This window comes from Pacificimonas sp. ICDLI1SI03 (assembly GCF_054740865.1).
Map to the genome: position 1 here is coordinate 1,757,510 of NZ_JBSQAU010000001.1, position 453,540 is coordinate 2,211,049.

Annotated in this window: 449 protein-coding genes, 4 tRNA genes and 4 pseudogenes (2 of these 457 only partly in view); 194 read left to right on the plus strand and 263 right to left on the minus strand. The window is 61.7% G+C overall.

The window, feature by feature from the left end; translation table 11 throughout:
• Positions 1-2,329: the 3' portion of an ATP-dependent chaperone ClpB gene (gene clpB / locus ACSMXM_RS08495; RefSeq protein ID WP_460315522.1), read on the plus strand. The gene continues 257 nt to the left of window position 1, outside the view; the window shows 2,329 of its 2,586 coding nt (coding positions 258-2,586); its start codon lies beyond the left edge, outside the window; it ends in the stop codon at positions 2,327-2,329.
• 60 nt (positions 2,330-2,389) lie between these two features.
• On the plus strand, positions 2,390-4,162 hold the full coding sequence (locus ACSMXM_RS08500) for a sensor histidine kinase (protein WP_460315523.1): 1,773 nt from the start codon (positions 2,390-2,392) through the stop codon (positions 4,160-4,162).
• A 62-nt stretch (positions 4,163-4,224) separates the two neighbouring features.
• Here ACSMXM_RS08500 and ACSMXM_RS08505 read toward each other — a convergent pair whose 3' ends face one another.
• Positions 4,225-5,733 carry a YifB family Mg chelatase-like AAA ATPase gene (locus ACSMXM_RS08505; RefSeq protein ID WP_460315524.1) on the minus strand — a complete coding sequence of 503 codons (1,509 nt, stop codon included), beginning with the start codon at positions 5,731-5,733 and terminating at the stop codon, positions 4,225-4,227.
• 115 nt (positions 5,734-5,848) lie between these two features.
• Between ACSMXM_RS08505 and ACSMXM_RS08510 the strand changes: the two genes are divergently transcribed.
• A complete protein-coding gene (locus ACSMXM_RS08510) occupies positions 5,849-6,190 on the plus strand; it encodes a hypothetical protein (RefSeq protein WP_460315525.1) in 342 nt (113 codons plus the stop codon).
• Here the strand turns inward: ACSMXM_RS08510 and ACSMXM_RS08515 are convergent.
• Positions 6,152-6,892, minus strand: coding sequence for a TVP38/TMEM64 family protein (locus tag ACSMXM_RS08515; RefSeq protein WP_460315526.1), 741 nt, complete (start codon positions 6,890-6,892; stop codon positions 6,152-6,154). The two genes, ACSMXM_RS08510 and ACSMXM_RS08515, sit on opposite strands and share 39 nt — an antisense overlap.
• Before the next feature lie 232 nt (positions 6,893-7,124).
• Here ACSMXM_RS08515 and rpmH point away from each other — a divergent pair, with 232 nt between their 5' ends.
• The 5 genes from rpmH to yihA are packed head-to-tail and all read left to right on the plus strand — an operon-like array spanning position 7,125 to position 10,199.
• Positions 7,125-7,259: a 50S ribosomal protein L34 gene (gene rpmH / locus ACSMXM_RS08520; protein ID WP_218445634.1), complete on the plus strand. Its 135-nt coding sequence runs from the start codon at positions 7,125-7,127 to the stop codon at positions 7,257-7,259.
• 50 nt (positions 7,260-7,309) lie between these two features.
• Positions 7,310-7,612 (plus strand): ribonuclease P protein component, encoded by a 303-nt coding sequence (gene rnpA / locus ACSMXM_RS08525; protein ID WP_460316384.1) that lies wholly within the window; start codon positions 7,310-7,312, stop codon positions 7,610-7,612.
• A gap of 1 nt (position 7,613) precedes the next feature.
• Entirely contained in the window at positions 7,614-7,850 is a 237-nt protein-coding gene (yidD, locus tag ACSMXM_RS08530; protein ID WP_460315527.1) for a membrane protein insertion efficiency factor YidD, read from the plus strand.
• Positions 7,847-9,562 (plus strand): membrane protein insertase YidC, encoded by a 1,716-nt coding sequence (yidC, locus tag ACSMXM_RS08535; protein ID WP_460315528.1) that lies wholly within the window; start codon positions 7,847-7,849, stop codon positions 9,560-9,562. Before yidD ends, yidC begins: the two co-directional genes overlap by 4 nt.
• On the plus strand, positions 9,540-10,199 hold the full coding sequence (gene yihA, locus ACSMXM_RS08540) for a ribosome biogenesis GTP-binding protein YihA/YsxC (RefSeq protein WP_460315529.1): 660 nt from the start codon (positions 9,540-9,542) through the stop codon (positions 10,197-10,199). The genes yidC and yihA overlap by 23 nt, the downstream gene beginning before the upstream one ends.
• A 32-nt stretch (positions 10,200-10,231) precedes the next feature.
• Here the strand turns inward: yihA and ACSMXM_RS08545 are convergent, their stop codons facing one another.
• Both ACSMXM_RS08545 and ACSMXM_RS08550 read right to left on the minus strand, forming a co-directional pair.
• A complete protein-coding gene (locus tag ACSMXM_RS08545; RefSeq protein ID WP_460315530.1) occupies positions 10,232-10,492 on the minus strand; it encodes a sulfurtransferase TusA family protein in 261 nt (86 codons plus the stop codon).
• A gap of 121 nt (positions 10,493-10,613) precedes the next feature.
• The gene (locus tag ACSMXM_RS08550) at positions 10,614-11,288 is read right to left on the minus strand and encodes an OmpA family protein (protein ID WP_460315531.1); all 675 of its coding nucleotides are present in this window, start codon (positions 11,286-11,288) and stop codon (positions 10,614-10,616) included.
• Between the two features lie 266 nt (positions 11,289-11,554).
• Between ACSMXM_RS08550 and ACSMXM_RS08555 the strand changes: the two genes are divergently transcribed.
• On the plus strand, positions 11,555-12,874 hold the full coding sequence (locus ACSMXM_RS08555) for a hemolysin family protein (RefSeq protein WP_460315532.1): 1,320 nt from the start codon (positions 11,555-11,557) through the stop codon (positions 12,872-12,874).
• A 50-nt stretch (positions 12,875-12,924) separates the two neighbouring features.
• On the opposite strand, the gene ACSMXM_RS08560 is transcribed toward ACSMXM_RS08555, so the two are convergent.
• Both ACSMXM_RS08560 and ACSMXM_RS08565 read right to left on the minus strand, forming a co-directional pair.
• Positions 12,925-13,632 carry a dienelactone hydrolase family protein gene (locus ACSMXM_RS08560; RefSeq protein WP_460315533.1) on the minus strand — a complete coding sequence of 236 codons (708 nt, stop codon included), beginning with the start codon at positions 13,630-13,632 and terminating at the stop codon, positions 12,925-12,927.
• A 5-nt stretch (positions 13,633-13,637) separates the two neighbouring features.
• Positions 13,638-14,705 (minus strand): phosphotransferase, encoded by a 1,068-nt coding sequence (locus ACSMXM_RS08565; RefSeq protein ID WP_460315534.1) that lies wholly within the window; start codon positions 14,703-14,705, stop codon positions 13,638-13,640.
• A gap of 172 nt (positions 14,706-14,877) precedes the next feature.
• On the opposite strand from ACSMXM_RS08565, the gene ACSMXM_RS08570 reads away from it, so the two are divergent.
• The 3 genes from ACSMXM_RS08570 to ACSMXM_RS08580 all read left to right on the plus strand — a co-directional run bounded on the left by ACSMXM_RS08570 (position 14,878) and on the right by ACSMXM_RS08580 (position 18,402).
• Positions 14,878-15,702 (plus strand): oxygenase MpaB family protein, encoded by an 825-nt coding sequence (locus tag ACSMXM_RS08570; protein WP_460315535.1) that lies wholly within the window; start codon positions 14,878-14,880, stop codon positions 15,700-15,702.
• 42 nt (positions 15,703-15,744) lie between these two features.
• On the plus strand, positions 15,745-16,530 hold the full coding sequence (locus ACSMXM_RS08575) for a sulfite exporter TauE/SafE family protein (protein WP_460315536.1): 786 nt from the start codon (positions 15,745-15,747) through the stop codon (positions 16,528-16,530).
• A gap of 69 nt (positions 16,531-16,599) precedes the next feature.
• Positions 16,600-18,402, plus strand: coding sequence for an aminopeptidase P family protein (locus ACSMXM_RS08580; RefSeq protein ID WP_460315537.1), 1,803 nt, complete (start codon positions 16,600-16,602; stop codon positions 18,400-18,402).
• Between the two features lie 3 nt (positions 18,403-18,405).
• Here ACSMXM_RS08580 and ACSMXM_RS08585 read toward each other — a convergent pair whose 3' ends face one another.
• Complete coding sequence (locus ACSMXM_RS08585; RefSeq protein WP_460315538.1) at positions 18,406-18,534, minus strand: hypothetical protein; 129 nt, start codon at positions 18,532-18,534, stop codon at positions 18,406-18,408.
• 68 nt (positions 18,535-18,602) lie between these two features.
• Between ACSMXM_RS08585 and ACSMXM_RS08590 the strand changes: the two genes are divergently transcribed.
• Together ACSMXM_RS08590 and ACSMXM_RS08595 are read left to right on the plus strand one after the other, a co-directional pair.
• Positions 18,603-18,677: transfer RNA gene (locus tag ACSMXM_RS08590), tRNA-Thr, on the plus strand.
• 115 nt (positions 18,678-18,792) lie between these two features.
• On the plus strand, positions 18,793-19,497 hold the full coding sequence (locus ACSMXM_RS08595; RefSeq protein WP_460315539.1) for a hypothetical protein: 705 nt from the start codon (positions 18,793-18,795) through the stop codon (positions 19,495-19,497).
• Here ACSMXM_RS08595 and ACSMXM_RS08600 read toward each other — a convergent pair.
• Positions 19,494-20,765, minus strand: a complete 1,272-nt coding sequence (locus tag ACSMXM_RS08600) for a TCR/Tet family MFS transporter (protein WP_460315540.1) — start codon at positions 20,763-20,765, stop codon at positions 19,494-19,496. The two genes, ACSMXM_RS08595 and ACSMXM_RS08600, sit on opposite strands and share 4 nt — an antisense overlap.
• 88 nt (positions 20,766-20,853) lie before the next feature.
• Between ACSMXM_RS08600 and otsB the strand changes: the two genes are divergently transcribed.
• Genes otsB through ACSMXM_RS08615 form a run of 3 tightly spaced genes read left to right on the plus strand, consistent with a single transcriptional unit; the run spans position 20,854 to position 24,760 of the window.
• Positions 20,854-21,600, plus strand: coding sequence for a trehalose-phosphatase (gene otsB, locus ACSMXM_RS08605; protein WP_460315541.1), 747 nt, complete (start codon positions 20,854-20,856; stop codon positions 21,598-21,600).
• Positions 21,597-23,390: a glycoside hydrolase family 15 protein gene (locus ACSMXM_RS08610; RefSeq protein ID WP_460315542.1), complete on the plus strand. Its 1,794-nt coding sequence runs from the start codon at positions 21,597-21,599 to the stop codon at positions 23,388-23,390. Before otsB ends, ACSMXM_RS08610 begins: the two co-directional genes overlap by 4 nt.
• Positions 23,387-24,760, plus strand: a complete 1,374-nt coding sequence (locus ACSMXM_RS08615; protein ID WP_460315543.1) for an alpha,alpha-trehalose-phosphate synthase (UDP-forming) — start codon at positions 23,387-23,389, stop codon at positions 24,758-24,760. The genes ACSMXM_RS08610 and ACSMXM_RS08615 overlap by 4 nt, the downstream gene beginning before the upstream one ends.
• A gap of 9 nt (positions 24,761-24,769) precedes the next feature.
• On the opposite strand, the gene ACSMXM_RS08620 is transcribed toward ACSMXM_RS08615, so the two are convergent.
• From ACSMXM_RS08620 to rpsL, 34 genes are all read right to left on the minus strand, one after another.
• A complete protein-coding gene (locus ACSMXM_RS08620) occupies positions 24,770-25,513 on the minus strand; it encodes a M23 family metallopeptidase (RefSeq protein ID WP_460315544.1) in 744 nt (247 codons plus the stop codon).
• 206 nt (positions 25,514-25,719) lie between these two features.
• Positions 25,720-25,938, minus strand: coding sequence for a DUF2093 domain-containing protein (locus ACSMXM_RS08625; protein WP_460315545.1), 219 nt, complete (start codon positions 25,936-25,938; stop codon positions 25,720-25,722).
• Between the two features lie 49 nt (positions 25,939-25,987).
• On the minus strand, positions 25,988-26,716 hold the full coding sequence (ubiG, locus tag ACSMXM_RS08630) for a bifunctional 2-polyprenyl-6-hydroxyphenol methylase/3-demethylubiquinol 3-O-methyltransferase UbiG (RefSeq protein ID WP_460315546.1): 729 nt from the start codon (positions 26,714-26,716) through the stop codon (positions 25,988-25,990).
• Between the two features lie 184 nt (positions 26,717-26,900).
• Positions 26,901-27,320 carry a 50S ribosomal protein L17 gene (gene rplQ / locus ACSMXM_RS08635; protein ID WP_460315547.1) on the minus strand — a complete coding sequence of 140 codons (420 nt, stop codon included), beginning with the start codon at positions 27,318-27,320 and terminating at the stop codon, positions 26,901-26,903.
• Positions 27,321-27,404: 84 nt separating this feature from the next.
• The gene (locus ACSMXM_RS08640; protein ID WP_460315548.1) at positions 27,405-28,451 is read right to left on the minus strand and encodes a DNA-directed RNA polymerase subunit alpha; all 1,047 of its coding nucleotides are present in this window, start codon (positions 28,449-28,451) and stop codon (positions 27,405-27,407) included.
• Between the two features lie 91 nt (positions 28,452-28,542).
• A complete protein-coding gene (rpsK, locus tag ACSMXM_RS08645; protein WP_460315549.1) occupies positions 28,543-28,932 on the minus strand; it encodes a 30S ribosomal protein S11 in 390 nt (129 codons plus the stop codon).
• A 12-nt stretch (positions 28,933-28,944) separates the two neighbouring features.
• Positions 28,945-29,313, minus strand: coding sequence for a 30S ribosomal protein S13 (gene rpsM / locus ACSMXM_RS08650; RefSeq protein ID WP_460315550.1), 369 nt, complete (start codon positions 29,311-29,313; stop codon positions 28,945-28,947).
• A gap of 248 nt (positions 29,314-29,561) precedes the next feature.
• Positions 29,562-30,209 carry an adenylate kinase gene (locus tag ACSMXM_RS08655; RefSeq protein WP_460315551.1) on the minus strand — a complete coding sequence of 216 codons (648 nt, stop codon included), beginning with the start codon at positions 30,207-30,209 and terminating at the stop codon, positions 29,562-29,564.
• Positions 30,210-30,238: 29 nt separating this feature from the next.
• Positions 30,239-31,630: a preprotein translocase subunit SecY gene (gene secY / locus ACSMXM_RS08660; protein WP_460315552.1), complete on the minus strand. Its 1,392-nt coding sequence runs from the start codon at positions 31,628-31,630 to the stop codon at positions 30,239-30,241.
• 205 nt (positions 31,631-31,835) lie between these two features.
• Positions 31,836-32,333, minus strand: a complete 498-nt coding sequence (gene rplO / locus ACSMXM_RS08665; protein ID WP_460315553.1) for a 50S ribosomal protein L15 — start codon at positions 32,331-32,333, stop codon at positions 31,836-31,838.
• A 99-nt stretch (positions 32,334-32,432) separates the two neighbouring features.
• Positions 32,433-32,624: a 50S ribosomal protein L30 gene (gene rpmD, locus ACSMXM_RS08670; RefSeq protein ID WP_460315554.1), complete on the minus strand. Its 192-nt coding sequence runs from the start codon at positions 32,622-32,624 to the stop codon at positions 32,433-32,435.
• A gap of 6 nt (positions 32,625-32,630) precedes the next feature.
• The gene (gene rpsE, locus ACSMXM_RS08675) at positions 32,631-33,428 is read right to left on the minus strand and encodes a 30S ribosomal protein S5 (RefSeq protein ID WP_460315555.1); all 798 of its coding nucleotides are present in this window, start codon (positions 33,426-33,428) and stop codon (positions 32,631-32,633) included.
• A gap of 2 nt (positions 33,429-33,430) precedes the next feature.
• Positions 33,431-33,787: a 50S ribosomal protein L18 gene (gene rplR, locus ACSMXM_RS08680; protein WP_460315556.1), complete on the minus strand. Its 357-nt coding sequence runs from the start codon at positions 33,785-33,787 to the stop codon at positions 33,431-33,433.
• A 1-nt stretch (position 33,788) separates the two neighbouring features.
• The gene (gene rplF, locus ACSMXM_RS08685; RefSeq protein ID WP_460315557.1) at positions 33,789-34,316 is read right to left on the minus strand and encodes a 50S ribosomal protein L6; all 528 of its coding nucleotides are present in this window, start codon (positions 34,314-34,316) and stop codon (positions 33,789-33,791) included.
• Between the two features lie 11 nt (positions 34,317-34,327).
• On the minus strand, positions 34,328-34,726 hold the full coding sequence (gene rpsH / locus ACSMXM_RS08690) for a 30S ribosomal protein S8 (RefSeq protein WP_460315558.1): 399 nt from the start codon (positions 34,724-34,726) through the stop codon (positions 34,328-34,330).
• A gap of 16 nt (positions 34,727-34,742) precedes the next feature.
• The gene (gene rpsN, locus ACSMXM_RS08695) at positions 34,743-35,048 is read right to left on the minus strand and encodes a 30S ribosomal protein S14 (protein ID WP_460315559.1); all 306 of its coding nucleotides are present in this window, start codon (positions 35,046-35,048) and stop codon (positions 34,743-34,745) included.
• Between the two features lie 102 nt (positions 35,049-35,150).
• Positions 35,151-35,741 carry a 50S ribosomal protein L5 gene (rplE, locus tag ACSMXM_RS08700; RefSeq protein ID WP_460315560.1) on the minus strand — a complete coding sequence of 197 codons (591 nt, stop codon included), beginning with the start codon at positions 35,739-35,741 and terminating at the stop codon, positions 35,151-35,153.
• Positions 35,734-36,054, minus strand: a complete 321-nt coding sequence (gene rplX, locus ACSMXM_RS08705) for a 50S ribosomal protein L24 (protein ID WP_460315561.1) — start codon at positions 36,052-36,054, stop codon at positions 35,734-35,736. The genes rplE and rplX overlap by 8 nt, the downstream gene beginning before the upstream one ends.
• Complete coding sequence (gene rplN / locus ACSMXM_RS08710) at positions 36,054-36,422, minus strand: 50S ribosomal protein L14 (RefSeq protein WP_460315562.1); 369 nt, start codon at positions 36,420-36,422, stop codon at positions 36,054-36,056. The genes rplX and rplN overlap by 1 nt, the downstream gene beginning before the upstream one ends.
• A complete protein-coding gene (rpsQ, locus tag ACSMXM_RS08715; RefSeq protein WP_460315563.1) occupies positions 36,423-36,710 on the minus strand; it encodes a 30S ribosomal protein S17 in 288 nt (95 codons plus the stop codon).
• 4 nt (positions 36,711-36,714) lie between these two features.
• Positions 36,715-36,921 carry a 50S ribosomal protein L29 gene (gene rpmC, locus ACSMXM_RS08720; RefSeq protein WP_460315564.1) on the minus strand — a complete coding sequence of 69 codons (207 nt, stop codon included), beginning with the start codon at positions 36,919-36,921 and terminating at the stop codon, positions 36,715-36,717.
• Between the two features lie 2 nt (positions 36,922-36,923).
• Positions 36,924-37,343 (minus strand): 50S ribosomal protein L16, encoded by a 420-nt coding sequence (gene rplP, locus ACSMXM_RS08725; RefSeq protein ID WP_460315565.1) that lies wholly within the window; start codon positions 37,341-37,343, stop codon positions 36,924-36,926.
• 67 nt (positions 37,344-37,410) lie between these two features.
• On the minus strand, positions 37,411-38,106 hold the full coding sequence (gene rpsC, locus ACSMXM_RS08730) for a 30S ribosomal protein S3 (RefSeq protein ID WP_460315566.1): 696 nt from the start codon (positions 38,104-38,106) through the stop codon (positions 37,411-37,413).
• Entirely contained in the window at positions 38,106-38,492 is a 387-nt protein-coding gene (gene rplV, locus ACSMXM_RS08735; protein WP_460315567.1) for a 50S ribosomal protein L22, read from the minus strand. Before rplV ends, rpsC begins: the two co-directional genes overlap by 1 nt.
• A complete protein-coding gene (gene rpsS, locus ACSMXM_RS08740) occupies positions 38,492-38,767 on the minus strand; it encodes a 30S ribosomal protein S19 (protein WP_460315568.1) in 276 nt (91 codons plus the stop codon). The genes rplV and rpsS overlap by 1 nt, the downstream gene beginning before the upstream one ends.
• Before the next feature lie 2 nt (positions 38,768-38,769).
• Positions 38,770-39,612 (minus strand): 50S ribosomal protein L2, encoded by an 843-nt coding sequence (gene rplB, locus ACSMXM_RS08745; RefSeq protein WP_460315569.1) that lies wholly within the window; start codon positions 39,610-39,612, stop codon positions 38,770-38,772.
• 1 nt (position 39,613) lies between these two features.
• Positions 39,614-39,931, minus strand: coding sequence for a 50S ribosomal protein L23 (locus tag ACSMXM_RS08750; RefSeq protein ID WP_460315570.1), 318 nt, complete (start codon positions 39,929-39,931; stop codon positions 39,614-39,616).
• Positions 39,924-40,544 (minus strand): 50S ribosomal protein L4, encoded by a 621-nt coding sequence (gene rplD / locus ACSMXM_RS08755; protein WP_460315571.1) that lies wholly within the window; start codon positions 40,542-40,544, stop codon positions 39,924-39,926. The genes ACSMXM_RS08750 and rplD overlap by 8 nt, the downstream gene beginning before the upstream one ends.
• Positions 40,545-41,306, minus strand: coding sequence for a 50S ribosomal protein L3 (gene rplC / locus ACSMXM_RS08760; protein WP_460316385.1), 762 nt, complete (start codon positions 41,304-41,306; stop codon positions 40,545-40,547).
• Between the two features lie 103 nt (positions 41,307-41,409).
• Positions 41,410-41,724 carry a 30S ribosomal protein S10 gene (rpsJ, locus tag ACSMXM_RS08765; protein WP_460315572.1) on the minus strand — a complete coding sequence of 105 codons (315 nt, stop codon included), beginning with the start codon at positions 41,722-41,724 and terminating at the stop codon, positions 41,410-41,412.
• A gap of 83 nt (positions 41,725-41,807) precedes the next feature.
• A complete protein-coding gene (tuf, locus tag ACSMXM_RS08770) occupies positions 41,808-42,998 on the minus strand; it encodes an elongation factor Tu (protein ID WP_460315573.1) in 1,191 nt (396 codons plus the stop codon).
• A 55-nt stretch (positions 42,999-43,053) separates the two neighbouring features.
• Entirely contained in the window at positions 43,054-45,147 is a 2,094-nt protein-coding gene (gene fusA / locus ACSMXM_RS08775) for an elongation factor G (RefSeq protein ID WP_460315574.1), read from the minus strand.
• Between the two features lie 36 nt (positions 45,148-45,183).
• Complete coding sequence (gene rpsG, locus ACSMXM_RS08780; protein WP_460315575.1) at positions 45,184-45,654, minus strand: 30S ribosomal protein S7; 471 nt, start codon at positions 45,652-45,654, stop codon at positions 45,184-45,186.
• A 14-nt stretch (positions 45,655-45,668) separates the two neighbouring features.
• A complete protein-coding gene (gene rpsL / locus ACSMXM_RS08785) occupies positions 45,669-46,040 on the minus strand; it encodes a 30S ribosomal protein S12 (protein ID WP_460315576.1) in 372 nt (123 codons plus the stop codon).
• Positions 46,041-46,433: 393 nt separating this feature from the next.
• On the opposite strand from rpsL, the gene mtgA reads away from it, so the two are divergent.
• Positions 46,434-47,144, plus strand: a complete 711-nt coding sequence (mtgA, locus tag ACSMXM_RS08790; protein ID WP_460315577.1) for a monofunctional biosynthetic peptidoglycan transglycosylase — start codon at positions 46,434-46,436, stop codon at positions 47,142-47,144.
• 49 nt (positions 47,145-47,193) lie between these two features.
• Here the strand turns inward: mtgA and ACSMXM_RS08795 are convergent, their stop codons facing one another.
• Entirely contained in the window at positions 47,194-47,835 is a 642-nt protein-coding gene (locus ACSMXM_RS08795) for a DNA-3-methyladenine glycosylase family protein (RefSeq protein ID WP_460315578.1), read from the minus strand.
• A gap of 58 nt (positions 47,836-47,893) precedes the next feature.
• On the opposite strand from ACSMXM_RS08795, the gene ACSMXM_RS08800 reads away from it, so the two are divergent.
• From ACSMXM_RS08800 to ACSMXM_RS08815, 4 genes are all read left to right on the plus strand, one after another.
• Positions 47,894-48,211 (plus strand): 2Fe-2S iron-sulfur cluster-binding protein, encoded by a 318-nt coding sequence (locus ACSMXM_RS08800; protein WP_460315579.1) that lies wholly within the window; start codon positions 47,894-47,896, stop codon positions 48,209-48,211.
• Between the two features lie 60 nt (positions 48,212-48,271).
• A complete protein-coding gene (locus tag ACSMXM_RS08805) occupies positions 48,272-49,375 on the plus strand; it encodes a sensor histidine kinase (RefSeq protein ID WP_460315580.1) in 1,104 nt (367 codons plus the stop codon).
• Positions 49,372-50,172 carry a LytR/AlgR family response regulator transcription factor gene (locus ACSMXM_RS08810; RefSeq protein WP_460315581.1) on the plus strand — a complete coding sequence of 267 codons (801 nt, stop codon included), beginning with the start codon at positions 49,372-49,374 and terminating at the stop codon, positions 50,170-50,172. The genes ACSMXM_RS08805 and ACSMXM_RS08810 overlap by 4 nt, the downstream gene beginning before the upstream one ends.
• Positions 50,173-50,307: 135 nt before the next feature.
• A complete protein-coding gene (locus ACSMXM_RS08815; protein WP_460315582.1) occupies positions 50,308-51,423 on the plus strand; it encodes an acyl-CoA dehydrogenase family protein in 1,116 nt (371 codons plus the stop codon).
• Positions 51,424-51,454: 31 nt separating this feature from the next.
• Here the strand turns inward: ACSMXM_RS08815 and ACSMXM_RS08820 are convergent, their stop codons facing one another.
• Positions 51,455-51,895 (minus strand): hypothetical protein, encoded by a 441-nt coding sequence (locus tag ACSMXM_RS08820; protein WP_460315583.1) that lies wholly within the window; start codon positions 51,893-51,895, stop codon positions 51,455-51,457.
• A gap of 123 nt (positions 51,896-52,018) precedes the next feature.
• Between ACSMXM_RS08820 and ACSMXM_RS08825 the strand changes: the two genes are divergently transcribed.
• Both ACSMXM_RS08825 and ACSMXM_RS08830 read left to right on the plus strand, forming a co-directional pair.
• Entirely contained in the window at positions 52,019-52,525 is a 507-nt protein-coding gene (locus tag ACSMXM_RS08825; RefSeq protein ID WP_460315584.1) for a sterol desaturase family protein, read from the plus strand.
• 72 nt (positions 52,526-52,597) lie between these two features.
• Complete coding sequence (locus ACSMXM_RS08830; protein ID WP_460315585.1) at positions 52,598-53,839, plus strand: sulfotransferase family protein; 1,242 nt, start codon at positions 52,598-52,600, stop codon at positions 53,837-53,839.
• Here the strand turns inward: ACSMXM_RS08830 and ACSMXM_RS08835 are convergent.
• The 5 genes from ACSMXM_RS08835 to ACSMXM_RS08855 form a co-directional block, all read right to left on the minus strand.
• A complete protein-coding gene (locus ACSMXM_RS08835) occupies positions 53,785-54,543 on the minus strand; it encodes a fatty acid desaturase (protein ID WP_460315586.1) in 759 nt (252 codons plus the stop codon). The two genes, ACSMXM_RS08830 and ACSMXM_RS08835, sit on opposite strands and share 55 nt — an antisense overlap.
• Positions 54,540-55,514, minus strand: coding sequence for a phytoene/squalene synthase family protein (locus ACSMXM_RS08840; RefSeq protein ID WP_460315587.1), 975 nt, complete (start codon positions 55,512-55,514; stop codon positions 54,540-54,542). Before ACSMXM_RS08840 ends, ACSMXM_RS08835 begins: the two co-directional genes overlap by 4 nt.
• Before the next feature lie 93 nt (positions 55,515-55,607).
• Entirely contained in the window at positions 55,608-57,149 is a 1,542-nt protein-coding gene (locus ACSMXM_RS08845; protein ID WP_460315588.1) for a phytoene desaturase, read from the minus strand.
• 55 nt (positions 57,150-57,204) lie between these two features.
• The gene (gene crtY, locus ACSMXM_RS08850; RefSeq protein WP_460315589.1) at positions 57,205-58,398 is read right to left on the minus strand and encodes a lycopene beta-cyclase CrtY; all 1,194 of its coding nucleotides are present in this window, start codon (positions 58,396-58,398) and stop codon (positions 57,205-57,207) included.
• A gap of 117 nt (positions 58,399-58,515) precedes the next feature.
• Positions 58,516-59,052: a hypothetical protein gene (locus ACSMXM_RS08855; protein WP_460315590.1), complete on the minus strand. Its 537-nt coding sequence runs from the start codon at positions 59,050-59,052 to the stop codon at positions 58,516-58,518.
• Between ACSMXM_RS08855 and ACSMXM_RS08860 the strand changes: the two genes are divergently transcribed.
• Positions 59,051-59,203 carry a hypothetical protein gene (locus ACSMXM_RS08860; RefSeq protein ID WP_460315591.1) on the plus strand — a complete coding sequence of 51 codons (153 nt, stop codon included), beginning with the start codon at positions 59,051-59,053 and terminating at the stop codon, positions 59,201-59,203. The genes ACSMXM_RS08855 and ACSMXM_RS08860 overlap by 2 nt on opposite strands.
• Positions 59,204-59,421: 218 nt before the next feature.
• On the opposite strand, the gene ACSMXM_RS08865 is transcribed toward ACSMXM_RS08860, so the two are convergent.
• Positions 59,422-60,447, minus strand: coding sequence for a threonine aldolase family protein (locus ACSMXM_RS08865; RefSeq protein WP_460315592.1), 1,026 nt, complete (start codon positions 60,445-60,447; stop codon positions 59,422-59,424).
• 83 nt (positions 60,448-60,530) lie between these two features.
• Here ACSMXM_RS08865 and ACSMXM_RS08870 point away from each other — a divergent pair, with 83 nt between their 5' ends.
• Positions 60,531-61,958, plus strand: a complete 1,428-nt coding sequence (locus tag ACSMXM_RS08870) for an amidohydrolase (RefSeq protein WP_460315593.1) — start codon at positions 60,531-60,533, stop codon at positions 61,956-61,958.
• 76 nt (positions 61,959-62,034) lie between these two features.
• Here the strand turns inward: ACSMXM_RS08870 and ACSMXM_RS08875 are convergent, their stop codons facing one another.
• From ACSMXM_RS08875 to ACSMXM_RS08895, 5 genes are all read right to left on the minus strand, one after another.
• Positions 62,035-62,232, minus strand: coding sequence for a hypothetical protein (locus tag ACSMXM_RS08875; RefSeq protein WP_460315594.1), 198 nt, complete (start codon positions 62,230-62,232; stop codon positions 62,035-62,037).
• A gap of 162 nt (positions 62,233-62,394) precedes the next feature.
• Positions 62,395-62,691, minus strand: coding sequence for a (2Fe-2S) ferredoxin domain-containing protein (locus tag ACSMXM_RS08880; protein ID WP_460315595.1), 297 nt, complete (start codon positions 62,689-62,691; stop codon positions 62,395-62,397).
• A gap of 21 nt (positions 62,692-62,712) precedes the next feature.
• Positions 62,713-63,255: a J domain-containing protein gene (locus tag ACSMXM_RS08885; RefSeq protein ID WP_460315596.1), complete on the minus strand. Its 543-nt coding sequence runs from the start codon at positions 63,253-63,255 to the stop codon at positions 62,713-62,715.
• A gap of 89 nt (positions 63,256-63,344) precedes the next feature.
• Positions 63,345-64,946, minus strand: a complete 1,602-nt coding sequence (locus ACSMXM_RS08890; protein ID WP_460315597.1) for a phosphoenolpyruvate carboxykinase — start codon at positions 64,944-64,946, stop codon at positions 63,345-63,347.
• A gap of 166 nt (positions 64,947-65,112) precedes the next feature.
• A complete protein-coding gene (locus tag ACSMXM_RS08895) occupies positions 65,113-65,748 on the minus strand; it encodes a response regulator (protein WP_460315598.1) in 636 nt (211 codons plus the stop codon).
• 125 nt (positions 65,749-65,873) lie between these two features.
• On the opposite strand from ACSMXM_RS08895, the gene ACSMXM_RS08900 reads away from it, so the two are divergent.
• From ACSMXM_RS08900 to ACSMXM_RS08935, 8 genes are read left to right on the plus strand one after another with little or no spacing between them, the layout of a single operon-like run.
• Positions 65,874-66,623, plus strand: coding sequence for a response regulator transcription factor (locus ACSMXM_RS08900; RefSeq protein WP_460315599.1), 750 nt, complete (start codon positions 65,874-65,876; stop codon positions 66,621-66,623).
• Positions 66,624-66,627: 4 nt separating this feature from the next.
• A complete protein-coding gene (locus tag ACSMXM_RS08905; RefSeq protein WP_460316386.1) occupies positions 66,628-68,184 on the plus strand; it encodes an ATP-binding protein in 1,557 nt (518 codons plus the stop codon).
• Positions 68,181-68,606, plus strand: a complete 426-nt coding sequence (locus ACSMXM_RS08910) for an HPr kinase/phosphorylase (protein WP_460315600.1) — start codon at positions 68,181-68,183, stop codon at positions 68,604-68,606. The genes ACSMXM_RS08905 and ACSMXM_RS08910 overlap by 4 nt, the downstream gene beginning before the upstream one ends.
• A 5-nt stretch (positions 68,607-68,611) precedes the next feature.
• On the plus strand, positions 68,612-69,580 hold the full coding sequence (gene rapZ / locus ACSMXM_RS08915; RefSeq protein WP_460315601.1) for an RNase adapter RapZ: 969 nt from the start codon (positions 68,612-68,614) through the stop codon (positions 69,578-69,580).
• A 5-nt stretch (positions 69,581-69,585) separates the two neighbouring features.
• The gene (locus tag ACSMXM_RS08920) at positions 69,586-69,999 is read left to right on the plus strand and encodes a PTS sugar transporter subunit IIA (RefSeq protein WP_460315602.1); all 414 of its coding nucleotides are present in this window, start codon (positions 69,586-69,588) and stop codon (positions 69,997-69,999) included.
• A gap of 23 nt (positions 70,000-70,022) precedes the next feature.
• Positions 70,023-70,286, plus strand: coding sequence for an HPr family phosphocarrier protein (locus tag ACSMXM_RS08925; protein ID WP_460316387.1), 264 nt, complete (start codon positions 70,023-70,025; stop codon positions 70,284-70,286).
• Complete coding sequence (locus tag ACSMXM_RS08930; RefSeq protein WP_460315603.1) at positions 70,286-71,086, plus strand: TrmH family RNA methyltransferase; 801 nt, start codon at positions 70,286-70,288, stop codon at positions 71,084-71,086. The genes ACSMXM_RS08925 and ACSMXM_RS08930 overlap by 1 nt, the downstream gene beginning before the upstream one ends.
• Positions 71,083-71,274, plus strand: coding sequence for a DUF5818 domain-containing protein (locus ACSMXM_RS08935; RefSeq protein WP_460315604.1), 192 nt, complete (start codon positions 71,083-71,085; stop codon positions 71,272-71,274). The genes ACSMXM_RS08930 and ACSMXM_RS08935 overlap by 4 nt, the downstream gene beginning before the upstream one ends.
• Positions 71,275-71,287: 13 nt before the next feature.
• On the opposite strand, the gene ACSMXM_RS08940 is transcribed toward ACSMXM_RS08935, so the two are convergent.
• The 6 genes from ACSMXM_RS08940 to ACSMXM_RS08965 form a co-directional block, all read right to left on the minus strand.
• Complete coding sequence (locus ACSMXM_RS08940; protein ID WP_460315605.1) at positions 71,288-72,736, minus strand: DNA recombination protein RmuC; 1,449 nt, start codon at positions 72,734-72,736, stop codon at positions 71,288-71,290.
• 76 nt (positions 72,737-72,812) lie between these two features.
• A complete protein-coding gene (locus ACSMXM_RS08945; protein ID WP_460315606.1) occupies positions 72,813-74,213 on the minus strand; it encodes a UdgX family uracil-DNA binding protein in 1,401 nt (466 codons plus the stop codon).
• 7 nt (positions 74,214-74,220) lie between these two features.
• Complete coding sequence (locus ACSMXM_RS08950) at positions 74,221-75,462, minus strand: putative DNA modification/repair radical SAM protein (protein WP_460315607.1); 1,242 nt, start codon at positions 75,460-75,462, stop codon at positions 74,221-74,223.
• A 133-nt stretch (positions 75,463-75,595) separates the two neighbouring features.
• Positions 75,596-77,866, minus strand: a complete 2,271-nt coding sequence (locus ACSMXM_RS08955) for a xanthine dehydrogenase family protein molybdopterin-binding subunit (protein WP_460315608.1) — start codon at positions 77,864-77,866, stop codon at positions 75,596-75,598.
• The gene (locus ACSMXM_RS08960; RefSeq protein WP_460315609.1) at positions 77,863-78,681 is read right to left on the minus strand and encodes a Rossmann-fold NAD(P)-binding domain-containing protein; all 819 of its coding nucleotides are present in this window, start codon (positions 78,679-78,681) and stop codon (positions 77,863-77,865) included. The genes ACSMXM_RS08955 and ACSMXM_RS08960 overlap by 4 nt, the downstream gene beginning before the upstream one ends.
• On the minus strand, positions 78,678-78,887 hold the full coding sequence (locus tag ACSMXM_RS08965; RefSeq protein ID WP_460315610.1) for a zinc-finger domain-containing protein: 210 nt from the start codon (positions 78,885-78,887) through the stop codon (positions 78,678-78,680). Before ACSMXM_RS08965 ends, ACSMXM_RS08960 begins: the two co-directional genes overlap by 4 nt.
• 189 nt (positions 78,888-79,076) lie before the next feature.
• On the opposite strand from ACSMXM_RS08965, the gene dksA reads away from it, so the two are divergent.
• Positions 79,077-79,538 (plus strand): RNA polymerase-binding protein DksA, encoded by a 462-nt coding sequence (gene dksA / locus ACSMXM_RS08970; RefSeq protein WP_460315611.1) that lies wholly within the window; start codon positions 79,077-79,079, stop codon positions 79,536-79,538.
• Between the two features lie 16 nt (positions 79,539-79,554).
• On the opposite strand, the gene ACSMXM_RS08975 is transcribed toward dksA, so the two are convergent.
• Positions 79,555-80,199: an energy transducer TonB gene (locus ACSMXM_RS08975; protein WP_460315612.1), complete on the minus strand. Its 645-nt coding sequence runs from the start codon at positions 80,197-80,199 to the stop codon at positions 79,555-79,557.
• A 57-nt stretch (positions 80,200-80,256) separates the two neighbouring features.
• Here ACSMXM_RS08975 and ACSMXM_RS08980 point away from each other — a divergent pair, with 57 nt between their 5' ends.
• The 3 genes from ACSMXM_RS08980 (at position 80,257) to ACSMXM_RS08990 (ending at position 82,782) form a co-directional block, all read left to right on the plus strand.
• Positions 80,257-81,510, plus strand: a complete 1,254-nt coding sequence (locus ACSMXM_RS08980; protein ID WP_460315613.1) for a threonine ammonia-lyase — start codon at positions 80,257-80,259, stop codon at positions 81,508-81,510.
• Positions 81,511-81,573: 63 nt separating this feature from the next.
• Positions 81,574-82,311 (plus strand): arginyltransferase, encoded by a 738-nt coding sequence (locus tag ACSMXM_RS08985; RefSeq protein ID WP_460315614.1) that lies wholly within the window; start codon positions 81,574-81,576, stop codon positions 82,309-82,311.
• A 171-nt stretch (positions 82,312-82,482) separates the two neighbouring features.
• Complete coding sequence (locus ACSMXM_RS08990) at positions 82,483-82,782, plus strand: hypothetical protein (RefSeq protein WP_460315615.1); 300 nt, start codon at positions 82,483-82,485, stop codon at positions 82,780-82,782.
• Positions 82,783-82,918: 136 nt separating this feature from the next.
• On the opposite strand, the gene metH is transcribed toward ACSMXM_RS08990, so the two are convergent.
• From metH to ACSMXM_RS09010, 4 genes are all read right to left on the minus strand, one after another.
• The gene (gene metH / locus ACSMXM_RS08995) at positions 82,919-85,531 is read right to left on the minus strand and encodes a methionine synthase (protein WP_460315616.1); all 2,613 of its coding nucleotides are present in this window, start codon (positions 85,529-85,531) and stop codon (positions 82,919-82,921) included.
• A gap of 76 nt (positions 85,532-85,607) precedes the next feature.
• The gene (locus ACSMXM_RS09000) at positions 85,608-86,654 is read right to left on the minus strand and encodes a homocysteine S-methyltransferase family protein (RefSeq protein WP_460315617.1); all 1,047 of its coding nucleotides are present in this window, start codon (positions 86,652-86,654) and stop codon (positions 85,608-85,610) included.
• The gene (gene metF, locus ACSMXM_RS09005; RefSeq protein WP_460316389.1) at positions 86,651-87,532 is read right to left on the minus strand and encodes a methylenetetrahydrofolate reductase; all 882 of its coding nucleotides are present in this window, start codon (positions 87,530-87,532) and stop codon (positions 86,651-86,653) included. The genes ACSMXM_RS09000 and metF overlap by 4 nt, the downstream gene beginning before the upstream one ends.
• A 98-nt stretch (positions 87,533-87,630) precedes the next feature.
• Complete coding sequence (locus tag ACSMXM_RS09010; RefSeq protein ID WP_460315618.1) at positions 87,631-88,563, minus strand: ArsR/SmtB family transcription factor; 933 nt, start codon at positions 88,561-88,563, stop codon at positions 87,631-87,633.
• Between the two features lie 177 nt (positions 88,564-88,740).
• On the opposite strand from ACSMXM_RS09010, the gene ACSMXM_RS09015 reads away from it, so the two are divergent.
• Positions 88,741-89,697 carry an MlaA family lipoprotein gene (locus tag ACSMXM_RS09015; RefSeq protein ID WP_460315619.1) on the plus strand — a complete coding sequence of 319 codons (957 nt, stop codon included), beginning with the start codon at positions 88,741-88,743 and terminating at the stop codon, positions 89,695-89,697.
• Between the two features lie 56 nt (positions 89,698-89,753).
• Here the strand turns inward: ACSMXM_RS09015 and ACSMXM_RS09020 are convergent, their stop codons facing one another.
• Positions 89,754-90,329 carry a class I SAM-dependent methyltransferase gene (locus ACSMXM_RS09020; RefSeq protein WP_460315620.1) on the minus strand — a complete coding sequence of 192 codons (576 nt, stop codon included), beginning with the start codon at positions 90,327-90,329 and terminating at the stop codon, positions 89,754-89,756.
• A 142-nt stretch (positions 90,330-90,471) separates the two neighbouring features.
• Between ACSMXM_RS09020 and ACSMXM_RS09025 the strand changes: the two genes are divergently transcribed.
• A complete protein-coding gene (locus tag ACSMXM_RS09025) occupies positions 90,472-90,795 on the plus strand; it encodes a hypothetical protein (RefSeq protein WP_460315621.1) in 324 nt (107 codons plus the stop codon).
• A 71-nt stretch (positions 90,796-90,866) separates the two neighbouring features.
• On the opposite strand, the gene ACSMXM_RS09030 is transcribed toward ACSMXM_RS09025, so the two are convergent.
• From ACSMXM_RS09030 to ACSMXM_RS09045, 4 genes are all read right to left on the minus strand, one after another.
• A complete protein-coding gene (locus ACSMXM_RS09030) occupies positions 90,867-92,258 on the minus strand; it encodes an MATE family efflux transporter (protein WP_460315622.1) in 1,392 nt (463 codons plus the stop codon).
• Between the two features lie 118 nt (positions 92,259-92,376).
• A complete protein-coding gene (locus ACSMXM_RS09035; protein ID WP_460315623.1) occupies positions 92,377-93,120 on the minus strand; it encodes a MauE/DoxX family redox-associated membrane protein in 744 nt (247 codons plus the stop codon).
• Positions 93,117-93,602 carry a DUF305 domain-containing protein gene (locus ACSMXM_RS09040; RefSeq protein WP_460315624.1) on the minus strand — a complete coding sequence of 162 codons (486 nt, stop codon included), beginning with the start codon at positions 93,600-93,602 and terminating at the stop codon, positions 93,117-93,119. The genes ACSMXM_RS09035 and ACSMXM_RS09040 overlap by 4 nt, the downstream gene beginning before the upstream one ends.
• A 1-nt stretch (position 93,603) precedes the next feature.
• Positions 93,604-93,879, minus strand: coding sequence for a metal-sensitive transcriptional regulator (locus ACSMXM_RS09045; protein WP_460315625.1), 276 nt, complete (start codon positions 93,877-93,879; stop codon positions 93,604-93,606).
• Between the two features lie 75 nt (positions 93,880-93,954).
• Between ACSMXM_RS09045 and ACSMXM_RS09050 the strand changes: the two genes are divergently transcribed.
• Positions 93,955-95,724, plus strand: a complete 1,770-nt coding sequence (locus tag ACSMXM_RS09050; RefSeq protein ID WP_460315626.1) for a copper resistance system multicopper oxidase — start codon at positions 93,955-93,957, stop codon at positions 95,722-95,724.
• Positions 95,721-96,596, plus strand: a complete 876-nt coding sequence (locus ACSMXM_RS09055) for a copper resistance protein B (protein ID WP_460315627.1) — start codon at positions 95,721-95,723, stop codon at positions 96,594-96,596. The genes ACSMXM_RS09050 and ACSMXM_RS09055 overlap by 4 nt, the downstream gene beginning before the upstream one ends.
• A gap of 70 nt (positions 96,597-96,666) precedes the next feature.
• On the opposite strand, the gene groL is transcribed toward ACSMXM_RS09055, so the two are convergent.
• Positions 96,667-98,319, minus strand: a complete 1,653-nt coding sequence (gene groL, locus ACSMXM_RS09060; RefSeq protein ID WP_460315628.1) for a chaperonin GroEL — start codon at positions 98,317-98,319, stop codon at positions 96,667-96,669.
• Between the two features lie 53 nt (positions 98,320-98,372).
• Positions 98,373-98,660, minus strand: a complete 288-nt coding sequence (gene groES / locus ACSMXM_RS09065) for a co-chaperone GroES (protein ID WP_460315629.1) — start codon at positions 98,658-98,660, stop codon at positions 98,373-98,375.
• 216 nt (positions 98,661-98,876) lie between these two features.
• On the opposite strand from groES, the gene sppA reads away from it, so the two are divergent.
• Complete coding sequence (gene sppA, locus ACSMXM_RS09070; protein ID WP_460315630.1) at positions 98,877-100,742, plus strand: signal peptide peptidase SppA; 1,866 nt, start codon at positions 98,877-98,879, stop codon at positions 100,740-100,742.
• 62 nt (positions 100,743-100,804) lie between these two features.
• On the opposite strand, the gene ACSMXM_RS09075 is transcribed toward sppA, so the two are convergent.
• A complete protein-coding gene (locus ACSMXM_RS09075) occupies positions 100,805-101,698 on the minus strand; it encodes a prephenate dehydratase (protein WP_460315631.1) in 894 nt (297 codons plus the stop codon).
• On the opposite strand from ACSMXM_RS09075, the gene ACSMXM_RS09080 reads away from it, so the two are divergent.
• Positions 101,697-102,578 (plus strand): c-type cytochrome, encoded by an 882-nt coding sequence (locus ACSMXM_RS09080; protein WP_460315632.1) that lies wholly within the window; start codon positions 101,697-101,699, stop codon positions 102,576-102,578. The genes ACSMXM_RS09075 and ACSMXM_RS09080 overlap by 2 nt on opposite strands.
• Positions 102,579-102,723: 145 nt before the next feature.
• Here the strand turns inward: ACSMXM_RS09080 and addA are convergent, their stop codons facing one another.
• From addA to ACSMXM_RS09120, 8 genes are all read right to left on the minus strand, one after another.
• Positions 102,724-106,065, minus strand: a complete 3,342-nt coding sequence (addA, locus tag ACSMXM_RS09085; RefSeq protein ID WP_460315633.1) for a double-strand break repair helicase AddA — start codon at positions 106,063-106,065, stop codon at positions 102,724-102,726.
• A 54-nt stretch (positions 106,066-106,119) separates the two neighbouring features.
• Entirely contained in the window at positions 106,120-109,050 is a 2,931-nt protein-coding gene (gene addB, locus ACSMXM_RS09090; protein ID WP_460315634.1) for a double-strand break repair protein AddB, read from the minus strand.
• Positions 109,040-109,792: a nucleotidyltransferase family protein gene (locus ACSMXM_RS09095; RefSeq protein WP_460315635.1), complete on the minus strand. Its 753-nt coding sequence runs from the start codon at positions 109,790-109,792 to the stop codon at positions 109,040-109,042. Before ACSMXM_RS09095 ends, addB begins: the two co-directional genes overlap by 11 nt.
• Before the next feature lie 30 nt (positions 109,793-109,822).
• Positions 109,823-110,860: an aminoglycoside phosphotransferase family protein gene (locus ACSMXM_RS09100; RefSeq protein WP_460315636.1), complete on the minus strand. Its 1,038-nt coding sequence runs from the start codon at positions 110,858-110,860 to the stop codon at positions 109,823-109,825.
• Positions 110,845-111,288, minus strand: a complete 444-nt coding sequence (gene tsaE, locus ACSMXM_RS09105) for a tRNA (adenosine(37)-N6)-threonylcarbamoyltransferase complex ATPase subunit type 1 TsaE (RefSeq protein WP_460315637.1) — start codon at positions 111,286-111,288, stop codon at positions 110,845-110,847. The genes ACSMXM_RS09100 and tsaE overlap by 16 nt, the downstream gene beginning before the upstream one ends.
• Positions 111,285-113,783 (minus strand): PAS domain-containing sensor histidine kinase, encoded by a 2,499-nt coding sequence (locus ACSMXM_RS09110; RefSeq protein ID WP_460315638.1) that lies wholly within the window; start codon positions 113,781-113,783, stop codon positions 111,285-111,287. Before ACSMXM_RS09110 ends, tsaE begins: the two co-directional genes overlap by 4 nt.
• Before the next feature lie 207 nt (positions 113,784-113,990).
• Positions 113,991-115,379 carry an adenosylhomocysteinase gene (ahcY, locus tag ACSMXM_RS09115; RefSeq protein WP_460315639.1) on the minus strand — a complete coding sequence of 463 codons (1,389 nt, stop codon included), beginning with the start codon at positions 115,377-115,379 and terminating at the stop codon, positions 113,991-113,993.
• Positions 115,380-115,510: 131 nt separating this feature from the next.
• Positions 115,511-116,086: a YqgE/AlgH family protein gene (locus tag ACSMXM_RS09120; protein WP_460315640.1), complete on the minus strand. Its 576-nt coding sequence runs from the start codon at positions 116,084-116,086 to the stop codon at positions 115,511-115,513.
• A gap of 101 nt (positions 116,087-116,187) precedes the next feature.
• On the opposite strand from ACSMXM_RS09120, the gene ACSMXM_RS09125 reads away from it, so the two are divergent.
• Together ACSMXM_RS09125 and ACSMXM_RS09130 are read left to right on the plus strand one after the other, a co-directional pair.
• Entirely contained in the window at positions 116,188-116,670 is a 483-nt protein-coding gene (locus ACSMXM_RS09125; protein ID WP_460315641.1) for a redoxin family protein, read from the plus strand.
• Between the two features lie 118 nt (positions 116,671-116,788).
• On the plus strand, positions 116,789-117,172 hold the full coding sequence (locus ACSMXM_RS09130; protein ID WP_460315642.1) for a DUF1622 domain-containing protein: 384 nt from the start codon (positions 116,789-116,791) through the stop codon (positions 117,170-117,172).
• A 6-nt stretch (positions 117,173-117,178) separates the two neighbouring features.
• Here ACSMXM_RS09130 and ACSMXM_RS09135 read toward each other — a convergent pair whose 3' ends face one another.
• The 4 genes from ACSMXM_RS09135 to ACSMXM_RS09150 all read right to left on the minus strand — a co-directional run bounded on the left by ACSMXM_RS09135 (position 117,179) and on the right by ACSMXM_RS09150 (position 121,531).
• Positions 117,179-117,934, minus strand: a complete 756-nt coding sequence (locus ACSMXM_RS09135) for a dienelactone hydrolase family protein (RefSeq protein WP_460315643.1) — start codon at positions 117,932-117,934, stop codon at positions 117,179-117,181.
• Positions 117,935-117,974: 40 nt separating this feature from the next.
• Positions 117,975-118,682: a TorF family putative porin gene (locus ACSMXM_RS09140; protein ID WP_460315644.1), complete on the minus strand. Its 708-nt coding sequence runs from the start codon at positions 118,680-118,682 to the stop codon at positions 117,975-117,977.
• Positions 118,683-119,387: 705 nt separating this feature from the next.
• Positions 119,388-120,524 carry a GGDEF domain-containing protein gene (locus ACSMXM_RS09145; RefSeq protein ID WP_460315645.1) on the minus strand — a complete coding sequence of 379 codons (1,137 nt, stop codon included), beginning with the start codon at positions 120,522-120,524 and terminating at the stop codon, positions 119,388-119,390.
• A 155-nt stretch (positions 120,525-120,679) separates the two neighbouring features.
• Entirely contained in the window at positions 120,680-121,531 is an 852-nt protein-coding gene (locus ACSMXM_RS09150; RefSeq protein WP_460315646.1) for a prepilin peptidase, read from the minus strand.
• A 196-nt stretch (positions 121,532-121,727) separates the two neighbouring features.
• On the opposite strand from ACSMXM_RS09150, the gene uvrA reads away from it, so the two are divergent.
• The 5 genes from uvrA (at position 121,728) to ACSMXM_RS09175 (ending at position 126,997) form a co-directional block, all read left to right on the plus strand.
• Positions 121,728-124,601, plus strand: a complete 2,874-nt coding sequence (gene uvrA, locus ACSMXM_RS09155; protein ID WP_460315647.1) for an excinuclease ABC subunit UvrA — start codon at positions 121,728-121,730, stop codon at positions 124,599-124,601.
• 46 nt (positions 124,602-124,647) lie between these two features.
• Positions 124,648-124,920, plus strand: coding sequence for a BrnT family toxin (locus ACSMXM_RS09160; RefSeq protein WP_460315648.1), 273 nt, complete (start codon positions 124,648-124,650; stop codon positions 124,918-124,920).
• On the plus strand, positions 124,880-125,137 hold the full coding sequence (locus ACSMXM_RS09165) for a BrnA antitoxin family protein (RefSeq protein ID WP_460315649.1): 258 nt from the start codon (positions 124,880-124,882) through the stop codon (positions 125,135-125,137). Before ACSMXM_RS09160 ends, ACSMXM_RS09165 begins: the two co-directional genes overlap by 41 nt.
• 750 nt (positions 125,138-125,887) lie before the next feature.
• Positions 125,888-126,424: a DUF2721 domain-containing protein gene (locus ACSMXM_RS09170; RefSeq protein WP_460315650.1), complete on the plus strand. Its 537-nt coding sequence runs from the start codon at positions 125,888-125,890 to the stop codon at positions 126,422-126,424.
• A gap of 132 nt (positions 126,425-126,556) precedes the next feature.
• Positions 126,557-126,997 (plus strand): ferritin-like domain-containing protein, encoded by a 441-nt coding sequence (locus ACSMXM_RS09175; RefSeq protein WP_460315651.1) that lies wholly within the window; start codon positions 126,557-126,559, stop codon positions 126,995-126,997.
• 155 nt (positions 126,998-127,152) lie between these two features.
• Here ACSMXM_RS09175 and ACSMXM_RS09180 read toward each other — a convergent pair whose 3' ends face one another.
• The 3 genes from ACSMXM_RS09180 to ACSMXM_RS09190 form a co-directional block, all read right to left on the minus strand.
• Positions 127,153-127,716: a DUF421 domain-containing protein gene (locus tag ACSMXM_RS09180; RefSeq protein ID WP_460315652.1), complete on the minus strand. Its 564-nt coding sequence runs from the start codon at positions 127,714-127,716 to the stop codon at positions 127,153-127,155.
• A 99-nt stretch (positions 127,717-127,815) separates the two neighbouring features.
• Positions 127,816-127,995 (minus strand): hypothetical protein, encoded by a 180-nt coding sequence (locus tag ACSMXM_RS09185; protein ID WP_460315653.1) that lies wholly within the window; start codon positions 127,993-127,995, stop codon positions 127,816-127,818.
• Between the two features lie 587 nt (positions 127,996-128,582).
• Entirely contained in the window at positions 128,583-128,732 is a 150-nt protein-coding gene (locus ACSMXM_RS09190; RefSeq protein ID WP_460315654.1) for a hypothetical protein, read from the minus strand.
• Between the two features lie 201 nt (positions 128,733-128,933).
• On the opposite strand from ACSMXM_RS09190, the gene ACSMXM_RS09195 reads away from it, so the two are divergent.
• Positions 128,934-129,389: a PA2169 family four-helix-bundle protein gene (locus ACSMXM_RS09195; RefSeq protein ID WP_460315655.1), complete on the plus strand. Its 456-nt coding sequence runs from the start codon at positions 128,934-128,936 to the stop codon at positions 129,387-129,389.
• A 51-nt stretch (positions 129,390-129,440) separates the two neighbouring features.
• On the opposite strand, the gene ACSMXM_RS09200 is transcribed toward ACSMXM_RS09195, so the two are convergent.
• The 10 genes from ACSMXM_RS09200 to ruvB form a co-directional block, all read right to left on the minus strand.
• Entirely contained in the window at positions 129,441-130,211 is a 771-nt protein-coding gene (locus ACSMXM_RS09200) for a phosphoadenylyl-sulfate reductase (RefSeq protein WP_460315656.1), read from the minus strand.
• A complete protein-coding gene (locus tag ACSMXM_RS09205) occupies positions 130,204-130,650 on the minus strand; it encodes a DUF934 domain-containing protein (protein ID WP_460315657.1) in 447 nt (148 codons plus the stop codon). The genes ACSMXM_RS09200 and ACSMXM_RS09205 overlap by 8 nt, the downstream gene beginning before the upstream one ends.
• A complete protein-coding gene (locus ACSMXM_RS09210; RefSeq protein ID WP_460316390.1) occupies positions 130,643-132,265 on the minus strand; it encodes a nitrite/sulfite reductase in 1,623 nt (540 codons plus the stop codon). Before ACSMXM_RS09210 ends, ACSMXM_RS09205 begins: the two co-directional genes overlap by 8 nt.
• 8 nt (positions 132,266-132,273) lie before the next feature.
• Positions 132,274-132,549: a DUF2849 domain-containing protein gene (locus tag ACSMXM_RS09215; RefSeq protein ID WP_460315658.1), complete on the minus strand. Its 276-nt coding sequence runs from the start codon at positions 132,547-132,549 to the stop codon at positions 132,274-132,276.
• On the minus strand, positions 132,546-133,313 hold the full coding sequence (gene cobA, locus ACSMXM_RS09220) for a uroporphyrinogen-III C-methyltransferase (protein WP_460315659.1): 768 nt from the start codon (positions 133,311-133,313) through the stop codon (positions 132,546-132,548). Before cobA ends, ACSMXM_RS09215 begins: the two co-directional genes overlap by 4 nt.
• A gap of 114 nt (positions 133,314-133,427) precedes the next feature.
• The gene (gene pdeM / locus ACSMXM_RS09225; RefSeq protein WP_460315660.1) at positions 133,428-134,093 is read right to left on the minus strand and encodes a ligase-associated DNA damage response endonuclease PdeM; all 666 of its coding nucleotides are present in this window, start codon (positions 134,091-134,093) and stop codon (positions 133,428-133,430) included.
• 14 nt (positions 134,094-134,107) lie between these two features.
• Complete coding sequence (locus ACSMXM_RS09230; RefSeq protein ID WP_460315661.1) at positions 134,108-135,106, minus strand: aspartyl protease family protein; 999 nt, start codon at positions 135,104-135,106, stop codon at positions 134,108-134,110.
• Between the two features lie 89 nt (positions 135,107-135,195).
• Positions 135,196-137,607, minus strand: coding sequence for a ligase-associated DNA damage response DEXH box helicase (locus ACSMXM_RS09235; RefSeq protein WP_460315662.1), 2,412 nt, complete (start codon positions 137,605-137,607; stop codon positions 135,196-135,198).
• 76 nt (positions 137,608-137,683) lie between these two features.
• Entirely contained in the window at positions 137,684-138,007 is a 324-nt protein-coding gene (locus ACSMXM_RS09240; protein ID WP_460316391.1) for a YbaN family protein, read from the minus strand.
• 110 nt (positions 138,008-138,117) lie between these two features.
• Positions 138,118-139,140, minus strand: a complete 1,023-nt coding sequence (gene ruvB / locus ACSMXM_RS09245) for a Holliday junction branch migration DNA helicase RuvB (protein WP_460315663.1) — start codon at positions 139,138-139,140, stop codon at positions 138,118-138,120.
• 379 nt (positions 139,141-139,519) lie between these two features.
• Here ruvB and ctrA point away from each other — a divergent pair, with 379 nt between their 5' ends.
• Positions 139,520-140,233, plus strand: a complete 714-nt coding sequence (ctrA, locus tag ACSMXM_RS09250) for a response regulator transcription factor CtrA (protein ID WP_460315664.1) — start codon at positions 139,520-139,522, stop codon at positions 140,231-140,233.
• Between the two features lie 138 nt (positions 140,234-140,371).
• Here the strand turns inward: ctrA and ACSMXM_RS09255 are convergent, their stop codons facing one another.
• The 4 genes from ACSMXM_RS09255 to ACSMXM_RS09270 form a co-directional block, all read right to left on the minus strand.
• The gene (locus tag ACSMXM_RS09255) at positions 140,372-141,862 is read right to left on the minus strand and encodes a sensor histidine kinase (RefSeq protein WP_460315665.1); all 1,491 of its coding nucleotides are present in this window, start codon (positions 141,860-141,862) and stop codon (positions 140,372-140,374) included.
• A 73-nt stretch (positions 141,863-141,935) separates the two neighbouring features.
• On the minus strand, positions 141,936-142,148 hold the full coding sequence (locus tag ACSMXM_RS09260) for a dodecin (protein WP_460315666.1): 213 nt from the start codon (positions 142,146-142,148) through the stop codon (positions 141,936-141,938).
• Positions 142,149-142,216: 68 nt separating this feature from the next.
• Positions 142,217-143,632 carry an alkaline phosphatase gene (locus tag ACSMXM_RS09265; protein ID WP_460315667.1) on the minus strand — a complete coding sequence of 472 codons (1,416 nt, stop codon included), beginning with the start codon at positions 143,630-143,632 and terminating at the stop codon, positions 142,217-142,219.
• A complete protein-coding gene (locus tag ACSMXM_RS09270; protein WP_460315668.1) occupies positions 143,632-145,746 on the minus strand; it encodes a TonB-dependent receptor in 2,115 nt (704 codons plus the stop codon). The genes ACSMXM_RS09265 and ACSMXM_RS09270 overlap by 1 nt, the downstream gene beginning before the upstream one ends.
• A 130-nt stretch (positions 145,747-145,876) precedes the next feature.
• Here ACSMXM_RS09270 and ACSMXM_RS09275 point away from each other — a divergent pair, with 130 nt between their 5' ends.
• The 5 genes from ACSMXM_RS09275 to ACSMXM_RS09295 all read left to right on the plus strand — a co-directional run bounded on the left by ACSMXM_RS09275 (position 145,877) and on the right by ACSMXM_RS09295 (position 148,798).
• Positions 145,877-146,092 (plus strand): DUF3072 domain-containing protein, encoded by a 216-nt coding sequence (locus ACSMXM_RS09275; RefSeq protein WP_460315669.1) that lies wholly within the window; start codon positions 145,877-145,879, stop codon positions 146,090-146,092.
• An 80-nt stretch (positions 146,093-146,172) separates the two neighbouring features.
• Positions 146,173-146,778, plus strand: coding sequence for a nicotinate-nucleotide adenylyltransferase (locus ACSMXM_RS09280; protein WP_460315670.1), 606 nt, complete (start codon positions 146,173-146,175; stop codon positions 146,776-146,778).
• 6 nt (positions 146,779-146,784) lie between these two features.
• On the plus strand, positions 146,785-147,162 hold the full coding sequence (rsfS, locus tag ACSMXM_RS09285; protein WP_460315671.1) for a ribosome silencing factor: 378 nt from the start codon (positions 146,785-146,787) through the stop codon (positions 147,160-147,162).
• Positions 147,163-147,210: 48 nt separating this feature from the next.
• Positions 147,211-147,633 (plus strand): 23S rRNA (pseudouridine(1915)-N(3))-methyltransferase RlmH, encoded by a 423-nt coding sequence (locus ACSMXM_RS09290; RefSeq protein ID WP_460315672.1) that lies wholly within the window; start codon positions 147,211-147,213, stop codon positions 147,631-147,633.
• A 334-nt stretch (positions 147,634-147,967) separates the two neighbouring features.
• The gene (locus ACSMXM_RS09295; protein WP_460315673.1) at positions 147,968-148,798 is read left to right on the plus strand and encodes a murein hydrolase activator EnvC family protein; all 831 of its coding nucleotides are present in this window, start codon (positions 147,968-147,970) and stop codon (positions 148,796-148,798) included.
• On the opposite strand, the gene ACSMXM_RS09300 is transcribed toward ACSMXM_RS09295, so the two are convergent.
• The gene (locus ACSMXM_RS09300; RefSeq protein WP_460315674.1) at positions 148,792-149,673 is read right to left on the minus strand and encodes a TraB/GumN family protein; all 882 of its coding nucleotides are present in this window, start codon (positions 149,671-149,673) and stop codon (positions 148,792-148,794) included. The two genes, ACSMXM_RS09295 and ACSMXM_RS09300, sit on opposite strands and share 7 nt — an antisense overlap.
• A 125-nt stretch (positions 149,674-149,798) precedes the next feature.
• Between ACSMXM_RS09300 and ACSMXM_RS09305 the strand changes: the two genes are divergently transcribed.
• On the plus strand, positions 149,799-150,491 hold the full coding sequence (locus tag ACSMXM_RS09305; RefSeq protein ID WP_460315675.1) for a head GIN domain-containing protein: 693 nt from the start codon (positions 149,799-149,801) through the stop codon (positions 150,489-150,491).
• A gap of 37 nt (positions 150,492-150,528) precedes the next feature.
• Here ACSMXM_RS09305 and ACSMXM_RS09310 read toward each other — a convergent pair whose 3' ends face one another.
• The 7 genes from ACSMXM_RS09310 to cysD all read right to left on the minus strand — a co-directional run bounded on the left by ACSMXM_RS09310 (position 150,529) and on the right by cysD (position 157,439).
• On the minus strand, positions 150,529-150,957 hold the full coding sequence (locus ACSMXM_RS09310; RefSeq protein ID WP_460315676.1) for a DUF1489 family protein: 429 nt from the start codon (positions 150,955-150,957) through the stop codon (positions 150,529-150,531).
• A gap of 2 nt (positions 150,958-150,959) precedes the next feature.
• A complete protein-coding gene (locus ACSMXM_RS09315) occupies positions 150,960-151,388 on the minus strand; it encodes a response regulator (protein WP_460315677.1) in 429 nt (142 codons plus the stop codon).
• On the minus strand, positions 151,385-152,785 hold the full coding sequence (mgtE, locus tag ACSMXM_RS09320; RefSeq protein WP_460315678.1) for a magnesium transporter: 1,401 nt from the start codon (positions 152,783-152,785) through the stop codon (positions 151,385-151,387). Before mgtE ends, ACSMXM_RS09315 begins: the two co-directional genes overlap by 4 nt.
• A 46-nt stretch (positions 152,786-152,831) precedes the next feature.
• Positions 152,832-153,581 (minus strand): exonuclease domain-containing protein, encoded by a 750-nt coding sequence (locus ACSMXM_RS09325; protein ID WP_460316392.1) that lies wholly within the window; start codon positions 153,579-153,581, stop codon positions 152,832-152,834.
• Positions 153,582-153,653: 72 nt separating this feature from the next.
• Positions 153,654-154,607, minus strand: coding sequence for a DHH family phosphoesterase (locus tag ACSMXM_RS09330; protein ID WP_460315679.1), 954 nt, complete (start codon positions 154,605-154,607; stop codon positions 153,654-153,656).
• Positions 154,594-156,537, minus strand: coding sequence for a sulfate adenylyltransferase subunit CysN (gene cysN / locus ACSMXM_RS09335; RefSeq protein ID WP_460315680.1), 1,944 nt, complete (start codon positions 156,535-156,537; stop codon positions 154,594-154,596). The genes ACSMXM_RS09330 and cysN overlap by 14 nt, the downstream gene beginning before the upstream one ends.
• Complete coding sequence (gene cysD / locus ACSMXM_RS09340; protein WP_460315681.1) at positions 156,537-157,439, minus strand: sulfate adenylyltransferase subunit CysD; 903 nt, start codon at positions 157,437-157,439, stop codon at positions 156,537-156,539. The genes cysN and cysD overlap by 1 nt, the downstream gene beginning before the upstream one ends.
• 122 nt (positions 157,440-157,561) lie before the next feature.
• Between cysD and ribB the strand changes: the two genes are divergently transcribed.
• Entirely contained in the window at positions 157,562-158,839 is a 1,278-nt protein-coding gene (gene ribB, locus ACSMXM_RS09345) for a 3,4-dihydroxy-2-butanone-4-phosphate synthase (protein WP_460316395.1), read from the plus strand.
• 457 nt (positions 158,840-159,296) lie between these two features.
• Positions 159,297-162,002: a DUF4114 domain-containing protein gene (locus ACSMXM_RS09350; protein WP_460315682.1), complete on the plus strand. Its 2,706-nt coding sequence runs from the start codon at positions 159,297-159,299 to the stop codon at positions 162,000-162,002.
• Between the two features lie 97 nt (positions 162,003-162,099).
• On the opposite strand, the gene ACSMXM_RS09355 is transcribed toward ACSMXM_RS09350, so the two are convergent.
• The 9 genes from ACSMXM_RS09355 to ACSMXM_RS09395 form a co-directional block, all read right to left on the minus strand.
• Positions 162,100-163,956, minus strand: coding sequence for a long-chain-acyl-CoA synthetase (locus tag ACSMXM_RS09355; RefSeq protein ID WP_460315683.1), 1,857 nt, complete (start codon positions 163,954-163,956; stop codon positions 162,100-162,102).
• Complete coding sequence (locus ACSMXM_RS09360; protein WP_460315684.1) at positions 163,928-166,252, minus strand: TonB-dependent receptor; 2,325 nt, start codon at positions 166,250-166,252, stop codon at positions 163,928-163,930. Before ACSMXM_RS09360 ends, ACSMXM_RS09355 begins: the two co-directional genes overlap by 29 nt.
• 44 nt (positions 166,253-166,296) lie before the next feature.
• A complete protein-coding gene (locus tag ACSMXM_RS09365; RefSeq protein ID WP_460315685.1) occupies positions 166,297-167,001 on the minus strand; it encodes a glutathione S-transferase family protein in 705 nt (234 codons plus the stop codon).
• 206 nt (positions 167,002-167,207) lie between these two features.
• Entirely contained in the window at positions 167,208-167,984 is a 777-nt protein-coding gene (locus ACSMXM_RS09370) for a glucose 1-dehydrogenase (RefSeq protein WP_460315686.1), read from the minus strand.
• 68 nt (positions 167,985-168,052) lie between these two features.
• Positions 168,053-168,652, minus strand: coding sequence for a TetR/AcrR family transcriptional regulator (locus tag ACSMXM_RS09375; protein ID WP_460315687.1), 600 nt, complete (start codon positions 168,650-168,652; stop codon positions 168,053-168,055).
• Between the two features lie 77 nt (positions 168,653-168,729).
• Positions 168,730-169,479 (minus strand): tyrosine-protein phosphatase, encoded by a 750-nt coding sequence (locus ACSMXM_RS09380; protein WP_460315688.1) that lies wholly within the window; start codon positions 169,477-169,479, stop codon positions 168,730-168,732.
• Entirely contained in the window at positions 169,476-170,795 is a 1,320-nt protein-coding gene (locus ACSMXM_RS09385; protein WP_460315689.1) for a phosphotransferase family protein, read from the minus strand. Before ACSMXM_RS09385 ends, ACSMXM_RS09380 begins: the two co-directional genes overlap by 4 nt.
• Positions 170,792-171,733 (minus strand): DUF7064 domain-containing protein, encoded by a 942-nt coding sequence (locus ACSMXM_RS09390; protein ID WP_460315690.1) that lies wholly within the window; start codon positions 171,731-171,733, stop codon positions 170,792-170,794. The genes ACSMXM_RS09385 and ACSMXM_RS09390 overlap by 4 nt, the downstream gene beginning before the upstream one ends.
• Before the next feature lie 109 nt (positions 171,734-171,842).
• A complete protein-coding gene (locus ACSMXM_RS09395) occupies positions 171,843-173,645 on the minus strand; it encodes a diguanylate cyclase (protein WP_460315691.1) in 1,803 nt (600 codons plus the stop codon).
• Between the two features lie 298 nt (positions 173,646-173,943).
• Here ACSMXM_RS09395 and ACSMXM_RS09400 point away from each other — a divergent pair, with 298 nt between their 5' ends.
• Positions 173,944-174,744 carry an EAL domain-containing protein gene (locus ACSMXM_RS09400; protein ID WP_460315692.1) on the plus strand — a complete coding sequence of 267 codons (801 nt, stop codon included), beginning with the start codon at positions 173,944-173,946 and terminating at the stop codon, positions 174,742-174,744.
• Positions 174,745-174,822: 78 nt separating this feature from the next.
• Here ACSMXM_RS09400 and ACSMXM_RS09405 read toward each other — a convergent pair whose 3' ends face one another.
• Positions 174,823-176,601 carry a sensor domain-containing phosphodiesterase gene (locus ACSMXM_RS09405; protein WP_460315693.1) on the minus strand — a complete coding sequence of 593 codons (1,779 nt, stop codon included), beginning with the start codon at positions 176,599-176,601 and terminating at the stop codon, positions 174,823-174,825.
• A 371-nt stretch (positions 176,602-176,972) separates the two neighbouring features.
• Here ACSMXM_RS09405 and ACSMXM_RS09410 point away from each other — a divergent pair, with 371 nt between their 5' ends.
• Complete coding sequence (locus ACSMXM_RS09410) at positions 176,973-179,126, plus strand: TonB-dependent receptor (protein ID WP_460315694.1); 2,154 nt, start codon at positions 176,973-176,975, stop codon at positions 179,124-179,126.
• Positions 179,127-179,188: 62 nt separating this feature from the next.
• Here ACSMXM_RS09410 and ACSMXM_RS09415 read toward each other — a convergent pair whose 3' ends face one another.
• Complete coding sequence (locus tag ACSMXM_RS09415; RefSeq protein ID WP_460315695.1) at positions 179,189-179,956, minus strand: TerC family protein; 768 nt, start codon at positions 179,954-179,956, stop codon at positions 179,189-179,191.
• Between the two features lie 235 nt (positions 179,957-180,191).
• Here ACSMXM_RS09415 and ACSMXM_RS09420 point away from each other — a divergent pair, with 235 nt between their 5' ends.
• Positions 180,192-183,038 carry a PAS domain S-box protein gene (locus ACSMXM_RS09420; protein ID WP_460315696.1) on the plus strand — a complete coding sequence of 949 codons (2,847 nt, stop codon included), beginning with the start codon at positions 180,192-180,194 and terminating at the stop codon, positions 183,036-183,038.
• Positions 183,039-183,062: 24 nt separating this feature from the next.
• On the opposite strand, the pseudogene ACSMXM_RS09425 reads toward ACSMXM_RS09420, so the two are convergent.
• Both ACSMXM_RS09425 and ACSMXM_RS09430 read right to left on the minus strand, forming a co-directional pair.
• Positions 183,063-184,832, minus strand: a pseudogene (locus ACSMXM_RS09425) (GAF domain-containing hybrid sensor histidine kinase/response regulator); the annotation flags it as partial.
• A gap of 15 nt (positions 184,833-184,847) precedes the next feature.
• Positions 184,848-185,237, minus strand: a pseudogene (locus tag ACSMXM_RS09430) (PAS domain-containing protein); the annotation flags it as partial.
• Between the two features lie 417 nt (positions 185,238-185,654).
• On the opposite strand from ACSMXM_RS09430, the gene ACSMXM_RS09435 reads away from it, so the two are divergent.
• Positions 185,655-186,230, plus strand: a complete 576-nt coding sequence (locus ACSMXM_RS09435) for a pseudouridine synthase (protein WP_460315697.1) — start codon at positions 185,655-185,657, stop codon at positions 186,228-186,230.
• On the opposite strand, the gene ACSMXM_RS09440 is transcribed toward ACSMXM_RS09435, so the two are convergent.
• Positions 186,208-187,362 (minus strand): JmjC domain-containing protein, encoded by a 1,155-nt coding sequence (locus ACSMXM_RS09440; protein ID WP_460315698.1) that lies wholly within the window; start codon positions 187,360-187,362, stop codon positions 186,208-186,210. The genes ACSMXM_RS09435 and ACSMXM_RS09440 overlap by 23 nt on opposite strands.
• 135 nt (positions 187,363-187,497) lie before the next feature.
• Positions 187,498-188,550, minus strand: coding sequence for an NAD(P)H-dependent flavin oxidoreductase (locus tag ACSMXM_RS09445; RefSeq protein ID WP_460315699.1), 1,053 nt, complete (start codon positions 188,548-188,550; stop codon positions 187,498-187,500).
• Positions 188,551-188,786: 236 nt separating this feature from the next.
• Between ACSMXM_RS09445 and ACSMXM_RS09450 the strand changes: the two genes are divergently transcribed.
• Positions 188,787-190,106 (plus strand): APC family permease, encoded by a 1,320-nt coding sequence (locus ACSMXM_RS09450; protein WP_460315700.1) that lies wholly within the window; start codon positions 188,787-188,789, stop codon positions 190,104-190,106.
• Positions 190,096-190,593 (plus strand): DoxX family protein, encoded by a 498-nt coding sequence (locus ACSMXM_RS09455; RefSeq protein ID WP_460315701.1) that lies wholly within the window; start codon positions 190,096-190,098, stop codon positions 190,591-190,593. Before ACSMXM_RS09450 ends, ACSMXM_RS09455 begins: the two co-directional genes overlap by 11 nt.
• Positions 190,594-190,607: 14 nt before the next feature.
• Here the strand turns inward: ACSMXM_RS09455 and ACSMXM_RS09460 are convergent.
• From ACSMXM_RS09460 to ACSMXM_RS09485, 6 genes and pseudogenes are all read right to left on the minus strand, one after another.
• A pseudogene (locus ACSMXM_RS09460) lies at positions 190,608-190,874 on the minus strand (c-type cytochrome); the annotation flags it as partial.
• A gap of 131 nt (positions 190,875-191,005) precedes the next feature.
• Positions 191,006-191,986 (minus strand): Vgb family protein, encoded by a 981-nt coding sequence (locus ACSMXM_RS09465; protein WP_460315702.1) that lies wholly within the window; start codon positions 191,984-191,986, stop codon positions 191,006-191,008.
• A 1,033-nt stretch (positions 191,987-193,019) separates the two neighbouring features.
• Positions 193,020-193,370: a c-type cytochrome gene (locus ACSMXM_RS09470; protein ID WP_460315703.1), complete on the minus strand. Its 351-nt coding sequence runs from the start codon at positions 193,368-193,370 to the stop codon at positions 193,020-193,022.
• A 278-nt stretch (positions 193,371-193,648) separates the two neighbouring features.
• Positions 193,649-194,176, minus strand: a complete 528-nt coding sequence (locus ACSMXM_RS09475; protein ID WP_460315704.1) for a sll1863 family stress response protein — start codon at positions 194,174-194,176, stop codon at positions 193,649-193,651.
• 161 nt (positions 194,177-194,337) lie between these two features.
• Entirely contained in the window at positions 194,338-195,627 is a 1,290-nt protein-coding gene (locus tag ACSMXM_RS09480) for a glycoside hydrolase family 130 protein (protein ID WP_460315705.1), read from the minus strand.
• 3 nt (positions 195,628-195,630) lie between these two features.
• The gene (locus ACSMXM_RS09485; protein WP_460315706.1) at positions 195,631-196,926 is read right to left on the minus strand and encodes a glycosyltransferase family 4 protein; all 1,296 of its coding nucleotides are present in this window, start codon (positions 196,924-196,926) and stop codon (positions 195,631-195,633) included.
• 122 nt (positions 196,927-197,048) lie between these two features.
• Here ACSMXM_RS09485 and ACSMXM_RS09490 point away from each other — a divergent pair, with 122 nt between their 5' ends.
• Positions 197,049-198,227: an acyl-CoA dehydrogenase family protein gene (locus tag ACSMXM_RS09490; RefSeq protein ID WP_460315707.1), complete on the plus strand. Its 1,179-nt coding sequence runs from the start codon at positions 197,049-197,051 to the stop codon at positions 198,225-198,227.
• A gap of 59 nt (positions 198,228-198,286) precedes the next feature.
• Positions 198,287-198,706 (plus strand): CBS domain-containing protein, encoded by a 420-nt coding sequence (locus ACSMXM_RS09495; RefSeq protein ID WP_460315708.1) that lies wholly within the window; start codon positions 198,287-198,289, stop codon positions 198,704-198,706.
• Here ACSMXM_RS09495 and ACSMXM_RS09500 read toward each other — a convergent pair.
• Together ACSMXM_RS09500 and ACSMXM_RS09505 are read right to left on the minus strand one after the other, a co-directional pair.
• Positions 198,687-199,685 carry a 1-phosphofructokinase family hexose kinase gene (locus ACSMXM_RS09500; protein ID WP_460315709.1) on the minus strand — a complete coding sequence of 333 codons (999 nt, stop codon included), beginning with the start codon at positions 199,683-199,685 and terminating at the stop codon, positions 198,687-198,689. The two genes, ACSMXM_RS09495 and ACSMXM_RS09500, sit on opposite strands and share 20 nt — an antisense overlap.
• A 51-nt stretch (positions 199,686-199,736) precedes the next feature.
• On the minus strand, positions 199,737-200,288 hold the full coding sequence (locus tag ACSMXM_RS09505) for a GNAT family N-acetyltransferase (protein ID WP_460315710.1): 552 nt from the start codon (positions 200,286-200,288) through the stop codon (positions 199,737-199,739).
• 189 nt (positions 200,289-200,477) lie between these two features.
• Here ACSMXM_RS09505 and adhP point away from each other — a divergent pair, with 189 nt between their 5' ends.
• From adhP to ACSMXM_RS09530, 5 genes are read left to right on the plus strand one after another with little or no spacing between them, the layout of a single operon-like run.
• Positions 200,478-201,608 carry an alcohol dehydrogenase AdhP gene (gene adhP, locus ACSMXM_RS09510; RefSeq protein ID WP_460315711.1) on the plus strand — a complete coding sequence of 377 codons (1,131 nt, stop codon included), beginning with the start codon at positions 200,478-200,480 and terminating at the stop codon, positions 201,606-201,608.
• Positions 201,605-201,985 (plus strand): hypothetical protein, encoded by a 381-nt coding sequence (locus tag ACSMXM_RS09515; protein ID WP_460315712.1) that lies wholly within the window; start codon positions 201,605-201,607, stop codon positions 201,983-201,985. Before adhP ends, ACSMXM_RS09515 begins: the two co-directional genes overlap by 4 nt.
• Positions 201,986-202,012: 27 nt before the next feature.
• Positions 202,013-202,597: an NAD(P)H-dependent oxidoreductase gene (locus ACSMXM_RS09520; protein WP_460315713.1), complete on the plus strand. Its 585-nt coding sequence runs from the start codon at positions 202,013-202,015 to the stop codon at positions 202,595-202,597.
• A 12-nt stretch (positions 202,598-202,609) separates the two neighbouring features.
• A complete protein-coding gene (locus ACSMXM_RS09525; protein WP_460315714.1) occupies positions 202,610-203,437 on the plus strand; it encodes a universal stress protein in 828 nt (275 codons plus the stop codon).
• Between the two features lies 1 nt (position 203,438).
• A complete protein-coding gene (locus tag ACSMXM_RS09530; RefSeq protein WP_460315715.1) occupies positions 203,439-206,006 on the plus strand; it encodes a cation-translocating P-type ATPase in 2,568 nt (855 codons plus the stop codon).
• Here the strand turns inward: ACSMXM_RS09530 and ACSMXM_RS09535 are convergent.
• The 4 genes from ACSMXM_RS09535 to ACSMXM_RS09550 all read right to left on the minus strand — a co-directional run bounded on the left by ACSMXM_RS09535 (position 205,969) and on the right by ACSMXM_RS09550 (position 209,844).
• Positions 205,969-206,595, minus strand: coding sequence for a helix-turn-helix domain-containing protein (locus ACSMXM_RS09535; RefSeq protein ID WP_460315716.1), 627 nt, complete (start codon positions 206,593-206,595; stop codon positions 205,969-205,971). The two genes, ACSMXM_RS09530 and ACSMXM_RS09535, sit on opposite strands and share 38 nt — an antisense overlap.
• A 117-nt stretch (positions 206,596-206,712) precedes the next feature.
• On the minus strand, positions 206,713-207,330 hold the full coding sequence (locus ACSMXM_RS09540; RefSeq protein WP_460315717.1) for a response regulator transcription factor: 618 nt from the start codon (positions 207,328-207,330) through the stop codon (positions 206,713-206,715).
• Positions 207,327-208,472 carry a two-component system sensor histidine kinase NtrB gene (locus ACSMXM_RS09545; protein ID WP_460315718.1) on the minus strand — a complete coding sequence of 382 codons (1,146 nt, stop codon included), beginning with the start codon at positions 208,470-208,472 and terminating at the stop codon, positions 207,327-207,329. Before ACSMXM_RS09545 ends, ACSMXM_RS09540 begins: the two co-directional genes overlap by 4 nt.
• A 139-nt stretch (positions 208,473-208,611) precedes the next feature.
• Positions 208,612-209,844 (minus strand): NAD(P)/FAD-dependent oxidoreductase, encoded by a 1,233-nt coding sequence (locus tag ACSMXM_RS09550; RefSeq protein WP_460315719.1) that lies wholly within the window; start codon positions 209,842-209,844, stop codon positions 208,612-208,614.
• A 393-nt stretch (positions 209,845-210,237) separates the two neighbouring features.
• Here ACSMXM_RS09550 and ACSMXM_RS09555 point away from each other — a divergent pair, with 393 nt between their 5' ends.
• Genes ACSMXM_RS09555 through ACSMXM_RS09565 form a run of 3 tightly spaced genes read left to right on the plus strand, consistent with a single transcriptional unit; the run spans position 210,238 to position 211,626 of the window.
• A complete protein-coding gene (locus ACSMXM_RS09555; protein WP_460315720.1) occupies positions 210,238-210,684 on the plus strand; it encodes a YeeE/YedE family protein in 447 nt (148 codons plus the stop codon).
• Positions 210,681-211,196: a DUF6691 family protein gene (locus tag ACSMXM_RS09560; protein WP_460315721.1), complete on the plus strand. Its 516-nt coding sequence runs from the start codon at positions 210,681-210,683 to the stop codon at positions 211,194-211,196. Before ACSMXM_RS09555 ends, ACSMXM_RS09560 begins: the two co-directional genes overlap by 4 nt.
• 55 nt (positions 211,197-211,251) lie before the next feature.
• On the plus strand, positions 211,252-211,626 hold the full coding sequence (locus ACSMXM_RS09565) for an Hsp20/alpha crystallin family protein (protein ID WP_460315722.1): 375 nt from the start codon (positions 211,252-211,254) through the stop codon (positions 211,624-211,626).
• A gap of 29 nt (positions 211,627-211,655) precedes the next feature.
• Here ACSMXM_RS09565 and ACSMXM_RS09570 read toward each other — a convergent pair whose 3' ends face one another.
• Genes ACSMXM_RS09570 through ACSMXM_RS09580 form a run of 3 tightly spaced genes read right to left on the minus strand, consistent with a single transcriptional unit; the run spans position 211,656 to position 214,748 of the window.
• Entirely contained in the window at positions 211,656-213,236 is a 1,581-nt protein-coding gene (locus ACSMXM_RS09570; protein WP_460315723.1) for a bifunctional aminoglycoside phosphotransferase/ATP-binding protein, read from the minus strand.
• Entirely contained in the window at positions 213,233-213,886 is a 654-nt protein-coding gene (locus ACSMXM_RS09575) for a BON domain-containing protein (RefSeq protein ID WP_460315724.1), read from the minus strand. The genes ACSMXM_RS09570 and ACSMXM_RS09575 overlap by 4 nt, the downstream gene beginning before the upstream one ends.
• Before the next feature lie 43 nt (positions 213,887-213,929).
• Complete coding sequence (locus ACSMXM_RS09580; protein ID WP_460315725.1) at positions 213,930-214,748, minus strand: universal stress protein; 819 nt, start codon at positions 214,746-214,748, stop codon at positions 213,930-213,932.
• Positions 214,749-214,823: 75 nt separating this feature from the next.
• On the opposite strand from ACSMXM_RS09580, the gene ACSMXM_RS09585 reads away from it, so the two are divergent.
• Together ACSMXM_RS09585 and ACSMXM_RS09590 are read left to right on the plus strand one after the other, a co-directional pair.
• A complete protein-coding gene (locus tag ACSMXM_RS09585; protein WP_460315726.1) occupies positions 214,824-215,195 on the plus strand; it encodes a hypothetical protein in 372 nt (123 codons plus the stop codon).
• A 52-nt stretch (positions 215,196-215,247) separates the two neighbouring features.
• Positions 215,248-215,889, plus strand: a complete 642-nt coding sequence (locus tag ACSMXM_RS09590; protein WP_460315727.1) for a DUF2238 domain-containing protein — start codon at positions 215,248-215,250, stop codon at positions 215,887-215,889.
• A gap of 90 nt (positions 215,890-215,979) precedes the next feature.
• On the opposite strand, the gene ACSMXM_RS09595 is transcribed toward ACSMXM_RS09590, so the two are convergent.
• From ACSMXM_RS09595 to ACSMXM_RS09605, 3 genes are all read right to left on the minus strand, one after another.
• The gene (locus ACSMXM_RS09595; RefSeq protein ID WP_460315728.1) at positions 215,980-218,523 is read right to left on the minus strand and encodes a cation-translocating P-type ATPase; all 2,544 of its coding nucleotides are present in this window, start codon (positions 218,521-218,523) and stop codon (positions 215,980-215,982) included.
• A gap of 22 nt (positions 218,524-218,545) precedes the next feature.
• Complete coding sequence (locus tag ACSMXM_RS09600) at positions 218,546-219,001, minus strand: universal stress protein (RefSeq protein ID WP_460315729.1); 456 nt, start codon at positions 218,999-219,001, stop codon at positions 218,546-218,548.
• A 197-nt stretch (positions 219,002-219,198) separates the two neighbouring features.
• Positions 219,199-219,633: a VIT1/CCC1 transporter family protein gene (locus tag ACSMXM_RS09605; protein WP_460315730.1), complete on the minus strand. Its 435-nt coding sequence runs from the start codon at positions 219,631-219,633 to the stop codon at positions 219,199-219,201.
• A gap of 1,498 nt (positions 219,634-221,131) precedes the next feature.
• Between ACSMXM_RS09605 and ACSMXM_RS09610 the strand changes: the two genes are divergently transcribed.
• From ACSMXM_RS09610 to ACSMXM_RS09630, 5 genes and pseudogenes are all read left to right on the plus strand, one after another.
• Positions 221,132-222,931, plus strand: coding sequence for an SLC13 family permease (locus ACSMXM_RS09610; RefSeq protein WP_460316396.1), 1,800 nt, complete (start codon positions 221,132-221,134; stop codon positions 222,929-222,931).
• A gap of 486 nt (positions 222,932-223,417) precedes the next feature.
• Positions 223,418-224,440 carry a sensor histidine kinase gene (locus ACSMXM_RS09615; RefSeq protein WP_460315731.1) on the plus strand — a complete coding sequence of 341 codons (1,023 nt, stop codon included), beginning with the start codon at positions 223,418-223,420 and terminating at the stop codon, positions 224,438-224,440.
• Positions 224,441-224,632: 192 nt separating this feature from the next.
• On the plus strand, positions 224,633-224,998 hold the full coding sequence (locus ACSMXM_RS09620) for a response regulator (RefSeq protein ID WP_460315732.1): 366 nt from the start codon (positions 224,633-224,635) through the stop codon (positions 224,996-224,998).
• A 47-nt stretch (positions 224,999-225,045) separates the two neighbouring features.
• Positions 225,046-225,210 (plus strand): annotated as a pseudogene (locus ACSMXM_RS09625) (IS21 family transposase); the annotation flags it as partial.
• Positions 225,211-225,243: 33 nt separating this feature from the next.
• Complete coding sequence (locus ACSMXM_RS09630) at positions 225,244-225,531, plus strand: hypothetical protein (RefSeq protein WP_460315733.1); 288 nt, start codon at positions 225,244-225,246, stop codon at positions 225,529-225,531.
• 95 nt (positions 225,532-225,626) lie between these two features.
• On the opposite strand, the gene ACSMXM_RS09635 is transcribed toward ACSMXM_RS09630, so the two are convergent.
• From ACSMXM_RS09635 to ACSMXM_RS09645, 3 genes are all read right to left on the minus strand, one after another.
• A complete protein-coding gene (locus tag ACSMXM_RS09635; protein WP_460315734.1) occupies positions 225,627-226,259 on the minus strand; it encodes a tyrosine-type recombinase/integrase in 633 nt (210 codons plus the stop codon).
• Positions 226,260-226,475: 216 nt separating this feature from the next.
• Positions 226,476-227,642: a GGDEF domain-containing protein gene (locus ACSMXM_RS09640; RefSeq protein WP_460315735.1), complete on the minus strand. Its 1,167-nt coding sequence runs from the start codon at positions 227,640-227,642 to the stop codon at positions 226,476-226,478.
• A 271-nt stretch (positions 227,643-227,913) separates the two neighbouring features.
• Positions 227,914-228,642, minus strand: coding sequence for a GIY-YIG nuclease family protein (locus tag ACSMXM_RS09645; RefSeq protein WP_460315736.1), 729 nt, complete (start codon positions 228,640-228,642; stop codon positions 227,914-227,916).
• Positions 228,643-228,951: 309 nt separating this feature from the next.
• Between ACSMXM_RS09645 and ACSMXM_RS09650 the strand changes: the two genes are divergently transcribed.
• The 3 genes from ACSMXM_RS09650 to ACSMXM_RS09660 are packed head-to-tail and all read left to right on the plus strand — an operon-like array spanning position 228,952 to position 234,250.
• Positions 228,952-230,796, plus strand: a complete 1,845-nt coding sequence (locus tag ACSMXM_RS09650) for an ABC-three component system protein (RefSeq protein WP_460315737.1) — start codon at positions 228,952-228,954, stop codon at positions 230,794-230,796.
• Positions 230,793-231,386 (plus strand): hypothetical protein, encoded by a 594-nt coding sequence (locus ACSMXM_RS09655; protein ID WP_460315738.1) that lies wholly within the window; start codon positions 230,793-230,795, stop codon positions 231,384-231,386. Before ACSMXM_RS09650 ends, ACSMXM_RS09655 begins: the two co-directional genes overlap by 4 nt.
• Positions 231,383-234,250: an AAA family ATPase gene (locus ACSMXM_RS09660; RefSeq protein WP_460315739.1), complete on the plus strand. Its 2,868-nt coding sequence runs from the start codon at positions 231,383-231,385 to the stop codon at positions 234,248-234,250. The genes ACSMXM_RS09655 and ACSMXM_RS09660 overlap by 4 nt, the downstream gene beginning before the upstream one ends.
• A 58-nt stretch (positions 234,251-234,308) precedes the next feature.
• Here ACSMXM_RS09660 and ACSMXM_RS09665 read toward each other — a convergent pair whose 3' ends face one another.
• Both ACSMXM_RS09665 and xth read right to left on the minus strand, forming a co-directional pair.
• Positions 234,309-236,189, minus strand: coding sequence for a hypothetical protein (locus ACSMXM_RS09665; protein WP_460315740.1), 1,881 nt, complete (start codon positions 236,187-236,189; stop codon positions 234,309-234,311).
• A 449-nt stretch (positions 236,190-236,638) separates the two neighbouring features.
• A complete protein-coding gene (xth, locus tag ACSMXM_RS09670) occupies positions 236,639-237,418 on the minus strand; it encodes an exodeoxyribonuclease III (RefSeq protein ID WP_460315741.1) in 780 nt (259 codons plus the stop codon).
• 306 nt (positions 237,419-237,724) lie between these two features.
• Between xth and ACSMXM_RS09675 the strand changes: the two genes are divergently transcribed.
• The gene (locus ACSMXM_RS09675) at positions 237,725-238,750 is read left to right on the plus strand and encodes a zinc-dependent alcohol dehydrogenase (RefSeq protein WP_460315742.1); all 1,026 of its coding nucleotides are present in this window, start codon (positions 237,725-237,727) and stop codon (positions 238,748-238,750) included.
• Positions 238,751-240,533: 1,783 nt separating this feature from the next.
• On the opposite strand, the gene ACSMXM_RS09680 is transcribed toward ACSMXM_RS09675, so the two are convergent.
• The 12 genes from ACSMXM_RS09680 to ACSMXM_RS09735 form a co-directional block, all read right to left on the minus strand.
• Positions 240,534-240,707 carry a helix-turn-helix domain-containing protein gene (locus ACSMXM_RS09680; RefSeq protein WP_460315743.1) on the minus strand — a complete coding sequence of 58 codons (174 nt, stop codon included), beginning with the start codon at positions 240,705-240,707 and terminating at the stop codon, positions 240,534-240,536.
• 111 nt (positions 240,708-240,818) lie between these two features.
• A complete protein-coding gene (locus ACSMXM_RS09685) occupies positions 240,819-241,298 on the minus strand; it encodes a hypothetical protein (protein WP_460315744.1) in 480 nt (159 codons plus the stop codon).
• Between the two features lie 14 nt (positions 241,299-241,312).
• Positions 241,313-242,473, minus strand: coding sequence for a tyrosine-type recombinase/integrase (locus ACSMXM_RS09690; RefSeq protein ID WP_460315745.1), 1,161 nt, complete (start codon positions 242,471-242,473; stop codon positions 241,313-241,315).
• A gap of 152 nt (positions 242,474-242,625) precedes the next feature.
• A tRNA-Ser gene (locus ACSMXM_RS09695) sits at positions 242,626-242,716 on the minus strand.
• A 127-nt stretch (positions 242,717-242,843) separates the two neighbouring features.
• Positions 242,844-243,197, minus strand: a complete 354-nt coding sequence (locus ACSMXM_RS09700) for a hypothetical protein (RefSeq protein ID WP_460315746.1) — start codon at positions 243,195-243,197, stop codon at positions 242,844-242,846.
• Positions 243,198-243,256: 59 nt separating this feature from the next.
• Positions 243,257-243,865 carry a hypothetical protein gene (locus ACSMXM_RS09705; protein ID WP_460315747.1) on the minus strand — a complete coding sequence of 203 codons (609 nt, stop codon included), beginning with the start codon at positions 243,863-243,865 and terminating at the stop codon, positions 243,257-243,259.
• Positions 243,862-244,497: a JAB domain-containing protein gene (locus ACSMXM_RS09710; RefSeq protein ID WP_460315748.1), complete on the minus strand. Its 636-nt coding sequence runs from the start codon at positions 244,495-244,497 to the stop codon at positions 243,862-243,864. The genes ACSMXM_RS09705 and ACSMXM_RS09710 overlap by 4 nt, the downstream gene beginning before the upstream one ends.
• Positions 244,437-244,895, minus strand: coding sequence for a hypothetical protein (locus ACSMXM_RS09715; RefSeq protein WP_460315749.1), 459 nt, complete (start codon positions 244,893-244,895; stop codon positions 244,437-244,439). The genes ACSMXM_RS09710 and ACSMXM_RS09715 overlap by 61 nt, the downstream gene beginning before the upstream one ends.
• Positions 244,896-244,951: 56 nt before the next feature.
• Positions 244,952-245,338, minus strand: a complete 387-nt coding sequence (locus tag ACSMXM_RS09720) for a hypothetical protein (protein WP_460315750.1) — start codon at positions 245,336-245,338, stop codon at positions 244,952-244,954.
• Positions 245,339-245,422: 84 nt separating this feature from the next.
• Positions 245,423-245,986 (minus strand): sigma factor-like helix-turn-helix DNA-binding protein, encoded by a 564-nt coding sequence (locus ACSMXM_RS09725; RefSeq protein WP_460315751.1) that lies wholly within the window; start codon positions 245,984-245,986, stop codon positions 245,423-245,425.
• A 217-nt stretch (positions 245,987-246,203) separates the two neighbouring features.
• The gene (locus ACSMXM_RS09730; protein WP_460315752.1) at positions 246,204-246,938 is read right to left on the minus strand and encodes a PEP-CTERM sorting domain-containing protein; all 735 of its coding nucleotides are present in this window, start codon (positions 246,936-246,938) and stop codon (positions 246,204-246,206) included.
• Positions 246,939-247,195: 257 nt separating this feature from the next.
• Entirely contained in the window at positions 247,196-247,906 is a 711-nt protein-coding gene (locus ACSMXM_RS09735) for a PEP-CTERM sorting domain-containing protein (protein WP_460315753.1), read from the minus strand.
• A gap of 288 nt (positions 247,907-248,194) precedes the next feature.
• Between ACSMXM_RS09735 and lepA the strand changes: the two genes are divergently transcribed.
• The 3 genes from lepA to ACSMXM_RS09750 all read left to right on the plus strand — a co-directional run bounded on the left by lepA (position 248,195) and on the right by ACSMXM_RS09750 (position 251,575).
• Positions 248,195-250,000: a translation elongation factor 4 gene (gene lepA, locus ACSMXM_RS09740; RefSeq protein WP_460315754.1), complete on the plus strand. Its 1,806-nt coding sequence runs from the start codon at positions 248,195-248,197 to the stop codon at positions 249,998-250,000.
• Positions 250,001-250,128: 128 nt separating this feature from the next.
• Positions 250,129-251,115 (plus strand): diguanylate cyclase domain-containing protein, encoded by a 987-nt coding sequence (locus ACSMXM_RS09745; protein ID WP_460315755.1) that lies wholly within the window; start codon positions 250,129-250,131, stop codon positions 251,113-251,115.
• A 253-nt stretch (positions 251,116-251,368) separates the two neighbouring features.
• The gene (locus ACSMXM_RS09750) at positions 251,369-251,575 is read left to right on the plus strand and encodes a cold-shock protein (protein WP_460315756.1); all 207 of its coding nucleotides are present in this window, start codon (positions 251,369-251,371) and stop codon (positions 251,573-251,575) included.
• A gap of 61 nt (positions 251,576-251,636) precedes the next feature.
• Here ACSMXM_RS09750 and ACSMXM_RS09755 read toward each other — a convergent pair whose 3' ends face one another.
• On the minus strand, positions 251,637-252,293 hold the full coding sequence (locus ACSMXM_RS09755; RefSeq protein ID WP_460315757.1) for an RluA family pseudouridine synthase: 657 nt from the start codon (positions 252,291-252,293) through the stop codon (positions 251,637-251,639).
• A 67-nt stretch (positions 252,294-252,360) separates the two neighbouring features.
• On the opposite strand from ACSMXM_RS09755, the gene rpoZ reads away from it, so the two are divergent.
• The 15 genes from rpoZ (at position 252,361) to ACSMXM_RS09830 (ending at position 267,010) form a co-directional block, all read left to right on the plus strand.
• Positions 252,361-252,705, plus strand: coding sequence for a DNA-directed RNA polymerase subunit omega (rpoZ, locus tag ACSMXM_RS09760; protein ID WP_460315758.1), 345 nt, complete (start codon positions 252,361-252,363; stop codon positions 252,703-252,705).
• 67 nt (positions 252,706-252,772) lie between these two features.
• On the plus strand, positions 252,773-254,881 hold the full coding sequence (locus ACSMXM_RS09765; RefSeq protein WP_460315759.1) for a RelA/SpoT family protein: 2,109 nt from the start codon (positions 252,773-252,775) through the stop codon (positions 254,879-254,881).
• Between the two features lie 25 nt (positions 254,882-254,906).
• Entirely contained in the window at positions 254,907-255,503 is a 597-nt protein-coding gene (gene pyrE / locus ACSMXM_RS09770) for an orotate phosphoribosyltransferase (protein ID WP_460316397.1), read from the plus strand.
• A complete protein-coding gene (locus ACSMXM_RS09775; protein ID WP_460315760.1) occupies positions 255,500-256,249 on the plus strand; it encodes a pyridoxine 5'-phosphate synthase in 750 nt (249 codons plus the stop codon). Before pyrE ends, ACSMXM_RS09775 begins: the two co-directional genes overlap by 4 nt.
• Positions 256,249-256,650, plus strand: a complete 402-nt coding sequence (acpS, locus tag ACSMXM_RS09780; RefSeq protein WP_460315761.1) for a holo-ACP synthase — start codon at positions 256,249-256,251, stop codon at positions 256,648-256,650. Before ACSMXM_RS09775 ends, acpS begins: the two co-directional genes overlap by 1 nt.
• Positions 256,651-256,745: 95 nt before the next feature.
• On the plus strand, positions 256,746-257,537 hold the full coding sequence (gene lepB, locus ACSMXM_RS09785; protein WP_460315762.1) for a signal peptidase I: 792 nt from the start codon (positions 256,746-256,748) through the stop codon (positions 257,535-257,537).
• The gene (locus ACSMXM_RS09790; RefSeq protein WP_460315763.1) at positions 257,534-258,667 is read left to right on the plus strand and encodes a M14 family metallopeptidase; all 1,134 of its coding nucleotides are present in this window, start codon (positions 257,534-257,536) and stop codon (positions 258,665-258,667) included. The genes lepB and ACSMXM_RS09790 overlap by 4 nt, the downstream gene beginning before the upstream one ends.
• A gap of 60 nt (positions 258,668-258,727) precedes the next feature.
• On the plus strand, positions 258,728-259,417 hold the full coding sequence (gene gpmA / locus ACSMXM_RS09795; RefSeq protein WP_460315764.1) for a 2,3-diphosphoglycerate-dependent phosphoglycerate mutase: 690 nt from the start codon (positions 258,728-258,730) through the stop codon (positions 259,415-259,417).
• A 23-nt stretch (positions 259,418-259,440) separates the two neighbouring features.
• Positions 259,441-260,385: a bifunctional riboflavin kinase/FAD synthetase gene (locus ACSMXM_RS09800; protein WP_460315765.1), complete on the plus strand. Its 945-nt coding sequence runs from the start codon at positions 259,441-259,443 to the stop codon at positions 260,383-260,385.
• A 9-nt stretch (positions 260,386-260,394) separates the two neighbouring features.
• Positions 260,395-261,621 carry a hydrolase gene (locus ACSMXM_RS09805; protein WP_460315766.1) on the plus strand — a complete coding sequence of 409 codons (1,227 nt, stop codon included), beginning with the start codon at positions 260,395-260,397 and terminating at the stop codon, positions 261,619-261,621.
• Positions 261,618-262,646, plus strand: coding sequence for an arginine N-succinyltransferase (locus ACSMXM_RS09810; RefSeq protein ID WP_460315767.1), 1,029 nt, complete (start codon positions 261,618-261,620; stop codon positions 262,644-262,646). The genes ACSMXM_RS09805 and ACSMXM_RS09810 overlap by 4 nt, the downstream gene beginning before the upstream one ends.
• On the plus strand, positions 262,633-264,087 hold the full coding sequence (astD, locus tag ACSMXM_RS09815; RefSeq protein WP_460315768.1) for a succinylglutamate-semialdehyde dehydrogenase: 1,455 nt from the start codon (positions 262,633-262,635) through the stop codon (positions 264,085-264,087). The genes ACSMXM_RS09810 and astD overlap by 14 nt, the downstream gene beginning before the upstream one ends.
• Positions 264,084-265,418: an N-succinylarginine dihydrolase gene (locus ACSMXM_RS09820; protein WP_460315769.1), complete on the plus strand. Its 1,335-nt coding sequence runs from the start codon at positions 264,084-264,086 to the stop codon at positions 265,416-265,418. The genes astD and ACSMXM_RS09820 overlap by 4 nt, the downstream gene beginning before the upstream one ends.
• A gap of 42 nt (positions 265,419-265,460) precedes the next feature.
• Entirely contained in the window at positions 265,461-265,949 is a 489-nt protein-coding gene (gene purE / locus ACSMXM_RS09825; RefSeq protein WP_460315770.1) for a 5-(carboxyamino)imidazole ribonucleotide mutase, read from the plus strand.
• Positions 265,946-267,010 carry a 5-(carboxyamino)imidazole ribonucleotide synthase gene (locus ACSMXM_RS09830; RefSeq protein ID WP_460315771.1) on the plus strand — a complete coding sequence of 355 codons (1,065 nt, stop codon included), beginning with the start codon at positions 265,946-265,948 and terminating at the stop codon, positions 267,008-267,010. The genes purE and ACSMXM_RS09830 overlap by 4 nt, the downstream gene beginning before the upstream one ends.
• 38 nt (positions 267,011-267,048) lie before the next feature.
• Here the strand turns inward: ACSMXM_RS09830 and ACSMXM_RS09835 are convergent, their stop codons facing one another.
• The 7 genes from ACSMXM_RS09835 to ACSMXM_RS09865 all read right to left on the minus strand — a co-directional run bounded on the left by ACSMXM_RS09835 (position 267,049) and on the right by ACSMXM_RS09865 (position 273,589).
• Positions 267,049-267,279 (minus strand): ribbon-helix-helix domain-containing protein, encoded by a 231-nt coding sequence (locus ACSMXM_RS09835; protein WP_460315772.1) that lies wholly within the window; start codon positions 267,277-267,279, stop codon positions 267,049-267,051.
• Between the two features lie 8 nt (positions 267,280-267,287).
• Positions 267,288-268,013 (minus strand): acetoacetyl-CoA reductase, encoded by a 726-nt coding sequence (gene phbB, locus ACSMXM_RS09840; RefSeq protein ID WP_460315773.1) that lies wholly within the window; start codon positions 268,011-268,013, stop codon positions 267,288-267,290.
• Between the two features lie 46 nt (positions 268,014-268,059).
• Positions 268,060-269,061, minus strand: coding sequence for a ferrochelatase (gene hemH / locus ACSMXM_RS09845; RefSeq protein ID WP_460315774.1), 1,002 nt, complete (start codon positions 269,059-269,061; stop codon positions 268,060-268,062).
• A 37-nt stretch (positions 269,062-269,098) separates the two neighbouring features.
• Positions 269,099-271,336 carry a xanthine dehydrogenase family protein molybdopterin-binding subunit gene (locus ACSMXM_RS09850; RefSeq protein WP_460315775.1) on the minus strand — a complete coding sequence of 746 codons (2,238 nt, stop codon included), beginning with the start codon at positions 271,334-271,336 and terminating at the stop codon, positions 269,099-269,101.
• Positions 271,337-271,414: 78 nt separating this feature from the next.
• On the minus strand, positions 271,415-272,008 hold the full coding sequence (locus ACSMXM_RS09855) for an HD domain-containing protein (protein WP_460315776.1): 594 nt from the start codon (positions 272,006-272,008) through the stop codon (positions 271,415-271,417).
• Between the two features lie 59 nt (positions 272,009-272,067).
• Positions 272,068-272,799: a queuosine precursor transporter gene (locus ACSMXM_RS09860; RefSeq protein WP_460315777.1), complete on the minus strand. Its 732-nt coding sequence runs from the start codon at positions 272,797-272,799 to the stop codon at positions 272,068-272,070.
• A gap of 118 nt (positions 272,800-272,917) precedes the next feature.
• Positions 272,918-273,589 carry a PEP-CTERM sorting domain-containing protein gene (locus ACSMXM_RS09865; protein WP_460315778.1) on the minus strand — a complete coding sequence of 224 codons (672 nt, stop codon included), beginning with the start codon at positions 273,587-273,589 and terminating at the stop codon, positions 272,918-272,920.
• Positions 273,590-273,844: 255 nt separating this feature from the next.
• Here ACSMXM_RS09865 and purL point away from each other — a divergent pair, with 255 nt between their 5' ends.
• Complete coding sequence (gene purL, locus ACSMXM_RS09870) at positions 273,845-275,992, plus strand: phosphoribosylformylglycinamidine synthase subunit PurL (RefSeq protein ID WP_460316398.1); 2,148 nt, start codon at positions 273,845-273,847, stop codon at positions 275,990-275,992.
• A 55-nt stretch (positions 275,993-276,047) separates the two neighbouring features.
• Here purL and ACSMXM_RS09875 read toward each other — a convergent pair whose 3' ends face one another.
• The gene (locus ACSMXM_RS09875) at positions 276,048-276,785 is read right to left on the minus strand and encodes a 2OG-Fe(II) oxygenase (RefSeq protein ID WP_460315779.1); all 738 of its coding nucleotides are present in this window, start codon (positions 276,783-276,785) and stop codon (positions 276,048-276,050) included.
• A 136-nt stretch (positions 276,786-276,921) separates the two neighbouring features.
• On the opposite strand from ACSMXM_RS09875, the gene ACSMXM_RS09880 reads away from it, so the two are divergent.
• The 4 genes from ACSMXM_RS09880 to ACSMXM_RS09895 all read left to right on the plus strand — a co-directional run bounded on the left by ACSMXM_RS09880 (position 276,922) and on the right by ACSMXM_RS09895 (position 283,855).
• Positions 276,922-277,920 carry a hypothetical protein gene (locus ACSMXM_RS09880; RefSeq protein WP_460315780.1) on the plus strand — a complete coding sequence of 333 codons (999 nt, stop codon included), beginning with the start codon at positions 276,922-276,924 and terminating at the stop codon, positions 277,918-277,920.
• A gap of 501 nt (positions 277,921-278,421) precedes the next feature.
• On the plus strand, positions 278,422-279,048 hold the full coding sequence (locus ACSMXM_RS09885) for an ImuA family protein (RefSeq protein ID WP_460315781.1): 627 nt from the start codon (positions 278,422-278,424) through the stop codon (positions 279,046-279,048).
• On the plus strand, positions 278,957-280,498 hold the full coding sequence (locus ACSMXM_RS09890) for a Y-family DNA polymerase (protein WP_460315782.1): 1,542 nt from the start codon (positions 278,957-278,959) through the stop codon (positions 280,496-280,498). Before ACSMXM_RS09885 ends, ACSMXM_RS09890 begins: the two co-directional genes overlap by 92 nt.
• A gap of 45 nt (positions 280,499-280,543) precedes the next feature.
• Positions 280,544-283,855, plus strand: coding sequence for an error-prone DNA polymerase (locus ACSMXM_RS09895; RefSeq protein ID WP_460315783.1), 3,312 nt, complete (start codon positions 280,544-280,546; stop codon positions 283,853-283,855).
• Positions 283,856-283,868: 13 nt separating this feature from the next.
• Here ACSMXM_RS09895 and ACSMXM_RS09900 read toward each other — a convergent pair whose 3' ends face one another.
• The 4 genes from ACSMXM_RS09900 to ACSMXM_RS09915 all read right to left on the minus strand — a co-directional run bounded on the left by ACSMXM_RS09900 (position 283,869) and on the right by ACSMXM_RS09915 (position 287,467).
• Entirely contained in the window at positions 283,869-285,611 is a 1,743-nt protein-coding gene (locus tag ACSMXM_RS09900; RefSeq protein ID WP_460315784.1) for a sodium:solute symporter family protein, read from the minus strand.
• A complete protein-coding gene (locus ACSMXM_RS09905; RefSeq protein ID WP_460315786.1) occupies positions 285,611-285,865 on the minus strand; it encodes a DUF4212 domain-containing protein in 255 nt (84 codons plus the stop codon). The genes ACSMXM_RS09900 and ACSMXM_RS09905 overlap by 1 nt, the downstream gene beginning before the upstream one ends.
• 103 nt (positions 285,866-285,968) lie before the next feature.
• Positions 285,969-286,637: a glutathione S-transferase family protein gene (locus ACSMXM_RS09910; RefSeq protein ID WP_460315788.1), complete on the minus strand. Its 669-nt coding sequence runs from the start codon at positions 286,635-286,637 to the stop codon at positions 285,969-285,971.
• A 32-nt stretch (positions 286,638-286,669) separates the two neighbouring features.
• Positions 286,670-287,467: a DUF1206 domain-containing protein gene (locus tag ACSMXM_RS09915; RefSeq protein ID WP_460315790.1), complete on the minus strand. Its 798-nt coding sequence runs from the start codon at positions 287,465-287,467 to the stop codon at positions 286,670-286,672.
• Positions 287,468-287,599: 132 nt separating this feature from the next.
• Here ACSMXM_RS09915 and ACSMXM_RS09920 point away from each other — a divergent pair.
• Together ACSMXM_RS09920 and ACSMXM_RS09925 are read left to right on the plus strand one after the other, a co-directional pair.
• Positions 287,600-287,687, plus strand: a tRNA-Leu gene (locus ACSMXM_RS09920).
• 144 nt (positions 287,688-287,831) lie between these two features.
• A complete protein-coding gene (locus ACSMXM_RS09925) occupies positions 287,832-288,860 on the plus strand; it encodes a formylglycine-generating enzyme family protein (RefSeq protein ID WP_460315791.1) in 1,029 nt (342 codons plus the stop codon).
• A 206-nt stretch (positions 288,861-289,066) separates the two neighbouring features.
• Here ACSMXM_RS09925 and ACSMXM_RS09930 read toward each other — a convergent pair whose 3' ends face one another.
• Positions 289,067-291,346 carry a TonB-dependent receptor gene (locus ACSMXM_RS09930; RefSeq protein WP_460315792.1) on the minus strand — a complete coding sequence of 760 codons (2,280 nt, stop codon included), beginning with the start codon at positions 291,344-291,346 and terminating at the stop codon, positions 289,067-289,069.
• A 75-nt stretch (positions 291,347-291,421) separates the two neighbouring features.
• On the opposite strand from ACSMXM_RS09930, the gene ACSMXM_RS09935 reads away from it, so the two are divergent.
• Genes ACSMXM_RS09935 through ACSMXM_RS09960 form a run of 6 tightly spaced genes read left to right on the plus strand, consistent with a single transcriptional unit; the run spans position 291,422 to position 297,806 of the window.
• Positions 291,422-293,782 (plus strand): arylsulfatase, encoded by a 2,361-nt coding sequence (locus ACSMXM_RS09935; RefSeq protein ID WP_460315793.1) that lies wholly within the window; start codon positions 291,422-291,424, stop codon positions 293,780-293,782.
• Positions 293,783-293,840: 58 nt separating this feature from the next.
• Complete coding sequence (locus ACSMXM_RS09940) at positions 293,841-295,019, plus strand: aromatic ring-hydroxylating oxygenase subunit alpha (protein ID WP_460315795.1); 1,179 nt, start codon at positions 293,841-293,843, stop codon at positions 295,017-295,019.
• The gene (locus ACSMXM_RS09945; protein WP_460315796.1) at positions 295,016-295,579 is read left to right on the plus strand and encodes a nuclear transport factor 2 family protein; all 564 of its coding nucleotides are present in this window, start codon (positions 295,016-295,018) and stop codon (positions 295,577-295,579) included. Before ACSMXM_RS09940 ends, ACSMXM_RS09945 begins: the two co-directional genes overlap by 4 nt.
• 54 nt (positions 295,580-295,633) lie before the next feature.
• Positions 295,634-296,035, plus strand: coding sequence for a limonene-1,2-epoxide hydrolase family protein (locus ACSMXM_RS09950; protein WP_460315798.1), 402 nt, complete (start codon positions 295,634-295,636; stop codon positions 296,033-296,035).
• Positions 296,032-296,808, plus strand: a complete 777-nt coding sequence (locus ACSMXM_RS09955) for an SDR family oxidoreductase (RefSeq protein ID WP_460315799.1) — start codon at positions 296,032-296,034, stop codon at positions 296,806-296,808. Before ACSMXM_RS09950 ends, ACSMXM_RS09955 begins: the two co-directional genes overlap by 4 nt.
• Positions 296,809-296,810: 2 nt before the next feature.
• A complete protein-coding gene (locus ACSMXM_RS09960; protein WP_460315801.1) occupies positions 296,811-297,806 on the plus strand; it encodes an amidohydrolase family protein in 996 nt (331 codons plus the stop codon).
• 6 nt (positions 297,807-297,812) lie between these two features.
• On the opposite strand, the gene ACSMXM_RS09965 is transcribed toward ACSMXM_RS09960, so the two are convergent.
• From ACSMXM_RS09965 to ACSMXM_RS09990, 6 genes are read right to left on the minus strand one after another with little or no spacing between them, the layout of a single operon-like run.
• A complete protein-coding gene (locus ACSMXM_RS09965) occupies positions 297,813-298,568 on the minus strand; it encodes an SDR family NAD(P)-dependent oxidoreductase (RefSeq protein ID WP_460315802.1) in 756 nt (251 codons plus the stop codon).
• 16 nt (positions 298,569-298,584) lie between these two features.
• Positions 298,585-299,301: a ThuA domain-containing protein gene (locus ACSMXM_RS09970; protein WP_460315803.1), complete on the minus strand. Its 717-nt coding sequence runs from the start codon at positions 299,299-299,301 to the stop codon at positions 298,585-298,587.
• A complete protein-coding gene (locus tag ACSMXM_RS09975) occupies positions 299,301-300,044 on the minus strand; it encodes an SDR family NAD(P)-dependent oxidoreductase (RefSeq protein ID WP_460315804.1) in 744 nt (247 codons plus the stop codon). The genes ACSMXM_RS09970 and ACSMXM_RS09975 overlap by 1 nt, the downstream gene beginning before the upstream one ends.
• Positions 300,044-301,246 carry a cytochrome P450 gene (locus ACSMXM_RS09980; protein ID WP_460315805.1) on the minus strand — a complete coding sequence of 401 codons (1,203 nt, stop codon included), beginning with the start codon at positions 301,244-301,246 and terminating at the stop codon, positions 300,044-300,046. The genes ACSMXM_RS09975 and ACSMXM_RS09980 overlap by 1 nt, the downstream gene beginning before the upstream one ends.
• A 1-nt stretch (position 301,247) precedes the next feature.
• Entirely contained in the window at positions 301,248-302,489 is a 1,242-nt protein-coding gene (locus ACSMXM_RS09985) for a cytochrome P450 (RefSeq protein WP_460315806.1), read from the minus strand.
• The gene (locus ACSMXM_RS09990) at positions 302,476-303,822 is read right to left on the minus strand and encodes a metal-dependent hydrolase family protein (RefSeq protein ID WP_460315808.1); all 1,347 of its coding nucleotides are present in this window, start codon (positions 303,820-303,822) and stop codon (positions 302,476-302,478) included. The genes ACSMXM_RS09985 and ACSMXM_RS09990 overlap by 14 nt, the downstream gene beginning before the upstream one ends.
• A gap of 131 nt (positions 303,823-303,953) precedes the next feature.
• Here ACSMXM_RS09990 and ACSMXM_RS09995 point away from each other — a divergent pair, with 131 nt between their 5' ends.
• From ACSMXM_RS09995 to ACSMXM_RS10015, 5 genes are all read left to right on the plus strand, one after another.
• Entirely contained in the window at positions 303,954-304,490 is a 537-nt protein-coding gene (locus ACSMXM_RS09995) for a VOC family protein (protein WP_460315809.1), read from the plus strand.
• Positions 304,487-305,269 (plus strand): 2-keto-4-pentenoate hydratase, encoded by a 783-nt coding sequence (locus ACSMXM_RS10000; RefSeq protein WP_460315811.1) that lies wholly within the window; start codon positions 304,487-304,489, stop codon positions 305,267-305,269. The genes ACSMXM_RS09995 and ACSMXM_RS10000 overlap by 4 nt, the downstream gene beginning before the upstream one ends.
• A complete protein-coding gene (locus ACSMXM_RS10005; RefSeq protein ID WP_460315813.1) occupies positions 305,266-306,489 on the plus strand; it encodes an MFS transporter in 1,224 nt (407 codons plus the stop codon). The genes ACSMXM_RS10000 and ACSMXM_RS10005 overlap by 4 nt, the downstream gene beginning before the upstream one ends.
• An 88-nt stretch (positions 306,490-306,577) precedes the next feature.
• Entirely contained in the window at positions 306,578-306,949 is a 372-nt protein-coding gene (locus ACSMXM_RS10010; protein WP_460316399.1) for a MarR family winged helix-turn-helix transcriptional regulator, read from the plus strand.
• 45 nt (positions 306,950-306,994) lie between these two features.
• The gene (locus ACSMXM_RS10015) at positions 306,995-307,729 is read left to right on the plus strand and encodes an SDR family NAD(P)-dependent oxidoreductase (protein WP_460315814.1); all 735 of its coding nucleotides are present in this window, start codon (positions 306,995-306,997) and stop codon (positions 307,727-307,729) included.
• Positions 307,730-307,753: 24 nt separating this feature from the next.
• On the opposite strand, the gene ACSMXM_RS10020 is transcribed toward ACSMXM_RS10015, so the two are convergent.
• The gene (locus tag ACSMXM_RS10020) at positions 307,754-308,374 is read right to left on the minus strand and encodes an EthD domain-containing protein (RefSeq protein ID WP_460315816.1); all 621 of its coding nucleotides are present in this window, start codon (positions 308,372-308,374) and stop codon (positions 307,754-307,756) included.
• 45 nt (positions 308,375-308,419) lie between these two features.
• On the opposite strand from ACSMXM_RS10020, the gene ACSMXM_RS10025 reads away from it, so the two are divergent.
• Complete coding sequence (locus ACSMXM_RS10025; protein ID WP_460315818.1) at positions 308,420-309,535, plus strand: oxidoreductase; 1,116 nt, start codon at positions 308,420-308,422, stop codon at positions 309,533-309,535.
• A gap of 6 nt (positions 309,536-309,541) precedes the next feature.
• On the opposite strand, the gene ACSMXM_RS10030 is transcribed toward ACSMXM_RS10025, so the two are convergent.
• Both ACSMXM_RS10030 and ACSMXM_RS10035 read right to left on the minus strand, forming a co-directional pair.
• Positions 309,542-309,617: transfer RNA gene (locus ACSMXM_RS10030), tRNA-Thr, on the minus strand.
• Between the two features lie 53 nt (positions 309,618-309,670).
• Entirely contained in the window at positions 309,671-309,928 is a 258-nt protein-coding gene (locus ACSMXM_RS10035; RefSeq protein ID WP_460315819.1) for a BolA family protein, read from the minus strand.
• Between the two features lie 152 nt (positions 309,929-310,080).
• On the opposite strand from ACSMXM_RS10035, the gene ACSMXM_RS10040 reads away from it, so the two are divergent.
• The 3 genes from ACSMXM_RS10040 (at position 310,081) to ACSMXM_RS10050 (ending at position 312,991) form a co-directional block, all read left to right on the plus strand.
• Positions 310,081-310,653: a CvpA family protein gene (locus ACSMXM_RS10040; RefSeq protein WP_460315820.1), complete on the plus strand. Its 573-nt coding sequence runs from the start codon at positions 310,081-310,083 to the stop codon at positions 310,651-310,653.
• On the plus strand, positions 310,650-312,059 hold the full coding sequence (gene cysS, locus ACSMXM_RS10045) for a cysteine--tRNA ligase (protein ID WP_460315822.1): 1,410 nt from the start codon (positions 310,650-310,652) through the stop codon (positions 312,057-312,059). The genes ACSMXM_RS10040 and cysS overlap by 4 nt, the downstream gene beginning before the upstream one ends.
• Positions 312,060-312,193: 134 nt before the next feature.
• Positions 312,194-312,991 (plus strand): DUF3298 and DUF4163 domain-containing protein, encoded by a 798-nt coding sequence (locus ACSMXM_RS10050; RefSeq protein WP_460315824.1) that lies wholly within the window; start codon positions 312,194-312,196, stop codon positions 312,989-312,991.
• Between the two features lie 123 nt (positions 312,992-313,114).
• On the opposite strand, the gene map is transcribed toward ACSMXM_RS10050, so the two are convergent.
• The gene (map, locus tag ACSMXM_RS10055) at positions 313,115-313,948 is read right to left on the minus strand and encodes a type I methionyl aminopeptidase (RefSeq protein ID WP_460315825.1); all 834 of its coding nucleotides are present in this window, start codon (positions 313,946-313,948) and stop codon (positions 313,115-313,117) included.
• 47 nt (positions 313,949-313,995) lie between these two features.
• Here map and ACSMXM_RS10060 point away from each other — a divergent pair, with 47 nt between their 5' ends.
• Positions 313,996-314,751: a competence/damage-inducible protein A gene (locus ACSMXM_RS10060; RefSeq protein ID WP_460315827.1), complete on the plus strand. Its 756-nt coding sequence runs from the start codon at positions 313,996-313,998 to the stop codon at positions 314,749-314,751.
• A 22-nt stretch (positions 314,752-314,773) separates the two neighbouring features.
• Here ACSMXM_RS10060 and ACSMXM_RS10065 read toward each other — a convergent pair whose 3' ends face one another.
• The 13 genes from ACSMXM_RS10065 to ACSMXM_RS10125 form a co-directional block, all read right to left on the minus strand.
• Positions 314,774-315,652 carry a class I SAM-dependent methyltransferase gene (locus ACSMXM_RS10065; RefSeq protein ID WP_460315829.1) on the minus strand — a complete coding sequence of 293 codons (879 nt, stop codon included), beginning with the start codon at positions 315,650-315,652 and terminating at the stop codon, positions 314,774-314,776.
• A complete protein-coding gene (locus tag ACSMXM_RS10070) occupies positions 315,649-316,878 on the minus strand; it encodes a M16 family metallopeptidase (RefSeq protein ID WP_460315830.1) in 1,230 nt (409 codons plus the stop codon). Before ACSMXM_RS10070 ends, ACSMXM_RS10065 begins: the two co-directional genes overlap by 4 nt.
• On the minus strand, positions 316,879-318,276 hold the full coding sequence (thrC, locus tag ACSMXM_RS10075; protein ID WP_460315831.1) for a threonine synthase: 1,398 nt from the start codon (positions 318,274-318,276) through the stop codon (positions 316,879-316,881).
• 57 nt (positions 318,277-318,333) lie between these two features.
• On the minus strand, positions 318,334-318,945 hold the full coding sequence (locus ACSMXM_RS10080) for an SURF1 family cytochrome oxidase biogenesis protein (RefSeq protein ID WP_460315832.1): 612 nt from the start codon (positions 318,943-318,945) through the stop codon (positions 318,334-318,336).
• Positions 318,942-319,364 (minus strand): DUF983 domain-containing protein, encoded by a 423-nt coding sequence (locus tag ACSMXM_RS10085; RefSeq protein ID WP_460315834.1) that lies wholly within the window; start codon positions 319,362-319,364, stop codon positions 318,942-318,944. Before ACSMXM_RS10085 ends, ACSMXM_RS10080 begins: the two co-directional genes overlap by 4 nt.
• A 66-nt stretch (positions 319,365-319,430) precedes the next feature.
• Positions 319,431-320,261, minus strand: coding sequence for a cytochrome c oxidase subunit 3 (locus ACSMXM_RS10090; RefSeq protein WP_460315835.1), 831 nt, complete (start codon positions 320,259-320,261; stop codon positions 319,431-319,433).
• A gap of 87 nt (positions 320,262-320,348) precedes the next feature.
• Positions 320,349-320,924, minus strand: a complete 576-nt coding sequence (locus ACSMXM_RS10095; RefSeq protein ID WP_460316402.1) for a cytochrome c oxidase assembly protein — start codon at positions 320,922-320,924, stop codon at positions 320,349-320,351.
• Between the two features lie 5 nt (positions 320,925-320,929).
• On the minus strand, positions 320,930-321,055 hold the full coding sequence (locus ACSMXM_RS10100; RefSeq protein ID WP_460315836.1) for a hypothetical protein: 126 nt from the start codon (positions 321,053-321,055) through the stop codon (positions 320,930-320,932).
• Positions 321,052-321,999, minus strand: coding sequence for a heme o synthase (locus ACSMXM_RS10105; protein WP_460315838.1), 948 nt, complete (start codon positions 321,997-321,999; stop codon positions 321,052-321,054). Before ACSMXM_RS10105 ends, ACSMXM_RS10100 begins: the two co-directional genes overlap by 4 nt.
• Positions 321,999-323,657: a cytochrome c oxidase subunit I gene (gene ctaD / locus ACSMXM_RS10110; RefSeq protein WP_460315839.1), complete on the minus strand. Its 1,659-nt coding sequence runs from the start codon at positions 323,655-323,657 to the stop codon at positions 321,999-322,001. Before ctaD ends, ACSMXM_RS10105 begins: the two co-directional genes overlap by 1 nt.
• Before the next feature lie 25 nt (positions 323,658-323,682).
• Entirely contained in the window at positions 323,683-324,816 is a 1,134-nt protein-coding gene (coxB, locus tag ACSMXM_RS10115) for a cytochrome c oxidase subunit II (RefSeq protein WP_460315840.1), read from the minus strand.
• Between the two features lie 120 nt (positions 324,817-324,936).
• A complete protein-coding gene (locus tag ACSMXM_RS10120; protein WP_460315842.1) occupies positions 324,937-325,464 on the minus strand; it encodes a DUF421 domain-containing protein in 528 nt (175 codons plus the stop codon).
• A gap of 122 nt (positions 325,465-325,586) precedes the next feature.
• On the minus strand, positions 325,587-327,581 hold the full coding sequence (locus ACSMXM_RS10125) for a TonB-dependent receptor (protein WP_460315844.1): 1,995 nt from the start codon (positions 327,579-327,581) through the stop codon (positions 325,587-325,589).
• Positions 327,582-327,697: 116 nt separating this feature from the next.
• Between ACSMXM_RS10125 and ACSMXM_RS10130 the strand changes: the two genes are divergently transcribed.
• Positions 327,698-328,294: a nitroreductase family protein gene (locus ACSMXM_RS10130; protein ID WP_460315846.1), complete on the plus strand. Its 597-nt coding sequence runs from the start codon at positions 327,698-327,700 to the stop codon at positions 328,292-328,294.
• Positions 328,295-328,306: 12 nt separating this feature from the next.
• Here ACSMXM_RS10130 and ACSMXM_RS10135 read toward each other — a convergent pair whose 3' ends face one another.
• Positions 328,307-329,287: a zinc transporter ZntB gene (locus tag ACSMXM_RS10135; protein WP_460315848.1), complete on the minus strand. Its 981-nt coding sequence runs from the start codon at positions 329,285-329,287 to the stop codon at positions 328,307-328,309.
• Positions 329,288-329,407: 120 nt separating this feature from the next.
• Here ACSMXM_RS10135 and ACSMXM_RS10140 point away from each other — a divergent pair, with 120 nt between their 5' ends.
• The 8 genes from ACSMXM_RS10140 (at position 329,408) to ACSMXM_RS10175 (ending at position 336,305) form a co-directional block, all read left to right on the plus strand.
• Complete coding sequence (locus ACSMXM_RS10140; protein ID WP_460315850.1) at positions 329,408-329,761, plus strand: GntR family transcriptional regulator; 354 nt, start codon at positions 329,408-329,410, stop codon at positions 329,759-329,761.
• Positions 329,762-329,897: 136 nt separating this feature from the next.
• Positions 329,898-330,404 (plus strand): peptide-methionine (R)-S-oxide reductase MsrB, encoded by a 507-nt coding sequence (gene msrB / locus ACSMXM_RS10145; RefSeq protein WP_460315851.1) that lies wholly within the window; start codon positions 329,898-329,900, stop codon positions 330,402-330,404.
• Positions 330,404-331,030 carry a peptide-methionine (S)-S-oxide reductase MsrA gene (gene msrA / locus ACSMXM_RS10150; RefSeq protein WP_460315853.1) on the plus strand — a complete coding sequence of 209 codons (627 nt, stop codon included), beginning with the start codon at positions 330,404-330,406 and terminating at the stop codon, positions 331,028-331,030. The genes msrB and msrA overlap by 1 nt, the downstream gene beginning before the upstream one ends.
• 206 nt (positions 331,031-331,236) lie before the next feature.
• Positions 331,237-331,776 carry a F0F1 ATP synthase subunit delta gene (locus tag ACSMXM_RS10155; RefSeq protein ID WP_460316403.1) on the plus strand — a complete coding sequence of 180 codons (540 nt, stop codon included), beginning with the start codon at positions 331,237-331,239 and terminating at the stop codon, positions 331,774-331,776.
• A 4-nt stretch (positions 331,777-331,780) separates the two neighbouring features.
• Complete coding sequence (gene atpA / locus ACSMXM_RS10160) at positions 331,781-333,310, plus strand: F0F1 ATP synthase subunit alpha (protein ID WP_460315854.1); 1,530 nt, start codon at positions 331,781-331,783, stop codon at positions 333,308-333,310.
• A 121-nt stretch (positions 333,311-333,431) separates the two neighbouring features.
• Positions 333,432-334,310 carry a F0F1 ATP synthase subunit gamma gene (locus tag ACSMXM_RS10165; RefSeq protein WP_460315856.1) on the plus strand — a complete coding sequence of 293 codons (879 nt, stop codon included), beginning with the start codon at positions 333,432-333,434 and terminating at the stop codon, positions 334,308-334,310.
• A 17-nt stretch (positions 334,311-334,327) separates the two neighbouring features.
• Complete coding sequence (gene atpD, locus ACSMXM_RS10170) at positions 334,328-335,782, plus strand: F0F1 ATP synthase subunit beta (protein WP_460315857.1); 1,455 nt, start codon at positions 334,328-334,330, stop codon at positions 335,780-335,782.
• A gap of 121 nt (positions 335,783-335,903) precedes the next feature.
• A complete protein-coding gene (locus ACSMXM_RS10175; RefSeq protein WP_460315859.1) occupies positions 335,904-336,305 on the plus strand; it encodes a F0F1 ATP synthase subunit epsilon in 402 nt (133 codons plus the stop codon).
• 341 nt (positions 336,306-336,646) lie between these two features.
• On the opposite strand, the gene ACSMXM_RS10180 is transcribed toward ACSMXM_RS10175, so the two are convergent.
• Genes ACSMXM_RS10180 through hemC form a run of 4 tightly spaced genes read right to left on the minus strand, consistent with a single transcriptional unit; the run spans position 336,647 to position 340,629 of the window.
• Entirely contained in the window at positions 336,647-337,849 is a 1,203-nt protein-coding gene (locus ACSMXM_RS10180; RefSeq protein ID WP_460315861.1) for a hypothetical protein, read from the minus strand.
• A gap of 29 nt (positions 337,850-337,878) precedes the next feature.
• Positions 337,879-339,000 carry a COG4223 family protein gene (locus tag ACSMXM_RS10185; RefSeq protein WP_460315863.1) on the minus strand — a complete coding sequence of 374 codons (1,122 nt, stop codon included), beginning with the start codon at positions 338,998-339,000 and terminating at the stop codon, positions 337,879-337,881.
• A gap of 28 nt (positions 339,001-339,028) precedes the next feature.
• Positions 339,029-339,703: a uroporphyrinogen-III synthase gene (locus ACSMXM_RS10190; RefSeq protein ID WP_460315865.1), complete on the minus strand. Its 675-nt coding sequence runs from the start codon at positions 339,701-339,703 to the stop codon at positions 339,029-339,031.
• Positions 339,700-340,629 (minus strand): hydroxymethylbilane synthase, encoded by a 930-nt coding sequence (gene hemC, locus ACSMXM_RS10195; protein WP_460315866.1) that lies wholly within the window; start codon positions 340,627-340,629, stop codon positions 339,700-339,702. Before hemC ends, ACSMXM_RS10190 begins: the two co-directional genes overlap by 4 nt.
• A gap of 23 nt (positions 340,630-340,652) precedes the next feature.
• On the opposite strand from hemC, the gene tsaD reads away from it, so the two are divergent.
• From tsaD to ACSMXM_RS10225, 6 genes are all read left to right on the plus strand, one after another.
• Positions 340,653-341,717, plus strand: a complete 1,065-nt coding sequence (gene tsaD, locus ACSMXM_RS10200) for a tRNA (adenosine(37)-N6)-threonylcarbamoyltransferase complex transferase subunit TsaD (protein ID WP_460315867.1) — start codon at positions 340,653-340,655, stop codon at positions 341,715-341,717.
• Positions 341,717-342,694 (plus strand): NAD(P)H-dependent glycerol-3-phosphate dehydrogenase, encoded by a 978-nt coding sequence (locus ACSMXM_RS10205; protein WP_460316405.1) that lies wholly within the window; start codon positions 341,717-341,719, stop codon positions 342,692-342,694. The genes tsaD and ACSMXM_RS10205 overlap by 1 nt, the downstream gene beginning before the upstream one ends.
• Before the next feature lie 95 nt (positions 342,695-342,789).
• A complete protein-coding gene (gene ggt / locus ACSMXM_RS10210; RefSeq protein ID WP_460315869.1) occupies positions 342,790-344,499 on the plus strand; it encodes a gamma-glutamyltransferase in 1,710 nt (569 codons plus the stop codon).
• 22 nt (positions 344,500-344,521) lie between these two features.
• Positions 344,522-346,327 carry an AMP-dependent synthetase/ligase gene (locus ACSMXM_RS10215; protein ID WP_460316407.1) on the plus strand — a complete coding sequence of 602 codons (1,806 nt, stop codon included), beginning with the start codon at positions 344,522-344,524 and terminating at the stop codon, positions 346,325-346,327.
• A 111-nt stretch (positions 346,328-346,438) separates the two neighbouring features.
• Positions 346,439-347,353, plus strand: coding sequence for a DMT family transporter (locus tag ACSMXM_RS10220; protein WP_460315870.1), 915 nt, complete (start codon positions 346,439-346,441; stop codon positions 347,351-347,353).
• A 69-nt stretch (positions 347,354-347,422) separates the two neighbouring features.
• Positions 347,423-347,932: a hypothetical protein gene (locus ACSMXM_RS10225; protein ID WP_460315871.1), complete on the plus strand. Its 510-nt coding sequence runs from the start codon at positions 347,423-347,425 to the stop codon at positions 347,930-347,932.
• 101 nt (positions 347,933-348,033) lie between these two features.
• Here the strand turns inward: ACSMXM_RS10225 and ACSMXM_RS10230 are convergent, their stop codons facing one another.
• Positions 348,034-351,282, minus strand: a complete 3,249-nt coding sequence (locus tag ACSMXM_RS10230; protein WP_460315873.1) for a TonB-dependent receptor domain-containing protein — start codon at positions 351,280-351,282, stop codon at positions 348,034-348,036.
• Positions 351,283-351,553: 271 nt separating this feature from the next.
• Between ACSMXM_RS10230 and ACSMXM_RS10235 the strand changes: the two genes are divergently transcribed.
• Entirely contained in the window at positions 351,554-352,333 is a 780-nt protein-coding gene (locus ACSMXM_RS10235; protein WP_460315875.1) for a transglutaminase-like domain-containing protein, read from the plus strand.
• A gap of 16 nt (positions 352,334-352,349) precedes the next feature.
• Here the strand turns inward: ACSMXM_RS10235 and ACSMXM_RS10240 are convergent, their stop codons facing one another.
• From ACSMXM_RS10240 to ACSMXM_RS10250, 3 genes are all read right to left on the minus strand, one after another.
• Complete coding sequence (locus ACSMXM_RS10240) at positions 352,350-353,837, minus strand: alanine/glycine:cation symporter family protein (protein ID WP_460315876.1); 1,488 nt, start codon at positions 353,835-353,837, stop codon at positions 352,350-352,352.
• 78 nt (positions 353,838-353,915) lie between these two features.
• Entirely contained in the window at positions 353,916-354,485 is a 570-nt protein-coding gene (pth, locus tag ACSMXM_RS10245) for an aminoacyl-tRNA hydrolase (protein ID WP_460315878.1), read from the minus strand.
• A 197-nt stretch (positions 354,486-354,682) separates the two neighbouring features.
• Positions 354,683-355,345 carry a 50S ribosomal protein L25/general stress protein Ctc gene (locus tag ACSMXM_RS10250; RefSeq protein ID WP_460315879.1) on the minus strand — a complete coding sequence of 221 codons (663 nt, stop codon included), beginning with the start codon at positions 355,343-355,345 and terminating at the stop codon, positions 354,683-354,685.
• A gap of 306 nt (positions 355,346-355,651) precedes the next feature.
• Between ACSMXM_RS10250 and ACSMXM_RS10255 the strand changes: the two genes are divergently transcribed.
• The 4 genes from ACSMXM_RS10255 (at position 355,652) to ppdK (ending at position 362,426) form a co-directional block, all read left to right on the plus strand.
• Positions 355,652-356,419, plus strand: coding sequence for a PEP-CTERM sorting domain-containing protein (locus ACSMXM_RS10255; protein WP_460315881.1), 768 nt, complete (start codon positions 355,652-355,654; stop codon positions 356,417-356,419).
• A gap of 150 nt (positions 356,420-356,569) precedes the next feature.
• Positions 356,570-357,469, plus strand: coding sequence for a glycine--tRNA ligase subunit alpha (locus ACSMXM_RS10260; protein WP_460315883.1), 900 nt, complete (start codon positions 356,570-356,572; stop codon positions 357,467-357,469).
• Positions 357,469-359,724, plus strand: a complete 2,256-nt coding sequence (glyS, locus tag ACSMXM_RS10265; RefSeq protein ID WP_460315885.1) for a glycine--tRNA ligase subunit beta — start codon at positions 357,469-357,471, stop codon at positions 359,722-359,724. The genes ACSMXM_RS10260 and glyS overlap by 1 nt, the downstream gene beginning before the upstream one ends.
• 41 nt (positions 359,725-359,765) lie before the next feature.
• Positions 359,766-362,426: a pyruvate, phosphate dikinase gene (gene ppdK / locus ACSMXM_RS10270; RefSeq protein WP_460316409.1), complete on the plus strand. Its 2,661-nt coding sequence runs from the start codon at positions 359,766-359,768 to the stop codon at positions 362,424-362,426.
• Between the two features lie 171 nt (positions 362,427-362,597).
• Here ppdK and ACSMXM_RS10275 read toward each other — a convergent pair whose 3' ends face one another.
• Positions 362,598-363,509, minus strand: a complete 912-nt coding sequence (locus ACSMXM_RS10275) for a LysR substrate-binding domain-containing protein (RefSeq protein ID WP_460315886.1) — start codon at positions 363,507-363,509, stop codon at positions 362,598-362,600.
• A gap of 313 nt (positions 363,510-363,822) precedes the next feature.
• Here ACSMXM_RS10275 and ACSMXM_RS10280 point away from each other — a divergent pair, with 313 nt between their 5' ends.
• Positions 363,823-364,131 carry a hypothetical protein gene (locus ACSMXM_RS10280; protein ID WP_460315887.1) on the plus strand — a complete coding sequence of 103 codons (309 nt, stop codon included), beginning with the start codon at positions 363,823-363,825 and terminating at the stop codon, positions 364,129-364,131.
• Between the two features lie 115 nt (positions 364,132-364,246).
• Positions 364,247-365,881: a thiamine pyrophosphate-dependent enzyme gene (locus tag ACSMXM_RS10285; protein ID WP_460315888.1), complete on the plus strand. Its 1,635-nt coding sequence runs from the start codon at positions 364,247-364,249 to the stop codon at positions 365,879-365,881.
• Here ACSMXM_RS10285 and ACSMXM_RS10290 read toward each other — a convergent pair whose 3' ends face one another.
• Complete coding sequence (locus tag ACSMXM_RS10290) at positions 365,882-366,508, minus strand: hypothetical protein (protein ID WP_460315889.1); 627 nt, start codon at positions 366,506-366,508, stop codon at positions 365,882-365,884.
• 79 nt (positions 366,509-366,587) lie between these two features.
• Here ACSMXM_RS10290 and ispH point away from each other — a divergent pair, with 79 nt between their 5' ends.
• From ispH to ACSMXM_RS10310, 4 genes are all read left to right on the plus strand, one after another.
• On the plus strand, positions 366,588-367,556 hold the full coding sequence (gene ispH / locus ACSMXM_RS10295) for a 4-hydroxy-3-methylbut-2-enyl diphosphate reductase (RefSeq protein WP_460315891.1): 969 nt from the start codon (positions 366,588-366,590) through the stop codon (positions 367,554-367,556).
• Positions 367,556-368,509 (plus strand): homoserine kinase, encoded by a 954-nt coding sequence (thrB, locus tag ACSMXM_RS10300; protein WP_460315892.1) that lies wholly within the window; start codon positions 367,556-367,558, stop codon positions 368,507-368,509. The genes ispH and thrB overlap by 1 nt, the downstream gene beginning before the upstream one ends.
• A complete protein-coding gene (gene rnhA, locus ACSMXM_RS10305) occupies positions 368,506-368,961 on the plus strand; it encodes a ribonuclease HI (RefSeq protein ID WP_460315894.1) in 456 nt (151 codons plus the stop codon). Before thrB ends, rnhA begins: the two co-directional genes overlap by 4 nt.
• Before the next feature lie 204 nt (positions 368,962-369,165).
• On the plus strand, positions 369,166-369,951 hold the full coding sequence (locus tag ACSMXM_RS10310; RefSeq protein ID WP_460315895.1) for a PEP-CTERM sorting domain-containing protein: 786 nt from the start codon (positions 369,166-369,168) through the stop codon (positions 369,949-369,951).
• 24 nt (positions 369,952-369,975) lie between these two features.
• Here ACSMXM_RS10310 and ACSMXM_RS10315 read toward each other — a convergent pair whose 3' ends face one another.
• Together ACSMXM_RS10315 and ACSMXM_RS10320 are read right to left on the minus strand one after the other, a co-directional pair.
• Entirely contained in the window at positions 369,976-371,076 is a 1,101-nt protein-coding gene (locus tag ACSMXM_RS10315) for an NAD(P)/FAD-dependent oxidoreductase (RefSeq protein WP_460316410.1), read from the minus strand.
• Positions 371,076-371,972 (minus strand): alpha/beta fold hydrolase, encoded by an 897-nt coding sequence (locus ACSMXM_RS10320; RefSeq protein ID WP_460315896.1) that lies wholly within the window; start codon positions 371,970-371,972, stop codon positions 371,076-371,078. Before ACSMXM_RS10320 ends, ACSMXM_RS10315 begins: the two co-directional genes overlap by 1 nt.
• Positions 371,973-372,058: 86 nt before the next feature.
• On the opposite strand from ACSMXM_RS10320, the gene ACSMXM_RS10325 reads away from it, so the two are divergent.
• From ACSMXM_RS10325 to ACSMXM_RS10370, 10 genes are all read left to right on the plus strand, one after another.
• Entirely contained in the window at positions 372,059-372,532 is a 474-nt protein-coding gene (locus tag ACSMXM_RS10325) for an A24 family peptidase (protein WP_460315899.1), read from the plus strand.
• A gap of 38 nt (positions 372,533-372,570) precedes the next feature.
• A complete protein-coding gene (gene cpaB / locus ACSMXM_RS10330; RefSeq protein ID WP_460315900.1) occupies positions 372,571-373,734 on the plus strand; it encodes a Flp pilus assembly protein CpaB in 1,164 nt (387 codons plus the stop codon).
• 2 nt (positions 373,735-373,736) lie between these two features.
• Entirely contained in the window at positions 373,737-375,188 is a 1,452-nt protein-coding gene (locus tag ACSMXM_RS10335; protein WP_460315901.1) for a type II and III secretion system protein family protein, read from the plus strand.
• A 23-nt stretch (positions 375,189-375,211) separates the two neighbouring features.
• The gene (locus ACSMXM_RS10340; protein WP_460315902.1) at positions 375,212-375,847 is read left to right on the plus strand and encodes a CpaD family pilus assembly lipoprotein; all 636 of its coding nucleotides are present in this window, start codon (positions 375,212-375,214) and stop codon (positions 375,845-375,847) included.
• Between the two features lie 14 nt (positions 375,848-375,861).
• Positions 375,862-377,130 (plus strand): pilus assembly protein CpaE, encoded by a 1,269-nt coding sequence (locus tag ACSMXM_RS10345; RefSeq protein WP_460315903.1) that lies wholly within the window; start codon positions 375,862-375,864, stop codon positions 377,128-377,130.
• A gap of 15 nt (positions 377,131-377,145) precedes the next feature.
• On the plus strand, positions 377,146-378,852 hold the full coding sequence (locus ACSMXM_RS10350) for a CpaF family protein (RefSeq protein ID WP_460315904.1): 1,707 nt from the start codon (positions 377,146-377,148) through the stop codon (positions 378,850-378,852).
• A complete protein-coding gene (locus ACSMXM_RS10355; protein ID WP_460315906.1) occupies positions 378,849-379,826 on the plus strand; it encodes a type II secretion system F family protein in 978 nt (325 codons plus the stop codon). Before ACSMXM_RS10350 ends, ACSMXM_RS10355 begins: the two co-directional genes overlap by 4 nt.
• A gap of 18 nt (positions 379,827-379,844) precedes the next feature.
• On the plus strand, positions 379,845-380,840 hold the full coding sequence (locus tag ACSMXM_RS10360) for a type II secretion system F family protein (RefSeq protein WP_460315907.1): 996 nt from the start codon (positions 379,845-379,847) through the stop codon (positions 380,838-380,840).
• Between the two features lie 118 nt (positions 380,841-380,958).
• Positions 380,959-381,285 (plus strand): hypothetical protein, encoded by a 327-nt coding sequence (locus tag ACSMXM_RS10365; protein WP_460315909.1) that lies wholly within the window; start codon positions 380,959-380,961, stop codon positions 381,283-381,285.
• A gap of 22 nt (positions 381,286-381,307) precedes the next feature.
• On the plus strand, positions 381,308-381,607 hold the full coding sequence (locus tag ACSMXM_RS10370) for an SCP2 sterol-binding domain-containing protein (protein WP_460315911.1): 300 nt from the start codon (positions 381,308-381,310) through the stop codon (positions 381,605-381,607).
• Between the two features lie 296 nt (positions 381,608-381,903).
• Here the strand turns inward: ACSMXM_RS10370 and ACSMXM_RS10375 are convergent, their stop codons facing one another.
• The 26 genes from ACSMXM_RS10375 to ACSMXM_RS10500 form a co-directional block, all read right to left on the minus strand.
• Complete coding sequence (locus ACSMXM_RS10375) at positions 381,904-383,067, minus strand: OmpA family protein (protein ID WP_460315913.1); 1,164 nt, start codon at positions 383,065-383,067, stop codon at positions 381,904-381,906.
• 122 nt (positions 383,068-383,189) lie between these two features.
• On the minus strand, positions 383,190-383,696 hold the full coding sequence (locus tag ACSMXM_RS10380) for a DUF2793 domain-containing protein (RefSeq protein ID WP_460315914.1): 507 nt from the start codon (positions 383,694-383,696) through the stop codon (positions 383,190-383,192).
• 19 nt (positions 383,697-383,715) lie between these two features.
• Positions 383,716-384,630, minus strand: a complete 915-nt coding sequence (locus ACSMXM_RS10385; RefSeq protein WP_460315915.1) for a GTA baseplate fiber-binding domain-containing protein — start codon at positions 384,628-384,630, stop codon at positions 383,716-383,718.
• Complete coding sequence (locus ACSMXM_RS10390; protein WP_460315916.1) at positions 384,630-385,937, minus strand: phage tail protein; 1,308 nt, start codon at positions 385,935-385,937, stop codon at positions 384,630-384,632. Before ACSMXM_RS10390 ends, ACSMXM_RS10385 begins: the two co-directional genes overlap by 1 nt.
• A 54-nt stretch (positions 385,938-385,991) precedes the next feature.
• Positions 385,992-386,381, minus strand: a complete 390-nt coding sequence (locus ACSMXM_RS10395; RefSeq protein ID WP_460315918.1) for a peptidoglycan endopeptidase — start codon at positions 386,379-386,381, stop codon at positions 385,992-385,994.
• 17 nt (positions 386,382-386,398) lie between these two features.
• The gene (locus ACSMXM_RS10400) at positions 386,399-387,232 is read right to left on the minus strand and encodes a DUF2163 domain-containing protein (RefSeq protein ID WP_460315920.1); all 834 of its coding nucleotides are present in this window, start codon (positions 387,230-387,232) and stop codon (positions 386,399-386,401) included.
• 73 nt (positions 387,233-387,305) lie between these two features.
• Complete coding sequence (locus tag ACSMXM_RS10405; RefSeq protein WP_460315922.1) at positions 387,306-389,630, minus strand: DUF2460 domain-containing protein; 2,325 nt, start codon at positions 389,628-389,630, stop codon at positions 387,306-387,308.
• Positions 389,627-390,196 carry a tail tape measure protein gene (locus tag ACSMXM_RS10410; RefSeq protein ID WP_460315923.1) on the minus strand — a complete coding sequence of 190 codons (570 nt, stop codon included), beginning with the start codon at positions 390,194-390,196 and terminating at the stop codon, positions 389,627-389,629. Before ACSMXM_RS10410 ends, ACSMXM_RS10405 begins: the two co-directional genes overlap by 4 nt.
• Positions 390,189-390,377: a phage tail assembly chaperone gene (locus ACSMXM_RS10415; RefSeq protein ID WP_460315925.1), complete on the minus strand. Its 189-nt coding sequence runs from the start codon at positions 390,375-390,377 to the stop codon at positions 390,189-390,191. Before ACSMXM_RS10415 ends, ACSMXM_RS10410 begins: the two co-directional genes overlap by 8 nt.
• 2 nt (positions 390,378-390,379) lie before the next feature.
• Positions 390,380-390,682 carry a GTA-gp10 family protein gene (locus ACSMXM_RS10420; protein WP_460315926.1) on the minus strand — a complete coding sequence of 101 codons (303 nt, stop codon included), beginning with the start codon at positions 390,680-390,682 and terminating at the stop codon, positions 390,380-390,382.
• Complete coding sequence (locus ACSMXM_RS10425; protein ID WP_460315927.1) at positions 390,682-391,089, minus strand: phage major tail protein, TP901-1 family; 408 nt, start codon at positions 391,087-391,089, stop codon at positions 390,682-390,684. Before ACSMXM_RS10425 ends, ACSMXM_RS10420 begins: the two co-directional genes overlap by 1 nt.
• Before the next feature lie 34 nt (positions 391,090-391,123).
• Complete coding sequence (locus ACSMXM_RS10430; protein ID WP_460315929.1) at positions 391,124-391,513, minus strand: DUF3168 domain-containing protein; 390 nt, start codon at positions 391,511-391,513, stop codon at positions 391,124-391,126.
• The gene (locus ACSMXM_RS10435) at positions 391,510-391,740 is read right to left on the minus strand and encodes a hypothetical protein (protein ID WP_460315930.1); all 231 of its coding nucleotides are present in this window, start codon (positions 391,738-391,740) and stop codon (positions 391,510-391,512) included. Before ACSMXM_RS10435 ends, ACSMXM_RS10430 begins: the two co-directional genes overlap by 4 nt.
• Complete coding sequence (locus ACSMXM_RS10440) at positions 391,737-392,057, minus strand: phage head completion protein (RefSeq protein ID WP_460315931.1); 321 nt, start codon at positions 392,055-392,057, stop codon at positions 391,737-391,739. Before ACSMXM_RS10440 ends, ACSMXM_RS10435 begins: the two co-directional genes overlap by 4 nt.
• Positions 392,054-392,587: a head-tail connector protein gene (locus ACSMXM_RS10445; RefSeq protein ID WP_460315932.1), complete on the minus strand. Its 534-nt coding sequence runs from the start codon at positions 392,585-392,587 to the stop codon at positions 392,054-392,056. Before ACSMXM_RS10445 ends, ACSMXM_RS10440 begins: the two co-directional genes overlap by 4 nt.
• Positions 392,584-392,865, minus strand: a complete 282-nt coding sequence (locus ACSMXM_RS10450; protein ID WP_460315933.1) for a phage fiber-tail adaptor protein — start codon at positions 392,863-392,865, stop codon at positions 392,584-392,586. The genes ACSMXM_RS10445 and ACSMXM_RS10450 overlap by 4 nt, the downstream gene beginning before the upstream one ends.
• 83 nt (positions 392,866-392,948) lie before the next feature.
• Entirely contained in the window at positions 392,949-395,588 is a 2,640-nt protein-coding gene (locus ACSMXM_RS10455) for a sialate O-acetylesterase (RefSeq protein ID WP_460315934.1), read from the minus strand.
• 3 nt (positions 395,589-395,591) lie between these two features.
• Positions 395,592-395,960 (minus strand): hypothetical protein, encoded by a 369-nt coding sequence (locus ACSMXM_RS10460; protein WP_460315935.1) that lies wholly within the window; start codon positions 395,958-395,960, stop codon positions 395,592-395,594.
• Positions 395,961-396,040: 80 nt separating this feature from the next.
• Entirely contained in the window at positions 396,041-397,198 is a 1,158-nt protein-coding gene (locus tag ACSMXM_RS10465; RefSeq protein WP_460315936.1) for a phage major capsid protein, read from the minus strand.
• Entirely contained in the window at positions 397,195-397,632 is a 438-nt protein-coding gene (locus tag ACSMXM_RS10470; RefSeq protein ID WP_460315937.1) for an HK97 family phage prohead protease, read from the minus strand. The genes ACSMXM_RS10465 and ACSMXM_RS10470 overlap by 4 nt, the downstream gene beginning before the upstream one ends.
• Before the next feature lie 57 nt (positions 397,633-397,689).
• Entirely contained in the window at positions 397,690-398,001 is a 312-nt protein-coding gene (locus tag ACSMXM_RS10475) for a DUF6127 family protein (RefSeq protein WP_460315938.1), read from the minus strand.
• Positions 398,001-399,128, minus strand: a complete 1,128-nt coding sequence (locus tag ACSMXM_RS10480; protein ID WP_460315940.1) for a phage portal protein — start codon at positions 399,126-399,128, stop codon at positions 398,001-398,003. Before ACSMXM_RS10480 ends, ACSMXM_RS10475 begins: the two co-directional genes overlap by 1 nt.
• 264 nt (positions 399,129-399,392) lie before the next feature.
• Complete coding sequence (locus tag ACSMXM_RS10485; protein WP_460315941.1) at positions 399,393-400,727, minus strand: DNA-packaging protein; 1,335 nt, start codon at positions 400,725-400,727, stop codon at positions 399,393-399,395.
• Positions 400,624-401,223 (minus strand): hypothetical protein, encoded by a 600-nt coding sequence (locus tag ACSMXM_RS10490; RefSeq protein WP_460315943.1) that lies wholly within the window; start codon positions 401,221-401,223, stop codon positions 400,624-400,626. Before ACSMXM_RS10490 ends, ACSMXM_RS10485 begins: the two co-directional genes overlap by 104 nt.
• A gap of 46 nt (positions 401,224-401,269) precedes the next feature.
• Positions 401,270-402,907: a flavin-containing monooxygenase gene (locus tag ACSMXM_RS10495; protein WP_460315944.1), complete on the minus strand. Its 1,638-nt coding sequence runs from the start codon at positions 402,905-402,907 to the stop codon at positions 401,270-401,272.
• 93 nt (positions 402,908-403,000) lie between these two features.
• On the minus strand, positions 403,001-403,177 hold the full coding sequence (locus tag ACSMXM_RS10500) for a YegP family protein (RefSeq protein WP_460315945.1): 177 nt from the start codon (positions 403,175-403,177) through the stop codon (positions 403,001-403,003).
• Between the two features lie 123 nt (positions 403,178-403,300).
• On the opposite strand from ACSMXM_RS10500, the gene ACSMXM_RS10505 reads away from it, so the two are divergent.
• The gene (locus ACSMXM_RS10505; RefSeq protein WP_460315946.1) at positions 403,301-404,056 is read left to right on the plus strand and encodes a 3'(2'),5'-bisphosphate nucleotidase CysQ; all 756 of its coding nucleotides are present in this window, start codon (positions 403,301-403,303) and stop codon (positions 404,054-404,056) included.
• On the opposite strand, the gene ACSMXM_RS10510 is transcribed toward ACSMXM_RS10505, so the two are convergent.
• A complete protein-coding gene (locus ACSMXM_RS10510; RefSeq protein ID WP_460315948.1) occupies positions 404,053-405,966 on the minus strand; it encodes a potassium transporter Kup in 1,914 nt (637 codons plus the stop codon). The genes ACSMXM_RS10505 and ACSMXM_RS10510 overlap by 4 nt on opposite strands.
• A 253-nt stretch (positions 405,967-406,219) precedes the next feature.
• On the opposite strand from ACSMXM_RS10510, the gene ald reads away from it, so the two are divergent.
• A complete protein-coding gene (ald, locus tag ACSMXM_RS10515; protein ID WP_460315950.1) occupies positions 406,220-407,308 on the plus strand; it encodes an alanine dehydrogenase in 1,089 nt (362 codons plus the stop codon).
• A gap of 43 nt (positions 407,309-407,351) precedes the next feature.
• Here ald and ACSMXM_RS10520 read toward each other — a convergent pair whose 3' ends face one another.
• The 3 genes from ACSMXM_RS10520 to panC all read right to left on the minus strand — a co-directional run bounded on the left by ACSMXM_RS10520 (position 407,352) and on the right by panC (position 410,635).
• On the minus strand, positions 407,352-408,113 hold the full coding sequence (locus tag ACSMXM_RS10520; protein ID WP_460315951.1) for a hypothetical protein: 762 nt from the start codon (positions 408,111-408,113) through the stop codon (positions 407,352-407,354).
• Positions 408,110-409,699: a lysine--tRNA ligase gene (locus ACSMXM_RS10525; protein WP_460315952.1), complete on the minus strand. Its 1,590-nt coding sequence runs from the start codon at positions 409,697-409,699 to the stop codon at positions 408,110-408,112. The genes ACSMXM_RS10520 and ACSMXM_RS10525 overlap by 4 nt, the downstream gene beginning before the upstream one ends.
• 90 nt (positions 409,700-409,789) lie before the next feature.
• Positions 409,790-410,635 carry a pantoate--beta-alanine ligase gene (panC, locus tag ACSMXM_RS10530; RefSeq protein WP_460315953.1) on the minus strand — a complete coding sequence of 282 codons (846 nt, stop codon included), beginning with the start codon at positions 410,633-410,635 and terminating at the stop codon, positions 409,790-409,792.
• An 89-nt stretch (positions 410,636-410,724) separates the two neighbouring features.
• Between panC and ACSMXM_RS10535 the strand changes: the two genes are divergently transcribed.
• The 5 genes from ACSMXM_RS10535 to clpS all read left to right on the plus strand — a co-directional run bounded on the left by ACSMXM_RS10535 (position 410,725) and on the right by clpS (position 414,712).
• The gene (locus ACSMXM_RS10535) at positions 410,725-411,525 is read left to right on the plus strand and encodes a division plane positioning ATPase MipZ (RefSeq protein WP_460315954.1); all 801 of its coding nucleotides are present in this window, start codon (positions 410,725-410,727) and stop codon (positions 411,523-411,525) included.
• Positions 411,525-411,926 carry a J domain-containing protein gene (locus ACSMXM_RS10540; protein WP_460315956.1) on the plus strand — a complete coding sequence of 134 codons (402 nt, stop codon included), beginning with the start codon at positions 411,525-411,527 and terminating at the stop codon, positions 411,924-411,926. Before ACSMXM_RS10535 ends, ACSMXM_RS10540 begins: the two co-directional genes overlap by 1 nt.
• A gap of 18 nt (positions 411,927-411,944) precedes the next feature.
• Positions 411,945-413,318 (plus strand): phosphoglucomutase/phosphomannomutase PgmG, encoded by a 1,374-nt coding sequence (gene pgmG / locus ACSMXM_RS10545; protein ID WP_460315958.1) that lies wholly within the window; start codon positions 411,945-411,947, stop codon positions 413,316-413,318.
• 119 nt (positions 413,319-413,437) lie between these two features.
• Positions 413,438-414,250: a phasin family protein gene (locus tag ACSMXM_RS10550; protein ID WP_460315959.1), complete on the plus strand. Its 813-nt coding sequence runs from the start codon at positions 413,438-413,440 to the stop codon at positions 414,248-414,250.
• Positions 414,251-414,364: 114 nt separating this feature from the next.
• Positions 414,365-414,712 (plus strand): ATP-dependent Clp protease adapter ClpS, encoded by a 348-nt coding sequence (gene clpS / locus ACSMXM_RS10555; protein ID WP_460315961.1) that lies wholly within the window; start codon positions 414,365-414,367, stop codon positions 414,710-414,712.
• 69 nt (positions 414,713-414,781) lie between these two features.
• Here clpS and ACSMXM_RS10560 read toward each other — a convergent pair whose 3' ends face one another.
• Entirely contained in the window at positions 414,782-415,078 is a 297-nt protein-coding gene (locus ACSMXM_RS10560; protein WP_460315963.1) for a chorismate mutase, read from the minus strand.
• Positions 415,079-415,171: 93 nt separating this feature from the next.
• On the opposite strand from ACSMXM_RS10560, the gene ACSMXM_RS10565 reads away from it, so the two are divergent.
• Both ACSMXM_RS10565 and ACSMXM_RS10570 read left to right on the plus strand, forming a co-directional pair.
• Positions 415,172-416,188, plus strand: coding sequence for a polyprenyl synthetase family protein (locus ACSMXM_RS10565; protein WP_460315965.1), 1,017 nt, complete (start codon positions 415,172-415,174; stop codon positions 416,186-416,188).
• 41 nt (positions 416,189-416,229) lie between these two features.
• On the plus strand, positions 416,230-416,511 hold the full coding sequence (locus ACSMXM_RS10570) for an NADH dehydrogenase ubiquinone Fe-S protein 4 (protein ID WP_460315967.1): 282 nt from the start codon (positions 416,230-416,232) through the stop codon (positions 416,509-416,511).
• Between the two features lie 988 nt (positions 416,512-417,499).
• Here the strand turns inward: ACSMXM_RS10570 and glpX are convergent.
• The 13 genes from glpX to ACSMXM_RS10635 form a co-directional block, all read right to left on the minus strand.
• Positions 417,500-418,477: a class II fructose-bisphosphatase gene (gene glpX, locus ACSMXM_RS10575; RefSeq protein ID WP_460315968.1), complete on the minus strand. Its 978-nt coding sequence runs from the start codon at positions 418,475-418,477 to the stop codon at positions 417,500-417,502.
• 125 nt (positions 418,478-418,602) lie between these two features.
• Positions 418,603-419,205, minus strand: a complete 603-nt coding sequence (gene ruvA, locus ACSMXM_RS10580; RefSeq protein WP_460315970.1) for a Holliday junction branch migration protein RuvA — start codon at positions 419,203-419,205, stop codon at positions 418,603-418,605.
• On the minus strand, positions 419,202-419,693 hold the full coding sequence (gene ruvC / locus ACSMXM_RS10585; protein ID WP_460315972.1) for a crossover junction endodeoxyribonuclease RuvC: 492 nt from the start codon (positions 419,691-419,693) through the stop codon (positions 419,202-419,204). The genes ruvA and ruvC overlap by 4 nt, the downstream gene beginning before the upstream one ends.
• 61 nt (positions 419,694-419,754) lie before the next feature.
• Positions 419,755-420,507 carry a YebC/PmpR family DNA-binding transcriptional regulator gene (locus ACSMXM_RS10590; protein ID WP_460315973.1) on the minus strand — a complete coding sequence of 251 codons (753 nt, stop codon included), beginning with the start codon at positions 420,505-420,507 and terminating at the stop codon, positions 419,755-419,757.
• Positions 420,508-420,548: 41 nt separating this feature from the next.
• Complete coding sequence (locus ACSMXM_RS10595) at positions 420,549-421,154, minus strand: hypothetical protein (protein WP_460315974.1); 606 nt, start codon at positions 421,152-421,154, stop codon at positions 420,549-420,551.
• A 113-nt stretch (positions 421,155-421,267) separates the two neighbouring features.
• Positions 421,268-421,585 (minus strand): heavy metal-binding domain-containing protein, encoded by a 318-nt coding sequence (locus tag ACSMXM_RS10600; RefSeq protein WP_460315975.1) that lies wholly within the window; start codon positions 421,583-421,585, stop codon positions 421,268-421,270.
• The gene (locus ACSMXM_RS10605) at positions 421,582-422,370 is read right to left on the minus strand and encodes an FAD binding domain-containing protein (RefSeq protein WP_460315977.1); all 789 of its coding nucleotides are present in this window, start codon (positions 422,368-422,370) and stop codon (positions 421,582-421,584) included. The genes ACSMXM_RS10600 and ACSMXM_RS10605 overlap by 4 nt, the downstream gene beginning before the upstream one ends.
• Positions 422,367-422,840, minus strand: a complete 474-nt coding sequence (locus ACSMXM_RS10610) for a (2Fe-2S)-binding protein (RefSeq protein ID WP_460315978.1) — start codon at positions 422,838-422,840, stop codon at positions 422,367-422,369. The genes ACSMXM_RS10605 and ACSMXM_RS10610 overlap by 4 nt, the downstream gene beginning before the upstream one ends.
• Before the next feature lie 398 nt (positions 422,841-423,238).
• Positions 423,239-424,486, minus strand: a complete 1,248-nt coding sequence (gene spt, locus ACSMXM_RS10615; RefSeq protein WP_460315979.1) for a serine palmitoyltransferase — start codon at positions 424,484-424,486, stop codon at positions 423,239-423,241.
• A gap of 3 nt (positions 424,487-424,489) precedes the next feature.
• The gene (locus tag ACSMXM_RS10620) at positions 424,490-424,735 is read right to left on the minus strand and encodes an acyl carrier protein (RefSeq protein WP_460315981.1); all 246 of its coding nucleotides are present in this window, start codon (positions 424,733-424,735) and stop codon (positions 424,490-424,492) included.
• A 75-nt stretch (positions 424,736-424,810) separates the two neighbouring features.
• Complete coding sequence (locus ACSMXM_RS10625) at positions 424,811-425,707, minus strand: D-2-hydroxyacid dehydrogenase (protein ID WP_460315983.1); 897 nt, start codon at positions 425,705-425,707, stop codon at positions 424,811-424,813.
• A 109-nt stretch (positions 425,708-425,816) separates the two neighbouring features.
• Positions 425,817-427,025, minus strand: coding sequence for an acyl-CoA dehydrogenase family protein (locus ACSMXM_RS10630; RefSeq protein WP_460315985.1), 1,209 nt, complete (start codon positions 427,023-427,025; stop codon positions 425,817-425,819).
• 206 nt (positions 427,026-427,231) lie between these two features.
• The gene (locus ACSMXM_RS10635) at positions 427,232-427,708 is read right to left on the minus strand and encodes a Dps family protein (RefSeq protein ID WP_460315987.1); all 477 of its coding nucleotides are present in this window, start codon (positions 427,706-427,708) and stop codon (positions 427,232-427,234) included.
• Between the two features lie 149 nt (positions 427,709-427,857).
• On the opposite strand from ACSMXM_RS10635, the gene phhA reads away from it, so the two are divergent.
• Complete coding sequence (gene phhA, locus ACSMXM_RS10640; RefSeq protein WP_460316412.1) at positions 427,858-428,730, plus strand: phenylalanine 4-monooxygenase; 873 nt, start codon at positions 427,858-427,860, stop codon at positions 428,728-428,730.
• A 56-nt stretch (positions 428,731-428,786) separates the two neighbouring features.
• Here phhA and gshB read toward each other — a convergent pair whose 3' ends face one another.
• Genes gshB through rsmI form a run of 3 tightly spaced genes read right to left on the minus strand, consistent with a single transcriptional unit; the run spans position 428,787 to position 430,978 of the window.
• Entirely contained in the window at positions 428,787-429,734 is a 948-nt protein-coding gene (gene gshB, locus ACSMXM_RS10645) for a glutathione synthase (protein WP_460315989.1), read from the minus strand.
• A gap of 60 nt (positions 429,735-429,794) precedes the next feature.
• Positions 429,795-430,142, minus strand: a complete 348-nt coding sequence (locus ACSMXM_RS10650; protein ID WP_460315990.1) for a YraN family protein — start codon at positions 430,140-430,142, stop codon at positions 429,795-429,797.
• Positions 430,139-430,978 carry a 16S rRNA (cytidine(1402)-2'-O)-methyltransferase gene (gene rsmI / locus ACSMXM_RS10655; protein ID WP_460315991.1) on the minus strand — a complete coding sequence of 280 codons (840 nt, stop codon included), beginning with the start codon at positions 430,976-430,978 and terminating at the stop codon, positions 430,139-430,141. The genes ACSMXM_RS10650 and rsmI overlap by 4 nt, the downstream gene beginning before the upstream one ends.
• Positions 430,979-430,994: 16 nt before the next feature.
• Here rsmI and ACSMXM_RS10660 point away from each other — a divergent pair, with 16 nt between their 5' ends.
• A complete protein-coding gene (locus ACSMXM_RS10660; protein WP_460315993.1) occupies positions 430,995-432,308 on the plus strand; it encodes a penicillin-binding protein activator in 1,314 nt (437 codons plus the stop codon).
• Positions 432,309-432,441: 133 nt separating this feature from the next.
• Here the strand turns inward: ACSMXM_RS10660 and purC are convergent, their stop codons facing one another.
• Positions 432,442-433,227, minus strand: coding sequence for a phosphoribosylaminoimidazolesuccinocarboxamide synthase (gene purC / locus ACSMXM_RS10665; protein WP_460315994.1), 786 nt, complete (start codon positions 433,225-433,227; stop codon positions 432,442-432,444).
• Positions 433,228-433,448: 221 nt separating this feature from the next.
• Between purC and ACSMXM_RS10670 the strand changes: the two genes are divergently transcribed.
• From ACSMXM_RS10670 to ACSMXM_RS10725, 12 genes are all read left to right on the plus strand, one after another.
• The gene (locus ACSMXM_RS10670) at positions 433,449-433,775 is read left to right on the plus strand and encodes a DUF1476 domain-containing protein (protein WP_460315995.1); all 327 of its coding nucleotides are present in this window, start codon (positions 433,449-433,451) and stop codon (positions 433,773-433,775) included.
• A gap of 4 nt (positions 433,776-433,779) precedes the next feature.
• Positions 433,780-434,013, plus strand: a complete 234-nt coding sequence (locus ACSMXM_RS10675) for a BolA family protein (protein WP_460315996.1) — start codon at positions 433,780-433,782, stop codon at positions 434,011-434,013.
• Positions 434,014-434,017: 4 nt separating this feature from the next.
• Positions 434,018-434,353 (plus strand): Grx4 family monothiol glutaredoxin, encoded by a 336-nt coding sequence (gene grxD, locus ACSMXM_RS10680; protein ID WP_460315997.1) that lies wholly within the window; start codon positions 434,018-434,020, stop codon positions 434,351-434,353.
• 71 nt (positions 434,354-434,424) lie between these two features.
• Complete coding sequence (locus ACSMXM_RS10685) at positions 434,425-434,847, plus strand: VOC family protein (protein ID WP_460315999.1); 423 nt, start codon at positions 434,425-434,427, stop codon at positions 434,845-434,847.
• A complete protein-coding gene (locus tag ACSMXM_RS10690; protein ID WP_460316001.1) occupies positions 434,844-435,566 on the plus strand; it encodes an NYN domain-containing protein in 723 nt (240 codons plus the stop codon). Before ACSMXM_RS10685 ends, ACSMXM_RS10690 begins: the two co-directional genes overlap by 4 nt.
• 20 nt (positions 435,567-435,586) lie before the next feature.
• Positions 435,587-436,894, plus strand: coding sequence for a cystathionine gamma-synthase family protein (locus ACSMXM_RS10695; RefSeq protein WP_460316002.1), 1,308 nt, complete (start codon positions 435,587-435,589; stop codon positions 436,892-436,894).
• A 13-nt stretch (positions 436,895-436,907) separates the two neighbouring features.
• Positions 436,908-437,579: an HAD family hydrolase gene (locus ACSMXM_RS10700; RefSeq protein ID WP_460316004.1), complete on the plus strand. Its 672-nt coding sequence runs from the start codon at positions 436,908-436,910 to the stop codon at positions 437,577-437,579.
• A gap of 12 nt (positions 437,580-437,591) precedes the next feature.
• Positions 437,592-438,227, plus strand: a complete 636-nt coding sequence (locus ACSMXM_RS10705; protein WP_460316006.1) for a flavin reductase family protein — start codon at positions 437,592-437,594, stop codon at positions 438,225-438,227.
• Positions 438,228-438,297: 70 nt separating this feature from the next.
• Positions 438,298-438,942: a hypothetical protein gene (locus tag ACSMXM_RS10710; RefSeq protein WP_460316008.1), complete on the plus strand. Its 645-nt coding sequence runs from the start codon at positions 438,298-438,300 to the stop codon at positions 438,940-438,942.
• Between the two features lie 165 nt (positions 438,943-439,107).
• The gene (locus ACSMXM_RS10715) at positions 439,108-439,785 is read left to right on the plus strand and encodes a PEP-CTERM sorting domain-containing protein (protein WP_460316010.1); all 678 of its coding nucleotides are present in this window, start codon (positions 439,108-439,110) and stop codon (positions 439,783-439,785) included.
• A gap of 1,180 nt (positions 439,786-440,965) precedes the next feature.
• A complete protein-coding gene (locus tag ACSMXM_RS10720) occupies positions 440,966-441,676 on the plus strand; it encodes a PEP-CTERM sorting domain-containing protein (RefSeq protein WP_460316012.1) in 711 nt (236 codons plus the stop codon).
• 83 nt (positions 441,677-441,759) lie between these two features.
• Complete coding sequence (locus tag ACSMXM_RS10725; protein WP_460316013.1) at positions 441,760-442,926, plus strand: HNH endonuclease; 1,167 nt, start codon at positions 441,760-441,762, stop codon at positions 442,924-442,926.
• A gap of 34 nt (positions 442,927-442,960) precedes the next feature.
• Here ACSMXM_RS10725 and ACSMXM_RS10730 read toward each other — a convergent pair whose 3' ends face one another.
• The 3 genes from ACSMXM_RS10730 to ACSMXM_RS10740 all read right to left on the minus strand — a co-directional run bounded on the left by ACSMXM_RS10730 (position 442,961) and on the right by ACSMXM_RS10740 (position 446,971).
• A complete protein-coding gene (locus tag ACSMXM_RS10730) occupies positions 442,961-443,905 on the minus strand; it encodes a hypothetical protein (RefSeq protein ID WP_460316015.1) in 945 nt (314 codons plus the stop codon).
• Between the two features lie 12 nt (positions 443,906-443,917).
• Complete coding sequence (locus ACSMXM_RS10735) at positions 443,918-444,955, minus strand: ribonucleotide-diphosphate reductase subunit beta (RefSeq protein WP_460316017.1); 1,038 nt, start codon at positions 444,953-444,955, stop codon at positions 443,918-443,920.
• 147 nt (positions 444,956-445,102) lie between these two features.
• Positions 445,103-446,971, minus strand: a complete 1,869-nt coding sequence (locus ACSMXM_RS10740; protein ID WP_460316018.1) for a ribonucleoside-diphosphate reductase subunit alpha — start codon at positions 446,969-446,971, stop codon at positions 445,103-445,105.
• A 449-nt stretch (positions 446,972-447,420) separates the two neighbouring features.
• Here ACSMXM_RS10740 and ACSMXM_RS10745 point away from each other — a divergent pair, with 449 nt between their 5' ends.
• The 5 genes from ACSMXM_RS10745 (at position 447,421) to ACSMXM_RS10765 (ending at position 450,727) form a co-directional block, all read left to right on the plus strand.
• Complete coding sequence (locus ACSMXM_RS10745; protein ID WP_460316020.1) at positions 447,421-447,789, plus strand: response regulator; 369 nt, start codon at positions 447,421-447,423, stop codon at positions 447,787-447,789.
• Between the two features lie 126 nt (positions 447,790-447,915).
• The gene (locus ACSMXM_RS10750; RefSeq protein WP_460316021.1) at positions 447,916-448,287 is read left to right on the plus strand and encodes a cupin domain-containing protein; all 372 of its coding nucleotides are present in this window, start codon (positions 447,916-447,918) and stop codon (positions 448,285-448,287) included.
• A gap of 3 nt (positions 448,288-448,290) precedes the next feature.
• On the plus strand, positions 448,291-449,070 hold the full coding sequence (locus ACSMXM_RS10755) for an SDR family oxidoreductase (protein ID WP_460316023.1): 780 nt from the start codon (positions 448,291-448,293) through the stop codon (positions 449,068-449,070).
• A gap of 74 nt (positions 449,071-449,144) precedes the next feature.
• The gene (locus ACSMXM_RS10760; protein ID WP_460316024.1) at positions 449,145-450,200 is read left to right on the plus strand and encodes a branched-chain amino acid aminotransferase; all 1,056 of its coding nucleotides are present in this window, start codon (positions 449,145-449,147) and stop codon (positions 450,198-450,200) included.
• 71 nt (positions 450,201-450,271) lie between these two features.
• On the plus strand, positions 450,272-450,727 hold the full coding sequence (locus tag ACSMXM_RS10765) for an Lrp/AsnC family transcriptional regulator (protein ID WP_460316025.1): 456 nt from the start codon (positions 450,272-450,274) through the stop codon (positions 450,725-450,727).
• A 118-nt stretch (positions 450,728-450,845) separates the two neighbouring features.
• Here the strand turns inward: ACSMXM_RS10765 and ACSMXM_RS10770 are convergent, their stop codons facing one another.
• Complete coding sequence (locus tag ACSMXM_RS10770) at positions 450,846-451,280, minus strand: SET domain-containing protein (protein WP_460316026.1); 435 nt, start codon at positions 451,278-451,280, stop codon at positions 450,846-450,848.
• Positions 451,281-451,916: 636 nt separating this feature from the next.
• On the opposite strand from ACSMXM_RS10770, the gene ACSMXM_RS10775 reads away from it, so the two are divergent.
• On the plus strand, positions 451,917-453,540 hold the start of the coding sequence (locus tag ACSMXM_RS10775; protein ID WP_460316027.1) for an autotransporter outer membrane beta-barrel domain-containing protein. Its footprint extends 2,732 nt past the window's final position; 1,624 of the gene's 4,356 nt are visible here — the first part of the coding sequence; its start codon is at positions 451,917-451,919; its stop codon lies beyond the right edge, outside the window.

Genomic DNA, 453,540 nt, shown 5'->3' on the forward strand with positions numbered 1-453,540 from the left:
TGATTCCGTACGCGTCCTTACCCAGGCCGAAGACAATGCGAAAAAGGTCGGGGATTCCTTCGTCACGGTACAGCAACTGCTTCTGGCCCTCGCGCTGTCGCCGGGAGAGGCCGGCACCGCCCTGAAAACTGCTGGCGTCACGCCGCAGGCATTGAACGAGGCCATTCGCGACCTGACCGGCGGCCGCACTGCCGATACGGCCGGTGCGGAGGCGCAATATGATGCGCTAAAGAAATTCGCACAGGACCTGACCGAGAAGGCCAGGGCGGGGAAGATCGACCCGATCATCGGCCGCGACGAGGAAATTCGCCGCACGATCCAGGTGCTGGCGCGCCGCACGAAGAACAATCCCGTCCTGATCGGCGACCCCGGTGTGGGCAAGACCGCGATCGCAGAGGGGCTGGCGCTCAGGATCGCCAATGGCGACGTGCCAGACGGCATCAAGAACCGTACGCTGATGTCACTCGACATGGGCGCACTGATCGCCGGCGCTAAATATCGCGGCGAGTTCGAGGAGCGGCTGAAGGGCGTCATCGACGAGGTGAAAGCCTCGGATGGCCAGATCATCCTGTTCATCGACGAAATGCACACGCTTGTCGGCGCCGGGAAAGCCGATGGCGCCATGGACGCATCGAACCTGATCAAGCCCGCCCTCGCGCGCGGCGAACTGCACTGCATCGGCGCAACGACGCTCGACGAATACAGGAAATATATCGAAAAGGACGCGGCCCTGGAACGGCGTTTCCAGCCGGTCGTCATCGACGAACCCACCGTCGAGGACACGGTGTCGATCCTGCGCGGCATCAAGGACAAGTACGAGTTGCACCACGGCGTCCGCATCACCGATGGGGCGCTGGTGGCGGCGGCGCAGCTATCCCACCGCTACATCTCCGACCGCTTCCTGCCCGACAAGGCCATCGACCTGATGGACGAAGCGGCGAGCCGCATCCGCATGGAGGTGGAATCCAAACCCGAAGAAATCGAAACACTCGACCGGCGCATCATACAGCTGAAGATCGAGGAATCCGCGCTGGCCAAGGAAAGCGACGAGGCCTCTCGCACGCGGCTGGAAAATCTGCGGCAGGAATTGACCGACCTTGAGGAACAGTCCGCTGCGCTGACCCAGCGCTGGCAGGCGGAACGCGACAAGATCAACGCCGAGCAGACCCTGAAAGAAGAGCTCGATGCCGCCCGCATCGAACTGGAACAGGCGCAGCGGGAGGGCAATCTGCAACGCGCCGGCGAGCTCAGCTATGGCCGCATCCCCGAACTCGAAAAGCGTCTGACCGAGGCGGCGCAGGCGTCGGAAGGCGCAATGCTGCGCGAGGAAGTGACGGCGGACGACATCGCCTCCGTCGTGGCGCGCTGGACCGGCATACCGATGGAACGGATGCTGGAGGGCGAACGGGAGAAACTCCTAAACATGGAGGAGGAACTGGGCAAACGCGTCATCGGTCAGGAGGACGCGGTAAAGGTCGTGTCAAAGGCAGTGCGCCGCGCCCGCGCCGGCCTGAAGGACCCGAACCGCCCACTCGGCAGCTTCCTGTTTTTGGGGCCGACCGGCGTCGGCAAGACCGAATTGACGAAATCGCTCGCCGCCTTCCTGTTCGATGATCCGAACGCGATGGTCCGCATCGACATGTCGGAATTCATGGAAAAGCACGCCGTGTCCCGCCTGATCGGGGCACCGCCGGGCTATGTCGGCTATGATGAAGGCGGCGTCCTGACGGAGGCTGTCCGGCGCAAGCCCTATCAGGTCGTGCTGTTCGACGAGGTGGAAAAGGCGCACCCGGATGTCTTCAACGTCCTGTTGCAATTGCTGGATGACGGGCGACTGTCCGACAGCCATGGCCATGTCGTCGATTTTGCCAATACGATCGTCATTCTGACCTCGAACCTCGGCTCGCAATATCTGTCGGATCTGCGTGCGGACCAGGCTGTCGAAGAGGTGGAGGACCAGGTCATGGAAATCGTCCGCAGCCATTTCCGTCCGGAATTCCTGAACCGGTTGGACGACATCATCCTGTTTCACCGCCTGGGCGAGAGCCATATGGGACCCATTGTGGATATTCAGTTGCAGCGCGTTCAGGATCTGCTGGCAGACCGCAAGATCATTCTGGAGCCGACCGATGCGGCCAGGGCCTGGATCGGCCGGGTAGGCTATGACCCGGTCTATGGCGCCCGCCCGCTGAAGCGCGCCATACAGCGCTACGTTCAGGATCCGCTGGCCGACATGATCCTGTCGGGCGACGTTCCCGATGGCGCGACCGTGCATATCGAAGAGGGGGACGGCGAATTGAATTTCGACGTTCACACTTTGCCCCGTTAGCTGCCTATGGTTCCGCCCGAACTGCGGCGCTAAGCTGATAGATTCAGAAGGGCGGAACCGATGCAGGGACAGTCGACAGATCAATCAGGGGGTTGGGGAATTCCCCATCTGACCGCGATGGACGCGGACGGCCCCTTCGGGCCCCGCGCCTATGCGGCCATGTATACGCGCCAGGCGACGCTGAACCTGATCATCGTCGCCTTGTCCGTATTCGGATCCGTGATCGTCACATGGAGGCAGCTTCCATGGCGGCTTGAACTGGTTTGGGGCATTTTATTCGGCGGTAGCGTTATCTGGCAGGCACACCGCCGCTTCATCGGAGGCCGAAAGGAACTGACCGAAGAGCGGGCCCGCAGGATCCTGTCCAAGGCCTGTCGCCATGCATTTGTGGCGGGCGTTGGCTGGGCGGTCACGGCGTTCGCGCTGCCCTATCTGAATGGACCGAGCCAGGTCGCGATCAGTCTTATCGCCCTCAGCCTGACGGTTGCCGTGACAACGACCTTAAGTTCGGTGCCGAGGGCCGCAGTCGCCTTCATCGGGCCGGTCGTGCTGACCTATGTCATGGTCTTCATCACGCGCGGCAGCCTGCCCTATTTTGCGCTGGGCGGCCTGGGCCTCGCCTTTCTGGTCGTCATCCTAATCGCAATGCGCATCAACGCCATTTCCCTGAAAAGCGAGCTGGTGGCGCGTTCGGAGGCGCTCACGGCCCGCGAAGCACTGGCAAGCGGCCAGGACCTGTGGTCCGAATTTTCAGGTTCGGCCGAAGCGTTTGCCCTGTTCGACGAGAATAAGGAATTACTGCTGTGGAATGAGGCCTATCGCCGGCTGATCGGCGCGGATCACTTGTCCAGTGGACAATATTGGGAAGATATCGATGCAAAGAACAGCAGCCGTCTGCCAGAAGATGTCGTGATGCGCGGGCTGGGACCCGTCGGCCCCGATTTCACGCAGACCTTTTCCCTGTCCAATCGCTGGTATCAGACAACGATCCGCCCGCTGTCGAACGGTCACATCGCCATCAACCACGCCGACATCACCACATTGAAGGACAATGAGCGTGAACTTCTGGTGCTGCAGGGCGATCTGATGGCCGCCCGCGACCGGGCGCAGGCCGCGAACGAGGCCAAGACCGATTTCCTGGCGAAGATGAGCCACGAGCTTCGTACGCCGCTGAACGCGGTAATCGGATTCTCCGAACTGATGGTGCAGGATTATCAGCGCGAGCGTATCGATCCCGCTCGCCATGCCGGATATGCGCGCATCATTTCCGATTCGGGCCAGCATCTCCTGTCGATCGTCAATGATCTTCTCGACCTCGCCCGGATCGAGGCACGACAGATGAAGCTTTCCGAGAGCAATGTCGATCTGGCCGAAATGGTCAGAAGCGCGCGGCTGCTTATCGAGGGGCGGGAAGAGAATTTGCGCCTGTCATTCAGCGAGAAACTGCCGGATGTGCCGATCGTCGCACGGGCCGATCGCCGCCTGCTCCGGCAAGCAGTCCTCAACCTTATCGAGAACGCAGTGAAATTCTGCCATACTGATCCTTTTGTCGTTCTTTCCGTCGTCGCCGCCGAAGATGGGGGCGCCCATATTTGCGTCGAGGATAATGGCATCGGTATTCCAGAGCATCTCCGCGACACCGTCACCGATCCCTTCGTCCAGGCCGAACCGAGTGAAACCCGCCAATATGGCGGTGTCGGCCTTGGCCTTGCCCTGGTGCGTCAGTTTGCTGAGTTGCACGGCGGTAATCTTCTGTTGTTTCCCCGCGAGGGCGGCGGCACGCGTGCCTGTCTGACGGTACCCGCGGACCGCATCGTGCCATCTGCGGAGTGACTGTCTGACCGTCCGATTCTACGCAGCGGACGCGTTCTCTTCGACATGGGCTACCACACGGGCTACGACACGGGCGGACGGCGGCGATAGCTGAGCGCTTCGGCGATATGCACCCACCCCACCGTCTCCGCTGCTGCCAGATCCGCAATGGTTCGCGCGACCTTCAAGACCCGGTGGTAGGACCGCGCCGTCAGACGCATTGCCTCGGCGGCCTTCGCCAGAAGGTCCCGCCCCGCCTCGTCGGGCGTCGCGACCGTCTCCAGCAATTTGCCATCTGCCTCTGCATTCGTGCGCGCGCTTTCTTTCTGGTAGCGGGCCGACTGAACCGCCCGCGCCTTTGCCACGCGCGCCGCCACCTCCGCACTTCCCTCTGCGGGGGGCGGCATGGTCAGGTCGGCGGCGGTGACGGCCTCCACCTCTACGTGCAGGTCGATACGGTCGAGAAGCGGACCGGACAGCTTCGCCTGGTAATCCGCCGCGCATTTGGGCGCGCGTGCACATGCAAGAGCCGGGTCGCCCAGATGACCGCAGCGGCAAGGATTCATGGCAGCGATCAATTGCACGCGCGCCGGGTAGGTGACGTGCAATGCTGCGCGGGCCACGGAAATCTCACCCGTTTCAAGCGGTTGTCGCAGGCTATCGAGGACGCGACGTTCGAATTCCGGCAGTTCGTCCAGAAACAGGATCCCCAGATGCGCCATGCTGACCTCGCCCGGCCGCGCCTTTTGCCCGCCGCCAACCAGCGCGGGCATGGAGGCGCTGTGATGCGGCGCGCGATAGGGGCGTTGCCGGATCAGACGCCCCGCCTCCAGCGCGCCCGCGACCGACGCGACCATCGACACCTCCAGCGCCTCCTCCGGCGTCAATGGGGGCAATATTCCCGGCAATGTCGAGGCCATCAGAGACTTTCCGGAACCGGGTGGCCCGGACATCAATAGATTATGGCCGCCGGCGGCCGCGATCTCCAACGCGCGCTTTGCCGTTTCCTGCCCCTTCACCGCGCTCAGGTCGGGCGAGGGCGCGCCCTCCACCGCCGCGGCTGGCGCTGGCGCTGACAGCAATTGCGTGCCGCGGAAATGATTCAGCAGTTCCAGAAGGCCGGGGGCGGCCAGAACCTCAATCCGTCCCGCCCATGCCGCCTCCCCGCCCTGCGCCGCAGGACAGATCAGACCAAGATCGTTGCTGGAGGCATGCAGCGCCGCCAGCAAGACGCCGGGAACGGTTGCGACGCGACCATCCAGTCCCAGTTCACCGACGATCAAATACTCGGCCAGTTGCTCTGCATCGACGATGCCCATGGCTGCCAAGAGACCGAGCGCGATGGGCAGATCGTAGTGTGATCCCTCCTTTGGCAGGTCGGCGGGACTGAGATTTACCGTGACACGTTGAAACGGCATGGCCAGGCCGATCCCGGAAAGCGCCGCGCGCACCCTCTCCTGCGATTCGGCGACCGCCTTGTCGGCCAGACCGACGATGGAAAATTTCTGACCGCCCTTTGCGATCTGAACCTGCACGTCGACGGTGCGGGCCTCAAGCCCAAGAAAAGCCACTGTCGTGACATGTGCGACCATCTGCGAAATCCCCCTTTGCCCGCCGCGTTACCGAGCGGACCTGCAGAAAGTCCATGAAGTTTTCTGCACCGGTATTGAAAAGACACTGCGCAGGCCTTCATGGGGTGATTTGACAATGCCCGATTCTCTCCGCCCTGCCGATCCTGTACCTCCCGGCGCCGAGCGGCTGGAGGAGGTGGCGCTGCGCGTCACCCTGAAGCGCCGCCGCCCCCTATGGCGACGCTGGTCGGAACTCGTGGCGGGAATTATCCTGTGTCTGCTGGCGCCGCCCATAGGCGGCCTTGCCCCCGGCCCTCTCGGTTTGGCGGGATTTGCACTCGGCATGACGTTGATTCTCAGAAATTCGCGATGGGCGAAAAGGCGCTATGTGCTGTTCGTCAGGCGCTGGCCGCGCTGGGGTCGCTGGGCAGACTGGCTGTTACGACGCGGCCCCCGGCCGTTCGGCGCGGGCTCTTAGCCATCGGATCAGGACCGGCAACAAAGCCAGAACCGCAAGGCCGACGATCGGCAGCAGCACTGCAGGATCGGTCAGTACGCCGGACAGGCTGATCTGGTCGCCGCGCGCAATCACGGCCCCCGCGCCAGCGCCAATGCTGGCGAACACGAATGTGCCAGGAATGATGCCCAAGCCGGTGCCCAGCACATATGGAAGCGTTCGCATACCGAACAATCCGGCCGCTATATTAACGAGGAAAAAGGGAAAGGCGGGCACCAGCCGCAAAAAGAGCAGATAATTAAAGGCGTTGTCCTCAAAGCCATCGCGCAGCTTTTTCACGCGCGGCCCCGCCTTTTCCCGCAACAGGTCGGCGAGGGCGGTGCGCGCCGCCAGGAATATGATCGTGGCGCCCAATGTGGCACCGACGACCGTCAGACTGCCCCCCAGCGCAACGCCGAACAGCAACCCGCCCGCAATGGTCAGCGGTGCGGCACCCGGCACGCTGATCGCCGTCACCAGCGTATACAGCGCCATATAGGCAATGGCGGCAATCAGCAGGTTTGCCGCAACATAGGCGGTTAAATTGGCATATTGCGCGCTTAGAAAGTCGAGGCTGATATACTGGCCGCCGCCTAGCACGAAAAATATGATGAGCCCCGCCGCCAAGAGGGCGATGGGCGCAAACCTTCGAATCGCAGGCTTGCCCTTACCGGTCTCGGCCATGCACACGGCTCCCCGTTCATCGCATCATGTTCGATCCCGACTATGTCCTTTAAAGAAGAATGAAAGTGTTTTCGCAAAGGCGCCGGACGGTCGAGGGAGATTTGCTCCCCCCGACAATATTTGACTTTTGGGGCGCTGCGGACTATCCGCGCCACAGACGATGAAGGTCGCCCCGCTTTGCAAGATTCGGCGGCAGGTGGCCCTTTCTTTTGATAAGCACAGGTGATGTCCGATGAAGCGCACGTTTCAGCCCTCCAATCTCGTCCGCAAGCGGCGGCACGGCTTTCGCGCGCGCATGGCCACGAAATCGGGTCGTCAGATTCTGAACGCACGCCGCCGTCAGGGCCGCAAGAAGCTCAGCGCCTAGGCCAGAGCCGCGCCACGCGCATCGAAACGCTGCGCAAGCGCCGGGATTTTCTGGCTGCAAACCGGGGCGCGCGTGCGGCAACCGACGCGTTCGTCCTACTTCTTCATCCACGGCAGGACGGGAACGATATGGTCCGCGTCGGCTATACAGTGACGAAGAAGATCGGCAATGCCGTCGTCCGCAATCGCCTGAAGCGCCGCCTGAGAGCGGCGGTCCGAGAGGTGATGCCCTCCGCTGCACCCGCTGGCCATGACATCGTCCTGATCGGGCGAAGCGGCGGTCTTGGCCAGGAATTCGCGAAATTGACGCGTGATCTTGCCCGGGCGATACCCCGCGCGAACGCGAAACTCTGACATGCGCGCGGCGATCATCCTTCTTATGCGCGGATGGCAGCGTTTCATTTCACCGCTGCTGCCGCCCGCTTGTCGTTTTCAGCCCACATGCTCGCAATACGGGATAGAGGCGGTGAGGAAACATGGCGCGCTGAGGGGCGGCTGGCTGACGCTGGCCCGTATCGCGCGCTGTCATCCGCTGGGCGGGTCGGGCTATGACCCCGTGCCGCATGGAAAAGCAGGGACACGGACCAAGTGAATTCTGATAACCGCAACCTTCTGATCGCCATGGTGCTGTCGATTGCCGTCCTGTTCGGATGGTCGGCATTTTCCCCCGACCCCGTCGTACCGACCGCATCCGAGCCATCGACCGAATTCGTCGATGGCGAGCAGGTGGTGGTGAAAGACGGGAATGAAGGGCCGCTGGGTGCCGCAGCGCCAACTGTGATCCGGGAACGTGCGGAGGTGCTGGCGGAAAGCCGCCGTGTTCCTATCGACACCCCCGCCCTGTCCGGCACGATCAATCTGTCGGGCGCGCGCATCGATGATCTGCGGTTGCTGCGCCATCATGAAAGCCTGGACGGCGAAGCCGACATTCGCCTGTTCTCACCATCGGGCGCGCCGGACAGCTACTTTGCGGAATTCGGCTGGACCGGACAGGGGGATCTGCCCGACGCATCCACGCAATGGACCGCCGATGGCGAACGGCTGACGCCTGAAACGCCCTTGACGCTCGCATGGACCAACGACGTCGGCGTACGCTTCCTGATCGAATTGTCGGTTGACGAGGATTATTTGTTCACGGCGCGGCAGCGTATCGAAAATCGTGGCGACCAGGCCGTCGTCGCACGCCCCTACGGACTCGTCGCCCGTGATGGCACGGGCCCCGACGAAAGCACGTTCAACGCCCATATCGGCCCCATCGGCGTATTCGACGGGGAATTCGCCGACGTGGAATATGAGGATATCGTTGACGAGGGCGGCCGCATCGACAACAGCTCGACTGGCGGATGGCTGGGCTTTACCGACAAATACTGGCTGACCGCGATTATCGACGAGCCCAATGCGCCGGTGCGCACGAACTTCCGCGCGAGCGGCGACCGCTATCAGGCTACCATGCAAGGCGAGCCGATGGCGGTAGGTCCCGGCACTGCCGCGGGCGACACGTTCCGCTTGTTCGCCGGCGCCAAGGAAGTCGAGGTCCTGGACCGTTACGAGAACCAGGTCGGCATTCCGTTGCTGGAACGCTCCGTCGACTGGGGCTGGTTTCGCATCATCGTGAAGCCGATCCACGCGCTTCTGACCTGGCTCTTTGCCTTTGCGGGGAATTACGGCGTCGCGATCATCCTTCTGGTTCTCATCATCCGCATCGTGCTGTTTCCGATTGCCAACAAGCAATTTGAATCCATGGCGAAGTTGCGCCGCATCCAGCCCAAGATGAAGGCGATGCAGGAACGCTACAAGGACGACAAGCCGAAGCTGCAGCAGGAAATGATGAAGCTGTACAAGGAGGAGAAGGCCAACCCCATCGGCGGTTGCCTACCCGTCCTGCTACAAATTCCCATCTTCTACGCGCTCTACAAGACCCTGCTCTTGTCGATAGAGGTCAGGCATCAGCCCTTTGCCCTGTGGATCAAGGATCTGAGCGCGCCGGATCCGCTGACACCCGTCAATCTGTTCGGCTTTCTGCCCTTCGACCCGCCCGGGTTCATGGCGATCGGTGTGCTGCCGATCCTGCTGGGCATCACCATGTTCATCCAGTTCAAGCTGAACCCCGCGCCCATGGATGAGATGCAGAAAAAGGTGTTTTCCATCCTGCCATGGGTATTCATGGTCATCATGGCGCCATTCGCGGCAGGCCTGCAGCTGTACTGGATGGTCAACAACATCTTCTCCATCGCCCAGCAATGGTACCTGATCAAGAAATTCCCGGCCGACCCTGCGCCGGATGCGGCCAAGCCCGCAAAATGACCGGCGCCACATCGTGACCGGAGAAGAGAAGCACGCTCGCAACCTGTTCCGCGACGGCGCAGCCTTTTCCATGTCGGTTGCCCGCCTGGAACAATTGCCCGTCGATGAGGTGCCGGAAATTGCCTTTGCGGGCCGCTCCAATGTCGGCAAATCATCACTGCTGAACGCCCTGACCACAAAGGACGGGCTGGCGCGAACGTCCAACACGCCGGGCCGCACGCAACTCCTCAACCTATTCCCGGTGGGCGAGCCGCCATTGATGCGCCTGGTCGATATGCCGGGCTATGGCTATGCGAAGGCCCCGAAACAGGTCGTAGAGGGCTGGAAACGCCTGGTATTCGATTATCTGCGGGGGCGTCGCAATCTGAAGCGCGTCATGCTGCTGATCGACGCCCGCCGCGGGCCCAAGCCCGTCGATGAAGAAGTGATGTCGCTGCTCGACGAGGCGGCCGTGACCTACCAGCTGATCCTGACCAAGGCGGACAAGATAAAGAAGGTTGAGACGGTTCAGGAGCTGGCGGCCGAGGCCGTTCGCAAACGCCCGGCAGCCTTTCCCGAAGTCCGTGCGACGAGCGCGGAAAAGAACCTGGGCATCGACATGCTGCGGGTGGAAATTCTGGATACCGCGCAAAACTGATCGCAGGCATTCTTGCCGCGCTAAATAAAAGATCAGCGGACCACTCGCCAACGCCCGTCAGCGATCCTGTCACACACCCATCCCATTTCCGCGCAGAATAACGGCACATCCTTTTCGGCCGCCGGATCATCGGCGATGAGTTCGAGGGCGGTTCCGGGCGCCAAGGGCAGTGCCACCTTTCGCAGCCGCAATACCGGCAAGGGGCATCTGAGGCCACGGGCGTCGATGCGTACGCCCTGAAAATCGTTCGGTCCGGGCATGGGCGTTGGAATAGGTGCGTGTCGTTCACTCATCAGCGATGCCTAGCATACGCCGCTACGCTACGGCCGCATCAGCCTTTTCCTCTCCCCCTTAAAAAAGGAAAGGGCCAGCGCATTACTGCGCCGGCCCTCGTCTCGTTTCCTGCGGATCGCTTTAGCTCGCCGTGTTGTCCACAATCGGGACAAGTTTGATTTCCACGCGGCGATTTTGCGCCCGCCCGGATTCCGTGTCGTTCGATGCGATCGGCTGCGTTTCGCCATATCCCTGCGTGGCAATGCGCGCGCGCTGTACGCCATTCGCAGCCAGATAGGTGGACACGCTCTCCGCGCGCCGCTGCGACAGCGTCAGATTATAGGCATCGCTGCCCGTGGAGTCCGTGTGGCCGTAAACGTCCACAAAGGTCTTTTCATATTCCTGCAGCACAGAGGCCACTTCGTTCAGGGCCGGGCGGAAAGATTCGTTGATGATCGCGCTGTCCACGCCGAACGTTACCTGGCTTGGCATTTGCAGCAACAGACTGTCCCCCTGCCGCTCTACGTCGATGCCGGTGCCTGCCGTGCGTTCGCGCAGCTTCTTTTCCTGATTGTCCAGATAGGCGCCGACGCCCGCGCCGGCGAGGGCGCCGATGCCGGTACCAACCAGCACTTCCGTACGGTTGGACTTGCCGCCGATTATTGCGCCGAGAGCGGCGCCGAGGCCTGCACCCGCGGCACCCGTCACGGCTGGGCGCGCAATCCGCTGATTTCCGGTTTCGGGATTGGTAACGCAGCCTGCCAGCACCAGGCTGGAAGATGCGGCAAGTGCCAAAAGCTTTGCGTTAATATGCATGGACGACTCCTAATGTTCCCCGTGTTATCGCGCGTTCTACGCAGGGGGGTTGCGTTGGTTCCTTACTCCCCCACGCGCGCAGCAGCCAGCGGGCGGCAATAGATCCATCTGATATTTCCGGGCCACATGACGCGTTAACGACCTTGAGCTTTGCTTTGCCGTTACATTTGCGGCAGATTTACGGTGTCGTCAGGAGTGGCGGTGGACGAGCAATTCTTCAACTACCCTCGCCATTATGTGTGCGACACATTAAACGCCCGGCCATCATGCCACCATTTCCCTGGGTCGACCTTCTCATCATTCTCGCGCTCATCGCCGCGAATGGCGTCTTCGCCATGTCAGAAATGGCGGTGGTATCGTCGCGTGAGGCGCGTCTGCAGGCAATGGTCAACAATGGAAAGGCGGGGGCGGAGGCGGCCCTGCGCCTGAACCAGGAACCGGGGCGCTTTCTGTCTACCGTACAGATCGGCATTACCCTGGTCGGTATCGTGGCCGGTGCCTATTCCGGAGCGACACTGGGGCAACCGGTGGCCGCCCGCCTGGCGGCCCTCGGGTTGCCGGCGGATACCGCAGCGACGGTCGGAATTGCCCTTGTGGTCAGCGGGATCACCTTCTTGACCCTGACCATCGGGGAACTGGTGCCGAAACAGTTCGCATTGAGAAGCCCGGAGACGATTTCCAGCCTTATCGCGGCGCCCATGACGATCCTTTCGCGCATCGCGGCCCCGCTTGTCTGGCTGCTTAGTGTGACCACCCGCGCACTTCTGCGTCTGCTGGGCGCAAAGGCACAGGAAAAGACCCATGTCACGGCGGAAGAACTGCATCTGATCGTTGCCGAGGCGCAGAAATCGGGCGCCATCGAAGAGAGCGAACGCCTGATGATCTCTGGCGTAATGCGCCTGGCCGATCGTCCGGTCCGTGGCGTAATGACACCCCGCACGGAGGTCGACTGGCTGGACCTGGCGTCGGCGGAGGCAGACGTCCGCGCCCATTTGATCGACAGCCCCCATACCCGCATCCCGATTGCCGACGGCACCGTCGACAAGATCATCGGCGTCATACAGGCCCGCGACGTGCTGTCTGCCGTGCTGGCGGGAAAGCCGCTCGACATTCCTGCCCTGATGCAACCGGCGCCGCTGATTCCCGATGTCATGGACGCATCCGATGCGCTGGAAATATTGCGCCGTGCTGACGTACCCATTGGCATGGTCCACGACGAATATGGACATTTCGAGGGGATATTGACCCCCGCCGACCTGCTGGCCGCCATCGCCGGCGTGTTCAAATCGGATATCGACGAGGGTGAAGAGGATCCTGCGGTACAACGCGCCGATGGTTCCTGGCTACTCTCAGGGTCGATGCATGCCGATGAAATGGCCGACCGCCTGCGGATTTCCATACCGGAACCGGATGACCGCGACTTCGAAACCGTGGCAGGCTTCGCGCTGGCCGTCCTCACCCATATTCCAGAAACCGGCGAACAGTTCGACTTCGATGGATGGCGGTTCGAGATCGTCGATCTGGATGGGCACAAGATCGACAAAATACTGGCGAGTGCGATCGACGAAAGACACGAGCAGGAATAGCGCCCCGCCTTATTCCGGCACGCTATTCCCCCGCCAGCCGCTCCGAAAATCTAGAAAAGCTCGTTCAGGAACCCCAGAAAGTCTCGCCAGCTGCGCTGATCTGCCTTGGGATCATATGCCTTCCCATCCGCCTTTGCGTCGGCATCCTTGTTGGTGAAGGCGTGGACCGCATCGCCATAGGCGGTCAGGTACCAATCTGCCCCACGCCCCGACAGTTCCTTACCGAGCTGCACCACATGTTCCGGCGGCGCCATCGGGTCGTCCCACCCGTGATAAATGGCAATGCTGGCAGTGATCTGCGGCGTATCGAGACCCTCCGGCGCCGCGAACAGGCCGTGGAAACTGGCAACCCCGCGCACCGCCGCACCCGCGCGTGCGGTGTCGAGAGCGCAAAGCCCGCCGAAACAATAGCCGCACGCCGCGAGACGACCGGCATCGACTTCCTTCTGTCCGCCGACCGCATCGACCAGAGCCAGCAACCGCTGCCTCAACATCGCCCGGTCATTCAGCAGCGGCGTGATCAGGGCCTGATTTTCCTCGTCAGAGGCGCCGCGCTTCTTGTCACCGAACAGGTCGGTCGCGACGGCCACATAGCCCTGCCGGGCCAGCTTGCGCGCATGGTCCTCCTCATGGGGGGATCGACCGGACCATTGTGGAAAGATCAGAACCGCGGGGAAAGGGCCGTCGCCATCGGGCACCACCACCAGGCTTTTCAGATTGACGTCGCCGACCGCCGTTTCGATCTCATATTCCTGCATATCTATCAGGCTCCTGCTTTCTTTGCTTGTTCCCAGGCCAATCGCCCCAGGGGCTCGACCTGTTCCGCCATGGTGGCGGCATGTTTGCTGGAGGCGGTGCCGCGAATGTAGCGCCCCTTGATTCCGTGGATGATGGCCGTCACGCGAAACATGTTGAACGCCATGTAATAATCGGTGTTGGGCACCGTCGTGCGCCCGGTTCGGCGGCAATATGCCTCGACATATTCCTGCTCGCTGGGAATGTTTTGCGCCGCCAGGTTTCGTCCCGCCAGCCCCGCCGTGAAAGTGGGCGGCATACGGTACATCATGGCATGATAGGTAAAATCCGCCAGCGGATCGCCCAGCGTGGACAATTCCCAGTCCAGCACAGCGATGACACGCGGCTCCGTCGGGTGGAACACCATGTTGTCGGCGCGGAAATCACCGTGGACGACGCGGGTTTCCTCCTCCCCTGGAATGTTTGCGGCCAGCCATTCGTACAGCCGGTCCATCTCCTCGAAATGACCGGCTTCCTCGTCCGCCTTGTACTGGCCGCCCCACCGCGCGATCTGGCGCGCCAGATATTCGCCATGTCGGCCATAATCCCCCAGGCCAATGGCATCCGGTTCATAGCTGTGCAGTTGCGCGATGGTGGCGTTCATCGCGTCGAAATAGTCGCGTCGCTCGGAATCGGGGACGTCGGGGAAGGCGGTGTCCCAGAAAATCCGCCCCTCCGCCATATCCATCACATAGAACCAGGTGCCGATGACATCCTCGTCCGTGCACAGGCCGTAGGTGCGGGGAACAGGGAAATCGGCCCCTCCCAGGGCGGTGATGACCCGATATTCCCGGTCGACGGCGTGGGCGGATTTCAACAGCTTCCCAGGCGGCTTTCGCCGCAGGACATAGGTCTTGCCGGGCGTGACGAGTTGATAGGTGGGATTGGACTGTCCCCCCTTGAATTGGGCGACCTGCAAGGGGCCGGCAAAACCGTCGATATTCTCCGTCATCCAGCGCGTCAGCCGCGCCTCGTCGAAGCGGTGCGCTTCCCGAACCTCCTGCGTGCCGGAAAAACGCTCCTGCCTGTCGCTCATCATGGCCTCCCTAGAACCTGTGCCGCTTGTGCCCCGCACAAAGCCGATTGGAAAGGGTGTGACCTGCCGAATGGACGAAAATCACAGGGTCGCGCGCTACCGGCCATGAAAGTGCGGCGCATATTGTCGCTGGGGGCGCGTCGACCGAAAATTTGCATTAGGAACCATTTCCGTGAATCCGATCCGGCACAGCATCACCCATGAAATCCGTGCCATGTTCGCATCGGGTGACGCGCGCAGGAACGATTTCAAAAGGGGCATCGGCCTCTTTCCCGAACATGCCGTCGCGCGCCGCGTTCATGGCGATGTTGCCACCATGATGATCGGCGGCATATCCGCCCTGCTGTTGCAAATGCTGCATCCGGGCGCGCTGGGCGGTGTGTGGGATCATTCCAATTTCCGGGAGGATATGCTGGGACGGCTGCGGCGTACGGCCCGGTTCATTGCCATGACCACCTACGGCCAGGCCGAGGATGCGGAGGCGGCAATCATGCGCGTCAGGACCGTTCACGATCGCGTCAACGGGACCTTGCCGGACGGAACGCCCTACAGCGCCAACGATCCGCACCTTCTCAATTGGGTACATGTCACCGAACTGATCAGTTTCCTGGCCGCCTGGAGACGCTATCGAGAACCGAATATGACGCGTAGCGACCAGGACCGCTATTTTGCCGAAACTGCTGTGGTGGCGGAACGGATGGGCGCCCGCGACGTGCCGGCGGACAAGGCCATGGCCGAACGCTTCCTGCGCGATGTCCGGTCAGAGCTTCGTGTCGACGCGCAGGTAAGGGAGATTTCTGCGGCCCTTCTTGCCCATCGCGCGCAGAAGCCGGCGCTGCAGCCGGTTGTGGACCTGCTGATGCGCTCGGGTCAGGACGTGCTGCCCCATTGGGCGCAGCGTCTGCACGGCGTTCGCTGGATGCCCGGCGAACGCAGCGCGGTCCGCATCGGATCGCGGGGGCTGACCCGAACGATCGGCTGGGCAATGACAGAATGATGAACTAAGCGGCCCGCTCAACGTTATGATGTGCGGCAGGCGATGGATTGGCTTTCGTCTGCCTGGGGGATTACGGCGCTGTTCGACACATTGCTGGTTTTCGTACTGGTGGGCTTTACGGCGCAGGTGGTGGACGGTGCCCTGGGCATGGCGTTCGGCGTTATCTCCACCACCATTCTGGTCAGCCTGGGCGTGCCGCCGGTGCTGGCCTCTGCCAGCGTGCATGCGGTGGAAACGGCAACCACGGGCGTGTCGGGCCTCAGCCATCTATATCACCGCAACATCGACTGGCGCCTGTTCAAGCGGCTGGCCGTCCCGGGCGTCGCGGGCGGCATATTGGGCGCCTACGTGCTCAGCTCGGTCGACGCCAGCGTCGCAAAGCCGTTCATATTGACCTATCTCGCCGTTATCGGCCTCGTTCTGACCTATCGCGCCTTGCGCTGGCCACCGCAGATCCGCGAACCGAAATATGTCGCGCCTCTCGGCCTCGCGGGCGGTTTTCTGGATGCTGCGGGCGGTGGTGGCTGGGGTCCGGTGGTCACATCTAATTTGCTGCTGCAGGGGGCAAGCCCGCGAAAGACGCTCGGCACGGTGAATAGTGCGGAATTCTTTCTGGCTGGCGCGGTTTCCGCAACGTTCCTGCTGTCGATCGGACCCGAAATCCTGACGCAGGCGACGCTCGGCCTGCTGATCGGCGGTGTCGCGGCGGCCCCGCTGGGGGCCTATCTGGCAAAGAGAATTCCAACCAAGCCGCTTCTCCTTATGGTCGGCGTTATCCTGACCTTGACGAGCCTCTATGGCATCGCACGGGCGGTGGAATGGTTCTAGGGCGCGACGGCCCTCCGACCGGAGGCCGTCCGCTTGCCAATGGCGATGCCGGCGCCAATATGAGCATGCATGACAGCTTCCACAGACCGCATCGCTGCCCTTAGGCAAGAATTGAAACAGCGAGAACTCGACGGCTTCGTCGTTCCGCTTACCGACGAACATATGTCGGAATATGTCGGCGAATATGCCAACAGGCTGCGGTGGCTGACAGGCTTTCAGGGTTCCGCGGGAAGTGCCGCCGTGCTGCAGGACAAGGCAGCGATCTTTACTGACGGCCGCTACAAGGTTCAGGTTCGCGATCAGGTCAACGGCGGGCTCTACAGTTACCAGGATGTACCAAAGGTAATGGCCGCAGACTGGCTGGAGCAGGAAGCCGCCGAGGGGATGCGCATCGGTTATGATGCATGGCTCGCGACCCGGAAATGGGTGAACGGCACTGAAAAGCGTCTGCGCGCGAAGAATGTGGCCCTGGTCCCGGTTGCAGATAATCCCATTGATGCCGTGTGGACCGACAGGCCTGCGCCCAGTGCAGCGCCTATCAAGGTCCATGACGAAGCCTTTGCCGGCAGAAGCTCGTCGGAGAAGCGCGCCGACATCGCCAAATGGCTGACCGAGAAAAAGGCCGACGCCGTGGTGATCGCGGCGCTCGATTCCGTTGCCTGGTTGTTCAACATTCGCGGTACGGACGTTTCGCGTACGCCCGTCGCACTTGCCTTCGCCATCGTGAAGAAGGACGGCACCGCATCGCTGTTCACCGCGCCCGAAAAGGTGACGCCGGAAGTAGAAGCGCACCTTGGACCCGACATTACCGTTCGTCCTCCAGATGCGTTTCCCGACGCATTGGCAGACCTAGCGAAAACGGGCGCTGCGATTGCCCTCGATCCCGACACATGCGTCGCGGCGATTTTCCAGATCGTCGGCGATGCCGGCGGCAGGATCATAGAGGAGCGTGATCCGGTCATCCTCGCAAAGGCCGTCAAGAACGATACGGAGCTTTCCGGCACACGCGCCGCCCATGTCCGCGATGGTGCGGCACTGACCCGATTCCTGAAATGGTTTTCAGAGACCGCTTCGTCCGGCGATCTAGATGAATTGACCGCAGCCAAGAAGCTGGAGGATTTCCGGCGGGAATCGAAAATGCTGCACGACCTCAGCTTCGACACCATCAGCGCGGCCGGCCCGAACGCCGCCTTGCCGCACTATCGCGTATCGCCCGAAACGAATCGCAACATCGAATGCAACAGCATCTATCTGGTCGATTCGGGCGGCCAATATTCCGATGGCACGACGGACGTTACCCGCACCCTGATCAACGGTAAGCCCAGCCAGGAAATGAAAGAGCGCTACACGCGCGTCCTGAAGGGGCACATTACGCTTGCGACCCAGATTTTCCCCAAGGGTACGCGCGGGTCGCAGCTGGACGCGCTCGCCCGCATGCACCTGTGGCGGGCCGGGGTCGATTATGGCCACGGCACAGGCCACGGTGTTGGCAGCTTCCTGAGCGTGCATGAGGGACCGCAGCGGATCGTCGCCGCCACTAATCCCGCCGCAGCGCCCGACGAGCCACTGCAGGCCGGCATGATTCTTTCCAATGAACCAGGCTATTATAAAGAGGGTGCTTTCGGCATCCGCATCGAAAACCTGGTGATCGTCGTCGAAAAGGACGTCGAGGGTGGCGAGGGCGAATGGCTGGGATTCGAAACCATCACTTTTGCGCCCATCGACCTCACCTTGGTCGAATTATCGATGCTGACGGACGAGGAGCGCGCATGGCTGAACGGCTACCACGCTGAGGTTCAAGAAAAAATAGCCCCCGAACTGAAATCGCCGGAGGACATGTCGTGGCTCGCGACGGCGACGCGCGCCGTCTGACGATCAGCGTTCCGGATCCTGCTTTGGCGACGTATCGGCGGCCTCACTCTTGAGGGCCGTTTTGCGTCGCCGCAGGTTTTCCCGCAGCGCTTTTGCCAGCCGTTCCTTGCGCTCGTCCGCCTTTTCCGACATTCTCAATGCTCCCATTCGCTTGACATTAACCCGCCTGCGCTCATAGCAGGCGCGCATTCCCGGAACATGCTGCCGTGGCTCAGGGGTAGAGCACTCCCTTGGTAAGGGAGAGGTCGAGAGTTCGAATCTCTCCGGCAGCACCATTCCCCTAGGGAAGCGCGATCGTGGTTTGGGCTTTAAGGTAACGATATGCGTCCCCTCGCGATATGCACGTTTTTTTCGTTGTCCCTTGCATCGGCAGCACTGGCGCAACCAAGCATGCCGGACGCCGTCCTGACCGACGATGAGGCAATTTCCTCGCCGGAAGGGTTTGTCGGTGACGCGGCGGATCAACCCATCGGCACAGCATCGGAACGGCTGTTTCGCGCGCTGTCCGCCGAAGAAAACGGATCCGATGTCGACAAGCTGGTCAGCGCGGTAATGACCGAGGTCAATGCGGACTGCCCTGCGGTCGAGGCCTACCAGAATTTCGTGCGAAGCGGGTCGTTCATGTCGCTGAAGATTAAGTGCGTCGACCGCGCGCTTTACGCGGTGACGGTCGGCCCCAACGGGATCGGCGTCATTTCCGGCGGCGACGGCAGCGTCGAACGGATGAACGCCGAACAGGGCGAAATCCGCACTCTTTCCGGCAGTGCCCCTGCCACCACGGCGCGGATTCGCCGGCCTTCGCCCATTTCGCTGCAAACCCTTGCCATCATCGCCGGCGTACTTGTTTTGCTCGTGATCGCCGTCAGGCTCTACTGGACGCGGCGCGCAAAGATCGTCGCGCCATGGCGGGGCCTCCGCAGCGAGGAAAAAGATCGCATATTGGAAGAGGCTGACGAGATTTGGCCCGATGTCTTCCATCATCCCAGTGGAATATGGATCGCGCGCGGCCGCCGGGGCAAACGCCGCCTGTTTCGCAACCAGATTTTCGCACTGGCCTACGCCCGGCACGGCATGAAGCTGTTCCAGGTTCGCTAGAAACCCTGCCCTTCGCGTGGCGAGGGCCTGATGAACGCAACACCGTGCAGCGTGTTGCCGCGCAGGAACAGTGCCAGCGCCCCTATGGCAACGACACCGGCAAGGGCAAAGGCCGCGCCCGGCAGGTAGATGACCGCCCCCGGCGCGGTGAAGGCGTAAAAGACCCGCGTATAGACGAGCGGTCCGATGACGGCGGAAAGGCTGGAAATGCTGGCCACGGCGCCCTGCAGTTCCCCTTGGCTGCGTTCGTCGACAGCGCGGCTCATCAGGCCATTGATGGATGGTTGCACCAGGCCCTGCAGCGATCCGACGGCAATGGCGATCGGCACCCATATCTCATGCTCCGCGAACAGGTAGATCAGCGCAGCCGCAAGTAGGCACCCCACCCCCAACATGACCGCGCGGCGTTCGCCGACACGCGGCACGATCGTCCGAATCAGCACGCCCTGGACGATGGCACTGGAAAGCCCCACGCCCGCCAGGGAAAGGCCGACCATGCGCTCCGACCATCCAAAGGCCTCGATTCCGTAGAATGCCCAGATAATCGGATAGACCATGTGCGCCGTCATCCACACCAGCAGCGCGCCCGCATACCAGATCACCACCTTGTCCTGCCGGCCAAGCTCCCTCAGCGCGCTGACGGCGTTCGACCGGATGAGCGAGAACGGGCGACGCTTTTCAGGCGGCAGGCTCTCATTCAGGCAGAAGAAGCCGAAGACGGCGTTGGCCAGCGCGAGGCCGCCCGCCGCAAAAAAGGGCAAGCGGGTGCCATATTCTCCCAATATGCCGCCAAGCGCGGGGCCGACGATAAAGCCCAGCCCAAAGGCGACGCCGATCAGACCGAAATTCTGCGCCCGCTTCTCGGCCGGCGTGACATCGGCGACATAGGCATAGGCCGCACTGAAACTGGCGCCGGTAATGCCCGCCAGCAGCCGGCCGACGAACAGCCAGAGCAAAGTCGGCGCCAGACCCATCAGAGCGTAATTTATAGAATAAGCGAGAAGCGTGGCCAGCAGAACGGGGCGGCGGCCGAACCGGTCGGACAAATTGCCCATGACGGGGCCGAAAATGAACTGCATCGCGGCATAGACGAAGGCCAGCCATCCCGCATCGACCGCCGCGCCGGCAATCGTATCCCCGGTCAATTCGACGATCAGCGCGGGCAGGACCGGCATGATGATGCCAAAGCCGATCATGTCGATCAGGACGAGCGCAAAAATAAATAGAAGGGAGCCGCGCGTTGCGGAAACTGGGGCGGCGGCGGTCATGCGCCTCTCCTAATGCGAAGCGGGCGTCCGGCAAGACTTCGCACGGACCCCCTTGCATAAGGGAGGCAGATTCTTATTCGCGGATGGTATGACTGAAGAGCCCCCCGAACTTCGTTCGCCCCCGCCTCTGTCCAGCCTGTCGGCGGTATCGTTATTCCTGGATTTCGACGGGACGCTCGTCGCCATCGCTCCCGGACCCGACCAGATCGAGGTTCCCCAGGGGCTTGGGTTAGCCCTGGAGACGCTGGGAGCGCGTATCGGCCAAAGGCTGGCCCTCGTAAGCGGCCGCGCCTTGCGCGACATTGAACGGCATCTGGGAACGCCTGCGATCGCCATGGGCGGCTCCCACGGCGGGGAGGTGCGTCTGGCGGATGGAAAAATGGTCAGCCGGGCGGCCCGCTCGCTGCCCGGCACGGTGCTGCAGGCGATCCGGACCTTTGCGGATGCGCATGAAGGGGTAATCTACGAGGAGAAGCCCATGGGTGCCGCCCTCCACTATCGGGCGGCCCTCGATCGCGCTGAAGAAATCCTCGCCTTCGCCGACGAGATGGCACGGCAGCACCCGCTGCAGGTAACGCGCGGAAAGATGGTAGCGGAATTGATGCCATCGGGTTTCCACAAGGGCGCCGCCGTCGAGACACTGATGTACGAGGCGCCCTTTGTGGAGAGCTATCCGGTCTTCATCGGTGACGACATCACCGACGAGGACGGGTTTTCCGCGGCGCGGTCCATGGGCGGTTTCGGCGTACTGGTTGGGCAAAGTCGTCCAACCGCAGCGCAATATCGTCTGGAGGACACCCGGGCCGTTTACGACTGGCTGGAGCTGAACCTGTGAATATACCCAAAAGCAGCCTTAACCTGTGGCCCATCGGCAATTGCCAGGTCAGCGGGCTGATCGATGAAACCGGCGGCCTGGTGTGGGGATGCGTCCCCAGGGTCGACGGCGATCCGATATTCTGCTCCCTTCTGAATGGAGAGCGGCAGGATCGCGGCGTCTGGCGCTTCGAGCTGGAGGGACAGGTATCGTCCGAACAGAAATATGAACGCAACAGCGCCGTCCTCACCACCCGGCTGACGGCAAAGGACGGCAGCGCGATTGAAATCGTCGATTTCTGTCCGCGCTTCGAACGCTCCGGTCGCATGTACCGCCCCGTCGCCTTCGTTCGTATCGTACGCCATTTGGCCGGCAGCCCCCGCATGCGCGTGCGCCTTGCCCCCATGCGCGGACATGGAGCCGAAATCGCGCCCACCACGAACGGGACCAATCACATACGCTACATCGTCGGGCCGCAGGCCATTCGTCTGTCGACCAACGCGCCTGTCGGCTATGTTCTGGAGCAACGGACATTTCGCGTCGAACGCGACATGCATTTCTTTCTTGGCCCCGATGAGCCCTTTGCCGGCAATGTCACCCAGGACGTCGAGAATATGCTGCGCGAAACGCTGCGCTACTGGCAGGTATGGGTCCGCGGCCTGGCCACACCCATGGAATGGCAGTCGGCCGTCATCCGCGCCGCCATTACCCTGAAACTTTGTCAGCACGAGGAAACCGGTGCAATCGTGGCGGCGCTGACCACCTCGATCCCGGAATCTCCGGGATCTGAACGCAATTGGGATTACCGATATTGCTGGATCCGCGACTCCTATTACACGGTTCAGGCGCTTAACGGCCTCGGCGCATTGGACGTGCTGGAAAAGTATCTCGGCTATTTGCGAAACATCGTGGACAATGCGGCCGGCGGCCAGGTGCAGCCCCTTTATTCAGTGATGGGCGTTGCCGAACTGGATGAAAGTGTCGCCACCTCTCTGTCTGGATATCGCGGCATGGGACCGGTCAGGATCGGCAACGCCGCCTATACGCAGGTGCAGCACGATGCCTATGGCCAGATCGTGCTGCCGACCGTGCAGGCCTTCATCGATGACCGCCTTCTGCGAAGGGCCGACGACCGGGATTTCCGCAGCTTGGAGAGCGTGGGTGAAATGGCATGGCAGATGCACGACCAGCCTGACGCGGGACTGTGGGAATTCCGCACGATGCAGCAGATCCACACCTATTCCAGCGTCATGAGCTGGGCCGCCTGCGACCGCCTTGCCAATGTCGCAGAGCGGCTTGGCCGCGAAGACCGCCGCGCCTTCTGGCGTGAACGTGCGGAAACGATCCGCGCCACGATCGAAACGCGGGCCTGGAACGAGGAGGCGGGGCATTATGCATCGTCTTTCGAAGGCGAAATTCTCGATGCCAGTCTTCTGCAGATGGTCGAGCTGCGCTTCGTGAAGGCCGACGATCCACGTTTTCAGGCAACCTTCGCAGCCATCGAGAAGGACCTTCGGCGCGGCGAACACATGCTGCGCTATGCACATGAGGATGATTTCGGTACGCCCGAGACCGCGTTCAACATCTGTACCTTCTGGCTGATCGAGGCGCTGCATCTGGCGGGGCGCGACGAGGAGGCGCGGGAGCTGTTCGAAACGATGCTGGGCCACCGCACCCCCTCCGGCCTGCTGTCAGAAGATCTCGATTTCACAACGGATGAACTTTGGGGAAACTTTCCGCAGACTTACTCGCTGGTAGGTATAATCAATTGCGCCAGCCTGTTGTCCGCAAAGTGGAGCACCGTCAGATGAGCCGCCTGATCGTCGTGTCGAACCGCGTTTCCGTGCCGAAGGCCCGGGGGGCTGCGGGGGCGCAGGGCGGATTGGCGGTCGCGCTGGGTTCGGCGCTGAAGGAAAACCGCGGCATATGGTTCGGCTGGTCGGGCAAGGAAATCGATACCTTCTCAGGCAGCCTCAACATGGAACGGGTCGAGGGCGTAACCACCGCCACGATCGATCTGGAGCATCAGGACGTAGAGGAATATTATAACGGCTACGCCAACAGAACATTATGGCCGCTGTTCCACTACCGCATCGACCTGGCGGAATATGAACGTGAATTCGGGCGCGGCTATGAACGCGTAAATGAACGGTTCGCCGAAAGCATGCGGCCTCTTGTCGAGCCTGACGATCTGATCTGGGTTCACGATTATCATCTGATACCGCTTGGCGAACGCCTGAGGGCGAAAGGTGTGCAGAACCGTATCGGATTCTTCCTGCACATCCCATGGCCCCCGACCCGGTTGTTCGTCAGCCTGCCCTATCATGAGCGGCTGGTTCGAACGATGCTGGAATATGACGTCCTCGGCTTCCAGACGATGGAGTGGCTGGAAAGCTTCTTGCACTATTGCGACAAGGAACTGGGCGCCGAAGTTAGCAACGACGGCATCGTCCGTTTCGAAGGAAGGGAGACCATTGCGCGCGCCTATCCTATCGGCCTGGACTATGAGGAGTTCACGGCGGCGGGCGACAGCGGCGTGGCGCGGAACGCACAGCAACGCATCCTTTCCAGCGCCCGCCGGCGCAAGGTTATGCTGGGCGTGGACCGGCTGGACTATTCGAAGGGACTGCCCGAGCGTTTCGACGCGATCAGCCGCTTCCTCGATCAATATCCCGAAAGCACGCGCGATACCGTCTTCATTCAGATCGCGCCGCCCAGCAGGGAGGACGTCCAGTCCTATCGCGACATTCGTGACCTTCTGGAGGCCAAGACCGGCAAGATTAATGGCGCACGGTCAGAGGTCGACGTCGTTCCCATCCGCTACGTCAACAAGGGCTATCCACGGGCCGAACTCTTCGGCTTCTACCGCGCGGCAAAAGTCGGATTGGTAACGCCGCTTCGCGACGGCATGAATCTGGTCGCAAAGGAATATGTCGCGGCGCAGGATCCAGAGGATCCCGGCGTCCTTATCCTTTCCCGCTTTGCCGGCGCCGCACTACAACTTGACGGCGCGGTTATGGTGAATCCCTATTCGAGCGAGGATGTGTCCGAAGCCATTCGGCTGGCACTGGATATGCCGCTGGAGGAAAGAAAGGCGCGTTGGGAAAAGATGCACGTCAGTGTGAAGAATGAGGACGTAATCTCCTGGCGAAAATCCTTCGTCGATACGTTGCGCGGGTAATCGCCCTTTTCAGGTCGCATCCGACAACAGGGTCGCGGGGTCGAAGCGCACCCCATTCCACCACAGGCCCCAGTGCAGATGCGCGCCGGTTGCCCGCCCCGTTGCTCCCACGGCGCCGATAAGATCACCCTGTGCCAGCACGTCACCCTCTTTCACGTCGATCCGCGACAAATGGAGAAAAGCGGAAAAAAGGCCAAGGCCGTGGTCCAGGATGACGAGATTTCCTTCGAAGGAATAACTGCCACCCGCCAGGACCACGCGCCCCGACGCCGGCGCAGAAACGGCCGCCCCTTCCGGTGCGGCGATATCTAGGCCGCCGTGCGGACTGCGCGCTTCATCGCCATAGAAGCGCTGGGAACCGAAGACACCGGAAATCCTGCCCTCTGCCGGGGCCGTGAAATCGTCGCGCCAGCCTTCGAGGCCGCTACGTCCTTCACGAGAGGCCGTGATGCGGGAAACCTCTTCCGCCCGCTTCCGTTGAAAATCTGCCGAGGCCTCAATGCGCTGCGTGATTGGCGGCAGGCGGCTTTCCGGAAAGGCGACATCCGCGATTTCTACCGGGCGGTCTATGCTGGTGCCGTCAGCATAGCGCACCTGCAACTGCACCACAGGCGGTGCGTCGCGCTGATAGGCGATGAAGAAGCGCCCTTCGTCAGAGAACGGTACAGCCTCCCCATCCAGCAGGATCTGCGCCACTTCGCCGCCGGTCGCTTGTCCCCGCCCATAGCCGCCCTGAACGGGCGCTCCTGACAAATCTATCTTATGAGCGGCAACCGGCGCCTTACCCGCTGGCAAGACAGGGCTGCCGGTCCCACCAGAATGGGCTGGAGTAGGCGGTACGGAGGAAGTCGGCGCTGGGGATGACGGTGCAGGATTTGCGTCCACCACGTCCACCACGTCCGCCCCATGCGCTGTTGGCGACGTACAGGCCGCAAGCAGCGCGACCAATGTAACTACCCTCACAGCAGCCCCTGCTCGCGCGCTTCTGCATAGCGCGCCACCGCGATCTCGGCGGTTGCATAAGCCTCTTGCAGTTCGTGGCTCCAATAGCGCAGATCCGCAAGTGCGATCTCGGCACCTGACACGGCGCAAATCACATGCGTCCCTTGCGCGACGACACGAAAGGTCCCCGGCTGGTAATCGAGGCGGGCCGGGCGGTGCTTACCGAGTGTCAGCATGGTGAAATCTTTCTCATGGCGAATAACCTATCAGATCGGGAGGCGCCCTTCAGCCCCGTTCCCGTGCCGAGCCAATATAGTTCACGCGGACATCGTCCGACAGGACGAACCCGCGCGCCGGATCGAGTGAAATCCCCTCGATTTCTCCGGCGTGGAAATCGGCCTGCTCCAATGCCGCCGACAGTTCGTCGGGCGTCAGGAAACGGTCCCACTCATGCGTCCCACGCGGCAGCAGGCGCAGCAGCCATTCAGCGCCGACGATCATCACTCCAAAGCTCATTGCGGTGCGGTTGGGCGTCGAGAAGACGAGCAGCCCTCCTGGCTTTAACAGGGACCGCAGGCTGGAGAGGAAGGCGGGCACGTCGGCGACATGCTCCACCACTTCCATGCAGGTAATCAGGTCGAATTTCGCGCCCTCCTGCACCAGCACTTCGGCAGCGGCGAGGCGGTAATCAATGGAAAGCCCCTGTCCCCCGGCATGAACACGCGCGACCTCTATGCTTTGTTCGGCCGCATCAATGCCGGTCACCGTCCCGCCAAGTCGGGCGAGACATTCCGTCAAAATGCCGCCGCCGCAACCGACGTCCAGGCATGACAGATCCTGCAGCCAAGTCGTGCCGTCAGTATCCAGATCGAAATGGGTCGCCACCGCCTGCCGGATGAAGGCAAGCCGCACGGGGTTTACCTTGTGCAGGATCGACGAGGAACCTGATCGATTCCACCATTCGGCCGCCATTTCGGAGAAGAGATTTGCCTGTGCGGGGTCGACGCTGCTCATGATGCGGCTATCGCGATCCAGCGCGGTGATGGCAAGGGGTCAGAGCGTCGCTGTATTCCGCCCCCTCCCTTTGACCGGTCGCCCGGTCGCCCGGTCGCTGCATTGCTTCCCCAGACGCGCAATGGGCGGAACCGCGAAATGCAGCCCCGCCCATTGCAGGAATCGAAATGTCGAAAGCCTGACCTCAGGCGTCCTCGTACTCATCCTCGGTCATCACCGGGCCGGAATCCTGCCCCTTCGCTTCCGTGTCGCGATCAACCAGTTCGATAATCGCCATAGGCGCGGAGTCGGACTGACGCATGCCGAGTTTCAGGACGCGCGTATATCCACCGGAACGGTCGGCATAGCGGCTTGCGAGCACGTCAAACAGCTTCTTCAACTGCGTTTCGTCCATCAGGCGGGCCATGGCGAGGCGGCGGTTGGAAAGGCCACCCTTCTTCGAAAGCGTAATCAGCTTCTCGACATAGGGCCGCAGGGCCTTTGCCTTGGGAACCGTGGTCTTGATCTGCTCGTGCTTGATCAGTGCAGCCGCCATGTTGCGCAGAAGCGCCTGGCGATGGCTTGAGGTACGCTGAAGCTTGCTGAGGCCGTGACGATGGCGCATTGGTCTTTTCCTTCGTTCGTAGAGGGGCCGTATCAGGTACCCCGGTACAGGCGGCGCTTAACGGGGGCCGCCCGAAAACCCGTTTTAGCCCAGAAGATCCTGTTCCATCTTCTTGGCCATTTCCTCGATATTCTCCGGCGGCCAGCCCGGCAGTTCCATGCCGAGCCGCAGACCCATGGAGGAGAGAACCTCCTTGATCTCGTTCAAAGACTTGCGGCCGAAATTCGGTGTACGCAGCATTTCTGCCTCGGTCTTCTGAACCAGATCGCCGATATAGATAATATTGTCGTTCTTCAGACAGTTGGCGGAACGCACCGACAGCTCCAGCTCGTCGACCTTCTTCAGGAGGAAGCGATTGACCTGTTCGTCATTGTCGTCCTCGGCAGCCTGCGCCGTTGACGGGGCAGCCTGGATCGCGCTCGGCTCCTCGAAATTGATGAACAGCGCCAGCTGATCCTGCAGAATACGCGCAGCATAGGCCACGGCGTCTTCCGGCTTTACCGTGCCGTCGGTCTCGATCGTCAGCAGCAGCCGGTCATAGTCGAGTTCCTGGCCGACGCGGGCGTTCTCAACCTTGTAGCTTACGGTACGGATCGGCGAATAGAGCGAGTCGACGGGGATCAGGCCGATCGGGGCATCCGCCGCGCGATTTGCAGCAGCCGTCGCATAACCCTTGCCGCTATTCGCGGTGAGTTCCAGGTTCAGCGTCGCGCCATCGTCCAGATGACAGATAATGAGGTCGGGGTTCATGATTTCCATATCGGAGGAAACCGCGATCTGGCCCGCCTTCACTTCGCCCGGGCCGGTGGCGGTCAGCTGCAGGCGCTTCTGCTCCGTGCCCTCCATCTTCAACGCAACCTGCTTCACGTTGAGGACGATGTCGGTCACATCCTCCCGTACGCCGGGCAGCGAAGAAAATTCGTGCAAGGCGCCGTCAAGCTTGATCGACGTGATCGCGGCACCCTGAAGCGAAGATAGAAGCACCCGCCGCAGCGCGTTGCCAAGCGTCAGGCCGAAACCCCGCTCCAACGGTTCCGCGACGAAGGTCGCCCGATTGTTCGTGACCGATCCCTTCGTTTCGAGAGCGGTTGGTTTCGTGAGTTCCTGCCAGTTCTTCGCGTTGACGGCCATCAATGGGTTCCCTTCGGGAGTATCTAGAATACCGGACAATCAACGTCCGGCAGTAAGCGGGGACAGGCGAGCGCCCGTCCCGGCTCAAAGCTCAGACGCGGCGGCGTTTCGGCGCGCGAACGCCATTGTGCGGGATCGGCGTCACGTCGCGGATCGCGGTAATCGTGAAGCCGATGGCCGACAATGCGCGAAGCGCGGACTCGCGTCCGGATCCCGGACCGCGAACCTCTACCTCGAGGGTCCGCATGCCGTGCTCCTGCGCCTTGCGACCGGCGTCCTCGGCAGCAACCTGGGCAGCATAGGGCGTCGACTTGCGGCTACCCTTGAAGCCCATCATGCCGGCGGAGGACCAACTGATCGCGTTGCCCTGTGCGTCGGTGATCGTCACCATGGTGTTGTTGAAGCTGGCGTTCACATGCGCGACGCCAGACGTAATGTTCTTGCGTTCCCTGCGCCGAACGCGGGCTGGTTCTTTTGCCATTGTCTCGCGTTCCTACTTTTTCTTGCCGGCGATCGGCTTCGCCTTGCCCTTGCGGGTGCGGGCGTTGGTGTGCGTACGCTGACCGCGAACGGGAAGGCCCCGGCGGTGGCGCAGGCCGCGATAGCTGGCAAGGTCCATCAGACGCTTGACGTTCATCGACACCTCGCGACGAAGATCACCTTCGACCTGATAGTCGGTGTCGATCGTTTCGCGGATACTGATGACTTCCTGCTCGGTCAGGTCCTGGACCCGGCGATCGCGCGGAATATTCAGCTTGTTGACGATATCGAGAGCAGACGTGCGTCCGATCCCATGAATATATGTAAGGGCGATCTCGACCCGCTTGTTGGTCGGGATATTAACGCCCGCGATGCGTGCCACGAATAACTTCTCCTCAGCTCCACGGACATGGATGGCCGGGCGGGCCATCGTCCATCTCACAGCATTGTATCAATGCACCGCACCGGCGAGGGCGAGGGCCCGGCCGGTGCCGTTCATGCAGAATATCGGTATTGCGCCGAAGCGCGTCAGATAGGTGCCGACTCGGGGAGTGTCAAGACTCGCTTCAGGCTTCGTCAACCCTTTTGGCCGAAAACGGCTTGGCCGCCGCAGCCCTGCGCCTCACGCCCTCATTTGCCTAAAATACTTGCGATGCTAGCCTTCACCGCGTCCATTGGGGCCATGCCGTCGACACGCGTCACCATCCCCCGCTCTTCGTAGAACGGCAGGATCGGCGCCGTCTTCGCGCGATATTCCGCCAGGCGCGTGCGCACCGTCTCCGCATTGTCGTCTGGCCGCCGCTTGAAGGCGTTCGCGCCGCACACGTCGCAGACGTTCTCAACCTTGGGCAACTTATAGCGGTCATGATAGCCCTCGCCGCATTGGGAACAGGTAAAGCGCCCCTCAACGCGGTCTACGAGCGCCTCTTCGTTGATCGCCAGTTCGATGACATGATTCAGGGTCATCCCCTTTTCCGTCAGCATCGCATCCAGCATTTCCGCCTGCACCTGCGTCCGCGGGAAGCCGTCCAGGATGAAACCGGCCTTCACATCATCGGCATCGAGTCGTTCGGAAACAATACCGGCGACGATCTCATCCGACACAAGCTCGCCCGCGTCCATGACCGCCTTCGCCTGCTTTCCGACGGGTGTTCCCGCCTTTACAGCAGCACGCAGCATGTCCCCGGTGGACAACTGCACCATGCCGCGCTCGCGCTCCAGCATGCTTGCCTGCGTGCCCTTACCTGCTCCCGGCGGACCAAGAAGTATAATATTCACTGGCCGAAGGCCCCCCTTGAACTGAAAATCTAGCGGCGTTTTCCGCGCAACTTGGCCTTCTTGATAAGGCCTTCATATTGATGCGCAAGGAGGTGCGACTGGATTTGCGCAACCGTGTCCATCGTCACGTTGACGACGATCAGCAGACTGGTTCCGCCAAATAGCAAGGCAAGCCCATAGGCACCCATCACCCATTCCGGCAGCAAACAGATGACCACCAGATAAGCCGCGCCGACGGTCGTTATGCGGCTCAGCACATGGTCGAGATAGTCGGCGGTACGCTTGCCCGGGCGTATGCCGGGAATGAACCCACCTTGGCGCTTCAAATTATCTGCCGTCTCCTCGGGATTGAAAACGATCGCCGTGTAGAAAAAGCAGAAGAACGCGATGCCGACGCCATACATCGTCATATAAAGCGGCGTACCGTGCTGTAGTGCCGCCGTAACCTGCAGCATGAAGTCGCTGAACCAGCCGCCACCCCCCGCGGCCTCACCGGGCGCCCCTTGCGCGACAGCGCCCTGCCCGGCGAACTGTGCAACGGTTAGCGGCATCAACAGCAGCGAAGACGCGAAGATCGGCGGGATGACGCCCGCGGTATTCAGCTTCAGCGGCAGATGCGATGTTTCCGCCTGTGCCGGACGCCCACGCGCCGTCTGCCGCTTCGGATATTGCACAAGAACACGTCGCTGCGCCCGCTCCATGAAGCAGATGCCGGCGATGACGCCCAGCGCGCCGACGATGATGAGAATAACGGCGAAGTCGCCAATGGCGCCTGCGCGATTCTGTTCAAAGATCCCGACAAAGGCACCGGGTAGCGTTGCAACGATGCCGGCCATGATGATCAGGGAGATGCCGTTACCGATGCCGCGCGCGGTGATCTGCTCCCCCAGCCACATCAGAAACATGGTGCCGCCCAGCAGCGTAATCATCGTGGTGATGCGGAAGAACCAGCCCGGATCGATCACTGCGCTGGCGTCGCCGCCCCACCCCTCCAGGCCGACGGCAATGCCATAGCCCTGGAAAAGGGTCAGCACGACCGTTCCCATACGCGTATACTGGTTGATCTTCTTGCGACCGCTTTCGCCCTCTTTCTTAAGGGCGGCCATCGTCGGCGACAGCGACGTCATCAACTGAACGATGATCGATGCGGTGATGTACGGCATGATGTTCAGCGCGACGATCGACATGCGCTCCAGCGCGCCGCCCGAGAACATGTTGACGAAGTCGAGAACACCGCCGCGGGTGCGGTCGAACAGCATTTCCAGCTGCTGCGGGTCTATGCCCGGCAACGGCACGAACGAACACAGACGAAAGACGATCAGCGCACCCAGAGTAAAGAGGATGCGCTTCTTTAGGTCGGAGGCCTTCGAAAAGGACGACCAGCTAAGGCCTGCGGCAAGCTGTTCGGCTGCTGATGCCATATGTCTGAGGTTCCCGCTTCACTGACTGGTTCGGAACATAGGGAGGGAAAGGTAGGAGTGCCACTCCCCTCCCTTTCAAAAGGGCGGGGAAGTGGTGCCTCTATCCGCCAGCGCCCACATCTACAAGCTGGCCGCTAAGGGAAGATTTGGTCATCATCGCCCAAGCGCAGGGGCGGACCTGCCCCGAAGGAACGGCCGGAGCGGATCAGGCCTTCACCTTTTCCTTCGGCTCCTTGCGGACCTTCGGGCCGACGGTCTGCGTGACGGAACCACCCGCCTTTTCCACTGCGGCCACAGCACCCTTGGATGCGCGCGCGACGGTCAGTTCGACCTTCTCCTTCAGTTCGCCCTTCGCCAGCAGGCTGACGCCGTTTTTGCCGCCGCGGACCAGGCCAGCTTCGCGCAGTTCGGCCTCACCCAGCGTTCCGGCCTGAAGCTTCTTGGCGTCAAACGCCTTCTGCAGCATGCCGAGGTTCAGTTCGGCATAGTCCTTGGCGTTGGGATTGTTGAAGCCACGCTTCGGGATCCGCATGTGGAGCGGCATCTGGCCGCCCTCGAAGCCGTTGATGCTGACGCCCGAGCGGCTCTTCTGGCCCTTCTGGCCGCGTCCGCTGGTCTTGCCCTTGCCGCTGCCTTCGCCGCGACCGACTCGCATGCGTGATTTGCGGGCGCCCGCATTGTCTTTAAGGTCTGAAATCTTCATAATTTGCACTCGCTTTCGCTTTGTTCGCGCTTGTTTTCCTCCGTCGGAGGAGTGGGGCAAGGGCCCCTGCCTGCTTCGAAAGAGCAGGCCTGCGTAACGCTATTCTTCTACGACCTGCACCAGGTGCGGGATCGAGTTGACCATTCCGCGTGTGGAGGGTGTATCCTCCAGCTCCACAACCCGGTGCATCTTGCCGAGGCCCAGACCGCTTAGCGTCGCACGCTGCTTCTTCGGGCGGCGGATCGGCGAACCGACCTGCTTCACCTTCATCGTCTTTTTCTTGTCTGCCATGTCAGTTTACTCCGCAGTCGCTTCGGCGGGCTCGGCATCTTCCGCCTGCGGCGCAGCCTGCACGTCATCCCGGCGGCCGATCAGATCGGCGATTTTCTTGCCACGACGCTGCGCAACCGTCTTGGGGCTGGACTGGTCGCCTAGCGCTTCGAATGTTGCGCGGATCATGTTGTAGGGGTTCGACGTACCGACGGACTTCGTCACCACGTCCGCAACGCCCAGGCTTTCGAACACGGCGCGCATCGGGCCACCGGCGATGATGCCGGTACCCTGCGGCGCGCTGCGCACGTGAACCTTGCCGGCGCCAAAGCGGCCATAGCCGTCATGGTGCAGCGTGCGACCGTCGCGCAGCGGAACGCGGACCATGGCCTTCTTGGCCGCGGCTGTCGCCTTGTTGATCGCCTCCGGCACTTCGCGCGCCTTGCCATGGCCAAAGCCGGCACGACCCTTGCCATCGCCAACAACGACGAGCGCTGCGAAGCCGAAGCGCTTGCCGCCCTTCACCGTCTTCGACACGCGGTTGATGTGAACCAGCTTCTCGATCAATTCCTCGCCGGTATCGTCGCCGCCGCGACCGCTGCGATTGTCGCGTCCGCCGCGACCGCCGCGATTGTCACGTCCGCCGCGACCGCCGCCGCCGCCAGGGCCACCGCGACCACGACCGCCACTGGGGCCGCCAGGACCCCCAGGGCCACGACGTGCGTCATGGTTGGAGGGCGCGCCCTGCGGGTTCGACGCAGCTGGCGTTTCCGAATTCGGGGTAGGATCGGTCGCAGCCGAAGGAATGGTTTTTTCGTCTGCCATAATCAGAACTCCAATCCGCCTTCACGGGCGGCATCGGCCAGCGCCTTTACGCGGCCATGAAAGATGAAACCGCCGCGGTCGAAAATGACACGACCGACACCGGCTTCCTTCGCGCGTTCGGCAACGCGCTTGCCGACATCGGCAGCGGCAGCGACGGTTGCACCGCCATTTGCCTTCACATCCTTCTCGAGCGAAGAGGCAGAGGCAACCGTAATGCCCTCCACATCGTCGATCACCTGAGCATAGATATGCTTCGAGGTGCGGTGGATACTGAGGCGCGGCTTCAGGCCGCCCTTGGCGCGAAGCGCGGTGCGGACGCGGCGGCGGCGGCGAGCGAATGGGGACAGTTTCTGTGCCATATTACTTCTTCTTGCCTTCCTTGCGGAATACATATTCGCCGCGATATTTGATGCCCTTGCCCTTATAGGGCTCCGGCTTGCGCCAGCGGCGAATTTCCGCTGCGACCTGACCGACCTGCTGCTTGTCGATACCAGAGATTTCGACTGTGGTCTGATCCGGCGTCTTGATCTCGATCCCTTCCGGAATCGCATAATCGACGTCGTGGCTATACCCAAGCTGCAGCTTCAGCGTCTTGCCCTGCGACTGCGCGCGATAGCCGACGCCGGAGATTTCCAGCACCTTCGTAAAGCCTTCGCTGACACCGGTTACGAGGTTCTGCACCAACGTGCGCTGCATTCCCCAGAAGGGGCGCCCGCCCTTGCGCTTCGGCGTGACCGAAACCGTACCGTCCTCGATCGTATATTCGATCTCGTCGCGGGTGGCCATGGACAGCTCGCCCTTCGGTCCCTTGATCGACAGTGTCTCACCGGCGAGGTTCGCCGAGACACCGTCGGGCAGCGCGACCGGCTGTTTTCCGATTCGTGACATCGATTTACCTCCTAGAAGACCTGGCAGAGCAATTCGCCGCCGACATTCTGTTCACGCGCTTCCGCGTCGGACAGAACGCCCTTTGGCGTCGAAACGATGGTGATGCCCAGGCCCGAGCGTACCTTAGGCAGATCGTTGGCACCGGAATATACCCGGCGGCCCGGCTTCGACACGCGCTGCAGATACTGGATCGCAGGCGCACCTTCGAAATATTTCAGCTCGATGCGGGTGAAGGTCTTGTTGCCCTCCAGCTCCTCATCGGAATGGCCGCGAATATAGCCTTCGCGTTCCAGCACGTTCAGCACGTTACGGCGCAGCTTGGACGAAGGAGTCACGATGGAATCCTTCTTCGCCTGCTGGCCATTACGAATGCGGGTCAAGAGGTCCGCGAGCGGATCGGTCATTGTCATCTCAGCGCTCCCCTTCTTACCAGCTGGATTTCGTCAGGCCTGGGATCAGGCCCTTATTGCCCAGTTCGCGGATCATGATCCGCGACAGGCCGAACTTGCGATAATAACCGCGGCTGCGGCCCGTCAGCTCGCAGCGATTGCGCACGCGCGTCGGGTTCGCATTGCGGGGAATCTCCGCCATCTTAAGGCGAGCCATCAGACGTTCGTCATCGTCGACGCTCTCGTCCTCTGCAATCGCCTTCAGCTTTGCATACTTCCCAGCATATTTCTTAACGAGCTTCCTGCGATGCTCATTCTTGTTCACGGAACTCAGTTTCGCCATGGACTTAAGTTCTTTCCTCAATCTGCGCTTCGGCCAGGCCAAAGCTTCGTTAATTGATCATCCGGGCCTTTGCCCATGAATGACAATATATGTCGGACGGCCTCAGGCCGCCTTCTTTTCCTCGTCTTCTTCCATACCGGTGAAAGGCATCGAAAGGCCTTTCAGGAGGGCGCGGCCCTCATCGTCGGTATTGGCCGTCGTCGTGATGATCACATCCATGCCACGGGTCTGATCGACCTCGTCGTAGTTGATCTCCGTAAAGACGATCTGCTCCTTGATGCCCAGGGCATAATTGCCGCGGCCGTCAAAGCTGTCCGGATTGGTACCACGAAAGTCGCGCACGCGCGGCAGTGCGATGTTCACCAGACGGTCGAGAAATTCCCACATGCGCGCGCCGCGCAACGTGACCTTCACACCGATCGGGTTGCCTTCACGCAGCTTGAACGTCGCGATCGACTTCTTGGCCTTGGTGATGACGGGCTTCTGACCAGCGATCTTCGTCATTTCGGCGAAGGCGTTGTTCAGATGCTTCTTGTCGTCGACGGCCTTGCCGACGCCCATGTTCAGGACGATCTTCTCGATGCGCGGTACCTGAAGCTCGTTCTTGTAACCGAACTGCTCCTTCAGCGCCGAACGCACCTTCTCCTGATAGATCGCCTGCATACGCGGCGTATATTTCTGTTCCTCAGCCATTGATTACCTCGCCGCTCTTCTTTGCGATGCGGACCTTCTTGCCGTCGCGAACTTCGAAGCCGACACGCGTCGGCTTGCCCGTCTTCGGATCTTCCAGCGCGACATTCGAAACCGCCATCGGCGCCTCGAACCGGTCGAGCCCGCCCTGTGGGTTACCCTGGCTGGGCTTCCGGTGACGCGTCATGACATTCACGCCCGAAACGACGACCTTGCCGTCGCGCGGGAGCACCTGGGTCACGTCGCCGTGCTTGCCCTTGTCCTTGCCCGAAAGGACGACGACACGGTCGCCCTTCTTGATCTTAGCCGATGCCATCAGAGCACCTCCGGTGCCAGGCTGACGATCTTCATCAGGCCCTTGCCGCGCAGCTCGCGCGTCACCGGACCAAAGATACGCGTTCCCAGCGGTTCCTTGTTGTTGTTGATCAACACCGCGGCATTGGTGTCGAAACGGATCACCGTTCCGTCGTCGCGGCGAATATCCTTGGCGGTGCGAACGACCACGGCACGGTGCACGTCGCCCTTCTTAACGCGGCCACGCGGCTGTGCTTCCTTGACGGAAACGACGATCGTGTCGCCGACGCCGGCAAAGCGGCGCTTCGACCCGCCCAGCACCTTAATGCACTGGACGCGCTTGGCACCGGAATTGTCCGCTACCTCAAGGTTTGACTGCATCTGGATCATCTAATTCGCCCCTTCCGCAGCCGCGCCCGACGCGTCGTCCGAAACGCCGGACTTGCCAGCCTTGCCGATCACTTCCCACGTCTTCGTCTTGGAGATGGGCTTGCATTCCTGAATGCGAACCTTGTCGCCCATTGCGTAGGCGTTCTCCGCGTCGTGCGCGTGATATTTCTTCGAACGGCGAATAATCTTGCCGTAAAGCGGGTGCTTCACGCGGCGCTCGATCAGGACCGTTACCGTCTTGTCGCCCTTATCGGACACGACCTCGCCGGTCATAATGCGCTTCGGCATGGCCTTATCCCTCTGCCGAGCTGCGGGCGCGCTCGGTCTTCAAAGTGTTGATCTGCGCGATGGTGCGGCGCACCTCCTTCACGCGGCTCGGCTTTTCCAACTGCCCGGTGGCGGACTGAAAGCGCAGGTTGAACTGCTCCTTTTTCAGCTGTGCCAGCTCGGTGTTCAGCTCGTCATCCGATTTGGTTTTCAGGTCGGCAATCTTCGCCATGATCAGACCTCCTCGCCCAGACGGTGAACGAACTTCGTGCGGATGGGCAGCTTGGCCGCGGCGCGTTCGAACGCGGTGCGCGCGATTTCCGCCGATACGCCGTCCAGCTCGAACATGATACGGCCCGGCTTTACGCGCGCAGCCCAATATTCCGGTGACCCCTTGCCCTTACCCATGCGGACTTCCGCCGGTTTCGAGGAGACGGGTACGTCTGGAAAGATGCGGATCCACAAGCGGCCCTGGCGCTTCATCGCGCGGGTGATGGAGCGGCGTGCGGCCTCGATCTGGCGCGCGGTGATACGTTCCGGCTCCATGGCCTTCAGGCCGAAGGCGCCGAAGTTCAGCTCGGTACCACCCTTGGCATTGCCATGGATGCGGCCCTTGTGCGCCTTCCGGTATTTGGTGCGTTTCGGTTGCAGCATTGTCTAGCCTTCTGACAGGAAAAGAGGTCCTCGATCAGGCGTCAGCCGCGGTATGTTCGGTTAGGAACTACCGCGCCGGACGGACCCCCGATGTTTGTGCGTCCATCATGGCCTTTTCCTGGCCAAGCGGGTCATGCTCCAAGATTTCACCCTTGAAGATCCAGACCTTGACGCCGCAAATGCCATAGGCGGTCTTTGCCTCGGCTTCTGCATAGTCGATGTTCGCGCGAAGCGTATGGAGCGGCACGCGCCCCTCACGATACCATTCGACGCGGGCGATTTCGGCGCCGCCGAGACGGCCACCGCATGTGATCTTGATGCCTTCGGCACCCAGACGCAGCGCCGACTGAACCGCGCGCTTCATGGCACGACGGAATGCGATACGACGCTCCAGCTGATCGGCGACACCCTGTGCGACAAGCTTGGAATCGACTTCCGGCTTGCGGATCTCGACGATGTTCAGCGACACGTCGGAGGACGTCATCGATCCGATCGCCTTACGCAGCTTGTCGATGTCCGCGCCCTTCTTGCCGATGATGACACCGGGGCGGGCAGCATAGACGCTAACACGGCACAGCTTCGCAGGACGCTCGATCACGACCTTCGAAATTGCCGCCTGCGGCAGGGTCTTCATGATATATTCGCGGATCTTCAGATCCTCGACCAGCTGTCGCGCATAGGTTTCACCGTCGGCGAACCAGCGGCTGTCCCAGGTGCGGTTGACCTGCAGGCGCAGGCCGATGGGGTTCGATTTATGACCCATTAGTTCTGCTCCTCTTCATCACGTTCGCGCACAACGATGCGGATCCGGCTGAACGGCTTGACGATCGCCGCGGAACGGCCACGCGCACGTGCCTTGAAACGCTTCATGGTCAGCGATTTCCCGACCGAAGCTTCCGCCACGATCAGAGCGTCGACGTCCAGATTATGATTGTTTTCCGCATTGGCGATTGCCGATGCCAGTGCCTTCTGCACAGGTTCGGCAAATCCCTTGTTGGAAAACTTCAAGATGTTCAGCGCCTCTTCAGCCTTCTTGCCACGGATAAGTCCGGCGACCAGGTTCAGCTTATAGGGGCTTCCGCGCAGCGTGTTTGCTACGGCCAGCGCTTCGCGCTCGCCAACCCGGCGGGGATTCTTCTGCTGTCCCATTACCGCTTCGCCTTCTTATCGGCCATGTGACCGAAATAGGTGCGCGTCGGAGCGAATTCGCCCAGCTTCATGCCCACCATTTCCTCGTTCACAGCGACCGGGATGAATTTCTTGCCATTATAGACGTTGAAGGTCAGGCCGACGAACTGCGGCAGGATCGTCGAACGACGCGACCAGGTCTTGATCGGCGTCTTCTTCGAAGCTTCCTGCGCGTCATCTGCCTTCTTCAGAAGGTGGAGGTCGACGAACGGACCTTTTTTTAGCGAACGTGCCATACCTACCTCTTCTTCTTCCGCGCATGGCGCGAGCGGATGATCATCTTGTTCGACGCCTTCTTCGGATCGCGCGTCTTCGCACCCTTTGTCGGCTTGCCCCACGGCGTCACAGGATGACGACCGCCCGAGGTCCGGCCTTCACCACCACCATGGGGGTGATCGACCGGGTTCTTTGCGACACCACGCGTCAGCGGGCGAATGCCGCGCCAGCGGTTGCGACCAGCCTTTGCCAGCGTCTGGTTGGAATTGTCGGGGTTCGAAACCGCGCCAACCGTCGCCATGCAATTGCCGGGAATGTAGCGCGTTTCGCCTGATCCCAGACGGATGATCGTCAGGCCGCGATCCTTGCCGACCACCTGGGCATAGGTGCCGGCGGATCGTGCCAGTTGACCACCCTTACCGGGCTTCAACTCGACATTATGGATGATCGTGCCAACCGGCATCTGCGACGTCTCCATCGCATTACCCGGCTTCACGTCGACCTTCTTGCCGGCGACGATCTTGTCGCCAGGACCAACGCGCTGCGGCGCCAGAATATAGGTCTGCTCGCCATCGGGATAGCTAACCAGCGCGATGAAAGCGGACCGGTTAGGGTCATATTCCAACCGCTCGATCGTGCCTTCGACGTCCCATTTACGACGCTTGAAGTCCATGATGCGATATTTACGCTTGTGACCGCCACCGATGCCGCGCGACGTGACATGGCCTTTATTGTTGCGGCCGCCCGTCCTGTGCAGTCCTTCGGTCAGCGCCTTGACGGGGCCGCCCTTATGAAGCTGCGAACGGTCGACAAGCACAAGGCCGCGACGGGCCGGGCTGGTCGGACGATATTGTTTGAGCGCCATCTTACACTCCGCTCGTAATGTCGATCATGTCGCCGTCAGCCAGCGTCACAATCGCTTTTTTCACATCGGCGCGCTGATAGGGACGACCCTTCCAGCGCTTCACCTTGCCCTTGGCGATCATGGTATTGACCGCCGTCACCTTGACGTCGAACAGCGATTCCACGGCCGCCTTGATCTCAGGCTTCGAAGCGGACTTCGCCACCTGGAAGGCAACCTGGTTATGCTCCGACATCATCGTCGACTTTTCGGTGATGATCGGGGCGCGCACCACATCATAGTGGGAAAGCTCCGCCACGGTCTTTTCAGCTTTTTTAGCCATTGAACCGCGCCTCCAGCTTCTCGACCGCGGCCTTTGAAAGGACCAGCGTGTCATGGTTCAGGATGTCGTAGACATTGGCACCCGCCGCCGGCAGCACATTCATGTGCGGCAGGTTGCGAACAGCCTTCGTGAACATGTCGGGCTTGTCGCCATCGATGAACAGCGCCTTCGTCAGGCCCAGCTTCTCCAGCGAAACCTTCATCGCGGATGTCTTTGCATCCTTGATGTCGAAATCGTTGACGACGATCAGCTTGCCCTCTGCAGCCTTCACCGACAGCGCCGTCTTCAAGCCGAGTGCACGAACCTTCTTGTTCAGCGACTGCTCGAAGCTGCGAACACGGGGACCATGTGCCTTGCCGCCGCCGACGAAAATCGGCGCGCGACGGTTGCCGTGACGGGCGGTACCGCCGCCCTTCTGACGACCGAATTTCTTGCCGGTGCGGGCAACGTCGGAACGTTCGCGCGCGGCACGGGCGACAGCGCGACGATTGGCGAGCTGCCATGTGACGACGCGGTGCAGGATATCGGGGCGCGCTTCGAGGCCGAAGATTTCATCCTTCAACTCGATGTCGCCCGAGGCCTTGCCGTCCAGGTTTGTGACCTTGACCTTCACTTACGCCTCCGCATTTTCGCTTGCGGCGTCATCGGCCGTCTCGGCGGGCGTATCAGCCGCCTGGGTTTCGGAATTCTCGTTATTGTTCGCACCGCGAACGCTGCCGGGATAGGGCAGGTCGGCAGGCTGCTTCACCTTGATTGCGTCGGATACCAGCAGCCATCCACCCTTCGATCCCGGCACGGAGCCACGAACGAACAGCAGGCCACGCTCGGCGTCCGTCTCAACAATCTCCAGATTCTGCTGGGTACGCAGACGGTCGCCCATATGGCCGGCCATCTTCTTGCCCTTGAAAACCTTGCCTGGATCCTGACGCTGGCCGGTCGAACCATGCGAACGGTGCGACAGCGAAACGCCGTGCGAGGCGCGCAGACCACCAAAGCCCCAGCGCTTCATCGCGCCGGCGAAACCCTTACCCTGGGTACGGCCCTGGATGTCGACTTTCTGCCCTGCGGCGAAATGATCTGCGGAGATGACCGACCCGACATCAAGCAGTGCATCGCCCGAAACGCGGAATTCCGCGAGGCGCGCCTTTGGCTCGACTTCGGCCTTGCCATAAAAGCCACGCTGCGGCTTCTTGACGTTCTTCGCCTTTGCCGTGCCGGCACCCAGCTGCAACGCCGTGTAACCGTCGCCATCTTCCTTGCGATGTCCGACGACCTGACAACCTTCCAGGCTCAGAACCGTCACCGGTACATGCCGGCCGTCCTCCTGGAACAGGCGCGTCATGCCCATCTTTTTCGCGATCACGCCAGTGCGCATGATCATTCCTTTCTCTCAGAGGCCCGCCGATTCGATGCCGGAGGGCTTGGTTAAAATTTTTGGTCGCACCAGCACATGCCGGTGAACCACCTTACCTGGCGGCTTACGCCCCCAGCTTGATTTCCACATCCACACCGGCGCTGAGATCCAGCTTCATCAGCGCGTCGACCGTCTGCGGCGTTGGCTGCACTATGTCCAGAAGACGCTTGTGCGTACGAACCTCGAACTGCTCCCGGCTCTTCTTGTCGATGTGCGGGCCGCGATTGACCGTAAATTTTTCGATGCGGGTCGGCATCGGAATGGGGCCGCGAATCATCGCGCCCGTACGCTTTGCCGTGTCGGCGATCTCACCGGTTGCCTGATCCAGCACGCGATGGTCAAAGGCCTTCAGGCGGATTCTGATATTCTGCGTTTCCATCGGACGTTCGACCTCAAACCCTCAAAACAAAAGAGAACCGGTCCGACACTGCGCCGGACCGGCCCTTTGGCATATTGCCATTTTTACTTCGTGATATCGCCCACAACGCCGGCGCCGACCGTACGGCCGCCCTCACGGATTGCGAAACGAAGGCCTTTGTCCATTGCGATCGGTGCGATCAGCTTGACACCCAGGCTCACATTGTCACCCGGCATAACCATTTCCGTGCCCTCTGGCAACACAACTTCGCCAGTTACGTCGGTCGTACGGAAATAGAACTGGGGACGATAGTTCGCGAAGAACGGCGTGTGACGGCCACCCTCGTCCTTTGAGAGGACATAGACCTCTGCGGAAAACTCGGTGTGCGGCGTGATCGAACCGGGCTTGGCCAGAACCTGACCGCGCTCGACGTCCTCACGCTTCGTGCCGCGCAGCAGGGCGCCAACATTGTCGCCAGCCTCGCCACGATCCAGCAGCTTGCGGAACATCTCGACGCCCGTGACGGTCGTCTTGACGGTGTCCTTGATGCCGACGATTTCGATTTCCTCGCCAACCGTGACAATACCCGTTTCGATACGACCGGTCACAACCGTACCGCGACCGGAGATGGAGAACACGTCCTCGATCGGCATCAGGAACGGCTGGTCCAGCGGACGCTCTGGCTGCGGAATGTAGTCGTCGACTGCCTTCATCAGCTCCAGGATCTTCTCCTTGCCGATATTGTCGTCGCGGCCCTCGAGGGCAGCAAGCGCCGAACCCGCAACGATGGGAATATCGTCGCCGGGGAATTCATAGCTCGACAGCAGTTCGCGGATTTCCAGCTCGACCAACTCAAGCAGCTCTTCGTCGTCGACCTGATCAACCTTGTTCATGAACACGACCATCGCAGGCACGCCAACCTGACGTGCGAGCAGGATGTGCTCCTTCGTCTGCGGCATGGGACCGTCGGCTGCGTTCACCACCAGGATCGCGCCATCCATCTGCGCGGCACCGGTGATCATGTTCTTCACATAGTCGGCGTGGCCCGGGCAGTCGACGTGCGCATAGTGGCGGTTGTCGGTCTCATATTCGACGTGTGCCGTCGAAATTGTGATGCCGCGCTCGCGCTCTTCAGGCGCCTTGTCGATGTTCGCGAAGTCGACGGCTTCGCCGTGACCGGCCTCGGCCAGAACCTTCGTAATCGCGGCCGTCAGCGTCGTCTTGCCATGGTCAACGTGACCAATGGTGCCGATGTTGCAGTGCGGCTTGTTGCGCTCGAATTTTGCCTTACCCATATCTAATAACCCTCTTCACTTCCTAGGTTAATCTCGTTTTTACAAAGCCCGGGCGTTAGCCTGCGAGCTTCGCCTTGACTTCGTCCGCAACGTTTTGCGGCACTTCTTCATAGTGGCTGAACTGCATCGTATACTGGGCGCGGCCCTGCGTCATCGAACGCAGCTGGTTCACATAGCCGAACATATTGGCCAGCGGCACCATGGCTTCAACCACCTGAGCGACACCGCGGACTTCAGTACCCTGAATTTGCCCACGGCGAGAGTTCAGATCGCCGATGACGTCGCCCATGAAATCCTCAGGGGTAACGACTTCGACCTCCATCATCGGCTCAAGCAGCTTGATGCCCGCCTTGTCGGCGGCTTCGCGCATGGCGCCACGGCCGGTGATTTCGAACGCCATCGCCGACGAGTCGACGTCATGATAGGCACCGTCCGTCAGTTCGACGTTAAAGTCGATGATCGGGAACCCGATCAGCGCGCCCGATTCGGCCACTTCGCGAATGCCCTTTTCGACGGAGGGGATATATTCACGCGGAATATTACCGCCCTTGACGCTGTCGACGAAGGTCACACCGGAACCACGCTCGCCAGGCGAAACGGTCATCTTCACGCGACCGAACTGGCCCGAACCACCCGACTGTTTCTTATGGGTGTAATCGATGTCGACGGTACGCTTCAGCGATTCGCGATAGGCGACCTGAGGCGCGCCGACATTCGCTTCGACCTTGAATTCACGCTTCATGCGGTCGACCAGAATGTCGAGGTGAAGTTCGCCCATGCCACGAATGATCGTCTGACCGGATTCCTCGTCGGACTGCACGCGGAAGGACGGATCCTCCTGCGCCAGGCGATTGAGCGCGATGCCCATCTTTTCCTGGTCCGCCTTGGTCTTCGGCTCCACGGCGACGGAGATGACCGGATCCGGAAACTCCATACGCTCCAGAATGATCGGCTTGGACGGCGAGCACAGCGTGTCGCCCGTCGTAACGTCCTTCAAACCAACCAGCGCAACGATGTCGCCGGCAAAGGCTTCCTTGATGTCCTCACGATCGTTCGCGTGCATCAGCAGCATGCGACCGATCTTTTCCTTCTTGTCCTTCACCGTGTTCAGGACCTGCGACGAGGCTTCCAGCTTGCCCGAATAGATACGGGCAAAGGTCAGCGTGCCGACGAACGGATCGGACATGATCTTGAATGCCAGGGCAGAGAACGGCGCATCGTCGGAGGACGGACGCGTATCGGTCTTCGGCTCTTCATCGTCGAGCGTGCCGGGAAGCACGCCCTTGATCGCAGGAACGTCGGTCGGTGCTGGCATGTAATCGACCACAGCGTCCAGCAACGGCTGCACACCCTTGTTCTTGAACGCAGAACCGCACAGCACGGGAACGAAATCCTGCGCCAGCGTGCCCTTGCGAATGAGGCGCTTCAGCGTGGCAACATCAGGCTCATTGCCTTCGAGATAGGATTCCATGACCTCGTCGTCCTGCTCTACGGCCATTTCGATCAGTTCGGAACGGGCGGCGGCGGCGGCGTCCTTCAGATCGTCGGGAATGTCGACGATGTTGAACTCGGCGCCCAGCTTTTCGTCTTCCCAGATGATCGCCTTGTTCTGCACCAGGTCGACGATACCCTTCAGGTCCGCCTCAATACCGACGGGCAGCGCCAGAACCATCGGACGCGCACCAAGACGATCCTTGATCATCTCGACGCACATTTCGAAATTGGCACCGGTACGGTCCAGCTTGTTGATGAAGCACATCCGCGGAACCTTGTACTTGTCCGCCTGGCGCCACACGGTCTCCGACTGCGGTTCAACACCGGCCACGCCGTCGAACACGGCAACCGCACCGTCGAGCACGCGGAGGCTGCGCTCCACCTCGATGGTGAAATCAACGTGACCCGGCGTGTCGATGATGTTGACGCGATGATCTTTCCAGAAGGTCGTCGTCGCAGCGGACGTGATCGTGATGCCGCGCTCCTGCTCCTGTTCCATCCAGTCCATCGTCGCGGCGCCATCATGCACCTCGCCGATCTTGTACGACTTGCCGGTATAATACAGAATCCGCTCAGTCGTCGTCGTCTTACCGGCGTCGATGTGCGCCATAATACCGATGTTACGGTACATTTCGATCGGATGTTCGCGGGCCATGGGGGACAGTTCCTGGTCGAGAGTTCTAGGGTACGACTACCAGCGGTAGTGAGAGAAGGCGCGGTTTGCTTCGGCCATGCGGTGGGCATCTTCGCGCTTCTTGACGGCATTGCCACGGTTCTGGCTGGCATCCATCAGTTCGGACGACAGCCGCTGCGCCATGGTGTTCTCCGGGCGGCCGCGCGCTGCGGAAATCAGCCAGCGAATGGCCAGTGCCTGTCCGCGCTCGGGGCGAACCTCCACAGGCACCTGATAGGTTGCACCACCGACGCGGCGGCTACGCACCTCTACGGCGGGCTTCACATTGTTCAGCGCCTCGTGGAACACGTGCAGCGGATCGGTCTTCATCTTGCCCTCGATCGAATCGAGCGCACCATAGACGATGGATTCCGCGACAGACTTCTTACCCTGATACATGACGAGGTTCATGAACTTCGTGAGAATCGTATCTCCGAAGCGGGGATCGGGCAGAATTTCGCGTTTTGCGGGACGGCGACGACGGGCCATGGCTCAGATAATCCTTATTTAGGCTTCTTGGTGCCGTACTTGGAACGGCTCTTCTTACGGTCGCCGACGCCCTGCGTGTCGAGCACGCCGCGCAGCACATGATAACGCACACCGGGAAGATCCTTCACGCGGCCGCCACGGATCAGGACCACGGAGTGTTCCTGCAGATTGTGGCCCTCGCCGGGGATGTAGCCGATGACTTCGAACCCGTTGGTAAGACGAATCTTCGCAACCTTACGAAGCGCCGAGTTCGGCTTTTTCGGGGTCGTCGTATAGACACGCGTACAGACGCCGCGCTTCTGCGGATTCGCCTCAAGCGCGGGGACCTTGTTGCGAGCCTTCTGCGGCACGCGCCCCTTCCTCACCAGCTGGTTGATCGTTGGCATCTATTCACCTTCACGAGCGTTCGAATTGATGTCCGGCCCGACGACGCGCGCACGAACGAAAAAAGACAGACCGGATGAGACCGAATTAGGCTCCACCCGGACCTGTCTGTAACTGTATCAACGTAAACGGAGATTTCTCTCCGCCTCGCCATCGGACCGCGTTTAGGGGCTTACCCTACGAGCCAGTCCGCGAGCTGTTGTGAGCCAGCATATAGGAAAGTGTGCCGATGCGGTCAACGGGATTCGGGGGGCACGGCCCGGTGGCCACACGTGCAGGTCCCCTTGCGGGCCAATGCGGCGGCTGCCCCATTTTAGCCATTGCACTGTCCGCCAAGAATGGTGACACCGCTATCGGGTTGATCGAGTAGAAGCGAGGCTAGGGTGGCAAGGAAAGTGCGGGCTCGGAAAAGGCGGGTCCGCAAGGGCTGCTTTCGGCCATTCCGTTTCCTCGGCAAGCTCCTTCTCGCCGTGCTGCTGCTTACCCTCGCCTGGGTGCTGGTTTACCGGTTTGTCCCCGTCCCCGCGACCAGCATCATGATCCGCGACTGGACGAATGGCACCGGCGTGACGCGTGATTGGGTCGGCTTCGATCAGATCAGCCCGAACCTGCCCCGCGCCGTGATTGGCGCGGAGGATGCCAAGTTCTGCGCGCATTGGGGTTTCGATTTCGAGGCGATCGAAAAGGCCATGGAAACGAACGAGGCCGGCGGCCAAATGCGCGGCGCCTCCACCATTTCGCAGCAGACGGCGAAGAACGCCTTCCTGTGGCCGGGACGGAACATGGTGCGCAAGGGGCTGGAAGCCTATCTCACCGGCCTGATCGAGGTCGTGTGGGGCAAGCGCCGCATCATGGAGGTGTACCTCAACGTCGCCGAATTCGGTGTCGGCGTCTATGGCGCGGAGGCCGCAAGCCGCCACTATTTCTCGAAAAGTGCAAAGGATCTGACACGGACCGAGGCTGCGCGGCTTGCCGCCATTCTGCCGGACCCCATCACCCGCAGCGCCTCTCGCCCCGGTCCCTACACGACGCGCTATGCCGGAGACATCGAGCGCCGGATCTCCATCGTCGACCGGGACGGACAGGATAGCTGCCTGGGGATCTAGCACTGGGCGGGAGCGTCGCCACGCCAGTCGCCACCCCAAGGCCGCGCGGCTACATCACCCGCGTATTATAATGATGCCAGCACAGGATCGCCGCCGCCCCACGATGGGGACGCCAACCCTCCGCCAGTGCGCGGGTCTGCTTCTCTGACGGGCGCCCCTCGTGGCCGACCATCTCGCCCGCCGCCACCTGTATGGCTAGGTCGCCCGCCGGCCAAACGTCGGCCCGGCCCTCGGCGAACAGCAGATAGACCTCGGCCGACCAGCGCCCGATACCCTTTACCGCAACCAGCTTTGCGATTGCTTCCTCATCATCCTCTGGCAGCGCATGAAGGTCTAGCGCACCAGACGCCACATGGGCGGCCAGATCGCGAACATATTTCACCTTCTGTCCCGATAGCCCCGCGGCGCGCAGTTCCGTCTCCTCCAGGGCCAGAAGAGCGTCCGGAGACTGTATGTCGTCCACCAGGTCTGCAAAACGCGCCCAGATTGCCGCCGCCGCTTTGACGCTGACTTGCTGCCCGATGATCGTCCGCAACAGCGTCTCATAGCCCGCGTCCCTGCCGCGTGGTTCTGGGTAGCCAATGCGCGTCAGACAGGCGGCGACATTCCCGTCGATCGCCGCCAGTGCATCGAGGCTGGCCTTGAGCTCAGTTTCGTTCAGTCCCATGGCAGCATCCGTTTTGACAGGCATTCACGCTTCGCTATGAGCGACCGTCAAATCAAGTGTCCGAGCTTACGGGAGGTAAAAGATGCCAAAATTGATCGTCGTCACGCGCGACGGAACGGAAAACAATGTGGAGGCAGAGGCAGGCCTGAGCGTCATGGAAAATATCCGCGACGCAGGCTTTGATGAATTGCTCGCCCTCTGTGGCGGCTGCTGCAGCTGCGCCACCTGCCACGTCCACGTCGCGGAGGATTGGCTGGCAAAGGTCGGCCCGCCAAACGAGGACGAAGAGGATCTCCTCGAATCATCCGATCACAAGCGCGCCAATTCGCGCCTGTCCTGTCAGATCGACATGACCGAGGAACTGGACGGTCTGAAAGTGCAGATTGCCCCCGAAGACTGAAAGAGTCCCGTGCGTCGCAGGCGCTGGCGATAAAAGGCCAGCCCTGCTACCAGTCACGACATGAAGCCCGACACTACCCGCACGAAGGGTTTCTTCGCAGACAAGAATCGCGCCTTCTGGCTGCTGCAGGGCGGCGGCTGGGCCGGCTATTTCTTTCTGCGCGCCTTTGGCGGCCTCGCCAATTCCATGGGCATCAACTACATCCTGCCGGCGCTGATTGTTACCGCGACGGGCTTTTCGCTTACCCTGCTGATGTCGGCTGCGTACCGGCGCATCATTCGCATGCGGCCTGTGTTCGTCTGGACCCTGACGCTGCTGGTGATCGTGGTGGCGTCGTCGGTGTTTTCGATTCTGGAGGTCTGGGCGCATGCCCGCTTCTTCAATCCGGAGTTCCGGCCGGAGGGCGTGCAGTTTTTTGGCGCCATCCTCCTCGACCTCAGCGTCCTTGGCGCATGGTCCGGCCTCTATTACGGCATCAACTTCTACCTGATGCTGTCGCAGCAGACGGAGGACATGTTGAAGGCGCAGGCACAGGCGTCACAGGCCAGCCTCGCCATGCTGCGCTATCAGGTGAATCCGCATTTTCTGTTCAACACGCTGAATTCGATTTCCACCCTCGTCCTTCTGAAGGACGAGCGGGCCAATTCCATGCTGTCACGGCTTTCCTCCTTCCTGCGCTATTCGCTGTCGGAGGACCCCGGCACCCGCGTCTCGCTCGAACAGGAACTCGCCGCCCTGAAGCTCTATTTCGATATTGAACGAATGCGTTTCGAGGATCGCCTGCAGACCAGCTTCGACATCGAACCGGGCGCGGAAAAGGTCTGCATTCCATCGATGATCCTGCAGCCGCTGGCGGAAAATGCCGTGAAATACGCCGTCACGCCGCAGGAGGAAGGCGCCTCGATCATGGTCAGCGCGCGGCGCGTGGGGCAGGACCGAGTCTTCATCGACGTCGCCGACACCGGCCCGGGCCTCAACGCCGCCCGCCCCATTTTCGTGGATGGCACCGGCGTCGGGCTGAAGAACATTCGCGACCGTCTTGCCGAGAGCTATGGCGACAAAGCGAGCTTCATGTTGGCGGATCGCCCGGAGGGTGGCGTGGTAGCGCGGCTCGATATCCCGTATGATACAAATACAGGGAAGCTGGAGGAGCCAAGCGCATGACCATTTCCACAATTCTCGTCGATGACGAGCCTCTCGCCACGAAGGGCCTGGAGATGCGCCTGGCGCCTCATGAGGACATTGCGATCGTCACCACCTGCGCAAATGGACGAGAGGCGATTCGTGCCATCAAGACGCACAAGCCCGATCTCGTCTTTCTGGACATACAGATGCCCGGCTTCGATGGATTCAGCGTCATCAACGCACTGCAGGACATAGACCCGCCGCTGTTCGTCATGGTGACCGCCTATAATGAGTTCGCGCTGAAGGCCTTCGAGGCTCATGCCGTCGATTATCTGATGAAACCGGTCGACGAAGACCGCCTGTCGGACACGCTGTCTCGTGTGCGCCAGCGCCTGACCGAGCGCAATGCCGAGGTGGAGCGTCGCCAGTTGAAGGAGCTGTTGAACGAAGTCGCTCCGGAGGCGGCGGAGGCCCATGCCGAAGGGGGCGGCGCCGCCACGGATCCCGGCCGCTATGAAAAGCTGATCAACATAAAGGACCGGGGTCAGATATTCCGCGTGGAGGTCGGCAGCATCGAACGCATCGATGCGGCTGGCGATTATATGTGCATCTACACCGGCGATAACACGCTGATCCTGCGTGAAACGATGAAGGACCTGGAAAGGCGTCTGGACCCGAAGATGTTCCAGCGCGTCCATCGCTCAACCATCGTCAATCTGGATCAGGTGAAGGAGGTGAAGCCGCACACGAATGGCGAAAGCTTCCTGACCTTGGGTTCCGGCGCACAGGTAAAGGTCAGCCGTTCCTACAGGGAAGTCATCGCGCGCTTCCTCTGATCCGGCACGGGTGCGCCCGGCACCGTTTTCCGCACAAGCGGGCGGCGCCCCCTAACTGAATGGCAAGGGAGACGCCGCAAGGCGAAATCCCTATCCCGCCTGTCTGGAAATCAGGGACTCAAGGGACGTCGCCAGATGAACTTCGACTATTCCGAAACGCAGACAATGGTCCGCGACACGCTGCAGCGATTCCTCGCCGACCGCTATGATTTCGAGACGCGGCAGAAGATCAGCCGGTCACAGGCAGGCTGGTCGCCCGACATATGGAAAGCCTTTGCCGAGGAACTGGGCATTCTGGGTGCGCCCTTTTCTGAGGAGATGGGCGGCCTGGGCGGCGGTCCGGTCGAAAACATGATCATCATGGAGGAGATCGGCAAATCCCTCGTCGTCGAGCCCTATTTGTCGACCGTCATACTGGGCGGCGGCTTCGCCCGAGAGGCGGGCCGCGGCGACCTGATCGAGGGGATCATCGCCGGCGATGTGCGTTTCGCCTTCGCCTGGGCCGAGCCGAAGGGCCGCTATAATCTGGATTATGTCGAGGTCAGCGCCACCCGCACGGGCGGCGGTTACACCCTGTCGGGACACAAGGCGGTCGTGCGCGACGCGCCCTGTGCCACGCATCTGATCGTCAGCGCGCGCACCTCTGGCGAAAAAGCCGATGCAGATGGCATCAGCCTGTTCGTCGTCCCCGCCGATGCGAACGGCGTCAGCCGCACCGACTATCCCCTCGTGGATGGCGGAACCGCCTCCGAGATCACATTCGAAAATCTTGCCATTGGCGAAGACGCTCTCCTTGGTCAGGAGGGCGCCGCCAGCCCCGTCATACGAAAGATCGTCGACGAGGCCATTGCCGCCCTGTGCGCGGAGGGGGTCGGCGTCATGCGCCAGCTGCACAAGCTGACGATGGACTATACGAAAGAACGCAAGCAGTTCGGCGTGCCCATTTCAAAGTTCCAGGTACTGCAGTTCCGCATGGTGGACATGCTGCTGGAGGTTGAACAGTCGCATTCCATGACCCTGATGGCGACGCTGAAACTGCCCGACACCGCCGCCGTGGCAATGGCAAAGGCAAAGGTGGGTAAGGGCCTGATCTTCTGCGGGCAGGAGGCCGTGCAACTGCACGGTGGCAACGGTATTTCAGACGAATATGCCGTCGGCCATTATTTCAAGCGGGCCACGATGATCGAAAACCAGTTCGGCCCCACCGACCATTATCTACGCCGATACGAACGTCTGACCATGGCGGCATGACCGCCTTTCAGACGCCGTCTCGTACCGAACTCTACATCTCGAATGTTTCGGGCGGCAGGTCGAAGGGTTCATCTTCCGGAAATTCATCCTCGGGATAGTCCTCCGTCGGCGCCTGACTGCGAGGGGCAATCACCCCGGCCCACTCCTCACCGCCGTGCATCAGCATGCAGCCAAGCCCCGTGCGCGCCAGCGTCGTCACCAATTGGCCGTCGCCCAGCATTGCCAGCTTGTCCTGCACATCGGCCAGGGTCATGGTTTCCAGGTCGTTCCGCGTCATGGCGGTCTCTTTCGCCATTTCCGACAGCACTGCCCAATCATCATCGGTCAACTGGGCCAGGCCTGATCCGACGCAGGACGCCTGCTCCTGATTCAGACCGCGCGCGCCCAGCAGCAATTCGATGTCTGCGGGATGGGGCCGACACGCCGATGTCAGTGCCAGCGCGGCAAGGGAAAGAGCGGCGGCAAAGCGCATGGGTATCCAGACTCCTGTCCTACGATTCGAACGCACGATATCCGGGTGCAGATGAACCTTTGCTGAGACGTCGCTACGTCGCAGGTGCATTGGCGGATCAGGTGCACTATATCGCATGGCAGCATGTCCGTCGCCACCGGCCTCCTTCTCGCACTCGCAACCGTCCTCTTCATGGAGGCGTTCGCCTATGTCATGCACCGCTGGGTCATGCACGGCTTCCTCTGGAGCCTGCATAAATCGCACCATGAGCCGCGCACCGGCACGTTTGAGAAGAACGACTGGTTCGGCGTCATCTTCGCCCTGCCCTCCATCGCGCTCATCGCCATGGGGACGCAGCTGGGCTTCTGGCCAGGCCTCGCCTGGATCGGCCTGGGCATCGCGCTGTACGGGCTGATCTATTTCGTCTTTCACGATCTGATGGTGCATCAACGCCTGCCAAATCGCTACGTACCGAAATCCCGCTGGATGAAGCGCATCGTTCAGGCCCACAAGATACACCATGCCGCCAGTTCCAAGCATGGCACGGTCAGCTTCGGTTTTCTTTACGCGCCGCCGGTCCGCGACCTGAAGGCGCAGCTTGCACACAACCAGGCCCAGCTACGCGCGCCCAGGAATAGCGTTCGAAATTAAAGTCAGACTCCACTGGCGCACCGCCGGACCGTCGCTCGATAGCGGAGCAGAATGTCGATAGGGGGGCGGCAGATGACCGATATTGTCCCCCGCCCCACCGTCCGATTCGCGAATCGCGCGCTTTCGACGCTGTGGCGACAGGGCTTCGCGCCACCGCCGGTCCTGACCGCCAAGGCGCTGATGGAGGATGCGCAGCGCGTCTCCGGTCTGACGGAGTTCAACGAGCCGGGTTTGGCAGCGCGGCTAGAGCGTCTGACCGAGGCTCTGCACAAGGAGGCCGGGCTGACCGCGCTTGGCCGGACGCTGTCCTATGGCGGCATTCGGCGCGCCCTTGTCCAGCGGTTGCGGTGCGAAGCGATGCTGGCCGCCGACCCGCGAATCAAGCGTCGCCCGGTGGCAGCGCCGATCATCATTGTCGGCTCAATGCGCAGTGGGACGACGCGGCTGCAACGCCTGCTTGCCGCTGATCCGCGGTTCGTGTCGACCCGCCTGTTCGAGGCGATGAATCCCGCGCCCGACCGCAGCGACCGGCATCGCATTCTTGCCACGCGCAGCCTGCAATGGGCATCGGACCGGCTGAACCCGGCGATCCGCACGATTCACCCCGGCGATCCGCGCGACAGCGACGAGGAACTCGGTATCCTCGAACTTGCCCTTTCCGGCGCCCAGATAGAGGCGCAGCGACCGATCCCGTCCTGGGCGCGCTGGATGGAACGGACGCCGCAGCGGGGCGCCTATCGCTGGCTGAAGCGCTGGATGCAGTTGACGGGCGAGCGGCGCGGCGATGATCCGGCAAAGCCATGGGTTTTGAAAACGCCGCAATATATGCAGGATCTGCCGGAGCTGCTGCAGGTCTTTCCCGATGCCCGCCTGATATTCATCCACCGAGCCCCGCGGCAGATCGTGGCGTCGGCGGCGTCTCTGGCGTGGAACTATATGCAGTTGCAATCGGATAGCGTGACCCCCGAATGGTGCGGCGCCGAATGGCTGCACAAGACCGCATGGCGGGTGGAATCGATGCAGGCATTTCGCCGCGCCCATCCGCAAGTTCCCGCCATCGACGTGCGCTTCGAGGACATGAACGACGATTGGACGCGGGAGATTGGCCGTATCTATGACTGGCTGGGTCTCGATCCCACCGCCGGTCCGGGGCGGACGAGCGGCCTGGAGAACATGCGTGCGTATATGGCCCGCGCCCAGACCCGACATCTTGCCACCCCCCACCGCTACAGTCTGGCAGAATTTGGCATTCAGTCGGCTCAGGTCGATGAGCGCCTCGGCTCATATGCGGAGGATTTCGACCTTTCCCGCTGACGCCGCGCCGGCAGCCGCCACCACGGCTCCGACGGGTAAAGATGATGCTCGTGATGATAGCCGCCGAAATGGAAGCAGGTCAGCAGCGACAGCAATTCCGGAAATCGCGTGGAGCGCGCCCTATGCCGATCTGCGAAGGCATCCTCGCCATGCCGATGCGGCAGATAGGTGCCGAAATAGAAAAGCTGCAGCAGCGCCAGCAAGGCGGGCACCGCCCAGAACACGACGATGTTGGCCAGCTCTGCCCCCGCCAACATGTAGATGATGGCGACGAGGGTGATGCGGCCGATCTGCGCATGGGTGTAGTAACGGCTGAAAAATGCAACCACCCACGGCACAAACTGCCGGGGATTTTCCACATGAAAATCGGGGTCGCGCCCAGTCCCGACATGCTTGTGATGATCGAAATGCTTGGGTTCGAATGCACGATAATCGATACCCGCATAGATCATCAGCGTCAGGCGACCCACCGCCCGCTGCAGTCGGGGCCAGCGCGGCGCCAGCGATCCGTGCATGGCGTCATGGGCGCTGATGAACAGGGCCGTCGACAGCCAACTTTGCAGCACGATCAGCGCCAGCGTCAGGCCCAGCGTTTGCCATCCCAGCGAAATCGTGAAGATCGCGCCGAAATGCACGCCCAGCCATGACAGGACAAAAAGACCCGCAATGCCGAGGCCGATCAAAGACTGCCGCGTGGCGCTCATGCGCCGCTGTTTACAGGTCTTTCCGGCGGATACCAAACGGCAGAGTCGCCCCATGTCCACAATCCCGGCCGCTTCTCCAGCGGCTGCGGCGGCGCCTGCGCCTCTCCGCGTGCCGCCAGCAACATGCCCGCCTTTTCCCATTTCGACGTGTGCTGCCGTTCGTCCCAGGCTGCGGCGCCGGCGGCGCGGACCTTCTCCCCGATCGCGCGATAGACCTTTTCCGCCGTCAGAACGGCCCACGCCGCTCGTGGCGGCAGGTGCGTCGCCCCCACCCGCGCGCTGGCATAATAATGATCGGCAAGGTCCAGCAGCTCGCTGACCACATCGACCAGCGCGCCGCGATGTTGGGGACGAGCATGGTCGCCAGGCGTCACGCCGCGCGCTGCCAGCATCTCATCTGGCAGATAACAACGGTCATTGGCGGCATCTTCCAGCACGTCGCGCGAAATATTCGTCAGCTGAAAGGCGAGACCAAGATCTGCCGCGCGCGTCAAAACGTCCTCCCGCTCAGGCGAAACGCCCATGACCACGGCCATCATGCGGCCGACCACGCCCGCGACATGCTCACAATAATCGAGCGTATCGGCGAGCGAGCGATAGCGCCGCTCATGGGCATCCATGGCAAAGCCATCCAGATGCCGCATCGGCAGTTCGTGGGGCAGGCCCGTCTCTGCCGCGACCCGTCCAATTGCCGCGAATGCGCCGCTCTCCGAATCGGGATCGGCAAGTCCGGCGCGCGTCCGCTCGCGCAGTGTGGCGAGGCGCTGCAGCACGTCATTATCGGCAGTCACCGACCCGCGCCCGCCCTCCTGTCCGTCGACGACATCGTCGCAGTGGCGGCACCAGGCATATAGCAGGCGCACGCGCCGCTTTGTGTCGCGATCGAACAGGCGAGAGGCGAGAGCGAAACTCTTCGATCCCTTCGCAATCGATGCGGCCGCCCATTTATCGAGATTTTCATCAGACGTCATCGCCGACCGCCATAGGGGCAGAGCCCCTCCGGGAAAAGCGCCATGACACCTTCACGAACGGCACGAACGAAGGCAGCAGCAGAAATCGCGCGACTAGGGCGCCGGATGCTGCCGGGGCGGTGCCTGCCTGCGCGTGTACCGGCCCAGTTGTTCCTGCCGGTCGAGATCCTTCAGCATCAGTTTGGCCGTCGCCTTCGCCGATCCGACGACGCCCGGAATTCCCGCCCCCGGATGCGTGCCCGCCCCGGCGAAATACAGGTTCCTCACCACATCGTCGCGATTATGAACCCGGAAATAGGCCGACTGCCACAGCACCGGCTCCAGGCTGAAGGCGGACCCCAGATGCGCGTTCAGTTCGGAGGAGAAATCCTTCGGCGTGAAATGATGCCGTACCTCGATATTTTCCCGCAGGCCGGGCAACAGATGCTCCTCCAGATAGGCGAGCAGCCGGTCCCCATAGGTTTCGGCGACCGCATCCCAGTCGCCCTTGTACCTGCCCATGTGCGGCACCGGCGCAAGCACGTAGAAGGTGGAGCGTCCCGGCGGTGACAGGCTGGGATCGGTCGCCGTAGGGTGGTGCAGGTACAGGCTGAAATCGTCCGGCAATTCGCTGCGCCCGTAAATTTCGGACAGCAGCTCCTTATAGCGATTGCCGAACAGGATATTGTGATGGGGGACGTCTGCATATTCCCGCTTCACCCCGAAATAGAGCACGAACAGGCTGGGTGAAAAGCTCTTGCGCTTCAGCGCCGTCGCCGCCTGCTTTCCGCGCGGATGCCCGCGCAGCAAGGCATCATAGGTGTGGACGATGTCGCCGTTCGACGCCACCGCATCGAAACGGCGGCGGGTGCCATCGTCGGTCACGACGGCAGAGATGCGATCCCCTTCCGTCTCCAGTTCGGCAACCGCCGTGCTCAGGATTGTCTCGCCGCCCAGATCGGTGAACAGCTTTTCAAGGCCCCGGACGAGCGCATGCGTGCCGCCCTTCGGAAACCACACGCCGTCGCGTTTTTCCAGCGCGTGGATCAGCGCATAGATCGCTGAAGTCTTGAAGGGGTTGCCGCCAACCAGCAGGGTGTGAAAACTGAACGCCTGCCTTAGCTGCTCGTCCTTTATATAGCGGGACACAATGGCATAGACGCTTCGATACGCCTCATATTTCATCAGCGCGGGCGCCGCGGAAATCATGGAGCGGAAATCCAGAAACGCCTCATGACCCAGCTTTTGATAGCCTTCGCGATAGACATTCTCGGCATAGGCCATGAATTCGCGATATCCGGCTACTTCCCCGGCGCCACGCTCGGCCAGTTGGGCGAACAGCTTTTCGTCGTCATTGGTGTAATCGAATGTGCGGCCATCCTCCCAATACAGGCGATAGAATGGCTGAACCGGCACCATGTCGACATAGTCCGCGATATTTCGGTCGGTCAGGCTGAACAGCTCTGCCAGGCAGGCCGGATCGGTCACGACCGTGGGGCCGGCGTCAAACGTGTAGCCTTCCTTTTCCCAAGCATAGGCCCGTCCGCCGGGCTTGTCGCGCCGTTCGATCAGCGTCACCTGATGACCCGCCGACTGCAGGCGTATGGCCAGCGCCAGCCCCCCGAACCCGGCACCGATAATTGCGACTTTCGACATCGAACGGCTCTTTCATCTTAAGCCCCCGAAACGCCGGGGCGGCCACGGAATTACTCTATTCTTCCTCGCGGGCACGCCAGCGCGGTCGCCAGGATATTTTCGGAATCGACCGAGACAGAACACCTACCGCCTTAGGAAGGGAAACCGGCGGCTTGCCGGAAAGGATCCGCGCCTTGTCCGCCGCCGTGGACTGCGCAGCGTAGAATCGCTCTACCAGGTCTTCGTCCATGCGATAGAAATGCTGCAGCGTGCGATAACGGCCTTGCGGTGTCGCCGCCTCGAACATCATTCGATTCAGCAGGCGGTAAAATCCGCGCTCCTTCCATGTCGAGATACTATGGTCCCTTAGCGAACGATAAAGCGGCGCCGCATCGACGCGGGACAGCGACTTCACCATGTCCGCCGTGGCGACCGCATCGGCGAAACTATATCCGGTGATCGGGTTGAACAGGGCGGCGGCCATGCCCGCCTTCGGCACGTCATCCTCGGCCCAATAGGCCTCGATATCGCCGTCCAGCGCGATCGGCAGGACGCCGCTTTCGGTTCGCCCTTCGGTCACATCGCCCAGGCCCATGCCGGCGACATAATCGCGCACGCGGGCCAGCACCTGCTGTTCGGACAGGTCAGGACCATCCGAATAATAGGTATCCTCGACCAGCAGCCCCGTCTCGCTGAAGGGCAGCACGTAGACAAAGCGATAGCCGTCCAGCTGATCGACACGGGCGTCCATGATCACGGGCCGGGTAATCCCGTGCGGCCTCGCCGTCTCCAGCTCCAGCCCTACGAATTTCTGCCAGGCGAGTTTCAAATGCGGCGAGGAACGCTGCCCCCGGCAGTCGATCACGGCCCCCGCCTGCAGAACGTCGCCGCCGTCCATCCGCACAAGCGTCGGTGTAACGGCATCGATGCGCCGCCCTGTAATGATGGCCTCCGCAGGCAAGCGTGCCCGTACTGCCGCGTCCAGCCGCTCCGACCGGACGCTGGCATAGGGCGTCGACAGGGTCCGGGAATATTCCGGGAAACGGACATCGTAGCCGTCCTGCCAGCGATGTGCGTAAAGCTCTTGCGTCCATTTCAGCTGCGGACCACGCAAATCGCTGTCGAAACGGGACCAGATGTGGTCACCCCCGATGCGTTCGCCGCCCTCTATGATCGCAACCGAGATACCGGGCCGCACATCGGCCAGCCGCATGGCGATCAGGCCTGCAGCCAGGCCACCGCCCGCCAATATGATGTCGAAGTCTCGCACCCGGCAGGACGTAGGACCTGTTGCCCCCGGCGTCGAGATATTAACCGCCAATGGCCGGTGGGCGTGGCGGTCCGCCGCGCCCCCCGGCCTGGCACATAGACTTAGGCGCGTTGAAAATTAGGCGGGACGGCGACGCACGCGCGCTCCCAGACCCAACAGACCCAGCCCGAACAGGCCCAGCCCGAACAGGCCCAGCGCAGCGGGCGCGGGGACCGCGGCCACGGGTTCAAGTGCCAGCCCACCGTTCGTGTAGAAATTATCAACGGTCGCACCGCCATAAAAGCCAAGGCCGATGCCCGTCCCGCTGAACGGCGAAACCAGGGATCGCGTGACCGTCTGTCCCGTTTCTTCGATGAATACGGAAATCGTGCCGTCAAGATTATCCGTCAGCTCAAAGAAGCTTTCTTCTATTTCGAATGAAAGATCGAAGTAGTTATACCCCTGCACAGCGTTATATGAATAGTTATTCCCATGGTACATAAAAACGCGATCAAACATTCCGTTACCGTTGTTATCCTGCATTTTGACAAACAGATTGTTGGTCAGGCTTTCATAGTTCATTACCAGCGCCACATACTGAATTGCACCGCCGCTGGATTTGGCATCGACGCCAATCTTCGTGGCCGAAGCACCGTTCAGGGTTGCAACTGACATGTTCGATCCAGAAAACGCCCCACCAACTTCGGTGATCGTGCCCGACCGCGCCGTCCAGGCAGAGGTCGATCCGTCGTTAAAATTGTCGACGACCGTCGCAGATGCCTGGGTAGAAACCGTGATTGCGGCGATGGCGATCATCGACTGGTGAAAAGCGCGCATTTTGTATCTCCTATGCCAAGCCGTCGGCTCGTTATGTTCGTGTTGCATAAGGAGGTAGCAATCATCGTGCCAAAATGGCCGGAATGCCGATTAACAAATCCATGGGTGGTTTACGGCCTTACTTAACAAAAAATTATGTAAGAATATCCGACGGTTTCAGGCGTTTTGGCGCATGGAGACGCTGCCTTTCGACAGTGCGATCAACACCTATTCCTTGCCACTCAGATCGGAAATCGCCTGCGCCAGCTTGTCGATATCCTCATCCTGACTATCCCATGCGACCACCAGCCGCGCTTCACCGGAACCCGCATCGCCCCAGTCATAAAATTCAAAGCCCTGTTCGCGCAGGCGCGCCGCACCCTCCACGCCGACCCGCACGAACAATTCATTGGCTTCGACGGGATACATCAGGCGTCCGCCCGCCGCCTGTGCCAGCCGCGTGGCGGCCTGATTGGCGGCGCGGGCATTTCGGCTCCATGCGCCGGATTCCAGCATTGCCAGCAGTTGCGCGGCGGCAAAGCGGCCCTTTGACGGCATCTGGCCGGCCCGCTTGCGCCGCGATGGAATGCTTTCCGCCAGCGACTTGTCGAAGATCACCAGCGCCTCTGCCGACAGGCCGCCATTCTTGATACAACCAAAGCTGAGCGCATCGACGCCTGCGCGCCAGGTGATGTCGCCCGGGTGGCAATCCAGCGTGATCAGCGCATTGGCAAAGCGCGCGCCGTCCATGTGCATTTTCCAACCGCGCCGTCGTGCCTCGTCGCCCAATGCGGCGACCTCGTCAGGCGCATAGACCAGCCCATATTCCGTCGCCTGCGTGATCGACAGCGCACGCGCCTGAACCTGATGCACGTCGCCGCGCATGGGTGCCATCACCGATGCGATGCTCTGCGGCGTCAACTTGGCCCCCTCGCCTTCGGCCAGCAGCAGCTTCGCTCCGGCCGTGTAAAATTCCGGTGCGCCAGCCTCATCGACATGGATATGCGCTTCCTCATGACAGATCACCGCACCATAGGGCGGCAGCATCGCGGCCAGCGCCAGCGCATTGGCGGCCGTGCCGGTCGATACGGGAAATACGCGGCACTCGGTGCCGAAAAACTCGCCAAATACGCCATCCAGCCGCGCCGACAGCGGATCGCCGTCGTAGGATCCTTGCGTGATGTCGTTCGCGTCAATGACTGCCTGCAGCACTTCCGGGCAGGCACGGGCGGCATTGTCTGACAAAAAGCGCATGGGACTCCTTCTCTCGCTCAAGTTCCGGGTGACGTAGGCGAAGGCCTTTGGCATTGTCCATCCGTGGTAAACGGGAGGTCTTCTTGAACATCGTCAAATCGCTTCTTCTGGCCGGTGCTTTGATCGCAGCGCCAGCATATGCCGCCGACGAGCAGGTGGCGCTGGACCGCATTGCTGCTGACCGCGACACCAATATCGCCATTGCCGACAAGATCTGGTCCTTTGCCGAGGTCGGATATCAGGAAAACCAATCGTCCGCCCTGCTGCAACAACATCTGCGGGATGCGGGATTTGCCGTCACCGCCGGGCTGGCAGGCGCGCCGACGGCATTCACGGCAACCTACACCAATGGCGACGGCCCCGTGATCGGCATCATGGGCGAATTCGACGCGCTACCGGGGTTCAGTCAGGATGCCGTTCCGCAAAAGGCGGGCATTGCCGATACCGACGCTGGCCATGCCTGCGGCCATCATTTGTTCGGCACAGCGTCCGCCTCCGCCGCCATTGCCGTCAAGGACTGGCTGGACAGCACCGCGACGAAAGGCACCGTCCGCTTCTACGGCACGCCCGCCGAAGAGGGCGGCGCCGGCAAGGTCTATATGGTGAGGGAGGGACTGTTCGATGATGTCGACGTCGCGCTCCATTGGCATCCCAGCGCTGAAAACAGCGCCGATATCGCCACCTCGAACAGCAATAAATCGGCGAAGTTTCGCTTTCATGGCAAATCGGCCCACGCGGCATCGGCGCCCGAATATGGCCGTTCGGCGCTGGACGGCGTCGAAGCGATGAACGTGATGGCGAACATGATGCGCGAACACATGCCGCAGGACAGCCGCATGCACTATGTCATCACCAATGGCGGGCGCGCGCCGAACGTCGTGCCGGATTTCGCCGAAGTTTTCTATTATGTCCGCAACCCCGACGCCGAAGTCGTCCGTTCGACCTTTGAGCGGCTCGCAAAGGTTGCGGAGGGCGCGGCCACCGGTACGGGAACGGCCATGGAATATGAGGTCATTCACGGGGCGATGCCGCTGCTGCCCAACGAGACCCTGCAGTCGCTGGTACATGAGAACATGACCCAGGTCGGCGGCGTCGATTACGATGCTGCGGAAACGGCGTTCGCTGAAGAGATTATTCCGACCCTCGGCAAGTCAGACGTCGATATGTCCGAAGCTGCGAAGATCCTGCCGATGTCGGAAAGTCACGGCGCAGGTTCGACCGATGTGGGCGATGTATCATGGGCGGTGCCGACGGCCGGTTTCCGCACGGCGACATGGGTGCCGGGCACCTCGGCACACAGTTGGCAGGCCGTGGCTGCGGGCGGCATGTCCATCGGCTGGAAGGGCATGCAGAACGCGGCCCAAGTCCTGGCACTGACCGCCATCGATCTTTTCGAGCGGCCCGATCTTGTTGCGGAGGCAAAGGCGGAATTCCTGCGCCGCAAGCCGGAGGGATATGAATATCGTGCGCTGCTGGGCGACCGCGATCCGCCCCTCGATTACCGCAACTGAGGCATCGGCAGGCGGCGATTTGCCCCCGCCGCCGCCAGCCTCCGGGCTGGACGGCGGCGTGGCTCGCCTTACGGTCTTAAGACGCGAGTACGTAGTTCCGATCGCGACTTTCGGTGGCACCCAGGGGCAACACCGTGTTGCAGAACGCGCATTCCGCGGTCGCGCGGCCAATATACCAGTGCGCATGCCCGCAGCCGGGGCAATAGTTGGTCGCATGCAGGTGGTAGGTGATGCCATAACCACGCTGCGCGGGATTGATTGTCGTTGGCGTCATAGCCTGTCTCCTGTTGGGCGTCGCAAGAACGCCTGCCAGTAAAACAATGCATAAACGCCGTTCAGGTTGCCACCTGCAAACACCTGTTAATCAAGGAGAATGGGGATTACCGCGCTAGGTGTGTTTTTCAGGTAACAGCCACAAGCAGGAACGGCGGGAGGCCTATAGGCCAAGATCTTCGACAAGGTCCTCGACCGCCGTCCCCTTGGGAACGATATGCCACAGCTTGCTGTCGCAGCCATTGATAACAACCACCGCATTTTTCGGGCAGACGCCCAGGCATTTCACCTCGACGACCCCCATGCGGCTCTTGCGGCCCTTGCAGGTTCCCAGGTGCGCCCGCAACGCCTTCATCAGTCTCTGCTTGCCGTCGGTGCCAAAGCCGCCGCCCATCTTGCGCGAACATTTCGAACAGATCAGCAGCGCGCGCGACCAGTTGGACCGGACCGTTCTCGTCACGCCAGGCTCACCGGCGCGGCATCACGCTCCGGCACCTTTCCACTCCCGCATTTCCTCGGCGGTTTTCAAAATATCATAGGCGGCCTGCCCGGCCTGGAACTTGCGCGCCGCTTCGGCATCACCGGGCTTGCGGTCGGGATGATGCTGCTTTGCCCATTTGCGATAGGCCAGCTTGATCTCTTCAAACTTCGCATCGGGTTCCAGCTCGAACAATTCCAGCGCGTCCAGCTCGCCGCGGGTGCGGCTGCCATCACCCGATCCGGCCCATTCATAATGACGGGAACGCGCATGCTTGGCGCCGGCATTTTCGTGGTTCGCCCGATCCTGCGCCTGTTCCTTGGTCAGGCCCTCGAAGTAATTATAGCCCTTATTATACTCGCCCGCGTGCTTCTGGCAGAAATACCAGCGCTCCTTGGAATTGGGCGATTTGGGCGCCGGGCAATAGCCCTTTTCCTCGCACCCATGGCGGTCGCAGATGCGCACAGTGGCGGCATCGAACCCCTTGGCCTCATATTCACCCCAACGGGGCAGGCCCCAGCTTTTCGTCGTTCTCGATGGTGGCATAGACCTAACCTAGTGCCTGCTTTGCCGGAAAACCACGGGTAGACCCTGAAGTTTTCCGGCATGATCCTGACATCGGGGCGTGAGCCGGTTCAGGCCGCCTGGGGCGCCGCCTGGCGAACGCCCTCGTCCACATGCTCCTCGAACTGAGAGAAGTTCTTTATGAACAGGCCGACCAGATCGCGCGCCTTCGCGTCATAGGCGTCCTTATCTTCCCAGGTAGAGCGCGGGTCCAGAATCGCCGTGTCGACGCCGGGAACCTCGACCGGCACCTGAAATCCGAAATTGGGATCGGTACGGAATTCGACATTCTTCAGGCTGCCGTCCAGCGCCGCGTTCAGCAGTGCCCGGGTCGCCTTGATCGGCATGCGATGGCCAACGCCATGCGGCCCGCCCGTCCAGCCGGTATTGACCAGCCAGCAATCGACGCCGCCCTCGGCAATGCGCTTCTTCAATAGGTTGCCGTAAACGGAGGGATGGCGCGGCATGAACGGAGCGCCGAAACAGGTTGAGAATGTAGCCTGCGGCTCCGTAACGCCAATCTCCGTTCCCGCGACCTTTGCCGTATATCCCGACAGGAAATGATACATTGCCTGGTCGGGCGTCAGTTTCGCGATCGGCGGCAAGACGCCAAAGGCATCTGCCGTCAGCATGATGACGTTCGACGGCGGCGGCCCCAGATTCTTGTCAGACGAATTCGGGATGAAATCGATCGGATAGGCGCCGCGCGTATTCTCGGCCAGGCTGTTATCGTCGAAATCCAGTTCACGCGTTTCCGGGTCCATGACGACGTTTTCAAGGACGGTGCCGAACTTCCGCGTCGTGGCGTAGATTTCCGGCTCCGCCTCTTCGTCCAGATTGATCATCTTGGCATAACAGCCGCCTTCGAAATTGAAGACCGCCGTGTCCGACCAGCCATGCTCGTCATCGCCGATCAGCGTGCGAGAGGCATCGGCGGACAGCGTCGTCTTGCCGGTCCCTGACAGACCGAAGAACACGGCCGACTTGCCATCGGGGCCAACATTCGCGCTGCAGTGCATCGGCATGATGCCATCGATCGGCAGGCGGTAGTTCAGCAGGCCGAAAACCGACTTCTTCATCTCGCCAGCATATTTCGTACCGCCGATCAGGATCAGCTTCTCGGTGAAATTCACCGCGACGACGACATTCGTGCGCGTGCCGTGGCGTTCCGGATCGGCGACGAAGGTCGGCAGGTCGATAATGGTAAATTCCGGCTCGAAACCCGCCAGTTCCTCCCGTTCCGGACGGCACAGCAGCGTGCGGATAAACAGATTGTGCCAGGCCAGTTCGTTGATCACCCGCACGTGAACGCGATGTTCGGGCTGCGAACCGCCATAAAGATCTTGGACAAACAATGTGTCCTTCTCCGCCAGCGCCTTCAGGAAGTCCTCCTTCAGGGCTGCGAAGTGCACAGGGTCCATGGGCTTGTTGCCGTCGTTGAACCAGACATTGCCGTCGGTTTCGGAATCCTTGACGGTAAACTTGTCCTTCGCGGAGCGGCCGGTGCGGTCGCCGGTTTCGACCACCAGCGCGCCGTGTTTCGACAATTGCCCCTCGCTGCGAGCGACCGACGCTTCGACCAGGGGCGCGGTGGTAAGGTTCCAGTGCAGCTCGGCTTTCGTTTGAATGCCTTGCTTGCCGAGGTCGAACGTCGGTATTTGTTCCGCAGCCATCTGGGCTGTCTCCTTGTCGTCAAGAGAATAGGCAGACGCAAGCGAACTGGCCGCGCGTCCGCTTTTTATGAGCAGGGGGACTGCTCTACACGAAAAAGATCTTATCGGTCAAAAGCCACGCGGACGGAATTACGTAAGTTTATCGCTGCGCGATGATACGGCTTTATTACTGGCCGTTAGGCGTACCGTGGCGGCCTCGCCTCTGCCCCTCCGCCTCTTCCATGGCCTGCAGCAAAGCTGACACCAGCACATCGGCAGGCGCGGGTTTTTTCAAGACGCGCTGATTCGGAAATTGATCGGCAAGTGAATCTGGATCGGCGAAGCCGGTATGGAACACGAACGGCGTACCGACCTCCATCAAATGGCGGGCGATGGGACGCGCATCCTTGCCCGCGACATCCAGATCCAGAACCACAGCATGTGGCTCGAAATCGCTGTCTATGACGGCACGCGCGCCGGCAAGGCCGTTCGACAGACGCACCTGCTCCGCCCCCGCATCCAGCAGGATGACCTGGATCGACATGCCGGGATAGACCTCGTCCTCCACAACCAGAATACGCAGGCCTTCCAGCGCATCCTCGGCCGGTGCATGGCCGCTGCCCTGATCGCGGGCGGCGCCCTCCTTCAGACTCTCGATCCGCTCGACGAATTTCAACGCGGCGCGGCGGCTTCCCTCGGGCGGCAGGGGAACAGCGATCCGGCGAATCTGTTCGGCCGCCTTTTCCAGCAGGCGTTCCAGCCCCTTCACCCTCGCCTCGGCATTTCCCAGCTGGTGGCGCAAATGATCTTCGTTCGTACTCATTCCGGCACCCCTAACCCGCATGTATTAATAACGCACTCACGATCTCCGCTCTCGCACAGTCGGTTGGCCTTGCTGCGCATATCAGGGTCGTGACCTTCCCCCTTGGCGGCGCTAAGGCAGTGGACATGTCCGCCACCATTGCGCTGGTCGATGACGACCGCAACATTCTTACCTCCGTGTCCATTGCCCTGCAGGGCGAAGGGTTCACGGTGCGTGTATATTCCGACAGTGTCGCGGCGCTGAAGGCGCTTGTCGACAATCCGCCGGACCTTGCGGTTCTGGATGTAAAGATGCCCCGCATGGACGGCATCGAGCTGTTGCAGAAACTGCGCGAGAAAAGCGCCATTCCGGTCATCTTTCTCACATCGAAGGATACCGAGATCGACGAGGCGCTGGGCCTGAGGATGGGGGCGGACGATTATGTCGGCAAACCCTTTTCACAGCGCCTCCTGATCGAACGCATCCGCGCGGTCCTGCGCCGCGCCGCCTATCGCTCCCAGCCGGAGGGTGACGCGGAGGAGGAAAAGGAGCGCGTCATCGAACGCGGACGCCTCAGCATGGATACCGGCCGCCATCGTGTCCTGTGGGACGGCAAGGATGTTTCCCTGACGGTCAGCGAATTCCTGATCCTGGAAACGCTCGCCGAACGTCCCGGCTTCGTAAAATCGCGCGATCAGCTGATGAATGCCGCCTATCAGGACGACGTCTATGTGGACGACAGGACCATCGACAGTCATATAAAGCGGCTGCGCAAGAAGTTCCGCGCTGTCGACGATGAATTCGATTCCATCGAAACCCTGTACGGCGTTGGCTACCGTTTCAATCAGAGCGGAACGGCGGCTGGCAAGGACGCCGAAGGAACGAGCGACGGCTGAGCCGCTGCCTTCGGAGCCGGGCGACGATTCGCAGCTTCGCTGGTCGCGACGCTGGTCGCTGACGACGCGGATACTCGCGGTCAATTTGTTCGCCGTTCTGATGCTGGCGGGCGGCGTTCTTTATCTGGACAGTTTTCGCGTGCGCCAGATCGACCAGCGGGTAGAGGCGCTGCGCGGCGGCGCGGCCCTGATCGCAAGCAGTCTGGGCGAGGGCGTTGCCGAGGACGACGATGCGGCCACATTGCGTCAGGCGGCAGCGGTCGGCCGCACCACGGGTGCACGCGTTCGCATTTATGGTCCCGACGGCACGAAGCTGATGGACAATTGGGACATCATCGGTCCCACCTATACGCTGATCGATCCCGCTACCGAACCATGGCGAAAGAATGCCGCCCGTTTTCTCGACCGGATGATCGATGCCCTGGTTGGCGCGCGGCGCGTCCCCCGCCTCGATGTTGCGCTTCCCGATCGGGCGTCAACCTTTCCTGAGATCGAAGAGGCGCGTCGCACTGGTCGCGTCGCGGATCGGGTGCGCCTGGCCCCGGACCGCACGCCCGTCACTTTTGCCGCTGCACCGCTCGACGACGGGCGCGTCATGTTGCTGACCCAGAATGCGCGGGATGTAACGACGGACGTCCGCTCGGAGCGGGCGACATTGTTCCTCGTCTTTCTGGGCGTGCTGGGCCTCTCCCTCCTTCTGTCCAGCTTTCTTGCGCGCACTATTGTCCGCCCCTTGCGTCGACTGGCGATCGCGGCACAGCGGGTGCGGCTTGGCCGCGCGCGCGATGTCACAGTGCCCCGGTTCCAGCTGCGCCGCGACGAGATCGGCGAACTCGCCCGCAGCCTCAGCGATATGACAACCGCCCTGCGCATGCGCATCGACGCGACCGAAGCGTTCGCCGCCGATGTCGCACATGAAATCAAGAACCCGCTCGCATCGCTGCGCAGCGCGGTCGAGGGGATGGGCCGGGTCGAGGATCCCCAACTACGCCAGCAACTCCTCGCCATCGTCACGGCGGATGTCGACAGGATCGACCGGCTGATCAGCGATATTTCCAACGCATCGCGGCTGGATGCCGAACTTAGCCGGACCCGCTTCGAACCCGTCGATCTCGGCAATATGCTGGAGGGGATCGTCGGCCTTTACGAGGAGCGGGGACTGCCGCGCGGAATCGAATTGGCCCTCGCGCGCCCTGCCGCCGGCACGGTCCGCGTCATGGGCGACCCCTCGCGGCTGGCACAGATCGTGCGCAATCTGATCGACAATGCCATCAGCTTTTCGCCGGACGGTGGCCTTGTTCAGGTCAGCGCCGCGCGGGGGCGTCATTCCGTGGTCATGCGTGTCGAGGATCGCGGCCCCGGTATTCGCCCCGATGCTGAGGAAAAGATTTTCCAGCGTTTCTATTCCGAGCGGCCGGAGGGAGAGGATTTTGGCCAGCACAGCGGTCTGGGACTGGCGATCTGCCGCTCGATCGTAGAGGCGCATGACGGCAAGCTGAACGTCGAGACGCGCAAGAATGGCGGCGCCCGCTTCATAGCCAAATTCCCGGCCGCAGCATGAACGATCGCTGCCATGCCAGCTGCGTACGCTTGGGGTCCGCAGGCATATTGCTGACGGGGCCGAGCGGCAGCGGCAAGTCGGACCTCGCCCTGCAATTGATCGACCGTGGCGCGATGCTGGTTGCCGACGATCAGGTTGAGCTTTCCGCGCTGGACGGCCAGCTCTACGGCACCTTTGTTGCTGGCTTCGCCGGGATGATAGAGGTGCGTGGCATTGGCATTCTTCACCTGGATGCCGTGATGGAGCCGGTTCGCCTCACGCATCATTTCGAACTCGCCGTTCCGGTGGAGCGCCTGCCCGCCGCGCGATCCTGCACATTCCTCGGCATCGCCCTGCCCACATGGCGCCTCGATGCGCGTGCGCCATCCGCCGCATTAAAGGTCGCACTCACTATCGAGAAGGGCGTCTGTCCTGTAGCCTGACGCATATGTCCGATTCGAAAAAACACGCCGAAGAGGAGAAAACGCGAACCGCCGGCAAGGGCGAGCCGCGACCGCCGCTGCTGATCGTTACCGGCATGTCGGGCGCAGGCAAATCGACGGCGCTGCGCGCGCTTGAGGACCACGGTTATGAAGTCGTGGACAATTTGCCGCTGTCGCTGCTGTCGCGCCTGCTGAAACTGGATACGGCGAAGGAGTTTGCCGACCGCCCGCTCGCCGTGGGCATCGACGTGCGCACACGCGCCTTTGCGGCCGAGAAGGTCGTGCACAGAATCAAGGATCTGCGCGACGACGGCAATCAGGCGCGCGTCCTCTTCATCGACTGTGCCGGGGGGGAACTCGTGCGGCGCTTTTCCGAAACCCGCCGCAGGCATCCTCTGGCAAGCGACCGACCGGCAACCGATGGGATCGCGCGGGAGCGGGAGGTGCTGGCACCGCTGCGGCGCTGGGCCGACATCGTCATCGATACGACGGACTATAGCGTCCACGATTTGCGCCGGGAGATCACCGACAAGTTCAGCGGCGGTTCGGATTCCGGGCTGACCCTTACGGTCATGTCCTTTGGATTCGCCCGGGGTGTCCCGCGCGATGCGGACATGATGTTCGACATGCGGTTTCTGGCAAATCCGCATTGGGTCGACAAACTGCGTCCGCTTACCGGCCTTGACCCCGCCGTCGGCGAATATGTTGCTGCCGATGCTGCATTTTCGGATGCCTTCGAGCGTATATCCGGCCTCGTGACCACGCTTCTTCCTGCTTACAAGCGAGAAGGAAAAGCCTATCTTACCGTCGCGATTGGCTGTACGGGCGGTCGCCATCGTTCCGTTTACGTTGCGGAACGGCTTGCGGCGCATCTGCGCGACTCCGGGATGGAGCCAAACGTGGTGCACCGCGATGTGTTGGGACGTAGTGAAGGCGCCCGGCGGAAATCGGTCGGCGCAGAGGTGGCAGCTTAGGCAACATGTTGGGTATGGTTCTGGTAACGCATGGCGGTCTGGCGCGCGAATTCGTTTCCGCCATGGAACACGTCGTCGGAAAGCAGCGGCAGATTGCCGCCATCTGCATAGAGGCGCATGACGACATGGAACTGCGCCGCAGCGATATCGCCGATGCGATTGCGGAAACCGATTCAGGCAGCGGCGTCGTCGTCCTGACGGACATGTTCGGTGGCACACCCTCCAACCTTGCGATCAGCCTGATGGGCGCAGGCCGCTCCAGCGCGGTCGAGGTTATTGCCGGCATGAACCTGCCGATGCTGATCCGACTTGCCAGCGTGCGCGACCATATGTCGGCCGAAGACGCCATCGAGGCGGCGCAGGAGGCGGGGCGGAAGTATATTTCCGTCGCCTCCAAGATTCTGGGCGAAGTCGCCTGAATACCCAGTCGGAGAGTGGGACGCTGCAACAGTCCGTTACCATCCGCAACAAACGCGGACTGCATGCCCGCGCGAGTGCGAAATTCGTGACCCTGGCGACGGAATTCGACGCCTCTGTCATCGTCGATAAGGACGGCACCACTGCCCCGGGCACGAGTATCATGAGCCTGATGATGCTGGCCGCCGGACCCGGCGACACTGTGACGGTGCACGCCAACGGCGCCGATGCCGAGGCTGCGATTACGGCCCTCGTCGGCCTGATCGAGAATAAATTCGGCGAGGAATAATGCCCCGCCAGATCACCAGCTTTTCCAATGCGACCATCAAGCGCGTGCGGGGGCTGGCCCAGAAGAAGAACCGCATCGCCGAGGGCCTGTTCATGGCAGAGGGCCTGCGCATCTGCACGGAGGCGCTCGAGGCTGGCCACGTCCCGCGCGTGATGATTTTCGCGGAGGGCGACCGGCATGAACTGACCCGGCGCCTGATTGATGAAACGGAGGCATCCGGTGGCGAGGCTCTGGCGGTCAGTCGTGATATTCTCGCCAAGATTTCGGGCAAGGACAATCCACAAGGAGTCGTCGGCGTATTCGATCTGCTGGACACGTCATTGTCGCGGTTGGACCCTGACGCCGCAGCAATCTGGATCGTCTGCGAATCGCTGAAGGATCCGGGCAATCTCGGTACCATCCTGCGTACGGCCGATGCCGTCGCCGCGGGTGGCGTCATCCTGCTGGATCAAAGCTGCGACCCGTTCAGCGTCGAGGCCGTGCGCGCGTCGATGGGCGCACTTTTCACCACCCCGATTGCGCAGGCAGCGGGAGAGGACTTTCTCACTTGGCTGCGCACGACCCCGGCGATGCTTGTCGGCACCAGTCTGAAGACCGAGCAGGATTATCAGGCGGTGGCCTATCCCCGCCCCACATTCGTTTTCATGGGCAATGAGCAGTCCGGCCTGCCGGATCATTATGAAGCCGCGTGCGATGCGCTGGTGAAGATGCCAATGCTGGGCAAGGCGGACTCTCTGAATGTCGCGGTCAGCTGCGCCGTCATGCTTTATGAGGTCCTGAACCAGCACCGCCGTCAATGACCGAAAAAGTAAAGCTGACCGGGCGCCTGATCCGGCCGGAGGGTAATTTCATCCTTGCCTGCGACGACGGGCGAAAGCTGCGCCTGATACTCCCGCGCATGCCTGTCGACCTCGTTGAAAAGATGGTCGTCGTCACCGGCACCGTTCGCGACGACCTTGTCGAAGTTGAGGGCGTCGCAGCTTTCTAAGGTATCTTTCGGCTCACTCCGCCGCGTCTCGCGTTTCCGCGCTCGCATTCTCCAGCTTCGTCAGCGGACGAATATCCACTGTCGCGGTTGGCAGCGCCTCGACCGTTTTCTTCGGCGTATCGATGGCTTTTTCGCGCAGGCGGTGGGCGGACGTCATGACCTGCGATTCCAGGCTGCCGACCATCTTGTTATAGGCGCCCGACGCCAGGTCCAGATTGCGTCCCAGCTTCGCGACATGCTCGCCCATTGTTGCCAGCCGGTCGTACAGCTCCTTGCCGATCGCGGAAATCTCCCGCGCGTCGTCCGCAGCCTTTTCCTGCTGCCACACCATCGCGACGGTACGCGCGATGGCGATCAGGTTCGTCGGGCTCGCCAGCAGGACGCGTCGCTCGAACGCCATTTCGAACAGGTCCTGATCCGTCTCCAGCGCGGCGGCGAGGAAGTTCTCGCCGGGCACGAACATGATGACGAAATCCAGCGTATCGTCAAATTGCTGCGTATAGCTTTTGCGCCCCAGCGTCTCCACATGGGCGCGCATCGCCTTTGCATGCGCGATCAGGTGCAGTCGCCGGTCCTCGTCCGTCTCCGCTGCGGCCGCGTCCTGATAGGCGTTCAGCGACACCTTGGCATCGATGACCAGCACCCGGTCGTTCGGCAGGTTCACGACGGCGTCGGGCCGGACGTTCGGCCCATCGGCAACGTCACGGTGCACTTCCTCGGAAAAATCGCAATGTTTCGACAGGCCCGCCATTTCCAGCACCCGGCGCAGCTGGTGCTCGCCCCAGCGGCCGCGCGCCTTGGGCGCGTTTCTCAGTGCGCCGACGATCCGCTGCGCCTCTTGCGAAACGCGCTCCTGCCCCAGTTTTACATCGGCGATGGCGTTCGTGATCGCGCCATAGGCCCCGGCGCGTTTTTCCTCCATCTCCTTCAGCTGCGCCTCATATTTGGTCAGCGTTTCGCGCATGGGAGAGATCAGCTTGTCGAGGGCTGCGCGATTCTGCTCCAGCCCCTGTCCCGCCGCCTCGCGGTGCCGGACCAGCGTTTCCTCCGCGCGCTTTAGGAACGCTTCCGTCGTCCGGCCAAGTGCCTTGTCGGCCAGCTCATCGAACCGACGATTAAGGTCCGCCTCCCGCTCCAGAAACGCCTTTTCGCGTTCCGTCGATGTGGAAATTAGCTTTTCATGCGCCAGCTCGATAGGCTTCAGACGCTCCACCTCGACACGGATTTCCTCCAGCCGGGCACGAATATCCTCAGCGCCCTTTTCCGCGAGAGCCTTGTCAGAGCGGGCCACGTGCAAATCGCCCTCTGCCTTTTCGCGCGCCGCGCGCGCCTCATCATGTGCTGTTTTAACCGCCGTCAGATCGGCGCGTATCGCCGCCAGGCCGCGCGCCCACATCAGCCAGCCGAGCAGCACCCCCAGCGTAAGTGCGACGACAAAGGCAATGAGGATCTCGGGCGTCATGCTGCGCTTTCACCGGCGGAACGAAAGATGAACGCTTAACGAAGGTTCACCGCCCGGACAAGCCCCCGACCCCCGATCAGGTCAGCGCCGCCACGCGGGCTTTCACTGTCGCCAGGTCTTCCCTGAATCGCGCCCGCTCCTCCTCTGCCCGGCCCTGATCGGGGATGCGCAGCAAATAGCTGGGGTGCACCGTCACCCATCCTTCCGACCCGTCCGGCAGTTCGATGGCGGCCCCGCGCGTCTTTGAGATCGTGACGGTTTTACCCAGCATCGCGCGCGCTGCGCTGGCCCCCAGCGCCACCGTCACTTTCGGCTGCACGAGGTCGATTTCCTGCGTCAGCCACCATCGGCAGGCATCGATTTCGCCGCCATTCGGTTTGGAGTGGATGCGGCGCTTGCCGCGCTGCTCATATTTGAAATGCTTGACGGCATTGGTGACATAGGTGGCACTACGGTCGATGCCGACGTCCGACAGGAAACGGTCCAGCAACTGCCCCGCCGGCCCGACGAAGGGCCGCCCGGCCAGATCCTCCTGATCGCCCGGCTGTTCACCGATCAGCATCAGGGCCGCATCGACCGGCCCTTCTCCGAACACCAGCTGCGTCGCCGGCTTCCACAGGTCACAGCGGCGACATCCCTCTGCCTCCTCCCGCAGGGCCGACAATGATTTCGTGCGATTCTCACCGGCGCGGGCAATGCCCTCTCTGGAAGTTTTCACCATATCGACCTCCCGCGCCCGCGCACCTGCGATCATGCCGGGGATCAGCGCGCTTTCCGGCATGTTTTTCCAGTATTTCTTCGGCATTTCCGCCGTCATCGCCTTCACCTTCATCCGCGCAGGATTGAAGATAGAGGCGAAATAGGTTTTCCACGTTTCCTCGACCAGGTCGCCCGCCGGGGCGTCGGCCTTCGTCGCCCCCTCGGTAAAAGACAGCGTTTCGCCGTCCCAATGCGCGCACAGTTCCGGCGTCAAAATCGACCAGTTCATGCTGGCGAAGCGGCGCTGGAAAAACGGAGCATTGGTACGGACGATATGATGTTCCGGCTCGAACCAGGCGACGAACCGCGTTTCGCCGTCGGTCTGCACCTCCCTGAATCGGACGAAAGCGCGCATCTTATGAATGTCGCGGGCAACCGACTTGCGCAGTTCCTCCAACCGTTTCTGCAGCGGATCCGCACGATCCTGCATCGCCTCCCGGTTCTTCTGAAGCCGCAGCAGCATCCGGTACAGTAGGGCAAACCGCTCCCGCTCAGAATGACAGATCACGCTCTGGGCCAGTTGCAGGAACGGCTTTGGCACGGTCAGGGTGGCCCGGCTATTGTCCTCCAACACCGCCTCGTCACCGAACAGGTCCTGCGCCGTGTCGCCCACCTGCCAGGTCACATCCTCCGGCGGTACATTCGCCAGCGCGAGGGCGCGGGCAGCAGTGCGCCACCCGTCAAAATCCTCTTCATGTTCCAGCGTTACACAGCGCATCGGCGCATCAAGCCGCAAACAGTTCCAGCTGTTCCCGCTTCGGCACGATCAACGCTTTCAGGTCGGCCAGATCCGTGGTCTTGCCGGGCGACCATCCCACGCAGGAAATGAAGGGGCGAATTTTCCGCACCGACTGTGTCAGGCGCGCCACGTCCTCCAGCCGCAAATTGCGATAGCGCCGCGATGACAGGATCGCGCCCACGGCCTTCGTGCCAAGGCCCGGCACGCGCAACAGCATCTCTCGCGGCGCCCGGTTTATATCCACCGGAAAGCTTTCGCGAAACTTCAACGCCCAGGCCAGCTTGGGATCGATATCCAGCGGCAGCATGCCATCATCTGTTGCCGCCACCACCTCGCGCGGCTGGAAGCCATAAAAGCGCATCAGCCAGTCCGACTGATACAGGCGATGTTCGCGCATCAGGGGCGGCGATTTCAGCGGCAGCACCGCGCTGGCATCGGGGATCGGGCTGAAGGCGCTGTAATAGACCCGCCGCATATGAAACCGATCATACAGGCTGGACGCCTTCACAATGATGTCCCCGTCGCTCGCCGCGTCCGCCCCGACGATCATCTGGGTGGATTGCCCCGCAGGCGCATATTTCGGCGCGGATTTATAGCGCTTCTTCGCGTCCCGGCCGTCTTCGATAGCGGTTTTCATTCCGCCCATCGCACCCTCGATACGGCCGCCATCCTTTTCCGGTGCCAGTCGCTTCAGACCATTCGTCGTCGGCAATTCGACATTTATAGAAATGCGATCGGCATAAAGGCCCGCCGCGCGCATCAATTCAGGGTCGGCATCCGGGATGGTCTTTAAGTGAATATATCCGCGGAAATCGTGAACCTCGCGCAATTGCCGGGCAATTTCGACAATCTGTTCCATCGTATAATTCGACGACCGGATGATGCCCGACGATAGAAACAGCCCCTCGATATAATTTCGCTTGTAGAAGTTCAGCGTCAGCTGCACCACTTCCTCGACCGTGAAACGCGCGCGACGGACGTTCGAGCTTTTGCGGTTGATGCAATAATGACAATCGAAAATGCAGCTGTTCGTCAGCAAAATCTTCAACAGCGATATGCAACGGCCGTCGGGGGCGTAGGCATGGCAGATACCCATACCCTCCGTCGAGCCGAGCCCCTTGCCGCCGGCGCTGTCCCGCTTCGATGTGCCCGATGAAGCGCAGGACGCATCGTATTTCGCCGCGTCCGCAAGGATCGCCAGCTTTTCCCGAGTGTCCAATTGCGCCATTCGTTCAGCTTATGTTCTATCGACAGCAGAGTCGATAAACATCGGTAAACTGCGACAAACAGTCGTCGATCCGTTCCGCGATGGCGGGGATCACGGGGGGGGCCGCACGTCAGCCCCCCAATCCGTCGGGCGCCTATTCAGCCGCCTGCCGCATCTCCATGCCCTGCGCCAAACGCCACAGCTTTTCCGGCGTTGCGGGCATATCGACATGCTGGCCGCCCAGCGCATCGACAAGGGCGTTCATGATCGACGGCATGGCGCCGATCGTGCCCGCCTCGCCGCACCCTTTCGCCCCGAGTGGATTGTTCGGGCTCTTCGTCGGCAGCGTGTCGAATGTCATGCCCAGCGGCATGTCGTCGGCGCGGGGCATGCCATAATCCATGAAACTGCCGGTCAGAAGCTGTCCCGTTTCATCATAGACGACCTCTTCCAGAATGGCCTGCCCCAGACCCTGGGCGACACCGCCCTGCACCTGTCCCTCGACCAGAACCGGGTTCACCAATGTCCCGAAATCATCCAGCACGGTATAGCGTGTCACCTTCATGATGCCGGTGGCGGGGTCCAGCTCGACCTCCGCGATGTGACAGCCATTGGGAAATGTCGGCGTCGGGTGTTCGGTCTTGAAACTGCCATCCGCATCCAGTTCGCCCGGATGCGCCTCTGCCAGTTCGAACAGGCTGCGCGTTTCGTTGGACCCGCGCGCGCGAAATACGCCCTCGTCGAAATCGACGTCGCCGCCCAGGTCCGCTTCCGCCAGCTTGCGCGCCTTGTCGATCACCTGATCGGCGGCGAACAGGCCTGCCGCGCCGCCCCACACCATGGAGCGAGATCCGCCCGTGCCATGGCCCCTGTTCATCCGCTGCGTATCGCCCTGTTCGATCAGCACGTCCTCCAGGTCGATGCCCAGTCGCTCGGCGATGACCTGCGCATAGGCTGTCTCGTGCCCCTGGCCGTTCGACTGCGTGCCGATGGCGGCATGTACCTTGCCTTTTGCGATGCGGATGTCGGCAAATTCCTCGGTGGAGCCGCCGCCGGCAATCTCCACGTAAAAGCCAATGCCACGACCATAGAGCATGCCGCGCCCGGCCGCCTCGGCCTTGCGGGCATCGAATCCGTTCCAGTCCGCCCGCTCCAGCGCGCCATCCAGCAGGGCGGGGAAATTGCCCACGTCGAATGTCAGGCCCAGGCCGTTCTGATGCGGCAGTTCGTCCGGCAGCAGCAGATTGCGGCGCCGAATCTCGTCTGTTGTCATGCCGATTTCGTGCGCCGCCGCCTCGATCAGGCGCTCCATCGTATATGCCGATTCGGGACGTCCCGCGCCGCGATAGGCATCGATCGGGGTCGTGTTCGTGACGACGCCATGCACCAGATTGTGGATTGAGGGGATGCGATAGACGCCGCCCATGATGCAGCCGCCGGCAAAGGTCTGGATACCGGGCCCGAACTGCGACTGATAGGCGCCCAGATCCGCCCAGCTTTCAACCTTCATCGCCAGAATACGGCCATCGGCGTCCAGCGCCAGCGACGCTTCCGACACCATGGCCCGGCCATGGACATCGGTCTGAAACGCATCGCCGCGTTCGCCGGTCCATTTGACGGGAACGCCCAGATCGCGCGTCGCGTGCAGCACCAGGCCATATTCGGGATACAGAAACCCCTTCATGCCAAAGCCGCCCCCGACGTCGTGCGTAACGACCCGCAGCTGTTCCTTGTCGATATTCAGCATGGCCGACAGGTCTTTTCGGGCGCTGACCACACCCTGACTGCCAAAAGTGATCGTGAATCCCGCGTCCGCATCATATTCCGCCACGGCGGCGCGAACCTCCATGCTGCTGGGCGCGATGCGATTCTGGATCAGGCGGCATTTCGTGACGTGCGCGGCCTTGCCAAAGGCGGCATCCGCCCCTTCCGCGTCGCCTGCATCCCAGTCGAACAGCTTGTTGCTGCCGGCCTCCTCCCATAATTTCGTCGCGCCCTCCTTCAAGGCGGCGTCGATGGAATGCGCGGCGGGCAGTTCGTCATAATCGACCTCGACCGCTTCCGCCGCCAGGCGCGCCTGATCACGCGTTTTCGCCACCACGAAGGCAACACCATCGCCGACGAAACGGACCTTGTCCCCCGTCAGCAGGGGCCGTTCCGCCATCCCCGGCCCGGCGAGCGGCAACAGACAGGGGATGCGGCCATAATCGGCGATGTCCTCGGCGGTATAGACCGCCAGAACGCCGGGCATCTCCCGTGCCGCAGCGGTGTCGATGCCGGCAATCCGTGCATGGGCATAGGGCGAGCGCACGGTTACACCATAGACGCAGCCATCGGGCTGCAGATCGTCGGTATAGCGCCCGGCCCCCGTCAGCAGGCGGTCGTCTTCCAGGCGTTTGGGGCTTTGGCCGATACCGAATTTCATTGGGTTTCCTCCATATGTATGGCCGCAAGACCGCTTCTATAGTCAGGATAGCGAAGGCGCGGCAGCAAATCTCGCTTCATCCTGCCATTGGCGACGCGCCGCGTCTCCGTGTAAAATCCGCGCGCGGCGGGCGACAGCCGCGCTTCCTCCAGCGGGATAAGCGGCGGCACCGCCACTCCCAGCAGCCGCGCCGCATAGGCTGTGACATCCGATGCCGGGGCCGGCTCGTCATCGGAAAGATTATAAATTCCGCTCGACCCTTGCTTCATTGCCGCACGCACGACCGCGCAAATATCGTCCACATGGATGCGGCTGAAAACCTGCCCTGGCGCATCTATGCGTTGCCCCTTTCCCTGCCGCAGTCGGTCAAACGCCGAACGGCCCGGCCCGTATATGCCGGGCAGGCGGAATATCGCGACCGGCCGGTCCAGCGCCTGCCAGCCCAGGTCGGCGGCAATTCGCGCCCCGCGCCGCCCCGCGCCCACCGTCGCCGTCTCATCCACCCATGCGCCCTGCGTGTCGCCATAGGTGCCGGTAGAGGAAAGATAGCCGACCCAGGCCTCCGTCGCGCTCAGATCGTGTGAATAACGGTCCAGTACCGGGTCGCTTTCATCGGCGGGGGGTGTCGAGGACAGGATATGCGTCGCGCGCGCGATCAGATCGGGAAGGGTGGGATCGTCGAGGGAGATGATGCCCGGTCGCGCAGTCTGCCCAGTCGCATCCACGGTCCATTCGCCGCGTGGCAGGCTGCTCGTCAGCCGCGTGGCCGTATAGCCCTTGCCGAATATCAGCAGGCGGGCAGGCTCTTCGCTCACGCCGCGGCGCGCTTGTCGGCGGGGCCGCCCTCCAGGATGAAGCGACGGTCGCAATAGCCGCAGTCGACGAACCCGTCGGCGCCCATTTGCAGATAAACGCGTGGATGGCCCAGTGCGCCGCCCTCGCCTTCACAGGATGTGCGCGTGCTGGCCACATACAGGGTCTCGGGATTTTCGGGATCGGGGGCGATGCGTTGGCTATCCATGCGGGGCGGAATAGCGCGCGCGGCGAAGCGGCCCAAGCGAAATATCGGCGCTGCCCGGTGCGTCCTGCCCGCCGGATTGCACGGCCCGCATTCGCATGCAGTCATTGTCGCGTCATAATGGCAAGTGTATAGGCCCGCCGCAGGGGACGAGAGGGTGACGAGGCGTGACCCCTCCCGTGGAGGAACTTTATGACTAATCAGTCGCTTAGCCAGGATACCAGCAGTACCGGCATCAGTGAGTCGGAAAATGTACCTGCGGATTACCGCCCGTCGGACGACGAAGAATTCATGTCGCCGCGGCAGAAAGCCTATTTTCGAAAAAAACTGCTGGACTGGAAAGCGGAGCTTGCGCGGGAGGCGCAGGAAACGCTCGACAGCCTCGCTGTCGACAGCCTGCAGGAACCCGACATGGCGGACCGCGCCAGCACCGAATCGGAATGGTCGGTGCAATTGCGTACCCGCGACCGGCAGCGCAAATTGACGGCCAAGATCGACGCGGCGCTGCGGCGGCTCGATCGGGGCGAATATGGCTATTGCGAGGTCACCGGCGAACCAATCAGCCTGAAGCGGCTCGATGCCCGTCCCGTCGCAACCCTGTCGCTTGAGGCGCAGGAGGCACATGAAAGGGTGGAAAAGGTTTCGCGCGACTAGCTGCCGCTTCGACGCACTACTCCCGCCACCAGCTCTGCCGCCATCCCGTGCGGTCGCCGACCGGCTCGCCGCGTTCGTTGCGGGCGGGCTCATAGCGGAATCGTTCGGTGATCAGGCGGCATGTCGTTTCGTCCAGCGCCGCGTTGCCGCTTGAACTGGTCACCTGGCAATTCTCGACCCGGCCGTCGGGGCGGATGTCAAAGAACGCCTCGACGACGCCCTCCGCATTCGTCCGCCGCGTCGCGCGGGGATAGTCGCGGTTCGTGATATCGCCGGCGATTTTTTGCGCGCGGCTGATCCCGCCGCCACCAGAGCCGCTGCCGGACTGGCCGGTGCCGCTTCCCGACCCGACACCGTCCGCTTCTCCGCCGGACGGCGGCGCTGCGCGGATCGGCGGGGGCGGCAGTTCGACCTCTATGTCGGGCGGGGGCACGATGACGGGGATGGGGTCCAGCCGGACTTCGGGGGCCGCCGGCGCGCCTTCCGGCTCGGGCGGCTTTTCCGGCACCTCCAATATATCGAGGGCCGGCAGTTCCTCCGGCGCCAGCACCACGCCGGCGCTCTGCAGCAGGACAAGAACGATCAGGACGTGCAGAACCGCGACCGCCAATGCCGCGCGCCAGTCCCGCTTCCTGTCCGATCCGCCGTCGATGAACGACATGTCTCATTTCCCTCTTGGCTGGCGCAAGGCCGCTCATAAGGCTATCGGGCACTCATTATGAACGCCAATCAAACAGCGCCGCACGTCTCGTCCACCCGTTTGCCCGTCAGCTACAGCGATATTATCGCCGCTCACGAGGCAATCCGGGGACAGGTCATTCGCACACCCTGCCTGCATGCGAAGACGCTCAGCGAGATTACCGGCGCCGAAGTCTGGCTGAAGTTCGAAAATCTGCAATTCACCGCCGCCTACAAGGAACGCGGCGCGCTCAACAAACTCCTCTCCCTCAACGAGGAACAGCGTCAGCGCGGCGTCATCGCCGCATCGGCCGGCAATCACAGCCAGGGGCTCAGCTATCACGCCGCGCGCCTCGGCATACCGACGACCATCGTCATGCCCATCACGACTCCGCTCGTGAAGATCAGCCAGACGAAGGGGCATGGAGCCACGGTAGAATTATTTGGCGAAAACTTCGATGAGGCACACGGGCACGCCCTGACGCTGGAGGCGGAACGCAATCTGACGTTCGTGCATCCATTCGACGATCCTCACGTCATCGCCGGTCAGGGCACCGTCGCGGTCGAGATGCTGGAGGACATGCCCGATCTCGACATGCTGTGCGTGCCCATCGGCGGCGGCGGCCTCATCTCCGGCTGCTCGATCGCCGCCAAGCACATGAAGCCCGACATAGAGGTGATCGGCGTTCAGGCGGCGCTCTATCCCTCCATGTATGGCAAGCTGAAAGGCGAGAGCATGATCTGCGAGGGCGACAGTCTCGCGGAAGGCATCAGCGTCAAGGCACCGGGGGAATTCACCTTCCAGATCGTCGAACAGATGGTGGACGACATCGTCCTCGTCGCAGAGGCAGAGCTGGAGCGATCGGTCGCCATGCTGCTCGGCATCGAAAAGACCGTGGTGGAAGGCGCCGGCGCGGCAGGGTTGGCAGCGCTGCTGACGCACCCGGACCGCTTCCGCGGGCGCAAGGTCGGCCTGCCGCTGTGCGGGGGAAATATCGACACACGCCTGCTGGCGAACGTGCTGCTGCGCGATCTGGCACGGGACGGCCGCCTCGCCCGCCTGCGTATCAGGCTAAAGGACCGGCCGGGCCAATTGATGAAGGTCACGCAGATATTCCTGGAACATCAGGTCAATATTCTGGAAGTGTCCCATCAGCGGATCTTTTCCAGCCTGCCGGCAAAGGGCCTGATCACCGATGTGGAATGTGAAACCCGCGACGGTCAGCATCTGGAGCGCCTGCTGGACGGCCTGCGGGGCGAGGGATTCGACGTCAGCATGGTCGAGCTCGCCTAGTCCCCGCATGGCCAGCAGGTCCGCCATGGCCACGGGGTTCCGTTCTGGTTTAGAACGAGCCCTGTGACCGACCAGAGCTTTCGCCTGCCACGCTTTTTCGTGACCGCGCCCACGCCGTGTCCCTATTTGCCTGACCGGCTGGAACGAAAGGTCTTCACCGAATTGCACGGTCCGGAGGCGGATCAGGTTCTGGAGGCGCTGGCCCGTACCGGGTTTCGCCGGTCGCAAAATGTCGCCTATCGGCCCAGTTGCGACGGCTGCCGGCAATGTATCTCTGTCCGCACCATCGCCAGGGAGTTTCAGCCCAGTACCTCGCAGCGGAAATTGCGCCGCAGGCATTCCGATATAGATGTCGCCGCCTGCGAAACCCGCGCCACCAGCGAACAATTCGCACTGCTTCGCCGCTATTTGCAGGCACGGCACCCTAATGGCGGCATGGCGAACATGAGCGCGCGCGACTATGCCGACATGGTCGAACAGACGCCTGTCGGTACGCTCGTCGTCGAATATCGCGAACCCCCTGCCGAGGGGCGGAAGGTTGGGACACTCGTCGGCGTATGCCTGACGGACCAGCAAAGCGACGGCCTCAGCATGGTCTACAGCTTCTATGATCCCGACAATGAAGCGCGCCGCGGCCTCGGCACCTACATGATCCTGGATCACATCATGCGGGCGAAGGCGGCCGGCCTGCCTTATGTCTATCTCGGCTATTGGATCGATGGATGTGAGCGGATGAATTACAAATATCGCTTTCGCCCGCTGGAAGCCCTGGAGCCATCCGGCTGGACCCGGCACGACTGATTCAGTCGCAAAGCGGCTTATTTGCGCAAAAAAAGACAAATTTAGCGACCGGGCGGTAAAATCCAGCGACGAACCGTGAACCCAAGTCCATCTGACTGCGCGTTCTTATCCTGCCTAACAACGAAGCGCCTTCAACCTTCCCCCACGAAGGCGCATGAAAGGAGTAAGGCCATGAAGAAAAAGATTATTCTCACCGCATCGACGGCAGCTCTCTTGGGTTTCGCAGGCTCCGCCTTCGCTCAGGGTCAGGAAACAATGCCTGACGGCACCCCCATGGATCCGGCGATGGAGGACACCCAACCCACCGGTCAGCCTCCGATGACGGATGAGGCGGATCCCGACGGCATGAGCGGCCCGGAACTCGACCCCACGGTTGATACGGACACCGACGCCGACACTGACACGGATGTATCGCCTACGGCACCCGGCCCACAGCCGGATCCCACGATGGATGAAGAGCCTGAGCTTTAGAACCATCGACTAACAGCCCGGCGGCCCTTCCCTCCCCCGCTCACCGCCGGACCCAAAGAAAAAGCCGGATCTCCTGAAGGAGGTCCGGCTTTTTAATTGATCTCGACCTGGCGGGCTCGCCGGCTTGCTGCCGGGGCTAGAGGTTGGGCCGCAGCCACCTTTCCGCTTCGTCCACCGCAATTCCCCGCCGTTCGGCATAATCCTCCAGCTGGTCGCGGCCGATACGGGCGACACCGAAATACTGGCTGTCCGGATGCGCGAAGTAAAAGCCTGACACGGAAGAGGCCGGCAGCATCGCCATCGATTCCGTCAGCGTCACGCCGGTATTCTCCGTTGCGTCCAGCAGGTCGAACAGGATCGGCTTCAACGTATGATCGGGGCAGGCGGGATAGCCGGGTGCCGGGCGAATGCCGCGATAGCGTTCCTTGATCAGATCCTCATCGGACAATTGCTCATCGGGCGAATAGCCCCACAGTTCGCGCCGCGTCAGCGCGTGCAGATATTCTGCAAAAGCTTCCGCCAGACGGTCCGCCAGGGCCTTGAACAATATGTCGGAATAATCGTCATGATCGGCCTTGAAGCGTTTGGAGATTTCCTCCGTTCCCGCGCCCGATGTCACGGCAAAGCCGCCCAGCCAGTCCGCATCGGGCGAAATGAAATCCGCCAGACACATGTTCGCACGCCCTTCGCGCTTCACCATCTGCTGGCGCAGCATGGCCAGACGCGCGACCTCATTGGTGCGCTCTTCATCGGCAAAGACCATGATATCGTCACCGTCGCGCCGCACCGGCCAGAAGGCGGCAACACCGCGCGGTGTCAGCCATTCCTCCGCCTCTATGCGGTCCAGCATCTTCTGCGCATCCTCGAACAGCGATGTCGCGCTTTCGCCAACAACCTCGTCGTCCAGGATCGCGGGATAGTTTCCCGCCAGTTCCCACGAACGGAAAAACGGCGTCCAGTCGATATAGGAACGCAGCATTTTCACCGTGACATCGTCGATGATTTTCGTTCCAATCAGATTGGGACGCAGCGGCGTATAGGCGGCAAAATCGGCATCGAAGGCATTTTCGCGCGCCTCGGTGATGGGTGACAGCTTCGACTGCCCCTTATTGGCGCGGTCGGTCCTGATCTTTTCATAATCGGCGCGGGTTTTCTCGATCAGTGTCGTCCCGCCTTCCCCGTCGGAGGTCAACGCGCTGGCAACGCCGACTGCGCGGCTGGCGTCCAGCACATGCAGCGTCGGTCCGTCATAGGCCTGTTCGATCTTCAGCGCCGTATGCACCTTCGACGTGGTCGCCCCGCCGATCAGCAGGGGCATGGTCATGCTCGCCTTCTGCATCTCCTCGGCGACAGTCACCATCTCGTCCAGCGAAGGCGTGATCAGGCCCGACAGACCGATAATATCGGCGTCATTGTCTGTCGCGGCCTTCAATATGTCCTGCCACGGCACCATGACACCCAGGTCGATGATCTCGAAATTATTGCACTGCAGCACGACGCCAACGATGTTCTTGCCGATATCGTGAACGTCGCCCTTCACCGTGGCCATGATGATCTTGCCCTTGGCCTTGGCGCCTTCCTCCTTCTCCGCCTCGATATAGGGGATCAGGTGCGCGACGGCCTTCTTCATGACGCGCGCGGACTTCACCACCTGCGGCAGGAACATCTTTCCCGATCCAAACAGGTCGCCGACGACGTTCATGCCGTCCATCAACGGGCCCTCGATGACGTGGATCGGCTTGTCCGCGGCCTGCCGCGCTTCTTCCGTGTCATCGACGACGAATTCGTCGATGCCCTTCACCAGCGCATGGCTCAGCCGCTCCCTGACGGGCAATTCGCGCCAGGACATGTCCTTGACCTGCGCTTTCGCGCCGCCGCCCTTGTAACGCTCCGCCAGTTCCAGCAGCCGGTCCGTGGCGTCGTCGCGGCGGTTCAGAACCACATCCTCGCACGCTTCGCGCAGTTCGGCGTCGATATCGTCGTAAATGTCCAGCTGGCCGGCATTGACGATGGCCATGTCCATGCCCGCCGGAATGGCGTGGTACAGGAATACGGAATGCATCGCCCGACGTACCGGCTCGTTCCCCCTGAATGAGAAGCTGAGATTTGAGAGGCCGCCCGAAATCTTCACATGCGGGCAGCGCTTCTTGATCTCGCGCGTCGCCTCGATGAAATCGACGCCGTAATTATTATGCTCCTCTATGCCCGTCGCGACGGCGAACACATTGGGGTCAAATATGATGTCCTCGGCCGGAAAACCGTCGGCCACCAGCAACTTATAGGCGCGCTCGCAAATCTCGATCTTGCGTGCGGCAGTGTCCGCCTGCCCCACCTCGTCGAACGCCATGACGACTGCAGCGGCGCCATATCGCCGGACCTTGCGCGCCGACTCCAGGAACGGCTCCTCGCCCTCCTTCATGCTGATCGAATTCACGACCGCCTTGCCCGCGACACAGCGCAGGCCGGCCTCGATCACTTCCCATTTCGACGAATCGATCATGATCGGAACGCGCGCAATGTCGGGTTCGGCAGCGATCAGCTTCAGGAATGTCTCCATGGCGACGACCGCATCCAGCAGGCCCTCGTCCATGTTGATGTCGATGATCTGGGCGCCGTTCTCCACCTGCTGCCGCGCCACCTCGATGGCGGCGTCGTAATCGTCACCCATGATCAGCTTCTTGAAACGCGCCGATCCGGTAACGTTCGTGCGTTCCCCGACATTGATGAAATTGGTGGCTGAAGAGGTCATAAAATGTGCTCAAATATAATAATGATCAGCGCGTGCGGAGAACTTCCGGCCTTCATCGAAGGCGGCAAGACATTGGTCACGCGGCGACAGTAAACGGCTCAAGCCCCGACAGGCGCATGGCCGCCGCCGCCGACTTCACCTTGCGCGGGGGCAGGTCCGCGACGGCCTTGGCGATGGCGGCAAGATGTTCCGGCGTGGTGCCACAGCAACCGCCAAGAGCGTTGACATAGCCCTGCTCCGCCCATGCCTTCACCAGTGTCGCCGTCGTCTCGGCCTCTTCGTCATATTCCCCCATTTCATTGGGCAAGCCGGCGTTTGGATAAACCATCACCGGCGCGTCGGCGATCTTGGCGAGCGCGGCGACATGCGGCCGCAATTCGGTCGCACCGAACGAACAGTTCAGGCCGATGGTCAATGGCCGGACATGGCGCACCGAATACCAGAACGCCTCGACCGTCTGACCGCTCAGATTGCGGCCCGCCATGTCCGTCAGGGTCATGGACAGCATGATGGGCAGATCCCGGCCCAGCTCATCGCCGGCCTCCATCGCCGCCATCGCCGCTGCCTTGGCGTTCAGCGTGTCGAACACGGTTTCGATCAGGATCGCATCGACGCCGCCTTCAACCAGGGCGTCGATCTGCTCGCGATAGACGGCTTTCACCTCATCGAAATCCACCTCCCGAAAGCCGGGATTGTTGACGTCTGGCGAAATGGACAGCGTCTTGTTGGTCGGCCCGATCGCGCCGCAGATAAAACGACGGCGCCCGTCCTTTTCCTGGCGCGCATCGACGGCGTCACGCAGCAATTTCGCCGCCGCGCGGTTGATGTCGCCGACCAGATGCTGCGCATCGTAATCGCCCTGGCTGATCTTCGTCGCGTTGAAGGTGTTGGTGGCAAAGATGTCGACACCGGCATCCAGATATTCATTGGCGATATCGGTGATGACGTCGGGTCGCGTCAGGTTCAGCAGGTCGTTATTGCCCTTCTGGTCGGCCGTCAGGCCGGTGTCGCCGCGATAGTCGGCCTCCTGCAGCCGTCGTTTTTGAATCGCGGTGCCATAGGGACCGTCCTTGATCAGGATTCTTTCCTTGATCAGCGCATTGAATTCATCGCGAACGCTCATGCCGCATCTCCTTCCGGCTGCGGTCGCATGCCCAGCATATGACAAATCGCATAGCTCAGCTCCGCCCGGTTCAGCGTGTAAAAGTGAAAGTCGCGGATCCCGCCCGCATATAGCCGTCGGCACATTTCCGCCGCGACGGTTGCGGCGACCAGCTTGCGCGCATCCGCCATCTGGTCCAGCCCCTCGAACAGCCGCTCCAGCCAGCCCGGCAATGCGGTTCCGTTCATCTCGGCGAAGCTCTTCGTCTGCTTGAAATTCGATACCGGCAGGATGCCGGGAACCAGCGGCGCATTGATACCGCGCGCCGCCGCCGCATCCCGGAATCGAAAGAACGCTTCGGGAGAGAAGAAAAATTGCGAAATGGCGCGCGTGCCGCCGGCATCCAGCTTGCGCTTCAGATTGTCGAGATCGGCGTCCAGCGTTCCCGATTCTGGATGCTGCTCCGGATAGGCGGCCACCGAAATTTCGAAATCGTGCCGCTTCTTCAGCCCCTCGATCAGGGTGGCTGCACAATCATAGCCGTCGGGATGCGCCGTGAACCGCTCGCCCTGTCGCGGCGGATCGCCGCGCAGCGCGACGATATGGCGGACGCCCGCATTCCAATATTCGTCGGCCACCTCGTCGATTTCACCTTTTGAGGCATCGACGCAGGTCAGGTGCGCCGCCGGCGTCAGGCCCGTTTCCCTGACGATGCGGGCAACCGTCGCATGGGTACGGTCGCGTGTCGATCCGCCCGCACCATAGGTGACGCTGACGAACTTCGGCTGCAAAGGCTCCAGCGTCTTGATCGACTGCCACAGCGTCTGCTCCATCTTTTCGGTCTTGGGCGGAAAGAATTCGAACGACACGTCCACATCCCCCGCCAGATCGGCGAACATGGGGGACGCATTGGCACGCGCCCGCTCGGGAGGCGGGGCAGGATTATGGGTGGCCGCGCCTCCCGCAGACACCTGCCTGTCATCAAAGGGAGCCTCGCTCATGCTGCGGCTCCTACGGTGCGATCCGGGCTCTCGGCCAACCAGATTGTCACGGTCAAAGGTCCTTCCAGATGTTGCGGCGCAAGTGGCCTCAGTCCGGCCTTTTCCAGCCAGGACTTCATTTGTTCGTCGGCGAAGCCCAGGCGCACATGCGCGTGGTTCCGCCGTAATTCCTCGCGGTCGTGCGGGGCAAAATCGGCGATCAACAGCCGCCCGCCGGGCGACAGCACCCGCGCCGCCTCCGCCACCGCCGCGTGCGGTCGATCGGCGAAGTGCAGCACATGGTGCAGCACCACGGTGTCGACACTCGCATCCGCCTGCGGCAGTGCGAACATGTCGCCTTGCCGCACCTGGCACTGGCCCAGACCCGCCGCCTCCAGCTTGCCACGCGCGGCGCGCAGCATTTCGGCGCTTCGATCGATGCCGATGGCGTGCGACGCGCCGGGTGCCAGCACCTCCAGCATGCGGCCCGTCCCCGTGCCGATATCCAACAGGGTGCCCAGCGGGCGCGATCCCAGCGTCTTCGTAATCGCCGCTTCCACTTCGCTGTCAGCGACGTGCAGCGCGCGGACCCGGTCCCAATCCTCGGCATGGTCGGCGAAATAGCGTTCGGCTTCCTCGACCCGCTCTCCGCGCACGGCCTCCAACCGGCCTATATCGTCCTCCGGCGGCTCGGCCGCGTCCAGCAGCGCGCCGACATGCGCGGCCAGTTCGCCGCCCGCAAAGCGGACGAAAACCCACGACCCTTCCTTGTGACGCTCGACCAGCCCCGCCTCGCCCAATATACGCACATGGCGCGACACGCGGGGCTGCGATTGCTCCAGCACGCTCGCCAGTTCACCGACGGTCAGCTCCATGCGCCGCGCCAGCCGCGCGATGCGCAGTCTCGTCGGGTCCGCCAGCGCACGGAGAATGTCGATCAGCGAAAGCATGCCCCCAGCACATATAAAGATATCTTTATATGTCAATCAGGATCGGCATTTTCCTTGTGGAGAACGCAGGGCTCTGACCCATCCGACAGCCGGTTCGCGGCATCCCCCGTGGAGTCACTGGACCCCTACCCCGACGCTGCATAGAAGGGCGCGTAACTGCCCCGTGTGAGTTTGCCAATGATTGTCCGACTTCTGCCCTTCCTATTGCTTGGTGCCTGTGCGACAGCCCCGGCCACCTATCAGGAGGGTGACCCCGCCGAGGGGTTCAACCGCGCCATGTTCAGCTTCAACAATGCCGTCGACGGCGCTGTCCTGAAGCCTGTCGCCCAAGGATACCGCGCCGTCGTCCCCCGGCCCGCGCGTACCGGCATCACCAACGCATTGAACAATGTCGGCGAACCGATGTCGTTCTTCAACGCGCTTCTGCAGGGCAAGATCAAACGCGCATTCAGGGCCGTCGACCGCCTGGCGATCAATTCAACCTACGGCGTGCTCGGCCTTTCCGACCGTGCTGCCAAACTTGGTCTGCCGGAACAGGACGAGGATTTCGGCCAGACGCTCGCCACCTGGGGTGTCGGTTCGGGGCCGTTCCTGATGCTGCCGATATTGGGTCCATCGTCGCTGCGCGATGCTGTAGGCTTCGGCGCGCAAAGAAGCGTCGACGCCTGGGGCCGTTTTCAGAAGCGCACGCTCGACCTCTCCCGAACCGAACGATGGGGTGTGGCAGCGGGAGAGGTGATCGACCTTCGCGCGCAATTGGTCGAAACGGCAGACCCCCTGATTGCGAACGCGCTGGACCCATATGCGACGGTGAAATCGGCGTATATCCAAGCCCGCACCATGGAAATCTACGACGGCAATCCACCCATCGCCGAGGACGGCTTTGGCGAGGAGGGCGCATTCGAGGCGGACGAGGAATTCGTACCCGAAGAGGAATTCATCCCTGAGGACGAGGAAGAGTTCGTTCCCGAAGACGATACCGCCCCTCAGCCGGATGCAGTGCCGGACGCAGCAGTGCCCTCCAACCCGACAAACGCTGACGAAGCGCCACCGGACGAGACGCCAGTCGAAGACATTCCTGCGGACCCACCCCTAACGGAGCCTCTGGCACCTCAGCCAGATGGTGGTGGCTGATAAGGTTCTTGCGCCAGACCGCTGCGGTCCTCCCCGACAGGCGAACAGGCGCGGCGCTATGCCGGCTTGACCGCCACGCCCTGCACGATCGGAAACAGCTTTGGAAAGGGCAAGGCCCTCTCCATCTCCTGAACGACGGGGGGCAGGTTAAAACCGACGCTGCGAATAAGCGCAGGCGTATTCCGGTTCATGTTGCAGCCCACGCCGATCATGCGTTGCAGCGGGTTCAGCCGGTCCTGCCACGTGGCGCGCTCCGGTACGTCCGACCGCACATGCTCCATGAAATGGAACCGGCCCTCCGGCTTCAACACGCGCATGATTTCCGCCAGCGCGCGCTGTGGGTCGCTAACGCTGCACAGCGTCAGGCTGCACGTTACATGGTCGAACTCTGCTGCATCGAACGGTAAAGCCTCCGCCGTCCCCGGCAAGAAGGTGACGGGGACGGACGCTGCCCCGGCGCGACGCCGCCCCCGTTCGTTCATCCCTTCCGACGGCTCGACCGCGACCAGTTCGCGAACGGCTGGCGGATAGAGCGCCGCTGACAGGCCGGTCCCGAACCCGATTTCCAGAACGCGCCCCGCCACATGGGCGAGCATATGGCGGCGTCGTTCCTGCAGCGCCGGCACGGCCATCGCCCGGTCGCATAGGCCTGGGAATATTCGCTCGGACCAGAGCCGCATGAAAATCCTTTCATTCTGCGCGCACTTTGGCAAAGTGTGCCCGCTTTGGCACGCAATGCCTCGGCATATGACAACCAGTTTTAGGGAAATATCAATGACCAACCTGACCAAGGGCTTCGCCGCCGCCGTGCTCGTGGCCGGACTTGGCCTCTCCGCTTGTGGCGATTCCGACAGTGCCGTGGAAAACGATCTGGAAGCGGCAGGCGAAGAATCCGAAATGGCTGGCCAGGCCGCCATCGACGATATGGAAGCCGGCATGGACGAAATGGGCCAGGATCTCGACCAGATGAGCGACGAGATGGGCGCCGAATTCGACGAAATGGGCAATGAAATGGACGCGGCAGCAGCTGACGCGGCCACCAGTGTCGACGCCGAAATTGACGAGATGGAAGCGGATCTCAACGAAGAAGAGATGTAATTCCCCGGGGCTACCGCCCGGACTAAACAGGGAAGGCCGCCGCACCCACTCAGGGCGCGACGGCCTTTTTGCTAGGCCGTCGGCGCTGGGTCTGCCTGCTGCGCCCCGCCGCTCTTCGCGGGTGGGGATGCCCGATCCGACAGTGCCCGCAGGCCGATGAAGTAGGACAGCGCCGCGCCGATCAGATTGGCCGCCAGTTCAGCCGCATAGATGCCGGTTTCCCCTGCCAGGGCGCGGCCGATCAGGGCGGCGGGTATCATGACGGCCGCCACCCGGACGATGCTGACGATCATCGCCGTCGTCGCCCGGTCCACCGCATTCAGCGCGCCATTGGTGACGATGACGATGCCATAGCCCGCAAAGCCCCATGCGGCGATTTTCAGATAGTTGCCGATCTGCGCGATCACGCTCGGTTCGTCGGAAAATATTCCCGCCGCCTGGTCGCGAAACATCACCAGCAGCGCCGCGATCGCCAGCCCGTAGATTACTGAGGCAAGCGACGCCTCGCGCAGCGCCAGCCGCGACCGGTCCGGCTGTCCCGCTCCCCAATTCTGCCCCACGATCGCACCGATCGCCGACGACATGGCGAGAAGCGGCACGACCGCAAATGTCTGAATGCGTCCGGCAACGCCGAAGGCGGCGACGGTCGCATCACCGAAATTGGCCAGCAGGGCGGTCAGGATGCTCAGGCCGACGGGATTGATGGAATTCGACAAGGCCGCGGGACCGCCAATTTTTGCAATGGCGAGCACGCCCGGTTTCCAGTCCCTACGGCCAAGCATGGATGGATGCAGGCCCAATGCACTGCGCCCCGCCAAATACAGCCCGACGGCCCCGGCCAGGACGAAGGAGATGGCGGAGGCATAGGCCGCCCCGGCTATGCCCAATGCGGGCGCAGGCCCCCACCCTGCGATCAACAGGGGGTCCAGCAGCCAGTTCGCCGTCGCCATCGTTCCAAGGATGATGGCCGAATCGCTGGCGAGGCCCTGCGCTCTCAGGACGCCATTTGCGCCCATGCTCATCAGCAGAAAGGGAAAACCGCAGGCGAAGGGGAACATGTACGCTTCTATCAGCGCTGGCAGCTCACCCTTCGCACCCATCAGGGCGAATATGGGATCCTGCAGCAGGTACAGCAGCACCGCGGTCGCCAGCCCGAACAAACCCGCCAGCGCGACCCCCTGCACCGCCCGGCATGCCGCCAGGTCGGAATCACCCGCCCCCAATGCGCGCGCCACGACGGAATTGATTCCCACCAGCACGCCCACGCCCAGGCTGGTCAGCGCCAGCGTGACGGGGAATACGAAGCTGATCGCCGCAAGCGGCGCCGGCCCCAATTGGCCGACGAAATAGGCATCGACGATGCCGACCGACACGATGCTGGCGACACCCAGCAGCATGGGCGCCGTCTGTTCCCACAAATGGCGGCGGATCGATCCGCTGACTAGTTTGGCATTTCCCGGCATGCAGCCGCCTTACGCAGGCAGGCGGCGATTGGAAGAGCCCGCGAGGTGGGGCGGCGTGACGCATGCATCCCAGTCGGCCACGCGCGAAATCGCAACGCTCAATCGCGCCTCGGTGCGGTCACATCGCGCTCTTCGTCAGCATCCAGATACCCATTACCACCATCATCAGATTTTCCGTCAGCGACACGAAACCCAGCGGTACATTGCTGGCGCCGCCGACGCAGGCGCATTTCAGCTCCCGCCGGTCGACATAAACCGCCTTGAAGACGCTGACTGCCCCAATCGTCCCGATGAACAATGCGACGGGGGCGGAAATGAACGTCAGGGCCCCCGAAATCATCAATATGCCGGCCAGCGCCTCGGCAAAGGGATAGACATAGCCATAGGGCACCCAGCGCCGCGCCAGCAGGTCGTAATTCAGGAACATGGTGGAAAAGCTGCGGACATCCTGCAGCTTCTGCACCGCCAGGAAACACATGGAAAAGGCGATGAACCACTCGCCCGCCCGCATTGTCAGCAACTCGCCAAACGCCGCCCAACTGGTCGCCAGCGCCATCAGCGCCGCAACGGCGAAAATGGCGATTACCGGCTGATAGCTGGTTTCGCCGTCCTTCTTCACCGGCTTGTCGAAATAGGCGCGCAGGTCGGTATAGCCGCCGATCCGCCTGCCATCGATGAAGGTCTGCGGCGTGGTTTCAACCTGATGCTCTTCCTTGAAGGCATCGGTTTCCGCCCTCGTCGTCAGGTGATGATCCTCCACCCGATACCCTTGCCGTTCCAGCAGATCCCTCGATTTCAGGCCATAGGGACAGACATGTTTGTCCATCACCATACGATATAGCTGCGCCGTTTTCCGGGTCATTGTGCGGCCTCCCTGTCCTGGCGGCTCGGGTCTTCCCCCTGCGCTTCCAGATCCGCGATCAGCATTTTCATCTCGCCGATTTCCTCGCGCTGGGTCTTGATGATGGCGTCGGCCAGCTCCCGCACGCGCGGGTCGTGGATATTCGCCCGCTCGCTGGTCAGGATGGCGATGCTGTGATGCGGGATCATTGCCTTCATATAGGCGACGTCGCCGACGGTATCCTGGCTGCGCAGCAGGTATAACGACCCTGCAAAGACGATTGCCGCACCGGCGAAGATCGCCACGTTCACCTTCGTTTTCTCATACATTTTCAACATGAAGGCCAGCATGACCACCGTCATCATCGCGCCCATATAGACCGCCATCCAGACGCGCGTCTGACTGAACTCGACGTGATCCAGCTGATAGGTATTCAGGTACATCAGGCCGTACATGATGACGGTAGAGGCGGCGATCATCGCCGCGAAGCGTGCGTAGGACATGCTACCTCCTCGCTCTTTCCATCAGATCAATCAGTTCGCGGAACTTCTGTTCCTGTTCCTTTTGATCCCCCGACGCGATGGCATCCGCGACACAACACGCAGCGTGATCCTTCAGGATTTCACTCTCCGCCCGCGCCAGCGCCGCCTTCACCGCCTGCAACTGGTTCAGGATGTCGATGCAATACCGGTCGTCCTCCACCATCAGCGCGACACCACGCACCTGCCCCGCAATCCGGTTCAGCCGGTTCACCTTCTGCTTCTTGCGCTGCGCGGTCATGCGGCCCCTCATTGCATATACCCTATGGGGGTATATATGAACTGATCGATCCGTTGCAACCTGCGGAAATTTACAATGATTCTCGCTCGCCGAAAATTTCTGTCCGGTGCCGCCCTATTGTCGGCGTCCACCCTTCTTCCCGTGCCCGCCTGGGCCAGGGGTGCAGACCTCGCCATGGCGGCAAAGGGCTTTGGCACCTTGTCGGGCGATGACATTCGCCTGTCGATCGGCGCGCATCGGTTTCAGAGCGGCGGGCGCGTTGGCCATGCGGTGGCGGTGAACGGCAGCGTGCCGGGCCCTCTCATCCGGTTGAAAGAAGGGCAGACGGTGCGCCTGCACGTGGAGAACAGGCTGGCGGAACAGAGTTCGATCCACTGGCACGGGCTGCTGGTGCCCTTTCAATATGATGGCGTGCCCGGCGTCAGCTTTCCCGGCATCGGCCCTAGCGAGACATTCACCTATGAATTCCCGGTGCGGCAGGCGGGCACCTATTGGTGGCACAGCCATTCCGGCCTGCAGGAACAGGCCGGCCATTACGGCCCGCTGATCATCGATGCCGCGGATGGCTCCGACGACCGCTATGATCGCGATTATATTGTCCTTCTCAGCGAATTCACCCCCCGTGCGCCGCATCAGATCATGCGAAAGCTGAAACTGGCGGAGGGCTATTTCAACTATACCAAGCAGACCGCCACGAACGGCGACATGGATCTGGCGCAGCGCCTGAAATGGGGTCGCATGCGCATGGACCCGCGCGACATCGGCGACGTGACGGGATCGACCTATACCTTCCTGATCAACGGCCACGGCCCTGCCGACGATCTGGAATATCTGTTCAACCCGGGGGAGCGTGTCAGGCTGCGCATCATCAACGGCAGCGCCATGACCTTCTTCAATTTCCGCATTCCCGGCACGCCGCTGACGGTGATTCAGGCCGATGGGCAGGATGTCGACGAAGTGGTGGTCGATGAACTGCAACTGGGCGTCGCAGAAACCTATGACATCGTCGTGACCCCCGGCGCTGGCGCACACCGCATCGTGGCAGAGGCGATGGACCGGTCTGGCATGGGGGGGGCAAGCCTGACGTCACAGCCGGGATCTCGCGCTGCCATACCGCCGCTGCGGGAAACCCCTACGCTCAGCATGGTCGATATGGGCATGCCCGACATGCGTATGGAACAGCCCACGCCGGCACATGCGACGGATCATGCATCCATGAACCACGCTCCGATGGATCATGCATCCATGGACCACGCGCCAATGGATCATGGCGCGATGAATCACAGGATGCGCGATACCTCTCTGCTGCCACCACAGGTGGAGGCCGGGCCCGGCGTCGACATGGTTTCCCCCGTCCCGGTCGACCGCATGGGCTTCCCCGGTCTGGGCCTGGATCAGGTGCCGCACCGCGTTCTGCGCTACACCGATCTGCGCGCGCGTCATGCAAACCCAAAGCGGCCGCCGGAGCGGCAGATGGAGATTCATCTGACCGGCAATATGGAGCGCTATATGTGGTCCTTCGACGGCAGGAAATTTTCCGCCGTCAGCGACGACCCCATAGGCTTTGCACTGAACGAGCGCGTTCGCGTGAAGCTGGTCAACGACACCATGATGGCGCACCCCATCCACCTGCACGGCCACTTCTTTGAGCTTGTGAACGGCGTCGAAGACGACCGCCAGCCACGAAAACACACGCTGATCGTACAGCCCGGCGGGACCGCCACGTTCGACCTGACCGCAGATGAGCCTGGCGATTGGGCGTTTCATTGCCACCTCCTCTATCACATGCACGCCGGCATGTTTCAGGTAGTGACGGTGCGCCCCCTGTCGGGAGCGGCATCATGAGGCGCATCATCCTCGCCCTTCTCCTGTCGACCAGCGCCGCGGCGCCTGCACTGGCTCAGCACATGGACGGGCATCATGCGCCCGACCCTCATGCCGGTCACGACATGCCCAAGACGCCCGCCACTCAGGAGGACGAGCAGCCCAGCGCGAAATCTGCGGATGAACCCGTCGCAAATGCCGCCGACGCGATCTGGGGCGCTGACGCCATGCGTGCGTCCCGGCAGCGCCTCGCCCACGAAAATGGCGGCATGACGACCAGCACGATTATGCTGGAACGACTGGAGGCGCGCTTTGGCCAACAGGATCTTTATCTATGGGATGCCCAGGGCTGGACCGGCGGCGACCTCGACAAGCTATGGATCAAGACCGAGGGCGAAGGCGCGTTCGACAATGGGGTAGAGGATGCCGAAATTCAGGCGCTGTGGAGCCATGCCATCGGCCCGTGGTTCGACCTGCAATCCGGCGTGCGCTATGACATCGAACCAGATTCCCGCGCGCACCTCGTTCTCGGCCTGCAGGGGCTGGCGCCTTATATGTTCGAGGTCGACGCCGCCGCCTTCCTGTCCGATCAAGGTGACTTCACTGCGCGGTTAGAGGCGGAGTATGACCAGCGCATCAACCAGCGGCTGATCCTGCAGCCGCGCGTCGAACTCGATGTGTCGGCCCAAAGCGTGGAGCGTCGCTCCCTCGGCAGCGGCCCGACCAGGCTGACCGCAGGCGTGCGCCTCAGATATGAATTCGCGCGCGAGTTTGCCCCCTATGTCGGCGTCGAATGGGAAAGGCATCTTGGCGGCACCGCCGACAGGGTGCGCGCCGCGGGCGAAAGCGCATCGAGCGGCTATTTTCTGCTCGGCGTCCGCACCTGGTTCTGAACAAAAAAAGGCCCGGAAGGGGGTACCTTCCGGGCCTTCTTCATTGAGCCTGGGCTCGGTTAGCGGGGGCTTAGAAGCCCATGCCGCCGCCCATGCCGCCCATGCCGCCCATGTCGGGCATGCCGCCGCCGCTGGACTTGTCTTCCGGCAGCTCGGCGACCGTGGCTTCGGTCGTGATCAGCAGGCCAGCGACACTTGCCGCATCCTGCAGCGCAGCGCGAACGACCTTGGTCGGGTCGACAACACCGGCTTTCACCAGGTCTTCATAGGTGTCGGTCGCGGCGTTGAAGCCGAAGCTGTCGTCCTTGCCATCGATCAGCTTGCCCGAAACGACGGCACCGTCGAAACCAGCATTCTGGGCGATCTGACGAACCGGAGCGGTCAGCGCCTTGCGAACGATGTCGACGCCGCGCGTCTGGTCGTCATTGGCGCCTTCCAGGCCTTCCAGTGCCTTCGTGGCGTAAAGGAGAGCGGTACCACCGCCCGGAACGATGCCTTCTTCAACGGCAGCACGGGTTGCGTGCAGCGCGTCGTCGACGCGGTCCTTCTTTTCCTTCACTTCGACTTCGGATGCACCGCCAACCTTGATGACGGCAACGCCGCCAGCCAGCTTCGCGAGACGCTCCTGCAGCTTTTCCTTGTCGTAATCGGACGTGGTCGTCTCGATCTGCGCGCGGATCTGCTCGACGCGGGCCTTGATGCCCTCTTCCGAACCGGCACCATCGACGATCGTGGTGTTGTCCTTGTCGATCGTGACCTTCTTCGCCGAACCCAGCATGTCGAGCGTGACGTTCTCAAGCTTGATGCCCAGGTCTTCGGAGATCATCTGACCCTCGGTCAGGATCGCGATGTCCTCCAGCATGGCCTTGCGGCGATCGCCAAAGCCCGGAGCCTTCACGGCTGCGATCTTCAGGCCACCACGCAGCTTGTTGACGACCAGGGTCGCCAGTGCTTCGCCTTCGACGTCCTCGGCAATGATCAGCAGCGGACGGCTGGACTGCACGACAGCTTCCAGGATCGGCAGCATGGCCTGCAGGTTGCTCAGCTTCTTCTCGAAGATCAGGATGTACGGATTCTCAAGCTCCGCCAGCATCTTGTCGGGGTTCGTGATGAAATATGGCGACAGATAGCCGCGATCGAACTGCATGCCTTCGACGGTCTCCAGCTCGCTGACGAGGCCCTTGGCTTCCTCAACGGTGATGACGCCTTCCTTGCCGACCTTTTCCATGGCCTGTGCGATCATGTCGCCGACTTCGGTGTCGCCATTGGCGGAAATCGTGCCGACCTGCTTGATCTCGGCATTGCCGGCCACCGGCTTGGAACGCGACTGGATGTTCTCGACGACCTTCGTGACGGCCAGATCGATACCGCGCTTCAGGTCCATCGGGTTCATGCCGGCGGATACCGACTTCATGCCTTCGCGGACGATCGCCTGCGCCAGAACGGTCGCGGTGGTCGTGCCGTCGCCAGCAATGTCGTTGGTCTTTGAGGCGACTTCGCGCAGCATCTGTGCGCCCATATTCTCGAACTTGTCTTTCAGTTCGATTTCCTTGGCGACCGTCACACCGTCCTTGGTGATGCGGGGCGCGCCGAAGCTCTTCTCGATGACCACGTTACGGCCCTTGGGACCCAGCGTGACCTTGACCGCGTCGGCCAGGATATCGACACCGCGCAGGATGCGTTCACGTGCGTCGCGACCGAATTTTACGTCTTTGGCTGCCATGAGTGACTACCTTTCGATTGAATTGGAATGAAACAGGAAGAAAGCGCCTGTCTTCAGGACATGATGCCCAGAATGTCGCTTTCCTTCATGATGATCAGGTCTTCGCCGTCGATCTTCACTTCGGTGCCGGACCATTTGCCGAACAGGATCTTGTCGCCGGTCTTGACTTCGAGGGGGTGAACCTCGCCATTTTCCGAGCGCGCGCCCGAACCTGCGGAGACGACTTCGCCTTCCTGCGGCTTTTCCTTGGCGGTGTCGGGGATGATGATGCCGCCCGTGGTCTTGGCGTCGGCCTCGATGCGGCGGACGAGAACGCGGTCGTGCAGAGGACGGAAGTTCATGATTGCGTCACCCTTCTATATTGAGTGGAGATAAGGAATTGGCACTCACCGTATGAGAGTGCCAACACCACGCGATATGTGGAGCGGCGGGCGCTCTGTCAACGCTGGGGCGCAAGAATTTTTAATGACGGATGACCTGTTCGGCGTTCCGCCAGGGTGGACGTCGCGTCCCGCGGTGCTACATCACGAAATGACAGATATTAAAGGCGTTCCGTAATGGCATTGATCAAGGGGTTCTGGCATTTCCTGGTCGGCGTAAAGGACTTTCTCGTCCTTTTGCTGATGGTGATGATCTTCCTTGGTATTCTCGCGCTGCGGTCGACCGGCGACGATGCTGTCAGCGTGCCCGATGGCGGCGTCCTCACCATTCCGCTTTCCGGATTTCTGGTGACGCAGGCGCAGCAGGTGGACCCGCTCGACCTTATCGCGAACCCCCTTCCTTCGGGCGAGATCGAAACGGCCGAGCTGATCGCCAACATTCACGCAGCGCGGGACGATGACAGGATCCAGGCGATCCTTCTCGACCTCGACGGCTTTTTCGGCGGCGGTCAGGCCGACGTGCAGGCTGTCTCGGATGCGCTGGCGGAATTCCGCGCTGCCGACAAGAAGGTGTACTCCTATGCCACCGCCTATTTCGACGCCTCGTGGCTCCTCGCCGCACATTCGGATCAGGTCTGGCTGAACCCGCTGGGACAGGTGGTTCTTGGCGGCCCCGGCGGTTCACAGCTCTATTTCGCCGATGCCCTCGACAAGCTGAATGTCGACATCAACGTTTTCCGTGTCGGCACCTATAAGAGCTTCGTCGAACCCTATACCCGGACGGAGGCCTCGCCAGAGGCAGAGGCCGCATTGCGCGCCGTCTACGACGATATCTGGTCCGAATATCTGCAGGATGCGGAGGCTGCGCGAGAGGGCACCGACGTTCCTGCCTATATCAATGCCCTGTCCGGCAATGTGCGGGCGGCAGGCGGCGACTTCGCGCAGGCTGCGCTGGCCGCAAGGATGGTCGACCGGATCGGCACCCGCACCGCCCTGGGTCAGTATCTTGCCGAAACCTACGGTGCCGGCCAGGAGGACATGCCCGGCGCCTATTCCGGCATCGACTATGCCGAATATCGCAACAGTGCCGCCCCCACCTTCGCACCCTCGGGCGATGCCGTCGGCATCGTCTATGTGGCCGGCTCCATCGTCGATGGAGAGGCGCCTGCGGGAACGGCGGGCGGTACGACGATCGCGAATCTGATCGAGGATGCCATCGCCGACGACGATATAAAGGCGCTGGTCGTCCGCATCGATTCAGGCGGCGGCAGCGTCATGGCTTCCGAAGAAATTCGCCAGGCCCTGCTCAGCGCCAAGGCAGAGGGGATTCCCATCGTCGCCAGCTTCGGCAACGTCGCGGCGTCCGGCGGCTATTGGGTGGCGACGGCGGCCGACCAGATTCTGGCACAGCCGTCGACGATCACCGGCTCCATCGGGGTTTTCGGCATCATCCCCACTTTCGAACGAACGCTCGCCGATCTCGGCGTCACGACGGACGGCATCGAAACGACCCCCTATTCGGGCGCGCCCGATATTTTCGGCGGGTTGAACCCCGAAACGCAGGAGCTGTTTCAGCTGGGTGTCGAAGATATTTACGGCCGCTTCCTCGGCGTTGTTGCCGATGCGCGCGACATGGACGCGGCCCGCGTCGACCAGATTGCCCAGGGCCGCGTCTGGTCTGGTGGTGCCGCACGGCAATTGGGCCTCGTCGACCGCTTCGGCACGCTGGACGACGCCGTTGCCGTGGCAGAGGAACTCGCCGGCTTCGGCACGGGCGACCTGCGCCGGGTCGATGTGGAAACACCGCCGCCCTTTGCAATTCAGCTGATCGAAAATTTCTTCTCCGCCGATCAGGAGGCCGCGCCGCGCGCCGCTCTCGACCTCGCGATGCTGCGTTCGCGGGCGAACGCCGTCAGCCAGTTGCAGGAGGCACTTACAGTGGCAAATGGCGCAGGCGTTCAGGCGACCTGCCTGGAATGCACCGGCCTGCGTCCGGTTGCCGTGCGTCAGGATATTGCCGAACTGCTGAAGGCGCTGCGCTGATTAATGGGCGGCGGGGACGCAATAACCATAGGGTCTGCCCGCGTGTCCCGCGCGGGATATGATCAGCGTTCCCGCGCCCGTTCATAGGTGCCCAGCACCCTGACCCATTTGGAAAAATGCGCCAGTTCCTCCAGCGCGCGCGCGACGGGTTCGTCGTCGGGCCGCCCTTCTATATCCACATAGAATTCTGCCGCGGTGAACTGACCGCCGCGCATATAGCTTTCCAGCTTGGTCATGTTGACGCCATTGGTGGCGAAACCGCCCAGCGCCTTGAACAGCGCGGCTGGAACGCTCCGCACTTCGAATGTCAGGGTCGTCATCACGGCCGCTTCGGCGGGGGGCGCACCCGGCTCCTGCGAGAGGGCAACGAATCGCGTCGTATTGTGCGCTGCGTCTTCGATCCCGGTTTCGATCGCTTCCAGCCCATACAGCTCGCCCGCCAGGCGCGATGCAACAGCAGCCCGGCTCGGATCCCGCCCCTCCAGCACCAGCGCAGCGCTTGCCGCCGTATCGACCTGGGGACGGGCGGCGATGCCCCATTTCTTCAGGCGCTGACGGCATTGACCCAGCGCCTGCGGATGACTGTGCGCTTCCTTTATGTCACTCAATTGCGTTCCCGGCAGCGCCAGCAGGCAATGTTGAACGCGCACGAAATGCTCGTGCGTAATGTGAAGGCCGCTTTCGGGCAGCAGGAAATGAATGTCGGCGACGCGGCCATGCAGTGAATTTTCGATGGGAATCACCGCCGTTTTCGCGCGCCCCTCCTGAACCGCGGCGATGGCGTCGGCAAAGGTAAAGCACGGCAGCGGCTGCATATCCGGAAATAATTCCCGCACCGCCTGATGCGAATAGGCGCCGGGCGCGCCCTGAAAGGAAATGGCGCGCTGCGGCGCGGCATTGGCGGCGTCGGTCATTTCGGCTACGAGGGCGTGTGCGGCGGGCGGATAGGTCTCCATGCGCGCCTTCAGGCCCAAGAAGTGGCGCGCCGTCAAGTCGCAGGTGCTTGGCAAGCGCCGCCCCCTCTTCTATGGGGGCCGCAACTCCTTTCAGACAGCGCCAACGGCACAGGGATATTTCGTGGACAGTTTCGAGTGGAACAAGATTTTCGGCTGGCTGCTGGCCGCCGCCATTGCCGTCCTGGGACTTGGCATCGCCACTGGCTTTGCTTTCCCTCAGGATCGCCCCGAAACGATGGGCTATCTGCCATGCGGCGAAGAAGGCTGCGTGACGGAAGAGGCCGGCGATGAGGGTGACGGCATTTCGATGGAGGACGAGATTGCACTCGCCCTGCAGGAAGCCGACCCCGCCAAGGGCGCCAACGTTTTCAAGAAGTGCGCCACGTGCCACACCGTCGAGCAGGGCGGTCCCAACAAACAGGGACCGAATCTCTGGGGCGTAGTCGGCCGTCCGATCGGCAGCCATGCGGGCTTCAGCTATTCCGACGCGATGGCATCGCATGGCGGCAATTGGACGTTCGAAATGCTGAACGAATATATCGCCAATCCAAAGGCGGCGATCCCCGGTAACATCATGGCGTTCGCGGGCATCAGCCGCGCTGCCGACCGTGCCGATCTGTTCGCCTATCTGAATGAACTCGGCTCCAACCTGCCCTACCCCGCCCCCCCGGAACCCGCTGCCGAAGGCGAGGGTGAAGACGGCGCGGCTGTCGAGGGCGAAGAAGGCGCTGCTGAAGGCGAAGGCGAAGACCCCGAAGGAACCGGCCCGGAAGAGGGCAAGGCCCCCGACGTCCCCGCCGCAGAGGAAGAGGAAGCCGCTCGCGTTCCCAACAGCAATGTTGGCGGCCCGGCAGCGGAAAATCAGGACACGGAGGAGTAGCACCGCGCTCCCTTGCCACGGGAACATCGGCATGACCAAAATGCCGATGTCCCCGGCGTCCTCTCGCCTCTATCAGCCGCCCCTCCTTGAGCGCACCACGCCTCTATCTGTCTGACTTTCGCGCCGTAATGGCTGTCAGTCAGCGTCAGCCGCTCCTATTCGGCAGCCAGATCACACGCGGCCCTGCGGTATAGAGCAGGCCAGCCTCCACAGATCGTCCAGGGAAGATCCGCTCCAGCGCCGCCGCATATCGTGCCATTTGCCGTCGGTGACGGTCTGGCACCTCCGCCTCGCCCTTCGGCGCGTTTCGGTCCGTCTTGAAATCGACGATTCGCACGCGCCTCTCATCGACCAGCAGGACGTCGATGGTCCCTGCAATAACATCCTCTCCCACGACGGCGCTGATCGGCGCCTCGGCGAGCGCATCGGGTCCGAACAGGTCGCTGTTCGCCGGATCGCGCATCACCGCCAGCACCTCTCGTGCCAGCAGGTCCGCATCGAGAGTCGTTCCCGCCACGCGCGACGCCAGCCACCGCTTCGCCGCCGACTCGCGTTCCGCCTCCGGCAGGGCGGGCAGCTTCTCGAACAAGCTGTGCATCAACCGGCCGCGCAGCGCCGCAAGTTCCAACTGGGGGCCGGGCGGCGGCAAATTGCTCTCATCTTCCGGCGCTGAGGGGGACAACGGACGCGGTGGCCGTGCCTCTGGCGGCGCCGCCTGACGCACCCAATCCGGCAGTGGGACCGCAGATCGCACAGAATCTGCGCGCCGTTCCGTCGCCGCTTCGACGCCGCTGACATGCCGCAATTCCTGCCCACCCCACAGCTCGCTAACCGGCTCCTCCGTCGGCAGGTCGGCCAGCGCATTCTTCATGATATCGTACCAGGTCACGTCGCCGCCGCGCCCGGGCGGCAGGCCGCCGGCGTAAAGATAATCCTCCGCCCGCGTCATCGCGACATATAGCAGCCTCAGGCTTTCCTCGCGTTCCTCCCTCTCCCGCCGATCATATTCGGCCTGCAGGATTTCGGGCAGCGTCCCCTTGGAAAAACCATGGATGGGCAGCCTGGGATCGCCCGCCATCAAATGGCTGATCCGGTGCGTGCCCGCGCGCGCCTTTGCTGCATCGGCCATGATGACGATGGGCGCCTGCAGCCCCTTTGCGCCATGCACCGTCATGATCCTGACGGCGTTGGATGGGGCGTCAGGGTCGCGCTTTATATCGATATCGTCTGCTGCGGCGATCCAGTCGAGAAATCCCTGCAGCGACGGCGCGGCCGTGCGCTCGAACTGCAAGGCCTGCGACAACAGCTCCTCCAGCGGATCGCGCGCTTCCTCCCCCAGACGCGACAACAGCTTCGCGCGCCCGCCCAGCGGCCCCGACAGCATTGTTTCCAGCATGTCGTAGGGCGTCATGAAATCCGCCATGTCCAATATCTCGGACAGCCAGGCAGTGGCCGCGCGGCTTTTCTCATCCGTCGCATCGCGCAGCGCTGACCACAGGGGTACGCGCGGCCCGCGACGATAGGCCAGCGCATAAAGCTCGTCTTGCGACCAGCCCAGAAACGGCGACACCAGCAGCTCGCCAAGCGCCAGTTCGTCATTCGGCTGCAGAGCGAATCGTACCAGCGCAAGACAATCCTGAACCACGATGGGCGATGTCAGGCGCAGCCGGTCGGCACCGGCCACATCAACGCCCGCGGCATGCAGCGCCGCGACCAGTTCCGGCACCAGATCGCCGCGACTGCGCACCAGGATCATGATGTCCTGCGCCTCTACCGCTCGCCCGCGCGAAGGCACGAACCGGCCATCGCGCAGCCAGCCGTGGATCTGATCCGCGATACGCCGCGCCAATTCCCGTTCCGGCCGCTCGCGATAGGCCTCCGGGACGTTGCCGTCCTCGTCCATCAACCGGGGCCACAGCGTCACCGCCCCTGCCGCATCTGCCCGGTGCGGCTCATGCCGGGGAAAATCGGGACGCTGAATGCCAAGGGCCGCGGGCGTCAGTTGCTTCAGAACCTGATCGACGACGGCCAGAACGGCCTTTCCCGATCGAAAGGACATGTCCAGATCGACATCGATGAACCTATGACCCGCCGCGTTGGCCGCCGCCGCCGTCCGCTCCCGCGCGCCCGCAAACTCATCCGGCTCCGAACCCTGAAAGCCAAAGATCGCCTGCTTGAAATCGCCCACCGCGAATTTCGTGCGCGGGCGTGATTCCACCTCCGCGTCCGCGCCAATGCCGGCAAAGAATTCTTCCGTCAGGGCATCGACGATCCGCCACTGCGCCGCATTCGTATCCTGCCCCTCGTCGACCAGCACATGCTCGATACGCTGATCCAGCTTGTACAATACCCAGGCAGAGGACAGGTCGGACAGCAGCCGCGCGGCCTCATCGATCAGGTCGGCGAAATCGAGCGCGCCCTGGCGTTCCTTCGCCGCCTGATAGCGTGCCGCCACGGCCTGCCCCACGCGCAGGTGCAGCGCCGCCACATCGGCCAGATCCAGCGCCCATCTGCAGGCACGCAGCGGCTCGATCCGCGCCACCAGCGCATCATCGGCACCGTTCAAAGCAGAATTGGCCTTATAGGGCGGCCCTGCCCCGCCCGCGGTAAACAGCGCGGAACATAAATGCTCCAGCGCCGCCACCCGCTCTGCTGGCGCGGCAAGCTGAAACAGGCTGACCTTGTCCAGCCTTTCCAGGCCGGTCTTGCGCCCCCAGGCGTTCAGGCTGGCGGCAAAGGCCGCTACGGCATCCTCCAAGCCTGCATCGGCGTCGATCGCCTGCCGCATTATATCCTCTGCCGTGCCCGTTCGCGGCAGCCCCAGCGCCGCACGGACCGCCGCCAGTGCCGCCTCAGGAGAGCGCAGATCCAGCAGCGCGCGCCGCTCGCGCAGCAGGCTGCCGACGATTTCCTCCGTCCGCGCATCGCCATGCTGCACGGCCAGCGCCGCCAGATCCGCCAAAAAGGCATCATCCCCGTCGGCGGCAGCGTCCGTCACCGCCTCTTCCAGCACCTGCCGCCTCAACTGCGCGCCCGATCTGTCGTCCAGCGTCGCAAAGCCCGGTGTGACGCCCGCCTCTACCGGAAACGCCGCCAGCAGGGCCGCCGCGAAACTGTGCAGGGTCTGCACCTTGAATCCGCCGCGAACCTCCAGCGCATGTGCGAACAATGTCCGCGCCCGCAGCAGCGTCTCCTCGTCGCGGGGCGCGCCGATCGCCGCCAGATCGGCCGCAATCTCCTCATCCTCCGCCCGTACCCAGCGCGCCAGCACGTCCAGGATGCGCGTCTGCATCTCCGCGGCCGCCGCCTTCGTAAAGGTCAGCGCCATGATGCCCGCAGGATCGGCGCCGCCCACCAACAGCCGCAGCACGCGCGCCGACAGAACCTGCGTCTTTCCCGTCCCCGCGGAAGCCGAAACCCAGGCATGAACATCGGGGCGCGCGGCCTCCGCCTGCGAGGATGTCAGGGGCAGCAACGCCTTGCTCATCGACGGACCTTCCTTGCACCGGCGCAAGACCGGAAATAGCGGACGGACACACCCTCAGCCACGGCCGCGCCCCTCCCACTCCTGCGTGCGCGCCAGCAGATTATAGTCGCTATAGGGTGCGAATTCCGGCTGCAGCCGCGCGGGAAAGGGTCGATCTCCCGTCAGATATCCACCGACCAGTTCGCGAAACCGCTGTTCCGCTTCGTCGAAATAATCGTCCAGCTGACCCCAGGCCTTTTTATATTTGTCGCGGCTCGACACGACCGATCCTTCGGTCTTGCCGCCCGACAAACGCCAATACGCAATCTCCGCCACCGGCAATGGGGGAACATCGTCCAGATTGCCTTTGCACGCCAGCCAGGCCAGCAGCGCCAGCTGGTCGGCATAGCCGCGCAGGATCCGGTCCTGCGTCGGCGGCGCGCCGGTCTTGTAATCGGCGATCGACAGTCGCTCGCCGTTCCGAAAGATGACGTCCGCCTTGCCCTTCAGCGTGACGCCAGCGACATTCATCTGGCCCGCCTTCTCAACCCCGGCGACACGCCAGCCCTCTGCATCGCACGCCCTCATGTGTTCCGCCGCCCAGCTCAACATTCTCAGAACGCGCGGCTTCCACAGGGCCATCAGCAGCGGATGATCGGAATATGCCTTCAACGCCTTGTCGACGGCGGCTTCCCGCGCCGCGCCGTCCTGCAACAGCCCGTCCCGCGTCAACGTCTCCATCAAGTCGTGAACAATGGTGCCGCGTTCCGCCGCACCGGCATCCTCGCCCAGCGCATCCAGCGACCGCAGGCGCAGCATCTCACGCGCGTAGAATTGGTACGGGTCCGCCGCCAGCACATCGACCTGCGTGACGCTGATCCGCTTCGGTCGTTCCGCTGCGGGCGGCACCGGCTCGGGGCGCGGCGCGGGTTTGGGGTCGCGGCATGTGTCGATCTGCGGCACGAAAGTCGCAATCGGGTCTTCTTCCAGCGCATCGCCCAGCAACGCCTCCAGCCGCAGCCAGAATCGCGACGCCACGGTCGGCGCGCTGGAATCGCGCGTCGCACGCACCAGCAACACGTGCTTCGCACCGCAGGCAGAAACGAAATCATGCGCTGACAGCGCAAGCGCCCGATCGGTCGGCGGCAGGTCCAGCGCCGCGCGCACCTTGGGCGGCAGCCATGGGTCGAAGGCGGCGGCGGGCGGCCACACACCCTCCGACAGGCCCGCCAGGATCATCACGTCCGCACGCTGCAGCCGCGCCTCCAACAGGCCATAGATCGCCAGACGAGGATGACGCCCATATAGGGGCCGCACCGCGACACCCTCCATCACCGCACCCAGCAGGGCGGGCAGGTCCGTGGACGGCGCGGGGCCGGCAACCGCGCCATGCCGTTCCAGATCCGCCAATATATCCGCCGCAGCCCGGCCCGCCACGCCGTTCCAGAATCGCTCGTCCGAAAAATCTCCGACCAGATCGCGCAGCTTCGCCGCCGCGCCGGCCAGATCACCCGTGCGGCGGCGCTGAAACAGTTCCGCAAGCGCGCGCAGCGGCGGCGCAACCTCGGCATCCCACCAGTCGATCAGCGCATCGCGCGCCGGCACATCGCTCTTCAGCGCGGTGAAAATCCGGTTCCTCGTCCCCTGCAATCCCCGCGCCGGGCGAACTCCGCGCAATGCCAGATCCAGCTGCCGCACCCGGCGCAGCCATTCGGTCCGTCCTTCTCCCGGCCCCGCCAGTGGATGCTTCAACAGCGCCATCAATGGCACGGGCGCAAAGCCGGACGCCGCCGCCTCCAGCGCCAGCCGCAGAAACACGCCCGGCGGTGTCAAGGACAGGGGCGTACCGGCGGAATCGTCGATCTCGACGCCCCATCGCCGCATCTGCGCCGCTACGCGCCGCGCCAGATCGCGATTGGGCGTCACCAGCGCAGCGGTTCTTTCGGGTGTTTCCAGCGCCCGCCGCAATGCCAGCGCAACCGCCAGCGCCTCCTCCGCGGGCCCGCGCACTTCTATCCGGGCCAGTCCATCCGCCGCATCGGCGGGCAGGTCCAGCGTCCGCCATCCCGCCGTGAGGTCGGGCGCCATGAACGCCGCCGACAGCACCTCATGCCGCAACTCCGGGCCGTCCATGTCGCTGTCCACCGGCCAGGCCGCCACCTCGCCCCGGGCCACGGACATGCCGTCCATCATCAGTTTCAGCGGCACCTGCGGGTGTGGATCGGCAGGCGACAGGTCCTCCCACGCCGCGTCCGGCATGATCATGTCCAGACCCGGCAGCACGACCGCGCCCTGCGGCAAGCGCGCCACCTGCCCCAGAAAGGCCGCGGCCGCTGGCTCCGCACTGGCGATACCGGCGGCAATGACGGGATAGGCTGGCGGGCGCTCGCTCCAATCCTTGGCCAGCCGCCGCAACAACGCCTGCCGCTGCGCCACCCGGTCTGTCATGCCCGCCGCGCGCAGTGCCTGCGGCCATTGCTGCCGCACGATGTCCAGAAATTGGGCGGTCTGCTGCCAGTGGACGGCCATGTCCTGGTCGACCGCGCCTTCCAGCCCGTCGGGCGCAACCTCGTATAATTGCATCAGGTCGAGTGCGCGGCCCAGCGCCTCGGCATATCTCAGCGTCTCGACCTTTGCGCGACGCTTGCCCGTCGCCGTCTGCCAGCGTTCGACCAGGGGCATCAGGCGGAATGTCCGCTCCTGCACATCAATGGCGGGCGCGCCTGAAAACAGGTCGGCATCGACCAGCGCGCCCGGCGTCAGATCGTCATCCAGATCGCCCAGCGCCGTCAGCCGCGGCAGCAGCAGGGCACCGCCCGCCGCCCGCACGAAGGCGTCCCGGGCGGATCGAACCGCACGCCGGTTGGGCAGGACCACCAATGTCCGCGCCAGCCCCAATTCGCCCGCTTCCCCGTCAAATGGGAAACCGGCCAGCAATCCTTTGGCAAGGCGGTCGGCAAACGCGCCCTCGGGGGGAATGGAAAAAACTGAGGGCTTACGCCTCACGCAGCAATTCTTCCGTCTGTTTTACCGCTTCCGGTGTTCCGACATGATACCATTGGCCCTGGTGCGACATGCCATATAGCCGCCCCGTTTCGATCAGGCGGTCCCAGATCAGGTTAAAGGAGAATGGCCCCTCCGGCGTATCCTCGAACAGCGACGCCTTCACAATCTGCGTTCCGGAATAGATGAAGGGTGCAATGCGCGTACCGCTCTGGCGGGCCAGCTGCCCCGTTCCCGACATGCGGAAATCGCCATTGCCATTATAGCCATGCGCCCGCGCCAGCGGCACCAGCAGCAGCAGGGCATCCATCTGCTCCGGTTTCCACCTTTCCGCCAGCAGCGCCAGGGCATCCATCGGCCCGTCAATCAGGATATTGTCGCTATTGCTGACGAAAAACGGGTCCGCCCCGATCAGGGGCAGCGCCTTCTTGCAGCCGCCGCCGGTTTCCAGCAACTCGTCACGCTCGTCGGACAGATGGATGTCCAGGCCATGGTTCACCCGCCTGACATGCGCCTCGACCTGCCCGGCCAGATAGTGCGTATTGACGACGACCCGGTCGACGCCCGCCCGCTTGTAACTTTCCAGCGCATAATCGATCAGCGCCTTGCCGTTGACGGAAATCAGCGGCTTGGGGCGGGTCGCGGTCAGCGGCCGCATGCGCCTGCCCAGACCCGCCGACAGCAACATCCCCGCGCGTGGCATATCGGCCTGCACCCTGGGACGCAGGGACATCGGCTTCTTCATGGGCGGCTTGCTGGACGGCATTCGCATTCCTTACCGGACTGGGTCGAATTCGCGGCGCATCGACCGCGGCAGATTGTCATCGAACCACGCCCTTAGCGGCTGCAGGGCGGGGTGCATAAGGTTTGTGTCGAGATGCGCCCATAACCGCGGCACATGCTGCAAATAGCCGGGTTTCGCGTCGCGCCGCCACAGCCTGACGAACACCCCCAATATACGTGCGGCCCGCTGCGCGCCCATCACGGCATAGCTCGCGCGAAACGCCTCCTCGTCCAGATCCGCCGCCGCCAGATAGCGGGCAATCATTGCCGCCTCCACGCCATCCGCAACGTCGCGCCGCGCATCCTGTAACAGCGATACCAGATCATAGGCGGCAGGCCCGCGCATCGCGTCCTGAAAATCCAATATGCCGACGCGCCGCGCGCCGTCCCGCTGCGGCAGCCACATCAGATTGGGCGAATGATAATCCAGCTGCACCATGCGATCGTCCGCATAGTGACCGGCCGGCAGAACCGCTTGCCACGCCGCTGCATAACTCTCTCTCAACTCCGGCGGGGCTTCGGTCCCGGCAAGTTCCGGCCAGTGCCAGTCCAGCAGCAGCTCCGCCTCCTTCACCATGCGCGCATCGCTATATTGATCGATCTCCACGGACCCCAGCCGCGCCGGCATCGGCTTTGCGTGCAGCGCCACCAGAACATCGGTCGCGGCCGCGTAAAGTTCATGCTCCTGCTCCACCGCACAGGATTGCAGGTGCAGGAAATATTGCGCGGTTCCCAGATCCTCCAGCAGGATCAGGCCGTGTCTCATGTCCTTTGCATAGATCGCCGGGCCGCTCATGCCGCGGGCGCGTATTTCTTCCGCCATTTCGACGAACCATTCGGATCGTTCCGACGGATTGGGCGCATGCATCAATATGGCGGTTTCCTTGCCGCCCGCGCCGACGGGACGGGCAAGCCGGAAATAGCGCCGGAACGCGGCGTCGGCGCTGAATTCCGTCATCTTGGCGGCGTCCCACCCCGTGCGCTGCAAAAATGCGGGCGCCGCGGCGGGCAGGTCTAGATTGTGGCCCATCGGCGCTCCCAATCGGGCGGCACGTCGGCTGTCAACCGCCGTGGTTCGGCGCCCGTCCCGGTGAGGGTCAGGGCAAGCGCCGGGCCGGGCAGCAGGCTACCGGCCCGTTCCGGCCATTCGACGATCAGCGCGCCGTCCTCCAGCACCTCGTCCAGCGCCAGCGCGGGCACCTCCCCGGGATCATCCAGCCGGTACAGGTCGGCATGCCATATCGGCAGCAGCAGCGCCGCATCCTCATATGGCTGTACCAGGGTAAAGGTCGGACTGGGCACCTCTCCCTCATGCCCGGCGCCGCGCAGCATTCCCCGCGCCAGAACGGTCTTGCCCGCCCCCAATGGCCCTGACAGCGTGACGACATCGCCGGGCCGCAGCAGCGCGCCCAATTTTCTGCCGAACCTCTCCTGCTCCGCCTCGCTTTCGAACTTCAAATGATCCCTCCGGTCACGATAGGCCGGGTCACCGGGGGCAGCTCCATCCGCCGCGGCAGATGCATGGAAATCTCCGTCCCTTCCCCCGGGGCGGATTTCAGCATGAGCGTTCCGCCGTGCAGCGTCACGATTTCGCGTACCAGCGACAGGCCCAGCCCGACCCCCTGGCTCGCACCTGCGTTCGATCCCTTGCGGAACCGCTCGAATATGGCCTCATGCTCCTCTTCGGGAATGCCGATGCCGGTATCGCGCACCGAAATCTGGACGCCGTCTGCGTCGCCTTTCGCCGAAATGCCGACATGCCCGCCCTGCGGCGTGAACCGCAATGCGTTCGATACCAGATTATAGACTGCCTGCTGCAGGCGGACGGAATCGCCCAGGACGCTGCCGAGATCATCTTGCTGCTTCACCGAAAATTCCACGCCGCGATCCGCCGCGTTGGATGCTGACATCGCCGCGACGCTGTCGATCAGCGCGCGAATATCGACATCCTCGCTGTCAAGCGCCAGCCCCTCGGCATCGCTGACGGCCAGATCGATAATGCCGTTTATCATCACGCGCAGCCGCTCCGCGCTCGTCCGGATAGAGGCGACATAGTCGGCCTGCTTCTGCTTCAGTTCGCCCGCAATGCCCAATTCCAGAAGCTCTGCGAACCCGGCGATGGCGGTCAGCGGCGTGCGCAATTCATAGGACATGCTCTCGACGAAGCGGCTCTTCGCGGCGTCCGCTGCCTCCAGCGCCTCGTTGCGATCCCGCAGCGCCAGCTCGATACGTTCCGCATCGGTCACGTCGATGAAGGTAAACAGCGCGTTCCCGTCCGGCAGGGGGACAGCGGCAAAGCGCAGATAGCGCCCGTCGGTCAGTTCCAGCCGGCCGGAACGCTCGATCCGGCCGTCGGTCGACAGGTTGATCAGCTCTCGCATGATCTCTGCCACCTCGCCCTCGACAACGCCGATCTGGCTTTCCTGGAACAGTGCATCGACGTGGGGATTCTCGGACAGCAGCTTTTCCGGCACGTCCCACAGATCGCGAAATGCCCGGTTGTGGAACTGCAGCCGGCCATTGACGCCGAAAACCGCCAGCGCCTCCTGCAGATTCTGCAGCGTCGCGTCCTGCACCCGGATCAGCTGATCGCGGGAGGAGGCGAGGCGCAGCCGCTCCGACTGATCCTCGAAGATCAGCAGCAGACCGCCATCGGGCGCGGGCTGAGCGAGGACGCGCAGCACCATATTGTCCGGCAACACCCAGGTTTCCTCGATCCCCGCATCCGCCGACAGGAACCAGCCGCGCCGTTCCGCCATCCAATTGGGAAAATCGCGCTGCTCCGGCAGGCGCCGTGCCTCCCGCATGCGCTCCAGCACCCGGCCGAATTCCGGCTTCTTCTCCAGCATGTCGTCGTCGATGCGGAATATTCGCTGAAACGCGGCATTGGCTGTGACCAGTTGCCGTTCGGCATTGAACTGCGCCACGCCCGCCGACAGGCGCGCAACCATGTAGGACTGCGCCTCGGCAAAGCGATCCCGCTCCGCGCGCGCCTCTTCCCGCTCCGTGATGTCGAGGGCCAGTCCCGCGACTTCACCCGATGGCAGCGGCATTTCGGCAATGCGCAGACGACGGCGTTCGCCGCCAATGACCGTGGTTTCCTCGCGCACCTGGACGCTGCCCTCTTCCAGTGCGGCCTGCGCGGCAGCCTTCGGCGTCATGGACAGCGATCCGGTCAGCAGTTCCGCCTGTTCGGCGACCGCTGCGTCGGGGCTCTCGGCCTCCACGGCGCGGCCATAGGCTTCGTTGACCTGAACCAGACGCAGGTCGGCGGCCCGTCGCCAGACCGGCACGGGCGCGACCGCCAGGATCGCCAGCGCGGCCTCCGAACGCGCCAATTGCTCAGCGGATCTCGCCTCGGCCTCGTTCCGTTGCCGATCGGTTTCGGTCGTGTCGGCAAACCATACGGTAACGCCGCGATCCCCCGCCACCTCCGGCGGCGCGGCACGTCCCGTGGCCTGCAGGCGGCGCGCGCCGTCGGCGGTTTTCATTCTCAGAACGAATGGCTGGCCTGACACGGCGGCGGCAGCAATCGCCGCTCCCAGGGCCGCATAGCTTTCGCTGTCCAGGCCGGTCGCCCGGCGCGCGTCGCGCTGCGCCGGGGCAAGTTCCGACAGCTTCGTCACGCGATGATCGATGCCCAGCCAGGAACGCAGCGAATCCGAAGCTGTTACACGCCCCCCATCGCCTGAAATCAGATAGGCGACCGGCAGGGTCGACAACAGGCCGCGCAGGCGCAATCCCCAGGCCTGTGCCGTTTCCGCCTGCGCACGTATCCGCGCGGACCGGATCACCGCCCACACCGCGATCAGCAGCCACGCCGCGGCGACGATCAGCGCCGCCGACGTCGGCCCGGTAACCTGGAAATTTTCAGGCAACGCCGCCAGAGCGCTCGCCGGGACGGCGCTCGACACGCTGGCGGCAATCACCGGATAAAGGAGGGCGCGCGACACGCCTGTTTCCCTATCGGAGCATCGCCCGGCGTACAACAAACTGCTGACAGGGCGCGGCTATGATGAAACCCCCATCGCCTCTTCCCCCTGACTCCCACTGACTCTCCCCCGCTCGGCACCCCATTGAAACGAAATGGGCGACGACACCATCGGTGCCGCCGCCCATTCCTTGGCAGAGATGCCCTTATCGACAGGGCGGCTCAGCCATTAATAGCGATATTCATTCGCCTTGAACGGCCCGTTGACGGGCACGCCGATATAGTCGGCCTGTTCCTGCGACAGCTCGCTCAGCTTCACGTTCAGCTTCTCAAGGTGCAGGCGGGCGACCTTCTCGTCCAGATGCTTGGGCAGCACATAGACCTGGTTCTCGTAATTGTCGCCCTTGGTCCACAATTCGATCTGCGCCAGCACCTGGTTGGTAAAGCTAGCCGACATGACGAAACTCGGGTGCCCCGTCGCATTGCCCAGGTTGAGCAGGCGCCCCTGCGACAGCAGCAGCATGCGCTTGCCGTCGGGGAAGGTGTACATGTCCACCTGCGGCTTCACTTCGACATGTTCCAGATTGGCCAGCTTGCCGACCTGAATTTCATTGTCGAAATGGCCGATATTGCCGACGATCGCCATGTCCTTCATCGCGCGCATATGGTCGATGGTGATGACGTCCTTATTGCCGGTCGTCGTCACGAAGATGTCGGCGAACGGTGCCGCTTCTTCCATCGTCGTCACGGCATAGCCGTCCATCGCCGCCTGCAGGGCGCAGATCGGATCGATTTCCGTCACCATCACGCGCGCACCGGCGCCGCGCAGGCTGGCGGCGGAGCCCTTGCCGACATCGCCATAACCGGCGACAACAGCGACCTTGCCCGCCATCATCACGTCGGTACCACGGCGAATGCCGTCGACCAGCGATTCCTTGCAGCCATATTTATTGTCAAACTTCGACTTGGTGACGCTGTCATTTACGTTGATCGCCGGGAAGGGCAGCTTGCCCTTCTTGGCAAGGCCGTACAGGCGCAGCACGCCGGTCGTCGTTTCTTCAGAGACGCCCTTGATGGAATCGCGCAGCTTGGTGAAGAAGCCCGGCGACTCCTTCAGGCGCTTTTTCAGCACCTTCTGCATCTCTTCCTCTTCCTCGTTCCCCGGCGCGGGCATCTCTTCGCCCGCTTCCATGCGCGCGCCCCAGATGACGTACCCGGTGGCGTCGCCGCCATCGTCCAGGATCAGATTGCAGGGATCGTCGCCCCACTGGAAAATCTGGTCCACATATTCCCAATATTCCGCCAGCGTCTCGCCCTTCTTGGCAAAGACCGGCACGCCCGTCGCGGCGATGGCGGCGGCGGCATGGTCCTGCGTCGAATAGATGTTGCACGATGCCCAGCGGACTTCCGCGCCCAGCGCCGTCAGCGTTTCGATCAGCGCAGCCGTCTGAATGGTCATGTGCAGGCAGCCGGCGATACGCGCGCCCTTCAGCGGCTTTGCCTCGCCATATTCCTCCCGCGTCGCCATCAGGCCGGGCATTTCGGTTTCGGCAATGTCCAGTTCGCGGCGGCCATATTCGGCCAGGTTGATATCGGAAATAATATAGTCTTCGGCCATTTCGGCGCTCCTGTCAGTCGAGAATTGCATATGGCGCGACCATAGGAGCCGCCGGACGCGGGGGCAAATATAAAGATTGCTTTATATCCTTGCCGGAACGCTTGCGCCCGGCATCGTGGAACAGGCCTGGGCTAGGCTCGCCCGCTGGTGGCGGACAGCAGCGACACATCGATACCCGCGCTTTCGAACGCGCGCGGCCAGCGGTCGGCGACATGGGTGTTCCACATGATGCCACCGTCGCCCTCCACGCTCATCCAGCCATGCTGCGTCAGTTCCCGTTCCAATTGCCCCTCGCCCCAGCCGGTATAGCCCAGCGCGATCAGCCATTGCGCCGGACCGTTACCCGCGCCGATGTCGCGCAATATGTCCAGCGTCGCTGTCAGCGCCCAGCGCCCCGCGACATTCAGCGTGCCCTGTCCCTCATAATCCGTGGAATGCAGGACGAATCCGCGCTGCGGCTCCACCGGCCCGCCGGCATAGACCGGGGCGTCGTCCATGCCCGAATGATCGATGTCCAGTTGATCCATCAGGCCGCGCGCGTCGACGTCGCCGCGAATATGATTGATGACGATGCCCAGCGCCGAATCGTCGTCATGCGCGCACATCGCGATGACGGCGCGGGAAAACCTTTCGTCCCCCATCCCCGGCATAGACAACAGGAACTGTCCGGACAGAAAGGGCGGCGGCGCAGGTGTGGTTTGTGTCATCAGGGTTAACATAAGCGCCCTGCCGCATTCGCCAAGGTGGAACCATGCCGCGCAACGTGCGATGGAATATGCGTGACCCTGTTCCAACAAAGGAGATGACAATGCCCCTCAACGTCGGTGACAAGATACCTGCTGCCAAACTCACGAAAATGACTGAAGAAGGGCCACGCCCCGTCGAAACGGGCGAATTCTTTGCCGGTCGTACGGTTGCCCTGTTTGCCGTTCCCGGCGCCTTCACGCCGACCTGCAGCGCAAAGCACCTGCCCGGTTATGTAAGCAAGGCCGACGAATTGAAATCCAGCGGCGTCGACGAAATCGCCTGCGTCAGCGTCAATGACGCGTTCGTCATGGATGCCTGGGGCAAAAGCGCCGATGCCGGGCAGAAGGTCACGATGCTGGCCGACGGCAATGGCGATTTCACGGAGGCGCTTGGCCTGACCATGGACGCCTCGGGCTTTGGCATGGGCAAGCGCTCGCAGCGCTATTCCATGATCGTCAAGGACGGCGTTGTTTCGGAACTGAACGTAGAGGCGCCCGGCGACTTCCGCGTCTCAAGCGCGGAACACATGCTTTCGCAGCTTTAATGCGCTTTTGACCGGGCAGCCCGATGGTTGCCCGGTCATCATTAACCCGCGTGATCGGGGCCACGATCCCGCGCGCCGTGCGGAACAACGCCCGGCGGCCCTTTGTTTACGATCCATGATGATCGACCAGGTCCATGGTATCGTCGGGCAGATCGCCAAGCTGATAGAGCTTGCCGGCGTCGCCGTCATCTTGATCAGCATCCTGTTGTCCAGCGGCGCTTATGTGGTGCAGGGTCGGCAGTCCGGTGACTGGCGCGATGCCTATGACCGTTACCGCTCGAACCTGGGCCGCGGCATCCTTCTGGGGCTGGAGCTTCTCGTCGGTGCCGATATCATCGCCACCATCACCGCCCCCCTCAGCTATGAAAGTGTCGGCCTTCTGGGTGCGATCGTCGTCATCCGGACCTTCCTCAGCTTTTCCCTCGAAACAGAGATAGAGGGTTGCTGGCCGTGGCAACGAGCCGCCGCCGCGTCAAAGAAGCATCAGGTGGAAAAGCGCTAAGGCGCGCTACTCAGTCGCGTCGCCCAGCGCCCGCTCGAACAGCGCCAGCATTTCCTCCCAGCCCCGCTCGGCGGAGGCCTCGTCATACACAGGAAAATCCGGCATCATCCAGCCATGCGCGGCCGGATAGGTGTCGGTGGCATAGGACACGCCCGCATCGGCCAGCGCCTTTTCAAACCGTTCGGCCATCTCGGGCGGATAGCTATTATCGTTCTCCGCGGCGGCGACATAGACTTCCGCCGACAGGTGCGATGCCCACAAATGCGGACTGGTCGGCGCGTCGGTCGCCAGATTGCCGCCGTGAAAGCTTGCCACCGCCGCAAAGCGATCCGGGTAGGTGCCAGCAGCGACGATGGCCATGCCACCGCCCATGCAGAACCCCACCGCGCCAATCCTGCGCCCCTTCACATCGGCGCGCGTGTCCAGATAGGTCAGCAGCGACCCGGTATCTTCGGCGGACTTGTCATTGCCCGTCGTCGCCATCAGCGGCCCCAGGATCGCGCGCATGTCGCCGGCGAAAACCTCTGCGGGCACAAAGGGGTCATAATGGCCATAGCGATAGAACAGGTCAGGCAGCAGCACGATATATCCCGCATCCGCCAGACGCTGTGCCATGGCGGCAATGCCGGGCCGTATGCCGCCCGCGTCCATGTAGAGGATCACGGCAGGCCACTCGCCCGCACCGGCGGCACCGGCAGGAATCATCACATGCACGGGACATTCGCCATCCCGCGTTCGGATGGTCACTTTCTCGCTCGGCATATCAGGCTCCTCTCAAAGCTTTCGCGCCGATAGCTAAGGTCTAGAAATCGAACCGCGCGCGCGCAACGATACGTGAACCCGCATCGCGGCCAAGTCCAGCCGGGACCGCTTCGGAGGCATCGATGTCGGTGTCGGTATAGGCCAGACCGAAAAGGAAAGGCCCCAGCACATAATCTGCGCCCAATAACCAGTCGGTATAATCGCCGCCGGGGCGCAAGCGATTTGCCCGCACCGGATCGTCAACCGATCCGGTGGATCTGCCGACATGCCCGCGAAAGGTGATGGGACTGCCCCAGATGCCGGCTTGTGCGCCGATACGGCCATAGAGGTTGCTGCCGCCAATGGCGTCCTGCGAGGGCGCATAGGATGCCGACACGTCCACGGCCGCCGGCCCCAGCGTCACGCTGCCGCCCGCGCGGACTTCGGCATAGTCCATGGATCCCTCTGCGCCCGCGAACAAATGTCCGACGACACCGCCATACCAGTCGAACAGCCCGGCACGGTCGCCATAATAGGCCGCCAGATCGACTCCGGCATCACTGCCACTGTGGCGGCTGGACTCGCGCAGCGCCGTGGCCGTGATAGAGGCATCCAGTCGGGACGATATGGGCAGACCGACATAGCCCTGCGCCGTCGTCTCACCGTCGCTCCAGCTCAATCCTCGCACCCTGTAATCCGTCATCACTTCGGCAGATACCAGGGTGGAGGACTGCGCCGCCGCGGGAAACCCGGCAAGGGCCAGCGCCATGGCGCTGCCGCCGCAAAGTGCGGCGAGCGATGGGATGAATGTGGAACGGGGGATGGGCCTCTCCTCCTTGGCATGCAAAGGTTCGAAAAGTCGCAGGATCTGACGGCCCGTCAGTATCTCCGCGCTTCAGCGTTTCGCCCGCTTATCGGCCTAACTGCTCATGCCAAGGATAATTTGGAGGGGGGCGTTATGCGCCCGGTGTTCGCGCGAGGCCGGGCGCACAGCGCGGCTTCGTCCACATGCACTTCGAATAGGTCCGCTCCGAACTTGAATTCAACTGGGCGCGGTTTTCGGCAGAATTGGAAAGGGGGGACCCGGCACATGCGGTCAGGCTAAGCCCTGCAAAACACAATAGAACTAACTTCATAAAATCTCCGATTTCTTCTCAATTTCGTTCAAGGCCCTGCCAAAGCCAAGGGGCTGATTTCATCAGCGATATGTTCGTGTGGCCGCAGCGGCCGTGTAATAAACGCTAGGGCAGACGCCGGCGGGCACGAATCGATGGTGTTTGCGCGCGCCGCCGCCAGGAATTCGTGCGTCGGTTGACCGGGCGCGCTTCGGGCAGGCCGTCCTGTGCGGACAATAGCGATATAGGAACTGCCCTGTTTCCCAGCCCTGCCGCGAATGTGACAAACTATTTCAGAATCGCGACCGCCGTGACGTCGTGCGGCTGCCGGGCACCGCAAACCGGTTCAGGCGGCGAATCTATGCGGCCGCCTGTTCGATCCTGTTTCGGCCTCCGCCTTTTGCGCGGTACAGCGCGGCATCCGCCTTTCGCATCAGATCGTCGAAGCCGCCGCCGCAATGTGCGGCATGAACCATTCCGGCGCTCAGGGTCAGTCTAAATGTCTGCCCGTGCGAGGTGATGTGGCAGGCCTCGACGGCGCTACGGATCCGATCGGTCGCGGCATAGGCGCTGGCGGCATCGGCGTCCGGCAGAACGGCGGCGAACTCCTCGCCGCCTATCCGGGCGATGAAGTCGCAGGGACGCAATTGCTGCGCGCATATATGGGCACAGGCGCGCAGGGCCGTATCGCCAGAAGCATGTCCATAGCGGTCGTTCACCGCCTTGAAATGGTCGATGTCGATCAGAATGACGGCGAAGTTGCGGTCGTCTTCGGCAATATGTTTCTCCAGCCGCGCTTCGAATGCACGGCGGTTGGGCAGCGCGGTCAGCGGATCGGTCAGGGCCGCCCGCCGCAGGTCGAGCGCGCCACGCTCATAAACCAGCGACAACAGAAAGGCGGCGCTGCCCGTCGTATAGATCAGCGCCACGTAAAGATGGATCTCCAGCATGAGGTCCTGCGGCAAATAGCTGCCGAAATCATGGGTGATGACCAGGCCCTGTGCCACGCGCGCGGCGAACGACGCGGCGATCAGGCAATAGGTCAGGACCAGACCGTAGCGGGAGGGCAGGCCATCCCGCCTGTCGCGCCAGAATTCATATCCGGTCGCCAGCGCCTGCACCGTCAGCATCATGTTGATGGCCGTGTAGGTGGCACGATAATCCACCAGGTCCGGCAACGCGAACAGGCCCACCGCCAGCAGGGCCGGCGCCAATGTCGGCGCAAGGGGTGCAGGTCGCATCGCAAACTGGCGCGCCGCGCGCCATCGAAAACCGAATCCGGCCACCAGCAGGCAATTGCCAAGGGCGATGGCAAGGCCCGCCCGACTACTGGGCGCGAACATCAGCAGCAGGAGGGCCGCGACCAGCATGACGTTCGCCACAATCCAGGAGGGCCAATAAAGCCTGCCGGTCTGGCCATGCCAGGCGGCCCCGAATGCGAAGGCCGTGACGATCAGGACAAGAACGTTCGCAGCGAATAGGGTGAAAATGCTCACATCATAAGTTCGCTTCAATGGCGCGCCAAAATCACCGGCAATACGAGGCCGATGCCCCGTCTCTGGCTGCGTATCCTTAATTTTTCCTAATGCCCCCACATGGACCGCCGCCTGCCGCGCCGACGTTCGGCCACCTCACCCCACGTTCTGCCACGTCACCCCAAAATCGAAAACGCCGGCGCTCCCCCCAGTACCAGAGCGATAAAATACCCGCCCGCCCCTAGGGCGAGCAGTGTACCGAAGGGCATCCGAGTGGCCCCGCCGACCTCATGACCCGCGACTTTCATGGACATTGCGACGCCAAGTCCGGCCACAGAGGCGGCGACGATGACCAGCGGCAGCGCCCCCGGCCCCAGCCAGGCGCCGATCGCCGCCAGCAATTTCGGATCGCCGCCGCCCAGTCCCGCGCGGCCGCGCGCGCGTTCGTACAGCCCGCCTACCAGCACCAGCAGCGCCCAGCCGATTCCTGCGCCCGCCAGCGCCAGCACCGCCTGCCCCTTTGCCGCGCCGATCAGCAGGCCCAATGCCAGCAGCGGCAGGGTCAGCCTGTCCGGCAGCCACATCGCTCGGTAATCCAGCGCCGCCAGGCACAGCAGCGCCCATCCGAACGGCGCCCATGCCAGGTGCAGCGACACTGGCACCAACCACGCCATATGCACCGACACCGCCGCCAGCCAGGCCGGATGCAGCCACCCCTCCGCGCCGCCAGCTGCGCCGGGCAGCCCCTCCAGCGTGATGCCCACAATGCCGCCAATCGCCGCCGCGCCGATCTCCAGCAACGGCAACAGCGGCGAAACCCGCGCGCCGCATGTACGGCACCGCCCCCTCAGCCACAGCCAGGACAACAGCGGCACCATCTCCGCCGCGTTCAGCGTGCGGCCACAGCCATCGCACCGCGACCGCCCCCGCGCAAAGCCCTCCCCACGCGGCCACCGCTCCACGACGACCCCGATGAAGCTGCCGATCAGCAGCCCCAGTCCCGCCAAGATGATTGCAACGCCTGTCATCCTGCACTGCAAAGCGCGGGATGCGTCCGTTCACAAGAGGGCGCGGGCGCGATGGCCGTGCGCCGAATACAGGCGGCGGTCGTTTCCTGGCACCGGCCTTTGACTAAGCAGCAGCCAATCCCCACCTCTGCTCTTCCCCGCGGCGCTGGCAGGCGCTAGTTCCAGCTGACCAGAACAAACCGGAAACCTACACCTCATGGCCTTGACGACGATATCGGTGCGCGGCGCGCGCGAGCACAATCTTAAGGACGTGGACATCGATCTGCCGCGCGACAGCCTGATCGTGATGACGGGCCTGTCCGGCTCCGGCAAATCCTCGCTGGCGTTCGACACCATCTATGCAGAGGGGCAGCGCCGCTATGTCGAGAGCCTCAGCGCCTATGCGCGCCAGTTTCTGGAACTGATGCAGAAGCCCGATGTGGACCATATAGAGGGCCTCAGCCCCGCCATTTCCATCGAGCAGAAGACGACGTCGAAGAACCCGCGCTCCACCGTCGCGACCGTCACCGAAATTTACGACTATATGCGCCTGTTATGGGCGCGCATCGGCATTCCCTACAGCCCGGCCACGGGCCTCCCCATCGAAACGCAGCAGGTCAGCCAGATGGTCGACCGCATCATGTCGGAACCGGACGGCACGCGCCTGCTGCTGCTCGCCCCCGTCGTGCGCGGGCGAAAGGGCGAATATCGCAAGGAATTCGCCGAATGGCAGGCCGCCGGCTTTCAGCGCGTGAAGGTAAATGGCGAGATCTACGCCATTGAGGATGCGCCGAAACTCGACAAGAAATTCAAGCACGACATCGAAATCGTCGTCGACCGCATCGTCGTGAAGTCCGGCATTGAAAGCCGCCTTGCCGATTCCCTGGAAACCGCCCTGTCGCTGGCCGACGGCCTCGCCATTGCGGAACCCGTGGTGAAGGAGGGCGACCCGCCCCGGGATGCCGTTCTGTTCAGCCAGAAATTCGCCTGCCCCGTTTCCGGCTTCACCATTCCCGAAATCGAGCCGCGCCTGTTCTCGTTCAACTCGCCGCATGGCGCCTGCCCGGCATGCGACGGCATTGGCGAAAAGCCCTATTTCGACCCTGACCTGATCGTCCCCAACACAAAGCTCAGCCTGCAAAAGGGCGCCGTCGTCCCCTGGGCGAAATCGCAGCCGCCCTCCCCCTATTATATGCAGGTGCTGAAATCCGTGGCGAAGGCGGGCGGCTTCGACCTCGCCACCCCGTGGGAGGATCTGCCCCAGGATGCGCGCGACATGGTCCTCCTCGGCACAAAGGGAAAGCCGATCACGCTCAGCTTTCAGGACGGCCGCAAATCCTATGACGTGAAAAAGCCGTTCGAGGGCGTCATCCACAATATGGAGCGCCGCCTGGCCAGCACGGAATCCTCGTGGATGCGGGAGGAGCTGACCCGCTTCCAGTCCGCCGCCCCGTGCGAGGTGTGCGACGGCGCGCGCCTGCGTCCGCAGGCGCTGGCGGTAAAGATCGACGGCGACCCGATCAGCGACATCAGCCGCCTGCCCATCGATCAGGCGCTGGCCTGGTCGCGCGCCCTGCCCGAAAAGCTGACGGACCAGCAGAACGAGATCGCCCGCCAGGTGTTGAAGGAAATCACCGAGCGCCTCGGCTTCCTCGACAATGTCGGCCTCGACTATCTGAACCTCGACCGCAAATCCGGCACCCTGTCCGGCGGCGAGTCACAGCGCATCCGCCTCGCCAGCCAGATCGGCAGCGGCCTGTCGGGCGTGCTTTACGTCCTCGATGAGCCGTCCATCGGCCTGCATCAGCGGGACAATGACCGCCTGCTTGAAACCCTCCGCCGCCTTCGCGACCTGGGCAATACTGTCCTGGTCGTCGAACATGACGAGGATTCGATCCGCACCGCCGACTATATCGTCGACATAGGCCCGGGCGCGGGCGTCCATGGCGGCCGCATCATCGCGCAGGGCACGCTGGAGGACATTCTCGCCAGCGAGGAGAGCGTGACCGGCGCCTATCTGTCCGGCCGCCGCGCGGTCCCGCTGCCGCCCAAGCGCCGCAAGGGCAATGGCAAGTCCCTCCGCCTGACAGGCGCGACCGCCAACAATCTGCAGAATGTGGATGTAAAGATCCCGCTCGGCACCTTCACCTGCGTTACCGGCGTGTCGGGTTCGGGCAAGTCCAGCTTCGTCATCGACACGCTGTACCCCGCCGCCGCGCGCGCGCTGAACGGCGCCCGCGTGCCCATGGGGCCGCATGAGGGGCTGAAGGGTCTGGAACATCTCGACAAGGTCATCGACATCGATCAGTCGCCCATCGGCCGCACGCCGCGGTCGAACCCGGCGACCTATACCGGCGCGTTCACGTCGATCCGCGACTGGTTCGCCGGCCTGCCGGAATCAAAGACCCGCGGCTACAAGCCCGGCCGCTTCTCCTTCAACGTAAAGGGCGGCCGGTGCGAGGCGTGCAAGGGCGACGGCGTCATAAAGATCGAAATGCACTTCCTGCCCGATGTCTATGTCACCTGCGACGTGTGCAAGGGCGCGCGCTACAACCGCGAAACTTTGGAGGTAAAGTGGAAGGGGCTGTCCATCGCCGATGTGCTGGACATGACGGTGGAGGATGCCCACGCCGCCTTTGCCGCCGTCCCGCCCATTCGCGACAAGATGGCCATGCTGGAGGAGGTGGGCCTGGGCTATGTAAAGGTCGGGCAACAGGCGACCACCCTGTCGGGCGGAGAGGCGCAGCGCGTCAAACTGGCAAAGGAGCTGTCGAAACGCGCCACCGGCCGCACCCTCTACATCCTGGACGAGCCGACGACCGGCCTGCATTTCGAGGATGTACGCAAATTGCTAGAGGTGCTGCACGCCCTCGTCGAACAGGGCAACAGCGTCATCGTCATCGAACATAATCTGGAGGTGATCAAGACCGCCGACTGGATCGTCGACATGGGGCCAGAGGGCGGCAATGGCGGCGGCACCGTCGTCGCGGCGGGCAAGCCCGAGGACGTGGTGAAAATAGAGGCAAGCTATACGGGGCGGTATCTGGCGCCGCTCTTGGAAACCGCTGAGGCGAAGGCGGCGGCGGAATAATGGCCGGCAATCTTGACCACGCTAATATTTGTACATACATTTATTGATGCGTGTTAGCTATGATCCTGCCAAGCGCGCAAAGACGCTGGCGGAACGCGGGTTGGATTTCGCGGATGCAGCCGAAGTGTTTGCCGGCCTGACGGCGACCATTGAGGACGACCGGCAAGATTACGGCGAAACGCGATACCAGACCTATGGCCTGTTGAAAGGTAGGCTGGTGATGCTGGTCTGGACGGAACGCGGCGCCGGGCGGCACATCATATCGATGAGGAAATGCAATGAGCGAGAACAGGCCAGATTCACCCGGCACCTGGGTTGACCCGGATGACGCGCCGGAGTGGGCGGAGGAAGAGTGGGCGCGTGCGGAAATCCGCCACGGTGACCAGATCATCCGTCCCGGCCGCCCGCGCGGCCGCACCAAGGAACGCATCTCACTTCGGGTCGATAAGGAGGTTCTCGCCGCCTACCGCGCCACCGGCCCCGGCTGGCAAACCCGCATGAACGCGGACCTGCGAAAGGCGGCACTGGGGGTTTGACGGGGAAAGGCCGCTAATTGGTTTGTTGAGTTGGGGCCAGAGGGCGGCAATGGCGGCGGCACCGTCGTCGCGGCGGGCAAGCCGAGGACGTGGTAAAAATAGAGGCCAGCTGTGCGGGGCGGTATTTGCAGCCGTTGCTGAACGCTCCCCAGCTAGGCGCTAGTGGTGTCTATGGTTTCCAAACCGGGGATGCCCCCCCTGTTCGCTTCGGATGTTGGCAGAACTTTGGGCGGGTTGATTCCGGCCGGTAAGCTAGCGGGACAGCTGACTGGTAACACAGGCGTAGGACGCGGGTCTTCCGCCGATCGCTTCAGGCAAGCTGCCACTGATGCCCTCTACAACGCAGGGCTCACAGCAGTCCCTAACGCATGTAAGTAGGTTTTGATATGGTCTGGGCATTCTTTATTATCCTCACAACACTATTGATATTCTTTCTTGTGAAAGGTTATGTTGGTATCGCTGGTTCAGCCGTTTACCGCAATCAGGAACCGTTCTTGTTCTGGTTGCAGTTTGCTGTTTTTGCATGCGCAGACGCTCTACTGCTGTTTTTTTTACTCGGAGGGTATGTCTAGACTTTTTCTGAATGCTTGCCGAAAAATGAGCACAAGCCATGCAAAGCCGGACAGTTGCTACGCCTGCTGAATGCTAAAAGGATCAGCGTGGGTCCGGAGTTGTCGCCATCAAGTGCGTCCATTTTGCCCCTGGTTCACCATCCTTCCTGTTCTCGTCCCTACGTTCTAAATACCTCCTATGCCCGCCATACCCAGCATACCCTTCATAGAGACCACGCTCGCGGCCAATACCGGCATCGACAGTGTCAGCCATCTGGTACAGCTGGCCATTGCGCCGGTGTTCCTGATCGCGGGCATTGGCGCGCTATTGAACGTCATCACATCGCGCCTGTCGCGCGTAATCGACCGGTCGCGGGTGATCGAAACCACGCATGAACAGATGCCGCCCGATGTGCGCGAACGGGCGCTGGCGGAATTGCCGGCGCTGTCGGCGCGCATGACGCTGTCGCACTATGCCATTTATTGCTGCGTTGCGAGTGCCTTGTGCGTCTGTCTGGTCGTCGGCGTCCTGTTCGTCGCCTCCTTTGCCGGTGTGGAAATCGGCCTGGCTATTGCCGCCCTGTTCATCCTCGCCATGGGCCTGATCGTCGTTGGCCTGGTCCTGTTTCTACAGGAAACCCGCATCGCCATCCGCTCCGTCCGCGTACGCATAGACCTTGCCGTGAATCTCGCCGAAGACCGCGCCGATGACCGCGCCGGACCGCGCCTCAGCTAAGGCCCCTCAGCTAAGGCCCACTCCGCCCACACCCCCGGCCTTTGCCCCACGGCACCCCGTCATGCGCCCCACGGAGCGAAATCGCCCGCGCTTCGTTCACCCGGCACCCCCATGACAGCCGGAGACGCGCACATGACCACCGCATCCACAAAGACCCTGGAAACCCTGACCGACACCGCCATCGACAGCGTGAAGGGCTATGAACTCGCCGCGCAAAAGGCGAAATCCCCCGAACTGAAGCGCATCCTGACCGAACAGGCGGCAAAGCGCCGCCGCACCGTCGACATGCTGAAGTCAGAGGTGGCGCGCCAGGGCGGCTCCCTCACCACCGACGGCACCGTGACGGGCGATCTTCACCGCATCTGGAGCACCATCGCCAATCTGTTCGAGGATGCCGACGAGGCCGCCGCCGAACGCGTCGAGGAGGGCGAGGATTATATCAGCCAGAAATTCTGGCACGCGCTCGACAAGGGCGATCTGGACCCCGCAACCCGCGCCATCGTCCAGCGCGCCTATGATGAAATCATCGAGGGCGAAAAGCTGACCGACCGCCTGAAGGACATGTACGACTGATCCACACGGACATCCGGGCGGCGCGGCGCAAAGGTTTGTCGCGCCGCCCGTGGCCCGCGCATATGCCTGTCGCCTGACATCCCCCTCCCTCCGGCACCTGCCGACACCGCACCTCGTCCCATTTGCCGCCCTGCGCGCAGGTGTTTGCGCGCGACTCAGCCCGCGCTCGACCGCCGCACAGGTTCGGGCCAGCCCTCAACGTCCGCCATCAGCCGCGCGTCGTTCAGGTGCAGATCCTGGCGCGGGACGACGGTCATCGTACCGTCCGTTTCCAATATCACCCAATTGGCGTCGTCGGGGCTGGTATAGCCATGCTGGCGCAGGACAGAGTAGACCTCGGCTTCGCTGATCCGTTCCCGCCGCATCGCCTGTTTCAACAAAACGCCCTTGTGGACCAGTAGGCGCGGATCGGCCTTCACCAGTTTGCGGAATATCCGGCTGTTCAGAACGCCCACCGTGGTCAGCCATTGCAGGCCGCCCAGCACCAAAATGGCCAGCGTGGCATCCAATATGCTGACCCCCTTCAGCAATATGCCGCTGGCGGCCAGGCTGCCGACCGCGACGGTGATGATCCAGTCGAAATTGTTCATCTGGCCCGTCGTCCGTTTGCCCAATACGCGCACCAGCAGGACGATCAGAACAAAAAAGAACGCGGCCCCCTGCGCTATGCTCCACAGCCGTTCCCAGCTGTTGAACCAAGTTTCGATGTCTGTCTCCATCGCGGGCGGGCCTTCCTTACTTCGTCATGAACCTTTCACCGGGTGTTCCATCGGGCGGGGAGGCGGCATCGGGCGGGGTCGTGCGGTCGACGCGCACGGTCAGTGGCGCTTGGGGTGCGGCTGGCCTATTTTGCCTTCGCCTTTCGGATCGCTGGACAGATCGCCGTCGCTGTCATCCTCATGTCCGTGTTTCTCCATATGCTTGCGTACATCCTCGCGCGGCGTCGGGCTGCCGCCATGGTCGCTGTCGGATCGGTTCGTGGGTTTGCCGTCGGTCATGGGTACATCCTTTACTGGGCTGTCGCCGTTCCAACCCGTGGCCCGCGCGCAGGTTTCGTACGACTTTGGACAGGGCGGTAAAAACAGGTGGCGGATAAGGGCTATTCGAACCGGACAGCTGAACCGGACACCGAACCGCACAGATTCGGTGCAAGCACGCCACACCGGCCGCCGAAACCATCGCGCCGCATGTGCAGCCTGTTGAAAAATAGGATTTTCATCCGCACTCTTCGACCCATGATCGCTGACCGCACGCCCGCCCCTCGCTCGACCCGCAACGTAAAAGCTGGGAACGCTGGCGGCAGCCTACTTTCGCGGAGCGCCGCCGCGATTATCGCCACCATCGCCGCCGCTCTCGCCGCGTTCGCTATCTCGCCTGCTCCCCGGGGCACAGGCTACGCCCGCGCTCTCGCACGTGTGCGCGCGCACATGCGCGCTGAGTGTGCGGATTGTCCGGTTCGGGGGGCTGTGCGGTTCGGGTAAACGGCCGGAATCCGGGCCTGTCGGGCGGCAAAATCCAGGGCGGCGCCCAACAAAAAGGGCCGCGTCCGGAAATCCGGGCGCGGCCCTCTTCATCGCCAGGGGCGTCAGCTCATCTGCTTCTTTTGCGACGGTTTCTGGCCTGCTTTTCCGGATTTCGGGGTGGAGCGTTCCTGCTGCTGCTGGTCGCTCTTCCGGTTCTGATCGTTCGCGCCCTGCTGCTTCTTCTGGCCCGAACTGCTCTTCTGGTCTGCCATATTACTGACTCCACAACGCCGGCATGGTGCCGACAGATGATGTAACGCTAGGCCCCTGATAATGTTGCAGCATTCGGCGAACCGTTCGTCGCATTTTTGTTGCAAAAGCAGAATGATACCGCTGCTCGCCCGGTCGCAAATGCAACGATACGGCCGGTCCCTCGTTGGTCTGGAAACCCATTCAGACCCGAAGGAGACTTTATGAATACCGTTCTGACGACCCTCAACACCCTCACCGACACCGCCGTGGACAGCATCAAGGGCTATGAGCTCGCCGCCCAGCGGGCAACCAATCCCGGCCTGAAAAGCACCTTCAGCTCCCAGGCCGAAAAGCGCCGCGCCACCGTCAATACGCTGAATAAGGAAATCGTGCGCCTGGGCGGCGAACCCCGCGATCCCGACGGCACCATGCTCGGCGATCTGCACCGTATCTGGACAAAGATCACCGACCGCTTCAGCGACAGCGACAAGGCTGCCACCGACAATGTCGAAGAGGGCGAGGATTACATCAAGGACAAGTTCGCAGCCGCCATCGACGGTGGCCTGCTGAACGACGACCCGCAGGCGCTCGGCGCAATAAAGACCGCCTTCGCCGAAATCGCAGAAGGTGAAAAGCTGACGGATATGCTGGAACAGCGGTACGAACGCGCCGCATAACATCGTTCGTTCTTAAGGGGGTGGGGTGGCGCAAGACGGGCGCGCGGCGGATCAGAAGGTCGGCAGCTCGCTCGCTTCGCCATCGACGTGGATACCGCATTCGGTCTTGTCCCACCCCCTCCAGCGGCCGCTGCGCGGATCTTCGCCGGGCCGCACCTTGGATGTGCAGGGCGCGCAGCCGATGGAGGGATACCCCTCCGCCTCCAGCGGGTGGCGTGGCAGGTTTCGCGCCTCGAAATGCGCGGCGATATCCCCCGCCGACCAGTGGATGATCGGATTGATTTTCAGCCGTCCATTCTCCGCCTCGACCCGGGGCAGTTTTGAACGCAAATCATTCTGAAAAGCCTTCCGCCCGGTAATGGAGCCGCGGAATTCCTTCATGGCCCGCTCCAGCGGCTTCACCTTGCGCAATTCGCAGCACCCATCGGGATCATAGGACCAGCGCAGGCCCTTATCGTCCTTGGCCGCCAGATCGGCAGGATCGGGCGTCAAAGACCGCACGTCGGTCAGACCCAGCCGCCGGATCAGTTCGTCGCGATAGGCAAGCGTCTCCGGGAAATGCTTGCCGGTTTCCAGAAAAAGCACCGGAAGCCCCGGATCCACGGCAGCAACCAAATCAAGCAACACAGCGCTTTCGGCACCAAAAGAGGACACGACCGCCAACTCCCCGGCTGCAATCTCTGACAGGATTGCATCCAGGAAGGCATGCGTGTCGAGATCGGACAGCTCAGCATTGAGCGCAGCCGCATCGGCGTCGGTATAGCCGAGGTCGAGGCGATCACGTTCACGCACCAGGGAGGGGGCCAGGGCCGCCTCAGCCATGCCGTTTTGCCCAAATCGGGGTGCGGGCGTCCGCCGCCGGCTGATAGACCTCGGGCCAGAATCCCAGCGCGCGCTCGGCCGCCTCTGCCGCGATCGGTTCAGCAGGCGCAAAACTGTCCACGCCGCAGCGCCGCATGAAGGCGATCTGATCCAGAAGAACATCGCCCTCTGCACGAATTTCCCCCTGATACCCCTCTTCCCGCAGAATACGCGCAGCGGAATAGTTGCGGCCGTCGCCGAACACGGGAAAACCGATCTCGACAAGCTTAATGCGGCCCAGATGGGGGATCAGCTCACGCACATCCGCGCCGGGTTCGATACGCACGGCAACGGCGTCGGACTGCTCCACGAAGGCTTCCAGCGTTACAGCAGGGGAATTGACGGGGGCATCGTCGCGATAACGCGGCCAGCTGCCTTTGTTATTCTGCTGCTCAGCCATAAAGCGCCTCCTTGAACGGTGCCATGCCGAGACGGCGATAAGTATCCAGGAAGCGTTCGCCATCCTGGCGTTCGCTTTCATAAAGGTTCGTTACCGTCTCCACAGCATCGACAATGCCGTGCTCGTCGAAACCCGGACCGGTGATCTTGGCAAGGCTGACATCCTCCGCCGCGCTGCCGCCAAGCAGCAATTGGTAGGATTCGACGCCCTTCTTATCGACGCCCAATATGCCGATATGTCCGGCGTGATGATGGCCGCAGGCATTGATGCAGCCGGAAATCTTGATCTGCAGATCGCCCAGCCTGCGTTCCACTGGCGCAAGCCGCTCCGCCAGGCGCTGCGCAATGGGGATCGAACGGGCATTGGCAAGACTGCAATAATCGAGGCCAGGGCAGGCAATTATATCGCTGGCCCGGTCCAGATTGGCAGGCGCCAGTCCGGCGCCGTCCAGCTCCTGCCACAAGGCATAGAGGTCTGCCTGCTTCACATTGGGAAGCACCAGATTCTGTGCATGCGTGACCCGCACCTCATCCATCGAATAGCGCGCGGCAAGATCGGCGATCAGGTCCATCTGGTCGGCGCTCGCATCGCCCGGAATGCCGCCAACCGGCTTCAAGCTGATGGTCGCGGCGGCATAGCCGGGCACCTTGTGCGGAAACAGGTTCGTTTCCGCCCATATCGCGAAGTCGGGGTCAGAGAGATCATATCCGTCCTCCGCCGCCTCATAGGCGGGGGGCGCAAAAAATGCTTCGATCCGCTTCAGTTCCGCACGGGGCGGCTCCAGATCGAGAGGCTGCATCTTCTCATATTCGGCGTCTACCTCTGCACGGAACGCGTCAATTCCCATCTCGTGTACGAGAATCTTGATGCGTGCCTTGTACTTATTATCGCGCCGGCCATAGCGGTTGTAGACGCGCAAGACCGCCTCAGAGAAGGAAATAAGCTCGTCTACCGGTACGAATTCGCGCACGCACGGGCCGATCATCGGGGTTCGGCCCATGCCGCCGCCCGCGAAGAATTTGGCGCCCAGCGCACCGTCTTTCTCGACCATCTGAATGCCGATGTCGTGCAGGCGCATCGCCGCGCGATCCTCATCGGACGCAATGACCGCAATCTTGAACTTGCGCGGCAGATAGGAGAATTCCGGATGGAAGCTGGACCATTGGCGCAGCAGTTCCGCATAGGGACGCGGATCAACGACCTCGTCCGCCGCGACACCTGCGAACTGGTCGCTGGAGATGTTGCGGATGCAATTGCCGGAGGTCTGGATCGCGTGCATTTCGACCGTCGCGAGATCGGCCAGAATATCGGGCGCGTCCTTTAGCTGGATCCAGTTATACTGGATGTTCTGGCGGGTCGTGAAATGGCCGTAGCCCTTGTCATATTTGCGCGCGATCGTCGCCAGCATATGCATCTGTGCGCCGGACAGCGTGCCATAGGGCACCGCGACCCGCAGCATATAGGCATGCAGTTGCAGATAGAGGCCGTTCATCAGGCGCAGGGGCTTGAACTGGTCCTCCGTCAGATCGCCGGCCAGACGCCGCGCGGTCTGGTCACGAAATTCCGCAACTCGTGCGTCGACCATGGTCTGGTCGTAATCGTCATATTTGTACATCGTTGCCATCAGTTCGCTTCCGCCTGTACGCCGAGGTCGGGGCGCACGGTCGGCCCCCGTCCCCGCACGCGATCCTTGATATGGGCGGGACGCGGTCCTTCCGCGGTCTGCTCGCCCTCGATTTCATAAACTGCATTGACGCGGCGCGCGGCCTCTTCGCGCGCCATGATCGCCTCTGCCTGATCGCCGGCATCCACCGCATCGGCGAGGTGCCGCGACCATCCCTCGCCGTCCCACCAGACGACATCGCCGGTCTTCAGGTCGTTACCGGTCAAAATGATCACGCGCGGGTCTCCACGGACAAGGTCTCCATCAAAACTTCACTATCGACGCCCAGACGGGCCACATCGCCAACCACAATCAATGCCGGGCTCTTCACGCCTTCCCGCTCAATCAGAAGCGGCAGGTCAGCCAGCAGCGATCGCAATACGCGCATTGTGGGCAGCGTCGCCCGCTCGATAACCGCAACGGGTGTATCGGGCGAGAGGCCGTCATCCATCAGCTTATCGGCAATGGCGGCGGACGTTGCAACGCCCATGAAGATGACAAGCGTCCGGCCCTTGCCCGCCAGTCCCGCCCAATTCTGCTCGCTGAGGCCCTTGCACTGACCCGCGACAAAACTGACGGTAGAGGCATGGTCGCGATGGGTGAGCGGCATCTGTGCCGCCGCCGCTGCGCCGAGGGCGGAGGAAATACCGGGCACGATTTCGACGCTCAAGCCTGCGGCCTGAGCGGCTTCGACTTCCTCACCGCCGCGTCCGAACACGAACGGATCCCCGCCCTTCAGCCGGACCACCTTGTGACCGGCCTGCGCCTCGCGAACCAGCAGCGCGCCAATCTCCTCTTGCGGCAAGGTATGACGAGCGCGGCGCTTCGCCACGGAAATAAGCCGCGCATGCGGATCGGCGAGCGCCAAAACATCGTCCGACACAAGGCCGTCATGGACGACCACGTCCGCAGCCTGCAGTGCCCGCACCGCGCGAACCGTCAACAGGTCCGCGTCGCCCGGCCCCGCGCCTACGAGTATGATCTGGCCTTCTTTGTCCATGCCGATAACATGATCACAGCCCGTCATATGCGCAACCAAGCGTTTCTTTGCCTGGCAAAAGCGATCTTCCGAACAGGCGTCGACGCCCGCCAATGGCATCGCAATGCTGGACGGTCAGGCGGCCAACGGGAAACGCAGCAGCTTTTCCGCCGTGGGAATGAGCGCGCTGACCGCGCCGCCGCCGACAGCCTGCAATATGGGCAGCGCGCCAGCATCGAGGCCCCCGGTCAATGCGCCAAAGGCCGGCAGGATGATCTTCCGCTCTCCAACGACAAAGCAACGCCGCGAGACGCCCCGGCCGCGCACGCGCAGGCGCAGCTTGGGATGGAAATGGCCACTCAGTTCAGGGCGCGTTTCACCGGGTACAGCCTCGTGCCGCAGCAGCAGACCGTCGACCAGCGCCTCTTCAACGACAGTGCCACCGCACGCATCGGCAAAGCCGGCATCGTGATTCCCGGTGATCCAGGTCCAGTCCAGTCGTGCCGTCATCCCGGTCAGCAGCGCCCGCGCATCGGCGGGCAAACGATCGCACCCGTCGCGATCGTGAAAACTGTCGCCCAGGCACCAGACCTCCCGCGCACCTGTCGCGGCAACGACCGCCGCCACATCCTCCAGTGTTTTCAGGCTGTCATAGGGTGGCAGCATCTGCCCCCGCGCCGCGTACCAGCTCGCCTTTTCCAGATGCAGATCCGCCAGCAACAGCGCCCGCCGGGCGCGCCACCACAGCGCGCCATCCGGCAGGGGGGTCAGGTCATGTCCAGCGAACGAAAGGGGAACCATGCCCCCTTATGCCGTCAGCATGTTCGGCCTGCAATACGACTAAAACCGCAATTCAGGCCGAGGGCAGGCCCCACCCCCGCCGCCGGGTTCAGAAAAAAACTGACCTGTCGATTGGGAAAGTCGATGGCGACCTGCCGGAAAGCGCGGATGGTTCCCATGCCAAGCAGGATGGCCGGCTGGTCCTCAAGCCCCAATTCGGCGAAAACGGGTGCCTCGCTATAGGCGATATTGCCCCCCATTATAGTCATGCCCTGAAGCCGCAGACTGCGCATTTCGGTCAGGTCGGCAGCCATGATGTCGCCAACCACGCCGATCAGGTCGATGCGCTCTCCTAGTTTTTGCTGGCGCTTCAGAGCTTTGCGCAGCGCACTATTGCCGATCGTTACCTCCGCGCCGGTATCGACCACCACCCGCACGGGAACGCCGTTCAGCTCAGCCTCCGTAAAGATGAGCCGCCCCCGAAGGCTTTTCGCCGTGATCACGATGACCCCACGGTCCTCGCCGCGGCGGCGCTTGCTGGCCTTTTCCGGGGGCGTAGCGGGTCGGACGCTCATGACATCGTCATGCACGTCAAACAAAACGCGTGAAGAGTGCAGGCTGTCGAGTCCGAGCAAACCAATGGCCCCCAGACGCGCCATCGGTACCGCAGGCGCACGGATGCTGCGAACGCCCTGTCCGGACACGTCGAGGCTTTCAATCTGGAACAACGCGACCTGATGCAGACCGGAAATCGTATGGATGACCGCTGTCCCGTCCGGCTCGATTCCGAGGTCGGCGGCAAGCTCGGAGCTGATCATGGTCCGCTCCGCCCCCGTATCGATAACGAATGGATAGGGGCCGCGACCGTTCACCATCACGGGTACGGTCATCCTGTCACTATCATCGGCGCCTAATTGCAGTTGCAGATCGCCGGCCGGATCAATGGGCACGGGGTCTGCCGATACGGCGGACGCCGTCATCAGCGCCAGCAGCGGCGCCAGCAGGATCCTAATGCTTCTACCGACTTGAGACATACCGACGGCCTCCCCAGGCGGCGGATATGGAACGCCTAAATCGGTCAAACGTCAAGCCAAACCGGCGCAAGCGGAACGACGGATATCGGCTAGGCGGCGCGCATCGCTTCCTGCGCCAGCGTCTCCGCCTCGATCAAAAGTTCATCGTCGACGGTGCCGGTGGCCACCCGCTCCCGCCCGATCAGGACGAGCACGGGAACCGCAAGCGGGCTGACGCGGTCCAATTGTCGATGCACCATCGTGGAGGGCGCACGCTCCAGCAGGTCCGCCAGACGCCCGATATCCGTCAGCCGGCCCTTCGCATCCTCCCACGCGGCGCTGAGCAGCATGTGGTCGGGCTCGTATTTCCTTAGGACATCATAGATCAGGTCGGTGGAAAAGGTGACCTGGCGCCCTGTCTTGCGCTTGCCGGGAATGTGCCGCTCTATCAGGCCGCCGATCACCGCCACCTCGCGAAAGGCGCGCTTCAGCAAATGGCTGGTCTGGATCCATTCGATCAGTTCCTCCTCCAGAATGTCGGCGGAAAATAGCGGACGCGGATCCTCCACCGGCTTCATGCTGTAGCAGGCAAAAGCGTAGTCGTTCGAAACGAACCCGATCGGCGACAGGCCCATGGTTTCCATGCGGCGGGTGATCAGCATGCCCAGCGACTGGTGCGCGTTCCACCCTTCAAAGCTGTAGGCGACCATGTAATGCCGCCCCTCGCGCGGGAAGGTTTCCACGAGGAGTTCGTTGGGCGCAGGCAGGACACTGCGCATCTGTTGCATCTCCAGCCATTCGCGGACGTCTTGGGGAAAGCGCCGCCATTCCTGCGGCTCGTGCAGGAAGTGCCGCACACGATTGGCGAGGTTCGTGGTAAGCGGCATGCGCGCGCCGACATAGGTGGGAATGCGGGCAGGCCGCGACGTCGCGCGTACGAACAGGTCGGCATCCTTTATGCCCTCCACCTCCAGCGCCAGACCCGCAAAATAGAAGGTGTCGCCCGGCCGCATCGTGGAGGCAAAATATTCCTCCACCGTCCCCAGCCTGCGCCCATTGCGGAAACGCACGTCAAGCAGGGGGGCATCGACGATAATGCCGGCATTCAATCGATGCTGCTTCGTGAATTTGGGGTGGGAGACGCGCCACAGGCCATCCGGCCCCAGGCGGATGCGGCGGTACCTGTCATAGGCGCGTAGCGCATAACCGCCGGATTCGATGAAGCCCAATACGCGGTCGAATATATCACGTGAAAGCGTGGCATAGGGCGCCGCCGTCCGCACCTCCCGGTACATATGGTCGGCTGCGAATGGCCCCGCGCAGGCGACGGCCATGATGTGCTGCGCCAGCACGTCTAGCGCGCCGGGACGCCAGATATCCTCGTCCAGTTCGCCGGCGTCGACCGCATCAAGCGCCGCCCGCGCCTCAAGATACTCGAAGCGATTGCCGGGAACGATGATCGCCTGCGACGCCTCATCCAGGCGGTGATTGGCGCGGCCGATCCGCTGTAACAGCCGGGACGAGCCTTTCGGGGCGCCCATCTGGATCACCAGATCGACATCGCCCCAGTCGACGCCCAGATCCAGACTGGCGGTGCAGACGAGGCCGCGCAGCCGCCCGGAGGCCATCGCCGCCTCAACCTTGCGGCGGGCCTCGACCCCCAGCGACCCGTGATGAATGCCAAGCGGCAAATTGCGATCGTTCACCGCCCACAGATCCTGAAAGATCAGCTCGGCGAGACTGCGCGTGTTGCAAAAGACCAGCGTAAGGTCATGCGCCTCTATCTCTGCCATTACCTGGGCGGCGGCATAGCGACCGCTATGGCCCGACCATGGTACGCGGTCCTCTGGCAACAGAATGCGGATATCCGCCTTCGCGCCGGGTTCGCCGCGAACAAGGTCCACGCCTTCATAATCGCCGTCGGACGACAGCCAGCCGCGAAAGCCGTCGGGATCCTTCACCGTCGCGGTCAGCGCGACCCGCCGCATGGCCGGTGCCAGCGTCTGCAGCCGTGCCATGGACAACGCCAGCAGGTCGCCCCGCTTCGTCGGCGCAAAGGCATGCACCTCGTCGACGATGATCGTTCGCAAATTGGCGAACATCGTCGCGCTTTCGGGATAGGACAGCAGCAGGGACAGCGATTCCGGCGTCGTCAACAGAATGTGCGGCGGGCGCGCACGTTGCCTCGCCTTGCGATCGGAGGGGGTATCGCCGGTGCGGGTTTCGATGCGAATGTCGAGGCCCATTTCCTCGACGGGCTCCAGCAGATTGCGCTGAACATCGACCGCCAGCGCCTTTAGCGGCGACACATAGAGCGTGTGCAGCCCCTCGAAATCCGGCTGTTCGATCAGTTCGGCGATGCTCGCCAGAAAGCCGGCCAGCGTTTTGCCCGCCCCGGTTGCTGCCACCAGCAGCGCATCGCGACCGGCCCCCGCCGCCGCGATCATGTCTATCTGGTGCTGCCGCAACCGCCAGCCGCGACCGTCGAACCAGTCGCGGATCTGGGGGGGCAGTTGCTTCATGTGGACTGAACGTCCTGATTTACCCAAGGGTCCGGCGGCGCCGCGCTGCAATCTGAAAAGGAGTGCGGCCCACCTCCTAATGTTCCGGGCGGGTCCAGATCCAGGGGGACAGGATCACGGTGACGGACGGCGTGACCATCGCCCACGGCATTGGCAGGAAGATGAGGCTGAATGCGCTGCCCCCGATCAGGCCCAGCGTCGCCGCCCATTTACCCTTTCGGCTGATGGCCCGGCGTTCGCGCCAGGCGCGGATATGCGGGCCGAATATCGGATGCTGCACCAGCCGCGCTTCCCAAACCGGATTGGAGCGCGCGAAACAGGCCGCCGCTCCGATCAGGAAGATGACAGTGGGCATGATCGGAAGGATCGCACCGATCACCCCCAGCGCCAGGCAAACCATGCCGCCAGCAAACCATAGGCGACGAAAGTGGGCGGGCACAGTAGACTCTATTTCGGGAGGAGCGTCGGCGTTCCGTTCCGGCTCCTCCGGCTTTTCAGGGCTCATGATCGCTACAGATCCAGCTGTCCGTCGGCGCCAGTCGGCGGGGTGAGGCCCAGATGCGTCCATGCCTTGCCGTTCATCTGTCGCCCGCGTGCGGTCCGTGCCAGCAGGCCGATCTGGATCAGATAGGGCTCGATAACATCCTCAATCGTGTCGCGCGGTTCGGAAAGGGCGGCAGCCAGCGTTTCCACGCCTACCGGGCCGCCACCATAATCCTCCGCGATGACATTCAGATATCGCCGGTCCATGGCATCCAGGCCCAGTGCATCGACCTCCAGCCGCATCAGCGCGCGGTCTGCGACGCTGCGCGTGATGCGATCTTCACCCGCGACCGAGGCAAAATCGCGCACACGGCGCAGCAACCTGCCCGCGATGCGCGGCGTGCCCCGTGCGCGCCGCGCAATCTCTTCTGCGCCATCAGCCTGCAATGGCATGTCGAGCAGGCGTGCCGCCCGCGACACCACCTGTTCCAGCTCTGCCGGCGTGTAGAAGTTCAGGCGCACCGGAATGCCGAACCGGTCGCGCAGCGGCGTCGTCAGCAAGCCGGACCGCGTCGTCGCGCCCACCAGCGTGAACGGCGGCAGGTCGATCTTCACGCTGCGCGCGGATGGCCCCTCTCCTATCATGATGTCGAGGGCACGATCCTCCATGGCGGGATAGAGGATTTCCTCGACCGCAGGGGAGAGGCGGTGGATCTCATCGATGAACAGAACATCGTTGGGTTCCAGGTTTGTCAGGATCGCGGCAAGATCGCCTGCCTTGGCGATAACGGGACCGGACGTGGCCCGAAAACCCACACCCAGTTCGCGCGCCACGATCTGTGCCAGAGTCGTCTTGCCAAGACCCGGCGGTCCAAAGAACAGGACGTGATCCAGCGCCTCCGCACGGCCACGCGCCGCCTCTATAAAGACACGCAGATTTCCACGTGCGGCCTCCTGCCCCACGAATTCCTCCAGCCTCTGCGGACGTAGGGCAGAATCGACGTCTTCAGGCTTGCGGATCGGCGCGATAACGCGGTCGGGCTCGGACATGTTGGACACTTAGCAGATGGGTAGTTCGAATGGGAATCAAAGCTGCCGAAATCTGGGTGGCAGATCCAGGATGCCCGTGTTGGGTGCAGGCAAGAGGCGCGGCGAATCGGATGCCGTTATCTTTGTCCGAATGCGCCTATATCTGCAGGGATAAGCAGATTGTTCGTCCGAAACCGATTTATTCAAAAGGCTCTTCCTGCGCGCTCCCCCCTTTGCCGCTCTCTGCCAGGTCCAAGAAATGTTGCCGAAGAGCCACATGATTGGACCGGCGTTAACCTTTTACCGCCCGTTAACCTTTATAAACGATAAGGCACATGGTTAACGCAATCAAAGGCGGCACAGCGGCCGTCACGTCAGTTTCGAAGCAAAGGGGCATTCAATGCGCGTACTGTTGATCGAGGACGACCAGAACATTTCGAACGCCATAGAGATGATGCTGCAGGGCCAGGGCTTTAATGTCTACACCACTGATCTGGGCGAAGAAGGCATAGATCTGGGCAAGCTCTATGATTACGACATTATCCTGCTGGACCTCGGCCTGCCCGACATGCACGGCTACGACGTCCTGAAGAAACTCCGCCTGTCAAAGGTCGGTACCCCCGTGCTGATCCTGACCGGGGAAGACACCGTCGAATCCAAAATTCGCGGACTGGGCTTTGGCGCCGACGATTACCTGACGAAGCCGTTTCACAAGGACGAACTGGTCGCACGTATTCAGGCGGTCGTCCGCCGTTCGAAGGGCCACAGCCAGTCGATCATCAAGACGGGCAAGCTGGCCGTCAATCTGGACACCAAGACCGTCGACGTAAACGGCAGCCGTGTGCACCTGACCGGCAAGGAATATGCGATGCTGGAGCTGCTTTCCCTTCGCAAGTCCACAACGCTGACAAAGGAGATGTTCCTGAACCACCTTTATGGCGGCATGGACGAACCGGAACTGAAGATCATCGACGTCTTCATCTGCAAGCTCAGGAAGAAGCTGTCGGCCGCCTGCGAGGGCGAGAACTACATCGAAACCGTCTGGGGCCGTGGATATGTTCTGCGCGATCCCGAGGGTGAGGAAGGATCGGCCGACGAAGCAGTCGCGGCCTGACGCCCGCTTGACCGTACAGAAAACCGACGGCCCGCCACTTCCACCGAAGGGCGGGCCGTTTTTGTATGTCAGGGATCCGATGGGGTGCCCGACCAAATCATGCCGTACACCAGGGGCGTCACACGCAGTTCGATCCGATTATTCCAGCGGCAGCATCAGTTTGGCAATCAGCCCATTCTCGCCGAAGTCGAACGTGATCGTTCCGCCATGCGCCCCCACCATGCGCTCCACGATGGATTTCCCGCTGTTTGAGGAGGCGATCTCTACATAATCGTCGAACGGGGCTGAATTTGCCGCGTCGTTCACAAATTCGCTCCAGTCTATGTAGAGCGTTTCGCCCTCCATGCGGCCTACGACGTCAATCTTTCCGGTAGGCCAGCGCAGGGCGCCATATTTCAGGGCATTCGTCGTCAGTTCATGAAAGGCGAGGGTCAATACCTGGGTGATGGCGTTTGTAACGACGACATCCGGCAGGTTCAGGATCAGGACTGAGCGGTCCTGGCGTCGGAAGGGGGCAATGACGGCCTCCGCCAAATCGGTCAGTTTCGCGCCGCCCTCCCCCGACATCAGCATGCGCTGCGTGCGCGCCAGCGCCTGCAACCTGGACCGGTAGAGCGCAAGGAAGTCCTCTTTGCTCTCTGTCTCGCGAGCGGTCCGGCCCGCCAGGGCATCCGCCAGCCCGATCAGATTGTTCACGCGATGACGCATTTCCTGCGTCGTCGTTTCCAGCACGGCATCGTGGCGTTTCTGGGCGGTAATGTCGGTTTGAACGCCCGTCACGCTCATAACGCGACCGTCGGCGTTGCGGCGAATGGTGCGGCCTACCGACAGAAGCCAGCGTTCGGGATCGTGCGCCATACGGAATTCGGCACGGAATTCCTCGGCGCCGGAACGGGCCGCGGCAAAGGCATCGATAACGGCATAGCGATCATTGTCGTGGACGGCATCCAAGAAGTCCTTCGGCGTCATGCTGCCCATGCCTGAAGTGTCATCGCCCCTTCCGAAATCGGTCAGCAGGCCGCTGTCGACGTCCCAACTCCAGACGCTCATGTCCGCCGCTTCCAGTGCGAGAGCAAAACGGGCGTTGCCGACATGCTGCTCGGCTTCCAGCCGCTCAGCCCGCTCCGTCAGCAGGCGTGTTTCGAGACCTAGAGCAACGACGCGGGCCAGATCCCCAAGCATCTCAATCAGATTATCGCCGATATCGTGGCGGGGTTCCGTATCGAGAATACAGAGCGTGCCCACCGGCTGCCCCCTCACGATGATCGGCGCTCCGGCATAGAAGCGCAGGTGAAAGTCGCCGGTGACCAGCGGATTGTTTCGAAGGCGCGGATCCTCCTGCGCGTCGGGTACAACCATCACCCTGTCCGGCTGCTGGATCGCATAGGTGCAAAAGGAAATATCGCGGGGTGTCTCGGTCAGCTCTGTCCCGTGGCGAGCCTTGAACCACTGGCGATCTTTTTCGACCAGCGTGATCAGCCCGACTGGCGCGTCAAAGGCCCGCGCCGCCGCCCGCGCGGTTGCATCGGTCGCTTCCTCCGCAACCGAGTCGAGGACTCTCAGCTCCCTGAGTACGGAGAGCCGTTCCTCTTCCCGGTCGGTTGCCATGGGAGGGTCGTCGATCTGCATCGGCGCCCCTCTATCGCGCTACGCAGCCGTCGGATACCCCATGCGAAGGCGACACTGCGTCAAGAAGCGCCGGTCAGACGCTTTCGTGCCGAAAGCCGATTTTCACGGCGACCTGGAAGTGCTCGACCTTTCCGTCGACAATGTGCCCGCGAACGCCGGTCATTTCAAACCAGTCGAGGTTCTTCAGCGTTTCGGAGGCACGTTCAACGGCTCCGCGAATGGCATCGTCGATGCTGGTTTCAGATGTCCCGACCAGTTCGGTGACAGCATAGACATTATCGGACATGTTCGGCCTCTTTCCAGTTACTTGTTTCCGAGGACAACAACGCTCAGGCGCGCGAAAGGTCCGCGCGATTAGCGGGAGAGCAGTTCAAGTATCGCGGCACCCATCTCCGGCTGCGTCAAATATCGTCCGCGACCGCGCGCAGTGCCATCGGCGCTGCGCATCTGGTCCACCTCGTCGGCTTCGGTGATGAGGCGATCCGCTCCGGCGCCCCTCGCAAAGAAAGGCACCAACTGCGCGGAATGGGAATTGGACCACCAGCGATAGCCCGGCATTGCGCCCGCTCCGTGCCATTCCAGCGGCTGGAACGGTTCATCGACATCGGGACCGAACAGCAAATGATCATGGTCGGCGGTCACGATCACCAGTGTATTTTCCCATGAAGCCGGGGTGGCAGGGTCGTCCAGCCACGCGGCGACCGCAGCAACGGCTGCGTCGAAATCCTCATATTCTTCAATGGCGCGGCCCAGCATGTTTGCGTGCATCGCCCAGTCGACGGCGCCCCCTTCGATAGACAGGAAGAAGCCGCGCTCCTGGTCCAGATGCGTCATGGCGGCCTCGGCCAGTTCCGTCAGGGACGGCACCGTTGTCAACAGCTTCGCCTCTCCCGGCGCATCGGTTTTCGGGTCGTGCCCTTCAGCCGCAGCGCGCTCCACCTGCATCGCCGCTGCAACCGGTGGCAAGACGATCACGCGATCATCGCCGCCGTAACGGCCCAGATCGTCAATTTCATCGCGGGTCTGGATCAACGTCCACCCGGATGAGCCATCGTTCAACGCCGACCAGCTTTCTGATGACAGCCAGCGGAATCGTTCCGCAGCGGCGGCTCCCTCACCGACCGGCTCTCCATCGGAATCAAAGTTGGGATGACCACCGCCGGCAATGAAGTCGAGCGTCGGCGATTCCAACATTTCTGCTGCTATTTCATGATAATTATTACGGCTGACATTATGCGCGCCGCCGCCAGCAGCCGGCGTGGCGTGGCTGAACGGCACCGTCGTAATGCTGCCAACGCGGCGGCCGGTGGCTTTGGCGGTTTCAGCAGCCGAAAGCTCTGGCGTACCGGAGCCGTCTACGTTCACGGCCCCATTATAGGTGCGCGTGCCCGTTACCATCGCAGACATCGTGTTCGCACTGTCAGGATGGGTGCAGCGATGCCATTCATAGCCCGCAAACCCGGCAGCATAGCCGGTTGCACATTCGGAATCCCCCGACAGGGGACGCACGTCCCATGCCTTTTCGCTGGTATAGACCAGGTCTGGATCCTGCCCCTCCCCCTCCGGTCCGTTCCGGAGGGCATAGGTCGCCAGAGACGCACGCTGCCACTCGCCTCCGTCAGCGAACAGCTTCGCCCCCGTCCACATGCGCGTCGCCGCCAGCATATTATATCCGGCGCCGTCCGCGATCATGACGATCACGTTTTTCGGCTTTTCCTGGGCGGCAACCGGCGTCGCGCACAAAGCGAGGGCGGCAAGCAAGCGAAACATCAGAACTTCCTTCTGGCGCGGAACATCCATGTCATCGGCTTGCCCAGATAGGCGAAGCCTGCGGCGGCGGTGTCGACATATGTCTCGTCGAGACAATTGTCGCATTCGATGGAGACGATCCACCAATCATCATCGGTGCGCAGGGAGATGCCGGCGTTCATGAGCACGCGGCCATCCGCCGTCGTACCGCCGCCCGTATCGAACACCGGACCGGCGGCCACCGCCATGTCGTCGCGATATTCGAACCCGATCGACGGGGTTACGAAGCTTTCCGCCCGCGCGATGTACCAGTCATAGCTGATCTGTCCGTTAGCGGTCAGGTCAGGGGCATAAAGGGGATCCATCCCAACCGGCTGAACGTCATTGCCATCTTCGAAGTCGGCATTCTGCCAGCCCACGGCGCCCGAAAGATTCAATCCCCGGAATGGCGCCGCCCGCATACTGGCCTCGGCCCCGTAATTGGTCATGTCGCGTACCGGGTTGGCGATGTCAAAGCCGCCGAAGCCGGGCAGCGCCCGCACATTCTGAGCATCCAGATAGAAACCTTTCAGGCGGGCCGCCAGCGCGCCGCCGAACAGTCCCGCCTCGACGCCGCCTTCATAGGTCCAATTGGTTTCGGGGCCACGGGGGTTCGCTCCGAATGCACCCGCATCGAGAGAGGATACGCCGCGGCTGGCGCTCGCAAAGATCGCGGCGGCATTCGACAGCGCATAGCGGGCGGAAACAAGCCCCGACCATTCGTCGGCGCCAAAATCCCGGAAACCGGTGCCACTGATGTCCTCGTCGCTGTACCGCAAGCCGGCGGTCAGCTCCAACGGAGTTCCCGTGCCGTAGCTGACGCCAGCACGCAGGGAGCGGCCCTTCACCTTGGTATCGAAGGGTGCATCGGTGAGTCCGAGTATCTGCGGCGCCGCGCCGCCCGCATCGACGAAGAAGTTTCCTACATCGCCGTCTTCATCGCGCTCAAATGCCGCTGCGCCAATGGTTAGTTTAACGCCACTGGCCAGATCGAAGCCCAGCGCCACATCCTGGCTGAACTCGGTCAGGTCCTCATCGGCGACCCGGACCAGTCCGCCGGTCGCCAGACCCCGCTCCGCTGGCAATGCCCCGCCAGACCTTACGGCGCTGCGCCCGTCAGCATAATCGATGGCCGATTCCTGACTCTGATCTACAAAACCGGTCAGCAGGCGCAGTTCGATCCCGTTACCCGTCCACAGGAAATCGGATGTAACAAGAAACGTATCGAGATCATTGCCAAGGCCCCTGCGCGCGCGGTCCCCGGCAAAGCCCAGATCGGCAAAGGCGGCGCCCTGATCCGGCTGGCTAACCCCCAGCCCGGTCGTTGCATAGCGATCGTCGCACCGCTGATCGCAGTCGAAGTTCAGGATATTCAGCGACTCGTCGTGCAGGAACGCAGCGGCCAAATTCCATTCGATATTTGCAGCAGGCGAGAGGCGCATGGCGAGGCGTCCACCATGGCGATCCTCCTGATTCAGGCGGTCGCCGGTGGTCAGATTGTCGACATAACCATCCGTATCCTGATAATAACCCTCCACCGTCAGGCCAAAGACCTCATTGGCGGTAACGGCGTCGATCGCCCCGCGAAGCGCCAGTCGGTCGAATTCACCATAATAGCCCTCGAACCAGCCATGGGTTTCCCGCCCCGGCCGGCGCAGGGCAAATTCTACCGAGCCGTTGGCAGATTGCTGGGCGCCCAGCATCGGCCTGGGTCCGGTCGCCACGGTCGCCTGCTGTATCTGAAACAGGCCCAGATGATTGGCCTCCTGCCGCGTCAGGCGGACCCCGTCGACATAGGTGCCGACATCCCGAAGCCCGCGAACGGTATAGAAATTCCCCGACCCAAATCCCGGCGTCGTCACAGCGACCGCATTCGGTGCATGAGAGACGATTTCCGTTGGCTCCGTCAGATAAAGAACTTCCAGGAGATCCCTGTTCAGGATCACCAGCGAGGCATCGTTCGGCGTACCGGCTGCCTGCATCTGGTCAGGCACCGCGGCAAAGGGATCGGAATCAGCCGGTGCAGGGGCATCCTGCGCGATCACGGGGGCCGCCATTATCGAGGCGAACAGAAGCAGCGAGGCGCGAAATCGCATGGGGAAATCCTGTGGGAAAATACTGTCCCGGCTCCTGTTACTGCCCTGCGAGAGAACGGCAAGTCCTGCGCGGCGGAACAATTCAAGAACAATTTCATTCTTGCCACAGGCTGAACCCAGGAGAAGACCGATGGAAAACGAAGACCCGAAATCCCACCCCACGTCGAATGCCGAAAAGGATCCGGAAACCTGGACCACGGGCGACGAGGAAATGACCGGCGCACAAGCAAGCTATCTGAAGACCCTGTCAGAAGAGGCGGGGGTCGAATTCGACGCCACGTTGTCGAAGGCGGACGCGTCGCTGCGCATCGACGAACTGCAGGAGAAAACCGGGCGCGGAAGCTGAAGAGGATCGCTGATCCGGCACGGTGAGCGTCGACCATCTGCGGGAATGACGCTGCACGCGAGCAGTGCTAGGGCCGCACCATGAGCCGAATCGGCATCCTCGGCGGGTCCTTCAACCCCGCGCATGTCGGCCACCGACATATCAGCCTTCAGGCGCTGAAGCGTCTGCAACTGGATGAGATATGGTGGCTGGTCAGCCCGCAGAACCCGCTGAAGAATCGTGCGGAAATGGCGCCCTTGTCCGTGCGGTATGCCTCCGCCCGCCGCATTGCACGGGGGGCACCCATCCGCGTGACCACGCTGGAGACGGAACTGGGCACACGATATTCCGTCGATACGGCGAAGGCATTGCGCCAAAGGTACAGGCGTCGGCACCGCTTCATATGGCTGATCGGCAGCGACAATCTGGTCGAACTGCACCGCTGGCGCGACTGGCGTTCACTGGCACGCACGCTGCCGATTGCGGTAATGGCCCGCCCCGCCTATCTTGGGGCGGCCCGCCGCGCCCGTGCGATGGGCTGGCTGCGGAGGTTCGTCAAATCCGAATCCCGTGCCAAAACCTGGACCGAGTGGAGCCTTCCCGCGATCGTGTTTCTGAATATCCCGACCGATCCGACCTCTGCCACGGCCTTGCGTGCGACCGATCCCGATTGGGCGGCGCGCCACCTTCCCACCGAAAAGGACTGACCCGACTTGCCCGACGCCGCTTCCGACGCCCTTCATGATCTCGTCCTCAGCAGCCTGGATGACGACAAGGCGCAGGATATCGTCGATATCCCGCTCGCTGGAAAATCGGAAATTGCCGATCACATGATCATCGCCTCTGGCCGCTCTACGCGGCAGGTCGCGGCGATGGCGCAAAAACTGTCCGAACGCATCAAGAAGGACACTGGCAATCCTGTCCGCATAGAGGGGCTGCCCGCCGCCGACTGGGTATTGGTCGATGCGGGCGACATTGTCGTCCACTTGTTCCGGCCAGAGGTTCGCAGCTTCTATAATCTGGAAAAGATGTGGGGCATGGATGCAGCGCCTGATGGCGCGAGCCCCAGCGAACGTACTATCGGAGAATAGCCGCCGCCCGACCTCAGCAGGACCAGAAGGCGTGGGCAGGAACACTATATGCGCCTTCACATCATCGCTCGTGGAAAGATCGGCCGTAGCGCGGAAGCCGAACTGGTCGCCCGCTATTCAAAGCGCGTGCGCCCCCCGCTGCTCCTGACCGAGCTTCCCGAGACGGGCGGAAAGTTTCCCGAGCCGCCCGCGCCCTTCGTGACCGTTGTTCTGGATGAGCGGGGCAAGGATCTGTCATCGACAGAGTTGGCGTCCCGCATCGGCACCTGGCGAGACGATGGAATGCGGGAGGCGAGGTTCCTGATCGGTGCCGCAGACGGCCACGACCGGGGGACGCGCGCCTCTGCGGACCTGCTGCTTGCGTTCGGCAGTGCGACCTGGCCGCATCTTTTGTTGCGGGCGATGCTTGCCGAACAGCTCTACCGCGCCGAAATGATCCTTTCCGGCCACCCCTATCACCGCGAAGGATAGCGCCATCCGCGCAGCATTTTCCCTCATCGCCCTGCTGACCGCCTTTGCCGTCGACCCCGCCCTGGCGCAGGACGCGGAGCAGGCCGAGCGCCGCGCGCTGCAGGCGGACGAGGAGGCGCGGGAGCTAACCCGGCGTGCCGAAGACAAGGCAGCGGAAGCGGCAGAAGCGCGGGCGCGTCGCACGAATCTCGCCGTTCAAGTACAGGCATCGGAACGCGCCGCCACCCGCATAGAGCGTCGCATCGAGCTGCTGGAGCGCCGCCGCAAGACCGAGCTGGCTGCCCTGTCGGAAAAACAGGCGGAGGTTGCGCGCCTGCTTGCCGCCCTGCAGAGCATGTCGCGCCGACCCGCCGCAGCGGCACTGCTGGCGCCGGGCGATGCGGTGGAGACGGCAAGAGTTGCCGCCCTGATAGATGCCGTGCGGCCCGAACTCGCCGCGCGCACGCGTGAACTGAACGATCAACTGACCCGCACCCGGAAACTGCGCGAGGCCGCCGATGCCCGCCGCCAGGAACTAGCGCAGGTGAAGAAGACGCTGGACACCCGCATTGCGGCACTGGACCGGGCGGAAGCGGCACTGCGGGCGGAAGGGTTGGACATTGGCGCAGAGGCGCGCGCGGCACGGCAACGCACGCGGGAGCTCGCCGCCCGCGCCGTGGACCTGCAGGGTCTGACGACCGCCATTGGAGAGGGGGAGGCGCGCCGCCCCGGGCGTCGGCTGCGTTCCTATCGTCCCAGCGCAGCGGAAATCGCCGAATTGGCCTATCGTCCCCCGGCGACGGGGCGGATTGTCAGAGCCTTTGGTTTGCCGAACGAAGCCGGCGTTCTGGAGAGGGGCACCCGCGTTGCGGCACGCGCCAATGCCGTCATAACTTCGCCCGCCCCCGGCATAATTGCCTATGCGGGCGATTTTCGCGGATATGGCGAGATCGTCATTATCGAGCACCCGAGGCAAATGCTGAGCGTTCTTTCCGGTCTGCAACGCACCGGCGTGGCCGTGGGCCAGCGCGTCGAGCGGGGAACGCCTGTCGGGCGCGCCGCCGATGATGGCGAGGTATATGTTGAACTGCGACGCGCCGGCACGCCCGTCGATCCGATGCTGTATGTCAGGCGCCAGGCGGGGGGTGGAACCGACGGAAGGGCAGCAGCTTCACCAGATCAATAATCCACGCGAACCGTGTCTATCCCCAGCGTTTTTAGCTGCGCCTGCACACTGTCCTCGCCGCCCAGATGGCCAGCCCCCACGGCGACGAAGACCGTTCCCGGCGTTTCCAGCCGGTCCTGAATCCATGCCGCCCAGTTCGCATTGCGCTGGGTGAGCAAGCGCCTGCGCAGGTCGGGATTGGCCTGCAGCCCTTCGTTCATCAGACCGCTCAGCGTCTTCATATCGCCTGCGTTCCAGGCCGCTACCATTTCGGCGATGAACGTCTCCGCATTGGCCAGTTCCTCTATCCCTTCCTGCAGGAAGGCGATCTGCGCCCCCTCCGGCATGGTATCGAACAGATCCAGTTGCCACTCGAAATCCTCAAGCCCCGAGACAGGCTTGCCCGTTTCCGCCGCCGCCCTTTTCAGCAATTCCTCGGCGCCGGATTCCGGCCGCAAGCCCAGCCGCTGATATTGCAGCTGCACCAGCGTCAGCGCCGCCATCCAGGGGTCCATCGGCTCCACTGCCGCCACCGGAATACCGCCGCGCGACAATTCCGCCGTAAGTGCGGCCATCGTGGTGGCCGGCAGGGTTTCCGACAAGGTCGGCCCCTCCAGGTCGATGGCCTTTTCAAGAACGATCTGCTGAGACGTCGCCGCGTCTGGTTCGACCGTTTCCAGCACCAGTTCCGACGACTCATCGAAGGCGTCGCGTATGGCTTCGTCGAACCAGCTGGATTTGCCATCCAGCATGTGGATCGTGCCGAACAGCCAGATCGTCGTATCGTCATCCGCCACCCTGAACAGGGCGGGATCGGCGTCGGACATGGGCGACGTCTGCGCATTCGCGGACGCCGCCAGCAGACAGGCGGAAAGGACGGCAAGAATCCGGGCCATAGAGGCAGTCTCCTAAAAAAACTCGGCTGCTTTGTGCCGCGTAAACCCTTTCGGGGACATGAAGCCGGCTTGACCAAATATTTCACACACTGTATTACTTCACCAATACAGATGGAGGTGGGTTTATGAGGACGATGATCGCACTAGGCGCTTTGGTCGCCGGTATCGCCATGCCAGCATCAGCCGCAGAGAAGAGCTGGATGATCGGCAATTTCGAGGCTGTCGATGTGGGCGGAAGTTTCGATGTCGACGTCGTAACCGGCCGCGCCCAGGGCGTCGTTGCAACCGGTCCGCAGAACGAACTCGACAAGATGCAGGTCGACGTTTCCAGTGGTACGCTGAAGCTGCGCAGCCGCAAGGATGATAAATGGTTCAGCTGGTCAGATGGCGGCGACCGGGTGCAGGTCCGGGTAACGGTGCCACGCCTCAGCAAGGCTCGGCTGAGCGGATCGGGCGACGTGATTGTTGACGAGATGACGGGAACCGACGTTTCGCTGGCGCTCAGCGGTTCCGGGAATTTGAAGGTCGGGGCTGTACGTAGCGAGAATCTGGCTCTTTTCGCGTCAGGATCGGGCGACATCGGCGCCGCAGGCGAATGCCGCAGCGGCGATTATTCCGTCACGGGCAGTGGCAAGATTTCGGCTGCGGATCTCGCCTGCCGCGATCTCGCTGCAAAGGTTACCGGGTCGGGCGACATCCTTGCCTCCGCCAGCCGCACCGCGAAGGCGAACATCATGGGCTCGGGCGACATTTCGATCACGGGCGGGGCCGATTGCGAGACCCGCGTCCTGGGTTCCGGCGACGTCCGCTGCAATTAATGGCGCAGTGGGCGATCAAATAGGTCTGATCCACCTTTTAGATCAGGCCAAGGCGCGACAGGGTCTGCGCCATCTTGACCGGCATGTCGCCCAGATCCGCCTCGCCTCCTCCCAAATCGGGTGGGGCATCCTCCGGCTTCAGATAGCGCCAGCCCTGATGGGCGCGCTTGCGGCGCGGCGCGACAGGGATCATGTCTGGTGCCAGCCAGATGCGCCAGCCGGGCTTACCCTTCCAGGTCGCCTGCTCGAACCCGCGGATTTCCTGCCGCACCGTGATGACGTGCTTGATGATCCAGTAAAGCGAACCGCCGATCAATCGCTCATAATCCTTGGGACGATAGCGCGTATAGATGGAGCAGGCCGCACGTCCTTCGAATTCGTGCGTGCGACCACGATTGCGCGTTTCCAGGGCGCCGACGCTCGCCACGCCGACTGCCGTCTTGGTCAGGTTCAGCAGGTCGTCCATGATCAGGCCGGGGCTTGCCAGACGCCCCCGAGATCGGCGGACGCAGGATGCGCCAAATCGCCGAACGGCGTTTCGATCCAATAGGCCAACCGCTCCTGAAAGCCTTGGAAGCCGACGTTCTTCAGCAGCACATCGTCGATGATACCGCGCTCGTCCACCGCCCTCGCCGCTACCGCCTCGTCAGCGGTCAACAGGATGATCGGGAAGCGTTTCAGTCCTTGCGCAAAAACCCGCTCCGCCAGCGCATCTCCGGACATATCCGGCATATTGAGGTCCGTAACAAGCAGCGCCGGGGGGTCTGCGAGGACCGCCGCAAAAGCCTCCTCGCCCGTGGTGGCAAAACACGGCGCATAGCCCGCCGCACGCACGGCAAGGCCGAACAGCCGGATCACGAGCGGCTCGTCATCGGCAAGCAGGACACTCTTCGTCACAGCAGCAGCAGGCTCGCAAGACCCAGGAACAGGAAAAAGCCCATCACGTCCGTCGTCATGGTCACGAACACCGAAGAACTGATCGCCGGGTCGATATCCATACGGTCGAGCGTGACCGGCACCAGAACCCCCGCCAATCCCGCGAGGATAATGTTGCCCAGCATCGCAACGGCAATCACTCCGCCCAGCGCCGGGTCGGAGAAGAACAGCCACGCGCCGATGCCGGTCAGCGCGGCCACGGCCAGACCATTGATGACGGCGACGCGGATTTCCTTCACGATGGTACGGCGCGTATTCGCCTGGGTCAGTTCGTCGGTCGCCAGTGCACGCACGGTCACCGCCATGGTCTGGGTTGCCGCATTGCCCCCCAGGCTGGCGACAATCGGCATCAGGATCGCCAAGGCGACCATGGCCTCGATGGTGCCCGCGAACAGGCCGATGATCAGGCTGGCGAGCGCCGCCGTTCCCAGGTTGATGACCAGCCAACGCAGCCGCTGCCGCACGATATCGCGCGTGCGTTCGTTAATGCCGCCCTCTTCTGCACCGCTCAGCTTGCGGAAATCCTCATCCGCCTCCAGCCGCACGATGTCGACGATATCGTCAACGGTGATGACCCCCACCAACCGCTCCGACGCGTCGACGACGGCGGCGGAAACAAGGTTATATTTCTGAAAGCGGAGCGCGACCTCCTCCTGGTCCATCTCGACCGGGATCAGCGTCTGTTCCGCCTCCATTATGTCGGTGACACCCATGTCGCGTGGGCTACGCAGAACGCGCGACAACATGATGGTCCCCACCGGATGATGGCGCATGTCGGTTACGAAGACTTCATAGAAATCCTCTGGCAGATCCTCGTCGCTGCCGCCGCGCAGATAATCGATCACGTCGCCGACGCGCCAATGTTCCGGCACCGCGATCAGGTCGCGCTGCATCAGGCGGCCGGCGGATTCCTCCGGATAGCCCAGCGCCTCCTCGATGGCGGCGCGATCGTCCGGCTGCATTTCGCGCAGGACCGCTCGCTGGTCCTCATGGTCCAGATCCTCGACGATGGCGACCGCATCATCGGTGTCGAGTTCGCCCAGCACCTCCGCCATGCGCTCATGCGACAACAGGTCGATCAGGTCCTCGCGAACCGTCTCGTCCATTTCCGCGATGATTTCCGGGTCAAGCTTATCGCCCAGTGCGGCCGCCAGCGGTGCACGGTCGGCAGGTGGCATCTGCTCGATCAGGTCGGCGATATCCGCATTATGGAGCGGCTCGACCATCTCCTGGATCAAGGCCTCGTCCCCGGCCTCCAGCGCTTCACCGATGCTGTCGACGAAGCTGCCCTTCAGCTGACCGTCTTCGAGCGCGTCCTGGCGGGCGGGATCGGTCACGGTTTCGGGGGTGGCGGTCATGAACCGGCTTATAGCGAAGCCTATGGGCGGCGCTAGGATGTTGCCGCTAGAACAGGTTTCCCTGCCAGGTCTGGGGCTTTACCGGCTCCCCTTCTCCCCGGCGCTCCAGCTCAACCCCCGCAGTGTAGCGAACATCCTCGTTACGGTCGCCCCGCAGGCTGCGCAGCACTTCGGTCGACAGGTCGCCAAAGGGCATGCCGCGATGGTCGCCATATTGCATGCGCGGCAACAGACCGGGCAATTTGGTCCATTCAATCAATTGTTCCGCACTGACCATCGCCAGCATGTCACGGACATGGTGGGCGGTGACATAGGCATCCGGAAAGGCACGGTGCACCGGCAGACCCCGCTCCCGCACCAGCCCCTCCGGCATCCGCCAATAGCGCAGCATCTGGTTTGAAAATCCCGGCGCATCCGGCCACAGGCGCAGCGCGCATTTCCACGTGCAGATCCAGTCGGCGCTGCGGGTCAGCGCCGGCGTACAGAATTTCTGCTCGAAACTCGCCCGGTGCGCGACCAGCGCCACGAAACCACCGTCGCGCTGCAGCACGTCGGGTGCGGCGTCCGTCCAGCGCGGTGCGCCTGCGACATCCGCGTCGATAATATGATGCACTGCTTGAGTGACAACGGGAATGGGCCGTTCCGGATCGACCAGAAATGATCCGCCGGTACCGTCGATCTGCCAGACATCGTCGGCATCCTGACACAAATCCTGCCAGCCGATTTCGCAGACGCCGTGTGCAGGCGGTGCAGAGCCTGTGGTTTCCAGGTCGACGGTACGGATGATGCCGCTCATGCGGCTGACATGGGGCGCCAGACCCGTTTGCACAATCGCTCCCGCAGGCTGAAACCGCCGTCGGACCGGGGTTTAGAAGGCTGCGCGGAAGGCGTCGACAAAGCGTGTCAGCTCTTCATGCGGCAGGTGATTGATGCCCGCCGCACCCGCGCGACCGCCGCCCGTTTCGAAACCGAGGCAGAGCCGGTCGGCCCCCTCGCGCCGGGTGACAGGCGCGCGGACGCTGACCAGATAACCACCTTCCTTGGCAGTCAGTATGGCGTGGGCCCGTTCCGGATGATCCTGTGCGATCGCATTGCCGTAAACGCCCGATACGCGTCGCGACGCCGCTTCGTCCGGCAGTTCCAGCACCAGACCGCGGGGCGTTTCGTCGACGATGCGCCCGTCGGCGGCGCGCGCCATGTCGTCTTCATAGCCCCGATCCAGCGCGCTGAAGACATCGCGCTCCTCCGCCATGAAATCGAAGGGGGAATCGTGCCGCGCGCAATTCAGGTAGAGCGCATCCGGCGCGAAATGCAGGTCGGCCACCTGCGCACCATAGCCATTATAATTGATCAGGGTCCCCAGCCGCTCCAGCCGTGCCGTTTCGTCCGCACCCAACCCCGCCTCTTCACACAGCCGTGCGGCGACTTGCGGCAGACTATCGCCAAAGGCCGCGGTGATGGCCCATAGATGATATGCGCCGCCCAAATGCCGGTCGACGATCAGCGACGTACACATTGTTGCATCGGTGTCGATCAGGGCCGTCAGCCGCTCGTGCGCCGGCACCTCCCCCGGATTATGATGATCGGCATAGAAGATTTCGGCACCTGCGCGCAGATTGTCCTGCAGCGCATCGACATTGTTGCGCATGCTGACATCAAGAACGGTGATCCTGTCACCCGCCGTCGCCTTCACGCGCTGCAGCAACGAGACATCGCGTTTGACGCCCGTCACCAATGTCGCATCGCGCGGCTCTGCCCGCCTCAGCTGAACCAGCGCGCAGATGCCGTCCGCATCGCCATTGAAAACATCATAATCCGCCATGGAAAACCGGTCCCCCCAACAATCCTTTTTCATCCAGATAATCGACGATCATCTGCGCGGCATCCTCCGCCGACATCTTCACCGTATTAACGCTGATTTCCGGGTTCAGCGGCGCCTCATAGGCGCTGTCGATCCCGGTGAAGTTCTTGATCTCGCCTGCGCGCGCCTTGGCGTAAAGACCTTTTACGTCCCGCGCCTCCGCCACCTCCAGCGGGGTGTCGACGTAAATCTCTATGAACTCGCCCTCGTCCATCATGCTGCGCGCGATCTGACGCTCTGACCGGAAGGGGGAAATGAACGACACCAGAGCGATCAGGCCGGCGTCCGCCATCAGCTTCGCCGCCTCCGAAACGCGGCGGATATTTTCCACCCGGTCCGCGTCGGTAAAGCCCAGATCCTTGTTCAGGCCATGGCGCACATTGTCACCATCCAGAACATAGGTATGGCGACCCAGATCATAGAGTCGCTTTTCCACAAGATTTGCGATGGTGGACTTTCCAGAGCCGGAAAGCCCGGTAAACCATAGCACGGCGGGGCGCTGCAGTTTCTGCGCTGCCCGCTCTTCGCGCCCCACATGCAGATCCTGCCAGACGACATTCGCGGCACGACGCAACGAGTGGTCCAGCATTCCCGCGCCCACTGTCTCATTCGTTTGCCGGTCTATCAGAATGAAGCTGCCGGTACGCCGATTGGCTGCATAGGGATCGAACGCAATCGGCTGCGCCAGGGCGAGGTTCACCTCCCCCACCTCGTTCAGGCCCAGAACCTTTGCCGCTGCCTCACTGAAGTCATTGACGTCTATGGTATGCTTCAGGGCGCTGATCGACGCCCCCACTGCCTTGTTGCCGGTCTTCAGGCGATATTGCCTGCCCGGTAGCATCGCCTGCTCCGACATCCATAACAGCTTTGCCTGGAACTGATCCGACTGTTCGGCGGGATGGTCCTTGTCGCAGATAATGTCGCCACGGCTGGAATCGATTTCGTCCTCCAGCACGAGCGTAATCGCCTGATGCCGGACCGCCCGATCCAGATTTCCATCGTAGGTCGAAATCGCTTTCACGCGGCTGCGCTTGCCCGACGGAATGGTGATGATCTCGTCACCCGGGGAGATGCTGCCGGACGCGACCGTCCCCGAAAAACCGCGAAAATCGAGGTTCGGACGGTTTACCCACTGGACGGGCAGGCGAAAGGGCGCATCCTCGCCGCCTTCGGATATGTCGACCCTCTCCAGATAATGCAGCAGCGAGGGGCCGTGATACCACGACATGTGGCTGCTGGGTTCCGATACATTATCCCCGGTCAGGGCGCTCATCGGGATGCAACTGATATCCGCAAAGCCAAGATCGCCGGAAAATTCGCGAAAGCCGGATTCGATTTCCTGCAGCCGCTGTTCGGACCAGTCGACCAGGTCCATCTTGTTGACCGCGACCGCGACATGGCGGATTCCCAGCAGGGACGCGATAAAGGCATGGCGCCGCGTCTGTGTCTGAATGCCATAACGCGCGTCGATCAGTATGACGGCGACGTCGGCGGTCGACGCCCCCGTCGCCATATTGCGGGTATATTGTTCATGGCCGGGCGTGTCCGCGACGATGAACTTGCGTTTCTCCGTTGAGAAGAAGCGATAGGCAACGTCAATGGTGATACCCTGCTCACGCTCCGCGGCCAGGCCATCGACCAGCAGGGCCAGATCGGGCGCATCACCCGTTGTGCCGACACGCTTCGAATCCCGTTCGACGGCCGCAAGCTGATCCTCGTAGATCATCTTGGTGTCGTAAAGCAGCCGGCCGATCAGCGTCGATTTACCGTCATCCACGCTGCCGCAGGTCAGGAACCGCAGCAGGCTCTTATTCTCATGCGTATCGAGATAGCCGAGAATATCATCGGCGATCTGCGCATCAGGGCGGAATGAGGACTCCCGATCCGTCATCAGAAATACCCCTCCGCCTTCTTATCTTCCATACTGGCGCCGGCATCGGAATCGATGACCCGGCCCTGCCGTTCGGACGTGGTGGTCAGCAACATTTCCTGAATGACTTCCGGCAGCGTCGCCGCCTCGCTTTCGACCGCTCCGGTCAGCGGATAGCAGCCGAGGGTGCGAAAGCGCACCATGCGGTGCTCGGGAACCTCTCCAGGCTCCAGCGGCATGCGATCATCGTCGACCATGATCAGTGTGCCGTCACGGCGCACAACTGGCCGTTCTGCCGCCAGATAGAGCGACGGCAGCGGGATGTTTTCCTTGTAGATATATTGCCAGATATCCAGCTCGGTCCAGTTGGAGAGCGGAAAGACACGCATGCTCTCTCGCTTCGCCACCTGCGTATTATAGATATTCCACAATTCCGGCCGCTGATTCTTGGGATCCCAGCGATGCTGGGCAGAGCGGAAAGAAAAGACACGCTCCTTTGCCCGCGATTTTTCTTCATCGCGGCGGGCGCCGCCAAACGCCGCATCGAACCCATATTTATCGAGCGCCTGCTTCAGCGCCTGCGTCTTCATCACGTCGGTATGCACGGCGGATCCGTGGGTGAACGGACCGACCCCATCGTGCAGCCTTTCGGGATTCTGCCACACGATCAGATCCAGGCCCAGGCGTTCCGCCTCGGCATCGCGAAAGCGGATCATCTCCTGAAACTTCCAACCCGTATCGACGTGCATCAGGGGAAATGGCGGGCGCGATGGATGAAACGCCTTCATCGCCAGGTGCAACATGACGGCGGAATCCTTGCCTACCGAATATAGCATGACCGGCTTCTCGCAGGTCGCGGCAACCTCTCGCATGATGTGAATGCTTTCGGCCTCGAGCCGATCCAGGTGGGTTAGATTGGTCATGCCGCGCCGCTTAGGAGGCTATGTCCAGGCCGACGAACAGGAAAAGCTTTTTACCGCTAAATCACATTGTGATGTTATAATTTCCGATTGATGATCCTATTGCGATGTGACACATGGCAGCAATGGATACTGATCTGATAGAACGCGCCCGCGACCTCGTCGCAAGCGGCCGCATGACGAAATCAGGCCTTGCCCGCGCGGCCGGCCTGCATGCCAACACCCTGCGCGATATGAACGCGCCGGAATGGAACCCCACCAGCGACACATTGAAGAAGCTGCAGCGCGTCCTGGACGCCGGCACGGCAACAAGCACGCTGGTGCCGATCGAGGAGATTATCGAAGAGGCCAGGAACGGCCGGATGTATATTCTCGTCGATGACGAGGATCGCGAAAATGAAGGCGACCTCGTGATCCCAGCGCAAATGGCTACCCCGCAAGCGATCAACTTCATGGCCACGCACGGCAAGGGGCTGATCTGCCTGAGTCTGACGAAGGAACGGACCGAGGCGATGGGGCTGCAGCTAATGGCGCGCGCCAATGGGACGCGGCATGAAACGGCGTTCACGACGTCGATCGAGGCGGCCGAAGGAGTGACCACCGGCATTTCCGCTGCCGATCGCGCCCGCACCATCTCCGTCGCAATCAACTCGCAGAATCCCGCTGAGGACATCGTTACCCCCGGACATGTTTTCCCGTTGATCGCGCGAGAGGGCGGCGTGCTGGTCCGTGCCGGACATACAGAGGCAGCAGTGGATATTTCGCGGCTGGCGGGCCTCAACCCTTCGGGCGTGATTTGCGAGATCATGAGGGCCGACGGCGACATGGCGCGCATGGACGATCTGATGGAATTCGCGCGGGAACACCGCCTGAAAATAGGCACCATCCGCGACCTGATCGAGTTCCGGCGTCGCAACGATCATCTGGTCGACTGTATCGCAGAGGCAGACTTCACCTCTGACTATGGCGGTGACTGGCGTCTGCTGACCTATCTGAACCGCGTGGACGGCACACAGCATTTGGTGCTGCAAAAGGGGCGTGTCCACGGGGGCGGCCCCACCTTGGTACGCATGCACGCGCTCAGCCTCTATTCGGATACGCTTGGCCTGCCAGGCAGCCGCAAACGGCTATTGCAGCGGTCAATGCAGCAGATGGCGGGGGAAAATTCGGCAATCATCGTCGTTCTGATGCCGGCCGTCGCCCAAGGACTGGCCAGCATGACGAAGCGCGAAAAGGGGTCAGGGGACGAGGATCTTCGCGATTACGGCATCGGCGCGCAGATACTTGCAGATCTGGGCGTCAGCGAAATGACGCTGATGACGACGAGTCACAAGAATATCGTCGGGCTGGACGGATATGGCATAGAAATTGTTGGTGAGCGCCTCATCGCCGAAGAGGATTAAGTTCTCCCAACGCGGCCCCGGCCCCAGTGGCCCGTCAGCAGATACCATCCAGCCACAGATGAAGACGCTATCTCCGCCAAAACGGTGATCCGGCAGGCTGAGATGGCGTCACATGCCTATCCAAGTAGAAAACTAATAGGAATTAGAAAAACCTATTTGCATTAAACTATCGTTTACTAGTTTTTGCCATCTACTTCATTCCTGCCATCATAGTTAAGCGCGCTTAACCCTGAAGCTCAACATTTCTACTACTCTTGGTTTCTATAACCAAAGGCCTGGCGCGACCTGCCTGTTGGTTTGAAGAAAGCTGCAGCGCCTGGGCCGAACTTAGTTTCATTGGCCTGCAGCGATCTCTTCTCAAGTCGACCAAAGGCAGTCGCCCTCCTTCCGGCGTCATATCGACGCCAGCCGTCTTCCGTGTTGCGGGGCGGTAACCAGAGTAGGGGCTTGACGGGCAATGGCAAATAACACCACTCAATCGGTGGCGACCGGCACTAACTCAGTTGATATCTCGCCATATTCCACCTTCACCTATGATTGGACGGAACTGGCGAGCCGAGAATATTTCGACAGATATTTGCGGCTTGGATGGTCCGGGAATCGGGCTGGCGAAGTTCTGGGTACGGCATTACTCAAAGACACCGACACGGCGCGGCAGTTCGAGATCAATCTCGACTCTGATTACCTTGGCGATCACGCGGCCAACTTCGTCATCAGGCGTTCAGGGGGGATTGGCGCCAGCTTTTCTTCCCGGGAAGCGGATGATGCGTCGCTACGTCCCTATCTTGAGATCACCTATAGTGATGGGCTGACCAAGACGTTCGACGCTACCCGCGACACTTATATTGAATCCACCACGTCGAAATCGATGGGCGCGAACGATACCGTATCCACAAAGGGTGACATTCTCATCGCCTTCGATGATTTTCAGCCGACTTCATCGGTGGCGTCTGCGCGACTGATCCTTACAACGACGGATAAGCAATTCGGCAATCAGGATATATCTGTCTACTCACCGGATATTCAGCCCGCCGCCCTGCAGGATTTCGATGTCCCGGTAGTTTCCGAAGACGATTTCTATATCTCCATGACGGGCGCCGAAGTACTGGCGGGGCAAAATCATGAGCGTTACAATATTCGTGGTGATATCGCAGATGGCGTTTCTCTGCCGTACACGGATACGGCGTTCAACAAAGTCACTCAGTTCACCAGCAATAGTGACACGATATATGCCGTAGAACTCATCCGATTCGACAAGAGCTTCGATCCCAGCTTCGGTGGAAAGGCTGGCGGTCTTGCCAATACGCACATGTCGGGCCTGGACGTTAGCAGCCCGAATGGGCCTGGCGGATGGGGTGGCAGGAATGCCGACGGCGACAGCTATGCGTTTCGCCTGAACTTCAACGAATATGATGAGACGCATCCGCTTGCGGACGATTATCTCTCGCTTGGCAGCTATGCCTATTACATCGACAATGGAACGTCCCACGGGCGCATTCAGCCCGGCACCGTTCCCGTGCCGAAGGACGAGTTCGTCGCACTGCAGCACATGGTCAAGCTGAACACGGTTTATGAGGACGGCACGTCTTTGTCCGACGGCGAATTTGCGCTGTGGGTAAATGGCAAGCTGTCCGTTCACCTGACCGGGCTGAAAATCCGCGACTATTCCTTCATGAAATCGCAGGTTTCATTCGAAGAGTTCCTGGAACTTAGCCGCATTCACTCATATTGGCATGACGTCTACTTCGGCGGTGTGGGCTATAATAATATCGACCACGACCCGCACCTCGTCTCGCTTGGGCAGCTCTGGGTCGGAGAGGGCGTACCCGATGAGGCAACGATCATCGCTCGCCTGGCGGAATTGAATGCTGCGCCTCCCCCGAAATTCTGGGGTGCGGCCGAGGGATATAATGAAGTTGCCGAGGATCCCGTACCAGATGACCTGAGAGACGACGATCAGATTCCCGACGAAGACATCGATGATGATCATATGTCCGATGACGAAGATCAGGACGTCGATTCTCCCGAAGAGCCGGACAATGTCGACGGCGGAGCAGTCATTGACGAAGAGACTGACGAAGTTCCCCTTCCCGTCGGCGGGGACAATGGCAGCGCGGACGAAGATCAGCCTGACGAAAACGACAGCGGCAACGACAACGACGGCGGCAACGAAAACGACAACAACGGCGGCAACGCCAACGACGGTGGCAACGGAGCGCCTGACGAGCAGCCGAGCCAGCTTCCAAATGTGGAAGAGCTGATCGAGATTGGCGACGAAGGCGTCTTTGTGGCGTCAAGCGTGCAGGAACATTTTGTCGGTCGGGATGGCCATGACCTCCTGCGGGGGACGGCAGACAATTTCGACGGCGATCTGATTTCCAATTTTTCCGCCGACGACGTCGTCCTCATCGAGGGTATGCGTAGCGATGTTCTCTCGTCACGGCAAAACGGCGATCATTGGAGTGTGCTATTGTCCGACAACCGGGCATTGTACGTCACGCTCGAAAGCGGCCTTGAAGGTGGCGGACTGCAATTGCTGCACGTCGGCGCAAAAGGCGTTTACGCGCGCTATGTCGAGGGCATCACGAACCTCGAAGAAGCAACTGCGGTCCTCGACGATAAAATCAATGGCATTATCACCCAGGACTATCTTTCCTATGAGAACAGCAATGCTTTCGAGATAACCCTCGCGGAGTCAGAGGCTGGATACGCAAACAGCCTTGGTGTCTATGAAGTCGCCGATGACGGCAGCATATCCAACGTCCGAATTGTATCTGAAGACGTCGGAGCACAGGATGGGCCTGTCATCGTCGATGGCCTGTCTGAGGGGGCAACGCTGCATTTCTTCCTGCTGCAGGATGGCGCCACCCGGCTATCGGCTGCAACGCTAGCATCCGATCAGCTGGACATAGAGGTAGTGGACGGCACCGCCGTCCTGACCGACGCCGGCATAGATGTATCCGCGACCATCTTCGTCACTCATGACGGATCCCTAAATGCTGATGGGGAGGTTCACGCGCTATCGGGCCTGTCCAGCGATGGCGGGCTTACGATCGGCTTCGAGGATTTGCTGCGGGGAGAGGGCGGCCTGTCGGACAATGACTTCCAGGATGTCGTTTTCACCGTGGAAGCCCTGGCGCCGACCGCCGACTTCATCGGCTAGCCAAAGACACGGCTGCCCAAGCAGCAGGAGGGCGTCGCGGCCGGGCTGGCCGCGGCGCCTTCTCCATAAATCGAACGCCTGGACCGGCGGCTGGGGGTCAGTCCTCTGGCGCGAAGGGCGGCAGCTCCGCTCGCGCCAGGCTATTCTCATCCAGACGCGCATAGCTGCGCTGGGCATGGTCAATGACGTAGAGGAGATCGTCGCCGACCTGATGCGGCGCATATCCTTCCTTCTGCAAACGCAATTTCTCCAGCTTGAACGTCGTCGTCATACGCGCCGCAGTCCCGATCCGCACGAAGAGCGGCACGGCATAATGTGGAAGATGCGTCACCGCGAATTCGTAAAAGGCTGCAGAGTCAAACGCATCCTCCGACTGGTAGGTCAGCGCCACCATCCCCGCGCGGCCCTCCGTCCCCGGCACGCGAACGCCAAAGACATTGACCATTAAAGGGCCGGGAAAGTCTGCCAAAATTGACGCGACCTCTTCAGTCGACACATTCTCGCTTTTCCAACGGAACGTGTCGCCAATCCGGTCGACGAAATAGAAATAATCTTCTTCATCGAACCTAACGAGATCACCCGACCGAACCCAGCGATCGCCGGATCGAAAGAGGTTGCGGACCAATTTTCGTTCCGTGGCCTCTTCCGACGTGTAGCCCTCGAAGAAGCCCCCCACGCCATTGCCGTCGAGCGCTTCGGCAATCAACTCGCCGACCTCCCCTGCCTCTGCTTCGATGGGGTCGCCGCCCTCGTCGCGCGCCCAATCGTCAGTCACGCCATCCCAGCGAATCACGCGCAGATTGGTCTGGTCGCGATAGGGAACACGGCCGACAGAGCCGATGCGATTATCGACATTGGTGATGCCGTAATTGCTTTCGGTTGCACCCAGGTTTTCCAGCACGCGCTCTACTCCAAAGCGATCGACGAAAGCGCGCCATACGTCCGCCCGCAGGCCTGCGCCGGTAATCACACGCAGGCTATGCTTCCGGTCATCGGGCGACGGATTGCTGGCGAGCAAATAGCGGACGATCTCGCCGATATAATTGAACGCGGTGATGCCGTGGCGGCGCACATCCGGCCAGAAACCGCTGGCGGAGAATTTCCGTCTGAGAACGAAGGGGGTGCCAAAGGCAAGCGATACGGACGGCACCACCATCCCCCCTGCCCCGTGATAGAGCGGCAGCACGCAATAAAATACATCTTTCGGCCCGAACTCCATCAGGCCGCCGACCATTTCGCCCGCATTGATGAAGCGCAAATGGCTCATCCGCGCGGCCTTCGGCAGGCCGGTCGTACCCGAGGTGAAGATATAATAAAGTGGGTCCGACATGACGATGCCGGAACGGACAGCAGGATCGATATCCCGATCCGCCGCCGCCTCAATCAGTGCGTTGAGGTCATGGGCGCCGGGTAGGGCGGACCGTTCGTCGCCCAGCTCCCTATGCTCGAAAAGATAGGCCGGTCGGTCACTCGCCGGCAGCCCCTCTATCGCCTCTGACAGCTCCGTTCCGAAGATCAGCGCACGCGCATCGACCTGGCGCAGCGCGTGATCCAGAACAGACCCGGCAGCCGAAGTATTGATGAGGGCGGTCACAATTCCGGCCTTTGCCAGGCCCAGCCACATCAGCACGAAATCCGGGCGATTATGCATCATCAGGGCAACGACATCGCCCCTTTGCAAACCGGCGTCCATCACCGCGCGCGCAATGCGGTTTGCCATGGCATTGGCTTGCGAAAAGCTGATCCGCTCATCCTCGAACAGGATGAACGGCGTGTCCGCGCTGTCGGCGGCACGCTCTTCCAGCCGGTCGGCGACAGTATATTCCCGGTCGCGCCGAAAATCGGCAACCCGCGAATATCCCCGCATCAGCCGCGCCATCGTTTCCTCTCGCGATGGCACGGCCGTTTCAGCTTTCGTCACTGCTTCAGAAGCGGAAGCGGGCATCGACGCCATAGGTCCGGGGCTCTCCATAGGTATTGATGGCGAAGTTCAGCGCGCCGAAGTCCGTACCCGACGTGCGATACACCTTGTCGGTCAGGTTTTTCCCCCACAGGCTAAACGTCGCGCTCGTCGATCCGACCGGAACATCGGCAAGCTGTATACGACCATCCAGCAAACCAAAGCCGTCGGCCGCGATCTCGTCGTCGAACAGGGTAAATTGCGGGACGACGTTGAAATAGACCTTGCTGCGATAGCTGTAGTCCAGACGCGCCGTTACCGCACCGCCCGCGACATCCTCGATCCGGTATTCTGCGCCGATATTGAAGGTGGTGGCAGCCGAATAGCTGAATTGCGCCTGATCGGCGACATCTACCAGTTGGTTGCTGACCGGATCGCGCACGACGAAGGTTTTGAAGTCGCGGTCCGTATAGCCGACGGCACCGTTCAATCGCAGACCATCGAAGGGCAGAGCCTCCACCTCAAGCTCAAAACCTTTCAGCGTCGCGCTGCCCGCATTTACCGCGATGCTGGAGGCACCGCCCGATCCCGCAAGGAACTGGTTGAGCTGCTTGTCCTTCAGGTCGTTGTAAAACAACGCGCCGTTCACCCGGACGCGATTATTCAGGAAGTCGCTTTTCACGCCCAATTCATAGGCGGTCACGCTTTCCGGCTCATATCCGTCATTCACTGCGCGCGCGTTGAACCCACCAGCCTTGTAGCCGGTGGCAACCCGGCCATAGACCATCAGGTCGGGGTTCGCCTGATATTGAACGGTTGCCGAATAATTCAGCCGCTTCCAGTCATTCTCCAGCTCGCGGACCAATGGCTGACGCTGGGTCAGGCTCTTTTCGTCATAGGTGTAGCGCAGACCGCCGATGAACGTCAGCTCGTCGGTCAGATAATAGGTGCCCTGCCCGAACGCAGCATAGGATTTGCTGGAATGTTCGTAATCCAGCGTGTTCGTCAGATTGACACCCGCAAGGCCAAGGCCGGGAATGGTCGTGACGAAGGTGTAATATTGCGGATTCAGTTCCTTAGACTCTTCGGTAAAATAGAAACCACCAAGGACATAATCGAAGCGGCTGCTGAGCGATCCGATCAGGTTCAGTTCCTGGCTAAACTGGTTCTGGCGGCGATTATTGGTGGCGCCGAACACCTCGACAGGCTTGATTCCCGGCGGTGCGGGGCTGACCACCAGACCCAGCAGGCCGGAATTGCCGCTGAGATCGGTGTTGATGATCTCGTTGCGCCACGATTTCCATCCGGTGATGGATCGCAGCACCGTATCCGGCCCCAGATCAAGCTCCGCCGTGACGGAATGGCCAAAATTGCGGTCGAACCCGGGTGAGAAATCGGGGCTGAGTTGTTCCAGTCGATCCGCCGCCGGTGCGATGAACTCCGCCCCGCCAAGTGCCGCCGACTGCGAAAAATAAGCCTCGGCGTCCGGTGTCATGGCCGTAATCTGACTGGCTGGAATGACCGCGTCGGTTTCCGAAAGGTCAAAGGTATAGGTGGCGCGGATCGATCCGCCGCGATCGAAATCCAGCACCGCGCGCACGGCATCGGTTTTGTACGCACCGGGATCGTTGCTGTCGGACACTTTTATGTCGTCGATATATCCATCGCGTTCGCGGTGGATGTAGGACAGTTTCGCCTTCAGGCCGGTATTGCCCAGTTCGCCCGTGTCGACGGAGACGCGCCCCTGCAGATAGTCCAGATTGCCATAGCTGCCGAGCACCTCCATGCCGAAGTCGTCGGACGGCTTGCGCGTGATAAGGTTGACCGCGCCGCCCGTCGTGTTGCGACCGTAGAGCGTGCCCTGTGGCCCGCGAAGCACCTCGATACGTTCCAGATCGACGAGTTCGAAAACCGAACCGGTACTACGGCCCAGGATCACACCGTCGACATAGATGCTAACGGGACTGTCCGACGTCAGGATCGGTTCCGATTCACCAATGCCGCGGATGAACACAACCAGATGGCCCTTGTTCGACGGGCCACTGGTGGCGGTCAGGCTGGGGGCGATGGCGTTGATGTCGGTGGCATCGACGATTCGGCGCGTTTCGATCACGTCGCTGGTAATCGCGGTGATGGCGAGCGGCGTCTGCTGCAGGTTCTCGCTGCGCTTTTGCGCGGTCACGACGATCTCCTCAAGACCGCCAGTATCGGCGTTATCCTCTGCCTGACCAGGCGGAAGGGGGGCCGGGTCGCCCGCTGTCTGCGCCATTGCGATAGAGGTCCAGCTTGTGACGCTGAACAGACACATGCCAAAAACGGCGCCTCTCGGGATATGACGGAATCCTGACATGCTACTCCCCTTTCATTTTATGTTTGTGCGTGCCGTCCGCAGGTCTACGCCTGCTCCTCGCTACTCTCTCCCAATCCCAGAAACCGGCGACGTGCCGATGCGGAGGATTGGCTGAACATTTTCGCATCATTGGCCTGAACGCCTGCGATGAAGGCTCGCGCCCGCTGCACCGCGGGACGTTGTTCCAGCCTTTGGCGCCACTCCGAGATGGCGGGATAATCCGCTTTTTGCAGACCCTGGCGCTCGATATAATCTGTCCACGGCAGGGTCGCGATGTCAGCGACGGAATAGTCATCGCCCGCCAAATACGGTACCTGTTCCAGCCGCTTGTTCAGCAGTTGGTAAATGCGCGCGCCCTCGCGGCGATAACGGCCGACTGAATAATCCTGTCCAGCGGGGGCATAGGTTGTGAAATGATTGAGCTGACCCAGCATCGGACCGACGGTGGCAACCTGCAGCGTCAACCATTCAAGCACGTCGTAACGGGCCGAACCCGTCGACGGTAAAAACCGGTCGTGGCGCTCTGCAAGGTAGATCAGAATGGCCCCGGATTCGAAAATCGGCTGCCCCTCCTCGGTCAGCAGCACAGGCACCTTCGAATTTGGGTTAAGCGCCCTGAACGCTTCGTCGAATTGCCCCTCGGAAAACAGGTCCACATGCTCAAAGTGGTAATCCGCCCCCAGCTCCTCCAGCATAATCAATATCTTGACTACGTTGGGGCTACTCATCCCATATAAGCGCAAGCTCATATCAGCGCCTGCGGGGCAGATGATGTCCGTGGCCAGGATGCTGGCATAATTCCTCCCACTGCGCGTCCGCCTTTTGGTGGCAGATCGCACATTCCAAGCTCTGGCGAGCTCTCATGAATCCGGCTCGGGACTCATGTCCCACAGCATGAATTCTATTTCGTCCAAATGGACGATATTGTCAATACGGGTCGAAAAGGGGCCCGCGACTAGTCCGGCGCGCCGGGCAGGCCGCGATAGTAACGGCCCGCTGTCAGGCCCCCATCGATGGCAATCTCCGCACCCGTGACATAGCTTGCGGCATCGGAGCAGAGGAAGGCGACCATCTCGGCGACTTCTTCGGGCCTCCCCATCCGTTGTAACGGGAAGTCGGTGAAGCGGGCGGCGGCCACTTCGGGAGTTTCGGAATTCGGGTTTGCCATGATTGTGTCGATTCCGGCGGGATGGATCGAGTTGACCCGTACATTCTTCAGCCCGAACTCAAGCGCCGCGACCTTCGTCAGTCCTCTCACACCCCATTTACTGGACGCGTAGGCGGAAAGTCCGTTCGCACCCTTCAAACCGTCGACCGATGAAATATTGACGATGGACCCCTGCTGGCGCTCCATCATCGCAGCGCCCACCGTCCGCAGGCCAAGGAACGTGCCGACGAGGTTCACGTCTAGCGTGCGTCGAAACAGGTCTTCACTGGTATCCGCAATGGTACTGAAATGCAGAACACCGGCATTATTGACCAGCGCATCGACCTGATCGCATTCCCGCAGCAGGCTTTGCCAGGACGCTTCATCGGTGACGTCGTGGCGGACATAGCGGGCGCGCGATCCAATCTCTTCAGCCAACGCCTGCCCCTCTGCTTCCAGCAGATCGGCGATGACCGTCATCGCCCCGCGTGCTGCAAGCGCCCGAGCGATGCCTGCACCGATTCCGCGCGCGCCGCCCGTGACGATGGCGGTCCGCCCCTCCAATGTTGCTTCGATTGTAGTCATGACAGTGCTCCTCAGCAGGTTTGATGATCAGCAGGGCTTGGCGAAGGTTCTGGGGGACCGGCTGCAGGTCATGCCGCAATCGACCTCAGGACTTCGTTCAACATGGCTTCCTGTTCTTCGGCGGTCAGCCTGCCGCCATTGGCAAGCGCAGCAACCGCGATGCCCGAAACCGCCGCGGACAGGCGCCGGAAGGTAACACGCGGATCCAGATCGGCCGCGACGGCCCCCGCCTCCTGCGCGGCGCGCACATCGGCTGTCCCCCGCTCCAGGATTTCCTCTGCATGGTCGGCCAGATAATCCTGCATCTCCGGATCGCGATTTGCATAGACATAGAGCGACAGTCGCACGCGCCATTCATCTGCCCGTTTGGGGTCGGTGGGCAGGACGGCGGCCAGGCGCTTGCCGATGGCCGCGAGTGGATCGGCATCTGCGGCATCACCCCCCGCGGGGCGTTCCCGCCCCTGCCGCTCGCCCGACACGTGTTTCAGGGCGCCAAACATCAATGAGGCCTTGTCCGGGAAATAGTGCTGGACGTTTCCCTTTGACCGTCCGGCCAGTGCAGCGACATTCCTTTGCGACAAAGTTTCCAGACCATGCGTCGCAATCCATTCGACCGCGGCCTTCGCAATGATGCGACGCTGTTCCTCGTGATCGACAATCTTGGGCATGGGAACCTTTCCTTGCTTCAGTTCCGTTCGGGCTATGCCGCTGCATCACCGCGAAGGCCAATCCATTTCCGCGAAGCCTAAGCCGCCGCCTCAGAGGCAGAAAAGACCTTTCGCAGGCGGGCAATATCCGCTGGATCGATACCGTGGCGCGCCAAGTAAGCCCCCACCGGACCCGCCTCCTTCAGCGCTGCGTCGAGATATGTCTGATCGGCTGACAATATCGCGTCCCCAGCAGCCCCGGACGGCAGCGGGAAGGGCGATGCGCGTCGGGCAAACCCCAATGTCCGCCGCCGCGCCTCTCCTGTCAGGGCCAGGTTTGTGCCGCCATAATCAGAATATAGATCCTGATCCGCCGCGCCGATGGCGCGCAACAGCAGCGCGGAAACAATACCCGTCCGATCTTTTCCAGCGGTGCAGAAGATAACGGCCGGAACCGCAGCCTCTTGCGCCAAAATGCGGAAAACGTCCGCAATTGCCCCGCCTTGGGATGCCACAATCTGGCGATAGGACTGCTCCATCTGCGCTTTTGCCAGTTGATCCGTGGAATGATCGGCCTCCGCATCCCAGCTATTTTCGGCCGGCATGGGCACGGAAACCAGCTTTACGCCCGCAGGGGGCTGTACCGGCATGGAATCGACTTCATCCGTCCCGCGCAGATCGATCAATGTGCGTATTCCCAATGAACGAAGGGCAGCCCAGGCCGCCTGATCGAACGCCGTCATCGTACCCGAGCGATATAGACGGCCCGGCCTGATCGCTCCCTGTCCCAGAGGGCGGAAATTGGGGGCAAGCCGCCGGATCGTGGCGACGGCATCTCCCTCGTTCATATTACGATGCGCCTGCCGTGCAGCGGCCCGAGCATTTCGCGCATCAATTGTTCGCGATACAGCGCATCGCCATACATCTGCTGCATCGCCGCTGCCAATTTGCCACCGCCGCCGGCGACGATCCGCTCCTGCTCTGTAAAAGCGGAGTGCGCATCCCCCTCTGCCCCTTCTGGGGAATCCGCCAGCGCCCCGCCCAGATAACCAATCAGGCCAACCGCTCCATCGAGACGGTAGCGAACATAATCGTCTGCAACCGCAGGCCGCACAATGTCCCGAAGCACCGAGCGCAGATATTCGAATTCGAAGTCCGCCGTCGGTCGCGCCGCGCTATCAGGTATCGTCTCGTTCAGTTCGATGCCTTCGGCCTGAGCTATCAGACGCAGCAGCGAGATTTGCGACATGCGGAAATATCCGTTGGTCAGACCGAAATCCAAACCGGTATTGCGGCTTTCCAATGCAAGGCTGATCGGCACGCTGAAGCGTGCCATCATCAATATGGCGGAATAGAGCAGTTCCTGACGCGTCCATTCCACGCCCGACGCCTGTGAATAGAGACCCAGCAGATCATTCGCCGATGCCATTGGCTGCACCAGCGAGCGGACGAGGATGCAGCCAATATCCTCCAGCGGATGGCCGACATGCGCCATCTCCCAGTCCAGAACGCCGGTGACTCCGTCCTCATCGAACAGGAAATTTCCCGGTCCCGCATCGCCCTGCACCAGCGTTGCCGGGCGGCTATCATCAGGCAATCGCGCGGCACACCAGGCGAGGGCAAACAGCGTGATCGCGTCGGGATGTGCGACACCGTTCAGCAACAGATCCCGCCACAGGTCCAGGTCGGCGGCAATCGCCTGCCGGATCGTCAGACCCGCGGGAAGATGGTCGAGAGACAATGACGAAAGATCCAGGCGGTGGACCGCGAGCAGCGCCTCTACATAAGAGCGTTCAACACGCGCCCGCTTCGTCCCGTCCTCGATCTGGCCATAATCGGCGACACCCGGCAGGCAAGGCATCGCCATGGCGTTCAGATCAGGCTCGTACCCCAGCACATCGGGCGCCTTTACCCGCCCACCGATTGCCTTCAGCACCTGATATTCGCGCTGCAGATCGAATGGGGTCGGCGGCGCCGAGCCAAGATCGACCTTCACAAAAATCGGCCTCTTCCCGTCGTCCCGATCTTTCATTTCGATCCGCGCACTCGTGCGGAATGCGCCGCCGCCGACGCGTTTTACGTCGGCAATCGTGCCGTATCCCAGGCTTTCAATCCAGCACCGCAAGGCCTCATCGCGCGCGGAATCATCCAGAATGTTCGTCATTTCGTGTCCGCCCCGCGCACGAATTTGCGATACTTGTCGGGATGCCATGTGTCCTGCAATTCGCCATAGGCCGTGCAGCCGTCGAAACGCCATTCCGCCAGGCTGGACCAGTTGAACATCCCCGGCTGCAATTGCAGGCCGGCGCGGTTGATGCCATTCCCTTCGGCGCGCAACTCCCGGCCCAATTCGTCCTTTGCTTCGATTGTGCAGGTGGCAGGCGAATGATCGTCATTGCGGGCTACCCGCGCCTTTCCCTCTGCCAATGGGGAATGTTGCCCGTTGCGGATCAGATAGCCGGAAATCAGCGTCGAATTATCAGCATCCGGACTGGCATGCGTCACCATCAGGAAAGCATCTTCGGCCGAAGCGGTGGCATGATAATAGCCGATGTGCATATCGTAATTATCGTCCGTGCGCGGCCCCCAGGACCGATCCCGCAAACAGTGGCAGTCCACCTCCAGCGTCTCTTCGCCGATCCTGACCCAGCCGGTATAACGGCCCGGCTGATCGATATGCCCCTTGAATACGTTTTCCTCTCCGGTGGTGGCGGCGGTCTGATTTGCCGGTCCGGTCGCCGTAAACATGACATCGAAAGTCAGCGCCGGACGGTCATAGCGGACGCGATATTTCTCGGCGGGCTCAAGACAGTCGATGGTCACACCCTGGGGCGTCGCGATGGTCGTTCCCTCGATCATCGCATCTTCGCCGTCGAACGGCCGCGCCCAGGCATATTCATGGTACAGCATCGTTGCCGCAGAGCTGCCTCGGTCGTCCCAGGCCAGCACGCCGCCGCCCCACAGGCCCATGTTCGGACGGAACCAGGGATAGACGTAAACGGAAAGATGCCTGCCCGGAATATTGAATCCGAACCAATAGGCCTCGAACCAATCCTGCTCACTGCCGACCGGATGCAGCCGGTCGTCCGCCTGTAGCAACATATCCTACCCCGATTTTCTTATTTTCGTCCTGTTGGACTAAAATAAGGTGGGAGATGATGCAAGAGATCAGATCGTGGCGGCCCCCGACACGCTGGGCGTCAATATGTCCTCAGGCCGCCTTCTTGTCGGGCGCCACGATATCCAGCACATTGGTGGATCGGACCCTGTCGCGTCCTGCCGACTTTGCCTCATACAGGGCGTGGTCTGCGCTCTTGATCACATCTGCGGGCGTTTCCTCGCCACCGGCAAATGTCGCCACGCCGAAGGATGCGGTGACCTGTCCTACCTCGCACTCTGCACTCTTGATAGGCAGCGTGCTGATTTGCTCGCGCAGGATTTCCGCCCGCTCAAGCGCCTCCTGATGATTGAGGCCGGGCAGCAGAATAACGAATTCCTCGCCGCCGAACCTGCACGCGACGTCGCCCTTGCGAATATTGGCGCTCAGGCAGGCAGCAATCTTGCGCAGGATGTAGTCACCAGCGTCGTGCCCATGCGTATCATTGACGTGCTTGAAATGATCGATGTCTGCCATGATGAGACTTACCGGAACCTGATTGCGACGACTCTTCGCGAATTCCAGATCAATCGTCTCATCGAGATAGCGGCGATTGTGCAGGCCCGTCAGCGGGTCGCGCAGTGACTGATGCCGCAGGCTTTCACGCAGGCGCAGATTGACCAGCGCCAATGCCAGATTTTCGCACAGCACCCGCATATCCTCCAGCTCGCGACGCTGATCGTCGCCCCCCTCCTCGCCGGTGGATTCCAGGTAAAGAAGGCCTACCGTCTCACCCTGCGCGATCAGGGGAACGCAAATATATCCGGCGGTGACCTCTTTCGTCAGATGCTCGCACGTCACGTCGGTGGCAGCATCGGTAACATGATGCTGTTGTCCCCGCCGCAAGGCCCAGCATTTCGTTGGAGCGAATTCTGCCAGACTGGTGTCCTGATCACCCCAGGATGCGACGCGCGATAATACGGTGGCAGAATTGCTGAGGAAATAGAGTGCCCCGCTCCGAATATCGAAAAGCTGAGGTATGAATCGTGTTGCCAGCGCCACCAACTCCTGCTGGTCCAAACAGGCGGGGAGGCGGTTGGAAATACGGGCCAGGACCTCACTCACCCTCTGACGATCGGCCAGGGCTTCGCCGCTGCGGTCCAGCAAATCCGCTATCCTCGCTTCTGCATCGACGCGCTTCGCCAATTCGGCGCGCATTCGCCCGCACATCCGGTTGTAAGTGTCGCCCAATTCCCGGAATTCGCCGGTCAGACTGGATGCTACGTCTGCAGGAATACCGAAATCGCCAGGGGTATGCATCGCATCCAAAAGGCTGCTCAGCGAGGATCGAAGATACCGGCCGAGGATCAGCAGCGCCAGCAGGATCGCGGCTATGCCGACAATAGCCCCCACGATCGCGAACCACTGCCCCGCCTTCAGCATCTGATCGACATCACTGGCACCGCGGGAAAAACTCAGGTTCAGCGAATTGTCGAGCGCATTGACCGCACTGCGCAGTTCCTGTGCAGCAAAACGACCCTCACCGCCCCGCACGACGTCCAACGCCGCATCGTCGCCCTTATTGGCGAGCTGGCCCAACAGCGCCAGCTCCGAAGAGGCGTGACGCAGGACATCGTCGACATGTGGCTGGGCCTGGCCTGCATTTCTTGCAACAAGGCTCAACTTGTTCAGCGCGACCCCAGCCGTCTTGGTCGCAGTCAGATATTCTTCTCGGTAGATCGGCGATTGGCTAAGTAGATAGCCGCGCTGAGCGGTTTCAGCATCGATCACGGCGCGTTCCACGGCGATCGCGGCGGCCACGATGGTGCGCTGCTGTTCCATCCGCGCCAGGAAGCTATGGGCAGCCTGGGTCAATAACACGATGGCCACCGTGCTGGGTAACAACGCCGCGATCATGCACGCAGCCAAGATACGCAAGCGCTGTGATATAACCATGTGCGGAACCCAGTGGGCTGGAGTGACAGTGTAGACCGACAACCCTTCATCTCTGCCCACAAGGTTATAAACCCGTTAACACTCCGCGTTTCCTCGGCCTCTGACCAGAAAAATTGCGATGCAAAAATTAACCCTATTTTTACGCTAGGTAAGCTAAAAAGACGCTTATAAATGAGCATCTTGTTGCGTACTTCTGGGACCCGGAGCCGATGACCTTAAATCTTCACCCACATTGGATCGCCGAGTGCGGCCAGGCGCCATGCAATCTGACATGACCTATCAGCCGCTATTCCCGAAAAGTGATCGAGAGACGCTTTCCGCGTCTTGCGCCGGGTGCAGGGATGCCACGCCGTTCCCGCTGGAATTCACGATGGCGTTCCAGCCCATTGTCGACCTGCGCAGCAACAGGGTTTTCGCCTATGAGGCGCTCGTCCGCGGGGCAGCGGGAGAATCCGCCGCTCAGGTGCTGGCTGCCGTCGATCCGGTAACCATCTACCGCTTCGACCAGACCTGTCGTGTGAAAGCCATCGAGCTTGCCGGCGCCCTCTTCCCGGCAAACGAACCCGACATAAAGCTTTCCATTAATTTCATGCCGAACGCGGTTTACGAACCCAATGCCTGCATCCGCGCCTCATTGGCCGCGGCACGCCGCGTGGGCTTTGCACCTGAGCGCCTGATGTTCGAATTCACCGAAACCGAACATATGGTGGACGTGCCGCATGTCCGAAATATTGTAGAAGCGTATCGTGCCCGGGGCTTCACGACAGCAATCGACGATTTCGGGGCGGGCTATTCCGGTCTCAACCTTCTCGCTGAATTGCAGCCGGACATTCTGAAACTGGACATGGCCCTGATCCGCGGGATCGACACCAGCAAATCACGCCGGGCGATTGTCGCCAATGTCTGCCGCCTGGCAGAAGAACTTGGCGTCTCCTGCATAGCAGAGGGCATTGAGACGGCAGAGGAGCTTGAAACCCTGCGGGAGGTCGGTGTCGACCTAGTACAGGGGTATCACATCGCGCGGCCTGCCACCGGGGCGCTGCCAGACATTCTGATCTGAACAACCTGTTGCCATGCTGACCGGGTTTGAAAGCACCCGGTCAGTAAGTCGTTTCGCCGTCCCCGGCGGATCAAGGCGTCAGGCGGCCCTTTGCACCCCGCCGCCATCCAGCAGCCGGGCCTGATACCATATCTCGAAATCGGCGACCTCCATGGGCCGCGCATAAAAATAGCCCTGCGCCTCGTCACAGCCCATTTCTGCAAGCAGCAGGCCGGTCGCCTCGGTTTCCACGCCCTCGCCCACCACTCTGTAATCCAGATCATGGGATAGCGTGATCATCGAGCGAACGAGGCTCTGTTCACGTTCGCTCTCGACGAGGGTTCGCACGAAGGACTGGTCGATCTTCACGACATGGGCAGGCAGTCGCTGCAGATAGGCGAGGCTGCTATATCCCGTTCCGAAATCGTCGATCGCCAGCTGGATTCCCGCTTCGGCCAATGCATTCAGCTGCGAAAGTGCTTCGCCGGCGTTTTCCATGACGGCACTTTCCGTGATCTCCAACTCCAACATGTCCGGGCGCAGGCGATGCTTCAACAGCAGCAACTGTACGTGCTGTGCAAAATCCGTCTGCTCCAGATTTGATGCGGAGACATTAACCGAAAGTCTGAAATCCACACCCCTGCCCCGCATTTCGATCAGGTGGCCCAGCGCGGTGTCGAGAACCCAGGCAGTGGCGGGACGGGCCAGGGACGTCTGTTCGATGATCGGAACGAACTCCCCCGGGGGAACATTGCCCAGTTCGGGATGCTGCCACCGCAGCAGCGCCTCCGCACCCGAACACCGGCCCGTCGACAGCTCTATGCGGGGCTGAAACACGAGGCGCAGTTCGCCGGGTCGGGACAGAGCGGCACGAAAATCGGCGAGCAAGTTGAAACGACGCCTATGCTGGCGGTCGTTCTTTGAAGAATAGAACATGATATGCGTTTGCGAGCGCCGGGCATCGTGTGCGGCGCTGTGTGCAGTTCGCAGGATGTCGGCAGGCGGAGTTTCGCCTGTCGTGAACGGTGCGACCCCTATCACCGTCGTCACGATGAATTGCCCCCCGGTGGCGCGGCGGGCATCCTCCAGCGCATCACCCAGCAAGCGGGCGTAGGAGCGCTCATCGGTTCCCGGACGCGCGAGAAAAGCAAATTGTGTTGCAGCGACGTGATAGGCAGTGCGCGCCGCCCCCAGCGTCGAACGCACCGCTCGTGCGGCCGTCTTTACAATGTCATCAATATAGGCGGAGCCCATGACGTGGGCGCCGTGGTTCAGTTGCTCAGAACTTGCCAGGTCGACCAGCACGGCGAGGCGGCGCTCTCCCGGCTGGTCCCGCCCCAGATCTTCCAGATCTTCCAGAAACTGGGTTCGGTTCGGCAGGCCGCTGAGAGGATCGACGCGGCCAAAGGCATGTTGCAGCTCAATCTGGCTCATCACGATCTGCGCAAGATCATTCAGTGCCGACATTTCCGCACTGGAAGCATCTCGTGGTTCGACGCCCAGCACACAAAGCGCACCCAGGCCAAAGCCGTCGCGGGTAATCAGTGGTGCCCCGGCATAGAAGCGGACACCCTGACCCGCCAGAATGCTTTCGGCATAGCATTCGTCAGCCAAGAGGTCGGGGATCAGCAGCGGCGCACTGCTTTCGGCCACCGCAGCGCACGGGGCCTTGTCGCGGGGGATCGAGCTATGCTCGACCCCGACCCTGGATTTGAACCACTGCCTATCCTGATCGGTCAGCGAAACGGCGGCGATTGGCAGACCGAAAATCTGACTGGCCATTCGCGTGATGCGGTCAAAGCTCTCGCTGGGCGGCGTATCGAGCAAATTCAGTTGGCGAAGCGCGTCAAGGCGAGCCTCTTCATTGACGTGTAGCATAGGTTTCCTTCGCCCCCGCCCTATCCGCAGAATTGCTAATGGAATCCTAAAAAAGTCAACGAGGACAGTATATTCACGGCGTGCGGCAAACCGGCGCACTCAACGCGGCTCTTTCTGGCCAAAGGGAAAGACGGCGTGGCCGCATCTAAATCAACACCGGCCAGAGTGAAACCGAACCCCGATGCGTGAATTGCGGAGTTTCCGTCACTGAAGGAGGCGGGCCGGTCGAGCCATCGGACGGCGCCTGTTGCGCGAAAGCGACAATGAAACGCTTTTATCTCCAGCGGTGGAATTCCCTTGCAATGCGCCCCCTATGTAACGTTATACCGTCCTTCGATTCATGTCGGGTTCCATAGGACGAAAGTTTGCAGATGCCACCTATCAGAATGTCGCTATTGGCGTGCGCCGCCATCATTCCCGCCCACGCCGCTATGGCGCAAAGCACCGGGGGCGAGGATTTTCACAACACTCCCTCCAGCACGATCGTCGTAACCGCACCTGCGATCAAGCAGCTTGACGTTCTGTCGGGAACATCCGTCGTTCAGGGCGACGAGCTACAGCGCAACATGAACGGCCAGCTGGGCGAGGTTCTCGCCAAGCTGCCTGGCGTCAGCGCCACCAGCTTCTCCCCCGGCGCCTCTCGCCCCGTTCTGCGCGGCTTTCAGGGCGAGCGTGTGCGCGTGCTGACCGACGGTATCGGCACGATTGACGCGTCGAACACCTCTGCGGATCACGGCGTTTCGATCGACCCCCTGACGGCGGAGCGGGTCGAGGTTCTTCGTGGCCCCGCCGTCCTCCTTTACGGCAGTCAGGCCATCGGCGGGGCGGTGAACGTAATCGACAAGCGCATCCCGCGCGGCATTCCAGAGGAGCCGGTGCATGTGGATGCGATGCTCGGCACTTCCTCGGCCTATAATCTCTATCAGGGCGGCGCCTCGATAGATGTGCCGGTCGGCGATATCGTCGCCTTCCACGTCGATGGATCGTACAGCAACACCGACGATGTCGAGGTTGGCGGCTACACCGTCGCGCCCCAGCTTCGCGCCGAATTGCTCGCCGAGGCCGCCGAAGACGCCGCCTCCGACCCCGAGGAAGCGGAAGAGCTGCGTGAAGCGGCGGAACAGCGCGGCGTGCTTCCCAACAGCTTTACGGAAACCTACAGCCTTGGCGCCGGCTTTGCGGTGGACACGGGCGAAAGCAATCTTGGCTTCTCCGTCGGCTATTATGATTCCAACTACGGCGTTCCCGGCAGGCCCGGCACCGGCCATCATCATGGCGAAGAGGAAGGCGGAGAACATGCCGACGAGGACCATGCGGGCGAAGAGCATGATCATGATGAAGAGGAACACGGCGAAGAGCAGGTCTCGATCGCGCTGGAGCAATTCCGCGCCGACATGCGGGGATCATTGGCACTGGGCGACGGTTTCTTCTCTGCCCTGAACACGCGGGCGGGCTACAGCAACTATACCCATACCGAATTCGAGGGCGAGGAAGTCGGGACAGTATTCGACGTTCAGGGCGTTGAAGGCCGCTTTGAACTGATACAGAAGGAACGCGCGGGATGGCGCGGCGCCATTGGCGGCCAATATTATTATCGCGACTTTCAGGCGACGGGCGCCGAAGCCTTCGTCGCGCCCAACATGACGGATCAATATGCGCTGTTCGCGCTACAGGAGTTTGATGTCGGGCCCCTGGAGCTCGAACTGGCCGGCCGGTATGAACATACCGATGTTTCTGCCGCCAGCTTGAACGTGGACCGCAATTTCAACACCTATTCAGGTGCTGCCAGCCTGATCTACGGCGATGAAGGCGGCCTTCGTTTTGGTGTGACAGGTTCGCGCGCGGAACGTGCCCCGGGTGCCGAGGAACTGTTCGCCAACGGTCCCCACATTGCCACACAGGAATTCGAAATTGGCGACGTGAACCTCGCGAAAGAGAAAATGTGGGGCGTCGAAGGGTTCGTCCGCGGACAGGCCGGCCCGGCAACGCTCAGTTTCAGCGTCTATCAGAACTGGTTCGACGATTATATTTACCTGCAGGACACTGGGCTGGAAGAGGATGATCTGCCGATCTTCCAGTATTTTCAGGACGGTGCCAGCTATTTCGGACTGGAGGGCGAGGCAAGCGTTCCTTTCGTTCGGACGGACGGATTGACGCTGCTTGCCGATTTGCGCGGTGATTATATCCGTGCGGACCTGGACGACGACACGCCTTTACCGCGTATTCCGCCGCTCAGCCTGCTGGGCGCGCTGGAGGCTCAGACCGGACCGGTGGACGGACGCATTGAGGTAGAATGGGTCGACGCGCAAACGCGCACAGCACCGGTGGAGACTGCTACGAACGACTTTACCTTCGTCAATGCCTCGATCGCATGGCGTCCATTCCAGGGCGACGACAACATCACGATCATGGCGCAGGCGAACAACATCTTCGATGTCGTCGGTCGCCGCCACGCCAGCTTTACGAAGGACTTCGTACCGCTGGCCGGGCGAGACTTCCGCCTGAGCGCCCGCCTCAGCTTCTAGAGCGGTACCAACTTGTCTTGTCCTGCCAGGTGCGAGGTCCGCAGCCTGGCAGGACGATGGCATCATTTTGCCTTACGCCTCCTGGCAAAGATGTTCAGTGCCTCCACACCGGCCGAGAACGCCATCGCCGTGTAGATATATCCCTTGGGCACATGCACGCCAAAGCCGTCCGCGATCAGCACTGCGCCAATCATCAGCAGGAAGCCAAGCGCCAGCATAACGACCGTTGGGTTCCCCTTGATGAAGTTGGCGAGGGGGTCCGCCGCCAGCAACATGACAATAACCGCTGACACAACGGCGATTACCATGATCGGCAAATGCTCCGTCATACCAACGGCCGTCAGGATGGAATCGATCGAGAACACCATGTCCAGCAGCAGGATCTGAAAGATGGCTGCGCCGAAACCAATGGACGATTTCGCGGTATCAAACACATCTTCATTTGGGTGGGGGTCGACATTGTGGTGAATTTCTTTCGTCGCCTTCCACACCAGGAACAGGCCGCCGACGATCAATATGATGTCACGCCAGGACAATTGCGTCTCAAAGGTCGGCTCCCCATAGGGCCCCGGTGAGCCGGTCAGACCCAGATCGACGACCGTCGCTGTCAAACCGACAATCCAGGCGATGATGGACAGAAGGCCCAGGCGCATGATCAGGGCAAGACCGATGCCCAGCCGCCGCGCCTTCTGCTGCTGCCCCTCCGGCAATTTGTTCGAAAGAATTGAAATGAAGATCAGATTGTCGATCCCCAGCACGATTTCCATGACCACCAGGGTCGCGAGAGCCGCCCATGCTGCGGGGTCGCTCGTCCAGCCAAACCAGTCCATCAGTCCATGATCCCTTTGTTTTGACGTACTGCGCCGTCCCTGCCCGCTTTTATTTGCGGGAGCGGTGGTGCAAAACCGTTCTATATCCATGTGAAGCGCACGGAAGTATGATTTTGCTCCTCGCGACTTCAATTGGGAGCGGGACCCTCTCAGGCAGGAAATGGTGAATCGATGCGGCGCTGGCGGCTACCGGATCGCTCTGGTACAGATGGGCGAAATGCCTCTGGAGTAATAAATGCTTAGCTTCCTCGTCGACGGGGGTACGATGGGTGCCGCAATCCGCGCGCGTGACTGGACGCCCACACCTCTCGGCCCGCCTGCGGACTGGTCGCCAGAGCTTAAGACACTCGTCGGGGTCGTCCTGGGCGCCGACCAGCCGATGTTCATTTCCTGGGGTTCAGAGCAAATTCTGCTCTACAATGACGCCTATTCCGCGATATTGGCGGACAAGCATCCAGATGCGCTGGGCCGCCCCTTCCTGGAGGTATGGGCGGAAATCCGGACCGACCTGACACCGATCGTCGAAAAGGCTTATGCAGGCATCGCCGTGCACATGGACGACATCACCCTGATGATGGAGCGCCGCGGCTATCAGGAAGAGACTCATTTCTCCTTCTCCTATACGCCCATCCGGGGCAGCGGCGGCGTCGTGCACGGCTTTCTATGTGCGTGTACCGAAATAACGAAGCAGGTTCTGGCCGAACGGCGACGCGCGGAGGAAACGGAGCGGCAACGCCGCATGTTCGAGCAGGCACCTGGCTTCATCACCATCCTTCATGGTCCCGACCATGTCTTCGAATTCGCCAACGCGACGTACCGACGTTTGTTCGGGGAACGGGAATATGTCGGCAAGACCGTACGGGAGGCGTTCCCGGACCTTGCAAACCAGGGATTTTACGAGGCTCTCGATAAAGTCTACAGCACAGGCGAGCCCTATGTCGCGGATCATGCGTCCATCTACGTAACTGTGGACGGTAAGCCCGTAGAGCGCATCCTAAACTTTATCTACGAACCCGTTCTTGACGAGACCGGCCAGGTCACGGGCATCTTTGTCGAAGGATATGATGCGACGGAAGCGCACCGCGCGCAGACCGAACTTCGCGAAAGCGAGGAGCGCAATCGGCGAATCGTCGAAGGCGTCAAAGATCATTCCATCTTCACTGTCGATGCCGATCACAAGATCGCGGACTGGACACCAGGCGCCGAGGCCGTCTTCGGCTGGTCGCGGGGGGAGGTACTGGGAGAGCCAGCAGAAATTCTCTTTACGCCGGAGGACCGCGCCGCCGGCGTGCCGGAGCGTGAACTTGCCAAGGCACGCGCGGAGGGCTGTGCGAACGACGAACGCTGGCATATTCGCCGCGACGGCACCCGCTTCTTCGCCAATGGCTCGGTCCGGCCCCTCCATGACGCACAAGGCAATATAACCGGCTTCATCAAGATAGCGCGTGACGAAACGGAGCGCCGTGCGGCGGAAGCAGCGTTGCGCGAAACGGAGCAGCGCTACCGGCTGGCGGCAAAAGCGACCAACGACGCGATTTGGGACTGGAATCTGGCATCCAACCGCGTCGAATGGAACGAGGCGGTCTGCGTACTCTTCGGCTATGAGGAGGTGGAGCCGACGTCCGACTGGTGGATAGAGCACATACATCCCGACGACCGCGATCGCATACATGACAGTATCAGCTCAGTGATCGACGGTGCCGGCGATCACTGGACGGCAGAGTACCGGTTTCGTCGCGTCGACGGCACCTTTGCCGATGTCTTGGACCGAGGCCACGTCTTCCGCGATGCGGAGGGCGGCGCGGTTCGGATGATCGGCGCGATGCTCGACCTGAGCGAGCGGAAGCGTGCCGAAGCGCGATTGCGTGAACTTAACGAGACTCTTGAATCCCGTGTGGCAGAACGCACTGCCGAACTGATGACGGCCCAGGATGCGCTTCGCCAGGCCCAGAAGATGGAGGCCGTAGGTCAGCTTACCGGCGGGATCGCGCATGATTTCAATAACCTGCTGACCGGCATCTCGGGCAGTCTGGAAATGATGCAGACGCGCATGGGACAAGGGCGGATCGACGATGTCGAGCGCTATGTGAACGCAGCGCAAAGTGCGGCGAAGCGGGCGGCATCGCTGACACATCGTCTGCTTGCTTTTTCGCGGCGGCAAACGCTGGCCCCCAGACCGACGGATATCAAACAGCTCGTCACCAGCATGGAGGAGCTGATCCGCCGCACGGTCGGGCCGACCATCGAAATAGAGATGGTAAATGCGGCGGGTCTGTGGCCCAGCCTGATCGATCCCAGCCAGCTGGAAAATGCCATCCTCAATCTTTGCATCAACGCCCGAGATGCGATGCCGGACGGCGGCAACATTACCATCGAAACGGGCAATCGCTGGATGGACAGACGCACTGCCGAACAGCGCGGTCTGGAGCCGGGTCAATATATCTCGCTATGCGTATCCGACACAGGCACCGGCATGACGCCGGACGTGATCGCAAAGGCCTATGATCCATTCTTCACGACCAAGCCGCTGGGCACGGGAACAGGGCTCGGGCTCTCGATGATCTATGGGTTTGCCAAACAGTCCGGCGGGTCCGTGGCTATTTACTCTGAGGTCGGAGAGGGGACGATGGTCTGCGTCTACCTTCCCCGCCATTTGGGGGAAGCGGACGCCCCTCATGCAAAAGTGCGGACCGAAGACGCCCCCCGGGCCGAAGCGGGCGACACGGTTCTGATCGTCGACGACGAACCGATCCTGCGCATGCTGATAAGTGAGGTGCTGACCGACCTCGGCTATGTCGCCCTCGAAGCCGGCGACGGCGCAGCGGGACTGAAAATCCTGGATTCCGACCAGCGGATCGACCTCCTGGTGACCGATGTCGGCTTGCCCGGCGGCATGAACGGGCGCCAGGTCGCGGAGGCAGCGCGCAAGGTGCGGCCCGATCTGAAAGTGTTATTCATAACCGGCTATGCGGAAAATGCGGTGCTAAGCCATGGTCATCTCGACCCCGGCATGCACGTCCTTACAAAGCCCTTCGTGATGGACGTTCTCGCCGCTCGGGTACGGGAGCTTATTGAAGAATAAGCGGCAGCACGATCTCAGCGCGTCTTATGCCGTGGCGCCCGTATCGGTCTCGATCATGCCCCGGATCCGGTTTGCCAGTGCATCGATCGCGAAGGGCTTGGTGATCATTTGCATACCTTCTTCCAAAAGGCCGTTCGCAATCACCGCATTGCCAGCGTAACCGGTCATGAACAGCACCCGCAAGGCAGGGCGAAGCTGGCGGGCGTGATCCGCCAGTTCCCGCCCATTCAGGCCCGGCAGTCCAATATCCGTTACCAGAAGATCGATCCGTAGACCGGATTCCAGCAGCTTCAGTCCGGAGGGGCCATCGTTCGCCTGAATGGCGCGGTAACCCAGTTCTTCCAGAACATCCACAACCAGGTCACGCACGGCAACCTCGTCTTCGACGACCAGAACGACCTCGCCATTCTCGCTGCGATTCTCCTTGCTCAGGCCGTGCGACGCCGGCTCTGGCTCGTCGATTTCTCCCTGATGGCGGGGCAGAAATAATTTTATCGTCGTCCCTTCGCCGGCCTCCGAATAGATTTTCGCATAACCTTCCGACTGTCGCGCGAAACCATAAATCATGGACAGTCCCAAGCCCGTCCCCTGACCAATGGGTTTCGTCGTGAAAAACGGATCGAAGGCCTTTTCGATGACGTCGGGGGTCATGCCTGTGCCCGTGTCGGTTACACTGATGCAGACATATTTGCCTGGTCGCACATCCCGGCTCATCGCCGCAAAGGCTTCATCGAGATGAGCATTGCAGGTCTCAATCGTCAGCGTCCCGCCCTTGGCCATGGCGTCGCGGGCATTGATGGCCAGATTAAGGATCGCACTTTCCAATTGGTGCGGATCGCAAAGCGTCTGCCACAGCCCTGCCGCGGTCACGATCTCCAGTCGGATCGCCTCCCCTATGGTCCGGCGAAGCAGTTCTTCCATTCCCGTGACGAGCTTATTGGCGTTAACCGGCTTCGGAGCAAGCGGCTGGCGGCGTGAAAAGGCAAGAAGCCGGTGCGTCAGCGCCGCCGCGCGATCCGCCGCCGTCATCGCGGTGGCGACATACCGCCCGACCTTGTCCGTCTCGCCCTTCGCAACCTTTCGCTGCATCATTTCCAGCGATCCAATGACGCCGGTCAGAAGATTGTTGAAATCATGCGCGATGCCGCCGGTTAACTGGCCAACTGCTTCCATCTTCTGCGATTGTCGCAACTGCTCATGCGCGCTCTCCAGCTCGGCGGTGCGCTCCTTGACCCGTTGTTCCAGCATTTCGTTTGCCTGCTGAGCCTCAAGATAAAGGCGCGCATTGTCGATGGCGATTGCCGCCTGGGACGCGATACCAAGCATCAATTGTTCGTGCCGCTGTGTGAAGCGGCCGGGCTTCGGATGGCCAAAGATCAGCCCACCCAAAACCTTGCCGAAGCGGGAAACGACCGAAACCCCCAGATAGCTTCTTACCGGCAGATGCCCCTCCGGCATGCCGTGGGCGGGCGCACTTTTGCCATAGCGCGGATCGGCCAGAATATCGTCCGAGCGAACGGCACCTTCATTGCGAAAAGTGGGGCCGAAAACCGCAGTCGGCCTCGGCCTGCCCAGATGTTCGAAATCGGCATAGCTGGCACCCGACAGGGTGTATAGCGACAGTCGCTCTCCGCTTTCGTCCATGACATTGTGGAAATATGCGCCGAATTTGGCACCGGTCAGTTCAACGCCCGCGTCGGTCACCATCTGTACGACCCGCTCCAGATCCAGCTCGCTTGCCAGGGCCGCGCCGACGCGATTCAGCGTTTCCAGGGTCCGCGTTTCCTCGCGCAAGGCGGCGTCCCGTGCCTTTTCCTCCGCAATATTTCGCGCTTCGATCACCGTCCCGATCGGGCGGCGTTCCTCATCGAGAACCGGGCTCGCAGTGAAGGCGACAGGATAGAATGACCCGTCCGGGCGGACGAACACTTCTTCGCCGGACATTTGGGCACGCTTCGGAAATGCCCGGTCGATCGGACATTCTGCCAATGGATAGTGCGAACCATCCGGCCTCTTATGGTGGACCACATCATGCAGCGGGCGCCCCTGCATCTCGGCAAAGGCATAGCCCGTCAGTTCTTCAGCGGCGGCATTGGCATATATACAGTGCTGGCCTTCGTTCATCAGGAACACCGCCTCGCGCGTATTGTTCAGGATGGCGTCGAACCGGCGGGACGTTTCTTCGGGATCGATCTTCATGCTCACTCACCCGGCAGCCAGTAATGCGATGCACGCCATACCCAACAAATTGACGGATAAGTCATATGTTTGAACTCTACATCGGGGCGGCATATTGCAGACGGAAACAGTTTCCACATCCAGCGGATCGGAGTGAAATGGCTGATCCAGCCACGGCTTTGTATTCGCAAGCTACTTCCGTGTTCCGTGAAAAACAAACAAGATCTATAAACAACATGGCATGTCGGGCGGGAACGCAATTCACGCTGCGGCGGCGACGGCACTTCGCCCGTCCCTGGCAAGTCAATATCTGGGGACGCACTTAAAGGTCTGCCTGCCCAGGCAACCCCGCGACCCAGGCGCCAATAAGAAGCGTCCGCACATTCTACGTACAAGAAAGCGCCCTTCGATGAGCTACCGACCAATCAGGCCCAGACCGTGACACGCTTGATCTTGTTAAATAAACCGTTCGGCGTGCTGTCCCAGTTTACCGACCGAAGCATGGAAACGGCACGCGCAACCCTGTCCGACTATATTGCCGTACCGGGCGTCTATCCGGCGGGTCGGCTCGATCGCGACAGCGAAGGCCTGCTCCTGCTTTGCGATGATGGTCGCCTGCAGGCGCGGATCGCAGATCCCCGGTTTAAACTGCCAAAGACCTATCTGGTGCAAGTGGAAGGTCAGCCGGAAGAGCTGGATCTCGCCCCGCTGCGGAAAGGCATCACGCTAAAGGACGGCATGACGCAACCGGCCAAGGTAGAGCCCATCGCCGCACCAGACCTTTGGCCGCGAAACCCGCCCATCCGGGTGCGCAAGACCGTTCCCGACAGCTGGCTGCGGATGACGATCCGCCAGGGCCGCAACCGGCAGGTGCGCAGGATGATGGCGGCGGTCGGCTATCCGGTGCTTAGGCTGGTACGCTGGTCGGTTGGCGACTGGACGCTGGAGGGTCTTGCCCCCGGAGAGTGGAGAGAGGCGGCCGCCCCTCCGCCTAATCGCGCAAATCGAACGTAATGCTGCCCTGATTGAACAGTTCGACGATCAGGTCCACCGTCTGTTGGAAGTCGGACTGATCCGGGGCGGGCATCAGTCCGTGACGCGCGCAGATTTCCTCCGCGAATTCCGCAACTCCGCCCGTGCAAGGAAAGCACCGGCCATCCGCGAAGAACAGAACGGACGACGATCCCTCGCGCACATAGGAAAAGCGGCTTGCCGGATTTCTTATCAACGCGGCCCCTTCCGCCATATGAAGGCGGACGTCTGCCGCATTGACCGGCTGATCAGGTCGCCAATCGACGTCGGGATCCTTGGGCGCGGTACTATATTCCCCAAAGGATCGCGCGAAGATGCGGCGGTCCTGCGCCCTTTCCCTGATCATCTCATGCAGCCTTGCAATCGCCGAGGCCGAAATCTCTCCGGGGTTTTCCTGCGGTTGCAGATCCGGATCGGTATAGCGGTCATCATCGTCATCGAGGTGGGCGATCACGCTTTCCGCCCAGCCACCGATCAACTCTGCTCGCGAGGGCGCGCGAAAGCCGATGGAATAGGTCATGCAGTCGTCGCCGACCGCCGTGCCATTGTGCGCGATGCCTGGCGGAACGTACAAAATGTCCCCCGGCTCCAGAACCCATTCCTCGGTCGGCTGAAAGTCTGCCAGTAACCTGAGCCCCTCATGCGGCAACATCTTGGTCGCGCCGTCACACATACCGCCCAATTGCCAGCGCCGCTTGCCCAGTCCCTGTATCAGAAACACGTCATACTGGTCGTAGTGGGGACCGACGCCCCCTCCATCGACGGCATAACTGACCATCACATCATCGATGCGCCAGTTAGGGATGAAGCGAAATGGCTCCAGCAGTGCGGCGACGGTGGGAATATGATGATCGACCGCCTGCACCAACAGCGTCCAGGCTTCCTCGTCCATCTGGCTGAAACGGCTCTCAGGAAAGGGGCCATGTTCGAGATCCCAGCCGGTCCCGGAACGAGTGACAAGACGAGACTCGATATCGTTCTCGCAGGACAGCCCCGCCAGTTCATCCGGCTCAAGCGGATTGGTCCACGACGCCCACGGATTTCGGATCAGAAGCGGCGCCCGCTGCCAATGGTCGCGCAGAAACGCGGCATGGTCGAAGTCGATCAGTTCCATGACAGCAGCCGCCCTATCCTTGCCGTTCAACTCCCTTGAGTAGAAAACGGAAACAAACTGCCCTTCTAGTCCGCCGATATATGATCAGCAACGCGCCCTCCTCTGCGCTTAGCAGATTCGATTATGCCGCTTCGCTCAATCCCGGGGAGACATCTCGGCAGCCAGAAGGGCGACGAGTTTGGCGGCTGGCAAGTGACGAGACAGCGGCGCGCCTTGTCCCGCCCAGTGGGCGGCGTAGCCGGTCTCACCTGCTGCCTTGGCCGCCGCGATCAGCGCCTTGCCCGCGTCATAAGTCATGGGATAGCCGGGGTGCGGCAGGCCGACACTGTCGCCCCATTGCGTAAAACAATTGGATAAACCCCGTGCTGGCCGCCCGGAAATTGCGGAGGTCATGACCGTGTTCATGGCAGCAGGACCGGCAAGCGCTTCGCGATAGGAGGTATCGGCATTGCTTTCAGGACAGGCGACGAAGGCGGTCCCCAATTGTACGGCCATAGCACCAAGATCAAGCGCAGCGCGGATGCCCTGGCCATCCATGATTCCGCCCGCCGCGATGACCGGTAAGCCACATCGCTGCACCAGCAAGCGGGTCAGCGCCATTGTACCGAGGCAAGCGTCAGACGCGTCCGGATCGAAAACGCCGCGATGGCCACCCGCTTCCCATCCCTGAGCCACAACTGCGTCGATCCCTGCCTTCGTCGCGGCAATCGCCTCGTCAAGGTTTGTGGCAGTCGCCAGCAGCATGCAGCCGACATTCTTCAGCGCACTGATCCGTTTGGCATCGGGCAGACCGAAGTGAAAGCTGACGATCGCTGGCGCTGTATCGATCAGCACTGCCAGCATTTCGTCGTCCTCAATGAAACTTTTGTAGATCGGACGAAGCGCTGTCGGGGGCTGCGCACCGCAGCTGTCGAACAGAGGCGCCATCGCCGAGAGCCACGCCTGTTCACGGGCGACATTCTGTTGCATTGGCTGATGAACGAAGACGTTGACGTTGAACGGCCGGGTGCAAAGGGCCCGAACGCCAGCGATCATTTCCCGTGCGCGGCAGGCACCGGCCGCGCCAACACCTATCGAACCCAGCGCGCCCGCATTGCTGACGGCAGCGGCAAGTTGGGGGGTCGACACGCCAGCCATCGGCGCCTGTATGATTGGGAGCGGAATTCCAATGCTTTCCAGCAGCGACATGCGGCCAGCATAGCATGAGCGCCTGCAATTGCGAACCAACAGGTAATGGCGGCTGGTCTCAGTGACCGGGATATCGACTCTCCCGGCGTGCCGGCCTTACGCCGTGTGATATCGGGCTGCCGCCACCGAATGTTTCCCTGTTATTGGGTATGCTTCCATATCTACGCGCGCGCGCGCGCTCTCCCTCTAAATAATAGGGTTTTGGAGGTGGCTAAGCTCGAATAAGGCTTTTCCGCATGGCTAAAGTCCAAAACCGGCTTTCGCGCGACCTGGGTTTGGGCGGCGCGATCATGATGGGCTTGGGCTCGATGATCGGCACCGGGGTTTTTGTCAGCATCGGTATTGCCGCCGGGGTGACCGGCCCAGCGGTTATCCTTGCAATCGTATTTGCTGCGCTGGTCGCCACCTGCAACGCACTTTCAAGCGCGCAGCTAGCGGCCAGCCACCCGGTCAGTGGCGGCACCTATGAATATGGCTATCATTATCTCCACCCCCGCCTCGGTTTTACTGCGGGATGGATGTTCCTCTGCGCCAAATCGGCCTCGGCTGCGACCGCCGCGTTGGGCTTCGCGGGTTACGCCCTGCCGCTAGTGGGCGGCCAGCCGGAAGCGATACCATATATTGGCGTCGGAGCGGTCGCACTTTTCACCTTGCTGGTCCTCGGTGGGATCAGGCGGTCGAGCTGGGTCAACATCACGATCGTCTCGATCACGCTCGTAGCACTGTGCGGGTTCATCCTGTTCGGGGCACCTCGCGCGCTTGCTGCCGGTAAGCCCAATTGGGTGCCATTCTTCGATCCACGCGATGCGCCGGGTGCGTCAGCATTTCTCTATTCGGCCGCGTTAATGTTCGTCGCCTTCACCGGCTATGGCCGCATCGCAACGCTAGGGGAAGAAGTCCGACAGCCTCGACGTACGATCCCCCGGGCGATCATCGTCACGCTGATGGTTACCGCGATGCTTTACATCGGCGGGGCAGCGGTGGTGGTCGGCACTGTCGGAACAAGTGTCTTTGCCGATGCACCCGAACGACAGGCGACGACCCTGCACATCGCCGCAAACGCAATGGGCTCTCCTGCGCTCGCTCTTCTTGTCGGTATCGGGGCGATTACGGCCATGCTTGGCGTGCTGTTAAACCTGATTCTCGGCCTGTCGCGGGTGGTTCTCGCCATGGGACGGCGTGGCGATATCCCGCCGCTGTTCGGCCGCGTTTCCGCGGAGGGGGCCGAGCCAGCCCCCGCCATCCTGGTGGTTGGGGCGCTGGTGGCGGGCCTCGCAGCTATCGGCAGCGTCGAGACGGTGTGGGCCTTTAGCGCGTTCACTGTACTGATATATTACGCGATCACCAATCTGGCGGCGCTGCGCCTGCCCGACGACCAGCGGCTCTATCCAAAATGGATTCCGCTGATTGGGCTCGCCGCCTGCACCTTCCTCGCCTTCTGGGTGCCGGTGGGTATCTGGGTGCTCGGCCTCGGGTTGATCGCCGCCGGATTGACCTTCAAAGCTGGCGCGCCGGCCCGGTGGAGAGCAAAGGGAGACAAGATCGATGAAAATTAGCTGGTGGCTATCGCCGGGCGAAGCCGTGTGGTCGATCTTCATTCGCCTGTCTCTGGCGGGTGTTTTCATCCCCGAAGGCCTGCAAAAGCTGACCCATGCCGATATTCTGGGCACTGGTCGCTTTACGAAGATCGGCATTCCGTGGCCTGAATTCTTTGGCCCGCTGGTGGGCTGGCTCGAACTGAGCGCGGGTATTCTCTTTCTGGTCGGCTATGCCTCGCGCGTCGCAGCACTACCGATCATCGTCATCATGCTCGTTGCGATTCTCTCCACCAAGATTCCGATCCTGCTTGGACGGGAATGGGGAATCTTCAGTTTGCGCGAACTCGACCGTTACGGTTTTCTAAGCTTCACGCATGAAACGCGCACCGATTGGGCGATGCTGATGGGCGCGCTCTTCCTGCTGTTTTCCGGGTCCGGTCGCTGGTCACTCGACAACCGCTTCGCACGGAAGACCTGGCCATCGAGCGAAGGAAAGCGTTCCTGACAGAAGACAGGCAGTCAGCGCGTCGCAAGATAATTGATCAGCGCGGTACGCTCGGCCTCATCGCTAATTCCGAAAAAGCCCATGTCGTTGTCCGGCACCACACCTTGCGGATCGGCAAGAAATGCATCCAGTGCCTCACGCGTCCAGCGCGGCTGTCGCTGAGCATAACTAAGGATCGCCGGGGAGTAGGAAAAATCAGGCTCGGCAGCAACCGCCCGCCCGACGATGTCGTTCAACGCAGGGCCCTGCAAGGCGGCATTGCTCTCATCCAGCGTGTGGCAGGCATAGCATTTTTAGAAGGCCCGTTCGCCTAAGTTGCGCTCGGCAGAACCTCCGCCCCGTGCACTGCTGATCGAAGGCGCGACCAGCGAGGCGATTACACCTGCGGCCAGCACAAGGGCCGCTATGCCCTTCAATTCCCGACCGTCACCATCATCAGCCTGTCCGTACCGGATTCAGGCAGATAGACCTGATCCCCGCGGCCCAATATCTGACGCACATTGGCATTGGGGCCGCTGCCGGGGATCGTGGCGATCCATCGTTCGCTCTCAGGGTCGAAAACCAGTGTGTGGTTGCTGGTAAAGTCCGTCACCCATACATCGTCACGTTCATCGACATAGACTGCGTAGGCTTTCGGTTGCTCACCTGGCAGATCGAAGCTGGCCCACTGATTATCGGTCGGGCGGTAGCGGTAGAGTTTGCCGCTATTCCAGCCGCTGATCCACAGATCGCCGGCGGAATCGGCCCACACGCGGCGCAGACCCGCCCCTTCATGCGGAGGTTCGACCAAGGTGACGCTGCCGGTTTCGCGATTCACCTTCGCCAAGTGGCTGCCGGCAAGCGACACATACCAGATCTCGCCATCGGGAGTATCGTCGATGCCATAGGGGCCGCGCCCTTCCGGGTCTGCAAAAACTTCCATGACCCCGGACGTATCCACCTTTCCGTAGATGCCGTTCTGGCCGGTAAACCAGTGAACATCGTCGGCATCGAAGGCGCCGGTGTTGAGATTGGCATAGCCGCTTTCTTCGGGCAGCTCCCAAACATCGATCGCCTCGCTCGCGGGATCATAGCGTACAATCGCATTTTGTCCGCCATCAGTGATCCACGCCTTGCCATGGGGTCCAAGAACGACGCCATGAGGGGCAGAATCCTTACCAAGGGGTACTTGTCGGAACGTCCAGCTATCGATGTCGATGATGCCGAGTGCACCCTGACGCTGCGCCGTGTACCAGATTTCGCCAGGCCGACCGGGAGCGGCATCATGGGGACGGGAGCCTTCCGGAAGCTGGATGACCTTCGTCTCAAAAGAATATTCTGAGGGGGACACGGGGCCGGCGGCGACATTTGCGGACGATAGCGCCAGAACCAAGGCGACGAACAGGCGGTCCATGACTCACTCCCATTGGTGAATGACCATCATAGCTGAGACGGGCGCCTGGGTGAAGACGGCCCACGGTCCTGCCGCAGACTCCGCTCTTAGAAGCCCCGACATTGCGCCTCGTTCACTCCCGAAGCCGTAACATCCAACAAGAATACGCGGCCATCCTGATGATGCCCGAACCTTTTAAAGAACCGGACTTAAACGGCGGTTCGCGCTGCCATACCACTTCCTTCCGAAGTCTCCTCCGATTCCGTGCCACTTGTGAAAAGGGGTCAAAGGGGGCCGCAAAAACCGCGCCATCATCTCAGGTGAATTGGCGGTACGGTGGCAGAAATGAAAGACAGCCCAATATCGGCCAATGGCGGAGCGGGTGTCTGCCGAATTAATGTCTCTAATTCACTCATTTATATATATTCTTCTGCAACTACGGATAATTGTCCCCACATATATCCCAACATTGCGTGTCGGCGCTCCCTAACCCGGATTCTGCTGTAGCTTCAGCAGTCAGACCGGACGCGCTTTATTCAAAGCCGGATCAAGCCGTGTGCGCGCCCGCGCACACGGCAAACAAACGCATATTCCGACCAACGACACGATGTCCCTTGGAGAGGAGGCCTAGGTGCGCATGACATTGCCATAGTAGCCAGAATTGTCCGCTATCAGACGCGGACGCTGGAAGCTAACAAAGGCGATATTCACAACGCCTCACTTGGCCGTCGAAACCGGCCGTTCATTCACGCGACCAATTATGGCGCTCGCCCAACTGAGTAGCGCGGCCCTGGCCATACATGGTTCCCCCCGCCGCGATGACCAGTAGGCTAAATCAAACCTAACTCGCTCGCATCGCCGACGGCGGGGCTAGTTTCGGAGTGGGCACGCCCATCATTGGTGCCCATGCGATTGGGAGCGCCGCTCCGGGGCTTTCCAGCAGCGACATGCTTCCGCCCTACCATGGTGCACCTCAAGTAGGGACGGAAGCCAAAAGGCGAGCTGGTATCGGCGCGGAACCCGAGCATTTTGCCCCAGTGGCAGCCGCAGCCTCTCACCTCTCGGATCGCAGCGTTTCCATATAGGCCACGAGATCCGCGACATTCTCCCGTTCAAATACGAAAACTGGCATTTTTGGATGACCCACCTGAATGCCGGCTTCCAAAGATTCGGCGAGCATCGCTGCCGGGAAACGGTCTGCGGCGCGCGCTAGGGAAGGCACATCCGCCCTCTGCGGCTTATCATCGGTAAGGGCGTGACAGCTGGTGCAATTTGCCTCGGCAAAGACCTTCCCTCGTGCAATGCTCTCGGACTCCGCCCCGCGAGTGGGGGTACTTGCGTAAGAAGCTAGCGCGCTGATCGTTACTGCAGCAGTTAAATATCTCATCGAAATTTCTTCCTTCAAGGATATATTTATCTTCGAACACATTTCCTAATTAGAATATCTCAATGAACCGTGCGTTCGGTCGACAGTAACATAGTGGCGGTCAATCAGAACAATGATTCTGAATAGACGCCCTTCTACTTAGGCAAGAATGCTTCTTCGCCCGGTTTACAGAGATTTTTAAGTTTATCATGCAAATTATATTGCCAAACGCTTTTTTATACGCGATCCTCGATTACTAACGCCACTCAGCAATGAGCGGCAGGAAACCGCGCGTACAACCCCCGAGCTGAAAGGGGCTAATTGGTGCTCTCGTTTTCGTCAGCCTCCTTTTCACTGCCATTTTGCACGAAGGTTCCCGCAGCCTGCTCCGTCGCGTCAGCTAACTCGCGATATGCTGAGACAAAGCCGGCTTTCATTTCACTCCATGCTGCTGCGGAGCTCGCTTCCAGCCGTCCGAGCGCCTCTGCTGCTTCTAAGCGCCGGTAGCGCAGCTTTGATATATCGCCCCTCATTTGCGAACGCAGCTTTGTGCCGGCAGCATTCCATCTTTCGCGCTCCTGCTCTTCAAGACCGCTTATACGTTCGTCGTAGCGCTCAAGCGCTGCCCTTGCGCGCGCTGTCGCAGCTTCACGTTGAGCCAAAGAATATCTGTCCAGCGCAACCATCAGATCCCTGGCTTCCGCGCGAACAGCGTGGGTTTTCGATGACGAGGGCTCTTTCGTGGGAGAGCTCACAGAAGCGTCAGATTGCGCACTCGCGGGGCCTGCGACCCCAGTAATGATCGCAGCGGCAACGGTGACCATATAGCCATAGGGGTGGGACACTTAGACTTCCTTCAGTTTCGATGACCCGCAGATGATAGGCTGAGCTAAGTCATCCACCTTGTTCGAAATCAAGCTGCACACCATAATCGGAGAGCTTCAGGGTTCGTCGGATCTCGTACTGTAACTAGCGCCTGCACCGCTTATGGGGCGGATCGCGGTCGCTAGATCATGAAACCCAACAGATCGTCGATGGATGTTGATGCGACGGTCGTGATGCTGTCCGCGATTCCGTAGGGGATGATGAGCGTGCGGCCGCAGGCTATCGCGCCACAGGTATACACCACGTTCGGCACGTACCCTTCCCGTTCCCTGGGGTCCGCGCAAAGGATCGGCTCTGGCGTGCGGGCGAGCACGCGTGTCGGATCCCGCTTGTCCAGCAGAACCGCACCGATGGCATAGTGCCGCACAGCGCCGACGCCATGTGTCAAGATCAGCCAGCCTTCGTCGATTTCAATGGGTGAACCGCAATTGCCGATCTGCATGAACTCCCACGCATATTTCGGCGCTAAAATGCGTACACCGCCGTCCCATCGGTACGGGTCGTCCGATTGCAGAAACCAGATGTTCTCACTGTCTTGTCGCCCCAGCATAGCGAAGCGACCGTTCACGCGGCGCGGGAACAGCGCCATCCCCTTATTGTGCGACGCATCGCCTGCAACAGCGCGCAGAGTGAAGTTGCAGAAATCATCCGTCTGCAGCATCTCCGACGAAACAGTCGTTCCGCTGTAGGCGGTGTATGTGCCGTAATAGCGGATGGCGCCGCCATCCTCGATGAAGCGAACCAGACGCAGATCTTCAATGCCGTTCGCCTGACTGTGTGTAACGGGAAAAATCACGCATTCGCTCAACGTGGCGCCCCCGTTGCAACGCACGCGCACGCAGTGCTCTCCGCAGATTTCTGTTACATCCGGGATGGAGCAGTGCGAATTCGGCGCGTCCAGGCGCACCTCGCCGTCACAGCCGACGATGCCGGTGCGGAACGTGATCGAGGAAACGTGCCCCTCCCCCACGGCGCGCAGGGACATAATGATACGATGCTGACCCCCGATCATGCCGGACTGGTCCGGGTGCGCCACTATAGAGGGGTTGAAAAGAGCTGCGGACTGAAACGAATATTCCTGGCAAAAATAGGCCCCGATCAGCAGGCGCTCGGAAGGGGACGGCGACTCGCCGATCAGATAGGGGGCCGCGATTTCTTCGAACCTGCGTTCGAAAGCCGCGCGAATGTCGCGGTGCCGCTCGTGAAACCCGCCCATCACCTGGTCTAGGTGCCGCGTTACCTCGCGGCGTTCCAGACTCTGGACTCGCTCGATAACGCGAATGACCCTGTTGGCATCGGCACCCAACAGCGCGCGGGGTTCGGCCGACGGGCTGAACGGCCGCAATACCACCATGGAAGGGTCGGGCTTCAGGGTCAGAGCCGACCGGCGAATGAAGTCCGCGTGCGACATGATTCACCATCTTTCCCGACCGGGAGCGCGTTCCGACGGGCGGATCAGTTCCGGCAAGCCCTGTGGACGGCCTCCCCGGGACTTCCCGGCGTAGAAAGAGCGCAATATGGAATGCCCGGACGAGCCAGCCGGCAAAGGCGCCCGCATCGTCACCTCGGCGGCGATCCTTGCGAGGTGGAGACCGATGACGGGCCAGCGCATGGCTTTGCCGTCTGCATAGGCCTGGCACGCCATTGCGGCGCGTAGCTGGTTATTGCGAAAAAGCGTCGAAACGCCTTCGGCCAAGGCGCGAGGATCGGCAAAGGGCACCAATATGCCGCGTCCATCGGCCAGCAGTTCCTCGGCATGCCAATAGGGGGTCGAGACCACCGGTTTTCCAAGACCGTAGCTATAGGCGAGCGCTCCGGATGTCGCCTGCGTCGCGTTCAGATATGGCGTGACGAAGATATCGGCCGCGGCCAAATACGCGCACAACTCCAGCAAGTCCGTATAGCGGTTCACGAATGTGACGTTCGCCTGAACCCCTAGCATTGCAACGCGGGAGCGCAAACCATTGCGATAGGCCTCCCCTTCCCGCCGCACCAAATCCGGATGGGTTGCCCCCAAAATCACATAATTGACGTCTGGTGTTTCCCGAACGACGTCCGGAAGTCCGTCTATCATCACCTCAAGCCCCTTGTTCGGCGACAGGAGGCCAAAGCTGAGCAGGGTCGGCCGGGTCGGCAGACTAAGCTGCCTTCGGGCGAGCGCAGGCGGCGGCAGATCAAGATTCGGAATACCGTGTGGAAGAATAATCGTCTTCGCACGAGCCGCCGGATGGGTCCGTTGCAGAATGTCGGCTGCCTTCTTCGTCATGACCAGAAGCCGCGTTGAATGGCGGACCAGCGCCTCGGTAACGTGGCGCTGCATGGGGTCGGGCGTCTCCAGAACCGTATGGAGCGTTGTGATCAGCGGTACATCAAGCGCCTCGACCAGGTGAAGAATATGCGCCCCGGCTTCGCCACCGAACAGGCCGAATTCATGCTGAAGATTAACGGCGTCGACATCCAAGAGTGAAAGCTGCGCGGCAGCAGAAGCATAATCCTCGATTCGGTCGCGTCGGATGACGACCGCGACCTCATGCGCGTATTGCTGCGGGTGCTCTTCGTTTTCCACGGCAACCACCGGAGCGTAGATCACGCCCGCTTCACCGAGAACAGCGGCCCTTGAGTCATGGGTGAAGGTCGCGATGCCGCACTGGCGGGGAACATAGCTTCCAACGAATGCAAGGTTCGGCGCGCGGGATAGTAATTGCGGCATATTTCGTCCTGCTCACCGGCGGAACTTCCTTCGCGGTGTGTTGCAGGAAATAATGCCCTGACAGGACGCTGACTTGATCGGCATCAATTGCTGCGATCCAAAGGTGCGTACCGTTCCATCTCATGAACGCTTCTTGCCAAGCCCGGGCCGCCTCGCTGCCGACTAACAGGCGGACGCCCCGCGAATGGCAGTCGCATGACTTTGAAAGGCTGGCAGCGACACTGACCGCGGCAAAGGACCGGGGCAGACGCACAACAGAGCCGATAGACCTATTATCCACATTAAAGGCCTTGGGCCTGATGAACAGCACCCTCGCCAGCGAATATGGTGGGCATGGTCTGGGCACCGACGCGGCCGGCAATCAGCATTTGCTGTGGCTGCTCGCCGCGGTGGGCGAAGCCGATCTGTCGCTCGCATGCCTGTTCGAGCAGCATCTTTCGGCTGTCCTGTTCCTGCAGAAATATGGAACGGTAGCGCAGGTTCGCACTGTTTCAGAGGAGCTGAAACTGGGGAAAGTCTTTGGCGTCTGGGACACGGACGACGAGGAAAATCCCGTCCATATCTGTGAGAGCAGGCTGTCTGGGCGTAAACTGTTCGCCGCAGGGGCGGGCCGAATAACCATACCCTTGGTTACCGCCCGGGATCCAAATGGCGCGACGCGCGCGTTCCTTCTACGCAGCAACCGTATCTCCTACTGGATCAACCCGCAACATTCCCGGCTGGTCGGAATTCGCGACGCCATTAGCCATTCCGTCGTGCTGGCCCATGCAATGGTCGATCGCAATGACGAAGTCGGCCCCCCGGATTCCTGGTTATCCCAGCCGCAGGCCGCAGAACGATTATTGCGGCGATGTGCCGTCAGGGCAGGAGGGCTGCGCGCGCTCTCGGTATTAGCAAGAAATCATGTGAAACAAGGGGCTGCAGGCGACCCGCTGCAACGGCATCGCCTGGCTGAAATACTTCTAGACACGGAAGGTGCCTTCGCATGGCTGGAGCGGGCAAGCGCGGTCTCGTTCCGCCAGAACACAAACGGTGATGATGTCGCGGCGTTCATGGAAATGGCCCGCAGTGCCATTGAAAGGGCGATCGAGAGGGCCATACACACAGCCCAACACCTGCTGGGCACGGTCGCGTCTCTGTCCGGCAGTCCCGCTGCCGAAATCATCCTCGATCTGGTCGCAGACGGCCCGTTTTTCCACGCGGATCAGGCGCTGGACAATGTCGGAACGGCGGCCATCGCGGGGAAGATCACCATCGGCACATTCATCGACGCCGCTGAAGCCGCCGCACCGTCCGCTTGATCACCGTCAATCCGACGGGGCTGGCAAGTGCCAGATGTCATCCATCAGAGGAGAACGACATGAAAGTACAAGACGTCATGCACGCCGGTGTGCGAAGCGCCAAGCCGGAGGAACCCATCGCCGCGATTGCCGCCATAATGCGAGAGGAAGATATCGGCGCCGTGCCCGTAGCGAATGGCGAGGGTCTGGTCGGCATGCTGACCGATCGCGACATAGCGCTGAGGGTCTTTGCCGACGGCCGGAATCCCCTGCACCTGACTGCGGCAGACATCATGACGGACGAGGTTGCCTATTGCCTGCCCGGCGAGGATGTCGATGATGCCATAAGGATCATGGAGCAGCATGGGATCAGGCGACTGCCGGTGGTCGATGAGGAGGAGAATATCGTCGGCATGCTGAGCATTGGCGACGTCGTGGCGAAAGCGCCCGCCTCGCTGACGGCGGAGTTGATGAAAACTCTTACTGCGCATCACGCCTAGGGAGAACCGGCCGCAACGACATCGGCGCTTCCGCCATTTTGCGGGAATGCGGTAGAGAGACGGCGGCGGGAACATTCGCGTAAAGCCGCTCCACATCTTCGGCGCGCGCGAGCACACTGCCGTCCGTCATGACAGCGGCAGTGCCCGCTGCGATGCCCCGCCGCACACATTCCTGTATCAAGAGGCCGCGCGCGATGCCCACCGCAACGCCCGCCATCATGCTGTCACCGGCGCCGACAGCATTTCTGACATCCACCGCGACCGGATCGAACGAAAATGCGGCTGCCGCACCTACCAGCAGGGCGCCCTTCCGACCCCGCGAAACCAAAATGTGGCCCGCGACCCCAGCCGCTACAAGACGCCGTGCCGCATGCACGATATCCTCCACCTCGTGCAGAGGCTGGCCCGTCACCTCCTCCAGTTCCCGCTCATTGGGTTTTACGAGATAAGCTCCGTGTGCCGCCAGAAGTGCTGGCCCCGAGGTGTCGAGCAGAAAGCGCGCGCCTTTCCGCTTGGCAAGGTCGCTCAACCTTCCGATGATAGCGTTCGGAGTACCGGGCGGAAGGCTGCCGCTCGCGATCAGTACGCCGCCGCTACTCAGGTGCCTGCCGAGCAGGTCCAGCAGGGCATCTTGTTCCTCGCCGTCAATGGCAACGCCCGGAAGTATGAAGCGATACTGATGCGAGGTATCCCGCTCGATCACGTTGAAACATTCCCGCGTCCAGCCGCCTACGTGCACGCTGGCCACCGGCAGCTGCATTTCCTCCAGCAGGGCAAGGAGGCTGGCGCCGGTCGCGCCGCCCTCCGGAAAGACCGCGAGAGCGTTTTCGCCAAGTTCTCGGGCGACCCGGGCAACGTTGATACCGCCACCCCCCGGCTCGTAACGCGGCGATGTGCAGCGCAGCTTGTCATCCGGCCGGATCGAGCCGGTCGACATGGACAGTTCTATGGTCGGACTGAAGGTCAGGGTGACGATCATGCGTGGTCGTCAACCACAAGACCGTAGCGACAAGAGAACAGGGGCATAATGTCAGCCCAGGTGCTTCGTGAGCACGATAACGCTGCCGTCGCCCGGTTCGCTGGTGGCGGTGAAACCCATCTCCCGCTCCATATCGATGGCGGGGTGATGCTCGCGGCTCTCGATCGAGGTCAATGTCTTGAAACCACGCGCCTCGGCATAGCGGGCGACGTGATGTAACAGGCTCCAGCCGACACCCTTGCCCTTGTAATCCCTGTGCATGATCATGGCGACCTCGGCCGTCTGCATGCCATCGTCCCCCGCCAACATCGCGGTCGCGATCAACTCGTTCGTTCCCGCATCGAACGCGAGGAAATTCTCTGTTCGCCGGTGATCGACGTGGGACAGGGCGTGCAACTGATCGCCGCTAACCGTGCGTATAGGCGACAGGAAGCGGAACCGCAGATCCTCTGGCGTAACATGACGGAAGAACTCGTCGAGACGGGCCTCGTCATCTTCGTCCGCGGGCCTGACGCGAACATCAAGACCGCTGCGCGTTTCCAGCTTTCCGCGCCAACCATTGTGCGCAGTGGGCAGATCATCGTCAATGTCTAGCAGGGACATGGTCGTCTCTCCTGAATGAGTTCCCCCGGTGCATAGGCGGTCGACCTGGGCGCGATCTTGACAACCATCAATCCTCGCCCCTTTTGTGGGGATCGCAACCCATTATCGACAGTCCGACTTGAGCCGGATCAAAGGGCGCTCGCCGCGCCCTGCTATTCGCCGCCTGGATGCATGCGACAGGAGGCGGCAATGACAGACACGATGATGGCGGCGGTGGTGACCGAATTGGGCAAGCCGCTGGAGATACGGCAGGTGCCCATACCTGAGGCTGGTCCCGGTGAGATTCTGGTCCGGGTGCGCGCGTCCGGCGTGTGCCACACAGACCTGCACGCCGCGAGCGGCGACTGGCCCATCAAGCCGCGCGTACCGTTCATTCCCGGTCATGAAGGCGCGGGCGAGGTCGCAGCGCTTGGTGCGGGCGTCAAACATTTGAAGAAGGGGGACCGTGTCGGCGTGCCGTGGTTGCACACGGCTTGCGCCCGTTGCGAATATTGCGTCGGCGGATGGGAAACTCTGTGCGAGAGCCAGCAGATGACGGGCTATACCGTTGACGGTGCCTATGCCGAATATGTGCGGGCCGACGCAGATTATGCCGCCATCCTGCCGGACGGCCTGGATTTCGGTGCTGCCGCGCCGGTCCTCTGTGCGGGTGTTACCGTTTATAAGGGCCTGAAAGAGACCGAGGTGAAGCCGGGCCAATGGGTGGTCATCTCCGGCATTGGGGGCCTTGGCCATATGGCTGTGCAATACGCACGGGCCATGGGTATGCGGATCATCGCGGTCGACATTGCCGAGGACAAGCTGGCGCTGGCCCGAACGTTGGGAGCGGAGAAAGCCATCGATGCCGCCTCGCCAGATGCCGCCGAAGAGGTGCAGAAGCGGATCGGCGGAGCGCACGGCGCATTGGTAACAGCGTCGGGCACTGCCGCATTCGCCCAGGCCGCAGCTATGCTGCGGCGACGCGGCACAATGGCGATGGTGGGCTTGCCGCCCGGCAGCTTTCCAGTGCCGATCTTCGACACCGTGTTGAGGCGATTGACGATCCGTGGCTCCATCGTCGGCACCCGCCTTGATCTGGCCGAGGCTTTGGATTTTGCCGCACGCGGGGAGGTCGTACCGCGTTTTAGCTGGGGATCCCTGCAAGAGATCAACGAGATCTTCGAACGGATGCGTACGGGAGGGATCACCGGGCGCGTCGTCTTGAAAATCCAGGCGACGGGTCACAAGGGCAAATTTCCAGCCGCTTGCGCGGGATCAATCCGACCGCAGCGCCAGCGCGTACCATCGGTACCAGCAAGCAGAAAGGGACCGTTAAGATGAGTTGGAACCGGATCAGACTGGAGAAAGGCCGCACAAAAGAAAGCCCCGAAGGCTCCCCCGCCCATGCCTACATGCTGACGCTCCCCCTGGACGTGGGCGGGCGCATTGATGCTGCCGCATACAGGCGTGCCCCGGCACGCGCCTCCATCCTCCACATCTCTCCGGAATATGGCGAGGAGAGCGGACGCCTGATTCACCGGGAAGACGGCGGGTGGGCCTTTTCCTACGCGCCCGGCGACGAGGATGACGAGATCATCTTCGCCTTGGATCGCCACGACATCCAGGTGGGCAATTACATCACCGTGACAGAACCGGACGGGGAGGAAGCCCCCTACAAGATTGTCAGCCTGCGTGAGATCGCAATGGTGAAAGCCTGAATGTGCAGCCCGCTGCGGAGCTAGCCAATGTCCACCCGAAAGATCGCCATCTTTCAGTGCCACCCCGATCCGTCGGAGGAACGGCTCTGCGATGCGCTGTGCGAACGATATGGCCAGGCGGCAAGGACGGCAAAACATGAGGTGCGGATCATCCGTATCGCCGATCTCGACTTCGAGTGTCTGCGGACACAGCAGGAATTTGAAGAATATCCCCTACCCCCGCCGCTGACCGAAGCGCAGGAGGCGATACGCTGGTGCGATCACATGGTGATCATCTTCCCGCTCTGGCTGGGGGGCCTACCCGGCCATGCACGATGTTTCTGGGAACAGATCATGCGGCCCGGTTTTGCCACTCAATATCGCGAGAAGGGCTTTCCGAAGCGACTTCTGAAGGGCAAATCGGCGCGTCTGATCGTGACCATGGGGATGCCCGCCCCGGCCTATCGGCTCATCTTTGGTGCCTTCGGTGTGCGCGCCTTTGAACGCAGCGTACTGCGCCTGGCGGGTATCGGGCCGATCCGCCACACCCTGATTGGACGCGCGGCTACGGCGCGGGAGCAGGTGCCAGAGCTGTTCCCTACAATCGACACGCTGGCGCGACATGCCCGCTGAGGGAGCGATGATATGAGCCTGCAAGACGTCTGGATCTTCACGCCGGATTTCGAGTGCGATATGGCGGTGATCGACGCCCTGTACCACAGCTATGGCGCGCATTCCCGCATCGGGATCGACATTCTGTTACCGATCATGGCGCTGCCCGGAACGTCCGGAATGATGGCGAATTATTATGATCGCGCCACGAGGGAAGCTGTCGAGCGGGCCAATCAACAACTTGCCGAGGTTGAAGCGTTTTGCGACCTGCAAGGCATCGACCTGCCGCTTCGAACGACTGTCGTCAGCGAACGCGACATCTATCGAACTGCTGCGCTATGGGCGCAATGCAGCGATCTAAACGTGATCCCGGGCACGGCTCTGGGCACACTCGGCGGCCGCTCTGGCAACCTGCTGGTGGAGATGCTGATCTTTGCCAGCGGTCGTCCGCTGCTGCTCCAGCCTACGCCCGCGCGCGCAGATCATCGGCATGCCGCCTTTGCATGGAGCGGAAAGCGGGAGGCGGTTGTCGCGCTCGCCGGCGCCGTGGCGACTCTGCCGCATCTGGCACGTGTCACGCTGGTGCACATTGGCGGCGAGCTGCCTGCCATGCCCGATGGTACCCACATGATGCATGCCATGAAGTCCTATCTTTGCCGCCGCGTGCCGGAGGTTGACGTCTATACGGAACCCAGCATCAATTTCATCGGCGACGCGCTGCAAGATGCAGCCCTCGCGGTGAGCGCCGACATCCTGATCATGGGCGCTTATGGCCATTGCCGCGTTCGGGAGAATGTTCTGGGAGGGGCGACGCGCAGCATTCTGGACCATCCGAGGCTGCCGGTCCTGCTGGCGCATTAGAATGGGACATGCCCAAAGCTGCCCGCAACAAGAGAACGTCTCTGTTGTCGCGTTGGAAATGGCGGCAGGCCTGACGGAGATCGAGGCGCAACGCCGGCTTGGGGAGGTGGGTCCGAACGACCTGCCACAGCGGCACGGAGCGGGATGGCCGCGCCTGCTCATGCGCCAATTTACGGACATCATGATCCTGATCCTGATCGCGGCGGCACTGATTGCCGCGGTAGCGGGTGAGCTGCGTGACGCCGCCATGATCGGCGTCATCCTGCTGATTAATGGCGGCATAGGTTTCTTTCAGGAACTCCGCGCCAGCAACGCGATCGAAGCCATGCATGCCCTTTCCGCGGCACAGGCAACTGTCATCAGGGGAAGCGTCACACGGCGGATTCCGGCGTCAGAGGTCGTACCGGGTGATCTGTTGATCCTGCATGCGGGCGACAAGGTGTCGGCCGATCTGAAACTGACGGAATGCGTTGACCTTTCCATCGACGAAGCATCACTTACCGGCGAATCCCTCCCCTCCGACAAGGACGCGCAGGTCGTGTCGGACGCCAAGCAACCGTTGGGGGACCGGCTCGACATGGCATTTCGCGGCACCCTGGTCGTACGCGGTCGCGGTTGCGGCACCGTCGTCGCAACCGGCGCCGCCACGCAGATGGGCAGCATAACAAGGCTGCTCGACCAGCAGGAACAGCGAACACCCTTGCAGGTCCGTCTTTCCGGGTTCAGCCGAAACCTGGCGATCGCCGCCGCCGTCACATGCCTAGCGGTGTTCCTGGCGGGGATAATCCGCGGCTATCCACCACTTTTGACGTTCATGGCGGCAGTCAGCGTCGCCATTGCCGCCATGCCGGAATCCCTTCCAGTAGTTGTGACGGTCCTTCTTGCGATCGGCGCGCGTAAAATGTCCCGGCACAATGCATTGATACGCCGGCTGACCGCCGTGGAGACTTTGGGCTCCGTCACATTCATCTGCGCGGACAAGACTGGCACGCTGACCGAGAACCGAATGTCCGTGACACGCGTGGAAACGGATAATCCGGACCTACTGGCGACTGCCATGGCGCTTTCGAACGATGTGAGTATTGATGACGATGGAGAGCCGCAGGGAGAACCAACGGAAGTGGCGCTGTTTCGCTATGCCCGCAGCCAGGGAAAAGAGCGTCAGGCCCTGGAACGGGCCATGACCCGTGTTGCAGAGTGCGCCTTCTCTTCGGAACGCAAGCGCATGACCACGGTCCACACAGAGGCGGACGGGGATGGGTTCGTGGCATTCACGAAGGGCGCCCCTGAAAAGCTGCTGACGAACAATTCCGAGTATTCCGTCCGGGCGCAGGAAATGGCGGCAGAAGGCCTGCGGGTAATTGCCTATGGCAGGCAGCATCTGGCGGAGCCTGTCGTCGATGAAACGCAAGACGCCGGCATTGATATCATAGGCGTAGTGGGCCTGATGGACCCGCCCCGGCCGGAGGCGGCCGTGTCCATAGCGCTGGCAAGGCAGGCGGGGATCACGCCCGTCATGATCACGGGGGACCACCCGGATACTGCCGCCGCCATAGCGCGCCGTCTGGGTATGGCGGACGACCGGTCTGAGGTCATCACCGGGCCCATGCTCGCCTGCATGGACAGCCGTGAGCTGGAGCGCAGGGCACCCGGCATCAGCGTCTATGCACGCATGGATCCGGCGCAAAAGATCCGGATAATCGAGGCGCTGGAGGCACGCGGCGAATTCGTCGCCATGACGGGAGATGGCGTAAACGATGCCCCTGCCCTGTCTCGCGCGCATGTCGGCATCGCCATGGGAAGGGCCGGGACCGACGTTGCGCGAGAAGCCGCCGACCTGGTTCTGGCCGACGATAATTTTGCAACCATCATCGCCGCGATACGCGAAGGGCGGCGCATCTACGACAATATCCGCAAATATATCCGCTATGTTCTCGCCTGCAATCTTGCGGAGGTACTCGTCATTTTTTCAGCGCCACTGATCGGCCTGCCCCTGCCGTTGCTGCCGGTGCATATCCTGTGGATCAACCTGGTCACCGACGGACTTCCCGGTCTTGCGCTTGCTGCAGAGCCGGCAGATCGGGACATCATGCATCGCACCCCCCGCCCCCCTTGGGAGCCGATCGTAACGTGGAATATGGCGACCGCTCTGGCCAGTACCGGACTGATACTGGCCGGCACCACGCTGGCGGTTCAGTTCTGGGCCATGGAGGCGGGTCGCCAGAATTGGCAGACGATGGTGTTCGCCGTCCTCACCTTCCTGCAGTTGGGCCAAGCACTTGCCGTGCGATCGCCCTCCTCCGTTTTTTCCGGCGGTTTTCTTCGCAATCCGTCCCTGCTGCTCGCCCTGTCGGCAACAGCACTGCTACAACTCGCGGTGATCTATACGCCGCTCGGGAACCGGCTGTTCTCCACGGCTCCTCTCGCACTGACGGACCTCGCCATATGCCTGGCGGCATCTCTGACTGGCCTCGCTGCATCGGAAATCGTGAAGGCGTTCAGGCGCAACCGGTCGGCTGCTGCGGGCCGCTCTATTGCAGGGACATCGCTGTCAGCGCAGCCGGATTGACGACCTCGATCCGATCATGGCGCGGCATCGCAATGACCCCGCTGTCGCGCATTTTCTTTAACGAGCGACAGACGGTTTCCGGCGTCAGCGCCAGATAGTCCGCAATATCCACCTGCGCGATCGCCTCTATGGCGGCGCCGTTCAGACGGCGATAAAGACATGCGACGAAGGCGCACATTCGCTGCAGCGCACCCTGGCGGCAGAGCAACTGGCTGTGCACTTCATCCGCACCCAGTTCCGTCTGCACCGTTTCGAACAGCCGCGCCGTTCCCCCGCTGCGAATATCGTCGGCAAGCACGTTGAGCCGGACCGTTGCATAGGTCACGACCGTGATCGCCTCTGCCGTGAAGCGATAGGTGCCGCCCACGGGCACGCCGATCCTGTCCCCGGCAAAGTAGAATCCAACGATGTTGCGCTCACCCTCCTCCGTATAGCGGACGCCACGCACGATCCCGGATCGAAGATGATAGAGGCAATCAGTTTCCTCCCCCTCCCAGAACAAGGTCTCCCCGGCTTTTGCATACGGCTGGACTGCAACAGCTGACAGAGGCGGCAAGATCGGGGGATTCGAAACCAAGTGGACGAGCATCTCTCATTCTCCTCATTCTGGGCGATGAAGGAGAATGAGCAGATTGTCGCGCGCGCTTTGAGTCGTGGGAACTAGCTATGCCCCGCCGCGCGCCGGCATTTCCGTAGCGGTTAGTACCTACTTGCCAAGCGTTAGATTGTGCTGAACCGCCATTCGGACGAGATCCGCCAGGCTATTCGCCTGCATCTTCGACATGACGCGGGACCGGTGGATTTCTACGGTACGCTGGCTGCACCCCAGATGATGGGCAATAATCTTGTTCGGATGACCAGCAACCAGTTCGTGAAATACATCCGTTTCACGCGGCGTTAGGCTTTCGAAACGCGCGCGAGCGCCATCGTTCCCTCCGGGTTCGACATGCAGGGCCCGTTTCGCATTCACCGCCTGTTCGACCGTCTCGAGGAGTCGCCGGTCAGCAAAAGGCTTCTCAAGGAAATCGGTTGCCCCCTCCTTGAGGGCCGCAACGGCGACCTCAACATCGCCATGGCCCGTCATCATGATGATCTGCAAGGCCGGAGCCACTTGTCGCATTTTCCTGAGGACAGTCAGGCCGTCGCTGCCCGGCATGCGTAGATCGAGCAGCAGGCAATCGGCAGCCTCGATATGGTCGGCTTTCAGGAACGAGGCGTGGTCAGGAAAACCCCTAACATGATAGCCTTCCATCTCCAGGCGGATGGTCAGCGCGTCGACGACAGCCTCGTCGTCATCAAGAATGAGAACATTCCCCGCAGTCACGCGCCGTACGCCGCGGGAATGGTGAAACAGAAGCAGGTGCCACCGCCAAAGGCATCGCGAACCTCGATCCGGCCGCCATGCGCAGTGACGATCGATTTGCAGATGGCAAGGCCAATGCCGAGGCCATCCCGCTTTCCGGTCCTGAAGCGTTCGAACAAATGGTCACGCATATGCTGCGCGATGCCAGCGCCGTTATCCTCTATGGCAATTTGTATCATGTCATCCGGGGCCCGGCGTGCGGACAGTCGCAGCACGGGCTCGCTGGTTTCGCCCATCGCCTCCACGGCGTTGCGAAGTAAATTGTGTAGCACCTGCTGAATCTGCACCGGCTCGCATAGGATGGGGGGAAGGTCGGCTGGGGCGTCAAAGTAAATGTCGATCCGCTCCAATTCCCTGTCCAATATCGAAAGGTCGACGCTTTCCGAAATCAGCGTCTCGACCTCGCACGGCTGGCGCTGGCCCGTTTCCGCACGGACGAACCGCCGGATCGATCGCACCACGTCGCCCGCCCGTTCCGCCTGCGCTCCGATCTTTCCCGCAAGGCTGCGGACCTTCGTTAGGTCGGTCGTTTCTTTTGCGATCAAGGCATCCAGGGCGCTGGAATACTGACTGATCGCGGTAAGGGGCTGGTTCAGCTCATGCGATAGCTGGGTCGCCAGTTCGCCCAAGGACGCGACGCGGGACATGTCCTGCATGGCCGCGCGCAATTCCTGCTCGCGGGATTTGACCATCTCCTCTTCTGTCAAATCGTGCAATATACCTAGAAACATTGGTCCGCCGCCTTCGGAGATCTCGGCCACGCGCAGAAACAGGGGGAAGAGCGTCCCGTCCTTCCGCCGCCCCCGTACCTGGCGGCCTGCGCCGATAATGTGGGCGTTGCCGGTGCTCAGATAGCGTTCGATGTAGGCATCATGGCGTTCCCGGTCGGGCGACGGCATCAGCATGGAGACATTCTGTCCTGCCAACTCCTCGTGCAGATAGCCGAACATCGTCACCACCGCCTGACCCAAGGAATCGATCTTGCCATGGCGGTCGATGGTGATCACCGCATCAGGAGAAAGGGCGAGAAGCGCCTTCAGAAGCAAATCGCGGGGCGCCTGATTATCACCCAGGCGCGCAGGGGCCATGCCGGACCGGGACATCGCAAAGCTCCAGTTTTATTATGAGCAGCCCCAAAGCCGGAAATGCCGGCCAGCTTTGTTCTTTAAAAGACAATCCCTGAAGGGGCAACTGAATTTACGATGACATTCGACCCAATACTTTCTAAGTATGGACAGAGTATTAGGGATTCCTTTTCAGTGGGCGGGTGTACGGCTTACCCCTCGGCCATCCATCTCTGCCCTTCAACAACCCCGTCCAATAGGTCTTAGGAAAAACGTACCTTTCCAGAATCCAGCCCAGCCGGGTCGCCTTGACGGGTTTGTTTGCGGAACGAGGGAACGGAAAAAAAGATCTGCCGCGATAACCAGTTTGCGCGAGCAAAACTCTGCCGCGCGCAACGGTAATAGGGCATACGCCATACCCATCATAAGCAGGCTTCAAGCCACCCGCGCCCAGGTAGGTGATCAGATTTCCGGCGAGAACGGGCGCTTGGGCGCGGATTGCCTCCGCCGTCTTTTCATTGGGGGCGGAACAGCAGTCGCCCAAGGCAAACACGTTCGGAAAGCCCACATGCTGCAGCGTTTCCGGGTCCGCCGCCGCCCAGCCTTCCGCATTGCTCAATTCGCTTTCGCGCAGGGCCTGCGGAGCACGCTGTGGCGGGACGACATGCAGCAAATCGAAATGCCTGACCTCTTGCCGAACCTTCCCATCCGCAGTCAGCTTCTCAAAGGTCGCCTGCCCAGAGGGTCCGTCCACCGCGATCAGGCACGAGCCAAGATGCGGACTGATGCCATATCGACCGACATAGTGGCTAAGCTCTGGCAGGAAATCCCTATTTGCGGTCAGGGCAGCGCCGGGGGTGTGAAATTCCACCTCTATCGTCCCCAATTTCCCTTCGCCGCGCCAAAAATCGCTGGCAAGGTACATTATCTTCTGCGGCGCACCTGAACATTTGATCGGCATTCGCGGCTGAGTGAATAAGGCGCGCCCGCTCCCCAATTCCTGAATCAGATCCCACACATAGGGCGCAGCGTCGAAATCGTAACTGGACGCGACGCCATTCTGGCCCAATGTCTCGGTCAGTCCCGGAATTGCCGCCCAGTCAAGTTCGATCCCCATTGCGAGGATCAGCACGGCGTAGGAGACAGTTCGCCCGTCGCGCAGGACCAACTGATCATGTCGCGGCTCGAAGCGGCAGACCTCCCCCTCAATCAGCACCGCACCCTCTGGCATCACCTCCTCGATAGAGCGTTCCGTCTTTGAATGCGGGTAAAGGCCGGCGCCAACCAGGGTCCAACCGGGCTGGTAATAATGAACCCGTTTCGGTTCGATAAGGGCGATATCGAGTCCCCGCTCACGCAGCAGCAAAACGGCGGCCGTCGTGATGCCGGCAGTGCCCGCACCCACGATCACGATTTGATGTTCGATTCTCGGCGGCAGGCCTCGATCAGCGCGGACTGCGCCGATAGAGGGAACAGGGAGGGAGGCAGAGACCCCGCCAGAGGCTGGCATTAAGGCACCCGCGCTATCGCACGGCATTGGCACTCCATCCGCCGGCCTGCGGTGCTTCGCATCGCACGCTCGACCAGCCGGGCAGGCAATATTCCCAGTGGCAGGCGGGTGTTACAGCTTCGTCCCACACAAACTTATTTCCTTTTTCGGAGAAGTACCGCGCTTCCTTTGGGCGAGGAGCACGCGGAAACCACCTCAATGTTAGGGGCCGTCGCGGCACTCATATTGACCAGAATCAAGCCGATCCACGCTGCCTGCGATAGATGGGCTGCGTAAGCCGCCGGAGGAACATCCATGCCGTATCTCAGCGAAGCCCTGCCGCTAGCGGAGTTGATGGGCGGGTTTCTGATCGGCGGTGCCGCCGTCACCCTGATGGCGTTCAATGGGCGCATTCTTGGTGCCAGCGATATACTGGCCGGCGTTCTTGGTCGGATACCGACGAGAGAGCGCACCTGGCGCCTGGTGTTCATTCTAGGACTGGTATCGGCGCCCCTGATTTTCAGCCTGTTCGGCGGCCGGCTTCCCGCCATCACCATGACGGGTGGTCCCTGGACCGCCGCCATTGCCGGGCTTCTCGTTGGTTATGGAGCACTGTTGGGTTCGGGCTGTACCAGCGGTCATGCCATTTGTGGCCTCGGCAGACTTTCGCCCCGTTCGCTGGCCGCCGTCAGCATGTTCATGATAACGGGCATGTTCGTGGCGAGCGTGATCCATCCCGTGATTATCGAGATGGGATCATGACCCTGCTCCTCGCCTTGGTCTGCGGCCTGATCTTCGGCCTGGGCCTGGTCATGTCGGGCATGATCGACCCAGCGAAGGTCCAGGGCTTTCTGAATATTGTCGGCCCATGGGACCCTCGTCTCGGCTTCGTCCTGTTCAGTGCCGTCACGACTGCATATTTCGGTTTTCAATTGCTGTTCGAGTGTCACCGCCCGATCCTGGCGAAGCAATTTCTGTGGCCACAGAAACGGCAGGTGGACACACCGCTGATCCTTGGCTCTCTGATATTCGGCGCGGGCTGGGGTCTTTTCGGCTATTGTCCGGGTACGGCACTTGCCGCTCTGGCACTCAACAATCCGCAGACCGCCATATTTATCCTAGCGATGATAGCGGGAATGGGTCTGCAGAAGTTGACCACGGTCAAGCACCCGCCCGCGACATCAGTGCACAATGATCCGAGCGGCAAACGCCGCACACCAGATCAGAGGAGCAAGATCCATGAACGAGCAGTCCCTTATTCCCATGATGCGTAGCAACCGGTTTCCTGCCATCCATCCCTTCCGCAGCCTGCAGCACCAGATCGACCGCATGTTCGACGATTTCGGCCTTGCCAGCGACAGCGGCGAAAATCTGGCGCTGCGCCCGAAGATCGACATCAGCGAAAATGACGACGCCTATAAGCTGACCGCAGAACTGCCCGGCGTGGCCAAAGATGACGTCGACTTGCGGGTCGAGGAAGACCAGATCGTCCTGCGCGCCGAGAAGAAGACCAGCCGCGAAGAAAAAGAGGAGAATTATCGTCTTGTCGAACGCAGCTTCGGCACGTTCCAGCGCGCGATCGGCCTCGCCCACAATGTGGACCCGGAGAAGGTAGAAGCAGACTTCAAGGATGGCGTCCTCAAGGTCACCCTTCCCAAAGTTGCCGAAGAGAAGCCCAGCAGCCGGCGCATCAAGCTGAGTTGAACGCCTTGCCGGTCAGGCGAACTGGCGGGTCATTCCGTCTGGTTTGCTTCATCGGCCAACTCTCGCGGACACCGCGTTTTCGCACCCCCAACGCCGTGTCCGCGAGCTTCTTCGCATAGCCGCAACTGCACCTCGCTAAGGACATCGAGAACAGGTGCGGAAGCGTTGAGGACGTGCCAATTTATCGGCCCCGTGCCGCTTTCGATCTGTCGCTTCAGGACCGGGCGGTCCGCATCGGACGGTCCCTTCGGCCGGGCCGCCAGACGGGCCGAAAGCGTTGCCTCATCACCCTGCAGCCAGAAGCCGGAGAAGTCAGCGGCGGCATCCTTCGCGAGCCGCTGGATCGCCGCTCTCTCGCCAGCATCTGTGAACGTGGCATCGACGATGACATTCCAGCCTGTGCGTAAAGCGCGGGCGCAGTCCCGCCTCAATCGGCGATAAACGGCGCCGTTCACGGCGGCAGTATAGGCCGCTTCGCCGAGAACCCGCTCCGGCAGTTCATGAAACATGCGCTTGCGGACGACATCGCTGGAAATCGTGATCGTCCGGGGCAGGGTCAGCAGCTCTCGCGCCAAGGTCGTTTTACCGGTGCCGGAAAGCCCGCCAATGGCAATCAGCCGCGCGCGCTTTCTGCTCGCAAGCATCTCGCCTGCCCACTCGATATGGTGGGCGGTGGGATGGCCCTTCATCGCGCTCGTCAGGGCCCGGACCATGGCCCGGGCCGACAGGAATAGCGGTATTAACGTCAGGCCGGCATAGTCCCGTGTTGCCGACAGATAGCGCGACAACAGCAATTGTGCCTTTCCACGGTGACCGCGCAATTCCAGATCCGCCAGCAGGAACGCCAGGTCGTACGCGACATCTATGCGCGCCAGATCATCGCGGAATTCCACAGCGTCGAACGGTGTGGGAACTCCGTCCCACAGACAGATATTACTAAGATGAAGATCGCCATGGCAAAAGCGCACAAAACCATGCCGGCCACGCCTATCTATCAGAAATGCCTGCCGGGCGCAGGTCTGCATCGCCGCCGAAGCCCACCCCTGGCAATCACGCACCTGCCCGGTTTCGACATTTGCGAAAATATCTGCTGCGAGGTTCCTTAGTATCTCACGAAAATCCCGCGCGGCATTGTGGACACGGACAATGGCGGCGTCCATATGCAGCGCAGCAATGCGATCGCCGGTCCTGTTGAGGATATCTTCGGTCAGACGACCGCCATCCAGCATCACATCGAACTGCATATTCCTGTCGAACCTGTGCATTTCGACCAGCCAGTCCACTGGTTGGCCATCGCCGTCCAGCGCCAAGCGCCCGTTCGCCTCATACGTCACGGGTATCACGCCCAAATAAAGCGAGGGTGCGGCATGCCGGTTGATCGCAACCTCCCGCCTGCAAAAGGCGCGGCGATCCTGAACGTCGCGATAATCGACGAAGGGCAATTTCAACGCGCGTTTGAGTTTGTAGGCTCGCCGTTCGGTCAGGAAGATGTGAGAAATATGGGTAGTCACATGTTCCGGCGCCCGCCCCCCATAGGTGCGCGGCGATGACAGAAAAGCGACGACCTCATCCTGCGACCCTTCGCTGGCCTGACGACCGAGGCCGTTCATCGGAAAACCTCGATCTTGTCAACGACCTCAGTCACGCCGGGAACCAGCCAGACGGCATCCTCTACCTTTGCCTTTTGCGCCTGCGTGGGAAGAGCGCCGGATAGATAGACGATGCCCCCCTCCACCTCTGCCTCGATCTGGCCGGCTTCTTCGTCAGCCTCATGATGCAGTGCGCGGCGGATTTCGCGCCTGACGGCCGCACAGGACGGCCTTTGCGTGACATGGATCGCGTTCGACAAGCCGGTCACGCCCGGCACTGAACTGACCTGCTGCTCTACGATCAGCCGCTGATAGGGCCATTCGACCGTGCCGGTCAGTTTCACGAAGCCTTTCCGAACCTCAATGCCGATACGCTCCTCGGGTATGCTGGAGGTATGCTCAAGCAGCCTGCGGATTGCAGCCGCAAGCTGATCGTCCGCGATGGCCCGCCCGACCGCCAGACGAACCTCGATCTCGTCCGCCAGCCCCTTTACACCGCGGCGACGGCGTACCGCCTCCAAGGCCGCCGCGCGAGCAAACTGACTGTCCACATGGCCCGTCAAGGTGACGATCCCGTTTTCCACGGCGACGCCAATATGGGCGTGATCGACATGCGGGCTCCACTCAAGCGCCGCCAAGATCGTCTGTTTCAGTTCCTGGTCCTTCGACATCATCATGGTTCCTTGTGTGGAAAGCACCTGAAGGTGACGGCCGCTAATGATTGAACAGAACCGGGAACTTCCGCTGGGTCAGCAGATGCTGCGTGACGCCGCCCAGCATCATCTCCGCCATGCGGGACCGGCCGTAGGCGCCCATGACGATCATGTCGGCATTGATGCCCTTCGCCGCATCCAGGATCGTGGCGGAGTCGGATCCCCTTACAACCAGTTCGTCGATTTCGACCTCCAGGCCGTGATAGCCAAGATAGGTGGCGGCTGATCGCAGATCCTCTCGCCCGCTCACCTGTTCCCCCGCCGTGACGAGCAGCACGTTTTCTGCCTGTTTCAGCAGCGGCACACTCGCCCTTAGCGCCCGGCCGGACTCCTCCGTCCCGTCCCACGCCACCAGCACCTGTCCTTTTGGTTCGAACCGTTCGCAGGGATCGGGGATACCGAGAACGGGCCCGCTGATCCCTGTGACGGCGCCGGCAAGAAAGCGCTTGCTGCTTAGCGGACCGCAATCTTCGTCGGTCAGACTGACAACCGTCAGGTCTGCCAGAAGCGCTTTTCGCCTGAGGCCGTGAAGCGCGTCGATGTGCAGCCGGCACCAGGTCCATGGCACATCCTCTCTTTCAAGCTTGGCCTCCCACTTGTCGCGAAATGCTTGCCATGCCTCCTCCGACTGCTTGCGAAGCTCGTCAGTTGGAAAGCCCGTCCATACGCCAACGGGATAAGCATCAACGAGCAGAGCCGAGATCGCAATGGAGTGGCAGCAGGTCAGATGCGCGCCAAGGACCCGGCTTACCACCAGCGCTGCTTCCAGGCGGGATGACTGCGCCGCATCCTCATTCATATGCAGCAAAATGCTTTTCATCATTATGTTCCCTTTCTGAACCGCCCGGAATGTTCGCCGGGTCCGGGAACAAGTTTGCGACGACGAAGCGACTCATTGCTTGACCTGCGTCAATCCGACCCGACGGAGACATGCAAAGAGGCGCTACCGTTTGCAAAAAGGGATACAAACATGTCCGATAAACATCATGACTTTAAGCCTGAGCTGGAGACCATTCGCGAAGACGTGGAAGCTCTGAAGTCCGATCTGCGGGAACTTTCGAATTCCGTACGCGGCGTGGCCGCAGGCAAGGCATTTACCACTGTGCACGGCACCGCGGACGCCATCCGTGAAAACGCCATGGAATTGCGCGATTATGCGCGCGGAAAGAAGGACAGCGCCATGACCGAACTCCGGCTGCATCCGCTTTTGAGCGTGGCCATCGCCGCCGCCGCGGGCGCGGGCTTGGCATTGACGGTCGGCCGATAATGTCGTGGCTATGGCCGCGCCTATAAAGCGTAGCGTCCGAACTTGGGAAATGATGAAGGACAGGCTTTCCTCATTTCCCTGTCTTTTCGGGCTCTTCGCGCTATTGTGGATCTCGCTGGCCCTGGCCCCCTTCGACCGGTCTGTCTGGCTGTTGGAAAACGTTCCGGTCGTGCTGGTGGCTGGCGTTCTGTGGAAATACCGGTGCTGGGGACAACAGGCTTTATCGCGCCCGGCGATGCTGATGCTGTTTCTGTTCGCCCTTCTTCACCTAATCGGCGCCCATTACAGCTATGCCAGGGTCCCGGCGGGCGAATGGGTCGCGCAGGAACTCGCCCTGACGAGAAACCCCTATGACCGGATCGTGCATTTCGCCTTTGGCTTCCTCGTGCTTCCTGTCACAGAGGACGTGGTAAGAGACATCGCTCGCCCGCTGCGAGGGTCGACTTTTATCAGCGCCTCAATCCTCTTGGCGTTCGCCGCTCTTTTTGAAATCGGCGAATGGTTGCTGGCGGAACTTGCAGGTTCCTATTCGGGCGCCGCCTATCTGGCTACGCAAGGCGACACACTTGACCCATATAAGGATCTGGCCTCCGCAGTGGCGGGGGTGATCCTATGCCATTTTCTAATTTCGTTATCGCAGCGCAGGCTTCGGCGGCTGTGGAGACAGAAACGAACGGGCCGCTGGACAGTGTAAGACGTCCGCTGGGCAAGATAAGAAGCCCGTTCGGAAAATTCTACCAGAAGTTCACAAGGGTGTAGCACAAGATACGTGAACCACACCGCTTCAAGCGCGAGGATCACCTTTTCGCCCGAGACCTCGTTTGAAGGAAAGCCGCTTCTTTGGATTGAGCGGCAATTCCCCTTCACGTGCGCGACCCTTCTGATGCGAGTCTGAGCTATTCGCCAATCGGAAAGCTGTATTCGGCAAAGCGAACAGAATGCCCAGGCCGGAAGCCAGCAATCCGGCTTTCCATCCCACAGCCGTGAAATCGAACCAGCTGGCCACGCCAGGCACACAAGCTGTCGCTAGCACGAAAGCGGCCGCGGCGCACACGACCAGCCTGGAAGAGAGGTTTTTGAGGCTACTGAGGATAGCAAGCGTCGCGGACAGGGCTGAGAGCAAGACGAAGAATGCCAGCGTTCGCGCTTCCCCGATACTCGCTCCTTCGCCAAGAGCAGAGATGAATTGCCAGCCGACGCCGATCGCCACCACCAGGCCCGTCACACAGATGACAGTAATCTGGCGTGCGCTGAAAAACCCTGCCCCTCGCGGGACGCCTTTCGTGACGGTCGGCCCGGGTTTCTGCTGGAACCCGAGAATGGCCGCCGGATGGATGAACAGTTCCAGTACTACGATGTGGATTGGCAGGTAAAGCAGGGGGAAGTCGAGCAGCGGAATTGTCGCTGCCGTCGTCACGAGGGGAATATGCACGACCAGCAGGAACGCGAAGCTCTGGCTGAGATTGGCGAACAGCTGGCGTCCCTCGGTGATAGCCTTGATTATCGTAGCGAAATTGTCGTCCATCAGCACGATGGCGGCAACTTCGCGCGCGCTTTGCGTGCCCCTCAAACCCATGGCAATGCCGATATCGGCCACCTTGAGCGCCGGCACATCGTTCACGCCGTCGCCCGTCACTGCCGTGACCGTTCCGTCCTCGCGCATGGCTCTGACCAGCTTTGCCTTCTGGGACGGGGAGGCCCGGGCGATCACGTCCAGTGTAGACAGGAACGCGCGTTCCCCGGCGTCAATGCGCTGCTCTAGTTCGTCGCCCGATATTACTGTCGGATTTGTAGCCAGCCCAGCTTCGCGGGCGATCGCCTCGGCCGTGCGGGGATGATCTCCGGTGACCATGACAACGCGGATGCCTGCGCCCTGTGCGATTGCGACCGCGTCGCGGACACCCTCGCGAACCGGATCGGCGATCCCGATTAGACCTGCGAGAGTGAAGCCGTCTGAAGGCTCGACATCGCCTTGGAGGTCTTGTCGAAACGCGCAGCCGATGACCTTCTGTCCGCTCGACGATAGCTCCGCGAGCACCTTGTCGAATTGCTCGTGCTGTGCAGGCGAGAGATCGCAAAGGCCGACAATCGTTTCAGGGGCGCCCTTGGCGACCGCGAGCGTTCCGGATCCTGCTTCCCAGATCGCCACCTCCTTCCTGCGCGCCTCGGTGAAAGGAAAGGTCCGGACAAGCGTCCATCCGGAAGGAGCGAGCGGGGCTGCGGCCCTAAGCGCCTCGTCAAGCGGATCGTGCGATGCTTCGCGCGCAGCCCTTGCGCCCAGTTCCAGCAGGCGTTCAGGGCTCGTCTCGGCAAACCCTCGCAGCTCCTGCAAGCGCAACCGGCCCTCTGTAATGGTGCCGGTCTTGTCGCTGCAGATCACCCCGACCCGGCCGATATTTTCCACGGCCACGGCGCGGCGCACCAAGGCCTTGCTTTTGGCAAGACGGTAGGCCCCGACGCCAAGAAAGAAGGTCAGTGCCACCGGAAATTCTTCGGGAATGGCAGCGACCGCTAGGACCGCGGCGCTCAGGAATGCGTCGATCAGGCCATGTCCCTGGTAAAGCCGGATCCCGGCGAGCAACAGGCAGATCGCCACCGCGACCATCAGCAGCAGGCGAACCAGCCCTGCAACGGCGAGTTGAAGCGGCGTCCGCTCGTCCCGTGTCCCGGTCGCGGCGGCGACGATTTCGCCATAAAGGCATTCCCGTCCCGTAAAGAGGAGCCGTACGTGCGCAGCCCCGGTCAGGAGACGCGTGCCGGCAAAGATCCAGTTTTCCTCGACCAGGACGGGCTCGCCAGGCGACACCGGACGCTTGGCGACTGGATACGCTTCGCCGGTCAGCGAGGATTCGTCCGCCTGCAGGTCATTGCCCGCCACGATTACGCCATCCGCCGGAAACGCCTCGCCGGCAGTGACCGACACCAGATCACCCGCGACCAGTTCACCGGCCGAAACAGCCCGCTGCCCTGAGCGACGGATCACGACGGCTCGCGTCGCAAGCGCGCTTCTGAGGCCCTTGAGCGACGCTTCGGTCCGCCGGTGAAGGTAGAAATCCATGCCGATGAGCGGCATCAGGGCAAGCATCAGGACAGCGGCATCCGACAACTCGCCCAGGCCGGCAAACACAATGCTCGTGACCAGCAGAAACCAGAGCATCGGATCGTGTGCAGTATCGCCGGCCAATTGGCGCGCCGACCTCGCCTGATATTCGGCGATGACGTTGTTGCCGAAACGCTCGCGCAGCGCGGTGGCTTCAGAATCGGTGATGCCTTCCAGCTCGCCGGCGCGGAGCAGCGCTTCACGTTCCGGCGGAACCTCGCGCCTCATGTTTGTTGCCTTTGCACCGGCGTTATCCGCGCACAACCATCACCGAACACTTCGCATGACGGACGACGCGCGAGGCATTGGCGCCCAGCAGATGGTCCTTCATTTCCGGTCGGTGCGACGACAGCACGATCAGATCGGCCTCAAAAATCTCGCCAGCCTCAATCAGCCCGGCATGGACGGAGCCGCTTCTGACAATTTCTTCAACCTCCCTGTCGGCGGTGTAATCGCGCGCGACCTTCCTCAGCTTGGTCCGCGCGTCCTCTATGAAAGCGCGAACTGACGATACCGACCATTGCGCCTGCACCATCAGCACAGTGTCCGGCACCACATAGGCGAGCGCGACCTTGGCGTAGAAACAATCTGCGAGGGCCAAAGCCGTGGCCATGGGCTTTTGCCATGAACTGGGTTCATCCAGATCCACGGCGACCAAAATCTTTGAATACACCGGGCTCTCCCTCTCGATTGGTGTACTATCCATGCCAGCGGTTCTCTTCGCGGAGCGCTGGCCAGCCGCTTCTCAAACGACTGTGCCGACGAGCGAACCGATGTCGGCGGTAACGGCCATCGGCGCGGCTCTCCAGAAGGTTACCCGCAATACGGCTCTTGTGACTTGCGCACCGTCAGCTTTGGCGCCGATCGCGCCCAGTCCAGCCAGAAACATCCTCGAGATAAGTGTCACGCCAACGATAAGCGGCTGCCCAAGAGCAAAACGCTCGCAACCAGATAGGGACACGCGGCGGCGTGTTTGAAAGTCGCCGCCCAAGTCAGCGCGGCCTGGATCGGTCGGGCCGTCGTCAAGTGGGGCATGCTGAGTTCGTCGCGTGGATGTGTACCCAGTGCGTTGTGGGCCTTCATCTGCCGGGCGACTTCATCTGCTGTCGATTTCGCGAATCCGCGTTGCTGGTTAATTCCGGAGAGTTCGCAGAACTCCGCCGCGGGAGACGAAGCGAGTTCCGCCCGCTCCCGCGTCAAATCGGCCGCTTCAGTATGCGCCTGCGAGCTGACTGAGATATATTCGCCGGCGGCCATTGACCTTGCCGCGGCGACGAGCCCGGCCACCCCGGCAAGCATGATCTCGCTGCGGCCTTGCGCGGCGGCCGCAGCCCCCAAGATGAGGCTCGCGGTAGATACGATTCAGTCGTTCGCACCGAGAACTGCCGCACGCAACCACACGATCCGCTCGACCGGGAAAAGCTCGGGATGAACGTTGCGGACGGCAGGCTTATTCTTGTTCAACCGCTGTACGCTTATCTCACCTTCGCCAGCTTCTATCGCGGAACTTCTCGTGCACCAAAAAGAGATGCTTGCCCGTCATTTTCGTAGAATTGGTTCTGATCAAAAAGCAGGTCAGGTGATGATAAGCACGCGCTTGCGGGCACCGGATAATCTATTCAGTGGCAACAGCTCATGGCGGCGGTCACTTTCGACGGGCGTCGAATGAGATCTCATCCCCGAGGTATGATGAACGGCCACAGCCTTCAGGCACTCCTGAATGACCGAACCGCTCTCTCCTCGGTTGGTTTCCGCAACAAGCGCGCGCGTGCGCGCGCGAGGCAGGTGACGACAACGTACGCAATTTCGAGCGACGACATCGTCCTTCTGCCCGGTGGCAAGGGCAACGCGACGTTCGTTTTGCCCACAGGTGCGCGCGTATGCGCGCGCGAGGCCGCCCCCTACTAGGAAACGAGCGTCTCCACCGTCCGGCGAAGCCTTCATACCAAGCGGTAAATGACGCTCCAGCATCGGTGCCAACATCCCCACCAGGAGTCCTAGTTTGATGAGACACCAACACGAGGTGCCGGCAACAGTTCGCATAACCTTCTTTTCGTCTTGGCAGTCCCTCGCGCGCGCGCGTACTGCGAACGAAAGCACACCCAGACGTGGGGGCTGGGTCATACGCGTTGTGTCCGCCAGTTTCCGCCAAACCTCGTGAGACGTCACACGGACATATATCATGCGTACTGTTGAGCTGTTGTCTACGAAGTCGGGCGGTTCGTCCAATGTTCTGGGATAGGGAAACCCGCTTTCCGATGATGACCCCTTGGGACTGATAAGCCTCAGCGTGCGGCATCCCGGCCGCCCAGAAACGTAGCTCCTCGCAGTGGATTGCGACGGCGCAACCTACCGATCCACGCTTTGCGCACGCGATCGAGACCGTCGGACGCATGATGCCCATGTACGAACGCGCCCATTTCCCCGTTTCAACTTCCGTAGAACTGCATGAGGCGGCAACGTCGGTGCTGGCACCGCTGGTTTGCGCATGTCGCGCGGATACGCCTCCAAGTTCAGAAAGGATCACAGTAAAAGAAGTTAGCAGCAATCTCCTCTACAGCGCTGATTCCGAAAGCTGCATTGGTCCTTGCCCATACAGGCCCGCCAGTTGCGGCATCGCCTGATGGCGTACCGAGTCTTCCGCGAAAGCATTGCGCCCACATGCTGCCAACGCTGCGTTTCGGAATACAGGAATTCAACTTCCGCTGATAATGAACGCTGGTGAATTATATGCATTACCCATCTGCGTAGCTGCGATAGAATAACCTCTGCCACCATTCTCCAGAACCGCTGGTCTCGCATCAGCGACGACGGCATAGCAAGGCCGATGCCGCCAATGATTGTCTCCTTCCTCGACGCTCACTCTGCGCTGATTGGCCTCATCACCCTTGTCGTGGTTTTCATCGCGTTCGCGATGGAGCGCCGCCCGCCTGTGGTTATTGCGGTCTTGGGAGGGATCACGATGATGATGCTCGGCTACCTGTCTGTCAGCGAAGCAATGAACGTTTTCGCCAATCCTGCGCCAATCACCATCGCCGCCATGTTCATTCTTTCGGGTGCCTTGTTGCGCACCGGCGCGCTGGAAGAAGTCTCGGGTTGGGTCATTCGCCGAGCGCTTCGCAAGCCACGATTGGCCGTTGCAGAGATTGGTGGCGGGACGATCCTGGCATCGGCCTTCATCAATAACACCCCGGTGGTGATCGTGATGATCCCTATTGTTCAGCGCCTGGCGAGGGTGATGGGGATCGCGGCAACGCGCCTGCTGATACCCTTGTCTTATATCTCCATCCTCGGCGGCACGCTGACGCTGATTGGCACCTCCACCAATCTCTTGGTGGATGGCGTTGCACAGACACAGGGCATGGAAGCCTTCGGCATCTTCGAAATGACCGCCGTCGGCCTGGTAAGTGCTGCGACCGGGGTGGTTTTGCTTGCGCTGCTGGGACGCTTCCTGTTGCCCGATCGCGCCGCCCATGGTCTCGATGCGCCAAGCGAGAGCGACACCTATCTTTCGCATCTTGTGCTGCTCGCGAAAAGCGATCTGATCGGCCGAAAGTTGAGCAGCACAGCGATATTTCGGAGGCCGGGCATCCGGATTGTCGGTATGCAGCGCGGCAAGGTCATAGAACGACGCAACTTCGAAGATTGGATGCTCGAGCCTGGGGACCAGTTGATTGTCGCCGCCAGTCCGGATGAGCTGGCGTCTTTGGCCGAAGCAAATGATTTCAGCACCGGACTGACCGGCGTAGGAGGGGGAATAGCGACGACGGGAGAAGATCGGCCAGACGATCTGCGGTTGGTCCAGGCAGTCATTTCGCCATCGCATCCGATCATCGGACGCCGGTTGGCCGATATTCCCCTGCTGTCTCGCATCAGAGTCAGGGTACTCGGTCTGGCGAGGCCTCGGCACATTGCCGGGCCCGATCTTGCGAATGTGCGCGTGCGTGCGGGCGATCGGCTGCTGATCGCCGCTGGCAATGACGCCGCACAGTCCTTGCAAACCAATATTGGGCTGACCGATGTTAGCGAAGCGCCAGTGCGCGCTTTCCGCCGCGTGCGCGCTCCGATCGCGATCGGGACGCTGGCGGGCGTGGTCATTCTTGCCGCTCTCTTTGGCTATCCGATAGAAGGGCTGGCGCTGGCTGGGGTTGGAGTGGTCCTGCTGACCCGCTGCATCGAACCTGAAGAAGCGTGGGCTTCGATCGATGGCAGTACGCTCGTTCTCATTTTTGGTATGCTAGCCTTCGGCATGGGGCTGGAAAACGCGGGGACTGTCGATCTGATCGTGAGCGCGATCCAGCCATGGCTGGCCGCGACCTCGCCGTTGCTGCTATTGATTGCCGTATACGCGGTTACCAGCACCTTGACCGAGACGGTAACCAACAATGCCGTGGCGGTTATCATGACTCCGATTGCGATCGGGCTGGCACAGGGCGTCGGCGCCGATCCGCGTCACCTGGTCATCGCGGTGATGTTCGGGGCCAGCGCGAGCTTCGCCACCCCGATAGGCTATCAGACCAATACGCTGGTTTACGGTGCAGCCAATTACCGGTTCATGGATTTCGTCAAGATAGGCGTGCCTATGAACATAGTAGTCGGCCTCGCCACCTGTCTGGCGATCAACACTCTAATGTAGAGAAACTAATTCGCCCCGCTCGCCAGCATCGTCCGATATTACGCCAACTTCAACGACGCCCCTGCTACACGCGAGCACCTCGAATCGCACTGCGGAGGGGCCGGAACGTCCGTTATTCTGGTCTGTGCTTCCGAAAGGAGACGTTCGGGCCAGTCCAACATTGCAGCCATTCCGCTTCAATAAGCTGATTTCCGCTTTGGAGCGGTTGACGAATGGTCGCAAGTGACTGGGAGGGGCGCAAAACAGTTGTGGGCCGCCATCCTATGCGCGTCCCTCCCGAGAATGTTGATGCTAAAGATGCACCGAAAATTCCCAATGATTTGAGTGTCTCTTTCATCTTGTCGGGTGCCCCCGTCTCTATGTGGGCACATAGATTACGCAGGGGCTGGTCTCCGGTCTTTCCCTCGATTGGGTGCATGCGTAGAGCACAAATTCATGCGCCCGCCCTACGTACGCGGCAAGGCGCAACCGAAGTGGGGATCGCATATGCGCATATTCGAACACTCGGAGGCGATAAGGTCGTCTCCCTTTATAGCGTGGGGTCTGGGAATCATTTTTTTCGCAGCGGCGCTGGCTACGCGGTTTGCCTTTCATAATGTTCTTCCTGCAGGCTTTCCCTATCTGACATTCTTCCCGGCTGTCATTCTGACAACTTTCTTCGCTGGCGTCCGTCCGGGTATCACGTGCGCGACCTTGTCCGGGCTGTCGGCCTGGTTCTGGTTCATTCCGCCCTTGTGGACATTCGACATAAATTCGTCAGTCCTCGTGGCGCTTGGGTTCTACGCGTGCATCATCGGTGTCGACATCGTGCTAATCGATGTGATGCATAAGGCTGTCCAAGGCCTTCGCAGGGAAAAGGAAACAACGCGGATACTTTTTGATCGGCAGAAAGACTTATTAGAAGACCAGAAAGTTCGAGAGCGTCAGCAAGAAGTCCTTCAGAAGGAGCTCGCTCACCGCATGAAAAATACGCTGGCAATGGTACAGGCTATCGTTTCTCAAAGCCTACGTAATGCTTCCGATCCAAAGGTTGCTGCCGAACTCACTTCGGCGCGGATAATGGCGCTTGCAAGGGCCCAGGATGCACTAACAGCAACGGATTGGTCGGCTGCGGATGTCGAGACGATCGTTAGGACGGCAGTCGCTCCCCTAAATGAAGGAGGCGATAGATTTGTGATCTTGGGACCGCGAGTAAGATTGGAAACTCAGCGCTCTCTTGGACTATCCTTAGCTGTCCATGAATTGGCGACAAACGCCGTTAAGTATGGGGCTCTCTCGAATGCCAACGGTCACGTCAAGATTGAGTGGGACTCGGCGGATACGAACGAATTTACCTTCATCTGGACTGAAAACGGGGGGCCGGAAGTCCGGGCCCCCTCGCATCTGGGTTTTGGATCGCGGCTGACACAACGGGTCGTGCCATCCTATTTTGATGGCAGTGTGACAACCGACTACGCTCCGGCCGGCCTCATCTACAGGTTAGATGGATCGCTGGTGTCGCGCCGTTAGCACAGCTAGAAAGCCCCGCTTGATACAGAAACTGCTTTCGTAATGAAGCCCTCGCCAGAGCCCACCACCGTCGGGAGGGAACGTTATGAGACCATTGCAAACTTAGCATTTGAGGGATCAATCCTTCAGGCAGGGCGTTCGCAACTTATCATTCCGTAGGTGGCGGGATTTGACGGATAGGATCGCGTCCCAATGGAAGCCTCTGCAGCAGTCATCTTAATTGTTGAAGACGAACCCCTGATCAGGTTTGATGTTTCTGAACAGTTGGAGGCGCAGGGGTTCAGAGTGCTTGAGGCTGGCACTGGAGGACAAGCGCTTGCCACGATTGAAAGAGTGAAGCGGGTCGACATCGTCTTTACGGATGTTGATATGCCAGGGAAAGTAAATGGGCTTTTGCTTGCGCGGCAGGTTCGTGCGAGATGGCCTGCAATCGGGATTATCGTTACGTCCGGGCAGGCTGTGATAAGCCCCGATGACCTTCCGGCTCGATGTCGTTTTTACCCAAAGCCGTACAGGATGGAGAAGATAAGCGGGGCGATGCAGGAACTACTTTCTTGAGGCATTTTAAGTTTTAGTTTGTCCTGAAAGATGGGGTGTATGCCTGGGCCTATCTGCGCGAGACCCAAGAGATGCTGTTCGAAGCACATGCGCGCGGCTTCGCGTTCTTGGGCGGGGTGCCGCAGCGTGGCATCTACGACAACATGAAGACGGCGGTGACGTCGGTGTTCATCGGCAAGGAACGCGTCTTTAACTGCCGGTTTCGGGTGATAGCCGACGCAGCGTCCCTCGGTTACCAATAGCGCATGAGCGAACGAACCGAACTGAAATCCCGCCTGCGGATGGTCGAGGTAGTCCTACGTTGGGCGTGGGACCCCATTGGCGTTCGCGGCATCGGAGAAGCGGCGGACGAGTATGATAGCTACGCACTACCGGTTCTTGGCATTCTTGAGCGAAGCGCGCCGGATGAGCAGGTCGCGAATTTTCTCACATCGGTCGAGACTGAGCGGATGGGAATTGAACCCGACACCAGCAAGAACGCCGATCTCGCGGTCATGCTGCGTGAGTTGCACGCTATCTATCGCATGAGCTGATCGACCGCTATCCACCCTAATGTCGGCCGACCGGCCTTGCGGGGCAAATACCTTAAAAGCGGTCGACCGGCGCCACTGGCCGACCGCTCGATGAATCAGATTTCGGTGCGCTCTGCCAAGAGCAAAGCGTCTTCGACATCGACGCCGAGGTAGCGGACCGTGTTCTCGATCTTAGTATGACCCAGCAAAATCTGGATCGCACGAATGTTGCCGGTGGCCCGATATATCATCGCGGCTTTTGTCCGCCGCATCGAATGCGTTCCGTATTCGGATTTGCGAAGCCCGATCGCAGTCACCCATTCATCGACAAGGCGGGCATACTGGCGCGTGCTCATGTGTCCGGCATGATCGACTCTGCTTGGGAAGAGATAATCGCCTGTTGAGCCGCCCCGTCGTTCCAGCCAAGCTAGCAATGTCGCTCGGACATCTGCGGTGAGTTCAAACTGCACTGGTCGATTGGTCTTCTGCTGGATGACGATCGCACGATTACGGATGTCAGCGCCGGCAACCACGTCGCCAATCCTAATCTTCACCAAATCGCAGCCGCGCAACTTGCTGTCGATGGCAAGATCGAAGAGTGCCTTGTCCCTTAACCGTCCTTCGCGATCGAGATGAAAGCGGATCGCCCAAATCTGTTTCTGCGTTAGCGGGCGCTTCGTTCCTACATTTTTGCCGGTGTTCCAGGCCACGCGTCCCTGCATGGCGGGATCAAATCGTGAGTATCCCATCGTTCTTCTCCTCGGCCGAAATTGGCCGAGGAGGTAACGCTCAGGGTGTCGCCGCGATTGGACCGGTTGCGGACTGTCCGGTTTTTGCGCCAACACCAAAGGTTCGGACATCAACTTCCTAAGTTTGCTAGACAGCCCTCTGCGATCACAACGGTGTTTAATCATTTGCGGGAGATTTCCGGCAGCCGTTTGTCTCGGTGTTGCACAGCTACGGCGTCAGGCCGCCGCCAGCGCCCGCTGCGGCTCAGTCTGTGGCACTGCGTCGGGGGTGTGCAACGTAACGCGGTCCCGCCCTTCGTTCTTCGAGGTATAAAGGGCGCTGTCGGCCTGATCGATCAGGCTTTGCAAAGACGAATCCGGTTGGAAGCACGCGACGCCGAAGCTGGCCGTCAGCACATGGTCCGCGTCGATTGTCTCGAAATGCGAATTGTAAAGCTGCTGGCGCAGCTTTTCGGCGATGAACGTCGCCTCGATTTCCCCTCGTTCTGCGGCAATCAGGGCGAACTCCTCGCCACCGATCCGTGCCGCATCCAGCCCGGTTTCGCGCAACAGGGCGGCGAAGCGGCGCAGCACCGCATCGCCGGCGGAATGGCCATAGCGGTCATTGACCTGTTTGAAATGGTCCAGGTCACACAGGATCAGCGCTCCGTTGCCGCGCATCGCCTGAACCGTCAGCCGCTCGAAAGCCGTGCGATTGGCCAGCCCGGTAAGGGGATCGCGCTCGGATCGGTCGCGATAGCCAGCGATGATCCCGGCGACGAGCTTGGCTATGAACAACAGTACAATCGGGCCGGCCAGCAATCCGTTGAGGGCCAGCAGGGCGCGGTCGATGTCCGATCCGGTTATCGCGGCCAGGCCCCGATGCGCATCGAACAGGAAGGGGTACGACACCAGTCGGACAGCGAAAACCAAACCCGTGGCGGTCATGCCCACAAAAAGCGTCCGATCGATCGGACGCAGAACGGGCGCGCGTGCGATGCGCCACAGCGTTTCCGTAACGGCCAGGGCACAGGCGAGATTGAACATCAGGATGGCGACAATGGCGGGCAGGCCCCCCGACAGCGCCGCCAATCCGGCGACCGCAGTCGCAGCGATCACGGCATGGAAGGCAGGCGGGGTTCGGCGTTGCGCATACAGATGGCGCGTGGTTTGCCCGACACAGGCATAGGCGAACGGCACACAGCACAGCGCCAGCGCCAGCTTTGCGACTTCGGACGCCAGTCTACCCAACAACAGCACCTCTGCCGTGGCGATGAACAGGCTCGCGGTCAGCCATGCCAGCGCCGGCTTGCGCTGGAACGACAGGAACAAGGTCACGCACAGCACCGCCATGAAGCCGTAAATGGCGACATGAACGTATCCCAGGCTTATCGTCATAGGCATCAAACCGGCAGTCCCCCTGACCGGGCGTGTACCCCATGACGGTTAATGGCCTCTAACCCGTCGCTTTGCCTCACGAGCCAATTTCTCAAAGATCGGGAGCGCGGCGATGGCTTCGCAGCATTCCCAGCTTTGAGTCCGATACGGGCGGTCGGACGGCAGTCCGCAAAGAAGGCGCCTTGCTGAGCGGCGTCTTCGGGGCCGATAGACGAATGTCCGGTTCAGAACCGGTTACGGTAATAGCTGACGTTGACCCGGCGTCAGCTGCCGACCACTAACGGCCAACCACTACTAGATTGTCGAGTGTGCGCAGTTCAAGCTGCGTCCTGCCAAGAACACCGTCGATGATTTTTGCAGCCTCGCGAAATGACGCGCGGAAGAATTCGCGGTCGGCACGCACACGATGCTCTGCAAGTGCCTCATGCACTAAACGCTCGGTGGAGGCCGGATCGCGGGTTCGCCAGCATCGACGGACGCCGAAGGGGAACGCGACTCCGGTTGCGCCATTGATTTCGCGCAGGCGCTCTTCAACCGACCGGGTCGTCATGCCGATCTTGAGAAGATCAGGCATTTCGCGGGTGGACAAGAGATAGATCCAGCCGGCTCCCTCTTCGTCAGCGATATGCGCGGTTCCCAGCAAGACGCGAACACAGCTTCGGCATGGCAGGCGGCGCAGCAACGACCATTGTTCACGCAGGAGGTCAGTATCGCCACGGACGAACGCTCGACGTGCCGCGCCAATCGATTCGGCAACAACCCTTGCCATCCGTGCTGAGGGATAACCAAGGGCGCGGCTGGTACTGAACCAGTCCCATTGATCTTGACGAGCTACGCGGGAGAATAATCCTTTCACCTCGCTGAGGGCGTCCGGCAGGTCGTCATGGCGGGCATCGGCATCGAGAAATGCCATGAGGTGCTCGGCCGCCCGTTTCCTTAACGCCTGTGCCTCTGGCTTAGGTGGGGCCATTCCAAAGCCCCACTTCTGATGAATTTCGCGGCTCATGCTCCCTGTCCCTCTCAGTCCACGCGGTCTGACATGAAGTCGACTGTCATCACAATAGCCGCCGTGATCGGTGTTGACCGACCATAGAGCAAGGCTTGTAAATTCGGGTCCGTGGTATCGTCGGAAAGCCGACCCTGGGCCGACACCGGACTGACGGCTTCTAAATCAACATTGCGTTATAGCTGCCGTTTATGCGCGTTTGATGTCCGGTGCCGCTCTGGTATGTGAATCCAACGTCAATGACGCATGACGCAGGTTTTCTTTCGCGCTAGGATCATTCTCCCGAAAACGCGAGTGTAACCCTAATAAGTGCCCGACGTCACTTTCCTTTTTTCTGAACGCGTCACGCGGGTCGATGTCGGGGCTTCGCTGTTGGCAGCCAGCCGCCTCGGAATTTGTCTGCTGCAGTTGCCGTCATCGGCGGTCGCGGTCGACGGCGATCATCCCCGGCCTCTGGCGATCGGCACGGTGCGCGATCTGCTGGTTGGGGGGCCGGACCATGCGATGCCGGCGTTGCAGCGCATGATTTCCGGCGCGGATCCGGTATTGGTCGTCGCTCCAGAATTTACATTCGGGTCCGGCGATTGGGCCGAGATCGACGCGCTGGTTCGCGCGGCGACGCGTCCGATCATCCTGCTGGCCGGTTTCGGCGCGACGATCGGCCAGTCGGTGCTGGACTGGCAGGCCGCAGGCGCCGGTGAAGCCACGCAACGCCACCTTGGCTGGCGCGAAGCCGAGGGCGCGATCAGCGATATCCAGCGGTTGAATGGCGGATGGTGCTGGCTGCATGCGCCAGGCGAGGCCACGCACTGCATTGTCTATCTCAAGAATGTGCTGGAGCAGTCGGTCGAAGCTGTGAACCTGCCCGATCTTCAGGAAGGCCGCGCCATCCTCCATCTCGCATTCGGCGACGTCGATATCTTTCCGCTGATCTGCGCGGATCTGCTGCAGCCGGCGGCACAGAATGCAGGCTCGCCGCAAGCGCGGATCGTGCACGCGCTTGAAGCGACTGCCGTTGACCGACCCGCGCTGGTGGTCGGATCGCTGCTGCAGAGCGGGTACAACGTCAACTGGGTCGCCGCGGTGAACTCGCTGCTCAACACGGTGCTCGCCGGGCGGCCGGGAGCAGTCGCCTTGTGCAACATCGCTGCGGATGCACCGAAGGCGGATGAAGCCCATGACAAATGGCGCAGTCTGAGCGGTCTTTATGTTCCGTTCGATGCGCTGCCCAAGGGACAGGACGATCTGCCGGCAGTACGCGCGCTCAATGATATGGGCATCGCGGGCGGTGTGGTCCGGGCTACAGAAGCCTGCGCGACCACCGGGCATGTTACTTGGGGACCGTTCACGCCGGTGAAGGGCAAGTTCGCCTGGCGGGGCAATATGAGTTGCCCGATTAGCGATGCCGGGCTTGCCACACTTAACGGCCCGACGCCGCCGCCCGCGGCGGGCGAGATTGCGCGCTTCCTGCGCCGTTATCCGCCGGTTGCCACATCGGCGCCGCGCCTGCAGCTTGGTCTCAACCTGGTCGTCGAGCAGCTGCATGCGACGGCAGCGCCGACGCCGGAAGCGCTGCTCGATGCGACGTTGAGCGGGGTTGCTCCCTCACGGTCGCAGGATCCTGACAGGCTCCACGTCGCGGAGACGAGCGTCGCGTTCAAGGCTGGTATTCACGCCGTTGCCACACTCAAGTCGATCGACGGAATCTCCTGGCAGGCCAACCCCAAGCTGACCGGCCAATTGCGGCTGGCGAATGCGAAGCATCTGCTGGTTTGGCGTTCGCCCGACAAGTCGCGGTTGGCGATGCGGCGCGATCTTGCCGCATGGCGCATGCTGCCCGGCGGCGAACATCCGGATCTGATCGTGCTTGGCGCGGGACCGAACGGCGATCTGGTCGCGGGCGAGATCCCGCAGGACCGCCGTGACGATATCAGCACCGCGCCTTCGTCGGGTGCCGAACTGGCCGCAGGCGGATCGCTCGCCGCCCGCGCGGACGACTTCACCGCGGCACGGAACCTGCGGCGGGTTGCGAGTCTCGGCCTCGCCAACGTCGCGGACGTCTATGCCGATTTCGAAGAAGGCGCCGATGCCGGGCGCGTTGCGGCGTTGCTCGGGCAGATCGACGCATGTTTTGCCGAGGATGGTGCGGAATGACGGATATCCAGCCTGCCGCCGGAAATCTCGACCTCGCGGTGGCGCAGGTCGATGAGCTTTGCGCGAAGGTTGGGTTGCAGCAAGCTGGCTTGCCCGTCGCGGCGGGCGCGCATGCGGTCCCGGCGGGGACGACTTTGTGGACATCGAGCTATGCCCGACTTGTCCTGTGGCCGTGCGGTGCGAGCGATGCTGCCGGCGTGATTGCGGCCGCCCGCGAGGGACAAGGCTGGTTCGACGAGATGCTCGTGCGCGGCGAGGCGCAATCGCGGGGGCCGATTGACGGCTATCTTGTGCTTGCGCTGCCGGCCGCACCGGCAGCGGATGCCAGTGAGGACGTTCGGCGCCTCGAATTGTCGTCGCAGGTTTGCCGCAAGCACCTGATCTGGCCAGCGGGCGAGGCTGATCCCGATGAGGCTGCGGGTACGTGGCTGCGCGTGGCCGACGTAACCGTCGTCGGTTTACCCGACACGATGCCGTCGAGTGGTGGTGAGCTGGTGTGGCCCAAGATCGACAGTGAAGCTCAGGCGGTGTGGGAAGACCTCGCCGCGCTGGGCCTGCCGGCGACCCTGATCCAGGACGAAACGGCATGACGCGCGGGGTCCGCCTTTCGTCGCTCACGGTCGGTGCCTTTCGCGGAATCGGGGAGGTGCTCGAGTTCGATCTGCGCGCGCCGCTGACGCTGGTGTTCGCGCCCAACGGCACCGGCAAGACAACAATGTGCGAAGCGGCGGAGTGGCTGCTGACAGGCCAGGTCGACCGGTTGAAGGACAAGAAGGATTTCGACGCCGAGGTGTTGCGCTCGAAGTTTACCGGGCTCGAGCACGCACCCCACGTCGCTGCCAGTGTCCGGGTCGGCGGAAAAGCCTATCAACTTTCGCGCATCGCCGAGGGCAGCCAATCCCCGGCCGCGTTCGAGATCGACGGGCTCATTGTGCCGCAGCGGCCGAACGATCTCCTAGCGCTGCTGGCACCGGCCGCCGCTGCCAATGAGGCCCATCACCTGACCGCGATCAGCCTGCGTCAGCGCTGGCTCAAGGGCACCCGGTTCTTGAGTGCGGAGGCGCTGGCCGCCTTGGTCGATACGGACGATGAAACGATCGAACGGCGCACGCAGGTCTTTGCCGACCTGTTAGGGATCCGGCATCTGCTCGACGCCGAACGGCAGTTCGAGAAATATGCGGCCGAGCTATCGTCGAGGCTGCGCGCCCAAGTTCAGCTAACCCAGCAACGGTCGGCCGAGGCCGACGCGATCGAAAAGGAACTCAAGCGCATTACGTCGCCGACTACGACGGCGGCGTCGGCGATCGGCGAGGCCGCGCAAGCCGAGGTCCTGCTCGAACCGATGGCTGCGGATATGCCCCCTTCCAATGCGCCATTCCCCGATAGGCTGGAGGCGCTGACGGCGCTGCAACGGCGCGGCCGGCATGAGAATGAGCGCCGGCGCAATGCCCTCAGCGCGGTCGAGGTTCGTCGCACCAGCCGCACGGCGCTGGAGCAGGCCGTTGCCGCCGCAAAGACAACAGAGCTGAAGCTCGATGCCGAACTTGCCGAGATGGGCACGAACGGTCAGGCCGCTGCTGCCAAGGTCGCCGCGAGCGAATCCGAACGCCAGAGTGTCACCGCGGCGAGTCAGGCGCTCGCGGCGGCTGGCGACCGGCTGGCGCGGCGGGGCGCCGCGATGCTCTCGATCCTACACCGGGCACCGGTGTTCGATCCTGTCCCCGTCACGCTTGGCGCTCTGCGCGCCGGGCTGCCTGAGACAGGGTGGACCATCAATGCGCGCGCCGAGCGCCGCAAACTGTTGACTGCCATTTCTTCCGGTTTGGAACAGGCTGACCGAGAGGCCGAACGGATGCGTCTGCTCGACGTCGAGCGCGAGGCTGCCAGTGCGGCCACGGTCTCCGAAGCGGCGTTCGCTGCCTTGCGGGCCGAGGCTGCCGATGCGGAACGCTTAGCGGCAACTGCGAACCAGCAGCGCGACGTCGCAGCTGCACCCTTGTCCAGGCTTCAATCGGCGGCGCGCGACCTGCTCGCGCATGATCATGGCCATACGGCAAGCAGCTGTCCAGTCTGCGCGCATGACTGGCAGACCGCGGATGCGCTACGCGATGCGATCGCAGCGGCCCTTGCGACTATCCCCGAGCTTGCAAGCCAGGCCGACGCGGTGGCGCGGGCTGCGACGCAAGCAGCCCGAATGGCGACAGAGAAGCTCAAGACCGCGCAGGCGGCAAATGCCAGGCTTGCGACGCTGGACCGCGAGCGTGCAGCGCTTGCGGACGCTGCGGAACGCCGCGCACTTTCGCTGCAGAGTGCCGGGCTGCCGGCGTCGGTTTCTGCCGGCGAACTGGGCCTGCAGCGCGTGCGCCTCGAAATCGCCGACGCGCTCGCTGCGCTTGACGAAGAGATCGCGATCGCGCGTCCCATGGTTCCCATCGACACAGCGCAATTGCTCCCGGACGAGGCACCGCTCTCCGACCTGGTCGAACGCGTCTCGGCTCAGATCGGCGCACGCGATCATGTGTTGCAGCTGCAGCTGGCGGGACTGGCCCGCGACAGCGAGGACGCGATAACCCTGCGGGATCGGCTGCGCGCGGAATATGCCGGAATCCAGCAGCAACTGCGGGACTGCCGCGAGCAGTTGGCGGCGAAGGGAAGCGAGCTGGCCGAACTTCAGGCCTTGTGGGACGTCGCTGCACCGGAGCAGTCGTGGAGCGAGGCGGCGTTTGCACAGCTCAAGACGGAGCTGACGAACGAGCAGGGCAAACTCGCCCGCGCGGAGGCGCATATCGAAGCCGCGCGAGCCGCCTGGACCGCCGAAGCGCGCCGTGCGCAATTGGTCTCGCTACGAGCCGCCATTGAACCCGCGCTGGAGCAGCAGACGCGGATGACGGCGCGTATTGCCGCTGCGACGCGCGCGCAGGCGATGTTCCAGGATACCTATACCACGATCAGCAAGCGGCAGGTCCAGGATCTTGCCAAGGTGGTGAACCCGCTGTTCGCGCGTATGCACGCCAACCGCGTCTATGATCGCATCAATCTCGGCGAGGACAGCGAATTCCTGCACTGGCTGGCGCATGCCGGCGACGCACAGCTCGATCCGGGCAAGGACTTCAGCCAGGGACAGCGACAGGACCTTGCTCTTGCCCTCTTCCTGGCCCGTGCGCGCAGCCTCGGCGGGACGTTCTTCCTCGATGAGCCGGTGGCCCATCTCGACGACCTCAATCGCGTCGGCCTGCTCGACATTCTGCGGGCCACGGTGCTCGAGGAAAGCCGTTCGGTGAACCTTGTCATCACCACATCGAGCCGGGCCCTGGCGCGTCATCTCATCGAGAAATTTGCCGGCATAGACAGCGTCGAAACGGCCGAAGGGCCAGTGCGGCCCCTCAGCGTCATCGAGCTGGATGGGAACAGCCGCAGCGGGGTTGACCTGAAAAACATCTATCCTCTCAGCTAAACCATTTCGACATCGTAGCCGACGTGGACCGTGCCGAAGAATTTACCGCACGCGTGTATCAGCGGCGCGTCATCATCCGCTCGACATCAGCGTCCGATGCAAAACCGGGGTGGCGCCCGGCGCGAAGCTCGGCGGCGAGCCAAGGCAGCGGATCGCTATGCACCGGGTCGCCTTCCGGCATCGATTTCGGACCGAGCATGATCCGGCCTGTTACGATCCGCTTGCTGATATCGTGGGTGGCGGTCGGGCGGGCATCCAATGCATCGAGTGCCGTCGTGATATTTTCGCGGGCCGCATTGATGTAGCGCCCCTTCTTCGGGTCGGCCGGGTCGTGGCCCAGATAGACGGGCCAGTTGAGCAGCCAGTCGCCGCCCTGGGTGTCGCGGTGACACCCCGTCGCCAGCGCCGAGCCGCCGGGTGACGGGCCGTAGCGGGTGACGGCGCGATCGACGGTGAGGCTGGTGCCTTCCTTGAAGGCGACATCGAACCGCCGCGCGTCATTTTGCGCGACCGAGTCGATCTCGCCCTGGACATAACGCACCGAGGGGAAGGACAGCAGCAACCGCATCAGCCAGACATTGTAAGGCGAGAGCTGGCGCGAATAGGGCGTGGGCGTGCGTCCATTGAGGATGATCTCGACGCCAGGCCGCGCCATCGCATGCATCACGTCAATATTTGGCGGCAGGTCGATATCGTTGGCGAGCGCCTCGATGCCGCGGCTGATCCATACGTCGCCAAGCTTGCGCGCGGCTTCACGGGCGTCGAATTGCGCGTCGAACGATAGCGCCTCGACGAACGCTTCCAGCGTTTCGTAGCTGGCCAGCGCGATATCGCCGCCGGATGCGAACATGGCGTAATGCGGCGCGAGCGCCGCTTCGATCGCGTCGAGGATCGGCCGCGCCCAGGGCTCTCCGCTATATGGCCAGGACATGGTCGGGTTACGCTCGATATTGGTGCGCTGATCGAGCCACCAGATGATTTCGGAGGGGACCGGGGCGTCGAACCGGTCGATACCGTCATTCCGGAACACCGCATCGAGCCGCGCGCCGACCAAGCCGACATCGATCGCCGCATCGAGCCCCCCGCCGATCGGCCACAAGGCCTCGACTTGGGCATGGCTGAATTCCATCATCGCGTATTGCAGCGCCTCGATGACGCCGCTGTCGCCGCAGCCCGAGATCAGCACCGACGCCGGGGTGACGAGATGATCGTAGATCAACCGGTGGCCGGCTTCCCAATAGCTATAATCGATGACCCCACGCGGGTTGGCCTCAGGGCCGAAGCCGGTCGCGTCGATCAGCAGGTCGACCGGGACCTTCGCGAGATGCGGGCTGTCCAGCGAGAAGTCGATTTCCAGCCCGCCGCCGGGCCCGCTCTTGATCATCTCGCGTCGGACTTCGGTCCCGCGCGAGACGAAGATCGGCAGGGCCTGGTCAAAGGTGGAGAGATATTCACCGATCCAGAATGCCGCAACGTCGCTCGCCCGGCCGGCGGGCCAGGCGAAGATCGGCGGGCGGTATTCGGCGCTTGACCCGCTTGGGTCGAAATTCTTGCCGAGCGCGCGCGAGTTCAAGTTGGTCGAAAGATGCCGGTGCCCCTTGTCGCGGAACCGCGCGAACAGCGCGTCCTCCTTCTCGAACACCAGCACGATCGCAGCGTTGACCAGCGCCAGGATGACTGCAAGCATCATCCCCGAAAACGAGCCGCCGACGATCGCGACGGTGTCGCCGGGGCCAACGCGCTTGGTCCAGCCCAGCGCCCAAGCAAGATTGGTGGCACGGATCTGCTGGTGCAGAATCGAAATATTCTCACGTGCGAAGCCGGTCGCCGAGATGATGTTTGGGCTTTCGGTGGATGTCGCCTCAGAGATCATGTTGGCGGCAAGCGCATCAAGTTCAGCCCGGGACTCGGTGTCGGGTGGGAAGATTGGTCTGGTCATGTGTCTATTTAGCAGGCGGCGCTCTTTCGGCGCCATATTCGAAAATTCGGGCGCGCTGCCCTTCATCCATCGCGAGGCATTCGGGAATGCGACCCACATCTGCTTGGCGGCGGAAACTTAAGTTGGCTTGGCTATTCAACGCGATGCCATCTCGCAAGCGGCAGCTTTCGCGATGTCGGCTTTTGGGATTGGCTGTCCGCTCGGCCAATGACCGGCATTGGGGCGCAAAGCTGCCACTTCCAGTTTAGATGCCACAGTGATGCTTGCTGTTTCCATTGAGAGGATCTCAAGCCTCGATAAAGGTTAAAGTTCAGTCCTGGTGGACTGCCGCTAAGTCACCAATGACATTGCCGCGACGCCAGGACGGCTGCGTTGGGTTACACCCTCTCTGTAAACCCTTTCTAACGGACGGATTATAAGCGTGCCCGCTCAGATCGTTCCTCTCATTGCTATTTTGCGGGCGCTATCTCGGCCCAGGTGGGAGCGTGATCACTGCTCCTTTCCCAGCCTCTCACATGGCGGTCGACCTGCACATCAACCAGCCGATCGGCGAGCGCTGGGCTCAGCAGCAGATGATCGATACGCAGCCCTGCGTCTCGGTCGAAGGCGTTCCGGAAATAGTGCCAGAATGTATAGATTTTCTCTTCGCGGTACTTTGAACGAAGTGCGTCCGTCCATCCCTGATCGAGAAGCCGAAAGTACGCGGCGCGCACCTCTGGAGCAAAGAGTGCATCGTCGAGCCAGCGTTCCGGCTTGTAAACGTCGCGTTCCGTGGGAATGACGTTGAAGTCACCCGCCAGAACCACAGGTGCTCCACTGGCCAACAAGTCAGCCGCATGATCGATTAGCGGCTCGAACCAGGCGAGCTTGTAATCGAATTTCGGACCCGGACGAGGATTCCCGTTGGGAAGATAGAGACAGGCGACAATAACCCCGTTGATCGCTGCCTCAATGTAGCGGCTCTGCTTAGGATCTGGATCATCGGGGAGGCCGCGCCGTGTTGCGAAGATTTCACCGACCCCGCTGAGCAGAGCGACCCCATTCCAGCTCTTTTGCCCATGCCATATCGCTTCATAGCCGGCATCTCGAATGGCTGCTTCAGGAAACCGCTCCTGAGGCGCCTTCAGCTCCTGGAGGGCAACAATGTCTGGCTTTTCTTCCTCAAGCCAGCGGAGCAGCACTGGAAGCCGGCCATTGACACCGTTCACGTTGTAAGTCGCGATCTTCACGAACGCGAAAATCTACCGGAGCTGCCACCGCCACCAAGGCGGTCGCGGTCGGAGCGCGGTGTCGCACACTCACGTATCACCACCACTGCTCCCCGTCTTGCAGACATGGTTCAAGGACGCTCGTAGCGATTTTGAGTTCCGCCGCGTTCGGTGTTTGGCAGCAGGTCACTGCGCCAAGATTAGGGAGGCGCGCGACCGTTCACTTGCTACTTCTGCCGTTCGGTATATCGATTGTGATTAATGAGGAGGGTTTCTTCCGCAAAGCACGGCAAGAACGATCCGACGAACTCGGGGAGGGAAAAGAAAATGCAGACCATGCAATTGGCACGGGTTCATGGAGCCGGAGACGTGCGCCTCGACGACATCGCTATGCCGCGCCCAAAGGAACGGGACGTCGTCGTGGCCGTGGACGCCTGCGGCATCTGTGGCAGCGACCTGGGATACATCGCGCAGGGCGGGCTCGGCGGGGGCATGCCGCTTTCGCAGCCATTGCCGATCGGCCATGAATTTGCCGGCCGGGTGGTGGAGGTGGGGGCGGACGTTACAGAGGTCCGCCCGGGCGACCGCGTTGCGGTCAACCCCGATGCCGGATTTATCGGCGGTGGCGGCCCCGAAGGAGCTATGGCCCCGTTCATCCTGGTGACCGAGGCGAAGGTGGGGTCGACGCTCTTTCCCCTGCCCGACCACATCTCGGCGGAGGAAGCGGCGCTGGCCGAACCGCTATCGGTCGCGCTTCACGGCATCGACCTCGTCAAAGTTGCGGCCACCGACAGGGTAGCGGTGCTCGGCGCCGGCCCGATCGGGCTATGCGCCGTGGCGATGCTGCGCCACCGGGGCGTGCAGGACATTGCCATTTTCGACCGAGAACACTCGCGGCTTGAACGTGCGCGGTCCCTCGGCGCCACCGTCTGCGTCAACGTCAATGAAGAGCCTATCGGCGAGGCTCTCATCCGCACGCATGGGCAGGGGGATCGTTTCGGCGTTCATTATGCAGAGACGGACGTGTTCATCGACGCCGCCGGTTCGGCAGCAGCGCTCGAAGAGGTCATCTCAATCGCCAAATATCGCGCGCGGATCGCCGTGATCGCCCTTTACAAGAAGCCGGTCGCGATCGACCTGTTCAAGGTGATGGCCAACGAGATCCTGATGACCGGCTCCATCGCCGACAGTCGCAGCCGGGAGTTTGGCGAGGCAATCGAGATGATGGCAGCGGGTAAGATCGACCTCTCTCCCATGATCAGCCATCGCGTTCCTTTTGCCCAGTTTCATGAAGCGCTCTCGATTGCGGCCGATCCTGGCAAGGCAGCGAAGGTGATGCTTACCTTCTCCTGAGCAGAGTCCTGAGCATGGCCGTCGACATGGTCATCGGCGGTTTTCCCAACTGACCCATGGCGCCAGCGATCATTGCCGCCCGAAGGGCTTGGTGAACGGCCGCGGTTTTCACGCACCCTCAATGACCGGACCGCTGTCCCCCGTCGGTTTCCGTAACGAGCGCGCGCGTGCGCGCGCGAGGCTGGGGGGAGGACGTACGCAGTTCCGAGCAAGAACGAGGTGGTCCTTCCGCCCGGTGGTCAGGGCGCGCGACGTTCGTTTTGCCCACAGGTACGCGCGTATGCGCGCGCGAGGCTGCCCCCCTACTTGGAAACGAACACCTTCCACCGGCCGCCGAGGCTTCATGCCGAGCGGTAAATGACGCTCCAGCACCGGTGCCAACATCCCCCCTAGGAGTCCTAGTTCGATGAGACACCAAGAGGAGGTGCCGGCAACAGTTCGCATAACCTCCTTTTCGTCCTGGCAGTGCCTCGCGCGTACTGCGAACGGAAGCACCTCTAGACGTGGGGGTGGGCTCATACGCGTTATGTCCGCCAGTTTCCGCCATACATCGTGAGACGTCAGACGGACCTCTATCACGCGCGTTTCTTAAGCCGTTGTCTGCGAGCCCTGGCGGTTCGTCCGATGTTCTCGGACGTGGAAACCCGCTTTCCTATGATGACCCCTTGAGGACGTACGGACGTTAGCTTCAGGACGTGCGCAGCGCTCGGGTGGGTACCCTTGAGCAAATAGCCGAGCACAGCTTCCTGGTTGGCGAGGTACAGCTTTGGAGAGGTGATCGCCGTGTTCGCATGTCCTCCTATCCTGTCCGTCCGGATCGCCCCCTTGCGATATCCCGACTTGGAAATGCCCCGCAGCCATTTACGAGGACGAGAGCCGAGGTCGAGGGACCTAGGTAGGTGGTAGAGTATGTGGACGTGACTTCCTGCCCCAGGACCGTTCTCGCGCGCCCATATCCAAGACAACTCATGACCCAGCGTTCGCAGCCAGTCGGACATGCGCTTCACATAGCGGCCCGTTGCACGTGCCGCCTGATGGTCGGGCACACCCAGCTTCTGCCAATGGATGGTCGTGTGGCGAGTGAAGGGAAGGCCGATCACCAATGAATGACGCGCAGCGTTCAGGACATTCTGAGCCTGCTGCAGAGTTATGAACTTACTCGCGCGACCTGCGGAGTTGCGTGCCCCTCCCCAGGACCCGGTGGGGATATTCTGGTTGGATGGCACCCCACTAGGTAGCTTAACCTTAATTGCAAAGGCTGTGCCGTTATCGGAGTCATTGGGCTCTTCGCCACTTTGGGCAGCAGTCCGAACGCTCGACAGGGACATGAGGCGGCCCTTTTTCGTAAGTTTCAAGTTTGAGAGGTAAAAAAGGGGGCATCCTGGAAGGATGCCCCCTCGCCCAGCTAAGACCTCCTAGGAGGCGCTAAGGGCCCCCGGGCCATCAATAAGACCCGTCAATGCCTCCATCAGCTCGGGTATGCACTTGAAGGGCACGGTGACGCCACGCCGAGATGGCATCATCTCCTCCCCCTCCTCATACCAGATGCGGAAGTTGAGGAAGTGACTGCCTTTGAGCCAGCACTCCTCCACGCGCAGCTCCTCACCTCTGCGTTTTGGTAGAGTGAGCAGAACCTCGCTCCGGAACGATCGCGCCTTGCCCCGCGGCGGGGGCTGACATCGCCCCGGCACAGCAGTATGAGAAGGCGTTGAGCTTTCCTGGCCAACAGACTTGACCCCGCGCGCGGTGCCAGCCGCGCCGGGGTTTTTGCCTTTCCTGAGGGTCATGACTGTCCCTCCTTCTCGGCAAAGGCTTTGACGCTCGCTACTCGTACAAGCCGTCGCCTCCCAATGGTGATTGTTTCCAATTTTCCAGCTTCTAAAAGCTGATAAGCTTTTGATCGTCCAATCCCGAGAGCCTCGGCGGCTTCAGGAATGGAACAGAGCACTTGTTCCATTTTCTCAGTCCTTTCTGCCAGTTACACGGAATGTAATCACGGACAGAAACGAATAATCACGATCAGTATTCTCAAGCTAGGAGATTGCAGTCCACGTATTTGTGCAAAATCTCAAGACTTTTGGAAAATCTCAGGGTTTTCGTTCTGTATCTTCATCACAATCGTTCTCATTTCCCGCGCACTTTTCACGTCTTCTAAAGCATCAAAAATCTTAGCTCGACTTAAGCTAAACTGGGCTTGAGCTTCTGCGACCGCTGCTTCCTTCTTCCCTCCCTCCGCCATCAAAATCTCGACAAACTGAGAAATTTCCATGTGACGCCGAAACTCCGCCAGGTGATCGTGAAGGAGCTTTTGTGGGCCTCTTCGTTTTGATTTTATACGCAACTGAAACCCTTCGTCATCTCCTTCAAAACACCGGGCTAAACTAACCAGCAATGCTCGCTCCTTGCCTTCCAGTTGCTCATTCAGCGCAACCTCGGAAAGAGTTTGAGCTATCAATTTGTTGTTGATTTCGATCGGGTCCTTGAACTTCCCTATCATGTCCCGGATCGCATACTCCAAAGCCAAAGGCGTTCGTGAAGGCGTCTTCATACATTTCTCCACCATCATAAATTTCCTTGATTTGCTGAAATGTATGCTCCCCATATTCCCATCAACTCTCGACGCTTTTCTAAAAAGACAGTCCGTTTGTATGCCGCTTCAACTTTGTTCGGCGTAGCATGAGCGAGAGCCGCTTCGGCGACCTCTCCAGGGACGGAAGTTTTGTCTGCCACCCAGTCACGAAAGCTCGACCGAAATCCGTGGACCGTGAATTTCAGATCCTGATCCCGCAGAATTTTCAGCAGCGTCATGTCCGACAGTGGCTTCCCCCGGACAGCACCTGGGAACACAAGATCGGTTCCGGCGCGCCTTACCGCCGCAGCCCTCTGGAAAACGTCCAGTGCAGCCTCAGAGAGCGGCACGACATGCTCTACGCCCATCTTCATCCGGACGGCTGGCACGGTCCAGGTCCTTGCATCGAGATCGATTTCTGACCAGCACGCGCCGCGAATCTCTCCTGATCTTGTTGCGGTCAGGATGAGCGCCTCAAGAGCGAGACGTCCCACGCTCAGCTGCGAACGCAGCATCTCCATGAATGCGGGGACCTGCTCATAGGGCATGGCTGCAAAATGACCCGTCTTGCGAGGCTGGCGCGGCAAGCCCTTCGTGATGGACCGCATGGGCGCCTCTGCGTCCCTCCACCCCTTTGAATAGGCGTAGTCCAATACGGTGCCTATGCGCTGGCGCACACGTCTGGCGGTCTCCGGCTTCTCCAGCCATATCTTGCTCAGAACGTCCCTCACCTGCCCCGCCTCGATGTCAGAGACCAGCATATCTCCCAGCGTTGGAAATGCGTATGTGCGAAGCGTAGAGAGCCACTGAGCCCCATGCTTGCCGTTTTTCCATCCTCGTTGCTGTTCCGCATGCACGGCTTTCGCCAGGGCTGAAAATGTGGGGATGACGTTGTTCGCCTTCTCCTTAGCGGCAATAGGATCGACCCCGGCGCGGAGCTGCCGCCGATAGTCCGCTGCGGCCTCCCGCGCTTCGGCGAGGGAGACATCTTCTAGGGATCCTAACCCGTAATCTCGTCGGCGACCTGCGCTTTGCAGGCGCAGAACCCAACTGCGCGATCCTGACGCTTTCACGTCCAGCATCAGACCACGCCCGTCTTGATAACGCCCTGGTTCCCTTAGGGCCCGCACCTTCGCGGCGTTCAGCTTTCCCATCGGATCTGTCCCAACATCTCTCCCCACACTTTGTATCGGTTGCGGGTGAGTGTCAACGAACAGAGACAAACGTCAGCGGTGATTATCCCCTAGGGAAACGTGGATAAATGCGGACAATGGCGGACAATGGCGGACAGCCTGAAATCGGCCAGTGGCGGAGCGGGTGGGATTCGAACCCACGATAGGGGGATACCCTATACACACTTTCCAGGCGTGCGCCTTCGACCACTCGGCCACCGCTCCGTCTACCTGGCAAGCCGGCGGCTCTAGCGCCTTGGTGGACGCAAAACCACCCCAAAACAGACCTGGCGGACGCTTGTGCGGTCATCGTTTTGAAAAGCGCCCCCCCCCGGCCCCGACAGGCAAGCCTTCACGCGGTGCGCCCGAAGCGCGGCCTACCCGGTCGGCGCGGTCCTGTGGTTCCGTTTACCGTCGCATCGCCTGCCCGGCCATTGGCGGGCGGCCACAAGCGCTGGTGGACGGCGATCAGCGCCTCTGCCCTCGCTATATATCGCACGTCCGACAAAAGAAGACGCGGGTCGAGGATGCTGCCAAAGGCATATGCCGCCAGCCATATGCGAAACCGGCTTTCCTCATCCGGGATCGCGTTGGCCGCACGATGCAGCGTCATCGGCGCTTCCGCGCGAATAATCTGGATCAGATGCTGGGGCGAACATGCCCCAAAATACTGACGTGCAATGCCGTAATCGAATTCGCTCGCCATCTGACGCCGCCTCATATATCGAACCTGTCTGCCCCCTAGATTTGCTATACTCCGGAGACTTAGCTGGACCACGGCGCAACAGGCGCCGTTTCGGGCACATAAGGGGCCAATCCGGCGGCAACGCAGCACATGGCGAGGCGACTGTGAAAGGGCGTGAGCGCCCCAGCCGGACTGCGATGCAGCAGCATGAAGGAACGTGCCCGGGCAGCACGCGCCTGGGATGCAATCTCTGTAAAGACGGGCATATCGCGGTGCCCATCTCGGGATCGGCAGACGATGTCAGCAGTCAGCGCCTGGCATTTATCGAACAGGAAAAGGCTTGCCTCTCCGGGGTTTAACGCCGCCCGTGACAGAGCCACATATTCGCGAAACACGCTGCCATCCCGGTCGACGCCGTCGTGACGCAGCGCGGTGGCGAGGCTTCGCCTCATCTCGACGCTCAGGGTACGGAGCATGATGATCGCCGTCTTCCCGAAACCCGCCTTTGCCAGCCTCCGGTCGCTGCTGCCGAGCACGGCGGGCAGCGACCCGATGTCGCGGATGGCCCTGCGTGCAAGCTCACCTGCAATCGACGCCGACATGATCACCGACAATGCGCTGGTCAGCACCTCTGTATCTATGACCAGGCCGGTATCCTGGTGCGGCGGGGGTAACCGTCGGTCCCTCATAGCAGGTTGGCCGCCTTCAGGCTGGACCAGCCGGTGCGGCTTATAATGATGTGGTCGTCGACCTCGATATCCAGTGAACGACCGATCGCCGCCAGGTGCTTGGTCATGGCAATGTCCTCTGCACTAGGCAAAGGATCGCCAGACGGATGATTGTGCGCCAGGATAATACGATGCGCGCCGAGCGTGAGCGCCCGTGCGAAAAGGTCGCGCGGATAGGCGTCGACGGTGTTGGGACCGCCCCGCGCCAGCACCTCTTCCGAAATCAGACGGCATCTCGCGTCCAGGAACAGTGCCACCAGTTGCTCAGACGCGCGATGCGCGATCGCAGCGTGCAGATAATCGAGAAGTGCCTCCCGGGTCGACAGGATCGCACCCGCCATCGCCTCCTTACGCAGGACGAGCGTCATGACACTACGAACCGTCGTCAGCATTTCCAGGCTGGCACGGTCCTCTAGGCCCGGCAACGTCGGCATATCGGCCGTGATTGCCGCGGCAACGCCGCCAGCCGACCTGACGAGGCGTTCTGCGAGGCTGTCCGGTTCCGCATGACCGGCCAAGCGAAATAAATGCGCTAGAAGGGCGCGCCCCTCCGCCTCAACGTCTCGTCCGGTACCCAGCCCCTGCTCACCCATCGCGCTCCCAGCGCCAGGCTGGCAAAGACCGGGTAAGCCCAAAGGCCCTGCACCAGCGCATAGGCCGTCGGTACCAGATCCGGTACGGCCATGACCGCCAAATGCGTTATCACGGAAATCATATGAAAGCCCGCCGCCCATATCGGCCAGTAACGCGCGCTCGTCAGGGCGATGCGCATCAGTATCGCAAGAAGCAGCAGGTCGAGCGCCAGCAACCCGTATCCTGTGGAGTGAAAGCGGTTGTCGTCCATCATGCTGACGAGCACGCTGAGCACCGACATGCAGACGAGCAGCCACAGCACGCGCCGTTCCAGCGATCCACCGCGCTTTAACACGTAAATTCCGCATATGATCAGGGCCAGCCAATAAAGCGCGGGAAAGAAAAACTGGTAGATCATGTCGCCACCTTACCGGCACGGCGGCTAGGTAGCGACACAATGCAAACCGTTCAGGGTCAGGCGGCGTCCGACGTGACGACCGTCAGATGGCGCGACGGCAAGGAAGGCTGCGGCTGAGCCTGCGGCAGGGCACCGGACGGTTCGGGTTTCGGCATGCCGCCACCGAACATCTTGGTCCTGAGGCCCATCTGGTCCTTGGTGTTGTCCAGCTGACGGTGGGTCTCGAGCAATTTACCGCGAGCATCGACCAGCGCGGTTACCGCCGCCTGCGCCGCCTGGAGTGCATCCTGTCCGAACATGGCGGACAGGCCCGCTTCTGCGCGGGCGATCGGCACCGCAGCCGTCAGTTGCGCCACTTCGGCAAGGGCGGAATCGAGGGCGGCTTCTGCGGAAAACAGGCGGTCGGCGACCTTCTGTGCGGCGGCCATGCGTTGGTTCAACATAATGCTATTCTCTCCCCCCGCAGCAACAGCGGGCTTTCGATTGCGAAAGAGGAGAGGTGCGGATGAACCGACCTTCGCGTGACGCTAAAGCAACTGTCCCAGGGACTGAACCGCGGATACCAGCGCACCGAATGCAATGATCCCTGCCAGTGCGATACCCAGGATCGAGGCGATCCTGGCCATGGGTGTCATGCGGTTCGGCTCGCCTTGGCGGTGCGGCAAGGGCAGCACCTGGCTTGTCGACCATCGCCCAAGTTCCGGGCCGATGGAGACCGCGGCGTCACGAAAATTCCGTTCGCCCGCTCCTTCCTGTTCCAACCGGCCCACATGACCGGCTGGGAAAGGGATTGGGGGAGGAACAGGCGCTTCGTCGACTACCGGCGGTTGGTCGACCAATCGCCGGTAGTCCTTATCCGGGTCGATTGCGCCTTCGTCTTCTGCGAGGATTCTTGCCGCTTCCCAACGGTTTGATGCGCCCAGCTTTTGCATCGCGGCCTTCACGCGATTGTCGATCGTATGGGAGGATACCTTCAGTTCCCGGCCAATATCCTTTGATGACATGTGCAGAAAAACCAGACGCAATGCCTCGCGCTGGCCGTCGTTCAGGCTTGCCAGTGCCGCCTGATGCCGATTTCTTTCCTGATCCATGCACCCAGGCCCTTAACAGATCGCAGAAGGGAGGGGAATGAACCGACGGGCATCAATCCTCCTTGGTCCTCCTTACCGACCATTGTCACGATCCGTTGGTAGCAGGGCAGGCAGGCGCGCGGAATGTCGCGTTGCACGACATAAAAAAGGCCGCCTCGCGTTCTGCGAGACGGCCTTTTTTATAAGTCCGGGATCGATCCGGACCGTCGCTTTACGCTTATGCAGCGGTGCGGCGACGGCTCAGGCCGATGCCCAGCAGGCCGAGACCCAGAAGGCCGAGGGCACCCGGTGCGGGTACGTCAACCGGCGGAAGCTCGGGGATCTCGATATCGAACATGGCGAGTTCCAGATCGAGCGCATCGCCAGGGCTGGACGGGCTGCCCGGGTAGGCAGCATCGGCTTCTGCGCCCGCATCAACTTCGATCGTGAAGATATCATCGCCCGTGAGCATAGCCGTCGAGAACGTCAGGAAAACGTCGTTCTGCGTACCAAGCTCGGTGTCGATCAGCTGCGTCGAGGAGGACTGCTCAACGCCATTGATGCTGAACGTATAGGTGCGCGGACGGTCTGCTGTCAGCTCGCTAATGCGCAGGGAGCCCGTGGCTGCACCGGTCTGTGCCATGTTGAACGTATCGCCGACGTCATAGGAGAACGTCAGGATGGACGCGACGCCCGTATCGTTCGAGAAGACGGCGCTGCCATTATCGGTGCGAACGCTTGCCATGCTGGGCGGGCCATTGGTGTTCAGGTCGGCCTCAAGCGTGGTGGTCCGGTCGAAGGTGTTACCGCCGGTCGAAATCGTTGTCATGGAGGTGACCATCGAGCCGCTGGTTGCCAGCGGGTTGGGGTCGAACGGCGTGTCGAAGCCATCGAGTGTTACAACAGCAGCGCTGACGCCGGTTGCCGCAACGACCGCAGCCGACGCTGCGAGGAGGGTTGAAAGCTTACTCATACAAAATCCTTACTGATTACAAAATACTATCCCCTGTGTTAACCAAGCAAGGGCGATGCCAGAAAGGTTTTTTATCTAATTTTCAACGTCTTATAGTTTCGGGTCGTTAAGTATATTAAAAAACTGTAAAAATTTCCGACAATAGGATCTGCGCACGTTCAACGAGGTGATCAGGAGCTGCTACAAACACGACGAAGGCCGCACCTTTGGAAAGGTACGGCCTCCGCGTTTCACCCTAAGGTGAGTATGTAAAATGATCAGGCCGACTTGCGACGACGTGCCAGGCCGAGGCCGAGCACTCCGAGACCGAGAAGACCCAGGGCACCCGGAGCAGGAACCTGTTCGATCGGAGCATCCGGCAAGCGAATGTCGAGGATCGAGAGTTCGAGATCCAGGGCATCGCCGAGGCTTTCGTCCGCACCGGCGTCAATGACCAGCGACAGGGTATCGGAACCGGTCAGAGCAGATGTATCGAACGTCAGCTCATAGACAGCCGGGAAACCAAGTTCGGTGTCGATCAAGGATACGATTGTATCCTGCACGGCACCGTTGATGGCGAAGCTGTAGGTACGCGGACGGTCAGCAGTCAGTTCCTGAATGCGGATTGCGCCCGTGCCTGCCGTGGTGGCAGCATCAAAGAACGTCGAACCTACATCATAGTCCAGCGTGACGATCCCGGCGACGCCCGTATCGCTCGAATAAACGAAGTTGCCCGAGTCAGTGCGGAACTGCGCGCCGGATGGGAAGCCGTTCGAGTTGAAGTCGACCTCAATCGAAGCCGTCCGCGTGAAGTCGTTTCCGCTGACGGAAATTACCTGCGGACCCGTCGAAACCACGGCACCATCGGTGAAGATCGGCTGGCCAGGGAAAGCGGTGTTGAAATCATCGAGCGGCAGAACGGCCGCGCCGGTGGTGCTGGCAAGGCCAATAGCGGCGGCGCTGGCAAGCAAGGTCTTGAAAGTGGTCATTTAACTACTCCTGTACAGATTCACCGAAAGGTATTCAGGGAAATCAATGCTGTTATTGCCCTTCAGCCATGCACGGCGCATGCCAGACTCGCAAAACCCCGTGATTCCCGCCTGTTAGGGGCGTCTTGCTATGTTAACTCTTTGTGAAATGTAAAGAATCCCGACAGTCGCCATTCGGCTGATAAATAATGGATATTGCATGCTGCGGCCCCGCTACGGGTGATCCTCTCGGACCACCCCGCTCACACCAGCTTGCACGCGAGCGCGCCCCGTTCTACCTGCGCCCCTATGACAACACCGCTCAGCCATATCCGCAACTTCTCGATCATCGCGCATATCGACCATGGCAAGTCGACGCTGGCCGACCGCCTTATTCAGACGACCGGCGGCCTCACGCAGCGCGAGATGACCGAGCAACTCCTCGACAATATGGATATTGAGCGGGAACGCGGCATCACTATCAAGGCGCAGACCGTCCGGCTGAATTATACCGCCAAGGACGGCGAGACCTATCAGCTGAACCTGATGGACACGCCCGGTCACGTCGATTTCGCATATGAGGTTTCGCGATCGCTTGCCGCATGCGAGGGCGCCCTCCTCGTCGTCGACGCTGCGCAGGGGGTGGAGGCACAGACGCTCGCCAACGTCTATCAGTCGATCGAGCATGATCATGAGATCGTCCCCGTCATCAACAAGGTCGACCTGCCTGCTGCGGACGTTGAGAAGGTAAAGGCGGAGATCGAGGATATTGTCGGCCTGCCTGCCGACGACGCCGTCCTGACCAGCGCCAAAACCGGCCTGGGCATAGAGGAGGTGCTGGAGGCGATCGTTACGCGTATTCCCCCGCCGGGCGGCGATGAAAACGCGCCGTTAAAGGCAATGCTCGTCGATTCCTGGTACGACCCTTATCTGGGCGTCGTCATCCTTGTTCGCGTCATGGAGGGGCGCCTAAAGAAGGGGCAGCAGGTCCGCTTCATGCAGACGGACGAAACGCACCTTATCGACCGCGTCGGCTGCTTCACGCCAAAGCGCACCGATCTTAGCGAACTCGGCCCGGGCGAGATCGGCTTCGTCACCGCGCAGATAAAGGAGGTCGCACAGACCCGCGTCGGCGACACCATCACCGATGCGAAGAAGGGCACTGAAAAGGCCCTCCCCGGCTTCAAGGAGGTGCAGCCCGTTGTTTTCTGCGGCCTCTTCCCCATCGACGCGGCCGATTTCGAAAAATTGCGCGAGAGCCTGGGCAAGCTGCGCCTTAACGATGCCAGTTTTCAATGGGAGGCGGAATCCTCCGCTGCGCTGGGCTTCGGCTTTCGCTGCGGCTTCCTCGGCCTGTTGCACCTTGAGATCATTCAGGAACGGCTGACACGCGAGTATGATCTCGACCTGATCACCACGGCGCCCTCGGTCGTTTATCGTGTGCACATGACGGATGGCAGCACGCAACAGCTGCACAACCCCGCCGACATGCCGGAGCCGGTGAAGATCGCCAATATGGAGGAGCCGTGGATCGAGGCGACGATCTACGTCCCCGACGATTACCTCGGCGCGATCCTGAAACTGTGCCAGGACCGGCGCGGCATTCAGAAGAATCTGACCTATGTCGCCGGCCGTGCGCAGATCACTTACGAATTGCCGCTGAACGAAGTTGTGTTCGATTTCTACGACCGATTAAAGAGCATTTCCCGCGGCTATGCCAGCTTCGACTATCACCAGATCGGCTATCGCGAAGGCGATCTTGTGAAGATGAACATCCTCGTTAACGCAGAACCTGTCGACGCGCTGTCCATGGTTGTCCACCGTTCTGTCGCCGAGACCAGGGGCCGGGGTCTTTGCGAGCGGCTGAAGGAGCTGATCCCCCGGCATCTCTTCAAAATCCCCATCCAGGCGGCGATCGGCGGCAAGGTCATCGCGCGCGAGACCATCAGCGCGATGCGAAAGGACGTCACCGCAAAATGCTATGGCGGCGATATCTCCCGAAAAAAGAAGCTGCTGGAAAAGCAAAAGGCCGGCAAGGCGCGCATGCGACAATATGGCAATGTCGACATCCCGCAGGAGGCGTTTATCGCCGCCCTGAGGATGGGTGAGGAGTAGGGTGGATGACGGGATCAGGTTCCGCTCCCGCTACGGCTTCTACGCCATAAACGCCTCATTTACTTTGGTATGAGATAGCGTTCTGCATTAACCTATGATTGGTTCGGAGGGGAGCTCTCACGCGAAATATGGAATCGATGAACCAGATCGCTGCACGGCCGGCTTTCGAGGCAAGTCCACTCCTGCCGCAGGAGGCCGGGCTCTGTCCGCTTGAGCTTTACGACCGGGCTGCTTCGCTCCTTCCGATGGGTGCCTTTTCCTGCGACCTGCCCAACGAACGACTCACCTGGACCGATGGCGTTTTTAGCATGTTCGGCCTGTGCAGCAGGCGCCCGCCGGAACGCAGGGCCATGATCGACCTTTATAGCGAGGAATCGCGCGAGCTGCTTGAGCGGAAGCGCGCGCAGGCTATCTCAACCTGCTCCGGCTTCTCTCTCGACGCCCAGATCGTTCGTCCCGACGGGACCGAGCGCTGGATACGCATTACCGCGGCCGTGAACAGCAGGCATGGCCGCGCGGAAACTCTCTATGGTATGAAGCAGGACATAAGTGAGGATCGCGCACGCTGGGAGGCGTTGCGGGCACAGGCCGAATGCGATCCGCTGACCGGTGTTGCTAATCGCGCGCGATTTCAAAACTTTCTGGATCAGGCGCAAAATCCGCCGCAGGACGTCGCGGCGGGGGAGAAGACCAGTGTTTGCGCTAACATCGCCACGGTCGGGGCGCTGATCCTGTTCGACCTGGACAGATTCAAGCAGGTCAATGACTGGTGGGGACATGCCGCGGGAGATGCATGTCTGGTCGCTCTGGGGGACCGCCTTCGCAAGGCATTCCCGCAGGCCCGCCTGATCTCTCGCATCGGCGGCGACGAATTCGCGGTTTTGCTGCCGCCCGTTGAGTCGCGCAGCAAAACTGAGGCGAAAGTGCGCTTGATGCTTGCCGATCTTCTGCGCCCCGTTCCCTGGAATGGCGACCTGCTGCCGTTCAGCGCCTCCGTCGGCCTTGCTTTCGCGCCCCAGGCGGAGGCGCTCGATCCGCACGCACTGTTCGTTGCGGCCGACCGGGCACTTTACGCGGCTAAGGAAAACGAACGCACCGCCTTGATCCGCGCCTGAGGATCGAGCCCCGTACGACCGTTGCCTCACCCGTATCCCGAAGACGGGGCCTTGCGTCCGCCGCCCCGCAAATGGCGTCCCCACCCGCCGCATTGCTTTTTCCCAGCCACTCCATTATATAGACGTGAGCATATAGTCGCAGATCGACGGCCTTTGGCGCTTTGCGGCCCAGTTTCCTTCTTTCGCTCGCTTGACGCTCCCGGTGCGCCAATCTTGGCAAGTCCGGGTTATGAATCGAATTAAGGAATAGAATATGCCCATAGGCACCGTAAAATTCTTCAACGCCGACAAAGGCTATGGTTTCATCGCACCGGAAGGTGGCGGCAATGACGCTTTCGTCCATATTACCGCTGTACAGGCCGCTGGCATGCACACGCTGGATAAGGACCAGAAGGTTTCCTACGACCTTGAAGAGGACCGTCGCGGCAAGACCAGCGCGGTAAACCTCGAAAGCGCGTAAGCCTTTCCAGAAGAATATGAAACGGCCCTGCCACCCCCGGGTGGCCGGGCCGTTTTCGTTTTCAGGGACCGAATGGCGTCGGCGCCTCCACCTCGATCCGCCGTCCGCCGCGCCAGTCGAAGGCTATGCGCCGCGCATGCAGCCGCATCGGCTCCATCTCGTTGCCAGTGCCAACGCCATAAACGGGATCACCGGCAATCGGCGATAGCGCATGTGCCGCATGGATGCGCAGTTGGTGCGTCCGCCCTGTTGCGGGTTTGAATTCCACGAAAGTGCGCCCCGTTCCTGCTGCCTCCACCGCCCGCCAACGGGTCAGCGCCTCCTTCGACTTGGGATCGCCCTTTTCAGCGACCACCATGCGCCAGCCGTCCTCCTTGCTGCTGATCTTCTTCAGCGGCACGTCGATGATGCCTTCTCCCTCGATCGTCCCGGTCAGAATGGCGAGATAGGTTTTTTCCACCAGCCCCGCCTGGAACAGGCCATGCATCCGTTTCAGCGCCTTTGGGTTGCGCGCCAGCACCAGGCAGCCCGACGTATCCCGATCCAGCCGATGTGCCGGACCGGGACGGCAGTGATAGCCGAACCGCAGCTCGTCCAGACGATCCTCCAGGCTGTGCGGAGTCTTCGGGCCGGGATGCACCGCAAGCCCGGCAGGCTTGTCGATGATCAGCAGTTCGGCATCCTCGTAGAGGACCGGAAAGGGCGTTTTACTTGACATATGGCGCCCCGGCCCCTAGCTGCGGAACACATAATTTCCCAACAGAATCCCCTTTCGGAGTCCGCCCATGGCGCGCGTTACCGTCGAAGATTGCGTCGACAAGATCCCCAACCGTTTCGATCTCGTCCTGCTCAGCGGACAGCGTGCGCGCCAGATTTCGGCAGGCGCAGACCTGACGGTGGAACGCGACCGCGACAAGAACCCGGTCGTCGCCCTGCGCGAAATCGCCGCCGAGAAGGTGAAGCCGAAGCACCTGAACGAAGTGCTGGTTACCAGCATGCAAAAGGTTCTGGTCGACGAGGATGACGAGGCGGATGAGGCCGTCAACATGGCACAGGCCGCAGAGGCGCTGCGTCTGACCGCTGCCGCTCCGCCGAAGCCGACGCCAATCGTTCCGGATTACGAGGCCTAGGCTCTTTCCCGGCCATTAGGCCGAATCCGGTTGCCTATGGACGGCGACCGCTCACATAGTCGGTGCCATGCTGCGCCAGTATGAACTTGTCGAAAAAGTCAGGGCCTACGATCCGGATGCGGACGAGGATCTGCTGAACCGTGCCTATGTGTTCAGCCTGCAGGCGCATGGCAGTCAGAAGCGCGCATCCGGCGACCCGTATTTCTCCCACCCGATAGAGGTGGCGGGTATCCTGACCGATCTGAAACTGGATGATGAGACGATCGCGACGGCGATCCTGCACGACACGGTCGAGGACACCGTCGCCACACCGGAAAAGATTCGCGACTTGTTCGGCGAAAATGTCGCCCGTCTGGTTGATGGCGTTACCAAGCTTTCGAAAATCGAGGCGCAGACCGATTCAGAACGCGCCGCGGAAAATCTGCGCAAATTTCTGATCGCCATGTCCGGCGACATCCGTGTGCTGCTGGTGAAGCTGGCTGACCGGCTGCATAACATGCGGACACTGCATCACATCAAGAACCCGGAAAAGCGCAAGCGCATCGCCCGGGAAACGATGGATATCTATGCGCCGCTGGCCGAGCGCATCGGCATGTACCAGTTCATGGACGAGATGAAGGAAATCGCCTTCCGCGAACTGGAGCCGGAGGCATTTCAATCCATCACCCAGCGCCTTGGCGACCTGCGAGCGAAGGGCGGCGGCGAGGTCGACAAGATCGCCAAGGACATTCGCACCACCCTTGGCTCCCACGGCGTCGATGCAGAGGTTGCCGGCCGCGAAAAACGCCCCTTCAGCATCTATAAGAAGATGCAGGAGCGGCATATTGCGTTCGAGCAATTGTCCGATGTCATCGCATTTCGCGCGCTCGTCGACCGGCCTGACGATTGCTACCGCGCGCTTGGTATCCTGCACCAGAAATGGGCCGCCATGCCCGCCCGCTTCAAGGATTTCATTTCGACGCCCAAGCGCAACGGCTATCGCAGTCTGCACACGACCGTCCTTTACGAGGGGCGCCTGCGCGTCGAAGTGCAGATCCGCACGCATTCCATGCATGAAGAGGCGGAGCACGGCCTCGCCGCGCACTGGGCGTACAAGGATCGCGGCGACGACGGCCGCGCGGGCCGGGAAGAATATCCTTGGATCACCGATTTGCTGGAAATCCTGGATCACGCCGCCACGCCGGAAGAGGTGCTGGAACAGACCCGCCTGGCAATGTACCAGCACACCGTCTTCTGCTTCACGCCTAAAGGTGAACTGATCCAATTGCCGCGCGGGGCGACGCCGGTTGATTTCGCCTTTGCGGTCCATACCGACGTCGGCAAGACCACAGTTGGCGCCAAGGTGAATGGTCGGCCGGTTCCGCTGAGAACCGAGTTGAAAAATGGCGATCAGGTGGAAATCCTCCGTTCCGAATTTCAGGAACCGGACCCTGCGTGGGAAAACTTCGTCGCCACGGCGAAGGCACGGGCCGCGATACGGCGCCACCGCCGCATGTTGGGCCGTGCGGAATCCATCCGACTGGGCCATCAGATTTACGACGAGGCCGCAGCGCGCCTGAACGTCGAGGTGTCGCAAAAGGCATTCGACGAGGCATTGAAGCGCCTGGGCGTCGATTCGGAGGAAACGCTGTTCGAACAATTGGGCGAGCATGAAATCTCTGCCGACCGGCTGATCGATGCGCTTGCCCCGGGTCTGTTCGCCATGCGCCGCCGTTCAAAGGCGAAGCGCGGCAATCGGGGCAAGATTTCCATCAAGGGACTTACCCCCGGCGTCTCCGTCCATCTGTCGTCCTGTTGCCATCCCATTCCTGGCGAGCGCATCATCGGCTTGCGCCGCAAAGTCGGCGGCATCGACGTTCACACGCTGGATTGCGGCGAACTGGCAAGCGAAACCGACCGCGATTGGCTGGACCTCAGCTGGGGGGAGGAGACCGACAGGGGCATCGCCACACTCGCCATGGTCCTGGAAAACTCGTCAGGCGCGCTCGCGACAGTGACGGCCATACTGGCGCGCTCCGACGCGAATATCATCAATATGCGTGTTCGCGACCGCGACTCCTCATTCGGGACCTTCGTGGTCGACGTGGAGGTGGACGATCTTCAGCATCTGACGCATATCATCGCCGCGCTGAGAACCAGCGATGCCGTAACCTCCGTGGAGAGAGAGAAGAGATAGCGTGCCAAGCGATAAGGGAAAGATGATGATCGACGAAGAAGTGCTCGCAGAATTCCGTGCTGCCGGGGCGCTCCTGGAGGGCCATTTCATCCTTTCATCCGGCCTGCGATCTCCGACATTCCTGCAATGCGCGCGCGTGTTGATGGATCCAAAGCGCGCCGCGCGGCTGACGGGGGCGCTGGCATTGAAAATTCCATACGAGGTGCGGGAACAGATTTCCGTGGTCATCTCCCCCGCAATGGGTGGCATTCTGGCAGGCTATGAAATGGCCCGCGTTCTTGGCGTCGACTCCATGTTCGTGGAACGTCCATCCGGCACGTTCGAATTACGGCGCGGATTCGATCTGCAGCAGGGTCAGAAAGTCTTCATGATGGAAGATGTGGTTACCACCGGCCTTTCTTCGCGCGAGGCCATTGCGGCGATCGAGGCAGCCGGTGGCGAGGTTGTCGCCGGGGGGTGCCTGGTCGACAGGTCTAATGGGAAAGCCGACATCGGCGTCCCGCTGTACAGCCTGCTTGCGATTGAGGTGCCCACTTACGAGGCGAGCGATGTTCCACCTGAACTTGCCGCCATTGAACCCGTGAAGCCCGGATCGCGGAGCGCGGGACAGGCAAGAACGTGACCCCCCTTCGCCTTGGCGTAAACATCGATCATGTCGCCACCATCCGCAATGCGCGGGGCGGCGGCCACCCCGATCCCGTCGCTGCGGCAAAATTGGCCGCGCATGCCGGGGCGGATGGCATTACCGCACATCTGCGGGAAGATCGGCGCCATATTACCGACACGGATATCATCCGTTTGTCGGAGGAGATCGACCTGCCACTGAACCTGGAAATGGCAGCAACCGACGAGATGCTGGCGATCGCGCTGAAACATCGCCCGCATGCCGCCTGCATCGTGCCGGAAAAACGCGAGGAGCGCACGACCGAGGGGGGACTGGACGCCGCCGGACAGCACAACCGCCTGAAACGCTTCGTCGATCAGCTGTCCGGTGCGCAAATCCGCGTGTCCCTGTTCGTAGAGGCCGATGAACGACAGCTGGAGGCGGCGCGCTCGCTGGGCGCCCCCGTCGTCGAACTGCACACGGGCGACTATGCCAATCTGGACGGTGCCGCGCGCGAACCCGCCCTGCAGTCGCTGATCGACGCGGCCCGCATGGGCACCGCGATGGGGCTGGAGGTTCATGCCGGCCATGGTCTGACAACCGCGAATGTTGGCCCGGTTGCCGCGATCCCGGAACTCGCGGAACTGAACATTGGCCATTATCTGATCGGGGAGGCCGTCTTTGTGGGCCTGGAAGAAGCAATCCGGCGGATGCGGAACGCGATGGACGATGCGCGCCTGTCGACCCAGTCTGTGCGTCCGTGATGATCGTCGGAATCGGCTCCGATCTTTGCAATATCGAGCGTATTCAAAAGTCGCTCGACCGTTTTGGCGAACGTTTTGAAAACAGGGTGTTCACCGATACGGAGCGGAAGAAGGCCGCCGGACGCCCGCTGACCCGCACGGGCACATATGCAAAGCGCTTCGCAGCGAAGGAGGCCTGTTCAAAGGCACTCGGCACCGGCTTTCGCCAGGGTGTGTTCATGCGCGATCTGGGTGTTACGAATCTTCCCAGCGGCGCCCCCACGATGACGCTGGCGGGCGGCGCAGCGAAGCGGCTGGAAAAACTGACGCCCGCCGGGCATAGGGCCGAGATACATTTGACGATGACCGACGATCACCCCTGGGCGCAGGCCTTCGTCATCATTACCGCTGTTCCGGAGTAAAGATCATCCTGAAACGCACGAAAGCGGCAAAGCCGAAGTCTCCGACCGATTGGAAACGGGAGCTGCGACACATCGCGCTTCTTGCGCTGGCGGTCATGGCGATCTGGTCGTTCATCGCCAAGCCCTTCTTCATCCCATCGGAATCAATGGTTCCGACCATGCTGGTAGGCGACCGGCTGGTCGTCACCAAATATCCCTATGGCTACTCTTATCTGTCACCGTTCCTGCGCGTATTGCCGCCTATAGAGGGCCGCCTGTTCGGCAGCTATCCCGATCGCGGCGACATCGTCGTTTTGAAGGACCCGGTGATGCATGCGGACTGGATCAAGCGAGTTATCGGCCTGCCCGGTGACACGGTGCAGATGCGCAACGGCACGCTCTACCTGAACGGCACCGCTGTCCCCAAGCAGCAGATCGCCCCAACCGAGATCGTCCAGTCGCCCAATATGGAATGCAGCAACATGGCCAGTCCCAGTGCGGAACTGAAGCTGCGCTACCGCGTCGTGCGAGAGGATGGCGTCGTCGTCTGCCGCTATCCACGTTTCATTGAGACGCTGCCGAACGGCCACCAATATGAGGTGCTCGACCTTGGCCAAACTGAAGGGGATAATACCCCGGTCGTCGTCGTGCCGGACGGTCACGTTTTCATGATGGGCGACAATCGCGACATGAGCGCGGACAGCCGCTTTGCCACGCGTTCCGACGGGCGCGGCGGCCTGGGCCTGTTACCGGTGGAGAATATTTCCGGCCGCGCCGAGTTCATTACGTTTTCCGTCGACGGATCGCTGGAATGGCTGAATCCCGTCACATGGTGGAACAGTTTGCGCGGTGAACGCGCTTTTGAAACGCTACGATCCCTTCCCGACAGCGTGGAGACCGACCAATGACTCTTGCCATTTCATCCAGCTTTGACGGCGGCAATATAGAGGTCGTTCGCTGCAATGCCCCCGATGACATCGAACTGACGATACCAAAGGATTCTAACTCCGATTTCCTGCAATGGTTCTTCTTTCGCCTGACGGGCGCGGCAGACGAGGAGTGCACGATCCGCATTACCGGTCTGAAGGACTCCGCCTATCCCGCCGGGTGGTCCGGTTACCGCGCCTGCGTATCAGAGGATCGCGAGATCTGGTGGCGTGCAGATACCAGCTATGACGAGGGCGAGGGTGTTCTGACCATCAACGTCACGCCTGGCTCGGGCAGTCTGTGGGTCGCCTATTTCGCCCCCTATTCCATGGAGCGGCACCATGATCTGATCGCGGATGTGGCGGGACAGGCGGATGTCACGGTGGAAAGCCTCGGCAAGACCCTCGACGGCCAGGATATGGATCTGGTCACCATGGGCACCGGCCCGCTCAACCTGTGGATCATCGGGCGGCAGCATCCGGGCGAGACCATGGCTGAATGGTGGATGGAGGGGGCGCTCGACATGTTGACGGATTATTCGAATCCCGTCGCCCGCGCCCTTCTGGAAAAGGCCACGCTGCGCATCGTCCCGAACATGAACCCGGACGGATCGCGGCGTGGCAATCTGCGCGTCAACGGCGTCGGCGCCAATCTCAATCGCGAATGGGCGGAGCCCTCCATGGACCGCTCGCCAGAGGTCTATCTGGTGCGGCAGCGGATGGACGAGGTGGGCTGCGACTTTTGCCTCGACGTTCATGGCGACGAAGCCATTGCCAATAATTTCATCGCCGGGTCGGAGGGTATCCCCTCGTTCGACGATCGCCTGCAGGGTCTGCTAGACAATTGGAAAGCTGCTCTCCTTGCCCGCTCTCCCGATTTCCAGACGGAGGAAGGCTATCCCCGCGACCGCAACGGACAGGCGAACCTCACCGTCTGCACCAATCAGGTCGCCGAGCGATTCCACTGCCTGGCAATGACGCTGGAAATGCCGTTCAAGGATGCGAACGTCATGCCGAACGAATATTGGGGATGGAGCCCGGAGCGCTGCAAGCTGCTCGCCCACGCCTGCCTGGGCGCAACACTCGCCATCGTCGACGAATTGCAGAACTGATCCCCGCGCGTCTATTCCGCCCGCCGCAGAACCGGTAGCAAAACATACAGGAACACCCGAATGCCCCAGCTCGTCCTTATCCGCCACGGCCAGTCGCAGTGGAATCTGGAAAACCGTTTCACTGGCTGGTGGGACGTAGACCTGACGGAGAAGGGCACTGCGGAAGCCATTGCCGCAGGCGAAGCCATGGGCGCCGCCGGGCTCGACTTCGACTTGTGCTTCACCAGCTATCAGACACGCGCGATCAAGACGCTCAATCTGGCGCTGGAGGCGATGGGACGCCTGTGGCTGCCCGTCACGAAGGACTGGCGCCTCAACGAGCGGCACTATGGCGGCCTGACCGGTCTCGACAAGCAGGAAACGCGCGACCGCCATGGCGACGAGCAGGTGCATATCTGGCGCCGCAGCTTCGACACGCCGCCGCCTGCGATGGAGGCGGGCGGTCCCTATGATCTGGCCAATGACCTGCGCTATCGCGGCATAGAGGTGCCGGCATCCGAAAGCCTGAAAGACACCATCGAACGGGTACTGCCCTATTGGACCGAGAACATCGCACCGGAACTGAAGGCCGGCAAGCGGGTCCTCATCTCCGCCCATGGCAACAGCTTGCGCGCACTCGTCAAGCATTTGTCCGGCATTTCGGACGAGGACATTACGGGTCTCGAAATCCCGACCGGGCAGCCAATCATCTACGATCTCGACGAAAACCTTGCCGAGGTCGAACGCTATTATCTGCGCGACCGCACCTGAGCGGCAGGCGAGGGTAACGGCGCATGCAGCGCATCTTCCAGGATTCGCCCCTTCCTGCCGACCTTCGCGGCGGGTTCGCGGCGCTCGGCAATTTCGACGGCTTTCATTCCGGCCATCAGGCGGTGGTGGGGGAGGCGCAGGCGCGCGCGCGTGCAAAGGGCGGACCATCACTCGTTATCACCTTCGATCCGCACCCCGCTCGCCTGTTCCAGCCTGACGCGCCGCCCCTGACGCTAACGACGATACCGCAACGACTGGACCTGTTTGCAGCGGCGGGCCTCGACGGGACCATCGTGCTGGCATTCGACCGCGCGATGGCGGCCCTTTCCCCCAAGGACTTCGTCCGCGACGTGCTGCATGACCGGCTCGCCCTGTCGGGAATCGTGACAGGCGAGGATTTCACATTCGGCACACAGGCCTCCGGCTCCGCACGGGATCTCAAACGACTGGGCGCCGTCTACGACATAGAGGCGATTGCCGTCGCGCCGGTAAATGGTGTTGCCGGTCACAGAATCAGTTCCACACGCATCCGCAAAGCCCTGCAGGCAGGCAACCCTCAGGAGGCGGCACGCATGCTCTCGCGCCCCTTCACCATTCGAGCAGAGGTTGAGCACGGCGCAAAGCTGGGCCGCTCGCTCGGCACGCCGACAGCCAATATGCGCCTGGGCGACTATGCGCGGCCGCGTTACGGCGTCTATGCGGTTCGCGGCATCATGCCGGACGGCACCCGGCGCGACGGTGTCGCCAATCTGGGAATCCGCCCCATGATTGAACCTCCTGTCGAGTTACTGGAAAGCTGGTTTTTCGACTGGGACGGCGATCTTTACGGCCAGACCATTGATGTCGAACTGATCGCCTATCTGCGTGAGGAACGAAAGCTGGACGGCCTCGAGGCGCTAAAGGCGCAAATCGCCCGCGACGCGGCGGACGCGCGCGCGTCTCTCGACCGGGTAGCGGCACCACGTTAAGGGCTTCCCATGCCCAATCTGACAGAAATTGAATCGGAAGCCCTGGCGCCTATCGAGGGCCATGGCCCGGCGATGCTGGCCAATGTCGAACATTGGTGTCGGCTGAATACCGGCAGCCGCAATCTGGCGGGATTGGCTGAAATGGCTGACATCCTTGGCGAGGCGTTTTCCCCTTTGGGCGGCAGCGCCGACCTGCGCGAACCTAGTGCGGTCGAAACGCTGGACGCAGAAGGGAAACGCGTCCCGCTCGCCCACGGTCGCAATCTGCACATCGTCCGCCCCGGACGGGGAAACCGGCGCATCCTGCTGACCGGCCACATGGACACCGTCTTTCCCAGCGATCATCATTTCCAGAGCCTGAAATGGGTAGAGCCGGGAGTCCTCAACGGCCCCGGCGTCGCCGATATGAAGGGTGGAATCGCCATCATGCTGGAGGCGCTTCGTACGCTGGAGGCGTCACCGCTGGCGGGCGAAATCGGCTGGGAAGTCATTCTGAATGCCGACGAGGAAGTCTCTTCGCTGGGCAGCGCCGCACTGCTGGCGGAGGCAGCGGAACGTTGCCAGATCGGCCTGACGTTCGAACCCGCCGCCGAACCCGACGGAACACTGGCCGGCGGGCGCAAGGGCTCCGGCAATTTCGCTGCCGCCATTACCGGCCGCGCCGCCCATGCCGGGCGCAACCCACAGGATGGCCGCAACGCCCTCGTTGCCGCAGCCGATCTCGCAGTGCGGCTGGACGCCATGAAGCGGGAACGCGACACGCTGTCGGTCAACCCTGCAAAGCTGGATGGCGGCGGCCCCAATAATGTCGTTCCCGAACGCGCGGTGCTGCGCTGGAACGTCCGCCCGCTCACCATGGAAGATCAGCATTGGGCGGAGGCGCGGCAGAAAGACATCCTGGCGGAGATCGGCACCCGGCACGATGTCACCATCGACGTGACGGGCGGCTTCGCCCGGCCGCCGAAGCCGCTCGATGACAGGCAAATGGGTCTGTTCTCCCTGGTCAAGGAATGCGGCGCGGACCTCGATCAACGCATCGGGTGGAAGGATACGGGCGGCGTGTGTGATGGCAATAATCTCGCTGCGGCGGGCCTCGCCGTCGTCGATACGATGGGCGTTCGCGGCGGCGCCATCCATTCCGACCGGGAATTCCTGATCGTCGACAGCCTGACGGAGCGGGCCCAACTGGCCGCCCTTACGCTGCTGCGCCTTGCAGACGGAAGGCTGGCGGCATGACGTTCTGGTTCATGCGCCCCGCCCTCAGCACCGATCTCGATGCGGTGATGGAACTTGCCGAACTGACCGGCAGCGGCTTCACCAATCTGCCGTCCGACCGCGACAGCCTGATGGAGCGGCTGACCTGGTCCGACAACAGCTTCAAGCGTGCGCTCGATGCGCCCGACGATGAGCTTTACATGCTGCTGCTGGAGGAGGCGGGGACAGGCAGGATCGGCGGCAGTGCCATGATCTTCTCCCGCCTCGGCGTGCGCTGGCCCTTTTACTCCTACAAGATCGCGGCGCTCAGCCAGCGCTCGCAGGAGCTTGGCCGCACGGTGAAGCTGGACGTTCTCCATCTGGTCAATGATTTCAACGGCACGACCGAAGTGGGGGGCCTGTTCCTGCACCCTGATTTGCGGTCGGAGGGTTTGGGCGGGTTGCTATCGCGCAGCCGCTATCTGTTCATTGCCCGCCATCGCCAACGTATCGCCGACCGCGTCATCGCAGAGCTGCGCGGGCAGATAACGCCCGAGGGCAATTCCCCCTTCTGGGATGGGCTGGGGCGCCAGTTCTTCAACATGGATTTTCAGGACGCGGACCGGTTCAACGGTATTCACGGCAACCAGTTCATCGCGGACCTGATGCCGAAATTGCCGATCTATACCGCCCTGCTGCCCCAAAGCGCGCGCGACGCAATGGGCCACCCGCACGATAGCGGCGTTCCCGCCATGCGTATGCTTGAGAAGGAGGGATTCCACTTCGACGGCTATATCGACATTTTCGACGGCGGGCCGACCATGGTGGCGGACACCAACCGGTTGCGGACCGTCGCAATGGCGCGCGAGGTTTCCGTGGGCGAAATCACCGACCTGCCGCAGGGGGACAGTACCGGCCTTGCCGCCGCGGGTACACTGACCGATTTCCGCGCCTGGGCTACCGCCGCTACGGTGGAAACGACAGGCGCGCACATTACCTTGCCTGCACAAGAGGCGGCCGTCCTCCCCATCAGTACCGGAGATACGATCACCCATGTCGCACGCTGAGCTGATTTCAACCGACCCCGCCACCGGCGAAGAGGTCTGGCGCGGCCCCATTGCCGACGCCGATGCAGTCGATGCCGCAGTGCGCCGCGCCCGCGCCGCCCAGCCGGAATGGGAGGCGACGTCGCTTGCCGACCGTCGCGCCCTGCTGCAGCGTTTCCAGAACAAGGTGCGTGACAATGCGGAGGAGCTCGCGCGCACCATCGCGCGGGAAACCGGCAAGCCCTTTTGGGAAACAAAGACCGAGGCCGCAGCCGTGCAGGCAAAGGTGGAAATCTCGCTGACCGCCTATCAGGAGCGAACCGGCAGTCGCGAAGTCGCGGGCGACAATTTCACCCAAGCCTTGCGCCACCGCCCGCACGGTGTGCTGGGCGTGCTCGGCCCGTACAATTTTCCGGCCCATCTGCCCAACGGACACATCGTCCCCGCGCTGTTTGCGGGCAATGCCGTGGTGTTCAAACCCAGCGAGCTGACCCCCGCCACGGCAGAGGTCATGAAGCGCTGCTGGGACGAGGCCGGTCTGCCCGACGGATGTCTGCAGATCGTGCAGGGGGAGGGCGATACGGGACGCACCCTTGCGGGCCATGCCGGCCTGGATGGCCTGCTGTTCACCGGCAGCTCGAACACGGGTAAGGCACTGTTCCGGCAATTCGCCGAAACGCCGGGCAATATCCTCGCGCTGGAAATGGGCGGCAATAATCCGCTGATCTGTTGGGATGTGCGCGAAAGCGACCTGCAGGCCGCCGCGGCGCTGATCGTTCAGTCCGCCTTCCTGTCCTCTGGCCAACGATGCACCAATGCGCGCCGCCTGATCGTGCGCGACAAGGTACACGACGAGATACTGCATTACGTCAACGAACTGACGAAGGATCTGATCGTCGGCGCGCCGTTCGACGACCCACAGCCGTTCATGGGGCCAGTGGTATCCAACCGCGCCGCCGACCTGTTGCAGAAACAATATCAGGCCCTCGTCGATTCCGGCGCAAAGGCCATTCGCCCGCTGGAACGCCCAGATTCGCAAAAACCGTTCCTGACGCCCGCAATCCTCGATGTGACCGGCGTGGCGGATCGGCCTGACGAGGAAATGTTCGGACCCGTGCTGCAAATGATCTGCGTCGACGATTTCGATGCTGCGTTGCAGGAGGCGAACAATACCCGCTTCGGCCTCGCTGCCGGTCTGATTTCCGACGATCCGGACCTCTATACCCAGTTTCGCCGCACCATTCGTGCGGGCATCGTCAATTGGAACCGTCCCACCAACGGGGCCTCCTCCGCGGCGCCCTTTGGCGGCATCGGCGATAGCGGCAATCACCGGCCCAGCGCCTATTATGCGGCGGATTATTGCGCCTATCCCGTCGCCAGCCTGGAATTCGAAAAGATTCGCGCAGACGTTTCGGTGGGCCGCGTCTCCCTGTCGGAGCAGGGACAGACCGCGCCGCAATGATCGAAATCAACTTCGACGGCCTGATCGGTCCTACGCACAATTATGCAGGGTTGAGCCTCGGCAATCTTGCGAGCGCCAGCAATGCCGGGCGAACTTCCCGGCCCCGCGCGGCGGCTCTGCAAGGCATTGCAAAAATGCGGTTGCTCATGTCGCTCGGCCTGCGTCAGGGCATATTGCCGCCGCATCATCGGCCGGACACGCAATGGCTGCGCAGACTTGGCTTTTCCGGCTCCGAGGCAGAGGTTTGCGCCGCCGCCCATGCGGCCGACCCGGCACTGTTTCGCAATGCGCTCAGCGCCTCCGCCATGTGGACGGCAAACGCCGCCACCATATCCCCCGCTCCGGATACCGCAGACGGGCGCCTGCACCTGACGCCCGCCAACCTTGCCTCGATGACGCATCGCAGCATGGAATGGCGGCAAACCGCGCAGCAACTGGCTGTGATATTTCCCGACCGACGCCATTTCGCCGTGCATCCGCCGGTCCCTGCCCGCTTTGGCGATGAAGGCGCCGCGAATTTCATGCGCCTCTGCACGCAGCACGCAGCGCGGGGCGTGGAAATTTTCGTCTATGGCGAAGGGGCAGGCGAATTTGGCGGCGGAGCCTTTCCCGCCCGGCAGGACCGCCGCGCTTCCGAGGCGATTGCCCGCGCACATGGCATCCCCGACGCTATCTTCGTCGCCCAGTCGCGGCAGGCCATTGCGGCGGGCGCGTTCCACAATGATGTGGTTGCGGTCGCAAACGAGAATGTCCTCTTCACGCACGAACAGGCGTTCCAGGATCGCGACTGGCTCTATTCCGAACTACGGCGGCGCATCCCCGATGTGTCTGTCGTAGAGGTTCCCGCCAGCCAGGTCTCGCTTGAGGACGCCATTTCCTCCTACCTGTTCAATTCGCAGCTGGTGACGCTGCGCGACGGTCGCATGGTCCTGATCCTGCCTAAGGAGGCTGAGGAAAATCCGCGTGTAAAGACCTGGCTCGACGCGAATATCGGCGGTAACGGCCCCATTCACGCCGCGCATTTCATCGACGTGCGCGAATCGATGCGCAATGGCGGCGGACCGGCATGTCTGCGTCTGCGCCTTGCCGTAACGGAGGATGCCCTTGCCGCCATCGATCCACGCTTCCTTCTCGACGATGCAAAGGCCGATGCGCTGGAACGGCTGATCGAAGATCATTGGCCGGAAACTCTCGAACCCGCCATGCTTGCCGAACCCGATTTATGGCAGCAAAGTTGGGATGCGCGGGCCGCGCTCCTCGACTTGCTGGGCATCGGCCGGGAAGAAATTGACGGTCAGTCTGTCGTGGACGAAACGACCGTACCGGCTTAGGGCGATGCCCTTCTACCAGTGGCAAAATGGGACAGGGCAATAATGTCGGAAGGCGCCCCTCTTGTGGGGATCATCATGGGCAGCCAGTCGGACTGGGACACCATGCACCACGCGGTGGACGTGCTTGCCGAACTGGGCGTTCCGCATGAAGTCAGCATCGTATCCGCCCATCGGACCCCTGACCGCATGTATGATTATGCCCGCAGTGCCAAGAATCGCGGCCTGAAGGTCATCATTGCAGGCGCAGGCGGTGCAGCGCATCTGCCGGGCATGACCGCAGCACTGACCCCGCTTCCCGTGCTCGGCGTACCGGTCCAGTCAAAGGCTCTGTCGGGGCAGGATTCGCTCCTGTCCATCGCACAGATGCCGGGTGGCGTACCCGTAGGGACGCTTGCCATTGGAAAGGCGGGCGCGAAGAATGCCGGCCTTCTGGCGGCGGCGATACTGGCCGCGTTCGACGACGCGCTTGCAGGACGCCTCGACGAATGGCGGCAGGCGCAGACCGACGGCGTCGCCAAAGCGCCCAAATGATCGCACCCGGTTCGACCATAGGCATAGTCGGCGGCGGGCAATTGGGACGCATGCTCGCCATGGCGGCGGCGCAAATGGGCTATCGCGTTCACATTTATGCGCCCGATAAAGCACCATGCGCGGGGGAAGTCTCCGCAGTGACGACGCGCGGCGAATATGACGATCTGGACGCGCTGGGTCGTTTCGCCAAATCGGTCGACGTAGCGACGTTCGAATTTGAGAATATCGATGCAGGCGCGCTAGCCTATCTTGCCGAACATGTACGGCTTTATCCGCCCCCACGCGCGCTGGAAATCGCGCAGGACCGGCTTGCTGAAAAGGGGTTCGTCTCCGATCTGGGTGGCCGCACGGCGCCCTATGCCGCCGTCGAAAACGAGGCCGACCTGCGCGCGGCGATTGCCAAAATCGGTACCCCCGGCATTCTGAAGACAAATCGCTTCGGCTATGACGGAAAGGGCCAGGCGCGCATATCCTCTGTGGACGATGCCGCATCGGCATGGACAACGATGAACGGCGTGCCTTGTGTCTATGAGGGGTTTGTAAGGTTTGAGGCCGAATTCTCCCTGCTGGTCGCGCGTGCGGACGATGGCAGTTCGGTCAGCTATCCCGTGCCAAAGAACGAGCACGACCATGGCATTCTCGCCCGGTCGACCGTCCCCGCCGGTACCGAGATCGACGCGCAGGCGCGCGAGGCAACCGCGCTGGCGCTAAAGGTCGCAGGCGCGCTTGATTATGTCGGCCTGCTGACGCTGGAATTCTTTGCATCGCCCGATGGCCCCGTTTTCAACGAAATGGCGCCGCGCGTCCATAATAGCGGCCACTGGACCATTGAGGGGGCGCGGACCAGCCAGTTCGAAAATCATATTCGCGCTGTGTGCGGCCTGCCGCTGGGCGACACGACGCTGACCGCGGCGCGGGTGGAAATGCAGAACCTGCTGGGACATCAGGTCGATCAATGGTCGACGATCCTGTCGGACCCGCACGCTCATATGCATATCTATGGCAAGGGCGAAGCGCGCGATGGCCGAAAGATGGGGCACGTCACGCGGCTGGTGCTCTGAAACGGACCACAGAGACGGGCCTTATCTGGGCACTGCGCCTACCTTGTTCCCCGCGCCCGTTCGAACAGCCACACCCGAATCGCCGACGAAAGGTTCGTCGTGCGCGCCTCGTCGATCTCCGCAACCAGCGCGGCCAGCGCTATCCGCCTGTCCCGCGCCGCCTCTTGCAATGCGCGCCAGAAAACCGGCTCCAGACTGATCGACGTGCGATGCCCGGCTATGGTCAGGGAGCGTTTCTGCGCGTCGCCCTTCCTGGTCCCGTCCTCCATGGCGGAAATCAATACATGTGCTGGCCGCCGTTGATCGACAGCGTTGAGCCTGTCACGAATCCCGCATCCTCGCCACAAAGGAACGCGACGCCGCGGGCAATTTCATCGGCCTGCCCCAAACGTCCGACGGGGATCTTTGCAACAATCTTCTCCAGCACAGGCTCGGGCACGGCAGCGACCATTTCCGTGTCGATATAGCCCGGCGCGAGGGCGTTGACCGTGACGCCGAACCGCGCCCCCTCCTGTGCCAATGCCTTGGTAAATCCATGAATGCCGGACTTCGCGGCGGCATAATTCACCTGGCCATATTGGCCGCCCTGCCCGTTGATCGATCCGATGGAAACGATCCGGCCAAAAGAGCGCGCCTTCATGCCTGGAAAAACCGCCTTCGACATGTTGAAGCAGCCGCCCAGATTGACGTTAATCACGTCCTCCCACATCTGGCGATCCATCTTCAGCAGCGTACCATCGCGCGTTATGCCGGCATTGTTGATCAGTATGGTAACGGGACCGTGGGTTTCCTCGACCTCCCTCACCTTCGCATGGCAGGCGTCGTAATCGGCGACGTTCCACTTCATCGCGGCAATACCCGTTGCCTGGGTAAAGGCTTTCGCCTTCTCATCGTCGCCGGCATAATTCGCTACGACGGTGACGCCGTTTTCGGTCAGTTTCTTGCTGATTGCGGCGCCGATCCCGCGGGTGCCTCCGGTAACGATGGCGACATGCTTCCTCATCCCATTCCTCCCAAGGTTCTGCGGTGCTGACCGACGCTAGCCGGACTTATATCCAGCCGCCAAGCTCACGCGTAACGATAGCGTTGAGGAGGTCAAGATGTCCTGGCTTGGCGTTCAGGCATGACAGATAGGCAAAGTGCGTTCCGCCCCCTGCCTGGAACTGTTCTTCTCCGCGTAGCGCAATTTCTTCCAGCGTCTCAAGGCAGTCGGCGGTAAATCCCGGCGCAACCACTGCGACCTTCCGAACACCCTTGGTGGGAATTTCCTCCAGCGTCTTGTCAAGATAGGGTTGCAGCCATTCGGCCCGTCCGAAACGCGACTGGAACACCACCCGCACGGACCGTCCCAGTCGCTCCGCCAGCAGGCGCCCCGTTTTCTGACAGTGGCAATGATAGGGGTCGCCCATTCCCAGCGTGCGGCGCGGCATGCCGTGAAAGGTCGCGATCAGTTCGTCGGGCGTGAAATCCAGCCCGGCCAACTGCACCTCCACGTCGGCGGCGAGCGCATCAATATAGGCGGGGTCGTCATGCCATGGCGGCGCCGTACGAATTGCGGGCTGCCACCGCATCCCCGCCAGAACACGACTGACCTCGTCCACCACGGTGGCGGTCGTCGCCGCACAATATTGCGGATACATGGGCAGGATCAGGATACGCCCGCACCCTGCAGCCTTCATCGCCGTCAGCCGCGATTCGATCGACGGATTTCCATAGCGCATGGCGAAATCGACCTTCAGGTCCGGCAGACGCGCCGCCAGTGCCGCCGCCTGATCCTCGGTGATCAGCTTCAACGGCGACCCGTCGCGTTCCTTGTCCCAGATCGTCGCATATAGTTTCGCGCTTTTTTTCGGGCGGACGTTCAGGATAATGCCGCGCAGGATCGGCTGCCAGGCAATTGCTGGAATCTCGACAACACGCGGGTCTGACAGGAACTGCCGCAAATATCGTTTCACGGCGCCGGCGGTCGGCGCATCGGGCGACCCCAGATTTACCAGCAAAACGCCGATTTTGGGGGCGGGAATGGGCGGATGATCTGTCGGCAGGTTCATGGTTGCAGCCCTACCGCAATCGCCCCGCACCCGTCGATCAATAGCTTAGAAACGGCATCGATCTCAGCCGCCGTCCGGTCGCGGCGAAAACGGCATTGGCAACGGCAGGCGCAATGGGCGGTACGCCCGGCTCCCCCACCCCGCCCGGCGGAGCATCGGACGGCACGATATGGACGTCGATCTCCGGCGCCTCGTCCATGCGCAGCAGGGGGTAGCCATCGAAATTCTGCGCGGTCGGCTCGCCGCCTTCGAATTCGATCTTGCCGTGCAAGGCGGCTGACAGACCAAAGATGATGCCGCCCTCCATTTGCGCCCGCACGATGTCTGGATTGACGACCTGACCACAGTCGATGACGCAGGTAACGCGCCTGACGATAATCTCCTCGGCGGAGGGGACCTCCACTTCGGCGACCTGCGCAACATGGCTGCCAAAGCTGGAATGCAGCGCGATGCCCTTTCCATGGCGCTCCGGCACTGCGGCGGCCAGCGTACCGCGCGAGGATGCCAGCATCAGAACACGCGCTTCCGCGCTGTTTTCATCCATGTGACGCAGCCGGAACGCCAGCGGGTCCAGGCCTGCACGCACCGCCATCTCGTCCATGAAGCCCTCCTTGAAGAAGGCGGCGTAGCTATGTTCGACGGACCGCCAATAGCCGAGAGGCACGGGCGTGGGCACGTCGGCATGGGCGACGCGCAGATTGGGAATGATATAGGGGCCGTCGCCAACGCCCTTTACCATGGCGGCGCTGTCGCCGTCGGACGCGAAGAAGGGCATCATCCGCCGGGTCAGGCTGGCACCCAGATTGGGGGCGGCCAGTTTGGCGTCTAGGGCGGCAATGCGCTTGTCTGGGCCCAGCGCTCCGGTCATCCGCGCCCGGACGGCGGGCCGGAACATGTCGCGCGCCATGTCCTCTTCCCGGTGCCAGATCAGCTGGACAGGCCGCCCCACTTTTTGCGCGATGATCGCCGCCTGTACGGCGCAGTCCACTTCCGCCTTTCGGCCAAAGCCGCCCCCCAACAGGGTGGGATAAACACGCACATCGCGGGTCGCGATTCCCAGCGCGTCGGCCACTTTCCAGGCGACCAGCGTCTGGGACTGCGTGGGCACCCAGATTTCCGCATTACCGTCGCTCAGCCGCACCGTCGCTGTCATCGGCTCCAGACAGGCATGCGCCAGAAAGGGTACGCCGTAATCGGCCGAAACGCTCGGCCCCTGCGCGAGGGCATCCAGCGCATCCCCCACCTCCAGAAAGGCGGTGCCGCGATCGCCGTCGTCCAGCGCCTCCTGCATCGCCGCGTCGATGGCGGCACTGTCGGCCAGTTCGTCGCCATGATATTCCGCGTCGGTCAGGTCGAGCGCCTGTCGCGCCGCCCACCAGGTTTCGGCGACGGTCGCATGCCACCCGTCCCCCTCGACGACCGCCAGTGTTCGCGGCGCCTGCCGCGCCGCCTCGCCACCGAAAGTGGAGCGTTCCTGATATCCGTGCGGGGCGCCGCGCACGGCAGCATAAACCATGTCGGGCAGGCGCGCATCCGCGCCGAACATCGCGCTACCATTGACCTTTGAGGGCACGTCCAGGCGCGGCACGGAACGACCGATCAGCGCCGGGCGCGGGCGCAGACGCGGCGACGCGGGCGCGTCGTCCGGATCGATCAGGGCGATCAACTCGGCAAAGCTTGCCCGCCGTCCCGCACCCTCTACGAAGCCGTTCGCGGTATCCAGATCGGCAGCGTCCACGTTCAACTGTCGTGCCCCCGCACGGATGAACAGTTCGCGCGCTGCTGCGCCCGCCAGCCTCAGCGGTTCCCAAAATGCCTTGATGGAGGTGGAACCACCCGTTGCCTGCAATTCGATCTGCTCGACGATGGAAACCGCTGCCCAATTGACGATATTGCCGATGAAGGAGGGCATGCTGGCCCCCGCATCGGCGGCAAAGGCGCGATTGGCGTAAAGCGGATGCAGCGGCGCCGGCTCCACGCCCACCATGCGCCAGTCGGCACCCAGCTCTCCCGCCAGCAATTGCGGCAGCGCCGTATAGACGCCCTGCCCCATTTCGGCCTGGGGACAGGCGACGGTGATCCGGCCATCGACCGCGATTTTCAGGAAGCCGTTGATCAGCGTCTCATCTTCCCGCAGGGGGAAGTTGAACGCCCGATCCCGCGGCCAGACGGTATAGCCGATGACCAAGCCGGTCGCGGCGGCGGCGCCGATCAGCAGCTTGCGGCGGGTCAGCCCTTTTCGGCTGGCGGCGGTGTTCGGCGTCCTGGCGTCCATGTCGCGACCGACTAGACCTTTTCCCGCCCACCGTCATGCCGAGATTGCACTACGCGGGTGCGCGCGGGGAAAATCCGCTCAGACGATCTTCTTTTTCGGCTTCGTGAACACCTCCACGATCTCGGGCCGGAAGCTTTCAAGCGTGTCGCAGTCGAATTCATCGTCAAAGGCGGGGGCGTCCCATTCGTCGACCAGCTTCACCGCGAAATCGTACCAGTCCTCGCCCCGGAACTGCTCCCGCATGTCGGTCGGCAGGCCCATGTGGTTGTAATAATATTTGCCCTGAAAATGCTGATGCCATTTGATCGTGTGATAGATGTAATCGTCGACATAGGGTTTCAGGATTTCCGCCGCGATGGCGCCATGATTGGGGATCGACATGGTCTTGCCCAGATCGTGGCACAGCGCCGCGACGATCTCCTGCGGCGTCGCGCCCGCCCGGCGGGCAAGCGTGGCGCACATCAGGCTGTGGGTCAGCTGGTCGGCGCGAAAACCCACCTCTATATCGCCCAGCCGCGCCAGTTGCTCCATGATGATGCCCGGCTGCCGCTCCTCCTGATGCCGGTCATGTTCGGCGCCGATGACCTTCCAGTCGTCCAGGGTACCGTCGAACATCGATCGAAACGTCGCACGCGGCGCGCCGCCATTCGTCGAATTGAGTGCCGTGGCCATAGTCTCTCTCCCTCTACCTCAACATAGAAGGGCGGATATCCTCTCTCAAACTATCGAAATTACACTCTCGCCCGGAACGGCGTGAAGTCGGTGCCCTCGTCGAATACGTCGACGCCCTCGGCCCGCTTCATGCGCGCGACCACCCAATAGGTGACGGGCGTCAGCACGGCCTCCCACAATACTTTCAGCAAATAGTTGGAGATCATGACAGACACGACCAGTTCCGTCGGCCAGATGCCCAGGAAGGCGATGGGATAGAAGATCAGGCTGTCGAAGCCCTGCCCCACCACGGTCGAGCCGATGGTCCGCGTCCACAGATGCTTCCCGCCGGTCAGCAGCTTCATGCGCGCCATCACAAAGGCATTGGCGATCTCTCCCACCCAAAAGGCGAGGATGGAGGCAATAACGATCCGCCAGGTGCCCCCAAAGACGCTTTCATAGGCGGCCTGCCCGTTCCAACTGTCCGCCGGTGGCAGCGCCACGACGACCCAGGACATGAACGCCATGAAGGCAAGGGCAACGAAACCCGTCCAGATCACCCTTCGCGCGCGGGCATAGCCGTAGACCTCGGTCAGAACGTCGCCGAGAACATAGCTGAGCGGGAAGAACAATATGCCGGCACCGAACAGAAAGGGCTGGTCGCGGAACGGCAGATCGATAGCGCTGACCTTCGCAGCGCCAATCAGGTTGGACAGCAGCAGGATCGCAACGAACGCCGCCATTGCAAAGTCATAGAAGCGCAGCCGGCGGTCGCCGAGCGCGGAGGCGGCGATTCTTTCGTTCGAGGTCATGCAGACTTCATAGGCACAATTTGGTCTCGTACACAGTGCGGCACAGGTGCACCAAAACATTAAGGGCCGCGCTTCCACCCGGAAACGCGGCCCTCTATTCAAACGAGACTGAAGTTACTCAGGCCTTGCGACGACGCGCAAAGCCAAGGCCGGCCAGGCCGAGACCCAAAAGGCCGAACGCCGCCGGAGCGGGAACGTCCGTGGCGCCCTCACCGACGATCACGTCAATGGCCGCTTCTCCAACCAGGCCGCCATTGGCATCACGTGCCTGAAAGCGGAAATTGTAAATGCCACTGGCATCTGCGTCGAAGTCGAACATCTCAGGCGCGATCACGAACGGAGCGATGCCGTCGTTCAAAAAGGCGAAGGTCGGGTTCTGGCTGTCCTCAATCGTCCCGCTGGCAAAAAGGAAATTGATCGTGCCATAGTCCGTTCCGTTGCTGGGATCGAAATCGTACAGCAGGGAATAGTTCAGGCCTGGCAGAACGTCTGCATAATAGCTGAAATTCCACTTTGAACGGTCATCCGACGTGGTGCCGGATTCCACGGCGAAAACGCCATCGGAGACCAAAGTGGGGGATGGGGCGGAAAAACGCGGCGTTGCCGTGATGCCGATCTCGCCGTCCACTCCCTCAGAGGAAATGTTGGTGACAGCAACGCGGTCATTGGGGATGCCGTCGCCGCCGAATTCGGTCTGCGGCAGGGCGCCGAAGCGATCAAACACCGGCTCCGCCATGGCAGACGTTGAAAGAAGCACCGCTGCAACGCACGCAACTGCTGAAATTTTCATTATATAAACCCCCGTTTTGGAATGGAAATTCCCACCAAGCAAGAGCCGTACCATTCGGAATGTTAGCCGTTATATCATCGCCTTACACGACCAACTCCGCCGCACCTGTCACGGATATGTAAAGTTTACCGACAGAATTCCCATGAAAATTCAATATCTAACGTGGATCAGGATATTGCCCGCGTCAGCAGCACCGACGAACGCTAAAGGCGTCGCGACACCTTCATCGTCTAGCCCTCTGCCTGCTGCGCCGCTATTGGGCGTTTCATGACTGACATCACCCCTGAACTCGTTGCCGAACACGGCCTTTCCCCGGACGAATATGGCGTCATCCTGAACGCCCTTGGCCGCACCCCGAACCTGACCGAGCTTGGCATTTTTTCGGTCATGTGGTCGGAACATTGCTCCTATAAATCCAGCCGCCTGCATCTGAAGAAGCTGCCGACCACCGGCCCGCAGGTCATTTGCGGCCCCGGCGAGAATGCCGGCGTGGTGGACATTGGCGACGGCGACGCGGCCATCTTCAAGATGGAATCGCACAATCACCCCAGCTTCATCGAACCCTATCAGGGCGCAGCGACGGGCGTGGGCGGCATATTACGCGACGTTTTCACCATGGGTGCCCGCCCGGTCGCCAATATGAACGCCCTGCGCTTTGGCGCGCCGGATCATCCAAAGACACGCCATCTGGTAAAGGGTGTCGTCGCGGGCATCGGCGGCTATGGCAATTGCGTCGGCGTACCGACGGTGGGCGGCGAAACCAATTTCCACCCCGCCTATAATGGCAATATCCTCGTCAACGCGATGACCGTAGGGACGGCCCGCACAGACAAGATTTTCTATTCTGCCGCCGCCGGCATCGGCAATCCGGTCATCTATGTCGGGTCGAAGACGGGACGCGACGGCATCCACGGCGCCACGATGGCGTCCGCGGAATTCACCGACGATTCAGAGGAGAAGCGCCCCACCGTTCAGGTCGGCGATCCCTTCACGGAAAAGCTGCTGATAGAGGCATGTCTGGAACTGATGGCCACCGACGCCATCGTCGCCATACAGGATATGGGCGCGGCAGGCCTCACCAGCTCTTCGGTGGAGATGGCGGACAAGGGCGGCGTCGGCATCCATCTCGATCTCGACAAGGTGCCGTGCCGCGAAGAGGCCATGACACCCTATGAGATGATGCTGTCCGAATCGCAGGAACGCATGCTGATGGTGCTGAAGCCCGGACGCGAGGCGCAGGCGCAAAAGATATTCGAAAAATGGGAACTGGACTTCGCCGTCATCGGCGAGGTTACCGACACCAAGCACCTTGTTCTCAGCTTCGGAGGCGAGACGGTGTGCGACATTCCTCTTGGACCGCTTGGCGATAATGCGCCGCTTTACGACCGCCCGCATATGCCGACGCCCAAGCGCGAGGCACTGGGCGGCGTTGAATTCTCGAACGCCGTCACCGATGACCTTCTGACCCTGATGGGGTCTTCCGCGCTCGCCAGCCGTCGCTGGATCTGGGAACAATTTGATCACATGGTCATGGCCGACACGATCGGCCGGCCCGGCGGCGACGCAGCGGTCGTGCGCGTACACGGCACCAAAAAAGCGCTCGCCATCACGACGGATTGCAACCCGCGCTATTGCTTCGCCGATCCCGTGGAGGGCGGCAAACAGGCGATTGCAGAGGCCTATCGCAACCTGACCGCCGTCGGCGCGACCCCACTCGCCACAACCGACTGCATGAATTTCGGCAATCCGGAACGACCCGAGATCATGGGCCAGTTCGTCGGCTGTATCGAGGGGATGGCAGAGGCATGCGCCGCGCTGGACATGCCCATCGTGTCCGGCAACGTCTCCCTCTACAACGAGACCAATGGCGTTGGCGTCCTTCCCACACCCGCCATCGGGGCGATCGGCCTGCTGAAAGATTATGGCAAACGGACCGATATTTCGCTGAAGGCCGATGGCGAGGTCATCTGGCTGATCGGCAAGCCCGGCGCCCATCTGGGCCAGTCCGAATGGCTGCGCACAATCGCCAATCGTGAAGATGGCCCCCCGCCCTCCGTCGACCTGGAAGCGGAAAAGGCGGTTGGCGACTATGTCCGCACGCTAATCGCCGAGGGGAAAGTCACAGCCGCGCACGATATTTCCGACGGTGGCCTGTTGGTGGCAGTCACGGAAATGGCACTGGCGGGGGACAAGGGCGCCGCGCTCGACGCCCTCGACCACCCCGCCGCCTTTGGCGAGGATCAGGCGCGCTATGTGGTGACCGCCCCTGCGGGCACAGACATAGAGGGCACCCGTCTTGGCACTGTCGGTGGTTCCACCATCGCCGTCGGCGGCGAAAATATAACCCTGGTAGCCTTGAAAGCGGCGCACCGCGACTGGCTTCCGAATTTGATGCAGCAATAACGACCTGACGGATTGCAGGCGCTTAAGAACGTGCCTGCGATCCGACACACATGATTCAGCGTTGCGGTATTGCACCCGGCGGCTGATCGGCGCGCAGCCATCCGGTGATGGAAAACCGCAATCCGGGGCAAAAAGGCGCCACGACGCTGACCGAATGATCGGTCGGCACGGTAAAGATGTTCAGGGCGTTGAAAATGGGCCGATAAGCCTGCTCCACATCATAGCTCTGGTCCCAGAATTGCAGCAACCCGCCCCAGTCGCGTCCCCACGCCTTCGTGAAATTCAGGACATAGGCGGCAACGCGTTTATCGGAGGGCTTCTCGTCCGTATGATATTTAAGGAAATGCCCCGCCTGATACAGCGTTGCATGCCCATCGGCCCACATAATTTCCTCGCGTCCGGTAAGTTTACGAAAAAACTCCAGCATAAGGGGGCTGTTGATAAATTCGTACATGGAAAAAAGATGGCTTCTTTCCTGCTGTTTTTTGAAATAATTAAAAAACAGGGGATAATGATTATATAGAAACTGATAATTATGCTTTGCGTTTTCGTGCACCAGCCGCTGAAGTTCAGCTTTTTGCTGAGATGAAAGTTGCTGCAACTGCTGCGGGCTTAATTCGCGCACCTGATCCCCGTGGTTGAATGCGAGAGACCATGGGGCGGCAACGAGCTGCCGATAGGTTTCCTCTGCCGTATCAGCCGTGAAAAAATCCCGAACCTGCAGTCGCCCCTTCCTGGCAAAATCCTGCGCCAGGGTATTGGCGTCGAGGTCGGGGTTGAGAGTGATCTTCATTCGTCGAAACCTTGGTCAACGGCTCGGACAATGCCAGCCTTCATCGCGCCACTCTTGCACGATTGTCGTAGATATTGAAGGATCTGCAGACCAGATCCAATCACCGCCCCCCCATTGCAGGACAGAGGAGAAACTTGTGCCGGATGCAGGCGAAATCCTCAGGAATCCTCAATGGTTTCCCCATCGATATGATGCGCAAGGGGAAAGGGTAGAATTTGTTCGTCTGGACCGTGACGTAATCCGCAGCCTGACTTTTTTGGCCGATCATCAGCCCCGCAACCAGAACGACAATGTCTGGCTGGCGGCAAGCGAATTGCAGATGAATGATATTGCTGCGGGAAAGGTCCATTTCATTTTTCACAGTGCATTCGTCCGCTCCACCTTGCTCACGCGCGCCATGGACCTTCCCGGAAAAAGCCTTGGCCTCAGCGAACCGAGAATATTGAATGATCTGGCAGCCGCCGGTTCGAAGGCATCGCCCGCCTTGGTGCCGATACTGCGCCTGCTTTCTCGCCCGTTCGGCGCAGGAGAGATGGTGGTGATCAAGCCGTCGAATGTTGCGAACAGCCTGATTCCCGCAATCTTGTCGGCCCGCCCTGATGCACGGGCATTGCTGCTGACGGGTTCCATCGAAAACTTCCTGCACTCGGTGCACAAGAAGGGCATGATGGGGCGTCGATGGGTACGGCGGCTGTACCGCCACATCATGCAGTTCGCGCCAATGGATCTGGGCATGTCCACAGCCGAACAATTCGAAATGACCGACTTGCAATATGCTGGTCTGGCATGGTTTCTTCAGCAGCGGCAGTTTGCCATGCTGCTGTCCTCTGAACGCGAAAGATTGCGCAGCCTCGACAGCAATCGCTTCAACCAGGAGCGCTTCGAGACCTTGGCCAGGCTGTCAGAACTGTTCGATATGGGCGCCGGTCCCCAGGAATTGCGGGAAATGGTCGACGGGCCGACATTCGCCGTGCACGCAAAACTGGGCGGCGATTTCAAAACGCAAATCGAGACTCAGGAAGAAGCCGCCAAGAGCAGCGTCGTCGACCAGGAAGTGGCAATGGTGGCGCAGTGGGTGGGCCAGATAGCGCAGGCCGCTGGCGTCAGCTGGCCGCTGGCCCGCCCTTTATTATGAAGGTCCGCCCAAGCACCGGCACCCTTGAATTCACGCTGAATAAGCAGGTTTGCGCGCCACCCCGCTGACTACTTCCGAACGTAAACGTACCGGTCATTAAATCTTGCCCCCTCGGGATCGGCGGCGCTCCACAAATAGCGAAAAATCATCTGCTGTTCGTCGCTGGAGAGTGTGCCTGCATCTGCGATGCGATCTGCCCCTCCGCCTGCGTAGTCCAATATGCCGTGTGGCTGTCTGCCTTCACGACCAGCAAGGCATCGATGCCTGGGCCGACTGCCCACCCTGCCCCGATTTCCCCGGATTGACTCTATCGCCTGCTGTCGTTCTATTCGGAACATAAGTAGAACACTTAATGCGTGCAGGTTGATGAATGTGGACAGGATCAAGGCCATCCATCTTTTGGAATCGAATGATAATTTCATTCGAGGGGCCGAGGTGCGTCCAGCCGAATCGACCGCCGACTCGACACCTATTGCGGCTATCGACTCACATGCTCCCCTCTTGCCCGGCAGTCCCCGGCTGGCAGAGCTGTTTGCCCCTCCACGCGATGCTGGCGCAATCGGCTTCGCTCTGGCACAGGTGCCGCAGCGCGGCGGGCTATTATGGGTGCAGGACCGCATGTCGGCGCTGGAAACCGGCCGGCCCTATGGACACGCCTTTGCACGCTTCGGTCTGGCGCGGGATCGGCTGGTCCTTGCCTGTGCGCGCAACGCCGCCGACGTCCTCTGGACCATGGAGGAGGGGCTGAAATGCGCCTCTCTCTCTGCCATTATAGGGGAGGTGTGGGGAGAGCCACGGGCGCTCGACTTCACGGCGACGAAGCGCCTCGCTTTACGTGCAGAGCGGCAGGGGGTTCACGTCATGCTGATGCGCTTTGGCGGTGCGGCGAACCTGTCGGCGGCGCGGCGGCGCTGGCGGGTGGGTTCGCTGCCTTCCGCGCCTCACCCTTTCGATGGTGCCGCCCCCGGCGCGCCGCGCTGGCGGGCGGAACTGTTCCGCGCACGCGGCGAACGGCCCGGCATCTGGACGGCCAGCTATGACGAGGCGGCGCATCGTCTCCATCTTCATACCGCATCTGGCGATGGATCGCTGGATGCGGAAGTCAGGCGGAGACTGGCCGCAGGATAGGCCGCTCGTTCTGGCGGCGGAGGGTACGCACGGTCCCGTCATTCACGACGTGAACCCGGCGGCGGCGGCGCTGGGCATGGTCCGGGGCGGGCGCATTACCGATATGCGCGCGCTGGCGCCGGACCTTGCCGTAGAGGATGCCGACCCGGATGCCAATACCGCCGATCTCGCCCGGCTGGCCGGCTGGGCACAGCGCTGGTGCCCCTGGACACAAAGGGATGGCGCCGATGCCCTGCTCCTCGACACCACAGGTTCCGCCCATCTGCATGGCGGGGAGGCATCCATGCTGGGCGACATGGCCCGCATGTTCGCCGGCGCCGGGCTTAACATCCATCTGGCTGCGGCACCGACGGTCGGCGCCGCATGGGCCTTGTCCCACAGTGGCGGCGCGCACACGATCTGCCACGCGGACCAGCTTGCCGACATGCTCGCACCGCTGCCGGTCGGCACGTTGCGGCTGGATGCCGAAACGGTGCAGCTGCTGCAACGGCTGGGGCTAAAGACGATTGGCGCGCTGGCGGCGGTTCCGCGCGCGGCACTGGTCCGGCGCTTTCGCAAGGTCGAACAGCCCTGCCGCAACCCCGTCACCCGTCTGGACCAGGCCATGGGGCGCCGGGCGGAACCCCTTGTCCCCGCACAATTGCGCCCGCCCCTTCGCAGCATCCGGCGGCTGGCAGAGCCGCTCGGCGATCTGGCCGGGCTGATGCGGATATTGCAGGATCTGACGGGCGACCTGTCGGCATTGATGGACGAAAATCATATCGGTGCGCGGTCCTTGCGCTTCACGGCCTTCCGCGTCGACGGGCGCGCCCTGAATGCAGAGGTCGCGACCAGCCGCGCCAGCCGCGATGCCGCCCATATAATTCGCCTGTTCGACGGCAAGCTGGAGCGGCTGGACCCCGGCTTTGGCGTCGATGGCGCCGCGCTGGAGGTTCTGCGCGCGGAACCGCTGGGCGCCATACAAGACGATTTGAGCGGCGAGGGACGGGACCAGATGGCGTTCGTCGCATTGATCGATCGCCTGTCCGCCCGATTGGGAGAGGACGCCGTGTTGCAGTCCGTAACCCGGGGCAGTCATGTGCCCGAACGCGGCGAGGCCTTTCTTGCCGCCGCCGCGACGCCGCATCCGGACGCACGCAGCGTCAACCGACAGGGCCGAGCACCCTTGCGCCTGTTGAATACGCCCGAACGGGCAGAGGTCATCCATGCCGTGCCTGAAGGGCCGCCCGCACGTTTCCGCTGGCGGCGGCAATTACACGACGTGACCCGCGCGCAGGGTCCCGAACGCATCGCGCCGGAATGGTGGTGCGAACCGGGACGCACACGCCTGCGCGACTATTACCGGGTGGAGGATCGGGAGGGGCGGCGTTTCTGGCTGTACCGCGAAGGGCTGGCCTCCGACGATCGCGGCGGCACCCCCCTGTGGTTCGTACACGGCCTGGACGCATGACAAGATGCGCTCCCCGGCGCATCATTCCCATGCCGGTAATGCGCCATGCCTGATGCACCGACCACGCCCGACAAGCGGACGCTCAGCGCCTCCGATACGTTCGTGCCCAATCCGCGCGGGCAGTTCGTGGAACTGGGGCTGACCACCAGCTTCTCTTTCCTGCGCGGTGCATCGGACCCGATCGACCTCGTCACCACCGCCTATGCCCTCGGCTATGACGCGCTGGGCATTGCCGACCGCAACAGCATGGCAGGCGTGGTGCGTCTGCATAGTGAGGCGAAGACGGCGAAGATGACGCCCGTCATCGGCTGCCGCCTGGATCTGATGGATGCGCCATCGCTGTACGCCTATCCCCGCAGCCGTGCCGCCTATGGCGACCTCTGCCATCTTCTGTCTGCGGGCAAGATGACCGATGCCGACGGCGGCTGGCAGGCGAAGGGGGCATGCCATGTGCGGCTGGCCGACGTGGCACGGGGGCTGACCCGCGACATTTTCCTGATCGCCATTCCGGGCGAGGATCTGGATGCGTTCGCGGCCGACCTGCCACGCCTGTCCGCGCTTCCCATGCTGGGGCATGTCGCGGCGGCGTTTCGCTATCGCGACGACGACCGGGCGCGGATCGGGCGGCTGGCCGGTCTGGCGCAGACGCACGGCCTGCAATTGCTGGCCACCAATGACGTACATTATCATTGCCCGTCGCGCCGCCCGCTGCAGGACGTGATGACCTGTATCCGCGAAAAGGTGACGGTGGCGACGGCAGGGGATCTCCTCGATCAGAATGGCGAACGCTATCTGAAGCCGCCCGCCGAAATCCTGCGCCTGTTCGCGGACTGGCCCGATGCCATCCGCCAGACCCGCCGCATCGCCGATGCCTGCACCTTCAGCCTGGACGAGCTGAAATATGAATATCCGGAAGAAAGCGTCCCCGGCGGTAAAACACCCGACGCTCATCTTTCCGACCTCAGCTGGGCGGGCGCGAAAGGCCGGTATCCAGACGGCATACCGGCAAAGGTCGACGAACTGCTGCACAAGGAACTGAGGCTGATCGCAAAGATGGGCTTTGCGCGCTATTTCCTGACCATCAACGACATCGTCGCCCATGCGCGCGGGATCGGCATATTATGTCAGGGTCGCGGATCGGCGGCGAACAGCGCGGTCTGTTATTGCCTGGGCATCACCTCCGTCGACCCGGCAACGACGGAGCTTTTGTTCGAACGCTTCATATCGGAGGAGCGCAAGGAGCCGCCCGACATCGACGTCGATTTCGAACATGAGCGGCGCGAGGAAATTATCCAGCACATCTATCGGCGCTATGGCCGCGACCGCGCCGGGCTGTGCGCCACCGTCATCCATTATCGTCCGCGCATGGCCATCCGCGAAGTGGGCAAGATCATGGGCCTGTCAGAGGACGTGACCGCCGCGCTGGCCAGGACGGTCTGGGGCAGCTGGGGATCGGAAGTCGATGAGGACAAGGTGAAGGAAGCGGGGCTCGACCTCAACGACCCGCATCTGAAACGCACCATATGGCTGGCGGACCAGCTGATCGGCATGCCGCGTCATTTGTCACAGCATGTCGGCGGCTTCATCCTGACGCGGGAACCACTGACCCAGACCGTGCCCATCGGCAATGGCGCCATGCCGGACCGCAGCTTCATCGAATGGGACAAGGACGATATCGAGGCGCTGGGCATCATGAAAGTCGATGTGCTGGCGCTCGGCATGCTGACCTGCATCCGCAAATGCTTCGACCTTATCGAGGCGCAGCATGGTCGCCGCTACACGCTGGCCACTGTCGATCAGGAAGACGGGGCCGTTTACGACATGCTGTGCGCCGGCGATTCCCTTGGCGTTTTTCAGGTGGAAAGCCGTGCGCAGATGAACATGCTGCCGCGCCTGCAGCCGCGCAAATTCTACGATCTGGTCATTCAGGTCGCCATCGTCAGGCCCGGTCCCATACAGGGCGACATGGTGCATCCCTATCTACGCCGCCGCCAGGGCAAGGAACCGACCGTCTATCCCACCCCCGGCCCCCAACATGATCCGGATGAACTGAAAAACATCCTGAAACGAACGTTGGGCGTGCCCATTTTTCAGGAGCAGGCGATGAAGATCGCCATGACCGCCGCATGCTTTTCTCCGGCCGAGGCGAACAAGCTGAGAAAGGCGATGGCCACCTTCCGCTCTCGCGGGATGGTGTCGGAGCATAAGGAAAAGATGGTCGGGCGCATGGTGGAACGGGGCTATAATCCGGAATTCGCCGCCCGCTGTTTCAGCCAGATCGAGGGTTTCGGCGAATATGGCTTCCCGGAAAGCCATGCTGCCAGCTTTGCCCACCTCGTTTATGTGTCCAGCTGGATCAAATGCCACCATCCGGCGATCTTCTGCGCGGCGCTCCTCAATTCTCAGCCCATGGGATTTTATGCGCCCGCCCAGATCGTGCGCGATGCGCGCGAACATGGCGTGACGGTGCTGGCCCCCGATGTGAACATGTCGGATTGGGATTCCACCGTGATTGCCCCCCTCTCTTCCAAAAACGGAGGGGCCGTCGTCCGCCTCGGTCTGCGTCAGATCGACGGGTTTAAGGCGGCAGATGCCGCCCGACTGCTGGCGGCGCGCGGATCCCCTTATGAAACTGTGGAGGAGGTGCGCACCCGCGCCGGCCTCGGCGTTCCCGCCATCCAGATTCTTGCCGCTGCCGATGCCTTTCGTTCCTTGGGAAAGGATCGGCGCGCCGCGCTGTGGGATGCCCGCACCCTGAAAAACGCGCCAGACCTGCCGCTCTTCACCCATACCGACAGCCGCGACGAGGGCGCGGACATTCCCATATTGCTGCCCGCCATGCCGCTCAGCGAACATGTTGTGGCCGATTATCAGACGACACGCCTCTCCTTAAAGGCGCACCCGATGCAGTTCCTGCGCGGCGATTATTCCGCCCGCGGTTTCACCCGGGCGGCGGACCTGCGGCAATGTCGTTTCAACCAGCGCGTCTCGATCTGCGGCATCGTGCTGATCCGGCAGCGGCCCGGCAGCGCAAAGGGCGTGGTGTTCATCACATTGGAGGATGAAACGGGCGTGGTGAATCTGGTCGTCTGGCCCGACACGCTGAAAAAATACCGCAAGATCGTCATGGGTGCGCGGCTGATGGCGGTGGAGGGGACAGTGCAAATGGATGATGCAGTGATTCACGTCATTGCGAACCGAATGATCGACGATACGGCGCGGCTGAGCCACCTGTCCGATGATCTTCTGAAATCCGACCTGGCGCGCGGCGATCATGTCACCAGCCCCCTGCCCTCGAATGTCGGTCGCCACCCCCGCAATGTCAGCATCATCCCCAAATCGCGAGATTTCCACTAGCGATAGTCGCACGTCATTCCGGGACGCGGATTCGATCCACCAGCAAATCCACTTCCTCCGGCGGCGGCGCGGTCATGCGCGCGACGGCAACGGCAATTGCGAAATTCAGCACCATGCCGACAACCCCGATCCCCTCAGGCGAAATGCCGAACAACCAGTGGGCGGCGTCATTCGTTTCCGGCGCGGCAAATTTGAACCAGACGATATAGGCAAAGGTGAACAACAGGCCGGTGACCATTCCCGCAATTGCCCCTTCCCGATTCATGCGGCGCGAAAAAATCCCCATCAGGATCGCCGGGAACAAGGATGCCGCTGCCAGCCCAAAGGCAAAGGCGACGACCTCGGCGACCCAACCGGGCGGATAAATACCCAGCAATCCCGCCACCAGGATCGCCGCCGTCGCGGCCAGGCGCGCGGCGCGCAGTTCGCCTCGGTCCGAAATATCGGGGCGAAAGGTTTTCTTCAGCAGGTCGTGACTGACCGCCGTGGAAATCACCAGCAAAAGCCCCGCCGCCGTCGACAGCGCCGCCGCCAGGCCGCCCGCCGCAACCAGTGCGATGACCCACCCGGGCAGCTGCGCGATCTCCGGCAGGGCCAGCACCATGATATCGCGATCAACGAACACCTCATTCTCCCCGGCCGACGGGTTGGCGACGCCGCGTTCGCCCGATGCGCCCGCCGCGCCCGTATAGGCCGGCGCGCCCTCCAGCGCCTCGCCGGCACGATATTGGACGACACCGTCATCATTCTTGTCGGCAAAGGCGATCAAGCCATTGGCTTCCCAGTTGGAAAACCAGGTCGGCAGGTCCCTATAGGCCGTCTCGTTCACCGCCTCCGTAAAGGTCAGCCGCGCAAAAGCACTGACAGCGGGGGCCGTCGTGTAAAGCAGGGCGATGAAAACCAGCGCCCAGCCCGCCGAAATACGCGCATCCGACGCCTTCGGCACGGTAAAGAACCGCACGATGACATGGGGCAGGCCCGCCGTTCCCACCATCAGGGCCGCAGTGATGCAAAAAACGTCGAGCGTCGACTTCGTGCCGGACGTATATTCGGCGAACCCCAGATCGGTCAGGGTGGCGTTCAGCTTCTGCAGCATGAACACGCCCTCACCCGCCACCTCGCTGCCCAGGCCCAGCTGCGGCACCGGATTGCCGGTAACCATGAAGCTGATGAAGATCGCAGGGACCAAATAGGCAAAGATCAACACGCAATATTGCGCCACCTGTGTGTAGGTGATGCCCTTCATTCCGCCTAGGACGGCATAGATGAACACGATCCCCATGCCGATGACGACGCCCAGATCGATAGGGACATTCAAAAAGCGGGAAAAGACGATGCCGACCCCGCGCATCTGTCCGGCGATATAGGTAAAGCTGACAAAGATCAGGCAGACGACCGCCACTACGCGGGCGGTGCGGGAATAATAGCGTGTGCCAATGAAATCCGGCACGGTGAACTGTCCGAATTTCCTTAAATAAGGCGCCAGCAACAGCGCCAGCAGCACATAGCCGCCGGTCCAGCCCATCAGATAGACGCTGCCATCATAGCCCAGAAAGGCGATCAGGCCTGCCATCGAAAGAAAACTGGCCGCCGACATCCAGTCGGCAGCCGTCGCCATGCCGTTGACGACCGGGTGAACGCCGCCACCTGCCACATAGAATTCGCTGGTGGATTTTGCCCGCGACCACAGCGCGATACCGATATACAGCGCAAAACTCAGCCCGACGAAGATGTAGATCAGCGTCTGCGTCGCCATTATTCGCCCGCCCCGAACTTCCGGTCCAGCCGCCGCATGGCGATGACATAGACGAAGATCAGGATCACGAAGGCATAGATCGACCCCTGCTGCGCGAACCAGAAGCCCAGCGGGTAGCCGCCGATATTGAAACGGTCCAGCGCATCGCGAAAAATAATGCCCGCCCCGAACGATACCGCAAACCAGACGGCCAAGAGGCCGCAGAGAAGCCGTAAATTTGCGCGCCAATAGGCGGATGCATTTGCCGTGGTCATCTTATTCCCCTCGCCCCCCTCAGCCAGCGCAGCGGGTTACCGAACCTTTCGGCAAAAGAGAACAATTTACCTGTCGCGGGTCATCGCGGCCGGAAACCGCGTTTCAGAAATCCAGCTTGTCGTAATGCGCGGGGGGGCTCAGCCCCTGCATCCGCTCTGGCAGCAAGGCGCGCACGCTGCGGCGCGATTTGACCGTGGCATACCAGGTTTTCGTGTCGGGAAACCCGCGCCAGTCGACGCCGGACAGATAGTCCGCAACGGACAGCTGCGCGACGGCGGCGATGTCGGCAAGGCTGAAGCTGGATCCTGCCAGCCAGCGCCGCTCGCCCAGCAGATATTCCAGATAATCGAGATGCTGCGCGACGCCCTTCGCCGCCACGCGCAGGGCCGCGGAATCGGGCGGCGCCTTTAGAACGATGCGCTTGTACATCCGCTCGGCCAGCAGCAAATTGACTGCCTCGGCATAGAATTTCTGGTCGAACCAGGCGGTCAGCCGCCTGACCTCCGCCCGCGCGGCGGGGCCGGACCCCATCAGCGGCACCTTTTCCACCGTTTCCTCGAAATATTCGCAGATCGCCATGGAATCCGGGATCGGCGCCACCCGCTCGCCGGTCAGGACAGGCGTCTGCCCCGCCCGGTTCATATCCATCAGCGCGTCCGACCGTTCCCACGGATATTCGGTCGCTATTTGAAAATCGACGCCCTTTTCCGCCATGACGATGCGCACCTTGCGCGAAAAGGGGCAGAGAGGGAATTGATGCAGCGTCCACATATGTTGCAGATCATTAACGATACTGGCGGCGGCTAGCTACGGACTTCCGCCTTTAATCTTGCAATAACATCCTCGTCGCGAATGGTGCGATAGCGTGCCATTACCAGGCTGAAGACGCCGAACAGCAACAGGCCCGCCGCAACCAACTGATAGGCCCAGCCCATACCACGCAGGTCGTTCAGCACCTGTCCGATGCCGCCAACCTCGGACGCGTCGCCGCCCCACGCCGCGCCCGCAATGGTCCAGCCCAGAATGGCAAAAACGACGGCACGGGCGGCATAGCCCGCGCGTCCCACATGCTTGGTGAAGCTCGGCGCGTCGGCGTCCAGCAGGTACATGAAATTGCCGCTTATCGCCTTTCGCACCTGATTGAGCGCGGCCAGCAGGAACCCGATGCCGATCAGGCCCAGAACGAATGTTCCGCCGGGCATGGACACAAGTGTCGACGCTGCTTCACCCTCGGTATTGCCGCCGCCGCCGCCAGAATCCGTGCCGGTGGCCGCTGACAAGGCGTAATAGCCCAGGAACAGGTGTGCAAAACCGCTGGCGGCATGGCCGACCCTGGTGCCGATCCCCTTGGCGTCCGTGCCATGCCCCTCCAAATCGATCATGGCGCCGTACAGGCGGAAAATACCATAACCCAGAAGGCCGATACCGACGAGGCCCAGCAGGATGGCGCCCGCGGGCATTTCCTCGATCTGTTGCAGAACGCCGGTCGTGCCGCCGGAGCCCGCCGTCGTCAGCGCGAAATAGCCAAGCAAAATATAGACGATGCCCCTCGCCAAATATCCGATACGGGCAAATGTCTGCAGACGGGTAACGCGTTCCATCGGTGGCTCTCCCTGTTTCGTGCGGCAAGAGCGCGCGAGATGGCCTTGGCGTTCCCTGACAATGTTCGTCGATGCTGGACAGCGACCCCGCCCCGGCGCTAGCGAGGCGACCGCGCCCCTAATACCCCCCGTGCCCGCGTGGCGGAATTGGTAGACGCAAGGGACTTAAAATCCCTCGGGAGGTTCTCCCATGCCGGTTCGATTCCGGCCGCGGGCACCAATATGACAGCTGTTCCGGGTCCGCAGGCTGCACCGTGGGCCGCCCCCCCGTTCCTGAGACCAGCGCCTACATTGCCTTTCACTCGGCAATTTGCGAGTACTAGCGTTATCATTGATATTTTCATTCCGGCGCAGGGGCGGATACTTGTCTTTTAAAACGACTACATCTCTTTCGTTTTTAGCTGCATTGATGATTTCGGCCTGCGCGAGCGAAACGACGCCTTCGGCAGACTCAGAGGCGCTGACCGTCGAAAACATGAAATCCTGCCCATCCTTGACTGATACACCCATCCGCCTTGCGGGCGGAGAGTTTGTCATGGGACAAGACGATATTTATCCTGAAGAAGGTCCTGAGAGAGAAACACGGGTCGACGCTTTTTGGATTGATCCACATGAAGTTACCAATCGCCAGTTTGCGAATTTCGTGGATGAGACCGGCCATATTACTCTTGCCGAAAAGCCCGTCGATCCGAACCAATTCGGCGTGCCGGCAGACCAGATTCCGCCCCATATGCTTGAGCCGGGCTCGGCAGTCTTTTCGCCACCGCAATCTGCTTCAAGAGATTTTCAAGATTGGTGGGCCTACGTTCCGGGTGCCAATTGGCGCAAACCTGCCGGACCGACCGGCCCGGACGCCAAACCGAATGAGCCGGTCGTCCATCTGGCGTGGGAGGATATGGTGGCATACGCTAGATGGACAGGCGGCCGTCTTCCCACCGAGGCAGAGTGGGAATATGCAGCAAAGGGCGGAAACCCATCCAATTCTACCCGGCAGCCATCATCCGAACGGGCAAACAGCTGGCAGGGCGCTTTCCCCGTGCAAAACGAAGCCACAGATGGTTTCAAAGGAGTTGCACCGGTCGGATGTTTTAAACCTAATGGCTTTGGACTTTACGACATGGTGGGGAACGTGTGGGAGGTGACGGCCGATTTTTATGCTGCTGGCCACAACCCCGCCGATCGCGATAATCCGCGGGGACCAAGCGAAACGAGTACCTACGATGGGGTGAATTCCCAACTAGCGACCCGTGTGATGAAAGGGGGGAGCTACCTTTGCGCGCCGAATTACTGTCAACGATATCGTCCAGCGGCTCGCCAAGGTGTAGACCCGGGCCTCGGCTCGAGCAATGTTGGCTTCCGCCTGGTCTACGACCGCATGCCAGATCAGATATAAAGAATAGGAACCTTCGCAATCAGCTCGCCAGTTTCCTGGTCATATGGTCACTTTAGTATCTAGTCTTTTACGTCGGGCGTACAAACTACCAAGTAAATTTCGGTACAATCAAATTACCGAATGAAGTTTTTTACCTCGGTGCGCGTCATAGAGCCGTATTGGGCGCGGCGGCCATAACAATTAGCCGCCGCGCGATTGAGGGAAACTTAGAATTCCATTCCTATTTGTGCGCCATAATAGCGGGGAGTGCCGCCAAATGCGTTATACCCAAGACCAGCGGATTTAATCTCGGCAAACTCCTGATTTGCGAGATTTCGTCCGAAAATGCCAAATGTCCAGTTATCGTGCTCATATGTTATGCTGGCATCAAGCAATCCATAGGAATCCTGTTCAAGGAGCGGGTCATTGTTCACGTCGGTAAAAACGTGCGACCGCCATGAATAACCGGAGTGAAACGAGAGAGTATCGTCTCTTCCTACATCAAGGTCATAGGTGAAGCCTACAAATGCGGTCCATTTGGGAACGCGATCAAACTTCAGATCCGATACGCTCACCCCGGCCGGAAGCGTCAAATTGTCAAAGGAGTCATATTGCGCATCGGTATAGCCAACGTTTGCATCGAACCGCAGCCCATATACCGGCATGAACGCCGTTTCGAATTCGATGCCCTGAATGGTAGCCGAAGCAGCGTTGAATAGTCGCTGCTCTGGAGAGCTTCCCTCGATCGGGGTTTGTACAAGGCGCTGAATCTCGTCGTATTTCTGATAGAAATAGTTGACGTTTACACGAAGTGTGTCGTCGAGAAGGTCGGATTTCACGCCAGTTTCAAATGACGAGACACTTTCAGGATTGGCCGGCACGATCGCACCTGCAGCCGTGGGCGCGCGGGCGTTGAAGTTCCCGGCACGATAACCGCGCGAATAGCTTGCAAAAACTCGAATATCGGGAACGACCTCCCAATTGGCGACCAATCTTGGCGAAACGTCGTCCCACGACTCCTCGGCGTCTAGAAAATTGCGGGGACAGGAATCGAAGCTCTGCCCAGGACAAATCGTTAAAGGCACAATGTGCATTTTCTTGGTATCTTTACTATACCGCACACCAGCCGATAAAGTCAGGCTATCGGTGACCGAAAAATCAACATTGCCAAAAAACGCAAATGATTTTGTGTCCTGGTTCCAAATATTGACAATATAGCGGCGGTCGACAGCGTCAGTGGGAAGCTTCTGCAAGCGCTTCTCGAACACATCCGAATCCAGGTGGAAGTAGAAACCTCCTACGAGAAGCGAAATCCGGTCGTTCAGATCGACATTGTAACGCACTTCCAGACTTTTTTGCGTCGCATCCTCTTCATTATCTGGAAACAGCAGTACATCGAAGGGATCGCCGCCAACGTTGAGCGTCGCATTATAACTGATGTCGCGATACGCTCCTAAAGCCGTAACTACGCCAGCGCCAACATCCTGTTCCAGCTCGCCAATAACATGGAAGCCTTCGATGTTAGTGTACCCGGTCGTACCGAGATTTGTCTCCCATTTACCGGGTTCGGGCGTCCACCCCCAACTCGTCTGAAGCTGCCGCGGGGGCGCCCCTTCTGGAAAATAGCTTCTCGTCGCACCACCGCCATCTCGAAAATTGAGATACTGGCCAAGCAGGGTGAAGGTGGTGGTATCGCCGGGTTTGAAAACCCAGGTGCTCTTGGCGACGATCTCGTTAGTTTCAGGGAACTTCTCGACGGGATGTTCCGCAGCAGCAGCGCCGGTGGGATTGGGATTGCCCGGCACCACCACGAATGAGCCATTGTTATTATTCGTGAAAAATCCGTTGTTGTTTCGGGTAAGTACGGCCATTCTTGCCATCACCCGATCTTCAACGAGCGCCCCCTCCACAGCGGTACGCGTCTCGACGGTTCCCGCATTGCCCAGGGTCAACTTCATTTCTGCACCAAAGTCACCGGTCGGGCGCTTGGAACGCAGGCTGACGACACCACCGGACGCATTCCGACCAAACAGAACGCCCTGAGGACCGCGCAGCACCTCGACGCTTTCGGTATCAAAGGTGTCGAGAACGGCGCCGGCTTGATAGCCGATTACCATTCCGTCCTGAACAATGTTCACCGCAGGATCGAGGGAGCGGACACTGGTGGACACACCCACGCCGCGCATGAAGAAATTTGCGAAACCTGGAAAGGTGCCTACGCCATCTAACTGAGCGTTAGGGACCATCCGGCCAACATCGCGAACATCGACCGCATGGGCTTGCTCCAGTGACTGAGCATTTACGGCGGTTATTGCCATCGGCACGTCCTGCAGCTCTTCGCCCCGGGACTTGCGCTGGGCATAAACTATAATCTCGTTGATACCGCCCTGCTCAGCTTCACTGGCTTCCGTCTCAGCCTCAACATCTTGCGCAAGGGCCGACGTCGGCGCGAGAGCGGCCAGCGCGATGATTGAACTTCCGCCCAGGATATTCAGAATCTGACGCATTTTTGTTTCTCCCCAATGCTCTTGACACCTCTCAGGGGCGTCCATAGAAATCTATTCATATCGAAATAAATTTTGATGGCAAGCACGATCTTGCGTGGGGAGCGGAAAAAAATGAGCGGACAACGCAGATTTTATCTGTCCTTATTGTCTTGTTTTATTGTATTTTTCTCTGCCCCCCTCGTCGCACAGCAGCGACCGGCACGGACCGTTCAAGAGGCTCCGCCGCCGCAATGGCCGGAGCGCCCGCGCGCGCCCGAAGGCGCCCCGAACGTCCTTCTCATCATGACGGACGACGTCGGCTTTGGCGCCTCAAGCACCTTCGGCGGCCCCATTCCTACGCCGGCGCTGGATTCGATCGCCGAGCGCGGACTTAGATTTAATCGGTACCACAATTCCGCCATGTGTTCGCCGACGCGAGCAGCCCTGCTGACGGGCCGTAACCCCCATCAGGTGGGGATGGGAGCGACCCCGCAGCGCCCTGCGGGATATCCTGGCTATACGAGCGTGATCCCCGATTCCGCAGCCACTGTGGCCCGCTGGCTAACTGACGGCGGTTATAATACGGCCATGTTCGGGAAATCCCATCTCGTCCCAGAGTGGGAAATGAGTGCCACGGGCCCATTTGACAGATGGCCCACTGGAATGGGGTTCCAGTATTTCTATGGCTTCTTGTCGGCAGATACTAGTCAGTTCGAACCGGGGTTGTTTGAAAATCTTAATCCCATCGATGTTTCAGACCGCGGACCGGATTATATCCTCGATCAGGACTTGGCGGATAAGGCCATCGCATGGATAGGTCGTCAGCGCGAAGTTGCACCGCAAAACCCCTTCTTCGTTTATTACGCCCCCGGGAGCGCCCACACTCCCCACCATGCGCCAAAAGACTGGCTCGAGAAATTTCGTGGGGAATTTGATGAAGGGTGGGATGTTGTTCGCGAACGATCCTATCGGCGACAGTTGCAGATGGGCGTGATTCCCGCCGATGCTCGCTTGGCACCACGGCCCGATCAACTGCCGGCATGGTCTAGCCTTTCACCTGACAAACAGAAGGTGGCGGCTCGACTGATGGAAGCATATGCCGCGTCCCTGTCTTTCGCCGACGCACAAATCGGCCGCATTATTCAGGAACTGAAGGATCGCGGCGAATTCGACAACACAATGATTATCTTCATCCAAGGCGATAATGGCGGCAGTGCTGAGGGTTCGCTAAATGGGCTGGCATTCGAACAGTCGGTGATCAACCGGGTTGACGAGCCGTTCGATTTTTTGATCCAGAATATCGACAAGATTGGCGGGCCAGACCTTTACACGAATTATCCTGCGGCATGGGGCTGGGCCCTCAACAGCCCCTTTCCCTGGTACAAGCAGATCGCATCGCATCTTGGCGGAGTCCGCAACGGATTAGCGATCAGTTGGCCAGACCGCATTAAAAAGCCGGGATTGCGCGAGCAGTTCCTGTTTGTTTCGGATGTTGCGCCAACGATAATGGACGCGGCAAATCTGCCTATTCCCGAGACAGTCGATGGGGTGGAGCAAAAGCCGGTAGACGGGTTGAGCTTTCTCTACACGATTGACGACGCAGGTGCCGAATCCCGTCGCCAACGCCAAGTGTTTGAAGTGTTTACGAACTTGGGTATTTATGATCGGGGCTGGTGGGCAGGAACATCGCCCGCCCGGCCCGCTTGGGACGTCTCGCGTGGAGCTAAAATCCCGGTCAGCGAACGTAATTGGGAACTTTACAACCTCGCTGAGGACTACAGCCAAACGGCTGATTTGGCGAAACGCCACCCGGAAAAACTGGAATATATGAAGGACTTGTTCTGGGCGGAGGCTGAAAAATCCAACATCCTGCCTGTACGTGACGCCCTGGAGGGTGTGGCGGGTAAGCCGGTTCAATCCGATGGGCGCACGTCTTTCGTATATCAGGACGTCATCACGCGCGTTCCTGAAAGCGCGGCCCCCCCGACCATTGGCAAGTCCTGGCGCATTACCGCAGATATTGAACTCGGCGATGATCCGGCAAACGGGGTGTTGGTAACTCAGGGCGGAAAATTTGGCGGTTACGCGCTTTACCTGATCAACGGTCAGCCCGTCTTCACTTATAATGCCATCCCGCCTCGGGTTTACTCAATTCGTTCCGAAGAGAGGATAGGGGCAGGCAGGCATCGCCTGGAGATGCACTTCGCATTTGATGGCGAGCCGAGCGGGGGAGGTGATGTCACTCTCTCTGTCGACGGTCGAGACGTGGCCTCAGGTCGCGTGGGTGCCACTTTGCCAATCTGGATTTCGCACACTGACGGATTCGATGTGGGCACCGACACGATTACCGCGATCAATGATGATTATCGCGTGCGGCAAAGCGATTTTTCCGGAAATCTCCGTCGCCTTGAGGTGAGGATCGAAGAAGAACAAGAAGACGAGCAAGCGTCTCTGTGATCCGTGCAAGATGTCATCGGGGTGCCTGCATTTTCCAAATAGAACAGGACAAGCAGAAATGACTGATCCGCAGAATTTGCAACCGACATATGACGCTCTTGCGAAACGCGCGCTTGTACATCTGCGTGAAGGGACGACCGACCGCGCCCCGGACCAGATGGAAATCCCAGTTTCCGCGTATCTGGATCCCGAACGCTATCAACGCGAATGTCAGCGCATTTTCGGCACGCTGCCCGTTTCCATCGCGCTGTCGATAGAGGTCCCGGAATCAGGGAGCTATCTTGCCCGCACCATAATGGGGCAGCCGCTGCTGATCACGCGGAATGGCGAGGGTGAGATAAATGTGTTTCTCAACGTTTGTCGGCACCGCGGCGCGCGCGTTTGTTCAGACGGCGCCGGCAAACAGCGCAAGTTCGCCTGCCCATACCACGCGTGGGTGTATGATAATGACGGCCAGCTAACGGGCATATATGGCGAAAAGTCCTTCGGCGACCTCGACCGTGGCGCGCATTCCCTGACCCGACTGAACTGTGCAGAGCGGCATGGCGTTATCTTCGCCACTCTCACGCCGGGGCATGAGTTTAACATTGATGAGTGGCTCGGAGACATGGGCGACCGTCTGGCATCTCTACGACTGGACCAGCTTTTTCTCACGGAAGTTCGCGAGCTCGAAAGTCCGGGGTGGAAGGCTACGCTTGATGGATATCTCGAAGTTTATCACCATGACAGCGTACATCGGACCACGGTCGGAATGCACACGATCGGCAACTTACTAGTCCATGACACATACGGACCGCATCAGCGGCTCACCTTTGCCCGGCCAAATCTAAAAGAACTGAAAGAAAAAGAGGTTCCAAAAGGCGAAGGCGGTAATTTTATTCGCATGATCCACTCGGTCTTTCCCAATCTTTCTATTTCGGGAGTATTGGGGGATCATTGTTTATTCAGCCAGGTATGGCCCGCCGCAACGCCGGACAGGACTATAACTCGGCAATTCCTTCTGGCCTCTTCCGCCCCTGAAAGCGATCAGCAGAAAGAGGCGGTAGACAATTTCAGCTTGATGACACTTCAAGCAGTTCGTGACGAAGACTATGCAATCGTTTCGACGATCCAGGCTGGACTAGGTTCCGGCGCTAATGACAAGTTCATTTTTGGACGAAATGAGCCGGGGCTTCAGCATTACCACACATGGATTGACCGGCTGATGCTTTCCAGTCCCGAGGATTTGCAGACGTGAATTCCCTGGAAGACATTGCCAAAAGAGTAGAAAAACTTGAGGCTCGCAACGCTATTTCAGAGCTTGTAAGTTCATATGCCATTGCATGCGATGAGCACGATATACTCCGCCTTGAAAGTTTGTTCTCTGAGGATGCCGAGTTTCGTTCTTTTAGTGGCACGGTTGAAGCGGTAGGCCGCGCTGCGATCAAAGAGTTTTTTATCAGCACATTTCAAAGTCGCGGCCCGGCATTCCACTGGACTCATGACAATTTCGTTCGCTTTGACCCAGATGATCCGGACCGCGCCACAGGGTTGGTGCTGAGCCATGCGGAAACCACGGTCCGCGGGACGGTGAGCCTGGCAGCAATGAAATACGACGACGTCTACGGGCGCCAAAATGGATTATGGCGCTTTGCGAAGAGAACGATTCACTATCTCTATTATGTGCCAGCAACAGAATACGCCAATGGCCTAAATCAAGACAAACGCGTAGTCGTCAATGGCATCGCAAAAGAAGCCGACTATCCAGAGAACTTGCCCACGTGGCAAGAATTTCAAACAAAATATCCGGCGGATTGATCCATATATGTTTTTGGAATCTATTTTGAACAAGCATGTGCAGGCAGTCACCTGATGGGGACAGGCTGCACTTCTGAAGCTGAGGCGCTTGCCGCGGTCAGGGCCTTCTGCGCAGCATGGTCACGCCTCGACATGCTACAGATTGAGGCGCTCCTCGCTGAGAATGTCGTTTATCGCAACGGTCCCCTGCCTGTAATCCGCAGCAAGGCGGCCGTCATGGACTATATCCGGGGCGCCGGCCCGTTCGAAGAGATGAAGTGGGAACTTCTCAACATTTCAGTCAGCGAAAATATCGTACTGACAGAGCGGGTCGATCACCTCGTTCGAAACGGAAAGTCAGCCACCCTGCCTATCATGGGGGCGTTCGAAATTGCCGACGGCCAGATCGTCGAATGGCGCGATTATTTCGATCTTGCTAGCTACAGAGCACAATTCGCGCAGGAGAAAGGGCTATGAAGCTCGGAATCGAAGGGCGCGTTGCCCTTGTCATGGCCGGCAGTGACGGTATCGGCCTGGCCACTGCGCAGGGCCTCCATAGAGAGGGGGCCAAGATCGCCATTTGCGCTCGGGATCCGGAACGCTTGGCAAAGGCTTCCGAAACAATGCCAGGATCACTCGCGCTACAGGCAGATGTTACCAGCAAAAGCGATATTGCGGCTGCCGTGGAGCGAGTCCGGCATGCTTTTGGGCCGATAGAGATTCTGGTGAACAATGCGGGAGGGCCCCGTGCAGGCGCCCTCTCCAGCCTCGACGAGGCCGACTGGTACGCGGCCGTGGAACTCACATTGATGTCGGCCGTCCGTACGACCGACCTTGTTATCGACGACATGCGGACTCAGCGCTGGGGACGGATCATCAACATCTCGTCCTATGGCGTTAAGCATCAGATACCCGGACTGTCGCTTTCGAACAGTTTGCGTCCAGCAGTATTGGGCTGGGCCAAGACATTGGCTGACCAGGTTGGTTGCGACAATATACTTGTCAATACGGTTTGCCCAGGATGGACGCGGACGGCACGGATGGACAATATTCTCGACCAGCGTGCCGAAAAAGAGGGTTTATCGATAGACGACGTTCAGAAGTCGATAACTGATGAGATTCCTCTTGGCCGCATGGGTGAAGCTGATGAGATAGCTAACCTTGCTGTTTTTCTCGCCTCCGACGCGGCCAGCTATATCACTGGTACCGCAATACAGGTCGACGGCGGCTTAGTTAGAGGAATGATGTGACTGTGAAAACTTCCACTGACGTAATCGATGTGCATGCTCACGCGGTATTAGAGGACACATTTGAACAGGCCGGGGACTTTGGCCCTTTTCTGTATGAAGAAGCGGATGGAACGCCGGTTTTTCGTATAGGGGAATACCAGCTACGTAACGTAAAATATCGCGGCAGCGCCTTTATGAGCCCTGAAATAAGGCTCGCGGCGATGGACCGCAGCGGGATCAGTTATCAGCTGCTTTCCCCCAATCCTCTGACTTATTTTCACTATGTTCCAGTTCCTGACGCTGTCCGCTTCTGTCGGCGCCATAATGATGCAATGGCTCGGCTCGTGGCCGATTGTCCTGATCGGCTTGGGGGGGCGGCGGCGCTTCCAATGCAGGATATTCCTGCTGCAATTGAAGAATTGGAGCGTTCAGTTAGCGAACTGGGCCTTAGCGCTGCCTATATTGGCACCGACTTGCCCGGCGGGTTGGACGCTGAAGACATGGATGCATTCTACACGAAGGTTGTAGAGCTGGACGTGCCGCTGTTCCTGCACCCGGCGCCTGCCGGAATTGACGGACCCGACGGCAGTCCTGCACTCAAGAAGTATGAGCTCGACATTCTGGCGGGCTTTACAATGCAGGAAACAATTGCAGCAGCAACGCTGATTTTCGGCGGCGTACTATATCGGCATCCGGAAATTGATATTTGCATTAGCCATGGTGGGGGGGCACTTTCCCTGATTTGGGGTCGGCTGGAACATGCGGCACACATGCGGCGCTGGGTACCCGAGCATTTGAGGCACGAAGGCGCTTTCAAGCGCATGGCGCAACGCTTGTGGTTTGACATTCATATGCACGACGATCGCGCCGTCGAATTGCTGGCGGAACGTGTCGGGACTTCGCAACTCGTCTACGGCACGAATTTTGCGGGCTGGGATGCGCCGGAGAAATTCGAAATACCCAAGATAGATATACCGCTGGCTCAAAATGCCCGGCGGCTCCTTCGGCTCAAGAAGTAAGCCGCGTCAGTCGCGGGATACGCCCAGCCCCAACCCCCCATCGACGTCCAAAATTGCACCCGTTACCCAATCGGCGTTCATGAAATACTCTACTGCCTGGGCGATATCTTCTCCCGTGCCAAGCCGATCCATTGCCTGCAGGGAAGCCATAGAGGCCTGGCGTGCATGAGCCTCCTTTTCCGATAGCAATCCCGCGCGCACGTTGATTTCCGTGACGACGCCACCCGGCACAATGCAATTCACCCGTATCTCTCTCGGCCCCAATTCGGCCGCCAAAACCTGAGTGAGCGTCATGACCGCCGCTTTCGTCGCGGCATAGGGCGAGGCGCCAGGCCAGGCCCGCCGCACGTGGCTCGATCCCATGAACAGAACCGATCCTGCTTTCTTTTCGAGATGTGGGGAAGCCAGCGCCGTCAGCATCATCGCGCCGACAACATTGGTATGGAAGACATCGAGCAATTTCTGCTCGTCCAAAGTCTCAAGAGCTCCCCGGTACATATTGCCAGCATTGTTGACCAGCGCATCGATCCCTCCACCATATTCAACGGTACCGTCGATCATACGCTGGCGATCTTCTGCGGATGCGACATCGCCCGCTATCCAGTTGCAGCCAATGTCTTCTGCCACAGACTTCAGCTTTTCTTCGCGCCTGCCGGTGATCGTGACCTTTGCTCCCCGCGCTACGAGGAAGCGTGCCGTAGCCTCGCCCAGGCCAGAACCGCCGCCGGTGATCAGGACACTTGCCCCTTCAGTTGTACGCATCAGTCTCTCTTTCTGCTCAGACCCTGGCTTCGCGCGTCGTCTCTACGCCGCGCCTCCAAAAAATATTCAGCATTCCCCTGACGAGTCCGGCATGACCTGGATCGGTCAATGATCGGGAATCGTGACCTAGGGCATCGACCCCGACCAGGCCTGCCCCATTCTCACGAAGCCAGGCGACCGGTTGAGGTTCACCTTCCGCCACACCTTCCGCCAAAATCTGACAATCGCTCTTCGGCGAGAGGGCATGATAGACCTCATCAAGCAAGGTAAACTGGTCCGGACCGTCGCTCAGTTTGCGACCGTTCCCAGTCAAGCGTATCTCAGCTTTTCCCATCGGTGGGTGGTAGGATTGACCCCAACGCCACCCCCCTCCCAGCAGGTCGATCCATCCCGGTTGGGTATCCCAGCAAATTACCGAGGTATGCACCGCCAATAAGGAGCCGCCCGATTTAACGTGATCGGATATTGCCGCGAGGTCCTGATCGCGCAGATGGTGCGCCCACGCTGCGCGATCGGGTTCGTACTTTTCATGCTGCGTCATCGACCAGAAAAGCGCGTTGACGACGAGCAGATCCGTCTCCTCAGACAGTGCATCAACGGCCTGCTCCGGGTTTGAAAACTGATCGACAATCCAGCCGCTGGCGGCGGTCATCTGCGCGAGCGCGGCGCCCGTCTCCTCAAAAGGGTGGGAATATCCTCCTGCAAGCAGGACGCAGCGACGGGTTTTCGGCATCAGGTGCGAGGAAGGTTCTTGAGAACCGCATTGGTGACGCCGCCATCGATGACAAGGTCGTGCCCGTTGATATAGCCACCGGCCTCCGAATCCAGGAATGCGACTGCCTCTGCAATGTCCGAAGGCTTGCCAAGCCGCTTCAGCGGCACGCCGCCACCGCGTGCGGCGCGTACCTTGGGGTCGGCATAAATTGGCGTGGACATCCCGCCATCGATGAATCCAGGTGCAATGGAATTGAAGCGTAGGCCGCTTTCGCCATATTCCAGGCTGAATTGCCGCATCAATTGCAGCACACCCGATTTTGTCGCGGGATAAGCGCCAGAGCCGGGCCCCGGACCATAGGCGTTGATCGACGTAAGCGAGATGACATGGCCTGAGCCGCGTTCAAGCATGCGGCGCACGCCGGCGCATGTAACGATATATACGCCGGTCAAATTGACGGCGACGACTTTGCGAAAATCTTCCAGGCTCTGTTCGTGCAACAGCCCAAATCGCACGATCCCGGCATTATTCACGATAAGGTCCGGCACAAATTGAAGCGATTCAAACGCCGCTTCCACTGCATCGGCATCAGAAATGTCGCATGGCAATGCCATAGCGCCCTCAACTGCATCTGCAGCCTTCGTGGTCAGTTCTTCGTCCAGGTCCAATATGGCTACGCGATAGCCACGACCTGCAAGCGTCGAAACAATTTCAGCACCAATGCCCTGTGCTCCCCCTGTTACCAGTGCGGTACGTGTCATCACTCAACCTCGGAAAATGTTACGGGATAATATTTATAATTCGGTCGGGACGTGGCCGGATCAACCAAAGCCGCGTCATCCGGTGCGCGTCGCACACCGCGACCGAGTAATTCGATCACGACCAGTGGCACGATGCCATAGTGCAGCTTCTCAGGATCCGCCCCCTGCTTTGCCAGCACCCCACCGTCCAGTTCTCGGCCCAAGCAAGTATGGAGGCCAATGCCAAAAGCGAGACCAGAGGGCATAACTCCGACAGGGATTTCGCGGTCGGGATTGAAGCGGTCGGCATCTGCGCCGAAAATAGAGGAATCGCGATTGGCCGAAAATAAATCGAGTTCTACTCGGTCTTCGGCTGAAATGTCGCCTGCTCCCTGGACGTGGGTGTCATGGGTTGGGCGTCGCCACGCTTCCGGGCTTGCCGGATGAAGCCGCAGACTTTCATGGACGCAGCGTTGAATGAACGCTGGGCTCTCCAACCGCTTCCAGCGGGCTTCGTCGTCACCTGCCCATTTCAGGATCTCGTCAATGGCATGAACCACCGAGTTCGCCGTCGAATGCGATCCAGCCTGAAGATAGAACGCAATTTCACGCAGCTGCTGTTCACGGTCGATCTGCAACTCATCCCGGCCCCGCAGGATGACTGTCAGAACGTCTCGCGGCAACACGTCCGCTTCCGCCGATTCCTCTTCGACTTGGCGAATTAGATTCTCGCGACGCTCGAGCGACGCACTGAAGAAATTGGCATCCAGATCGCTCAGTGCCTGTTTAACTTCAGTCGAAAGTTCCTCCGGGTCGCGGGTGGAATGAACCATTGTCGCGCCTTCGCTGAGCTTCTTCGTGATCCGAACCAGGTCTTCCGTCTCTTGCTTCGTACGCAGCGGGCGGTCGATGCCTGCGAAGTCGGCGGTCAGATTGACGGTTAGTCGATATCCAAGCTCGATCAGATCCGACTCGCCATTCTCGATAAACGGCTCCAGTGTTTGCTTCAGTGTGACGGGGAACACGTCTTTTTCATAATGCTTGAAGAAATTACGACGGAAAACTCGGATCTCGATTTCACGTCTCTTGGAGTGCTCTTCACCATGCAGGGTAAGAAGAACGCCATCCATCACGACTTTACCGGCATCGTAAAGTGCTTGCTTCAAATCTCGATTACGCAGCGCTGCTTCACAGTCGCGGTATTTTTGCAAACGTTTAATCATTTTATATTGCCGTCCCTTCAACCTGGAACAGAATAGGATATTCAGCCCATGTTATGCGCGTGATACCTTCATCTTTCTTCGCGATGCCGGCGGGATCCTTTTGCACTCCGAATTCTAAAAGGGCTTTTACAATCAGGGGCACGATACCGTATTGATGATCTTCGGGCGCCGAATTTGGGCGCGGCTCTACGCCGATCGCCAAATTTCTGCCCAGGCAGGCATGCATTCCCAGGCCCATCGAAACCCCATGCGGGGCGACGTTTTCAGCAACATGCCGATGTGGATTGAAACGGTCCGCGTCCGGCCCGAAAATATTCTCGTCGCGATTTGCCAGATAAAGATTAGCGACGACGGTATCGCCCTCGTCCGCCCGCTCGTCGTCTGGCAGGTGTACCGGACAAAGCGCGCGCCGCTTTGCCACCGGGCTGGACGGGTGCAGGCGCAGACTTTCAAAAACACATTGCTGCACAAAGAATGGATCATCGCGTAGCCGAGCCCTGTCTTCGGGATGCGTTTCCATCCACGTCAGCACTTCATGCAAAGCATGGGTAAGCGAGTGGACCGTCGTATGAGCGCCGGCCAGCGCGTAAAAAATTCCTTCCTGCAGAAATTCCTCTTCGCTCATATTCAGCTTGTCTTGTGCGAGGAGTAGCGCGGTCAAAACATCACGCGGCAGCTCTGCCTCTTCCAGCTCACCGACTTTATATTTTTCGACAAGTGCGCTTCGCCGGGCAATCGACTTGCTCAGGAAATCCTTGTCGAATTCCCTCATCGCCTTCCGGATACGCGTCTTTTTTTCAGAGATATCCTCGCTGCGCGACTGTCCCAGGGAAGGCGCGAGACTAAATTCCTTCAGCAAATGCACCAGAAATTCGGTTTCTTCTGCGCTACGTTCCGGACGGTCGATTCCGGCAAAATCGACCGTCAGATTCATCATAATTCGATAGCCCAGATCGACCAGATCACCCTTCCCGCGCGCCAAAAACGGCGCGATCGTTTCTTGCAAGGTACGGGGAAGAACCTTCCTCTCATATTCCAGGAACACCGGCTTTCGAAATATCTTCGCTTCGGCATTACGGCGTTCACGATGTTCTTTACCGTGCAGGTTTACCAGGGAATGAGCCATCATCATGCCGGCTTCGTCGTAGAGCGCCTGGCGTAGGTTGCGGTCCTTAAGTACAAAGGTGCAATCTTCGACCGTGTTCACTTCGTGTTGCCGCGCCACCTGTTCAAACTCCGGCATAATTTTTCGTGGCAGCGCGCGTGATGATCGTTTGAGAGTAGCTGGACACGCGCCAGGACGGAAGGTTGCCACGCGGCGGCAAGGGGGTGGCGAGATCGACGGCTTTGCCGTCCTTGAAAACATGGACGATGGCATCATCCCGTTCGAAAATATTGACACTCTCCAGCGGATTTCCGTCCACGACGATGATGTCTGCCGCCTTGCCCGTTTCCAGGGTCCCCACCCTGTCGCCGAAGCCGAGAACGCGAGCGCTTTCGCTGGTGGCACACCTTAATGCCTGCGCCGGGGTGAGGCCCATATTATCGACCAGCACTTGCAGCTCGCGCCAATGCCACTCCCCATAGGGCGTTATGGAAAAGCCGCTCTCACTTCCACAGATGATCGGCACACCTGCATCATAGGCGCTTCGTAACGCCTTGGTGCTTTCGGCTACTTCGCGAGCAAAAAGTTCCTGCAGATATGGGCTCGCACCAGCCCCCTCTCCATGATCGGCCAGGACGGCCTGAAAAGTGAGTGTGGGAACAATGGGTATCTTGGAATCGATGACCGCCTTCAGCGCCTCGTCATCCATATAGGTCGCATGCAGGATCATATCGAAACCCGCCAATGCACAGTCTCGGGCACTCGTTGCATTGCGGCAATGGCCAACGATCGGGAGTCCCAGTTCGTGGGCCGTATCCGCCGCCAATCGCAATTCGTCGTAGTTCCAGACCTGAATTTCGCCGCTGGCGCGCTGGCGCGGGATCAGTCCCGTCACATGGATCTTGATCCAGTCGACCCCGTTCTTTGCCTGTCGGCGTATTTCAGCGACGATTTCATCACGCGTGCGTGTAACCCTTAGGTATCCGATTGCCCCCTCGTCGGGGACCAGCAATCCGGCCGTGCCGCCCACGGACGTGAACAGAGCGTTTCCGCCGCAGGCCATCCGCGGCCCCTCCGCGACACCACCTTCAATCGCATCGCGCAAATCGAGAGACACATTGAAGATCGTATCTGCATCCAGGATAGTCGTAACACCGGCACGCAGGATCTTTCGCGCATTATAGGCAGCGACAATCGCTGCCAGCCCCTCCCGGCGGTGGAAAAACAACTCGTCATTACTGCTCGGCTCATCGAAGCTGATGTGACAGTGCGCATCGATGAGGCCCGGCATGACCGTTCGTCCCGACGCATCTATCCGCTCCAGATTTTCGCGACCCTCCGCCCACTTGGAGGCGTCATCACCCAGAGCCCGGATTTCGCCGTCGAACGCAATAGCCAGATGCTGCTCTGCCTCCGACACCCCATCGAAGAGTCGGCCATTCTCGATTAAGTACGCTTTTTCGCTCGCCACAGACACCATACCAATCTCCCCGCCTCCTACAGTTATATCGATTTCGATATAATGGCAAGCCCGCAGGTTAAATCTGGTTGACACCCATGGTTCGTAATATATCGAGATCAATATAGTTTTGGGAGGGCCTCATGAATCTTACCGCGTCATCGCTTCGCCAGACGGCGATCGTCCAGAATGCGTATTACGTATCTGACCTGGATGAAGCGGTCGAAAGTTTCAGTCGGGCCTTCTGTGTTGGCCCGTTCCTCATGCGCCGGAATTTGAAGCTTTCCGATGTGCTTTATCGGGGGGAGCGGACCAGTCTCAAGATAAGCGCCGCTCATGCACAAGCGGGCGATTTACAAATAGAGCTTGTGCAGCAGCATGGCGATGAGCCCTCTGCCTTTCGCGACATGTACCAGCATAATGAAGGCGGCTTCCATCACGTTGCAATCATTCCCGAAGATCACGACGCAATGGTGGCGCATTACCAACAATTGGGCTTTGCCGCAGCAACCGAGTTGAGAACGCAGGAAGGGCGAGGCGCCACATATATGGATACCCGCGCTCTGACCGGACACATGCTGGAAATCTACTATCCCAACCCCAGCCTCATCGAGCTTTACAAATATGTCGAGCAATTGGCGCAGAATTGGGATGGAAAAACCCTGCGGGTTGAAGAGTGAGCGCCTCACCTATCCTCAATCTGGCTAAGCGTCTCAGCGATGCCCGCAAGGCTGCGGAGCCGCTCGCGCTGCAAGAAGTCGAGGCGGTGGTTGCAAGCCTGAAAGATGGCTATGAGACCGCAGATGCTCTTGCCGAACTGGAGGGGCGGCGTAGGCGCGTCGCGACGGGATGGAAGATCGGGCTCACCTCCGCCCCCGCGCTCGCTGCGTTTGGTGCAAAGGAACCCATGGTGGGACGGCTTTATGCCGACGCATTATTGTCCGCCCATGCCCCGTTCTCTCTCTCGCAAGCTATCGCCCCCCGATTGGAGGGAGAGATCATGATTGAAATTGGGGCGCCATGCGCCGCGGATGCACCGGAGGAAGAACTACTGGCCTCGATAGCGGCTGTTTATCCTGCATATGAGATCGCGGATTCCCGCATCGGTGATTGGCCGCGGGACGTGAAACATGCCGTTGCGGATAATGCCTGCTGTGGATGGTATCTCATGCCGGAAAAAGGACTCCGTCCTCAGGAAATTGATTTGGCAGCAGCAGATATGGGCATGAAATATGATGGAGACCTTGTCTCGGAGGGCTGCTCGAGTGATTGTCTCGGCGGTCCACTTTCCATCTACAGGTGGTTTCTTGCCAATAGTGAGCTTACCGGACGCCAACTTTCGACGGGGGATCTCATACTAACAGGTGCTCTGGGCCCGGCCGTTCCCATGCGCCCGAACTGCCGATGCGAGCTTCAGATAGAGGGATTTGAACCGCTCATCCTGGAAACAAGCGAATGACCGAGCGTTCAGAGACCTGGCAAGAATTGGCTCGTGGCTGGCCAATTCTTTTGGCATGCGCCATCGGGGTCGGATGCAGCGCGATAGCCCTGCCATTTTACTCCATCGGGCCCCTTACCAAACCGATTGCCGCGGAAATGGGGTGGGCACGTTCCGGCATCCAGTTCGCCATCGTCTTCAGCTCGGGCATAGGCGCGTTGACGGCCCCGTTAACCGGATGGATGATTGCCAGATTTGGAGCCCGCAACGTCGCCATCCCTTCTCTTGTGGGTGTTGCCGTGGGGCTTCTCGTCGCGTCTTTCGCGACAAGTCTGCAGGGCTTCTGGCTTGGCTATGCTCTGGCGGCAATCCTCGGCGCGGGAACCAATCCGGTCTTGTGGTCGCAGGTCGTTGCCAGCACCTTTGACAAGGCCCGCGGGGCCGCGCTTGGCCTCGCCTTGATTGGCACCGCTGCGGTTGCATTTATCTTGCCGAACCTTGTTGCCGCGGTCGAACCAGCGCAAGGATGGCGCTTCACCCTGAGGGTGATCGCACTGACGCCCGTCCTGATCGGCCTGCCAGTCGTTTATTTTCTGCTTCGTCCACAAGAAAACGCCGGCGCGGTCATGTCAAAAATGGTCAAGACCGGGCGCACGGTGAAAGAAGCCATCACTTCATACCGTTTCTGGGTACTGACCTTTTCAATCCTGCTAGGATATCTCGCGATTTCTGGCGCTGGCCCCAATCTGATGCCGGCATTTACTGATCGGGGAATAGGGGTAACTGAAGCAGCAGCCATTGCGAGCGTTTATGCTGTCGCAATGGTGCCGGGCCGAATATTGTCTGGTTTTTTGATGGACCGCTTCTGGGCACCGGCTGTGGCATGCACGATCTTGATATTGCCGGCGTTCGCTTGTGTCATCCTTGCAAATTCTACGGTTCCTTCTGCACTGATTGCTGCATGCGCATTACTTGGCCTTGCCGCGGGGGCGGAACTGGATGTTTTGGCGTTCTTGACGGCGCGCTATTTTGGTCTCGCGCATTATTCGCAGATTTATTCCTTGAGTTATGTCGCGCTGGCAGCTGGCAGCGCGACCGCCCCAACCCTGTTCTCGCTTATCAACGAGATGACCAACACCTACGAGGCCAGCTTTTACATAGCTGGCGGGCTGTTTGTCTGTGCAGCATTGCCAATCTTGCTACTTGGCCGCTATCCGCAGTTCGATGAGCGACAATCCTAATTCGATTAAAGCAGTCCGGAGGGCCCCGCCTCTCCCGCCGCTGCAGAACCGCGTTTCCTTTTTGATGCACAGGGTTAACGCCCACTTGATGCGCATTACCAATCCCAAACTCACTCAGTGGGGGGTTGATCTCACTGAGTCCCGCCTGATGGTTGCTCTTCTTGAAAAGGGGGAATTGTCGGCAGGCGAGGTGGTCGAACTAATGGCGCTACCGCAATCGACCGTCTCGCATCAGCTCAGGCGCCTGGAACGGCTGGGATATATCACCCGCCAGCCGTCAAAGAAGGATCAACGGCGGATCATCGCCAAGCTGACAGACGAAGGCAGAAAAGTTGCACAGGAGTGCAATGAGCACAGCGGCAGGGTCACGGAGGACCTGTATTTTGCAATTGGCGCAGACCAGATGGAAATGGTCCGAGAGGCCCTCAAGCGGGTTGATGCCGAACTGGCATCCAAATGAGCCCTGCGCGCAGAAGGCATCATTCCTGAGCCAAGGGAGGCTCCTTTGCTACGCGACAAAACAATTTTGGTTATTGGGTCCACCAGCGGCATAGGCAGGGCGGCTTATGAGCTCTGTGCAAGTCATGGCGCGCGCGTGATCGGAATTGGGCGAAGCCAGGAAGCTGGTGAGTCAATCGCGCGCAGCTGTGGCGGGCGCTTCATTCCTTTGGACATTACCGACGAAGATGCAGTCGTCCGGCTCTTCGAATATCTGGCCCAAGAAAATATAAAACTCGATGGGGCGATTAATAATGCGGCGATGACACATGATGCCGCACCGATTGACCGACAGGATCTCTCCCTTTTTGATCAGGTATTTTCAATCAATGTTCGATCTTTATTCCACTGCTTACAACATGAAATATCTGCCATGCGCAAGGATGGGGGATCAATTGTCAACATTTCCTCAATCGCTGGTCGTCGAGGATTTGCGGGACTGAGTATTTACTCGGCAAGCAAACATGCTGTCATTGGCCTGACGCGCAGCGCTGCGCTGGACTGCGCTGCCGACAATGTGCGGGTGAACTCCGTATGCCCCGGAACCACTCGAACGGAGATGTTCGAGAGGCAGATGAAGACCAGGCCTGGCGGAGCAGAGGCAACCATTAAGGGTATCCCGATGGGCCGCATTTCCGAACCGACGGAGCCTGCCGCAGCCGCAGTCTGGCTGCTTTCTGATCAGGCAAGCTTCGTTACAGGGGAGACGCTTACAATTGATGGTGGCAGAACGATCGCGTAGCTGAACGCTAGGCCATCACGCTGGTCAGACGCCGGGCGACCGGTACAATTCACAATCGCGCCCAATCACACAGATCCTTTCGGGACCCGCCAGTTTCCTGGCTGCATCCACAGCCAGCGCCCTGTTTTCAAACCACGACTCGGTAATGCGCGTGCAGTCCAGCGACCATCTTCCTCCTGACGGGTGCGGCAGGGGCTTACTGTCGACCTGTCCGCGGCAGGAGGCAGGCTTTGGAAGCGGTCCGTCATCCCAGGCAAAGCAGAATAGATGAAATATCGCGTCGGGATCGGGCGAAACCACCACCTGTTCCTCCACGGAAAGGCAGTGAAGGGAAATTTTCTCGGCAAAGGTTTCGCGCTCGTCGGCCTCCATGACCGCCTGCGCTTCATTATCGGCAAAATGCGCATTGCGATGCGCGATCGAGCGGTGCCAGATCAAGCCCACCCCATCATGATCCCCCAGAAAGGCGCTCTCGTCTTGCTGTGGCTCGATCAGATCGCAATGGACATAGCGCTGCACGTTCTTCCAGCGCTCTCTGGACATGCCGAGTGCCCCATGCTGGCGCCATCTCGCGGTCCATTCGTCGCGCGCGAAAGCCGGATTTCTTCGCGTCAGATAAATCAATTTCGGTGGGATATCGGTCACCGAGAGTTGAGTATTATATCGATTACAATATAGCAAGTTTCTGCAATGGGTTCACGTTCCGCTCTTCTCTCGTCGTTCCGCCTGGGCAATTTGGAAATACGAAACCGAATTGCCATGGCGCCCATGACACGTGAGATGTGCCCCGATGGCATACCCGGGACCGATGTGCGCGATTACTACACGCGGCGGGCGGCGGGAGGCGTGGGACTGATCCTTACTGAAGGCGTTGCGACCGATCCCGAAGGCAGGTTCGGCGCAAGCGTACCGCACCTTTATAATTCCGCCGCCCAGAATGCATGGAAGACAATTGTGGACGCTGCCCACGCCGAAGGGGCGGCCATCATGGCGCAACTTTGGCACGTTGGAGCCTTCTCGCCCTCGCTCATCGGCATGAAGGACAGCCTGGGTGCAGACGCGCGCCGGCTAAGTCCATCTGGACTGGCAGCCCCCGGGATGAAACTTGGTAACGCGATGTCGGAGGACGATATTCGCAAGACCATTGCCGGCTTTGCGGATGCTGCTGCGCGCGCGCAGGACGCAGGCTTCGACGGCATCGAAATCCATGGGGGGCATGGGTATCTGCCCGACCAGTTTATGTGGAGCGCCACCAATCACAGGAAAGACGGCTATGGTGGATCGGCTGCTAACCGGGCGCGCTTTGCGGCAGAGCTGGTAGAAGCGATTCGCAGAAGGGCAGGCCCTGATTTCGTGATCGGCTACCGCATTTCCCAATGGAAACAGCTTGATTACAAGGCGCGGATAGCTGCCCAGCCCGAAGACTTGCACGCCGTGCTTTCCCCGATAAGCGCCGCCGGGGTCGACATATTCCACTGTTCGACCCGCCGCTTCTGGGACAGTGAATTTGATAGCGATTACCGCAATCTTGCAGCGTGGGTGCGCGCGTTAACCGGCAAGCCGACAATCACCGTTGGTTCGGTTACCTTAGATAATGATTTCAAGGCGAAAAACGGCAAGATCGCAGCGGGCACTCTCCCCGGTCACATTGCCCAACTCGAACAGGGCATCACTGATAATTGCTACGATCTCGTAGCAATTGGCCGCTCGCTCCTTGCAAATCCTGACTGGGTTCACCGATTGGCGGCGGGAAACCTTGATGCTCTGATACCATTCGAAAAATCGATGCTTCAGGAACTGATATAGGGTATGTGGTGCCGGCTGTCAGACTCGAACTGACGACCTACCGCTTACAAGGCGGTTGCTCTACCAACTGAGCTAAGCCGGCATACCATGATCAGTCGCGTTTTGCCGCGACGGCGTGGAAGGTCAAGCGGCGCGTTAGCCTTCCGCCTTTATCCTGAGCGCATGGATACGTTTCGTCATCAGGTCGCCCAGTGCGGCATAGACCGCCCGCTGCCGTTCAACTCGCGATTTACCGGCAAGGGCGGGGGCCGCGATTTCGACGGCGAAATGGCTTTCGCCCGACCCGTCATCGCCCAGATGGCCCTGATGCTGGTGGCTTTCATTGATGACGGTCAGCGCCGTCGGCGACAGCGCCTCGGTCAGGCGGCGTTCTATCTCTTCGGCAACGGTCATTTATTCTTCCAGACGCGGGGGGTGGTGGCGCGGTCGTCTCGCGCAGTGTTGGGGCGGTCTCGGGCAGGGCACCTTATCCTTAACCGAACGGCGAAAACAGCGCTACCCACATGGACGTGACGCAAGGTCAGCGCTAATCGCCCCGGTCTGACATGTCCGACCTGACCGCCTTCGACATTTTCTTCTTTGCCGTGCTGGCCATCTTCGCCGTGCTGGGCATCATGCGCGGTTTCGTGACCGAAATCCTCGGTCTGCTGGCGTGGGTTGCGGGCGTCGTCGCGGTCAATTTGTTCTTCGACCGGGGGCGCGAACTGGCGCTGGGATTCGTTGACGACCCCACGACGGCGGCCGTCATTTCGGTGATCGTCATCTTTATCGGTGCCTTTGCCATCATGCGGCTGATCGCGAAGATACTGGGAACGCGCGTGCGGAACAGCGTCATCGGCCCCATTGACCGGGTGCTTGGGTTTGGGTTTGGCGCGATGAAGGGCCTTCTCCTCGCCACCTTCGCCTGGATGCTTCTGGAACTGGCGTTCGACATGGTCCCGGGGGAGCGGCCTGAATGGCTGGCGCAGGCGCGCGCCGGCCCCCTGCTGGGCGTACTCGGCCATGAAGTGCAGGATTTCGTTGCCACGCGGCGCGAATCGGCCGCCATCGAAGATGCAGAAGGATATTCCGATCGGGAACGCGATGCGCTGGATGCGCTGCTGGAGGCTGCCCAATGACTGCACCGTCCACCGATATCCGGTTGTACGACACAGCCGCCCGGGAAAAGCGTGTCTTTGCCCCGACCAGTCCCGACCGCATCACCATGTATGTCTGTGGACCGACGGTCTACAGCCGCGCGCATATCGGCAATTTCCGTCCAGAGATCGTTTTCGACGTCCTGCGCCGCCTGCTGATCCACCAATATCCGGATCATGAAATCGTCACGGCGCGCAATTTCACCGACATAGACGACAAGATCATGGACCGCGCCCGTTCCGAGGGCCGCAGCATAGAGGATGTGACGGCAGAGGCGGAGGGCTGGTATCGCGACGATGCCGCCGCGCTCGGCTGCCTCGCACCGACCTTCGCCCCGCGTGCGACGGAAACCATTGGCGAGATGATCGCGATGATGGAGACACTGATCGCCAGGGGCCACGCCTATGCGGCAGAGGGGCACGTGCTGTTCGACGTCGCCTCCGACGGCGGTTATGGCCGCGTCAGCCATCGCGATCTCGATCAGATGGTCGCCGGCTCCCGCGTGGAGGTGGCGCCCTACAAGAAAAACGCCCACGATTTCGTCATGTGGAAACCCAGTGCGGAGCAGCAGCCCGGCTGGGACAGCCCCTGGGGCCGCGGCCGCCCCGGCTGGCACCTGGAATGTTCGGCAATGATCGAGAAGCATCTGGGCCGCACCATCGACATTCATGGCGGCGGCCAGGACCTGATCTTCCCGCATCATGAGAATGAGTCCGCACAAAGCCGCTGCGCCCATGATGGCGCGCCGCTGGCGAATTTCTGGCTGCACAACGGCTTCCTGTCCTTTGGCAAGGACAAGATGTCGAAGAGCGTGGGCAATGTGGTCACGGTCGATGCGCTTCTGACCGCCGGCCATCGCGGCGAAACAATCCGGCTCGCCATGCTGATGGCGCATTACCGCCAGCCGCTGGAGTGGACGGAAGACCTGCTGTTGCAGGCAAAGGCGACGCTGGAAGGTTTCCGAAGTGCGTTTCGAAATGTTGACCTAGAATGGGAAGATGCCGGTCTCCCAGCAGGATTTGTCGCAGCGCTTTGCGATGATCTAAACACACCAAAAGCACTGGCCGAAGCGCAGCGATTACGCCGGATCATCAATTCAAACAGCTCAACGAGAGAGCGCACGGCGGCAATAGGGCAATTAAGTGCTATTGGGCGCGTTCTCGGCTTGGGGTCGCTGATGCGGCCTATTCAGGGAACCATGGAGACCCGTGAGAACGTCGGCAATGTATCAGCCGCGCTTGAATTGATCGAGGCCCGCGTCTCCGAACGCACCGCCGCAAAGGCCGCGCGCGATTTCGCGACCGCCGACCGTATCCGCGACGAACTGGCGGCGGACGGAATATTGCTGGAGGACGGACCGAACGGCACGACCTGGCGGCGCACCTGATTCCAAGCCTTTCCAAATGGCAGGGTCCGGCAGGTAAACGCGATGCGTCGTGAAGGCACCGCCCGCGACTATGGTTTTTCGCTTTCGCGGGAATGACGTATAGGGTCGACAGCCTGCTTGAATGGAGACCTGTTATGCGCCCGATTATCGCTGCCCTCGCATCATTGGCGCTGCTTTCCGCCTGCGACGGAGAGCCTGCGAACGACACCTCGACTGCGTCGGCGGAGCCCGGCGACCTGGATACGGACCGGGACGAGGAGCGCGACGAACCCATCTTGGCGGAAGACCTGATCCTGGATGAATATTCCCCCACCATGGAATTTGAATGGAGCGTGCCAGCCCTTATCGGCCGCTATCCGAAACTGCTGGAAACGCTTCGACAGAGGGCGGAGGCCACCCGCTCGGACTTGGCGGAGACCGCACGCGAGCAGGCGCAGTTCCGCGCAGAGGAAGAATTGCCGCCCCAGGCCGTCATGCACGATGAACGCTGGCGCGTTGCGTTTCGCAATCCCGCGTTGATCAACCTACAGGTCGAGGCGCACAATTATACCGGCGGTGCGCATCCCAATTCCTTTTTCCAAAGCAAGTTCTGGGACACGGAGGAGCAGCGGGAGGTGGAATTCTCCGACCTCTTCATCAATTGGCCGGTTGCGCGTGACACGCTGTCGAAACGCTATTGTGCGGCCCTGGACGAGATGCGCAGCGAACGCCGCGATGGGAGGACGGCATCCGCCGATTTCGAAGAATGTCCCGATCTGGACGAACAACCCATCGCACTGATCGGCCCACGCGGGGGAGAGCCGAACGGCATGACCGTACTTCTGTCGCCCTATGTCGCAGGGCCCTATGCGGAGGGGCCTTATGAAGTATCGATCAGTTTCGACCGGGACCTGCAGGAAACGCTGAAAGCACGCTATCGCGGCGAAGGTTAAGGACGGAAGTTTGTCCTGCGGATGGCGGTTGGCAACGAGCAGTCGGCGGGTACGGTCGCCGGGAAGTGGCGATAGACCGGCCAACTCTCCCTTGCGCGCCAGGCTCCCACTCAGGCGCCGCCGCTAAACGGCGTAGGGCGGCCGGTCGAGGCCCTTGGGCGATTTCGTAAAAATCTCTGCGCCTTCTTCGGTTATGCCGATGGAATGTTCGAATTGCGCCGATAATTGCCGGTCGCGCGTCACCGCCGTCCAGCCGTCGCCCAGCACCTTCACGCCGTCCTTGCCCAGATTGATCATGGGTTCGATGGTGAAGAACATGCCGGGGCGCAGCAGCGGGCCGGTGCCGGGACGGCCAGCATGAACGACGCTCGGTTCATCGTGAAATTTCTGTCCCAGGCCGTGACCGCAAAAATCCCTGACAACGGAGCAACGCTCGCCCTCGGCATAGCTTTGGATCGCATGGCCAATATCGCCCAGATGGGCACCGGGCTTTGCCGCCTCGATGCCCAGCATCAGGCAGTCATAGGTAATGTCGACCAGGCGCTTTGCCTTCACCGAAACATCGCCGACCAGGAACATCCGGCTGGTATCGCCGTGCCAGCCGTCGACGATCACGGTGATGTCGATATTGACGATATCGCCCTTCACCAGCTTCTTGGACGATGGGATGCCGTGGCAGACGACATGATTGATGCTGATGCAGCTGGAGTGCGAATAGCCGCGGTAGAAAATCGTCGCGGGGACGGCGCCTGCGGCGCGCACGAATTCATAAATGCGGTCATCCAGTTCGCGCGTCACCGCACCCGGCACGACGTGCGGCGCAATCATGTCCAGCGCACTGGCGGCCAGCTGACCCGCCACGCGCATCCCTTCAAAGGCAGATGGCCCGTGCAGCTTTATGCCGTCGCCGGCAAGGCGGACGTCATCCCGCGCGCGATCCTTTGTCAAAACGTCCATGTCTCGCTGCTTCCTTCCTGCCGCTGTGCGCGTTATGCCTGACGCCCATGCCTGATCGAACCAAAATCTGGACCGCCGGTCTGATCGTCATCGGTGACGAGATCCTTTCCGGCCGTACCCAGGACGCCAACACCGCCTACATCGCCAAATGGCTGAATGTCGAGGGGATCGAGCTGAAGGGCGTCGAGATCGTCCCTGACGAGATGGGGCGCATCATAGAGGCGGTCAACCGGGGGCGGGCATCTTACGACTATCTCTTTACCACCGGCGGCATCGGACCGACTCACGATGACATTACCGTCGATGCCGTGGCGCAGGCATTGCAGCGGGCCGTTGTGATCCATCCTGAGGCAAAACGGATTCTTGAGGGCTATTATGGCGACCGTATCTCCACCGCACGCATGCGCATGGCGCGTGTGCCGGAGGGGGCGGAGCTGATCCCCAATCCGGTTTCCGGCGCACCCGGCATCCGGATCGACAATATCTTCATGATGGCCGGCGTTCCGAAGATCACGCAGGGCATGCTGGCGGGCATCGCCGGCACATTGGCCGGGGGGCAGCCGGTGCTGGACCGCTCAGTCGGCGCCTGGGTGGGGGAAACTGCGGTGGCCGATGTCCTCAGCGCCGTGGAAAGTGAGAAGCCGGGCGTGCAGATCGGCTCCTACCCCTTCTGGCGAGAGGGCAAGGTCGGTTCGAACTTCGTCATCCGCGCGCGTGAACGCCAGATTCTGGATGACGCCGCAGAGCGCCTGATGACCGCGCTGCGCGCCGTGGACGTCGATCCGATAGACGGCGCGATCTAAGGCCGCCGCCTCCCGCCGCTGATCAGACTGGCATCCACCGCGCAAAGATCGCCGTGGGCAGCAGCAGTCCCCGGGCCTGTTCTCGCACGGTCATCTCGCCCATCTCGATCCGCCCCTTCGGCAGCACTTCCTTCATCAGCACGCCCAAAGACAGCGCCGACATGCGCACCGCATAGGCGGTCAGCACCAGATATTTGGAATTCTCGTCCACCAGACCCGCCAGCGCGCGCAGCAACTCAGGCAGCGTCTCGGTCAGTTCCCAGCGCTCGCCCTTCGGCCCGCGCCCGAATTTCGGCGGATCGAGCACGATGCCGTCATAGCGCCTGCCGCGCCGCACCTCCCGCTCTGCATATTTCAGCGCATCTTCTACCAGCCAGCGGATCGGCCGGTCCTGCATTCCGCTCAGCGCCTGATTATCGCGTGCCGCCGCCACGGCCTTTTTCGACGCATCGACATGGGTCACCTTTGCGCCGCGGTCGGCCAGGATCAGCGACCCGACGCCGGTATAACCGAACAGGTTCATCACCTCGTCATTCGCCGTCGTCCGTGACGCCATCCAGTCCCATTGCGGCGCCATGTCGGGAAAGAAGGCCAGATGCCGGAATGGCGTATTCGCGGCATGGAAACGCACATTGCCGCGCGCCAGCGGCCAGCTTTCCGGTACACCGTCCGCCAAATGCCAGCGTCCGCCGCCATCCGCATCGGCAGCGGGCAGGAACTCACCGTCCGCCTGCCAGTCGTCCGTCGCGGGCCTCCACATGGCCTGCGGCTCCGGCCGGATAAAACTGTACGGCCCATAGCGTTCCAGTTTTCGCCCGTCGCCTGAATCGACCAATGTGTACGCTTCGTGCGGTTCCGCGATCAGCGTTTTCAGCTCGGGCGTTTCAGGATTCGCGGTCATGCCGCCGCCTTCAGCGCTCCCGCGCCGATGGTTGCGATCGCCGGCTCACCCGACAGCATCGCGGCCCCGGCGGCGCGTACTTCTTCCAGCGTCAGCCGGTCGATCTGTTCGACGACCTCGGACGGTTCGATGGTCTTGCCGTGGATCAAAACCTGCCGCGCGACGTAGCCGGCCTGTCCCTCGCAGTTTTCCAGCGCCATCAGCAGTCCCGATTTCGCAAGAGCGCGCGCGCGGTCCAGTTCCGCCTGGGTCAGCGTATCGACCGCCCCTTCCAGCACCTCCCGCATCAACGCCATCGCATCATCCGCATCACGTTTGCGCGCGGCGGCATAGGCGGTAAAAAGGCCAGCATCGGCAAAGGGCGTATGCGATGCAAACACGCTATAGGCCAGGCCGCGCTCCTCGCGCAGTTCCTGGAACAGTCGCGACGACATGCCGCCGCCAACGGCTTCACCGAACAACCGCGCCGCAAACAGGGTTTTGTCAGTCAGCGACGGCCCGGCAAAGCCCAGCGTCAGGTGCGCCTGTTCCGTTGCGCGGTCGCGGTGCATCTGGCCATTCCGGAACCGGGCGACCTCCGCCACCGGGGCGCTTCCGCCGCTCATATCGCCGAAACAAGCTTCCGCCTCTTTGACGATACGGTCATGATCCAGCTTTCCGGCTGCCACGACCAGCATCGTTGCCGGACGATAATGCCGATCCGCCCAGGACCGCAAATCGCCGCCGGTCAGCCCTTCGACGCTTGCCTCGTCGCCCAGGATAGAGCGGCCAAGCGCCTGGTCCGGAAACGCCACCTCCTGCAGATCGTCGAACACCAGATCGCTGGCATTGTCGCGCACCTCGCCCAGTTCCTGCAGCACGACCTGCTTTTCCCGGACCAGTTCGTCCTCATCCAGATGTGGGCGACGGATCATGTCGGCAATGACGGACAGGCCCAACGGGGCATCCTCGGCGAGGAGGCGCGCGGAAAACACCGTCCCCTCGCGCCCGGTCATGGCGTTCAGTTCGCCGCCGACATCTTCGACCACCTCGGCCAGTTGCCGCGCCGAACGGCCACCCGCCCCCTTGAACACCATATGTTCGAACAGGTGCGCGAGGCCGTTCTCGCGCGCCGTTTCGTGCCGTGATCCGGCATCCGCATGCACGGCAACGGCGATGGTCTCGACACTGGGCATTTCCCGCGTGACGACACGCAGACCGTTGGGAAGAATGGTCAGCCGCTGCATCTAGCTGCGCGCGCGGGCATGTTCGGCAACGAATGCGGCAATCGCCTCATAACTGCCCGGCAGGGTGGTGCAGCGCTCCTCCCGGTCCATCAGGCTACCCAGACGTGCGGGCAGGCGCGGCCGTTCTCCGGCGGCGCGTTCCACTGCGTCGCCGAACTTCGCCGGATGCGCGGTGGCCAGCGTCACGACCGGCACATCGGGCGCGATGTCGCTGCCTCGCGCCGCTGCCAGGCCGATGGCCGTGTGCGGATCGATCAGCTGCCCGCTCGCCTCCCGCGCCCAGCGCAGCGCCATGGACATATCCTCCGCATCGATGCGGGCGGATGTGAAAAGACTGCTGCCGATCCGCATATCCTCTGGAATGGTCATGCGGCGGTCCGTCTCGAAACTAGTCATCATGCGCGCAAGCGCGGGTCCGTCGCGTCCGCCCAGGTCGAACAGCAGTCGCTCGAAATTCGACGACACCTGTATGTCCATCGACGGGGCGGCCGTGGCCGTCACATCGCCGACACTGTAATCTCCGGCCGAAAGCGCGCGGTGCAGAATATCGTTGACGTTCGTCGCGACGATCAGCCGCTCTATCGGCAGGCCCATTTGCGCGGCGACATACCCGGCAAAGACATCGCCGAAATTGCCGGTGGGTACACTGAACGCGACCTTCCGGTGCGGCGCGCCCAGCCGCACGGCGGCGTAGAAATAATAGACCACCTGCGCCATCAGGCGCGCCCAATTGATGGAATTCACCGCGCTCAGGTCAAAGCGTGCATTCATCGCGGGGTCGCCAAACATGCGCTTCACATGCGCCTGTGCGTCGTCAAAGCTGCCCTCTATGGCAATATTATAGACGTTGGGGGCGACGATGGTCGTCATCTGCCTGCGCTGCACGTCGGAAATGCGCCCCTTGGGGTGCATCATGAAGACGTCGACAGTATCCAGACCCGCCAGCGCATGGATCGCCGCGCTGCCCGTATCCCCGGACGTCGCGCCGATAATGGTCAGGTGCCGGTCGCTCTTGTCCAGAAAGCGCGCGAATAATTGTCCCAGCAATTGCAGCGCGACATCCTTGAACGCCAGCGTCGGGCCATGGAACAGTTCCAGCATCCATTGCTGCGCGTCCAGTTGCAACAGTGGCGTGATCGCCGCATGCGCAAAGCTGCCATAGGCTTCCTTCGCCAGTGCGCGAAACTCATCCTCGTTCAGGCTGCCCGCCACGAACGGCGCACAGATACGCACGCAGGTTTCGACATAATCCAGACCGGCCAGATCGGCGATCTGCTCGCGCGAAAGGGTCGGCCAGGCCTGCGGCACATACAGCCCGCCATCGTTCGCCAGACCGGCGAGCGTAACGTCTTGGAACGAAAGCGTGGGCGCAGTACCGCGCGTGGAAATATATTGCATGGTGGCGCGCGACTTAACGGCGCACGGGGCCGCCCGCAATGTCGGCGCGCAATCCGATCATACCTTACGGCCCCGCCGCCAGCCGCGCACATAGACCAAATAGATGATCGCCAGCGTCGCGGCAAAGCCGAACCACTGCACGGCATAGGCCATGTGATTGTCCGGAATGTCCTCCGTCGTCGGAATGCGGCTCTGCGAAAGACTCGCAAGGGGGGGCGCAGCGATCATGACATAGGGGATCACGTCTCCCTCGTTCGCACGCGACCGGTCATGACGCGCCAGGCCCATGACCGGCACCGCCTCACCCCTTGGCAGGGGCACCGTGCGATCCGGGCGCGCGTCCCAGCCAAGGTTCACCTCGATCGTCCTGACGGAGGGGCCGGGACGGCAGTCGGCAAAATAGCTATAGCCTGCCGCCCCGGACGCATTGCGGCCCGCCTTTGCAACGGCATCGCCGACGAACTGACAGCTTGTCCGGATATGGCGGAAATCCAGTGTGTCCGGCCAATCCGCGCCCTCGATGGTCACCGTCGGCAGGTCCGGGCTGGCCGACAGCGCCGCCAACATCGCCGCCTTTTCATCCGCCCGGCCCAATTGCCAAATTCCCAGCGCGATAAGCACGGGCACGGCCAGAACGACCATGATGGTCGGCACCAGCGGCAGCTTCACGATTTCAATTCGCCGATACGCGCGTCATTCTTATATTCCAGTGCCAGCAACAGGCCCTTCGATGCGCGGAGGCCCAGAATGGCCAGTCCGATGATCACGGCCGTCCAAAGCGGCGCGTTAATCCAGATCGGCACGTTCAGGACGAAATGGCAAACCAGAATGCCGATCATCCCGACGACGTTCAGCAAAAAGATCAGGAACACGGTCGCGCCGTCGCCGACGTTGAACTGTTCCAGGTCCAGCGCGCATTCGGGACATTTGTCCTTGAACACGATCAACTGCCTGAAGATCGCGCCCTTGCGGCAGCGCGGACATTTTCCCGCGAACGCGGCGCCGACATCTACACGCTTCCCCGGGCCGCCCTCATGGTACGGCCCATTGGCGGCTGCTTCGGTAGGCGCTGGATCCGGTTTCTTCAAATAGAATATCCGCGATTGAGAGGGGCTCCCTCGCCTTGCCCCTCCCGCTGGGGAGGGGGCGTCGAATCAGCCCCCGTGCATACCGGCCGCCGCTCCAAAGTCCGAACCCCACACATAGATGGAGATGAACAGGAACAGCCAGACCACGTCGACGAAGTGCCAGTACCAGGCCGCCGCCTCAAATCCGAAATGATGCTTCGGCGTGAAGTCACCCTTATAGGTACGGATCAGGCAGACGATCAGGAAGATGGTGCCGACGATGACATGGAATCCGTGGAAGCCGGTCGCCATGTAGAAGGTCGAGCCATAGATATTGCCCGCGAAACCAAAGGCCGCGTGGGCATATTCATAGGCCTGCACACAGCTGAACAGCACGCCCAGAATGATGGTCAGCCACAGGCCGCGCTTCAGCCCGTCGCGGTCACCCTCGATCAGCGCATGGTGCGCCCACGTCACGGTGGTGCCCGACAGCAGCAGGATCAGCGTATTCAGCAGCGGATAGACGAACGGATCAAGCACCTCGATACCCTCAGGCGGCCAGACACCGCCAACCGCCGAAGCGGTGGAAGGATAAAGCGAGGCATCGAAATAGGCCCAGAACCATGCAACGAAGAACATCACCTCCGATGCGATGAACAGGATCATGCCATAGCGGTGATGCAGTTGCACGACGGGCGTGTGATCGCCGCTGTTCGCCTCCCGCACGACATCGGCCCACCAGCTGTAGAAAACGAACAGGATGCCCAGCATACCGACGCCGAAAACCCAGCCGCCAAAGGCGACTTCATGCATCCACATGACCGCCCCGGCCGCCGCGATCAGCGAGGAGACCGCCGCCATCAGCGGCCATGGGCTCGCGGGGAGAATGTGAAAATCGTGATTCTTGACGCCGGCCATCATTTATTCCTGTTCGTCGTTCCTGTTCGGTCTCGTTGTCCGTTCCGTTCCGGCAAAGCGCGCAATGCGGTTCACGCGCCCGCGCGTTCACGATGGTCCGGGTGACGATCCCATGTTCGTGGTGGAGGTACTAGCGGTGTCGGTGCGCGCTGGGAAGAAGGTATAGGAGAGCGTGATCTCCTCGATCCGGCTGCCATCGGCATCGTCGAGGATCGCTGGATCGATATAGTAGGTCAGCGGCATCGAAACGGACTGGCCGGGCTGCAGCGTCTGCTCATCGAAGCAGAAACATTGCACCTTCACGAAATATTCGCCCGCCGTATCCGGCGTGACATTGAACGTCGCAACCCCTGTGATCGGCTCATCGGTCAAATTCGTCGCCTGATAAAAGGCCATCTTGCGCTCACCGATATTCAGCGTGACCTTCTGCTGCACGGGCTCAAACTCCCAGCCGAGCGAGGGCGAGACATTGGCGTCGAAGCGCACGTCGATCGGCACATCGGTTGCCACCACCTGCGTTGCCGCTTCGGCACGCTTCGTCGCGCCGCCAAAGCCCGTGACCTGGCAGAACACCTGGTAAAGGGGAACGCTGGCATAGGCCAGGCCCAGCATGGCGACGGCGCCGCCTGCGGAAATCAGGGCTGTCCGGGTTGTGGCCGCCATCGTCATCAGATTTTCATCCTGACGATGGTAATCGCGTAAAACAGAACCGCGAGCGCGATCAGTATCCCGCCCAGCACATAATTGCGTTGCTTGCGGCGGCGCGCCAGTTCGGCTTCCTCTTCGGGGGTCATGCGAAGATCACTCTGTCAGCAGCCAGCACGCCAAACAGCGCGAAGAGATACACGATGGAAAAAGCGAAAAGGCGTTTTTCGGGCTTCATCTCTGCCGGCTCTTCGGTACGGTTCAAATAGACCTGCAGGCTAAGAATCGCGAAGATCAGACCAAGCGCGGCAGCGGCCACTCCATAAAGAACGTCCGCCAGTCCCAACGCCCAAGGCGCGAGGCTCGCCGCGACCAGCAGCGGTGTATAGATGAATTGCTGCTTCCTCGTTTCCCGTAGGCCATGCGTGACCGGCAGCATGGGAACGCCGGCTTTTTCATAATCAGATTCGATGAACAGGGCGAGCGCCCAGAAGTGCGGCGGCGTCCACAAAAAGATGATACCGAACATCAACAGCGGCATGATCGTCACATCGCCCGTGGCGGCAGCCCAGCCGATCATCGGCGGAAACGCGCCGGCAGCGCCGCCGATGACGATGTTCTGCGGTGTGCGGCGCTTCAGCCAGACCGTATAAATCAGAACGTAGAAGAGAATGGACGCCAGAAGGATCGCCGCCGCGACGACGTTCACGACCAGCGCCATCAGGGAGACTGACGATACCGCCAGCACCATGGCGAAACCGAATGCGGACTGTTTCGTCAAAGTGCCACTTGGCAGGGGGCGCGTCGCCGTGCGCTTCATGCGCGCGTCGAGGTCGGCCTCGTACCATTGATTGAACGCCCCGGCGGCCCCGCCGGCCACGGCAATGCACAGGATCGCCGTGAAACCGATAATGGGGTTTACCGCCACGGGCGCGGCGATCAGGCCGCAAAGCGCGGTATAGACCACCAGTAGCATGACGCGAGGCTTCGTCAGCGCAAGATAATCGCGCCAATCGCCATATTCGGGCAGCACGGCACCGCCCCCCAGCGGGAGCGCTGGCGCCGCCGCTGGAGAGATCGGCGCACCTGCCATTACTTGATCTCTGGCAGGGTTTCGAACTGGTGGAACGGCGGCGGTGACGTCAGCGTCCATTCCAGTGTCGTTGCCCCTTCGCCCCATGGGTTGTTCGGCGCCTTCCGCCCTGCGGCCAGCGAGACGATGATGTTCAGGAAGAACGGGATCAGACCCGCAGCCATGATCATATACCCATAGGTCGCGATCTCATTATACCCGGCGTACTGGTCCGGATAATCCGGGATACGCCGCGGCATGCCATCCTGTCCCAGGAAGTGCATCGGGAAGAACAGCACGTTCACGCCGACGAAGAAGATCCAGAAGTGCAGCTTGCCGAGCAGCTCGTTGTACATCTTGCCCGTGAACTTCGGCCACCAATAATACCAGGCGGCAAAGATCGCGAAGACGGCACCAAGCGACAGAACATAGTGGAAGTGCGCGACCACATAATAGGTGTCGTGCATATAGGTGTCGACGCCGGCATTCGACAGGATGACGCCGGTAACGCCGCCCAGCGTGAACATCACGATGAAGCCGATCGCCCACAGCATTGGCGTTTCGAAGGAGATGGAGCCGCCCCACATGGTGGCGATCCACGAGAAGATCTTCACGCCCGTTGGGACCGCGATGATCATGGTCGCCGCCGTGAAGTACAGCTTCACGTTCACATCCATGCCCACGGTGTACATGTGGTGTGCCCAGACGACGAAGCCGATGAAGCCGATGGCGACCATGGCATAGGCCATGCCGAGATAGCCAAAGGCAGGCTTACGGCTGAACGTCGCGATGACCTGGCTGATAATGCCGAAACCGGGCAGAATCATGATGTAGACCTCGGGGTGACCGAAGAACCAGAACAGATGCTGATACAGCACCGGATCACCGCCACCTGCGGGATCGAAGAAGGTCGTACCGAAATTACGGTCCGTCAGCAGCATGGTGATGGCGCCCGCAAGAACCGGCAGGGCCAGCAGCAGCAGCCATGCCGTCACCAGCACCGACCACACGAACAGCGGCATTTTGTGCATCGTCATGCCGGGTGCGCGCATGTTGAAGATAGTCGTGATGAAGTTGATGGCGCCGAGGATCGACGATGCACCGGCAAGGTGCAGCGACAGGATGGCGAGGTCGACCGCCGGACCGGGATGACCATAGGTCGACAGCGTCGGATAGACGGTCCAGCCGGTACCCGCGCCGTCATAACCGGCAGGGCCGGGCACGAACTGGCTGGACAGCAGCAGCAGGAATGCCGGCACGATCAGCCAGAAGCTGACATTGTTCATGCGCGGAAATGCCATGTCGGGCGCACCGATCATCAGCGGCACGATCCAGTTGCCGAAACCGCCGATCATCGCCGGCATGACCATGAAGAACACCATGATCAGGCCGTGCGCGGTGATGAAGACGTTCCACATATGGTACGCCGCATCGATATTGCCGTCGGTGAACTGAGTGATCACCGTCATGCCCGGATGCATCAGCTCGGCACGCATCAGACCCGAAATACCGCCGCCGATGATACCCGCGATCAGCGCGAAGATCAGGTAGAGCGTGCCGATATCCTTGTGGTTCGTCGACAGAAACCAGCGCGCGAAGAAAGCGGGCTTGTGATCCGCATCATGGGCATGCTCGTCACCGTCATGCGCGGTAAATTCGGTCGGGGCTGCGGTTGCCATGGTTTACTGCCTCAAGCTCTTCGAATTAATTCGTTGGTGCGGATTCGGTGTTCGACTGTTCGACCACCGTGCCCTCAGGCGGCGCGGTATCCGCAGCCGGAAGATCGTCCATCTCGCCGCCAGCACCGGCATCCACGGTAGGCACATCGGGTTCGTCGGCCGTCGCGATGTCTTCTTCGACCAGGTCGGCCGGATCGATGCCGGCATCCTCCTGGCGGGCCGCAACCCAAGCGGCATATTGCGCCGGTTCGACGACTTCCACGACGATGGGCATGAACGCGTGACGCGTGCCGCAAAGCTCTGAGCACTGGCCGTAATATACGCCCGTCTGCTCCGCGTTGAACCAGGTCTCGTTGATCTTGCCCGGCACCGCGTCCATCTTCACCCAGAATGCGGGCATCGCCCAGCTGTGAATGACGTCGACCGAGGTCACGAGAACCTTCACCGTCGCCCCCACCGGCACCACGACCCGGTTGTCGGTCGCCAGCAGGCGCGGCTCGTTCGCAGCAGCAGCCTCTTCGTCCGACAGCATGATTGCGTCGAAAGCGAACCCACCCTCGTCGGGATATTCATATTCCCAATACCATTGATGGCCGATCGCCTTCACAGTCACATCGGCCTCTGGCGGATCATATTGATCGAGAAGCAGCGCGAACGAAGGAACTGCAATGCCCACGAGGATCAGCACCGGCACGACCGTCCACAGCACTTCGATCAGAACATTATGTGTCGTTTTCGACGGCACCGGGTTCGACTTGCGCCGGAATTTCAGCATGGCCCAGGCCAGCAGGCCGAACACGAACAGCGTCACCACAGCCATGATGCTGAGGAGCGCGATGTTGAATCCGTCGGCGCGCTTGCCGAGCGCGGTCACCTGCGGCTGGATATCATATCCGCCGAGCGGCTGGCCCAGCGCCGCGTCTGACATGGTGCCCGCATTGGCGAGACCGCCAACTGCGCTTGGTACCACTGCGGGATCGTCGGGGGTTGCCGCAATGGCTTCTTCCTGCGTCAGGGCGCCGCCGTCACTGGTGGTGACGCCATCCTCTGCAGTGGCGGGGCCTGCGCCCGAGTTCGGCAGTTCTTGCAGCGACTGCGCGCCGGCGCCGGTGGCAAGCATCAGCGCAAATGCGGCTGCGATCGGTGTCAGACGTCCCATCATGTCCCCTGGGGCAAAGGTAAAAGAATCGGGCGCGCAACGCAGGCGTGCGCGCGGTTTGTGCGGCTCCTATAGATAACCACCCTATTCGCCACAAGCGCTAGCTTGCCGCACCTGCGTTCAGACATCGACGCCGCGCACGCCACTGATGACGCGCTCGTCGACCGGCCCCTCGCCGTGCAGGACAGAGATATCGCCCGTCGTCTCAAGAATGACAGCCCGGACGTCGTCCATTTTCAGGGCGTTCGCCTCGCGCAGCTTGGCGATCAGGTCGCTTTCCGCCACGCGGCTCTCTTTCAGGGCGGAGTGAATTATTTCCCCGTCGCGCATCAGCAGAATGGGATGATTCTGCATCACATCCTCCAGAGTATCGGATTTCTTGCGCAGGCGCGCACTCGTAAACTGCACGATAAAAAGCGCGGCCATCGCGATCATCGTCTGCGCGAATGCCGACCATGTCGTCGCCTGCGCGGCGCCTGCCAGCAGCGAGCCGGTCGCGATGGTCATGACGAAATCGAAATTCGTCATTTTGGAAAAGGAGCGCAGGCCGTTGATGCGGACCAGAATCACCACCCACACCATGCCCATCACGGTCAAAAGAAACGCCCGAACGACTAGGTCGAGGGTCGGCTGGTCGGAAAAAAACATATGCAAGGCTTCCTGTCGGCGCGAATATGCCGGGCATTGGTCGATGGGTACGCAACCCCTGCCGGAATGTCCAAGATATTGTCTGAAAAGGAAGACGGCGCCCCTTGCGCCGTACGGTCGCCTTACCGTTGCCAGCGTATCCCGACCCACAGGGTGCGCGGCTGCGCCAGCGACAGCGCGCCGCGTGCGTCGATGCCATCCTCGATGCGGCTATCCGTCAGATTCTCGCCAGCCAGGGTAAGGGCAACGCCGCGCGCCACGGGCAACACCGCGCTGGCGTCCAATTGCACGAAATCATCGAGCAGCCGCTGCTCCAGATCGTCCTCGAACTGGGGCCCGACATAGCGCAGGGATGCGCCGACGCTGCCCCTTTCGCCCAGGCCAACGCGCGCGCCGGCAAAGGCGTGATGTTCGGGGATCTGCGGCGGGCGGAACCCGTCCTGCGCTGCGGTCGGACCACTCCCCTTCTGCTCTGCGTCGGTAAAAGCATAGCTGGCGGTCAGCGACAGGCGGCCAATTTCAGCCTGCGCACTCGCTTCGATACCGCGCGAATCGACCGCGTCCAGGTTGAGGCGCTGGCGATAGCTGCCGAACACGAACCCGCTGCCCGGAAAGACGCCCGGCCCTTCGCCCAGCGTTATATTGCTGATCATGTCCTTCGCGCGGACGACGAAGCCGGTCACGCTCAGCCGCGCGGTCGACAATGGCTGGTAATCGAAGCCCGCCTCCACGCCGCGGCTTTCCTCCGGCCGCAAATCGGCATTCGCTGCCGTCGCATCCGGCCCGACGCGGAAAGGGCGGTAAAGCTCGTTCAGCGTCGGCAGGCGCCAACCGACGTAGCCGGCCGCCCGCAATGTCAGGGCGGGGGTCGCGTCATAGGCCGCCGCCAGCCGTCCCGTCGGTTCCCAGCCGGACCGGTCGCCAAAGGATGTGACGGCGCCCTCCTCCACCAGCCGCCCGCCGTCCAGCCACCAGCGATCCACGCGCGCGCCGGCGGTTAGGGTCAGGTCTTCGGTGGCCTGCCAGCTATCTTCGACGAACAGGCCGACCGTGTTGCTGCGCCCGCCGGCGGTCCTGCCGGACGCGAGGCGCGTACCATCGAAATTGAAGCGTTCCTTCGTTTCACCAGCCGTGTGCCGCCAGTCCGTTCCCAGGCGCAGTTCATGGGCACCGAATGTAGGACGCAGTTCCGCCTTTGCGCCGATGCCGGTCGCTGGCACCGCCTGTTGCAGCGCGGGCTGTTCGGCCGAACGGTCCGCTTCGGTACGGGCGAAGGTGGCGCGGTAATCGCGCGCCTGCACATAGGCGAGCACCTCATACGGCAACGCCCCCCGCGACAGCAATCGGACGCTGCTGTCCGCGCCCTCCATACCGCTGGTGACCAGTGCCTGGCCATTTTGACGGTCGTCACGGAACCAAGCGCCGCGCACCTGCAACTCGCTGGCATTTCCAACGGGAAATACGGCGCGCGCCGAAATGTTCTGCTGTTCATAGGGCGCGCGCGTGTCGACCGCGCCGCGATCCTCCGGCGCTGTGGTGAAATATCCATCGCCCTCTGCATGGCTCGCATCCAGCGCGACGAACCCGTTGCCGACCCGCTCGACCAGAGCAGCACCCAGATCGATCGACTCGCGACTGCCATAGCGCGCCCGAAATGCGCTGGATCGCGCGCCGGGGCCGGCACTGATCAGTTCGATTGTGCCGGACAGTGCGCCTGCGCCGAATGGGCCCGCACCGCCGCCCGTCGTTACTCGCGCCAGGGCCAGGCTTTCCGGCGGGATCCCGGCCCAGGGAATATATCCGGCAAACGGGTCGGCGATCGGCACGCCGTCCAGCAGCACGAGCGTACGTCCCGTTGCATTGCCGCCAATGCCCCGCAGGGTCGCGCCCTGGCTGGTGGCGTTGGAACTGCGCGAGTCCGCACGACGGAACAGCTGGAATCCGGGCACCTGCTCCAATGCATTTTCCAGCTGACCGGAGGGGCTGGCCGTCAATGCGGCGCGCGGAACGAGAACCGTCGCATAGGCGTCCGCCCCCGCCGCCTCCTGGAGCGGCGTGCCCGCCACGACGATATCCTCCTGCGCCGCGGCGGGCGAGGCAAGAAGCGCGGTGGCCAATAGGAATATTCTGAATGACAAGGGGACGCGCGCAGACATCTGATTGGGAAAATCGTCTGCGGCTTGCTAGCTGTATTTCATACGAGTGCAAGCCTCACTGATAATGAAAGCAAGCGATGCCAGAGCAGTTCAACGACCTTTCCACCCCCATGTCCCTTCTCCTGTCGCGCCGTTCCGGCAAGCCGCGCGACATGGTGGAACCCGGCCCCGACGGCGAAGCGCTGAAAAATATCCTGACGGCGGCAACGCGGGTACCGGACCACGGCAAGATTGCCCCCTGGCGCTTCGTCATCATTCCAAAGGATCGCCGCGACGATTTCGCCCGCCTGCTTCATACCGCCTATGCAGAAGAGCGTCCGGACGCAGGCAAGCTTGAGGGCAAGGCCATAGACGATTTCGCGCGGCAGGCGCCGCTTCTCATCACCGTTTTGTTTCGCCCTGATCATTCCCGCTCGATTCCGCTGAAGGAACAGGAATGGAGCGCCGCCGCCGCCGCCATGACGCTGGAACATGCGGTTCATGCGGCGGGCTTCGTGTCGGGCTGGCTGACGGGCTGGGCCGCCTATTCCGACAAGGTGGCGGAGGGGCTGGGCGCGGCTGGCGACACGATCATCGGCTTCATGTTCATCGGGTCGCCCGGAAATGCGCTCACCGAACGGCCGCGCCCGCATCTGGATGACGTCGTGTCAGTCTGGGAACCATCCGCCGGTTAAGGCCGGGCCGCCCTAGCGTTCGTCCTTCTCCGGCAACCAGCGCCGCGCTGCAAACCAGGTCAGGACGATCGCCCCGATCAGGACGCAAAAGGCGACGATGCCCCAGAACGCCCATGGCCGATCGGCGAACGGAATCCCCTCGACATTCATGCCCAACAGGCCGGTGATGAAGGTCAGCGGCAGGAAAATGAAGGCCACGACGGCGATCACCAGGCTTCGCTGATCGATCTTTTCCGCGCGCAGGTCAGTCAATTGCTCATGCAGCAGTGCGGCGCGCTCCCGCACCGCTTCCAGCTCTTCAGTCATGCGCGCAAAGCGGTCAGCCGCCTCGCGAATATGCAGCCTGTCGCCTGCGTCCAGCCAGTCGACATCCAGCGCGGCCAGCACCTGCAGCGCATCGCGGTCGGGCGCCACAAAGCGGCGGTAGGAAATCGCGTCGGAGCGCAGGCCGGTGATGGATCGCCTCAGCCGATAGACGTTACTGATTTCCAGGCGTGTTTCGGCATCGTCCAGCCGGTCGCCCAGCGCGGCCACCTGCGGATCCAGCTCCGTGCTGATGGCGCGTGCGAACACGGCCATCAGGTCGCCCGGGTCGTTGACCCGGCCCGCCTGCACTGCCGTCTGTACGGTTTCGAACGCCGACAGGCGGCGGCGGCTGGCGGAAACGACACGCCCGCTCTGGGCCCACAGGCGGATGGATACCAGCGGGTCGCCGCCCGGCGCGGGCTGTTCGCCGAGGCCGCGCACGTTGACCAGCGCCCCCTCCCCTATTGCATCGCAGCGCGGTCGTGTTTCCGATGCAACCAGCGCGCTGCCCGCGACCGTCGGAATACCCGCCGCCTCCGCCAGCGCAGGCAGCCCCGCCGCGTCCGGCAGATCGGCAATATCATAATGCCACCATTCGAACTCTGTGGTGTCGGACCGCATGATCTGGGGCTTCGGCACGGCGCCATGCCGCGGCGGTTCCAGCTCTGTTTGCGCTATGTCGGCCAAGCGTATTCCTCTCCCCCAACATGCCCGCCATGCGGCAGGGCGCGGCCACGGTCAAGCCGACCAGATGGCGACAGCCGCCCCAGGCTTGACTGGGTTAGTGTTCTATGTTGTTACGACACCATGTGGCAGGACGCTCGACCCATTTATCTACAGATCCGCGACCGGATTTCGGCGGCGATCATCGACGGCGCTTTCGGGGTCGGAGAGGCGCTTCCCTCCGTCCGCGTATTGGCCGCCCGGGAAGAGGTGAATCCGCTGACCGTGTCAAAGGCATATCAGGAGCTGCAGGTCGCAGGCCTGGTAGAGGCACGTCGCGGTCTGGGCCTGTTCGTCATTTCGGGCGCGCGGGAACGCCTCGTCGCTGAGGAGCGGAAGGCCTTTCTAAAGGGCGACTGGCCGCGTATCCGCGCTCATGTCGACCGGCTGGGCCTGGATGTGAAGGAACTGCTGGAGGTCGAGGCCGCCGACGCCTGAGACGCCTGCCGCCCCGCACAGGAGCCATGCGGGGGCAGATCCCGCTTCATTTCGTATAGACAAAGCATGCGGCGATATCGCGCGGGCTCCGGCCAAATCGCGGGTTCATGCGTATTTGGACTGTATGGAAACGAAAATGATCAGCAAACGTGGCTTTCTTTATGGCGGTTTTGGCGCGGCTGCGGTCCTGTCGTTCGGCCCCCTCGTACGCGCCGGGTCACCGGTAAGGGGAGACTTCCGCGTCAGCCTTTCGGACGCCGAATGGAAACGCCGCCTGACGGAGGAGGAATATTATATCCTTCGAGAGGCAGGCACCGAACGCGCCTTCACCTCACCCCTGAATGAAGAAAAGCGCCGCGGCGTCTTCACCTGCGCAGGCTGTGACAATGCGGTCTACACATCTGCCAGGAAATTCGAATCGGGAACTGGCTGGCCCAGTTTTTACGCCCCCGCCGATGCCGGCGCCGTCGGCACATCCGCCGATCGCAGCCTGCTATTGCTGCGGACAGAGGTGCATTGCGCCGATTGCGGCGGCCATCTGGGCCATATTTTCGATGATGGTCCTCCGCCAACCGGGAAGCGGCACTGCATCAACGGCGCTGCTCTCAATTTCACGCCAAAACCAAAGAAGAAGGACGCCTGATGCGCCTTTCCGCCGTGCTCTGCTCCGCCGCGCTGCTCGTGGCATCCGCTGCACCCGCTCAGGAACCTGTCCGCGGCAGCGCACCCTCGTCTGCCGACGCCGAAATCGACCGCGCCTATTTCGCCATGGGCTGCTTCTGGTGCGGCGAGGCCGATTTCGAGAAGGTGCCCGGCGTTAAGGAGGTCGTGTCCGGCTATGCCGGTGGCACGACCCGCAATCCGACCTATGAACAGGTCGGCGCCGGGGGAACGGGCCACATCGAATCGGTCAGCGTCCGCTACGATCCCGCCATCATCAGCTATGGCGAACTGCTCGATATTTTCTGGCGAAATGTCGATCCGCTCGATGATCGCGGCCAGTTCTGCGACAAGGGCGAAAGCTATCTCAGCGCGATTTTCCCTGCCAATGCCGCAGAACGCCGCGCCGCAGAGGCTTCCCTCGCGCGCGTCCAGCAGAAGCTCGGCGAACCTGTCGCGACGAAGATCATCGCTGCCAAGACCTTCTGGCGGGCAGAGGAATATCACCAGGATTATTACAAGAAGAATCCCGTGCGCTATTCCTTCTACCGCGACGGCTGCGGCCGCGATGCCCGGTTGAAGGAGCTGGCGCGGCGCCTGGAAAACTAGCGCAGTCCGGCATCCGAACGGGGTGCAAGGCCTAAGCCGCCTTGCAACATTTCCATCACCATGGTAGCGGCAGCCCGCCGGTACGGAGTCGCCTCCGCGCCGCACTTTGACGTGCGGGGAACGGCAAATCGACATTCATCCCCTGATTCGGCGGAAACGGACACGGCGTGCAAACGGCAGGCACTGATAACAGCGCAAATGCGACGATGGTTCACGGACTTGGGGGACGTTATGCGTCCGCCCTCTTTGACCTCGCGCGCGAACAGAATGCCGCGGATGCGGTGGAAACCTCTCTGGCGAAATTGCGGGAGGCGCTCGACGAATCGGCTGATTTGCGCACCCTCATCACCTCGCCCGTGCTGGGCCGCGAGCAGGCGGCAAAGGGCATGATGGCTGTAGCCGAAAGGATGCAGCTCGATCCCGTCACGATGAAGTTCCTGGGCGTATTGTCAAAAAATCGCCGCCTGTCGGCCCTGCCCCTGATCGTCCGCAATTATCGGCAGCTGGCGGCCAATGCGCGTGGAGAGATCACCGCCGACGTGACCAGCGCCCATGAACTTTCCGAAGACCAGAAGGGCGCGGTAAAGACCGTGCTGCGCGCACGCTTCCATCGCGACGTCGCGCTCAACACGAAGGTCGACCCCTCCATCCTCGGCGGCCTGATCGTTCAGGTCGGCAGCCGCCTCATCGATTCATCCTTGAAGACCAAGCTCGACAATATCGGTCGGGCCATGAAAGGCGCATAAGAACATGGACATTCGCCCGTCTGAGATTTCCGACGTCATCAAGCAGCAGATCGCCGATTTCGGCACCGAAGCGCAGGTTTCCGAGGTGGGCGAAGTGCTCTCCGTCGGTGACGGCATCGCGCGCGTCTACGGCCTCGACCAGGTCCAGGCCGGTGAAATGGTCGAATTCCCCGGCGGGGTGAAGGGCATGGCCCTGAACCTTGAGGCGGACAATGTCGGCGTCGTCATCTTCGGCAATGACGCCGGCATCCGCGAAGGCGACACCGTCAAGCGCACCGGCGAAATCGTCGACGTGCCGGTCGGCAAGGGCCTTCTCGGCCGCGTTGTCGACGGTCTCGGCAACCCCATCGACGGCAAGGGCCCGCTGACCGATGTCACGCGCAGCCTCGTCGAAGTAAAGGCGCCCGGCATCATCCCGCGCACCTCCGTGCACGAACCGATGCAGACGGGCCTGAAGGCTGTCGACGCGCTCGTCCCCGTCGGCCGCGGCCAGCGCGAGCTGATCATCGGCGACCGTCAGACCGGCAAATCCGCCGTCGCCATCGACGCCTTCATTAACCAGAAGGGCGTCAACGCCACGGACGATGAGTCGAAGAAGCTCTACTGCGTCTATGTCGCCATCGGCCAGAAGCGTTCGACCGTCGCGCAGATCGTCCGCGCGCTGGAGGAAAACGGCGCGATGGAATATTCCATCGTCGTCGCCGCCACCGCGTCGGAGCCTGCACCGCTGCAGTATCTCGCTCCCTATACGGGCTGCGCCATGGCGGAATATTTCCGCGACAACGGCATGCACTCGCTGATCGTCTATGACGACCTTTCGAAGCAGGCCGTTGCCTATCGCCAGATGTCACTGCTGCTGCGCCGCCCGCCGGGCCGCGAAGCCTATCCCGGCGACGTTTTCTATCTGCACTCTCGCCTGCTCGAGCGCTCCGCGAAGATGAACGACGCCAATGGCGGCGGTTCCATGACCGCGCTGCCGATCATCGAAACGCAGGCGGGCGACGTGTCGGCCTATATTCCGACGAACGTCATCTCGATCACCGATGGCCAGATCTTCCTGGAAACCGACCTGTTCTATCAGGGCGTCCGCCCCGCGATTAACGTCGGCCTCTCGGTCAGCCGTGTCGGCGGTGCCGCGCAGACGAAGGCGATGAAGAAGGTCGCGGGCTCCATCAAGCTCGACCTCGCTCAGTTCCGCGAGATGGCCGCCTTCGCCCAGTTCGGTTCGGACCTCGATCCTTCGACGCAGCGACTTCTCGCCCGCGGCGAGCGTCTGACGGAGCTGCTGAAGCAGCCGCAGTACAGCCCGATGCCGGTGGAGGAGCAGGTTGTCTCCATCTTCTCTGGTGTGAACGGCTATCTCGACAGCATCCCCGCCAGCGAAGTGACGCGTTTCGAAAGCGCTTTCCTGACCGACATGCGCGCCAACCACGCGAATGTCCTGGAAACGATCCGGAACACCGGAAAGCTGGAGGATGAAACCGCAAACACGCTGCACGAAATCCTGAAGGAATTCGCCCGCACGTTCGCATAGAGTCGATCTTCATCCGGCGACCGCCGGTGTCCGTCGCCGGCGCGGTCGCCCGGATGAGATTGCAAGTTTTGGATCCCGGCCTTTGCCGGGATGACGCCTAGGAAAAAGAGACCAAAGCCACATGGCCAGCCTCAAAGACCTGAAAAACCGGATCACCTCGGTCAAATCGACCCAGAAGATCACGAAGGCGAAAAAGATGGTCGCCGCGGCAAAGCTGCGCCGCGCGCAGGAGCGTGTCGAACAGGCGCGCCCCTATGCCGAAAAGATGGAGTCCGTCATGGCCTCCCTCGGCAGCCGCGTCGTGCCTGGTCCCGAAGCTTCACCGCTTCTGGTCGGCACGGGCAAGACCGACACCTATTTGCTGGTCATCGCCACATCGGATCGCGGCCTCGCCGGGGCGTTCAACGCGAACATCGTCAAGAAGGCGCGGGAAACCGCCGATCGCCTGATCGCCGCGGGAAAGACGGTCAAATTCTATCTGCTCGGAAAGAAGGGCCGCGCGGTCATCCGCCGCCTCTATCCCGACATGATCGTCCACTTTCAGGATTTCAGCGATATCAAGGATCCTGATTTCAATTATGCCCGCGCCATCGCGAACGACATCGCCCTGCGGTTCGAGGCGGGCGAATTCGACGTGGCACAGCTTTATTACAGCCAGTTCAAATCCGCGCTGGTGCAGGTCCCGACCGAACAGCAGATCATCCCGGTCCCCGTCGACAGTCACGCCGACGAGGGCGCGGCCACCGGCGCCATCGATTACGAACCGTCGGAGGAAGCGATCCTGGATGACCTTCTGCCCCGCAACATCGCGGTTCAGATCTTCAAGGGGTTGCTGGAAAACGGCGCATCGGAACAGGGCGCGTCGATGACGGCGATGGACAATGCCACGCGCAATGCCGGCGACCTGATCAACGATCTGACCATCCAGTATAACCGCACGAGGCAGGCCGTCATCACGACCGAACTCGTCGAAATCATTTCCGGCGCTGAAGCGCTGTAGAGGCTGAGGAACGAACCATGGCAACCACCCCCACTACCAATAATATCGGCCGCATCACGCAGGTCATCGGCGCCGTCGTCGACGTGCAGTTCGACACGGAACTGCCCGCCATTCTCTCGGCGCTGGAAACGCAGAACCATGGCAAGCGCCTCGTTCTCGAGGTCGCACAGCACCTCGGCGAGAGCATGGTCCGCACCATCGCCATGGACGCGACGGAGGGGCTGGTTCGCGGTCAGGAAGTAACCGACACCGGCTCGCAGATCCGCATGCCCGTCGGCCCGCAGACGCTCGGCCGCATCATGAACGTCATCGGTGAACCGATCGACGAGCGCGGCCCCATCGGCGCCAGCGAGACTATGCCGATCCACGCAGAGGCACCGCTTTTCGTCGACCAGTCCACGGACAGCTCGATCCTCGTCACCGGCATCAAGGTCATCGACCTGCTCGCGCCCTACGCGAAGGGCGGCAAGATCGGCCTGTTCGGCGGCGCCGGCGTCGGCAAGACCGTTCTTATTCAGGAACTGATCAACAATATCGCGAAGGGCCATGGCGGCACCTCCGTTTTCGCCGGCGTGGGCGAGCGTACGCGTGAGGGTAACGACCTGTATCACGAATTCCTCGATGCGGGCGTTATCGCAAAGGATGCCGACGGCAACGCCATTTCCGAAGGATCGAAGGTTGCGCTGGTCTATGGCCAGATGAACGAGCCTCCGGGTGCGCGCGCCCGTGTCGCGCTTTCCGGCCTGACCATCGCGGAATATTTCCGCGACATCGAGAACCAGGACGTGCTGTTCTTCGTCGACAACATCTTCCGCTTCACGCAGGCCGGTTCGGAAGTGTCGGCACTTCTCGGCCGTATTCCTTCCGCTGTGGGCTATCAGCCGACGCTCGCCACGGACATGGGCAACCTGCAGGAACGCATTACGTCGACGAACAAGGGCTCGATCACCTCGGTGCAGGCCATTTACGTTCCCGCCGACGACCTTACCGACCCTGCCCCTGCAACGTCGTTCGCCCACCTCGACGCGACCACCGTGTTGAACCGCGCGATTTCGGAGCTTGGCATTTATCCGGCCGTCGACCCGCTCGATTCCACCAGCCGTGTTCTCGAACCGCGCGTCGTGGGCCAGGAACATTATGAAACCGCACGCGCGGTTCAGGAAATCCTGCAGAAGTACAAGTCGCTGCAGGACATCATCGCCATTCTGGGCATGGACGAGCTGTCGGAAGAGGACAAGCTGACCGTTGCCCGCGCGCGCAAGATCCAGAAGTTCCTGTCGCAGCCGTTCCACGTGGCAGAGGTCTTCACCTCCATCCCGGGCAAGTTCGTCGCCCTGGAAGACACGGTGAAGAGCTTCAAGGAAGTCGTCGAGGGCAAGCATGACGACCTGCCCGAAAACGCCTTCTACATGGTCGGCGGCATCGCCGAGGCCCGTGAAAAGGCACAGAAGATGGCTGCCGAAGCGGCCTAAGGCAAAAGGACCGGCGCCCCGGCAAATGTCGAGGCGCCCCTGCCGCACCGTGGGACAGGGAAAACTGTCCAGAACTGGATCCCGGCGCCGCCGGGATAACGATTTAGGTGACTGAACTGATATGACACTTCATTTCGAACTCGTCAGCCCCGAGAAGCAGCTTCGCTCCGGCGACGTGCATCAGGTCGTCGTTCCCGGTTCAGAGGGCGACTTTGCCGTATTGGAGGGGCACGCCCCTTTCATGTCGACGATCCGTCCCGGCGCCATCGACGTCTATGAAAGCGCCTCTTCCGGTGCAGAGCGCATCTTTATCGAGGGCGGCTTCGCCGAAGTGACGGACAAGGGCCTCACCATCCTTGCCGAACATGCACAGCCTGTCGCCGATATCGATGTCGCCGGCCTGTCCGAAAAGATCGCCGCAGCGGAAGCGGAAGTACGCGCGGCACCCGACGACGCCCACCGCGAACTGGCTGAAAAAAAGCTGGCCGTTCTGGTTGCCAAGCGCGAGGCCGCTGCAAACTAAGCCCCGCCGCCCCCTACCGAGGGGCGGGCCCGTACTCCGGGACGACTGCCAAACCGGACACGAACCGGACAGTTTCGTTGCCGTGCCGCCACAGGCAAATCCTATTCGACAGTCGCCGAATTGGCGCGGGTTGCGAAATAGGATTTCGCCGCGCACAATTCCCTCTACTTCCTTATCAAATCAAGCAGTTAGCCCGGAACCTTACGCGCCTCGCGCGCGGGCGCCCGCGCACACGCGCGCTGAGTGTCCGCTTGTCCGCTTTCGCGCCTGTCCGTTTCCGCAAATAATTGAGCGAGAAGCGCGCTCAGGACATATTCGCCCCCACGGCGCGCTCGCCGCTGTCAGATGGCGGTTTCGGGCAGCATGAGTCCGACATGGCGGCAATTCGGACATTCCAGCACCCAGTCGACCGTCTGGGTCCGGCAATTCGTGCATTGCCACCTCAGACCCGGCGCGCCTGTCGCTGCGGCATCCAGCCATGCCGCGCCCATTGCCGGCTCCATTCCCAGCCGCCGATATGCCTCCAGCGCAATGGCGGCGGCGCGCAGCCGCACAGGCGGGGTCTCAAGCAAGGGGGCGACCGAATCCAGCGCCAGGGACGGATCGCCGGCCATCAGGGCCGCTTCGCCCACCAGCAACAGGCTGTCCGGATGCTCAGGATTCTGCTCGGCCAGGCGCTGCAGGCGTGCCAGCCGGTCGCTGTCCGTTTCCAGCGGATAAAGCTCCGCATAGGCGCGGCCCAGTTGCGGCGTCGGCTGCACAGACCACACGCTTTCCGCTGCACGCTCGGCGGCGGAAACGTCGGGTGCCTCCTCCGCAAACAGGGCCAGTCTTGTCGCCGCCGGTGCGAAGCGCGGCTCCGCCTTCAGCGCGCGGGCAAGTTCCGCGCGGGCGGGCTCCTCGTCCAATTCGGCGTCCGCCGCTCCCGTTCGCAGCGCTGCTTCGATCCAGCTGCCAAGCCGCTCCGCTTCGTCATCCAGCGCGCGCCATTTTGGCAGGGCGGTCAGCGCGCCGGCGAAGTCCCCCGCCCGCGCACTTTCCTCAACGACGGCGCGCCATGCCACGGGACTTGCCGGCGCGACCAGCGTCGCCTGCTCGGCAGCGCTGACACCCGGTGACGTCCGCAGCCGCGCCAGGGCCGCCAGCGGTTTTGTTGCGCGATCCTGATCCAGTTGCTCGATGCGCGCCTCGTCGCCTGTCATCGCCGCCACTGCCCGTGCCATGACATTGGTGGGATCGCTCTTCAGCGCGTCGCCTGCCAGCGTCGCAGCGCGTTCCTCCTGCCCAAAGACCAGCGTCGCCAGCGCCGCGCTGGCATTGCCCAGTGCCGCCCGTTGGCGCCTCAGCGTCCGCGCCGGGCCGAACAGTCCGGATTTCCAGCGCAGCCAGTTCCACGCCCGGCGAGCGATATGTGTGACGCACCAGAACAGCGCCAGCGCCGCGACCAGCCAGACGGGGTGGAAGGCGACGTGCCAGCCAAACCATTCCACCTCGACAAGGCCGGGCACGTTCGCCGCGAGCGCGGCGCCAAGCGCCAGTACCATTACCAGCGCGACGATGATGACCCTGCGTGTCAGAGCGATTCCGATTCAGAAGAGTCGGAATTATCGCCCCGCCGCTGCGTTGCAGCAGGGGGCGAAACGATACGCGATTCCAGCCGGTCCAGCAGCTGCTCGGTGCGCACGTAATTCGCCGCGTCGATCCACCAGCGCGCGCCCTGCTGGCGCACCGATTCGGGCAGGGTTGCAAAGGCGCGCACGGCCGTCTCGATATCGCCCTGATCCAGCGATTCGGATATGCGCGCGACAATCCGTTCATTTTCCGTGCCCGGGTCTTCCGCGCCCGACCGGCGGATGGTGAAAATATCCGCGATGCTTGCCTTGGTACGCTCCCAAAAGCTCTGGCTGGAGGCCTCTTCCGCAGACCCCAGCAGGGCAGGTTTCAAGCGCTCGAAACGACGGCGCAACTGCTCTGGACCAACGAGTTCCCGCATGCCCGCGGCAAGCTGATCGATCATCTCACCGGCACTTGGATCGAGCGCTGCCTGCAGGGCGGGGCCGACAACGCCCAGCGGCTCGGCTGAATCGAACAGTGTTCGCGCACGGCCAAGCAGCAGCACCGCCCGGGCGTCACCGGCGAGCCGCTCCGCCTCTGCCATGCGGCTGGCCGCCTCGCCGCGGGAATCCTGAACCCGGACGGTCAGGCCAGCCACCTCAGCCGACAAATTGTCCACGCGGCCGTCCAAGGCGCTCTGCTCCCGATTGACCGCTTCGATGCGACTTTCAATGCGAACAATTCGGTCCGTATTCAGGCTGGCCGACAGCTGAGGCAGAACGGGATCATTAAGGGCGCGCGGCCCTTCTCGCGTTCCGGATCTTTCCGCTTGCGATCTGCCATCGTCCTCCTCATCCGAAGGCGGTGGGCGGCGTTCCAGGCTTGCAACCCGCGTCTCCAGCTGCGCGATTTCGCTGTCCTGCGAATTGAGGCGCGCGGAGACACTGCCCAAATCCGCTTCCTGTCCCACCCACGGCAGGCGGCTGCGGACCTCACGCTCGAACCACGGATTGGCGATCATTCCCAGGCTGAAGAACAGCAGCGCGATGACCATGAACCAGGGTAGCACGCCACGGCCTTCACCCGGCGCACGCTCCGCTTCGGACTGTCTGGCTGCATCGGTTTTGTTATTATCGTCCATCGCCCCGCTCCTACCGGCTTGCCTCTCTCTAGGACAACAGGCCTGCCACGGCAAAGAGGGCGTCTTCATCGGGTTTATCCGCGATTTCGACCGCCCGCCAGCCAGAACCCGCTGCTGGTGCTACTGCAGGACCGATCAGCGCCAGATCAAGGCGTGCACGGTCAGCGCCGATCCGGTCAAATTCGGCCACAAAGGTCGCTGCCGAGCGCGTTGAATAAAGAAGCGACACGTCGACCTTGCCATCCAGCAGTGACGCCGCCGCCTCCCGGGAAAGCGGCTGCGGGTCCGCGGCATAGGTAATGACCTGCTGCGCCCTTAATCCTTTCGGAGGTTCGAACTGGGTCAGGTCGCGACCGCAAATATGAAGAACACGGGTCAGCCCGCTTTGCTGCGCCATGCGGTAAAGCTCGCTTGCGCCCCGCGCCTCGAGACTGTGGACATCAGTAAAGCCCGCCTTCTCTGCGGCAGCGGCGGTGGCGCGGCCCATCGCAAGAACCCGAACATCCAACAGCCCAGCCGGAATGGGAGCCAGCACGGCATTGGCGCTGCTGATCAGAATCGCCTCTGGCTGTTCTACCGGCGGCTGCCACAGGCGCCGCACGATCCTGAGCAGCGGCGAGACGATTACCTCATGCCCCATTGCCGTCAGGCGGGCGCGCGACCGTTCCGCCTGGTCCGGTGGCCGGGTGATCAGAACTCTCATGCGCCAGAAAACAGGGCGGCAAGTTCGGGCGGCGCCTGTGCCAACAGGTTGCGGCCCAGCGCGGCGCCGGCCTCTGTCGGAACGGCGCGCGGCGCGTCGGCGGCAAACCGCGTTTCGCCCCTGCGGTCAATCCGGCCATCCTCGGTCAGGATTTCAGCGCGCAACAGAAACTCCTGCCCGTCCCGCACAGCCAGCGCCGCCACTGGGCTATGGCAGGACCCGCCGAGCGCCAGCGCAAATGCGCGTTCCGCCGATACGGCGATATAGGTGTCAGGATCGGAAATCGACGCCAGCACCTCGCGAAGGTCCGTCCTGTCGGCACGCACCTCGATACCGATCGCCCCCTGACCTGGCGCCGGCAGCATTTCGTCGGTGCCGATTGCCGTGCCGACATCGCCGTGCCCCAGCCTGTCGAGCCCCGCTGCCGCCAGCAGGGTGGCATCCGCCTCCCCCGCCTCCAGCTTTGCCAGGCGCGTGGCGACATTCCCACGAATGGGCACGATCTTCAGATACGGATAATTCCGAAGCAGCTGCGCCGCCCGGCGCGGAGACGAAGTGCCGATCACCATCCCCTCGCTAAGGGCATGAAGCCCGGCGGCCCCCACCATGCGATCCCGTACATCGGCGCGGGGTAACATGGCCGCGATGGTCAGGCCGCCCGGACGCTCGCTTTCCACATCCTTCATGGAATGAACGGCCATGTCGATCTCGCCGGCCAGCAATTGCCGTTCCAGCTCCGCCGTCCAGACCCCCTTCCCGCCAATGGCGGCGATCGGGCGCGTCTGTTCGCGGTCACCTGCGGTCCTGACCTCGACAAGCTGACTCTCCCCCGGGAGGGCGGCGGCAACCATGCGCGCCTGCGCCAGCGCCAGCGGGGATCCACGCGTACCGATCCGATAGGGGGCGGAAGGCTCTTTCTTCTGCATGCGTAGCGGCGTAACGAAGCGGCATGGCGGATACAATGCGCACGCTTAGCCGGCCGGTGATTCTGGGCCTTGAATCGAGCTGCGACGAAACCGCCGCCGCCATCGTCACCGGTGATCGAACCATTCTTGCCGAAGCCATCGCGACGCAGGAGGCGGAACATGCCCCCTATGGCGGGGTGGTGCCAGAGATCGCCGCCCGGGCGCATTCGGAACGCCTTACCCCCCTTGTCGAGCGCGTTTTAACCGAGGCGAACCTGACGCTGAGCGATATGGACGCCATTGCGGCGACCGCCGGCCCCGGCCTGATCGGCGGCGTCATGGTGGGCTTGGTAACGGGCAAGGCGCTGTCCTATGCCGCGCAACGCCCCCTGATCGCCGTCAACCATCTGGAGGGGCACGCGCTCAGCCCGCGTCTTGCCGACGCAGCGCTGGAATTTCCCTACCTGTTATTGCTGGTGTCCGGCGGCCATACTCAATTGCTGGCGGTAGAGGGAGTCGGCCGATATCGGCGTCTGGCAACTACGATCGACGATGCCGCCGGCGAAGCGTTCGACAAAACGGCGAAGATCCTGGGGCTTGGATATCCCGGCGGCCCCGCCGTCGAACGACTGGCAGCAAGCGGCAATCCATCTGCAGTGCCGCTGCCCCGCCCGTTGGCGGGCTCGCGCGAGCCGCATTTCAGTTTCGCAGGATTGAAGAGTGCGGTCCTGCGCGCACAAAATCAGGACACACCGCCCGCGCCCGCCGATCTGGCGGCCAGCTTTCAACAGGCAGCATGCGACTGCCTGGTCGACCGCAGCCGCCTGGCCCTCGCCGCCATGCCGCAGGCGCGGGCGTTCGTGGTCGCGGGCGGGGTGGCCGCCAATCAGACCATCAGGAGCGCGTTGGCAGACCTTGCCGCGGAACATGGCCTGTCGCTGGTCGCGCCGCCGCTAAGCCTGTGTACCGACAATGCCGCAATGATCGCCTGGGCGGGTGTCGAACGCTTCCGCCGGGGCGATTTCGACCCGCTCGACACACCCGCGCGGGCACGCTGGCCACTGGACCCCGATGCGACGGTCGCGCGCGGCGCGGGGTACAAGGCATGATGCGCCTGGGCATCGTCGGCGCTGGGGCGTGGGGCACGGCCCTGGCCGTGGTCGCAGCCGCAGGCGGACCGGTCCGCCTTTGGGCGCGCGAAGCGGAGGTCGCCGAACAAATTCGCAACAGCAATGAGAACGCCATGTTCCTGCGCGGCGTGTCACTGCCGCCCGAAATTGTGCCTACCACCCACCTGTCCGACCTGTCCGACTGCGATGCGTTGGTGCTCGTCACGCCCGCCCAGCATTTGCGTTCGACGCTGAACGCGATCGACACTGCCGGGCGCCCCCTGATCCTGTGTTCCAAGGGCATAGAGGCGGAAACGCAGTTCCTGATGAGTGAAGTGGCCGAGCAATGTGCACCGGCATCCGCCATCGCCGTCCTATCCGGGCCGACATTCGCCGCCGAAGTCGCAAGCGGCCTGCCCACTGCGATTACCTTCGCATGCGCGGACGATGATGTGGCGACGCCGCTGATCACACGCATCGCCCAGCCGGGATTTCGGCCATATCATTCATCCGACGTTATCGGCGCGGAGGTCGGCGGGGCGGTCAAGAACGTCCTGGCGATCGCCTGCGGTGTCGCGGCCGGACTGGGACTGGGCCAGAATGCGCGAGCCGCGCTGATTTCGCGCGGGTTTGCCGAGATGAGCCGCTTTGGACTGGCCAAGGGTGCACGCGTCGAAACGCTGAGCGGCCTTTCCGGCCTCGGCGATCTGGTGCTGACCTGTTCGTCGGAAGCCAGTCGCAACATGAGCTTTGGCAAGGCCCTGGGCGAAGGCGCACGCGCCGCCGGTCTGATGGCGGACCGGCTAACGGTGGCCGAGGGAGTGTTTACAGCGCCGGTATTGGCACGGGCAGCAGAACAATTGAACGTGGACATGCCCATTACCGGGGTCGTCCTGGCCCTTATCGAAGGGCGACTGGATGCGCGTGAAGCCATCGATGCGTTATTGTCGCGCCCCCTGAAGGAAGAGCGTATCTGACGCCGCATGTCTCGCTGTGCGTGCCTTCATGATACCCGGGCCCCCCGCCACATCACCATTGTGGAATGGGTAGGATGCCGCCAAGAACGCCTGTCATGAAGTATATTCTTTCCGTCGCCCTCCTGACCCTGACGTCCTGCGCCGCGCCACAGCCGCTCGCTCCTCCCGCGCCCATCGCGGAGGACAGTTATGAAGCCCTGGTCAGCGCGGCGCATCCTGCTGCGGCCGAGGCAGGCGCGGAAATGCTGCGCGCGGGCGGCAGTGCGGCGGACGCCGCCATGGCGACGTTGCTGGCTCTGACCGTAGTGGAACCGCAATCCTCCGGCATCGGCGGCGGCGGTTTCATGATGTATCACGATGCCGCGAGCGGCCGCACCTTTGCGCTCGACGGCCGCGAAACGGCCCCGCGCGCCGCAACGCCCGACATGTTTCTGGACGCCGAAGGCAAGCCGAAGCCTTATCGGGCAAGTCAGGTGGGCGGCAAGTCGGTCGGCGTTCCGGGCAATATCCGGCTGGTTGAAGAGGCGCATAAGCGCTTTGGCCGGCTGCCGTGGAGCCGCCTGTTCGAGCCTGCCATCCGCCTGGCGAGGGAGGGGTGGGAGGTTACCCCCCGCCTCTATGGCATGTTGGAACGATCCGGCGACCGGGCCCGCCTGACACAATGGGCGCGGGCAACATATTTCAACGCTGACGACACGCCGAAACGTGTTGGTACGACAGTGACCAACCCGGCGCTGGCGAGCTTTCTTGAGCGTATGGCCGTGAACGGACCGAACGAATTTTACACCGGCCGCTCCGCCCGCCGCATCGTCGACGCCGTCACGAACGCACCGCAGAATCCGCAGACAATGACGACTGCGGATCTTTCAAATTACGCGGCCCGCTGGCGGGACCCGCTGTGCGGCGAATATCGCGGCTACAAGGTGTGTGGCATGCCACCCCCCTCCTCCGGCGGGACCACGGTCATCGCTCTCCTGAAACAGTTGGAGCGGTTCGATCTGGCCTCCATGGGCGCCGACAGCCCGGAGGCCTATCATTTGATCGCTGAGTCCATGCGCCTGGCCTTTGCGGACCGGGAAAAATATCTCGGCGACCCGGACTTCGTCACCGTGCCGGCAGAGGGACTTGTGTCGCCCACCTATACGGGGGAGCGCAGCCTGCTGATCTCGCCGACAAAAGCAGCGGAGAGCGTTGCTGCCGGAACGCCGCCCGGCGCGCCGGACCGCCCCGTGGTCAGGAGCCCGGACGATGGCGGCACATCGCACTTCGTCACCGCCGACAGATCGGGTGACGTCGTATCCCTGACCTCCACCATCGAAAGCGTCTTCGGTTCGGGCCTGACCGCGAACGGCTATTTCCTGAACAACGAACTGACCGACTTCAGCTTCGAGCCTACTTTTGAGGGCGCCGCCGCCGCCAATGCCGTCGCGCCGGGCAAACGCCCGCGCAGCTCCATGTCGCCGACCATCGTCTATGCGCCCTCTGGCGAGGTGGCCTTTGCCATTGGCGCTGCGGGCGGACCCACCATCATCGCGCAAACCGCAAAGGCGATCATCGGCGTCATCGACTGGGGCCTGTCCATCGAAGAGGCGATCGCCCTGCCGCAGATCTACGCCGCCCTGGGGCCAACCGTTCTGGAGGAGGGCACGGCCGCAGCCGGCTTTCAGGACGCCCTCAGTGGCATGGGCCATGAAGCCACGGTCAGCAGCCTGCCGCTGAAGGCAAACGGCCTGCAACGCGCCGGCCGCGGCTGGATCGGCGGTGCCGACCCCCGCAGCGAAGGCGCTGTCGCCGGTATCAGATGATTTTGCGCGTTGGTCCGAGGGGATGTCACCAATGATGGATGTGGAACGCTGGCCCAACCTGGTCACCATGATCCTGGATCAGGCGGCGCAGAAGGGGGATCGCCCGTTCCTGTGGGCGAAGGCCGATACTGCCTGGACATCCATAAGCTGGCGAGAGGCGGCCCGGCAGGTCGCACAGGTGGCCGAAGGGCTGCGGGATGCCGGCGTGAAACCCGGCGACCGCGTGGTTCTGGTCAGCGAAAACCGTCCTGAATGGTGCATCGCCGATCTGGGCATCATGGCGGCAGGGGCGGTGACGGTGCCGACCTATACGACGAACACCGAGCGCGATCATCTGCACATATTCGAGGACTCCCGCGCCGTTGCGGCCATAGTCTCGAACCAGAAACTGGCAAAAATCGTGCTGCCGGCCGCCTATCAGGCGGACGCCTGCGACCTGGTCATCGGCATGGAGCATCTGAGGATTGGCCAGTCATCGGGCGCAACCGTCCGCGAATGGCAGGAGATGTTCGCAGGCATGCCGGGGGATGTCGACGCGTTGCGGGACCGCATGGCGCCGGTCGGGCGCGAGGAGCTTGCCTGTATCATCTATACCAGCGGGACAGGCGGCGCGCCGCGCGGGGTACAGCAGCACCATGGCGCCATTCTCTGCTCGGTGGCTGGGGCCTATGACATCCTGTCCAACGATTTCGTGCTGACCGAGGATGAGGCATTCCTGTCCTTCCTGCCGCTGAGCCATGCCTATGAACATTCGGCAGGCCAGTTCTTGCCCATCATGACCGGCGCGCAAATCTATTATTCCCAGGGCCTGGACAAGCTGGCCGCGAATATCGAGGAGACGCGGCCGACCGTAATGGTCGTCGTGCCGCGCCTGTTCGAGGTGCTGCGATCGCGCATCTCCAAGGCGATCGAGAAACAGGGCGGCGCCGCCAATTGGATGCTGGCGCGCGCGCTGAACATGGGACGCCGACGCTATCAGGCCGGAAAAACCCCGCTGGTCGACCGGCCGCTGGACGCAGTACTGGAAAGGACGATCCGCAAGAAGGTCAGGCAGCGCTTTGGCGGCCGCCTGAAGGCAATGGTTTCAGGCGGCGCTCCGCTGAACCCTGAGGTTGGCATGTTCTTCCACGCGCTCGGCATTCCCCTGCTGCAGGGCTACGGCCAGACAGAGGCCGCACCCATCATCAGCTGCAATCGACCCTCCCGCACCATCAAGATGGACACGGTCGGCCCGCCCCTGAAAGGGGTGGAGGTCCGCATCGCCGGCGATGGCGAAATCCTGGTAAAGGGTGAGCTGGTCATGCACGGCTATTGGAACAACCCGGCCGAAACCGCCCGCGTTCTAAAAGGGGGATGGCTGCATACCGGTGACATCGGCCATATCGACGAGGATGGTCATATCGTCATCACGGACCGGAAAAAGGACCTGATCGTCAACGACAAGGGCGACAATGTCGCGCCGCAGCGGATCGAGGGCATGCTAACCCTGCAGCCGGAAATTCTCCAGGCAATGGTCGCGGGTGACAAGCGGCCCTATCTGGTCGGCCTGGTGGTGCCGGACCCGGAATGGGCCATGGATTGGGCAAACGAGCACGGCCACCCCGCGGACTTGTCGCGACTGCTGCCCCTGCCAGAATTCCAGCGCGCGATCATGGCCGCGGTCGACCGGGTGAATAAGGGACTGAACGTCGTCGAACGGGTCCGCCGGATCATCTTGGCGGAGACGCAGTTCACCGTCGAGAACGAACAGATGACCCCCTCAATGAAAATCCGCCGCCACGTCATTCGTGGCGTCTATGGCGCGCGGCTGGACGCGCTTTACAAATAGGCGGCGGCAGGGCGGGAACATCACTTGCCGCCACCACGACGCCGTCTAATTTAGCGGCGATGCGAGCTAATGGCTGACGGCGGGCGGCCTCACGCCTAGGGGTACCGGAAGATGCCCCGCCAATTGCCCAAATTGTCCGCCGCGCTGGCTGGCCCCTTCTGGATCATCTGCTCCTCGCTGCTGTTCGCCGTGGCCTGGATGTTCGTGAAGCTGGCGGGCGAGACGATTCACCCGTTCACGGTGGTTTTCTGGCGCTGTCTGGTCGGCACGCTGCTGTTGGCGCCCTTCATCGCATCGGGACGGGTCAAGATGCCACTGAACCGGATGAGCGGTCACGCCATGCGCGCCACATCGGGCATCATCGCCATGTTCTGCACCTTCTACGCGCTGGCCAACGCGCCGATTGCGACGGTGCAGGCCATCACGTTTTCCGCGCCGGTCATTGCGACGGTAGGCGCTGTCCTGTTTCTGGGTGAAAAGATCCATTTGCGGCGCATCATCGCCCTCGCGGTGGGATTTGGCGGGGTGATATTCGTCCTCCACCCCTGGTCGCAGCCGGTGACCATGGGCGTCGGCGTCGCCATCGTCTCTGCCTTCGCCATGGCCTTCACCACCATCGCCATAAAGAAGCTGGTCGGTTTCGACCGCCCGATGACCGTCGTTTCCTGGAGCTTCATTCTGCCGATCCCGCCCAGCCTGATCGTCGCCAGTTTCGTCTGGTCGTGGCCGCAGGGCTGGACATGGGCGTATCTGCTGGGCCTGGGCATTTTTACGGTCGCCGGACAAAGCGCGATGGTCCGCGCCTTCAGCATGGCGGAGGCCAGCGCCATCATGCCCTATGATTTCGTGAGGTTCGGCTTCATCGTCATCATCGGGTTGGTCGTATTCGACGAGGCGCTGAACCCCGCTGTCCTGATCGGCGGAGGCGTTATCCTGGCGAGCGCGGTCTACCTGGCCTGGCGCGAGGCGCAAGTGGCCCGCAGCGCCCGACCGGCCAATACCGAACGCAAGATGCGAACGCCATAAAGCGACAGCTGCATTTCCTTCGGTCGGCAGACACGGTATCGTCGACGAACCAAATTAACGGAGGCGGCGATGACCCCTAGATATGTCCTCATGCTGACGGCGGCGGCAACAACGATGTCTGCGCCATCATTCTCGCAGGTGACGAGCGATTTCGAAGCCTGCGGGGAGATCGCTGCCGATGGCGAGCGTCTTGCCTGTTTCGATACCGCGTTGGCAGGCCTGTCAACGCGTAAGGAGGAGGCGGCGGAACAGAGCAAGGTGCGGGCGACCGAGGCGTTTGGGTTGCGAGAAAACCAAATCGAAGAAGTCGCCGATGTGCCCGATCTCTCAGAGGAGCAGAGGAGCGACCTGATTGAGAGTGGCGTCCTGAACCTGACGGTGCTGGAAACGCTGACCGACCGCGCGGGCAAACGCGTATTTATCTTCGACAATGGCCAGATCTGGCGGGAGACCCGCAGCCAGCTTCGCGGCTCTATAAAAGACGGTCAGCTGGTAGAGATCAGCAAGGGCGGCATCGGCGGATATCGCCTGCGTGTTGAGGGCAGAAACGGCTTCGTCGCCGTGGTGAGGGTGAAATAGCCGGACGTACCGCGCGCTTGATCTATGCCAATAATTTGAAATCAAAAAATGGGGGCGGGATCAAAGATCCCACCCCCATTTTATTGCGGAAGCTCGCCGCTTTAGAAGCGGAAGCGAGCACCGACATAGTAACGGCGACCGAAGATGTCATAGACATCCGCTGCCGTGTCGGACCCGGTAACGTTGAACGTGGTATTCGTGTAAATACCAGGCGCGTCATTATCGAGCAAATTGTCTACGCCGAAGTAAAGTTCCAGTTGCTCGGCCGGTGCAAGCGAAGCCTGCATGTCGAGATAGAACTCAGCGGGAACGGACACACAGCCCGGCTCTGCACCAAAGGCGGCACAGAATTGATCGTCTTCATTCGAGCTGTCGATATAGGTGCCCGTAAAGCCAAGACGGAACAGGTCACTGTCGAACCCGACGGACGCGGTGAAGCGATTGTCGGCCGTGCCGATCTCGCCGTCCTGGGCGTCGGCCGGTTCGCCATCTGCGGGGAAATAATCGTACTTGAACAGGTGCGTGTAAGCGCCCCGAGCATAGATACGACCGCCTTCACGCAGCCCATCGAAGTTGAAGAACATATTCGCCGTCAGATCGAGCCCTTCGGTTTCCAGACGCGCGGCATTGATCTGTAGTGCATTGATAAACTCGATAGAGCCTGCGCTGTTTACCGCAGTGTCTGTCGGACGCCGCGTAACGAGATCGCAGAAGGCTTGGTTGCCGTCGTTGAAGCACTTGTCGAGCGTGAACGCCCGCGGCGGACCGGAAATCACATCATCAATCTGAATGTTGTAATAGTCCGCCGTGAACGTCAGATTTCGCAAAGCATAGATCGAACGCGGCGCGATGACTGCGCCGATCGTATAAGAATCGGCCGTTTCCTCCTGAAGGTCGGGATTGCCGCCATTGAAGCCGCTGATGCCCTGCAAGTCCGACTGGTTCAACGCGAAGGCACCGCCATTGGCAGCGATATTTGCGCTAACGCCGGGGAACGAACGGCAAACATCGCCTAGAGTGCCGCCGCCCGAAGCGCCGACACCCTCACAGGGGTCGGAAAGGCCCGATGGAAAGGTCTGCGACAGCCCAGAGAACAATTCACCGATGTTTGGAGCGCGCACCGCACGGGCATAGGTACCGCGCAGGCGAACCTCATCGATCGGCTGCCAAGTCGCTGTTCCGCTATAGCTGTAGATCGTTCCGATCGTCGAATAGTCAGCGACGCGAACGGCGCCGCCCACCTCTAGCAGTTCGAAGAAAGGCGTATCGGCAAGGATCGGCACGCGAACCTCAGCAAAGCCTTCGATCACGTCAAATGAACCCGATGTATCCGGCAATGCATTACCCGCATTCAGACCTTGATTGGTGAGGGAATCATTATCCTCGGAACTGGATTCTTTACGGTACTCAAAGCCCACGGCAACGCCAAGCGGCCCGGCAGGGAGATCATACAACGAACCGGACAGATTGCCCTGGACGACCTGCTGCGTAATCTTGGTCTGATACGTACCCTGCGCGTCAATATATGCGACCGCTTCAGGGCTGATAGCACCGGCACCAAAGAGATTGATTGGTACACAACCATTAGCGCGGGCCTCAGCATCTATACAGATAACGTCGTCGGTGCTGCCATTGCCGTTTTCGTCGTCGAAATCCTGGCGGGCCTCAAGCGCGTTACGGAAATTAACGACGTTGACCTGTCCCTGAGAAACTTGGTTCTCGAGGGTTTGACCAAAGTTATAGCTAAGATCCCACATGAAGCGGTCTTCGAACAGTTGCCCATCCAGACCCACCACAAAACGGTAGAAGTCACGCTCGGTGGTGCCGCTGCGTGGGCCAAACTCAGTTAGGCGTCGTGCGAAACCATAATCACGCAATCCATCTCCATTCTGGTCCGTTGCAGCAGCCACGATACGGTCCGGGATAAGCGGATTTATGACGACTGAACCTTCGCCTGGCGAAACCACTCCATCGCCATTTTGGTCACTTTGAACAAAGTTCTCAATCGGCGCTACGCCAGCAGTCGGATAGATGCCGGTCGTACCACCCGACTCAAGTGCGAATGGTTCAATTATGCGCGATGCAGATGTCCGGCTAAACGTACCTTCGAAGAACGAGTTGATGCTGTCGCTGATTTCGTAGCTACCACGGGTTGCGAAGAGAAACCGCTTGACCGGGGTGGCCAAGGTACGGAACGCCTGCCTGTTAAAGCCGTCTGGACCGATTGCCTGACCGGCGAATTCCTCGCAACCGCGGTTTCCAATTTGGCTGTCAAATGGTCCATTTGCGGGCCCCGTTCCGCCATTCGTCGCAGAGCACGGACGAAGAGCACCAGAAGCGTCATAGGTGAATTGCCGAGATTCATTCACCGCTATCCCAGCAAAACCGGGAGCGGTCGGATCTTGGACATCAAGCACCATGTCATCTGCATCAATGAACTGGCCAGCCGTATTTCGCCGGAAAGTATTCCGCACGTCACCAACAATAAAACGCCCCTGCGGAGGGAAGCTGGAAAAGAACGGCTCAGTAATAGTGCCGTAATCGGCCAAATCGCCTGTCAGTACGGAATTGTCAGAATCATCGAGCGCCGTATTCGAACGCTCGCGCGACAGCAGGCCCGTTTCGTTGGAATAGCCAACGTGCGCCATGATATTGCCGCGGCCATCGGAGAAATTCGCGCCGGTGGTCAGATTCGCCTGGTAGCGCTGATCATCGCCACGCTCGGTGATGCCATACTGGATGTTGGCGTCGAGGCCTTCGAAATCCTGCTTGTAGATGAAGTTAACGACACCAGCGACAGCGTCCGAACCATAGAGGGACGATGCACCACCGGTCAGAATGTCCACGCGCTCAAGGAACTGCGTCGGAATCACGTTCAAGTCGACGGTCGAAGAACCGGGAAGACCGGCGACAACACGGCGGCCATTGATCAGAACCAGCGTACGATCCGATCCCAGGTCGCGAAGGTCGACCGAGGCAACACCCGTACCCGAGGTAAGAAACGCAGAGTTCGTGCGGCTGAGCGCCGGTGTACCGAATACCGGATTTTCAAGCAGAATGTCCTGCACGTTCGTGACACCCGCATCCTGAATCGCCTGATCGTTCAGGATCTGCAGGGGCGCAGCAGACTCGACTGTGGGCGAAGCGATACGCGAGCCGGTGACGACGATCGTCTCTGGCGTTACCTGCTCGTCCATGCCGCCTGGCTCGACGCAGTTTGGATCGTTATTAGGATTGCCTGGTTCGCAGGCCGTGGGTTGGCCCTGCGCCATTGCAGGAGCGGCGAAAGCAACGGCGGCTACGAGTGCCGAGCTGCTGAACAGCGCTGTACGAAAAATTGATTTGGTCATGTCCTGTTCCCTTTGTTGGACCATGAATTTCTTGAAGGTCGACAGCCGTTTCGATTCCGCAATCAAGTAAATCTAGATCAAGATTTGCCGTGAACAGGTTCTTAGTGCTGCAGCCCGAGCCCTTTTGGGCATGACTTAGTTTTTAGGGGCGGGTTTCTAAGGCTGTAAAGTATTGGTAAGCGAAAGCGTGATTATCGTGCACTGACTGTGTTTTTACCGCAACACTAACCAATTTGGGGAACGACAACCCCTAGTGAGAACTTTCTCTATTATGAAAATAAACATTAATGTTCACTTGGACTATTCGCTGGCGGGTCCGTCCGACATTTTGCTGCAGATCGAGGCCGCGGCGATGCCGGACCAAAAGGTCGAGGCGGCGCATATCTTCGTACCAGGCGAGGGGCATTTCGCACGCGTGCCGGGCGAGGAATATATCGGCGAACGGATATGGATCCGCCGCGACGAGCGGTTCACGGCCGATTACAGCGCGACTGTTTCCATCGACCGACCGGTCGGCGACTGTTCCCGGCTGGCCCAGGTTCCGGTCCACCTGCTGCCCGGCGACGTCATCAAATATCTGATGGGATCGCGCTATTGCCCGGCCAATCAGTTTCAGAGCTTTGTCGAAACCGAATTTGGCAAACTGTCCGGTGGCGCGCGAATCATGGCCCTGCGCGACTGGATCGAACGAAAATTCGCCTACACTCCGGGATCAAGCAACGCTGACACCACTGCGCTCGACACATTTGTGAAGCGGCAGGGGATTTGCCGCGACTATGCCCATGTCCTGGTCACGCTGGCCCGCGCCAGCGGCATCCCGGCGCGCGCCGCGAGTGTCTATGCCGTCGGGGTCGAGCCGCAGGATTTCCATGCCGTCGCCGAAGTCTTTTTGGATGGCGAATGGCACTTGGTCGACCCCACCGGCATGGCGCCTGTCGACGGCATCGCCCGGATCGGCGTCGGCCGCGATGCGGCGGACATCAGCTTTATGACCATCTACGGCGCCGCGACGCTGGAGGCGCAAACCGTGGAAGTCGAAAAGGTCGAATAATCGACGCGACCTGCCACTAGGTCCTCTTTTCCAGTTCGTGAGTCTTCCCTGCGCGGCGATCGCCGCGAGCGAGGGCGAAGACCACGCTGGAGAGGGCAGCGAGCGCGATCAGGTTCGGCAGCGCCATGGCCGCATTCGAAATATCGCCCAACCTCCATACCAGTTCCAGATCGGCCGACGCGCCAATGAAGATGGCGACGCACCAGAGGACACGCCACAATATGTGAAGCACCCGCTCGCCACGCGCAGTGGCACCGGGGGTACGGTCATAGAGAAAGGTGATCGCCCGCTCTCCATAATAGCTCCAGGTCAGAAGCGTCGTAAACACGAACAGGATAAGCGCGATGCTGGCGATCATCGTGCCGATTGGGATCCCTGCAAACTGAAATGGGAAAGCCGCGCCGAACGCGCCGGACGTCATGGCAAAACCGTTCAGGTCCGACTGCCAGGCATGGGCGACGGCCTGACCATTGCCTATGAAATCGCCCTCCACCGTCAGGATGACGAGCGCGGTCATCGTGCAGATGACGATGGTGTCGATGAAGGTGCCGAGCATCGCCATGCGGCCCTGCTGCGCCGGGTCGTCGGTTTGCGCCACGGCATGGGCGATCGGCGTCGAGCCCTGCCCGCTCTCGTTGGAGAACAGACCGCGCGCCACCCCGGCGCGTATGGCGATGATGACGGCGGCGCCCAGAAATCCGCCCGACGCGGACTGTACGTTGAAGGCGCCGGAGAAAATGCGACCGAACGTCTCTGGAATATCCTGAATATCCAGCAGGATCGCGATCAGCGCCATAACGAGGTACGCCGCGGCCATGAAGGGGACGACCTTCTCCGCTACCGCGCCGATTGATTTGATGCCGCCAATGATGACGATGAACACCAGGATCGCGACGATCAGCCCGCCAATCCATTCCTCCAGCCCGAACAGCTCCGTCATCGAATCCGCGACTGCGTTCGACTGAATGGAATTGCCGGTGACCAGCGCGGAAAACAGCGTGCCGATGCAGAACAGGACGGCCAGCCAGGTCCATTTCTTGCCAAGCCCCATCATGATGTAGGTCATGGGACCACCGCGAAAGGTGCCATCCGCCGCCTGCTCGCGAAACCGAATGGCAAGGGAGCCTTCCGCAAAGGCAAGTGCCATGCCGAACAGCGCGGTGATCCACATCCAGAAGATGGCGCCGGGACCGCCGAGCGTCAGCGCAGTGGCAACACCCGCAAGATTGCCGGTACCGACCTGCCCGGACAGCGCCGTCGACAGGGCCGCGAACGGAGAAATCTCGCCCGCCCCCTGCCCCTTGCGGCTGGCAAACAGGCCCTTGATCGCGCTGCCGAGCTTCAGGATCGGATAGAAGCGCAGACCCACCATGATGTAGAGGCCGATGCCCAGAAGGATGATAACCATGGGAGGCATGGGCAGGACTTCATTGCCGTTCCAGGTGCCGACCCAGATGAAGTCACTGATATTGGTGACGCGTTCGATCAGACTCATGACGCGCATGTCCCCCATTTTGCACAAATTCGTCCGGGTCGGGGTTAAGCCGTCGGACGCGGATGTCTAGGGCGTTTCCCCTACGCGCTATCTCTGCTGGCGCAGCGCGACATCGGACATGAAACGCGCATCGTCCCCGCCGACAAGGCGTTCGGCCTCTATGGAGACGGCGTTAAGCAGTTCCACGAGGTCGTCGGTCTCCGCCTTCGCGAAATTGCCCAGTACATGGCCGGTTACGCGATCCTTGTGCCCCGGATGACCGATGCCCAGACGGACCCGCCTGAATTCAGGCCCGATATGCTGAATGGTGGAGCGGATGCCATTATGCCCGGCCGCTCCGCCGCCGCGCTTTACCTTCACCTTGAAGGGGGCAAGATCGAGTTCGTCGTAAAGGACGGTCACATCCTCTGGCGCCGATTTGTAAAAGCGCATTGCCTCACCGATGGAGCGGCCGCTTTCGTTCATGAAAGTCTGCGGTTTCAGCAGCAGCAGCTTTTCCGCGCCCATGCGACCGGCCGACACCAGCCCGCCAAAACTGTTGACCCAGGGACCAAAGCCATGACGATCATGAATCGCATCAACGGCCATGAAACCGATATTATGGCGATGAAGCGCATATTTTGCGCCGGGATTTCCCAAACCCGCGAAGATTTGCATCGATAATCCCCTCGGCGTTTCGCCAGTCGATAGCTTCGCGATCCGACATTAGGCAGCCACGGCAAGGACCGGCAATCCGGTCCAGGCATGGGTCAGGCAGACAATCCCGCAGCGCTACTGAAAAATCCAGGCGCCAACTGCCGGATGGCAGCGAAGATTTCAGGGCATCCCCGCCGTGGGGATGCCCTGAAACAGGACTATTCGCCCTCTTCCTCGGTCTGCTCGGTGCTCGGTACAGCGTCCGCTGCGGGAGCCTCGTCCTCCTCGGCCTCATCGTCCTGCGAACGAAGCGCGGACGGCGCCACGATGGTGGCGACGGTGAAGTCGTGGTCGCCATAATCGACCTCGACGCCTTCCGGCAGAGCAACCTGGCTGATGTGGATCGAATCACCGACCTCAAGTCCGGCAAGCGAAGCAACCAGTTCCGACGGGATAAGCGACGGACGGCAGGAGACCTCGATCTCGTGCCGGACGATGTTCAGAACGCCGCCGCGCTTCAGGCCCGGGCTCGCTTCTTCGTCCGTGAAGTGCATGGGCACTTCGACGTCGATCTTCTGGCCCTTTGCCAGGCGCAGGAAATCGACATGGATGGGACGGCCGCTGACGGGATGGAACTGCACGTCCTTCGGCAGGGTGCGATGGCTGTCGCCGCCTTCGACCTCGACCTGAACAACGCTCGACATCATATGGCCCGTATTCAGCAGCTTGCGGAGGAGCTTCTCCTCCACATGGACGCTGAGAGCTTCCTTCTTGTCGCCATAAATTACTGCGGGGACACGCCCCTCACGCCGGATCGCGCGGGAGGCTCCCTTGCCCGCCTTTTCGCGCACCTGCGCCGCGATGGTCATCGCTTCGCTCATGTCATTTCTCCAAACACAAAAGCCCCGCTCTAACGCAGCCCTCCAGGGTGGCGGCGTCGCAGGGTTGTCGGTCCCGTAGCGGCGGAGACACGATTCTGCAAGCCGGGCGCTCACGCCATAGAAGCCCGCGACTGTCGGATTTTTTTACACATTAGAATCCGGGCCGACCCATTAAGGTTAAATAAGTAATACCACATAATGCTTTGACAGAGTTGGCATGGCGTTTGCTTCTTCATCCCTGCGAGGTGCGTAACCACCTACTGCCCCTGTTGCGTTCCGGGCTCCCTGCTCAAAAAGGAACCAAATATGAAAATCGCAATGATGACGGCGACAGCTGCTCTTCTGGCTACTCCGGCGCTTGCCGCGCCTGTCGACTTGTCCACTTGGACGGATGAAACACTCAACAATAGCGGTTCGAACTGGACTGTTCAGGGCGTCGGAAACGACACCGTGTTCCAGTCAGTTAACGGCAACCCAACTGTCTTTTTCGAAGCGGGCGCGAACGATCAAGGCACATCCCTGAGCGGTCAGATTACCGTCGAGACGTCGGGCGACGACGACTTCATAGGCTTTGTTCTGGGCTATCAGCCCGGCGAACTGAACAGCGCTTCCGCCGACTTTCTTCTGATCGACTGGAAGCAGAACGACCAGTCGCCCGCTGTGGACGGTCTCGCAATTTCACGAGTGACAGGAGACGCGGGGGCAACCCCCGAAGACGATTATTGGGACCATTCCGGTGTCGTTCAGGAGCTTCAGCGTGGTTCCACGCTCGGCAGTACCGGCTGGCTCGACAACACCACATACACCTTCGATCTGGAGTTCACCTCCTCTCTGATCCGGGTCTTCGTAGATGGCGGCCTGGAGCTCAGCCTGACGGCCGCGCAGGCCGGACTCGGTTCCTTCGGTGACGGCTCCTTTGGCTTCTACAATTACAGCCAAAGCAGCGTCCGCTATGCCGGCATTACGGAGGATATCGTTCCCGATCCCGATCCCACGCCAGTGCCCGCGCCGGGTGCACTGGGCCTGATCGGCCTCGGCATTCTCGGCCTCGGGGCGCTGCGCCGCCGCCGCTAACAGCCGGACATGTCCGCTCTTGGGGCGCTCCGCATCGCGGGGCGCCCCACTTTGTTTCAGCCCTCCCGCATTTCGGACAAACGGATTGTCCGCCGTCCCTGCCGAGTCCAGTTGAACGCGCCCGCTACCGCCTCTAGAGGCAGCCCTGTCATGCCAACGCCAGAAAACCCCCTGTCCTTTCAGGACATCATCCTGACGCTGCAACGCTATTGGGCGGATCGCGGATGCGTGATCCTGCAGCCTTATGACAAGGAAATGGGTGCCGGGACGTTTCACCCGGCAACCACGCTGCGCGCGCTGGGACCGGACACGTGGAACGCCGCCTATGTGCAGCCGTGCCGCCGCCCGACCGATGGCCGCTATGGCGAGAACCCCAACCGGCTGCAGCATTATTACCAGTTTCAGGTCATCCTGAAGCCCAGTCCCGCCGATCTGCAGGACCTGTATCTGGGCAGCCTGCAGGCCATCGGCATCGATCTGAATGCGCACGACATTCGTTTCGTTGAAGATGATTGGGAATCGCCGACGCTGGGCGCCTGGGGCTTAGGCTGGGAAGTCTGGTGCGATGGCATGGAGGTGACGCAGTTCACCTATTTCCAGCAGGTCGGCGGCTATGATTGCAAGCCGGTGGCGGGCGAATTGACCTACGGTCTGGAGCGGCTGGCGACCTATATTCAGGGCAAGGACAGCGTCTACGATCTGGACTTCAACGGAGCGGGCGTCACCTATCGCGACGTATTCATGGCGAACGAGCAGCAGCAGTCCGCCTATAATTTCGAACATGCGACGGTCGAAAAGCTGTTCAGGGAGTTCACCAACGCGCAGGAAGAAAGCGCCAAGCTGATCGACGCGAACTTGCCGCTGCCCGCCTATGACCAGACGATCGCCGCCAGCCATCTGTTCAATCTGCTGGATGCGCGCGGGGTGATCTCCGTGGCGGAGCGGCAGGCCTATATCGGCCGCATTCGCGATCTGGCCAAGGGTGCCTGCACCAGCTGGATGCAGGTCAATGGCTGGCTGTCCGCTGCAGACGCGGAGTCACGCGCATAATGGCCGATTTCCTGCTTGAACTGCGCAGCGAGGAAATCCCCGCCCGGATGCAGCAAAAGGCCTGCGCCGACCTGGAGCGCCTGTTCGCAGCCGCGCTGGCCGATGCCGGTGTCGAGGCAGCGAGTCTGACGACCCACGCCACGCCGCGCCGCCTTGCGCTGATCGCCCGCGGCCTGCCCGCCGAAACGGCAGCAGTATCGGAGGAGCGGCGCGGTCCGCGCACCGACGCACCGGACAAGGCGCTGGAGGGTTTCCTGCGTTCGACCGGCCTGACGCGCGATGACCTCGAAGCGCGCGAGGAGAAGAAGGGCAGCTTCTGGTACGCAAGGATCGAAACGCCGGGACGCGACATGGCGACGATCCTGGCGCAGGCAGTGCCGGACATCGTCCGCAATTTTCCCTGGCCGAAGTCCATGCGCTGGGGCGCGGCCAGTGCAGAGGCGGAACCCGTGCGCTGGGTGCGTCCATTGCAGGGCATCATTGCGTTGCTGGACGGCAAGGTAGTGCCATTCGAAATTGCGGGAATCGCCAGCGGTCGCACAACGCGCGGTCATAGGTTCATGTCATCCGGCGACTTCGAAATTGCGGATGCGGACGATTATGCAAACCGCCTGGCCGCCGCCCATGTGATCCTGTCAGCCGACGAGCGGCAGGATGCCATTTTTGCCGGCGCCACCGAAGCCGCCGAAGAAGCGGGCCTCAAACTGATCGAGGACGCGGAACTGCTGGCCGAAAATGCCGGGCTGACCGAATGGCCGGTGCCGCTGCTTGGCCGGTTCGACGAGGAATTTCTGCAGCTGCCGCCAGAGGTGATCCAGCTGGCGATGAAGACGCACCAGAAATATTTCGCCGTCGCCGACGCGGACGGAACGCTGACCAATGCCTTTGTCTGCACCGCCAATATCGAGGCTGCCGATAATGGCCGCAGGATCGTCGCGGGAAATGAGAAGGTCCTGGCGGCGCGCCTGTCGGATGCGCGGTTCTTCTGGGACCAGGATCGCAAGACGCGGCTGGAGCAGCATGCCGAAAGGCTGAAGGACATCGTCTTTCACGAAAAGCTAGGGACGGTGGCGGACAAGGTCGAGCGTGTCGCCCGGCTCGCGCGCTGGCTGGTTGAGGAAGGCGTTATCGCCCCTACCGGCGAGGACGCCGTTGCCCGTCTGGCCGATCAGGCCGAGCGCGCCGCGCGCCTGGCCAAGGCCGACCTGGTCGCCGGCATGGTGTACGAGTTCCCCGAATTGCAGGGGATCATGGGCGGCTATTATGCCCGCGCGCAGGGCGAGGATGATGCCGTCGCAGACGCCGTAAGGGACCATTACAAGCCGGTCGGGCAGAGCGATGACGTGCCGACGGCGCCGGTAACGGTGGCGGTTTCGCTGGCGGATAAGTTCGATACCCTGCATTCGTTCCTATACAATGATATGGGACCGACTGGGTCGAAGGACCCTTTTGCCTTGAGACGGGCAGCACTGGCGGTGGTGCGACTTGTGCTTACCGCTCGTCTTCGTCTGCCGCTGGTGGGCTTCGCTAGGCTTGCTACTTCCGAGTTGCGGGCCTCGTCGGAGAAGAACCGAGTGGGAAGCAGCGCTTTTGGTCGAGCGCTTATCGATGACCCGACGTTTGGCAGCATAGATGTGCGAATTCGGGCTCTTCTCGACTTCTTCGCCGACCGGCTGAAGGTTCAGCAGCGCGAGGCTGGCGTTCGCCACGACCTGATCGATGCGGTATTCGCGCTGGGCGGAGAGGATGACATTGTTCGTCTGCTGGCGCGCGTAAAAGCGCTGCAGGCGTTCATGGACACGCCGGAGGGGCCAGCGCTGCTGGCCGGGTACAAGCGCGCGGCGAATATCCTGAAGAAGGAAAAATGGACCGCGCGCGAACGGACCGACATTCCGGAAACGGGCGAGGAAGATCCGCTGGTGCTGGTCGACGACCCTGCCATGAAGGATGTCGTCGCCGCCATGGTGGAGGAACGTGCGCACCATCATCTGGGCTATGATGCCGAACCTGCGGAGGCCGATTTGATCGCGGCGCTCGACAAGGCCGAGCCGTCCGCGCGGAAGGCAGTGGACGAGGAACGGTTCGAGGATGCGATGGCGGCGCTTGCGGCATTGCGGGTACCGATCGACGCGTTTTTCGATCAAGTGACGGTAAACGACGAGGATGCACAGAAGCGGGATGCCCGCCTCGCCCTGCTGGCGCGTGTACGGGATGCGGTGCACAGGGTAGCAGATTTTTCACAGATCGAAGGTTGATGACCCTGCCCGGGGCACCGGGCGCGGAAAGAGGAATGACGATGACGAAATGGGTGTACAGATTCGGCGGCGGTGTTTCCGACGGCGGCAAGGGCGACAAGAACCTGCTGGGTGGCAAGGGGGCGAATCTGGCTGAAATGGCCTCCATCGGCCTGCCGGTGCCGCCGGGATTCACCATCACCACCGAAATGTGCACTGCCTTTTACGATAATGGCGAGCAGTTTCCCGAGGAGCTGACGTCCGAAGTGCAGTCCGGCCTTGGCCATATCGAGAAGATTACCGGCAAGACCTTTGGCGCATCGCAGCAGCCTTTGCTCGTTTCCGTTCGTTCCGGCGCGCGCGCGTCCATGCCCGGTATGATGGACACGGTCCTGAACCTGGGCCTGAACGACGACACGGTCGAGGCGCTGGCGCGGGAATCGGGCGATGAACGTTTTGCCTGGGATTCCTATCGCCGCTTCATCCAGATGTATTCCGACGTCGTCCTGGGCCTCGACCATTATGTTTTCGAGGATGCGCTGGAAATCGCCAAGGAAGACAAGGGCGTCGCGCTCGATACCGAAATGACCGCGGACGACTGGCGGGCGCTGGTCGCGATTTTCAAGGCCAAGGTCGAGGAGGAACTGGGCCGGCCCTTCCCGCAGGATCCGCAGGATCAATTATGGGGCGGCATCCGTGCCGTGTTCGCCAGCTGGCAAACCGAGCGCGCCAAGGTCTATCGCCGCCTGAACGACATCCCGGCCAGTTGGGGTACGGCCGTCAACGTTCAGGCGATGGTGTTCGGCAATATGGGCGATACGTCCGCGACCGGTGTCGCGTTCACCCGCGATCCGTCCACCGGCAATAATGCCTATTATGGCGAATTCCTGATCAATGCGCAGGGCGAGGACGTTGTCGCCGGCATCCGCACGCCGCAATATCTGACCCGCGAGGCGCGCGAGGCTGTGAAAGCCTCCAAACCCTCGATGGAAGAGGCGATGCCGGAGGTCTATGCCGAGTTGGCCGCGACGTTCCAGAAGCTGGAGGCGCATTATGCCGACATGCAGGACATCGAGTTTACCGTCGAGCAGGGCAAATTGTGGCTGCTACAGACCCGCAATGGCAAGCGCACGGCAAAGGCGGCGCTGAAAATTGCCGTCGACATGGTCGCCGACGGTCTGATTTCCGAAGAAGAGGCAGTGCGCCGCGTCGAGCCGCAGGCACTCGACCAGCTATTGCACCCAACGCTTGATCCGGACGCGAAGCGCGATGTGCTGACGGTTGGTTTGCCCGCATCGCCCGGCGCGGCCTCAGGCGTCATTGCCTTTACCGCTGACGAAGCGGAACGCCGGGCGCAGCTGGGCGACGACGTGCTGCTGGTGCGTGTCGAAACCAGCCCGGAGGACATTCACGGCATGCATGCGGCGCGCGGCATCCTGACTGCACGCGGTGGCATGACCAGCCATGCGGCCGTCGTGGCGCGCGGTATGGGCCGCCCCTGCGTATCGGGCGCTGGCGCGCTTTCCATCGACCGCGACAGCCAGACCCTGACCGTCGCCGGGCGCAGCTTCAAGGAAGGCGATCGCCTGACCATCGACGGCGGTACGGGCGAAGTGATGGCGGGTGAGGTCGCGACCGTGCAGCCGGAACTGTCCGGCGATTTCGCAGCTTTGATGGAGTGGGCGGACAAGGTGCGCCGCATGGCCGTACGCACCAACGCGGAAACACCAGCGGATTGCCGCGCAGCGCGGGAGTTCGGCGCCGAAGGCATCGGCCTTTGCCGGACGGAGCACATGTTCTTCGATGCGGACCGGATTACGTCCGTTCGTCAGATGATCCTGTCCGACGACGAGGGCGGTCGGCGCGAGGCGCTGGCCAAGCTGCTGCCAGAGCAGCGGTCCGATTTTGCCGAGATATTCCGCATCATGGCGGGTCTGCCGGTAACGATACGATTGCTCGATCCGCCGCTGCACGAATTCATGCCGCAGCGGGAATCGGACTATGACGATGTCGCGCGGGCATCCGGCACCTCGGTCGACAGGCTGAAGCGCCGCGCGGCGGAGCTGCACGAATTCAACCCGATGCTGGGGCATCGCGGTGTGCGCCTGGGTGTCACCTATCCGGAAATCTACGAAATGCAGGCGCGCGCCATTTTCGAGGCGGCGCTGGACGTGCAGGCCGAAAGCGAGGCACCGCTGCCAGAGATCATGGTGCCGCTGGTAATGGGCGCGCCGGAGCTGCTGCAGATTCGTACGCTGATCGACCGGGTCGCGGAGCAGGTATTTACAGAGCGTGGCGAGAAAATCGCCTATCTGGTCGGCACGATGATCGAATTGCCGCGTGCCGCCCTGCGTGCAGGCGACATCGCCGAACATGCCGACTTTTTCTCTTTCGGCACGAACGATTTGACGCAAACCACGCTTGGTATCAGCCGCGACGACGCCGCCCGTTTCCTGGGCGAATATGTCGACAAGGGACTATTGCCAAAGGATCCGTTCGTATCGCTGGATGAAACCGGGGTCGGCGAACTCGTCGAGATGGCAGTAGAGCGCGGGCGCGCAACCCGTCCCGACATAAAGCTGGGCATTTGCGGCGAACATGGCGGCGATCCCGCCAGTGTGCATTTTTGCGAGAAAGCTGGCCTCGCTTACGTCAGCTGCTCCCCCTATCGGGTGCCGATCGCCCGGCTGGCCGCAGCGCAGGCAGCGCTGGCTCGTCAATAATGCAATGAAGCGATGGCCGTTGCAATTATTGCAATCGCCATCGCTTTCTTCGCAATTGCAGCATTTCTTGTGCGGTGCAATAAAGACTCAGCCTTAACGGGCGATCCTCCCCAAGGATTGACTTGGCCGGCCCTTTTCGAAGGGCTGGCCATTTTTTTGTTGGCCGGTCGCTTATTGGGGCAGTGCGGCGGCGGTCTTCGCTTCGTCCCGGGCCGCCTCGGCAAGAATCCAGTCGCGAAACCAGCGCAGGGCACGTGTGCTGCCGCCCGCCGATTTCGTCGCAAGATAATAGCTATAGGGGGTTGGCGCCCGCTCCCCAAAGGGCCGCACCAGACGCGCCACGCCGGGGTAGAAGGCGACCATATCCTCCAGCACCAGGGCGATGCCAAGGCCGCTTTCGGCCGCCGCGACCATCAGCGGGCCATCGTCATAATATTCGATCCGCCGGGGCGCGATGTCGGTCATTCCTACCGTGGCAAGCCATGAGGGCAGCACCTGCGGCAGTCCGCGATGCAGCAGCAAAGGCAGACGCGAAAGCGACGCGCGAACACCTGAACGCGGATCGACGATGCCGGGGGCGGCAACCGCGAAAGCCCGTTGCGGCTTCAGTTCGCGCATATCGAGATTATGCTGCTTCTCCTCGGCAAACAGGATGATCGCATCCAGGCTCATGCCGAGTTTGGCTATGGGCGAGCCCGAGGAATCGAGATTCAGGGCAACGTCCGGGTGCAAATCGCGAAAGCGCTGCAGCCGGGGAATCAACCAGGCGCTGGCAAAGGACGGCGGAACCCCGATGTTCAGGCTGTCCTCATGCTCGACACGCAGATCCTCAAGAATGGCATGCAAGCCATCGAACAGTGGGTTCACGGCATCCAGCAGGCGCATGCCCGCATCCGTCAGGCGGAGTTCATGGTGTCGACGCTCGAACAGGGCCATGCCGACATGCGTCTCCAAGGTCTGGATGCGGCGGCTGAGCGCGGAAATGGATAGATTAAGATCTTCCGAGGCAGCCTTCAGCGTGCCGCCGCCCTGGGCAACGGCAAGAAACGCTTCGAGGGCCCCCGTGGGGGGAAGACGGCGCATAAGAACCTTTCCAAAAAATCAGTGGGCGTACGGGGCGGCTGCGGCCGGAGCCATCGGTACGAACGAACCTTGGCGCACATTGTAGCACGATTGCCGCAGTGCAGCACGGAGAAAGCAGATGCCTCTCGCCCCGGCTTTGCAGACACCTCGACTTCCATGACTAGGTTATTCTTCCTGAATAAAAACTTAGCTTGCTTGCGAAAACTGCAAATCCGCTTGCAGCCGCTGCGATGGCAACGGTGAAAAATCTCCGTCATGTTGCACTGCACAATAGAGGAGGGAAACTCCCTTTCTTTCAAACAGGAGTAGGCACATGATCAAAATCCGCACCTTCGCCGTCCTCGGAGCGGCCTTTCTCTCAACGGTATCCTTCGCGCAGAGCGCACCGGGCGGAAGCCGAATCAACTTTACCGAAGAGGCCACCGGGTACGAAGTTGACGGCCACAGGCACCCGAGCGGACGCCTATGCCTGACGGGCCAGCATCCCGAAACTGGCGAAACATTCAAGCTGCGGGTTTCCTCATCCGGGTTCGTTCGCGGTACCTTCGCCGGGCGGGAGGTTTCCTATCGCATGAACAACAGGGAAACCCAGCAAAATGCGCTGATCGCAATGCGTGACTAGGGCCTGGCCATCCCCTGCGCTGTCATCGTTGCAGGGGACACGGGGGGCATAGCGGCGGGTGACGTGGCGGCGGCGGTCTGGCAAACCCCGCCCCCTCGCCTACAGGAACCCCGCCATGCCGACCGTCGCCGAAACCATCGTCAGCGCCCTTCTGGTTGAAAAGACCAGCCATGTCTTTTGCGTGCCGGGCGAATCCTATCTGGCCGTCCTCGATGCGTTGTACGACGCCAGGGAACAGATCGACCTGATCACCTGCCGCCACGAGGCCGCAGCCGCGAATATGGCGGACGCCTATGGCAAGCTGACGGGACGCGCGGGCGTCTGCATGGTCACGCGCGGCCCCGGCGCCACGCATGCCAGCATCGGCATCCACACTGCCTTTCAGGATTCAACGCCGCTGGTCATGTTCGTCGGCGACGTCGGCACGGACATGGTGGGGCGCGAAGCGTTTCAGGAAATCGACTATTCGCGGTACTTCGGCGCCTTTGCAAAGGCGGTGATGCCGCTCGACCGGCCAGAGCGCGCGCCCGAAGTGCTGGCACGGGCCTTCGCACTGGCAGTGTCGGGCAGGCCGGGTCCGGTGGTGGTCACCCTGCCGGAGGATCTCCTCCTGAAAGAGGCGCCGAAGGCGGTTCAGATCGCCGCCCGCCCCGCAATGTCCGCCCCCTCCCCTGCCGACGTGGAAAGTCTGGCCGCCCTCCTGGCCGACGCCGAGCGGCCGATATTGTGGCTTGGCGGCCCGGGCTGGCGGGAGGAGGATTGTGAGAATGTGCGCCAGTTCGCAGAAGCGGCGCACATTCCCGTCATTACCTCGTGGCGGCGAAAGGACCGGTTCGACAACCTCGACCCGCATTATGCCGGAGAGCTAGGGCTCGGCGCGAACCCGAAGCTGGTGGAGCGGGTCGAATCGTCCGATCTGATCGTGGCGCTGGGCACGCGCCTGGGTGAGGTGACCAGCCTAGGCTACACCCTGCCAGCGACGCCGGTGCCTGCGCAAAGGCTCGTTCATATCCACCCGGACGCCGATACGCTGAGCAATGTCCGCCGCCCGGCGCTCGCCATGCAATCGTCGATCGGTCCGGCCTGCGCCGCACTGGCGGAGATAGGGCGCAGGGGGGCTGGTGGCCGGGGGATGGACTGGTGCAGCGGCGCACGGGCAGATTACGAGGCTTGGACACAGGCCACGGCTGTTCAATCCGGCGTGAACATGGCGGCAGTCATCCAAACGCTGTCGCGCAAACTGCCCGCCGCCACGGCCTATGCGAACGGCGCCGGTAATTTCGCCTCATGGCTGCACCGGTTTCATCATCATCGCCAACTCGGCACCCAGCTGGCGCCCACATCAGGCGCGATGGGATATGGCGTTCCGGCAGCGATCGCCGCCGCCCTGATCCGGGCTACGCGCACCGTCTGCGTAGCGGGGGACGGCGACTTCCTGATGTCGGGCAGCGAGCTGGCGACCGCCGCGCGTTACGGGGCAAATGTGCTTTTCATCGTCGTCGACAATGCGCAGTTCGGTACCATCCGCATGCACCAAGAACGCGATTTCACCGGCCGCCAGTCGGGGACCGCGCTGACCAATCCCGACTTTGCGGCCTATGCGGAGAGCTTTGGCGTGAAAGGGTGGACGGTGACGGAAACCGAAGGGTTCGACGCTGCCCTGACCGAAGCGCTGGCGCAGGATGGCCCCGCCCTCATTTGCTGCCGTACCGATCCCGACGAGATTTCCCCGGGCCGGCGGCTGAACTGATCATTTGGCGACGTTATAGGCCAGTGCGCGCTCATCCAGATTGAAGCCGACAAGAAGTTCGAAACTTGCGTCGCGCACCGCGTCGCGGACTTCGGGTCGGCTGAGCGGGTCGACGGCGGCGTCGGGGTCGCCCGGTTCGCGGCGTTTGTCGATTTCCTGGTTGATCGCCTCGGGCAATGTGGCCGCCGCCTCGGAAATATCGCCGCGCGCCGTCGCGCTGGTTTGCGCGCGCTGCGCACCGGCGGGGAACGTCACGGCGACGCTGCCGACTTCCTTCGACACGATCTGATCGCCGGCACGCATGACAGCGCTGAACACGGGCAGCGTTACCGTACGCTCTTCATCCGCGATCGTGCGCGTCGCCAGGACGTCATAGCTTGCCTGGCTGATGATGCGCCCATTTTCGGAATAGCATTGCGCCCGCAAATTGGTGATGGTCGCGGTGACGTCGATGGCGCTGGCATCCCTGCTGTCCTCTGGCGAGAAGAGCGTCGTATCGCCGGTATAGCCCAATATGCCAACCGCCGGACAGGCGCTGCGCGCCACCTGTAGCGGGTTCGGATTACACCCGCCGATGGCGAGCGCGCCGAGGAGGGCGGCGGGTATCAAAAGACGCTGCATGCGCATAAAACCGGCTTTCACTGTCGTCGAGGATATCCGACGCTATAGGAAGCGCCTTTCGGAGCGGCAAGAAAACCCTTACCTGATGACCATGCCTGTTACGTCCCCCGAACCCAAAGCCCCCCTGAAGATCCTTGTTGCCAATCCGCGCGGCTTTTGCGCCGGCGTCGACCGGGCCATTCAGATAGTGGAAACCGCGCTGCGTAAATATGGCGCCCCGGTCTATGTGCGGCACGAGATCGTCCATAATAAGTTCGTCGTCGATTCGCTGCGCGAGAAGGGCGCGGTGTTTGTCGAAAATCTGGATCAGGTGCCGGACGGCGTCCCGGTCATATTCTCCGCACATGGCGTTCCGAAGTCCGTGCCGGCAGAGGCGGAACGGCGTCAATTATTATATGTCGACGCCACCTGTCCGCTGGTGTCGAAGGTCCACAGGCAAGCAGAACGCCTGATCGCGAGCGGTCGTCACATCCTGTTCATCGGCCATGCAGGCCATCCGGAAGTTATCGGCACCTTTGGCCAGGTGCCGGACGGAATGATGACGCTGATCCAAACGGTGGAAGATGTGCAACGCGTGCAGGTCGCGGATCCAGACAACCTTGCCTTCCTGACGCAAACCACCCTTTCCGTCGACGATACGGCGGAAATGGTCAGCAAGCTACAGGAACGCTTCCCCAATATACAGGCGCCGCGGGGGGAGGATATTTGCTACGCGACATCGAACCGGCAAGAGGCGGTGAAGGCGATGGCGGCGCGTTGCGATGTCGTTTTCGTCATCGGCGCCCCCAACTCCTCAAATTCGCTGAGATTGGTCGAAGTGGCGGAACGCTGCGGCGCCCGCGCGGCATTGCTGCAACGCGCGGAACTGCTGGACGAGGCAATGCTGGACGGTGCGCAAACCATCGGCGTTACTGCCGGGGCTTCAGCGCCCGAGATTCTGGTGCAGGAGCTGATCGACCGCCTGTCGCAAGGACGCGACGTCGAACTGGAAACGATCACCACGGCAGAAGAGAACGTCGTTTTCAAAATGCCACGAATGCTTTCAGCAGCCTGATGGCGGTTTATACGAAGGTTTCGTCGGAGGCACTTGCCGCATTTCTAACGCGGTACGATGTTGGCCATCTGGTCAGCGCAAAGGGCATCGCCGAGGGCGTCGAGAATTCGAACTATCTGGTGGAAACCACCGGCTCCGACGGGCGCGGCGCGCGCTTCATCCTGACCCTTTACGAAAAGCGCGTGGAGCTTGCCGATCTGCCGTTTTTCCTGGGCCTGACGTCTCATCTGGCTGACAAGGGGCTGCCCGTGCCCGCCCCCATCACGGACAAGGACGGTACCGCGCTGCAGAGGCTGGAGGGGCGGCCCGCCTGTCTGATCGAATTTCTGCCGGGGGTTTCCGTCACCGATGTAACCCCCGCCCTTGCAAAGCGGGCGGGAGCGGCGCTGGCGGAATTGCACCTCGGTGCGGCAGATTTTACCGGGACACGACCGAATAGCCTGTCTCTGGCCGGATGGGAGGATCTTGCTGCGGCATGCGCTGGACATTTGCAGGAAATCGATCCCTCCCTGCCCGCTCTCGTCGAGGACGAACTCAAATGGCAACGGTCACACCGGCCGGACGACATTCCTGTCGGCATTGTCCATGCCGACCTCTTTCCCGACAATGTCCTGGTGCTTGAGGGAGAGATCAGCGGGCTGATCGACTTCTATTTCGCCTGTACGGACAGGCTGGCATATGATCTGGCGGTCACCCATGCCTCTTGGGCTTTCGACGACGAGGGGGGATGGCGCGGTGAAGACGTGTCGACCGCCCTTCTCGACGGCTATCGGCAGCATCGTGCCTTGTCAGAGGCGGAGGAGGCCGCGTTTACCGGGCTCGCGCGGGGCGCCGCGCTGCGTTTTCTGCTGACCCGCGCCTATGACTGGATCAATACGCCGCCGGATGCGATGGTCACGCGCAAGGATCCAATGGCCTTTGCGAGCAGGCTAATCCATTATCGGTCCGCATGAGCGCGATCGTCGAAATCTTCACCGACGGCGCATGCAAGGGCAATCCCGGCCCGGGCGGCTGGGGCGCTCTTCTTCGCATGGGGGAGCGGGAGCGGGAACTATACGGGTACGAGGCGGAAACCACCAACAACCGCATGGAATTGATGGCCGCGATCGAGGCGCTGAAGGCGCTGAAGCGGCCTTGCACCGTGCGCCTGACCACCGACAGCGTCTATGTTCGCGACGGCATAACGAAATGGGTCGCGGGCTGGCAGCGCAACGGCTGGAAGACAGCGGCGAAAAAGCCGGTGAAAAATGCCGATCTGTGGCAAGCTCTGATTGCGGCGGCGGACCGCCACGATGTCGACTGGCGCTGGGTCAAGGGCCACGCTGGCCACGCTGAAAATGAGCGGGCGGATCAATTGGCCAATCGCGCCATCGAGGAGGCGCGCGCTCTGGCCGCGGCTGGTTGATGCCCCCGCTTTATTCATGTCGTAATTATTAACCTTTTCAGGTAAGGTTCAAGTCGAACAGGCGGCGACTCCAGTGTCGGAGAGTCGGAAAACTTTACAAGTTTGATTTCCTCCGTTTCGTTTTTGAAACGAAATCAATATGGTGGCAATTTGGTACGGTCCTTGCTTTGTGTTCCTTCAGGTAAGCAAACAGGAATTCCACAGATGACAATCCGAACAGACCTTCTGAAGCTGGCGGCTGCCACGATGGCGCTGGGGCTTGCAGGGACTGCCAATGCGGCGCCGCTTAGCGTCAATCTGGAAAATCAGAACGGCACAGAAGGCTGGGGCTACGGAAACGCCCGTCTGTATCAGGTTATGGACGGGAATGGCCGCACCGTAAATGTGCGCGCGACTGCCTTCGCCTATTCCGGCACCAATTATGATTCGGGCTATAAACAAAGCGCGCAGCTGAACGAATATAGCGGCGGCCTTGGCGTCTCCAATCGCGGCGAGGGCACCAATGCCGGATCGCCCATGCATACGATGGACAATGGTTATTCGACCGACTTCATCATGCTGCAATTCGACCAGCTTGTGCGCCCCGATGAAGTCGGGCTGACGGCCTATTATCAGGAAGGCCAGATCGACGCCGACGTTTCCGTGGCCGTTGGCCGCGTGGATACGGGGTTCGACAGCTATATCGATCCCACCACCCAGTTTAACACGCTGTCGACATATCTGGACGTTCAGACCGATTTCTGGACGGGGTCTCTCTATGATGGACAGTTCGTCAGCGCCGATAATTTCGATTTTGGTTCCACTTACGGTAATGTCGTCATGATCGCGGGCGATCTGGGCGCGGCAGGCAGCCCCTTTGACAGCCTGAAAATCAAATTCATCAATCTGGATGTTTTTGAAGGCGAGGTGCCGGAGCCTGCAGCTCTTGGTTTGCTGGGCCTCGGTCTGTTGGGACTGGCCGGAATTCGCCGCCGCCGCAGCGCGAAATAAAAACGCGCATACCCGGATAACGGGCTAACGAAAACGACCCGGTGCATAGCGCGCCGGGTCCACGCCCGACGCTATATCCGTGCCCAAAGCGATCGCCGCAGCCATTTCAGAGGCTGCAGGCGCAGTCTGGATACCGAAGCCGCCCTGTCCGGCGCACCAGAAAAAGCCCTGTGCCGCCGGATCCTCGCCATATACCGGCAAGCGATCAGGCGCGAAGCTCCTCAGGCCCGCCCACCGGCGCACTATGCGTTTGACCCGTGCGAGACTGGCGCGTTCGAACCGGTCGATCGCGGTCGCGATCGCCAGTTCGTCCGGCTGCGCATCGCTGGGCTGGTCTGGAACCTCGTCATGCGGCGTGATCCATAAATGGCCTGATTCGGCCTTGAAATAGAGTTCGCCGTCCGCGTCGACGGTCAGGGGCCAGTCTGGATCGATCGGCCGGTCTATTTCCACCGCAAGCATGGTCCGCCGCAGCGGCGCTATCCCGATTGGCGACACACCCGCCCGGCGCGCCACCTCGTCCGCCCACGCGCCCGCCGCATTTATGATCAGGCGCGCTGTCACTGGCGCCGAGCCGGTTTGTACCGTCCACGAGTTCCCCACACGCTGCGCCGACTGCATCGGAGACGCGGCCAGCAGGCGCGCGCCGCGCTTCTTCGCTCCGGAAAGATAAGCTGCATGCAGCGCCGCAACGTCCAAATCGCAGCATTCAGGGTCCCATGCGGAATGCCGACTCCACGACGGCACGAGCAGCGGCATTCGTGCGTGCGTCTCGGCGGCACCAAGTCGTTCTATATGAACGCCCGTTCCGGCGAACTGCCGCATCAGCACCTCCACAGCCTCGCTACCCGGCCGGGCGACATGCAGCGCACCTCGCTCGCGAATCAGCGGTACCTGCGTGAAACCTGCGGGAGGAGCGTGAAAGAATGCCTTGGAAGCGGTGGTCAGGGGTTGAACACCGGGGCCGCCATAGGTTTCAGCGAAAAACGCCGCCGAGCGCCCGGTCGCATGCATGCCCGGATGATCCTCACTTTCGAGGATAATTACCCGACCGTGCGGCGCGAGGTGCCAGGCAAGACTGGCGCCTGCGATGCCGGCCCCCACGATCAGATAGTCGCAATCCATCACGACAGAAAATCGTCCACGGCGGTCCACACCTGCTGCTGTATCTTGTCCGATTCCAGCTGCAGTTCATGCCGTCCGCCGGTGATGATGTGCAGCTTTGCATGGGGCAGGCGCCGGACCGCCTTTCGAATGGCAGCGGGATCGACGATTCGCTCATCGCTGCCAAGCAGGATCAATATGGGCGTATCCACAGCCTCCAGCACGCCGGGACGGGTAAGCGCGACCATCGAACGATAGGCCCCATAGAGCCAGCCCCAGCTGGCCCCGCCCGCCGCAAGGCCGGATTCAGCCTCTATGAAGCTGAACCCCTCATCGAAGCGCGTCCGGTCGGTAGTCAAACGATCGCAGCGCGCCTGCGACCGATAGACGGGGCCATATTCGGGCTGCCCGGGCGGGCGGCCACGCGCATTCCCCACCATTGTCTGCGCCCCTGCCACCATCCCCATCAGCCATGATGGCAGCGGCGCGGCAATCCCCAGCATGGGCGCGAACAGAATCGCGCTATCCGTCGCTGCCCGCAGGTCGGCGTCCTCCGCCAGCACGCGCAGCATCATGTGCGCGCCCATGGAATGTGCCATCAGGATCAATGGCGCCGGATGCAGCGCCGCGACATCCTTGGCGATCAACCTGAAATCGCCCGCCATCATCTGAAACAGACGATCGTCACGGACCGACCCCCGCGCGGAGAGGCCCTGATCACGCCAATCGAGCGCGGTCAGGCCGTACCCTGCCCCAAGCAGACGGTGATAGGTTTCCGAGTGCCGTTCGATGAAATCGCGCTTGCCGCCCGCAAAGAGTATGTGCCCCTTGGCGGTGGGCGGGTCCGGCCAGCCAACCGTACGCAGGCGCGCACCATCCGCCGCCTCATATATCCGCGTCACACCGCCGTCCGGCATACGGATTCGCCTGTCGAGTGAGGGGTGGGGAATCATTAGGCGGGCATGGTTACGGCTTTTTCAACCTTCGCGTCTATCCCCGCCGCATGCAGACTTTCGTCTATTGGGGCGCCCTGGCGGCACTGATGATTCTTCTGGGCTGGACCGTTTTCAGCGACCTGAAGGCGCGGCGCATTCCCAACTGGCTGAATGCCGCCGTCGCAATCCTCGCCTTTGCTTATTGGGGCGCACAAGACGTGCCCTTTTGGAAGGCGATGGGCGTCCAGATTGCACTCGCCGCCGGAGTGGCAGTAATCTTCGGGTTATTGTGGCTTCGCGGCTGGATGGGCGGCGGAGATTTGAAGCTACAGATTGCGCTGGCGCTCTGGCTTCCCTTTATTCCGCTGATGGAAATGCTGGTCTGGATTTCCATCGCGGGATTGTTCGTCACACTGATCGGATGGGCCGAGCATCGGTTGCGCCGTCGCCCGGGCCGCGTCCGCATTCCCTATGGCGTCGCCATCGCCGTTGGGGCCGCAATTGTTCTTGGCGAACCGATTATTAACCGATTCTCTGCATAACGCCCCATGCGTACCTATAGATCAGGGGCATCGGGGTCATGGATATAAAGAAGGTCATCCTGCTCGTCGGAGCATTGCTGGTCGCGGGAATATCGGCATTTGCAGTGCGCGCACTGCTGGGGTCGCCGAATCAGACCGCGTCCGCTGCACCCGTGATGCAGGTTGCCGAGCCCAAAGGACCGAAGGTTCTCGTTGCGCAAGAGGTGCTGCCGCTCGGCACGATCATCACGGCAGAGCATTTCAGCTACCAGCCCTGGCCCGCCGACATGGTGCAGGGTGCCTATTTTACCGATGAGAATGGCGGCGCGGAAAGCTTGGTCGGCAAGGTCGTCCGACTTTCGATCCCGGCCGGGCAGCCGATCACGAAACGTGCCGTCGTCGGCCCCGGCGAGCGGGGCTTCCTGGCCGCAGCGCTGCAGCCGGGTCAACGGGCCGTCACCGTGCCGCTGAATACTATATCCGGCGTGGCGGGCTTTATCTTCCCGGGCGACCGTGTCGACGTGCTGCTGAACGGCAAGGTCGACGTGAGGGACGAAAATGGCGACATCGCCTACAGTTATAATGTCACGGAAACGATCGTCCGCAACGTTCGCGTCCTGGCGATCGATCAGCGGCTGGATGATAGCGGCCAGGCCGAAGCCCGCACCGGCAGCTCGATCACATTCGAAGTAATGCCCAAGATGGTCGAAAAGATCGCTGTCGCGCAGACGCTCGGATCGCTCAGCTTCTCCCTCCGCGCCATGGCCGACAGTCGGCAGCAGCTGGAGGAGGCCATCGCCCGGGGCGATATCGAAGTCGGCGACGATCAGACCAGTATGGAAGATGCCGCCATGGAACTGGCCGCGCTTCAATTGCCCGACGCGTCCTCCAGCACCTTTACCACCGGCGGTGAAGTTTCACGGTTCGCGGTAGGGTCCAACGGCCCTCCGGGATACACCGCCAAGAAGAAACCCGTCCTGCCGAATGGCGAGGAAGCGCCGCGCGTGCGCGTCACCCGCGGAATGAACGTTCAGAACGTCGTCGTCAGGGCGGCTGACGGATCGCAGGTCACGCTGCCTTCGACGCTTGTTTCGCAATTGGACGCGGCGGCGAATGCGAATTCGACCGACAGCGCGGGACGTCCCATTCCGGGGCCGCAGGTCGGCAATGGCAGCAATGAACGGGCGGATCCGCGTATGGCAACCGTCTTCGGGGGCGAATGATCATGGGGCATGGATTTTTCAAAGGCGCGCTACTGGCAGGTGCCGCGTTCGCCACGGTGCTGGGCTTTGCCGGCGCGCCGGAACAGGCGGCCGCACAAACCGCGCAGACGGTTCTGACCACACCCGACAGCGTTATCGAATTATCGCAGGGCAAGGGCACGCTGGTCACGCTGCCGCGGGCAATCAGCGACATTTTCGTCGTGAACCAGGGTGTCGCCGACGTGCAGATCAAATCGCAGCGGCAGGTCTACCTGTTCGCACGCGGGGCGGGTGAAACCAGCCTGTACGCGACCGACGACCAGGGACGGAATATCTATTCGGCGACCGTGCGCGTCAGCCGCAACATCGACCAGATACGCGAAATGCTGCGCCTCGCCATGCCCGGCTCCGAAATTCAGGTGCTGACGATGAACGGCATGACGCTGCTGACCGGCACCGTCGCAAGTCCCGAGGAAATCGGCGAAGCCACGCGCCTGATCGAGTCTTTCACCGGCGACACAGTGGTCGTCAACAAGCTGCAGGCAGCCGTCCCTGCGCAGGTCAACCTGCGCGTTCGTTTTGCAGAAGTCAGCCGCAACATCCTGAAGCAGTTGGGCGTCAGCTTTAGCGCGATCAACGATTCGTCCGACTTCCTGTTCGGCCTGACACGCGGCCGCCGCGGCTTTACCAACAGCGCCGGCGATTTCGTCGTCGGGCCGAACAGCCCCGGACGGCAGCTGAATGTCAGCGGCAGCGGCGCATCATCTTTCCTTGCAGGTGACCTTCTGGGTCTGGATTTCAACGCCACGATCGACGCCCTCGAAAATGATGGCCTGCTGACGCTCCTCGCTGAACCAAATTTGACGGCTTTGTCTGGGGAAACGGCCAGCTTCCTGGCGGGCGGCGAATTTCCGGTCGTCACCGTCAGCAATGACGGCACAAACGTCGAATTCAAACAATATGGCGTTTCGATCGCCTTCTCGCCCACCGTGCTCGCGGACAATCGCATATCCATGCGCGTTCGTCCTGAAGTTTCCGAACTGACGGACGCGGGATCGGTGCAGATCGACGGCGTGACTATTCCGGCGCTTTCGACCCGTCGGGCGGAGACCTCCGTCGAGCTGGGCTCGGGCCAGAGCTTCATGATCGGTGGCCTGACCCGCAACAGTTTTTCCACCTCCAGCGAGAAAGTGCCCTTCCTGGGCGACATTCCGATCCTGGGTGCCCTCTTCAAATCCGACAGCTTTCGCCGCAACGAAAGCGAGCTGATGATCATAATCACGCCGTATCTGGTGAAACCGGTGTCTGGGCGCATGGCTTTGCCGACGGATGGCCTGCGGGCGCCAAACGATGCCGAGCGCTTGCTGCTGGGCCGCACTTATGAGGAATCCAGCCGTATTCCCGCAGAAGCGACACAGCTTCCCCCCGATGGACCCGCCGCGCCCCCCGCCGCGCCCGGCTTTTCGATGCAGTGATGAAAAGGAACAGGAAAATGCGCATGACCCGCCTTCTCGCCCCCGCATCGATCACGCTTTTGGCGGCGTTTGTTTCGGCCTGCCAGACACCGGGCACCGCCTCTCCGGAGGTGGCATCCGTACACGTGCCGACGGTCACGCAGACCATCATGACCCTCGACATGGGTGTGCAGCCTGGCGGCGGATTTTCGACTGCCGAAATTGATCGCCTCAACCAATGGCTGGACAGCGTCGACGTCCGTTATGGTGACCGGATCAGCGTCGACGGCCCGACAGGCGCGGGAACTGAGGCCCGCCGCGCAACCATTGCAAGCATTCTCAGCATGCGGGGGCTGATGCTCAGCCGCTTCGCACCCCCGACGGTGCCCGCCATCGCGGCGGGAATGGAAAGGGTCGTCATTGTGCGGTCCGTCGCCAGCGTCCCTGAATGCCCTGACCATCGGCGTAAGTCGAATCCGGAATATGTGGGGTCAAAGACGTCCAATTATGGCTGCGCCTATTCCCAGAATCTGGCGGCGATGATTGCCGATCCGAACGACCTGGTCAGCGGCAAGCCCCATGCTGGCGTGACCGCCGAACGTGCCGTGAAGGCCGTCGAGGCGGCGCTGGCGAAGGCCACCCGCGACAGCGTCACGAGTTCCGTCGGCTCGGTCGAATAAGAAAGGGACATGATATGAACGCCCCGTTCAACCCCAATGCCGCGCCGACCCGCGAAGCCTTCACCGCGTTCGTTTGTGACGACGAGTTCGCCGCGACCATACGAAATGTCGTGCCCGAATTTGGCTGGCCCGTGGAAAAGGTAAACAAGGGCGGCCTGCACAACGCCGTTCAGACGCTTAGCGTTTCCGCATCACCGACCGTTCTGCTGGTCGACCTGTCGGATGCTTCCGACCCACTAAACGACATCAATTCCCTCGCTGAGGTGTGCGAGCCGGGAACCATCGTCATAGCGGCGGGCAAGCTTAACGACGTACATCTTTACCGCGACCTGATCGCAAGCGGCATTCAGGATTACCTTGTGAAGCCGGTGACGCCCGATGCCTTGCGGGAATGCTTCATACAGGCACAGTTGATCCTGCAAGGCCCCAAGCACGACGCCCATGCGTCGACAGAAGACAAGCCGCACATGAGCATCGGCGTTATCGGAACGCGCGGTGGTGTAGGTGCCTCCGTTGTCGCCACGTCGCTTGCGTGGCTTCTCGCGGACAAGGACCATCGGTCGACGGCTCTTCTGGATCTGGACGTGCAGTTTGGGACTGGCGCGCTCAGTTTTGATCTCGAGCCCGGCCGGGGACTCGTCGATGCCCTGGAAAATCCAAGCCGCATCGACGGGCTGTTCATCGAACGCGCCATGACGCGGGTCAATGACAAGCTGGCGGTGCTGTCTGCGGAAGCGCCGATCAATCAGCCGCTCTTGGCCGATGGCACTGCGCTCCACCAATTGCAGGAGGAACTGACCAGCGCTTTCGAAGCGACTGTCGTCGATATCCCGCGGCTGATGGCGGTGCAGAATCCACAGCTCGTTACCGACCTGAACCACATCATTATGGTTACGGAACAGTCGCTTGCCTCCACGCGCGACACCATCCGTCTGCTCGGCTTTATCCGCATGACGGCGCCGCAGGCGAAGGTCACGATCGTCGCCAACCGCGTGTCCACATCACCTCCTCCGGAAGTGGCGAAAAAGGATTTTGAAGCCTCCATCGAACGCAAGGTCGACATCATTCTGCCGCTTGATGTGAAGCAGGCGGTGGACGCGGCAAAGCAGGGCAAGGCGTTGGCGGCCATCTCCTCCGGCAAGCTGCAGAGCGGACTGCTTCAAATTCTCGCTGCGGTCTCTTCCAGCGTCGCCGAGGACGAGGGACGTGCCGATGGCTTCATGGGGAAGGTGCGGTCGCTCCTGCCTTCCAAGGGCGCGGCCAAGGCGAGCGGCAAAAAGTAGGGCAAGGACGTAACTATGTCCCCAGCAGGTTTCGGCAAACGCGCGGGCGCGCTGAAGAAGGCCTCTCCTGAAGGTTTCGGGCAAGCAGGGGCCGATTCTGGTCGCCGACCGCTCGTCAGTGTCCCGCCTGCGGCACCGGCAGCACCTGCCGCCGCTGCCCCGGCGGATGCCGCTCCACAGCGGGGCCGCAGCACGGAAAATTGCGTCTGGGACATCCACGCGCTGATCTCCCCCCAACTGGAAGATCTCTTCCCTCGCGAGCAAGCGAAGCAGACGGCGCGCGGCGAACTTGCCGCGCGGATGGAAGACCATATTCGCAGGATCGCAGGCAGCGAACGCCGGGAAATGGAAGATGCGGAGGTGCGGGACACTGTCACCGTGCTTCTGAACGAACTACTGAACAAGATTGGCGGGCTGGACACCCAGGTCGCCGCCAAGAAGACCGCCGCATCCGCCGCAAGCGACAAGTCGGTCATCGCCGCCAAGGCGCATATCCAGCCAATACTCATGGAAAGGATCGATGCCAGCGTCATCGCCGAGATGGAACGCGGCGAACTGGCAGAGCAGGTTTCCGAAGTTATTTCAGAAATCCTCGTTCAGGAGAAAATGAGCCTGAACACGCGCGAACAGCGCGATCTCGTCACGCTTCTCCTTAACGACATGCTCGGCCTCGGTCCGTTGGAGCCGCTGCTGAATGACGAAACCGTCACGGAAATCATGGTGAACGGGCCCAAGACCGTCTACATCGAAAAGGCAGGCAAGCTGACCCTGTCGGGCGTCGAGTTTCGCGACGACTCGCACCTCCTGAATATCGCCCAACGTATCGTCAGCGCCGTCGGTCGCCGTGTCGACGAAACCAGTCCCATATGCGACGCCCGCCTGCTCGACGGCAGCCGCGTCAACGTCGTTATCCCGCCTCTTGCGATCGACGGCGCCTCCATATCGATTCGTAAGTTTTCCAAGGACAAGCTGACCTTGGAAAAAATGCTGGGATTCGGCTCGTTCAGCCCGGCGATGGCGAAATTCCTCAACATCGCTGGCCGCATCAAGCTGAATATCCTCATCTCCGGCGGCACCGGCTCCGGCAAGACAACGATGTTGAACGCGATCTCCCGCAATATCGACCCGGGCGAGCGGATCGTAACGATCGAGGACGCAGCCGAACTGCAACTCATGCAGCCTCACGTCGTCCGTCTCGAAACGCGCCCCGCCAACCTTGAGGGCAAGGGCGCCGTCAACATGCGCGACCTCGTCAAGAACGCACTCCGCATGCGACCGGACCGCATCATCCTGGGCGAGGTTCGCGGGCCGGAGGCATTCGATCTGCTGGCGGCGATGAACACCGGTCATGATGGATCGCTCGGCACGCTGCACGCCAACCGTCCGCGAGAGGCGATTACCCGGCTTGAAAACATGATCAACATGGCGGGCCTGAATCTGCCGCAAAAGGCGATACGTACCCAGATCGCCGACGCCCTGAATCTGGTCGTACAGATCAGCCGCATGCGCGACGGGGGCCGGCGCATCACTCACATTACCGAAGTCGTGGGCATGGAGGGTGACGTGATCACCATGCAGGATCTCTTCACCTATCAATACACAGGTGAAGACGATTCCGGTAAACTGGTGGGACAGTTCAACTCCACGGGCATGCGTCCGGCCTGCTATGAGCGGGCGGAATATTTCGGTCTTGGCCGCGTTTTGATGGAGTGCATCGGATGACCGGAGATCTTGTCTTTCTGGTGATCGCGGGGGGCGTGTTTTCAACCTTGGCGCTTCTGATCGTGCTGTTTTCCAATGACAAGACCGGACGCAAGGCAGCAACGCGCCTGGCCAAGGTTCGGGAGCGTCATTCCAGCTCAAAGAACGTCATTGCCGAAGCGCAGATGCGCAGGATCGTCGCCGCGCGCGACACGCGGCTGGACAGCGTCTTCTCAGGCTTCCTGCCGAACAAGGCGGAACTGAAGAAACGGCTTCAGCAGACCGGAAAAAGCTGGGGCGTCGGACAATATGTCGTTGCCACTCTGGGGATCGGCGTCGTTCTCACCTTGGCGCTGATTTCCGCAGGAATGCCCGTCATCATGGGCATCGCCGTGGGCGTTCTCATGGGGCTGGCCGTGCCACATGCGACGGTCGGCATCCTCATCAAGCGGCGACTGAAGGACTTCAATCACCGGTTCCCGGATGCGATAGAATTGCTGACTCGTGGCCTCCGCTCGGGCCTGCCGGTCGGGGAGTCGATCAGCGTCGTCGGGCAGGAAGTGCCGGGAACGGTAGGCCAGGAGTTTCGCAGCGTTTCCGACAAGGTGCGCATCGGCCGAACCATGGACCTCGCGCTACAGGAAACAGCCGACCGCATCGGTACGCCAGAATTCCAGTTTTTCGTCATTACCCTTGCGATTCAGCGTGAAACCGGCGGCAATCTTGCCGAAACGCTGTCGAACCTTGCCGACGTGCTGAGAAAACGCATGCAGATGAAGCTGAAGATCCGGGCTATGTCTTCGGAATCGAAGGCATCCGCTTATATCGTCGGGTCTCTGCCGTTCATTGTGTTCGCCATGATCTACACCCTCGATCCGGAATATCTCGGTGGCTTCTTTACCGATACGCGGCTGATGGTGATCGGCGCCGGCGCGTTCGTCTGGATGTCCATTGGCGCCTTCATCATGGCGCGCATGGTCAGCTTTGAAATCTAGGCCGGGGGTGACACGCTGATGGACAAGAATATGGACCTGGCGACCGAGCCCCTGCTTCTGGGGCTTACGGCGCTCGACATCGTCACGCTGCTGGTCGCCGTGGGCGCGCTCGCCATGTTCGCTGCCGTTTGGTCCGTGGCGACCGTTAAGGATCCGATGCGCGGTCGGGTAAAGGCCCTGCAGGACCGCCGGGAACAGTTGAAGGCGGGTATCACCGCGTCGCGCCCACGCGCGAAGATCGGCCGCTCTGCCGACGCAACCGACCAGATGCGGTCCGTACTTAAACGGCTGAAGGTCCTGCAGAACGATGCCGCCAAGGAAGCGGCAATACGACTGTCGCAGGCAGGCATCCGCTCAAAGGATGCCGTCGTCAAACTACTGTTCGCACGCCTTGTCGCCCCCTTCATTTTTGCCAGCGTCGCGGTCTTCCTGTTGTTCGGCCTGGGTGTGGGCGCCGACTATTCACAAATGACGAAGACGCTGGCGATCTGCGGATCGCTGTTCCTCGGCTATAAGGCGCCCGATATCTATCTGAAAAACCTCATCACGAAACGTACCGATGCAATTCGGAAGGGGCTTCCCGACGCGCTCGACCTTCTCGTTATCTGCGCGGAAGCGGGCCTGACGGTCGATGCCGCCTTCAATCGCGTTTCCCGCGAATTGGGAAGGGGCTTTCCAGAGCTTGCGGACGAATTTGCCCTTACCGCGATTGAGCTTGGCTTTCTTACCGACCGGCGCGAAGCCTATGAGAACCTTTCGCGGCGCGTGGATCTTGACGCGCTGCGCGGCGTCGTGACGACGCTGGTTCAGACCGAAAAATACGGCACGCCGCTCGCTTCGGCCCTCCGCGTTCTTTCCGCCGAATTTCGTAACGAACGGATGATGAAGGCAGAGGAGAAGGCAGCGCGACTGCCGGCGATCATGACAATCCCGTTGATCCTTTTCATCCTGCCCGTTCTCTTTGTGGTCATTCTGGGACCGGCCGCCTGTTCCATCGCGGATGCCCTCGTCTAAAGGGGCGCAATGGCGCCCGGCCAATTCCCGCCTGCTTCTACTCATAGGGTCCCGCTCTTGAGGCTTATCGTCATTGGGGCTAGGCGCTAATAGTATAACATGCAGGAGGATTATCTGGATGACCGGGCGTTTCCCTTCACATTGCGCAAATCTCGCCAAGGGAGCGATCGCAATCGCGTTCCTGGCGCTCACTGCTTGCGGCGACAGTTCGGATGAGGGCGGCGATACCGCAGCCGGTTCTGCCGGCGCCGACGTCGAGAGCGATTTCGACGCCTCCACCGTTGATGTCATGAACGTCGATGTAGCGGCAGGCGGCGTCGAGACGACGATGGACCCCGCCACCGCCGACGCGGGCGTCGATATGTTGGGTCAAGATACGCCCCCGCCCGCTGAGGCAGAGGCAGCACCCCCTGCTGATAACGGTTCGACCGCACCGCAGAACTAATATCCACTTATCGGAGACGGACATGACCCTGGAAGAAATTACCGAGAACATGCAGGCGCGGGTCGGCGCCGATGCCGGCCTGAACAAGAGCGTGAAGTTCGACTTCGATGCGGATGGTATCGTCCGTATAGATGACAAGGCGTCGCCAGCGGTCGTCGACAACCAGGATCTGCCTACCGATTGCACGGTGAAACTCTCAAAAGACGATTTTGAGAAGATCGCAGCCGGTGACATGAATGCCCAGATGGCCTTTATGCAGGGCAAGCTGAAGATCGATGGCGATATGTCCGTCGCCATGCAGTTGGGCAAAGTATTCGGCTGACCTTTTAAATTTTAAAATGCGAAAAGGCCGTTCGCCCCAATTGGGGTGAGCGGCCTTTTTCTGTGCGGCTATTCCTGCCGCACCAGCCCGCGCCCTGCCGCCGATCAGGGCGTGATAGGCTGCGTCTGGCAAAGATCCCTATAACCGCTTGGATGTGCCGCACTTCGCGACGAAGCCAGGCGCCGCCAAGGCCCCATTCCTGAGCCAAAGAAAAAGGGCCGCTCCAGCAGGAGCGACCCTCTTCCAATTCAGCCAGGTGGGGCAGGCGGCGAACCGCCCGACCCTCCCTTGGGAGATTACATTCCGGCGCCGCCGAAATTGATCTCCACGCGGCGGTTCTGCGGCTCGCGCACACCGTCAGCGGTTTCGACAAGCGGACGGCTCTCGCCGAATGCTTCCGTCGAAATGACGCCCTCGGGAACGCCACGGCCGACCAGATATTCGCGGACCGCATCTGCACGGCGCTGCGAAAGACCGACATTGTAGCTCGCGCTACCCGACTTGTCGGCGTGACCGGCAAGCGTGACGCTGGCCGAACCACCTTCAGTATAGGCAGTGGCCGCACGGTTGAGCGTATCCGCAGCTTCCGACGTGATGTCCGACTCATCCCAGTCGAAGAAGACCAGGAAGTTGTCCGCAGGCGGCGGAGGCGGAGGCGGAGGCGGAGGAGGCGGCGGAGGCGGAGGAGGAGGAGGAGGCGGCGGGGGCGGCGGGGGAGGAGGTGCCTCTGGCTCGCCGAAGTTCATGATCACGCTCGCCAGCAGAGAGTGCGTCGCGAACTGATTGCCGTTATACCCAACTCCATTAACACCGACGAAGTTGTTGTCGGGATCGTTGAAGTAACGATACTTCAGACCCAGATCCAGATTGTCCGTGATCGCACGACGAACAGCAGCGATTACCTGGAAGGCAACGCCCGTATCGCTGTCATCGACGAATGCAGCGCCACCCTCGGCCAGCTGATAGATATCAGCCTTGGTGCGGGTGATGCCGACACCGGCACCGATGGAGCCGCCCCACGCATCATCTTCACCACCGAAGTCGAGAAGACCGTTCAGCATGAAGCTGAGAACCTGGGTCGCGCCGTCGCCATTGACGAAATTGCCGGTGGTGTAACCTCCGCCTGCAAGGTCGGATTCACCGCCACCACCGATGATGGTGCCACCACCCGGGGAAACGTTCAGGTTTACTTCGTCGACATTGGCTTCTTTGTAGCCAAGTTCGAACTCGGTACGGAACATACCGAAGTCATAGCCAACGATGCCATCGACATCGAAGCCATATTTGCTGTCGATCGTGAAGTCATTGTCACCATCGACGTCACCGCGAATTTCAAAGTCGGCATCTTCGGCAAGAAGGGCACCGCCCTCCAGTCCGACATACCAGGCATTGTCACGAGCGAGCGACGGACTTGCCAGGGCGGTCCCGGCAAGGGCCGCTGCGAGGGCTAGTCTACGCATTGAATTCCCCTTTCATGGTCAAACGAATTCCAGCTTTGAATACGTCTGCCGCGATGTATAGTTCAATTTTTTCTAGCGCAAGTTTTGAAAGTGACGGGAATGTTGCAAATAAGCATCACTTGTTAGCTGCTGCCAGCGGCGACCAGCCCCAGCGTTTGAAAATTTGCAAGCAGAGCATCTATCGCGGCGCGCGCTTCGATGTCGATGACGGCTCCCCCTATCGGGCTGGTGACAGTTTCAGGCGCGGTCGACAGCATCGTTCTTCCCCCGACCGAGAGCCCCACTACTGGCAGACCGCCGCCGCCCCAACCGGTCCCGTCATACAGGACCAGTGCGTTTTCGTCCTCAAGCCAGATCAGCAGGCCCGGTGCTGGCGTCATATATGTCCACCGACCGTCCCATTCTGCGATCTGCCCCGCGCGCCCGGCCCAGTCCCCGTCAGCGTCGTCCGGGACGATCCACGCGCGCCCCATTTCGGCTTCTGCCGGTGGAACCGCAACGGTGCGGCTCGCAATGCGCGGGTGGCTCCAGCGGTCCAGTCGCAGCAACGCCTCATTATGGGTTACCTCCTTCTGCGCCTGCGCAACCTGCAGCAGCGGCAGGTGCAGTCGTTCGGTCATCTCCGTCATTCCAGTCCCTCTTTGCAATTTACAGGTCGGTGAAAATACGGGTTGCCGCGGCACCGCCGCCCACCAGCGGGCTTAGCTGGCGTACCTCGACGGCCAGGCTTCCACTTGCACTACCGAATGCTGCCTGTCGGTCGGCGGCGGTCAGCAGCAACGAGGGCGCATGGTTTATCCGCTCGATAGTGTATCCGTCCGACGTTATGCGGACTGCATAGGCTTCGCTTTCTTCTCCCAATGGAGCGTCGACCCCGTCGGTCCAGGCGAAGCCGATACGGCTGCGTCGTTTCCAGCGGAATGTCAGATCACCTTCCTCGCCCGGGGCCACGTCCAGATGAACGGGCGACAGCGGCCGCAGCGCGCGCCCGCTCACCGTCAGTGTCACACCTTCGGTCACAGGCAGGGAGTCATTCGGTCCAACCGCCTTGACCCGCAGCTCGCCCGCCACTTGCGTCAGCGGCAGGTCGAGCGGGAACAGCGCCTCGGGTTCGATCATCACGAACCGTTCTCCAGGACTGTGCCCAGCCACGGCTGCTTCGGTTCCGCGGCGCCCGCGCAGCAGGCCGGACAGCCGCCACAGGCGCGCATCTATCTGTTCGGCACGGGCGAACTGCACCAGTTCTTCGCCCACCAGCGCCATGTTGGCGCCGCCCAGCACCGCGTCGCGGCTCGCTGTCAGCAAGGATTGATCGTCGATCAATTCGACCGTCACATGGGATACCTCGTCCCACGCGGCCCAATCTGCAGGCGGCAGGACATCTTGCACGACCCCCATCTTGGCTGCGGTGCTGGCGATGCCCACCGATTGCCAGGTCGCCCCCGCATCCGGGCTCGCCCAAATTTCCGCGCGTCGCCAGCCGGCGCTGCTGCCCCCCGCCGCGACCCACAGGCGCACCTCGTCGCGCGGCTCGCCCCCGATCGGCGGCAGCTCCAATACCATCAACTCGGTAGCCCCTTGCGGTATGTCGGGCTGCTGCAGCGACACGCCGGAATCGGCGGGGGGCAGGACGCGCGCCGCCCCCGCCGCCTCTCCAGTTGCACGGTCAGGCCGAGGGCTTCCACCGCTGTCTGCCTGACGTGCCAATCGCCTCCACCAATCGCCTCCTCCTCCACGCTCAGCAGATCGCCGGGTTCCAGAACGAGCGCGGAAAGCGGCAGGCGCCGCACGGCATCTGCTCTTCGCCCCCACATCTCCGCCAATTGCGCTTCAGCGACCTGTTTCGCTTCAGGGGCGGTCAGACTAGCCGGTAGGTCGAAATGGATATCGAGGCCGCCCGAACCGGCGCGTACTGCACGCTGCACGCTCGGCTGATAATCCCGCGACGGGTCGTTCGCGGTCAGCGTCAGTGCGCCGGGCAGGGTTTCTTCGCCAGTGCGGCGGCGCTCGCCAATATGTTTCCGATCGTCACGATCCGGCAGCAACGATCCAGCGTTCAACGAATAGCGGTCTCCGCTCCTGCGGACTGAAAATTTCAGCCCCTCGGCGCTGGAACTTACCGAAAATGGCGTAACGACCGACAGCCCGGCAAGTATCGCGGCCAGATCGCTGTTGCGAGAGGCGGAATAGCCGGTCATTTCACCGGAAAGGCCGGATGCATCTGCCCGACCCCCCACCGCCCGCACCAGATCCCCGACGATCAGATCGCCGGTCGCGCTGCCGTCGGCGACGATCTCGAAACTCAAATTCGGGATCCGGTTGGCATAGTCCGCCAATTGCAGATCCTGGAAAACGGCATAGGCCAGGCCGCGAAAGGCCGGTGCACTGCCAATGCCCAGTTCGGCCTGCAGCAACGGGTCAGGCCTCTGCCGTTCCGTACCTTGATAGATGCGCACTGTCCCACCCGACAGCATGTCGCCCGCCGCCCCGCGCAGCAATTTGCCGTCCGCCCAGATACGATTGACGCGTTCGATGCGGCGGCCTGCAAAGGCGACGGCAAAACTTGCCGAATAGCTGTAGGTGGTCGTCCGCCCTCCCGACCGCTTTCCTCCCCCCGACCGGTGGGCGGTTTCCTTCAGCCCGGACGACCAGATAACCGTCCCCGCGCTGCGGACCGTTCCATAATGGCGTGGCAGCGGTGATCCGTAATCGCTGCCCTGCATTGCCAGATCCGACAGGCGCGGACCTTCCCGCCCCTTCGGTCTGAACAGCACATGGCCATCGATCTGCTGGCCGACGACATTGCCGATCGCGGCACCGATGGGGCCTCCGACGGCTCCCCCGACCGCTGTCAGAACAACGCTAGCCATATTTCCGCCTCCCGCCATTGCCATCGCGCCGCCGCATCATTGACGGTGGAGCCCTCATCTTTCCTCGCCCTCCAGCCGCCAGACGAAGAGTGTGCGCCAACCCGGCGGCAGCTCCGCCTCCACCACGCGCCCAACGCCGAAGTCGGCATGCACTGCGCCCTGCTCCGTTTGCACCGCCAGATGATGATGTCCCGGTCCGACCTCCACGTGCACGATATCGCCGGGACGCGCCGTTTCGACGGGAAGAAAGCCATTGGCCATCATGCCTTCGATCAGGCGTGTGCGATTGTCGCTGCGCAAGGAATAGTCGGACGGAATCTCGAACCGGACGCCGCCGGCACGCGCCGCCAGCGCTGCCAATCCGACGCAGTCGAGCGCAAGGCCCGCGACCCGACCCTGCACCCGTGTGGGCGTACCGATCGCCGCGCGTGCCGCCGCGATCATTGCCGCCTACCTCTGGTTCACAGGCCCGGATAGCGCAGAACCGCGTCACGTCCCGGGACGTGCGGCTCGCCGCGAAAATTATCGCCATTCTGGAAACGCTCGCGACATGTCGCCCAGCGCCGATCACACCCCTGCCGCAAGATCAGCCGGTCGCCCGGCGCCAGACCGTAGGCATCGTCGTCCAGCATCAGCGTATCGCCAATAGACCGCGCAATGCCGAAATCCGTCCCTGCCGCTCTTCCCGAAAGCGGTCGCAATCGCCCATAGCTGAACAGCGCATCTGGATCCTCTCTGTCGACGCGCACCTCCCCCGCCTCCACCACCTCGACCACGCGCACCTGCCGCTGATATTTTGCCAGATCGACACCGCAACGCGCATCACCCAGCCGCGCGCGGCATTCCGGCGTCGTCAGCTCCACCGGCGCGCGCGCCAGCAATGTTTCAGCCGTCTTCAACTGTGCCTCGAACCTGTTGCCGGTCTGGACGATCTCGCCGATTGTCCCGCGCATCAGAACCAGCTTTCCCGCCGTCGGCGCGGACCAGTCGACCAGCATCAGTTCGGCATGGGCACCATCATATCGCCCCAGCTCCACATCCTCAGCACGGATGGCCTCAGATGACAGAAATCCAGCAACATCCACGCCTTCCACATCCAGCCCATCCGTTTCCACCACGGCAGAGGGGACCATTCCCGGCGCCGGAAGATAGTCCAGCCCCTCGATCCGCAACGGTCGATCATGTGTCGTGAACCCCAGCGCGACGCCATCGGCACGAACGACGCGCCACAGCCAGGCAATGGACGTAACAGGCGCGGACAGCGCGGCCGCCAGCGCATCAGGAACCTGCCGCATTGCAGACCTCCCTATATATATAATGCCGTGAAGACGGGGCACAGCCGGCCGGCCGGCCGGCCACAATCTCTTATTATTCCCGCACCTCAATCAGCGGGATTGAGGGGATGTCCCCGGCGCGCCAGCCACTCAGGGAAACTTCCAGCCGGTCGTCGGCAAAGCGCACCGGCACGTCAAAGCGGAATCCTGCCGTGACGACGCCCTGCGGCGCGGTGGCAAACCGGACGACGCCGCCCTCCTCGACCGTCCAGTCGAAGGTCTCGGCGCCGTCGACCGCTATCTGCACCGTTCCCGGCTCTGGCCTGGACACCCGTCTCACCTCGGCGTCGTTTCCCTCGCCATAGCGCTTTACCAGGGGAAAGTCGGTGCGTACGCCGTCACCGACCCCAAGATACTGATTGAACGGCGAAACCGTGCCGTCATCCGATGACGTGAAATCCACGGGATCGCGGAACCGGAACGCATGTGCCTGCCCCTTTCGCGCCCGGAAGAAGCGCACCAGCGTCGCCAGATCCTCTTCCGATCGCATTCCCGGACCGGCATCGTACCTCAACCGGCCGCCGGCCCACACGCTCGATCGCTGCTCGGCACCGGATATGCTCTCGGCAATCTGGGTCAGAAACTCCGGTCCACCCGCCGCTCCCTCGCCCAGCGCCAGCGGAAACGCCACGTCGTGAAATGCCTGCACCTCGCTCTCCCCGCTCATGTTGAAATAGGTGAAGCCGTCCCGCCGCACCTGCGGCAAGGCCCAGACAAAAGTCTGTCTAACCTGGCGCGCGCTCGCCCGTTCCGCCGCGTCGGCTATCGGCCACCACCTGTCGGCTGCACCGGCCTCAAGGACGAAACCGGCAAAATAATCCTGCGCCGAGGCGGGATAGCCCAGCTCCGTTTCCACCGCCTCTACTGCTGCGCGGGACCCGCCTGCATCCTCTGCCAGGACAAAATCATAATCTTCCAGCTGCAGCACGTCGAAGGCGGGGGCCGCCCATTCGGCTGGCATGTTCACGGTCTTCAACCACACCGCGTCCCGGCGAAGAACCTGCGGCGCATAGAACAGCAGTGCTGTCTTGGCCGTCGGCACGGACAGCTTCACCGCCGCCGCCAGATCCAACACGGATCGCCCCAGCCTCCCGCCCAGCCAGGGCGCATAATTCGCCTGATCGTTCGTCAGCGTTTCCGCGATCTGCGTCAGCGGCGCGCCGATGCTCCTGCCCGTTTCCGCCTGATAGGCCGACACTGCGGCCTCGTCGTAGAAGCATGGCACTTGCGTTTCGCCGAACCCGGTCCACCACCAGGGTTCGCCAATCTGGAACCAGACATCTACCCCTGCTCCGTCTGCAATCCCTGTAAAGGCCGTCGCTACCGACTGCAGCCATGCCATCGCGCCCTCATTGGCAGGGGACAATAATATCGATGGCGGCTGCCATCCGGTGAGTGCGGGGGATCCGTCATGCGCCCGCTGCTTCCATGCCTCCGGCGCATAGGCATCGAACAGTTCGTAGCTCAGCGACAGGATCGGCGTAATGCCATCTGCGGCGCAGCGCACCATCAGATCCTCGAACCATCTTCGGCAGGGTGCCACCAACGGATCCCCGATTGCCGGGACAACGAACCGCGCCCCGTCCCGGATCAACCGCATATAATGCGACATGCCGACATAGACGTTCAGCCATTCGCGATAGCCCAGGGCCCGCACGTTGCGCAGCAACCGTTCGGGCGCAACATTATATTCGTCGTCATATCCTGTCGCCATGCGCAGGCCGTGCGGCGGAACACAGGCATCCCCCACGGCAATGGAGGAGCCCCCGCCCTCGCAATGGATATTCTCCAGCCAGACGGTCGCATCCATCGGCGCCCCCAGCGGCGCATCTGTCTCGTCATAATCTTCAGGCACGAACGACAGGAACATCCGGTCGACGTCTCCCGGCCACACCCCTTCACCGCCGGGTGCATAGCCATCGGACAAATCGTCGAAATCCAGCCTGACGAGCGCATCCTCCGGCGTGCCCTCGGCATAATTCCACAGCCGCACATACCAGGTGCGCGCCGCACCTTCGGCATCCCGCCCTTCGATGGTCAGTGCAGCGCCGTGCGGCACGTCCAGCGGCTTCAGCGCACCCTCCGCCCGCCATCGGAACGACAGGATCAGTCCGCGATAATCGCGCGCCGTCTCATATTTCAGCAGGGGGTGATCGTAGGAATCTTCGGATTCCCAGATCAGCCCCGCCAGATCGTCCTTTCTGTGAAAGGCCAGGTCGACACGCAGCGATCCGGGCTCCGTCGTCGTCACGCCGGCCATCATCGGCCTTGGAAAATTCAGCACCCAGTGCGCCGCGTCGAACCGCTTTATCCAGTCGCGGCGCACCTGATCGCGCATGCTCGCCAGATAATGCGTCATGCCCGCGCCAGTGCCCGCTGTACCGCCCGCGCCACCTGTCGGCCCGACTGGGCCATAAGTTCCGGCCGCTCCGCCGCCGCGCCGTTCACATTGACGTTGATGGTGACCGGCCCACGCGGGGCTGCGCCGCCCCCCGTCTCGACCCGCCCGCTCGCGGTCGGCACGAACAATTCTGGTCCGCGCTCCCCAACCACATAGGCCTGCCCCGGTGACACCGGCCCGCCTGTTGCGCGGCCCGGCTGGCCGGCGAAACTTCCGACAACCGCCGACAGGATCGACGCCAGCCCGCCAGCACCGCCGGGTCCGCCGGGTCCGCCGGACATTGGCTGCAATTGCGCCGACAGGATCGCTTCGAAAACGGACAGCGCCGTCCGTTTCAGGTCCTCCAGGCCGAATTTACCCGTCCGCACGAACCGGGCCAGCGCCGTTTCCATGGCCGATCCCGCGCGCTCCACGCCCTTGGCCAGCGGTCCTTCGACACTGTTCCGCATCGTCTCGACATCGCGGGCAAAGCCCTGCGTATCCGCCCGCACTTTCAGGACCAGCGTATCCAGTTCCTCATCCATCGATCGTCTCCTCCAGCGCCCGCATCGCGGACACGGTCATCGGCGCGTCCGCCTCCGGTGGCAGCAGTCCATTCAGCGCCAGCATCAGGTCGGTCGGCGTCGCCGCCCAGAACACCTCCGGTGCCCAGCCCAGCCGCACGCACGCCACCCCACAGGCGCGCCGCGCAATATCGCTGAACATCGCTAGCGCCCGGCCAGAATTTCGGTCAGCAGCGCCTTCAGCGCCGGTGTCGCCCGCACCAGCCCGCCTGACAGGACACCATCAGAAAATGTGTCCCGATCCCCGTCAAAGCCATGCGACACATGCCAGAACAGCCCCGCCATCTCCGCCAGCGTCAGGGCGCCTGCCGCCGCCCGCTCGACCAGGGCGAACAGGGATCCCAATTCCTCCTCGGCGGCACACAACGCTGCAAAGGTCGGACGCAGAATCACGTCCTGTCCTGCAACCTCCAGCGCGACCTCCCCGCGCAAATGATTGGCCGCCATCAGGCCGCGACCACCGGCCCGGCGCTTTCCAGGCTCAGCGTGTAGGTACGCTCACCGCCAAAATCCCCGGCATAGTCCAGCCGCGTCACCAGGAACGGCCCCGTCACCGTCTCGCCGCTTTCAAATGCCAGCCGATAGTCGGCCACCCGTCCCCCCAGCGCGTGGCCCTTTAACCGCGCCTCCGCTGCAGAGCCGTTGAAGACCCCCGCACCCGAAACGGACACGGATCGCGTCCCCGCTTCGGACAGGATCTCGCGCCATCCGGCGGACCCCTTGTTCGTCGTCACCACCGCATCGGTGGTGATAGACATCTGCGTCGTCCGCAACCCAGCGACCGTTTCGAAACTGATCGGGTCGCCGCCATCAGACAGTTTCAACAGAAACGCACTACCCTTTTCCGCGCCCATAGATTCCTCCTGCTTCTTGAAAAATACCGCGCCTTCAGCCCTGCAGCAGGGCCTCGAATTCCACCTCGCCGTGCACCAGCCCTTCGCGCGTTTCCCGCACGGTAAAGGCGCGGAGGAACCGCATCTCGACGATACGTACCGTCGGCAGCTCGGCCGGAATGTTCAGCAACGCCTGTTCGACGGCCAGCATGCGTGGCTTCAGCGGGGCCACGCCGCCGCCCACCGCCCAGCAGGATATGGCGAACCGGTGCCGCCGCAGCGCCACCTCCTTTGCGCCCGCCTCCACGATCAGTTCCGGGCCGATCACCAGATAGGGCGCTGCCCCCTCCGCAGGCGGCCCGTCCCAGACCGGCCACCCGTTCAGGCCGGGCGCCCCCAGCAGCGCCGCGCGCACGGCCACCTGCAATTCATGCGATCCTCTCATCGAACCAGCTCCCGCCCCCACAGCGACAGCCAGCGTAACCGGCCATCGTTCAGCGCATCTCCTGCGCCGTTCAGCCGGACCCGCACCTCGTCGCCCTGCGCTTCAGCGTTCAGTCCTGCCTCTCGTTTCAGGGCGGAGACCGCATGACGTGAATGGCGCGCCTGCGCCGCTGCCACCCGCCGGGCTCCCTCCTCGCGCAGCCGCGCGGCAAACCGGCCCGCATTCATCGCTGCCGCTCCGCCGAAATCCGCACCCGGTCCGGGCGTCGCGGGTCTTCAGTCACCGACATCACACGCAGCATTTCGCCCCGCCAGCGCAGCCGGTCTCCCGTCACAATTTCAACGCCGCTCCGCATGATGATCGCCCATTTCGGAAAGGCTGACAGCCGTTCACCGCGCACATCGACGCCCGTATTTTCCGGCGTCACGCAGGCCCAGACCAACGCGTCCTCGATGAACGGCAGGGCCGCGCCCGCCGCATCCTGACCTGCGGGCTTCAGGATCGCGATCCGCTCCGTCAGTGCACCCGCAAACTCCCCCCTCATGACAGTCGCATTCTGCGCCACGGTCGCCACAGCGCCGCAATGGCTGCGGGCGGCGCGCCATCATCGGCTGCGTCGCGATGCGTGAACATGTGCGCGACCAGCCGCACCACGCCTTGGCGCAGGGCGTCGGGCAGGCCGTTCCAGTCCCCGGCCAGTCCTGCCTCCACCGTCAACACCGCGCGCACGGCGCCCTCACGCGGATCGACCCTCACCCACCCGTCGCCGCAAAAGTCTATCTGCGCCTCGACCGCTGCCATGGACAGCGCAACCTCCCCACCCGCGGCGTCGATACCGGCTGCGGAAACGACGTGCTGCATCGGTGTCGGGCCGATCCGGTGCCATGCACCATCCGCGGCCACCTGCGCCACGCGCTCCCCGCGCAACAGCACCTGTCCGGTAAACTGCTCCGCCAGGCCCGTCGCCGTTCTTACCAGCCCCGCCAGCAGCGCGTCCTCTTCCGGCCCGTCCAGCCGCAAAAAGGCCTTCACCTCGTTCAGGCTCACCACGGCCTGTGTCCCCGGCCCGCTCATCGTTCTTCGATCCTGATGGTCAGGGACCGTTCGTCCTGGCGGCCGTCCGATAATTCGATGCTGTTCACGATGCGGTAGACGGCGCCCTCCGTACCACCTGACAGCGTTGCCGCCGTGCGCTGCGGCCCTGTAACCGTGGCCCCGATCACCAGGCCACCGGCGTCGTCCGGCTCTACGCGCCAGCTGCTGCCGACGATCTGCTCGTCCTCCAGATAGCCGGCGCCCCAATCGACCGCATAGTCGATCGAAGACCCCGGACTTTTCAGGTAAAAGCCCATTCGCCGCTCCCAATGTTGAAATATGTTCCAGCCCGGCGCATCCGCGCGCCGCTCTTCGGCATCGGACCGCCCGATGGCGCGCCCTATTCTTGAACGTGCCGCGTTCTCGTATTCCGCTGCGGCCGCAGCGTTCGGCCGCGCCTTGCCCGCGGCACCGCGCTTCCTCCCGGCCACACTGCCGCCCCCCGGCCGCGCAGCCGGATGCGGGTCCCGACCGGCAGAACGGATGCTACTCCTGATTGATGGTCCAACAAGGCTCCGCTGCTGCGCAGTTCGATGCGTGCCGTGGCTGGCGCAATCTCGGCAATTGGCACAGCCGTGCCGCTTATCCCGGCATATTCCGGCTCCAGCGCCCAGCCGGCATCATCCATCATGGGCACGGAAACGTCCGGCGTACCCGCCATATAGCGGACGGTACGCGCCGCACCCGGCATTATGGGATCGTGGCTCAGCCGCACCGTGTCCGTCGCAATCCGGACGGCGTTCTCAACGGCAACCGCCTGCCCATCGACCGACAGCTGGAACCCCGTCGCACCCGCTTCGGGCAGCACGCCGTTTCCGCCCGCATGTGCAATACGGACATCCGTTTGCCCCGCCGCCGTCGGCATCACTTCCGCTACACGCGGACCAAGCGCCTGCACATCCATGCCAAACAGGCGCGCCGCGACAAAGTCCGCCGCCCGCTCCGCCAGAATGCGATAGCTGGTCAGGTGCAGCTTATCCGGTCGCAACAGCGGAAACAGGTCCGGTGAATGCGCGGTGGTCAGATTGTGCGGACTGTCCTCCTGAAACTCATACTGCGCCTGACGCACCATCCGGTATCCCAGCGCCGTCGCGGGCGACGCATAGATCAGCGGAATGGCCACGAACTTCAGCGTGGGCAGGTTCAGGTCTGCCCGCAAATTCCCCGCAAGTGCCGACAGGCTGGCGCGATAGGCCGCCGGGTTGCCCGAACCTGTACCGCAATTCCCCTCGCCCTGATTCCACAGAATGCAGACCGGATCGTTCGCATCGCGATAGTCGACCTTGCCGATCAGATCCCAATAACCCTGATTGCCGCTGCCCGCACTTTTGTCCCAATAGCTGATGGGTTTTCCGCCCGACGCATTGCGGATCATGTGGACCGGCACCCCGGTTAATTGGGTAAACCGGTTCGCAAAGGCGACATGGCCTTCGCCCACCGGCGCGGCACCCCCGCCGCCCAGCGACGTCTGCGCCAGTACCGACAGCGGTGGCGGCGGTGCATGATCAGTCGCCTCCCACAGCTGCATGTTTGATTGGCCGGACAGCACGACGGTCCGCCCCACACCGAACGTCGCTCCACTTGCGGTAACGCCAACATCCTCTGCAAGTCTGACATCCACCCTGTAGGTGCCTGCGGGGTCTCTGCCGCCGCCCGGGGGAATGGGACTGATTGTCCCGCCAAAGGCACCCCCAGAAATCTCGCCCAGCGGTTGCCAGTCATGTCCTGCGACCGCCGCGCCCGCATCCGTATCGGACAGGCGATATTCCACCGCCCCTGCGGCCCCACCCGTCGCCGTTCCGCTAACCGTCAGATCCACAGCTTCGGCACCCGCCGGACAGCGGATCAGCGGAAAATATTCCGCCGTATAGCTGACGGTGATGGCCGCAATTTCATCCGTGGTGAATTCGGCCCCGCTGACCGGGCTGCTGTAAATGTCGCCATCCGCATCATAGGCCCGCGCCGACCAGCCATAGACCGTCCCGGGCGACAGGTCGGTCGCCGCAAACGGAGAGGCGCCCGAATAATCGACCGGCAGGCCGCCAATCGTGATCTCGATCCCGTCCGCCCCGGCTGGCAGCGTAAAGGGCAATTCCGCACGATCTTCACCGATATTCGTCGGCACCCCCAGCGTCGGCGGGTCCAGCTCTGCCGGCGCGGCAGCTTCATATTCGTAGGCGCCTGCATCCGGCGGATCGCCGCGCAGCTTTCCCTCCATGTCCGTCGAAACATCGGCCAGGGTAAGCCCCGCGCCGGCGGCTGGCGTCGCACCGTCCTTCAGCCGGAAATCGCCATTTTCCGCATCGACGAACAGGCTTGCCGGATCGGCCACCAACAGGCTGCCCGCCGTGCCATCGTCGGTGATGTTGCCGCCGCGCGCCGCATCGGTTTCAATGGCATTGTCGCCGCTGCCCATGACGATCGTATTGTAGATTTCGCTGCCGCTGCCATAGACGACCAGGCCGTCATCGCCCGCATTGTAGATGGTGCAATTGCGCACCCTGATACCGCCCGTCACTGTATAGACAGCGTCCTCGGCTGCGTTGCGAATGATGCAATTGGTGATCCAGGCGCGCGTCAGAACGCCCCGGTTCGGCGTCCCTTCCATGTAACAGCCAATGGCGTGGACGACCCCGCCATAATCCCCCGCCAGGGAAAAGCTGCCTGCCAGCCCGACCACCTCCACATAGGCTCCTGCCACCGGTCGGAACGTATATGATCCATTGTGACTGAACCCCACGCCAGTGCCGGCCTGCCCGCCATGGCCAAGCCCGTCGGCGGCCCGGATGATGATCCTGTTGACCGCGTCGCAGGTCCAGCCGTGATTGAAGACGGAGCTGTCGGAAATCCCCGCGTCATAAACGACCAGTTCGGCGATCTCGTCCAGCGCGATCAGGTCGCGCGCCTGCGCGGCGGACCATGCGTCCAGCGTCGCATAGTCCCGGCCCGCGCCGATGGAGTGGGAGACAATGGTGGGCATGGATCAGGCCGGGTCCGCAAACTCGATGGACCATTGGGCGAAATCGACCGTTCCCCCCGCCGCGATCACCACGGCCGGACACTCCGCCACGTACAGCAGCGTCGCATTACCTTCGTCCAGCAGCGCCACATGATCGGCCGTTCCGCCCGCCATTGCAGACACGCCCGCCTTGGCGGCAACGGTAATCCGCCGCCCATCCTCCACGCCATCCGAAATGGTAAAATCCTCGGCTGTCACCGATACAGAGGCAAGCCGCCCCGCATCCGCCGCCGCATAGCCACCGGGCGCCCCCGACAGCGCGACCAGCGCCGACGCACCCGACAGTTCGGCCAATGCTGCATCCAGCACCAGCGCGTTCACGTAATTCGCCATCTCATCCCTCCTTTGCGCCCAAAAAAATGGGCCGGCACGATGGGACTTCTCCCGTCATGCCGGCCCGCTTTTCTTCGGTTCTAGGCGCTGAAGCGCAGCAGCTTGATGGCTTCGGAATTCACCACCGCGCCGCCGACGCGCTTGGTCGCATAGAAATGCACGAACGGCTTGTGCGTATAGGGATCGCGCAGGATCCGCGTCGCCGCCCGCTCTGCGATGACATAGCCCGCCCTGAAATTTCCAAAGGCGATGGACGCGGCATCGGTCGCAACATCGGGCATCGCCTCAGCCTCGACCACGGGATAGCCCAGCAGCGTCGCCGCCGCCCCCTCCGTCAGGCCGGGTCGCCACAGGAAATTGCCGTCCCCGTCCTTCAGCTTCCTGACCATCGACAGCGTCGACGAATTCATCACGAACGCCGCGCCCTGGCGATGCGACGCCTTCAGGCTATGCACCAGATCGATCAGGGCATCGCCATCCGCCAACGCCCCGTCGACGCCCGTGTCGACATGCTGCAGCGTGCCAAAGGCACGAACTCCGTCCCCTTCCGCCGTACTGGCATAATCCAGGAATCCGCGCGGCATATTGACCCCGGTGCCGCCGACGAAGGCCGCCCCTTCGGCAAAGGCGAATTCCCTACCGATCTCCGTTGCCAGCCAGCTTTCGACATCGAATGCGGCATCGTCCAGCATGGTCTGCGACGCCGTCGGATTGGCATATAGTTCGCCCATCGGCGGCGCGATCTCGACAAAGTCCGGCGCATCCGTCTCGGCCCGCAGGGCCGTCTCGGATACCCAGCCAGAGGCGAAGCCGCCCACCGCCGCCAGCTTGCGATAATCGCCGGACCCCACCGTAACCACGTTGGCGATGCCCCGGATAGGCGACGCTTCCTTCATCACCGTCTCGATCATACGGTCCAGTTCGACCGGCACCGCATAGCCGCCCTCCGCTCCCGTGGCGGTATTCAGCGATTTCAGCTCGGGCGCCGTTTCCATCCCCTTGCGCAGATAGGCATCGGCAAAAACCTTGCGCTCATCACCGCCACCGTCGGCCTTCATGCCCAGCGCGGGGCGCCGCGACGCCGTCAATTGCGCGGACAGCGATTTCACCTCCGCCTTCAGCGCCGACAGATCCGCGGCCATAATGTCGCCCGCCACACCCTCGAACGCCGCGCCCTCGAACGCCGCCTCCAGATCCTGGCCCACCCCGTCATTCGCTTTCGTTTCATAATCCATCATGCACTCGCCCTTTCTTCAGAAAATACCCCGATGACCCGTGCCAGCGGCTGCATGGGAAAGGTCACCAGCGACACCTCCACCAATTCCACCTCCAGCAATTCCCTGACGCCGCGCGCGCGGTCGCTGCGCGCCCGCTTCGTCCGATATCCAAAGCTGAGGCCCGACAGCGCCCCGCCCTTCACCAGCGCCGCCGCCTCCGCCGCGCTTTCGGCGCCCTCTGCAAATTCGCAAATGACGCGCAGGCCGCGCGCATCCTCCTCGGCACGCACGACCCGCCCGACCGGCCGGTCGGCGCCGTGCTGCCACAATAATGGCACGGGCAGCCGGACATCCTTGAACGCCCCTTTCCGCACCACATCGCGTCCCCGGTCCGGCACGTCGAACACGGCCGCGTACCCGGCCAGGCGCACAGCGGCGCCCTCCGCATCACCCATAAATTGTCTCCAAAACTTGCCCCGAATCCGTGTCAGGACGCGCAAGGCGGGATCGCCCTAGCCCGTCACCAGCCCCTTCAGGCCCAATGACCAGGCCAGCCCGATCAGCAGGCCCATCATCACGATCCGCGCGATCCACTGCACCACCGCCTTGCGTGCGGATGATTTCGCGTCTCGCCAGGCGCTCAGCAGCTCGCGCAGCTCTGCAACGTCCCGTCCCGCCCCCAGATCGGACAGCCCCACCCGCGCCATCGCTCGCGACGCTCCCGCCTCGCTCGCCTCCTCGACCAGCGCCCGCAGCGTCGCGACATCGCAGCCCTTGGCATTCGCCTGCGCGATCAGCCCCGCTAGGATCGTGTCATTGGTCATCAGCTTAGCCCCAGCACGCGCTTTTTTTCGTCGGCGGTCAGGAAATCCGCCGTCGCCACCCGCTTCCACATCTCCGCCCGGTCGGATGCCAATGCCGGCACCCGGTTCAGGTCGACCGCCACCTCGGCCTCCGGCCACCAGAAACGCAACCATCCCGACAATGCCTCCAATATGCGCCCCGCCAGCGGCAGGACGGTCAACCGCCACAGCGCCCGGTTCGCCTCGGCATAATTCGCATAAGTATTGTCGCCCGGCAGCCCCAGCAGCATGGGCGGCACGCCCAGCGCCAACGCAATGTCGCGCGCCGCCGCCGCCTGGCCCTCCGCAAAGTCCATGTCGGCGGGGGTCAGTGACAATGGCTGCCACTTCAGGCCGCCTTCCAGCAGCAGGGGCCGTCCCGCGCGCGCCGCACCGGAAAACCCCTCGTCCATTTCCCGCCTCAACCGATCGAACTGCTCGCCGGATAGCGTGCCGCCGTCGCCTCCCGCATCGAACATCAAGGCCCCGGATGGCCGCGCCGCATTGCTCAGCAGCGCGCGGTTCCACGCCGCTGCCTCATTATGGGCCGCGATCGCGCCGCTGGCCGCCTCCAGCGCGCCCAGCCCATATAATTCGTCGCCTGGCGACAATGCCCTGATGTGCAGTACGCCCGCCGCCTCGTCGGATGCGATGGGCAGCGCAGCCTCCCGCGCGCCGGTACGGTACAGATAGCGCGCAGGCCAGCCGGAGGCGTCTGTCTCCACCCGCATCCTGTCCGGCGCCAGCACATGCATTTCGGCCGCTCGTCCATCGCCGCCCGCCGCCGTATCGACATAGGCATTGCCGTGCAGCACCAGATGCGCAGCCAGCAACTCCAGGAACGCCCCGCAAGAGGCGCGGGGATTTGGCCGTCTGATGATTTCCTCGACGGGCGCGCCGCCCTCAATCGTCAGGGGCGCGCTGCCGACCGCTTCCGCCACCAGTCGCACCGCCCGGAACGCGACCGGGTTCCTGTTCAGTGCCGCCCGCACCCGTGCGTCATAGGCTCGCGGCACCTCGCCAGCGCCGGTCTCGTATAGAAAGGCCAGCGAATGCCGCGCAGGCGCGATCGCCTCCCCCTTTCGGGACAGCCATTCGAACATCGTCATCTCCCTGATTTCTTGCAAAGCCAGCGACGCAGGGCCGCCCTAAACCCGCGCGCCAAGTGTCGGTGACCTTTACACCCTGATGACCATCATCGGCACGAATTACGCAAAAACATACACTTACGTGTCTGGCCCGGACCTTGCTTGTTTTATTCCGAAATAAGCTCGATCCGCAGCATTTGGCGCGGATCGGCTCTTCTTGCGCCGCCACGGCAAGGGCAGGCAGCAAGGGGGTGCGCGCCTCGGGGGAAGCGCGCACCCCGCTCCTCAGATTGCCCGCACCTGCGGCCGCCGCTCTGCCTTCCCCAGCATCAGTTCGGTCAACGCCCAGACCAGCGCATCGGCACGGTCGGGCGACTTACCCGGCCCTGCATAATCTCCTCCTGCCAGCAAACCGCACAATTCGTCCTCCAATTGCGGCATCGTACCGACGTGCCGCACACGCCCCGCTTCGTACAGCGCCGCCACCGGTTCCGCCCGCGCGACCTTGCAGCGCGATGCGCGCACCGATCTGACCGGCAGGCCGGATGCGACACCCTTCAGCACCGCCTCCACCATGTCGCCACCATTATTGACCTCTGCAATGACGCGATCCGCATCCCAATCTCGCGCCGCCAGCGCAACCGCGCGCGCCCAGCCCTCTGGCGATTGCCCACCCAGGCTCGCATCCGCCAGAACATAGGCAATGTCCTCGCCATTCCGGCCAACCGGCCCCAGTCCCGCCACCACGATCCCGCATAGTGCGGCGTCCGGCCCATTGCCTCCGGCGGGCGGATCGACGCCGACGACCACGCGCCGCAACAGACCGGGCGCCTTCTGGACGCGCAGCGACTCCAGCATCCCCCGCGTCCACAGCGCCCCTTCCAGTTCGGACAATAGTTCGCCGTCCAGTTCCTGCCGCCCCCGCCGTGTCCCTGCGAAGTCCCGCTGCATCGCGGACAGGAATGCCGGTGGCAGGGCGTGATTCTCGAACGTCGATCCCCGCGTCACCGCGACGGCGGGATCCTCCAGCAGGCTGGCCAGCAGGCGTGACGGCTTCGGCGTCGTGGTCAGCAGCAATTTGGGCCGTTTGCCCAACCGCAATCCCATGCGCAGATTCGTCAGCGTCTCCTCGGGCCGCGCCCACTTTGCCAGTTCGTCCCCCCAGGCGGCATGATGCTCCGGGCCGCGCAGGCTGTCCGGCACTTCCGCCGAATAGACCGTCGCCACCGCGCCCGTCTGCGACCATCTCAATTCCCCGCGCGAAGGATAAAAGGTCGGGCGCCAGCGCGGATCGCCCAACGCCATCAGGCCGGATGCCCCCTCCACCATGATGTTGCGAACATCGCTGGCGTTCGCCCCTATCAGGGCGATACGCGCACCATGCGTGCGCAGCGCCACCGATCGTATCCATTCCGCGCCAGCGCGCGTCTTGCCGAAACCGCGGCCTGCCAGCATCAGCCAGACATCGGGATCGCTTCCTGGCCAGTTTTGCCGCTCCCGCGTCCAGGTGGACCACTCATGATAGGTCTGCCTGTCCCTGTCCTCCTGCAGCCGCGCTACCACGCGAAACTTCGCCTCTTCCGGCAACGCCTTCAGCCGGTCGATCCATGTCGTCTGCAATGTCCACGTCCCCCGCTGGCCCCGCTTCCCCGCCTGCCACGCCTGACACGCCGGTCCCGCCCGTCAGGCGCACGATTTCCTCTTCCGTCATGATCGCCTTTGCCAACATGGACCGCGAAATCACCGCTTCCGCTTCATAGGCGCGCAACGCGGCAAGCGATCTGTCGTCCGGGTCGAAGGCCGGATTTCGCGCGGCCCTCGACGACGCCTCGGCCTCGTCGGCCGCTGCTTTCTCCTCCCGCTCTCGCTCTGCCTGTTCGCGCGCGATCTGCCGTCGCTCGCTCTGGCGCAGCAGTTCGATCGCGACATTATCGGGATAGGTGCGATACTCGCCCTTCACCTCGCCGCCATGTTTATAGGGCTGCAAATCCCCGTCGGTACAACGCTCGATCAGCCGCGTCTCCAGCCTCAGCATGGCCATGTCGCGAACGGCCCGCAGGCGTTCCGCACGGTCGCCATCACAATGCCTCAACACCGACCGAGTTCGTCTCGCCATATCGTTGCCCCCAACGAAAAAAGGCGCCGTCGACCGGCGCCCCTTACTAGCCCCCTGTGGGACAATTTCTCACTGTGGCTTCCTTATACATGTGAGCGGTTCGCACGTCAACATAAAAAGTGCCTATTTGGTTATTCTGTCGCCGATCTGTCGGCTTTCGTCTATATTTCCCCCCATCCGCTGTCCTGAAAATCATCGTGCCGTCGTCCACGGGGTTCTTGGTCAACTCCTTGCGATCCTCCACATAGTCGTGCGGTTGATGCCAGGGCGGCAGGTTTGTCCCCTTTGGCATGATGTGCGCGGCGCGCTGGAAATAGCCTGAACTCAGGTCCCATAGCGGCGCCTCCTCGAACTCGCCCACGGGTGGCTGTGCGGGGAGGGCAACGTCCGCGCCGCGCCGGTCCATCTCGCTCAGCAACCGACAGACGTAGATCGCCGCAATATCGGCCTTCAGCGTCCAGCTTGCATTGGAATAGCCGAACGTCGACGCCAGGTTCGGGATTCCTGCGAACATTACACCCTTATAGGGATAGGTCTGGTTCAGCCGGGCCGGCTCCCCGTCAATCGACAGGGTCATTCCGCCCAGAAGTTTCAGGTTCAGGCCTGTCGCCGTAACGACGATGTCCGCCTCCACCTTCGTCCCATCCTTCATATTCAGCCCGTCGGGGGTAAAGGTGACAATCTCGCCGGTGACCATGTCGGCATTCCCCGCCTTCAGCGCATCGAACAGATCATCGTCCGGCACCAGGCACAGGCGCTGTTCCCATGGCCCATAGCGCGGCGTCAGGTGCGTCTCGACATCGAACCCAGCCCCCAGCTTCCGGCGCGCTGCGTCCAGCAATTTGGCACCGATCTTCTCGGGCTCTGCGCGGGCACGCCGGAACAGGAACCGCTGCCCCCAGACATTCTTGATCCGGGTCAGCCTGTACGCCAGTTTCGCCCCCAGCCACCGGCGCAGGAAATTTGCCGCACGATCCTCTGCTGGCCGCGACATTATCCAGCTCGGCGAACGCTGTACCATGGTGACGTGCGCCGCTTTCTTCGCCAGCGCGGGGACCAGCGTCACGGCCGTCGCGCCCGACCCGATCACGGCGACGCGCTTGCCGGCATGGTCCAGATCTTCCGGCCAATGCTGCGGATGCACGATCCGTCCGGTAAAGCGGTCCTCGCCGGCGAATTCCGGGCGATATCCCTGCGAATAATCATAATAGCCGGAATTCACGTAAAGGAATCCACAGCGTATTTCCGTGGTCTTGCCCCGACGGCGCACCGTGACGATCCACTCCGCCGACGCGCTCGACCAGTTCGCATGGACGACTTCGGTGTGGAAATGGATGCGCCGACGGACATCATATTCGTCGGCGGTTTCCCTGATATATTTCAGGATGGCCGGGCCGTCCGCGATGGACTTCGCCTCCGTCCACGGTTTGAACATATAGCCCAGCGTATGCATGTCGCTGTCGGAACGTATGCCCGGATATCGGAACAGATCCCACGTCCCGCCAATGGCGCCCCGCGCCTCGACGATGGCATAGCTTTTCCCCGGACAGCGCATGCCCAGGTGCACGGCGGCCCCGATCCCGGACAATCCGGCGCCCACGATCAATACGTCGACGCGGCGCGGCACGTCCGATTCGGCCAATTCCGCTTCGGCCCAGCCCGACTCAGCCTCGTCTGCCGTCATTACCCGCGCCCTTCCGTGATGGCGCGACAGCTAGGATAGGGGCCTCTCCCCTACAAGCTAACGAAACCGACGAACCGGGCGGATAGCGCTGTGTCAGTCTGCTTCGACTGTCTCCGCACCGCCGACATGCTGCTGTATCGACTCAATGGCACGCTTGGCACCGGATCGGCTGGCATAGCCTTCGGTCGAAAAGATGATTTCATTATTATATTTGAACCGCACCCGGTGTTCGCCGGCCTTGTCGGTATAGATTTCAAATTTGTGCGCCATTTGGCATTTCCCTCTCGATTATTTGCATCAGCACCATATCGGGCGAACAGCTTGGATCAACAGGCAGGCTGGGGGATTGATAAAGAGGACCGTCCAATATCCTCACCAGCGGGGTAGAGCTTCATGCCTGACCATAGCGCCGTCACCGATGCAGATCTCGCCGCCAGGCTGGCGGCTCAGGCCGGGCATCTCCTCATGCACATCCGCGGCGAATCAGGGCTTTCCGGCGCGGCATTGGGCGACGCAGGCGACAGGCAGGCAAACGACCTGATCCTGGCGGCGCTGGCCCGTCACCGCCCCAGGGATGCGGTCCTTTCAGAGGAGTCAGCCGACAACGGCGACCGCCTTGGCGCAGAGCGCGTCTGGATCATCGATCCCTTGGACGGTACACGGGAATATCGGCAGGGGCGGGACGATTTCGCCGTCCATGTCGGGCTCAGCGTGAATGGCGCGCCCGCCGTAGGCGCCGTCGGCCTGCCGCCGCGTGACATCGTACTGCGTTCGGACACGCCGCCCGCTCTACCTGCGGAGGCGGCCACGCTTCGCATCGCCACCAGCCGTACGCGCCCCGCCCCGATTGCCGCCGCCATCGCGCGGCGGACCGGCGCTGAATGCCTCCGCATCGGCTCTGCGGGCGCAAAGACGGCTGCGGTCATATTGGGGCAGGCGGACGCCTATATTCACACGGGCGAACAGTCCGAATGGGATAATTGCGCGCCTGCCGCCGTGGCCCTGGCGGCAGGGCTTCATTGTTCCAGAATCGATGGCTCGCCGCTGCGTTACAACCGGCGCAACGTGATCGTCCCCGATCTGCTGATCTGCCACCGCCACCGCGCCGCGCAGTTCATCGCCCTCGCCCACGAAGAATCTGGCGGTTAGATCTCGACCTGACTACCCAGTTCCACGACGCGGTTGGTGGGCAGGCGGAAGAATTCCATCGCCGTCGCCGAATTTCGCAACATCCAGGAAAACAGCTTTTCCCGCCACAGCGCCATACCCGGCCTGTCTGCCGCGATCAGCGTCTGACGCGACAGGAAAAAGCTGGTCGTCATCATGTCGAATTTCGGCCCACAAACCCCCTCGATTTCCTTCAACGCCCGCGGAATATCGGTTTCCTGCAGGAACCCGTATCGCAACACGATGCGGAAGAATCCTTCGCCCAGATCCGTCACGCTGCAGCGATCTTCGGGATCGATGTGCGGCACCTCCTGGATTTCCACCGTCAGGATGACGATCCGTTCGTGCAGCACCTTGTTATGCTTCATATTGTGCAGCAACGCATGGGGCACGCCAGCGGATTGGGACGCCATGAAGATCGCCGTGCCGGGCACACGGGTGGCGCTGCCCGCAGCGGACTTCACGAACACCTCCATGGGCATTCCCGCCTCCTGCATGCGCTGGCGCATCAGGAACCGACCGCGCGCCCAGGTCGTCAGCAGGGTAAAGACCACGCCGCCCACCAGCAGCGGGAACCAGCCGCCTTCCGGTACCTTCGTGATGTTCGCGGCGAAATAGGCGCCGTCAACAATAAAGAATACCAGCATCAGCGGGATGGTGACCCAGCGTTTCCACTTCCAGACCATCGGCAACAACACGCTCAGCAGCGCCGTGTCGATCAGCATCGCGCCGGTGACGGCGATGCCATAGGCGCTCGCCAGGTTCGACGAATTGCGGAATGTCAGAACCAGGATGATCACCGCGATCATCAACGCCCAGTTGATGACCGGAATATATATTTGGTTCGCCTCCTCGGCCGACGTGTGGACGGTCGACAGGCGCGGAATGAAGCCCAGTTGGATCGCCTGATGGGTTACGCTGAACGCGCCCGAAATAACGGCCTGGCTGGCAATGAAGGTTGCGGCGGTGGCCAGGAAAACCAGCGGCAGGCGCAGAAATTCGGGGGCCAGCATAAAGAAGGGCGACTTGATCGCCTCCGCTGCCGCCGCGGCATCCGAATTTGCGATCAGCGCCGCCTGCCCCATATAGTTCAGCAGCAGCGCCGGCATGACGAACCACAGCCAGCTGATCGCGATGGGCTTCCTGCCGAAATGCCCCATGTCGGAATAAAGCGCCTCTGCGCCGGTCACGGCTAGTACGACCGACCCCAGCGCCAGAAAGGCAAGATATCCGTCGGTAACGAAGAACATCACCGCGTTCCACGGGTTCAGCATGGCCAGGATGATTTCCGGGTACTGAACGATCTGGATCAGCCCCAGCGTGGAAATCGTGGCGAAATAGAGCAGCATGATCGGCCCGAATATGGCGCCCACCTTTGCCGTGCCGCGCGACTGGATGAAAAACAGGAACACCAGCAGACCGATGGCGATCGGGATGACCAGCGGCTCCAAGCTTGGGTTCACGACCGTCAGACCCTCCACCGCCGATAGAACGGAAATGGCAGGCGTGATCATGGAATCGCCATAGAACAGGGCCGTTGCGAAAACGCCCAGCACGACGATCACCTTACCCCATCGCGCCCGTTCCGTACTGCGAGAGATCAGCGCCAGCAGGGCCAGCGAACCGCCCTGCCCCTTATTGTCGGCCCGCATGAGGATGGAGACATATTGGATCGTGACGACCAGGGTCATCGACCAGAAGATCAGCGAGATCACGCCATAGACGTGCAACGGATCCAGCGCGAGCGGATGCGGCCCCACGAATGTCTCGCGAAACGCATAAAGCGGCGACGTACCGATATCGCCGAAAACGATGCCGATCGCGCCGAGCGCCAGCTTGGCCGTGGCCCAGTGGCGATCTTCGCCGGTCAGCGGTTTTTGGGATGCGGACATAGAATAGGTCCCGAACGCTCACTTCGCAGGTGCAGCATGAAGGCGGCGGCGCCTAGCACTTCGCAACCCCGTGGGCAAATATGGTGGAGTCCGGGCTTCATTTGTCCTATTGCGGCCCGGACGCCGGCAAGGTCGCCCATCATGGCTGGTCGGCGCCGCTCCGAACGCACGTCCCCTTTGCTGATTCAGTTCACATTCCGCTCGATCCCCGGGACCCGGCGGCAAAAGGCAATATTCGAAAAAGGTCGTCACAATGAAGATTGGTATTCCCAAGGAAATCAAGGTTCACGAATATCGCGTCGGAATGACGCCGGCTTCGGTTTTTGAGCTCACAGGGGCTGGGGGGCACGAAGTGTTCGTGGAAACCGGTGCCGGTGCGGGCATCGACTTTTCCGACGACGATTACCGTGCAGTGGGCGCAACGATCCTGCCGACGCCACAGGACGTTTTCGAAACGGCCGACATGATCGTGAAGGTGAAGGAGCCGCAGCTGCATGAATGCGCGTGGCTGAAACCGCACCAGACTCTGTTCACCTATCTGCACCTCGCCGCCGACAAGCCGCAGGCAGAGGCGCTGATGAAATCGGGCGCGACCTGCATCGCCTATGAAACCGTGACCGACCGCACGGGTGGTCTGCCCCTGCTGCGTCCGATGAGCCAGGTTGCCGGTCGCCTCTCCGTCCAGGCCGGCGCGCATTATCTGGAAAAGGAAAATGGCGGCAGGGGGATCCTGCTGGGCGGCGTTCCCGGCGTCGCACCGGCAAAGGTCGCGATTCTGGGCGGCGGCATTTCCGGCTTCAACGCGGCGCAGATGGCGGTCGGCCTGGGCGCTGACGTGACGATCTACGACGTGTCGACCTTCCGCCTCGCCGAACTGGACGAGCTGTTCCAGAATCGGGTGAAGACGGTTTACGCCAGCGCCGCCGCCGTCCAGCGCGCGGTGGAAAATTCACACCTGCTGATCGGCTGCGTGCTCATTCCGGGTGCCGCCGCGCCAAAGCTTGTCACCCGTGAAATGCTGAAGACGATGAAGCGCGGGTCCGTTCTCGTCGACGTCGCCATCGATCAGGGCGGCTGCTTCGAAACGTCGCGCCCGACGACGCATAGCGACCCTGTCTATGTGGAGGAGGACGTGATCCACTATTGCGTCGCGAACATGCCGGGCGCGGTGGCGCGCACCTCCACCTTCGCGCTCAACAATGCCACGCTTCCCTATATCGTACGGCTGGCCAATATGGGTGTAGACGCCGCCCTGGCCGCCGATCCCGGCCTTGCCGAAGGGCTGAATGTAAAGGGCGGACAGATTACGCATGATGCGGTGAAGACCGCCCTCAACCTATAGCGGGCGCCCTCCTGGCGCACCGGGGCTGACCCCGCCTCTTCGCTCAGTCGAACTGGGCGAAGGGGCGGTTTGCCTCGGCAACCTCTTCCAATTCGCCCTTGTCATCGACGACCGCCAGCAATTGCCTGGCGCGGTTGATCAGCAGACGTTCGAAACCATTTCGCGGCTTCATCGCCGCGGCTGGCGCCAATATGCGGCGAAGACGCTGAACATCACTATCTTCGCCCATGTCGATCAGGCCCATGGCGTAAAAGGCGCGCCAGATCGGGTTCTTCCCATCCAGTGCCAACGCCCTTTCAAACGCTGCGATGGCCTTGTCCTCAGAGGCGCCCAGCGCCAGCTTCGCCGCAAATCCGCCTACCTGGCCGATGGCGCCTGAATGCCAGCCGCCGATGGACGCCTGCGCCATGGCGTTCTTCGGGTCCGCCTTCGCCGCCTGCGTCATCAGCCTCAGCGCTTCCTTCGCCTTGGACGGGCTTTTCGACAGTTGCGCGCGATACCCCACGCCGATCGCCTTTTGCAGCAGCGCGCCGACATGGTTCGGCTTCATGTAAAGCGCCGTATCCGCATCGGCGATGGCGTCACCGATCAGCGTCAGGGCGCGTTCCTCCGTATCGGCCTGATAGGCGGCCATGACCAGGGTCGCCTGTGCGGCCAGGGCCAGGCTGTCGGGCGTTTCCGCCGCGCGCGCCGCATCGGCCGCTGCCGCGAACTGGCCCTCGCGGTAAAGATCATCCCATTTCGCTGCCATTGCAGGCGGCGCGATCACCGAAGCCAGCAGCCCCGCGATCAATATTCTTTTCACCGTTTCAGTGCCTCCGCGATCAGCTTGCGGCTATTGTCGATTCCATAGAGCGCGATGAAACTGCCCATTCGCGGCCCCTGCGACGATCCCAGCAAGGTTTCGTAGAGCGCGGCGAACCACGCCCGCAACGGCTCGAATTCGTGCCGTTTGCCAACCGCATAGACCTCATTCTGAATGTCCTCAGCCTGAACGGAATCGAGATTGGCCAGCCGATCGTCCAGGTCCTTCAGCGCCGCCCGCTCCTGATCCGTGGGCGCGCGCTTCTGCAGCGTCGGTGCCACAACCTCCCTGACATAGGCGACGGCATGACGAATCAGCGCATCCAGTTCAGGATCCGATTCGGGGCTCGCGTCGGGCGCATAATTGGCGAGATACGCCCAGACGGTATCCCGGTCCGCCTCCTCGCCCATCACGCCGACCAGATTCAGGATCAGGGAAAAGGGCACCGCCAAATCGCCCGTGGGAACCTCGCCGCCCGGCTTTGCCATGTGAACATGATGCACCGGATTGCCCAGCCGCTTGTCCCACGGCTGATCGACGTAATTGGTACGCATCTGGAAATAATCGTCGATGATTTTCGGGATCAGGCCGGTATGCAACTGCTTTGCCCGCTTCGGCTCGCGGAAGATGTAAAAGGCCAGGCTCTCCTCCGGCCCATAGGTCAGCCATTCGTCGATGGAGAGGCCATTGCCCTTGGACTTCGAGATCTTCTCGCCCTGCGCGTCCAGGAACATTTCGTAAATCATGCCCTCCGGCTTGCGGCCGCCCAGCACCTTTGCGATCCGGCCGGACTGCACGCCCGAATCGGTCAGATCCTTGCCGTACATTTCATAGTCGACGCCCAGTGCGACCCAGCGCATCGCCCAGTCTGCCTTCCACTGCAGCTTCGCCGCGCCGCCAAGCGCGGACCCCTCGATCATCTGTCCGTCGGCATCGGCAAAGCGGATCGTCCCCGCATCCGCATCGACCACCTCGACCGGCACCTGCAGCACGGCGCCCGTCGACGGGCTGATCGGCAGGACCGGCGAATAGGTCGCGCGGCGTTCCTCGCGCAGCGTGGGCAGCATGATGTCCATGATCTGGTCGTACCGCCGCAATACCGTCCGCAGCGTGTCGTCGAACGCGCCGGACTGATATTGTTCGGCCGAGGACAGGAATTCATAGTCGAATCCATATTGATCAAGAAACGCCCGCAGCCGCGCATTATTATGCGCCGCAAAGCTGTCATGCGTCCCAAAGGGATCGGGAATCTGCGTCAGCGGCTTTCCCAGATGCGGCGTCAGCAGCTGCGGATTGGGCACATTGTCGGGCACTTTCCTCAGGCCGTCCATATCGTCCGAAAAGGCGATCAGCCGTGTCTTCGCGTCGACCATTTCATGCAGCGCCCGCCGCACCATGGTCGTGCGCAGCACTTCGTTGAACGTGCCGATATGCGGCAGGCCGCTCGGTCCGTATCCGGTTTCAAAGATAATCGCGCTGCCGTCCGGCTTCACGCCTTCGGGATAGCGTTTCAGGAGCCGGCGCGCCTCCTCATAGGGCCAGGCTTTGGATTGCAGGGCGGCGTCACGGCGTTCAGAATCTGTCATGCGCAGATCGGTAGGCGACACGCGCCGGGGCGGCAAGTGAGGAGATAGGCGCCCTCGCCCCGAATCACGGATGTTAGCGCCCTGGCGCTGCTAGGCGCCCGGCACGACAGCCATATTGTCGATCAGGCGGGTCTTGCCGATGCTAGCCGCCGCGAACAGGCGAGCGGGGCGGTCGACGCGGGACAGGGCCTCCAGATCCTCGGCGCCGCGCAATTCCACATAATCGACAGCGAAGCCTGCGGCGGTCAGGGCCTCCCGCACTGCCTGCAGAACGTCGGGCACGGGGTCGCCGCCCTCGATCCGCGTCACCGCCTCCTTCATGGTATCCGGCAGGGCCACGGCCTTCGCGCGTTCCTCCGGTGACAAATATGCGTTGCGAGAGGAGAGGGCGAGGCCGTCCTCGTCACGGACGATGGGGACACCCAATATCTCCACCGGCAAATCCAGATCGCGTGCGGCGCGGCGGATGATGGCCAGTTGCTGCCAGTCCTTTTCCCCGAACACCGCCATGTCGGTGCGCGCCTGGCTGAACAATTTCGCCACCACGGTCGCAACACCGTCGAAATGTCCGGGCCGGGAATTGCCGCACAGCAATTGCGGCAGGCCCGCCACCCGCACCGATGTCGCAAAGCCGTCGGGATACATTTCCTCGACGGCGGGCGCATATAGCAGGTCGCAACCCGCCTCCTCCAGCGCGGCGCGATCGGCGACTTCCTGCCGGGGATAGCGGTCCAGATCTTCCCCCGGCGCGAACTGGGTCGGATTGACGAATATGCTGGCCACCGTCCGGTCCGCCGCCGCCCGCCCCGTCGCCACCAGCGCCAGATGTCCGGCATGCAAAGCGCCCATCGTGGGGATCAGGGCCGATTTCTCGCCCGCGCGCCGCCAGCCGTCGACCACCACGCGCAGTGCCGCTACCGTTCTTACAACCTGCATGAATAGGCGTCCTGTCGTTGACTTGAGGGGGTCCGTGTCCGAAACAGCGCGATACTCGTCAAGTCTATGCAAGCAAACCGGGGATCGTCTTGCCACACATCATCACCTTCGGGAATGAAAAGGGGGGGACCGGCAAGTCCACCACTGCTGTTCATGTCGCCGTCTCGCTTATGAATGCAGGCCACAGCGTCGTTGCCGTCGACCTTGATGACCGGCAGCGTACATTCGCCCGGTACATGGAAAACCGCCAATCCTTCGCCGACGGTCATGGCCTCGGCCTTGGCCTGCCGAAAACCAGCGTGATACAGGATGGCAGCGACGGAGGCGCCGCTGCCCTCGATGCCGCGCTCGGTTCGGACGTGGATTTCGTCATTATCGACACGCCGGGCCGCAACAGCGATCTGGGGCAGGTGGCCATGGGCCGCGCCGATACGCTGGTGACGCCGATGAACGACAGCTTTGTCGATTTCGACCTGATCGGACAGGTCGATGCGGAAACCTTCGCGGTAAAGCGGCCCAGTTTCTATGCGGAAATGGTGTGGAATGCGCGAAAGGAACGGGCGCGCCATGATGCCGGCTCTGTCGATTGGATCGTCGTCCGCAACCGCCTGGCGCATCTGGCGGCGAACAATATGGTTCGCGTGGGCAAGGCGCTCGATCAGCTGGCGCCGCGCATCGGCTACCGCGTCGCGCCGGGCCTTTCCGAGCGTGTCATCTATCGGGAGCTTTTCCCTCGTGGCCTCACGCTCCTCGATCTCGACGTGATCGACGAGGCGCGGCTCAGCCACGTCGCCGCCCGCGCGGAACTGCGCAAGCTGGTGGCCAGCATGAACCTGCCCGGCCTTTCCGATGCGGCAGACGCCCCGGATGCGGAGAGGGCCGCCGCCTGATGGCCCCCCTCATCCTCGTCCTCCTAGGTGCGCTCGCCGTATTCTGGTATCTGGGCTTGCTGACCCCGCAGCGGCTACGGGCCATTGGCGGGGCGGGCGCCATTCTGATCGGGCTTTACATTCTACTGCGCGGCCAGGCCTTTGTCGGCATTCCGCTGATCGGCGTCGGCGCCTATCTGGGATGGACGGGCCTAAAACCTCCCCCCGACACACAAATGACGGTTCGCAAGGCGGCCGCCATTCTTCACGTCAGCACGACCGCCACAATCGAGGAAATTCGAGCCGCCCATCGCCTCGCCATTGCCTCTGCCCATCCCGACCGCGGCGGCACCGATGCCGCCAGCGCGGAACTGAATGAGGCGCGCGACGTCTTGATTGCCTCTAAGATGAAAAAATCCTGAGCCAAGGAAGCCTCTCACATGCCCCATGATTTTCACCGTACGTTGCTGCGCGAATATGACGTTCGCGGAATTGTCGGCGACACGCTGACGGAGGAGGATGCCCGCTGGCTGGGCCGCACCTTCGGCACCCGCGTGCGGAGAGAGGGCGGGTCAAAGGTCGCCGTCGGCTATGACGGCCGCCATTCCTCGCCCGCGCTAGAGGCTGCGCTGGTAGAGGGGCTGAACGCCGCCGGCATCGACACGCTCCGCATCGGCCTCGGTCCCACGCCGATGCTCTATTACGCCGTTCATGCGCTGCAGGCGGACGGCGGCATGATGATTACGGGCAGCCATAACCCGCCCGATTATAATGGCTTCAAGATGATGCTGGGCACCGGTCCCTTCTATGGCGACGACATCCGCGCGCTCGGCACCATGGCATCGTCGGAGGACGTGGAATCCGGCCATGGCACCTCGTCCAGCGTCGACATAGAGGATGAATATGTCGAGCGTTTGCTGAAAGACGCGCCGTCAAAGGATTACCGCATCGCGTGGGACTGCGGCAACGGCGCCGCCGGACGCGTGGTGGAGAAGCTGACGGCGAAGCTGCCCGGACAGCACACGCTGCTCTTTACCGAGATCGACGGCGATTTCCCCAATCACCATCCCGATCCGACGGAGGAGCATAATCTTGAGGACCTGCGTGCCGCGGTAAAGGAGCATGATCTCGACTTCGGCCTCGCGTTCGACGGCGATGGCGACCGGATCGGTGCGATCGATTCAAAGGGGCGCATCGTCTGGGGCGATCAGCTGCTCATGATCCTGGCAGAGGATGTGCTGCAGGACGTTCCCGGCGCCACCATCATCGCCGACGTAAAGGCCAGCCAGGCCCTCTTCGACCATATCGCCCAGCGCGGCGGCAAGCCGCTGATGTGGAAGACGGGGCACAGCCTCGTCAAAGCGAAGATGAAGGAAACCGACTCCCCGCTCGCCGGTGAAATGTCGGGGCATATCTTCTTCAAGCATCGCTATTACGGCTTTGACGACGCGCTCTATGCCGCAGTGCGCCTGCTTCGCGCGCTTTCTCGCGCGGGCGTGTCCCTGACAGAGATGAAGGGTGCCATGCCCAACCTCTACAACACGCCAGAGCTTCGCTTCGAGGTGGACGAGGATCGCAAATTCGCCGTCATCGAAGAGGTGCGCGAACGCCTGAGGGGGACCGGCGCGGAGATGAGCGAGATCGACGGCGTGCGCGTCAATACCGAGGACGGCTGGTGGCTGCTGCGTGCATCCAACACGCAAAATGTCCTGGTGGCACGCGCCGAGGCAAAGTCCGAGGCTGCGCTCCAGCGACTCATCGCCATGATCAATGACCAGCTATCGGCATCCGGCTTGGAAAAAGTCGACGTTTAGGTCGCCATTTCCGTAGATTGCAGTTTTGCTGCACTGCACAATAATTCTTGACGCAGAGCGTTCGGAATGTTATTGTGCAACGCAACATGGGCGTGAATGCAATTGAAACGGAGTTTCCGATGGCTGACAAAGCTACCGAGACAAAGGCCCCCAAAGGGGCGCCAATTGAAAAGGCGATAGCGCCGAGTGAAAAAACGCCGGCGCAGCCGCGCGTGCCGGAGGTACAGGCGAAACCGGAGCAGGTGGCAAAGACCATCTCCGCTCCGGCGCCAAAGGCCCCCGCAGAAACAGCAACTGCCGCGAAGACGGTTGCCAAGGCGCAGGTCGCGCCCAAGAAGCCCGTCGTGAAAAAGGCGGCCAGGAAAGCAGCGAAGAAGACGGTCGCGGCGAAGAAACCCGCCGCTGCAGGCCTCCGTGCCCGCGCGACCGAACCCACCAAATCAGAACCGAATAGGACATCTAAAATGGCAGAAGCAACCAACCCCACCGAAAATATGAAAGCCCAGACCGAGACCGCGATGAACCAGTCGAAGGTCGCTGTCGAGGAAATGACGGCCAAGAGCCGCGACGCCATGGAACGCGGCGTCAAGGCGATGGAAGAAGTCGGCGGCTTTGCCCGCGGCAATGTCGAAGCCCTCGTCGAAGCGTCGAAGGTATATGTCGAGGGAACGCAGTCGATCGTCCGCGATCAGGCCGAATTCGCTAAGAAGAGCGTCGAGGACCTTTCCGCGAACATGCAGAAGATTTCTTCGGTGAAGAACCCGAACGAAGTCATGCAGGTGCAAAGCGAATTCATGCGCGGACAGTTCGATCAGATGGTTTCGCAGACCTCCACCATGACGGAACGCATGTTCCGCCTGGCGGGTGAAGTGATGGCGCCGCTGCAGAACCGCATGGCGGTCGCTGGCGAGAAGTTCAAAAGCGTCAACTAAATCGCTTTTGTGATGGATCGGGGCCGTTCCGGTATGCCGGTGCGGCCCTTTTTCATGGGCAGCCATTTCGACAGGAATATTGCACTCACCGACGGAACGACTAGATTGGTCTCAATGAGCATCGGCCCTTATTCAGCAGACAAGGATCAGGACGGCGGTCCTCCCGATCGCGAATCGGGTGTGGCCACCCGTACGCGGCCGAAGACGAAAAAGCCGTCGCTGTACAAGGTTCTGATGCTGAATGACGATTATACGCCCATGGAATTCGTCGTCGCCGTGCTGCAACGCTATTTCCGCATGACGCCGGATGAGGCGACGCAGGTCATGCTGCACGTCCACCAAAAGGGCGTCGGCCTGTGCGGCGTGTTCACATATGAGGTCGCCGAGACGAAGGTGAATCAGGTCCTCGATTTCGCCAAGAAGAACGAGCACCCCCTGCAAATGACGCTCGAAAAGGCGTAACGCCCGGCGGTTGGCGGTTCCGACCGCATCCTTCCTACCAAATTATCCCGGATGTTCAGCCCGCGCGCTTCATTCCCGCGCCTGTTCATGGTGGCGAATCACTTCCGCTACGATGAAGTTCAGGAACTTCTCCGAAAAGTCGGGATCCAGATTCGCGCTTACCGCCAGCGTGCGCAGCCGCTCGATCTGTTCGGCCTCGCGCGCCTTGTCGGCGGGGGGCAGGCCTTCCTTCGCCTTGAATTCGCCCACAGCCTTCGTGATTCGAAACCTTTCCGCCAGCATATACACCAGGGCGGCGTCGATATTGTCGATGCTGGAACGATAGCGGGCCAGGCGCTCCGAATGATCTGTCGTGCTGTCGGTCATGCAATCCTCATTTGCGGCCAAATGTAACGGTGACAAGCCCGTCTGCATGCCGCAGACGGGATCAATGACAAGTACCGATCGATTTCCACCGGCATGAGCGCCACGGTCCACCCGCTTCCCGGCGCCACACGCCCGCCATCCATCGAACCCCTGATGCAATTGGTGGCGCCCGAACTCAACAGCGTCAACGAGATCATCCTGGCGCGCATGCAGTCGGACGTGGCCGTCATCCCCGCACTTGCCGGCCATCTGATCTCCGGTGGCGGCAAGCGCCTGCGCCCCATGCTAACACTCGCAAGCGCGCGCCTCGTGGGCTATGAGGGCGCGCGCCATCATCGCTTGTCCGCCGCCGTCGAATTCATTCACACCGCGACCCTGCTGCACGACGATGTCGTCGACGGCTCTGGCCAGCGGCGCGGCAAGAAGGCCGCGAACCTGATCTGGGGGAATGAGGCGACGGTCCTCGTCGGCGACTTCCTGTTCAGCCGCGCCTTTGAACTGATGGTCGAGGACGGCTCCCTGCGCGTGCTCAAAATTCTCTCCTCCGCCAGCGCAGTGATCGCGCAGGGTGAGGTCGACCAGTTGCAGACGCAGCGCCGCATCGACACGACCGAGGACCGCTATCTGGGCGTCATCACGGCCAAGACCGCCGTCCTGTTCGCCGCCGCCTGCCAGATCGCGGGCGTCGTCGCCGAATCGACAGAAGGGGCCATCGAATCCCTGGAGGCCTATGGCCGCAATCTCGGCATCGCCTTCCAGCTTGTCGACGACGCCATCGACTATGGCGGCGATGCCGAAACCATGGGCAAGGACGCAGGCGATGATTTCCGGGAGGGCAAACTGACCCTCCCCGTCATCCTCGCCTACAAGCGCGGCGACGAAGCGGCCCGCACCTTCTGGCGCAATGCCATACAGGAGGGGCGCACGGACGAAGAGGACTTCGCCCGCGCCTGCACGTACATGCAGGACGTCGGCGCCATCGACGATACGCTGCAGCGCGCCCGCCATTATGGCCGCCTCGCGCTCGATGCCATTGCCGACTTCCCGGCGGGCGCGGCAAAGGAGGCGCTGTCGGAAACCGTGCGCTTTGCCATCTCCCGCGCCTATTGAGGACTATTGACGGGCGCGCTCATTCGCGGCACTTCCTCCGCATGAGCAAAGCCCGCATCTTCCCCCGCCCCCTCAACGCCATGCAGTCCGGCAAGGCGCATGCCGGCGAATGGATGCTGCAATACCAGCCGTCGGACCGGCAGACGCACGACCCCATGACCGGTTGGCCCGGCAGCGCCGACACCAACCGCCAGCTGCGCCTCAGCTTCGAAAGCCGCGAAGCCGCCATCGCTTTTGCCGAATCCAAAGCTCTCGATTTCCAAGTAGAAGACGCCCCCGTCCACCGCCTGAAGATCCAGGCCTATTCCGACAATTTCAGGTAAAAGCGCCGGAGTTTCAGGAATTCCGCCGGGTCTTCAAAACGCTACTGCAATTATTCAAGCTATGAGCAACTAACGACGTGCGATGGCAAGCTACGCTTTAGCTAGCAATAACTGCTCTGCAGCTTCAAGAGCGGAAGGCGTATCGCCGTTGCCCAGCGTGGAGTAGAAAATCTTGCCCATGCCGCTAACTAATCGTGTATAGTTATTATTTCACAATTAGCCTTTTCTACTTCTCTTGCCCACTCCTCATACCGACTAGAATCTTCTGGAGGAGTGGTAGCACATATAGCGGATTCCTGCTCGGCAGCACATCGGCCCGTGAGTGCTATTAGTATGCCAGCCAATACGAATGCGACCGCGGTTCGCTTGCGCATATTTATCACAACGCCGGTGAGGCTGAGAGGCAAATAACCAGTAGAAGGTACCTTGATCGCAAAGTCATGCCGTCCCTTTACGAATGTGGTTCCTTGTAACAATGCAATCTGCTCCACCCTATCACTACAATCGAGAGACTGCTCCCATGTCATAATATGGTGGCAATTAGAATTCACTTTCTAAGGATCGGCCATGTCAGATATAGGAAATACACCAGCAAAACTGCAGACGTCGCTGCGGAAATAATTATATTTACATTCAAAACGAATGCCAAAAGAATGAATTGAGCAGCAATCGCTATTAGCGCAGTCGCCCATGCTTTAAGAAAGGCAAGTCGCTTCATAGCGGGCTCGGTAGCATGAAGTGCGTTCTGACCGGGGTGTACTTGGCGCGCTGACTACTCTCACGAACAAGGCCGTTCGTCACTGGCGAAGGGCTCAACTTGAAATCGAGAACAGCCGGTGGCCGTATAGTCCAGCCGACGATTTCTGCCTCTAAAGCGCAGCCCAGACATCCACCCAGAGATGCGTCACCTCTTTTAAGGTGCGAGTCCTGCATCTCCAGTAGGCGGGACATCGACCGCACATCCACCCCAGGCGCGGGCGCTCCCGCCCTACACCCCCGGGTCGCGCTTATGTTCGGACTTCACGTAACGCACTGTACCCGATGAGGCGCGCATGACGACGCTTTCGGTCGTCAACTTGCCGCCGCGCAGGCGTTTTACGCCGTCCAGCAGGGAGCCATCCGTGACACCGGCGGCGGCGAAGATCACGTCGCCCTTTGCCATGTCGTGCATCGTATAGATGCGGTCCAGATCCTCGATGCCCCATTTCGCGGCGCGGCGCTTCTCGTCGTCATTGCGGAAAACCAGGCGACCCTGCATCTGGCCGCCGACGCAGCGCAGCGCCGCCGCAGCCAATACGCCCTCCGGCGCGCCGCCCTGGCCCATATAGATGTCGATGGTGGTGTCGGGATCGGTGACGGCGATCACGCCGGCGACGTCGCCGTCGGGGATCAACTGGATGCCGCAGCCGATTTCGCGCAGTTCCGCGATCATCTTTTCGTGCCGGGGCCGGTCGAGCACACAGGCGATGATGTCGGCGGGCTTCACGCCCTTTTCCTTTGCCAGCGCCTCGACATTCTCGCGCACCGATTTGTCGAGCGAAACGAGGCCCTCCGGATAGCCCGGACCGATGGCGATCTTGTCCATATAGGTGTCGGGCGCGTTGAGCAGGCCGCCCTTTTCCGCGATGGCCAGCACGGCGAGGGCGTTCGGCCCCGCCTTTGCCGTGATCGTCGTTCCCTCCAGCGGATCGAGCGCAATGTCGATCTGCGGCGCGTCCTTGGCCGCCTTGCCGACCTTCTCGCCGATATACAGCATGGGGGCTTCGTCGCGTTCGCCCTCGCCGATCACGATGGTCCCCTCGAACGGCAGTTCGTTCAGCGCGGCGCGCATGGCCTCTACCGCGGCGGCGTCGGCGGCTTCCTCGTCGCCGCGCCCGATCAGCTTCGATGCGGCAATGGCGGCGCATTCGACGACGCGAACCATTTCAAGGACAAGAACACGGTCGAGGGGGGCTTTTGTGGCCATGCGGAAAGGTCCCGGTCAAATGAGAGGAAGGATTGCGGAAATGTCCCGCGCTCTCATAGGCAAGCGCAGCCTGCCGGTCCAGAGAGTCAAGCACCGCAAAATCGCTCCTCGCCCCTGCAATCGGCTCAGCGCGCCGCCTTCTTCAACGCCAGTCCGACCAGCGCCTCTACCGGGGCATCCGCGCCCAGTTCCTCCAGCGCCTGCGCGACCACCTTCGCCGCCTGCGCGGGCTTGAACCCCAGATTCAGGAGCGCCGACTGCGCGTCCACCGCCGCACCGCCCTTGGGTGCCGTCGCCAGACCCGCGCCGGCCGACGTCACGCCTGAACCCGGCACGACCTTGTCGCCCAGTTCCGTCACCAGCCGCTGCGCCAGCTTCGGCCCCACGCCCGGCGTGCGCGCCACCATCGCCTTGTCGCCATTGGCGATGGCGGTCTGCAATTCGTCACCCGACAGGGTCGACAATATGGCGAGGCCGACACGCGCACCGACGCCCTGCACCCCGGTCAGCAGACGGAACCAGCCCTGCTCCTCCGTATCGAAGAAGCCGAACAGCAGAAACGCATCCTCGCGCACGACCGTCTCCACATAGAGAGACACGGCCTCTCCGTGCGCCAGACGGTCCAGCGTGCGCGTGGACGCGCTGACCAGATAGCCGACGCCGCCGACGTCGATGATGGCATTGTCGGCGGTCAGCGTATCGACGCGGCCGGTCAGCTTCGCGATCATGCGTACATTATGCGGGCATCGGCGCCCGACATATTGGCGTGCGTGATCGCCACGGCCAGCGCGTCGGACGCGTCCAGTGAATCGGGTTTCGCCCCGGGCAGCAGCCGCTCGACCATGGCCTGCACCTGCCGCTTGTCCGCGCCGCCCGTGCCGACGATCGCCTTCTTGACCAGGCGCGGCGCATATTCGCGAACCTCCAGCCCCGCCGCACCCAGCGCCGCCAGCACCGCGCCACGCGCCTGGCCCAGCTTCAGCGTCGATTGCGGGTTCTGGTTCGAAAACACCTCCTCGCAGGCCGCCGCGTCGGGGGTGTGCTCGGCGATCAGGGCGCGCACCTCGGCAAACAGCATGGCCAGCCGCGCGGGCATGTCCAGTTTTGCCGGCACCTTGATCGTGCCGTTCGCGACATGGCCGATACGGCTCCCCTCTGACCGGATGACGCCCCATCCCGTCGCGGTCAGGCTGGGATCAATGCCCAGAATCAGCATGGCTCAACCGGACAGGAACGCCCCGGCGCGGGAATGGCGAATAGAAGGCGGCAAGAACCGCTCACGAATTGCCGATCTTCTCCATGACCTCGTCGGAAATATCGTAATTGCCATAGACGGTCTGCACGTCATCATCATCGTCCAGCAGGTCGATCAGCTTGAACAGGGTCGTTGCCTGCGCCTCGTCGACGTTCACCGTCTCCATCGGCTTCCAATATAGTTTTGCGCCATCCGGCTCGCCCAGGATCGCCTCGAGATTCTTGGCAACTTCGTGCAGCGCGTTCGCTTCGGTATAGATTTCATGCTCTTCGTCGCCGGAGGAATCGACGTCGTCCGCGCCCGCCTCCAGCGCGGCCTCGAACACCTTGTCGGCCTTGTGGGCATCCTTTTTATAGGTGATCAGGCCGACATGGTCGAAACCGTGCGTGACGGTGCCAGGTCCGCCGACATTGCCGCCATTGCGGGAAAAGATGGTCCGAACATTGGTGTTCGTACGGTTGCGATTGTCGGTCAGCGTTTCGACGATCAGCGCGACGCCGCCGGGGCCAAAGCCCTCATAACGGATTTCCTCGTAATTTTCGTCGTCGCCGCCGATCGCCTTGTCGATCGCACGCTGAATATTATCCTTTGGCATGGACTGCGATTTGGCGGCCTGCACGGCGGCGCGCAGACGCGGGTTCATGTCCGGGTCGGGCATGCCTGATTTTGCCGCCACGGTGATTTCCCGCGACAATTTGGAAAACATCGCGGAGCGCTTCTTATCCTGCGCGCCCTTGCGGTGCATGATGTTCTTGAATTTGGAATGGCCTGCCATCGGAATCCTGCATGTGTGTGGTCTTCTATATGCGCGCTTCCCTAGCGCGGCGGCGCGGCCCCCTGCAACTGCGCGCAATGCGCCGCAGCCGCAAGCGACACGCCGCATAGTGCCAGAAATCCCGCCGCCCGCACGCTTTGCTCCGCATGCGACAGCAATATATTGCCCAGCGTGAAGGCGCTGCCCACCTCGGGGATCAGGATCTGCAGCGCCGCACCGATCAGGATGCCGCCGACCATAAGAGCCGCCAGGGAAAGGGCGCTCCCCCTCAGGCCCGCCCACCAATACCGCTGGAACGGTGACAATGATTGTGTCGCCGTGCCGGCATAAAGCGGCAACAGGCGCACGCTTAAAAGGGCGCTCAGCACCCCCGCCGCCAGAATGAACATCTGCGCCCCGGCCTGGGATACACCCTTAGCGAAGACCACATGCGACAGCGCCACGGGGATGGCCTGGACCAGCGCCAATAAAATAGCGACGCCCACGAAGAAGAGGAAGCCCAGCGTCGGCCGGCCCGGTCGCGCCTCCCCCGTCATCGCGCGGATGAACAGATAGGGCATCCAGAACAGCACCAGAAACGCGGTAACGGACATCAGCGATTGCAGCCACGCCGCCTGGCGCAGACCATCCGGCACCAGCGGCAACATGGCGCGTCCGCTATAGACCAGCAGCAGCAGCGCCCAATGCCGCGCGCGCAGCAGCCCGATATTGCGCAGCGCTGCGGCGATGAAATCGCCGACGGTCAGCCGCGTGCGTTGCGTTAGAATTTGATCGCGGTTCCCGACGCCGAGACCATCAGCATGGATCCGGTATCGCCAATGACCTCATAATCCAGGTCGATGCCCACGACCGCATCGGCGCCCAGCTTTGCGGCCTGCCGCTCAACCTCGCCCAGCGCCTCGTTGCGGGCATCGCGCAGCACGCCTTCATAGGATCCGGCGCGCCCACCGACGATGTCGCGTATCCCGGAAAAGAAATCCTTGAACATGTTTGCGCCCAATATGGCTTCGCCGGTGACGATGCCGACATATTCGCGCGCCGGTCGCCCTTCGACCGTTGGGGTCGTCGTCAGGATCATTTCATCTCTCCCACAGCCTTTGCCAGCATGACGGTGCACAGATGCGCGCGATATTCGGGGCTCGCGTGAATATCGCTCGACATCAGCGATGCGTTGGGCGCGGCCACGGTGGACATGTCGGCGCCATTTGCCAGCGCCTCCTCCGCCTGCGGCCAGCGGAATACGCCCTCCTGCCCGCTGCCGGTGACGGCGACGCGCCAGATGCCGGGCTCGATTTCCGCGACGAACACGCCGGACAATGCATAGCGGGAGGCGGGATGCCGAAACTTGGCATAGGCCGCGCGCGCGGGAATACGGAAACCGACCCTCTTGATCAATTCCCCTTCCTCCAGCGCGGTAAAGAACATGCCCTGAAAGAAATCCTCGGCCTGATGCGTGGCGCGATCGGTCTCGATTTCCGCCTGCAATGCCAGCACCGCCGCAGGATAATCAGACGCCGGGTCATTATTGGCCAGCGACCCGCCCAGCGTGCCGCGATTACGTACCTGCGGGTCGCCGATCAGGGTCGCCATATGCTGCAGGGCCGGGATCGCGTCCGCGCCCTCCGCGACATCGCGATGGCGCGTCATGGCGCCGATCCACAGCCGCTGGCCGCCTTCGGCATCCTCGACCGACATGCCCTTCAGTTCGTCCAGGCCGGACAGGTCGACCAGCCCCTCCGGATCGCGCAGCCGCGCCTTCATGGCGGGGATCAGCGTATGTCCGCCCGCCAGATAGGCGACATCGCCGCCCGCGCCCGCGGCGCTGACGGCATCGGCGACGCGGCTCGGTCTCGACAGGTTCATGCGCCCGCTCCCATATCACGCGCGCCGGCGCGGATCGCCTTCACGATGTTCACATAGCCGGTGCAGCGGCACAGATTGCCCTCCAGCTCGTGGGCGACGACATCCTCGCCGGGGTCGCCGCCGTGGCGGCGCGCGATGCCGATGCCGGCCATCACCATGCCGGGGGTGCAAAAGCCGCACTGCAGGCCGTGTGCCTCCTTGAACGCCGCTTGCATTGGATGCAGCTGCCCGCCTTCGGCCAGCCCCTCAACGGTGGTGACCTCTCGGCCCTCCGCCTGCGCCAGCAGCATGGTGCAGGCTTTGACCGGCTCGCCATCCAGCAGCACGTTGCACGCGCCGCACTGGCTGGTGTCGCACCCGATGTGCGTTCCGGTCAGGGAAAGGTCGTCGCGCAGCACGTTGACGAGAAGGGCGGCGGGATCGGCGTCGACGCTGATCGACTGTCCATTGAGTGTGAGGGTGGTTGTCATGGCGCATGGGTTAGCGCGCAATTACGACAAGGCCAAGACTGCCAGACTTCATTGCCGACAGGGCATCAAAAGAACGGCCCGTCAAAAAGAAACAGACGACACATCCGGGGCCATGGACGTATCGCCTGCAACTTCAGTTGGAGTGGGTGGCGGCTCCGGGGCATTGGAGCCGCCTCCCTGGGTACTAAACCGGTCAATCCGGACGAAATCCGGTATGCTGACCTTGGGTCCGGCAGGGACCGGGGCCTTGGCCACCGCCGATGCCAAAATTAATTGCAAAGGGTGTGCCAGTTTCAGCACCGCCGGGAATTGCAATCGGTTAGCTGCTCAACGAGATATTACCGTGCCAAATTTGGACAGGATCGGGCGCATCACATGTCCCGATCCGGCACAAAGCGTCAAATTTCCAGCGGCAGTTCCGCCGTCGCGGCGGCCCGTTTGAACCGCGCGATGATTTCCTCCACCTGTTCTTTCGTATGATCCGCGCACAGGGAACAGCGCAGCAGGTGCAGGCCCGGCGTCGCCTGCGGCGGCACCATGTTGACGTAAACGCCCTCATCGATCAGCGCGGCCCACATTCTGGCGCTTGTTTCCTGATCGGGCATCTTCACCGCGATGATGGCGCTTTGCGCTGTATCCGTGCCCAGCTTGAAACCCGCCTCCCTCAGGCTGCGGTGCAGGTGGCGCGATGCCTCCCACAAATGGATGCGCTTGTCATAGGCGTAGCGCAATTTGCGGATCGACGTGGCGGAACAGGCCACCACGGCGGGCGGCAGGCTGGCCGTATAGACATAGGGCCGCGCGACGAATCGCAGCACCTCGAACTTCGGATGGTTGGAAACGATGAATCCACCGACCGTACCGACCGATTTTGAGAAGGTGCCGACGACGAAATCGACATCGTCCTCGACGCCCGCCTGCTCGAACACGCCGCGTCCGTTTTCGCCGAAAAAGCCCATGGCATGCGCCTCGTCGACCGCGATCATGGCACCCGCCGCCTTGGCGACGGCAACCATTTCCTTCAGGGGCGCGATGTCCCCCACCATGGAATAGACGCCCTCCAGCACGACGAGGACACCCGCCCCCTCAGGTATGCGCTTCAGGCGTTTTTCCAGGTCGGCGACGTCATTATGCTTGAACCGCACCACGTCGGCATTGCCCATGGCGCAGCCGTCATAGATGGACGCATGGCTGTCGGCATCCAGGACGATATAATCGCCGCGGCCCGCAATCGCCGACATCAGGCCCAGATTGGCCTGATAACCGGTCGAAAAAACCATGGCATGTTCCATGTCGTAAAATTCGCGCAGCGCGGCCTCGCATTCGGCGTGGCCCTGGAACGTGCCGTTCAGCACGCGGCTGCCCGTCGTGCCGGCGCCGAATTCGGCCAGCGCCTTCTGCCCCGCCTCTATGACGTCGGGGTCAAACGTCATGCCCATATAATTATAGGTGCCGACCAGAATGATCTCCTTGCCGTTCACCACCGCGCGGGTCGGCGACAGGATCTGATCCATCTGCAGGTGGAACGGGTCGCGATGGCCGGACGCGATCAGCCCGTCATATTGCGCGACCAGCGGGTCGAACTTGTCGAACAAATCGGGTCGCGCGGGCACGCTCTTGTCGCCCATATCGCTCGTATCGCTCATGGTTCAGGCCGACTTTATCTTTGCGACCGCCCCGGCCACATCGCCGATGGTTTCCAGGTCGGGCAGCATGTTGACGGGCAGCAGGATGTCATATTCATCCTCGATCTCCGCCACCAGATCCATCACCGTCAGGCTGTCCAGCTCCAGATCCTTGGCAAAGCTGGTATCGGCGTTCAGCTCTATGTCCTTCTTGTTGAAGGGTTCGATAATTTCGATGAGGCGCGGCAGCACCGTGGCTTTATCTGTCATGGGCTCGATCCTTAATTTACCGGGGCGCGTCCTGCCAAGCCATTGTGTCCCCGGCGCGGCGCAGGTGTGGCGGCCTTAATAGCCGCGCTGCAGGTCAACCACGTTCACCAGCGGCTCCCCGGCGCGGAACCGCCGCAGATTATCCAGGAACAGATCGGTGATCCGCGTCGGCATCGTCGTCTGGCTGCGGCCGGACAGATGCGCGGTGATGACGGTATTTTCCGCCGTCCATAGCGGGTCGTCCTGCGGCAGGGGTTCCGGTTCGGCGGGATCCAGCAGCGCACCGGCGATCTCTCCTGCCGCCATGGCGGTGCGGAAGGCGTCCTGATCGACCAGAACACCGCGCGCGATGTTGATCAGGTGCGCGCTCTTCTTCATCGCCTTCAACTCGGCGGCACCGATCATGCCGCGATTCTCTTCCGTGCCGGGCGCCGCCAGAATGACAAAGTCGAATTCCCCCAGACGGGCGCGCCAGTCATCCGGCCCCAAGACGCCCGTCGCGGGATCGGCCTTCGACCGCACCACCGTGACGCTGGCACCGATGGCGGACAACTGGCGTTCGATCTCCTTGCCGATATGGCCATAGCCGATCAGCAGCACCTTCGACGACGATACCTCGATTGTGCCATAGGGCACATCGCGCCATTCGCGCCGGTCGTGCATGCGCACCACGTCCGGAAAGCCCTTGGCCAGCGCATAGACCCCCATGACCGCCCATTCGGCGACCGGGATCGCGGTAACGCCGACTCCGTTCGTGAAGATCAGGCCGCGCTCGCGCATATAGTCAAAGGGATAGCGCTCAACCCCGGCAAAGCAGCACGCGATCCACTTCAGCTCCCTGCCCGCTTCCATAATGCGAATATGATCTTCCGGGCCGCACAACAGGTCCAGCTCTACCGCCGTGGCGCCCTCAACCGCCTCAATGGCTTCATCGACATTCTGAAACCAGGCGATGTCGACATCGCTGGGCATGCGCGGTTCCATTGCCTGCCGCCAAAATGTGGAGAGCGCGACTTTCATGCAATTCTACCCCGTCAATGGCTATCCGCACTCCCGCTCCCGGGCAGTGTGCAGGCTCCCCTTACAGGCCCAGCACCATTTTCGCGATAATGCCGCGCTGAATCTCGTTGGACCCGCCGTAAATGGACGTCTTGCGCGTGTTGAAATAGGTTGGCGCCGCCCGCTGCGCATGTTCGGGGCCGATGGCGAATTCATTGCCGCCTTCGCCATATCCGCGGAAATAGGGCGCGCCGTAATGGCCCGCCGCCTCCAGAACGAGCTCCGTGATGCGCTGCTGGATCTCCGTTCCCTTGATCTTCAGGATAGAGCTTTCCGGCCCCGGCCCGCGTCCTGCCGCCTCTCCTGCCAGGGTTCGCAATTCGGTATATTCCAGCGCGGCCAGGTCGATTTCCAACTCCGCGACCTTACGCTTGAAGAAGGGATTGTGCAGCAGCGGCTGGCCCTCGTCCAGTTCCGCCATCGCCATTTCCTTCAGCTTTTCGATGCCGCGCTTGGAACGCGCGACGCCGGCAATGCCGGACCGCTCGTGCGCCAGCAGGAACTTGGCGCAGGTCCATCCCTCATTCTCATTGTGGATGCGCTGGTCGACCGGCACCTTCACATTGTCCAGCCACACCTCGTTCACCTCATGCTCGCCGCCTAGCGTGATGATCGGCCGCACCGAAACGCCCGGCGACTTCATGTCGATCAGCAGGAAGGAAATGCCCTGCTGCGGCTTTGCCGCGTCGGGATCGGTTCGCACCAGGAAAAAGCCCCAATCGGCATATTGCGCCAGCGTGGTCCACGTTTTCTGACCGTTGACGACATAATAGTCCTGGCCGTCGTCGCCCGTGACCCGCTCCGCCTTCGTCTTCAGGCTGGCGAGGTCGGACCCGGCCCCCGGCTCCGAATAGCCCTGGCACCACCAGGTCGTGCCGTTGCGTATGCCAGGCAGGAAGCGTTCCTTCTGCTCATCCGTCCCAAAGGTATAGATGACCGGCCCCACCATCGACACGCCAAAGGGCAAGGGCGGGATGGTTTCGGCCTTAGCGGATTCCTCCGACCAGATATAACGCTGCGTAGAGGTCCAGCCCGGACCGCCATATTCGGTTGGCCAGGCCGGCACGGACCAGCCCTTCTCGCCCAATATCTGATGCCATTTCAGCATGTCCGCCTTGCCCAGATCCTCGCGTCCGGCAAGATTCTTCAGCTCCTCGGGATAGTTTTCGTCAATGAAGCTGCGCACTTCCTCACGAAAGGCTTCTTCTTCGGGACTAAAGGACAGGTCCATGATCTGATCTCCTCGGGCGCAAATGGGCCAGGCGGCATACGGGATTGCCCAATGCATCTTTCGCACCGGCCCGCGCCCTTGAAAACTCGCCGATTCAGATAGGGACCAAGTCTCCCGGGCGCAGGCGGGGCCAAGGGGCAGACGCAAAAAAGCGCGGGATCGACCTGCGACCCCGCGCGTCATCATGCTGACTATCGATGTGGCGTTTACGCCGCCAGGCTGCGCAGCATCCACGCGGCCTTGTCATGCACGGTCATGCGGCCGATCATCATGTCGACGGTCACTTCGTCCTCGACCTCTTCGGCGATGGGGATCAGTTCGCGGCAGGTTCCCGCGACGGCTTCGTGACCCTGCGCCAGCTGCTCTGCCATTTCCAGCGCCTCTGGCGGCGTGTCTGGCGCTTCCTCGATCTTCGTCAGCTTGCTGAACTGACGATAGCTGCCCGGCGCCATCTCGCCCAGTGCACGGATACGTTCCGCCAGATCGTCGACGGCCGTCGCCAGCTCGGTATATTGCTCTTCGAAAAGGGTATGCAGCGAATGGAAGTGCGGGCCCTTCACGTTCCAGTGATAATTATGCGTTTTCAGATACAGCGAATAGCTGTCGGCCAGTACCTTGCCGAGTTCCTTGCCGACCTTTGCACGGCCCGCCTTGTTGATTCCGATATGTGGTGTGGTGGACATTTCGTGGTCTCCTGTTTTTTCTATCTCGGTTACACAACGGGGGATGCGTTCCCGCGTTCCCGTGACATTTTTGCTCAGTGTGATCGCGATTTCCGAACAACGGAAAGTTTCACTCGAAACCTTTTCAAAAATACGCTACAATGCCTGACATGGCCACAGGTTCACCGACTCTCACCCGCCCCGAAAACGCAGCCGACGACTGGACTGTACCCCAGGATTGGGATCATTTCACTGCAGAAGAGCATGGCGTCTGGGACACCTTGTTCGAACGTCAGTCAAAACAGCTGCCCGGCCGCGCGGCCGATGCCTTTCTGGAGGGGCTGGACGTTCTGCACCTTTCGCGTCCGGGTATCCCGAATTTTGAGGAATTGTCCGAAAAACTGACCAAGGCGACCGGCTGGCAGGTCGTGGCCGTCCCCGGCCTTATCCCGGATGATGTTTTCTTCGACCACCTCGCCAACCGGCGCTTCCCCGCAGGCAATTTCATTCGCCGCGCGGACCAGCTCGACTATCTGCAGGAACCGGACGTTTTCCATGACGTGTTCGGGCATGTCCCCCTGCTCGCCAATCCGATCTTCGGCGATTACATGCAGGCCTATGGGCAAGGCGGCCTGCGCAGCCTGGAATTCGGGGCCATCCACAAGCTTGCGCGCCTTTACTGGTACACGGTGGAATTCGGCCTGATCCGCGAAAATGACGATCTGAAAATCTATGGCGCGGGCATCGTGTCCAGCCATGGAGAAAGCAAATTCGCCATCGACAGCGACAGCCCGAACCGCATCAAGCTGCAACTGCAACGCGTCATGCGAACGGAATATCGCATCGACGATTATCAGCAGACCTATTTCGTCATCGACAGTTTCGAGGATCTGCTGCGCCGCACCAGCGATGCCGACTTCGCACCTCTCTATGCGGAGCTTGAGGCGCTTGACGACCTGCCCGTCACCACCATCCTGCCGGAGGATGAAGTATTGACCGTCGGCACACAGGAATATGCCGAGGCAAAGGCGAAGGCTGCCTAGGCAGGTTCCCGCGGGCTTGAGGGCGGTTCAGCGGCGAGAGCGCCCGCAGCCGCCCATCACTTGCGCAGCCGCGCCTCGATCGCATCCCAGACCAAAGCGGGCGTGTCCGTCCCATTAAATCGATCGATGGCGACGATCCCCGTCGGGCTGGTGACGTTGATTTCCGTCAGCTTGCCGCCGATGACATCAATGCCGACAAAGATCAGGCCGCGGGCCTTCAGATCCGGGCGGATGCGGGCGCAAATCTCCCGCTCCCGGTCCGTCAGCTCGGCTGCCGCCCCCGACCCGCCCGCAGCGAAGTTGGAGCGGATCTCCCCCTTTTTCGGCAGGCGATTGACCGCACCGGTCGGCTCGCCATCGACCAGAATGATGCGCTTGTCCCCTTCCGATACGTCCGGCAGGAATTGCTGCGCGATAAACGGCTCTTCAAAGATTTCCCCGAACAGTTCGACCAGCGCGCCCAGATTGCCGTCGCCACCGTCCATCTTGAACACCGCCTCGCCGCCCTTGCCGTGCAGCGGTTTCAACACCACGGCGCCATATTTGTCGCGAAACTGCCTGACCTGATCCAGATTTCGCGTGATCATCGTCGCCGGCATCAGGTCGCGATAGTTTAGGACGAACAGCTTTTCCGGCGCATTGCGTACCTCCACCGGATCGTTGACGACCAGCGTCTCCCCTTTCAGCATTTCCAGAATGTGCGTCGCCGTGATGTAGCCAATGTCAAAGGGCGGGTCCTGCCGCATCAGCACCACGTCCATGTCGCTGCCCAAATCGACGGTGCGGGCCTCCCCCGCCGTGAAATGATTGCCCTCCTCATAGCGGACTTCGACGGGCCGCGCGGTGGCGGTGACACGCCCCTCGTTCCACGCAAGGCTTTCGACGGGATAATGCCACAGGCGATGTCCGCGCGCCTGGGCCCCCACCATCAGCGCAAAGGTGGAATCGCCCCCCAGCTTCACGGATTCGATGGGGTCCATCTGAACGGCAACGGAAAGCGGCATGGTGCGGGTCCTGACCATATCTGAAAACGGATGCGGCGCTTGTTCCCGCCTTCCCCCTGCTTAGTCCAGCCCTTTCAGGTGCACGGGCCACCGGCGCGGCATGATTATAATGGCGTCTATGCGGTATCCATCGGCCCTGCCCGCATAGCGCGGCCACAATTGCGCGGCGGCGGCATGCACCCGCGACAGGCGCCCCGGCCCCAGCGCGGCGTCGCCTGAAACGGCGTCCGCGCGTGCCTTTACCTCAACGAAAACGATGGTGCGTCCCCGCCGCGCCACGATGTCGATCTCGCCGCCGCGCACGCGTACGCGCCGGTCGATAATGCCATAGCCCTTCAGACGCAGAAACCAGGCGGCCACAGCTTCCGCGCGGCGACCCCGCGCCTCCGCCACCTGTCTGGACCTCACTTGTCCTTCAGCTCGAGCGCGCGCGCATAGACCGTCCCGCGCGGCAGGCCGAGCGCCAGGGCAACCTCCTTCACCGCCATCTTCAGCGATGCCCCCTCCAGCGCGGCAATCAACGCCTCGTCCAGATCCGCTTCATTCGGTTCGGTATCGAGCGGGGGACCAATGACCACGACAATCTCGCCCTTGGGCGGTCCCGCTGCCTCATAATGCGCGGCAAGATCGGGCAAGGTGCCGGTGCGAACCTCCTCATGCAGCTTCGTCAGCTCCCGTGTCACCGCCGCATCGCGCCCGCCGAGCGTATCCGCCGCGACAGCCAGAAAGCGCGAGAGGCGCGGCCCTGTTTCGTAGAAAACCAGCGTCGCGCGCACGCCGCCCAGCTCCGCCAGCGTGTCGCGCAGCGCCTTTTCCTTCGGCGGGGCAAATCCGGCGAACAGGAACCTGTCGGTGGGCAGCGCAGCCAGCGTCAGCCCCGTGATCACCGCGCTTGGCCCTGGAATACTGGTGACCGCAACGCCCGCACGGCGCGCCTCCGCAATCAGCTTGTAACCGGGGTCGGAAATCAGGGGCGTGCCCGCATCCGTGACCAGTGCGATTGCCTCTTCCATCGCGCGTTGCAGTATCTTTGGCCGCATATCGCGTGCATTATGTTCGTGATATCGAATCATCGGCACCGTTGATTCTATATGCTTCAATAGCTTACCGGTGATCCGCGTATCCTCAGCGGCAATGGCATTTGCGCGGCACAGGATGTTGGCGGCGCGAAATGACAGGTCCTTCAGGTTGCCGATTGGTGTAGCGACGATATAGATTCCCGGGGGGAGCGATTCTGCCGTCATGTGATTGGGCTACGCGATGTTTTCAGTTCTTACCAGTTTGAAGCGTACTTTGCGGGGAGGTGGCCTCGCGCTTGCCGCCGCCGCTCTGGTTGTCACCAGCGGGTGCCAGTCCATGCGCGCCGAAGAAGATACCACGATTGCCGTCGACGCACCGCCAGAGGCCGAGGCGCCACCCCCGGTCGTCGACGTGGCGGATGCGCCGGTGATCCAGAACCGGGCGGCGCTGCTGCTGCCGCTGACCGGACCGCGCGCGCGCGTGGGTCGTTCGCTCGCCAATGCCGCCAATATGGCGCTGCAGGATCTGGGCGGCGGCAATATAAAGCTGCAGACCTATGACACCGCCGTCAACGGCCCGGAACGCGCCGCCGAACGCGCCGTTGCGGATGGCGCCCGCATATTCCTCGGTCCTTTGCTCGCCGAAAACGTGCGTGCCATTTCCGGCTATGCCCGCTCCCGGAACATCCCGATCATCAGCTTCTCGAACGATGCCACCATTGCCGGCAATGGTGTTTACGTCATGGGCTTCCAGCCATCGCAGTCGATCCAGCGGGTGGTTGCCTTCGCCCGCGGCCGCGGCATAGAGCGTTTCGCCGCGCTTGTGCCCAACGGCACCTATGGCAACCGCGCCAGCGACGCATTTCTGTCGTCCGTGCGGGGCGCCGGCGGCCGCGTGACCGGCATCGAAACCTATGAGCGTCAGCGGTCGAAACTGCCCGCCAGCGTCCGCCGCCTGACCGATTACGAGGCACGCACAGCACGCGCGGCGCAGGGCGGCACTGTCCGCGCCGACGGAACCGTGGCCCCCGTGGAAGAGCGCTTGGCACCCGTCAGTTTCCAGTCCCTGCTAATTGCCGATTCCGGCACCATCGCCTCCGAATTCCTGCAAAGCCTGCAGCGTTATGGCGCCGGCGCCGACCGGGTACGCTATCTCGGCACGGAATTGTGGAATGCAGAGGACCGGCTCCGCTCCGCCCGCGGCCTGCACGGAAGCTGGTTCGCCAGCGTTCCCGACGCCCAGTTCGACAAGTTCGCCGCGCGTTATCGCCAGAAATTCGGTGGTGCGCCCTCGCGCCTTTCCAGCATGGCCTATGATGCCGTGCTGATCGCGAATGGCCAGGCGGAACAATGGCCCGTCGGCGGCGATTTTCCGGCCCGCACGCTTACCGACCCCGACGGCTTTGCCGGAATGGACGGCATTTTCCGGTTCGGGTCGAACGGCGTCGCCCAGCGCGGGCTGGAGGTGCAGGAGGTGACGGGAAGCGGGACGAAAATCGTCTCCCCGGCGCCCCGCGTTTTCCAGACGCCACGCGTATCGATGCTGGTGAATTAGAGGGCCGCTTTTTCGGCCTTCGCCGAACGAAAGCCTTTCACGACACACCACGGATTTAAAGGATCGTCATTCCCGCGCGGGCAGGAATGACGACCTGCTGGGTACGTATTTGCCCCAAGGGGCTGCCCAGCCCTTATTCCTTGCCGCGTGCCTTCCGCGCTTCGGCCAGGTCGGCGACCTTTTCGCCGCTGCCATCCTCGGGCAGCAGTCCCAGTCGGCGCGCAACCTCCTGATAGGCTTCGACTTCGCCGCCCAGGTCGCGGCGGAACCGGTCCTTGTCCAGCTTCTCGTTCGATTTCATGTCCCACAGGCGACAGCCATCGGGGCTGATCTCATCCGCCAGCAGGATGCGGGCGAAATCATTCTCCCAGACGCGGCCGAACTCCAGCTTGAAATCCACCAGCTTGATGCCGATCGCGGCGAACATGCCCGACATGAAATCGTTGATGCGGATGGCCATGTCGGAAATCTCGTGCATCTCCTCCTGGCTGGCCCAGCCGAAACAGGCGATATGTTCGTCGGTGATCATCGGATCGCCCAGCGCATCGTCCTTGTAGCAATATTCCAGGATGGTGCGGGGCAGCTGCGTGCCCTCCTCGATCCCCAGCCGCTTCGACAAGGTACCGGCCGCAACGTTCCGCACGATGACCTCGATCGGCACGATCTCCACCTGCCGCACCAGCTGTTCGCGCATGTTCAGGCGGCGGATGAAGTGCGTCGGGATGCCGATATTCCCCAGCAGGGTAAAGATATGCTCCGAAATCCGGTTGTTGAGGACGCCCTTGCCGTTGATCGTCCCCTTCTTCTGATTGTTGAAGGCGGTGGCATCGTCCTTGAAATACTGGATCAGCGTGCCCGGTTCCGGCCCTTCATACAGAATCTTGGCCTTGCCCTCATAGATCTGGCGGCGGCGGGACATGGGCGGGCTCCTCTGAAAGACGAACGCCCCGGCGACGGCGGGCCGGGGCGGGGGAATCACCGCTATGTAACGTGCTCGCCGCGACCGCGCTAGATGAACGCTCCACAAAGGGGCAGGCCGGTGGTCTAACGTGCGGCCGCTGCACCGGCTTTTATTTGCAGGCGGGCGGCTGCCTTCCTATTTAGGCGGGACGACAGCATGAAAAGGGACCGCCGCCAGCAATGACCGACATGAAAGATCGCGAAAAAGCGTTTGAGAACAAGTTCGCCCGCGATGCAGAACTTCAGTTCAAGGTGACGGCGCGCCGGAATCGCCTGCTTGGCGAATGGGCCGCTGAAAAGCTCGGCCTGACCCCCGAGGAGCGGGAAGGCTATGCCCGCGAGGTCGTCGCTGCGGATTTCGAGGAAGTCGGTGACGAGGACGTGTTTCGCAAGGTTTACAACGACCTTTCCGCACATGACGACATCGACGTGACCGAAGCCGACGTGCGCCGCGCCATGGAAGACAAGATGGTTATCGCGCGCCGGCAGTTCATGGAACAGGTGTAATACCATGCCGATGGCCGCAGCAGATATCGAACGCCTGATCACCGACAATATAGATGGTGCCCGGGTGGAAATTACCGATCTGGCCGGCGACGGGGACCATTATGCCGCCACCGTGACGGCGCCCGCCTTCGCCGGCCTCAGCCGCGTCAGGCAGCATCAGCTCGTTTACGATGCGTTGGGCGGCCGCATGGGCGGCGAACTGCATGCGCTGCAACTGACCACACAAATACCGGAGTAAGCCAATGGCCGACACAAATGCCGATCAGCGCATCAAGACCATCGTCGAGGGCGACGATGTCCACCTGTTCATGAAGGGCACACCGCTGTTCCCGCAATGCGGGTTTTCCAGCCGCGCCGTTGCGATATTGGAACATCTGGGTGTCGAATTCGGCTCCACCGACGTGCTGCAGGATCCTGAAATCCGGTCCGGCGTGAAAAGCTATTCCAACTGGCCGACCATCCCGCAGCTGTACGTCAAGGGAGAGTTTGTCGGCGGCAGCGACATCATGATGGAAATGTACGAGGCTGGCGAACTGGCCGAGATCATGCGGGACAAGGGCGTCAAGGCGAGCGTCTGATCGGGAAATCGGCGCGTCGGATTGCTGGCGCCCCCTCTGGCGAAGCCAGCGCTGGCCTGTTACGGCGCGGTATGACCCTGCGACCCTTCCACCTCGCCTTTCCTGTCGATGATCTTGCGGCGGCTCGCGCCTTTTACGGCGAGCTGATGGGCTGCGCGGAGGGGCGCTCCTCCGACAGCTGGATCGACTTCGATTTCTTTGGCCATCAGATCGTTGCCCATCTGGCGCCGAAGGGCAGCGTGCACCGCAATCCCGTGGACGGCGACCAGGTTCCCGTGCCGCATTTCGGCATCGTGCTGGAATGGCAGGATTTCGAGGCGCTGGCCGATCGGCTGAAAACGGCGGGTACGCGCTTCGAAATCGAACCCCACGTCCGCTTCGCCGGACAGGCGGGGGAGCAAATGACCATGTTCTTCTTCGATCCCGCCGGAAACGCACTGGAGTTCAAGGCCATGCGCCACCCTGAAAACCTCTTCGCAAAGGATGCGGCATGACAGAGCCTCGCATCCGCAACATCGCGCTGCTGATCGACGCGGACAATGCCAGCCCCAACCATCTCGACCCCGTGCTGACCGTGCTCGCCGAGCTGGGGGAGGTCAATGTCCGCCGCGCCTATGGAAATTGGCGCAAGCCCGCCCTGAAAAGCTGGGCCGACCTGACGCTGACCTATGCCATCGAACCCTACCAGCAATTCGATATCGTCAAGAAGAAGAACGCCACCGACATGCGTATCGTCATCGATGCCATGGACCTGATGTATGGCGGGCGCATTGGCGGCTTTGGCCTGATGTCGTCGGACAGCGATTTCATGCCGCTGGCCCAGCGCATCCGGCAGGAGGGGATCCCCGTTTACGGGTTCGGTACCGAGCGCGCGCCGGAAGCGTTCCGCGCCGCCTGCACTCGCTATATCGACGTTGCTGCGCTGAAACGGGAAGAGGGCGGCACGGCGAAGAATGGCGACCGGACACCACCGTCCAAGAAGGCCATCGACAAGGATCTCCTCACTCTTCTTGTCGATGCCTATAATGCCGTGAAACGCGACGATGAGGGCTGGGCACGCATGTCTGAGGTTGGCCAGCGCGCGAACAACCGCTCAAGCTTCGATGCCCGTAATTATGGCTATTCGCGGCTGTCCGACCTGATGAAGGATGTACCGCAATTCGCCGTCGAAACGCGCAACGATAATCAGCAATATGTGAAGCGGCTGCGCTGATACTGTGCTAGGGTGTTGTGATGACTGATGAACTCGACGAAGGCCGGCCCTCGCGCCAGACCACACCGCCGCAGGTGACGAAGATCGGTGATCGGGAACTGCACCCCTCCACCCTGATGATGGGCTATGGCTATGAGCCGCGCCTGTCGGAGGGCGCGCTGAAGCCGCCGATTTTCCTGACCTCCACCTATGCATTCGAAAGCGCTGCCGACGGCAAACGCTTTTTCGAAGGGATCACCGGTAAACGTCCAGGCGGCGCAGAGGGGCTGGTTTACGGCCGTTTCAACGGCCCCAACCAGGAAATCCTCGAGGGGCGGTTGGCGCAATGGGAACGGGCGGATACCGCCCTCAGCTTTTCCAGCGGCATGTCGGCCATCGGTACCGCATTGATGGCGCATGTCGAACCGGGCGATGTCATCGTGCATTCCGCACCGCTTTACGCCGCCACGGAAAAGATGATCGATTCGATGCTGGGCAAGTTCGGCATCAAGTGGGTCGATTTCCCGGCCGGGGCCAGCCCAGCCGAAATCGCCAAGGTGCTGGAACGCGCAGGCGAGATCGGTCGCGTTGCCGTCATCTATCTGGAAAGCCCCGCCAATCCAACCAACGATCTCGTTGATATAGAGGCGGTGGCAAAGCTGCGCGACGAGATGTTCGACCCGGACGGGCACCGCCCCGTCATCATGGTCGACAACACGTTCCTCGGCCCCTGTTTCCAGTCCCCCACTCGTAACGGGGCCGATATTTCGCTCTATTCCCTGACCAAATATGTCGGTGGGCATTCGGATCTGGTCGCGGGCGGCGCGGTCGGCAGCACCGCGGCGCTGGCGCCGGTGTTGGCGCTCCGGAATACGCTTGGCACCATCACAGATCCCAATACGGCGTGGATGCTTCTGCGCTCGCTCGAAACCGTGCAATTGCGGATGGAGAAGGCGCAGGCCAATGCGCGCGCCGTCGGCGCCTTCCTTCGCGACCATCCTAAGGTGGAGCGTGTGTCCTGGCTCGGCTTCCTCGATCCCGACACCGCACAGGGGGACATATATCGTCGCCACTGTTCCGGCGCCGGGTCGACATTCTCCGTTATCGTCAAGGGCGGCGAAGCGGAGAGCTTTCGCCTGCTCGACAATCTGAAAACGGTAAAACTGGCCGTCAGCCTGGGCGGCACGGAAAGCCTTGCCAGCCATCCCGCCGCCATGACCCATCTCAGCGTCCCGCAGGATCGCCGCGCCGAACTTGGCATCACCGACAATCTCGTCCGCGTCTCTATCGGCGTCGAGCATGAAGACGATCTGATCGCCGATTTCGACCAGGCACTGAAAGCAGTCTGAACTTATCGTTTCAATGCAACAAATCAGCATCTTCGACATGGACCGGACCATTACCAAGGCCGGCACCTATACCCCCTGGCTGTGGCACTGGAGCGGTGCGCGGGCGAAATGGCGACGGCTGCTGACGCCGATCTCGGTCATGGCCGGCATGGCTTATGTATCAAAGCTGATCAGCAGGGGCAGGTTGAAGGAAATCAACCACTCCCTGTTGATGGGCGGACGAACCAGCCGGGATGTGGCGACGGCGGAGGCAGAGAAATTCGCCGATCTGATCGTGCCCGACCAATGCTTCGCCGACGCGCTTGCCCGCATCGAAGTTGAGAAGGCGGAGGGGCGGCGGGTGATCCTGGCGACCGCCAGCTATGCCTTTTACGCGCGCGCCATTGCCGCGCGGGTCGGCGTGGAGGAGGTGGTCGGTACGCGGGTGCAGCGCATGAAGGATGGCGGGCTTCGCGCCCGCATTGCCGGGGAAAACTGCTATGGCGGCGCAAAGCTGGCGATGGTGGAACGCTATCTGGCCGAGAAGGGTTTAGCCCGGGAGGATGCACATATCCGCGTCTTTTCCGACCATGTATCCGATGCGCCCATCATGGAGTGGGCCGACGAAGCCTTTGCCGTCAACGGCGGTGCGGCCATGAAGGCACTGGCGAAAAGGAACGGCTGGACGCGGCTGAACTGGACATAGAAAGACATCGATATGACCGACAGCATGGACGCCGGGGACCGGCATTTCTATGTGCCCGCAGAGGGGCATGGGCTGAAGCACGATCCCCTGAACGCCATCGTCGCGCCGCGGCCCATCGGCTGGGTCAGCACGCTGGATGCCGGGGGACGGCGCAATCTGGCGCCCTACAGCTTCTTCAACCTGTTCAACTATCGCCCGCCGATCGTGGGCTTTTCCAGCGTCGGGCACAAGGACAGCGTGTCGAATGCAGAGGCGACGGGCGAATTCGTCTGGAATCTGGCGACGCGGCCCTTGGCGGAGCAGATGAACATGTCGTCGGCCATGGTCGATAGCGATGTGGACGAATTCGAACTGTCCGGCCTGGACACCGCCCCCTCCACCGCCGTTGCGCCGCCACGGGTTGCCGCCAGTCCGGTGAATTTCGAATGCAAGGTCACCCAGATCATCCGGCTGGCCGACCATCGGGGCGGCCAGATCGACAGCTGGCTGGTGCTGGGCGAAGTCGTCGGCATCCACATCGACAGGCGGCTGATCGAGGATGGTATCTATCGTACCACGCTGGGCGAGCCGATTTTGCGCGGCGGCGGACCGGGCGATTATTTCGGCGTATCGGAAGAGCTGAAGTTCCAGATGTCGCGGCCCGAATAAGGGACCGTCGCGGCGGGCGGAACGATGGCCCCGCCGTGCCGTTTGTGGTGGGACTGCGAAAGGACCCGGAATGACCCACCGCCACGCCCCGACCCTGCCCTTTCTGGCCGCTGCGCTGCTGGCCGTGTCGGCCTGCGGCCCCTCCGGCGAAAGCGCCCCCCAAGAGACACCCACCGCCCAGACGGCCCCGGCAGAGCCGGAGAACCGAGCCGAGCCGCAGCCACCTGCCGCCGACCTGCCCGCGCTGATCCCGCCGGCGCCGGGCGAAGTCGGCGGCCTGCCGGACGACCGCACCCCGCTGGACGAAGCAACGCCAATCGAGCCGGGCAGCGCCGAGGCGGCGGGCCAGGTCCTCCAACGTTATGGCGCCCATCTGGAGGAGGGCGATTTCGCCGCCGCCTATGCGCTGTGGCGGCGGGACGGCGAGGCGAGCGGGATGAGCGCAGAGGAGTTCGCGGAGTCCCTTGGCAAATATAGCGAGCGGCACCTGCTGATCGGGCGGCCCGGCAGGGTGGAGGGGGCGGCGGGCTCCTCCTATGTGGAGGTGCCGGTGCAGATGTATGGCCGGCTGCAGAATGGCGATCCGTTCAACCTGCGCGGTCTCATCCGGCTGAAGCGCACCAACGACGTGCCGGGCAGCAGTGAAGAGGACCGGCGCTGGGGTATTGACGACAGCGAGTTGAAGCCGCTGGGCGTTACTGTCGAGGCGGAATAGCCGTAAATCGTGACGGCACCGTCGGTACGCTTTACAGATTCAGAAGTGCCTGTTTTTCCTTTCGTCATTTTTCAAGGTATTACGCATATGGCATGACACTTGCTTGCCATTAACATGTGTTTGTTGCGTGCGTTTTGATCCCACATTCTGGGGGAGGTTTTCCCAATGCACAAAACAATCATCCTATCCGCCCTTCTGGCTGCCGCCGCGACCGCGAGCGCCGCGTCTGCGACCACGGTATCCTATACGCTGGACCAGACCGTGGAGGGCGATGCACCCAGCGGGGCGCCAACGCTGTTTTTCGACGATGGCGACACGCCAGGTTCCGTCCAGCTGACCATCGACGCGATGGGCATGAGCGGCGGGGAGTATATCGCCAGCGTCTTTTTCAACTTCGCGGCTGCCGGAACGAATTTGACATTTTCCTATGCCAGCGGCGACGCGCCGGTGCCGGTGAACATATTCCAGACCGTCGATGGCCGCGATTCGCCGGGCAATCAGGGCAATTTCGACATTGAGCTGGAATTCGGATCCTCCAATGCGCAGCAGGGTGCATTCCGGTTCAACGCGGATGAAGTGCTGGTCCTGAACATCGTCGGCGCCAATCTGGTCGCCACCGACTTCCTGCTGGACAGCGCCGCCGAGGGGCCGAATGCGGGCAGCAATTATGCCCTGGCGCGGATTCGCGGCATTGCGGGCGGCCTGTCGGCCTCTGTCGCGCCCGAGGATCCGCAGGACCTGCCGCCGCCGCTGGAGCAGGTCCCCGAACCGGCTGCACTCGGGCTGTTCGGTCTGGGCCTGCTAGGACTGGGCATAGGGCTGCGCCGCCGCCGCCAGCGCTGACCCGACCGCGTTTCCTCGCCGGTCTCGAACGGACCGGCGACGGAAATCCGCGAAGTGGACAGGCCCGAAACCGCACAAAACGCACACTCAGCGCGCGTGTGCGCGCGCGCACGAGAAAACATTGAAGAATTTCGCCCTGGCGCCGCATGAGCCGGACCGCCAGAACCGCAGACGTGTGCCATGCCCCCCCTCAAACCGGACGGTCGAAGCGGACAGCGGCAGACGGTCCGGACAATCAGATTGCAGATCGACGGCAGGACGGCCCGAAGAGTTGTCCGGTTCGACGTCGCGGGCGCGTGAAATCCGTGCCCGCGACGGGGCAGCGGGAATAGGGGCCGGGCCGCCCTTGTCAGGAACATGTTCAGGGCGAGCAGGTGGGGCGTGGGACACATTGGGGGGGGGGCAGCCTTTCGAAAGCAGGCGAAAGACAGGGATAAGAGACAGAGTTTTTCCTATTAGGAAAGCACTATTTGAGCGCGGAGCCGCTTTTGTCCCCGTCCCAAAAAGCAACCCCGCCCATGGCAGAGCCATGGACGGGGCCGGGCGTCGCGCCCCTGTTGCGGGGGAGCGGGGGACGCGCGCCTATTCGGTCGCTACGTAGGTACGGCGCCGAATTCGGATCGGGTGAACACAAATCATAATTTTCTGCGCAGCGGGCAAAATCCTCCATCGCCAGATCATTGAAGGGACCGAAAGACCCCGGCCGGTTCAGCAGTTCGGCGCCACACGGCAAGAGCGTGGACAGACGCCATACCCTGTTCGCCAAATTTTCTCCGCGACTTGCACGATCATATGAAGTTACTACCTATCTATACTTACGCTACTAAGGCAGGGACGACTTGGTCCTGTCATCCTGAATACCGCCCCATCAACAGTTATAGTCTGCGGCGGGTTCCCCCTAATCTTTCCGCCGTGGTTGCATCCTGACCCGCATTCTTCACGGCCTGCCGCAGTCGGTGCGGGGATGAAATGACCCCTGTTTTCTTGCCGCCCTGCCGGCCGAGCGGGGCGCGGGCGTGTCGGCAGGCTTTACAAATGCGGTCGGTTCGGTGCCGTTCCGGTCCGCGAAAATGCGCGGTTTTCGGGATTTGGCGCGGTTCTTGCTCGTCACCAGCGCAGTGTCGTTGCGTTCACGCCCCCCCGCGTTCCCGCTGATTTCGCCAAAGACGGAGGAACCGACATGATCCGCCCTGCCCCACAGACCACACGCCCATTTCGCGCGCGATTTACCGCGCCATCCGCCGCCACGCTGAGCGCGGCCATCGCCCTGCCCCTGCTGATCGCCGTGCCCGCCCTGCCCGCGCTGGCGGCGATCATTCCCATCGACACGTCGCTGGGCGCAGGGACGGCGACGCGCGATACGGATGGCGGGCTGGACTGGCTGGACCTGACGCAGAGTTTCGGCAGCCTGGCGGACACGCAGGCGCGGCTGGCGCCCGGCATGGACCTAGAGGGCTGGCGCCTGGCGACACAGGACGAGGTGCGGACATTCTGGCTGAATGCCGGTATCGCGCCGACATCGGAGGCGGGATCACTGGTCCTGACCATGGACGGCGCGCAGGTCAGCGCGACCCTGAGCCTGTTCGACCTGGTGGGCGGCACGTCGTTCGACGGCAGCATCGACACGGCGTTCGGCTATACGACGGAGGAGGTCAGCGCCGCCAGCCAGTCCGCCGCATTCCTGTCGCGCCGGTTCGACGGCAATAATGGTTTCGACGCGAGCGCCGCGGTTTTGGGCGCCAGCTATACCAAGACCCCCAGCGGCGGCGACGCGCAAGCCGCCTGGCTGGTCCGCGACGTCCCCGCCGTGCCCGCGCCCGGCGCGCTCGGGTTGCTGGGTCTAGGGTTGATGGCATTGGCGTTGAGGCGGGCGCGGGGGTCTCGACCTTGATGGATCGATAGCTGTTCAAATTTGACGAGCGTTTTGTCTCATGCAAAAGATCTCGATCTCATTGAGCGAAGTGAACAACCTCCGTGCAAACCAGATGGTCAGAGGCCGTCCAACTCGCCGTGCGTCGTTTGGTGGGACGAAGCGGCGGGCTCAAATTTACGCGGCAGGCGCTCATTGAGCAGGAGCTGGGTAGAATTATCAACGAAACGGGGTCGCGGGGCGCGACGCCGGAAATGACTTTGAGCCGTGAGCTGCAGCAACTTCGCGACAGCGGTAAAGTCGAGTTTGTTGCCGCCGGTCAATATCGCTTGATGGAGCAGCCCGTCTCGCTGCCAAGCGCAGAGCCCTCGAAATGCGTTTTCATCATTGGCTCTCATTCGATTTACGAGGACGAGCCAGACCGCTTTTATCGTTTCCCCCAACGCTGGTTGAAAGCAGCGGCGCGCTCAGTGGGCGAGTGGATTCTATATCAAGAGCCACGCCGTGCGGGGCAGCGCGGTTATTATGCGGCAGCGAAGGTCGAACAGATCATACGCGACCCTGCCAGTTCTGAAATGTATCTCGCACTGATCGAGCCGGGCAGCTTCCTGGAATTTGGCCACGACGTGCCCTTTCGCGTCGACGGAGAGGTAATGGAGCGCGGACTGCTGACGGATGGGCGCATCAATAACGGGCGCGCTATTCAGTCCATCCGGCCCATTGTCGACGAAGACTTTAATCGTATCATCGCCGCAGGGTTAGTCGAAGAGGATGACATTCTGCCCCGTGCCGACGAAACGCAGAGCGGCATCCCCTCCTCGTTCCACGAAGAACCGGAACCCTATGTCGCTGCCGTCGACCGTTCGACGGTGCTGGTCGAACGCAAAATACGCGACCGGCAGTTCCGCAGACGCATTTTAGACGCCTATGATTGCCGCTGCGCATTGACCGGAATGCAATGGATCAATGGCGGAGGCCGAGCAGAGGTGCAGGCCGCGCACATCATGAGCGTCGAGGCAGGCGGCCCAGATACTTCGGCCAATGGCATCGCACTGTCCGGTACTGCCCACTGGATGTTCGACCGAGGGCTGATTTCGCTCAGCGATCAGGGCGCGATATTATTGTCACAAAAGATCAACGATATGGACGGTGTCGAACGGCTCATCCACAATGACAGACAAGCGCGTCTCCCAAACAATCCTGCGGAGAGACCCCATCCGCGATATTTGGCATGGCATCGCGAATATCACCAAATCGCAGAACGCGTATAAGTGGTTATATAAATACGCTAATCAAATACTACTATTAACGGCCCTCGAGCATTTGCTGCGTGAAAGATTCAAGTGCAGCAGTCCTTGTGCTAACACCAATTCTTTGGGCCTTAACCTGACCGTCTAAGTACCTCTTAAATTTGCCTCCATAGAGATACTGATCCCTAAACCACTCTCTAAACTTACCAAGAACACTGTCAGGATAACACCAAGGATGTTGAGGGTTAGAAACTGCCTGAGGGAAATAATCGGGATAATTATGCTCATATTCCTTGCGAGGCCCATAGACATTTTCTAATTTACTTTTCGTCCAATATGCGCTCCACGCAAGGCCAACACTTATATCTGGAACAATTTTGTCGCTGGTATACACCCCGTTCTCGCCTAAGGTCACAACCAGATCGGCGATTTCACGAAATATACTAAAGTATCCGTGGGGCACAGAATTATAGGTTCGTGAAACTCGGTCGAGAAATGGCTGCCATCTCCTATCAAGATCGGAAGCGGGAGCGTACCCGACCACCCCGTAAATAAACTCACGAAACCCCTTACCCGCAAGAAGACGGTAGTGTTTAATCGCTTCTTCTTGCAAATATTGTCCGGCTTCAAATGCATAGTACTCAAGAACTGCAAGACAAAACTCTTCGCGGTAGCCAAATACAACCCTGCCGTTAACTCTTAGCTCGATATGCGGCTTTTCTAGTTGCTGGCCATGACTATAAATAATATCTTTTATTTTTGAAATACGGGGTTTTTGATTGCTCTCATCCCATTGACTGCTGATCGTACCGATATGAGCATTCTCTACGCCACAAAGAGCCGCAAGGCCGCGTTGTGTCAGGAACGGCGTACCATCACTTAGTACTCCCATTCCCAGCTGATTGATCTTAGCTTCGTCATTTTGCCCGATTAACCCAAGATCGGCTTGCCGTGTGTCTTTACTCAGCAAACTAGCCGGGAGCTGTGCGACCGTCGTCATCGAAGTTCCCCCTTACTCCGCCGCCGTACCCAACAAACTCGGCTCGTCTTCTTCGTTGGCCGCTTCCGGCTTTACGCCCTTGCGCTTGTCGAACTGGGTCCAGACCTGGCCCCAGTCGCCGCGCGTGGCCGCCTTTGAATATTCGGTGGCGCGCGCTTCAAAGAAATTGGCGTGCTCGACGCCGTTCAAGAGCGGGCTGAGCCAGGGCAGCGGGTGTTCGGTGATCATGTAGATCGGCTTCAGGCCCAGCTGGCCCAGGCGCCAGTCGGCGATGTAGCGGATATATTTCTTTATTTCCGCCGCGGTCATGCCGTTCACCGGGCCCATTTCAAAGGCCAGGTCGATAAACGCATCCTCAAGATCCACAGTGTGGTGGCAAATGTCGCGAATGTCGGCCTTCACCGCCTTTGTCAGGCACTGACGCTCCTCACAAAAGGCGTGGAACAGGCGGATGATCCCCTCGCAATGCAGGCTTTCATCCCTGACGGACCAGGATACGATCTGGCCCATGCCCTTCATCTTGTTGAAGCGCGGGAAGTTCATCAGCATGGCAAAGCTGGCGAACAGCTGCAGCCCCTCTGTAAAGCCGCCGAACATGGCCAGCGTACGGGCGATGTCCTCGTCACTGTCGACGCCGAATTTCTGCAGATAGTCGTGCTTGTCGGCCATCTCCTCATAATCCATGAAGGCGGAATATTCGGATTCCGGCATGCCGATCGTGTCGAGCAGGTGCGAATAGGCGGCGATGTGCACCGTTTCCATATTGCTGAACGCGGTCAGCATCATCTTTACCTCTGTGGGTTTGAAGACGCGGCCATATTTGTCGTGATAGCAGTCCTGCACCTCTACATCCGCCTGGGTGAAGAAGCGGAAGATCTGCGTCAGGAGGTTGCGTTCATGTTCCGACAGTTTCTGCGCCCAGTCGCGGCAATCCTCGCCCAGCGGCACCTCCTCCGGCATCCAGTGGATCTGCTGCTGACGCTTCCAGAAGTCATAAGCCCAGGGATACTGGAACGGTTTGTAGGTCTTGCGGGCTTCGAGAAGGGACATGGGGAAACTCCGTTTCCTTTGGTGTTTTTTAGGCCGTCATTCCTGTGGGGGCGGGAAGCCATCGTCCGCGCGCCTCACAGGGGGAGGGGGTCAGAGATGGATCCCGGCCTGCGCCGGGATGACGGGAAGGGCGGGCGGCGGCGGCCATCACTGACAGGCCAGGCATTCGTCATAGTCGGTGGTCGGCAGCTCGATCTTCGCGAGGTCGGGGGTATTGTCCGCCTCTACGCCGCCGGCGAACCCGGCGCGCTGCACGCTCTTCGACCTTAGGTAATATAGGGATTTTATGCCGAGTTCCCAGGCGCGATAGTGCAGCATGAGAAGATCCCATTTTTCCGCATCCGCAGGGATGAACAGGTTCAGCGACTGCGACTGGTCGATATAGGGCGTGCGATCGGCGGCGAGTTCCAGGAGCCAGCGCTGGTCGATCTCGAACGCCGTCTTGAAGGTCGCCTTCTCGTCCCCGTCGAGGAATTCAAGGTGCTGGACGCTGCCGCCGCGTTCCAGGATCGAATTCCACACGCGGTCGGAATTCATCGCCTTTCCGGTCAGCAGATCCTCAAGATGCGGATTGCGCACCGTGAAGGAGCCGGACAGCGTCTTGTGCGTGTAGATGTTGGCGGGGATCGGCTCGATACAGGCGCTGGTGCCGCCGCAAATGATGCTGATCGAGGCGGTCGGCGCAATCGCCATCTTGCAGCTGAACCGCTCCATCGCGCCCATGTCCTGCGCATCGGGACAGGCGCCGCGTTCCTTTGCCAGCATCATCGACGCCTCGTCCGCATCGGCGCGGATGTGCTTGAAGATCTTCATGTTCCACGATTTGGCTAGCGCGGATTCAAAGGGGATGTTGCGCGCCTGAAGGAAGGAGTGGAAACCCATGACGCCCATGCCGACCGACCGTTCGCGCTCCGCACTGTATTTCGCGCGGGCCATCTCGTCGGGGGCGCGCTCGATATAGTCGGACAGGACATTGTCGAGGAAGCGCATGACATCCTCGATAAAGCCATCCTCCTTCGACCATTCGTCCCATTTTTCGAGGTTCAGCGACGACAGGCAGCAGACGGCGGTGCGCGGCTGGCCATATTGGTCGATGCCGGTCGGCAGGGTGATTTCGGAACACAGGTTCGACGTCGACACCTTCAGGCCGGCGTCGCGCTGATGCTTTGGCATCTGCTCGTTCACGCGGTCCATGAAGATGATGTAGGGCTCGCCCGTGGCGAGGCGCGTCTCGACGATCTTCTGAAAGAGCGCGCGGGCATCGACCGTGCTGCGCACCTCGCCGGTCTTGGGCGACAGCAGATCGAATTCCTCGCCGTCGCGCACCGCCTGCATGAACGCATCCGACAGGTTGATGCCATGGTGCAGGTTCAGCGCCTTGCGGTTGAAGTCGCCCGACGGCTTGCGGATTTCGAGGAACTCCTCGATTTCCGGATGGTGCACGTCAATATAGCAGGCGGCCGAGCCGCGGCGCAGCGAACCCTGGCTGATCGCGAGCGTCAGCGAATCCATGACGCGCACGAAGGGGACAATGCCCGACGTCTTGCCGTTCAGGCCGACCGATTCGCCAATGCCGCGCACATTGCCCCAATAGGTGCCGATGCCGCCGCCCTTCGACGCCAGCCAGACATTCTCGTTCCAGGTATCGACGATGCCGTTCAGGCTGTCGGTGACGCTGTTCAGATAGCAGGAGATCGGCAGGCCGCGGCCGGTGCCGCCGTTCGAAAGGACGGGCGTCGCCGGCATGAACCACAGGTTCGACATGGCGTCGTAAAGGCGCTGGGCATGGTCCGCATCGTCGGCATAGGCGGCGGCAACGCGGGCGAACAGATCCTGCGGCCCCTCGCCGGGCAGCAAATAGCGGTCCTCCAGCGTTTCCTTGCCGAAAACGGTCAGATTCGCATCGCGTGCGCGGTCGATCTTTACCGGAAAGCGCGGTTCGTTGACGCGCCTCGATTCCGAAACCGCACCTGCGCCCTGATCGATGGTCTCTGTGTCCACGCCGCTGAAATCCATGATCGCCGCACTCCCTTGCAAATTACTCTATTCCGGTGTCGTTCGATACTGGCGGCGATCCGCCCCATGCCGTTCCCGCCGGACCGGGAAATGCAGGCGGAAACCACCACCCCTAGGCGCCCCGGGGACCGTGGGCGAGGCGGGGTTTCGACTTATCCCCGATATCCTCGCTATCCACAGGGCAGCCGCCCCCTCGGGAACGCGCAACCCTTTGGGACTCGTTTCCCCTTGTCGACCTTCGTCGACCGGAAAACACCATCCCTAGTGGCAGCCCCTCTTCCCAGCACCTAAACCTAGTGAACGGCAGGGGACCGTCGCAAGCTATATTTTTTTAAAAAAGCGCTTGTCGGGAGTGTTCAAGGACTTGGCGCGTTTCGCTGCCAAAGTGGGTCGAAACATGGAGTTGATCCATGCTAGCCCCGCGCATCCCAGACAGGCAGCCGCCCCCAGTGAATATACTCTACATCGACGATAATGAGATCAACCGGAAGGTTCTGCAGATCATGCTGGAGTCGCGCCAGATCGATATGGTCAGTGCCGCGTCGGGCGAGGAGGGGCTGGCGCTGGCGGCGGCGCAGCCATTCGACCTGATCTTCGTCGATTTGCGCATGCCGAAGATCGACGGGCTGGAAGTCGTCCGCCGGCTGCGCGCGGATGCACGGCATTCCGATGACCGCAATATCGTCATCATCACGGCGGACGTGTCGCCGGAAACGGAACAAGCCTGTTACCGCGCAGGCACGGATGCAGTGCTGCACAAGCCCGTATCCATGGTCGACCTGTTCGCGCTGGTCGATCGCTGGACGCCGGACGACTGACCCGCAGCCGCGCATGCCCCCGGCAGATCGCCTAGCCGAACAGACAGTTTGCCTAGGGTTTCGACGGTTCGGAAAATTGCGCCGGACCGCGTCCTTCGCCACTGTCCCGCCCGAGAAGAGAGACACATGGGCATGAACGCGATCCACAGAAAATGGCAGGACGTGCCGCTGGAAACGCTCAGCGATTCGATCACCCGCCGCTTCATCACGACCGACCGGCAGATGGTCGCGCAGTTCACCCTGCCGAAGGGGGCCGTCGTGCCCGCGCACCGGCACGAGAACGAGCAGGTGACGAACGTCCTGTCCGGCGTGATGGAATTCACGTTGGGCGACGACCAGAACGAGATAATCATCGTGCGGGCGAACGAAGTCATCGTGCTGCCCAGCAATTTGTTGCACAGCGCACGCATTCTGGAAGATTGTTTTCAGCTGGATATATTCTCACCGCCCCGCGCCGACTGGCTGCAGGGCGAAGACCATTATCTGCGCGGAGGATAGCCGATGGATCTGGGCCTGAAGGACAAGGTGGCATTGATTACAGGGGGCAGCAGCGGGCTGGGGCTGGCCGTGGCCCGCACGCTGGCAGAGGAAGGCGCGCGGACGGCAATCGCCTCTCGCAGCGCGGAGAAGCTGGAGCAGGCAGCAGCCTCGATGGGGCCGCGCGCGTCGACGTTTGTCTGCGACATGGGCGATGCCGATGCGCGTGAGGAGCTGGTCGGACGCGTAGAAAAGACACTGGGACCCATCGACATTCTGGTCGTGAATGGCGGCGGCCCGCCGCCCGGCGGCTTCGATGATGTCACGCCGCAGCAATTCGATCAGGCGATCAACGAACATCTGGGTGCAGCGGTAAGCCTGTTTCATGGGGTCGTCCCCGGAATGCGGCGGCGAGGCTGGGGCCGGATTTTGACCATCACGTCGCTGTTCGTGAAGGCGCCGGGACCCAATATGATCCTGTCGAACACGGCGCGCGCCGCCGTCTGCGCGCTGACGAAAAGCTGCGCCAATGAGTTTGCGCGCGACGGCATCACGGTCAATTCGCTGCTGCCCGGCTATACGGCGACCGATCGCCTGACCTCTCTGACCGAAACCATGGCCGAACGGGCGGGCAAGAGCCGCGACGATGTCGTGGACAAGTTGACGGCAGGGATACTCGCAAGGCGGCTGGGCGATCCGAAAGAATTCGCGGCGGTAGCGGCATTCCTGTGTGCCGAGCAGGCCGGCTATGTGAACGGGGTGGCGCTGTCCGTGGATGGCGGATCCACGCCCAATCTATTCTAGCCGACAATCTTCTCTAACCAGTTCCTCCATCTGGCCAGTTTGGCAGGCCAGCTTTTTCAAAAGGCTATATACGAATGACGGTCGAGTTCACGCAATTGCCGGGCGTCAAGGACGCGGTGGCGGGGTTTTCGCTGCCGCAGGACCTGGCCTTTGGACAGGTGGCGGCGCCCGTCATGTTCAGCGCGGAATATAGCGATGGTGAGTGGCATGACGCGCAGCTGGAACCGTATGGCCCGATCTCCATCATTCCAACGGCACGATCACTGCAATTCGCAGAATCGGTCTTTGAGGGCATGAAGGCCTATCGCGCGCCCGGCATGGCACCGCACCTGTTTCGGCCGGAGGTGAACTGCAGGCGCTTCGCCGGCAGTGCGGAGCGTCTGGGCATGCCGCCGGTTCCCGAGGATCTGTTCATGACCGGGCTGGCGGCGGTGACGCAGGCCTGCGCCGATTTCGTCCCCACCAGCAGTGGCGCGTCCCTCTATCTGCGGCCGGTGCTGTTTTCCACGGAGGCGGGGTTTACCGTCGCCAATTCCAAATCGTTCCGCTTCATGATCACGGCCAGCCCGTCATCGGCCTATACCAGCGGGCCGATGAAGGTGCTGATCGAGCGCAAGGACGTGCGCGCCGCGCGCGGCGGCATCGGCTATGCCAAGGCGGGCGCCAATTATGCCGCCGCCATGCGCGCAACGACGAACGCGGTCGCACGCGGCTTTTCCGTGGCCCTGTGGCTGGACCCGATCAACAACCGGACCATCGAGGAATTGTCCGGCATGAATTTCTTCGCGGTCATCGACGGCGCGCTGCACACCCCGCCCATCGGCGATTCCATTATTGCGGGCGTGACGCGCGATTCCATCATCCGGCTGGCGAAAGATGCGGGGATAGAGGTGCAAGAACGTGCCATGCCCATCGACGAGCTGACCGCCGACCTGGAAAGCGGACGGTGCCGGGAATTGTTCGCCACCGGGACGGCGGCCATCGTCGTGCCGATCCACATGCTGGGCGATGCGGACGGGAACGAATGGACGCCGCCCGAAACGACGATCTGCCAGCAGTTGCGTAGCGAATTGCTGGACATTCAGGAGCGCCGCGCGCCCGACCGCTTCGATTGGCTGAAGATCTTATAGGCCCGCCGCCGCCTGCCCGGCAGCGACAGACCCTCTTGACCCGGCCGCGCCCTCGCATAGCGTGCCGCGCCATGCCGGACATGGATGCGATAGACCGCAATATACTTGCGATCCTGCAGCGTGCCGCGCGCACGCCGCTGAGCAGCCTTGCGAAAATGGTGGGGCGGTCGCGCACCGCCGTGCAATCGCGGATTACGCGTCTGGAAAAGACCGGCATCATCCGCGGCTATCACGCCGTCCTGAACAGTGGCGGGGACACGCAGGGCCTGAGCGCGCTGATGATCCTTTACCTGCACGAACGGACGCAGGCGGCGCCGGTCATCAAGGTACTGGAGGGGGTGCCGGAGGTCGTCGGATGCTATCGCGTCACGGGCGAAGCCGATTTGATGGTGGCCCTGTCCTATCACGACCCGAAACGCCTGCACGAAATCGGCGAGACGATCTGGTCGCTGCCGGAAGTGAAGGAAAGCAATACGCTGGTCGTTCTGAAGACCTTTATCGAAAGCCTGTTTCAAAACCCGGAATGATAGCGCCGGACGCAGCCATTGGTCAGATGGCAGGCGTGGGGGACATGACGCGCCGCACCATGGAAACAGGATGCGAACGGGCCGGGCAGGCTTACCCGCCCGTCCCGTTGCGTGGCACTTATTCCGCGGCGGCCATCCCGCGCATTTCCTGAACGACCGAGGCGTTCAGGAACGTGCGGCCGGGCAGCATTTCAAAGGTGGGATCGAATTCGGCATAATTGCAGGTGAGCTCCTCGCCCGCCGCAATATCGCGAATCGCCCAGCCGGTTTCCGGACTGCGGAAATCGGTATTCGGCTGTTCGCAATGGTTCATGAAACGGCCATTGTCGAATTCCAGCACGAACATGTCGGGACGCGTCATGTGGGGGTAGCCATAGCGTTCCAGAAACTGGCGCTGAAGGTCTGGCAGACCCGCCAGCTCGTTAACGGGAAACAGAAGGTCGAATTTTTCTTCAAGAGCCCAGATGGCGTCCCCTGACTTGATCGGCGCAGCGGCGAAAATGCCGACTCCCTCGATCTGGCTGGGGCCCACATAGGTCGGAACGATCATCATCGTATTTTATCCGGGTGCTGGGCTGTGCGAGCACCCTCGCATCACCGGAACGTCCGGGACAGCGCAAAATATGTATCCGCTATCGTCCTGATGCAATAGGGAAAATGCGGGGTTCGACGTCCGCGCGGCGGGTCGCCCCCGCACCGGTCGAAACAGGGGCTGCGACAGGAGCATATGGGCGCCGCCGCGCGTCGCGTGCCTGGCCCACAGCGGGAGGGTGTCGGCCCTGCCATCCAGGCCAAAAAACGTCACCTAATCACCCCTGTAGCCTTGCGTACCGGCGTCGGAACACGATCCGATCCGTCCCCCACAATAATGTTTTTGTTTCCTTTCAATATCGTAACGGAATGAACGACAAAAACCGCCGAAAATTAAGCCAGGTTCAGAAAATTTTTACGCCGGTGGCCCTAGGGGTTTCGACAGGATGTGGGCGCTCAGGTCACATTTGACAGAATTTCTCCTATAGAAGCAGGATTTGCTAATATGTCGTCGAATAACTCGTCCCTTACTTCCAATAAGTTCAAGTTTGTTCGTAAGTTTCGGTCACATCTTATCTTATCCTCCGCGCTTTGCGGCGTTGCCACATCTGCGCTTGCAACCCCTGCTGTGTTTTTCAACGATGATACGGCCGCAGGCATGCAGACATTCCGCGATACGGTTACTGCCGCCGATGCCGCCTATAATGCAGACAATCCCGGCGCGACCCAGCAGTCGACGGTTTTCTCGATCGACATTACCAGTTCGACTGGCAGCAGCTTCTCGGTAACGGAAAATGGCCAGACCATTTACGTAACCACGAGCCGGGGCGGCTCCCCCGCGCCCAACAATTCCCTTGGTGACGAAGGTTCGGACGGATTTACCGACTGGAGCGTTAACTACACTCCGGGCGACTTCAACGACGTAATTGCCGATGGTTATAATATTTCATTTTTTGCGGACTCGGCGCTGACCACGCCGCATTATGTCAACGCGGCCGGGCTGTTCACCTCCAACTGGGGTACGTGCTGTGCTGTGAACAACACGACGCCCGACGGCAGCACCGCCAATTCGTCGCAGATCTACATGCTGTTCAACGGTTCGACCCCCCTGCTGGTGGGTGGCATCGACCAAACCATTCCCGGCGAAGAGCATTTCGTGGCGGCCATCGATGACAGCAACAGCTTCAGCAGCGTCACGATGGTTCCGAACGGCTCCGGCGAATATTTTGGTGCGGGCGGCACGCTGCTCTTCTCCACCGTTCAGATCGACAGCGTCCCCGAAGGCTCCTCCGTCGTTACCATCGGCACGCCCGACATCGAGGAACCGCGCACGGTACAGGAACTGGCCGACGGCGACGTGAACCCCGTATTCGACGGCGGAACCCTGGTTGCGGACGCCGACACCACGATCAATGAGGACCTGACGATCAACTCTACCGGCGGCACGATCGATACCGACGGGTTCAACGCCACCTTCACAGGCGACCTGACCGACACGGGGGGCCAAAGCGGCGGCCTGACGAAAACCGGCGACGGCACGCTGGCTCTGGAGGGTGCCAACAGCTTCTCCGGCGGCCTGAACATCGCCGGCGGCACCATTGCGGCTGCAGGCGACGAGAACCTCGGCACCGGCACGATCACAATCGACAATGCCACGCTGGCGGTGACCGCCGATGGCGACATCGACAACAGCGTCAACCTGACCCACGCCAATGCCACGGTTGGCACGGGCGACAACGACGTTGCCCTGTCCGGCACGGTCAGCGGAACGGGCGCGCTCAACAAGAGCGGTGCGGGTACGCTGACCCTGGCGGGGGTCAACACCTTCACCGGCGGTCTCGCCATAGGCGAAGGCACGGTGGAAGCAGCGGGTGACGCGAATGTCGGCACCGGCACGATCACAATCGACAATGCCACGCTGGCGGTGACCGCCGGCGGGGCCATCGACAATGATGTGAACCTGACCCATGCAAATGCCACGGTCGGCATTGGCGGCAACAATGTGGGCCTGACGGGCGACATTGGCGGCACGGGCGCGCTCAACAAGAGCGGTGCGGGGACGCTGACGCTGGCGGGCACCAATGATTTCGCGGGCGGCCTGGCCATTAATGGCGGCACGGTGGTCGCAGCGGGTGGCGCGAATGTCGGCACCGGCGCGATCAGCATCGGCAATGCCGCGCTGGTCGTCACCGCCGACGGCGATATCGACAATGGCGTCGCCCTCAGCAGCGCGCAGTCGACCGTGAACATCGGCAACAACGACGTTGCGCTGAGCGGTCCGG

Bases quoted from the DNA above. Each gene is read 5' to 3' on its own strand.
- ACSMXM_RS08545 (WP_460315530.1), bottom strand. From the start codon at position 10,492: ATGAGTGAACGACACGCACCTATTCCAACGCCCATGCCCGGACCGAAC.
- ACSMXM_RS09485 (WP_460315706.1), bottom strand. From the start codon at position 196,926: ATGCCGCAATTACTATCCCGCGCGCCGAACCTTGCATTCGTTGGAAGC.
- ACSMXM_RS08600 (WP_460315540.1), bottom strand. From the start codon at position 20,765: ATGACCGCCGCCGCCCCAGTTTCCGCAACGCGCGGCTCCCTTCTATTT.
- ACSMXM_RS09150 (WP_460315646.1), bottom strand. From the start codon at position 121,531: ATGACAGGCGTTGCAATCATCTTGGCGGGACTGGGGCTGCTGATCGGC.
- ACSMXM_RS10155 (WP_460316403.1), top strand. From the start codon at position 331,237: ATGGTTCACGGACTTGGGGGACGTTATGCGTCCGCCCTCTTTGACCTC.
- fusA (WP_460315574.1), bottom strand. From the start codon at position 45,147: ATGGCCCGCGAACATCCGATCGAAATGTACCGTAACATCGGTATTATG.
- ACSMXM_RS09555 (WP_460315720.1), top strand. From the start codon at position 210,238: ATGCCGTATCTCAGCGAAGCCCTGCCGCTAGCGGAGTTGATGGGCGGG.
- thrC (WP_460315831.1), bottom strand. From the start codon at position 318,276: ATGCAATATATTTCCACGCGCGGTACTGCGCCCACGCTTTCGTTCCAA.
- cysN (WP_460315680.1), bottom strand. From the start codon at position 156,537: ATGACGGATCGGGAGTCCTCATTCCGCCCTGATGCGCAGATCGCCGAT.
- ACSMXM_RS09240 (WP_460316391.1), bottom strand. From the start codon at position 138,007: ATGGTTTGCCTGGCGCTGGGGGTGATCGGTGCGATCCTTCCGATCATG.
- groES (WP_460315629.1), bottom strand. From the start codon at position 98,660: ATGAACTTCCGTCCTCTGCACGACCGCGTTCTCGTCCGCCGCATCGAG.
- ACSMXM_RS09395 (WP_460315691.1), bottom strand. From the start codon at position 173,645: ATGATCGCGGCGTTGTTACCCAGCACGGTGGCCATCGTGTTATTGACC.
- ACSMXM_RS10370 (WP_460315911.1), top strand. From the start codon at position 381,308: ATGACCCTGGAAGAAATTACCGAGAACATGCAGGCGCGGGTCGGCGCC.
- ACSMXM_RS09690 (WP_460315745.1), bottom strand. From the start codon at position 242,473: ATGGGAAAGCTGAACGCCGCGAAGGTGCGGGCCCTAAGGGAACCAGGG.
- ACSMXM_RS09665 (WP_460315740.1), bottom strand. From the start codon at position 236,189: ATGACCAGACCAATCTTCCCACCCGACACCGAGTCCCGGGCTGAACTT.
- ACSMXM_RS09560 (WP_460315721.1), top strand. From the start codon at position 210,681: ATGACCCTGCTCCTCGCCTTGGTCTGCGGCCTGATCTTCGGCCTGGGC.
- ACSMXM_RS08935 (WP_460315604.1), top strand. From the start codon at position 71,083: ATGACCGAAAAAGTAAAGCTGACCGGGCGCCTGATCCGGCCGGAGGGT.
- ACSMXM_RS09645 (WP_460315736.1), bottom strand. From the start codon at position 228,642: ATGAGCCGCGAAATTCATCAGAAGTGGGGCTTTGGAATGGCCCCACCT.
- cpaB (WP_460315900.1), top strand. From the start codon at position 372,571: ATGGATATAAAGAAGGTCATCCTGCTCGTCGGAGCATTGCTGGTCGCG.
- ACSMXM_RS10550 (WP_460315959.1), top strand. From the start codon at position 413,438: ATGGCTGACAAAGCTACCGAGACAAAGGCCCCCAAAGGGGCGCCAATT.
- metF (WP_460316389.1), bottom strand. From the start codon at position 87,532: ATGTTCGCCGATCTGGCGGGGGATGTGGACGTGTCGTTCGAATTCTTT.
- ACSMXM_RS09965 (WP_460315802.1), bottom strand. From the start codon at position 298,568: ATGCGTACAACTGAAGGGGCAAGTGTCCTGATCACCGGCGGCGGTTCT.
- ACSMXM_RS10590 (WP_460315973.1), bottom strand. From the start codon at position 420,507: ATGGCAGGCCATTCCAAATTCAAGAACATCATGCACCGCAAGGGCGCG.
- rpsJ (WP_460315572.1), bottom strand. From the start codon at position 41,724: ATGGAAACGCAGAATATCAGAATCCGCCTGAAGGCCTTTGACCATCGC.
- map (WP_460315825.1), bottom strand. From the start codon at position 313,948: ATGGACGTTTTGACAAAGGATCGCGCGCGGGATGACGTCCGCCTTGCC.
- ACSMXM_RS10105 (WP_460315838.1), bottom strand. From the start codon at position 321,999: ATGGCAGGTGCGCCGATCTCTCCAGCGGCGGCGCCAGCGCTCCCGCTG.
- ACSMXM_RS09630 (WP_460315733.1), top strand. From the start codon at position 225,244: ATGAGCGAACGAACCGAACTGAAATCCCGCCTGCGGATGGTCGAGGTA.
- ACSMXM_RS10755 (WP_460316023.1), top strand. From the start codon at position 448,291: ATGGATCTGGGCCTGAAGGACAAGGTGGCATTGATTACAGGGGGCAGC.
- ACSMXM_RS09545 (WP_460315718.1), bottom strand. From the start codon at position 208,472: ATGTCCCGGTCCGGCATGGCCCCTGCGCGCCTGGGTGATAATCAGGCG.
- secY (WP_460315552.1), bottom strand. From the start codon at position 31,630: ATGGCATCAGCAGCCGAACAGCTTGCCGCAGGCCTTAGCTGGTCGTCC.
- cysD (WP_460315681.1), bottom strand. From the start codon at position 157,439: ATGACCAATCTAACCCACCTGGATCGGCTCGAGGCCGAAAGCATTCAC.
- ACSMXM_RS10600 (WP_460315975.1), bottom strand. From the start codon at position 421,585: ATGATCCTGACGACGACCCCAACGGTCGAAGGGCGACCGGCGCGCGAA.
- ACSMXM_RS10205 (WP_460316405.1), top strand. From the start codon at position 341,717: ATGCGCCTGGGCATCGTCGGCGCTGGGGCGTGGGGCACGGCCCTGGCC.
- ACSMXM_RS10010 (WP_460316399.1), top strand. From the start codon at position 306,578: ATGCGCATTACCAATCCCAAACTCACTCAGTGGGGGGTTGATCTCACT.
- ACSMXM_RS09995 (WP_460315809.1), top strand. From the start codon at position 303,954: ATGAATCTTACCGCGTCATCGCTTCGCCAGACGGCGATCGTCCAGAAT.
- ald (WP_460315950.1), top strand. From the start codon at position 406,220: ATGAAGATTGGTATTCCCAAGGAAATCAAGGTTCACGAATATCGCGTC.
- rplX (WP_460315561.1), bottom strand. From the start codon at position 36,054: ATGGCATCGGCTAAGATCAAGAAGGGCGACCGTGTCGTCGTCCTTTCG.
- ACSMXM_RS09405 (WP_460315693.1), bottom strand. From the start codon at position 176,601: ATGCTACACGTCAATGAAGAGGCTCGCCTTGACGCGCTTCGCCAACTG.
- ACSMXM_RS10620 (WP_460315981.1), bottom strand. From the start codon at position 424,735: ATGACAGATAAAGCCACGGTGCTGCCGCGCCTCATCGAAATTATCGAA.
- ACSMXM_RS10410 (WP_460315923.1), bottom strand. From the start codon at position 390,196: ATGGATGAGGAACTGGATACGCTGGTCCTGAAAGTGCGGGCGGATACG.
- ACSMXM_RS09525 (WP_460315714.1), top strand. From the start codon at position 202,610: ATGAGCCTGCAAGACGTCTGGATCTTCACGCCGGATTTCGAGTGCGAT.
- ACSMXM_RS09680 (WP_460315743.1), bottom strand. From the start codon at position 240,707: ATGGAACAAGTGCTCTGTTCCATTCCTGAAGCCGCCGAGGCTCTCGGG.
- sppA (WP_460315630.1), top strand. From the start codon at position 98,877: ATGGCATTGATCAAGGGGTTCTGGCATTTCCTGGTCGGCGTAAAGGAC.
- ACSMXM_RS08825 (WP_460315584.1), top strand. From the start codon at position 52,019: ATGTCCGTCGCCACCGGCCTCCTTCTCGCACTCGCAACCGTCCTCTTC.
- ACSMXM_RS09910 (WP_460315788.1), bottom strand. From the start codon at position 286,637: ATGTGGACGCTGCATCAATTCCCTCTCTGCCCCTTTTCGCGCAAGGTG.
- ACSMXM_RS10415 (WP_460315925.1), bottom strand. From the start codon at position 390,377: ATGTTCAGCGATATTGCGCGGCGCGCCTGTGGGGTGGCGTGCGTGCGG.
- ACSMXM_RS10475 (WP_460315938.1), bottom strand. From the start codon at position 398,001: ATGACCAATGACACGATCCTAGCGGGGCTGATCGCGCAGGCGAATGCC.
- ACSMXM_RS08805 (WP_460315580.1), top strand. From the start codon at position 48,272: ATGAAGCCCGACACTACCCGCACGAAGGGTTTCTTCGCAGACAAGAAT.
- ACSMXM_RS08575 (WP_460315536.1), top strand. From the start codon at position 15,745: ATGGATTGGCTTTCGTCTGCCTGGGGGATTACGGCGCTGTTCGACACA.
- ACSMXM_RS08820 (WP_460315583.1), bottom strand. From the start codon at position 51,895: ATGCGCTTTGCCGCCGCTCTTTCCCTTGCCGCGCTGGCACTGACATCG.
- ACSMXM_RS10275 (WP_460315886.1), bottom strand. From the start codon at position 363,509: ATGCGCCGTCTTCCCCCCACGGGGGCCCTCGAAGCGTTTCTTGCCGTT.
- cobA (WP_460315659.1), bottom strand. From the start codon at position 133,313: ATGGACAAAGAAGGCCAGATCATACTCGTAGGCGCGGGGCCGGGCGAC.
- ACSMXM_RS09075 (WP_460315631.1), bottom strand. From the start codon at position 101,698: ATGGAGACCTATCCGCCCGCCGCACACGCCCTCGTAGCCGAAATGACC.
- ACSMXM_RS10315 (WP_460316410.1), bottom strand. From the start codon at position 371,076: ATGGATTGCGACTATCTGATCGTGGGGGCCGGCATCGCAGGCGCCAGT.
- rplV (WP_460315567.1), bottom strand. From the start codon at position 38,492: ATGGGACAGCAGAAGAATCCCCGCCGGGTTGGCGAGCGCGAAGCGCTG.
- ACSMXM_RS08900 (WP_460315599.1), top strand. From the start codon at position 65,874: ATGTCCGCCACCATTGCGCTGGTCGATGACGACCGCAACATTCTTACC.
- ACSMXM_RS08975 (WP_460315612.1), bottom strand. From the start codon at position 80,199: ATGTCGTTCATCGACGGCGGATCGGACAGGAAGCGGGACTGGCGCGCG.
- ACSMXM_RS10360 (WP_460315907.1), top strand. From the start codon at position 379,845: ATGGACAAGAATATGGACCTGGCGACCGAGCCCCTGCTTCTGGGGCTT.
- ggt (WP_460315869.1), top strand. From the start codon at position 342,790: ATGAAGTATATTCTTTCCGTCGCCCTCCTGACCCTGACGTCCTGCGCC.
- ACSMXM_RS09400 (WP_460315692.1), top strand. From the start codon at position 173,944: ATGCAATCTGACATGACCTATCAGCCGCTATTCCCGAAAAGTGATCGA.
- rplO (WP_460315553.1), bottom strand. From the start codon at position 32,333: ATGAAGATTTCAGACCTTAAAGACAATGCGGGCGCCCGCAAATCACGC.
- gshB (WP_460315989.1), bottom strand. From the start codon at position 429,734: ATGCCGCTTTCCGTTGCCGTTCAGATGGACCCCATCGAATCCGTGAAG.
- ACSMXM_RS10395 (WP_460315918.1), bottom strand. From the start codon at position 386,381: ATGATCGCGGCGGCACGCGCGGCGATCGGTACGCCCACACGGGTGCAG.
- rpsG (WP_460315575.1), bottom strand. From the start codon at position 45,654: ATGGCCCGTCGTCGCCGTCCCGCAAAACGCGAAATTCTGCCCGATCCC.
- ACSMXM_RS09790 (WP_460315763.1), top strand. From the start codon at position 257,534: ATGACTCTTGCCATTTCATCCAGCTTTGACGGCGGCAATATAGAGGTC.
- ACSMXM_RS10130 (WP_460315846.1), top strand. From the start codon at position 327,698: ATGCCAGAGCAGTTCAACGACCTTTCCACCCCCATGTCCCTTCTCCTG.
- ACSMXM_RS09100 (WP_460315636.1), bottom strand. From the start codon at position 110,860: ATGGGCCACAATCTAGACCTGCCCGCCGCGGCGCCCGCATTTTTGCAG.
- rnhA (WP_460315894.1), top strand. From the start codon at position 368,506: ATGAGCGCGATCGTCGAAATCTTCACCGACGGCGCATGCAAGGGCAAT.
- ACSMXM_RS09165 (WP_460315649.1), top strand. From the start codon at position 124,880: ATGAGCGAGAACAGGCCAGATTCACCCGGCACCTGGGTTGACCCGGAT.
- ACSMXM_RS09120 (WP_460315640.1), bottom strand. From the start codon at position 116,086: ATGACACAAACCACACCTGCGCCGCCGCCCTTTCTGTCCGGACAGTTC.
- ACSMXM_RS09365 (WP_460315685.1), bottom strand. From the start codon at position 167,001: ATGAGCTTGCGCTTATATGGGATGAGTAGCCCCAACGTAGTCAAGATA.
- metH (WP_460315616.1), bottom strand. From the start codon at position 85,531: ATGACCTCTTCAGCCACCAATTTCATCAATGTCGGGGAACGCACGAAC.
- ACSMXM_RS09970 (WP_460315803.1), bottom strand. From the start codon at position 299,301: ATGCCGAAAACCCGTCGCTGCGTCCTGCTTGCAGGAGGATATTCCCAC.
- ACSMXM_RS09295 (WP_460315673.1), top strand. From the start codon at position 147,968: ATGTCGCGCCGACCCGCCGCAGCGGCACTGCTGGCGCCGGGCGATGCG.
- rpsK (WP_460315549.1), bottom strand. From the start codon at position 28,932: ATGGCAAAAGAACCAGCCCGCGTTCGGCGCAGGGAACGCAAGAACATT.
- ACSMXM_RS08815 (WP_460315582.1), top strand. From the start codon at position 50,308: ATGAACTTCGACTATTCCGAAACGCAGACAATGGTCCGCGACACGCTG.
- ACSMXM_RS09705 (WP_460315747.1), bottom strand. From the start codon at position 243,865: ATGAGGGACCGACGGTTACCCCCGCCGCACCAGGATACCGGCCTGGTC.
- ACSMXM_RS10285 (WP_460315888.1), top strand. From the start codon at position 364,247: ATGCCGACCGTCGCCGAAACCATCGTCAGCGCCCTTCTGGTTGAAAAG.
- ctrA (WP_460315664.1), top strand. From the start codon at position 139,520: ATGCGCGTACTGTTGATCGAGGACGACCAGAACATTTCGAACGCCATA.
- ACSMXM_RS10215 (WP_460316407.1), top strand. From the start codon at position 344,522: ATGTCACCAATGATGGATGTGGAACGCTGGCCCAACCTGGTCACCATG.
- pdeM (WP_460315660.1), bottom strand. From the start codon at position 134,093: ATGGTTCCCCTTTCGTTCGCTGGACATGACCTGACCCCCCTGCCGGAT.
- ACSMXM_RS09620 (WP_460315732.1), top strand. From the start codon at position 224,633: ATGGAAGCCTCTGCAGCAGTCATCTTAATTGTTGAAGACGAACCCCTG.
- ACSMXM_RS10460 (WP_460315935.1), bottom strand. From the start codon at position 395,960: ATGGCGAATTACGTGAACGCGCTGGTGCTGGATGCAGCATTGGCCGAA.
- rpsC (WP_460315566.1), bottom strand. From the start codon at position 38,106: ATGGGTCATAAATCGAACCCCATCGGCCTGCGCCTGCAGGTCAACCGC.
- ACSMXM_RS08930 (WP_460315603.1), top strand. From the start codon at position 70,286: ATGCCCCGCCAGATCACCAGCTTTTCCAATGCGACCATCAAGCGCGTG.
- ACSMXM_RS09515 (WP_460315712.1), top strand. From the start codon at position 201,605: ATGAGTTGGAACCGGATCAGACTGGAGAAAGGCCGCACAAAAGAAAGC.
- ACSMXM_RS10500 (WP_460315945.1), bottom strand. From the start codon at position 403,177: ATGGCGCACAAATTTGAAATCTATACCGACAAGGCCGGCGAACACCGG.
- ACSMXM_RS10705 (WP_460316006.1), top strand. From the start codon at position 437,592: ATGACCGACAGCATGGACGCCGGGGACCGGCATTTCTATGTGCCCGCA.
- rpsN (WP_460315559.1), bottom strand. From the start codon at position 35,048: ATGGCGAAACTGAGTTCCGTGAACAAGAATGAGCATCGCAGGAAGCTC.
- ACSMXM_RS09805 (WP_460315766.1), top strand. From the start codon at position 260,395: ATGCCCAATCTGACAGAAATTGAATCGGAAGCCCTGGCGCCTATCGAG.
- ACSMXM_RS08945 (WP_460315606.1), bottom strand. From the start codon at position 74,213: ATGCGCTGTGTAACGCTGGAACATGAAGAGGATTTTGACGGGTGGCGC.
- ACSMXM_RS10660 (WP_460315993.1), top strand. From the start codon at position 430,995: ATGTTTTCAGTTCTTACCAGTTTGAAGCGTACTTTGCGGGGAGGTGGC.
- ACSMXM_RS10390 (WP_460315916.1), bottom strand. From the start codon at position 385,937: ATGGCTAGCGTTGTTCTGACAGCGGTCGGGGGAGCCGTCGGAGGCCCC.
- ACSMXM_RS09750 (WP_460315756.1), top strand. From the start codon at position 251,369: ATGCCCATAGGCACCGTAAAATTCTTCAACGCCGACAAAGGCTATGGT.
- ACSMXM_RS09290 (WP_460315672.1), top strand. From the start codon at position 147,211: ATGCGCCTTCACATCATCGCTCGTGGAAAGATCGGCCGTAGCGCGGAA.
- ACSMXM_RS09450 (WP_460315700.1), top strand. From the start codon at position 188,787: ATGGCTAAAGTCCAAAACCGGCTTTCGCGCGACCTGGGTTTGGGCGGC.
- ACSMXM_RS09025 (WP_460315621.1), top strand. From the start codon at position 90,472: ATGACCAACCTGACCAAGGGCTTCGCCGCCGCCGTGCTCGTGGCCGGA.
- rsmI (WP_460315991.1), bottom strand. From the start codon at position 430,978: ATGACGGCAGAATCGCTCCCCCCGGGAATCTATATCGTCGCTACACCA.
- ACSMXM_RS08640 (WP_460315548.1), bottom strand. From the start codon at position 28,451: ATGGCCGTCAACGCGAAGAACTGGCAGGAACTCACGAAACCAACCGCT.
- ACSMXM_RS09230 (WP_460315661.1), bottom strand. From the start codon at position 135,106: ATGTCTCAAGTCGGTAGAAGCATTAGGATCCTGCTGGCGCCGCTGCTG.
- ACSMXM_RS09955 (WP_460315799.1), top strand. From the start codon at position 296,032: ATGAAGCTCGGAATCGAAGGGCGCGTTGCCCTTGTCATGGCCGGCAGT.
- ACSMXM_RS09905 (WP_460315786.1), bottom strand. From the start codon at position 285,865: ATGACCACGGCAAATGCATCCGCCTATTGGCGCGCAAATTTACGGCTT.
- rplF (WP_460315557.1), bottom strand. From the start codon at position 34,316: ATGTCACGAATCGGAAAACAGCCGGTCGCGCTGCCCGACGGTGTCTCG.
- ruvB (WP_460315663.1), bottom strand. From the start codon at position 139,140: ATGTCCGAGCCCGACCGCGTTATCGCGCCGATCCGCAAGCCTGAAGAC.
- ACSMXM_RS09580 (WP_460315725.1), bottom strand. From the start codon at position 214,748: ATGAAAAGCATTTTGCTGCATATGAATGAGGATGCGGCGCAGTCATCC.
- ACSMXM_RS10025 (WP_460315818.1), top strand. From the start codon at position 308,420: ATGGGTTCACGTTCCGCTCTTCTCTCGTCGTTCCGCCTGGGCAATTTG.
- grxD (WP_460315997.1), top strand. From the start codon at position 434,018: ATGGCCGACACAAATGCCGATCAGCGCATCAAGACCATCGTCGAGGGC.
- uvrA (WP_460315647.1), top strand. From the start codon at position 121,728: ATGGCCTTGACGACGATATCGGTGCGCGGCGCGCGCGAGCACAATCTT.
- ACSMXM_RS09720 (WP_460315750.1), bottom strand. From the start codon at position 245,338: ATGTTGAACCAACGCATGGCCGCCGCACAGAAGGTCGCCGACCGCCTG.
- cysS (WP_460315822.1), top strand. From the start codon at position 310,650: ATGACTGCACCGTCCACCGATATCCGGTTGTACGACACAGCCGCCCGG.
- rpmD (WP_460315554.1), bottom strand. From the start codon at position 32,624: ATGGCAGACAAGAAAAAGACGATGAAGGTGAAGCAGGTCGGTTCGCCG.
- panC (WP_460315953.1), bottom strand. From the start codon at position 410,635: ATGCAGGTTGTAAGAACGGTAGCGGCACTGCGCGTGGTGGTCGACGGC.
- tuf (WP_460315573.1), bottom strand. From the start codon at position 42,998: ATGGGTAAGGCAAAATTCGAGCGCAACAAGCCGCACTGCAACATCGGC.
- rplR (WP_460315556.1), bottom strand. From the start codon at position 33,787: ATGGCACAGAAACTGTCCCCATTCGCTCGCCGCCGCCGCCGCGTCCGC.
- ACSMXM_RS09265 (WP_460315667.1), bottom strand. From the start codon at position 143,632: ATGTTTCGCTTGCTTGCCGCCCTCGCTTTGTGCGCGACGCCGGTTGCC.
- ACSMXM_RS09385 (WP_460315689.1), bottom strand. From the start codon at position 170,795: ATGACGAACATTCTGGATGATTCCGCGCGCGATGAGGCCTTGCGGTGC.
- ACSMXM_RS09235 (WP_460315662.1), bottom strand. From the start codon at position 137,607: ATGAAGCAACTGCCCCCCCAGATCCGCGACTGGTTCGACGGTCGCGGC.
- ACSMXM_RS09875 (WP_460315779.1), bottom strand. From the start codon at position 276,785: ATGAAGATCACTCTCAACCCCGACCTCGACGCCAATACCCTGGCGCAG.
- ACSMXM_RS09195 (WP_460315655.1), top strand. From the start codon at position 128,934: ATGAATACCGTTCTGACGACCCTCAACACCCTCACCGACACCGCCGTG.
- thrB (WP_460315892.1), top strand. From the start codon at position 367,556: ATGGCGGTTTATACGAAGGTTTCGTCGGAGGCACTTGCCGCATTTCTA.
- ACSMXM_RS09030 (WP_460315622.1), bottom strand. From the start codon at position 92,258: ATGCCGGGAAATGCCAAACTAGTCAGCGGATCGATCCGCCGCCATTTG.
- ACSMXM_RS10220 (WP_460315870.1), top strand. From the start codon at position 346,439: ATGCCCCGCCAATTGCCCAAATTGTCCGCCGCGCTGGCTGGCCCCTTC.
- ACSMXM_RS10355 (WP_460315906.1), top strand. From the start codon at position 378,849: ATGACCGGAGATCTTGTCTTTCTGGTGATCGCGGGGGGCGTGTTTTCA.
- ACSMXM_RS09635 (WP_460315734.1), bottom strand. From the start codon at position 226,259: ATGGGATACTCACGATTTGATCCCGCCATGCAGGGACGCGTGGCCTGG.
- ACSMXM_RS09455 (WP_460315701.1), top strand. From the start codon at position 190,096: ATGAAAATTAGCTGGTGGCTATCGCCGGGCGAAGCCGTGTGGTCGATC.
- ACSMXM_RS10435 (WP_460315930.1), bottom strand. From the start codon at position 391,740: ATGAATGCGGGCCGGTTTGCCGCGCGGCTGCGCGAGGAGGGAGCCCGG.
- ACSMXM_RS09210 (WP_460316390.1), bottom strand. From the start codon at position 132,265: ATGTACAAATATGACGATTACGACCAGACCATGGTCGACGCACGAGTT.
- ACSMXM_RS09615 (WP_460315731.1), top strand. From the start codon at position 223,418: ATGCGCATATTCGAACACTCGGAGGCGATAAGGTCGTCTCCCTTTATA.
- glyS (WP_460315885.1), top strand. From the start codon at position 357,469: ATGGCCGATTTCCTGCTTGAACTGCGCAGCGAGGAAATCCCCGCCCGG.
- ACSMXM_RS10430 (WP_460315929.1), bottom strand. From the start codon at position 391,513: ATGAGAGGATCGCATGAATTGCAGGTGGCCGTGCGCGCGGCGCTGCTG.
- ACSMXM_RS09575 (WP_460315724.1), bottom strand. From the start codon at position 213,886: ATGTCGAAGGACCAGGAACTGAAACAGACGATCTTGGCGGCGCTTGAG.
- yihA (WP_460315529.1), top strand. From the start codon at position 9,540: ATGCGGCCAAGCCCGCAAAATGACCGGCGCCACATCGTGACCGGAGAA.
- ACSMXM_RS10065 (WP_460315829.1), bottom strand. From the start codon at position 315,652: ATGACCGCGAATCCTGAAACGCCCGAGCTGAAAACGCTGATCGCGGAA.
- ACSMXM_RS08580 (WP_460315537.1), top strand. From the start codon at position 16,600: ATGACAGCTTCCACAGACCGCATCGCTGCCCTTAGGCAAGAATTGAAA.
- ACSMXM_RS10735 (WP_460316017.1), bottom strand. From the start codon at position 444,955: ATGTCCCTTCTCGAAGCCCGCAAGACCTACAAACCGTTCCAGTATCCC.
- ACSMXM_RS09035 (WP_460315623.1), bottom strand. From the start codon at position 93,120: ATGACCCGGAAAACGGCGCAGCTATATCGTATGGTGATGGACAAACAT.
- ACSMXM_RS10235 (WP_460315875.1), top strand. From the start codon at position 351,554: ATGAAAATAAACATTAATGTTCACTTGGACTATTCGCTGGCGGGTCCG.
- ACSMXM_RS09755 (WP_460315757.1), bottom strand. From the start codon at position 252,293: ATGTCAAGTAAAACGCCCTTTCCGGTCCTCTACGAGGATGCCGAACTG.
- ACSMXM_RS09830 (WP_460315771.1), top strand. From the start codon at position 265,946: ATGATCGCACCCGGTTCGACCATAGGCATAGTCGGCGGCGGGCAATTG.
- ACSMXM_RS09950 (WP_460315798.1), top strand. From the start codon at position 295,634: ATGGGGACAGGCTGCACTTCTGAAGCTGAGGCGCTTGCCGCGGTCAGG.
- ispH (WP_460315891.1), top strand. From the start codon at position 366,588: ATGACCATGCCTGTTACGTCCCCCGAACCCAAAGCCCCCCTGAAGATC.
- ACSMXM_RS09390 (WP_460315690.1), bottom strand. From the start codon at position 171,733: ATGTTGCTACAGGCGGACGACCGGCTGCATCCGGTCGGCAGTGAGCAG.
- rpsQ (WP_460315563.1), bottom strand. From the start codon at position 36,710: ATGCCGAAGCGCATTATGACCGGCGAGGTCGTGTCCGATAAGGGCGAC.
- ACSMXM_RS09325 (WP_460316392.1), bottom strand. From the start codon at position 153,581: ATGAGCGGCATCATCCGTACCGTCGACCTGGAAACCACAGGCTCTGCA.
- ACSMXM_RS09200 (WP_460315656.1), bottom strand. From the start codon at position 130,211: ATGGCTGAGGCGGCCCTGGCCCCCTCCCTGGTGCGTGAACGTGATCGC.
- ACSMXM_RS10700 (WP_460316004.1), top strand. From the start codon at position 436,908: ATGCAACAAATCAGCATCTTCGACATGGACCGGACCATTACCAAGGCC.
- ACSMXM_RS09310 (WP_460315676.1), bottom strand. From the start codon at position 150,957: ATGGACGACCTGCTGAACCTGACCAAGACGGCAGTCGGCGTGGCGAGC.
- ACSMXM_RS10480 (WP_460315940.1), bottom strand. From the start codon at position 399,128: ATGACGATGTTCGAATGGCTGTCCCGAAAGGGGGAGGCGATCGCGCCT.
- ACSMXM_RS10565 (WP_460315965.1), top strand. From the start codon at position 415,172: ATGAGCGCCACGGTCCACCCGCTTCCCGGCGCCACACGCCCGCCATCC.
- ACSMXM_RS09355 (WP_460315683.1), bottom strand. From the start codon at position 163,956: ATGGCGTCGATGCCCGCTTCCGCTTCTGAAGCAGTGACGAAAGCTGAA.
- ACSMXM_RS09055 (WP_460315627.1), top strand. From the start codon at position 95,721: ATGAGGCGCATCATCCTCGCCCTTCTCCTGTCGACCAGCGCCGCGGCG.
- ACSMXM_RS09270 (WP_460315668.1), bottom strand. From the start codon at position 145,746: ATGCGATTTCGCGCCTCGCTGCTTCTGTTCGCCTCGATAATGGCGGCC.
- ACSMXM_RS10760 (WP_460316024.1), top strand. From the start codon at position 449,145: ATGACGGTCGAGTTCACGCAATTGCCGGGCGTCAAGGACGCGGTGGCG.
- ACSMXM_RS08615 (WP_460315543.1), top strand. From the start codon at position 23,387: ATGAGCCGCCTGATCGTCGTGTCGAACCGCGTTTCCGTGCCGAAGGCC.
- ACSMXM_RS10380 (WP_460315914.1), bottom strand. From the start codon at position 383,696: ATGACGGAGATGACCGAACGACTGCACCTGCCGCTGCTGCAGGTTGCG.
- ubiG (WP_460315546.1), bottom strand. From the start codon at position 26,716: ATGAGCAGCGTCGACCCCGCACAGGCAAATCTCTTCTCCGAAATGGCG.
- ACSMXM_RS08865 (WP_460315592.1), bottom strand. From the start codon at position 60,447: ATGCGCTTTTTGTCAGACAATGCCGCCCGTGCCTGCCCGGAAGTGCTG.
- ACSMXM_RS09305 (WP_460315675.1), top strand. From the start codon at position 149,799: ATGAGGACGATGATCGCACTAGGCGCTTTGGTCGCCGGTATCGCCATG.
- ACSMXM_RS09685 (WP_460315744.1), bottom strand. From the start codon at position 241,298: ATGAAGACGCCTTCACGAACGCCTTTGGCTTTGGAGTATGCGATCCGG.
- ACSMXM_RS08800 (WP_460315579.1), top strand. From the start codon at position 47,894: ATGCCAAAATTGATCGTCGTCACGCGCGACGGAACGGAAAACAATGTG.
- ACSMXM_RS09640 (WP_460315735.1), bottom strand. From the start codon at position 227,642: ATGCCTATGACGATAAGCCTGGGATACGTTCATGTCGCCATTTACGGC.
- mgtE (WP_460315678.1), bottom strand. From the start codon at position 152,785: ATGACCGCCACCCCCGAAACCGTGACCGATCCCGCCCGCCAGGACGCG.
- ACSMXM_RS09160 (WP_460315648.1), top strand. From the start codon at position 124,648: ATGCGTGTTAGCTATGATCCTGCCAAGCGCGCAAAGACGCTGGCGGAA.
- ACSMXM_RS09490 (WP_460315707.1), top strand. From the start codon at position 197,049: ATGAACGCTTCTTGCCAAGCCCGGGCCGCCTCGCTGCCGACTAACAGG.
- pyrE (WP_460316397.1), top strand. From the start codon at position 254,907: ATGATCGACGAAGAAGTGCTCGCAGAATTCCGTGCTGCCGGGGCGCTC.
- ACSMXM_RS09020 (WP_460315620.1), bottom strand. From the start codon at position 90,329: ATGGCCGTGCCGGCGCTGCAGGAACGACGCCGCCATATGCTCGCCCAT.
- rapZ (WP_460315601.1), top strand. From the start codon at position 68,612: ATGTCCGATTCGAAAAAACACGCCGAAGAGGAGAAAACGCGAACCGCC.
- ACSMXM_RS10690 (WP_460316001.1), top strand. From the start codon at position 434,844: ATGACAGAGCCTCGCATCCGCAACATCGCGCTGCTGATCGACGCGGAC.
- dksA (WP_460315611.1), top strand. From the start codon at position 79,077: ATGACTAATCAGTCGCTTAGCCAGGATACCAGCAGTACCGGCATCAGT.
- ACSMXM_RS09700 (WP_460315746.1), bottom strand. From the start codon at position 243,197: ATGGCGAGCGAATTCGATTACGGCATTGCACGTCAGTATTTTGGGGCA.
- ACSMXM_RS08920 (WP_460315602.1), top strand. From the start codon at position 69,586: ATGTTGGGTATGGTTCTGGTAACGCATGGCGGTCTGGCGCGCGAATTC.
- ACSMXM_RS09610 (WP_460316396.1), top strand. From the start codon at position 221,132: ATGATTGTCTCCTTCCTCGACGCTCACTCTGCGCTGATTGGCCTCATC.
- ACSMXM_RS08955 (WP_460315608.1), bottom strand. From the start codon at position 77,866: ATGAAATTCGGTATCGGCCAAAGCCCCAAACGCCTGGAAGACGACCGC.
- ACSMXM_RS10050 (WP_460315824.1), top strand. From the start codon at position 312,194: ATGCGCCCGATTATCGCTGCCCTCGCATCATTGGCGCTGCTTTCCGCC.
- ACSMXM_RS10710 (WP_460316008.1), top strand. From the start codon at position 438,298: ATGACCCACCGCCACGCCCCGACCCTGCCCTTTCTGGCCGCTGCGCTG.
- ACSMXM_RS09205 (WP_460315657.1), bottom strand. From the start codon at position 130,650: ATGGCTGAGCAGCAGAATAACAAAGGCAGCTGGCCGCGTTATCGCGAC.
- ACSMXM_RS09835 (WP_460315772.1), bottom strand. From the start codon at position 267,279: ATGGAGGACGGGACCAGGAAGGGCGACGCGCAGAAACGCTCCCTGACC.
- ACSMXM_RS08565 (WP_460315534.1), bottom strand. From the start codon at position 14,705: ATGAGCGACAGGCAGGAGCGTTTTTCCGGCACGCAGGAGGTTCGGGAA.
- ACSMXM_RS08980 (WP_460315613.1), top strand. From the start codon at position 80,257: ATGAACGCCAATCAAACAGCGCCGCACGTCTCGTCCACCCGTTTGCCC.
- ACSMXM_RS09800 (WP_460315765.1), top strand. From the start codon at position 259,441: ATGCAGCGCATCTTCCAGGATTCGCCCCTTCCTGCCGACCTTCGCGGC.
- ACSMXM_RS09725 (WP_460315751.1), bottom strand. From the start codon at position 245,986: ATGGATCAGGAAAGAAATCGGCATCAGGCGGCACTGGCAAGCCTGAAC.
- glpX (WP_460315968.1), bottom strand. From the start codon at position 418,477: ATGGCCACAAAAGCCCCCCTCGACCGTGTTCTTGTCCTTGAAATGGTT.
- ACSMXM_RS10635 (WP_460315987.1), bottom strand. From the start codon at position 427,708: ATGTCCACCACACCACATATCGGAATCAACAAGGCGGGCCGTGCAAAG.
- purC (WP_460315994.1), bottom strand. From the start codon at position 433,227: ATGTCCCGCCGCCGCCAGATCTATGAGGGCAAGGCCAAGATTCTGTAT.
- addA (WP_460315633.1), bottom strand. From the start codon at position 106,065: ATGAGCAAGGCGTTGCTGCCCCTGACATCCTCGCAGGCGGAGGCCGCG.
- ACSMXM_RS09135 (WP_460315643.1), bottom strand. From the start codon at position 117,934: ATGCCGAGCGAGAAAGTGACCATCCGAACGCGGGATGGCGAATGTCCC.
- ACSMXM_RS09850 (WP_460315775.1), bottom strand. From the start codon at position 271,336: ATGGACGCCAGGACGCCGAACACCGCCGCCAGCCGAAAAGGGCTGACC.
- ACSMXM_RS09300 (WP_460315674.1), bottom strand. From the start codon at position 149,673: ATGGCCCGGATTCTTGCCGTCCTTTCCGCCTGTCTGCTGGCGGCGTCC.
- ACSMXM_RS08750 (WP_460315570.1), bottom strand. From the start codon at position 39,931: ATGGCTAAAAAAGCTGAAAAGACCGTGGCGGAGCTTTCCCACTATGAT.
- rplQ (WP_460315547.1), bottom strand. From the start codon at position 27,320: ATGCGCCATCGTCACGGCCTCAGCAAGCTTCAGCGTACCTCAAGCCAT.
- ctaD (WP_460315839.1), bottom strand. From the start codon at position 323,657: ATGGCAACCGCAGCCCCGACCGAATTTACCGCGCATGACGGTGACGAG.
- ACSMXM_RS10540 (WP_460315956.1), top strand. From the start codon at position 411,525: ATGGCCCCCCTCATCCTCGTCCTCCTAGGTGCGCTCGCCGTATTCTGG.
- astD (WP_460315768.1), top strand. From the start codon at position 262,633: ATGTCGCACGCTGAGCTGATTTCAACCGACCCCGCCACCGGCGAAGAG.
- ACSMXM_RS08875 (WP_460315594.1), bottom strand. From the start codon at position 62,232: ATGACGCCAACGACAATCAATCCCGCGCAGCGTGGTTATGGCATCACC.
- ACSMXM_RS09980 (WP_460315805.1), bottom strand. From the start codon at position 301,246: ATGATTAAACGTTTGCAAAAATACCGCGACTGTGAAGCAGCGCTGCGT.
- ACSMXM_RS10260 (WP_460315883.1), top strand. From the start codon at position 356,570: ATGCCAACGCCAGAAAACCCCCTGTCCTTTCAGGACATCATCCTGACG.
- ACSMXM_RS08510 (WP_460315525.1), top strand. From the start codon at position 5,849: ATGCCCGATTCTCTCCGCCCTGCCGATCCTGTACCTCCCGGCGCCGAG.
- ACSMXM_RS08910 (WP_460315600.1), top strand. From the start codon at position 68,181: ATGAACGATCGCTGCCATGCCAGCTGCGTACGCTTGGGGTCCGCAGGC.
- lepB (WP_460315762.1), top strand. From the start codon at position 256,746: ATGGCGATCTGGTCGTTCATCGCCAAGCCCTTCTTCATCCCATCGGAA.
- ACSMXM_RS08940 (WP_460315605.1), bottom strand. From the start codon at position 72,736: ATGACGCCCGAGATCCTCATTGCCTTTGTCGTCGCACTTACGCTGGGG.
- ACSMXM_RS09675 (WP_460315742.1), top strand. From the start codon at position 237,725: ATGCAGACCATGCAATTGGCACGGGTTCATGGAGCCGGAGACGTGCGC.
- ACSMXM_RS09900 (WP_460315784.1), bottom strand. From the start codon at position 285,611: ATGGCGACGCAGACGCTGATCTACATCTTCGTCGGGCTGAGTTTTGCG.
- ACSMXM_RS08890 (WP_460315597.1), bottom strand. From the start codon at position 64,946: ATGGCTGCGGAACAAATACCGACGTTCGACCTCGGCAAGCAAGGCATT.
- ACSMXM_RS08950 (WP_460315607.1), bottom strand. From the start codon at position 75,462: ATGGCGCAATTGGACACTCGGGAAAAGCTGGCGATCCTTGCGGACGCG.
- ACSMXM_RS09140 (WP_460315644.1), bottom strand. From the start codon at position 118,682: ATGGCGCTGGCCCTTGCCGGGTTTCCCGCGGCGGCGCAGTCCTCCACC.
- rplC (WP_460316385.1), bottom strand. From the start codon at position 41,306: ATGCGCACTGGCGTGATCGCGAAAAAGATGGGCATGACGCGCCTGTTC.
- ACSMXM_RS09565 (WP_460315722.1), top strand. From the start codon at position 211,252: ATGTTCGACGATTTCGGCCTTGCCAGCGACAGCGGCGAAAATCTGGCG.
- ACSMXM_RS10470 (WP_460315937.1), bottom strand. From the start codon at position 397,632: ATGGGTGATGCGGAGGGCGCCGCTGTGCGCCTGGCCGGGTACGCGGCC.
- ACSMXM_RS08990 (WP_460315615.1), top strand. From the start codon at position 82,483: ATGAAGAAAAAGATTATTCTCACCGCATCGACGGCAGCTCTCTTGGGT.
- ACSMXM_RS09410 (WP_460315694.1), top strand. From the start codon at position 176,973: ATGCCACCTATCAGAATGTCGCTATTGGCGTGCGCCGCCATCATTCCC.
- ACSMXM_RS09590 (WP_460315727.1), top strand. From the start codon at position 215,248: ATGAAGGACAGGCTTTCCTCATTTCCCTGTCTTTTCGGGCTCTTCGCG.
- ACSMXM_RS09520 (WP_460315713.1), top strand. From the start codon at position 202,013: ATGTCCACCCGAAAGATCGCCATCTTTCAGTGCCACCCCGATCCGTCG.
- ACSMXM_RS10180 (WP_460315861.1), bottom strand. From the start codon at position 337,849: ATGGTACTGGCGCTTGGCGCCGCGCTCGCGGCGAACGTGCCCGGCCTT.
- ACSMXM_RS10400 (WP_460315920.1), bottom strand. From the start codon at position 387,232: ATGCGGCAGGTTCCTGATGCGCTGGCGGCCGCGCTGTCCGCGCCTGTT.
- ACSMXM_RS09175 (WP_460315651.1), top strand. From the start codon at position 126,557: ATGACCACCGCATCCACAAAGACCCTGGAAACCCTGACCGACACCGCC.
- hemH (WP_460315774.1), bottom strand. From the start codon at position 269,061: ATGAACCTGCCGACAGATCATCCGCCCATTCCCGCCCCCAAAATCGGC.
- ACSMXM_RS10450 (WP_460315933.1), bottom strand. From the start codon at position 392,865: ATGGGCTTTTACCTGAAAAGTCCGGGGTCTTCGATCGACTATGCGGTC.
- ACSMXM_RS08505 (WP_460315524.1), bottom strand. From the start codon at position 5,733: ATGGTCGCACATGTCACGACAGTGGCTTTTCTTGGGCTTGAGGCCCGC.
- ACSMXM_RS10465 (WP_460315936.1), bottom strand. From the start codon at position 397,198: ATGATGGATTATGAAACGAAAGCGAATGACGGGGTGGGCCAGGATCTG.
- ACSMXM_RS10120 (WP_460315842.1), bottom strand. From the start codon at position 325,464: ATGTTTTTTTCCGACCAGCCGACCCTCGACCTAGTCGTTCGGGCGTTT.
- ACSMXM_RS09415 (WP_460315695.1), bottom strand. From the start codon at position 179,956: ATGGACTGGTTTGGCTGGACGAGCGACCCCGCAGCATGGGCGGCTCTC.
- ACSMXM_RS09440 (WP_460315698.1), bottom strand. From the start codon at position 187,362: ATGGAACTGATCGACTTCGACCATGCCGCGTTTCTGCGCGACCATTGG.
- ACSMXM_RS08585 (WP_460315538.1), bottom strand. From the start codon at position 18,534: ATGTCGGAAAAGGCGGACGAGCGCAAGGAACGGCTGGCAAAAGCGCTG.
- ACSMXM_RS10175 (WP_460315859.1), top strand. From the start codon at position 335,904: ATGACACTTCATTTCGAACTCGTCAGCCCCGAGAAGCAGCTTCGCTCC.
- ACSMXM_RS10560 (WP_460315963.1), bottom strand. From the start codon at position 415,078: ATGACCGACAGCACGACAGATCATTCGGAGCGCCTGGCCCGCTATCGT.
- ACSMXM_RS10095 (WP_460316402.1), bottom strand. From the start codon at position 320,924: ATGGCGGCCACAACCCGGACAGCCCTGATTTCCGCAGGCGGCGCCGTC.
- acpS (WP_460315761.1), top strand. From the start codon at position 256,249: ATGATCGTCGGAATCGGCTCCGATCTTTGCAATATCGAGCGTATTCAA.
- msrB (WP_460315851.1), top strand. From the start codon at position 329,898: ATGATCAGCAAACGTGGCTTTCTTTATGGCGGTTTTGGCGCGGCTGCG.
- ACSMXM_RS09000 (WP_460315617.1), bottom strand. From the start codon at position 86,654: ATGAGCGTTCGCGATGAATTCAATGCGCTGATCAAGGAAAGAATCCTG.
- ACSMXM_RS10100 (WP_460315836.1), bottom strand. From the start codon at position 321,055: ATGACCCCCGAAGAGGAAGCCGAACTGGCGCGCCGCCGCAAGCAACGC.
- adhP (WP_460315711.1), top strand. From the start codon at position 200,478: ATGACAGACACGATGATGGCGGCGGTGGTGACCGAATTGGGCAAGCCG.
- ACSMXM_RS09480 (WP_460315705.1), bottom strand. From the start codon at position 195,627: ATGTCGCACGCGGACTTCATTCGCCGGTCGGCTCTGACCCTGAAGCCC.
- ACSMXM_RS09860 (WP_460315777.1), bottom strand. From the start codon at position 272,799: ATGACCTCGAACGAAAGAATCGCCGCCTCCGCGCTCGGCGACCGCCGG.
- ACSMXM_RS09735 (WP_460315753.1), bottom strand. From the start codon at position 247,906: ATGACCACTTTCAAGACCTTGCTTGCCAGCGCCGCCGCTATTGGCCTT.
- msrA (WP_460315853.1), top strand. From the start codon at position 330,404: ATGCGCCTTTCCGCCGTGCTCTGCTCCGCCGCGCTGCTCGTGGCATCC.
- ACSMXM_RS10770 (WP_460316026.1), bottom strand. From the start codon at position 451,280: ATGATGATCGTTCCGACCTATGTGGGCCCCAGCCAGATCGAGGGAGTC.
- ACSMXM_RS10230 (WP_460315873.1), bottom strand. From the start codon at position 351,282: ATGACCAAATCAATTTTTCGTACAGCGCTGTTCAGCAGCTCGGCACTC.
- ACSMXM_RS10675 (WP_460315996.1), top strand. From the start codon at position 433,780: ATGCCGATGGCCGCAGCAGATATCGAACGCCTGATCACCGACAATATA.
- ACSMXM_RS09600 (WP_460315729.1), bottom strand. From the start codon at position 219,001: ATGGATAGTACACCAATCGAGAGGGAGAGCCCGGTGTATTCAAAGATT.
- rplB (WP_460315569.1), bottom strand. From the start codon at position 39,612: ATGGCGCTCAAACAATATCGTCCGACCAGCCCGGCCCGTCGCGGCCTT.
- pth (WP_460315878.1), bottom strand. From the start codon at position 354,485: ATGCAAATCTTCGCGGGTTTGGGAAATCCCGGCGCAAAATATGCGCTT.
- atpA (WP_460315854.1), top strand. From the start codon at position 331,781: ATGGACATTCGCCCGTCTGAGATTTCCGACGTCATCAAGCAGCAGATC.
- rplP (WP_460315565.1), bottom strand. From the start codon at position 37,343: ATGCTGCAACCGAAACGCACCAAATACCGGAAGGCGCACAAGGGCCGC.
- ACSMXM_RS09255 (WP_460315665.1), bottom strand. From the start codon at position 141,862: ATGCAGATCGACGACCCTCCCATGGCAACCGACCGGGAAGAGGAACGG.
- ACSMXM_RS09765 (WP_460315759.1), top strand. From the start codon at position 252,773: ATGCTGCGCCAGTATGAACTTGTCGAAAAAGTCAGGGCCTACGATCCG.
- ACSMXM_RS08795 (WP_460315578.1), bottom strand. From the start codon at position 47,835: ATGCCTGTCAAAACGGATGCTGCCATGGGACTGAACGAAACTGAGCTC.
- ACSMXM_RS08810 (WP_460315581.1), top strand. From the start codon at position 49,372: ATGACCATTTCCACAATTCTCGTCGATGACGAGCCTCTCGCCACGAAG.
- ACSMXM_RS09975 (WP_460315804.1), bottom strand. From the start codon at position 300,044: ATGACACGTACCGCACTGGTAACAGGGGGAGCACAGGGCATTGGTGCT.
- tsaD (WP_460315867.1), top strand. From the start codon at position 340,653: ATGGCGGATACAATGCGCACGCTTAGCCGGCCGGTGATTCTGGGCCTT.
- phhA (WP_460316412.1), top strand. From the start codon at position 427,858: ATGGCCACAGGTTCACCGACTCTCACCCGCCCCGAAAACGCAGCCGAC.
- ACSMXM_RS09190 (WP_460315654.1), bottom strand. From the start codon at position 128,732: ATGGCAGACCAGAAGAGCAGTTCGGGCCAGAAGAAGCAGCAGGGCGCG.
- ACSMXM_RS09040 (WP_460315624.1), bottom strand. From the start codon at position 93,602: ATGTCCTACGCACGCTTCGCGGCGATGATCGCCGCCTCTACCGTCATC.
- ACSMXM_RS10455 (WP_460315934.1), bottom strand. From the start codon at position 395,588: ATGCCCACCATTGTCTCCCACTCCATCGGCGCGGGCCGGGACTATGCG.
- ACSMXM_RS09890 (WP_460315782.1), top strand. From the start codon at position 278,957: ATGACGAGGCGGCGCATCGTCTCCATCTTCATACCGCATCTGGCGATG.
- ACSMXM_RS10570 (WP_460315967.1), top strand. From the start codon at position 416,230: ATGAGCAAAGCCCGCATCTTCCCCCGCCCCCTCAACGCCATGCAGTCC.
- ACSMXM_RS09495 (WP_460315708.1), top strand. From the start codon at position 198,287: ATGAAAGTACAAGACGTCATGCACGCCGGTGTGCGAAGCGCCAAGCCG.
- ACSMXM_RS10385 (WP_460315915.1), bottom strand. From the start codon at position 384,630: ATGGTATTGGAGCTGCCGCCGATCGGGGGCGAGCCGCGCGACGAGGTG.
- ACSMXM_RS08550 (WP_460315531.1), bottom strand. From the start codon at position 11,288: ATGCATATTAACGCAAAGCTTTTGGCACTTGCCGCATCTTCCAGCCTG.
- ACSMXM_RS10255 (WP_460315881.1), top strand. From the start codon at position 355,652: ATGAAAATCGCAATGATGACGGCGACAGCTGCTCTTCTGGCTACTCCG.
- ACSMXM_RS09730 (WP_460315752.1), bottom strand. From the start codon at position 246,938: ATGAGTAAGCTTTCAACCCTCCTCGCAGCGTCGGCTGCGGTCGTTGCG.
- ACSMXM_RS09280 (WP_460315670.1), top strand. From the start codon at position 146,173: ATGAGCCGAATCGGCATCCTCGGCGGGTCCTTCAACCCCGCGCATGTC.
- ACSMXM_RS09595 (WP_460315728.1), bottom strand. From the start codon at position 218,523: ATGAGGCGCGAGGTTCCGCCGGAACGTGAAGCGCTGCTCCGCGCCGGC.
- ACSMXM_RS09130 (WP_460315642.1), top strand. From the start codon at position 116,789: ATGATCGACCAGGTCCATGGTATCGTCGGGCAGATCGCCAAGCTGATA.
- ACSMXM_RS09360 (WP_460315684.1), bottom strand. From the start codon at position 166,252: ATGTCAGGATTCCGTCATATCCCGAGAGGCGCCGTTTTTGGCATGTGT.
- rpsE (WP_460315555.1), bottom strand. From the start codon at position 33,428: ATGGCAGACGAAAAAACCATTCCTTCGGCTGCGACCGATCCTACCCCG.
- ACSMXM_RS09080 (WP_460315632.1), top strand. From the start codon at position 101,697: ATGCGCGCCTTCAGGCCCAAGAAGTGGCGCGCCGTCAAGTCGCAGGTG.
- ACSMXM_RS08515 (WP_460315526.1), bottom strand. From the start codon at position 6,892: ATGGCCGAGACCGGTAAGGGCAAGCCTGCGATTCGAAGGTTTGCGCCC.
- ACSMXM_RS09445 (WP_460315699.1), bottom strand. From the start codon at position 188,550: ATGTCGCTGCTGGAAAGCATTGGAATTCCGCTCCCAATCATACAGGCG.
- ACSMXM_RS09820 (WP_460315769.1), top strand. From the start codon at position 264,084: ATGATCGAAATCAACTTCGACGGCCTGATCGGTCCTACGCACAATTAT.
- ACSMXM_RS10525 (WP_460315952.1), bottom strand. From the start codon at position 409,699: ATGACAGATTCTGAACGCCGTGACGCCGCCCTGCAATCCAAAGCCTGG.
- ACSMXM_RS08625 (WP_460315545.1), bottom strand. From the start codon at position 25,938: ATGCTGACACTCGGTAAGCACCGCCCGGCCCGCCTCGATTACCAGCCG.
- ACSMXM_RS10345 (WP_460315903.1), top strand. From the start codon at position 375,862: ATGAACGCCCCGTTCAACCCCAATGCCGCGCCGACCCGCGAAGCCTTC.
- ACSMXM_RS10730 (WP_460316015.1), bottom strand. From the start codon at position 443,905: ATGACGACGGTCGCACAGCTCCCGGCTAGTTTGCTGAGTAAAGACACA.
- rpsS (WP_460315568.1), bottom strand. From the start codon at position 38,767: ATGGCACGTTCGCTAAAAAAAGGTCCGTTCGTCGACCTCCACCTTCTG.
- clpS (WP_460315961.1), top strand. From the start codon at position 414,365: ATGAGCATCGGCCCTTATTCAGCAGACAAGGATCAGGACGGCGGTCCT.
- ACSMXM_RS09715 (WP_460315749.1), bottom strand. From the start codon at position 244,895: ATGATCTACCAGTTTTTCTTTCCCGCGCTTTATTGGCTGGCCCTGATC.
- ACSMXM_RS10190 (WP_460315865.1), bottom strand. From the start codon at position 339,703: ATGAGAGTTCTGATCACCCGGCCACCGGACCAGGCGGAACGGTCGCGC.
- ACSMXM_RS10440 (WP_460315931.1), bottom strand. From the start codon at position 392,057: ATGAGGGGGGAGTTTGCGGGTGCACTGACGGAGCGGATCGCGATCCTG.
- ACSMXM_RS08500 (WP_460315523.1), top strand. From the start codon at position 2,390: ATGCAGGGACAGTCGACAGATCAATCAGGGGGTTGGGGAATTCCCCAT.
- ACSMXM_RS10290 (WP_460315889.1), bottom strand. From the start codon at position 366,508: ATGCGCATGCAGCGTCTTTTGATACCCGCCGCCCTCCTCGGCGCGCTC.
- ACSMXM_RS10005 (WP_460315813.1), top strand. From the start codon at position 305,266: ATGACCGAGCGTTCAGAGACCTGGCAAGAATTGGCTCGTGGCTGGCCA.
- yidD (WP_460315527.1), top strand. From the start codon at position 7,614: ATGCGCGCGGCGATCATCCTTCTTATGCGCGGATGGCAGCGTTTCATT.
- ACSMXM_RS08965 (WP_460315610.1), bottom strand. From the start codon at position 78,887: ATGGATAGCCAACGCATCGCCCCCGATCCCGAAAATCCCGAGACCCTG.
- ACSMXM_RS10715 (WP_460316010.1), top strand. From the start codon at position 439,108: ATGCACAAAACAATCATCCTATCCGCCCTTCTGGCTGCCGCCGCGACC.
- ACSMXM_RS09015 (WP_460315619.1), top strand. From the start codon at position 88,741: ATGATTGTCCGACTTCTGCCCTTCCTATTGCTTGGTGCCTGTGCGACA.
- ACSMXM_RS10765 (WP_460316025.1), top strand. From the start codon at position 450,272: ATGCCGGACATGGATGCGATAGACCGCAATATACTTGCGATCCTGCAG.
- ACSMXM_RS10595 (WP_460315974.1), bottom strand. From the start codon at position 421,154: ATGTTGCCGCTGGTGCCGGATGGTCTGCGCCAGGCGGCGTGGCTGCAA.
- ACSMXM_RS09810 (WP_460315767.1), top strand. From the start codon at position 261,618: ATGACGTTCTGGTTCATGCGCCCCGCCCTCAGCACCGATCTCGATGCG.
- ACSMXM_RS09940 (WP_460315795.1), top strand. From the start codon at position 293,841: ATGACTGATCCGCAGAATTTGCAACCGACATATGACGCTCTTGCGAAA.
- ACSMXM_RS09170 (WP_460315650.1), top strand. From the start codon at position 125,888: ATGCCCGCCATACCCAGCATACCCTTCATAGAGACCACGCTCGCGGCC.
- ACSMXM_RS08830 (WP_460315585.1), top strand. From the start codon at position 52,598: ATGACCGATATTGTCCCCCGCCCCACCGTCCGATTCGCGAATCGCGCG.
- rplN (WP_460315562.1), bottom strand. From the start codon at position 36,422: ATGATCCAGATGCAGTCAAACCTTGAGGTAGCGGACAATTCCGGTGCC.
- ACSMXM_RS09465 (WP_460315702.1), bottom strand. From the start codon at position 191,986: ATGGACCGCCTGTTCGTCGCCTTGGTTCTGGCGCTATCGTCCGCAAAT.
- ACSMXM_RS10225 (WP_460315871.1), top strand. From the start codon at position 347,423: ATGACCCCTAGATATGTCCTCATGCTGACGGCGGCGGCAACAACGATG.
- ACSMXM_RS08555 (WP_460315532.1), top strand. From the start codon at position 11,555: ATGCCACCATTTCCCTGGGTCGACCTTCTCATCATTCTCGCGCTCATC.
- ACSMXM_RS10365 (WP_460315909.1), top strand. From the start codon at position 380,959: ATGACCGGGCGTTTCCCTTCACATTGCGCAAATCTCGCCAAGGGAGCG.
- rpoZ (WP_460315758.1), top strand. From the start codon at position 252,361: ATGGCGCGCGTTACCGTCGAAGATTGCGTCGACAAGATCCCCAACCGT.
- ACSMXM_RS09375 (WP_460315687.1), bottom strand. From the start codon at position 168,652: ATGCCCAAGATTGTCGATCACGAGGAACAGCGTCGCATCATTGCGAAG.
- ACSMXM_RS10750 (WP_460316021.1), top strand. From the start codon at position 447,916: ATGGGCATGAACGCGATCCACAGAAAATGGCAGGACGTGCCGCTGGAA.
- ACSMXM_RS09505 (WP_460315710.1), bottom strand. From the start codon at position 200,288: ATGTCCCTGCTAGACATTGACGATGATCTGCCCACTGCGCACAATGGT.
- ACSMXM_RS10350 (WP_460315904.1), top strand. From the start codon at position 377,146: ATGTCCCCAGCAGGTTTCGGCAAACGCGCGGGCGCGCTGAAGAAGGCC.
- ACSMXM_RS08860 (WP_460315591.1), top strand. From the start codon at position 59,051: ATGTTCGATCCAGAAAACGCCCCACCAACTTCGGTGATCGTGCCCGAC.
- ACSMXM_RS10240 (WP_460315876.1), bottom strand. From the start codon at position 353,837: ATGCGCGTCATGAGTCTGATCGAACGCGTCACCAATATCAGTGACTTC.
- ACSMXM_RS10185 (WP_460315863.1), bottom strand. From the start codon at position 339,000: ATGGACGATAATAACAAAACCGATGCAGCCAGACAGTCCGAAGCGGAG.
- ACSMXM_RS09570 (WP_460315723.1), bottom strand. From the start codon at position 213,236: ATGAACGGCCTCGGTCGTCAGGCCAGCGAAGGGTCGCAGGATGAGGTC.
- ACSMXM_RS08895 (WP_460315598.1), bottom strand. From the start codon at position 65,748: ATGAGTACGAACGAAGATCATTTGCGCCACCAGCTGGGAAATGCCGAG.
- ACSMXM_RS10320 (WP_460315896.1), bottom strand. From the start codon at position 371,972: ATGCCGGACGGCGGTGTGACGCGGATATATGAGGCGGCGGATGGTGCG.
- ACSMXM_RS08840 (WP_460315587.1), bottom strand. From the start codon at position 55,514: ATGACGTCTGATGAAAATCTCGATAAATGGGCGGCCGCATCGATTGCG.
- ACSMXM_RS10070 (WP_460315830.1), bottom strand. From the start codon at position 316,878: ATGCAGCGGCTGACCATTCTTCCCAACGGTCTGCGTGTCGTCACGCGG.
- ACSMXM_RS10040 (WP_460315820.1), top strand. From the start codon at position 310,081: ATGTCCGACCTGACCGCCTTCGACATTTTCTTCTTTGCCGTGCTGGCC.
- ahcY (WP_460315639.1), bottom strand. From the start codon at position 115,379: ATGGCCGAAGACTATATTATTTCCGATATCAACCTGGCCGAATATGGC.
- ACSMXM_RS10605 (WP_460315977.1), bottom strand. From the start codon at position 422,370: ATGAACCTGTCGAGACCGAGCCGCGTCGCCGATGCCGTCAGCGCCGCG.
- ACSMXM_RS10610 (WP_460315978.1), bottom strand. From the start codon at position 422,840: ATGACAACCACCCTCACACTCAATGGACAGTCGATCAGCGTCGACGCC.
- ACSMXM_RS09655 (WP_460315738.1), top strand. From the start codon at position 230,793: ATGACGGATATCCAGCCTGCCGCCGGAAATCTCGACCTCGCGGTGGCG.
- atpD (WP_460315857.1), top strand. From the start codon at position 334,328: ATGGCAACCACCCCCACTACCAATAATATCGGCCGCATCACGCAGGTC.
- ACSMXM_RS08855 (WP_460315590.1), bottom strand. From the start codon at position 59,052: ATGTCAGTTGCAACCCTGAACGGTGCTTCGGCCACGAAGATTGGCGTC.
- ACSMXM_RS10670 (WP_460315995.1), top strand. From the start codon at position 433,449: ATGACCGACATGAAAGATCGCGAAAAAGCGTTTGAGAACAAGTTCGCC.
- ACSMXM_RS10685 (WP_460315999.1), top strand. From the start codon at position 434,425: ATGACCCTGCGACCCTTCCACCTCGCCTTTCCTGTCGATGATCTTGCG.
- ACSMXM_RS08835 (WP_460315586.1), bottom strand. From the start codon at position 54,543: ATGAGCGCCACGCGGCAGTCTTTGATCGGCCTCGGCATTGCGGGTCTT.
- ACSMXM_RS09535 (WP_460315716.1), bottom strand. From the start codon at position 206,595: ATGCTCGTCCACTTGGTTTCGAATCCCCCGATCTTGCCGCCTCTGTCA.
- rpmH (WP_218445634.1), top strand. From the start codon at position 7,125: ATGAAGCGCACGTTTCAGCCCTCCAATCTCGTCCGCAAGCGGCGGCAC.
- ACSMXM_RS10140 (WP_460315850.1), top strand. From the start codon at position 329,408: ATGTGGCAGGACGCTCGACCCATTTATCTACAGATCCGCGACCGGATT.
- ACSMXM_RS09745 (WP_460315755.1), top strand. From the start codon at position 250,129: ATGGAATCGATGAACCAGATCGCTGCACGGCCGGCTTTCGAGGCAAGT.
- ACSMXM_RS10630 (WP_460315985.1), bottom strand. From the start codon at position 427,025: ATGGACCTGTCCTTTAGTCCCGAAGAAGAAGCCTTTCGTGAGGAAGTG.
- ACSMXM_RS09350 (WP_460315682.1), top strand. From the start codon at position 159,297: ATGGCAAATAACACCACTCAATCGGTGGCGACCGGCACTAACTCAGTT.
- rpsL (WP_460315576.1), bottom strand. From the start codon at position 46,040: ATGCCAACGATCAACCAGCTGGTGAGGAAGGGGCGCGTGCCGCAGAAG.
- ACSMXM_RS09660 (WP_460315739.1), top strand. From the start codon at position 231,383: ATGACGCGCGGGGTCCGCCTTTCGTCGCTCACGGTCGGTGCCTTTCGC.
- ACSMXM_RS10335 (WP_460315901.1), top strand. From the start codon at position 373,737: ATGGGGCATGGATTTTTCAAAGGCGCGCTACTGGCAGGTGCCGCGTTC.
- ACSMXM_RS10325 (WP_460315899.1), top strand. From the start codon at position 372,059: ATGCAGACTTTCGTCTATTGGGGCGCCCTGGCGGCACTGATGATTCTT.
- ruvA (WP_460315970.1), bottom strand. From the start codon at position 419,205: ATGATCGCGAAGCTGACCGGCCGCGTCGATACGCTGACCGCCGACAAT.
- ACSMXM_RS10310 (WP_460315895.1), top strand. From the start codon at position 369,166: ATGACAATCCGAACAGACCTTCTGAAGCTGGCGGCTGCCACGATGGCG.
- otsB (WP_460315541.1), top strand. From the start codon at position 20,854: ATGACTGAAGAGCCCCCCGAACTTCGTTCGCCCCCGCCTCTGTCCAGC.
- pgmG (WP_460315958.1), top strand. From the start codon at position 411,945: ATGCCCCATGATTTTCACCGTACGTTGCTGCGCGAATATGACGTTCGC.
- groL (WP_460315628.1), bottom strand. From the start codon at position 98,319: ATGGCAGCCAAAGACGTAAAATTCGGTCGCGACGCACGTGAACGCATC.
- ACSMXM_RS10720 (WP_460316012.1), top strand. From the start codon at position 440,966: ATGATCCGCCCTGCCCCACAGACCACACGCCCATTTCGCGCGCGATTT.
- ACSMXM_RS10060 (WP_460315827.1), top strand. From the start codon at position 313,996: ATGCCTGATCGAACCAAAATCTGGACCGCCGGTCTGATCGTCATCGGT.
- ACSMXM_RS10445 (WP_460315932.1), bottom strand. From the start codon at position 392,587: ATGAGCGGGCCGGGGACACAGGCCGTGGTGAGCCTGAACGAGGTGAAG.
- ACSMXM_RS09185 (WP_460315653.1), bottom strand. From the start codon at position 127,995: ATGACCGACGGCAAACCCACGAACCGATCCGACAGCGACCATGGCGGC.
- ACSMXM_RS10250 (WP_460315879.1), bottom strand. From the start codon at position 355,345: ATGAGCGAAGCGATGACCATCGCGGCGCAGGTGCGCGAAAAGGCGGGC.
- ppdK (WP_460316409.1), top strand. From the start codon at position 359,766: ATGACGAAATGGGTGTACAGATTCGGCGGCGGTGTTTCCGACGGCGGC.
- ACSMXM_RS09865 (WP_460315778.1), bottom strand. From the start codon at position 273,589: ATGAAAATTTCAGCAGTTGCGTGCGTTGCAGCGGTGCTTCTTTCAACG.
- ACSMXM_RS10510 (WP_460315948.1), bottom strand. From the start codon at position 405,966: ATGTCCGCATCCCAAAAACCGCTGACCGGCGAAGATCGCCACTGGGCC.
- ACSMXM_RS08885 (WP_460315596.1), bottom strand. From the start codon at position 63,255: ATGCCACCATCGAGAACGACGAAAAGCTGGGGCCTGCCCCGTTGGGGT.
- ACSMXM_RS09330 (WP_460315679.1), bottom strand. From the start codon at position 154,607: ATGGCGGATTATGATGTTTTCAATGGCGATGCGGACGGCATCTGCGCG.
- ACSMXM_RS09180 (WP_460315652.1), bottom strand. From the start codon at position 127,716: ATGGAGACAGACATCGAAACTTGGTTCAACAGCTGGGAACGGCTGTGG.
- ACSMXM_RS09370 (WP_460315686.1), bottom strand. From the start codon at position 167,984: ATGACTACAATCGAAGCAACATTGGAGGGGCGGACCGCCATCGTCACG.
- ACSMXM_RS09985 (WP_460315806.1), bottom strand. From the start codon at position 302,489: ATGCCGGAGTTTGAACAGGTGGCGCGGCAACACGAAGTGAACACGGTC.
- ACSMXM_RS10340 (WP_460315902.1), top strand. From the start codon at position 375,212: ATGACCCGCCTTCTCGCCCCCGCATCGATCACGCTTTTGGCGGCGTTT.
- ACSMXM_RS10740 (WP_460316018.1), bottom strand. From the start codon at position 446,971: ATGGATTTCAGCGGCGTGGACACAGAGACCATCGATCAGGGCGCAGGT.
- ACSMXM_RS10420 (WP_460315926.1), bottom strand. From the start codon at position 390,682: ATGGCGGCCAATCATTTGCGCGGGGAGGTCGCGCTGGAGGTTGCAGGA.
- ACSMXM_RS09935 (WP_460315793.1), top strand. From the start codon at position 291,422: ATGGCAAGCACGATCTTGCGTGGGGAGCGGAAAAAAATGAGCGGACAA.
- ACSMXM_RS09095 (WP_460315635.1), bottom strand. From the start codon at position 109,792: ATGAAGAAGCCGATGTCCCTGCGTCCCAGGGTGCAGGCCGATATGCCA.
- ACSMXM_RS09275 (WP_460315669.1), top strand. From the start codon at position 145,877: ATGGAAAACGAAGACCCGAAATCCCACCCCACGTCGAATGCCGAAAAG.
- ACSMXM_RS10490 (WP_460315943.1), bottom strand. From the start codon at position 401,223: ATGGCGAGACGAACTCGGTCGGTGTTGAGGCATTGTGATGGCGACCGT.
- ACSMXM_RS09045 (WP_460315625.1), bottom strand. From the start codon at position 93,879: ATGACCGCGCAGCGCAAGAAGCAGAAGGTGAACCGGCTGAACCGGATT.
- phbB (WP_460315773.1), bottom strand. From the start codon at position 268,013: ATGAGGAAGCATGTCGCCATCGTTACCGGAGGCACCCGCGGGATCGGC.
- ACSMXM_RS09125 (WP_460315641.1), top strand. From the start codon at position 116,188: ATGCCCCTCAACGTCGGTGACAAGATACCTGCTGCCAAACTCACGAAA.
- ACSMXM_RS10425 (WP_460315927.1), bottom strand. From the start codon at position 391,089: ATGGGCGCGGAAAAGGGTAGTGCGTTTCTGTTGAAACTGTCTGATGGC.
- ACSMXM_RS09500 (WP_460315709.1), bottom strand. From the start codon at position 199,685: ATGATCGTCACCCTGACCTTCAGTCCGACCATAGAACTGTCCATGTCG.
- lepA (WP_460315754.1), top strand. From the start codon at position 248,195: ATGACAACACCGCTCAGCCATATCCGCAACTTCTCGATCATCGCGCAT.
- rplE (WP_460315560.1), bottom strand. From the start codon at position 35,741: ATGGCTGAGGAACAGAAATATACGCCGCGTATGCAGGCGATCTATCAG.
- ACSMXM_RS10165 (WP_460315856.1), top strand. From the start codon at position 333,432: ATGGCCAGCCTCAAAGACCTGAAAAACCGGATCACCTCGGTCAAATCG.
- ACSMXM_RS10625 (WP_460315983.1), bottom strand. From the start codon at position 425,707: ATGCCCAGCGATGTCGACATCGCCTGGTTTCAGAATGTCGATGAAGCC.
- ACSMXM_RS09710 (WP_460315748.1), bottom strand. From the start codon at position 244,497: ATGGGTGAGCAGGGGCTGGGTACCGGACGAGACGTTGAGGCGGAGGGG.
- ACSMXM_RS10035 (WP_460315819.1), bottom strand. From the start codon at position 309,928: ATGACCGTTGCCGAAGAGATAGAACGCCGCCTGACCGAGGCGCTGTCG.
- ACSMXM_RS08595 (WP_460315539.1), top strand. From the start codon at position 18,793: ATGCCGGACGCCGTCCTGACCGACGATGAGGCAATTTCCTCGCCGGAA.
- ACSMXM_RS10695 (WP_460316002.1), top strand. From the start codon at position 435,587: ATGACTGATGAACTCGACGAAGGCCGGCCCTCGCGCCAGACCACACCG.
- purE (WP_460315770.1), top strand. From the start codon at position 265,461: ATGTCGGAAGGCGCCCCTCTTGTGGGGATCATCATGGGCAGCCAGTCG.
- ACSMXM_RS10280 (WP_460315887.1), top strand. From the start codon at position 363,823: ATGATCAAAATCCGCACCTTCGCCGTCCTCGGAGCGGCCTTTCTCTCA.
- hemC (WP_460315866.1), bottom strand. From the start codon at position 340,629: ATGCAGAAGAAAGAGCCTTCCGCCCCCTATCGGATCGGTACGCGTGGA.
- spt (WP_460315979.1), bottom strand. From the start codon at position 424,486: ATGAGCGATACGAGCGATATGGGCGACAAGAGCGTGCCCGCGCGACCC.
- rpmC (WP_460315564.1), bottom strand. From the start codon at position 36,921: ATGGCGAAGATTGCCGACCTGAAAACCAAATCGGATGACGAGCTGAAC.
- rpsH (WP_460315558.1), bottom strand. From the start codon at position 34,726: ATGACAATGACCGATCCGCTCGCGGACCTCTTGACCCGCATTCGTAAT.
- ACSMXM_RS09050 (WP_460315626.1), top strand. From the start codon at position 93,955: ATGATTCTCGCTCGCCGAAAATTTCTGTCCGGTGCCGCCCTATTGTCG.
- ACSMXM_RS09420 (WP_460315696.1), top strand. From the start codon at position 180,192: ATGCTTAGCTTCCTCGTCGACGGGGGTACGATGGGTGCCGCAATCCGC.
- ACSMXM_RS09010 (WP_460315618.1), bottom strand. From the start codon at position 88,563: ATGCTTTCGCTGATCGACATTCTCCGTGCGCTGGCGGACCCGACGAGA.
- ACSMXM_RS09260 (WP_460315666.1), bottom strand. From the start codon at position 142,148: ATGTCCGATAATGTCTATGCTGTCACCGAACTGGTCGGGACATCTGAA.
- ACSMXM_RS09895 (WP_460315783.1), top strand. From the start codon at position 280,544: ATGCCTGATGCACCGACCACGCCCGACAAGCGGACGCTCAGCGCCTCC.
- ACSMXM_RS09930 (WP_460315792.1), bottom strand. From the start codon at position 291,346: ATGCGTCAGATTCTGAATATCCTGGGCGGAAGTTCAATCATCGCGCTG.
- ACSMXM_RS08560 (WP_460315533.1), bottom strand. From the start codon at position 13,632: ATGCAGGAATATGAGATCGAAACGGCGGTCGGCGACGTCAATCTGAAA.
- ACSMXM_RS10405 (WP_460315922.1), bottom strand. From the start codon at position 389,630: ATGACGCATTATCTGGCGAGCATGCGCGATCAGGTGCGCCGCGACTGG.
- ACSMXM_RS10375 (WP_460315913.1), bottom strand. From the start codon at position 383,067: ATGCGTAGACTAGCCCTCGCAGCGGCCCTTGCCGGGACCGCCCTGGCA.
- ACSMXM_RS08845 (WP_460315588.1), bottom strand. From the start codon at position 57,149: ATGTCGAAAGTCGCAATTATCGGTGCCGGGTTCGGGGGGCTGGCGCTG.
- ACSMXM_RS10505 (WP_460315946.1), top strand. From the start codon at position 403,301: ATGCCTGACCATAGCGCCGTCACCGATGCAGATCTCGCCGCCAGGCTG.
- ACSMXM_RS09380 (WP_460315688.1), bottom strand. From the start codon at position 169,479: ATGAACGAGGGAGATGCCGTCGCCACGATCCGGCGGCTTGCCCCCAAT.
- ACSMXM_RS10090 (WP_460315835.1), bottom strand. From the start codon at position 320,261: ATGGCCGGCGTCAAGAATCACGATTTTCACATTCTCCCCGCGAGCCCA.
- ACSMXM_RS09915 (WP_460315790.1), bottom strand. From the start codon at position 287,467: ATGGAACGCGTTACCCGTCTGCAGACATTTGCCCGTATCGGATATTTG.
- ACSMXM_RS09530 (WP_460315715.1), top strand. From the start codon at position 203,439: ATGGGACATGCCCAAAGCTGCCCGCAACAAGAGAACGTCTCTGTTGTC.
- ACSMXM_RS10495 (WP_460315944.1), bottom strand. From the start codon at position 402,907: ATGACGGCAGACGAGGCTGAGTCGGGCTGGGCCGAAGCGGAATTGGCC.
- ribB (WP_460316395.1), top strand. From the start codon at position 157,562: ATGGATACTGATCTGATAGAACGCGCCCGCGACCTCGTCGCAAGCGGC.
- ACSMXM_RS09855 (WP_460315776.1), bottom strand. From the start codon at position 272,008: ATGGCCACGGCACTCAATTCGACGAATGGCGGCGCGCCGCGTGCGACG.
- gpmA (WP_460315764.1), top strand. From the start codon at position 258,728: ATGCCCCAGCTCGTCCTTATCCGCCACGGCCAGTCGCAGTGGAATCTG.
- coxB (WP_460315840.1), bottom strand. From the start codon at position 324,816: ATGGGACGTCTGACACCGATCGCAGCCGCATTTGCGCTGATGCTTGCC.
- ruvC (WP_460315972.1), bottom strand. From the start codon at position 419,693: ATGCTGATTCTGGGCATTGATCCCAGCCTGACCGCGACGGGATGGGGC.